Origin of the sequence: Streptomyces sp. NBC_01506 (assembly GCF_045040295.1) — a bacterium.
Classification (GTDB): domain Bacteria; phylum Actinomycetota; class Actinomycetes; order Streptomycetales; family Streptomycetaceae; genus Streptomyces.
The window spans coordinates 3,682,682-4,144,054 of record NZ_CP109422.1 but is presented as its reverse complement, the minus strand read 5'-3'; the positions used below and the strand labels follow the sequence as shown (position 1 = coordinate 4,144,054).

Genomic DNA, 461,373 nt, shown 5'->3' with positions numbered 1-461,373 from the left:
CGGCCGTGCCGCGCGGTGCGCGGCGAGGGCGGTCTGCGGGTCCTCGTGCGCGCGGGTGGTGACGGCGAGTACGTCGGCCACGTCGGCTTCCGTGGTGGACTCCAAGTCGCCTCGCGGTACGAGGTAGAGGTGCCCCTCCTCGGTGTTGGTACCGATCAGCAGGTCGACGCCGCCCGCCGGGCCGTCGGCGTGTGCGTCGGCGTGTGCGTCGGTGAGTCCGGCGGCGAGTGCGTCGGCGGGCTGGACCGGCAGCACCAGGCTGAACGGGCTGAGCCCGGCCAGCGGATCCGTGGCGGTCCCGGTGCGCAGGTCGAGACCGGCCAGCGCCGGCAGGACCGACAGGAAGCGCTCGTCGGGGATCGGCGCGAACGCCTCGGCGGTCGGCTCGACGCCGAGTGCGGCGGCGGCCGTGACGGTGACCCGTCGCGCCTGCTCCGGGGTGAACGCGCCGAGGCCGTTGCCGCTCTGGACGATCGCCCGCCGGAACAGACCGGCCGCCTGCGGTGTCGCGAGCAACGCGCCGGTGAGCGTGGCGCCCGCCGACTGGCCGAAGACCGTGACGTTCTCCGGATCGCCGCCGAAGTGCGCGACGGTGTCGCGTACCCAGCGGAGCGCGGCGAGCACGTCCAGCAGTCCCCGGTTGGCCGGAGCCCCCGCCAGATCGAGGAATCCGGGGATGCCGAGCCGGTAGTTCACCGTGACGAGGACGATGCCGTCGCGGGCGAACGCGCCGCCGTCGTAGAGCGCGGCGCGGTTCGAGCCGGTGACGAACCCGCCGCCGTGCACGAAGACCATGACGGGACGCCTGCCGCCGTCTGCGGCGGGCGTGCGGACATCGACGCTCAGATACTCCGCGCCCGGCACCCACCCCGGCCCGAAGTAGGGAACCATGTCGAGCCGGCCGAAGTCACGGACCGGCTGGGGAGCGGTGGGCGAGGGCCGTGTGCCGTCGCGGACGCCGGACCAGCCCGGGTGCGGTGCCGGCGGGGCGAAACGGCCGGCGCCGGTCGGGGCCGCCGCGTAGGGGAGGGCGCGGTAGCGCTCGCCGGATCGGTCACGGAGGCCGCGTACGGCGCCCACCGGGGTTTCGACGACCGGATCTGCCTGTCGGGGCACGGGAGAAGCATCCTTTCCGGAGAGGTATGTGAGGCACGTAGGGAGTCGCCAGCAGAGTCGTCAGGCGATACGGGAGAAGCCCGCCCACTCCTTGATGGCGAACTTCGAGCCGCTGCGCGCGACTTCGGCGGCGCCTTGGCCGCCGAAGTGCGCCGGGAAGACCAGCGCGTTGCTCTCGGCGGCGCGGCCGAGCAGTTGGTGCCGGGTGGCGCGGGACTGCGCCGGGTCCTCGCAGAAGCAGGAGTTGGTGTCCGGCTCCGCGATCTGTAGCGCGGTGTGCACCAGGTCCCCGACGAACAGGGCCCGATCGCCGCCGGATTCGAGGGTGAGTACGGACGAGCCGGGGGTGTGTCCGGGAGCGAGATCGAGACGCAGGTTCTTGTCGATCCGGTACGACCCCTCCCACAGGTGGGTGAGTCCAGCCCGGTGGACCGGGGTGACGCTGTCCTCGAAGACGTTCTGGTTCCCGCGCCCGAGCACGGTCCTGTTCTCGTTGGCCGGGTCCCAGAAGTCGAAGTCCCGCCGGGTCATCAGGTAGGTGGCGTTCGGGAAGGTCGGTACCCAAGTCCGGCCGTCCAGGCGGGTGTTCCAGCCGACGTGATCGATGTGCAGGTGGGTGTTGACCACGATGTCGACGTCCTCGGGCCGTACTCCGGCCGCGGCGAGGTGGTCGAGGTAGGCCGTGTCCAGACGGCTCCACACCGGTGCGTACGGCCGGTCCTTGTGGTTGCCCACGCCGGTGTCCACGAGGATCGTGCGCCCCTCGCTGCGCAACAGCCAGGACTGGATCGCGGTGTGGCACTCGTCGGTGCGCGGGTTCCAGAAGTCGGGCGCCAGTTGGTCGTGGCGCGCGTCCCACGAGCCGTGGGGGCTGTCCGGGAAGAACTGGCCCGGTGACAGCTCCGACGAGCCGTAGAACTCCTTGATACGGCTGACGGTGACGTCGCCGAGAGTGATCTCCTCCGGGCTGTGATCCATGTGGTCCATGTGATCCATGTGGTCCGTCCGTCCTCAGGTCGGGGGGTCGGGAGGTACGTCTCCGAACCACACCGAGCCTGGACACACGGGCGCGCACGCACCACTCCCGGTCTGTCCCACCCCCCACAGGGTGTGGCTGCGAGCGGGCCGCGCACCGAATACTGGGGAGATGAACGGACCCGGCCCCCTCGGCGCCTTCCTCCAAGCCCGCCGGGCGCGCCTGCGCCCCGAAGACGTCGGCCTGCGCGAACTCGGACCGCGCAGGCGCGTGGCCGGGCTCCGGCGCGAGGAGCTGGCCCAGTTGGCGGGCGTCAGCGTCTCCTACTACGCACGGCTGGAACAGGGCCAGTCCCGTGGCGCATCGGCCGAGGTGCTGGACGCGATCGGCCGCGCCCTGCTGCTCGACGCCCACGAGCGCGACCACCTCGACCGGCTCGCCGGCGCCGCCCGCCACGCGCCCCGGCCGCGCCGCCCCCGGCCCGAGAGGCTCGCCGACGAAACACGCGACCTGCTGCGCGCCGTCGACGGCGTCCCGGCGCTCGTGCTCGGCCGCCGTACGGACGTCGTGGCCTGGAACACCCTCGGGCACGCCCTGCTCGCCGGGCACCTCGACTTCCACGCCCCGGCCGACCCGGCGCGCCGCCCGAACATGAGCCGGATGCTGTTCCTGGACCCGCACTGTCAGGAGCTGTACGCGGACTGGCGGCGCAAGGCGCGCGCGGTGGTCGGCAACCTGCGTATCGCGGTCGGCAGACACCCGGACGACCCACTGCTCGCGGAGCTGATCGGCGAACTGACCATGAAAAGCCCGGAGTTCGTCGCCCTGTGGGCGGATCACCGGGTGACGCCGTGCGATGCCACGGTCTACGAGCTGCGCCATCCCGTCGTCGGCACGGTGACGGTGACACAGCAGACACTGTCGATCGCCCGCTCACCGGAACAGACGCTCATCGTGTGCACCACCCCCGCCGGCTCCCCGTCCGAGGAGGCCCTGGCGCTGCTCCGGCAGGCGGGCGGCAGCGGAGCGTCGGAGCGGCAGATCAGCCCTCGGCCGACCCCGACCCCGACCCCGAGTCCGGCGTCACAGCCGCTGACACCGCACGGAGCAGCGCCTCGGGCCCGGCGCCCCACCGCGAGCTGATCACCAGGTCCCGGGCCGGGTCGACCCAGAGCAGATGCGCGCCGCCGTTGCCCCGGGCACAGCGTCCGGTCGACGGGGCGTCGGGCCATACGGTGCGGTCGTCGTTGAGCCACCAGGACAGGCCGTAGTCGGGCTTCACCGGGCAGGGCGTCCACATTTCCCCGATCCAGCGCCGCGAGACCACCCGGCGTCCCTCCCAACTCCCGCCCCGCAGACAGAGTTGGCCGATGCGGGCCAGATCGAGGGCGTTGATCCACAGCCCGCCGCCCCAGTGCGCGCCCCCGGACACCACGGGCACGCGGCCACCGGCGGCGTCGCCGATGTCGCCACCATCGCCGACATCGGCCCAGGAGTTGGCGTATCCGTGCCACGACCACAGGGACGAGGCGCCTATCGGTTCCGCGACACGGGTGCGCAGAATCTCCGGCAGGGGCTTGCCGAACAGCACGGTCAGTGCCAGGGCGGCCAGGTTCACGCGTACGTCGTTGTACGCCCAGCCCTCGCCGGGCGGGCCACCCGGCGACTCGGTGCCCTCCCGGACGCTCTGCGCGTCGACCGAGGTGGGCTTACCCCACAGTTCGCCCTCCCACTGGCTGGTCTGGTCCAGGAGGTGCCGCCAGGTGATGGCCCGTGAGTGGGAGTCGGCGAACTGCGGCAGGTCCACGGAGCGGTGCACCGGCTCGTCCAGTCGCAGCAGCCCGTCGTCGTACGCCACTGCGGCCGTCAGTGCCAGGACGCTCTTGGTCGCGCTGAAGGCCATCTCGACCCTGGCCGGGTCACCCCAGGAGGCGATGACCGTGCCGCGACGTACGACGACACCGCTCGGGGGTCCGCCGTCCAGCAGCGGGCCCACGACTTCACGGTGAGAGGTGTCGGACACCTGGGCCGCCAGATACGACTCCATGTCCGCCACGCCGCGTACGACCCGGCGCGACTGCTCCCGGGTCGCCCGCGCCAGGGCGTCCGTGCGCACTGCGGCCCACGGATCGCCCCCGGCGGCCTGCCGCTCCAGACGTTCGCCGACCTCGCCGAACCCGCCGACCCGCGTCATGGTCCGACACCTACCTCACTCAGTCGCGCGGGCCAGGACCGCTGACCGGCGTCAGCCCGCCCAGACCTCGGCCTCGTCGGCCGGGACGGTGGTCGCCAGGCCCAACTCCTTGCGGGTGGCGACCGACTTGTTCGGGTCGATGCCGGTGAACGCCGAGTCGTAGGCGATGTAGAACGCGTCGGCGTCTCCGGCGCTCGCGGCCTTGTCCCAGTCGCCCGCCGCCTTCGTCAGCGTCGTGCGGAGCTTGCCGGCCTCGGTGCCCTCGATGCCGTCCAGGCCCTTGACGTGTGTGTCCAGGGCGCTCGCGACGGCCTTGGCCTGCTTCTTGTAACCGGGGAGGTCTTCGTCGACGGTCTCCTTCAAGGGCTGGTTCGCCCACAGGGCCTCGTAGACCGCGTTCGAGCCGTCGAGGTAGGTCTTCTGCTCGGGCTTGAGGGACTTCGCGGTGTGCAGCGTGCCGCTGAACCTGTCCGCCTCCGAGGTGTAGGTGCAGCTCACGGCGCGGTCACCCGTCGCCCAGCTCTCCTTGGTGGGGGTGTAGTAGAAGAGGGCGACGCCCTTGGGGAGCGCCCAGGTGTCCGGGGCGTACTTCTGCGCCTCGACCGGGCAGCGGCCGTCCGCGATCGTCGTGACTCCGTCGTCGCCGGGGTACTCCGGGCCCTCGTCCATCGCGAACTCGCCGATGACCTGGCCCTCGTGCGCCTCTTCGCAGGGCACGATCTCGACGGTGTAGGCCGTCCCCTCGGCCTTGCCGCTCGGGTTGTAGCAGTCGCCGATGTCGAGCGAGAACACCGAGCGCTGGCGTGCCACCTTCTTCGCACCGTCCTTGGCGCTGTCGACCGCGTCGGAGACCTCCGAGCAGCCCACCGCGCCGATCGCGAGCAGGGCTGCGACGGCGGCTATGCCGCGAGAGGAAGAACGGTAGGGGGCGCGGGCTGTCATGGTTATGTACATCCTCTTATGTGATCTTTATGAGGGTCGCGCGCATCGTATGCCACGTCTGTGAACAGGTAGTTCCGCGAGGGGGCCCTCAACCTCATCGCGGCATCTTTGACTCGCGACGGGGCGCGAGGGTTGTATCCGCGCTGCTCCCGGATGGGAGGCGGGTGAGCGTCAGCCGTCAGCCGTCCTTCGTGTACGTCACCGTCTCGCCGTCCCCCGTCGGCACGCGGCGCAGGCTGCCGTCCGGCAGGATCGTCAGCTCCGACGCCGAGCCCGGGGTGCACGAGGACATCGGCTTGCCCGTTTTGACCGTGGACGGGCCGATCTTCAGCGGGCCGTCGGAGGACGAGCCCGGCGCCTCGCCGAGCGGGGCCTCGAAGACGCAGCGGTACGTTCCGCCGTCATCGGTCGGGCCTTCCGCCGTCAGTACGAGGACGGTGTCGTCCAACTCGCCCTGGCGGATGGAGAGTTCGCGTGTGCTGAGCCCCGCGTCACCGTTGATCGTGCCCGACCAGACGCCGAGATACTTCTTGGGTACGTCGCCCGCGCCGGCGGACTCGGTGGGCGTCGGGGAAGGTGACTGCGTCACCGGGGGCACGTCCTCGGAAGGGGCGTCGTCGGTCTGTGGCTGCTTGGCGTCGGGGGATTTGTCCGACCGGCTCTGCGACGCGTCGTTCTTCGCGTCGCCGTCGTTCATGAACGCGTACACCGAACCGCCCGCGCCCAGCGCCACTATCAGCGCGACGGCGATCAGCGCGATCGTGCCACGTGCGCCCCGGTTCGGCTCGGGCTCGGGCGGTGGGACGGGGGCGGGGACGGGAGCGGCCGGGCCGTACGGCGAGGGGTGGCCGTATCCGGCGGGCGGCGGGCCGTACGGGGGTGTGGCGCCCCACGGGGGGAGCGGGGGCTGGCCGGGCTGGGGGTAGCCGTACTGCTGGGGTGGCGGGGGCAGTTGGGGTTGCGGGGGTTGTGGGGTCTGCGGGTAGCCGTACGGCTGTGGCGGTTGCGGGGGCGGGCCGTCCGGCGACGGCGAGGGCGTCGGCGAACCCGTCACCGTCGCCATGCCGTGCACCTCGCTCCCGCCACCCCCACCCGGGCCACCCGGCGGCGGCGGTCCCGGCGGCGGTCCCGGCGGCTGTGCGAACGCGACCGCCGTACGCGCCCCGGGCTCCTCGTGGTCCAGCAACTGCACCGCGTCGCTGCCCAGTTGGGCGAGCAGCGCGCCGGGCAGCCAGGGCTCGTCCACGCTCCCGTCCTCGTCCGGTTCGCCCACCCGGGCCAGGATCTGCGCCGGGGTCGGGCGCTCCCGTGGATCCTTCTTGAGGCAGTCACCCACCAACTCCCGCAGGCCCTCGGGGAGTTCGGACAGGTCCGGCTCCTCCTGCGCGATACGGAACATCAGCGCGTGGACGGCGGTGTCGGCCCTGCCGAAGGGAAGCTGCCCCGTCGCCGCGTACGCCAGCACCGAGCCCAGGCAGAACACATCGCACGCCGGTGTGATCGGGGTGCCGCGCACCTGCTCGGGCGCCATGAAGCCGGGTGACCCGACGAGCCCGCCGGTCGCCGTCAGCCCGGCGTCGGTGACCGATTCCAGCGCGCGGGCGATGCCGAAGTCGATGACCTTCGGGCCCTCGATGGTGATGAGGACGTTGGACGGCTTGAGGTCGCGGTGGATCAGACCGGCGGCGTGGATGTCCGTCAGGGCGTGGGCGAGCCCCGAGCCGAGGATCCGCACCGAGCGCGCGGGCAGCGGCCCGTGTACGCCGGACCCCTGCGTGCCCGACCCCTGCGCGCCGGACCCGGGGGCCCCCGATCCGTGGCGGCCGGAGACGATGTCCTGGAGCGAGGGCCCGGCCACGTAACCCGTCGCGACCCACGGCACCGCGGCTTCCGTGTTCGCGTCGAGGACCGGCGCCGTCCACGCGCCGCCGACGCGCCGGGCCGCGGCGACCTCCAGCCGGAAGCGGCTGCGGAACTCGTCCTGTTCGGCGAGTTCCTTGCGTACGAGCTTCACCGCGACCGTACGACCCCGGTCCGAGCGCGCCAGATAGACCTGCCCCATGCTCCCCGCACCGAGGCGCGCGAGCAGCCGGTAGGCGCCGATGCGCTGTGGATCTCCTGTAGCCAGTTTCTCCATGGCCCTACGGCCCTCCCCCAAGACGCCCAAGCCCACAAACCCGAGCCCAACGGGCCGAGGATAGTGCCGTGTTCGTCGCGCTGCGTGAATAGGACGCGAAGTGACCTAGTCGATGTCTACCGTCATCCGACCGCGCGCGGCGACCTACGACGCGCGTGAACGTGAACGAATCCGTACGCAAGGAGACTGGCATGGCGGTCAATCCGGTTCCCGGGGGCTACACCACCGTTACCCCCTGGATCATCTCGCGCGACACCGCAGGTCTGCTCGACTACCTCAAGAGGGCTTTCGGCGCGGTCGAGTTGGGCCGGTTCTGCGGCGACGACGGTGCCGTCCAGCACGCGGAGACGCGTATCGGCGACGCGGTCGTCATGTGCTTCGACGCGCGGCCCGAGTGGCCGCCGACGCCCGCGTTCCTGCGGCTGTTCGTGCCGGACGCCGATGCCGTGCACCGTCGTGCCGTCGAGGCGGGCGGTACATCGGTGACCGAGGTGACGCACCTCGCCTTCGGGGACCGGGTGGGGCGGGTGCGGGACCCGTTCGGCAACTTGTGGTGGATTCAGACGCATCTGGAGGATGTCACGGAGGACGAGTTGGGCCGGCGGATGACCGACCCGGTGTTCACGGAGGCGATGGCGTACGTCCAGAGCGCGGAGTTCTTCCCGAAGGCGGCGGATCCGGCGTCGCCGTCCCCGTCCCCGTCCCCGTCCCTGCCCGGTCGCTGATCGCGTCCATCGCCTGCGACAGCCGCTCCAGCACCCGCACCGTCTCGGCGAAGCCCGCCGCCCCCAACTCCTGTGCCAGGCGCGCCGCGAGAGCCGCGTGGGCCGGCGTGATCTCGTGGATCGCCGCGCGACCCGCCTCGGTCGGGGCGAGCAGTTTCGCGCGGCGGTGGGCGGGGTTCGGCTCGTACGCCGCCAGCCCGCGCTCGACCAGCAGGTCCGCGATCCGCTGCACGCTCTGGCGGGTGATGCCCATCGCGCGGGCGATCCCGGAGACGGGCAGCGGCTGCGGCAGTACGGCTCCGAGGACCTGCCACCAGGCCGCCGTGAGGCCCGCCGGGGCGGCCAACTCCTCCGCGACGGCGAGGAATTGGCCGTTGAGGCGGAAGACGCCGAGCGCGGTTCTGCTGAGCAGTTCCGGGTCGCCGGGGCGTTCCGGCTCGGTCATGAGTTGAGGACTGCGAACGCGCTCGCGTCCGAGTTCTTGAACAGCCGGTACCAGGCGTCCAGCTTCTCCCCCTCGTACACCCCCAGCAGCGCGAAGATCTCGCGGGCGAAGGCGACGGGCTCGGTCGGACCGGCCGTGATCACGTTGCCGTCCGTGACCGCGTCCACGTCGCGGTAGTGCTTGCCGCCCCGGTAGCCCGTCGCCTCCAGGTAGTAGCTGACGGCGCCGGTGTGCGCCCTGTCGTCCAGCAGCCCCTCGCGGGCCAGCCCCGCCGTCGCGCCGCAGATCGCGGCGACGGGCAGGCCCCGGTCCACGAAGCGCCGGGCGGCGCGGGCGAACGGTGCCAGATCGTCCCCGGTGTCCCACAGGCCGGCGCCCGGGAGGATGAGCAGCGCGGTGTCCTCGGCGTCCTCGGTGTCCTCGGTGCGCTCGCGCAGCTCCGCCAGCTCTCCCAGCGCCAGGTCCGGCTGGACGCGCAGACCGCCCATGGTGGTGACGGGGTCGGTGGTCGGGCCCACGGTGCGCACGGTGAAGCCGTTCTCGGCGAGATGCGCGGTGGCGTAACCGGTCTCCCAGTCGGCGAGGGTGTCGTACACGGCGAGATAAACGGTCTTGCCGCGCGGCGTGGTCGTCGCGGTCGTCGTGTTGGTCATCATGGCCTCCTTGGCTCTATGACAGCAGTCTGTCATATCGACAGCATGCTGTCAAATACTAGCCAGGGCGGGCGCGAGGGCGACAACCTGCCGAGTCACACCGCTCACATCGGACAGGGTGGTCATTTCGGTCCCCACCCGCCCCGCCCTACGCTGGCCGTATGACCCCTCATCTCGGCGCTGCCGATCCGAAGGCAGGCGCGGCCGTCAGGGCCGCCGACCGTGCGCATGTGTTCCACTCCTGGTCCGCCCAGGAACTGATCGACCCGCTCGCCGTCGCCGGCGCCGAGGGCTCGTACTTCTGGGACTACGAAGGCAACCGCTACCTCGACTTCACCAGCGGCCTCGTCTTCACCAACATCGGCTACCAGCACCCCGCCGTCGTGGCCGCCATCCAGGAGCAGGCAGGCCGGCTCACCACCTTCGCGCCCGCCTTCGCCGTCGACGTACGCTCCGAGGCCGCACGCCTCATCGCCGAGCGGACCCCCGGCGACCTGGACAAGATCTTCTTCACGAACGGCGGCGCGGAGGCCGTCGAGAACGCCGTACGGATGGCCCGGCTGCACACCGGCCGCCCCAAGGTGCTCTCCGCCTACCGCTCGTACCACGGCGCCACCTCCACCGCGATCAATCTGACCGGTGACCCGCGCCGCTGGGCCTCCGACTCCGGCAACGCGGGGGTCGTCCGCTTCTGGGCGCCGTTCCTCTACCGCTCGCCCTTCTACGCCACCACCGAGGCCGAGGAGTGCGCCCGCGCGCTGGAGCACCTGGAGGCGACCATCGCCTTCGAGGGACCCGCGACGATCGCGGCGATCATCCTGGAGACGATCCCCGGCACGGCGGGCGTCATGCCGCCGCCGCCCGGTTACCTCGCGGGCGTACGGGAGCTGTGCGACCGGCACGGCATCGTCTTCGTCCTGGACGAGGTGATGGCGGGCTTCGGGCGTACGGGCGCGTGGTTCGCCGCCGAGCACTTCGACGTTGTGCCCGACCTGCTGACCTTCGCGAAGGGCGTCAACTCCGGTTACGTACCGCTCGGCGGTGTCGCGATCTCCGCCGCGATCGCGGACACCTTCGCGACCCGCCCGTACCCCGGCGGCCTCACCTACTCCGGGCACCCGCTCGCCTGCGCGGCGGCCGTCGCGACGCTGCGGGTGATGGCCGAGGAGAAGATCGTCGAGCACGCCGCGCACATCGGCGAGACGGTCCTCGGCCCCGGTCTGCGCGAGCTGGCCGAACGGCACCCTTCGGTGGGCGACGTGCGCGGTCAGGGCGTGTTCTGGGCGCTCGACCTCGTACGGGACAGGGAGACGCGCGAGCCGCTGGTGCCGTACAACGCGTCGGGCGAGGCGAACGCGCCGATGGCCGCTTTCGCCGCCGCGTGCAAGAAGGGCGGGCTGTGGCCGTTCGTGAACATGAACCGGACGCACGCGGTGCCGCCCTGCAACGTCACGGAGGCGGAGGCGAAGGAAGGGCTGGCGATCCTGGACGCGGCGCTGGCGGTGGCGGACGAGCACGTGGCGTAAGGGGGTTCAGGCACCCGCCGGCTCACCCGGTGGCGTGTTGAGGAGCGTGATGCCGAGGGGGGTGGGGTTGTGCAGTGCCGTGTTGCGATGCCGGGCGGTACGGACCAGCCCCGCCGCGCGCAGGGTGGTCGCGTGTTCGCTCGCGCTGGGCGGCGTGATGCCGGTGAACGCGGCGAGTTCCTGGGTCGAGCAGCCGGGGTGCTCGGCGATGGCCTGGAGAACGGCGGCCCGGGTCCGGCCCAGAAGCGAGGTCAGCGGCGACCGGGCTCCGGGCGTCGCGGTCCCGCCCGCCCGTAAGGCGAACAGGGGTGACGGGCTCGCGGACCGATCGTGGTGATCATGGCTGACTGGATATCTCACCACCGGCTGCGGCTTGGCATCGAGGTCGACGGCGGGTGCGTAGGCCCCGAAGACCGAGGGGATGAGTAGCAGCCCACGGCCGCCGAGGTGCACGTCGCCGTCGAAGCCGGAGACCATCGCGACCTCCAGGACGGGCGGGTTCCAGCGGATACGCCGCGGGTTCAGTGAGGAGAGCAGGGCCTGCACCCCACCGGTGAGCATCTGTCGCATCCGTACGGCCTGGTCGGTCGCCGCTTCACCGGTGATGTGTGACCAGTTGGGCGACAGCACCACGGCGCAGACATGGTCCAGGCTGTCGTAGAACTGCCGCAGCAGGTCGGAGTCGTCGGCCAGCCGGTGTGCCCACGGCGGCAGTTGCTGCCATTCGGCCACGTGGGCCAGATCCTCGCGGATCCGGGACCGGGGTGTGGCGCGTACCCGCTCCAGTGATTCGGCCGGGCCGCGGGCAGCGGCCGAGGTGAGGAACGTGGGCGCCCAGCCGTTGGGCGGGATCAGGTCGAGGACCATACGCGCCTCGGGCCGCAGCCCGGCGCGGGCGGCGTTTCGCCAGGCTCCGAAGCGAACGGGGTGGCTGGGGTGTTGCAGCATGCGCACCGCGGCGCCCAGCTCCATCAGCGGCGGGGGCTGTCCCACCCGCGTCCGCGCCAGATCCTCCACCGTGAAATGAATGCGGCAGACCACATCTCCCCCTACCCCCGTACGGCACGGTCCGGGGGCGATCCTCCGCGAATGTCGGGGTTCGGTCCAGACCGAATCACGTCGAGATGACAGGGCGCGGACGCGAAGACTGGGCGCCGGGCGCAGGACAGGCCCGCTTGCGACAGCGACTGGTCCGAGAGTCGAGGGAGAGGGAGAGGACGCAGATGTCCATGAAGAAGAGCATGGCCTTACTGGCTGCCACGGGGGTGGCCGGTACGGCACTGGTGCTGGCTCCGACGGCGGCTACGGCGAAGACGTCCGACGCGGTCGGCGTCCTGAGCTGTTCTCACGCGTGGTCGAACAAGGACCCGGACGGCAGCAACCCGAAGACGATCAACCGCACCGGGGTCAACATCCGTTCGGGTCCGCATGCGGCGGCCGGCTCGGCGTGTGGCGTCGTGGGGTCGCTCACCACCGGCAACCAGGTCTTCTACCACTGCTACACCGTGACGCAGAACGAAGGCACCTGGACCCATCTGCGCAAGAACGGCACTTCGCTGGACGGCTGGGTGAAGGACACCCTGCTCCCGGACGGCGGCAGCTCGTACCAGTGCTGAGAGCGCGATGAGCGGGGGCCGGGCGGGCGCGACCGTCCGGCCCCTCATCGGCACGTCTCGCGGTAGGTGAGCGACGGGAGATGGGTCCGCCAGGCTGTCCTGGTCAGGCCGCCGCCCGCCCGCTCGCACACCGTCTCGGCGATGCTCGGTGGCGTGAGCGTGAAGGCGCGCGTCGTCGCACGCGGGGTCGTGACACGCAGTTCCGTGCCGCTGCCCGTGCCGCTGTCGGCGAAGGCCACGGCCAGTACGGGGCCGTCCACGGTCGGCAGCGGCGCGCCCGCGCTCGTCGGCGCGGCCGTCTCCCAGAACCGCAGCGTGCCCTCGGCGTCGCCGACCGCGATCCTGCTTCCGTCGGCGGAGAAGGCGAACGACGGCCCGATGTCCGGCCTTCGGCCGCTGCTTCCCGAGCTTTCGGTGAGTACCGCGAGCCGCTGCCGCCCCCGGCCGTCCCACACGGTGACCCGGCCGTCCATGTCGCTCACGGCGAGGAACCGCCCGTCCCGGCTGAACACGGCCTTGTCGATGACGCCCTCACCCGCCAGGACGCGGGTGGGGCGCAGGGTGGTGGGGTCGATCAACTCGTTGTCCCTGGTGAGGACATGACCCTTCGGGCCGATGGCCAGGACGCTGCCGACGTCGGTAGCGGGGCCGGTACCGGGGCCGGGGCCCGTACCGGTCGGCCAGCGCTCCAGCACGGTACGCGCCAGGTCGGACGACCCGGGCGGGTGGACGGTACGGCTGACGACGGCGTAACGACCGTCCGGCGCCAGGCCGATGCCGCTGATGTCATCGATGCTGTCGACGCCCTTGCGCAGGCGGTCGGTCCCGTCGCCCATCAGGCTCCGTACGACGACGGTGGCGTCCCGGCCGTCCCCCGTCAGGTACGCGAAGGTGCCGCTGTCCGCGCTGAACACCATCAGCGGCGGCGGGCAGTCGGCCCCGGCGCAGGCCCGCTCCGGCAGCGTGGCCCTGACCCGTCCGCTCGCGCCGTCCCGGAGCTGGACGCGTCCGCCCGCCAGCGTGGCGAGCGTCGTGCCATCGGGGCTGAACAGGGCGTCGGAGTAGGGCTGTTGGCGTACGGAGCGCGGTACGGCGCCCGCGAGTGACAGCGTCCTGACGACGGTCGCCGGGTCCGACCCCTCCTCGTAGCGCAGGACCCCGCCCTCGATGTCCAGCCGCAGCACGTTCGCGCCCCGCGTCGGGTGCCGCAGGACGGGCGCGGACAGGTTGTCGGTCCGCCATACCTGTACGGCTCCGTCGGCGGCGGTCGCCGCGTACGTACCGTCCGCGCTGAACGTGACGTCCGACGCCGATCCGATGGCGGGCTCGGGTGCCGCGACGTGGCGGCGCTCCTTGCCCGAGCGCGCGTCCCAGATGCGCAGGCCCGATGTCCCCGCCGCCGCGAGGGACCGGCCGTCCGGTGTGAAGCGGAAGGTCTGGTCGGTGCACAACCGCGTACCGATGCCGTCCGCCCACCGGGTGGGCAGCCTGCGCTCGGCACGTACGTCCCACACCTGGAGCCGTAGCGCAGCCGTACAGAGCGCCAACAACCCGTTGTCCGGGCTGACTTGGGTGTACGGCTCCTCCCTCGCCGACTGCGGGACACTGAGCAGCGCGCGGTGCCCGACCGGATCCCACACCTCGAGGGCGGGACGGTCCGGGGCCCGGCGGTGGACGACGAGCGTCCGGCCGCCGGGCGCGAAATCGACGTTGTACGCGGCCCCGCCGAACGGCCGGTCAGCGGTGAGCCTTCCCGCCGCCAGATCCCAGATACGTATGCCTGCCGACGTACGGACGGCAACCCTGCGGCCGTCGTCGCTGATGTCCAGCACCTTCGTGGCCAGCGCGCCCAGGCCCTGGTACGACGGGAGTTGGCGGTGCGTCGTCAGGTCCCAGCGCTCGACGCGGTCCGGGCGCGTCATCATCAGCGTGCGGCCGTCCGCGCTGATGTGGCGCCAGGTGTCGTTCGCGTCCTGCTCGAACGCGACCACGGGCGGCGCGGGGAAGGTGTCCACGTCGCGCTGCGCCGCCGCCTCGAAGAGGGCGGTGCGCGTCTCCGGCAGGTCGGCGATCCGCCAGGCGGCGACGCTCAGCCGTTGGGCGGTGCGCGGGTCGGTGACGCGCAGCGTGTCCGCGACGGCCGCGATCCGCCGCGCCTCGGCGTCCGTGGCCTGGCGGGAGTTGACGCGGCTCTGCTGCCAGGCGGTCAGACCGGCGACGGCGGCGAGGCAGAGCAGTACGGAGAGGGTGACGGTGAGGACGCGCAGCCGCCGGGTGGTACGGACGGCGGCACGCCGCACGCGGTCGTGCGCGCCGGTCGAGGCGAGCAGGAAGTCACGTTCGGTGGGGGTGAGTTCGCCGCGCCGTCCCTCATCGCCTGAGCCGAACGCCTCGCGTGCGGAGGCGAGTTGGGCGCCCCGGTACAGCGCGCCCGTGTCCCGGCCCAGCTCCTCCCAGGTGCGGGCGGCGGCGGTGAGCCGGCGGTGCAGACGCAGATGGTCGCGGTCCTCGTCGATCCAGCGTCCGAGCCGGGGCCAGCCGGTGATCAGGGCCTCGTGGGCGAGGTTCACGGTGGTGGCGTCGGCGGTCAGGAGCCGGGCGCGGACGAGCCGTTCGAGGACGCTCGCGATGTCCCCCGTACCGGCCGCGCTGTGCGGTGACGGGTCCAGCTCGCCGCGCTCCGCCGGGCGGCGGGTGTCCGGCGTGCCGTCGCCGGGGGAGACCAGCCGCAGCAGCAGCGTCCTGGCCGCCCGCGCCTCCGGCTCGGTGAAGCCCGCGTAGACCGCCTCGGCCGTATGCGCGATCGCGCCCTGCACGCCGCCGATCGCGTCGTACGCCGCCTCGGTGAGCGTACGGCCGCTGCGCCGGCGCCACGTCTCCAGCAGCGCGTGCGACATGAGCGGCAGCCCGCCGGGCTCGTCGGCGACGTCGGCCACGATGCGGGCGGTCAACGACCGCTCCACGATGAGCCGTTCGGCCGTCGCGGGACCGACGACCGCCTCCCGCAACTGGGCGGGCGACATGGGGCCGACGAGCAGCGTGGCGTCCTTGAGCGCGTCCGCGAGCGCGTGGTGCTCGGCGCACCGCCCGTAGAAGTCCGCGCGTACGGCGACGATCACGCGCAGACGGGAGCCGGGGGCGCGGGCGTGCAGCAGAAGCCGTATGAACTCGGCGCGTTCGGCCGGGTCGCGGCAGAGCGTGAACGTCTCCTCGAACTGGTCGACGATGACGACGGTTTCACCCGGCTCCTCGCCCGGCCGCAGCAGATGCGCGTGCGTCTTCGCCGGATGCTCGCCGGGCGTCAGGATCCGGATCGCCGCCGGGCGGGACGGGCCGGTCGATTCGCGCAGTACGGGTACGAGCCCCGCCCGCAGCAGCGACGACTTCCCGCTGCCGGACGCGCCGACGACGGCGGCGAAGCGGCGGCGGCCGGCCAGCGCGACGAGATCCGCGCGCAGTTCGTCACGGCCGAAGAAGTGCTCGCGGTCGTCGGCCCCGAAGCGCGCCAGACCGGGGTACGGCGCGATGCCGTCGCCGCCACCGGCTATGTGCTCGGCGGCGTCAGGTGCCTCGGCCATCGCCGCGCGCCAGCGCTGCTCCCACTCCGCGCGGTCCCCGCCGCAGGCACTCGCGTAGGCGAGCGCGACAGGCAGTGACGGCAGCCGGTCACCGGCGGCGGCGGCGGACAGGGTCGGCGCCGAGTAGGCGGCCTGCCGCGCCATCGCGCGGTAGGTGGGGGTGCCCGACGCGCGGCGCAGTTCGCGCAGGTCGTGGGCGAATCGCTGGACGGGCCCGCCCGCCGGATCGAGCGCTTTCTCCCGACGCCCCATGTGCCACCCCCGTTTCCGCGTCCCCGATCGGAGCGTAATGCGTGACGGGTGATTGATAGGCGCGGCGGGAGGGGGCTGCCCATCAATTCGCGGGCGGGTGGAGTCGGGGCCGTACCAGGTCCAGAGGCGGCGGAGGACGAGAACCGGCGCCGGTCGAACGGAGTCCGCCATCTCCACCTCCGCCGTTGTTCAGATTCGACCCGCTGTCGCCGAGCGGCCGGACGGGCCGCCACCCCCGACCCCGACCCCGACCCCGCGCCCGCCGTTCACCCGCTACGCGCATCTGCTCGCGCCCGCCGCCCTCGCGCTCGTACTCGGCCTGTGGGGCATCCGGCGCGCGGGCACGCTGTGGGCAGACGAGGCGGTGACGCTGGAGATCGCGCAGCGCGACGTGCCGGAGATCTGGGCAACCCTCGGCACCGTCGACGCCGTCCACGGCCTCTACTACCTCCTGATGCACGGCCTCTTCGCGCTGTGGGGCGACGCTCCGGGGCTCGTCGCCCTGCGCCTGCCCGCCGTCCTCGCGACGGCAGCGGCGGCGGCGGGCGTCGGCGCGCTCGGGCGACGGCTTGCCGGGATGCGGGTGGGGCTGCTGGCGGGGCTGGTGTTCCCGCTGCTGCCGGTGGTCCAGAGGTACGCACAGGAGGGCCGCTCGTACGCGTTGGTGTGCGCGCTCGTCACCTGGGCGACGTGGTTTCTGCTGCGCGCGGTGGACCGGCCGGGGCGCCGGCGGCTGTGGGCCGGTTACGCGGCGGTGCTGCTGGTGGCCGCGCTCCTGCACGAGTTCGCGGTGCTGGCGCTGTTGGCCCACGGGGTGACCGTGGCCCGTTCCGCCGTCCCGGCCACGGCGAGGCGGGCGTGGCTGCTCGCGGCCTGCGCGGTGGTGGCGGGGCTGGCGCCGCTGGGGCTGTTCAGCCTGACCCAGTCCGCCCAGGTCGACTGGATCGGCCCGCCGTCCACGCCGGAACTGCTGCTGTTCGCGGGCCTGTCGGTGCTGGGGGTGGTGTGCGCGTACGCCGCGTCGCGGGCCACTGGCACCCGTACTGCCACCCGTACCCCCACCCGTACCCCCACCCGTACCCCCGTCCCCCTCCCCGCCCTCGCGCTCCCCCTCCTCGTCCTCCCCTCCGCCCTCCTCATCGCGCTCTCGCCCCTGCGACAGCTCTACCTCGACCGATACGTCCTCTTCTACGCCGTCGGCCTCGCCCTCCTCATCGCCGCCGCCCTCGACCGGCTGACCCGCCTCCCGCGCCACCGGCCCGTCCGGTACGCGGCCACCGCCCTCGCGCTCGCGGCGGCGGCCGTCGCCCTCGTGCCTGTCGGGGTCCAACTGCGCGGCCCGGACAGCCGTAAGAACGACGTCGTCGCGATAGCCGAGGCCGTCCGGGAGACGGCGCGGCCGGGGGACGGGCTGCTGTTCATGCCCTCGCGGCGGCGGGTCTGGACCCTCGTACGGCCCGGAGACTTCCGTGGCCTGACCGACCTGGCCCTGCACCGCTCCCCGCGCGCCTCGCACACCCTGTACGGCACCGAGCTGCCCGCCGCCGAGATCCGCGAGCGGGTGCCGGACTTCCGGCGCGTCGTCGCGGTCCACGACGTGGCGGGCCAGCCGCTGGACGACACGGACCAGGAGGCGGCGAAGCGCGCGGCGCTGCGCGAGGGGTACGAGGTGTGCGGTACGCGGCGGGTCACCGGCGCGCAGATCACGGTGTACGCCCGCCCCGGCGCCTGCTGACCCCGCCCCGCCCCGCCCCGTCAGTTCCGCCAGTTCCGCACGTCTCCGCCGACCCGCAGGCCACAGCACTCCCTGGCTTAAGGTGAGCGAAGCCGGACGAGGGGACGAAGACCAATGCCCGCCAGCGGAGCTGTGACCCGCAACACCCTGCGGCAGCAGATCGCGGACGCACTGCGTGACGAGGTGCTGGCGGGGCGTTTACTGCCGGGCGAGGAGTTCACCGTCAAGCACATCGCCGAGCAGTACGGCGTGTCGGCGACCCCCGTCAGGGAGGCGCTGGTCGACCTGACCGCGCACGGGCTGCTCGACTCCGACCAGCACCGCGGCTTCCACGTCCACCAGTTCACCGTCCTCGACTTCCGCGCCATGGTCGAGGCGCGCTCGCTGGTCGCGGACGGCGTCTTCCGCCGTATCGCCGTGAGCGGTATCGGGCGGGTGCACTCGGAGACGCTGGTGTCGGTACGGCGCCGGGCCGAGGAGGCCGCGCGGGCGGCCAAGGGCGGGGATCTGGACATCCTGATCGGCTACGACCTGCGGTTCTGGCGGGAGCTGGCCGCACTCGTGACGAATCAGTACATCTGCGACTTCCTGCACCGGATGCGGGTCCAGGCATGGGTGTTCTCCGTGCCGTTCCTGCGCGGGGACGACGCCTGCCGCGACTGGCTGTGGAGCGGGCACGAGCAGTTGGTCGACGCGATCACGCTCGGCGACACGCAGGCCGCGCGCGCGGTCGTGGACGACTGTGACACGCACGCGCTGGCGTGGGCGGACCGGCTCGATCCGGAGCCGGGACGTCCGCGACGGTGAGTGGGTACGCGATGAGTCAAACGGAACCCGGCATACCCGACGGCGGTCTCGACGGCGGTGTCCGCACGGCTGCGGACCGCGACCTGAGCGTCGTCGTCCCCGCGTACAACGAGGAACGCCGGCTGCGCCCCACCCTCGACGCGATCCGCGCGCATCTGCGCGCCGACCCGGAGCGCTGGGGCGACTGGGAGCTGATCGTCGTGGACGACGGCTCGACGGACGGCACCGCGGCGGTCGCGGCGCGGGCGGCGGCGGAAGAACCTCGCGTCCAGGTGCTGACGAGCGAGGAGAACCGGGGCAAGGGGCACGCGCTGCGGCTGGGCGTCCTGGCGTCGCGGGGCAGGCGCGTACTGGTCACGGACGCGGATCTGGCGACGCCGATAGCGGAACTGGACGCGCTGGACGCGCTGTTGGCGTACGAGGACGGGGACGGGGACGGGGACGAACCGTACAGGGGTGAGGACGACCCTCCCGCCGCCGTGATCGGCTCCCGCGCCCTCCCCGACTCCCGCATAGACGTGCACCAGCGCCCCCTGCGCGAATGGCTCGGCAGGCTCGGCAACCGCCTCATCCGGCTCGTCGCCGTACGCGGCATACGCGACACCCAGTGCGGCTTCAAGCTGTTCGACGGCGACAAGGCGCGTGCCGCGTTCGCCGCCTCCCGCCTCGACGGCTGGGGCATCGACGTCGAGATCCTGCGCCACTTCCGCCGCGCCGACTGGCCGGTCGCGGAGGTGCCGGTGCGCTGGTCGCACCAGACCGGTTCGAAGGTCCGCCCGGCGGACTACGGCCGCGTACTGCTGGAACTCCTGCGGCTGCGCACCCGCACCCGCACCCGCCCCCGCACCCGCCCCGTGGATCTCGCCGTCGCCGCCTTCTACCTCCTCGCGTCCGTCCTCCTCTACAAGGGGCTGTGGACGGATCTCGACCGCGCGTATCTCGCCGACTCGATGCAGGACCAGAACCAGTGGGAGTGGTTCTTCGCCGTCACCGCCGACAACGTCACGCATCTGCGCAATCCCCTGTTCACCACGTATCAGGGCTATCCCGACGGCGTGAACCTGATGGCGAACACGGTCATGCTCGGCCTGTCCGTCCCCCTGACGCCCGTCACGCTCCTCTTCGGCCCGACCGTGACGTGGGCGCTGGTCCTCACGCTCGGGCTGACGGCGACGGCCGTCGCCTGGTACTGGCTGTTCGTGCGCCGCGTCACCCGCGTCCGCGCGGCGGCGGCGCTCGGCGCGGCGCTCGCCGCGTTCGCGCCGCCGATGATCTCGCACGGCACCGCGCACCCCAACTTCCTTGTGCTGTTCATGATTCCGGTGATCATCGACCGGGCGCTGCGACTGTGCGCGGGTCGCGAGGAAGGCGGACGTGTCGTACGGGACGGCGTCCTGCTCGGTCTCTTCGCGACGTACCAGATCTTCCTCGGCGAAGAACCGTTGCTGCTCGCCGCGATGGGGATGCTGATCTTCGCGCTGTCGTACGCGGTCGCACGCCCCGACGTCGCGCGCGCCGCGCTGCGACCGCTGCTGCGCGGGCTCGGTGTCGCGCTGGCGGTGTGTCTGCCGCTGGTGGCTTTCCCGCTGTACTGGCAGTTCTTCGGACCGCAGAGCTACCACAGCGTGCTGCACGGCGACAACGCCGGCAACAGCCCGCTCTCCTTCCTGGAGTTCGCCGGGCGCTCGCTGTTCGGCGACGAGACGCGCGCCGACCCGCTCGCGATGAACCGCACCGAGCAGAACGCGTTCTACGGCTGGCCGTTGACCGCGCTCGCCTTCGGCCTTGTGGTGTGGCTGTCGCGTTCAGCGCTGGTGAAGGCACTGACGGGCACGGTGCTGGTGGCCGCGCTGCTGTCGCTGGGGCAGCGGATCCGTATCCCGTTCACGGACGTGGTGCTGCCGGGGCCGTGGCGCGCGCTGGCGCACCAGCCGCTGTTCGAGTCGGTGATCGAGTCCCGGGTGGCGATGATCTGCGCCCCGGCGCTCGGCGTCCTGATCGCGCTCGCGGCGGCCCGGATCGCGGATCTCGAACCGCGTACGCACCGGGTGGTGGGGCTGGTCGCGGTCGCCGCCGCGCTGCTGCCTATCCTGCCGACGCCACAGCCGGTACGGGAACGGGCACAGGTGCCGCGCTTCATCACGGACGGCATGTACCGGGACTACGTCGCCGAGGGCGAGAGCGTCGTGCCCGTACCGCTGCCGAGCCCGGCCGACGCCGACGCGCTGCACTGGCAGTCGGCGACGGGCTTCGGCTTCTCGGTGCCCGGCGGCTACTTCAACGGGCCGTGGGGCCCGGACCGGATGGGCATCTACGGCGCGGCGCCGCGCTATACGTCGAATCTGCTGAGCGACGTCCGTTACGGCGGCCGGATCCCGGACATCGGGTCGCGCTGGCAGCAGCAGGCCGAGGCGGACCTGACGTTCTGGAAGGCGGGCGTGGTGGTGCTCGCTCCGCAGGACAACGACGAGGCGCTGTACGAGGTCACGGCGAAACTGCTGGGGCGGCCGGGGGAGCGGATGGGGGGCGCGTGGGTATGGGACATGCCGAGAGCGCGTTGACGGCGATCGGTGTCGGACGATCGGTGTTGGCCGTCTTCGCTGATCGCGTTCACCGCATTACGCTGACCCGACGGTCGGGTTCGTACGTACCTGCACGAACCTGACACAACCCGATAGAACCCGACGGAACCTGTTCGAACTCGTTGGAGAGCGAGCCTCCCTTGGCCTGTGACCTGTGGTTGGTCCCCCTCGTCGACGTGCTGTGCTACAGCCCCGACAACCCCTTCGCCGAAGAGATCGCCGTCTACGACAAGGCACTCGGCGACGCCGGGCTGCCGTCCGTTCCCGTCTTCGCCTACATGCCCGGTCTCTCCGGCGACGTGGCACCCGTCGCCGGCTTCGACTACGACGCGCTGCATTTCCTGCGCCGGGCGTATCTGCTCCAGATGTGCGGCCTGGCGGTGACACCGGTGGGCGAACTGGGCGGTGACTACGAACAGTTGCTGGAGATGTTCGAGGCGACGGCCCAGCAGTCGCATCTGGTCTGGCACTACGACCACGCGGGCGCGTACGTCCCCGTGGACTACGCGTCCCCGCTCACCAACGAGGAACTGCTGGCGGGCGGCGGCCCGCTGGGCTCGACGCAGGGACTGCTGCGCGAGCTGGAACTGGTCGCCCCGTCGATCGGCATCGACCCGGCCAACCCCCCGACCGCCCCGGCCCCGCCCCAGGGCCCCACGTCCCTGGAGGAACCGGCGGGCCCGATCCCGTACGACGACAGCCCCTTCGCCCGCGAACGCCACGTCTGGCTGGGCCTGCACGCGGCGGCGACGCGGAGCCTGGGCCAAGGCTCCATGATCATCTTTAGCTGACGAGCGCCGGGTGGGCGGGGGTGCCGGGGTTCACGTCTCCGCCCCTCCCGGCGCGCACCGCGTCACCTCGCGGCGAGGACGCCCGTCCGCGCGCGGACGTACGCGCTGCTGCGTCGCGCGAAGACCAGCGCGAGCCCGGCACCGGCGCAGCCGGCCGCGACGATGGCCAGCACCGAGTACGCGGTCCCCTGGTCACCCTTCGGGTGGACGATCTCCCACCACGTGTGGGAGAGCATGACGAACATCAGCAGGGGCGTGAGCACCGCCACGGTGATCCTGGCCTTGCGCCGCCCCAGGCCCGTCCGTACGGCGAACAGGATCAGCAGGAACAGCATCAACGAGGTGGCGCGGGCGAGTTGGGGATCGTTGCCGGCGACCGACAGCCACAGCATCGCGGCCACGAGGAGCAGAACGACGCCCGCGCTCATCACCCCCGGCCGAGGCGTGAACGCCCCTCCCGCGACGTCCCGCATGAGTCCGTCGGGTCTCTTCGCGACTTTGAACATGAGCGTTCCCCTCCTGGGGCGGCTTCCGGGAAACTCCCGGAGGGTACAGGGGACGGCGGACCCGGCGCCCCGCCACTCCCACCGCTACCGCTACCGCACGTCCGGCGGTCGTTGGCGGGGCATGTTCGGGCGGGCGCCCGGGGGGAGCGCGAAGCGGCCCGGGGGCAGCCCGGCGCCTTCCGCCCGCGCCGTACCCCCCATCGCCAGCGACTGCGTCACCAGCGGCGCGGGCCCGGCCCGGTGCTCCATCATCCAGTCCGCCGTCTCCGCCCGTACCAGCTCCGTGACGTCCTCCGAGAACCGCCGCAGCACCCCCAGGCACCGCTCCGCCGCCTCGCTCGCGGTGCCGTCCGACGGGCCGAGCACTTCCCGTACGCACTCCGACGCCCAGTCGTACTGGAGCGCCTGCAACCGCCGCTCCACCGCCTGCGCCGTCGCGACGTTGCGCATCCAGCCGGAGGTCAGCCCGAAATACCGGTCGCAGCCCAGGCAGGCGGCGGCCAGCAGCAGCGCGAGATAGCCCCAGCCGGTCGCCCCGCCCACCACGTCCGTCAGGTCCAGCAGCGGCAGGGCCGCGCCCGCGACGATGCCGAGCGCCGCCGTGGCCCGCAGGGCGCGGGCGCAGCGGCGTTTGCGTACGCGCTCCGCGCGGTAGCGGCCGACCGTACGCAGCGCGCCCGCCTCCGCCCACCGGTACAGCTCGTCGAGGCGCCGCGCGGGCTCGTTCCAGTCCCCGGCGGGGAAGGCGCCGGGGAGCGGGTCCCCGTAAGCGCCCCCTGACCCGCCTCCCGGCCCTGGCCCCGGTCCCGCCGCGTACGCCCGGCCACCGGCACCCGCGCCTCCGCTCCCGTTCACACTCCCCGGCGCACCCCGCGGCACGCCCTCGTCCCGGGCCGGCCCCCCGGGCTGCATGTCCGGCTGGCTCACCGGGGCACTCCTCTGCGTAGCTGTGTGACTGAACTGAGCGGAAGATGGAGACATGAAGACGTGGATACGAACGCGTACCGCACTTCCTACCGCCGAATGGTGGGCTCCGCGCCCGAAATCCGGGTGCTTCCACCGCACGGGCCCCGTGATCAGGTAGAGGAGCCGGGCACTCTCACCCGAAAGAGTTCGTTCCTGCGGGGTAGGGCGGGCCGCGTGGTGACCACGTAGGCTCGACCTGCCGAACAACCGACGTCGATATGCCAGGAGTGACCGTGATTCCCGGTGGTGGCCAGCCCAATATGCAGGACATCCTCCAGCAGGCCCAGAAGATGCAGCAGGACCTCGCGGCGGCCCAGGAGGAACTGGCCGCGACCGAGGTCGACGGCCAGTCGGGCGGCGGTCTCGTGAAGGCCACCGTCAACGGCTCCGGAGAGCTGCGCGGCCTCGTCATCGACCCCAAGGCGGTGGATCCCGAGGACACCGAGACGCTCGCCGATCTCGTCATCGCCGCGGTCCACGCGGCGAACGAGAACGCGCACCAGCTCCAGCAGGAAAAGCTCGGCCCGCTCGCCCAGGGCCTGGGCGGGATGCCGGGCCTGCCCTTCTAGCCGGGCGCCGCGGCAACTACCGTACGTACGACCCGAATGCAGGCGGCAACACCGGCAACACCGGCAACTCCGGCAACACCCGAAAGGCAATCCGTTGTACGAAGGCGTGGTTCAGGACCTCATCGACGAGTTGGGCAGACTGCCCGGCGTCGGTCCCAAGAGCGCGCAGCGGATCGCCTTCCACATCCTCCAGACCGAACCGACCGACGTCCGCCGCCTCGCCCACGCCCTGCTCGAAGTGAAGGACAAGGTCCGCTTCTGCGCGGTGTGCGGCAATGTGGCGCAGGAGGAGCGCTGCGGCATCTGCCGCGACGTGCGCCGCGACCTGACGGTCATCTGTGTGGTCGAGGAGCCCAAGGACGTCGTGGCCATCGAGCGCACCCGCGAATTCCGCGGGAAGTATCACGTGCTCGGCGGCGCGATCAGCCCCATCGAGGGCGTGGGCCCGGACGACCTGCGGATCCGTGAGCTGCTGGCCCGGCTCGCCGACGGTACGGTCACCGAACTGATCCTGGCGACCGATCCCAACCTGGAGGGCGAGGCCACCGCCACGTACCTCGCCCGCATGATCAAACCGATGGGCCTGCGGGTCACACGCCTTGCCAGCGGTCTGCCCGTGGGGGGCGACCTGGAATACGCCGACGAGGTCACGCTCGGGCGTGCCTTCGAGGGGAGACGACTTCTCGATGTCTGACGCAACGCTGCACTCCACCACGCAGGACCCGGACGACTTCGCGGTCCAGATCGCCGACCAGGTCGAGAGCTTCATCGTCGCGGTCACGGAGGTCGCGAAGGGCGACGAGCCGGACAGCGCCGTGCCCTTCCTGCTCCTGGAGGTCTCCCAGTTGCTCCTGGCCGGGGGCCGGCTGGGCGCGCACGAGGACATCCTTCCCGACGAGCGGTACGAGCCCGACCTGGGCCCGGAGCCGGACGTCGGCGACCTGCGCGAGCGCTTCGCGGCGATCCTCGAGCCGATCGACGTGTACTCGGAGGTCTTCGACCCGTACGAGCCCCGCAAGGCGCCGGTCCCGTGCCGTATCTCCGACGACCTGGCCGACATCGTCGCCGACCTGCGGCACGGCATGGCGCACTACCGCGCGGGCCGGACGACCGAGGCGCTGTGGTGGTGGCAGTTCTCGTACTTCTCCAACTGGGGCTCCACGGCCTCGGCGGCCCTGCGCGCCCTCCAGTCCCTGGTGGCCCACGTCCGCCTCGACCAGCCCCTCCCGGAACTGGACGGCCTGGACACGGACCAGGACCTGGGCGAGGACGCGCTGGCGGAGGAGGCGGGCAAGGTGATGGCACGGGAGCTGGGGGCGCTGGGCATGCGCAGGGTGGCGGACCCGGCGTAGGGGGCTGTCGGCTGTCCACGCGGGGCTTCGAGACGCCGCTGAGGCGTGATGATAGAAGCTGGGTATCATTGCCTCATGCTGTACGCAATGCCCCGCCTCGCTTCCGAAGATCGTCGCGTTCTGGAGCAGGTCGACACGATGCGCGACCAGCTCCGGTACGCGGTACAGCAGGTGCCTACGAAGTGGACGTTCGATCTGCGTAAGGCTCTGACGGCCAGCGCCATCGCCGCGTCGAACGCGATCGAGGGCTACAAAGTGCCCGCCGCTGATGTCGCCGACCTGCTGGACGGGGAGCGAGAGGTCGACGCGAGTGAGGAGAACAAGGCGGAGACGCTGGCTTATCAGCAGGCCATGACGTACATCCAGTCACTCCACGATGCCACCGACTTCCAGTACAGCAAAGAACTCCTGAACAGCCTGCACTGGATGCTCCAGGGCCACCACCACCCCCTCAGGACCGCTGGGCAGTGGCGAAAGAGCGCCATCCGCATTACCGCTCCCGGCGACGAACTCGCCACCGATTACGAAGGCCCGGACCAGGAGCTTGTTCCCGGTCTCATGGGTGAGCTGGTGGACTGGCTCAACACGGGCGACCTGGACAGTCATGTCCTTCTTCGGGCGGCGATGGCCCATCTGAACCTGGTGAAGGTCCACCCCTGGTCGGACGGGAACGGCCGGATGTCCCGCTCGCTCCAGACGCTGCTGATCGCGCGTGGCGGTGTTCTCGCCCCTGAGTTCTCCTCGATCGAGGAATGGCTGGGTATGCCGGGCAACACCTGGGAGTACTACAAGGTCCTGCGCGAGGTAGGGGGCCCCGTTTGGTCACCGGAACGCGACACCCTGCCGTGGATCAAGTTCAATCTCCTCGCCTACCACCAGCAGACTCAGCGCGTGCAGCGCCGGGTCGACCGCTCCAACGACTGCTGGGTGCAGCTCATGGACGAGACCGGAACGTACGGGATCACGGAGCGGCAGGTAACCGCCCTGCACGAAGTGGCGATGACCGGCCGGGTGCGGCGCTCACGCTATGAGAAGGCGGAGGCCATCAACGCTCAGCAGGCGACGCGAGATCTCCAGGCGCTGACCAAGGCTCGTCTGCTGACGCCGGTGGGCGTTACGAAGGGTCGTCACTATGTGGCGGGGCCTCGATTCCCGGAAGGCGTTCTGGCCACTGCCCGAAGGCACCACACGATCAGCAACCCGTACGCCGCGTAGGAGTTGCACGGCGACGCCGCTACGCGTAGGTCGTGACGACCGCCATCAAGAACGTGCCCTGCGCGGCCAGTTGGACGAGGTAGGCCGTCCCGCGCGCCGTGCGGTGCGGGGCGAGGAGGACCGTCAGCCAGGCGGCACCGGCGACCAGGAGGCTTCCCTGGTACAGCCAGCCGGGGGTGCTGCCGCAGTTCTCGTTGTAGCCGATGCACCGGCCGGCCTTCTCGCCGGTGAGGGCGACGAGCCCGGCCAGAACCGTCGCGGGCACCATCAACAGCGCCGAGACGGTGGCCCACTTGCGGAGTCGGCGGGTGGCCTCGGCTTCGGCGGTGGTGGTGAGGTCGGCGTTCATGGTGTCGATCCAAGCGGGCGGGGGAGCCCGTCACATGAGTCCGGCTACTCAGGGGCGATGAGTGACATCGCCGCGATTTCCGCCATCGTCCCAGGTCGCCCCGGAGCTTGAGCCTCGGGCTTCGAGCCCCTTTTTGATGAGTGGGTGGGTGAGGGTGGGAACCACCCCCCCTACCAAGCCCCCCGCTGACCAGCCGGTATGACTTTCTGTGGTCAGTTGCATCAGAGCGTATTGACGGTTTAGCGTTCGTGGCATTAAGCGGCCCCGGTAGGTGCACCAACACCAACTCCGGGGCCTGACCAGCGGATCGAACGGAAGTCGATCGTGGATTCCACAGAGCTTAGTGCCCCCCTGCGCGCGCCCGCACACCCCCTGGCCAAGCCCGGCTACGGAAAGCGCTCCGCACCCGACCAACTCCCGCGTACCGGCGCCGATTTCGCACATCTGCGCACGAGGGAAGCGGCGATCGCCGCGTACATCGATCGTCTGAGCGAGGGCTCCGCGATCGGGTACAAGGCCCTCGCGGCCAATGTCGCCGACTACGGGCAGCAGGCGTGTGCCAAGTCGCTCAAGTTCCTTTCCCAGGCTGGTCACTTGAGGCTGGTGAAGGAGCACCTGGCCGTCGCGGACAACAGCCTGCGGTGGGTGACGCGCACGTACTTCTCGCGTACGGCGAGGGACGAGGCGTGGTGGAAGGCGTACGTGCAGAGCCTGCGCGGCGTCGACCTCACGGAGCCCGTACGGGAGGCGGAGTCCGAGCCCGAGCCCGTACGGGAGGCCGAGCCCGAGCCTGAGCCCGTACGGGAGGCGGAGCCCGTACGCGAACCCGCGCCCGCGCCCTCCCTCGCGTACCGCACCCTCGCCCGGCTCGGGCGTACCGAGCCCCGTATGACCCTGTCCGCCGCCGAGTGCGCCGCGCTCGAAGCGCTTGCCGAGGAGTGGTTCGCGCGGGGCGCGACACCCGACCACCTGACCCGTTCACTGACCGGCGGGCTGCCGCACCCGATGTACAGCCCCGCCGCGATCGCCCGCAGACGACTGGAGAACAAGATGCCGCCCGAGCCGTACCAGGAGCCCACCCACATCACCCGAGCCGTGATGCTCTGCATCGGCTGCGAGGAGCCCGAGACGGTGGTGACGCTGATCGGAGGCGTGTGCGTGGAGTGCTTGGAGGAGATGGAGGCGTACGACGCGGCCGAGGAGACGGGGCGGGTCATCGACGCGATCCCCGACACCTTCCGCGCGGTCCCCGCGAAGGTGGAGGTGGCGCGCCGCGCCGACGAACTCCGCGCGGCGGCCGGCCTCAAGTCCCGCCCGATCCCCCGCCCGACCCACGGCGAGTTCGTCTGGCCCCTCCCGAGGAGGGCCGAATGAGCGTGCAAGAGATCTCGGTCGGGGCACCATGGAGGGGAGGAGGCGACGCCATGACCCCCAGGACCACCGACCGGCCACAGATGTCCGTCGACGAGTTCGAGGAACTTGCCCGACGTGCGCCAGAGATGGTGCGGCTGGAGTTCATCAACGGAAAGGTCCAGGTCAAGCCCGTGCCGGACGGTAATCACGGCGAGATTGTCATGTGGCTGCTCGAACAGTGCATGCACAAGCGGCCGGACCTGCGTCTCTACCCGGAGCAGGGGTTGAAGGTCGACGCCTACCGCAAAGGCCGCGCACGGCCCGACGGCGCGCTCGCGCCCAGGGAGAACTTCGTCGGACAGGGCGAGTGGGCCGAGCCCACCGGAGTCCTGATGGCTGTCGAAGTCACCTCACACGACACCGACACCAACAGGCGGGACCGTATCGACAAGCGCGACGGCTACGCGGCAGCCGACATCCCGGTCTATCTCCTCGTTGACCGCGATGCCTGGTCTCTCACCGTGCACGCGGAGCCGAAGAACGGTGAGTACCGAAGCACGAAGACGTACGACTTCGGCGATGTCGTCCAGGTCCCCGACCCTGTCGGGATCACGCTGGAGACCGACAAACTCAAGGACTATGCCCAGTGACAAGCGCGCCGATAACGCCCGCCGCGTCACTGTCGAGATCGATGAAGAGTTCCTTGCCGATACCCGCACCGTGTTCGGTGCGGATACCGACGAGGAAGCGGTCGGAGCAGCCGTGATGGACGCGTCGAAGCGCCTGCGGCGGCAGGAGTTCTTCGCGGCGATCGACACTGGGGAGATCGACCTGACGGCCACCCCAGCCGCTGGGTCGCCGAGCCCGGAACGGCGGATCAGTCGGCCTAGGCGGCGGTGCGGTTCGCCAGCCAGCCCGTCATCGCACGTGTGGCGAGGCCGATCGCTCCTTCGTCCGGGGTGAAGTCGGGGAAGTGCGGGAAGCTGGTGGTGATCGGTGAGCCGGGGGTGCGGACGCCCAGGAAGGTGAACGTGCCGGGGACGTGGTCCAGGTAGAGGGCGAAGTCCTCGCCGTTGTAGGGGAAGGCGGCGTGGAGCCGGGTGACCGCCGTGCGGTCGAGGGCCCTTCGCAGGTGGCGGGCGAGGACGAGGGCGTCGCGTTCCGGGCAGACCATCGCCGGGAACGGGTCGGCGGGGAAGCTCACACCAGTCCCGGAGTGGGTCATGGCGAGTCGGCGGATGTCCTCGCGTACCTCCACGTACCGCTCCTCGGGCCAGCAGCGGTAGGACACACTCACCTTGGCCTCCTCCGTCCAGGCGCGGAGGTTCACGAATCGGGCCAGCGGCCCGTCGGGCGTCTGGACGTCGGTGATCAGCCGCTCCAGTTCCTCGGGCGTCTCCGGGGGTGTCACCGTCGCGAGCGCGCCCAGCTCGACGGCCAGTCGCCGCGCGGCGTCGGGTGCGTCCGGCCCGGAGAGGGTCACCTCAGCCCTGTCCTGGCCCGGCAGCCCGAAGCCCGGGGTCACGGCGAACCGGCCCACCGGGAACGGCCCGCAGTGCAGCGCGTGGATCTCCTGGATGCCGTAGTCCTCCAGCACGCCCGCGTCGATCATCGCGCGGGCCCCGCTCAGGGTCTCCTCGGCGGGCTGGAAGACGAACACCACCGTTCCGCTCAGCCGCTTCCGCAGTCGCGCCAGGACCTGTGCGATGCCGATGGCCACGGCCGTGTGGACGTCGTGCCCGCAGAGGTGGGCCGTCGCCGGGCCGCCGCCGATGATGTCCTCCGGCGGAACCGCGTCCATGTCCGCCCGGTACGCGACGGTCCGGCCCGGACGCGCACCCCGCAGGACTGCGACCACGCCGTGACCGCCCACCCCGGTGGTGACGCGCAGCCCGGCCGCCCGCAGCTCCCGGGCCACCACAGCGGCGGTGCGCGCCTCCTGGCCCGGCGCGTCGGGGTGCAGATGGATGTCCCGGCGCAGCTCGATCAGCCCGCGCTCCAGTCGCGCGACCTCCGCGTCCACCGTTTCCTGGTCCAGTGACCCTCCCCGTCCGCCGGCGACAGCCGTCCCCGACGTTCCCCACACGATGCCCGCGCCGGCTCCCGCCGCGCCGGTCAGCAACGTACGGCGGTCGAGGGTGTGCTTCATAGGACGATTCATCGGTACCGGTACCCCTTCGTGGTCCTTCACGTGGTTATCCCGGCACACACGATCGCCCCACGCGCCTGCCGCTGCCCATCCGGCGGGCACCCCGACAGCGCTGGGGATAACCCCAGCGGCCCAGCGCACCGCACCGCACCGCACCCCACCGCACCAGAGGAAGCAAGGCAGTCATCATGGCGAAACTCTCGTTGACCACGTTTGTCAGCCTCGACGGCGTCATGCAGGCACCCGGCGGGCCGGAGGAGGACCCCAGCGGCGGGTTCGAACTCGGCGGGTGGAGCTTCCCGTACGGGGACGAGGAGTTCGGGAGGTTCATGGCCGGGGTCCTCGGCCGGGCCGGGGCCTTTCTCCTCGGACGGCGTACGTACGACATCTTCGCCGCCTACTGGCCCAAGGTGACCGACCCCGAGAACCCGATCGCCTCCAGGCTCAACTCCCGCCCCAAATACGTCGTTTCCACCACCCTCGGGGCGGGCGACGAGTCCCGGTGGGCCGGTACCACCGTCATCGGCGGTGATCTCGTCAACGAGGTCACCGCGCTGAAGCAGCGCACGGAGGGTGAGCTTCAGGTGCACGGCAGCGGGCAGCTCGCGCGGTCGCTCATGGCGCACGATCTGATCGACACGTTCAATCTGCTCGTCTTCCCCGTGGTGCTCGGCACGGGGCGGCGTCTGTTCGCCGAGGGCGCCGTACCGACCGCGTTGCGGCACACCGGAGCCAGTGTCACGGGTGCGGGTGTCGCGATCCATGCGTACGAGCTGGCGGGGCGGCCCACCTACGGTTCGTTCGCGGACGAGGCGGCGGAGGCGGAAGGGGAGGGTGGGACAGGCGTGTGACCCGGCCCACGTTCCGCGTGGCCCTCGTCAGACCGGGCATGGATATCCACCGAGCAGCCGCACCGCTTCCTTCGCCGCTCACTCCTTGATCAAGGAGTGAGCGGGGCATCTCACGATGTGATATTTCTGAAGCGGAATGCGGCTGCTCGTTAGACTGAGCCGACCGCAGTGATGAACGACTGCGGCATGACTGATCGAGGAGCGCACGTGGGCCTTGTCGTGCAGAAGTACGGAGGCTCCTCCGTTGCCGATGCCGAAGGCATCAAGCGCGTCGCCAAGCGAATCGTCGATGCCAAGAAGAACGGCCACCAGGTGGTCGTCGTGGTATCCGCGATGGGCGACACGACGGACGAGCTGACCGACCTCGCCGAGCAGGTGTCCCCGATCCCCGCGGGTCGGGAACTGGACATGCTGTTGACCTCGGGGGAGCGCATCTCCATGGCGCTGCTCGCCATGGCGATCAAAAGCCTGGGCCACGAGGCCCAGTCGTTCACCGGCAGCCAGGCCGGAGTCATCACCGACTCGGTCCACAACAAGGCGCGCATCATCGATGTCACGCCCGGCCGCATCCGTACGGCGCTGGACGAGGGCAACATCGCCATCGTCGCCGGATTCCAGGGTGTGTCGCAGGACAAGAAGGACATCACCACGCTCGGCAGGGGCGGTTCGGACACCACGGCCGTCGCCCTCGCCGCCGCGCTGGCCGCCGAGGTCTGTGAGATCTACACGGACGTCGACGGCGTCTTCACCGCCGACCCCCGTGTCGTGCCGAGGGCCCGGAAGATCGACTGGATCTCCATCGAGGACATGCTGGAGCTGGCGGCGTCCGGCTCCAAGGTGCTGCTGCACCGCTGCGTCGAGTACGCACGCCGATACAACATTCCGATCCATGTCCGCTCGTCCTTCTCCGGACTGCGCGGCACCTGGGTCAGCAACGAGCCGCAAGGGGACCAGCAGGTGGAGCACGCCATCATCTCCGGAGTCGCCCACGACGTCTCCGAGGCCAAGATCACCGTCGTCGGCGTCCCCGACAAGCCGGGTGAGGCCGCGGCGATCTTCCGCGCGATCGCGAACGCGGAGGTCAACATCGACATGGTCGTGCAGAACGTGTCCGCCGCGTCCACGGGGCTGACCGACATCTCCTTCACCCTCCCCAAGACCGAGGGCCGCAAGGCCATCGACGCACTGGAGAAGGCGAAGGGCACGATCGGCTTCGACTCGCTGCGCTACGACGACCAGATCGGCAAGATCTCGCTGGTCGGCGCCGGTATGAAGACGAATCCGGGTGTCACGGCCGGGTTCTTCGAGGCGCTGTCCGACGCGAACGTGAACATCGAGCTGATCTCGACATCCGAGATCCGCATCTCGGTGGTGACGCGTGCCGACGACGTGAACGAGGCCGTACGCGCCGTGCACACCGCGTTCGGACTCGACACCGAGTCCGACGAAGCCGTGGTCTACGGAGGCACCGGACGATGAACGGGCGCCCGACGCTCGCGGTCGTAGGCGCGACCGGGGGCGTCGGCGCCGTCATGCTCCAGATCCTGTCGCAGCACGCCGACGTCTGGGGCGAGATCCGCCTTCTCGCCTCACCCCGCGCGGCCGGCCGCAAGCTGGCCGTACGGGGCGAGCAGACCGAGGTCGTGGCGCTCAGCGAGAGCGCGCTCGCCGGTGTGGACGTCGCGCTGTTTCTCGTACCGGACGCCGTGTCCGCCCAGTGGGCACCCATCGCGGTGTCGCAGGGCGCCGTCGTGGTGGACGCCTCCGCCGCGTTCCGGATGGATCCCGACGTACCGCTCGTGGTGCCCGAGCTGAATCCGCATGCCGCACGGCTGCGCCCGCGCGGCATCGTCGCGAGTCCCGGCTGCGCCACGCTGTCGATGATCGTCGCGGTCGGCTCGCTGCACGCCGAGTTCGGGGTGCGCGAGCTGGTCGTGTCCTCGTACCAGGCGGTCAGCGAGGCGGGGCAGGACGGCATCTCGGCGCTGCGGCGGCAGATGTCGGCCGTGGCCGGTACGGAGCTGGGGACGAACCCCGGAGACGTACGGCGCGCGGTCGGCGACATCACCGGGCCGTTCGGCGGACCGCTGGCGCTCAACGTCGTGCCGTGGGCGGGCTCGCTCATGGCGGACGGCTGGTCGTCCGAGGAGATGGCGATCCGCGAGGAGACCCGCAAGGTCCTCGACCTGCCCGATCTGAAGATCGCGGTGACGTGTGTGCATGTGCCCGTGATCACCGTGCACTCGCTGGCCGTGCACGCGCGCTTCGAGGGCGAGGTCACGGTCGACCGGGCGCACGAGATCCTGGCGACGTCGCCGGGTGTGGTGCTGTTCGACAATCCGGCGGCGGGGGACTTCCCGACGCCGGCGGACGTGGTGGGGACCGACCCGACCTGGGTGGGGCGGGTGCGGCGCTCGCTGGACGACGAGCGGGCGCTGGAGCTGTTCGTGTGCGGCGACAACCTCCGGAAGGGCGCGGCGCTCAACATCGCGCAGATCGCGGAGGCCGTGGCCGGGGAGTTCACGGGCGTGTAGCGGGGAGTTCGCCGGGCTGTGAGTGGGGAGTTCACCGGACTGTGGCGGGGAGTCCGCCGGCCTGTGGCGGGGGCGGGGCGCGGGAGCGCGGGGTGGGCCGGTAGCGAGGAACCCGGACCGAGTTGGGTGTTCGACTCTTTGTAGAATCTGTGAACGCCCTGTGAGCAAATCGCTGGTCTGTGCCACTTGAACTGGGGTGTTCGGGTGGCGGACGATGCTCACTCGACTTTCCGCAACCGCCGGTTGACCGGAAGCGTCTAAGCGGTCGCCCCAGTGTGGAGCCGTGGGCAAATGGGGCATGTGGGGGAGATCAGGTACGCATGAGGGCAATTGGTGCATCGTCAAATGCGGGCGCGAACGCGTACAACCCTGGGCGGGGGAAGCGTGTCCAACAGGCGTGGCAGAGGTTCTCGATTTCACAGCGGTCGTCCCGGTTCGCGGCACTTCGGTGCGGCCGGCCCGTCGACCCCGCAGGCCCGGTGGTATGCCGGTGATCGCTCCCATGCCGGCGGCACGCCCGGCAGGCATCTCGGACCGGCGCGAGGGCGCTGACGACACGATGGCAGCCGGTACCACCGTCGACCACCTGACCGAGACCTACCGACAGCACTACCGCTCACTGCTCGGCCTCGCGGCGCTGCTCCTGGACGACACGGCCTCCTGCGAGGACGTCGTGCAGGAAGCGTTCATCCGTGTGCACTCGGCGCGCAATCGCGTCCGCGAGCCGGAGAAGACCCTCGCGTATCTGCGCCAGACGGTCGTCAATCTCTCGCGCTCCGCGCTGCGACGGCGCATCCTCGGGCTCAAGCTGCTGTCGAAGCCGATGCCCGACATGGCGAGCGCCGAGGAAGGCGCGTACGACCTGCTGGAGCGTGACGCGCTGATCAAGGCCATGCGCGGCCTCCAGCGCCGCCAGCGCGAGGTGCTGGTGCTGCGCTACTTCGCGGACATGACGGAGGCGCAGGTCTCCGAGACGCTCGGCATATCCCTGGGCTCGGTGAAGGCGTACGGCTCGCGGGGCATCGCGGCGCTGCGTATCGCCATGGAGGCCACGGCATGAGCGGGCACGAGCATGATCAGGACCACGAAAGGCCGGAGGGGCCGGACGGTCCGACGGGCGAGTCGACTGGAAATGGAACTGTGAACAACGGGCCGGAAGAAGAACCGGGCGGAGACCTGCACAGTGTGCCCGGCGGCGCGGATTCCCCGGCGGGTGCCGCAGCGGGTCGTAACTCGGCGGATGTGACGCAGCCCCTCGCGTCGCTCGCGTCCGTGTTCGGTGGCCCCGGTGCCGGAACGGCGGACGGTACGGGCGGCACGGACAGTACGGCCGTCACCGACGAACTGGCGCTGCGCCGCCTCCTGCACGGCGTCGTCCAGGAGATCGAGCCCTCCGACGGCGCCCTCGACCATCTGCGCCGGGCCATCCCCGCCCGTCGCGCGCGCAAGCGCCAGGCGTTCGTCGGTGTCGCGGCGGCGGCGCTGCTGTTCGGTACGGCGGTCCCCGCCTACGTGCACGTCGCCAACACCGGTGGCGGCTCGGACAGCAAGTCTTTCAACGTGGGCCACGGGGAGCAGGTCCAGGGCGGCACCGGCTCCGGCGGCGGCCCGAAAGACGGTGAGAAGGGCGGCACAAACCCTCCGGGCGAGTTGGACAGCGGGCAGGGCGACTCCGGCGACACGGACACGCCCGAGTCCGGCGTCGGTGGGGTGTCGGGCGGTACGACCGGTGGCAACGGCAGCGACCCGCAGACCGGCGTCACCCCCGCCGCGGCGACCTGTGACGCGACTCAGCTCGGCGTGACGTCGGCCGTGACGGGCGAACCGCAGGCGGACGGCACGGTGTACGGCCGGTTCCGTATCTCCAACATCTCCGGCACCGACTGCTCCGTCAGCGGCAACGGATCCGTCGGCTTCCAGGCGGTGGGTGCCGCCGATCCGAGCAAGATCGAAGTGGTGAACCACACGCCGGGCGACCCCGCGAGCGATCTGCCGGACCCCTCGCAGGAGACGAGCGCGCTGGTGCTCGAACCCTCGGGGGCGTACGAGGTGATGTTCGCCTGGGTGCCGACCGACACATGTCCGACCAGCGAGCCGTCACCGAACCCCTCGCCCACGGAGGGCGACTCGGGCGGTGCGACGAACGGCACGGGGACGGCGCCGGTCGAGACGGCGCCGCAGCTCGGCAGCGAGGACGAGCCCAAGGACGGCAGCATCGAGGTCGTGCACACTCCGGAGCCCGGTTCGACGCCGGCGGAGACGACGATCGACAACGCGTGTGCGGGCACGATCTACCGGACGGGTGTGCTGGAAGCGTCGTAGGGCGGCGTCTGCGCCCGGTGCTACGCCGCGGTCTCCAGGCCCAGGGCGCGGTCCTTGAGGGCCTCGGTCTCGCGGCGGAACAGCCGGAACCACATGAACAGCACGAACGCGACGAAGACGAACCACTCGCCCGTGTACCCGAGGTTCTGGAACGCCTTCAGATCGAGCCCGGTGCCCTGCGGTGCCTTGGGCGGTACGGGCTTCAGCCCGGCCTCGGGCTCGGTGACGGTGACCCACGCGTCGTACACCTCGTACGGTACGAGATTGATCAGCGACGCCCCGCTGATGATGCCGACCTGCCCGCTCGGCAGCCCGCCACGGGAGTCGGCGCCGTCCGTGCCCGTGTTCTCCGGCGCCTGGAGCGCGCCGACCACCGTGACCTCGCCCTTCGGGGCGGGGGGCACGGCCGCGCCGGTCGGCAGCCAGCCGCGCACGACGGGCAGCGCCTTGCCGCTGTCGGTGCGCAGGAGGGTCAGCACGTACGAGCCGGACTTGTCGTCCAACTGCCGGTTCGGTACGAGGAGTTGGTCCCCGTACGTACCGCTGGCCGTCGCGTGGCGGCCGGAGGTCTCCTGGTCGACGGGCAGCAGATCCGCGAGCGGCACGGTGGCGCGCTTCGCGGGGTCGGGACCGGCCTCGGCGCTGCGGTGCGCGTCGACGCGGTCCTCGAAACGGCCGAGCTGCCAGGTCCCCATGAAGATGCAGAAGGGGATCGCGAGCAGCACGAAGACATTGATGCCCCACCATCGGGGCGTCAGCAGGAACCGGTACACGCCTCTACGGTACGCAGCGCCTGCGGCGGGCTGTGGGCCGGGTTGCCTTCGCCGGGCCCGTCCGGCGGACGGTTCGTCCTCAAACGCCGGACGGGCTGGGAATGCGGCTGGTCCGCGTGCTGCGGCGTGCTCGGGGCGGGGCCGCGTTGGTTTCGCCGGGCCCGTCCGGCGGACGGTTCGTCCTCAAGCGCCGGACGGGCTGGGAGTGCGGACCGGGTTGTCCTCAAGCGCCGGACGGGCTGGGAGTGCGGACCGGTTTGTTCTCAAGCGCCGGACGGGCTGAATGTGCGGGTGGGCTGAAATCACCTACCCACGTGGCGGTGGGCGAAGTCCAGTTCCAGGGCCACCTGTTTGATTCGCTCCTCCACCACCAGGGATCCGTGACCCGCGTCGTAGCGGTAGACCTCGTGGGGGGCGGCGCGGGATGCCAGGCGGTTGACGTAGTTCTCCACCTGCTGGATCGGGCAGCGTGGGTCGTTCAGGCCGGCCGAGATGTAGACGGGGGCGCGCACCGCGTCCACGTACGTCAGGGGGGACGACGCCTCGTAGCGCTCCGGGACCTCCTCCGGTGTGCCCCCGAGCAGCGTGCGGTCCAGGGACTTCAGCGCCTCCATCTCGTCGTGGTACGCGGTGACGTAGTCCGCCACCGGTACGGCCGCCAGTCCCACCGCCCACGCGTCGGGCTGCGTGCCGAGGCCGAGCAGCGTGAGATAGCCGCCCCACGAGCCGCCCGAGAGCACGAGCTTCGCCGGGTCGGCGAGGCCCGACGACACCGCCCACTCGCGCACCGCCGCGATGTCCTCCAGCTCGATGAGGCCGATGCGGTGCTTGAGCGCGTCCGTCCACTCGCGGCCGTAGCCGGTGGAGCCGCGGTAGTTGACCCGTACGACCGCGTAGCCGTGGTCCACCCAGGCCGCCGGGCCCGCAGTGAACGCGTCCCTGTCGTGTGCGGTCGGGCCGCCGTGGACCTCGAAGACCGTGGGGTAGGGGCCCTCGCCCGCCGGCCGCTGCACCAGCGCGTGGATCCGGCCGCCGGGCCCCTCCACCCACACGTCGGTCACCGGCACGGACTCGGGCGCCTTCGCGCCCGGCGGGTCGAGTACGACGTCGCCCGACGTGGAGCGCACCACGGGCGGCCGGGCCGCCGACGACCACAGGTACTCCACCGAGCCGTCCGGCCGGGCCGTCGCCCCCGACACCGTCCCGGCGGGCGTCTCGACCTGGGTGAGCGCGCGCGTCGCGAAGTCGTAGCGCCACAGCTCGCTGCGCGCCTCGAAGCTGTGCACGATCAGCAGCGCGGACCCGTCCGGATACCACTCGGCCGATACGTCTCCGGGCAGCTCGATCGCGAGATCGTTCTCCTCGCCCGAGGCCACGTCCCACACGATCGGCTCCCAGCGACCGCGCCGCTGATGTCCGACGAGAAGGCGGGTGTCGCCGTCGACCGGCGCGAAACCGAGGACGGTCAGGCCCAGTTCGACCTCGCCGCCCTTCGTGTCGTCCAGCTCGGCGACCGTCGTGCCGTCGAGGCGGACCACGCGCAGCGCGGAGTGCATCGCGTCGCCGTGCTCGGTGTGCTCGACGGCGACGAGCGTCCCGTCGTGCGACAGGTCGCCGACGCCGGCCGACTCGCGGTGCCGGTAGATCTCGACCGGGGTGCCACCGGCGGGCAGGACATGGATCGTGGAGCCGTCCTCGTCGGTCGAGCAGCCGACGATCGCCGTCCCGTCACGGCCGAGCGCGAGCCCGCTGGGGTACGCGGCGTCGATACCGGGCGTGGCCGCCTCGTCGGCGGGCCCGCCCACACCGCCCTCGAAGGGCTGCCGCATCCAGACACCGAACTCGTCGCCGTCGGTGTCGTTGAACCACCAGATCCACCGGCCGTCGGGGGTCAGCGTGCCGTCCATGGTGCCGTTGGGGCGGTCGGTGACCTGGCGCTGGGCGCCGGTGGCGCGGTCCCACGCGTACAGCTCGTACGTACCCGTCGCGTTGGACACGAACAGCGCGCGGTCGGGCGCGTCCTCGGCCCAATCGGGCAGCGAGACGCGGGGGGCCCGGAAACGCTTCTCCCAGTCGGGGGTGACGGCGGGTGCGGTGGGTGCCTCGGGTGCCACCGGGGTGTGGGGCTGGTGATCGTTGTTCTCAGTCATGCGCTCCATTCTGCTGCTTGCGGATCGACGGCGGTCCAGGCCGGAGATCTGCCGAGCGTGGTCAGGACGCGGGCGAACGGCCGGCCGTCGCCGGCCGGTGTCCGCGCCGGGCGGAAGGGCGCCCCCGGCGCGAGCCGCCGCTCGTCGTCCGGCACGCGCAGCGCGATCGCGAGGGCCGCGGCGGCGATGTCGTCCGCCGGTTCCCAGTCGAGACCCAGCGCCCTGGCCACGTCCCAGGCGTGGACCGTGTAGTCCAGGAAGTGGAATCCGACGGCGACGGTGGCGGGGTAGGGGCGCGTGGTGCTGATCTCGGCGAGGTCGAACTGCCGCTCCCGTACGCCGGGTTGGGCGAGGGACTCGACGACGAGCGCGACCGTGGCGCGGTAGGCGCCGAGCGGATCGTCGCCCAGCGGGAGCGGCTGCCACAGGCGGCGGTCGGCGCCGCCGCCGGCCGCCGCGGCGGCGAAGCCCCTGTGCCGGCCGGCCATGTGGGACACGAGCGCGCTCAGGTCCCAGTCCGCGCAGGGTGTGGGGCGCGCCCAGTCCGCCGGTTCCGCGTGCTCCAGGATGCGTACGGTCTCCAAGATCACGGCCCGGTCGTACGCCCACACGGCCTCGCGCTCGCGGTCCTCCGGCAGGAGATGCCGGTCGATAAGAGTGTCCAGCTCGTTCTTGAAGCGTTGATTGTGATCCATGTCGCACGATCGTACGTTCAGTTTCACTAGAAAACTAGGCGAACGATCGTGCTAATGTCTGGGCCCATGGATCTCGCCGCGACAGTCGTCCGCACCGCCCTGAACGGTGTTTCCTACGTCTCTCCGAGGCTCGCCGGCCGGGCCGCCTTCCGCCTCTTCCGCACACCACGCGGTCGCAGCCGGCTACGGCCCGACGAGCGCCCGGTGATGGACCGGGCCGTGGTCGGCGAGATAGCCGTGGGTGGCGGGCGGGCCGTCAGCTACCGGTGGGGTACGGGCGAACGCCCCGTACTGCTCGTGCACGGCTGGGAGTCGCGCGGCTCGCGCTTCGCGACGCTCGTGTCCGAGCTGCTGGATCTCGGCCTCAGTCCGGTCGCGTTCGACGCGCCGGGGCATGGCGACGCCACCGGCGAGAGCATGACGATCCTCGATCTGCGCGACATCGTCGCCGCGCTGGACGCGGACCACGGGCCCTTCGAGATGATCGTGGCGCACTCCGTCGGTGTGACCGCGACGTTCCTCGCCGTCCGGGAGAGCGGGGTACGGACGGAGCGGATCGTGGCCATCAGCGGTGTCCCCGACTTCGCGTACCTGGTCGACGGGTTCTGTGCCGGGCTGGGGCTGCGGGGGCGGCTGAACCGCGAGCTTCGGGGGCGTGTCGAGCGGGAGTTGTTCCCCGGCGAGGACGACATCTGGGCGCGCTTCTCGGTGCCGCGTACAGAGATCCCGATGGAGGCTCGTACGCGGATGGGCGGCGGGCCGTCCGTCCTGGTCGTTCACGACGAGGACGACGACATGGTCGACCCCGCCGGATCGCACGCTCTGGCCGCCGCGCTCGGCGACCGGGCGAGGCTGGTCCTCACGCACGGGCTCGGTCACCGGCGGATCATCGGCGACCGCCAAGTGGCCGCGCACGTAAGGGACTTCGTGATCAGCGAAGCGTCGTCGGATCCGTCGCCACGGAGCGCAGCCGGGTGAGGACGGCCTTGGCGGCCTTGGCGTAGCAGGTGAAGTCGTCGTGCAGGACGGACTCGGCGTTGGCGCCTTCCATGAACGACACCAGCTCGAAGGTGAGCTGGGGGACGTCGGTGTCGTCCTTCACCTCGCCCGCCTGCTTGGCGTCCTCGACGGTCTGTGACACATAGGCGACCCAGTCGAGGCGCGCCCGCGCCACGGCGTCATGGACCTTGCCCTCGCGTGCGTCGTACTCGGCCGAGACCGAGTAGAAGAAGCAGCCGCCGGGGAAGACCCGGCTCTCGGAGTAGGTGAGCCAGCCCTCGCACAGCCGCCGGATCCGGTCGAGCCCGGCGGGCAGGTCCAGCACGGGCCGTACGACATGGTCGATGTACACCTTGGCGGCGGCGCGCACGGTGGCGAGCTGAAGCTCCTCCTTGGAGCCGAACAGGGCGAACACCCCGCTCTTGCTGAGCTTCAGCTCCCCGGCCAGCCGACCGAGCGACAGGCCGCCGAGACCTTCGACCGAGGCGATCCGGACGGTGTGGTTCAGGATCAGCTCGCGTGTCTGGTTCCCCCGCGCGATGCGTCCGTCGGTGCTCTTGGCTGTCACTCGGCCAGTGTACTAACCGGACGAACGTGCGGTCATTGCTCGCGCGTGACCGATGATTCCTGGCGCCGGGCCGAGTCTGCTCTGCGAAGGCCGGCTCCGTAGGGCTCCGGTAGCAGCACACGCGAGAACGCGAAAAGGTGAACGCATGGCGGCGACGAGCGGCGCGACCGATCCGAGCGACCCGAGCGACCCGAACGACCTGCACGACCTGCTCACGGCGCACGTGAGCGAGGGACCCCTGCCTGGTGCCGTGGCCATGGTGGCCCAGGGTGAGCGTATCGAGGTGGCGGAGGTCGGCTCGGCCGAGGCCGCGGGCAGCACACCCCTGACCCGGGACTCGATCTTCCGTATCGCCTCGCTCACCAAACCGATCATCGCCGCGGCGGTCATGATGCTGGTCGAGGACCGCCGTATCGCACTGGACGAGACGGTCGACCGGTGGCTGCCCGAGCTGGCGGCCCCGATGGTCGTACGCACACCCGCCGCCCCCCTCGACGACGTGGTCCCGGCCGTCCGGCCGATCACCGTGTTCGATCTGCTCACCTTCCGCTCCGGGCACGGCTTCCCCTCCGACTTCTCGCTGCCGGCGGTCGCGCCGCTGTTCGGCGAGTTGAAGCAGGGCCCACCGCAGCCGCAGCACATCGCCGCGCCGGACGCGTGGATGGCGGCGCTGTCGCGCATCCCGCTGCTGCACCAGCCGGGCGAGGCGTGGCTCTACAACATCGGGTCCGACATCCTCGGAGTGCTGATCGCCAGGGTGTCGGGCCGGTCGCTGCCGGAGTTCCTGTCCGAGCGGGTGTTCGCACCGCTGCGCATGGTGGACACGGGATTCGGCGTCCCTGTCCGCGAGCGCGAGCGGGTGCCGCCCTACTACCGGGCCGACGACACCGGCGGACTCGAACTGATCGACGCGCCCGACGGTCAGTGGAGTACGGTGCCGCCCTTCCCGTCCGGCGCGGGCGGCCTGGTCTCCACACTCGCCGACTGGCACGCCTTCGCCAGGATGCTCCTGGCGGACGGCGAGGCGGGTGGCCACAGGCTGCTGTCACCCGTGTCCGTCCGGCAGATGACCACCGACCATCTCACCCGGCCGCAGCGTGACGCGGGCACCCTGTTCCTGGAGGGGCAGGGCTGGGGCTTCGGCGGCTCGGTGGATGTCGCGGCGATCGACCCGTGGAACGTACCGGGCCGCTACGGCTGGGTCGGCGGTACGGGAACGGCCGGCCACATCACACCGGCCACGGGCGCGGTGACGATCCTGCTGACGCAGTTGGAGGCGGGCCCGGTGCCGTCGCCCCTGCTGCGGGACTTCTGGCGCTACGCGGTGTCGTCGTAGCCGTCGTAGCCGTCGTAGCCGTCGTAGCCCCAACTCCCTTCGGCGCACGCCGACATGGCCATGTGAACCGTTCATGATCGGGACTCGTTCCTTCACACGCACTCGTGGCGCCGTCACTACCGCCGGACCGGCAGCGACTGCCAGGCTCGATGTCACTCACGGCGGAAGGAAACAGCATGACGCGTCTGGAGATCGGGCTGCTAGGTCCCCTCGTCGTCAAGGTGAACGGGGCGGCGATCGTGCCCACCGCGGCGAAGCAGCGAAGACTGCTCGCCCTGTTGGCCGCCCACGCCGGCCGCGAAGTAGGCATGCTCGCCATCGTCGAGGAGCTGTGGGCGGGGCGTCTGCCGACCGGGCCGACGGCGGCCGTGCAGACGTACGTCAAGCAACTGCGGCAGCGCATCGCGACCGTGCTCCCGCCGGACGTCGGACCCAAGGCGATCCTCAGCCGCGGCAACAGCGGCTACCGCCTGGGCACGACCGACACCTACGTGGACGCGCGGGCCTTCGAGACGGGTGTGGCGCGGGCCATGCGGGTGCTCGCCCGTGGCGAGGACGAGGAGGCGGCACGGCTGCTCGCCGACCGGCTCGCGATGTGGCGAGGCCGCGGGCTGGAGGACGTACGCGAGGGCGGCCTCCTGCGCGCCGAGGCGCTGCGGCTGGACGAGATGAGGCTGGCCGCCCTCGAGGCCAGGATCGCGGCGGATCTCCGGCTCGGCCGGCACGCCCATCTCATCAGTGAACTGACCGCGCTGACCTGCCGTCATCCCATGCGGGAGAATCTGCACGCCCAGTTCATGCTCGCCCTGTACCGCAGCGGGCGGACGTCGCAGGCGCTCAAGGTCTTCCGGCAACTGCGCGACGCCAGCGTACGAGAGCTGGGGATCGAGCCCTCGCGCCGCGTCCAGGAGCTGCATCGCTGGGTGCTCGCCGGCGATCCGATCCTCGACATCCCCCTGTCCGTCCCTGCCCCTGCCCCCGTCTCCGTCCCCGCCCCCGTCTCCGTCCCTGCCCCCAGCCTCCCTTAGAAGGTCTTTCGTCCGGGCCCCCGACCCCACACGAGAGCCCGCCCGTTCCGGCGCGGCGCCTGCCTGCCCGCCCGTGCCGGCAGCCAGACCGAAAGGCACGTCATGCGTCCCATGTCCCCGGACGTCGCCACCGTTCATCTCTGGTCACTTTCCCAGGACGTGACACTGCACCGCACCGCTCGCGGTGATCAGTTGGTCCTCACCAGCCATCGGGGGGTGGAATGCCTGGACCGGCCGGGCCCGCTGATCCGCGAGACGCTGCGGCGTATGGAGCTGGGTCCCGTTCTGCTCGCCAACGCGCTGCCCGACCGTCATCCGGCCGATGTGCGTACGTGCGTGGTGCCGGTGCTGGCCCGGTTGTCCCATCTGATCGTGCGCACGCTCGGGGTGGACGATCTGGGCGGTCCGCTGATGTCCGTCTTTCCCGTCGGCCCGGCCGCCCGCTTCACCCTCGTACAGTTGACGTGCGATCGGCCGATGCGGCTGACGGACACCGCCGTCCTGACGTCGCTGCCGTCCGGGTTCTCGCTGGAGGCCACCAGCTCGCCGCACCGTGTCGTGCTGCACCGGCCGGAGGCCGCGATGGTGGTGGCGCTGCTCGCCCGGCCCTGTACCGGGGCCGCCGCGGCGGCTTCGCTGTCTCTGCCACCTCAGGTGACCCATGCCGTGCTGTGCTATCTGGCCGCCGCCGGAATGGCGGTCGGTGCCGAGGGCTGAACTGCCGTTGCCGGTACGCAAACTGATCTGCCGTCAGGGCATCCAGCCGGCGCTCCGGGCGATGCGGATGGCGTCAATTCGGTTGCGGGCGTTGAGCTTTGCCACGACGGTCGTCAGGTAGTTGCGTACCGTACCCGTCGACAGATGGAGCTGTGCCGCGATCTCCGCCGCCTCGGAGCCCTCGGCGGCGAGTTGAAGCACCTCGACCTCCCGCTCCGTCAGCGGATTCCGCTCCCTGTTCCACGAGGCGAGCGCCAGCTTCGAGTCGATGACGCGATGGCCGTCGACAACTCGCCTGATGGCGTGGGCCAGTTCCGTCGGTGACTCGTCCTTGAGGAGATAGCCCGACACTCCCGCCGCCAGAGCGCGCTGGAGTGTGCCGGGGCGGCCGAGGCTTGTCAGCATCAATGTCCGGCATTCCGGAAGATGCTCATGAATCTGGACGGCGGCGGAGAGGCCGTCGAGTCCCGGCAGATCGATGTCGATCAGGGCGACGTCGGGTCTGACCGACAGAGCCGCTTCGAGGATCTTGTCTCCTCGCTCCAGCTCCGCGACGACTTCGAGGTCACTCTCCAGATTCAGCAGCGCGACGAGCGCGCCACGCACCATGTTCATGTCCTCGGCCAGCAGAATCCTGATCACCGTATGCCCCCCAAGCAGATGTGATCGAGTGCTCCGCAGCCTACCAACCGGCCTTCGTGGCCTCGGAATCACGCCGCCGTAGGGCTGGACTCCCGCTTCGGTACGGAATCCACCGCCGGGAGGAGGGGCGCCGAGGCGGTCAGCCGGAACGTCGCGTCGTCGCGGCGCTCCACGGTCAGCCGGCCGTTCACCGCGTTGAGGCGGACTTCCAGATTCCCAAGTCCCTTGCCGCTGTGGGGAGATGGGTCGCGGTAGTCGGGAAGCACACCGTCGTTGGAGACGGAGAGCCTGACGAGTTCACCATCGTGATCGGCGGTGATCTCGCAGTGCGACGCGTGACTGTGCCGCAGCACATTGGTGACCGCCTCGCGCAGTACGGTGGCCAGCACCGTGTCCAGCGCCTGGCCCACCGCTCCGATCCGTATCCGGACACCGACCGTGACATCGGCGGCGTTCAGCACCGACTCGGCCGAATCGATCTCGTCCCGCAGGGACATGTCGCGGTAGCCGCTCGCGACACCGCGGACATCGGCGAGCGACTGCCGTGAGATCGCCAGGACGTCCTCCACCTCGGTCCTCGCCCGCGCCGGGTGGGCCGGCAGCAGCCGGTGTATCAGCTCACCCTTGAGCGTGATCGCCGAGAGGCTGTAGCCGAGCAGGTCGTGCAGGTCGCGCGCGAAGCGCAGGCGTTCCTTCGTCACCGCCACCCGGGTCAGCTCGCCGCGCGTCTCGTGCAGCAGATGGATCACGTCCACGAGCCGCGTCAGACCGTAGACGACCAGCCCGGTGAGCAGCGTCGACTGCACGAAGTAGAACGTGTCGACCGTCGACCGCTCGGTGAGCAGGGGCGGTGCCAGCATGCTGAGCCCCACCGCCCCGTACAGGGTCCAGGCCGGCCGTGGCGGCAGGAGCAGCAGGATCGACCCGGCCAGGAATCCGGCCATCGAGCCCCACTGGGCCTTGAAGACGAGGAGCGGCAGATAGGTCAAGCCGGCCTGGGTGCCGAGCGTGAGGAGCTTCCACCGGGCGGGGGCGGCGTTCGCACCCGGTCGGGAGTGCACCAGTTGCAGGACGAAGATGACGACGAGGCAGAGCAGGGCCCCGATCTCATGGAGTCCGGAGACCTGGGAACTGACGATGTTGAGCATGGTGACGCCGACGTAACACAGCAGTGCGGCGAGCAGGATCATTCGGCTCAGCCGGGGCGCCGGCAGATGGCGGCTGGAGTTCGTGGCCGGTCCGCTCTCCCCCTCACGTATCCCTGTCGTGGGTGTGGACCAGCGACAACGCCCCATCTCCCGCCCCCTTTTCGGCCACCACGACAAGCGCTCTCTGCCGGGGAGCATATGCGAGGAGTCTGCGGACCCCATAGATTTTGTGTCATGACGTCGCTTGCGTGCCGCCGGTCCCCAACTCGCCTGTTGCAGCGAATGAGTTGACAACGTCATGTGTGTGATGCGAAGGCGGGTTTTCGCGGGTCAGGCGGAGGTGCCCCTGGTGGGCCGTACGAGCAGGCCCCGCTCCAGGGCCACCATCACCGCGTGGGTCCGGTCGCGTACGTCGAGCTTGGCGAACACCCGCAGCAGATGCGTCTTGACCGTCGCCTCGCCGATGACCAGCCGCCGGCCGATGTCGGCGTTGGACAGGCCGTCGGCGACCGCGTTCAGTACGTCGATCTCCCGGCCGGTCAGCGCCACCGGGGCGGGGCGGCGCATCCGGGCGACGAGGCGTTCGGCGACCTTCGGGGCGAGGACGGTCTCGCCCCGGGCGGCCGACCGGATGGCGTCCGCGAGCTGGTCGCGCGTGGTGTCCTTGAGGAGATAGCCGATGGCGCCGGCTTCGACCGCGCGCTCGATCTCCACGTCGGTGTCGTACGTGGTGAGGATGAGGACGCGGGTGGACGCCGGTCCCGCGACGATGCGTTCGGTCGTCGCGACACCGTCCAGCACGGGCATACGCAGATCGACGAGGGCCACGTCGGGGGACAGCTCCTCGGCCAGTGCGACACCTTCCAGGCCGTTGTCCGCCTCGCCGACGATGGCGATGGACGGCTCGGAGGCGAGGAGGGCGACGACCCCGGCGCGCATCACGGCGTGGTCGTCCACGACGATCACGCGGAGCGGTCTGCCGGCGGGGTCGGCCGGGTCGGTTCGGCCGTCTTGTGAACTGCGGTCGTCGGTATTCATGTTCGCGTCAGTCCTGACTGCTCATGGGGATCGTGGCGAGGACGCGGGTCCCGTCCCCGGGAGAGCTGGTGACGGTGAGATCTCCGTCGAGTTCGGCCAGCCGCTTGCTCATCCCGACCAGGCCGAAGCCGTGGGACTCCTCCACCAGGAACCCCCGGCCGTCGTCCGTGATCTCCAGCTCGATGCCGTACGGCTGCCGGGCCAGGACCACCCCCACCGTGGCCGCCCCGGCGTGCTTGCGCACATTGGCCAGTGACTCCTGGGTGCAGCGCAGCAGGGCGATCCGCGCCGTGTGGTCGCACTCGATGTCCTCCAGGGCCGCGGTGACCGTGAGCCCGGTGTCCTGGACGAACCGGTCCAGGGTGCGGCGCAGGGTCGTGGCGACCGACCCGGGGACGACACCGCCCTGTGGGGCGGAGCCGACGAGGACCCGGGCCTCGGCGAAGTTCTCGCGGGCGGTCTGTGCGATGGACTCGAGCTGCTGGCCGCACGTGTCGGGGGCCTCGGCGAGGCTGGAGCGGGCCGCCTCCGCGAGGACGACGATGGAGGCGAAACCCTGGGCGAGGGTGTCGTGGATCTCGCGGGCGATGCGCTCGCGCTCGGCCGTGGCACCCTGCGCCCGGTACGCCTCGACCAACTTCCGCTGCGCCTCTTCCAGTTCGGAGGTCAACTGCTCGGTGCGCTCGTTGCTCTGCCCGACGAACCGGTGCAGCCACAGCCCGAGGGCGATCCCGGCGGCGTACGCGATGACGGTGAACACCACGTTGCCGGTGAGCAGTTGAGGGCTCCAGCCCTGTCGTAGCGTGCTGCCGGAGACCGCCGCTGTCGCGGCGATGCCGCTCAGGATGATCGCCGCGCGCGGGCTGCGGGCGAAGACCCAGAACTGCGGCAGGGAGACGACGTAGAAGGCGGCGGCACCCTCAAGGAGGTAGGAGAGCGCCCCGAGGAAGAGGGCCAGTACGACGAGATAGACCTCGGGGCGCAGGATCGGGTTGCGCGGCACGGTCATGACCACGGCGTAGCAGCAGGCGATCAGCGTCAGCAGCCCCAACGACCAGTACTTCTTCGTCTCGTCGGCGTCCAGCACGGCGATCGCTGTGGGCAGCAGACCGAGCACGGACCAGGAGAGGGTGTTCCAGAAGTGGAACCTGGAGGACAACGCACGGTCGTGGGACTGTGGCCGCTGACTCATGGCGTCAGTTTACGTTTTGCAACGGACGAGGGGCGAGGTCCGGAGTGTCCGCCTTTGCCCGACTCGGCCTCGAAGGCCACCAGTTGGCCTCCCCGAGCAGCAGCATCAGGGCCGGCAGGAGCAGCATCCGGATGACGAAGGCGTCGAGCAGGACGGCGACCGTGAGGACGAAGCCGATCTGCTTCATCTCGATCAGATGCAGGGCCGCGAAGCTGGCGAAGACGGTCACCATGACCGCGGCGGCACCGGTGACCACGGCCGCCGAGCTGCCGATCCCGTCGATGATCGCCTTACGGGTGGGCACGCCGCTCAGTACCGCCTCCCGGATCCGGCTGATCACGAACACCTGGTAGTCCATGGACAGTCCGAAGAGGATGACGAAGAGGAACAGGGGCACCCGCGAGCCGATCGTGCCGGTGGAGGTGAAGTCGAGGACCCCCTCGGCCCAGGTGTTCTGGAAGACGAGGACCAGGACACCGAGCGAGGCGGCGGAGGAGAGCAGGTTGAGCAGGATGCCGACCAGCCCGAGGACCACGGAGCGGAACGCCCACACCGTCATGGCGAAGGTCACCAGGAGCAGCGCCGCGATGATCATCGGCAGCTTCTCCTTCTGGTGGGTGGGGTAGTCGTTGTAGCGGGCGACATCGCCCGTCACCGCGGTCTGCGCGCCCTCGATCTCGCCGACCGTGCGGGGGATGTAGGTGTCACGGATGTCCTTCAGGGCCGACTGGGCCGCCTCGGTGTGCACGTAATGCGGCACCTGGATCTGGAGCATGCTGATCCGCTTGTCCTTGGAGGTGGACACCTTCGGCGTTCCGGTGGTCCGCGGGTCGCCCTCGAACTCCTGGCCCAGTGCGGTCAGCGCGGCGGTCACCTCGGGCGAACGGCCGGCGTCGGCGCGTACCAACACCTGGTGCATGGACTTCAGTTCGGGGAAGGCGGCGTTGAGGCGGTCGAAGGTCCGCATGGCGACGATGTCGCGCGAGTGCGTGTCGCGGCCCATGTCGGTCAGCTTCATCCCCAGGGCCGGGGCGGCGAGGGCGAGCAGGGCGGCGAGCGTGAGGGTCAGGGCCGCGGCGGGGTATTTGGCGACGGGGCGCAGGACGGCGGCGGTGAACCGGCCGGCACCCGGCGTGCGCTGCTTCTTCGCCTTCGGGGTGGTGCCACGCTCGGCGGCCCGCGCCGCCTTGCGGGCGGCTCGGCGCTCCGAGCGCCGTACGAGCTTCACGAGCAGGGCGGGCAGGACGGTCAGCGAGCTGACGACGGCGACCAGGGTGACGACGATCGCGCCCACCGCGATCGAGGAGAAGATGACGTCGTCGGCGAGGAACAGCGTGGCGCTGGAGACGGCGACGGCGAAACCGGACAGCACGACCGCACGGCCCGAGGTGGCCGCGGCCAGCTCCACGACGGCCTGCGGGGTGAGAGTCCCTTGGGCCTTGGCGCGCTCCTCGCGTTCGCGCTTGAGATAGAAGAGTGTGTAGTCGACGCCCACGGCGAGTCCGATGAGCAGGATGACGTTGGTGCCGACGCCGGCGTCCGGGAAGACGTGCGAGGCGAGGGCGGACAGACCGATGGCGGCGGCGATCGAGGTGAGGGCGAGCAGCAGCGGGACGAGCGCCATCACCAGGGAGCTGAAGACGACCAGCAGCGTGATCAGCGTGACCGGCAGGGCGATCATCTCGGTACGGGCCAGGTCGTCACCGCGCAGCTTCTCGACCCCCTTGCTGATCGAGGGCGAGCCGACCTCCTCCACGCGCAGACCGGGGTTGGCCCGCTGTACCTCGGCGGTCTGCGCGAGCAGCGGGTCGACATGCTTCTTGCCCGACAGCTCGGGCCCTTCCATGGTGATGTCGACACGTACGGCGCTGCCGTCGGCGGAGCGCACCGGCGCCGCCACCGAACGGACCTCGGGCAGCCCGCCCATACGCGCGGCGACATCTTTGGCGGCGGCGTCCGCCGCCGCCGTGTCGAGCGGGCCGCTGCCGGGCGGCGCGGTGATCAGGACGCGTTCGACGGGGCGCTGCTGTAGCCCGCCCTCGGCCGCGACGGCCTCTCCGCGACCGGCCTCGCCGACGCGATAGTCCTCCGTGGCGGCCTGATTGGTCCCGGCGGCAATGCCCGCGCCGAGGCACAGGGTTACGAACAGGATCCAGCCGACGATTGCGCGCCAGGGGTGCCCGGCGCTCCAGCGAGCCATCCTTACAGGGAGATTCGTCATGCGTCCATGCTGGTCGCGGGGGGTGTGGCGGCGACAGCCTCGACCGGTTGAACTTGGGGTCCACCAGTCGGTGGACCCCTGGTTCAACCGGGCGGGGGAGAGGGGAGAAGGGCCTGCGCCAGGTCTTCACATGCCGTTGTTCAGCATGTCAACGAGGGGCGTTCCCGACTTTCTGGAGGAGGACGCCGACCGACTTCGCCTTCTCCTCCAGCCCGGAGTTCAGGTCTACCGAGTCCTCAAGCACCACTACGGGCCGGGCCCGGCCGTGTCGCGGAACAGAATGGACCGACCTGCTGACGTGCTCGACAACCTCCGTCAGACGGTTCGTCCTCTCGGCGGCCGGTTGCTGGGGAACCGCGACCCACGCGCCGTACGCGATCTGTTGACTGATCCAGCCGAGGTCGAAGTGGGGACCGCGGCGCGCCGGGGCGCGGAGATCGGGTGTCGTCCGGCCGGTGACCTGTTCGATCAGGCGCGACAGCAGCTTCTCGTGCCGCGGCGTACCGCGCCCCAGAACACCGGCCTCGAACCGGCCGAGTCCCCGGGTACGCAGATGAAGCCTGTCGAACGGTCCGCCGAGGAAACCGTCTCCGACCTCAGCCATGACGGTCACGTGATCGCCCCGCACCTTGAGGTCCCGGCAGCGAGCCGGAGCTTTGAACAGAAGATCCGAGTAGCCGGCGGCGTCGACCACGTGTATGTGTCGGCCTGCTTTGCGCGAGTCCAGCACCGCCAACAGTTTCCTGCTCAGTCCCCGGTCCATGTCCTTGACGTTGCCTGCCAGCTCGCCGTGGACCACGAGGGTTACCTTCCTGGAAAAGCTGTCCTGGCAGGTAGCCCCTAATGTCTGCGAACGAGAGAAGCAGTCCTTACGGATGACCCATTCACCGTCCACCAGGGTCCTGCCGGTGAACATAACGGTGTGTCCTCGGAGTTCGCCTATCCATCCAGTGCACGGTGCGGACACTTCCGTCAGCCTCCAGCCGGATCCGAACAGCCCTTGCCGGGCAGAGTAGTTCGGATTCTTCGGACAACAAGGCACATCTCGATAACCGGGGGCCGCCGTATCGGTACCTGCCCCGGCCGGTGAGCGAGGCTTACGGTCGCTGACGCAGTGGGTCCCGCATCATCGTGGCGAAGACCGGGGAGTCGGCGAACGGCTGCTGGCTGCCGACCTGTTGGTAGCCCCAGGATTCGTACACGGCCTTGAGCCGCCCGTCGGAAAGAGCGGGATTGACGAGGAGGGTGACGCGGCGCTCCTGGCGCCGCGAGAGCAGTTCCTCGTGCAGGGCGCGTGCGGTGCCCCTGCCCTGGGAGCCCCGCCAGGGTCGGCGCACAAGTACTTCGTTGAGGGCGAGGGTCCGAGTGCCGTCCTCCGTTACGTACTCGTCGGGGAGAGGCGTCCGCTCCGCCGACCACCATCCGGTGTTCTCGCCGAGCGGCACAGCGAATACATAACCGACCGGTTCCTCCCCGTGGTAGGCGATGACGGCTTCCCAGCCGGGGCGGGACGAGTATGCCGTCAGACGCTCGTCGAACCGATCACGCTGATAGAACGGTCGATCCATCAGCCCGAATTCTCCACGCACTTCTACGTGGATTCCGAGAATGAGTTCCCGGACCGCGTTCACGTCACTGATGCGACGGTGGGTGATGGTGTCGTTCATGCGGCTGCCTTCCGGTGATCGAGCCACGAGGTGGTTTCAGGGCTGTGTGGCGCCACGGACCTGAGTCGAGTGGTGAAGTCGCGCAGAAGCATGGAGACGCGACCGTGCCCGGCCATCTCAGCGGGAACAGTCCGGGCGGCGGTGACCGCCGGTTCGACTTCGCCCTGGCCGAGTTGCGCGAGAGCCAGGTTGGCGTATGTCAGAGCGCGGTTACGTTCGAGGTCGGGCCGCAGGAGGGCGAGGCATCGGTGTGCGTGAAGTTCGGCGTCTTCCCACTTCCCGAGCCGCAGGTGAGTGAAGGCGGCCGAACTGTTCAGTTCCGCTTGGTCGTAGAAGCCCATCCACGGCGGGCGGTGCTTTGTCTGGTCGGCTCGGTCGTAGCTGTCTTGCGCGAGGCCGATCGAGCGCAGCGCGCTGCGCTCGTCCCCCGCATCGGCGTGGAACGTCGCGAGCCGTGCCAGCGCCAGGGACGCGTAGAGCGGGTCGCTGCGGGTGACAGACGTCGCGCGAGCCGCTTCACCGGCGGCGATCGCGTCGGCCGGACGACCAAGGTGGCGGTACATGATTCCTGCGTGTCCCCACACCCGGAAGAGGACGTGACGGTTGTTGGCCAGGCCGGCGAGGGTGACCGCCTGGTGGAGGTACGGTTCTGCCTCGTTGAGACGCCGACCGTCGATAGCGGCCCACATGGCGCTCGCCGTGAACGCTGCCGCGACACCGTACAGCTCGGACCGGATACGGCTGGACGCGGCGTGAGAGTTCTGCAAACGCACGGTCTCCTGTGCGAGCGCGCCCGCATGCCGCTGGAGCTCCGCCGTACCTCCGTACTTGTTGTCCATGCTGACCAAGGCCGCCAACTTGGCATTCATCCGGTCCACGTCGGCCGACCCAAGTCTGCGTCGCGTGGCGGAGGGTGCGGTCAGTGAAGCGCCCGCGGCAGTGGCCGCGGCCAGGAAAGCGCGTCGATACACGGGGTCGTCCTCGGGTGCTGGGGAATCTGAGTTCTGTCTTCCCCGGGGAACGAAGCCTAACTCTGGGGCTGTTCGGCCCGTCACGCTGTGGAGCGCTGCTTTCATCAGTGCATTGGGCGACGTGTGCTCTCCTCTGAGCAGCTTGTAGATGTGGCGTTCGTTCACTGTCCCGTAGCGGCCGGTCAGGTTCTCGATTGCCCTGTTGACCAGGCACGTCAGTTCTCTCACGGACATTCCGTGCCGGTGCAGCCACGATGCGAACGCGTCGTTCCGTGATTCCTGCATGACACAACGTTAGAGCTTTCCGTCGAAGCGAAAGTTCAAGAGCAAGTCAAAACGGCAGGGGTGTTGCGGGGAACTCCAAGCCGATACGGCATCCCCACAACTCCCAGTGCGGGAGTTGTCTGAACACACGTAAGCAAACAGGCGAGGCGGGACAAGTCTCTCCCGCGCTCTCGTCTGTCGCCCGGAGGACGTGATGACGACGACAGCCGTACGCCAGTCCCAGGCGGTCCTGAGCCGCGACCGCGACGTAATGAACGAACGGATTCAGGTGCAGCCGCGCCCTGCCGGAGTGCAGCCCAGCCGTGAGGACGCTTGCCGGGTAGGCGCCATGCGCCGGATCGCGGCTGCGCGACTGCGGTACTGCGGCCTCGCCGCGTTGATCGACGAGGTGACACTGGTCGTCAGTGAGTTGGTGACCAACGCGGTGCTGCACACCCGCACGAGCGAGGTCCGCGTGACCATCGCCGTCCTGGACGGCTTCCTGGTTGTCACCGTCATCGACGGCATGCCGGGGCTCGCGACACCCAGGCGCGCGGATGAGGTCGCGGAGTCAGGACGGGGTCTCACCTTGGTGGCCGTCGTGGCGGAGGAACACGGAGGGGACTGGGGGACGAACGACACCGGCACGGAGACCTGGTGTCGCCTCGCATTACCCGCGGAGAGGCGGCCATGATCGCTTCCGCTCTCGCCCTCGACGGGAATGGTAAGCACCAACTCCCCATGGCGGCATCGTGATCGGGCCGCTTCCACACGCCCCGACAACGAGAGAGAAGCCCCGTTCCATGCGCACGGCGACCGATTCAGCGCTGGTTCCCTTCATCACTCGTGCCGCCGCCCGGCTCTGCCCTCATCTGAACGCGGGCCCCATGGTCTTCCTCACTACAACCTTCCCGTTGTACGGGGTGCACGGCACCGTCTACGGGCTCGGCGTGGACGGCGTGAAGGTCGTGGCGCAGCCTGACGGGCCGCCGCCGTACGGGCACCAGAACATGACGACGTTCCTCACCTCCCAGATGATTCGCCGCTTGAAGTCCTTCACGGTCGTCGACCTCGATGAACTGCTGAAGGAACTGGCCGCACATGCGGCATAGACCCCTGCCCGGTGGGCCCGGCTGTCGCCGAGCAGCCGCCGTCCGCCCCCAGCCCCTCCGAAAGCACATCAGGAGACGAAGAGTCATGAGCAACGAGAGAAACGGCAAGAGCGGTCGCCAAGGCCGTCGCGTCACGATCCTGTCGTGGAACTACGAGCGCAACGGTGCGGGCGATGCGTCCCAGCGACTCCGCGCCCACAAGCTGCTGGCGTCCCTCAACCCAGACCTGGTGGCACGCCAGGAGATGTGGGGGGCCGAAGCCGACGGTTCCGAGATCATGTACCAGTTGGAGGATGTTCTCGGCCTGCGAGGCTGGCTCGGGCCCCGATCGTCCACCGCGGTCTTCGCCGACCCGCGCGTGTTCCAGGCGCTGCGCGAATGGCCGTCGACCGGGCCCATGTGGGTTCTGCCACCCACCGCGCTGACGCTCCGCTTCACGCCCGCGGGCACCAGCTCCATGCCGATGGCTTTTGCCTCCTACCACCTGAACTACGCGTCGGCGGCGAACCGCCTTGCCGAGGCCGAGTGGTTGAGCGTCTGGGCCGACAAGAAGTGGACGACGCCCGACGGTGGGACAGTACGGCTGCCCGCCCTCCTCGCGGGGGACAACAACTCCTATCCGGCGCCGGTCGACGGCGATGTCCCCCTGCCGGAGCTCACCGCCATCGCAGACCTGCCTCACCGCCTGCACCGCAGCGTGGTCGGCCCGGGTGGACGACGCGTCATGGACACCCGACCGGATGACACCCTGCGCACGGCCGGTCTGGAGGATGTCGCCCGGCACTGGTCGACCGCACGAGGCGCCGGCGGCAAAGCGGCGCTGGCCCGCACGGTCAACGCCTGTGCCACCCACGGCCCGGACGCGCGGATCGACAGGATCTACGCCACCGCCGATCTGCTGGGGACGATCGTCGGCGTCGATGTGATCGAGGTCGCCGAAGAAATCTCGGACCACCACATCGTCCGCCTGACCCTCGACGCTGACGCCCTCTCGGATGTCCTCAACCGGCAGACCGAACAAACCGAACAAGCGGCAGCGTGACGGACGGCCGTCCCGGTGAATCGGTGGGTACGAACCCGACCATCGGGGCGGCGCAAGACTCCGGTCCGGGATAGGCGGCCCCTCACATCCCACTTCCAGGGCATGGCACCTCGGATCGGTGGCCGGGAACCGTCGGGCGGGCGTAGCCGGCTCCATAGGCTCCGCACGTGGGCGTCCGGCCGCACCACCATCCGCAATTCACTTCCAATGCAGAGGAGTTCGTATGAGTTCCCCGATCACTCACAGCACGCAGGTGAAGCCCCAGGACTCGGGTTCAACGTCGGATGGCTTTGACCTGGACGTCACCCTGGTCGAGGTCTCCGACACCGCCGGTCTGATCAGCCTGACGAACGACGGCTGCGGTTCCACCTGCGGAGCGTGCACCACCAACGTGGCCTGACCTGACGGCACACGTCATTCCAGGCCGGTGCCTTCGCGTCTTGCATCGCGCGAAGGCACCGGCCCCCACCTGGACCGGAGGTTGTGATGACTTCGAGCACCGCGTTCCGCGCCGGGAAGACGGCTCTCCTGCGTGCGGTCGCTCGGCCGGAACTTCCCGTGCCCCCGTGCCCCGACCTCGATGACCTGTCCCCTCGCGGCGCGGCTGCCCGGCTCGCGTGGTTGCGCGAGGTGTGGTTGGAGGAGGACGTCACCGAGGCTCTGGCGCACGCCAGCCCTGTTCTCGCTTCGCAGGTGCGCGCCCTGTGCTCGTCGGGCGACCCGGCCACGCGTGACGTACGGCGTGCCGTCGTCTCAGTAGCGCGTTACGTGCTGCGCGCCGAACACCGGGCGACTCCGTTCGGCCTGTTCGCCGGCGTGGTCCCGGCCGTCATCGGGCCCAAGGCGCGGATGCTGTGGGGCTCGGATCACACGGTTGTCGGCCGCGCGAGTGCGGAGTGGCTGACGGTGGTGGTCCAACGGCTTGAGTCGTGCCCCGAGTTGCTGGAACGTCTCCGGGTGGTCGTCAACAACACCACCGCGAAACGCGGTGACCGGCTCATCGTGCCGTACAAGTCCGACCCCCATGGTGATCGTCGGCGTGCGGTCGAGGCATCCGTGGCCCTGACCGGACCCGTGCGGGCGGTCCTGGACGCATCACGGGAGCCGATCCTCGCGGGTGTCCTCGCGGACAAGCTCTGTGCGGAGTTCCCCACGGCGGGAATCGGGAAGATCCAACGGCTCATACGAGAGCTGGTTCAGTACGAGGTACTGATCACGAACCTCCACGCACCGAGCACGGAGACCGACGCTCTGCGATATCTGCTGGACCAGCTCGACGCGATGGGCGCCGACAGGGTGACGCCGGTTGCTGATACGGTCCGCGATCTGCACGCCGTGCGGGTCGACCTCAGCGGTTGCGGCTCCCGCAGCGGCCGGGCCCGCGCCGCCGCGCGGATGCGGGCCCATGTCCCGGGCTTGAAGCGGCACCCCCTGGCTCTGGATCTTCGTCTGGACGCTCAGGTCGAGTTGCCCGAAGAGGTCGCGCAAGAGATCGAGCGTGCGGCCGGTGCCTTGGCCCGGGTGAGCGCCCACCCGTACGGAACTGCGGCGTGGAAGGCGTACCAGCAGCGGTTCTACGAGCGGTACGGCATCGGCACGATGGTGCCGCTCAACGAAGTCGTCGCCGACAGCGGCACCGGCTTTCCCCACGGGTACCCGGGCAACCAGGCCGCCGAGGACCGCACCCGCCTCTCCGTACGGGACGACACCTTGGTTCGGCTGGCTCAGGCTGCCGCTCTCGACGGATGTGAGGAGGTGGTACTCACCGATGATCTGATCGCCGCGATGGAACTGGGACCGGTGCACCCCAGGGTGCCGCCGCACCTGGAGGTCGGTGTGCGGGTGCACGCGGCCGGCGTCGAAGAACTGCGCCGAGGGCGCTTCCAACTGGAGCTTGCGAGCGTGTCCCGCGGCGCTGGGGTCACCACCGGCCGCTTCCTCGGCGTACTGGCTCCCGGGGACCGCGAGGGGCTGGCAGCGGAACTGGCCGACCTGCCGACCGCAGACGCCGGCACCATCGCCGCCCAGTTGTCGTTCCCGCCTCTGCTGTCCACAAGCGCCCACGTCACGCGTGCCCCGCAGGTGCTGCCCACGGTGATCAGCGTCCAGGAGCACCGCGCCGCAGGCGACGACGTGCTCACGCCCGACGACCTGGCGGTGGCGTGCGACGGGCGCCGCATGTATCTGGCGGCACCCGAACTGGGTTGCCGCGTCGAGGCGGTGGGGATGCACGCGCTGAACCTCACCACGCACACCCCGCCGCTCGTCCGGTTCCTCACCGAGCTGTCCCGCGCGCAGTGCGCGCAGCTCACCCTGTTCGACTGGGGCGCGGCGAGCGCGATGCCGTTCCTGCCCCGGCTGCGCTACGGGCGCACGGTGCTCGCCCCCGCCCGGTGGCTGCTGGAGGCAGCGGACTTGCCCGGCCGCGACCACCCCGACGCCCAGTGGGACACCGCCCTTGAGGAGTGGAGGGCGCGGCGACGGATGCCGCAGCGGGTCGTCCTGGCCGAGGAGGACCGGCGCCTGCACCTCGACCTTTGCCAGGCCGGACACCGCGCCCTCTTACGCCGGCATCTGAGCCGCGTCCGCCCGGCCGTTCTCGTGGAAGCTCCCGCCGCCGACGCGTACGGCTGGTCCGAAGGCCGTGCACATGAGGTCGTCATGCTGCTCAAGGCGACGCGACCGCCGGCGTGGCCGCTCCTGCCGACCCCCACACCGGCCCGCACCTTCTCCCCGGAGCAGATCCAAACCCCCGGAGTCTCTTCCCTGCTCCTGACCACGCTGTACGGCGACCGGCGCCGCCAAGACACCCTGCTCGCCCAGCATCTCCCGGTCCTGCTGGACAGGCTCGGCGGGCCGCCGTGGTGGTTCATCCGCTTCCGCGACCCCGATCAGCACTTGCGCGTGCGCATCGCCCTGTCTGATCCCGATGCCTTCGCCGAGACGACCCGCACGATCGCCACCTGGGCCGATGAACTGCGCGGCGCCGGGCTGCTGTCGGACATGCGCTTTCCCACTTCCTACCGGGAGATGGGCCGTTGGGGCTCGGGGGATGCCTGGAACGCGGCCGAGGAAGTGTTCCGCGCCGACTCGCGCGCCGTCGTCGCCCAGCTCACTCTGTCCCAACGCCCGCAGCGGCGTGCCCTGGTGGCCGCACACACCATCGCCATCGCCACCGCGTTCCTGGGCAGTACTGAGGACGGGATGCGCTGGCTGATCGACCACATTCCGCCGACCGCACCCGCAGCGGTCCCGCGTCCGCAGTTCACCGAGACCGTACGGCTGGCCGATCCGTCCGGCGACTGGGCAGCCCTGCGCGGTGCGCCCGGCGGGCACACCATCGTGGAGGCGTGGGCCGATCGGAGCGCGGCGCTCGCCGCCTACCGGCCGCACTTCCCCGGGCCGGACACCCAGGGCATCCGTCTGGACGATGTTCTCTTCTCGCTCCTGCACGTGCACTTCGTGCGGCACGTCGCGGTCGACTTCACCGAGGAAGAGATCTGCCTCTATCTCACACGTGCCGCCGCCCTGGCCTGGATGTCACGGCGGGCACGATGACCCACTCCCTCGCGCTCAAGACAGCGAACGCTGTCGCCGACCTTCTGGCCGACCCCGCCACCGCACGGATGGGACCGGACGCGTCCCTCCACCGTCAGCACCTCGCGTACGGGCCGACCGGCATTGCCCTGCTCCATATCGAGCGGGCCGCCGCCGGACTGGGGCCGTGGCAGCGCGCCCACGACTGGCTCGCCACACCCGCCCGGCAGCCGTTCACCGGCGGCCCCGACAGCCATCCCTTCTACGGCGCACCTGCCCTCGCGCACGCCATGGCCTGCGTCGCCGACCACCTCCCCGGCGCCTACCAGCGCGCTCGGGGCACCCTGGACCGGCAGTTGGGCGCCGACAACCGTCGCCGTCTGGAGGCCGCGCACCGCCGCATCGACACGGGGCGCCTGCCGGAGTACGCCGAGTTCGACACGATCCGGGGGCTTGTGGGCTACGGCGCCTCCTTTCTGCGCCGCGATCCCGCCGGTGCCGACGTGAGAGCCGTCCTCGACTACTGCGTACGCCTCACCGAGCCGCTGACCTACGGCGGTGAGGTCCTGCCGGGATGGTGGACCCTCAGCGGACCATCCGGGCGACAGGACGACCGCTTTCCGGGCGGTCACTCCAACCACGGCATGGCCCACGGCATCGGCGGCGTGCTCGCGCTGCTGGCACTTGCCGCCCGACGCGGTACCACCGTCGGCGGTCACCGCGAAGCCATCCGCACGATCCTGGCCTGGCTGGACCGCTGGCAGGAGACGACCGACCGAGGCGAAGCGTGGCCCTACTGGATTACGCGAGATGAGCTGCGCACCGGCCGTCCCGATCCGTCCCCGCCGCGACGACCGTCGTGGTGCTACGGAACCGCCGGTCTGGCCCGTGCCCGGCAACTCGCCGCGCTCGCCCTCGGCGACACCGACCGTCAGGTCCAAGCGGAGAACGCCCTCGTGTCCGCTCTCACCGACCGCGCTCAGCTCAAGGCGACCACGGACAACGGACTGTGCCACGGATTCTCCGGCCTCGCGCACATCGCGGCCCGGACCGCCGACGACGCGCACCCCTCCACCGCCGGGCAACTCCGCGCGGCAATACCGTCGCTGCTGACCGCCGCCTGCCCGGCCGGCACCGTCGCGGAGGACACGGCAAGGTCGGTCATCCAAGGCGAGCAAGCAGGACCCGGGTTCTTGAACGGCGCCGCCGGTATGGCGCTGGCGCTCCTGGCCCCTGCCACCACCGCCCCACCCCGATCCGCCTGGGACACCTGCCTCCTCATCGCCTGATTCACTGACCGAAGGACCCCACCATGCCCCCGGAACGTTGGCACCAACACAACGTGACCTTCGCCGACCGCGCGACCGGCAGGCGCGCCATCGCCGACCGCTTCGGCCCCGCCCTGCTCGCGGCCGAAGAAGACGGCCAGCTCACCGGCTGGTGGTTCATGAACAAGCAGCCCTGGCCGCTGCGGTATCGCGCGTCCGAGCCGTCCCCGCTGGTCGAGTCCCTGCTGAGCGATCTTGTCGACGTCGGCACGGTCACGTCGTGGGTTCCTGGCATCTACGAGCCGGAGACCGCTGCCTTCGGCGGGACGCAGGCCATGGACTCCGCCCACGACTTGTTCCACCTGGACAGTCGCCACCTGCTCACCTACCGGACCGGACCCGGCCGACTGGGCCGCCGGGAGACCGCCGTCCTCCTGACCAGCGCCATGATGCGGGCCGCCCGCCTGGACTGGTTCGAGCAGGGCGACGTGTGGGCGAAGGCCGCCGCACTGCGACCGGCGCCGGAGGAACTGCCGCTCGATCGGGCAGCCGCCCTGAGCACTGCGATAACGAGGCTGATGACCGTCGACACACGCAGCCTGTGCCGGCCGACCGGTCCGCTCGAAGGACACGACGAGTGGGTGGCCGCCTTCGAACAGGCCGGTACCACGCTCGCCCACCTTGCCAGCAGGGGCGGACTCACACGCGGCCTGCGGGCCGTCATCACCCACCACTTGATCTTCCACGCAAATCGCGCGGGTCTCCTCCCGGACGACCAGAGCGCCCTGTTCAACATCGCACGAGAGGCAGTCATGGGTTCGAGTGACAACACCGCGTCGTCCACCGAGGGGACGCCCGAAACCAATAGCGTCGAGGCGGTGAATACCGACACGATCGCCACCTCCGAGACTGACGCGGCGCAGCTCCGCAATGTTTTGGTCGACAAGATCCGCGAATCCGGCTATGCCCGCACTCCTGCGGTCGAGACCGCGCTGCGCACCGTGCCCCGCCACCTGTTCGTGCCCGAGGCAACACTCGAAGACGCCTACGCCAACACGGTGGTTGACGTCAAATTCGACACCGACGGCAGGTCCATCTCCTGCGCCTCACAACCCGAAATCGTCGCGCTCATGCTGGACCAATTGGAAGCCCAGCCTGGTGAACGCATTCTCGAACTCGGCGCCGGCACCGGCTACAACGCCGCGCTCCTCGCTCACCTCGTCGGCGAGACCGGCCACGTCACCACCATCGACGTGGACGACGACCTCGTGGAAGGCGCCCGCGCGCACCTGGTCTCCGCCGGGTTCACCAACGTCGAGGCGCTGACCCGCGACGGCGCCCTCGGCCACGCCGAAGGCGCGCCCTACGACCGGATCATCGCCACCGTCGGCGCGCACGGCGTCCCCCACGCCTGGATGCGGCAACTCGCTCCCGGCGGAAGACTCTTGGTTCCCCAGCGGCTCAAGGGCAGCGTGGCCCGCTCCATCGCCTACGAGGAGCGCGACGGCCGCTGGACCAGCGTCAGCAGCATGATGAACACCTTCATGCCGCTACGAAAGGGCATCGCCGACGACGACCTCCCTGTTATCCCGCTCAGCACCGACGGCACCGTACGGCTCCAGACCTCCGCCGGGCGGCCCGTCGACGCCGCGGCGCTGGCCGGAGTGCTCGAGGGGCCGCGCACCGAGGAGTGGACCGGGATGATGGTCCGCGCCATGGAGTCGCCGGAGTGGATGGAGCTGTTCGTCTCCTGCTCCCTGCCCGGCGGCCTGATGCGGATGCTGTTCCCGAAGGACGCCAAGGGGACGCTACTCACGCAGGACCCCTACCCGTCCTCAACCGCGGTTGTCGACAAGGGCGCTGTTACCTACCTCGCCCGCCGACTGTCGGAGAAGAGAACCCCCGAGGGCGCCAAGCTCTGGGAGTTCGGTGTCATCGGCCACGGCCCCGGCAGTGACGAGCTGACCGCGCGGGTCGCGGACGCAATCCGCACCTGGGACCGCGAGTACCGCGATCGTGAGGCCACGTTCGAGATCGAGCCCCTCGACGCTCCGGCCGTCGAGCGGGCCCCCGGCCTGTTCGCTCTCGACACCCCGCTGAACCGCATCGTCGTCGACTGGCGCTGACGTCCGCCCGGCTGTGAAGAAGGCGGTGCCCGTCGCGTGGCCGACGGGCACCACCACCATCGGCTCGCCCTTGCTTCATCCCGTCTCACCCGTTGCTCCTGGGGGTACGCATGGACCCGCTCGGCTCGACAGCAAGACGCTTTCCGCTCGTTGCCCGATTCCGGCCGGCCTGCTTGCCGCTGCATGCCCGCGTGAGGGCTCTGGTTGAACTCGCCGCGAAGGCGGTGAAGCAAGGCGACCAGGGCGTTGCCTCCTCCGTCTTCAACCAGGCCGCGCTTGTCGCCTCAGACATCGACCTGCCCGACCTCGCCCGCACCATGTGCCACCGGCACGCCGAGGCGTACCTCCCGGCCTGCCCCCTTCCGGCCATGAGCGCCATCCGGGGGCTGGAGCCCTTGGTCAACCTCGCGCGCTTGCAGATCCGCGCCGGCCACAACGACGACGGCCGCCAACGACTCCTGGACCTGTACGAAGCCGTCGGCGCGCGCCGGGCCGCCGTATTCGAGAGCATCACCGTGCCCGCGAACCTCACCCGTAATGACGAAGACCGACGGGAAGTTCACGCCTGGTTGTGGCGCGTGGTGCTCGCCGACGGCACGCGCAGCCTCACCACCGCGGGCCGGTGGCCCGAGGCCCTGGCACACATCGAGCAGCACCGCGGCGTGGGCACACGGATGCTCGACGGTCGCCAAGTCGCGGTAGTCGCAGCCCTCACCGCTGGCGATGCCGAACGCGCTTTGGAGCTTCTGACCAGCACTGCTCCGGGCGATCCGTGGGAACAGGCTGTCACCGTATGCCTGACCGCTCTGTGTCGCCGCGACGCAGGTCGGGACCTCGACGCCTGCGCGAGCGAACTGGTGAGCAGCTACCTCAACCACGATGCCCAACCAGGGCTGACCGTCTTCGACATTCGCCTCGGCCTGACGGTCTTGGATGCGGTGGGCCCCCAACACTCCGACGTACAGCGACTTCTCGCGAATCTGCTCCGACGGACAACGGACACGCTCGACGGATACGCGGCCCGCGAAATCCTGGCGCACGCTGATTTCAGCACGCTCATCACAGACAACCAGGCTCAGGATTGCCGGAACCTGGTCCGGTCATGTGGACTGGGTAGCGGTGCCTTCCCTGGCGACCTGTCCACAGACCTGTCCGCCGCGCTCGACTCCAGCGAAGCGGTGATCAGTCGCTCTCTGGGCACAGCGACGAGTTCGCACGCGGCAACGGGTTGAGCGAATGGCCTCATCAGAGGCAGGTGCACCGCCCGGTACTGGGCGCGGGCAGACTACTCACATGCAGCTCCCCGCCGAAGCCGTAGCCACCGCAGTATTCCTGGAGGTCGTAAGGATCTCCGGACTCCCGACAGAGCGCGATGCCCCGTATCCCGGCAGGGTGGGCGCCCGCTGGATCGGGAGCGAGGCAGTCGGCGTCCTGGCCTTGATCGAGAGCTTGCCCGGCAGCGAGCAGCACCGCTGCGGCTTCTCGCCGGGCTGGAGCGTCCGGGCGTACGCGGACACTCTCGGCCTGGCGCTGTTCGAGGCGGCGTTCTGCTTTGGCTGCCATGAAGTCCGCATGCAGGGAACCGCCGTGCCGCCCGCACTGGCCACGCAGTTCTTCGACGTGAACGCCCCGCAGGCGAAAGCCCTCCTGGCCCTCTTCCGCGAGGCGGCGCCGTAGCCGGTCGGCCCGGTCACCGTCAGAAGAAGCTCGGCGTGTGATGCACCGTCACATTCCTGCCGGCTCCTGGCTTCGCTGGGCCGCCGTCACGAGGCGGGTGGAGCAGTCGGGGGCCGTGGTGTCCGGGAGGACGGCGTGTGTGGTGCCGCTGTGGGCGACCGCCACGCCGAGTCCGCCCGCCTCCTCGCAGATACGCACCATCGGATCCAACGCCCATTCGTGGCGCAGGACTTGATCCGTCCGGGCGCTCCATGAAGGTCGTCCTGAACGGCCTTTCCGGTATGGCGCGTTGTCGGGCGAGATCTGGCGGCCGGTGACTTTAACCGAGGGCTTAAGGTCCTGTTCCCCGCCGCCGTACCGTCCCTAGGCTCACCGCGTGCCGCCGTCTGCGGCGATCGCGGTCTTCTCGATGTACCCCCGCCGACCTGCCGAAGGACAACCCATGACCGGGACACAGGACCCGCAGTCCGAGCCGGTGGTCCGGCTCTCGGCTGTGACCAAGTACTACGGCGGATCGAAGAACCGGGTGACCGCGCTCGACGGCGTGAGTATCGATCTGGCACGGGGGACCTTCACTGCGGTGATGGGGCCCTCCGGTTCGGGCAAGAGCACCTTCCTGCACTGTGCGGCCGGGCTCGACAAGCCGACGTCGGGGACGGTGGTCCTGGACGGCGTGGACATCGGCCCGCTCAAGGAGCGCCCGCTGACCAGACTGCGCCGCGAACGCATCGGCTTCATCTTCCAGGCGTTCAACCTGCTCCCCGCCCTCACCGTGGTGGACAACGTGACGCTGCCCCTGCGGCTCGCCGGCACCCGTCCCAAGCGCGACGCGGTGGCCGACGTCCTGGAGCAGGTCGGTCTGAGCCCGTCGGCCATCAACACCCGCCCGCGCGCCTCGCATTCGGCCTCCAGATAGGCGAGCAACTGCTCCCAGTACGGTGCCACCGCGGCCCGCCAGATCCGTGACAGATCGTCCGTCGCCGCGCGGACGGGCACCGGCCGACGCCGCGCCCGAGCAGTCCGCGGGCGAAGGCCGACTCCACCAGCGGTCCCGCGGTGATCTTCAGCCGGACGCGGGCGAGGTCGGCGACGGTGAAGTGGATTCTCTGCATGGGGCCGCCTTCGTGGTCGAGCCCGGGAGCGGGTGGGAGCCACAACGTCCGGGGATTCAGGGCGACTTGCCGGTCGGCGTGACGAGGAGGTCGTCCGGTGCGGGCCGGCGCAGCGCGGCGGCCGTCCCAGGAGACGCCCTCCAGCCGCTCCTCGCCGACCTCGCGCTCGAGTTCGTCCGAGGTGCCCGGTCGGTCGTCGTACCGGCACTTCGGTACTCCCTGTCCGTGCTGACAGAACACTGAGCTGTCACTGACGTGCGGCGGCGACGGGGGTCGCGGTCCGGTTTCCGCCATGTCGGATGTTCGCCACCCGATATGACTGTGCAACCCCCGTCCCGCCCGTTAGACCCGTTCCATGAGATCCATAACCAACCGCCGGTCGCTGCCGGCCGCCACCGCGCTGACCATGGCACTGACCATGGCGCCCCTCGGATGGGCGGGGGTGCCGGCCGCGGCGGCGGACCCCTCCGTGGCCGCCTCGGCGAATTCGGCGAGTGCTCCCGAGGGCGAGTCGTACGACATCACTCTGGTCACCGGTGATGTCGTCCACTACACCGATCTGCCCGCCGGCAACGACATCGTGACGGTCGACCCCGCCGACCCGGACACCGGCGGCGTGCAGGTGAGCACCCAGGGCGACCACACCTTTGTGGTGCCGACGCGGGCCATGCCGCTGCTGGCCGCCGACAGGCTCGACCCGCGTCTGTTCGACGTCACCGCTCTGGTGGCGATGGGGTACGACGACGCCCGCCACGCGTCCGTGCCGCTGATCGCGACGGCCTCGGCGCAGGGACCGCAGGGACCGCAGGGGTCGCAGGGGTCGCAGGGACGGTCCGCCCGGCCCCCTCAGGTACCCGAGGGCGCGACGAAGGTCCGTACGCTCAGCTCCGTCGACGCGATCGCGCTGCACACGGACAAGGACGACGCGCGGACGTTCTGGCAGGACGTCGCGCCCGGCGAGGCGCCGCGCACGCTCGCGGGCGGTATCGGCAAGCTGTGGCTCGACGGGCGGGTGACGGCCTCGCTCGCCGACGACACCGCGCAGATCAATGCGGACGACGCCTGGCGGAAGGGCTACGACGGAACGGGTGTGAGGGTCGCGGTCCTCGACACCGGCGCCGATCTCGACCACCCCGACCTCGTCGGCCAGGTCGACGCGTCGAAGAGTTTCGTCGCCGGTCAGGGCGTGGACGACGGCAACGGTCACGGCACGCATGTCGCCTCCACCGTCGCGGGCACCGGAGCCGCCTCGGACGGCAAGGAGAAGGGCGCCGCCCCCGGCGCGCGGCTGCTGGTCGGCAAGGTGCTCGGCGACTCGGGTTCGGGCGCCGACTCCGACGCGATCGCCGGCATGGAGTGGGCCAAGGAACAGGGCGCCGACATCGTGTCGATGAGCCTGGGCTCCAGCGTCCCGTCCGACGGCGACGACCCCATGTCGCAGGCCGTGAACACGCTGTCGGCCGACGGCGGTCCGCTGTACGTGATCGCCGCGGGCAACGCCTACGACCCGGGGACCATCGGCGCCCCGGGAGCCGCCGCGGCCGCGCTGACCGTGGCCGCCGTCGACAAGGACGACGAGCGGGCGGGCTTCTCCAGCCAGGGCCCGCTGTCCGGCGGCCACGGGCTGAAGCCGGACGTCGCGGCGCCCGGGGTGGACGTCACCGCCGCCGCCTAGCAGTCGGTACCGGGCTGGACCGGCGGCCCCTACCGGACCATGAGCGGTACGTCGATGGCCACGCCGCTCGTCTCGGGCGCCGCCGCGATCCTGAAGCAGCGTCACCCCGACTGGAGCGGTGAACGCGTCAAGGACGCGCTGATGACCACCTCGCGGCGGACGGCGCAGACGCCGTACGAGGTCGGCACCGGCCGGGTCGACGTGGCCGCCGCCGTGGACACCACGGTCGAGGCGACCGGTTCGGTGGCGGTCGCCGCCTACAACTGGCCGAACGCCGGCGCGAAGCCGGCCGTCCGCACGATCACCTACCGCAACAACGGTGCCACCGGCATCACCCTCGACCTCACCACGGGCGCCGACGACGACCTCTACACGCTGTCGGCGGCGCGGGTGTCCGTCCCGGCGGATGACACCGCCGAGGTCACGCTGACCCTCGACCCCACCGGGGCCGAGCCGGGGACCACCTTCTCCGGACAGGTCACCGCGACCGACGCGGCCTCCGGCGACACGGTCGCGCACACCGGCTTCGCCCTGTTCAAGGAGCGGGAGATGTACGACTACACGGTCAAGGTGAGGGACCGTGAAGGCAAGCCCACCACGGACTCGGTCGTCCTCTACGACCCCGCCGCCGAGCAGCCCACCTACCTGGACGTCACCGGGGAGATCACGCTGCGCCTGCCGCCGGGCCGCTATTCCTCCTCGTCGTACACGGACATCCCCGGCGACGACCCCGACTCGCTCGGCAAGGCACTCCTTCTCGCCCCCGAGGTCCGGCTCGACGCGGACCACCCGAAGGCGACCGCCACGCTGGACGCGAGCACCGCGCGCAAGGCGCAAGTGACACCGGAGCGGGAGAGCGAGACGACCATGGCGGTCTTCGGCCTCTCGCGTGACTACGCCGATCCCGCGGACCACGACTGGTCCACCTCCATGCTCCTGTCGGCCGCGTACGACTCCGTCTATCTGACGCCGACCGAGAAGGCCGCGGACGGTTCGACCGACGCGTTCCTGCACTGGCGGATGCGGCAGAAGGCGCTCGACGCGCGGACCGGCAGCGGACACGACGTCACGCTTCTCGCCCAGCCGAAGACCACCTTCCACGACGGAACCCGCACCCTGGAGACCGTGTACGCGGGCCGGGGCGCCGCCGCCGACTACGCGGGGCTCGACGCGCGCGGCAGAGCCGTGGTGATCGACCGCGACGACACCGTCGCCGCGAGCGCGCGGGCGAAGGCGGCCGTCGACGCCGGGGCCGCGATGCTGCTCGTCGTCAACGACCGCCCCGGGCGCCTCAACCAGACCTACGCCGGCAGCGGTGAGGTCACCGTCGCCTCCGTGGGGCACGACGCGGGCGCGCGCCTGATCGCCGAGGCCAGATCCGGCCACGGCAGCCTGCGGGTCACCCAGCGGCAGTACCCGCAGTACACGTACGACATGGTGCAGAAGTTCGAGGGAAGCGTCACGGCCGAGGCGCTGCGCCACCAGCCGCGTGACAAGGACCTGGCCCGGGTGGACAACAGCTTCTACGCGGCGCCCGGCACGCTCGGCGTCGGCGGGCGCTACTTCGTCCCGGCCTGGGGCCCGGCACTCGGCGGCGACGCGTACGAGCGCTACGGCCGCACCGTCACCGAGTACGTCACCCCGCGGACGGCGGGCCTCGGCACCTGGTGGGAGCAGCACGAGGGGTTGGGCGACGCGGCGGGCTACCGCGAGAGCGGCCACATGACGTCGTACGCGGCCGGACGGCCCTACGACGGCGCGTGGTTCAAGCCGGTCCAGGCCCCGCGGCTGGGTGAGGGATACGCCGCGTACCAGATGAGCGCCGGCGCGCTGCACTGGAACATCCCGATGCTGTCGGGCGGCGACGACGGCCACATCGGGTGGGGCGGCCCCGCGCGGACGGAGCTGTACCGGGGTGACACGCGGGTGGCGGCGTTCAACGCGCGGGCCGGCCGGGCGTCCAGCCTGACCGCGGGCCCGTACAAGCTCGTGGCGACCGCGGAGCGTTCGGTCGCCGGCTGGGGCACGTCGACGCGTACGAGCACCACGTGGGGCTTCGACTACGAGCCGCTGCCGACCGTCCCGGCGTCGCGCGCTGATCTGCCGCTGCTGAATCTGGGGTACGACGTCGACACGGATCTCCAGGGCTCGGCGCGGGCCGGTAAACGCCTCGAGGTCGAACTGAGCGCGGCCACGTTCCCCGGTTCGGTGACAGCGGACGCCGCCACGCTCCAGGTGTCGTACGACGACGGGGTGACCTGGCGGGACGCCAAGCTGAAGCGGACCGGCGACGGACGGTGGACCACGACGGTGAGCACGCCGCGCGACGCGCGTGCGGTGTCGCTGCGCGCCGCCGCCACGGCGCCCGGCGGACTGTCCGTCCAGCAGGACGTCATCAGGGCGCTCACGCTGCGCTGAGAGCGGGGGAGCGGGGAGCGGGGGGCGGGAGACGGGGGGCGGGGGCGGGCCGGGCGACCGGCCCGCCCCCGGCCGGATCCCGGCGCGTCAGATCCAGCCCCGGTCCCTGGCGTACCAGCCCAGTTGGAGACGTGTCGTCGCACCGGCCCTGGCCATGAGCGCGTGGAGCCTGCGCTGAACGGTGCGTACGGACATCCCCGCCTGTCCGGCCACCGCCGTGTCCGTCAGACCGGCCAGCAGCAGCCGCAGGATGTGCGCGTCGGCGGCGTCGATGTCCGCGTGCGCCCGCGTCTGGTAAGGGCGGGCACCCTCCCACACCTGCTCGAACAACTCCCGTGCCACATGGGCGAGTCCGCCGCGCAGCACCACGGCCGGGACCACGTCGGCGCCGCGTCCGTGCAGCGGCAGCATCGCCACGGCGCCGTCGCACAGGATCAGCTTGTAGGGGACCTCGGTGACGGTGCGTACCTGCACACCGTCGGCGAGGGACTGCGCCACATGGTCCGCCGCGCCCCGCTCGGCCAGGAACCCCTGGTCGATGACGGCTCGCACCCGTACGTCGCGGGAGATGGCCGTCACCTCCGCGCTGTCCGCCGGGGTGACCGCGCGGGGCGTGCCGGCCGAGAAGATGTCGATGGTGGCGCGGGCGGAGAGCTGGAGCTGGAGGTAGCGGGTGCGGATCGCGTCGACGCCCTCGACGATCTCCACGAGTTCGCGCTGGGCCCGGTCGGCGGTCGCCACGCGGTATGTCTCCGCGAGCCGCGCCACGGAGAGTTCGGCACGGTGCAGGCGCTCGCGGTGGGCGGCGAGTTCGGCCCCGAGGGCGACGGTGGGGGGTGCCGCCGCGTAACGCAGGCCGTCGGCCACCAGGACGACCAGGCCCCTGTCCACCAACGCGCGCAGCGCGGTGTCCGTCCGCCCGACCGGCAGCGCGACCGTGTCGGCCAACTCGGCGCGGTCCGACGAAGGGAGCCCTATCAGCACCTCGTAGACGGCGTTCTCGTCCGCCGTGAGTCCCAGATCCTCCAGGCCCACCGTGGCTCCCACCTCCGCTCTCCACGCGCTGAACCGGCGTGCCCGCAGTGTCGCAGGTCGCTTGGGCGGGCCCGCCTCAGACCGGCGCCGGTCCGCCCAGGCCCTGCGGGTCGGGGGTGGTGGCCGTGCGGGTCATCGAGGGGTCGGGCAGGGCGTGGGCGGTGCGGTCGAGGACGGCGCGGTACGGGGCGAGGGTGGCGGCGCGGGACGGGGGGAGGGCGCGGGCGACGGTGTCGAGCAGGGCGCGCAGCCGGCGCTGGACCTGGAGCGAATCGGCGCCGTAGGCAAGGATCTCGGCGAGGGAGAGGTCCAGGAGCGCGTCCCAGTCGGGGCGGGGGACGGTGACGCGGACGGTGCCGGCCCGGTCGCGTACGGACGCGTGGGCGAGCGGGCGGGTGGCGAGCCGCAGCAGGGCCGCCTCGATCTGGTCGAGGGCCTGGACGGCTGTCGTCGGGTCGTTGACGGCGGGCGACAGGGCCCGGATCGCGACATCGACCAGGAGGCGCAGCCCGTAGGCGGGGTCGTGGTCGATGCGCCGCGAGGGGCCGAGGCGTACGGCGCGGACCAGGCGTCGGGCATCGGCCTCGGGGAGCGTCGCGGGCGGTGCCACGGGCGTGACGCGCAGGAGGGGCGTACCCGGTTCGACGAAGCCGCCGACGGCCGTCAGGCAGATGACCCGGACATCGTTGCGGCCCGCGATCGCCGCGACGGCCGGGCCGTTGACGTACTGGACGACTCCGCCGCCTGCCGCCGTGAGTACGGTGTCGCCGGGCCGGTGCCCGGCCGGTGGTGTGGTGGCGGCCGGTTCCGGCGGGTGGGTGTCGAGCCAGGTGTGGTCGAGGGCCGCGTGCAGCCGCTGGCCCACGGTGCGTACGAGACCGCCGCCGGTGATGACCTCACGCAGTCCGGCGAGGGTGCCCAGGATCATCCCGGTGGACAGCACGACGAGGACGATGGCCAGCGTGACGGACAGATGCGGCACATGCTCGTCGCCGACCTGCGCCAGCACGACCAGGGCGTAGACGGCCGTGCCGGTGAGGGCGCCGAACAGCACCAGCGAGCGTTCGAAGTAGCCCAGGATTCCGGCGAGTCGGGGGGACATGCTCTGCACGGACTGGACGACCAGGGTGACCGCCGTCAGGACGAACCCGGTGAGGGTGATGATGCCCGCGGCGATCGCGCCGAGGGTGGCCTGGGCGGCGGCCGGGGCATAGGACAGGCCGCCGAGTTGGTGGTTCCGTTCCGCGTGCGGCAGCCACCAGCCGAGCAGGGCACCGCCCGCGACGAGCGCGACGGCCAGGCCACGGTTGGGCCAGGCCGCCCGGGGCGAGCGGCTGGGACGGCGCCGCACCCGCGCGGACAGCGGGTTCCGCCACCCGCCGCCGCCCCTGCTCATGACGCGAGGACGATGACCGCGAGGACGAAACCGACGAGCACCAGCAGCGCCGCCGTGAGCGAGACCGGGCTGACGTTGCGGCCCAGGGGCCGCTGGTGGCGCATCCGGGCCTGGCGTACGCGCCACTGGAGGTATCCGGCGACCGTGACACCGCCCGCCAGCGCGATGAGATACGTGGCCAGCCCCAGACGCAGTTCGCGGGGAGTGATGTCGGTGAGCTTGACGACCACGAAAGCGGCGGCCAGCAGCGCCAGCGCGGTACGTGACCAGGCCAGCAGAGTGCGCTCGTTGGCCATGGTGGCCCGGTAGTCGGGCTCCTCGCCCCGCTGCCACCAGGGCCCGCCCGCCGGCGGCTCGGGGCCGTCCTTCGAGCCGGAGCCGGAGCCGGAGCCGGAACCGGAACCGGAGCCGGAGGACGAACGCGCGGCCGGGTCCTTGTCGTCGGGCATCAGCGCTCCCCCGGCGCGGTCAGGGTCACGATCCGTCCCGCCATGGCGCCTCCTTCGTCCGGACGCTCCCCACGCTCGGTGAGCGCGCCCGACGCCGCTACCCGGCGGGCCCACGCGGGTGATCCCCCCCCCACCGGGGCCGGGCCACGCGCGGGCCCCTGAATGGAGCAGGTGCACTCGTGGAACGCGACCGGCCGTCAGAAGGTGGAGACGGTCGTGCCGCCCCGCGCCCGGCCCCATCTCCGCCGGCAAGGGAGACCACGTTGTCCCAGCACACCGAGCCCCGGCCCGCGCAGTCGGCGATCGCGGACGCCAACGCCGCGCTCAAGACGCGCCTGCCGTTCGACGACACGCAGGACATGGAGGACGCCAGGCGCGGCTTCATGGGAACGGCGTCGGACAACCTGATCACCGACAGCGGCGGACGCGCCGTATGGGATCTGAACGCGTACGGATTCCTGGACCGGGACTGCCCGGACACCGCCAACCCGAGCCTGTGGCGGCAGAGCCGGCTCTGCGCCGACCACGGTCTGTTCGAGGTGACGGACGGTATCTATCAGATCCGCGGCTTCGACCTGTCCAACATGACGCTCGTCGAGGGCGAACGCGGCATCCTGGTCATCGACCCGCTGCTGACCGCCGAGACCGCGACCGCCGGTCTCGCCCTGTACCGCGCCCACCGGGGCGACCGCCCCGTGACGGGCGTGCTGTACACGCACAGCCACGTCGACCACTTCGGGGGCGTACGCGGAGTGGTCACCGACCAGGACATCGCCGACGGCGTGCCGGTCCTCGCGCCGCAGGGCTTCCTGGACCACGCGGTCAGCGAGAACGTCTACGCCGGTACGGCCATGAGCCGGCGCTCCGCCTATATGTACGGCGCGGCGCTGCCCAAGGGCGAACGCGGCCAGATCGGCGCGGGACTGGGCCTCACGGTGTCCACCGGTGCAGTCGGCCTGATCCCGCCGACGCTCGACATCACCCACACCGGCCAGAGCGAGAGTGTCGACGGCATCCGTATGGTCTTCCAGCTCACCCCCGGCACCGAGGCCCCCGCCGAGCTGAACATCCACTTCCCCGACCGCTCCGCCCTGTGCATGGCCGAGAACGCCACCCACAACCAGCACAATCTGCTCACCCTGCGCGGCGCCGAGGTCCGCGACCCCAGGATCTGGGCCCAGTACCTCACCGAGGCGATCAACCTGTTCGCCGGCGCCTCGGACGTCGCGTTCGCCTCCCACCACTGGCCGACGTGGGGCCGCGAGCGGCTGACCCGCTTCCTGTCCGAGCAGCGCGATCTGTACGCCTATCTGCACGACCAGACGCTGCGCATGCTCAACCAGGGGCTGACCGGCCCGGAGATCGCCGAGGCCATGCGGATGCCGCCCGCCCTCGAACGCGCCTGGCACACCCACGGCTACTACGGCTCCGTCAGCCACAACACCAAGGCGATCTACCAGCGTTACCTGGGCTGGTTCGACGGCAACCCGGCCCATCTGTGGGAGCATCCCCCGACCGAGGCCGCCCGCCGGTACGTGGAGTTCATGGGCGGCGCCGACGACGTCGTACGCCGGGCCCGACAGTCCTTCGCCGACGGCGACTTCCGATGGGTGGTCCAGGTCGTCAACCACGTCCTGTTCGCCGACCCGAAACACGCCGACGCCCGCACGCTCCAGGCCGACGCGCTGGAACAGCTCGGCTACGGAAGCGAGAACGGCACCTGGCGCAACTTCTATCTGACCGGCACCCATGAACTGCGCCACGGTTCGGTCGGCACGCCCACCGACACCACGCCCCCCGACCTGCTCGCCGCCCTGACGCTGGACCAGCTCTTCGACGCCGCGGCGATCCGGGTGGACGGCCCGCACGCCTGGGACGCGGACATCGCCGTCAAGTGGAACCTCAAGGGCCAGGACCCCATCACCCTGCGCCTGCACAACGGTGTCCTCACCCACACCACCGGCAGCGGGCCGGCCGTGGCCGATCCGCAGGTCGAGATCGCCCTGGCGGAGTCGGACCTGCGCGCCCTGCTGCTGGGTACGGTGAGCCCCGCCGACCTGGCGCGACGTCCCGGCGTGAAGATCACCGGCGACGCGGGCAAACTGACCGAACTCCTCGGCCATCTCACCGACCCCGACCCGGACTTCGCCATCGTCACGCCCTGACCGGCCGACCGGGGCGACCTGCCGGCCGTCACCCGCTCCGGTGTTCTTCCGGGGCATCGCCGACCAGCGCGCGGGCCTCGGTCACCCGGCGCGCTCCCGCCGGGTAGGGCAGCGCCTCGGCCAACGACCCGGCCCGTGCCAGCTCGGCTTCTCCCTGCGTCGTACGGCCGAGCCGGGACAGGGACGCGCCGAGGGCTATCCGTGCCTCGACCTCGGCGAGGCGTTCTCCGGTACGTACGGTCCGCTCCACCTCGCCGCGCGCACGGCGCACCGCCGACTCGGCCTGTCCCGACAGCAGTTCGCACCAGGCCACCACCACCGGGGCGTCGTCGGCGAAGCCGCCGAGCGCGTCGAGGGCGTCGTCCGGGCGGGACGCGGACAGGGCGAGTTCGGCGCGTGCCGTACGTACCTCGAACTCCGCCTGCCAGTCCCGCGGTCCGGCGGTGAACGGCCCCGCGCGGTCCAGCAGGGCCGTCGCGCCCGAGGCGTCGCCCGTACCCGACCGCACACGGGCCAGGGTCGCCAGGGCGTAGGGGAGGCACCAGACGGCGTCCGTCTCGGCGACCGCGACCGCCGCCTCGGCGAGCGGGCGGGCCGTGTCCGGCTCCCCGAGCAGCAGCCACAGTTCGGCGAGGTTCGCCCGCTCGAACGCGGCGGCGGTGGGATCGCCCGACCGCTCGGCGAGGTCCAGGGCGCGCTGTCCGATGGTGACGGCCTCCCGCAGCCGCCCGGCGCGCCGGGCGTTCTCCCGTACGGTCGACAGAACCGTCCCCAGGAGCGTCGGATCGCCGCACGCCTCGGCGGGCGCGAGGGCCTGATCGCCCGCCCCGCGTGCCTCGTCGAGACGGCCGGCCAGGCCCAGATTGGTGGCCTGGAGCGCGTAGGCGCGAGCCACCAGGCCCTTCCCCGACGTACCGGGCACCTGGCGCGCGGCCGACAGGGCGCGCCGGGCGGTCGCGTATCCGTCCTCGTGCCCGCCCAGGGCCCCTTGGATGACCGACAGCGCGAGGAAGTGGGCCGCGGCCGGCTCCGCCGCCGTCCGCGCGGTCACCGGGTGCGTACGCAGCACGTCACCTCCGGCCTCCGGGACGCCCGTGCGCAGCAGTGTCTCGGCAAGACGCGCCGCCGCCAGGACCGCGTCGTCGTGGTCGCCGCGCCGGGAGAACTCCGCGAGCGCGACGCGCAGCACCTCGGCCGCCCGCGTGAAGTCACCCATGCGGCGCAGCACTTGGGCGTGGGCGAGCCGGGCGCGAGCCGCGTCCACGTCGAGCCGCGCCACCAGGTCACGGTAGTAGCGGTCGGCGGTGTCGTTGGCGTACAGAGCGGCGGCGCGTTCGGCGGCCCGGCGCAGATACTCCGCGGCACGCGGGTCGTCGGCGCGTGCGAAGTGCGAGGCGAGGGCGTCGACGGCGTCGGGGCGCCGGCGCAGCACCGCCTGCGCGAACGCGGTGTGCAACTGTCTGCGGCGTACGGAACTCAACTGCTCGTAGCAGGTGAGACGGACCAGGGGGTGCCGGAAGGCGAGACCCGCCTCGGGGCGCCCGGCCACCACGACCTGCCGCTCCTCGATGAGCGCGGCGCTCAGGGCCCGGTCCAGGGCGTCGGTCGCGGCGGCGGCGGGGACCGCCGGGCGCAGCCCGTGCGCGGCCACGTCGTACAGCTCGGACAGGGCCACCTCACCGCCCGCGACGGACACGGCCTCGACCACGCGCCGGGTGTCCCGGTCGAGCCGCAGCAGGCGCTCGCCCACCAACTGGCGCACCCCTTCCGGCGCGTCCTTCGTGTCCTTGCCGGCGGGGGCACGCGCCAGCTCGACGGCGAACAGCGGGTTCCCGAGGGAGAGTTCCCACACCCGCTCGCCCCCGGCGCCTTCGTCGTGCCCGCCCCCGCCCCCGTCGCCGACATCGCGCGCGACGGCCAGACACGCCTCCCGGTCCAGGCGCCCCAACTCCTCGCGTACGGCCAGAGCGTGGCGCACCAGCGACGCCAGACCCGCCCGGCGCGGATCCGCCTCGGGCAGCTCCTCCTCGCGGCAGGTCACCAGAAAGCGCAGCCGCGTTCCCCCCGTGGCCGCCGACCGGCGCGCCAGATGGCTCAGCAACTGGAACGAGCCGATGTCGGCGGCGTGCAGATCGTCCAGGACCAGCAGGACCGGGCTGGTGGCGGCGAGATCGCCGAGCAGCGCCGCCGTCGCCCGGAACAGCCGGTCACGTTCCTCCTCGGGGCTGCGCCCGGTGCCCTGGACCAACTCCCCGAGCGAGGGCAGGAACGTCGCCAGTTCGGGGTGTTCGGCCCCGACGCGCGCCCGCTCCGCGGCGTCCCGCTCCGCCATCCACCCGTCCAGGACCTCCGCGAAAGCCCCGTACGGTGTGTGCCCCTCAGCGTCGTGCCCCCCGCCCCACAGCACGACGGTGCCCCGGACGGCGGCCCGCCGCGCCACCTCGCCGGCCAGCCGGGTCTTGCCCACGCCCGCCTCCCCGGTGAGGAGCGTGACCGGAGGGCCGCCGGTGCCGAGCAGCTTCTTCAGCAGCGCGTCGCGACCACGCAGCGGTGTCGCGGCGGGCCTGCGCAGGGGCGGGGGCAGTGCGGGGGCGGACGCCGGGGGAGCGGGTACGGCCGCCAGGGCGGCCCGGTGCAGCCGCTCCGTCCCGGGTCCCGGCCGTACGCCCAACTCCTTGTCGAGCGCGTCCCGGCACACCTGGTACTGCCGCACGGCACGCCGTCGCAGCCCCTGAAGCAGATAGATCTCCATGAGGAGTTGGTGTGCCCGTTCCTCCGCCGGACCGACCGCGAGGACCTGTTCGGCCAGGGCTACGGCGTCCTGGGCGGCGCCGCGCCGAAGATGCGCGGCCCCGAGCGCGAGCAGCAACTCCTGCCGCAGCGCGGCCAGTCGGTCGCGAGGCGGCTGCGCCCAGGTCGCGTAACGGTCCTCGGGCAGCAGCTCGTCGGAGAACCGGGCGAGCGCGGCGGCCAGCGCGTCGGCGTCACCCGAGGCGAGCGCGGCCCTGGCCGCCCGCTCCGCGTGCTCGGCGTCGATCCACACCGTGGCCGGGTCGAGCATCAGCAGCGACCCTTCGGAGATGAGGTACGACGACGCCGTACGCGGCGCGAGTTCGGGCTCCAGGGCGCGGCGCGCGGCGTGCAGCGTGACGCGCAGGCTGACGGCGGCGGCCCTCGGGTCCGCGCCCGGCCAGCAGATGTCCATGGCCTGGTCGCGGTGGAGCCGGTGGTGCGGGGCGACCGCGAGAAGCTTCACCAGGGTCCGGGCGCTCGGCCGCGACCACCGCTCGGCGAGCGGCGGTCCCTCGTCGCGCTCCGCGCGAAAGCCACCGAACAGACGCAGACGGAGCAGGGGCGCCGTGCTGTCGGTGCTGGAGGACGAGGGCCGGGGCTTCATGAGAAGCGCCACTGTAATCGAACACGTTATGGAAGCCCCGGGCCACGGCCTGGGCCACGGCCCGGGTCATGCCCCGGGTCACGCCCCGGCGGGCGCCGGTTGTCACACCGGCCCCCGCCAGGACGCGCCGTACGCGTCAGGACAGCTTGTACGTGGTCATCTGGTGGATGCCGTTGTCCTCGCTGCTGACGCGCGAGCCCAACTCCTGTGCCATCCGGTCGTATCCGCTGTCGTCGAAGTTCAGCGCGATCATCTCTTCCGCGCCGTCCCCGTCGAGGTCGGTGGCGAGATAGTTACGGCCGCCCATGAGGGTGGCACCGCCGACACCGGAGGCGAAGACCCGGCCGTCGGTGACGACCGACGGGTCCCAGGCCGCCACCCCGGCCTCCGTGCCGCCGGCCAGCAGCCTGCGCCCGCCCGGACCGGTGATGAACTGCGCGGTCCGCATGCTGCTGACCACCGAGCCGCGCCCGTCCTGGCCGCCCGGACCGTAGAGCCGGAAGGTGCCGAAGCTGGTCAGGAACAGGCCCTCGTCGCCGGTGAAGAAGTTGCCGTGCGACCAGGGGCCGCCGGAGACGGCCTCGTGCAGCACCTTGCCGGTGCGCCCGTCCCGGATCTGGACGACGACCTGCGGGCTGGCGGCCTCGGTCGATGAGGCGCCGGGCACGGCCGAGATGATCCAGGTGTGGACGACCGCGTGCCCGTCCGCGTACGGGATCCGCGGCGAGGCGTAGACGCCCTGGTCCAGGAGCGCGCCGTGCAGCTTGCCGTCCACGGCCTGGGCCGGCGCCTTCGGGTCCGCCGTCCAGCGCACCGTGCCCTTGGCGCCGTCGAGCGCGACACCGTTCACGACCGGGTCCTCGAGGTCCAGCGCACCGACGCTGGTGTACTGCGTGTACACCCGTCCGTCGCCCACGGCCGTGTCGGAGAAGACCACTTCACCGGAGCCCTCGGGCGCCGCGTACGTCCACAGCCGCTTGCCGCTTCCGCTGTAGACGCGCAGCGCGTCGGTCGGGACGACGATCTCGTCCTTGCCCCTGCCGTCGAGGTCGGCGACGGTGACGGAGCGGACATAGGCGCCCTGGCCGTCGATCGTGCGCAGGACCTTTCCGGTACGGCCGTCGAGCACGACGGTCGCGCTGTCCGCGGCGACGACGATCTCGGGCCTGCTGTCCCCACTGACGTCGCCGGTCTCGATCCGGTGCACCTGACCGGCCACGGTGGCCTGCCACAGCTTCTTCGGCCTGCCGTCGAGCAGCGAGGTGCCGGAGTAGGCCCACACACCGTGAGAGGTACCGCCGGCGACCACGTCCGGCTTCTTGTCGCCGTCGAGATCGACCGCCTTCGCGTACGACAAGTCGCCCTGGAGCGGGGTCAGTTCCTCCTGGCGGCCCCGGCCGATGTCGTACTCGCGGATGTTCTGCTCCAGGTCCACGACCCGCACGTGCGTTCCGCTGCGGTCGCGGAAGACCTGCTGGAACATCGGCGACGCGGTGGTGTCCTCGTGCTCCCAGCGCACCTCGCCGTCACCGTCGAACACCGTCAGATCGGCGATCCGGCCGCCGCCGGGATTGTCGGCCGTTCCGAGACCCCGGTCGCTCTGCGAGGAGGTGACCAGTCGGCCGTCCGCCACGTCAAGACGCCAGGTGCTCGCGCCGTCACGGGAGTTGTCGGCGTCGCGCTTGGTGGTGTGCGACCACAGGGCGGTCTGCGGGCTCGACCCGTCAAGCACCCGGACGGTGCCGGCGTTCACGTACAGCCAGGGGTCGAACGTGGACTCCGCGACCGCGTACTCGGCCTTCCGGTCGCCGCGCAGATCCCCGATCGTCATGGCGGTCGGCACCGCGTTCTCGCGGCTGTCCAGTCTCGTGCGCGCACCGTCGCCCAGCGCGTACGAGACGATCTCGTACCGCATGCCGTCGGTCGGGTCGGACTGCTCCAGTCCCACGAGCCGCCCGCGCGAGGCGTCCAGGCGCAGTTGGCGGCTGTAGAGGTCGCTGTCGCGCTGCCAGGAGACCGAACCGTCCGCCGTGTCGAGGACGAGCGTACGGCTGCGCGACGCCGAGGTGGCGGTCTTGCGTACGTCCCAGGAGACGGCCGCCCCGCCGTCACCGGCCGACTCCAGGGCACCCCAGGAGGCCGTGGTCTCCCCGGTGTCGTACGTCCATGTCGACGCCGGGGTCAGCTTGTTGTCGGCGTAGGAGAAGCGGATTCCGGTGAGTGTCGCTGTCGCGGCTGCCGGGGCGTTCTGGTTGTGGTCCGGCGCGTCGGCGACGAGGACGGTGCCGTCGACGATCTTGACGGACTGGGCGTACGCGTACAGCTTCGACCACAGCGTGACCCCGGTCCTGCCGTCGAGCACCGTCACGAAGGTGCCGGTGGGCAGTGTGGAGCAGGGCGAGGTGAACGGCCGGTAGGGCGTGGAGCCGACACTCGCCGAGAACACGATGTCCGGGGTGCCGTCCCCCGTCAGATCGCCGGTGTCGAAACCCTGGTCGGAGGCGGGCGTGAACGGGCTGACCGCGTTGTAGCCCATCAGGACGCGCGCCGGATACGGCTCGCTCTGCCAGACGCGGGACGGCTTGACCTGCCAGTCCGCGTACAGGGAGGCGTTGGTGCGCTGCCACGCCGTGCTGCCGTCGGCCTTGTGGAGCTGTACGTTGCCCAGGCTGTGCACCGTGAAGTAGCCGCCGCCGGGGCCGGCCGGCACGGTGGCGCCGAGACCGCGTACACCTTCCAGGGTGGAGGTGCCGGTGAAGGTGACGGCGGTGTCATCGGCGGCATCCAGGCGGTTGTCGGACGTCGACACGTCGCCATCGCCATCGCCATAGACGTCGACCTGTGCGCGCGCGGTCAGTTGCTTGACCTGCTCGCTGGTCAGCTTGATCGCCGAACCGTCGTCGTCGGCGGCGGCCAGCGCGTGCGGTGCCGCGGTCAGCGCGAGGCCCGCCGCGACCAGCGCGGAGGCGAGCCGAAGGGCTCTTCGGGACGTGCGGACTGTCATGACGTGGCTCCCTGCGGCGCGATACGGATGGCCGAACCGTTGGTCAGGACCGGCTGGTTGAAGGAGTAGAGGAGGGCGTCCATACCGCTCTGGTTCTCGATCCCGACAGTGGCCTTGGCGCCGTTGCCCGGCACGGAGCGGTACTGGAACGTGATGGCGCCGGTGGCCTCGTCGAAGACCGTCTCGAAGGTGGCCCGGTTCGCGGAACCGTCCGCGAAGAGCACGTCGTTCCACACGACGGCGAACCTGCGGCTGCCGTTGGTGCCGGTGGTGGCCGTGCGCACGCTCGACTTCTTGTCGAGGGTGAGGTCGTCCCACAGGGCGGCGACGATGCCGTTCGGCTGCGTCGCGCTCGGCAGGGCGGTGTTGGTGTAGTCGCCGACGCGCGGCGCGAGGAAGTTGACCAGACCGTTGGTGGTGACGGCGGCGCTGGTGTACGAGACGCCGTACAGCTTCACCGGGAAGGGCAGCGCGATGTTCCTGGCGTCCTCGTCACCGCTGAGGGCGACCTTGGCGGAGCCCTCGATCCACGCGTACGCGGCCGGGGCGCAGTTGTTGCCGGCGGCGTCGGTGCGCGCCGGGAGCCGGACGGTCAGTGTCTCGGCGCCGTCCACCGTGAGCGCGGTGTCGCGGACGCCGTTGCACAGCACGGGCGCGGCGGGTTCCGTGGTCAGGGTGTAGGAGCCCTCGGCGACCTTCGGCAGGGTGAAACGGCCGGCCGCGTCCGTGGTCACCTCCGGCACCGGGACGCCCTCGACGGTGAGGGTGGCGCGGGCGAGCGGCTTGCCGGTGACGTCGAGGACGGTGCCGGACACGGCGTGGGACGGTACGGCGTCGAGCGCGACGTTCTCGGTCCGGTCCTGGCCCACGGCGAGTTGGAGCCCCTTCACCGAACCGGTGCCGTAGCCGTAGCCGCCGTACGAGAAGTCGTAGGTGCCCGCGGGCAGCGACAGCCGGTACGCGCCGTCGGAGCCGGTGGTCACCGAGCGGGTGGTGCCGGCGTTCGTGGCCGTGACGGTGACGCCGGGCAGCGCGGCGCCGGTGGCGCTGTCGGTGACCCGGCCGGTGACGGTGCCGGCGGTGTGCGGGGCCTTGTCGACGGAGGCGAGGATGTCGAGCTTGCCCTCGCCCCACACGTTGTTCATCGCGGCGGTGCCCCCGCAGTGCGTGTCCTCCACGTCGATCGCGCCCTCGTCGAGCAGCGCGCGGGTCCCGTCGATGTCACCGATGAGGGAGGGCGCGGCCGACCACAGCAGGGCGACGGCGCCCGCGATGTGCGGGGTCGCCATCGACGTACCGGACGCGCTCTTGTACGACGAACCCGGCCAGGCGGAACGGACGTTGACGCCCGGTGCCGAGATGTTCGGCTTCATGGAGCCGTCGACCGGCGAGGGGCCGAAACCGGAGAACGAGGCGATCTTGCCGTCCACGTCGTACGCGCCGACGCCGTAGGCCGGCGCCTGCGCGCCCGGTGCGTGCGCGGTGGAGCAGGTCGTGCCGTCACCGTCGTTGCCCGCGGCGAACGCCTCGAAGATTCCCGCGGCGTTCCACGCCTCCACGATGTTCTGGTAGAACGTCGTGTCGCCGCCGCCCCACGAGTTGTTGACGATGTCGGGCGCCAGCTCGGGGCGCGGGTTCTGCCCCGTGTGGTCGGTCGGGGCGAGGATCCACTGACCGGCCGCCAGCAGCGACGCGTCCGAACACGAGGACGACTCGCAGCCCTTGGCGGCGATCCACGTCGCGTTCGGCGCGACACCTATGCCGCCCCGGCCGGCCATCGTGCCCATGGTGTGCGTGCCGTGCCCGTTGTTGTCGCACGGGACACCGCCGGTGGCGCACCGGCCGGTCGGGTCGTAGAAGTTGTAATCGTGCGTGAAGGTGCCGTCGCCGTTGCTGCCACGGTAGTTCGCGACGAGGTCCGGATGGTCGTACTGCACACCGGAGTCGATGTTGGCGATGACGATGCCCTCACCCCGGTTGTCGTACCGCGACCAGACCTGGTCGGCCTTGATGTCCTTGACGCCCCACTCCGGGTCGCCGTCGGCGGCGACGTCGGCGACCTGACTTTGTGTCTCGTCGAGCCGGTAGTGCCGCTCCTTGACGATCCGATCGACGTCCGACCGCCGTTCGAGCTTCTTCACGAGGTCTTCGTCCCCGGTGACCCGGACGGCGTTGGCGATCCAGAAATCCTGGTGGCCGACCTTCTCCCGGTCGAGGAAGGCGGTCAGCGAACGCTGACTGTCCTCGGCCTTCGCGCGCAACTCCTGGTACGCCGACTTCGCCTTCGCGGCGTGCGAGCGCTTGCCCCGGGCCCCGGAGAGGTCGGCCCGGTCCTTCAGGACGACGAAGAACGATGCCTCACCCCCCTGGTCCACGGCCTCCCGCAGGGCCGAGTCGGCCTTCGGCGAGGGCACGCCGGCATCGGCCGCGGCGCTCGCCGCGGGCAGCGGACCGATCAACAAAGTGGCCGCGGTAAGAACGGCCGCCGCCCACGCGGCGCGTCTGCGCCGGGGCGATCGGGACAGGTGCATCGGGATGCTCCTCCGGAAAGGGAAGGGGGGAGCCCCGGACGGTAGCCAGCCGCCGTTACTCGGGCATTACAGACCGGCCGGGGCGGCAGCCGTCCTTCTCGTACAACGGCGCCCGGACCAGATCCCCCACCAGCAGGTCGAGCGTCGCCTCCTCATGGAGCGCCACGCCCAGCGCCGTCATGGCCGGGGCGAGGTCCGGGTCCCAGTCCGCGTCGACCGGACCGCCGTCCAGGGGGAGTTGGGGGACGCCCTGCGCCCCGCAGACAGCGGCGAGGTGTTCGTAGTCCTCGACGCCCATGCGCCACGGCTGGGCTTCGTAGCGGCGGATGATCCGGTTGGCCAGTGCGATGCCCGGCCAGTCGAAGTCGCCGTGGTACGCGAAGCGGCAGCCGGTGGCGGCGAGGGCGTCGAGGAGGGTGAGGACCACCGTGGCGGCGCTGCCGGAAGTGCAGACCAGGGGCTTGTCGCAGCCGCCCGCGTCGGCGGCGGCCTCCACCACGCGCGGGTTCTCGCAGATGTGGATGACCGTTCCGGCGGGGAGTTGGAGCCGTACGCAGAGCAGATCGCGCGGTGTCAGGTGGGTCTCGGCGTGATGGTCGGCCCGCTCCCGCAGCGACCTCTCCCGCCAGCCCTCGCCGAGCGGACGCAGGCCGTACGTCAGTACGGTGCTGGAGACCTCGTCCGGTGTGACCGACACCAGCCGCCACAACGCGCGCCGGCCGGGCGCGTCGTCGGGCAGGTCGGTGTCATGGGCCAGAGCGATACCGCGCTGGACGAGACGGGCGAGCCAGGTGCCGTCGTCCAGACCGTGTGCCGAACCGGTGGCCGTCACGGCGAGTTCGCCGCGACCTCGTGTGCCGGTACGTTCCGGGTCGAGCAGCACGGCGAGTATCCGGACCGCCTGCTGAAGCGTCCGTACCGCCGCTTCGGGCGTCACACCGCGCGGCACACCGGTACGGCGCAGCACGTCGGCCCACTGCCGGGTCCACTCCTGTCCGGCGAGCGCGGAAGCGTCGACAGACGAGTCGAGCGAGGACCACACGTGGCGGCGCCGCGCCGCGCCGTCCTCGCGGGCCGCGCGGCGGTCGGTGAGCGGTGGGCCGAGTTGTTCCAGAACCTCCCTGAGCCCGAGCCCCGCTGCCGAGGTGCGCAGCCGTGCGTCGAGCGCGTCGAGCCGCACGGTCACGGCCGTACCGGTGAGGGGTCTGCCCAGCAGGAGTGACAGGTCGTGGCGTTCCGGCGCGCTCAGCGAGGTCAGCCGGAGCGACCCGGCGGCCCGTACGCCGTTGCTTTCCAGACGTTTGCGCACGGCGCCCCAGAGCCGGGTGAGATCTGGTCCCGCCAGCCAGTCGCGGGTGGCGGGCCGGAGTGCGCTCATACCGATGCCAGTCGGCGGTGCCGACCGTTCCAGGTGTAGTGCAAGGTGGCCACACCGCGTTCATGGGGGTCGCGCAGACACTCGTAGATGTGCAGGGACGGAACCTCCGCCCAGTTGCCCATCAGCCGCTCGCTCGTCAGGACGAAGTCGAGATCGAGGTCGACCAGGATGCGGCCCAGGCGCCCGTGGGTGGGTTCGTCCACCTTGGCGAAGGCGTCGTCCAGGAGGATCAACCGCGGTGCGTGCGGGGCCGATTCGGCGAGGCTGGTGAAGTGCGCGGCGGCGGCTGCGAAGAGTACGAGATAGGAGAGCACCCGCTGCTCGCCCTGGCTCAGTCCGGTGCGGCCGGTCAGTTTTCTTCTGCGCCCCGGTGCCGCGTCCTCGACCACGAAGGTGTGGAAACGGAACCACGCCCGGTAGTCCAGCGCGGTCCGTAGATGCGCCGTGTATCCGGCCGAAGGGTCGGCGCGGCGGGCGTCCTCGATACGGCGTTGCAGCACCTCGCGCAGTCGCTCGGTCTGCTCGCGCGTGCGCAGGCTCGACGGGCTGCGCAGCAGCTCGACCGCTGCCCGCACGTCCGCGTCCACGTCGTCGTCCAGCTTCCACAGCAGCTCCACGCCGAGACCGTGCGACGTACGCACCGTCTTCAGGGTGTCGTTGAGAGCCGCGACCAGATTGGCCGCCGTGATGACCTGCGCGGAGAGATGGTCGCCCAACTCGCCGGTCAAGAAGCGCTGGAACACCTCGCTCTCGCGCTCGGTGAGCCGCCCCCTGGCCTCCGCGGACTGTACGGCGATCCGCTCACCCACCACCGCGACATCGTGCGAACCGTGATCGTCGAGCAGCCGGCACACCTTGATACCGTCGCGCTCCTCAAGCTGTGCGTCGTATCCGCCCGCCAGCTTGTCGCGCAGCTCGGTGTGACGGTTGAGCAGGGCGCTGTCCGACACGTCTCCCTTCGCGTCCCCCTTGGAACGGGCGAGCGCCCGCTCCACCGCATCGGCCAGCGAACGCAGCGCGCGCAGCCGGTCCCGGACGTCGGAACCGGGGTCGTCCGCGACCTGGTCGGGCAGCGAGGACCGGTCCAGACCCGCCCCGTTGACGATCTCCGGACGGTCGATGGCCTCACGCAGCGCCCGGCCGGTGTCGATGACGGTGCTCTCCTGGACCGCCAACTCCTCGCGCAGGCGCTTCTCCTCCTCTTCCGCGCGCACGCGGCCGTCGCGGAGTTCGCCGTGGGCGCGCTCCGCCGCCGGGATGGCGCCGGCGGCGTCCGCGATGCGTCGCTTGGCATCCCGCTCGCGCGCCAGGATCTCCTCCTCGGACGATCCGACGGCCCCCTCCCGGGTCCGCAGATCCTGTTGCGCGGTGCGCAGTTGCTGGAGGCGAAGCCGGTAGTTTCCCTCCGCCTCCGAGCGTCCCTCCCGGGCACGCTCGTAGCGGCGGTCGTCCGCCTGGCTTCCGCCGAGCCGCCCGACCGTACCGCCGACGGCTCTGCGCAGATGACCGGCACCGCTGAGCAGGGTCGTCAGCGCGGTGTGTACGCGGTCCAGGGCGGCGGCGTCGGTGGGCAGGTCATGGGCGGTGGCGGTGGCGTCCGCCTCGGTGCGCGCCGACACGGCGAGGGTACGGGCCTGGGCCGCCAGCTTCGCCGCACGGGCCGCCTTGGCGGTCAGGTCCCGCAGCGCGTTCTCGTCCGACGCGGTCCGGCTCCAGGCGTCGGAGAGTTGGCGGGCCGGGGGAAAGTCCCGTTCCGCGCGCGTGAGGGCCCGCCGCCTGGCGTCCGCCGCGGCGAGTTCGGTACGGGCGTCGGTCAGGCGCTGCTCCGTCGCCGTCAGGCGGTCCGCCAGCTCGGCGAGTACGCGCTGCCGGGTCTCCGCGCGTACGGCAGCCCCCACGTACTCGGCGACGCTCTTGTGGTGCCGGCCGCGCAGGGGCCCGAGCCGCCAGCTTCCGTCGAAGTGGACCGCACCGGCAGCGGCGCTCTCCGCCTCCGAGGCCGGTACGAGCGCGACGGCGGCCAGCAGCCGCTCCACCTGCTCGGAGGTGATACCGCACCCCGGCTGCGGCGCCGGGCGCAGGGCCGTGGCCAGAGTCCTTACTCCAGGCGGCAGTTCGGGGCCCGGCCGCAGCAGTGTGTCCCTGGTGAGCGAGTCGAGAAGGACCCCGTCCGCCCCGACCCAGGCGTCGAGGATTCCACCGGCCTCCAACGCCGCCTCCAGGCCCGCCCGGTCGCCGGGGGCCACGTGCTCCGCGAAGTCAACCAGCCGGTAGAAGGGCGCTCCACCGGCCGGATCCCGCTCGGCGGCGCGGTGATACGGAGCCGGTGGCTCGGGGTCCGTACGCCGCTCCCAGGCCCGCTTCTCCTGCGCCAGGCGGTCGATCTCCTCGCCGAGCCGGCCCACGCCGAGCGCCAGTGCGTCGCGGTGCCGGGTGACGTCATCGGCGTACGGCTCCAGCGCCGCCTGGGCCGTCTGTCGCGCACGGGCGTCGATATCGGGCGGCAGTGTGCGCTCCGCGAACGGCGCGTCGGGGGAGGCCGCGCAGACCACTTCGGCCAGGACGGCATCCAGTGGCGGACAGTCGGGCCCGGCCGAGGTCCGCGTACGCTCCACCCAGGCGGCGACCTCACCGGCGTACCCCCGGCTCTGCTCCGCGACCTTCTCGCGGCCGGCTTCGAGACGGCCGGCGGCGTCCTCCGCCTCGCCCTCCAGCCGTTCTCGCTCCGTGTCGGCCGCAGCCGCCTTGGTCCGGGCCTCGTCGGCCCGCGAGGAGAGACGGGCCACCTCCTGGACCGTCCGCGCCCGGTTGCGTACGACGGCTTCGGCATCCTCCAACTGCCCCTGCCAGGAACGCAATCCGGCCTCGGCGGTGGCCGTATCCAGGCGAATCACCGGCCGGTGGCTCACGGTCCCCGGTTCTCCGTCCGGGTCGGTCAGCTCCGTCCGCGTCGCCGGGGAGCGGACGGTGCGCGGCAGGGCCACCGCGTCGCCGAGATGTCCGGCGGGCAACCCAGCCTTCTCCGCCTGGGTCAGCAACTCCCGGTGCTCGGTGCTCAGTTCGGTGAGCCGGCTGCCGAGGTCTTCGACACCCTCGGCCAGTCGTTCCGCCGCGCCCTCTTCCGCCTCGTGCGTACCGCGCAGGGCGGTGAAGGCGGTCACGGCTGTGGTGTGCAGGGCCTCCACCGTGCCGCGCCGTTCGGACAGTTCGCGCAGGCTGCGGTAGGCGTGACTGGCGTGCAGCGCGGCCAGGTCCGTCCTGGCGGACTGTTCCTCATCGCGCAGAGTCTCCAGCCCGGCTTCCGACTCCGCTTCCCGCTTCTTCAGATCGCCGGTCCGCCGCGCCGCGCCTCCGGCCGCGCCCCGTCGCTCCGTGAGGGTGTCCAGCTCCCGGCTCACGTTCCGGGCCGAGGTACGCAGGACTCCGGCCAGATAGCGGCGGTAGTCAGCGAGGAACGTGCGCAGCGCGGCGTCGGTACGTTCCAGGCGGCCGAGTTCGTCCCGTACCGCGTCCAGGTCGTGGAGGTTGCGCGCCACCCTCTCGACCACGTCCTCGTCCAGCCCCGGCAGGGTCTCGCTCAACAGGACGGCCAGACCGCCGTGTTCGATACGGTCGCCGACCGTGGGGCGACGCAGTCGGTGCAGAAGCTGGGTGAGGTTGCGGTAGCGCGTGGCGTCGGTGATGCCGAAGAGGTCGCGCGCCACGCGGGCACGGTGCTCCACGGCCCGGTCGGTCGCGTTGTCGGGGCCGACGATCTCCTTGAGCCGGTCGACGGGAAGCGGCTTGCCCGCCTCCACCAGGCGCAGGTCCGATCCCACGCGCAGCGGGGTGACGAAGAAGGTCGGCACGGCCCGCTGCGTCGACTTCGAGGCGCGGACGGCGGCACCGAGGGTCAGATAGCGGTGGTCGCCGGCCTCGTCCGTACCCTGGAACTCCACCCACAGATAGCCGAGACGGTTGGTCTGGTCGAAACCGTCCAGCATCAGCCAGGCGAGCGTCGTGCGCCCGGTGCCGGTCGCGTCCAGGGCCCGGGAGTCGCCGTCCAGCAGGTACGGGAGCAGCATTTCGAGGGCTTTGGACTTGCCCGCGCCGTTCTTGCCGCGCAGCAGCAGCCGCCCGTCACCGAAGGCGAACTCCTGCTCGTCGTACTGCCAGACGTTCTGAATGCCCGCGCGGTGCAGATGGAAGCGCGTGCCTGATGTCGGTGTCGTCGTCGGCGGCGTCGTCTTCGACGGGCCGGACCGGGGCAGCGGGACGAGGCCGCGCGCGTCGGTGGTCATAGCGGCAACTCCTGCTGTGCGTGGGTGACGGTGACAGTGACGCGGGTGGCGTAGCGGGCCGCGGCGGCGAGCAGTACCCAACCCGCACCGCCACCCTCACTCCCCGGCCGGGCTCCGTGGCCCTCGGCGCGCAGGGGGCCGGCGGGGGCCAACAGCCGCATACGGGACAGCAGTTCCAGCACGGCTTCCCGCAAGGCGTACGGATCCTCCAGATAGCCGCGCTGCCAGTTGCTACGGCCCCCGTACTCGGCGACCAGACCGGCCAGCAGCTCATCCACCAGGCCGTCCGGAACAGCCACCCCGACGACGAGCGTGCCGCCGGTCGCGCCGCCGGTCGCCGGGTGTCCGGGATCGGACGGACGGAGCCGTTCCACGAGCCGTTCCACCAGCAGCAGCGCGGCCTGGGCCACGGTTCCCGTACCGGGAAGGTGGAGATCGGTCAGCTCTTCCTCGGGGTCGATCAGCGCCACGCCCTCGGCGCGGATCTCCGTGTCCAGGCCCAGGAGTTCGAGGAACGCCTGGGCTTCGCGGCGCTGGCGGGTGCGCAGCCAGTCGCGTTCGGCGTCGGTCAGCTCGTCGAGGTGGACGACGGGTGTCTCGACGAGCATCCGGCGTACGTACGTACGCGGCCCGCCGAACCCCGGGTCCGCCGCCCGCCGGACCAGATCGGCGCCGTCCCGGGACTGGGACAGCGGCCCGGCCACCACGACCCGGGCCAGCTCCCGGTCGACCGTGATCAGGGCCTCCCCGCCGGCTTCCTGGGTGAGGGCGCCCACGTTGCCGTGCGTCTCGATGAGCACGCCCCACTCGACCAGTTGACGCAGCGCCGCCACCAGGGTCCGTCTCCCGGCCGCTCGGCCCGTCTCCTCCAGCTCGATGTCCGCGTCGGCCGCCGCCGCCCGGATGTCGGCGACCAGTTGGGACAACAGCATCTGCTCGGGCGCGGTCACCAGGACCGACAGGGCCAGTGCGAGGCAGGCGTACGTGTGCGGGCTGAAGGGCGTCCCGGTCGACCGTACGAGCCGGTGTCCGGCCCCCGCTCCCAGCCCGGCCTTGAACAGACGCGCGTAGGAACTGTCCACCAGAAGGCGGTAGCCGAGCACCCGCTGGAACCGCTGGCCCAGCCAGTCCGCGTGCCTGCGTACCAGCGGGAAGAGGTCGGCGTGCGGGCCGCCGGACGTGACCAGGGGGTTGGCGAGCAACAGCCGGGCGGCGGTGCGGCGTTCGGCCGCCAGGGCCACGTCGTGGGCGGAGGGGAGGGTCACGACACGCTCGCCCGCGCCCCGCCGTCGGCCGTGGCACTGGTCCGGCCGACGGCCAACTCCAGTTCGTCCAGGCGCAGATCGCCGTCGGCCGAGCGAAGGAGTGTGTGGGCGCCCGCCGTACGGTGCACGGTGAGCCGGATGCCCAGATCGGCGTCCTCGCTCCACGCCTCGTCCAGAGCGAACCCCGCTGCTCCCTCCCCGGCGGCCCCGGCCGCATCGGCGCGCCGCTTGAGCTGAGCGTTTCCGAGCGCCGTGGCCAGCAGCTCCAGGAGCAGGCTCAGCGCCGCGGAAGTGAGCCGTACGCCGTCGAAACGGCCCGACGCGCTGCGCAACTCGTCCGCCGCCGCCCTCCGGGCCGCCGCCCGCTCACGCGCGGCCTTCCGCAGCCGCTCCTTCTGCGCGGAGTGGTCCTCCACGGACGCCGTACGGCCCCGCTGGGCGCGACTGCCCCTTTCCCGCAGAGCCACCGGCACCTCGACCACCGGACCGGTCCACCAACTCGTATAAGCGGGCACGGCCTCATCGGTGGCCGGAGGTACTCCCAAATGGCGGGCGCCGTACAGCCCGAAGGCGGCGACGGCGATGTCGTGCGCGTCCTGCGGCGCGGCCTCGTCGAACCACCGGGCCAGCCGCAGCAGGTCCCGGCGCCGCGACATCTCTCCGGTGGCCGAGCGCAGCATCCGCTTGGCGTTGGCCAGCAACGACTGGAGCGCCCGCAGGGTGGCGTCCCGCAGTTGACCGACCTGGCTGCCCTGCCCGTCGATGTCGCTGAACCAGCCACGCAGCCCCTCCCAGTCCGCGAACTCCCGCCCCCGGCTGCGCTGCACGGAGAGCCCGGAGACTCCGGAGAGGCCCTGGGCGTGAGCGTCGAGCCGCGCCAGCAGGGCCGGCAGGTGCGGCCACAGCGCGTCCAGAGCCGCCGAGATCCGGGGCGCGCGGAAGGCCACGTCCTCGGTGATCGCCTCGACGTAGTCCAGCAGCAACTCCTTGAAGCCCTGGTACTCGGCGCTGTCCAGGTCGTACCGGGCGAGCACCTGCCCGAGATAGGCGTAGAAGTCCCGTACGGAGTCCGCGAACTCGGCGAACTGCACGAACAGTGTGCTGACCCGCTCCAGCCCGTCCTGCGGCGCGATCCCACCCGGCTCGCCCACCGACCCGGCGAGCTCCCGGAGCCCGCGCTCGACCAGCCCCAGCAGTTCGCTGCTCACCTCACGGGCGGCGTCGACCTCGGCCAACACCCCGTCGGCGTCCCGCTGCACCCGTTCGCCCAGCCTCGACAACTGGTAGCGGGCACGGGACCGCTGGTACTCGGTGATGCTGGACGCCTTCACGGTATGGCTGCCACGCAGCAGATTGCCCCACCGCTCCAACTGTTCCAGCCGGGCGGTCAGCGTCTCGACATCAATCCCCGCCCCCGCCCCACCGGCCTCCCCCAGCTTCGCCACGACGTCCGGCACGGCCAGATCAGCCAGCAACGTCCCGCAGAAGACCCGCATCACGGCCACGTACTCCAGCCGCTCGGGCGCACTGAGATACGCGTACGCATCGAGCCGCCTACGCGCCTCGTCGTCGCCGCTGGGTGCCGAAGGCGCGTCGTCGGACTGCGGCCGGGTGCCGAGTGAGGGTTCGTCCATCTCTGCGAGGCTACGTGGAGGTTCCGAAGGGCGATGCGGGGTCGCCGGAATTGGTCCGGGAGGCCGCTGATGGATGGCTCGGCGCGCGTTCTGTCTCTTGTGGGAACCCGGGCGTTGCGGAGACCCACCCCCGCTGTACGTCGGTGTCGTAGAGCCGCCAGGCCGGCCAACGAATGGCTTCGACTTCGCCGTCACCACGGCCCAGCAAGTTCCGGCGGTGCAGCATGAGCCGCAGGTGGCGTGCCGCGTCGGCGCCCTCTTCCACTCCTCGATCGAGCAGTACGGCCTCGGGGACGCCGCCGGCGCCTCGCACCAGAGCGTCCGCCGGATGCCCGTGAACGTTCTCGCCCAACGTGATGGTGGCTCCTGTCCGGCGGGAAAGCCTCTGGTACAGGCGTTTGAGCAGGGCGTCTTCGTCGCCGCCTGGCGAATGTGCGCTGTCGTGCTCCGCGGCGTCCAGCAGCGCGGCGGCCACACCTCCCCGCTTCCGCCAGCGATCCTTGTCCCCCACCACGATGAGGTGACCGCGTGCCCGGGTGACGGCGACGTTCCAGAGGTTCAACTGCCCGCCGACCCACTCGACGGCACCGGGGTGCATACCTTCGCCGGCGACGAGGGAGAAGACCATGACATCGCGCTCACCGCCCTGGAAGGTATGCACCGTACCGATGCGCACACGCTCCTCGTCGTACGGGTGCAACCGCTTCCGCAGCGCTTCGGCCTGCGCCGCGAAGGGCGTGACGACGCCGACGGTGGCTTCGGGCGGCAACTGTTCCAGCAGATAGTGGACGCTGTCGTGCACTTTTCGGATCTCGTCCTCGTTGACCCAGGAGCCACCGAACCGGGGGCGGGCGGCCCGTCCGGGTACGTCTGTCCAGATGACCGCGGGACGCGCCAGAGCGGGGCGGCCTCGGGTGTCGGTGAGGACCGTCAGACCGCCGTCGTAGAAGAGGCCGTTGGAGATCGCGGCGATGTGCGGGTGGCAGCGGAAATGCTCGTCGAGAAGCAACGTGCCGCCTACGGAGCGCTCGGCGGCGTGGAAGGCGGAGTGGCGTCGGTAGGCGAGGCGGTGCTTCTCCAGCCAGTCGGACCGCAGTCCGTTCCCGCGCCGGATGAGAGCCTCGCGGTGCGGGCTGGTTGTCGTGATGTGCGTGAGCTGCATGGGGTCGCCGATGACCAGGGCGCGTCGCGCGCGGAAGAGCAGCGGCAGGACGTGTGGGATGGCGCACTGGCTGGCCTCGTCGATGACGACGAGATCGAACAGGGCCGGCCCCAGAGGGAAACGCCGGGCCGAGAGGCTGGTGACGGCCCATCCGGCCACCGCGGGCGTAACCGTCCGCCCGTCTGAGCGGCCCAGAACCTTCCGCATTTGCGGCCAGTCGCTGCGGCTGCCCTCCCGAGCGGCCAGCAGATCGAGAATGCGACGGCGTCCGGCCCAAGCACCGGCTTGGACCGTGGTGGCGAGGAGAGCGCGTGAAGCGTCCTGGACGGTGTTCTCTGCATCGCGCAGTGCGCACGCGAGCGCTGTGTCGTCCACGGAAGCCGCGTGGTCGAACCCGTCACGCCATTTTGCCTCGGCTGCGGCGAAGCCGGCGAGCGCGAGGCAGCCCGCGACACGATCACCGGCGTACGCCTTCAGGCCGGTCCTGCCCAGGAAACGGGCCCGGCGCCACGATCCGAAGAGGCGTGCGCGGGAGAGGCGGCGCGCCTTGCCCTCCAGTTCCCACGGCCGGGGCAGTCCGCCGAGCAGGCCGTGAAGCTCGGCGGCGGGGATGCCGAGCTGTCCCGCATGGTGGTCGCGGGCCTCGCCTGCCCGGCGAAGCCGCAGTTCGGTCTCCGCGATGTGTGCCAGGCCCTGCCGTGCTTCTGCCAGACGGTCGGCGGCCAGCGTGGCCTCCATGGAGGCCGTGGCCACGTTGGACGACGGCTCCGCGCCGGTGCGCAGTGCGTGCAGCGCGGCTGCCTCGTGCTCCGCGTTGCTCTTGGCATTCCTCCGCGCCGAACCAGTCCGCACGATGCTGCCGGGCACGAGTTCGTCGCAGCGGCGCCAGACCTCGTCCACCGCCTCGTTGTTGGTGGATGCCACCAGTACGGTCTGGCCGGCCGCGATCGCGGTGGCCACGAGGTTCGCGACCAACTGGCTCTTGCCGGTGCCGGGCGGGCCGGTGGCCACCGTGAGGCGGCGGGTCATGGCGGACCGGAGAACCGCGGTTTGGGCCTCGTTGCAGGGCAGTGGCGTCACGAGGTGCGCCGGTTCGGGTTCCGCGTGGGCAAGGGCTCGGGCACGCTGCGAGGCGTCGGGCGCGAGGGCCCCGAGGGCGGTCTTCTCGATCTGGTCCGTCTGCTTGGCGATGTCGGCGAAGTCGTTGAGCAGGCGCTTGGTGAAGCCGGTCTCGGCGCGCGCCGTGAACAGGACAGCGGTGTTGCGGGCACCATGACCGGGCGTGCGGATGTCGATGCGGTCGGCGAGCTGGTCGGGACGGAGCTCCTGCACGCACGGCAGCTCGAACTCCTGCGTGAGGAGGTTGCGTACCTCCACGGCCATACGGTCGTGCTGCCCTCGATGCCAGGACGGCTGGAATGTCTCGGTGAGCTGGGTGGCCTCCTCCTCGCCAAGCCAGTCGAGAGCCATCCGAGGATGCGGCAGGACCGGGCCGTACGGCTTCAGCCGCACATCGCCCTCGCCTTGGACGATCTCGACACGGCGTACCAGCAGCGGCGCGAACTTCGGCTGCCGCCAGGGGCGCCCGGAGCGCGGCCCGGTGAGGACGACGGCCGGGTAGCCCGCCCAGAGCTCGGCGTCCTCCTCGGTCGCCGAATCGACCAGCGAGGCCGCTTCCGCAGGGAGCGCGACGCAACCGTCGTCGTCGACGTCGCCCGAGATGAACCTCTCCGCGCCGTCCAGGCACACGTACGACGTGTTCTGGTGGCCCACCTCCATCAGAGGCGTCTCGGTACTCTCGGCCAGGACGCACTCGCGGTAGTAGTCCAGCAGGCCGGCCCAGGCAGGCTTTGCGTGAGCGGACTTCGCTGCATGCGGTTGTGGCGGCGGTTCGGCGCCGGGACGCGGCCGCGGATTCAGGGGATCGAGGATCGGGGCTCGGCCGAACGGACTGTCCGCGATGACGATGCGGTCGTCGACGCCGTGCGCGGAGTGCACCGGCACCTGACGGCCAGCGTCCTGGGCACGCATACGGCGGTTGACGTAGTGGAACAGGTCGCTGACCTTTACCTCGCTGCCGCCGTCCTTGCTGACCTTCCCTGTTCGCAGTGCCTCGATGACCTCGCCGGTGAACGCCGAAGGCTTCACGTCATCGCCGCTGCCCGCGTCCGCGAACGAGTCCTCCCCGGCCCGCGAGGACGACAGCACGTACACGCCCCTGCTGGTCAGCGGGGGCGGCTCGCCGGACTTCGACACGGAGCTGTCAGGCCGTCGGTCCGATGTACGCAGACCCACGGCGAACCCGCCGCTACGACAGCAGTCGATCATCACGATCTTCTGTGGGGCGACGCATTCCTCCAGCGCATCGTTGAGGAATCCGGCGCTGACGCCGGTCGCGGCTACCTGGTCGGAGTCGGTGTCCTTGGCGACGAAGTGGAACTCGCCGCCGTCGCGTACGGTGCGCACACCGTGCCCGGAGACGTACACGAGCGCGAGTTCGTCCTCGTCGCGCTCCTGAAGGAACTCCCCGATGACCGCCCTCATGTCGTCGGCGGTGAGATCGGAGACGGTCTGGACGGAGACGAAGTTGCCGATGTTGCGGTGCTTCAGGACCTGTCCGAGCCCCCATACATCCGCTCGGACAGAGGCCAGTGGCAGGAAGCGCCCGTCGTCGTAGTGCTCGGTGCCGATCAGGAGAGCCCGGCGCTTGTGGAGGCGGGTCACGCCGTGCCGTCATCCGGTTCGGGACCGTCGTCGCCGGCGACTCGGTCCTGGAACTCGCGGACCATGCGCTCCTGCGCGGCGTCCGGGCGCCCGGTGATCTCGATGGAATCGCCCGCGATGGTGACCGCGACCTTGCGGTGCCGCTCCTTGGCGCACCATTCCTTGATCAGGGTGATCAGGACCTGGGACGCCGGGCGGGCGACGGCGGCAGTGGTAGCGGCCCAGAGAGCCACCTCGCCCACGCCCGTACCCTTGCGACCCGGTTCGGTGGGCCCTTCGGCGTCATGGAAGCCGACGACGAGACCGTCTGCCCGGTGCAGCACGTCGTGCAAATCCCGGGTGAGACGCTCCTGCCGGAGTGTGTCGCCGCCTGTGGGCACGACGAGTGTCCACCGCGATCCCCGCATGTGCTGCTCCTTGCGTTCGCTTCTCTGCCTGTCCGGTCCGTCCAGCGACTTTGGCACGAGGGCGTCTGCCGGTGACAGTCCGGGGCCGAGGGGAGGGGCGGCATCCGGCCACCTCCGCCTTTCGCAACCACCCCTGAGCGTCGCTCAGTAACCCACACCCTCGCATAATGTGTTGACGAAGTCAACGCGTAAATCGTTGTTCACGAGTGCGTCCTCGTGTACGTTCCCGGTGTGGGCGTTCCCGTCTGTCACGATGGGCGCGCACGCCGCAAGGGGAAAACGCGTGCCCTCTCGGCAGGGCCGCACGGGAGGCAGCAGCATGAGCGAGGGTTCCGAGACGGTCGCAGGGCGGTTCCGCCTGCTGGGCCACCAGCGCTCGGGGAACATGGGCGAGGTTCATCGCGCCGAGGACCTGGACGAGGCCGAGGACTCTCCCGACCGTGTCGTCGCCCTCAAGCTCATTCTCCGCCGCCGCTCGGGCACGCTGGTGGAGACCCGCACCGACCCCAAGGCGGTGGAGCGGTTCGCGCGCGAGGTGCGCATCATGAGTCTGCTGAGCCACCCCAACCTGCCCCGCACGATCGACGGTGGGGTGGACGAGACCAACGGTGACCTTCCCTTCCTGGTCATGGAATTCCTGGACGGGCATCCGCTCGCCGACCTCGTGGCGGAGGAAGGGCAGCTTCCGGTGTCCTGGGTCGCCGCCATCGGGGTACAGATGGCCGACGCCCTCGCCGCCGCCCACAGCGCCGACGTGATTCACCGGGACCTCAAGCCGGGTAACGCGATGCTCACCCGCGGTGGCGCCGTAAAGGTTCTCGACTTCGGCCTTGGCCGGATCGTCGACGATCCCGACGGCACCAAGCTGACCAGCACGGGAGTGACGGTCGGCACGGCCCGCTACATGGCGCCCGAACAGTGCCAGGGCAGACTCGTCACCCAGGCCGCCGATCTGTACGCCCTCGGATGCGTGCTGCACGAGATGCTCCTCGGAATTCCGCCCTTCATGGGCAATGCCGCCTTCGATCTCTACGACAAGCACGTCAACCAGGAGCCGACGCCGGTGCGTCTGCTCCGTTCGGACGTGCCGGAGGCGTTGGCCCGCCTGGTGGACCGTCTCCTCGCGAAGAACCCCGCCGACCGCCCGGCCGACGCGGTCGCCGTTCGGGACGCGCTGCTCCCTTTCGTGGCGCAGGACAGCGATCTTCCCGGCTGGCAGGACTTCGATCCGGTGAAGTGGCTGCTGCGAGCGCCCGACAGGGCCGCCGCGGTCGCCGAGCCGCGGCCTTCCGGGCCGGCGGTCCCCGAGCCCGCGAAGCGTTCCCTGTCCGGCTCCGGCATGGACGTCTTCGGTGTGCACGAGCAACTCATCAAGGACTACCGCTCGTTCACCGAGGGCGGCACGGTGATCCGCGACGAGCGCATCAAGGAATTCGTGAAGAAAGACCTCGACGACAAGTCGCAGTGGCCCAACCCCTGGCTGTCGCTCAACCCCTTCTTCGCCGCTGCCGGGACGGTCGCCGAACTCGCCGCGCAGAAGGTCCTGCACGACGAGTGCGCGAAGATCTTCCAGGCGGGCAAGTCCGAGGACTCCACCGTGTGCGACGGCCGCCCCCTGACCCTGCACCGTCACCAGCGTGCGGCGATCGACGCGGCGGCGGCCGGTGTCTCCTACGTGCTGACCACCGGCACCGGGTCAGGAAAGTCCCTCGCCTACATGGTCCCGATCGTCGACCGGGTGCTCAAGGAGCGGCAGGAGGCCGGGCCCGAGGCGCCCAAGCGGGTGCGGGCCATCATCGTCTACCCGATGAACGCCCTCGCCAACAGCCAGCTCAAGGAGTTGGAGAAGTATCTGCGCCACGGTTACGGCGCGGGCAACGAGCCGGTCACCTTCGCCCGTTACACAGGCCAGGAGGACGACGAGACCCGCCGGCGGATCCGCAAGAACCCGCCGGACATCCTGCTCACCAACTACGTGATGCTGGAACTGATGCTCACGCGGCCCGACGACCGCGACTCTCTCGTGGCCATGGCCGAGGGGCTGCGGTTCCTCGTCTTCGACGAACTGCACACCTACCGGGGCCGGCAGGGCGCGGACGTCGCCCTGCTGATCCGCCGGGTACGCGACGCCTGCCGCGCCGACGACGTGCAGTGCATCGGCACCTCCGCGACGATGTCGACCGAAGGCAGCCTGGAGGAGCAGAGGAACGTGGTCGCCGACATGGCGACCAAGCTCTTCGGTACGAAGGTCAGCCCCGAGCACATCATCGGCGAGACCCTGGTCCGTGCCACCGGCGAGACCCCGGCCTTCGTCCCCGCCCAACGTCTCACCGAGACCGCCGCTCCGCGCGCCTACGCCGACCTGGTGACCGACCCCCTCGCCCGGTGGATCGAGACGTACTTCGGCCTCGGCACCGACGACGCCACAGGGCAGCTCGTACGTCAGAAGCCGCGGAAGATCGAGGAGGCCGCCACCGAACTCGCCGGGGAGAGCGGGGCATTGGCGAGTCAGTGCGCGGACGCCCTTCGGGCCACGCTGGAAGCGGGCTCGCAGGCGTACCACCCCGTCACCGAACGCCCCCTGTTCGCCTTCCGGCTCCACCAGTTCCTGTCCAAGGGCGACACCGTCTACGTCACCCTGGAGAACAAGGCCGACCGCCACCCCACCCGTGACTACCAGCGGGTCCGGCCCGGCACCGACGGACACGTCCTGATGCCGCTCGCCTTCTGCCGCGAGTGCGGTCAGGAATACCTCACCGTATGGCGTACGGAGAAGGACGGCGAGGTCCGCTACGAGCCCCGCCGCGACACCGCCGCGACGGGGGGCCGTGCCGGTGACGGCTACCTCTACATCGACACGGACCGCTTCCAGCACACCACGCCCTGGCCCCACACCCCGGAAGAGGCCATCGCCGACCGGAGGTTGCCCGAATCCTGGCTGGAGATCGATGAGAGGGGGCAGGAGGTCGTCAAGAAGTCCTACCGCGACCGGTTGCCGCGGGCGGTCACCGTCGATCCGTACGGAATCGAGTCCAAGGGCGAGCTGCACGCGGCGTTCATCCCCGCCCCGTTCCTCTTCTGCCTGCAGTGCTCGGTCTCCTACGAGCAGACCCGTGGCAAGGACTTCGCCAAGCTCGCCACCCTGGACCAGGAAGGCCGGTCCTCGGCGACGTCACTGATCTCCGCATCCGTCGTGCGCTCGCTGGACAGCGTGCCGGAGGCGGCGCTCCCCAAGGCGGCACGCAAGCTCCTCACGTTCGTCGACAACCGGCAGGACGCCTCCCTCCAGGCCGGCCACTTCAACGACTTCGTCCAGGTGACCGAATTGCGCGGGGCTCTGTACCGGGCCGCCGTCGACGCGGGCCCGGACGGTATCCCGCACGAGGAGCTGACCTCCCGGGTCTCCAACGCCCTCGCCCTGGAGCCTGTCGTGTACACAGGCAAGTCCGACCTGCCTCCGCGGCTGGCCGCGGCGGCGGCCAAGACCCTGCGGGACGTGATCGCCTTCCGGCTCTACCTCGACCTGGAGCGCGGCTGGCGCGTCACCATGCCGAACCTGGAGCAGACGGGACTCCTGGAGATCGACTACGCCGACCTCCAGTGGGTCGCGGAGCGTCAGGAGCGCTGGGAGCAGGCACACCCCTCCTTGCGTACGGCCGACGCCGCCTTGCGTGCCGAGATCATGAAGGCACTGCTCGACGAGATGCGCAGGTCGCTCGCCATCGACGTGCAGTACTTCCGCGACGACTTCGACTCACTCCAGAGCGCCAGCGAGGAACGGCTCGTGGATCCCTGGAAGCTCTCCAAGAGCGACACTCCCAAGGTCGCCACCGCCTACCCCCGGCCCTCGAAACCCGGGATGGACCGTGCGGGACTCTTTCTGTCGGCGCGGGGGAAGTACGGGAAGTATCTGCGGCGCACGCATCGCGAGTTCGACAAGAACATGGACCAAGCGGATCTCCAGACGGTCATCGAGGATCTGCTGAAAGTTCTCAGGGACGCCGGGCTCGTGACCGAGGTGTCCGTGGCACCGCAGCAGGCCGGGCGCTTCCGTCGGCCGTCGGCGACCGCCACCGGCTACCGGGTGTCGGCCGCCTCCATCATCTGGCGGGCCGGTACGGGCGTGACCGGCGCTCACGATCACCTCACCCGCACGTACGCGAGTGGTGACGGCCCGCGCGTCAATGTCTTCTTCCGCCGGCTCTACCGCGAAACGGCCGCAGGCCTGTCCGGCCTCTTCGCCCGCGAGCACACCGCGCAGGTCGACCCCGAGGAGCGGCAGAAACGGGAGGAAGCCTTCAGCAAGGCCGAACTCAAGCTGCTCTACTGCTCCCCGACGATGGAACTGGGCGTCGACATCTCCTCGCTCAACGCCGTCATGATGCGCAACGTGCCCCCCACCCCGGCCAACTACGCCCAGCGCAGCGGCCGTGCCGGGCGCAGCGGCCAGCCCGCCCTCGTCACCACCTACTGCGCCACCGGCAACAGCCACGACCAGTACTACTTCCGCCGCTCCGCCCGCATGGTGGCCGGTGCAGTGGCCCCGCCGCGCCTGGACCTGGCCAACGAGGACCTCGTTCGCTCACACCTCCAGGGCATCTGGCTCGCCGAGGCCGGGCTCACGCTGGGGCGCGCCGTCCCGCAGATTCTCGACATAGCCCACGACGAGACCTCCGGCAGCCCGGCTCCCGGCCTCGCTCTGCGCGACGACATCCGGGCCGCCTCGCACGATCCGGGCGCGCAGACGCGTACGGTCGACGCCGCCCGGCGCATCCTCGGCCCGCTGCTGCCCCAGTTCGGTCAGACCACCTGGTGGGACGAGCGGTGGATCGAGGACGCCGTACGCAATGCGCCGCGCAACTTTCACCGGGCCTTCGAGCGGTGGCGCGACCTGTACCGGGCGGCCCTCGTCGACCAGTACGTCCAGAACAAGCGGGTCCTCGACCACACCCTGACCGAGGGCGACCGGCGGCGGGCGTTCCGCCGCCGCACGCAGGCCGAGACACAGCTCAACCTGCTCAAGAACGAGAGCCCGGACAACCGCTCCGTCCTGTCCGACTTCAACCCCTACCGCTACCTGGCGTCCGAAGGCTTCCTGCCCGGCTACTCCTTCCCCCGGCTGCCGCTCGCCGCCTTCATCCCCACCCGGGGTGGCCGTCAGGGCGACGGGGACTACCTTCAGCGGCCCCGCTTCCTCGCGATCCGCGAATTCGGCCCCGGTGCCCTCATCTACCACGAGGGCGCCCGCTACCAGGTGACCCGCATCCAGTTGCCGCCCGACTCCTCCGGCGACATCACCACCACCGAGGCCCGGCGCTGCGCCCACTGCGGGTACCTCGACGACCCCGAGGAGCGCCGGGACAAGTGCGAGATGTGCCACGCGCCGCTGGGCGCGCCCACCTTCGGCCTTCTGCACCTGCACACCGTCTACACCCAGCGCCGGGAACGTATCTCCTCCGACGAGGAGGAGCGCCGCCGGGCCGGCTTCCGGATGGAGACCTCGTACCGCTTCCGGCGGCACGGCACGCGCAGCGGGCGTCAGGACGCCCGGGTCACCGACGCCGCCGGTCCGCTCGCCACGCTCACGTACGGCGACTCCGCGACCGTCCGCATCACCAACGTCGGCAGGCTGCGCGCCAAGGACAACGAGCCGCCCGGTTACTGGCTCGACCCGGCCGACGGGCGGTGGATGAACGAGCGGGACGCCTCCGACGCCTCCGGCGACTCCAGCGAGATGCCTGTCATCGATGAGGACGGCAAGGAGAAGCGCCGCAAGAAGCGCGTCATCCCGTTCGTCGAGGACCGCCGCAACATCCTCGTCGTCACCCTTGACGAGCCGCTGCCCGAACCGGTCGCCCTGACGCTGATGTACGCCCTGGAGCGCGGCATCGAGACCGCCTTCGAGCTGGAGGACTCCGAGCTGACCAGCGAGCTGCTGCCGCCGGCCGACGGACCGCGCGACCGGTTGCTGTTCACCGAGGCGGCCGAGGGCGGCGCGGGAGTCCTGCGGCGTCTCCAGGCCGAACCCCGGGCACTGGCCAAGGCGGCCCAACAGGCCCTCGCCGTCTGCCACTTCGACGAGTACGGCGGGGACGACAAGGGCCCGCACCCGGACCGACCCTGCGCCCGAGGCTGCTACGAGTGCCTGCTGACCTACGGCAACCAGCTCCACCACGGCGCGATCAACCGCCACTCGGTCACCGCCCTCCTGGTGCGCCTCGCCGCTGCCGAGGCGGAGACGGAGAAGCGCGGCGAGACCACCACGGAGCAGGAGCTGAGACTGATCGCTGAGTCCGCTCCCGGATCGGCCACGGACCAGGCCCCCCAAGTCACCTCGGTGGAAGCCGAATTCCTGGCCTGGCTCAGGGAGCGTGGTCTGCGGCTGCCCGACGAGGCGGGGATCACGGTCCCCGGGGCCGACGCCCGCCCCGACTTCGTCTACCGGATGCCCGGAGTCAACCTCGCCGTCTTTCTCGTCGGTGCGGAGGCCGCCGGCGCCGAGGACGACAAGGCGCGGGACGAGGACGCCGAGGAACGGCTGCACCTCGCCCGGTGGGACGTCATCCGCTTCCCGGAAGGCGGCGACTGGGACGCCATCGCCGCCGAACACGCCCGCTACTTCGGCCTCGGCCCGTCCTCGTGACGGCACACCCGCACCGTGTGACGGCACACCCGCACCGTCCACCCCGCCCGGCCGTGGAAGCGGCTGACACCTTCGCGAGGAAGCCCCGATGACGCACACCTATCCCCCCGGCTCCCTGGTCACCGCCCGCGACCGCGAATGGGTCGTCCTTCCCGACAGCGAGCCCGACCTGCTGGTGCTGCGTCCCCTGGGTGGCTCCGACGACGACATCTGCGCCGTCTTCCCCGCGTTCGAGACGGTCAAGGAGGCTCAGTTCGCGCCCCCGTCCCCGGCCGACCTCGGCGACCAGCGGGCGGCCGGGCTGCTGCGCTCCGCCCTGCGGATCGGCTTCCGCTCCGGCGCCGGCCCCTTCCGCTCCCTCGCGGGCATCGCCGTGGAGCCCCGCGCCTACCAGCTCGTGCCCCTTCTGATGGCCCTGCGGCAGCAGACCGTACGGATGCTGATCTCCGACGACGTCGGTATCGGCAAGACCGTCGAGGCGGGCCTGATCGCGAAGGAACTCCTGGCCCAGGGCGAGGCCAGGGGACTGGCCGTGCTCTGTTCGCCCGCCCTCGCCGAGCAGTGGCAGGAGGAACTGCGGACCAAGTTCGGCATCGACGCCGAACTCGTCCTCGCCTCCACCGTCTCCCGCCTGGAACGCGGCCTGGATCTCGGCCAGTCGCTCTTCGACCGCTACCCGCACGTCGTCGTCTCCACGGACTACATCAAGTCGACCCGGCACCGCGACGACTTCGTACGGCACTGCCCCGATCTCGTCATCGTCGACGAGGCCCACACCTGTGTGGCCGCGGACGACAACGTCTCCACCCAGAACCAGCTCCGCTACGAGCTGCTGCGGCGCATCGCGCAGGACACCGACCGGCATCTGCTGCTGGTCACCGCCACCCCGCACAGCGGCAAGGAGTCCGGCTTCCGTAACCTCCTCGGCCTGGTCCGCCCGGAGCTGGCCGACGTGGCCCTGGATACGGACCGTGGCCGACGGCTCCTCGCCCAGCACTTCGTGCAGCGCAAGCGCGCCGACGTACGCCAGTACCTCACCAAGGAGAGCGGGCTCGCGGACGACAGCCTCGCCGAGAAGACCGTGTTCCCCTCCGACCGTGAGTCCAAGGACGAGAAGTACAAACTGTCCCCCGCCTACCGGGCGCTGCTCGACGACTCCATCGCCTACGCGAGCGAACGCGTCCAGGCGGCCGGCGAGCAGGGCCGGCGCGAGGCGCGTATCGCCTGGTGGTCCGCGATCGCCCTGCTGCGCTCCCTGGTCTCCTCACCCAGGGCCGCCGCCCAGACTCTCTCGACCCGCTCGGCCGCGGCCGTCGCCGCCAGCGCCGAGGAGGCCGACCGGCTCGCCTCCCCGATGACCCGCGACTCCGCCGACAGTGACACCCTGGAGGGCCTGGACGCGGCTCCCGGCGCGGAGACCGACGGCGCCGGCGCCCGGCTGGCCGAACTCGCCGAGCGGGCCGCCGCATTGGAGGGACCGGAGGAAGACCTCAAACTCGCGGCCCTCGTCCGGCACCTCAAGGCGCTCCTCAAGGACGGCTACCACCCGATCGTCTTCTGCCGGTACATCCCGACCGCCGAGTACGTCGCCGCGCACCTGGAGAAGAAGCTCGGCTCCAAGACGGTCGTCAAGGCCGTCACCGGCACCCTCTCCCCACAGCAGCGCCTCACCCGCATCGAGGAGTTGGCGACGCTCGCGGGGGACGATCCCGCCGCCCGCCGGGTCCTCGTCGCCACCGACTGCCTCTCCGAGGGCGTCAACCTCCAGCACCACTTCGACGCCGTCGTCCACTACGACCTGGCGTGGAACCCCACCCGCCACGACCAGCGCGAAGGCCGCGTGGACCGTTACGGGCAGAAGCGCGACAAGGTCCGCGTCATCACCCTGTACGGCATCGACAACGGCATCGACGGCAAGGTCCTCGAAGTCCTCATCGCCAAGCACCGCCAGATCCGCAAGGACCTCGGCATCTCGGTCTCGGTCCCCGACGAGGCGTCCTCCGGCGTCACCGACGCGATCGTCGAATGGCTCCTCATGCGCGGCCAACAGCCCCATCAGGAAGGTCTGTTCGGCGTCGAGGCCCTGAAGACCGTGGACGAGCGGGCCGCCGAGCTGGAGAGCCGGTGGAACTCAGCCGCCGAACGCGAGACCCGCACCCTCGCCCGCTTCGCCCAGCGCGCCATCCACCCCGAGGAGGTCGCCCGCGAGGTCGCCGCCATCCGCGACGCCCTGGGCCGCGCGGACGAGGTCAGCGGCTTCGTCCGGCACGCACTGGCCGCCCTCGAAGCACACGTCGTCGAAGCCGGCGACGAGTCGGGCGACTTCACCGCCGAGGTCAGCGGCGTCCCCGCCGGACTGCGCGACGCCCTCGCCCCCGTGGCGGGCGCCGATGCCGTCGAGTCCGGGCGCCCCATCCCGTTCCGCACCACGGCGGCCGTCGCCCGGGGCGAAGCCGCCCTCGTCCGGACCGACCCCGTCGTCGGCGCGATCGCGGCCCACGTCCTCAACACGGCCCTGGACGCGGAAGCCGCCGGCCGCCGCCCGGCCCGCCGCTGCGGCGTGGTCTCCACGGCCGCCGTGACCGTCCCCACCACCCTGCTCCTGGCCCGCTACCGCTTCCACCTCACGCTCCCCTCCCGGCAGGGCAGGCGCAGGATCGTCGCCGAGGACGCCCGACTGCTCGCCTACCAGGGATCCGCCAAGAACCCGGTCTGGCTCCCCGAGGACCAGGCGCTCGCCCTGCTGACCGCCGAGGCCGCGGAGAACACCGACGACTACTTCCAGGAACGGACGATGAGCCGCACCCTGGGCCAACTCGGCGCGGTCAAGGACCACATGGACGCCTACGGTGACCGACTCGCCGAGGAACTGGACGAGTCCCACCGCCGGGTCCGGCGCGCGTCCGACGAGATCGTGCAGGGCCTGAAGGTGACCGCCCAGCGGCCCGCCGACATCCTCGGCGTCTACGTCTACCTGCCCCCGATCACCGCACCCGGAGAGGCCGCCTGATGTCCGCCACCACCCGCAACCAGGTCTTCTCCGCCGTCCACACCGTCGGCGGCCTGCTCCCCGCCGACATGCTCGTCCGTATCTCGGAGAGCAAGGAGGGTAAGGACGTCCCGGGCTCCGGCCCCGCCGACTACCACGTCATCGGCCCCCGCCGGTCCGTCCGTGACGAGGCCGAACGCCACTGGGACTACCTCAAGGCCGTCTGGCGCGAACTCCGCGAGAAACTGCCGGTCAGCCCGGAGGCCGAGCTGCCCGCGGACCCGACCGGCCTCGCGGTCGACCAGTGGCTCGAACCCCTCTTCAACGAGCTGGGCTTCGGCCGCCTCACCACAGTCCCGGCAGGCGCGTACCGCGCCGACAGCGACCCGGACCGCGTCTTCCCCATCAGCCACCACTGGCACCACGTGCCCGTCCACCTGGCCGTCTGGAACGCCCTGCTCGACAAACGGCCCGGCGGCGTCGGCACCGTCCCCCCGCACTCCCTCCTCCAGGAGTGCCTGAACCGGCGCGAGGCCCACCTGTGGGGCGTCCTCACGAACGGCCGGCAGTTGCGGCTGCTGCGTGACTCCAACGCCCTGGCCACCGCCTCGTACGTCGAGTTCGACCTCGAAGCCATCTTCGACGGCGAGCTGTTCAGCGAGTTCGTCCTGCTCTACCGGCTGCTGCATGTCTCCCGCTTCGAGACCGGTGACGCGGGAGTCCCGTCCGCCTGCTGGCTGGAACAGTGGCGTACGGAGGCGATCGCCTCGGGCACCCGGGCACTCGACCACCACCGCGACGGTGTCCAGCGGGCCATCACCACCCTGGGCACGGGCTTCCTGCGCCACCCCGCGAACACGGACCTGCGCGAGACCCTGGACGCCGACCGCTTCCACGCGTCCCTGCTGCGCCTCGCCTACCGGATGATCTTCCTCTTCGTCGCCGAGGACCGCGACGCCCTGCACGACCCCGGCGCGAGTGACGAGGCGCGTAAGCGGTACGCCAAGTACTTCAGCTCCGCCCGACTGCGCCGCCACGCTCTGCGCCGCCAGGGCACCGCCCACGCCGACCAGTACGCCGCGATGCGGATCGTCCTGGACGCGCTGGGCCGCGAGGACGGCCGGCCCGAGCTGGGCCTGCCCGGCCTCGGCGGCCTCTTCGACGACACCGCCGCCGATGCTCCGCTGCGGGACTGCGCCCTGTCGAACGCCTCCCTGCTGGAAGCGGTGCGCCACCTCTCCCGCGTACGCGACGAGAAGACCGCGCGCTGGCGCCCGGTGGACTACCGCAACATGGGATCGGAAGAACTCGGCTCCATCTACGAGTCCCTGCTGGAACTGGTCCCCAAGCACAGCGCCACCGAGCGCTCCTTCGAACTGGTCAACAGGCTCGGCAACGACCGTAAGAAGACCGGCTCCTACTACACGCCGGCCTCGCTGATCGAGACTCTGCTCGACTCCACCCTCGACCCGGTGATAGACGACGCCCAGAAGCGCGGCGAGCAGGTCGCCGCGGCGGCGGGTGAGCCGGACCCGTCGGAGACGATCGTCCGCGAGCTGCTGTCACTGACGGTCTGCGACCCGGCGTGCGGATCGGGCCACTTCCTCGTCGCGGCGGCCCGCCGCATCGCCAAGCGGGTGGCGGCGGTACGCGAGAGCAACCCGGAGCCGACCCCGGTCGCGGTACGCGCCGCTCTCCATGAGGTGGTCGCCCGGTGCGTCTACGGCGTGGACCTCAACCCGATGGCGGTCGAACTGGCCAAGGTCTCCCTGTGGTTGGAGGCCCTGGAACCGGGCAAGGCGCTGGGCTTCCTGGACGCGCACATCAAGCACGGGAACGGCCTGGTGGGCACCACGCCTACGTTGATGCTCGACGGCATCCCGAACAAGGCGTTCAAGGCGGTCGAGGGCGACGACGAGAAGTACGCCAGGTTCCTGGAGAAGCAGAACGACCATGAACGCAAGGGCCAGGGCGGGCTGTTCGAGGTTGTCGTGGAGACGAAGGTCTCCAACACCGCGTTCGCGTCGGGGCTGCGCCGGATCATCGGGGCGCCGTCCGGCAACCTGCGCCAGGTGCACGCTCAGCAGGCGGCGTACGAGGACTGGCTGGCGCAGAAGGAGTACGTCCACGCCCGCCACCTCGCCGATGCCTGGTGCGCGGCGTTCATGTGGCCCAAGGCCAAGGACGCCCCGGCGCCTGTGACGCACGAGGTGTTCCAGGCGCTGCGGGACCCCGAGGGCCAGTCGGCTTCGGCGGCCACGCACAAGGAGATCGACCGGCTGAGGGACCTGTATCGCTTCTTCCACTGGCACTTGGAGTTCCCGGAGGTGTTCGCGGTCCCGGAGAAAACGCGGGCGGAGGACGAGGTGGACCCGGCCACGGGGTGGGCGGGCGGGTTCTCTTGTGTGGTGGGGAACCCGCCGTGGGATCGGTCCGAGTTCGAGGACAAGAAGTACTTCAGTGTTGTTGAACCGTCAATTGCGCAAACTTCCGGGGTGGAGCGAGGGCGACGGATTGCCGCATGGATTGAAGAAAACCCAGAGGCGGCCAGTCGGTACATGGATGCACGGCGAAAGCTGAAGTCAACATTTATGTTCGCCAGTGGTTCAGGGGTATTCCCTCTGTGCGCGGAGGGCCTCACGGCTGGCGGTGTAACGAAGCTTCAGGTGGATCAGCTTTTTGCCGAGCTTTTCTCGTCGATTGTGCGCTCGACAGGCCGCTTCGGCTGCATTATTCCGACGGCTATCGCAACGAATGCGGGCGGGCAGTTCCTGTTCAGCGACTTCACCCGGCGGGGTGCGGTGGCGGTGCTGTACGACTTCGAGAACCGTAAGTCGCTCTTCGTTGGAGTGCACGCTGGCTACAAGTTCTGCCTGCTGTCACTGGTTGGCAGAGGTCTTCGGGAGCCTGCTGCCCGCTTTGCGTTTTTCCTGGAGGACACGGCTGATTTGGATGATGCGGACCGGGTATTCGCGCTCAGCCCCGAGGAGATCGCGCTTATCAACCCCAATACGGGGACACTGCCGATCTTCCGCACTCGCCGAGACGCAGATCTCACCGCATCGATTTACCGGCGATTCCCGGTTCTCAAGATTGAGGGTCCTGGTGGAGACGATCAGTGGGGTATCGAGTTCAAGTACCTATTTCGCAGCGCAAATGACGGTGACCTTTTCCGCACGAGGCAGCAACTTCTTGATGAAGGCTGGGAATTGCAGTCCAATAGGTTCGTGCGAGAGGGTGAAGTAATGTCTCCCTTGTACGAAGCCAAGATGGTTGACTTCTTCAATCATCGAGCTGCTGATGTTGTGAAGAGTGAAACTGCGGTGAATCGACAAAATCAACCGAAATATCTTACGCGGGACGAGTTGAATGATCCGGACAGACTTGCTGTTCCCATGTATTGGGTGGCGGCAGATCATGAAATTTCGACGCGGAGGAATGGAAAAGAAGTTCAAGTTCCCGGAATTTCGAAGCGGTTGGCCGACATGGAATGGGGCCGCGGGTGGCTGTGTGGATGGTGTGATGTCACTGCCTCGACTAATGAGCGAACCGCAATCCCTGCATTTCTTCCACTAACGGCAACACTGCACACCTACCCGCTTATGTTCCCTAAAGTGTCGGCTTTTCTTGTCGCGGCTCTCGTTGCTGTGCAGAGTTCTCTCGTCTTTGACTTTTCCAGCCGTCAGAAGATCAGTGATGCTCACATGAAACTCTTCATTTGGAAGCAGTTGCCGGTTCCTACCCCCCGCATCCTTGAGCCTCACGCGGCCTTCATCACCCCGCGCGTCACTGAGCTTGTCTGCACTGCGTACGACATGACTCCGCTCGCGCGCGACCTCGGCGACACCGGAGCTCCCTTCCACTGGAATGAGGCCCGCCGCGCCCAGATCCGCGCCGAGTTGGATGCCTACTTCTTCCACCTCTACGGAATCAGCCGCGACGACACGGACTACATCCTGGAGACCTTCCAGTCGGAGACCGGCGGCCTGAAGAACAACGAGATCGCCAAGTACGGCCACTACCGCACCAAGGACCTCGTCCTCGCCGAGTACGACCGCATGGCCGCTGCCGGCATCAGCCTCACCACCCCCCTCGAGGACGGCGAGAACTACACCTCCACGCTCACCCCACCCCCCGGCCACGGCCCGCGCCACCCCGCCGAGCCCGAAGCCGCGTGATGTGAGCGGTCCGGGTCAGTGTGCCGACCCGGACCGCTACAGCAGGTGGTCGGCCTTGCCCGCCTTGATGTCCTGGATGAGCGTGCGCAGGGCGTCGTGTGTGTCCGTGAGGTAGGTGTCTTCCTGGCCTGCTACGGCTATGTACGCGTTCCCGTCGGCGTCCGTGCCGATGCGGAAGCAGTTGTTGCCCTCTCCACAGAAGGCGGCTTCCCAGTTGATGTCTGACACGGTCGAATCCTCACAGGTCTCTGATGATGGCGTGGATGAAGTCTCGCGATGCGTCGGCTGACAGGCTCATTCGGTCCATCCATTCCAAGTGAGCCCGGTACTTCGAGAGTTGTAGTTCGGCATGCATGAACTCGGGGCCATGCGCTGAATCGAGTTGCACCGTGTCGAGCTGAGGTACTGGGCCTTCCGCGTAGAGCAAGGCGTGACCGGCCCCAGGGAAACTCCCGAGTTCAACGGGGACGACGCGTACGACGGCATTTCCCCGCTCATTCCACTCGATCAGGGCGTTGAGTTGGTCCCTGGTCGTGTCTCGTCCCCCGAACAGCATGCGTAGGGCGGCCTCGTGCACGTAGCCCACGTATGTCACCGCCTCATCGCGGTCCAGCACACGCTGCCGGTCCGTCCGATGGGCCACGCGCAGCTCGACTTCGAGGCGTGACAGAGCGGGGAGCACTGCCATGAAGACGCTGCGAGCGTAGTCCTCGGTCTGGAGCAATCCCGGCATGTGGGCGGTCTGAATGGTTTGAATGCGGCTCGCGTGCCACTCCAACTCGACGATGTCCAGAAGGCCGGGCGAGAGCCGGCCCCTGTACTCGTCCCACCAGTGGGGCTGAGACGGCTGGGTCATGTCCGCCAGTACGGACAGGTACCGCTCGTCCGCGCACGCGCAATGTGCCGCCAGCGTCCGCAGGCGGTCCGGACTGATGTTGCGGGTGCCTGACTCAATGTTCGAGATCTTGCCCCGGTCGACTCCCAACAGGCCCGCGACGTACTCGGCGGTGAGACCCGCTTCGGTGCGCATCTTCTTGATCTCCGCGCCAAGTCTGCGCTGTCGCTGCGTAGGTGTGGTGCGTGGCGGCATCGATCGCCTTCCTCTTCGGGGCGTGGCCCAGTCTGCCGGGTGGGACCAGCGCAATCCATCGGGGGTTAAGTTCCTCGCAGTAGGTGGCGCAAGTACCACCTACTGCCCTACCTTAAGTCACGCGACGCTCACGCAAGGCAAACAAGAAGAGCATCGCGCGAGCTTGCCCGCGTCCTCCCGCCCTGGGAGGGGTGCGCTCGCGCCAGGGAGACGAGCCACTGCCCTGCCGCGTCGTCAAACGACTCATGCGCCGTACGAGCCATCTCGACACACCACCCCACGTCGCGATCGATGCGGCCATGTCCCAACAGCCATGCCGTCAAACGGAGTTGCCATGTCCGAGAATGCGACCCCCGCGCCCACCACTGCCCCCGCCCTCACTCGCACCCCGGCCGCCGGCCTCGAACCCGTCGACCGATGGGGCCGTGAACCGGCCGCAGGCGGCCCGCGATCCACCCTCCCCGCCTACGCGCTCGGCTCGCCGTTCGCCCTCCATGCCCCGGCGAGGGTGACACAGTGCCCGCCCCCGCCGCCGGACCTCGCGGAGCCGCCCGCCTCCCACTTCGTGTACGGGTTGACGCTTCCCTCGGCGGTCGGAACTCCGGTGGTCGCCCATGACACGGCGGAGGCGGTCCTCGATGTGCACGGGGTCGAAGACGAGCTGATCGAGCCGACGCTCATGCTCGTCCACGAACTGGCCATCCATGCCTGCCGGTTCACCGGGGCCGGGGAGATGGTCCATCTTGTTCTCCGTCGGACCGATGACGTCCTTCACGTCGTCGTGCACGACACGCACGCCCTTCACCACCATCGCCGTCTCGCCGACCAATGTGCCGAGCGGCGCAAGGTCTCCCTCGCGGTGGTCCGCGAACTGTCCGACAGGTACCAGGGAGAGTGGGGCTTCGCCGCCGCGCAGCCACCCGCTGCCGGTGTGTGCACCTGGGCCACGCTCGTACACGTCCCGCACATTTCGGGGCCGGACACGGTCCCTGAGTGAGCGGCCTGATACCACCGGGCCCCCGGCCCCGGCCGTTCCGTCACCGCCGCCCGCGACATCGTGGGGTGTCCGCAGGGGCCTGCGGACACTTGTCCGTCGAGGGCGGCGGCCGGCGGGATCAACTGTCGTCCCGCCGCCGTTCGTCAGCGCATACGAGCCAGAGAGCGTAGGCGCTCCGCACCTCGGCGAGGGCTTCCCCGTTCAGTGCCGGGTCGGAGAAGGAGACGGAGGCCATCCGCGTGACGATCTCCGCCATGTGGCTGGCCAAGACGGCGGAGCGCTGCTCGTAGGCGTCGGCTCGCTGGATGGCGGTCTTCTCCTGTGCCGCCATCATGTCGGTCAACGTGCTGTAGCCGGGCTGCTCGGCGTCGTACAGGGAGGGGATTCGGGGAAGGTCCGCGGCCGTCAGCCGGGGCACACGATCTTGGTCGCTCGGCGGCGTCCCTACGTCTTCCGCCCCGGACCCCTCGTCCATGCCCAGGATTCGCAGCACGACCCGCCGTCCCGCCTCGGAAGCGGCCACCCCGGCCGTCAGGCGGTCCAGTTCGTCCAGAAGGGCGGGTACGGCGGCGGGGGCCCCTGCGGTGAGACGGTCTTCGAGTTCCCAGGCGATGGCTTTCCCCCGCTCCAAAGCCGTATCGAGCCGCGTGTTGCACGCGCCGATCTCGTCGAAGGCGCGCTGCGCCGCCCGCAGTGCCAAGTCCAGGGCGTCGCCGGGTTCGCCCGCCAGCGCGCGGGTGTGGTGCAGCAGGGCGCGTACATGCGTACGTGCCGCGTCCAGTGGGTCGTGTTCCAACTCTGCCTCTGTGTCCGGCCATTCGTCGTCGGCCAGGTCTTCCGTCCCGCTCGGTCGGGGCAGCCGCATGTCTTGGCCTCTCTCGTTGTGGGTCGCTTCGTTCGAGTTGCGTCCACCGGTTCCCAGGCCGGACCGGCGACCTTGCCGCACAGGAGGACACCGTACACGCATTCGAGCTAAGGGCGTGTCAGAACTCTGTTGACACCGCCAACATGCTCATGCATGATCTGATGGTGAACGGCGCGTCACCCTCGTCGCGCTCACCGCCCGACCGTGCAAGGAGCACCGCCATGACCGACGACACCCCTCTCCACAAGCTGCTCAACGACCGTCTCGACACGTCCGATCTGGCCCCGGAGGCTGCCGACCTGCTGCGCGGGATGCTTCCTGACCCGGCCCCGGAGGAGACCGGCCGGGCCGGCCCTGTGTACCTGCGCTCCATCTCGGCGGCGGGCTGGCGGGGTGTCGGCCCGGAGGCCACGCTCGACCTTCCGCCCGGCCCCGGGCTGACCATCGTCGCGGGCAGCAACGGCACCGGGAAGTCGAGCTTCGCGGAGGCCGCCGAGATGGCGCTGACAGGCTTCAACGCCCGTTGGGACGGCAGCAACGGCAAGTCCAGGACGGCGGTTTGGAAGGAGGGCTGGCGCAACCTGCACGAGTCCACGGAGCCGCGGGTCTCGGTGAGGCTCACCCTGGACGACACCGGGGATCCGGTCACGGTGCGGCGGACCTGGTACGGCGAGAAGGTGCACGAGGCGCATACGACGGTGGTACGCGAGGACGGTACGGAGCAGAAGCTTGAGGAGTGCGTCGACGCCTCGATGCTCACCCTCTACCGGCCGTTCCTGCCGTACAGCGAGCTGGGCTCCATGGTGGACGGGACGCTCAGCGACCTGCACAACAAGATCGCCAAGTTCATCGGGCTCGGTCAGCTCGGCGAGATCGATGACCGGCTCGCGGCCCGCCTCAAGGAGTGCAAGGACGTGGGGAGTCGGCCTCTCGCCCTGAAGGTCGCGGCCGTCGAGGCGCTGACCGGCCTTGACGACCAGCGTGCCGTCGAGGCCGCTCGGGCACTCGGTGGACGTACCCCCGATGTCGCTGCCGTGCGGGCTCTGCTCGCCCCGGACGTGGTCATGGAGGCGGGCGCGGACGCACGCCTCCGGGCGCTCACCACGCTGTCCGGCCCGGACGAAAGCGAGGTCGCGGGGGCGCTGGTGCGGCTGCGGGAGGCGACTGCCGCCGTCGAGGACGTACGGCACTCCAACGCCGAGGACGCACGGCGGCTGGCCGCGCTTCTGGAGAGCGCACTCGAATACCGCCGCCGCTCAGGGAGCGCCGACTGTCAGGTCTGCGGCACCGAGGACCGCCTGGACCAGGCGTGGGCGGAGGCGACGCGGGCCGAGATCGAGCGGCTTCAGTCGGAGGCGGCCGGGGCCGAAGCCGTACGCAGGACGCTCGGCGGCGCGCTGCGCGCCGTCCACGACCTGGTCCAGCCGGTCCCCGACCTGCTGCGGGCCGAGGATTCGGAACTGGCCGGCCTGTGGCGCGACTGGGCTCTCTGCCGGAGCGTGACCGACCCCGTCGAGCTGGCGAACCGCGTCGCAGGGGTCGCGCCCACGCTGAGCGCTGCGTGCCGGCAGGTCGGCGAGGAGGCCGCCCGCAGGCTCACCGACCGCGACACCGCCTGGCGGCCCGCGGCCGTGCGCCTTGCGGAGTGGCTTGTCGCGATGGAGGAGGCCGCCGAGGCGACCGAGCGGCTCAAGGAGGCGCTGGCCGCCCGTGACTGGCTCCGGAAGCGGACGGACGAGCTGAGGGACAAGCGGATGCGGAAGTTCGTCTCGCGGTCGCAGGGCGTGTGGAAGGCGCTGTGCGAGAGCAGCAGCGTCTCGCTCGGGGACATCGCGCTGAAGGGCACGGCCCGGCAGGGCAGTGTGCGGCTCGATGTGTCCGTGGACGACCAGGAGGCGCCCGCGTACAGCGTGATGAGCCAGGGAGAACTGCACTCGCTCGCCCTGTCGCTGTTCATCCCGCGCGCGACGCACGACAACAGCCCGTTCGGCTTCCTCGTCATCGACGACCCGGTGCAGTCGATGGACGCGCAGAAGGTGGAGGGACTGGCCACGGTGCTGAGCGAATCCGCCCGCCACCGCCAGGTCGTCGTCTTCACCCACGACACCCGGCTGGAGGAGGCCATCACCTACCTCGGCATCGAGGCGACGATCCTTCACATCTCTCGCGAGACCGAGTCCGTCGTCACCGTCGAGAAGAGGAGCGATCCCGTCAAGCAGGCGTTCGAGGAGGCCCGTGCCCTGTCCTACGACCAGAGCCTGCCGCAGAGCGTCGCCGACCGCGTCATCCCGGCGATGTGCCGTATCGCCCTCGAAGCCGCCTGCATGGAGACCGCGCGCCGTACGCTGCGGGACGACCACGGACTCGGTCTCGCCGAGATCGAGAAGCGCGTCTCCCCGCCGGCGCGGACCAAGGAGTATGTGGCCCTCGCCCTGCTCGGTGACTCCTCCGCAAGGCCGCAGACGGCTGTCGAGAGCCTGCACGCCGGAGGATGGGCACTGATCAACGAACTCAACGCGCGCTCGCACCCGGGGCTGCCGTCGGTGGACGATCGCAAGCGGCTCGTCGCTCGGACCGAGCGGCTGGCACGGGCGATCCGGCGCGGCCCGGCGACCGTCGTGCCGCAGGGCGGTGCCCGATGACGGACGACGCACGCGAACTCGTCTCCGCCGCCCAGACCCTTCTGCGGCCTCCGACAGGCACGATGGGGTCGCTCACCCCCGTAGCACGGGCTCGGGCCGCCGCCATGCTGCTGCGCCTCGCTCTCGAACAGCGCCTGGACACCTTCTGGCGCGGCGTGGCCCCGGGTATGACGCGTATCGAGAAGCACCGCATCCTGTGCCTGGAGGCGTACACGGACCGGGGGACCGCCCGGCGCTGGTACCTCACGTGGTCCGCGCTCAGTGCTGCCTGCCATCACCGCACGCACGAACTGCCTCCCAGCCTCACCGAGATCCACGGGCGCCTGCTGGAGGTGAACATCCTGCTGGACGCAGTACCCGGCGGGGGGTCCGCCGCCACGGCCACCGCGGTCATCCCGCCTCCGCAGTCCCCGCCGGGCCGGACGACAGCACCGTCCACGCCCCACGCCGTGCCTTCGGGGGAGGTCCGGCGGGCGGGTCGCCCCGTACCGATGCCCGGCCCGACTCCTGGACGACGGGTCGTACCTCCGGTCGTCGGCGGCCCCTGAACGAACCGGGAGCCGTCCGCGTCCTCCACGGCTACGACCGGACGGGCTCCGGCAGCCAGCCTATGTGGCGCAAGGTCGGCGCGACCCGGCTGAGCAGGAAGAAGACGACCGGAGCCACGTTGTCGCGCTGCGGAAAGAAGAGAGCGTGCTGAACGGAGTCCGTCTCCTGGGGCTTGTCCAGATCGATGAACACGGGGTCCGGCCGAACGAAGGCCGTATCGAGAACCACTCCCGGTCGGCCGGTCAGCTCACGCAGATCGGCGAGACCGCACACCTCGACGAAGTCGGCGGTGGTGAACGTCTTCTTGAAGCTCGGGCGGTCGCCGGGGACGGCGACCCACCCCATGATCCGCAGCTCCCCGTTCCGTAACCCGGAGCCCTGGATACCGGCTCGACGCCGGTTGTGCAGGTTGGACAGCGCAGCGGGCATCTCCGGCACAACAACGGGCTGGTACAGGACGAGATCGCGTTCTCCGTTCGCCCATCGGGTGTCGTGGATCGTGAGCCCGGGGTGGCCATCCACCCGCACCCGCCATTCCGCCGCCACACCCGTGGACATCTCACCGGAACACGTGGCCCCGTTGTCCTTCCGCACCTTTCCGTCTCGTCGCAGCGTGAGTTGATCCATGATGCTCATGGCGACTTCATCCCTCCACCGTGGGGTGACACACACCGCGCTTCCCCCTGGCGGGCGATTATGCGCTTAACTGCGCTGAAAGGTAGGGGTGTTGAGAAAGGTGGCAATGCGCGTTCTGTCCAGAACGGGGGAGTTGGCATGACCGAGACCGCGGAGGGGCCTGCCAGCTCCAGGGAGACTCCGAGTTTCCTGCTGCGCCTGCCCGGTGCGAGTGAGGTCGACCGGGCCCGCGGTGTGCTGCTGGACGAGGTCGGGACCAACGGAAGCCGGAAGTTCCGCATCCTGGCAGGCTCTCCCGCCCGGGACCGTGAAATGCCGTCCTTCTCCAAGCACTTCGCCGCCACGGCCAGAGTGCGGAAGTTGATGAAGGAGACGGGCGTCCTGCGCCCGTCCACCCGCTGGCCGGGGTGGCTGGAGGTGACCCAGGACATGGACTGCGGGTCCCCGTCCCAGGCCGCGGGTGTGCTGGTCGGTTCGCCGCGCAACGGCTGGATCGACTGGAAGACGGAAGCGGGGGCGCCGCTCTCGGACTTCATGGAGGGCGTCTGGTCCGGCCCCGCGAGGTCCTGGCTGGTGCGGGGCTCCAACGTGTCCGGGACGGACCTCGTCCAGAAGCTGTGGCTCCCCGAAGGGCGCGTCTCCCTCTCTGCCCTCCGCCTGCGCCAGGGAATCGGCCAGGGCGCCAGCAAGGAACACCTGCGTACGGTCGTCGAGGAGGACTGGGGCGCCACCGCCACGTACAACCAGAAGCTCGAACTCGTCGAGGAACTGCACGCGTTCCTGTCCCGGATGAAGCCGGGCGACACGGTGTGCACACTCTCGGGCGGACGGTTCTACGTCGGTGAGATCACCGGACCGGCCGAGCAGACCGCCTCCGACAGCGGCCGGTCCGACCTGCGGCGGCCTGTCGAGTGGCAGAGCACCGGCCACCCGTACGACGTGCTGCCCGAGGAGATCCAGCAGCGGCTCTCCGTCCAGCACGACATCGTGGACCTCACCACCGTTCAGCCGGACATCGAAGGACTCGGCCTCTCCGACAAGGAGCTTGCCGACGAGGCCGTGGCGATAGAGCGCGACCCCAGCGGCACGACCCCCGCGCTCACCGCCCGCCGCGAGCTGGAACTTCCCGTACCGGAACAGTCCCTCGCCGACGAACTGCTGGTGCACGACGTCGGCTGGCTGCGCGACACCCGGGATCTGCTGTGGGACGAACGGCAGTTGATCTTCTACGGGCCGCCCGGCACGGGCAAGACGTACACCGCTCTCAAGCTGGCCGAATACCTCGGTGGCGGACCCGGGCAGGTGAAGCTTGTGCAGTTCCACCCCTCGTACGCCTACGAGGACTTCTTCGAGGGATTCCGCCCCCGCGAGGACCCGGACACCGGTGACGTCGCCTTCCGCCTTACCGCCGGCCCGCTGCGCGAACTCGCCGACCTGGCGTCCCGCGCGGGCAACCGCCATATCCCGCACTTCCTGATCATCGACGAGATCAATCGGGCCAATCTGGCCAAGGTCTTCGGCGAGCTGTACTTCCTTCTGGAGTACCGGAACAAATCAGTACGGCTCACATACTCCGGCGACGACTTCGCACTCCCGCCGAACCTCTTCGTCATCGGCACGATGAACACCGCCGACCGCTCGATCGCCCTGGTGGACGCGGCGATGCGCAGGCGGTTCGCCTTTGTCGAGCTGTCGCCACGCACCGAGCCCACCAGCGGACTGCTACGACGCTGGCTCGACCGGGAGGGAATCGGCACCCGGGCGGCGGACCTCCTGGACGCGCTCAACTCCCGTATCGAAGAAGCGGACTTCCGCATCGGACCCTCCTACCTGATGAAGAAGGGCGTACACCGGGAGGGCGGCCTGGAGCGCACCTGGCGGACCAAGATCCTGCCGCTGCTGGAGGAGCACCACTACGGAGAGCCGTTCGACATCGAGAAGCGCTACGGACTCGAAGCCCTGTCCCGGTCCATCGGCGACGACGGCGACGATGGCGGCGACGACGGACCGGACGCGACAGCGTCGTGACGACGTCGTGACGACCGTCGAGCTGGACGAGTACGGCCCGGCCGTCACCGTGCCGCTGCCCGACGAGCTCGGTCGCGCTCTCGCCGCCTCCAGGATCGTCGAAGCCGCTCCCGACCCCTACCGTCCGGGCGGCTGGCGGCTGCGCGCCGGCGGCAAGGTCGGCGCGGTGGCCCTGAGAGCACCGGGGCACCCTCCCGTAACCCTGCGGATCGCTCCCAAGGTGCCGGTCTCGCGGCTGTTCTTCCTCATCGGCTACGCCGCCGACCCCCGTATCCACCGGGACGGCGAGGTGAGCGTGGCCGAGCAGGACGAGCTGCTTCCGGCGCTGGCGCAGGGGTTCGAGAGATCTCTCGAACGCGCGCTGCGGCAAGGCGTCCTCCAGGGCTACCGGCACACCGAGGAGACCGCGTCGGTCGTCCGCGGGCGCATCAGGGAAGCCGAGCAGGTCAAACGGCACCACGGGCGGGCCTTCCCGGTCGAGGTGGCCTACGACGACTACGGGACCGACATCGCGGAGAACCGGCTGCTGCGCGCTGCCACGGAGCGGCTGCTGACCCTGCCCCGGGTACCCGACGACGTACGCCGCCGACTCCGCCACCACCGCGGCCGGCTGTTGGACGCACAGCCGCTGACACGGGGTATCCGTGATCTGCCGCAGTGGAGGGCCAGTCGGCTGAACCTCCGCTACCAGCCGGCGCTACAGCTTGCCGAGACGATCCTGCGAGGATCGTCCGTCGAACACTCGGCCGGCCCGGACGGCCGGCTCTCCATCGACGGGTACCTCATCGACACCCACAAGATCTTCGAGGACTTCGTCTGCGTGGCACTGCGCGAGGCGCTGGCGGAACACGGCGGGCACAGCGCGCTTCAGGCGCGGGGTGTGCACCTCGACGAGGCCGGGGCGGTGCGGATGCGCCCGGATCTGGTCTGGTACGCGGACCAGGGCAGCCCACGAGCCGTCGCGGACGCCAAGTACAAGGCGGAGAAGCCCGAAGGGTTCCCGGATGCCGACCTTTACCAGATGCTCGCCTATTGCACGGCGCTCGGACTCTCCGACGGTCACCTCGTCTACGCGAGGGGCTACGAGCCGAGCGCGACGCATCGAGTGCGGCACGCGGGAATCCGTATTCACCAGCACGCCCTGGCCTTGGAACGGTCGCCCGAGCAACTGCTCACCGCGATCTCGACCATCGCCCGCCTGATGGCCGAAGGCGCGGACACGACGCGGCCGACCCAGGACACCGTCAGGCACCGTCCTCGGAAGGCATAAGTGCCCCGTTGGTGAGGCCCTCACGGGCGAGAGCGCTCGCTTGCTCCGCCAGTCGCGTCACTTCGCCGATCTGCTCCTCGAATTCCTTGAGCGCGCGGAAGGCGGCACCGTAGCGGCGTTGTTCCTCCACAGCCATTTGCGGGATGCGAGCCCCCTTGATGTCGAGGCGGTAGGAGCCGCTGCTACTCGTCGAGCGACGGTTGTTGGAGGCGCTGCGCAGGAATCCCCGTAGATACTCGGTGTCCAACTGCTCGCTGATCGAGATCGGTTCGGCATCAGCGAGGTCGACGAGACCGGCACGGGAGAGGTCGGCGAGACTGATCGTCGCGCCGTCCGGTGTTCCCGGACCCGTCCCCGCCGCGAGGGCGGGCAGCAATGCGATCAGTCGATTGAGGCGCCCCTCGATGGCCCTTTGCAACGTGCCGTACTCGGCGGGGAAATCCTGCCGGGAAGCGTCCACGTGGGCGCACGGCGTGAGGTCGACGGAGTCATTGAGGAGATCGATCAGCGGCACGTCGACGACCTGCTCGGCTGTCGGCACCATGGGGCCGTCGGGCGCATTGGCGGTGAGGTCCACCATCCGAACCGAAGTCGCGCTGTCGGAGGGGCCACTCGGGCGGTGCAACACCCAGAGGTGCACGGGTTGAGCATGTGATGCCACCATGCCCGGCGGCAGTGCGACGACCTTCGTAAGGAGGCCGCGGCGGACGATCTCGGCCCGGATACGTCGGCCCGCCTTGCGGTAGGCGACGGACGCGGGCATGACGACCAGTGCACGGCCGCCGGGAGCGGTATGGGCATAGCAGTGCTGGAGCCAGGCGAGATCCCCTTCCGCTTTCGAGGGCGTCCCCAGTTCCCAGCGGGCATCCAGGAGCAGCTCCTCACGTCCCCAGTCGGGGCCGGCTGCCGGGGGGTCGCAGAGGACGAGGTCGGCCCGAAGATCAGACCAGCGGTCTTCGCGGAGGGAGTCTCCGATCTCGATGACGGTGTCCCGCTGTCCCGCGAGTTCGGCTCGTGCCTGTGTCAGTTCCCCAGCCGCCGGATCGATTTCCTGCCCCCGGCGTAGCGGGCCGTCGGTCGGTCGGACGGAGAGGAGAAGCGTCCCGATACCGCACGCCGGATCGAAGATGACGGAGTCGTCCGCTACCTGCCCCACGAACTGGCTTACGGCCCTGACCAGCCGCGACGACGTGACCTGGTCGGAGCCGGCACGTCGCGAGGAGTCCAGGAAACGTTCGACCAGATGGTCGATGATCTCGGCTGCTGATTCCTTCGCCGTCAACTCCGAAGCCAACTGAGCCAGCTTGCCGTCCAGCCTGGAATCATCATCGTGTGCGAGGAGACGGGCAACACCGGCGATGCCTGCGACTACATCGTCGCCGAAGGCGCCCCGCAGCGCCTGCCACAGGCGGACCTCGTCCGACAGGTCATTGCCCTTCTGCTGCTTTGCCAGCCATGAACGGACTTCGGCCAGCGAAAACTGGGGAGTGCTCGCTCCGCCGTCGACGGGTGCAGGAAAGTCCCTGTACCGCCGCCTCCAGTTGGAGACGGCAGCTCGCGTTACCCCCGCCAGCCTGGCAATCTCTGCACCGGCGATCAGTGGCTCGGAAGCCGAGGGAGTCGATTCCTTCATGGCTTCACCGTACACGCAGTCGCGATAAAATCCGATAGAGTCTGCGTTGGCGATGTCAACGAGCTTGTGGAGTGGCTGAGTGGCCGAGGGCCTGGCCGCACGGTTCCGAAGCCGGCCGTTCCCGCGTGCCCGACCGGTAGAGCTGGCCCTCGCGAGTCAGTTGTCGAACAGGCTGTCCTGGACGTACTGAACGACATGGGTCTTCGGGTAGAACGGGTGCGCGGCGATGTTGCCGACGAAGCAGTGGACGGCCTCGTCTGCGGTGAACATCCGGTCGAACCAACGCTCCCGCAGCTTGCCGCGGACAGCACTCTCGCCGTACTTGTGCAGGTACTTGCGGTACGACTCGCCGGCCTCCCAGTCCTTCAACCCCATGTCGTGCCCTGGGCAATCGTCGTCGACGCAGCGGAAGCTGTAGCGGAACTCCAGTGGGACCCACTCAGGTCTGTTGAGATCTTGCTCGAACAGATCCAACTGGTCGGCCGGCGCGGCCTTGGACGCTGCCCAGGGCTCGGCCGAAGCAAGCCGGAAGCCGGTGACCTCGACGGGACGGAAGATGCCCAGGGAAGTCCCGTGCGCCTCTTGGTCCCTCTTGATGGCGCACAGAGATGCCACAACGAGCGGTTCTATGTATGCGTACCGCTGCTTCCAACCGTCGGTCGGCGGGACGTGGTCCACGACCCGTAGCGTGTCGAGGTTAGGACGAAGGCTCTCAGTCCGCCTGTCCCCGCTGTGCTGTTGGACGTCGACCTCGATGACCGAGTACTTCGCGAACTGGCTTGCCTCATCGAGGAGTCGAAAGGGCACAGGGAAGAGACGCACGTTCCGTGGTGGCCCCTGGTCGAGCCGTATGCCAGTCACGCAACTGGTCTCGCGGTACTTGGCTGACAGTTCCGGATACGTCTTGACCGTGATCATTTTTCGCGCCCGTCGCCACGCTCCGCCCATTGCGCCCCCTTTACCGGTTCGCCCCCGTTCGATTGGAGGGGAGGCATTCGCCTCCGGCAAGAGCGCCTATGGGCTCGATGGTTGAAGTCAGGCCAACGCCGTTACGGGCAGCGACGCTTGCTTGCGGACTGCCTCCAGAACCACTTGGCGGTGACAGCGCTCCTCGTCCTTCTGACTGTCTGGCGTGCACAGCGAGGCGGTTGAGGTCCGACCTGGCCTCGTCGGAACGCATCACACCGCGGAACTTCGCCCTGCCTTCGACGAGGCGTCCCTCCCAGAACGGAGCCCGGTTGTCTTTGGGATTCCCCAGGCCACGCAGGTGGATGTACTCGATGTCGGCCTCGGCCAGGGCCTCCCCGAGACGGGTCTTGCTGAAGCCCTTCTTACGGCTGATCGGGGTGAGACGCACGTCTGCGACGACACTGATGCGGCTCTCGACGAGCGAGGTGACGAACGAGTCGATATCCCGCCCTTCGTATCCGGCGGACCAGAGACCGGGCGTGATGGGCGGGACCCGAGCCGCCCGGAACAGGTCATCAAGGGAGACCGCAAGAGCCTCGGCCACCGCGCCGACGGTGAAGAAACCTGGCTGAATCGCTCCCTCGCTCTCCAGACGCCTCAGCGTCCCGACGGCGATGCCTGCTTCCTTGGCCACCCGTTCCCGCGTCCACCCGCGGTCCTCCCGTAACGCACGAACTCGCTGGGCGAGCGCGTGAGCGTTCTCGTGGGGAGGCGCTGAGCGAGGACTGCCATGTGCGGGGTTCCTAACAGCCGTCGGCATGGCCGGCACGGGTGTTCCTGGTCAGTTACGAGCCCTGGATTCGCGAACGCACAGGTCCGAGGGCGCCGCGGGGAGCACCGCTCTTCCTGCGGCACCGGAGACTGCTCCTGGGAGAAGCCGACCAAGATCTTCTCCGAGATTTTTCCCAAGCGATCTCCAGGAACCACTCAGGGGCCTGATCCATCAAATGGATCAGGCCCCTGACCTGGTATTCTGCTGTCGGGGTGGCGGGATTTGAACCCACGACCTCTTCGTCCCGAATGAGGGTCGGGCGGGGCCGCTACCAGCCTGGCTGCCAATCGTGCAGGTCAGAGCGTTGCCCTCGGTCGGTCTGGTGTGGTCTTGCGGGGGCTCGGGGAGCAGGTCGGCTCCCAGATGGCTCCCAGGGGAGTCCCCCTTGCATCGGACCCTGCTGCGAGGAGGGTGATCCCCTCCGATGCCTTGCTGATGTCAGACGGCTGCTAACGGCGACACTCGGCCCGCCGACGAACCGGTCTCCCATCGGACCCATGACCTATGCATCATGAGGGCCTGCAGCATCATCCCGAGTGGTGTTGAACCATGGCACCGAATCCCATTCGCTTTGTCAGCTACGCCCAACCTGGACCGGCGTGCCGCTCAGCCAACTGCGTGCCAACCCGTCCGCTCACGCATGAGGTCGAGGCCGAAAATCGAGACGAATCTTCTGCTTACAGAGGGTGCGCCCACGGTTGGGCATCCAGAACGACCACGCCACGTCGCGCATGTCTCGTCCTCCATGAACGTCGGGAAGCGTTCCTACCGTTCGAAGCGGAATCCGAAGAGACCGCCGCCCTCGTAGGCGTCTGTCAGCATAGGCTCAATGATGTAGGAGTCGGGATCGAATCCCAGGTTTCGGGCCTTCGACAAGTCGTCCTCATTGATCGTCACGATGTACTGCATGCCTTCTGCGGCAGTCAGGTCCACCGCTACCTCAAGTGCACGAGTGAGTTGCCGGTCGTCTACTCCGTCAAAGATGTGGCTGTCGTGAACCAAGAAGTCCGGGGCGCGCCCCCCACGGTGAGCAATCACGGCCATCGTGAGGTCGAAGCAGAAGATCGACATCTTGTTGATGCCCTGACTGACATCACTGCTGATCTTGGGGGTGATCTTGAGGCTGCTCCGACCTGCTTCGACCGAGAGATACGCCGGCCGATCACTCCCGTAGAGCCTGCTAGCCAGCTCATGGAACAGAACCGTCGCCTGTGTGATCTGCTGCTGCCGCTCCTGCAGGTCCGTATCAACTTCCCGGGTCAGTTCTAGCCGAGCTGCCTCGATCTCCCTGCTACTCGCCTCCACCGTCTGGGCCGCCTTCAGGCGGTGCTGAAGCGCCCCCAATCTTGCTTCTTCCTGAGCCAGAGCCTTCTGGAGAGTAGTGAGACCGTCCAAGGCGCCGCCCTCACTCAGCTCCCTGAGGATGACGCTCTGTTCGTCATCAAGTCGAGCGCGTTCCGCCTTGCGATCTTCGAGGTTCCTGCGAGTCGCTGCGATCTCTTCCTTAAGAAATGTACGCCGGTTCCGAACAACCGCCTCATGGAAGGCCCTTACGTCGTCGAATCGACGCAGGGCCTGATCAGGCAGGGTCACTCCCAGGTCGTTGTAAACCTGTTCTAGATAGCGGACCTCAGGATCAACCGTCTCTTCGACGGCTCTCTCGAGATGGTCAAGATTTCGGCGATCGATTACATCCCGTGTGCTGAGATTCTGTATGCGGCGGGTCAGTTCATCTGCGCGTTCCTTGAGTACCTCGTACTGTGGTACAACTCGGAATGATTCCATCTGCCGCCGAAGCTCGGAAATTTTTGAGTCTTGGACGGCTATTTCGCCACGCAAGTCCGCAGATTTTCCCACGACCTGGCCCCATACCGGGTCGTTTACTGCCTTCTTTAGCTGGTCCCGGGTAGCCTTTTTAGCTGCAAGGTCCTGATACCGGGCAGCGAGGGTGGAGTCAAGCCCGAGGAGATAGGCAAGATTGGGTGTCGCCAGTGCTTCCGACTGACGTGAGAAACTGCGCTCTGCCTCATTGAACCCGTGGTCGCCGACCTTGCGAATGAGGAACGACAGCAAGGCGCGCCCGCTCACGCCAGGGTGCTCTCCGGACAGGCCAAACAGGTTCTTCTCGATGAGCGCCTGCCACTCCGCAAGCGAAACTGTCTGAGGGTCGGCCGAATCGACTGCCGCCGTCGAACGCGGCCCTGATCCACCGAGGACAGGTAGCTGGAACTCCATATGTTCGGCAGCCACGCCCGAGGCAGGACCGGAGGTCAGTGGGGGAAGCAGACTTGGAACGAGCGTGACTTTCCGCGCGTCACCGCCCCGGCGGCTGACGTGGAGCTCTTTGTCCAGGTCTGGCCAGTCCAAGCCAAGCGTGAAGACAGCCTGGCGGAGTTCCTTTCGAGCGGCCAAGTGCTTGTTGTCAGCCCGCGCCCCCAAAAGGAAGTGCAACAGCTCGATCACGCTGGACTTACCGGAGCCATTCCGACTGTCGGTCAATCGAGACGCAGCGGTGGTCTCTGCCACCAGGAGGTTCAGTCCCGGCTGGAAGCTGACCGCTTTGAACCGCTTATCGTCAGCGCTCAGCCGGCGCAGCATGGGCGGTCCTCCTGGTGATCAAGTCGTTGTTCAGGCCCACGACGCCGAGTGCGTGCAGGACATCCAGTGCGAGAACAAACCAGCCGAACGAAAGAGGGGCCGGATGGCCGTTCTCGTGGCGCCACTCGCGCAGCCGCGACCAGGTCTGGCTGACCGTGAGCGGTCGATCCAGTTGCATGGCGATCTGGGCGCCTACGGCAAGAAGGGCACGGTCAGGGGCGATTCCCTTGGTCGGGGTGATCATGCCGCTCCTCCCTGCACAGTGCTTGCCGGCCGCCACTCTGGCGGCGGCACTTCGAAGATGTCACATTCATCGAAGAAGTAGGCGAGCACTGCCTTGGCTGCGTCGTCGCGCCCCCACCTGGGCGCCTCCTGGCCAAGAACGTAGCGCTGCATCTGCCACAGGACCTCGTCCGAGTTGTCCCCGTGCTCATGACGCATCCGGAGGTAGTACGCCCGAAAGCCAGCCGCTGCTTCGTCCCGCTCCCGCAAGTCAAGCAGCTCTCGGTAGTACTGGTCGACAAGGTATCCGTACGGCCTACCGGCCTGGAGCAGGTCCTGGGCGTAGTCAGAGAGCCGGTTGAAGTCGACCTTGTAAGTGGTAGGCAGGGGGACAGGTCCGACTGCAGCATCGCGCTTACGGTGTTCGGCCAGATGCTCGAGCAAAGGCTCGATGTCAGCCAGCCCGATGCTGTACACCACCTGCTCCACCGGGATCTTCTCGCCGAGTAGGATCTCCATTCGGGGGCGGTCGAGGTAAACCGCCTCGTACCAGAGCTTCTGCGGACCCATCTGTTGGAAAACGAGACGAGGGAAAGTCTGTCCGGCCCCCGCGAGCATCCCTGAGACGACTGGGTGGATACCGCCACGCTGGTCGTTGTGGACGAACACGAAGGTGTCAAACTGCTCAGGTCGCTGGATGATCGCGCTCTCGACGTCAGCGAGGAATTTCTTCCGTACCTCGGACACGTCGAATGATTCTGGGGCATAGCAGGCGTAGAGCCTTCGGCCCATCGTTTGCAGGCCGTCCCCGCCGAGGTCGCCGATGTTGCCGTGGGTCCGAATCGGCAGGTAGTCCTCATGCCGTAGCTCCATCAGCCGATGGAAGAGCTTCTCGAACTCGTTTCCTGAACTGCTCTCGATCATCGACCTGAACCTGCTGTGCGCGTACTGCGTTTGATGCGGCAGCATTGGCGCCTCCCCCCGTACGGTGCTGTCCCAGGAGAACCGTAACGGGTCAACCAATCCTGGTGAAGGCTCTCTCACCGTCATCATCACTGCTGAGCCCCTTCAGGGAGCCAGAGGACGGCACCGAGGCGGTCCAGTCGGGCACGGCGCTGCTGATAGTCGGGCATTGCGCGGGCGACGATGCTCCAGAATTCGGCCGAGTGATCCCGCTTCTGCAAGTGAGCGAGCTCGTGCACCAGGACGTAGTCGACCAGGTGCGCCGGAAGTTGCATGGTGGCCCAGTGGATGTTCACGCCACCGTTCCGGTTGCACGAGCCCCACCGGTAACCGAGTCTTCGGACAACGATATTCTCCAGCGGAGCCTGCATCCGCTGTGCCCATGATTCTGCTCGTTTGGGAAGCCAGGCTCCACCGCGATGGCGATACCAGACGATGAGCTCGTCCTGCGCCCGGTCGAGGCAGTCCCGCCGCAACAGCATCCGACCGCGCACCAGGCCCACCGGGACGGGCGCTTCGTCCGTGATTTTTAGTCGGTAGTTGCGCCCCAAATAAAGGAATCCTTCGCCAGTCACGAACTGCTTCACAGGACGTAGCGCCGCGTCTTCCACCCGTGATTCCAACTTGTCGTAGATCCACCCGCGTCGTCCCTTGACGGCATCCACTAGAAGCGCGCTGTCCAGGCCAGCAGGGACGGTCGCAGTGATGCGGGCATCCCGCTCCACTGTGAGCCGTACGCCGCTGCGCTCAGGAACAACCACGACGTCGACCTCCAGGTTCCCGACCTGCATCGGGCCCGAACGGACCGGGCCCGATGGCTTCGCGGCCACGGCTACCACCTCAGCTCTTCCTCTTGAGGGCATGGCGGTGGTGACGAACGATGTCGAAGAGCCCATCGGCAACGTGCCGGGCGTCTCTTGGCTCAGTGACCTGATATCTAATTAGCAACCGGACGATGGCCTTGCGTAGGTCGTCCTGGTGGACGGCATTGATCCAAAAGTCCTTCTTGCGGGATTCCTGGACTGCCGTCTCCTCGATACTCTCGGTCACCGAGAGGAGGTAGTCACGGGTCTCCTCTGGCACGAGCGCATCTGTGATCGTCGTGTCGACCAGCGTCTTGTACAGGGCGAGCTCAAGCCGACTGAGACGCGACAGCTTCTCATCGGCCTGCTCACGGGTGCCCTCGTGGACGGCGACCGTCTCATCGACGAGTTGCTGGAAGAGCGAAACTTGCTGCTCCCATTGCTGCGCGAAGTCCCGGAGGATCTCCTCCAGACGGTCACGCAACTTGTGGTACTCGGCCGGATCTTCGTTGAAGTGCACCTCAATGTGGTGCCGGATGGCATGCTCCATGGTCGACGCCTGGGCCTTGGTGCCCGGCAGCGCCTCGACCTTGGCGCTGAAGTCGTCGGCTGTGATCTTGCTGGGCGGTATCACCTGCCGCACATCTAGTGCCGTGATGTGCTGATCGATGAGGTCGCGGACCTTATCCCCATAGAGCGAGGCATCGAAGTCATTTTGTTCCTGGTAGCGGGACCGCGCCCACGTACTGATAAGCGAGTACAGCCGCGCATCATCCAGGAAGGGCTTGGCCTCCTCTCGCGGCATCACCAGGTCGACGGTGGCGAGAAACTTCCGCAGGGCACTGTCGAACTGCGCACGGAGCTCTTCGTCCTCGAGAAGCTGGACACACATCTCGACCGCTTCATGGGTGTCGGCAGGGGCCACGCCACGGTCAGTGAACAGCATCCGCAGCCGATTGCGGCGCGGCTCCAACTTGGTGATCTCGGCAGACAGATCGGTGGGTGTTCCCTCGGCGTCATCAGCTGCGTACGCCTCCATCGCATCCTGCAGATGCTTGGAGATCCCTGCATAGTCGACGACGAATCCGGCATTCTTACCATCGGCGGTGCGGTTGACGCGGGCGATGGCCTGCAGCAGATCGGCTTCCTTGATGCGCCGGTCCAGGTACATCACCTGCTCGATCGGCGCGTCGAATCCCGTCAGCAACATGGTCCGCACGATCAGGACCGCAACCGGCTTCTCGCCCTCGACCGGCTCCAACGGGAACGGCCGGCGAAAGTCCTCGATGACCTTTTTGTGCTTGTTCTCATCGGTCCAACGTGCAACGTCCTGCTTATCGTTGTTGTCACTGGAGATGACCGGCACGAAGTCAATGGCTTTGAGGAGCTCCTTCTGCTTGTGCGCGGCGCGCATGACGGCTTGTCTGGCGGTCAGATGCTCGACAGGTTTCTCCAGTACGGACACTGGAAGCCTCTCCGCCTCGGCGACAAGTTCGTCCCGAGCCTTTAGCAGCGCATCCCGGTACCGCACCGCGATCTTCCGGGAGTGGGCGACCACCTGCGCCTTGAAGCCGTTCGGCATCACGTTGCCGACGTAGTGGCGCAGCATGTCCCTGGCCTTCTTCAGGATCAGGCTGTCTGCGCTGAGCACATCGCTGGTCGTGGCGTATTTCTCCTGGAGCTCGTCGTACTGCTCGTCGGTCAGCTCCGGGAACTCCTCAGCGAACGCTTCGTCCAGGTCGTCGGCGTCGACGAGCGCGCCCTTGGCGATACGCCCCTCATAGATGATCGGGACGATCGCACCGTCCTCCTCGGCTTCGGCGAGACGGTACTTGTCGATGAAATCACCGAAGATGCCTGAGGTGCGGTTCTTCTCCCGCATGATGATCGGGGTTCCCGTGAAGCCGATGCGCGCTGCGTTGGGCAGGGACTCCATCAGGTTCAGGTGCAGTTTGGAGCCGTGGGAGCGGTGGGCTTCATCCACCAGGATCAGAACGGACTCGTTGTCGTTGAGCAGCCCCCATCCGGGCGCCCGGTCGTGGGCCAGCGTGTCCGCCGCCACAGCCTGCTTCATCTTCTGGGGATCCACCTGCTTGTGAATCATGACGAAAACGAGGCCCGCACCCTCCTTGGCGAGCGCGGCCGGCACCCCTTTCGATCGCTTGACCTCGTCGGGTTTCTCGCCCGTGAGTGCAGCGGTTTCCGCCAGTTGCTCTTGCAGCTGCTTCCGGTCCGTGACGACGACGATCCTGAATTGACTCATGCCCGGCGTCGACCGCATCTTGCGCACCAGGAACACCATCGTCAGAGACTTGCCCGACCCCTGCGTGTGCCAGATGATGCCGCCACGACGGTCTGTCTGCCCATTCTGGGGCCTGGTCTTGCCATTCTTGAGACGGTCCACGGCGCGGCAGACGGCGCGGTACTGCTGATAGCGCGGGGCGATCTTCACCCGGCGGGTGCCACCGTCTGCTGTGTCGATCTCCATAAAGACGACGAAGTTTCTTACGATGTCGAGGAGTTGGGCTGGCTGTAGCATGCCCGCCGCGAGGATCTCCTGCGCGGTCAGGGCGCTCGCGCTCTTGCCGCGCGCGGTGGCCACGTCGTCTTTGGTCGCGGGATACGGGTCGCGCCAGACCGCGTAGTGGTCGGGACGCGCAGTGTACGTCCCGTACATTGCGCGGTCGCCCGTGGTCGCGACGGTTAGCTGGACCGTCCGGAAGAGCGCTTCACTACCCTCGGGCGTGACCGCGCCCCGCTGGTTCGCATAGCGCCGCAATTGGAGGATAGCCTGGCCGATTCTCCCCTGCTGATGTGCTGGCTTCTTGCACTCGATCACCACCAGCGGAATTCCATTAACGAAGAGCACTATGTCCGGCACAACGTACTTCGCGCCGGACGTGCCGGGCACGTCCATCCGGAATTGCGAAATGGCGAGGAACTCGTTGCGCTCCGGCCGCTCCCAGTCGATGAAGTGGACGCGCTGTTCTCGCCCGCTATCCCAGTCACCCCCGCCCGTAACGGTTGCCCCGAACAGAAGACGTTCAGTGGCAGCGGAATTCGCCTCGAGGAGAGAAGAAGCGCCGATCCGCGTGACCTGATTGACAACCTGCGTAATCCGCGCCTCATCCAGCCACTCGCTGCCATTCGGGTCATGGTTCAGCCTACGCAACTGCCGCCGCAGGATCTGCTCCAGCACCGGCTCCGCAAATGATTTACGAAAAGACAATTCGGGATTGGTTGGCACCGCGGCATCAGGGGAACTCCCGCGTACATGCCGCCAACCCATCGCCTCAAGCTGTGCGACGAGTGGCTGCTCAACCAGGACGTACTCGTAGCCTGACTCCGACACGACTCCCCCTTTTCCCCTATACCCCAGATTTCGCTGGAACGCGCACTCGACAAGTCAGTAGATCGTCCATAAGTGCCCGCTTTGTCGACTGGAGTTTGTCCAGCACGGCTGTGTGGCGCTCAAACTTTACCCTGAGAGCGTTCATTGCCTTGAGCAAAGATTCCTGGTCCTCTTGTCCAGGAACCGGAACCTTCAGGTCACCGATCATCTCGCCCGTGATCTTCACCATGCTTTCGGACGTACCCTGCGAAAAACCCTGAATTCTTCGCCGAATTTCCGGCAATCGCAGACCTAGTTCCAAGACTTCTGAATGCAGATTGTGCCGTGGGCGCAATCGCATCATCAAGTCTGGATAGATGCATGGAGATCCGATATCGCGATACACGCCCGCAAGGCCAACCAACTCCCGCGTATTGGCGCGACTAACCAGCAAATCACCATCGGTCAGCAATGATCGATTATTCCCTGCCCCCTCGACGGGAACGCACTTGAGCTGCCGAGCCTGGAATCCAGAAGGGGTCAAGCAGCCCAAGCCCAAGGCTAGAAGGCCAGTCCATTCCTCTACTTCTTTTGGTGAATACCCATTGCGTGGCGGCTCAAGGAGCAGACTTCTGACGGCCACGCGCGGATGTCGCTCATCGGCAAGTGAATCGGTGATCACGGCACGCCTCGTGGTCTCCTCCTTCAATTTGCTCTCACGTTCATGAAAGATCTGGTCGTCGATCCCGTCGAGGACCTCTACAATTCGGCGCTGTTCAGCTATCGGTGGAAGAATGACAGGGATTCTAGCCAGTTCTGCATAGCGCAGATTCCAAGTGTCACTCACGAGCCCTTGCGATGCGCGATAGAAGCTAGCAATCATTCCTGGGTGCTTCAAGACCCTGGATAGGTAATTGGGATTCACGTCAGGTGCGGGAGTGCATACAGTATACGCAGGGCTAACAATTCCGTCGTGACTGGACAGCCCGGAGACGCCCTGCCACATGCGCATTGTATTGTAGACGATATCTCCCGATTTAACCTGAAGGTAGAGGCTTTTATCGGAACTCGAGCTATCGCGCCGCCCGCTTTGTTCTTGAAGGATAACTCCGCGCTCCGCAGTGACTGACAAGAGCTGGGAATTCTCAACAGTCCGTGTTGACCGACGCATGAGCACTTGCCCGAGCGTGGTCTCACGCAGATCCGGGCCCATCTGATCACGCATAGCCCAGCTCCTTCATATACCCCTCCAGCTGCTCTGCTGCCGCCTCGCGCTGAGCCTCCAGGTCCGCCAACGTCACTGCGTACTTCTCGCCCCATGTTCGGTACATCTGGACCAGTTCCCGCCGTCCCGCCGCAACGAACCGGTCCATGCGTGCCCGCAAGTCGTCGTTCAGGAAACGCAGTACGGTCTCCCGTGCCTCCTCTTCCGACAGCGCTTCGGCGGCCTTCCTCAGCTCATCGACGAAAGCGGCACGCAGTTCCTTGACCTTTGCCTTGGCCGCTCTCAGTTCTGCCCGCAGTTTGCTCAGCTGTTTCGGGGTGAGGAGTTCTTCCGGATCCTGGTCCACTTCCTCCTCGTCATCGCCGGTCGCCTTCTTGGGCGTGCCCGCCTTGATCTTGACGTCCAGGTCAGCAACCAGCGCTTCCGCCTTCTCCAGCTCCTCCACGTACGCGGGGATTAGTGCCGGCACGAGTCGGTGTCCGCGGGCCCTGCGCTGGTCAGAGCGGAGGCGCGCAAGAGTCTTGGAGTCCGCGTCCTCGGGCTCCTCGAAGGATGACTCAATGTTGGCGACCCATCGTTCGATAACACCCGGGAAACCCTGCTGCACCAGACTCTTCAGGTCGTACTGCGCGTCGAACCACCACGCCGCCACCGACCCAGCAAGCTGGAATCGGTTGAGCACACCTAGCGCCAGCAGATCCTCTGCGAAGGTCTTCAACAGCTCGTTGCGCGTGTTCATCAGCTGCCTATCGTTCGGCAGGCCAATGATCCGGTGGACATGCTTGGCCCACCAGGTGTCATACGCGTTCGCAAGCTCGCGCTCCTTCGGGGCTGCGAGTTCCGGGACGTGGCCAGTCACGGTTTCGTATCCGCCGACCGGGAAGTCGTAGTAGTCGGCATCCCGCACCGCGAACAGAGCCGTCACGTCGATGCCATATGCGGCGAACTGCTTCGCTTTCGCCGCGACCTCCGCCGTCGGCACGCCACCATGCAGATGTGCTCGTACGTCCTGCGGCTCAGGTGGTGGCGTGTTGTCAACGTAGCGACGAATGTTGAGGTTGTAGTCGTTAGTCGCCAGCTCCTCGAAGGAGACGACTCGCGCGAACCCCTCCATCGTCCTCCGCTCCCGGAAGGCAGTTACGACCTTCTCGTCATGCTGCGGTTCGACGAGATTCTGGGCGCGGCCAGCTGTGAATTCCCGATCGGCATTGATGAACAGCACACCGTCGTCCTTGCCCGTCGGCAGACCATCTGAGCCACGCAATAGCAAGATGCAGGCAGGGATGCCAGTGCCATAGAAGACGTTCGGGCCCACCCCAATCACCGCCTCCAAACGGCGATTTTTGATGATTTCCTCCCGAATTCTCCTCTCCTCGCCTCCCCGGAAGAGGACGCCGTGTGGCATGACGGATGCCGCCTTGCCATCGGGTTCGAGCACAGCCAAGATGTGCTGGATGAACATCAAGTCGGCCTTCTTGCCCGACTCAGGAGCCCACCCGTAGGTCATGCGTTCAGGGTGTGCCATCCCCCGACGCTTGTAGTTCTGGGCGAAGGGCGGGTTAGTCAGGATACGATCGAAACGGCGCAGCTCACCGCTCTCGTCCTCATGCCCGGGTGCTGCGAGAGTGTCACCGTGGACGATTCCGCTGCCAGTGATGCCGTGGAGCACCATGTTCATACGGGCCATCGCCCAGGCGCTGCCGTTCTCCTCCTGGCCGTAGGCCGCGACCGTGGCTGCGTCGTGACCGTGCTCCTCGACGTGCTCCTTCGCGAGGATCAGCATGCCGCCCGAGCCGCAGCACGGGTCGTAGACAGATTGGCCCTCCTGCGGATCGACGAGGCGGACGATCATGCGGATCACCGAGCGCGGTGTGTAGAACTGGCCGCCCTTCTTGCCGCCCTCATCGGCGAACTCGCCGATAAGGTATTCGTAGGCATGGCCGAGCAGGTCAGGGAACTCGAAGTCTTCGTTCCGCAGCCGGTAGCGGTTGAAGTGGTCGATGAGGTCTCGGATCGCGGTGGCACTGAGCGCGGAGTTGCCGACCTTGCGCGTGAAGTCGATGTGCTCCAGGACGCCGTCGAGGGCTGGCGAGTTGGCGTCCTCCAGTGCGCCGAGTGCCTTGTTGATCAGGTCTCCTGGGTTCGCCTCGCGTGCGTGGTCAACCAGGTGCGACCAACGAGCAGCCTCCGGTACGTAGAACTGGCTGCTCTCGTACATCTCCTGCATCTCGGCGATGCTTTCAGCCTGGACCAGGGTAGTTCCGTCATTCACCAGCCTTTGGACGACCTTTGCCCGAACGGCGTCGAACTGGTCGGAAGCGCGCTTGAGGAACAGCATCCCGAAGATGAATTCCTGGTACTGCGCGGCATCCATCTTGCCTCGCAAGATGTCCGCCGCCGCGAACAGATGCCGCTCCAGCTGGGGCAGGGTCAGCCGTGCCACTTGGACCTACCTTTCATTAATAAAGTCGCACGAAATCCGAGACCATGAGCCTGCTGATTCCAGTACGCCCTGTACGGTCACTTCCGTCTTACGGCGTCGCACTGACAGCATGGGGCCCATCATCCCGCAGCCAGGCCGTCGAATGCGTCACCGAGCAGATCCGTCAGGAGACTGGGCCGAATCGCTTCCAGCTTGGCGATCAGTCGCCTGTGAGTCTGGATCTGTGTACCGACTTCTTCCATCGCGCCGGTGACTGCCCTCTGGCGTGCAAGGTCTGGAACGAAGACAGGCGTTGAGGCCACCGTCCGTGACGTGACCGTGTCCACCGCGTACCCGCGGTTCGCCTGTGAGGTGATCCACTCGTGCACCACAGGATGCCCGAGGTAGTGGAGGAGGTACTTGGGCAAGATCGCGCCTGATTGCGGTCGGACCCGCAGGCAAGCAGCGCCGAAGAGCCAAGTTGCCTCGGCAGGACCTACGACAGCCCGCCTCCCGAGCGCCCCCTGCCGCACATAGATCAAGTCGCCGTCCTGTAGTTGGAAACGAGCTAGGCCAGCAGCGACATCCGGTCCGACACGCCTGATGCTGCGTGCATCAACGGCATTCTCAGCGGTCAGGTCGGGGGGTGAAATCACAGGGATGCCATCGGTCTCAGCCGACAGCTCCTCCAACTGCTGCCCGGAAGGGCCCGAAATGATCTCGCACAAATCTGACAACTTGCACACCTGCCATGGGGTCACGTGAGCTCCCCTTCAGCTGGGACTGAAGGTTCTGCGCGCAGGGCAGCAACCGGAGCAGTCGCAACACCTGCCGTGGCCCACGGGGCATCGTCGGCCAGCGGACGGCCGGCAACCGTCTGGATCGAACTATGTGGCCCTGTGAGAGCACAGTTCAAGTTCGGGATCAAAGGGGCTAGCCGTTGAATTTTGCCCTTGAGGCTCTGGCCTGGCAGTCGATTCCGCTGGCGCGTTGGCTTGGCCATCAGTCGCAGGCGATCGCGCGGACCCGGCGAAGGCGCTCATGGGCTTCGAAGCGGCCCATGCCAGGCAGCGCCTCGTCGCCCTTGCAGCTCGGGTTCGGTACAGCCTCGACGGTGCCAGCGAGGGGGCTGCCAACGACGTACAAGCGCACTTCGTCGTCCTGGTTGCCGGGGAGCTCTCCAGGAATGTGGCCTAGGCCATGCGATTCCAGGCTGCGGGTGATGACGTCACGCACGTGAACACCTAGGCAACCGGCATCCTGGATATCGCGCAGAGTGCGCCTATCGATGCGCAGCACGCCGTTCGCCGTGACTGATTCGCGCAGGCTCTCGCAGTTGCCCGTCGTCCCCACCCCTTCGTATTGCGCTACAGCGCAGCTACACGCAGAGCAGCCGGGAGCCCGCCCCCTCGCTCACCTCAGCAGGTCCACAAGAACCGTAGCCTCGCCACACCGCGGTGCGCAAGCTTCATAGGCACCTATGAAGCTTACGCACCGCGTAAACGGCTGCGGACTGTTCGTGGTGCCAGCCCGCACCGATTGGCATCCGTGAATGCCTGACTGGTGCTCTTCTCGACGGCACTAGATTGCTGAGGCAGTTGCTTGGACCGAGGAGGATCGTGGGAGCGGCACGGATCGGCAGTTCGGAAGGGGCGCGAGCAGTGGATCAAAGCCCCCGCCATAGGCGCGGCCGTGATACTTCGTAGGTGCGTTCCTGTTCGTCGGCGATGCGACGGGGGGCGGTGCGCGGGCCGGCTCATCGAGAGGGCGGTGATGGGCGGTGGCGCCAGGACGAGGCAGTGAAGGCTGGCTATGTTATGGCCTGCTGCCAGCTTCTGCGTGAGTTCTTCGAGGGAGGGGTGGCCGACCTAGGGTCGCCCCACCGGCGGGGAGCTGTTCAGCTTGAAGCCGTGGCTACAGCCATGGCACAGAACCAGTCCACCGTCGCCGCAACTCCTTCCTGAATCGGCACGGGTATTACCTCCGGAAAGAGCGCGCGCAAGCGAGCGCTGTCCGCTTGCGAGTGGACCACGTCGCCAGGGCGCGGCAGGCGGTGTTCCCGGCAGGCGGGTCGACCCGTTGCGACCTCGACCTCGAGGATCAGGTCCAGCAGGGACTTACGGGTTCCAAAGGCGAGATTTACGGGACAAGGCTCGACGATCCGTCGCAGTAGGGAGTCGGTGAGAACTCGGCAGACGGTGCCAACGTAGGTGAAGTCTCGTGTCTGTGTGCCGTCGCCGAACACGGTCACTGGTTGACCTGCGAGTGCGCATTTGATCCATTTCGGGATGACGGCGGCGTAAGGATGGTCGGCTCGCTGGCCGGGGCCGTAGACGTTGAAGAAGCGGAACGGTAAGACCGGCAGACCATAACTGTGGTGGTACGCGCCCAAGTACGCCTCGGTGGCGAGTTTGGTGACCGCGTACGGGCTCACCGGGGCGGGGGCCAAGTCCTCATGCTTCGGGAGGCACGGGTTCGCGCCGTAGACCGAGGATGAGGAAGCCGCGATCACGTGCAGATTGCCGGCTCGGCGGGCGGCTTCGAGGACCTGGAGGGTTCCCGTCGCGTTGGCATGGTGGCTGGCCAGCGGATCCTTCACGGAGCGGCACGGATGGCAGAGCAGCCAGGTGAACGACGGCGTCTGCGCCGTGGAATGCCTGGTCCAGGAGAGCCGCGTCCTGGATGTCACCTTCGAATAAGTCGACGTCCAGGTCCGCGAGGTTCTGCTTCGACCCGGTGCTGAGGTTGTCGATCACTCGGACCTGGTTGATCGCAGGGTCGTTCGCCAGGGTCCGGACAAGGTTGCTGCCGATGAATCCGGCGCCCCCGGTGATCACGATGTTCACGAGGAGGCTTCCCTTCAGAGAGCGTTGATGTGGGCGCCGGCCAGCCGGCGGCGGCAGTCGAGGACGTACGAGGCGTGGGCCGTGATCGCGGCGGAGTCGAAGGCGTCGTGGTCGGCCAGGAGAACGACGGCGTCGGCTGCAGCGAGGTGCTCCGGGGTGGCATCGACACGCTGGATGTTCTCCAGAGCGGCAGCAGGGGGGTGGGCATCGTCGTTCACGTGAAGGTCCGCGGCCTGGACCTCGGCACCCATGCCCGTCAGTAGTTCCGCGATGCGAGCTGCCGGGGTTTCTCGGGCGTCGCCGGTGTTGGCCTTGTAGGCCAGGCCCAGCAGCAGAATGCGGGAGCCGTTGAGCGACTTCCTCCGCTTGTTGAGTCCGTCCACGAGGCGACGGACCACGTAGTCGGGCATGTGGTTGTTGACGTCGTTGGCCAGCTCGACGAAGCGGAAGCTGCGGCCAAGGGTTCGCTGGACCTGCCAGGAGCGATAGGACGGGTCGATAGGCAGGCAGTGGCCGCCGACGCCAGGTCCTGGTGTGAAGCGCATGAAGCCGAAGGGCTTGGTGGCCGCGGCGTCCATCGCGGCCCAGATGTCGATGTCCAGGTCGTGGGCGAACATCGCCAGCTCGTTGGCTAAGGCAATGTTCACGTGCCGGAAGGTGTTCTCCAGCAGCTTGGCCAGCTCGGCTTCCTTGCAGTTGGCGACCAGGACGATCGTGTCGACGAGAGAGCCGTAGAAGTCCTGGATGGCTGCTGCCGATGCGGCATCGATGCCGGAGACGACCTTGGAAGTGTTCTCCAGCCCCCATTCCCGATTGCCGGGATCGATGCGCTCGGGGCTGTAGGGCCCGCCGCTGTGACGGGCCGCGCCGACCATCCCGCAGGCGGGGGTTAGCCGCGCAACCCCGTTCATCTGGCCTCTCCGTCCGCGAAGTTGGGAGCGGTCGGCGGCTCGTCGTCCAGCGCGTTCGGTACGTCGGCGTCCGCCGCCCAGCCCGGATGCACGGCGAACACGGACGGCGCTTCCCCATCCCAGGCGGGCCGGGGCTCGGGGCCGTAGTGGGCGAGGGCGGCGCGGAAGACGGCTAGAAATTCGCTCAGGTTCCCTACGAGGGGTCCTGTGGGATCAATTCGCCTGAATGCGACCTGGCGCTTGTGAGCGTGGCAGGCGCGATGCGCACGACAAGGCGTTTCACGACTTTACGCCTTCCTCGCTGTGAACCGGACCAAGACTGGGTGACCCGGTTCAAACGAAGGAAGGGAACCTTATGCAGAAGCAAGCAGTGCAAGTCGCACCCGAGGGAACCCATGGGGAGGGCAGGATCCGAGCGCATGACGCCTGGGCATTGGAACTGCCGGTACTGCTGGATGCGATGAACACACAGGCAGTCGAGATCGACCTCGGGCAGCACGACATGCAGGCTGCATTGGCCGTCCTTCCAGACCGGATCTGCGTGCTGGTGCGCCCCGGCCTCAGCTCGCAAGAACTGTCGGTTGCCATCCGGTCGCTTCTCGCTCGATACATTCACCGTCCCTCCCCTCACCTGGTCCTCTGGCCGCAGCGAGAAGGCCAAGGTGTAGTGGTGAAGGAGCCGAGCGACGTGTTGGCGGACTTGGTGCTGGGAGACCCGCCGGACGCGACGGCCGATGTCCTCCAGCTCTACAAGGATGGAAACTGGGCGCCGAAGGACGGGTGGCGGAGCGACGAAGAGGTCCTCGCGGAGCTCCTGAAGCTTGCTGCCGTCGACATGAGGGGCGTAGTGGAGGACATCCCTGAGGAGATGTACCCGCTACCCGACGGGCTGGGTGCCGTCGTCTCCGCCGGCTACGACAGTGAAGGGCTGGCACACCCGCTGGTGTTCCTTCGAGGTGACCTGGCCGTCGGCCTGCGCGTCGATCTCCTCGGCTTCTGCCTCGCGCTGGCCGCCGGCACCGAGCACGAGGGCCGGGAGCCGGACGAGAACGGTTTGTTCTATGTCGGCACGGATGCGGGACCGGTGTGTGGCCCGGGGACAGCGCTCCTCGGCGCTCTCATGGTCCAGCGCTTGGGGCGGCGTCCGGGAGACTGCGCTTTCAGACTCCTCGACCCGCCGGAGGATTCCGCCCCAGGGGTGGAGTCCGCTGCTTGACCGCGGGGAGGCTCTGCTGGGCGTCCGTCCCGTAAGTGTCGCGTCGAGGCTCTGCTCGGCAGGCTCAATGGCGGCTCCCTGGGAGCCGGATCCTGAGATCGGCTCCCAAACGGCTCCCAAGACCCCCCCCAGAAACCACTCAGGGGCCTGATCCACTCAGTGGATCAGGCCCCTGACCTGGTGTTCTGCTGTCGGGGTGGCGGGATTTGAACCCACGACCTCTTCGTCCCGAACGAAGCGCGCTGCCAAGCTGCGCTACACCCCGATGTCGCCCGTGTCGCTGCGACATCGATTACTTTAGCCCACCGGCGCCCGCAGGCGAAATCCGGTTTTGTGCGGCGCACGCGGGTGCACAGGCCCGTCGTAGTAGGGGGTCAGGGGCGCGGGGTGAGTGTCAGGAGCGTCGCTTCCGGGGGGCAGGCGAAGCGGACCGGGGTGTAGCGGTTCGTGCCGCAGCCCGCCGAGACGTGGAGGTACGACGTGTGGCCCCCCGCGTCGTACGTCGACAGGCCCCGCGCGCGGGCCGTGTCCAGGTCGCAGTTGGTGACCACGGCTCCGTAGAACGGGACGCGGAGCTGGCCGCCGTGTGTGTGGCCGCCCAGGATCAGGGGGTAGCCGTCCGAGGTGAACGCTTCGAGCATGCGCAGGTACGGTGCGTGGACCACGCCGATCGACAGGTCCGCGTCCGGCTCCGGGCCGCCCGCGACCTCGGCGTAGCGGTCGCGCTTGATGTGCGGGTCGTCGACGCCGGTGAAGGCGATCTCGTGGCCGTCGATCTTGAGCCGGCCGCGGGCGTTGGTCAGGCCCACCCAGCCCGCCGCGTCGAAGGCGTCGCGCATCGGCTCCCACGGGTTGTGGACGACGTTGACGGCCGGCGCGTTGCCGTTCAGACCGTGCTTGCCCTGGGCCTTCTCGAAGATGTAGCGCGCCGGGTTGCGCAGCGCGGGGCCGTAGTAGTCGTTGGAGCCGAAGACGTACACGCCCGGGAGCTCCATCAGCGGGCCCAGCGCGTCCAGCACCTCCGGTACGCCCTCGGGGTCGGAGAGGTTGTCGCCGGTGTTCACGACGAAGTCGGGGCGCAGGCCCGCCAGGGAGCGGAGCCAGCGCTGTTTCTTGCGCTGGCCGCCGACCATGTGGATGTCCGAGACATGGAGGATCCGCAACGGTCGCATGCCGTCCGGCAGTACGGGGACGGAGATCCGCCGCAGCCGGAAGGAACGGGCCTCGAAACCGGCGGCGTAGGCGATGCCGGCCGCGCCGACGGCCGCGATTCCCGCGGCGACTTTCAGGGGGACTCCGTAGCGTGCGCGCATGGTGTCATCGTCGCAGACCCGCACCGTCCACCCGGCCGCACCCCATGGGCGCGCTGGAAACTGAACGGCGGGCTCTGGGCCGTACCTGACACACTGTCCGCATGACCACGCTCAAGTCCAAGCTGCACGACGACCTCATCGCCGCGATCAGGGCACGCGACGAGCTGCGCTCCGCCACCCTCCGGCTGACCCTCGCCGCGATCTCCAAGGAGGAGGTCTCCGGCAAGTCGGCGCGCGAGCTCTCCGACGACGAGGTCCAGAAGGTGATCGCCAAGGAGGCCAAGAAGCGCCGGGAGGCGGCCGAGGCCTTCGCGCAGGGCGGGCGGGCCGAGCAGGCGGAGCGGGAGAAGGCCGAGGGCGTGCTGCTCGACGCGTATCTGCCGCAGCAGCTCTCCGACGACGAGCTCGGCGCGATCGTCGCGCAGGCCGTCGGCGAGGCGAAGGCCGCCGGCGCCGAGGGGCCGCGCGCGATGGGCGCGGTCATGAAGATCGTCGGGCCGAAGGTCGCGGGCCGTGCCGAGGGCGGTCGCGTCGCCGCCGCCGTCAAGCGGAGCCTCGCCGCCGGCTGATATTCCCGCGCGACGCGTACGAAAGGGCTCCCCGGCCGAACGATCGCCGGGGAGCCCTTTCCGCTACGTGCGCTGCGTGTTCTACGGGAAGCCCGGGAGGTCCGGGAAGGTGTTCCCCCCGTTGTCGTTCCCGCTGTTGTCGTTCCCGCCCTGGCCCCCCGGCCGGCCCGAATCCTGGCCCGGGTCCTCGTCGCCGTTGTCCCCGTCGTCGCCGCCGTCGTTCCCGCCGTTGTCGCCCGGCCGGTCGCGGTCCTTGTCCTTGTCCTTCTCCGGATCCGGGATGTTGATGGTGTTGAACCCGGGTGCCTGCTTGCCGTCGAGCGCCCCGCTCATCGCGTCGCGCCAGATCGGTCCCGGCACTGCGCCACCGAAGACCTTGTCGTGGTACTGGCCGCCGATGGTGATGCCCTGCATCTTCCGCTTGTGCGCCGGGTCGCCGACCCACACGGCGCCCGCCATGTTCGGCGTGTAGCCGACGAACCACGCGGCGAGCCGGAAGTCCGTCGTACCGGTCTTGCCCGCGCTCGGCCTGCTGGCGCCGAGGCCCGCCTCCTGGCCCGTACCGTCTTCGACCACACCCGCCAGCAGCGTGTTGATGGTGTCGGCCGTCTTCTCCGACATCGCCCGCGAGCACGTCGACTTCGGGACGTCCATCTCCTTGCCGTTCGGGCCGGTGATCGACTCGATGGCGATCGGGGTGCAGTACGTGCCGCGGTTGGCGAACGTGGCGTACCCGGAGGCCATGGTCAGCGGCGACATCTCCTGCGTGCCCAGCGTGATCGACGGGAGCTGCTCGATCGCGTTGCCGTCGGCCCGCGAGATGCCCATCTTCCGGGCCAGCTCGGTCACCGGGCAGACGCCGATCTGGCTGATCAGTTGTACGTAGTAGGTGTTGACCGACTTGGCGGTCGCTTCCTTCATCCCGTACGGGCCGACCTCGGACTCGTTCTCGTTCTCGACCGGCACGCCCTGGCCCGTCCACGGACCCTTGCAGGTCTGCACCGGACTCGGATAGTCCATCTGGTACGGCGAGGGGTACGACTGCGTCGGCTGGATGCCCTGCTCCAGGGCCGCCGCAGCGACGATGGGCTTGAACGTCGATCCCGGCTGGTAGCCGGCGCCGCCGCCCATGTCCTGGTCGACGGACAGGTTCATGTACGTCTCGTTCTTGCCGCCGCCGTACGGCCGCGACTGCCCCATGGCCAGGACCTTGCCGGTGCCGGGCTCGACGATCGACAGGGCGGTGGCGACCTCGTCCGTCTTGTAGACGTGGTTCTTGATCGACTCCTGCGCCGAGTCCTGCGCCTGCGGATCGAGCGTCGTACGGACGGTCAGACCGCCCTGGTTCCAGACCTTGGCCCGGTCCTCTTTCGTCTTGCCGAACGTCGGGTCGGTGAGGAACACCTGCCGTACGTAGTCGCAGAAGAAGCCCGCGCCCTTGACCGCCGTGATGCAGCCGTTCTTGGGAGTGCTCACCTTCAGGTTGATCTCGGTCTTCTTCGCGCGGTCGGCCTCCGCCTGCGAGATGTCCTTCACGTCGGCCATGCGCTGGATCACGGTGTTGCGACGCTTGGTCGCCTCCTGTGTGTCGTTCACCGGGTCGTACCGGCTCGGCGACTGCACGATGCCCGCCAGCAGCGCCGCCTCCTCCAGCTTCAGGTCCTTCGCCGACTTGGAGAAGTAGCGCTGCGAGGCGGCCTCGACGCCGTACGCCTGCTGTCCGAAGAAGGTGATGTTCAGGTAGTTCTCGAGGATCTTCTTCTTGCCCAGCTCCTCCTCGACCTGGATCGCGAACTTCAGCTCGCGGATCTTGCGGCCGATGGTCTGCTGGGTGGCCTCGGCGACCTTGTCCGGGTCGTCACCCGCCTCCTCCACGAAGACGTTCTTCACATACTGCTGGGTGAGGGTCGACGCGCCCTGGGAGACGCCGCCCGACTGCGCGTTGCGGTTGGCCGCGCGCAGAACGCCCTTGAGGTCGACCGCCCCGTGCTCGTAGAAGCGCGAGTCCTCGATCGCGACGATCGCCTTCTGCATGTACGGCGAGATGTCGGTGAGCGGGACGACCGTACGGTCGCGCGAGTAGACGGTGGCGATAGGGCCGCCGTCCTTGTCGAGGATCGTGGTGCGCTGACTGAGCGGCGGCGTCTTGAGATTGGCCGGGATCTCGTCGAATCCCTCGACCGTGCCCTTGGCCGCCAGGCCCAGAACTCCGAAGGCGGGCAAGGCGATCCCCGCCAGCACCGCTCCCGCGAGCACGCTGACACCGAGGAACTTGGCGGCCTGTTGGGTCCCGGTCAGACCGCCGCCCGAGCGCTTCTTTGGCATGGCAGCAGCCTACGTTGTCATTCGCCGGACACACATAAAGGCTCTGGCCTAAGGTGTACTCAACTGTCACGGCAGTGCGTTTTCGTATCACGTCCGTGATGTGAACAGACGTCATCAGACGTGAACATCCGGCGAACGACGCGACCGAGCCACGCAAACGAACCACGCCTCCGAACCATATGACTGGACCATGTGACGTCGTCCAACGCGCTGGAAGTCTCGCCCGATTCCGCCTTGTACGTCACCTGACACCCGTTATGGCTTGACTGAAACATCCCGGCTTGTCGGGGTTCGTCGCGTATATCCTCGGGTCACTCCCCTGGGTGATCTGGCGCGTACGCATAGTCCGTTCGGGCCATTCAAGATTGGGCCCGAAGGGGGTGTTGCGCTGTGCCCACCTTCCGTAACGTCCTCAACTGGCAGCGGTGAATATGCCGCTTCCGCCGTGGGGGAGCCTCGATTCGGGAGAGGACGGCGCCGGGATGGGCTGGGTAACCGACTGGAGTGCGCAGGCAGCATGCCGCACTACCGATCCGGATGAATTGTTCGTACAAGGCGCAGCGCAGAACAGGGCCAAGGCGGTGTGCACCGGATGCCCGGTGCGTACGGAGTGCCTGGCCGACGCGCTGGACAACCGCGTCGAATTCGGCGTGTGGGGCGGAATGACCGAGCGGGAGCGACGCGCCTTGCTGCGCAGACGCCCGACTGTCACCTCATGGCGACGGCTGCTCGAAACCGCACGCACCGAGTACGAGCGCAGCGCGGGCATTCTGCCCGCCGGCCTTGAGGACGACGACGAGACGTACGGCTCGCGCCACTACGCCGACGTCATCGACGACACATGGGCGGCGGTGGGGTAGGCCGCGCCGTACGGCGCGAGCGAGGGACGCACGCGCCTCAACCCCCCTGACCTCCCTGCGAGTTACCGGCGGAGCGCGTCGGTCACCACGGGGCCGGCGCAGCGCCGCCGGTCGTTCGGCGCCGGTCGCGCGACGGTAGTCGTGCAACGCCGGTTGCCGCCGCGCCGGTTACGTACCGCGGGGCACGTAAGGACCGGGCACGTAAGGACCGCTCGCGTACCGCCGTTTACGTACCGCCGGTCACGCCGCCCCGGTCGCCGGGCCGCCCGCGAGGCGGTCGCCGATGGCTCGGAGTCCGGCGAGGTCGTGCACATCGCCGGGCAGCGCCGCGACCTCGGCCACCGGCACCTCGGGGTGGAGCGCGGTGAAGCGGTCGCGCGTGCGCTGCTCACGCTTGAGTACCTGCATGCGCTCGGCATGCAGGCGCAGCAGACCGGCCGTCAGTTGATTCACCGACGGCGGTTCGGACGTCTGTGAGTCCAGTTCCTCGTGCGGGGCGGCTGACGATTCGGCGCGGGGCGATTCCTTGGGCGGCTCGGGCGTACGGGATGCCTCGGGGGCGTCGGGAGATGAGCCCGCGGGGGCAGCGGCCTCACGAACACCATTCTTCCCGCGGCCCTGATCCACAATGCGGCCCTCTTCAAGATTTTCCGCGGCGGCCCGCGCCCGCTCGGCCGACAGCTTGGCCGCGCCGCTGCCGTGCACGCGGTTGAGGACGAGACCGGCGAGCGGCATTCCCTCGGCGGCCAGCCGCTCCACGAAGTACGCCGCCTCGCGCAGCGCGTCCCGCTCCGGCGCGGCGACCACCAGGAACGCCGTGCCGGGCGCCTGGAGCAGCCGGTACGTCGCGTCCGCGCGCGTACGGAAACCGCCGAACATCGTGTCCATGGCCGCCACGAACGTCTGTACGTCGCGCAGGAATTGGCCGCCGAGCAGCTTCCCGAGGGTGCCGGTCATCATCGACATCCCGACGTTCAGGAACTTCATCCCGGCCCGGCCGCCCATCTTCGCCGGGGCCATCAGCAGCCGGATGAACTTCCCGTCCAGGAACGAGCCCAGCCGCTTCGGCGCGTCCAGGAAGTCCAGCGCGGAGCGCGACGGCGGGGTGTCGACCACGATCAGGTCCCACTCGTCGCGGGCCCGCAACTGCCCCAGCTTCTCCATCGCCATGTACTCCTGCGTGCCGGCGAAACCGGCGGACAGGGACTGGTAGAAGGGGTTCTCCAGGATGGCGCGGGCCCGGTCGGGGTCGGCGTGCGCCTCGACGATCTCGTCGAAGGTCCGCTTCATGTCGAGCATCATCGCGTGCAGTTCACCGCTGCCCTCGATGCCCTTGACCTGCCGGGGGGTGTTGTCCAGCGAGTCGATGCCCATGGACTGGGCGAGCCGGCGGGCCGGGTCGATGGTCAGCACGACCACCTTGCGGCCACGCTCCGCCGCCCGTACGCCGAGAGCCGCCGCCGTCGTCGTCTTGCCCACGCCGCCGGAGCCGCAGCACACGATGATGCGCGTCGCCGGGTCGTCGAGCAGCGGATCGACTTCGAGCGGGGCCGCCGCCGGGTCCAGAGTCATCGGGCCTCCCCAAGATTCCGTAGCTCCCCCGCCAGGCGGTAGAGACCGGCGAGGTCCATGCCCTCGCCGATCAGGGGGAGTTCGTACGTAGGCAGCCCGAGCCGCGCCAGGACGGCCCGCTGCTCGCGCTCCAGCTCCACACGCTGGGCGTGCTCGGCGGCCTGTTCCAGGAGCGGTCCCACAAGCTTCGTGGGCGCGCTCACCCCGGCCGCCGCCAGCGCCTTGGTGACCTCCTTACGACGGTCGCCGTCGCCCGCCACGCCCTTGACGGCGGCCTCGTCCAGGAGATGCGGGCGGACCATGTTCACGATCACCTTGCCGACGGGCAGTTCGGCGGCGCGCAGCTCGCCGACGCCGTCGGCGGTCTCCTGAACCGGCATCTCCTCAAGAAGAGTCACCAGGTGCACGGCGGTCCCAGGGGACTTGAGCACCCGCATCACCGCCTGGGCCTGGTTGTATATCGGCCCTATCTTGGCGAGGCCGGCCACCTCGTCGTTCACGTTCAGGAAGCGTGTGATGCGGCCGGTGGGCGGCGCGTCCATCACGACGTAGTCGTACGTGAACCGGCCCCGTTTGTCGCGGCGGCGTACGGCCTCGCACGCCTTGCCGGTCAGCAGGACGTCCCGGACGCCCGGCGCGATGGTGGTGGCGAAGTCGATGGCGCCGAGCTTCTTGAGGGCGCGGCCCGCGCTGCCGAGTTTGTAGAACATCTGGAGGTAGTCGAGGAGCGCGCGCTCGGCGTCGATGGCCAGCGCGTGCACCTCGCCGCCGCCCGGGGCGACGGCGATCTTCCGTTCCTCGTAAGGAAGCGCCTCCGTTTCGAAGAGCTGTGCGATGCCCTGTCTGCCCTCGACCTCTACAAGGAGGGTGCGCTTGCCCTCCGTCGCGAGGGCGAGCGCGAGGGCCGCGGCCACCGTGGTCTTACCGGTGCCGCCCTTGCCGCTGACGACCTGGAGCCTGCTCACACATTCGAGCCTAACCAGTCGGGCCGCGGGCTACGCACGAGGCCGTCCACGGGCTCCGTACGGGGTGGCCCACGGCCTACGTACGAGGGCGTCGCGCGGTGCGGATACAGTCGGCCCCATGACGAAGTGGGAATACGCGACGGTGCCTCTTCTCGTGCACGCGACGAAGCAGATTCTGGACACCTGGGGCGAGGACGGCTGGGAGCTGGTCCAGGTCATTCCGGGCCCCAACAACCCCGAGCAGTTGGTGGCCTATCTGAAGCGAGAGAAGTCGGCATGAGCGGCGTGGTCGAGGCGGCTCTCGCCGAACTGGGGCTGACGGTTCCGCAGGTCGTACCGCCGCTGGCGACGTATCAGCCGGCCGTGCGGTCCGGCCTGTACGTCTACACGGCGGGGCAGCTCCCGATGGTGGAGGGCAAGCTTCCGCTGACCGGCAAGGTCGGCGCCGAGGTGACGCCCGAGGAGGCCAGGGACCTCGCCCGGATCTGCGCGCTGAACGCGCTGGCCGCGGTGAAGTCCGTCACGGGCGACCTGGACCGCGTCGCGCGGGTGGTGAAAGTCACCGGGTTCGTCGCCTCCGCTTCGGACTTCACGGGCCAGCCGGCCGTCCTCAACGGGGCCAGTGAGCTGTTCGGCCAGGTCTTCGGCGACAAGGGTGTGCACGCGCGCAGCGCGGTCGGTGTCGCCGTCCTGCCGCTGGACGCCCCCGTCGAGATCGAGATCCAGGTGGAGCTGGTCGCGGACTGACCCCGCTCGCGTCCTCCCCGGGTCTCCGGACCCGGGAAGGGGCTCTCGAACATCGCCGGGGAAGCCCGTAGCATCCCGGCATGTCCAATGGTCAGTGGTTCCCGCCCGAGTGGTCCGGCCGCATCCGGGCGCTCGCCCAGGGTGAGCTGAGCGTGGCCCCCGCACGGCGGGCCGCGACCGTGATGCTGCTGCGCGACAACGCCGACGGTGTCCCCGGACCCGCCGGCCTTTCGGGCTCCTCCGTCCCAGCAGGCCCCTGTGTACATATGCTGCGCCGACGCACCTCCATGGCCTTCGCCGGAGGTGCGTACGCGTATCCGGGCGGTGGCGTCGATCCGCGCGACGACGACCGGCCCGTCCGCTGGGCGGGGCCGGGGCGTGACGTGTGGGCGCGGCGGCTCGGCGTCGATGCCGCGTCCGCGCAGGCCATCGTCTGCGCGGCGGTGCGCGAGACGTACGAGGAGGCCGGGGTCCTGCTGGCGGGGGAGACGGCCGCGACCGTCGTCGGCGACACCACCGGGGACGACTGGGAGGCGGACCGCGCCGCCCTCGTCGACCGTGAGCTGTCCTTCGCGGACTTCCTGGACCGGCGCGGGCTGACACTGCGCAGCGATCTGCTGGCGGCGTGGACCCGGTGGATCACCCCCGAGTTCGAGCCGAAGCGGTACGACACCTGGTTCTTCGTGGCCGTGCTGCCGGCCGGGCAGCGTACGCGCAACGCCTCTACAGAGGCCGACCGTACGGTGTGGATCCGGCCCGCCGACGCGGCACTCGGCTACGACGAGGGCGAGTTGCTGATGATGCCACCCACCGTCGCGACACTGCGTCAGCTCCAGGCGTACGGCTCCGCCGCCGCGGCGCTCGAGGCCGCCGCCGGGCGGGATCTGGCGCCCGTGCTGGCGAAGGCGAGGGTGGAGGGCGACGAGGTGGTGCTCGCCTGGCCGGGCCAGGAGGAGTTCACCAAGCGCGTGCCGCTGCGCGTACCGACGGGTGGTGGCGACCGATGACGGACGCCGCGGCCCTGCCGGGCCAGCCGCGCGGCGGCGTCCTGTCGGGCGCCGCGACGGCCCGCGCGGTCAACGTGCTCGCGCCCAACGCGTCCGCCATGACCCTGGACGGCACGAACACCTGGATCGTCTCCGAGCCGGACTCCGCGCTCGCGGTCGTGATCGACCCCGGTCCGCTGGACGAGGCGCATCTGCGGGCGGTCGTCGCGACCGCCGAGCGGGCGGGCAAGCGCGTCGCGCTGACGCTCCTGACCCACGGCCACCCGGACCACGCGGAGGGCGCCGCGCGCTTCGCCGAGCTGACGCGTACGCCCGTACGGGCCCTGGACCCGGCGCTGCGCCTCGGAGACGAGGGCCTGGGGGCCGGTGACGTCATTACGGAGGGCGGCCTCGAGCTGCGCGTCGTGGCCACCCCCGGGCACACCTCCGACTCGCTCTGCTTCCATCTGCCGGCCGACCGCGCGGTGCTGACGGGCGACACCATCCTCGGCCGCGGTACGACGATGGTGGCCCACCCGGACGGCAGGCTCGGCGACTACGTCGACTCGCTGCGCCGGCTGCGCTCGCTGACCGTCGACGACGGCGTCCATACGGTGCTGCCGGGCCACGGGCCCGTCCTGGAGGACGCGCAGGGGGCGGTCGAGTACTACCTCGCGCACCGCGCGAGCCGCCTCGCGCAGGTGGAGACGGCCGTGGAGAACGGCTATCGCTCGCCCGCCGAGATCGTGGCGCATGTGTACGGAGGCAGCGGCGTGGACCGGTCCCTGTGGCCGGCGGCGGAACTCTCCGTACGCGCGCAACTGGAGTACCTGCGCGAGCACGGGCTGATCTCCGGCCCGTAGCGCACCGATTCGTCGCGTCGTCGCGTCGTCGGCCGGACGCACCGCCTGTGCGGCCCGTCCGGCGACGCGACGACGGAAGATCCCGGCCCGGTCGACGCACCGGGCTCACGCGTGTGCGTACGGGGCCGTTCGCACGTCCCCGTACGGGTCAGCGCGAGCGCTTCGCGAGGCGTTCGACGTCCAGGAGGATCACCGCGCGGGCCTCCAGGCGCAGCCAGCCGCGCTGGGCGAAGTCGGCGAGCGCCTTGTTGACCGTCTCGCGGGACGCGCCGACCAACTGGGCCAGCTCCTCCTGCGTCAGGTCGTGCACGACGTGAATGCCCTCCTCCGACTGCACGCCGAAGCGGCGCGACAGGTCGAGGAGCGCACGGGCGACCCGGCCCGGCACATCGGAGAAGACCAGGTCGGACATCTGGTCGTTCGTCTTGCGCAGACGCCGGGCGACGGCGCGCAGCAGGGCGGTGGCCACCTCGGGGCGGGCGTTCAGCCAGGGCTGGAGGTCGCCGTGGCCGAGGCCGAGGAGCTTGACCTCGGTGAGCGCGCTCGCGGTCGCGGTGCGCGGGCCCGGGTCGAACAGCGACAGTTCGCCGATCAGCTCGCCGGGACCGAGGACGGCCAGCATGTTCTCCCGGCCGTCGGGGGAGGTGCGGTGCAGTTTGACCTTGCCCTCGGTGACCACATAGAGGCGGTCGCCGGGATCGCCTTCGTGGAACAGCGCGTCGCCACGGGCGAGCGTCGTCTCACTCATCGAGGCGCGGAGCTCCGCGGCCTGCTCGTCGTCGAGCGCCGCGAAGAGCGGGGCGCGTCGTAGAACGTCGTCCACGAATTCTCTCCTTGTCGACCTGCTCAGGGGACCTTCGGTCACCATGATGCCGGACGTGCTGCGTGTTCACGGGTGGCTCGGGCCGACGGCGGCTCTGTCTCCGTACCGGGCGCCCATTGTCGAAAACGTGCGATCAGTCACAAGTTTGACGTACAGCGGCCCCGGACCGTGCCCCGGGGCCCGATTCGGGTGGTGATCGGCCGGGGCCGGGGCGGATGTCAGTGCCGGGCTCTAGGCTGGCCGGGTGTCCAACTCGCCGGTGAGAGGGCAGGCCAAGGGAGCTGGAAGAGTGTCACCGAAGGAGAATTCCGCTGTGGGCGAACAGCCTTCCGCGAAGTCGAACAAAGCCGCAAAAGGCGCAAGCGCGGCACCCGCAGGCGCGGCACCCGCGAGCAAGAAGCCCGCGAGTGGTACGAGCGGCAAGCCCGCGAGCCCCGCGACCGCCAAGCGGCCGAAGAGTGCCAAGCCGGAGTCCCATCTGGCGATGGTCCGGCGCGCCCGCCGGATAAACCGCGAGCTGGCAGAGGTCTATCCGTACGCCCACCCGGAGCTGGACTTCCGCAACCCCTTCGAGCTGCTTGTCGCCACGGTCCTGTCCGCCCAGACGACGGATCTGCGCGTCAATCAGACGACGCCCGCGCTCTTCGCGAAGTATCCGACGCCGGAGGACATGGCCGCCGCCGTGCCCGAGGAGCTGGAGGCGGTCATCCGCCCCACGGGATTCTTCCGTGCCAAGGCGAGGTCCCTCATAGGGCTGTCGACGGCGCTGCGCGACCGTTACGACGGCGAGGTGCCCGGCACGCTCAAGGACCTCGTGACGCTTCCCGGCGTCGGCCGCAAGACAGCCAATGTCGTGTTGGGCAACGCGTTCGGTGTTCCTGGTCTGACCGTCGACACCCACTTCGGCCGCCTCGTGCGCCGCTGGAAGTGGACCGACCAGGAGGACCCGGAGAAGGTCGAGGCGGAGATCGCCGCGATCTTCCCCAAGAGCGAGTGGACGATGCTCTCGCACCGGATCATCTTCCACGGACGGCGGGTCTGCCACTCCCGTAAACCGGCCTGCGGCGCCTGCGCCATCGCGCACCTCTGCCCCTCCTACGGAGAGGGCGAGACCGACCCGGAGAAGGCCCAGAAGCTGCTCAAGTACGAGATGGGCGGCTATCCGGGACAGCGGCTCTCCCCGCCGCCGGACTACCCGGGCAAGCCCGCACCGCCGCTCGGCACACCCGCCGGGCCGCAATGAACGCCCGCGCGGTGAGCGCGCGGCGGGCCGGAGCCGTATCACCGGACAGAACGGCTGAGCACACGAACAGGACAGTGGGAACAGCGGGAGAGGAAGGGCTGCGCCACATGCGGCTGGAACGATCCGGGCGACAGCGGGCGTTGTTACGGCGGGGGTGCCGATGACCCGGGCCGACACGCACGACGCACGCACCACACGTAGCGGAAACACCACCAAAGGCAGTACAGACAGCACAGGCAGCACCGACAGCACGCGAATCCCACGCGCCGGACGAACCCATGACAAGGCGACTCGAATCCACGACAGAACGGTGACCGACGTCCCCGTCACCACCGAAGGACTGCCCCCATGGCTGGGCCCGGTGGTGCACGCCATAGGGACGGTGGCGCCGGAACAACTGAGCCGCTTCCTGCCGCCCAAGAGCGGCACCGGGCGCCAGTCCGCCGTACTCATCCTCTTCGGCGAGGGCGAGCGCGGCCCCGAACTGCTGCTCATGGAGCGGGCCAGCACGCTGCGCTCGCACGCCGGACAGGCATCCTTCCCCGGCGGTGCCCTCGACCCCCAGGACGGCGATCCGGCGACGTCGGGACCGCTGCGCGCCGCGCTGCGGGAGGCCGAGGAGGAGACCGGGCTCGACCCCACCGGCGTGCAGGTCTTCGGTGTGCTGCCCAAGCTCTACATCCCGGTGAGCGAGTTCGTCGTGACCCCGGTGCTCGGCTGGTGGCACACCCCCACCCCGGTCGGCGCCGTCGATCTCGCGGAGACCGCGCGGGTGTTCACCGTGCCCGTGGCGGATCTCACGGATCCGGCCAACCGCGTGACGGCCACCCACCCGAGCGGGGTCAACAGCCCGGCCTTCACGGTCGCTTCCGCGCTCGTGTGGGGCTTCACCGCCGGGGTGATCGACCGCATTCTGCACTTCTCGGGCTGGGAGCGCCCGTGGGACCGCTCGAAGGAGGTCCCGCTCGACCGGCGCTCATGACAGGCTTGCCCAATCGCTGTGCCGGCCCGGTGACCGGTGGTACGGCGTCGGACAGTGATTCCGCCGCAGGTCCGGACCCCCGCCCGCCGGGGCGACGGGGGACGAATCAGCGAGGCTAGCGAGGCTATTGACGGTGAACGTGCTGGACATCCTGTTGCTGCTCGCCGCCGTGTGGTTCGCGATCGTGGGCTACCGCCAGGGCTTCGTCGTGGGCATCCTGTCCGTGATCGGCTTCCTCGGCGGCGGTCTCGTCGCGGTCTATCTGCTCCCGCTGCTCTGGGACCAGATCACCGAGGACGCCGAGGTCACGACGACGGCCACGGTCGTCGCCGTCGTCATCGTGATCGTGTGCGCCTCCGTGGGACAGGCGTTCACCACCCACCTCGGCAACAAGCTCCGCCGCTACATCACCTGGTCACCGGCGCGCGCCGTGGACGCCACGGGCGGCGCGCTGGTCAATGTCGTCGCCATGCTGCTGGTCGCCTGGCTGATCGGCTCCGCCCTCGCCGGGACCTCACTGCCCACGCTCGGCAAGGAGGTCCGTAACTCGAAGGTCCTGCTGGGCGTCTCGCGGGTGATGCCGGGGCAGACGGCGACCTGGTTCACGGGCTTCTCCTCCGTCCTCGCGCAGAAGGGCTTCCCCCAGGTCTTCAGCCCGTTCGCCAACGAGCCGATCACCGCCGTCGAGCCGCCGGACCCGGCGCTCGTCGGCAGCCCCGTCGCGGCCCGCGCGCAGCGCTCCATCGTCAAGGTGGTCGGTACGGCGCAGAGCTGCAACAAGGTCCTCGAAGGCACCGGCTTCGTCTTCGCCGAGCGCCGCGTCATGACCAACGCGCACGTCGTGGGCGGTGTGGACGAACCCACCGTCCAGATAGGCGGCGAGGGCCGGCTCTACGACGCCAAGGTGGTCCTCTACGACTGGGAGCGCGACATCGCCGTCCTCGACGTGCCCGACCTGCGCGCCCCCGCACTCCAGTTCAGCGACAAGGACGCCCGCAGCGGCGACAGCGCGATCGTCGCGGGCTTCCCGGAGAACGGCGCGTACGACGTGCGCTCGGCCCGTGTCCGGGGCCGTATCAGCCCCGACGGCCCGGACATCTACCGGCGCGGAGAGGTCCGGCGCGACATCTACTCGCTGTACGCGACCGTCCGGCAGGGCAACTCGGGCGGCCCGCTGCTCACCACCGACGGCAAGGTGTACGGCGTGATCTTCGCCCGGTCGCTCGACGACCCCGACACCGGCTACGCGCTGACGGCCGACGAGATCCGCGAGGACATCGAGCTCGGCCGCACGGCCAACCAGCAGGTCGACAGCCAGGGATGCGCCCTGTAGGAGCGCAAGCGCAGAAGTACGAGGCCGGGCCGGACCAGGAGATCCTGGTCCGGCCCGGCTCTGTCCTGCGTTGTCGTGGTGCCCCTTCTCCGCATCCAGTGATTCTGATCCCGCCGTGCCTAACTGCCTGACTGCCTAGCCGCGTGGATGCCGCAGCCGTGCCGAGACCCAACGGGCCCTTCGGCGGAGAATCAGTGGAATACCGAGTCGGAGATCATGGCCCCGATCTTCCGGACCGCCCCTCTCGTGGGTGATCGGCACAGAGGCCGAGCGGCGGTTGCGTGCTGCGTCACCGTAGTCGTGCGTCCAGCCCATACCCCGACGTTTGCCCGGGGCCCATGGTCGGTAATCGCCCCCGCGTCGGCCAATTGGCCTATGCGTCAGGCAATTGGCTGTTCGTCGTACAAGTGTTCCTGCAAGTGTTCCTGAGGGGCGTGCCCACCACACCGCCCCGTCCACCGCGCGCCACTGATCAGCGGTCGGGCTCGGGATCCTTCAGCCAGTTGATGAGTTCCGTGGAGAACGCCACGGGGTCCTCCTCCTGCGGAAAGTGGCCAAGCCCGTCGAACAGCCGCCAGCGGTACGGCGCTTCGACGTACTCGGCGGACCCGGCCGTACTGCGCGTACGCATCGCCGTGTCCAGCGACCCGTGCAGTTGGAGGGTCGGCACCCGCACCGGACGCTTCATCCGCCGGTTGAACTGGATCCCGTCCGGCCGCGCCATCGAGCGCACCATCCAGCGGTACGGCTCGATCGAGCAGTGCGCCGTCGAGGGGATGGTCATCGCCCGCCGGTAGATGTCGACCGTCTTGTCGTCGGGCGGCTGCGGCCCCGACCAGTCGCGGATCAGATCGCCCACCAACGCCGCGTCCTCGGCGACGAGCTGACGCTCCGGCAGCCACGGCCGCTGAAAGCCCCAGATGTACGAGCCGGCCCTGCTCTGCGAGAAGTCCGACAGCATCGCCGAGCGCCAGCGGCGCGGATGCGGCATCGAGGACACGGCGAGCCTGCGCACCAGCTTCGGCCGCATCACGGCGGCGGTCCAGGCGAGATACCCGCCGATGTCGTGCCCGACGAGCGCGGCGTCCGGCTCGCCGAGCGAGCGCACCACACCGGTGATGTCGAGCGCCAGGTTGGCGGGGTCGTAACCGCGGGGCGTACGGTCGCTGCCGCCCACGCCCCGCAGATCCATCGCGACGGCCCGGTACCCGGCCTCGGCGAGCGCGGGCAGTTGGTGCCGCCAGGTCCACCAGAACTGTGGGAAGCCGTGCAGCAGCAGCACCAGCGGCCCGTCGCCCATCTCGGCGATGTGGAAGCGGGCCCCGTTGGCCGCCACGTCCCGGTGCGTCCAGGGGCCGTCGAGGCGCACATCGGTCGCGACCGTCGCGCCGGGAGTGCTGCCGGGAGTGCTGCCGGAAGGGGTGCCAGAGCCGTATTCTGGGGCGGTCATGCAGACGAGCGTGCCACAGACTTGCCCGCCTCATGGACGGGGCGCGGATGCGGTTTGACCGTCTGGAGGACGGCGGCGGTCTCCTTGGCGGACGCGATGCTCATCTCCGGCGGCTTGACCTTCTTGAACTTCCGCAGGGCGATCAGCGCCAGCACTCCCGCGATGAGCAGAAACGCTCCTCCCACGATCAGGAACGACCACGCGAGCCCGAGGCCCCAGTTGTGGATCCCGTACGCGGCGGCAAAGCTCAGCACCGGCAGCGAGAAGAGTGCGAGCACTCCGGCGATACCGATCGCGGCGCCGCCCGTCACGCTCCGCTTGATGTCCTCTCGCAGTTCGGCCTTGGTCAGCGCGATCTCGTCGTGCACCAGCGCGGACATCTCGGCGGTGGCGGAGGAGACCAACTGTCCGAGGCTGCGGTCGGCGCCGTTGGCGGCGGCGCGGACGGCTGGATCGATGTCGACAGCGGCGGTGGTGTCGACGGCATGGCTGCCGGGGTCGCTCATCGTTGACTCCCTCGTTTCGGCTGCGCTCTCGGGCGCTCTCGCGGATCTGGGGCTTTTCCGGCTCCGCGCCTTCAGATCATGCCGGAAAGTCAGATCACTGTCGGATGTCAGATCATGCCGGACCGGCGCCGTCATCGCGCGTCGCTGCGGCGTGTTCCGCCAACCGTCGGTGCTCGGCGGCCTTCCGCTCGTAGATCGCGGCCATGCGCAGGTGGTACTCCGGGTCGTCCTGCTCGTAGATGTCGGGCACACCGGAGTGGTCCTCGTCGCGCTCCTCGGACTCGTACAGCGCCCGGTAGGTGCGGACCCGCAGCCGCAGCAGTACGGCGGCGAGTACGGCGGCGATCACCGAACCCGCCAGGACGGCCGCCTTCACCTCGTCCGTCAGTGCCGGATCGTCGGAGAAGGCCAGCTCGCCGATGAGCAGCGAGACGGTGAAGCCGATCCCGGCGAGCGTGGACACCGCCAGGATGTCCGGCCAGGCCAGATCCTTGTTCAGCTCCGCCCGGGTGAAGCGCGCGGCCAGCCAGGTGCCGCCGAAGATGCCGAGCGCCTTGCCGACGACGAGCCCCAGGACCACTCCCAGGGTCTCCGGCCGGGTGAAGACGGTGCCCAGCGCGCCGCCGCTGATCGGCACGCCCGCCGAGAACAGGGCGAACAGGGGTACGGCGATCCCGGCCGACAGCGGGCGCACGAGGTGTTCGATGTGCTCGCCGGGGGACTGCTTCTCGCCCTCGTGCCGGACGCAGCGCAGCATCAGGCCCATCGCCACGCCGGCGACGGTGGCGTGGACGCCGCTGTTGTACATCAGGCCCCAGATGACCAGCGCCAGCGGGACGTACACGTACCAGCCGCGCACGCCCTTGCGCAGCAGGAACCAGAAGACGGCGAGCGCCACGAAGGCGCCGGCCAGGGCGAGGAGGTCGATGTCGCTGGTGAAGAAGATCGCGATGATCAGGATCGCGAAGAGGTCGTCCACGACGGCGAGGGTGAGCAGGAAGGCGCGCAGCGCGGACGGCAGCGAGGTGCCGAGGACGGCGAGTACGGCGAGGGCGAAGGCGATGTCGGTGGCCGTGGGGACGGCCCAGCCGCCCGCGGACCCGCCGCCCACCACGTTGACGATCACATAGACGAGCGCCGGCATGACCATGCCGCACAGCGCCGCGATCACCGGGAGGGCGGCGGCCTTCGGGTCGCGCAGCTCGCCGGCCACCAGCTCGCGCTTCAGCTCGATGCCGGCGACGAAGAAGAAGACCGCGAGGAGCCCGTCGGCGGCCCAGTGCCGTACGGAGAGGTCGAGGCCCAGCGAGGCAGGGCCCAGATGGAAGTCGCCGACCGCCGTATAGCTGTCGCTGATCGGGGTGTTGGCCCAGATCAGCGCGGCGACCGCGGCCACGAGCAGCAGGACACCGCCGACCGTCTCGGTGCGCAGCGCGCTCGCGAGATACGTCCGCTCGGGCAGCGAGAGGCGTCCGAGGAAAGTGCGCGGGGTGGCCACAGGGGGTCTCCGGTCAGTTCGGCGGGCATGACGAATCACCTGCCGACCAGACTTCCCGGCGCACCTTTGGATCCTTATTACATTGTTGACGCGCCGCCCACTTTACAAAGAGGAGCCCCCGGCGCGGTGCGGCGGGGGCTCCTGCTTCGTCTACGTGCCTCTCGGGTCAGTCCTCGCTGGTCGCGCTCGGGAGCTGAGTCTGGATCAGGTCCATCACCGAGGAGTCGGTGAGCGTCGTGACGTCACCGAGCTGACGGTTCTCGGCGACATCGCGCAGCAGCCGCCGCATGATCTTGCCCGACCGGGTCTTCGGCAGCTCGGCCACCGGCAGGATCCGCTTGGGCTTGGCGATCGGCCCCAGCGCCGTACTGACGTGGTTGCGCAACTCGGCCACCAGACCGTCGTCCACCGACGCCGTACCGCGCAGGATGACGAACGCGACGATCGCCTGCCCCGTCGTCTCGTCCGCGGCGCCGACGACGGCCGCCTCGGCGACCTTCGGGTGCGAGACGAGCGCCGACTCGACCTCCGTGGTGGAGATGTTGTGGCCCGACACCAGCATCACGTCGTCGACCCGGCCCAGCAGCCAGATGTCGCCGTCGTCGTCCTTCTTGGCGCCGTCGCCCGCGAAGTACTTGCCCTCGAAACGCGACCAGTAGGTGTCGATGAACCGCTGGTCGTCGCCCCAGATGGTGCGCAGCATCGACGGCCACGGCTCGGTGAGGACCAGATACCCGCCGCCGCCGTTGGGCACCTCGTTGCCGTCGTCGTCCACGACGGTCGCCGAGATACCGGGGAGCGCGCGCTGCGCGGAGCCCGGCTTGGCCTCGGTGACACCGGGCAGCGGGGAGATCATCATGCCGCCGGTCTCGGTCTGCCACCAGGTGTCCACGACCGGGGTCCTGCCCGCGCCGATGTTCTGCCGATACCAGATCCAGGCCTCGGGGTTGATCGGCTCACCGACCGAGCCCAGCACGCGCAGCGACGTCAGATCGAACTTGGCGGGGATGTCGTCCCCCCACTTCATGAACGTGCGGATCGCGGTCGGCGCCGTGTAGAGGATCGTCACGCCGTACTTCTGGACGATCTCCCAGAAGCGCCCCTGGTGCGGGGTGTCGGGCGTGCCCTCGTACATGACCTGCGTCGCGCCGTTGGCCAGCGGCCCGTACACGATGTACGAGTGGCCGGTCACCCAGCCGACGTCGGCCGTGCACCAGTAGACGTCCGTCTCCGGCTTGAGGTCGAAGACCGCGTGGTGGGTGTACGCCACCTGGGTGAGATAGCCGCCCGAGGTGTGCAGGATGCCCTTGGGCTTACCTGTCGTACCGGACGTGTACAGGATGAACAGCGGGTGCTCGGCGTCGAACGCCTCCGGCGTGTGCTCGGCGGACTGGCGGTCCACGATGTCGTGCCACCACACGTCCCGGCCCTCGCTGAACGCGGTCTCCTGGCCGGTGCGGCGTACCACCAGGACATGCTCGACCTGCGGGCACCGGGCGACGGCGTCGTCGATCGCGGGCTTGAGCGCGCTCGGCTTGCCGCGCCGGTAGCCGCCGTCCGAGGTGATGACGAGCTTGGCGTCGGCATCTTGGATACGGGACGCGACGGCGTCGGCCGAGAAGCCGCCGAAGACCACGGAGTGCGCGGCGCCGATACGGGCGCAGGCCAGCATCGCCACGGCCGTCTCGGGGATCATCGGCATATAGATGGCGACGCGGTCGCCCTTGCTCACACCCAGCTCGGTGAGCGCGTTGGCGGCGCGCGAGACCTCGTCCTTCAACTCGGCGTAGGTGATCGAACGGCTGTCGCCCGGCTCGCCCTCGAAGTGGATGGCGACCCGGCCGCCGTTGCCCGCCTCGACGTGGCGGTCCACGCAGTTGTACGCGACGTTCAGCTCGCCGTCCGCGAACCACTTCGCGAAGGGCGGGTTCGACCAGTCGAGCGTCTCGGTCGGTTCGGTGGCCCAGGTGAGCCGCCGGGCCTGCTCGGCCCAGAAGCCGAGCCTGTCCGCCGCGGCCTGCTCATACGCCTGTGCTGTCACGTTGGCGTTGGCGGCCAGCTCGGCCGGTGGCGCGAACCTCCGCTCTTCCTTGAGCAGGTTGGAGAGGGAAGAGTTCTCGCTCATACTTCCGTCTCCTCCTTGAGCAGGTTGGCCAGGCTTTTGTTGCTCACGACATCTCCCTTTCCCAGGGCGTCCTATGTGTCCCCGGGCCTAGCTCATCAGGCAGATGCCCGGGTGACAAGGGTCTTCAGGAAATTGGTTTAGACCTATGCGGCTGGGCTGGCGGGCGGCTGGCTGACAAGTGGTCCTGCGAGTGGCCCCGTTCCCCGGCTGTGGTGGGGAACGGGGCCACACATTGTCACGGATGCGGCGGGGTGCCGGTTCAGGCGCGCGACTCCTCGAAAGCCGTCGGGGCCACCCGGTTGAACACCTCGTCGGAGCCGCCGGACAAGCCGTCCGACGGTCTGTCGGACGATCCGCCGGCCAAAACGCCGGACAAGCCGTCGGACGCGAGCAGATACGCCTGGGCCTCGCCGACATGGAAGTACATGCCGTGCAGTTCGAGCTTGCCCTCGGCCATGCGCCGGACCACGGCCGGATGGGCGCGCAGATGCTCCAACTGCTGGACGACATTGGTCAGACAGAGCTGCTCGACCGCGTCAGCCGGCAGCCGCCCGGAGATCCTGGCCCAGGTGTGGTCGCGGCTCCTCATCCGCTCCAGGCTGGGCCGGCCGTGCCGCAGCCAGCGGGTGAGGGGGGAGGACTGGGGCGCGGTCGCCGAGGCGGGTGCGTCGGATGTGGCGGTCGCGTCGGCCGCGTGGGCCGCGTGGGCCGCGTGGGTCCCGTTGGTTGCGTCGGTCCCGTCCGGCGTGTTGAGGAGAGCCTGCATCGCGCCGCATCCGGAGTGCCCGCAGATCGTGATGGACTCGACCCGGAGGACATCGACCGCGTACTCGATCGCAGCCGCCACCGATTCGTCCGGCCCCTCCGCGCCCTCGTCCCCCGGGAGGGGGACCAGATTGCCGACATTGCGGACGGTGAACAGATCACCGGGACCACTCGCCGTGATCATGCTCGTCACCAGCCGTGAGTCGGCGCAGGTGAGAAAGAGCTGCGAGGGCTGCTGGCCCTCGCGCGCCAGGCGCGCCAGCTCGCCCCGTACATGCGGAGCCGTATTGCGCTGGAACGAGCTGAGCCCACTGGCCAGTTGCCCACGCTGGACCCGGCTCGACACCCACGTGGTGTCCGTCGTCCGCTTCTGTGTCCCGGCGTGCTCCACCGGGTCGCCGCAGTGGTGGTTGCGCCACGGTGTCCACGGCCGGCAGCAGGAGTTCGAGTGGGTCGCCGGCTCGGCGGGCTCGCCGATGGGGTCGCCCGATCTGCCGGTGAACTCGACCGTGCCGCCCTGGGCCACATGCGCGACCTGCCAGTCGTGCAGCGCCTCGTACGCCGCGTGGTCCATGAACGATCCGTCCAACTCGACCACACAGTCGCTGCCTTGCGGCACCTGGTGCAGCAGTCGGCTCAGCCGGGGGACGGCCAGGAAGGTCAACTGGCCGCCCGCGCGCAGTCGGTGGACGCCGTTCTGCTCGTACGACGTGATCCGTGTCCGGGTGAGCCGGTGCAGCGCGACGCCGACCGCCAGCGCGACCCCGATCGCCACCCCCTCCAGGACACCGGTGAACACCACACCGGCCAGCGTCCCCACATAGGCGAGCAGTTCGCGATTGCGCCGCACGCTGCGCACGTGCGTGAGGTTGACCATCTGGATGCCGATGACCATGACCAGCGCGGCGAGCGCGGCCAGCGGGATCAGATCGAGCACCGACACCAGGAACAGCGCGGCGACGGCGATCCACAGTCCGTGCAGCATCGTCGCGTGCCGGCTCACCCCGCCCGCGGCCACGTTCGCCGCGCTGCGGACGGCGACGCCGGTGATCGGCAGCCCGCCGAGCGCGCCGGACACCACGTTCGCCGCGCCCTGCCCGGTCAGCTCCCGGTCGAGCCGGGCGCGCGGAATCCGGACGTCCGGGTCCTTGCGGGCGGCCACCAACTTGTCGACGGCGACGGCCGACAGCAGTGACTCGACGCTGCCGACCAGGGTGATGGTGAGGACGGCGGCGAGCAGTCCGAGCACCGGCCCGTGCGGCATCTCGGGCAGCACATGGCTGCTCCAGGAGGGCAGATCGACCCGGTCGAGGCTCAGCCCCGCGAGGGCGGCCACGACGGTCGCCGCCGCCACCGCCGCGAGGGCGGCGGGCACCTTCCGTACGATCCGGCCCGGACGTCCCGGGATACGCGGCCAGGCGAGCAGAACGCACACCGTCAGCGCGCTCACGGAGATCGCGGCCGGGTGCAGAGCGGCGAACTGGGCGGGCAGCGCCTGGACGTTGGCGACGGCGGAGCTCTGCGGGCTGCCGCCGAGGACGATATGCAGTTGGGCGAGCGCGATGGTGACGCCGATACCGGCCAGCATGCCGTGCACGATCGCGGGGCTGACGGCGAGCGCCGAGCGGGCGACGCGCAGTGCGGCGAGGCCGAGTTGGGCGAGGCCGGCGAGCACCGTGATGGCGCAGGTGGTGCGCCAGCCGTACTGATGGATCAGGTCGGCCGTGACGACGGTCAGACCTGCGGCCGGCCCGCTGACCTGGAGCGGCGCGCCCCCGAAGCGGCCGGCCACCAGGCCGCCCACGGCCGCGGCGACGAGACCGGCCTGGAGCGGGGCGCCGGTGGCGAGCGCGATACCGAGGGAGAGCGGCAGGGCGATCAGGAAGACCGAGATGGAGGCGGAGAAGTCCGCTCCGGCGATCCGGAATCCGCGCCGCCGGCCGGGCGGGGGGCTGTGCGGGCTGTGCGGCCGCATGAAGCGTGACAGCCGCGACATACGTGACTTGTGTGGCTGGGGTGACTTGGGGGTTGTTCGAGAGGTGTGGGGGTGGTGGGGCTGGTCGTGGCGGGTGGGGACGCAGGCAGACATGTTTTCCCGTCTCCTCCGGGGCAGCGCGGTCGCGGATTTTCTGGGGAACGCGGCCGTGGGTCACGGCGTGCAGTGGCGGGATCATCAACGTTCAGTAAATGGATCGTAATGGAGAGTAAAGAATCAGGCATGACTTTCAGGGCAAATGGGGCAAACATTCACCCGTGGCGGTGATTAGTCATTTTGTCCGGCTTGTCATACCGGATCCCCTCGGGCCCCAGTGCGACGTTGTCGGCGCTCGGCGCCGTGCCCGGCGTTTCGACGCGTCAACGCACAGAACCTGAGGGAAGAGGTGGGCGGATGCTGGCCGCCACAAAGAGGATCGCCTGCGGTGCGGCTGTCACAGCGCTGGCCGTGGGACTCGCCGGATGTTCGGGGGCCGGTTCACCGGAACCGAAGGCCAAGTCCAAGGCGGAGGAGGGCGCCCACGGAGCGAAGAAGGGGGCGGGACCGGCCAAGAGCGCGGTACGGCTCATCGGCGACGGCTCGACGGCGGACACCGGAGCCCAGCCCGGTGTCCTCAAGCCGGAGCGTCTGAAGCCCGGTGAGAAACCGCCGCAGTTCGTGGTGTTCTCCTGGGACGGCGCCGGTGAGGACAGCCAGAAGCTGTTCTCCCACTTCCGTGAGGTGGGCAAGAAGTACGACGCGAAGATGACGTACTTCCTCAGCGGCGTATATCTGCTGCCGGAGGACAAGTCCAAGCAGTACAACCCGCCGCAGCACGCCGCCGGCCGCTCCGACATCGGCTTCAACGACGCCGAGGGGATCAAGAACACCCTGCGTGAACTGCGCGGTGCCTGGCAGGACGGCAACGAGATCGGCACTCACTTCAACGGGCACTTCTGCGGCGCGGACGGCGGCGTCGGCAACTGGTCCGTCGAGGAGTGGAAGAGCGAGATCAGCCAGGCCAAGTCCTTCGTCAAGAACTGGAAGACCAACTCCGGTCTGACCGCAGAGGCCCCGCTGCCCTTCGACTACGAGAAGGAACTCGCCGGCGCCCGCACGCCCTGCCTGGAAGGGCAGAAGAACATGATGCGGGCGGCGCGGACGATGGGCTTCCGCTACGACTCCAGCGGCATCGGCAACCAGGTCTGGCCGAAGAAGACCGAGGGCATGTGGGACATCCCGCTCCAGCTCGTCCCGGTGCCCGGCCGGCAGTTCGAGACGCTGGCGATGGACTACAACTTCATGTTCAATCAGTCGAAGACGGTCAACGGCGATCCGTCCCAGCACGAGTACTGGGGCAATCAGATGCGCGACGGTCTGCTTCAGGCATTCGACCGCGCCTATGAGGGCAACCGCGCGCCGCTGATCATCGGCAACCACTTCGAGTCGTGGAACGGCGGCACGTACATGCGCGCCGTCGAGGAGACGATCAAGACCGTCTGTGTGAAGGACGGCGTGCGGTGCGTGACGTTCAAGGAACTCGCGGACTGGCTGGACGCTCAGGACCCGCAGACGCTGGAGAAGCTGCGGGGGCTGGGCGTGGGGCAGAAGCCCAAGACCGGCTGGCAGTCGTATCTGACGGCGGCCAAGGCCCCGGTCGCTCCGGCGGCTCCGGCTGCTCCGGACCCGGGCGCGGACCCGGGCTCGGACCCGGGCTCGGACACCGGCTCCGGCTCCGGCTCCGGCTCCGAGCAGGGGGCGGCCGAGCGCTGAACCAAGGGCTCAGGGCGCGGTGGTACCGGCGGCGCGTCGACGCGCCGCCGGTACCACCGCAGCGCCGTTCAGCTCGGCTGCGGAACCGCCGCGTCCTCGCGCAGGACGAACGCCGGGTCGACCTGTGCGGCCAGGTCCGCGCCTGTCTTCGCATTGCCCCAGCTCTCCGCGTTCCTGAGGTGGAAGTGCACCATCTGCCGCGTGTAGCGCTCCCAGTCGCGGTTCGCGTACGAGTCCTCGGCCGCGTCCTCCAGGACCTGGAGCGCCACCCGGTTTTCGGCCTCCAGCAGTTCGAAGGGTGAGGGGCGGCCCTTCTCCATGGACCGCACCCAGTTGGAGTGCCCGACCGTGACGAGCAGGTCGTCGCCCACCTCGTCCTGGAGGAAGTCCACGTCGTCCTGGGCCTGGACCTTGTTGCCGACGACGTTCAGCGCGATGCCGAAGTCCCGCGCGTACTCCTTGTACTGGCGGTAGACGGACACACCCTTACGCGTCGGCTCAACGACCAGGAACGTCATGTCGAACCGGGTGAACATCCCGGACGCGAACGAGTCCGAGCCCGCTGTCATGTCGACGACGACGTATTCGTCCGGGCCGTCGACCAGGTGGTTCAGGAAGAGTTCGACCGCGCCGACCTTGGAGTGGTAGCAGGCCACCCCCAGGTCGGACTCGGCGAAGGGCCCCGTCGCCATCAGTTGGATGTCGCCGTCGTCCAGTTGGACGGTGCGGGAGCAGGCGTCGTACACCGGATTGGACTCACGGACCCGCAGCAGTCGGGAGCCCTCGCCCGGCGGCGTCGTCTTGATCATCGAATCGGCGGACGTGATGCGCTGGTTGGTGCCCCGCAGGTACTCCTTGATGAGCGGCAGATGCGCGCCCATCGCGGGCAGCGCGGTGGTCTGCTCCTCGTCGAGGCCGAGCGCGGCCCCGAGATGCTGGTTGATGTCGGCGTCCACCGCGATGACGGGGGCCTCGTTGGCGGTCAGATGGCGGATGAAGAGCGAGGCCAGCGTCGTCTTGCCGCTGCCGCCCTTACCCACGAAAGCGATCTTCATGTTCACCTAGCGTAGTACTCCTGTTGCTGTGTGCTGTTACTTCGGGTGAAGAAGACCACTCCAACGTGGGGCGCGCGCCATGGGCGCGTAGCCTTGCTACCTATGAGTACGACAGCCCCGAACGCTTCGTCCGCTCCACAGGAGCACGACCCTCTCGCCGCGCTGGGCTCCCTGCCGGGCGTCCCCGACGCGGTGGATTCGGTGCGCGAGGCGGTCGACCGGGTCTACGGACACCGGGTGATGAGACGGCGCAGCAACGAGGTCACCTCGGAGGCCGCGCTGCGTGCGGCGCGCGGGTCGGCGGCGCTCTCCGGGGCTGACTGGGCGCTGGAAGAGGTGCGCAGGCGCAGCGACTTCGGTACCGGGGCCGACGCGCTGACGGTGGGAGCCGCGCTTCGGTTGACGGCCGAGGCGGGCCAACTGCTCACCATCTGGCGGCAGTCGCCGGTGCGGGTGCTGGCCCGGCTGCATCTGGTGGCGGCCGGTGGTGTTGGTGGTGCCGGTGCGGCTGCCGAGGTCGTGGGGGAGACGGTCGGGCGGCCGAGGCTGGCCGGTGAACCGGTCGTCGAGGCGCCGGGGCCGGACAGCCCCGCGTCACTGATCGAGGCGCCCCTGCCCGGCTCCGACGAGGTGGCCGGACGGCTCGACGGGCTCTCCGCGCTGGTGGTCGCGGGGAGTTCGGCGCCCGCGCTCGTCATGTCCGCCGTGGTCCACGGTGAACTCCTGGCGCTGCGCCCCTTCGGCTCGTACAACGGCCTGGTGGCGCGCGCCGCCGAACGGATCGTGCTGATCGGCAGTGGGCTCGACCCCAAGTCGATCTGTCCGTCCGAGGTCGGGCACGCGGAGCTGGGGCGTGCCGCGTACGTGGCGGCGTTCGACGGCTATCTGTCGGGGACGCCGGAGGGGATGGCGGCCTGGATCGCGCACTGCGGGCGCGCTGTCGAGCTGGGTGTCAGGGAGTCGACGGCGGTGTGCGAGGCGCTTCAGCGCGGCGCGGCCTGAGTCCGGCCCGCCGGACAGGTCGCCGCCGCACGGACAGAGCCGCACGGACAGAGCCGCACGGACAGAGCCGCCCGGACAGAAATGCGGCGGCACCGCAGGGGTACCGCCGCTGGCACGTCCACCGGGTTACCAAGCGTCCTCGTAGTTTGCCCATCAGGTCGGGTGCTTCGCCCGTCCCTGGTGCGGCTGGCCCGTAATCGACGGGTCGACGTCGCGTGGGTACTCGGTTTTCATGCTCGGTCCGTGGGGCCTTGGTGCGTCAACAGGTCATCCTCGCGGATGTCCTTGGTCTCGCGGGCCGTTGATTCCTTTGTACTCCTGTCCGGAGGCAAGCGAAAGCCCTCGCTCCGCAACTTTACTTTTAGCTTCAAATAGGGGCGAATCGCCCGACCGCGGTCGGTCCGGTCATACGGAGGCCGCCTGACGCCGCCGGCTCGCGAACCAGACCAGTCCGGCCGTGGCCGCCGCGGCGCCCACCGCTGCCGCCGCGACGAGCGCCGGCCGTGGCGGCATGGAGAAGGCGGGCAGTCGCTGCTTGAGCCGGACCGGCCGCTCGAAGGCGAGAACCGGCCAATCACGGGCCATCGCCTCACGCCGCAGCGCCCGGTCCGGATTGACCGCGTACGGATGGCCGACCGACTGGAGCATCGGCAGATCGGTGACGGAGTCGCTGTACGCGTAACAGCGGTCCAGGTCGTACCCCTCGGACGCGGCGAGCGCCTTGACCGCCGCGGCCTTGGTCGGCCCGTACGCGTAGTACTCGATCTCGCCCGTGAAGCAGCCGTCGGCGCCGACGACCATACGGGTCGCCACGACCCGGTCGGCGCCGAGGAGTTCGCCGATCGGTTCGACGACCTCCGCGCCCGACGTGGAGACGATCACCACGTCGCGTCCGGCCGTGTGGTGATCCTCGATGAGGGACGCGGCCTCGTCGTAGATGATCGGGTCGATGAGGTCGTGGAGCGTCTCGGTGACGATCTCCCTGACCTGCTGGACGTTCCAGCCCTTGCAGATCGCGGAGAGGTACTCGCGCATGCGCTCCATCTGGTCGTGATCGGCGCCGCCGGCGAGAAAGACGAACTGCATGTATGCGGTGCGCAGTACGGCTCGGCGGTTGATCAGTCCGCCTTGATAGAAGGACTTGCTGAAGGTCAACGTCGACGACTTCGCAATGACCGTCTTGTCCAGGTCAAAGAAGGCCGCTGTGCGAGGCAAGGAGTGGTTTTCCACGAAGTCGAGCATAGGCGCCCACCATTCGGCGTAAGGTACGGCGCGTGGGTTTGCCTGAGAAGGCTCTCGGGTACACCATGGAAGTCACGGATCGTTCGCGACCGTGCTCACCTGGTCCGGCTCCTCCCCCCCCGAGTCGGTCTGGGGGACGACCCCCGCTCTCCCCCCCGGCGGGGGTCGTCGCATGTCCGGATGCGTTTCTGACGCCCGGACCCGTGGCCACCCCACATCCCCTCCCCTCATGGCGCTTCGCGTGCGCGGGTGTGATTCGCACTCTACCCGTCACTGTGCGTAGTTGTCGGGCTGCTCTCGGATGTCACCGGTATGAGCTACGGAGATATTCACAACCGGTGAGTTGTCCACAGCTTTTGAGCAAGATCCACACGATTTTTCCGCGTGGTGCACGGTGATTTTCGACCGCGAAAGTTCGCGGTAGCCGGAATCACAGATGCCGGATCACTTCGAGATCGCTGAGAGCCCGCTCCGCGGATGCCCTTCGGGTGTCCCCGGAAGGTGTGGGTGAGCGCTTCGACGCGACTGCGGACCTCGATCCGGGATCGCGGTAATAGGGGGTGGAGACAATGGCTGGATTCAGGACGTCCGACCGCTCGCCGGTCGCCGAAGGGCGCCGGGCCGGACCGCTGATCGTGACGGAGGACGTCGACCTGCTCGACGATCTGCTGCGGCTGTGCGCGGCCGCGGGCGCGGAGCCGGAGGTGCACCATTCGGTGCCCGAGCGACGGGGCGGCTGGGAGTCCGCACCGCTGGTGCTGGTGGGCGACGACGCGGCCGCGCGCTGCCGGTCCGCCACCCGGCGCCGGGATGTGCTGCTCGTCGGCCGGGACCAGGACAAGCCGGATGTATGGCGGTGGGCCGTCGAGATCGGCGCCGAGTGCGTCCTGCGCCTGCCCGACGCCGAGAGCTGGCTGGTGGACCGGATCGCCGACGTCGCCGAAGGGGCGGGACGCCAGGCGCTCACCGTCGGGGTGATCGGCGGCCGGGGTGGCGCCGGGGCTTCCACGCTCGCCTGCGCCCTGGCGGTCACAGCCGCGCGGCAGGGCCTGCGGACGATGCTCATCGACGGCGACCCGCTGGGCGGCGGGCTCGACGTGCTGCTCGGTGGTGAGCGGGTCGAGGGCCGCCGATGGCCGGATTTCGCCGGTTCCAAGGGGCGGGTGGCGGGCGGTGCGCTGGAGGAGTCGCTGCCCCGACTGCACGATCTGCGGGTTCTCAGTTGGGACCGGGGCGATCGCGTACTGGTCCCGCCCGAGGCCATGCGGTCCGTCCTGGCGGCGGCCCGCAGGCGTGGCGGGGCCGTGGTGGTGGATCTTCCGCGCCGGGTCGACGAGGGCGTGGCGGAGGCGCTGGCGCAGTTGGATGTCGGGCTGCTGGTGGTGCCGGGGGAGCTGCGGGCCGTCGCCGCCGCGGGCCGGGTCGCGTCCCTGGTGGGCATGGTCCTGCCGGATCTGCGGGCGGTGGTCCGTGGGCCGTACGCGAGCGGGCTGGACGACCGGTGGGTGGCCGACGCGCTGCGGCTGCCGCTGGTGGGTGAACTTCCACTGGAGCCCGGCTTGTTGGCCGCGCAGGAGAGCGGGTCACCACCGGGGGCGAGCGCGCGGGGTCCGCTGGCGCGGTTCTGCGCGGCGTTCTGGGACCGGGCGCTGGTCGGCGCCGGGGACGGGAGCGTGGCCGCGTGAGCGCCGTGGCGCGCGCCAGGGGCGCGCAGGTCGGTGGAGCGCTCCTGGACGCCGTACGGCAGCGTCTGGCGGAGAGCGGGGCCGAGCCGACCCCGGCGCGCGTGGCGGCGGCTCTGAGGGCCCAGGGGAGGCTCCTGGGGGACACGGAAGTGCTCGGCGCCGCCGAGGAGTTGAGGTGCGAGCTGGTCGGGACGGGACCGCTGGAGCCCTTGCTCGCCGATCCGCGCGTGACCGACGTGCTGGTCTCGGCGCCCGACCGGGTCTGGGTGGACCGGGGCGGCGGGCTGGAGCTGACGGACGTGTTGTTCGCTGATGCCCCGGCCGTACGGAGGCTGGCGCAGCGGCTCGCCGCCGTCGCGGGCAGGCGGCTGGACGACGCGCGCCCGTGGGTGGACGCCCGGCTGCCCGACGGGACACGGATGCACGCGGTGCTGCCGCCGGTGGCCGTCGGATCGACGCATCTGTCGCTGCGGGTGGTGCGTCCCCGGGCCTTCTCCCCGGCGGAGTTGACCGCCGCGGGGACGGTGCCGCCGGGCGGCGAGCGGCTGCTGCGGGCGCTGATCGAGGCGAGGGTGTCGTTCCTGATCAGCGGGGGGACGGGGTCAGGGAAGACCACCCTTTTGTCAGCCTTGCTCGGCCTGGTGGGGGAGCGCGAGCGGATCGTACTCGCCGAGGACTCGGCCGAGTTGAGGCCCGACCATCCGCATGTGGTGCGCCTGGAGGCGCGTCCCGCCAACCAGGAGGGCGTGGGCGAGGTGACACTGGAGGACCTGGTGCGGCAGGCGCTGCGGATGCGGCCGGACCGGCTGGTGGTCGGTGAGGTGCGCGGAGCGGAGGTGACCACGCTCCTCGCGGCTCTCAACACGGGCCACGAGGGTGGCTGCGGGACGGTCCACGCGAACACCGCCGCCGACGTGCCCGCGCGGCTGGAAGCCCTCGGGACGGCCGCCGGGCTGGACCGGGCCGCTCTGCACAGCCAGTTGGCCGCCGCGCTGTCGGTGGTGATCCATCTCGTACGGGACCGGGCCGGGACGCGTCGTATCGCCGAGGTGCATGTGCTGGAGCGGGAGGCGGCGGGGCTGGTGGTGCCGGTGCCCGCGCTGCGCTGGGGCGCGGCGGGGTTCGCGTACGAACGGGGCTGGCCGAGGCTGCGGTCGCTGATCGGGGGTGCGCTGTGACGGCGCTGGAGGGGGTGCTCCCGCTCCCGCTTCCCCTGAGCGTCATCGCCTTCTGTGCCGCCGTGTGCGCGGGGCCGGCGGTCTGGCAACTGGTCGAACGGGGGCGGGTGTCGCGGCGGGCGGAGGCGCTGTTCGGCCGCACGGGCACGACCGGGCCCGCGGTGAGGAGAGTGCGCGAGCGGCTGACGGGGCTGCCCAAGGAGTGGTTCTGTCTGCCCGTCGCGGTGGTGCTCGCCCTGTGGGGTGAGTCGGTGCTGCCGCTGGTCGCCGGTGCGGTGGCGGTGCCGCTCGTGAGGCGGCGGCTGCGGGCCGGGGAGCGGCGGCGCGCGGCGGAGCGGCGGGGCGAGGTCATGCGCCGTCTCTGCGACGTGCTCGTCGGGGAGTTGAGAGCCGGGGCGCAACCGGCCGACGCGATCGCGACGACCGTCCGGGCGCTCGACCGTGGCCGCGGCGGCCCGGAACTCGCCCTCGTGGTCGCGGCCGCCCGCTTCGGCGGCGACGTGCCTGCCGCCCTGCGGAAGGCGGCGCGGCAACCGGGCGCGGAAGGTCTCGTCGGGGTGGCGGCCTGCTGGCGGGTCGCGGTGGACGGTGGCGCGGGACTGGCCGCCGGTATCGAACGGCTGGGCGCCGCTCTGCGGGCGCAGCAGGATCAACGGGACGCCCTGCGTGCCCAGTTGGCCGGCGCGTGGTCCACGGTCGTGGTGCTGGCGCTCCTGCCCCTGGTGGGTCTGGCGATGGGCTGGGCCATGGGCGCCGACCCGGTGGGGGTGCTGCTGCACACCCCTGCCGGGCTGGGCTGTCTGGTGGTGGGCGGGCTGCTGGAGGTGACGGGCTTCTGGTGGGCCGGGCGGATCGTCCGGGGCGGGGGCGCGTCATGAACGGAGGGTTCGCGCAAGGGGAGTTCGTCCACAGGGTGTGGGTGGGCGCCGCGCTGCTGGCGGCGGTGGTGTCCGTGGTCCTCGCGTGGTCGGGGTGGCGGGGTGAACGGGCCGCGCGGGGACGGACGGTGGCGCTGCTGGCCCTGGACGCCGCGCCCGGTCGGTCGCGCGTGCGACCGGAGTACGGAGTCTGGCTCAGGCGGTGGGGGCCGCCGCTGGGGGCCGGGTGCCTCGGCTGGGCTCTGGTCGGCGGGATCGTCGGACCGGTCGTGGGGCTCGCCTGTGCGTACGGCGCCGGGCGGTGGCTGCGTACCCGTAAGCCGGACGCCACCGCGACCACGGACGAGGCCGCGCGGCAATTGCCGCTCGCCGCCGATCTGTTGGCCGCCTGCGTCTCGGCGGGCGCGGGTCCGCGCGAGGCGGCGGAGGCGGTGGGGGAGTCGCTGGGCGGGCCCGTGGGCGAGCGGTTGGTCAGTACGGCGGCGGCGCTGCGGCTCGGAGGTGATCCGGTCGAGACGTGGGGGCGGTTCGGCGAGATACCGGGCGCCTCGGACCTGGCCCGCTGTCTGGAGCGGGCCGGATCCACGGGAGCGCCGGCGGCGGAGCCCGTAGCCCGGCTGGCCGACGGCCTCAGGGCCGAGCGCGCCCGGCGGGCGGCGGCGCGCGCGGGCCGGGCCCAGGCGCTGATCACCGCCCCGGTGGGGCTGTGTTTCCTGCCCGCCTTTCTGGCGGTGGGGGTGGCCCCGGTGGTCATCGGCCTGGCGAGCGGGCTGCTGCGGGGCAACTGAGCTGTTTCAACTGTGCTGATCCAACAGGAGGTTGACATGAAGATGCGGGTGGGCCGGCTGTCAGGACGACAGATGTGGCGTGTGGTGGAGGAGGCGAGCAGGGTGAGCCGGCTGCGCCGGAGCAGGCTCCGGGTCGGTGCCGGCCCGGGGGCGCGAACCGGCCTGCGGATCCGTACCGGCTCGCGGGCGGACTGCGGAAATGTGAGTGCCGAGTACGCGATGGTGACGCTCGCCGCGTGCGGGCTCGCCGCCGGGCTCTACCGGGTGGTCACGGGTGCGTCCGTCACCGGCGCCCTGGAGTCGGTCATCGGGAACGCCCTCGATGCGAAGTTCTGAGTCCGCAGCGGTGGCCGGTGCGGTCGGGACGTCCCGACCGCACGGGGAGGACGGCGACCGGGGATCGGTGACGGCGGAGACGGCCGTGGCGGTACCGGCGCTGGTGGTGTTCGTCGCGGCGTTGCTGTGGGCCCTGATGGCGGCGTCCGCGCAGATCCAGTGCGTGGACGCCGCCAGGGCGGGCGCGCGGGCCGCCGCCCGCTCCGAGCCCCCGGCCGCGGCGGTGGAGGCCGCCCGCTCGGCCGCCCCGGCGGGCGCCGAGGTCACGCTGGCCCGGTCCGACGACCTGTGGCGGGTACGGGTGGCGGCCCCGACCCCCGGACCGCGCGGTATCGCGCTGACGCTCGCCGCGGAAGCGGTGGCACCGGCCGAGGACGCGGCTGCGGGCGTGGCCGGCCCCAGGGAGGAGGCCCCATGAGCCGGGACCGGGGGTCGGCGACGGTGTGGGCGGCCCTGGCGACGACCGCGCTGTGTGCCGTGTTCGCGGTGATCCTCGCCATGGGCCAGGCGGTGGTGGCCAGGCACCGCGCGGGCTCGGCGGCGGACCTGGCGGCGCTGGCGGCGGCCGGGTACGCGCCGCGCGGGGCGGAGGCCGCCTGCGCGCGGGCGGCCGAGGTGGCCGGTGCGCAGGGCGCGCAGGTGGTGCGGTGCGCGCTGGTCGGCGAGATCGCGGACGTGACCGCGCGGGCGGAGTTCGGCCCGTACGGCCCGACGGCCAGATCCCGCGCGGGCCCACCGGACACGCTGCCGGCGTCGACACCTCCGCCCGCGTCCGCATCCGCCCCCGAGCGGCCACCGGCATCCGCACGGCCGGCCTCGGAGCGCGGGCCGCCACCGTCCGAGGCGCCTCAGCCTGTGATCTCCGCTCCGGTCTCGGCCGTCCGTGGTGCGGGCAGGGCCGGTGCGTTCGTCGACGCGGGCGCCGACTTCAGGAGTTCGCCCAGGAGCCGTACGGCCGCGCGTTTGTGCAGGGGCTCGTTGCCGTTGCCGCACTTCGGGGACTGGATGCAGGACGGGCAGCCCGCCTCGCACTCGCACGAGGCGATCGCCTCTCGGGTCGCGGTGAGCCATTCGCGCGCCGTGTGGAATGCGCGTTCCGCGAAGCCCGCGCCGCCGGGGTGGCCGTCGTACACGAAGACCGTCGGCAGCAGTGTGTCCGGGTGGAGCGGGACGGACACGCCGCCGATGTCCCGGCGGTCGCAGGTCGCGAACAGCGGGAGCATCCCGATGGACGCGTGCTCGGCGGCGTGCAGGGCGCCGCCCAACTGCTCCGGATTGACGCGGGCCGCGTCGAGTTGGTCCTCGGTGACGGTCCACCAGACGGCGCGGGTGCGCAGTGTGCGGGGAGGCAGATCGAGTTTGGTCTCCCCCAGGACCTCGCCGGTGATGAGCCGGCGGCGCAGGAAGGAGACGACCTGGTTGGTGACCTCGACGGAGCCGTAGCAGAGGCGTCCACCGCCCCACGGGATCTCCGTGTCGGTTTCGAGGACGGAGATGGCGGTGGTGTCGCGCGCGGTGGTGGAGTACGGCGGGACGGCCTCCTGGACGAGCGCGACCGAGTCCGCCAGGTCCAGGTGCTTCACCAGGTACGTGCGGCCCTGGTGCAGATGGACGGCGCCGTCGTGGACGGCGGTGTGGGAGGCCCCTTCGTCGACGGTGCCGAGCAGCCTGCCGGTGCCCTCCTCCACGATCTGGACCGGCCGGCCGCCCTCGCCCCGGATGTCGGCGAGATCGGCGGCCCGCTCGCGGCGGGTCCAGTACCAGCCGGTGGTACGCCGGCGCAGCAGGCCCGCCGTGACGAGCTGCGGCAGCAGCTCGGGCACGGCGGGGCCGAAGAGGTCCAGATCGGCCTCGGTGAGCGGTAGTTCGGCGGCGGCGGCGCACAGATGGGGGGCGAGGACGTACGGGTTGTCCGGGTCGAGCACGGTGGACTCGACGGGCTGCTGGAACAGCGCCTCGGGGTGGTGGACGAGGAACGTGTCCAGCGGATCGTCCCTGGCGACCAGGATGGCCAGCGCGCCCTGCCCGGCGCGGCCCGCGCGGCCCGCCTGCTGCCACAGGGAGGCGCGGGTGCCCGGGTAGCCGGCGATGACGACGGCGTCGAGGCCCGAGACGTCGATGCCCAACTCCAGGGCGGTGGTTGCGGCGAGGCCGAGAAGCTCGCCGGAGTGCAGGGCGCGCTCCAGGGCGCGGCGCTCCTCGGGGAGGTAGCCGCCCCGGTAGGCGGCGACGCGTCCCACGAGGGAGCGGTCGACCTCGGCGAGGCGTTCCTGGGCGATGACGGAGACCAGTTCGGCGCCGCGCCGGGACCGTACGAAAGCGACCGACCGGACGCCCTGGAGGGTCAGGTCGGTGAGGATGTCGGCCGTCTCCGCCGTGGCGGTACGGCGCACGGGTGCGCCCTTCTCGCCGTGGAGTTCGGTGAGCGGCGGCTCCCAGAGGGCGAAGACGACCTCGCCGCGCGGTGAGGCGTCGTCGGCCACCTCGTGGACGGGCAGACCGGTGAGCCGCCCGGCCGCCGACGCGGGCTCGGCGGCGGTGGCCGAGGCGAGGAGGAAGACGGGGTCGGAGCCGTACCGCGCGCAGACGCGGCGCAGCCGGCGCAGGACCTGGGCGACGTGGGAGCCGAACACACCGCGATAGGTGTGGCACTCGTCGATGACGACGTAGCGCAAGGAGCGCAGAAAGGAGGACCAGCGGGGGTGGGCGGGAAGGATCCCGCGGTGCAGCATGTCGGGGTTGGTCAGGACGTAGTTGGCGTACTGGCGTACCCATTCGCGCTCCTCGACGGGAGTGTCGCCGTCGTACACGGCCGGGCGCACGCTGTTGCCCAGCGGTTCGGCGAGCGCCTTCACGGCACGGCGCTGGTCGGCGGCGAGCGCCTTCGTCGGGGAGAGGTACAGGGCGGTCGTGCCCCGGCCGTTGGGGGCCTCGGAGCCGTCCAGGAGCGCGGTGAGCACCGGCGCGAGGTAGGCGAGGGACTTGCCGGACGCGGTGCCGGTGGCGATCACGACGGATTCGCCGTCCAGCGCGTGCTCGGCGGCGGTGGCCTGATGGGCCCAGGGGTGGTCGACCCCGGCCAGTTGAATGGCGTTGATCACTTCTGGACGGATGCGATCGGGCCACACCGCATGACGGCCCGCACGTGGGGGCAAGTGCTCCGTATGGGTGATGCGCGCGGCCCGGCCCGCTCCCGCGGTGAGCCGGTCCAGGACCGTACCGGGGGAGGGGCGGGAGTCCCCGCTCTCGGGCGGCCTGCCAGGACCGTGATTCGTGGCCATCGGCACCGAGTGTGTCACTGGCGTGGCGGACAATGGTCCTAAGGCGTCGTGCATGGCTGCCGGTAAGTGATTGAATGCCATCGCGGCTGGCGATACGCCCCCTGGCTCCGTCGGGAGAGACCCGAGGGGCGACCGCTCGATTGCAAGGTGCTGGAGGATCCGTGGACCTGTCCCTGTCGACTCGCAATGTGTCCGGCCCTGGTGGCGACCGTACGGTCGTCGAGGTCGGTGGCGAGATTGATGTGTATACCGCGCCCAAGCTGCGCGAGCAGTTGGTCGAGTTGGTGAACGACGGCAGCTATCACCTGGTCGTCGACATGGAGGGCGTGGACTTCCTGGACTCGACCGGTCTGGGCGTGCTCGTGGGCGGACTCAAGCGTGTGCGTGCCCACGAGGGCTCGCTGCGTCTCGTCTGCAACCAGGAGCGCATTCTCAAGATCTTCCGGATCACCGGCCTGACCAAGGTGTTCCCCATTCACACCACGGTCGAAGAGGCCGTCGCCGCCACCGACTGAGTCCGGCCGGAGGCTTTCGGAAGGAAGGGCAGGGGGCACCGGGCGTCATGCCCGGGGCCGCCCGAGCCCCAGATTTCGCACGCTCGTACGTCTGAGGGGGATCACATGGCCACCGTTGAACTCCGCTTCAGCGCCCAGCCCGAGCACGTCAGGACGGCCCGTCTGGTGGCGGCTGCCGTGGCGCGGCGGGCCGGTGTCGACGAAGCAGTGTTGGACGAGGTCAGGCTCGCCGTCGGTGAGGCGTGCAGCCGCGCGGTCGGTCTGCACCGCAGCCACGGCGTCACCGCGCCCGTGCGGGTCGTGCTGACCGAGGAGGAGAAGGTCTTCTCCATCGAGGTCGCCGACGAGGTGCCCACCCCGGGCACCACAGGCGCCACAGGCACAACCGGCAGCGCGGGCCCCACGACCGGCGCGGAGAGCGCGCCGGCCTCCGGCGGGTCCGGTGCGGGCGATCTCTACGAGACGGACACGGGTGACGGCGAGGACGAGATGGGTCTCGCGGTCATCAGCGGCCTCGTCGACGACGTGGAAGTGACGTCCGACGACAACGGCGGCGTCATCCGCATGAGCTGGCCGACCGCCTCGGCGGTCGCGCTCCCCTGAAATACGCGGGTGCGTACGGCCCGAGCCGGGCGGCCGGGCCCGCCGGGGCGGGCCGCCCCGGCGGCGGCTGTGAGAGAGCGTGATCCAATTTCTTCGATGACCCTGCTGAGCAGGGCCTTTTTTATTTCTCGCCGATAATGGATCACCAGTCAATGCGTTCATCCCATTACGCATTCACGAGTGCTTTTCGGGGCCCGATCATTTGCGGCCCCACAAGTCAAGGTCAATTACACGCGGCGCACCCTGTTTTGATCAGCTTCCGCTCCCTACAATCCGTCCATCTTGAGCGCTGAGCGTCAAGGAGGACGAATGGCGGGGCACATCGATCCACAACTGTCCGAGCAACTGTCCGAGCACCCCACTTCTCTCGCTGCCGCGATACTCACGGACGGCAACAGACTGATCGTGATCGTCATCGCGGTCATCGCGCTGGCGGCCCTGCTGGTCGCCCAGCGGCTGGTCCGTCAGGTGCTGGCGGCCGACGAGGGCACCGACTCCATGAAGGAGATCGCGGCGGCCGTACAGGAAGGCGCGAATGCCTATCTGGCCCGGCAGTTGCGCACCCTCGGCGTTTTCGCCGTCGTGGTGTTCTTCCTGTTGTTGTTGCTTCCGGCCGACGGCTGGTCGGAACGCGCGGGACGTTCACTGTTCTTCCTGGTGGGTGCGCTTTTCTCGGCGGCCACCGGATACTTCGGCATGCGTCTCGCCGTACGCAGCAATGTGCGCGTCGCCGCTGCCGCGCGAGAGGCGACTCCGGCGGAGGGCGAACCGGAAAAGGATCTGACAGCCGTCGCGCACAAGGCGATGAAGATCGCTTTCCGTACCGGTGGCGTGGTCGGAATGTTCACGGTGGGCCTCGGCCTGCTGGGTGCCTCGTGCGTCGTCCTCGTGTACGCGGAGGACGCGCCCAAGGTCCTGGAGGGCTTCGGTCTCGGTGCCGCGCTGATCGCGATGTTCATGCGTGTCGGCGGCGGCATCTTCACCAAGGCGGCCGATGTCGGCGCCGACCTCGTGGGCAAGGTCGAGCAGGGCATCCCCGAGGACGACCCGCGCAACGCGGCGACCATCGCCGACAACGTGGGGGACAACGTCGGCGACTGTGCCGGTATGGCGGCCGACCTCTTCGAGTCGTACGCCGTGACGCTCGTCGCCGCGCTCATCCTCGGCACGGCAGCCTTCGGCAACTTCGGGCTCGGATTCCCGCTGATCGTCCCCGCGATCGGTGTCATCACGGCGATGATCGGCATCTTCGCCGTCGCGCCGCGGGCCTCCGACCGCAGTGGGATGACCGCGATCAACCGAGGCTTCTTCATCTCCGCGGTGATCTCGCTGATCCTGGTGGCCGTGGCGGCGTACACCTATCTGCCGTCCACCTACGCCGAGTTGGACGGTGTGACGGCCGAGGAGATCACCTCGCACTCCGGCGACCCGAGGACGTTCGCGCTGGTGGCCGTCGCCATCGGCATCGTGCTCGCCGCGCTCATCCAGCAGCTCACGGGCTACTTCACCGAGACCAGCCGGCGTCCGGTGCGCGACATCGGCAAATCGGCGCTCACCGGGCCGGCCACCGTCGTCCTGGCCGGTGTGGCCATCGGTCTGGAGTCCGCCGTCTACACGGCGCTGCTGATCGGTCTCGCCGTGTACGGGGCGTTCCTGCTCGGCGGCGCGTCGATCATGCTCGCGCTTTTCGCGGTGGCGCTGGCCGGCACCGGACTGCTCACCACCGTCGGTGTCATCGTCGCCATGGACACCTTCGGTCCCGTCTCCGACAACGCCCAGGGCATCGCCGAGATGTCCGGGGACGTCCAGGGCGCGGGCGCGCAGGTGCTCACCGACCTCGACGCCGTGGGCAACACCACGAAGGCCATCACCAAGGGCATCGCCATCGCGACCGCCGTACTGGCGGCGGCGGCGCTTTTCGGCTCGTACCGGGACGCCATCGCCACGGCCGTGAAGGACGTAGGGGCGAGGGCCGACGAGATGGGCCTGAGCCTGGACATCTCCCAGCCCAACAACCTGGTCGGGCTGATCCTCGGCGCCGCGGTCGTGTTCCTGTTCTCGGGGCTCGCGATCAACGCCGTGTCGCGGTCGGCCGGTTCGGTGGTCTACGAGGTGCGGCGGCAGTTCCGCGAACACCCCGGGATCATGGACTACACGGAGAAGCCCGAGTACGGACGAGTCGTCGACATCTGTACGAAGGACGCGTTGCGCGAGCTGGCGACGCCGGGTCTGCTCGCCGTACTCACCCCGATCGCGGTGGGCTTCTCCCTCGGCGTCGGCGCGCTCGGCTCGTTCCTGGCCGGCGCGATCGGTACCGGCACGCTGATGGCCGTCTTCCTCGCCAACTCCGGCGGGGCGTGGGACAACGCCAAGAAGCTGGTCGAGGACGGCCATCACGGCGGCAAGGGCAGTGAGGCCCACGCCGCGACCGTCATCGGCGACACCGTCGGCGACCCGTTCAAGGACACGGCGGGACCCGCGATCAACCCGCTGCTGAAGGTCATGAACCTGGTGGCGCTGCTCATCGCTCCGGCGGTGGTGCAGTTCAGTTACGGCAGCGACGCCAACGCCGGGGTCCGCGCGGTGGTGGCGGTGCTCGCGATCGCGGTGATAGTCGGTGCGGTGTACGTCTCCAAGCGGCGCTCGGTGACCGTGGACGACGGCGGCGAAGGGGGCGGCGACGGAGGCGGACCGGGCGACGGGACGACCAAGTCACCGGATCCGGCGGTGGCTTCGTAGCTGAGGTGTGGTCGCGCCGTGACGGACTGTGTCCGTCGTGGGTGGCGTCGGCGGCAAGTGGTGGGCGGGCGGCGCGTGTTGACGCGTCGCCCGCCCGCTTGCCGTGTCCCGGAGGCCGGTGGCGTGAGGGTTCTCTCCCTGGGGGCAAATATCCGCAATAGCAGATTGATCGGACACTCGGCGTGCGGTAGTGGCCCACTTGGCGTGTATGTTCCGGGGCCGAGAGCCTTGGAAGGGACCCAATCCGGTGAACAAGAAGCTCGCAGCCGTACTGTCCGGCGGTTCGGTACTGCTCATGGCACTGTCGGGGTGCAGCGACGACGGCGACAAGAAGGTGAACGACTGGGCCAAGAAGGTCTGCGACCAGGTCCAGCCGCAGTTGACGAAGATCGCGAACGCCAACGCCTCGATCCAGCAGGCGACCTCGGACAGCAGCAAGCCCGCCGACGTCCAGAAGACCGACGCGGCGGCCTTCCAGTCCATCTCGGACGCCTACAAGGCGCTGGGCGGTGCGGTGGACGGAGCGGGTGCCCCGCCCGGCGACGACGGCGAGAAGACGCAGAAGGAGGCCGTCAGCGAGCTGAACGCCACCTCCGCGGCGTACGCCGGGCTCAAGGCCGACGTGGACGATCTCGACACCAAGGACCAGGCGAAGTTCGCGGACGGCCTCAAGGGCGTCGCGGACGAACTCGACAAGCTCAGCACGAGCGGTGACGAGGCGCTGCAGAAGCTTCAGTCCGGTGATGTCGGCGCGGCGATGGCGAAGCAGCCCGGCTGCCAGCGGCCGAAGACGTCGGCGCCCGCCGAGACGGGATCGGGTGAGCCCTCGACGGAACCGTCCGCCGAGAAGTCCTCGTCCTGAGCCTTCTGGGCAGCCTGAGCCGCCTGGGCCTCCTGAGTCGTCTGGCCTCGCGTATCTGACGCGGCCTTATGTTCTGCCGAATGTTCTGCCGATTCGTCAGAAGAACGCCCCGTTGTACGTATGTCTCGTCGTACGGCCCGCAGTACCGCTCTCGGACGCGCGTCCCGTGGCCCGGCACCCCGCCCGGGGAGCCGGGCCGCAGGCGATTGTCGGTGGCAGCCGCCACAATGGGCAGGTGAGTACGACCAGCCCCTCCGCGCCCCTTCCCGCGCCCGACCACTCGCCCCGACTCCGCGACGCCCTGCTCGCCGCCGACTTCACCGTCGACGGCCTGCTGGACCTGCTCGGCGCGCCCGCCTACGCCGCGCTGGCCCGCAGCGAGACCGTGCCCGCCCTGCGGGCCACCGGCGGCGACACCCCGCTCGACACGCTCGTCAGACTCTTCCTGCTCCAGCGCCCGGTCCCCTCCGAGCGGGCCCGTGCCGTGCTGCCCCTGACGCAGTGCCTGGCCGACGGCTGGCTCGTGACGGGCGGCGGCGCCGGCGGCCGTACGGACAACGGCCCGCACAACGGCCCGCGCAACGGCCCGGACGGCGGTACGGGCCCCGGCGAAGACGGCGCGTACGTCCGGGCCACCGTGGACGTACGGCCGTACGGCGGCCCGGACGGCGAGGACTGGTTCATCGTCTCCGACCTCGGCTGCGCGGTCGGCGGCGCCTCCGGCGCGAGCGGCCACGGCGAGGGCGTGGTGCTCGGCGTCGGCGGGGCGTCCACGACGCTCGCCGGACTCACGGTGCGTACGCCGGTCGACAAGGCCCTCGACGTCGGCACCGGCTCCGGCATCCAGGCGCTGCACGCGGCCCGGCACGCCACCAGGGTCACCGCCACCGACCTCAACCCGCGCGCGCTGGAGTGCGCCCGGCTCACGCTCGCCCTGTCGGGGGCGCCGACCGCCGAGCTGCGCGAGGGATCGCTGTTCGAGCCGGTCGACGGCGAGACGTACGACCTGATCGTGTCGAACCCGCCGTTCGTGATCTCGCCCGGTGCCCGGCTCACCTACCGCGACGGCGGGATGGGCGGCGACGACCTGTGCCGCACGCTCGTCCAGGAGACGGGCGACCGCCTCGCCCACGGGGGATACGCGCACTTCCTCGCCAACTGGCAGCACGTGGAGGGCGAGGAGTGGCAGGACCGGCTGCGGTCGTGGGTGCCGCGCGGCTGCGACGCCTGGATCGTGCAGCGCGAGGTGCAGGACGTGACGCGGTATGCGGAGCTGTGGCTGCGCGACAGCGGTGACCACCAGGCGGACCCGCAGGCGTACGCCGCGCTCTACGACGCGTGGCTGGACGAGTTCGAGGCGCGGAGCACCAAGGCCGTGGGGTTCGGCTGGATCAGCCTCAGGAAGTCGGGGGCCGAGCGGCCCTCGGTGCTCGTGGAGGAGTGGCCGCACCCCGTCGAGCAGCCGCTCGGCGACACCGTACGGGCCCACTTCGAGCGCCAGGACTATCTGCGCGCACATGACGACGCCGCCCTGCTCACCGCTCATTTCGCGCTCGCCCCCGAGGTCGTCCAGGAGCAGGTCGGGCTGCCCGGAGCAGAGGACCCCGAGCATGTGGTGCTCCGTCAGAACCGCGGCATGCGGCGGGCGACGAAGGTGGACACGGTCGCCGCCGGCTTCGCCGGGGTCTGCGACGGCTCGCTGAGCGCCGGGCGGATCCTGGACGCGATCGCCCAGCTCATGGGGGAGGATCCGGTGCTGCTGCGCGACCGGACGCCGCAGGCGATCCGGCTGCTGGTGGAGGAGGGCTTCCTGGTGCCGGTGGCCGCGGCGGGGTCGTAGCCGGGCCCGGAGCCGGGCCGGAGCCAGGCCCCGTGGGGGCGCGCTGCCGCAGCACGTATGGCGCCGGCGTAGGTCGACCCGCCCGGCCGGTGGAACCGTACGGCCGCGGTTGGCGCGCGCCGGGGCAGGAGTCGCCCGCGCGCGCCGGGGCGCCCGCGTACCGGCACGCGGCACCCGGCCCCGCCGGACGCCGCCCGAGTGAACCCCCCGCGCCGTTCACGCGGAATTCGCGCCAACGACGCACCGAGGTGCCAGCCTCTGCCTCCGGAGCCGATCGGCACCGGGAATCGAACGGGGTACGGGCATGGAGAGCGGGCCGGCGATCTTCGCGGGAGCGGCGTTCGCGCTGTTCGGAGCCGCACTGCTGGTGTGGACGGGAGCGCGCGTGCTGCACCGCGCCCCGGTGGCGCACGGTGTGAGCCCCGCGACATCCATCACGCTGGCGACCCTGGCGGGCGTGTCGTTCCTGGCCCTCGGCGTCTGGTGCTTCGGCCGGATCTGATCCCCGGCCCCCGCGGCCCGGCCGGCACCCCCGCAGGCCCGCCGCGCCCGACGAGTCCCGCGCCGCCCGAACACCCCGCGATCCCGCCCGGCGTACGCCCTCCGCCGACCCCCGGGACCTGCGGTGAAGCCGCTCCGGCGGACCCGCCGCCGACCCGGTCCGTACGGCGCTCGGACACCGCCTCATGGGGTGGGCCAATGGGTCCGGGCGGCGGAAACGTCCGGACTCGGGTTACCGTTCGAGTGGCCGTTGCGGGCTTTCGCCGTTTGACACGGGGGCGGGTTGTACCGTCACACTCCGCAGCGAAGCAGCGTCATAGCGGGGCATGTCCTGCCCCGCGCTGCCGTACTGCCGTACCGCGGTAGGGCTGTACGGGCCACCGAGTGCCGACCGGAGAGAAGAGCGAAGTTGTCCCCGACCAGCGAGACCGGACACGCCGGCCGCCGACTCGTCATCGTCGAGTCGCCTGCCAAGGCGAAGACAATCAAGGGCTACCTCGGCCCGGGATATGTCGTCGAGGCGAGCGTCGGGCACATCCGCGACCTCCCGAACGGCGCCGCCGAGGTGCCCGAGAAGTACACCGGCGAGGTGCGCCGCCTCGGTGTGGACGTCGAACACGACTTCCAGCCGATCTACGTCGTCAACGCCGACAAGAAGGCCCAGGTCAGAAAGCTCAAGGAGCTGCTGGCCGAGTCCGACGAACTCTTCCTCGCCACCGATGAGGACCGCGAGGGCGAAGCCATCGCGTGGCATCTCCAGGAAGTCCTCAAGCCCAAGGTCCCGGTCCACCGGATGGTCTTCCACGAGATCACCAAGGAAGCGATCAGGGCCGCCGTCGCCAATCCGCGCGAGCTCAACAAGCTCATGGTGGACGCGCAGGAGACGCGCCGGATCCTGGACCGGCTGTACGGCTACGAGGTCTCGCCGGTCCTGTGGAAGAAGGTCATGCGCGGCCTGTCCGCGGGCCGTGTCCAGTCCGTCGCCACCCGGCTCGTCGTCGAGCGCGAGCGCGAGCGCATCGCCTTCCGCTCCGCCGAGTACTGGGACCTGACGGGGACCTTCGGCACCGGCCGTACCGGCGACGCCTCCGACCCCTCCGTACTGAACGCCCGGCTGTCCGCCGTCGACGGCCGCCGTGTCGCCCAGGGCCGTGACTTCGGCTCGGACGGACAGCTCAAGTCCGACCAGGTGCTGCATCTGGACGAGGCCAACGCGCACGCGCTGGCCGCCGCCCTCCAGGACACGCCGTTCGCCGTCCGCTCGGTCGAGTCGAAGCCGTACCGCCGCTCCCCGTACGCCCCCTTCCGTACGACGACGCTTCAGCAGGAGGCCTCGCGCAAGCTGGGCTTCGGGGCCAAGTCGACGATGCAGGTCGCGCAGAAGCTGTACGAGAACGGCTTCATCACCTATATGCGTACGGACTCCACGACCCTTTCCGCCACCGCGATCTCGGCGGCGCGGGCGCAGGTCACGCAGTTGTACGGGGCGAGCTATCTGCCCGACAAGCCGCGTACGTACGCCGGCAAGGTCAAGAACGCGCAGGAGGCGCACGAGGCGATCCGTCCCTCCGGCGACCGCTTCCGTACGCCCGCCGAGACCGGTCTGACCGGCGATCAGTTCCGGCTCTACGAGCTGATCTGGAAGCGGACCGTCGCTTCTCAGATGAAGGACGCGGTCGGCAACAGCGTCACCGTCAAGATCGCGGGCATGTCGAGCGACGGCCGGGACGCCGAGTTCTCCGCGTCCGGCAAGACGATCACCTTCCACGGCTTCATGAAGGCCTATGTAGAAGGCGCCGACGACCCGAACGCGGAGCTGGACGACCGCGAGCGGCGGCTGCCGCAGGTCGCCGAGGGCGACGCGCTGTCGGTGGAAGAGATCACCGTCGACGGCCACGCCACCAAGCCGCCGGCCCGCTACACCGAAGCGTCGCTGGTCAAGGAGTTGGAGGAGCGGGAGATCGGCCGCCCGTCGACGTACGCGTCGATCATCGGCACGATCCTCGACCGCGGCTATGTCTTCAAGAAGGGCACGGCGCTCGTCCCGTCCTTCCTCTCCTTCGCCGTGGTGAACCTGCTGGAGACGCACTTCGGCCGGCTCGTGGACTACGACTTCACCGCGCGGATGGAGGACGACCTCGACCGCATCGCGCGGGGCGAGGCCCAGTCCGTGCCGTGGCTCAAGCGGTTCTACTTCGGCACCGGTGACGGCTCGGACGGCGCGGCGGACACCGCGACGGCCGCTGCCGCCGCGGGCAACGGCGACGGGGACCACCTCGGCGGGCTCAAGGAGCTGGTCACGGACCTCGGCGCGATCGACGCGCGCGAGATCTCGTCCTTCCCGATCGGCGACGGCATCATGCTGCGCGTCGGCCGCTACGGCCCCTACGTCGAGCGCGGCGAGAAGGACGCGGAGGGCCACCAGCGCGCCGACGTGCCCGAGGACATGGCGCCCGACGAGCTGACCGTCGAGTACGCGGAGGAGCTGCTGGCCAAGCCGAGCGGCGACTTCGAGCTCGGCGTCGACCCGCACAGCGGGCACCAGATCGTGGCGAGGGACGGCCGTTACGGCCCGTACGTGACCGAGGTCCTGCCCGACGGCACCCCGAAGACCGGGAAGAACGCCGTCAAGCCGCGGACGGCCTCGCTGTTCAAGTCGATGTCGCTGGACACGGTGACGCTGGCGGACGCGCTGAAGCTGATGTCGCTGCCGCGCGTCGTCGGTACGGACGCCGAGGGCGTCGAGATCACCGCGCAGAACGGCCGCTACGGCCCGTATCTGAAGAAGGGCACCGACTCGCGGTCGCTGACCAGCGAGGACCAGCTTTTCGACATCACGGTGGACGAGGCGCTGGCGATCTACGCCCAGCCCAAGCAGCGCGGCCGGGCGGCGGCGAAGCCTCCTTTGAAGGAGCTGGGGACGGACCCGGTGAGCGGGAGTCCGGTGGTCGTGAAGGACGGCCGCTTCGGGGCGTACGTCACGGACGGCGAGACGAACGCGACGCTGCGGACGGACGACAGCGTCGAGGAGATCACGCCGGAGCGCGGTTACGAGCTGCTGGCGGAGAAGCGCGCCAAGGGGCCCGCCAAGAAGAAGACGGCGAAGAAGGCACCGGCGAAGAAGACCACCGCGAAGAAGGCTCCTGCCAAGAAGGCGACGGCGGCGAAGAAGACCGCGGCCAAGAAGACGACGGCTGCCGCTGCCAAGAAGACCGCCGCGAAGAAGTCGAGCGCGTCGTCGTCCGGCACGAAGACGGACGAGTAGGCCGAGCAGTAGGACGAGTTGGCGCGCCATGAGCGTCGTACCGTCCGTCGTAGGACGCTTCGCGACCGCCGCACAGAGTCTCCATGGAGACCTGTGCGGCGGTCGTATGTTCGGGCGGGCCTCCGAGGACCCGTGTGCTCCGGATAGGCTGGGCGGATGACGCGAGCCGAGCAGCCAACGGTCGTGAGCCCCACCTCCGACTCCGACGCACTTGCCGCAGACTCACGAGAGCGTGCTGTACGAGCCTTGTTGCGCTTCCCCCCGCTACGGCGGCTCTGGGGCGCACAGCTCGTAGGCAGCACCGGCGACGCACTCGCCCTGCTCGTGCTTCTGCTGCTGTCGTTGCAGGCGGCGGTCGCCGAGGGCTCGTTCGGGACGGGATACCGAGGGGTGGCGCTCGCCGTCGCCGCGGTGTTCGGTGCCCGGATCCTTGCCACGGTCCTCTTCGGAGCCGTACTCCTCGGACCGCTCGCCGCCCTCACCGCACCCGGGGCCGGGTCCGGGTCCGGCGGCGCGACGGCCGACGACGGCACCGGCACCGGCAAGGGCACAGGCACCGGCACGGGGGGCGGCACGGGCGCCAAGGGCGGTCCGCTGGACCGCCGCTGGACGATGATCGGGGCCGACGGCGTACGGCTCGCGCTGCTCATCGTCGCGCCCCTGTGGCTCGACTGGAGCCCCGACAACGCACTGGCCATCCTTCTCAGTACGGTCTTCGTCGCCGGCGTCGCCGAGCGCTTCTGGACGGTGGCCAAGGAGAGCGCGGCGCCCGCCCTGCTCCCGGCCCCGCCGCCGGAAGGCGGCGCCGTACGCCCGCTGCCCGACCACCTGGACGCGCTGCGCCGGCTCTCGCTGCGTACCGGCTTCGTCGCGATCCCGCTGGCCGCCGCCGTCCTGCTCGTCGTCACGCTGATCAGCAACCTGCTGGGCACCGGCATCGAGTGGTTCTCGCTGCACCAGGCGGCCCTCGGCAGTTACGTCGCGGCCGGTCTGTTCGCCGCGTCCGTGTCGACCCTGTTCATGCTGGAGCTGCCCGGCGGCCCCACCCCGCGCCCGCGCTCGCCGCTCGAAGGGCTGCGCCGGCCGACGACCGGAACCGGTCCCGACAAGGGCCGTACGGGCGCGGTGCCGTTGCTCGTCGTCGCCTGCGCGACCGTCGCCGCGGCCATCGCGTCCGCCGCCGCCGTCTCCGTACTGCACGCCAAGGACCTGGGCGGCGGGCCGGTCGCCTTCGCCCTGCTGATCCTCGCGCTTACGGGCGGCACGGGAATCGGAATCCGCAGTGCCACGAAGGTGCTGCCCGGACTGTCCCGGCGCCGGCTGCTCGCGCTGGCGATCGCCGTCACCGGTGTCGCGCTGCTGGTCATGGGGCTCGTCCCGGACACGGCGACCGTGCTGTTCGTCGCGCTGCTCGCCGGTGTGTCCGCCGGTGTCGCGGCGAGTACCGGGCACGGGCTGATCGACCAGGAGACCGAGGAGTACCGGCGCGGCCGGCACACCGACCACCTCCAGGCCGTCGTCAGGGTCTACGTGGCGCTCGGCGCCGTGGTGGCGCCCGTCCTGGCCGCCGCGATCGGACCGCGCCGGCTGGCGTCCGGGGACTTCGTCTTCGCGCACGGCGGCGCGGCCTTCACACTGATGCTGGTCGGCGCGCTGCTCCTGCCGGTGGCCGCCGTCGTACTGGCCAAGACCGACGACCGGGCGGGCGTACCGCTGCGACGCGATCTGCGTGACGCGCTGCGCGGCGGCGCCGACCCGGCGCAGGCCCAGGCCGCGAACGGTTTCTTCCTCGCCGTCGAGGGCGGTGACGGCGCCGGGAAGTCGACCCAGGTCGAGGCGCTGGCGGAGTGGATCCGCGCCAAGGGCCACGAGGTCGTCGTGACCCGTGAGCCGGGCGCGACGCCCGTGGGCAAGCGGCTCCGTTCGATCCTGCTGGACGTGTCGAGCGCCGGTCTGTCCAACCGCGCGGAGGCGTTGCTGTACGCCGCCGACCGCGCGGAGCACGTCGACTCGGTCGTACGCCCCGCCCTGGAGCGCGGCGCGATCGTCATCTCGGACCGTTACATCGACTCCTCGGTGGCCTACCAGGGCGCCGGGCGCGATCTGGCACCGACCGAGATCGCCCGTATCTCGCGCTGGGCCACGGACGGTCTCGTACCGCATCTGACGGTGCTGCTCGACGTCTCGCCCGAGGCGGCGCGCGAGCGCTTCACGGAGGCGCCGGACCGGCTGGAGTCCGAGCCCGCCGAATTCCATCAGCGCGTACGGGACGGCTTCCTCACGCTCGCCGCCGCCGACCCGGGCCGTTACCTGGTCGTGGACGGGGCGCAGGAGCCCGAGGCCGTCACCACCGTCGTACGGCACCGGCTCGACCAGATGCTGCCGCTGTCCGCCGCCGAGGTGCAGGCCCAGGAGGACGCGCGGAAGGCCGCCGCCGAGGAGGCGCGGCGCCGGGCCGAGGAAGAGGCGGCGCGCAAGGCCGAGGAGGAGCGCCAGGAGCGCGAGCGGCAGGCGCAGCTCGCCAAGCTCCGGGCCGAGGAGGAGGAGCGCAAGCGCCGCGAGCTGGAGGAGGCGCGGCAGCGCGAGGCCGACCGGCAGGCGATGGAGGCGAGGGCGCGGGCCGAGGAGGCGCGCAGGCTCGCCGAGGAGGAGCGCGTACGGCGCGAGGCGGAGGAGGCGGCGCGGGAGGCGGAGCAGCAGCGGCTGCGGCGGCTCGCCGAGGAGGAGAGCCGGCTCAGGGCCGAGGCGGAGGAGCGGCGGCGCGAGAAGCAGCGCAGGGCCGAGGAGGCGCTGCTGCGGGCCGAGGAGGCGCGGCAGTTGGCGGAGGCGGCCGAGGCGACTGCCGCGGCTGCGGCGTCCGCGAAGGCGGCTGAGGCGGCTGAGGCGGCTGAGGCGGCTGAGGCGGCTGAGGCCGAACGTGCGGAGTCGGCCGGCGAGTTGACGGTTCCGACGCCGGTCGTGCGGCCGCCGTCCGCGGGTACGGCCGGGGGGAAGCGGGTGGTCGCCCCGGACGACGTGACGCAGGAGGTGCCGACGCAGACGGAGGCGGAGCCGGGGGCGGGGGCCGGCTCGCACCGTGACTCGGGGGCTGACAACGACGAGACGCGGGTGATCCCGAAGGTGCCGGATCCGGGGGAGGATTCGGGGTCGCGCAGTGCGGTCGAGGAGACGGCCGTACTGCCTCCGGTACGGGACGCGGATCCGGCCGACCGGGTGCCACCGGGGTACTTCCGGGAGGACGCCCAGGGATCGGCGCCCGCGCCGGCGGCGCCGCCCGTGGAGACGGGGAACGACCGGACGCGCGAGCTGCCGCAGATCGACCCGGAGCGGCCGGCCCGGCGGCGTTCGGACTGGGCGGAGGAGACTCCGCTGGACGACCTTCCGACGCTCGCGGACGAACTGCTCGGTCCGCACGACGATGGCGACGACAACGGCGGGGCGCGCGGCCGACGCTGAGCCGGGTCGGGCTGTTCGCCGGGACTGTCGGTCCCGGCTGCCGATCGGGTCGGAATGTCGCCCTCCGCCCAGGTGGGACGGGATTGTCAGACCCTGGCCCCACAATGGATCCCGGAAGTCGGCAGCCGGTCCCGGTCCCGGGCTCGACCCCCGTCAGGATCCCGGTCCGGATGCCGAAGCACGTAACTCGGAGGTGGTGACGGCGCATGACCGTATGGGACGACCTGGTCGGGCAGGACCGCATCGCCGAGACGCTGACCGCGGCGGCCCGTGACGCGGATGCCCGTGTCACGGCCGAGTCCTCGGGCACCGCGCCGCCCGAGGCGACGAAGATGACGCACGCGTGGCTGTTCACCGGCCCGCCGGGCTCCGGCCGTTCCACGGCGGCCAGGGCCTTCGCCGCCGCCCTCCAGTGCACCAGCCCGGACCGCGCGCTGGGCGGTGTGCCCGGCTGTGGATTCTGCGACGGCTGTCACACGAGCCTGATCGGTACGCACTCCGACGTCGAGGTGATCCGCACCGATCTGCTGTCCATCGGTGTCAAGGACACGAGGGAGCTGGTCCGCCGGGCCCAGCTCTCCCCGGCCGTCGGACGGTGGCAGGTCATCGTCCTCGAAGACGCCGACCGCCTCACCGAGGGCGCGGGCAATGTCCTGCTGAAGGCCGTCGAGGAGCCCGCGCCCCGCACGGTGTGGCTGCTCTGTGCGCCTTCCCTGGAGGACGTCCTGCCCACGATCCGCTCCCGCTGCCGCCATCTCACCCTCCGCACGCCCCCGGTGGACGCCGTCGCGGACGTCCTGATGAGGCGCGACGGCATCGAGCCGGAGGCCGCCGCCGCGGCCGCGCGCGCCACGCAGGGCCACATCGGCCGCGCCCGCCGTCTCGCCACGGACGAGCGGGCCCGCGCCCGCCGGGCCACCGTTCTCAAGGTCCCGCTGCGCGTCGAGGACATCGGCGGCTGCCTGCGGGCCGCGCAGGAGCTGATCGACGCGGCGGGTGAGGATTCCAAGGAGGGCGCCGAGGGCGTGGACCTCAAGGAGACCGAGGACATGAAGGCGGCCCTCGGTGCCGCGCCGGGCGGCCGGATGCCGCGCGGTACGGCGGGCGTGATGAAGGACCTGGCGGACCGGCAGAAGCGCCGCTCCACACGTACGCAGCGCGACAGCCTCGACCTGGCGCTCACCGATCTGACGGGCTTCTACCGGGACGTGCTGGCGATCCAGTTCGGCTCGCGCATCGGGCTCGCGAACGACGACGTACGGGACGCGCTCGACCGGATCGCGAGAGCGTCGACGCCGGAGGCCACGCTGCGCCGGATAGAGGCGATCGTGGCCTGCCGCCAGGCGCTCGACCGCAATGTGGCGCCGCTGCTGGCGGTTGAGGCGATGACGGTGTCGCTGCGAGCCGGCTGAGCGGCCCTCGGCCGGGGCCGTCGGGACAGGGTCCGTCGCAGGAGCGGTCACCCGTACGGGCGCGGGAAAGCGACACCCGCCGTGCGACGGCTAGGCTCCTCGAATGGACTTCAGGCGCCTCATCCGTCTCTCCGCCAGCGGGCTCGCCGCGGCCGGTCTGCTGGTCTCCGGCTGTACATCCGGCGGTTCGTCATCGGGCAAGACGTCTCCGGAATCCGGGGCGCCGGCCGCGCTGAAGACCTACTACGGGCAGAAGATCAACTGGCGTGAGTGCGGCGTTCCCGACTTCCAGTGCGCCACGATGAAGGCGCCGCTCGACTACGACAAGCCGAACGGCGCCGAGATCAAACTCGCCGTCGCCCGCAAGAAGGCCACCGGCCCCGGCCAGCGCCTGGGCTCCCTCCAGGTCAACCCCGGCGGCCCCGGCGGCTCGGCCGTCGACTACCTCCAGGGGTACGCGGGCATCGGCTACCCGGAGCAGGTCCGCGCCCAGTACGACATGGTCGCGATGGACCCGCGCGGAGTCGCCCGCAGCGAGCCCGTCGAATGCCTCACCGGCAAGCAGATGGACGCCTACACCCAGGTCGACCAGACACCCGACGACACGGTCGAGCAGAACCTCCTGGCGGCCTCCTACAAGGAGCTGGCCAAGGGCTGCGAGCAGCGCTCCGCCGAGATCCTTCCGCATGTCTCCACCGTCGAGGCCGCCCGCGACATGGACATCCTCCGGGCCGTCCTGGGCGACACGAAGCTGTCGTACGTCGGAGCGTCGTACGGCACCTTCCTCGGCGCCACGTACGCCGAACTCTTCCCCAAACGCGTCGGCCGCCTCGTCCTCGACGGCGCGATGGATCCCTCGCTGCCGGCCGAGGAACTGAACCGCGACCAGACGGCGGGCTTCGAGACCGCCTTCGCGGCGTTCGCGCAGGACTGCGTCAAACGGCCGGACTGCCCGCTGGGCACGGCGTCGGCGGCCGACGCGGGTCAACGCATGAGGTCCTTCTTCGACACCCTCGACGCGGAGCCGATCCCGACCGGTGACAAGCGCGAACTCGGCGAGTCCCTGGCCACCACGGGTGTGATCAACGCCATGTACGACGAGTCCGCCTGGCCCGGCCTCCGCGATTCCCTCGCCAGCGCGATGGAGGGCGACGGCTCCGGGCTCCTCGCCCTGGCCGACACCTACTACGAACGCGAGGGCGACGGCTCGTACACCAACCTCATGTACGCCAACGCCGCCGTGAACTGCCTGGACCTCCCGGCCGCCTTCACGAAGCCCGCCGAGGTCGAGGCGGCGGTCCCCTCCTTCGAGGCAGCCTCCCCGGTCTTCGGCACCGGCCTCGCCTGGGCCTCCCTGAGCTGCGCCTACTGGCCGACGAAGCCGACCGGCACCCCGCACCGCATCGAGGCGAAGGGCGCGCCCCCGATCCTGGTGGTCGGCACCACCCGCGACCCGGCGACCCCGTACAAGTGGGCCCGCTCCCTCGCCGACCAACTCTCCTCCGGCGTCCTGCTGACCTACGACGGCGACGGCCACACGGCGTACGGCCGGGGCAGCGACTGCGTCGACACGGTGATCAACACCTACCTCCTGGAAGGCACCCCACCGAAGAACGGCAAGAAGTGCTGACCAGCCCTTCCCCACCCAAGGGCTGGTGCGGGGCACCCCTGATAACCCTGTAGACTTGGCGCCGCTGCTGATGCGAACCTGACCGTGCGCGGACAGACAACTCCGCAGCTTGCCGCCTTAGCTCAGTTGGCCAGAGCAACGCACTCGTAATGCGTAGGTCTCGGGTTCGAATCCCGAAGGCGGCTCTGTGAAGGCCCCAGAACTCACTCGCCGTGATCTGGGGCTTTTGCTTTTTTCGGGGGCGGGGGCGTTCTCGGGATCGCCCGCAGCCTTGGGAAGCGCCTGGGCAACGTGGTGGAAGGTGAACAGCGCGCGAACTTGTATCTACAAGGGTTGGTCTTGGGTGTGGGCTCATGACAAGTTCCATCCATGAACTCTTCGATGGACACCGTGCCCGTTCGTTACGCGCGGTGGAACGGTGTGGGCAGGCCCTTCACCCTCGTGGCGGACAGCACCCCCCAAGTCCCGGCCCGTGGTGAGTTGTTGGTGCGTATCGATCTCGCCACCGTGTGCGGCAGTGATCTGCACACCGTCGGCGGGAAGCGGCCCTCGCCGGTGCCGGCCGTGCTGGGGCACGAGCAGGTGGGGACCGTGCTCGGGGTGGGGGCGGGGGGTGTGGTCTGTGTGGGTGGCGGTGCCGTGGTGCCCGGGATGCGGGTGGTGTGGTCCGTGGCCGCGTCGTGCGGTGAGTGTGAGCGGTGCGTTCGTGGACTGATGCAGAAATGCGTGAAGTTGAGCAAGTACGGGCATCAACCGCTGCTGGAGAAGGCCCCGTTGACGGGTGGGTTCGCCACGCACTGTGTGGTCCTGCCGGGGACGGCCGTCGTGGCGGTGCCCGACGAGGTGCCGGACGTGGTCGCGAGTCCGGCGTCGTGTGCCACCGCTACCGTCGCCGCCGCGCTGGTGGCCGCCGGTTCCGTCGTGGGGCGGCGGGTGTTGGTGACGGGTGCCGGGATGCTCGGGCTGACGGCGGTGGCGATGGCGGCGACGGCGGGTGCGCGTGTGGTCGCGGCCGATCCGGATCCGGCGCGGCGGGGGCAGGCTCTCGCGTTCGGTGCCGAGGAAGTCGGTGACGGCTCGTCATCCATGGGTGCGTTCGACGTGGCCATGGAGTTCTCGGGGCAACCGGCCGCCGTACGGACGTGCCTGGACTCCCTCGAGGTGGGCGGGGTGGCCGTGCTCGTCGGGTCGGTGTCGCCGGGGGAGCCCGTACCGCTGGACCCCGAGCGGCTGGTCCGGGGCCTGCACACCGTTGTCGGCGTACACAACTACCGGCCCGAAGATCTGCTGACGGCCGTGGAGTTCCTGGCCGAGCACCACCGCTCGTTCCCCTTCGCGGATCTTGTGGGGGCGACGTACGCCCTGGATCATGTCGGGGAGGCGATCGAGGCGGCGCGGGGTGCCGCCGCCCCCCGGCAGGCGCTGGCTCCGGGGCTGACGGGCGCGTCCTAGAGCATCGCGGTGCGCGCCGTGCGGGTGTTGGTGACGGTCACGGTGGCCACGTCGGGGCGGTAGCGGTCGTCGGACCATTCGATCGGTACGCCGCGCGAGTCGGTCGTCAGCCGCCGTTCCCGCAGCAGCGGTGACCCCGGCGGCACTTCGAGCAGCGCCGAATCGGTGGCGTCGGCGGCGACGGCGTCGAAGGTGTGGCGTGCCGAGTCCAGGTCCACGCCCCAGGTGGTGAGCAGCGCGTAGATCGAGCCCGCGTCGAGGTTCGCGTTCAGCAGCGGGCGTCCGACCGGTTCGGTGTAGGTCATCCGCTCCAGCATCGCGGGCCGGCCGTCCAGCAGGCGCAGCCGCAGGAGTTGGACCACCAGGTCGTCGGGGTCGATCTGGAGGGCGGCGGCCACCGTCGCGTCGGGCCGTCGCAGCGCGATCTCCTGGAGTCGCTGGCCCGGCACATGGCCGGTGATCTCGGCGCGTGTGGTGAAGGACAGGAAGGACTCGAAGGGCTGGGTCGGTACGGCGTCCAGCACCACGGCCCGTTTGCCCTGGCCGCCGCCGATCAGACCCTCGTCCCGCAGCGTGGCCAGCGCCTGCCGTACCGGACCGCGTGAGGCCGCGAACTCCTGGCAGAGGTCGGCCTCCGAGGGCAGCGTCTGCCCCACCTCGATCGCGCCGCTGCGAATACGACGACGCAACTCGGCCGCGACGGAGCGGTGCAGGGGTTCCTTCATGCACCTGACTTTACAGGTGGCCGCCGATCGTGATCGATCGCGGACTCGGACATGAACAGCACATGACTTGTCACTACAAGCTATTGCCCGGGTTCCCCGTCGCTGGGACGGTTTCGGCCAAGCAGAAAGGTGTGGACATCATGAACGATGAAGGAATCCACCGGCGGTCGTTCGTCGTCGGGGGCGTGGCCACCGCGCTCACCGCCGTCAGCGCCGCCCCGTCCCTCGCCGCCGCACCGCCGCGCGCGGTGGTGCTGGAGTTCGCCGACCGGTGGACGAAGGCCACCGGGCTCGCCGAGCTGCTGCGCCGCGCCGGGTTCTCGGTGGCGGAGCTGGATCTGTCCCGGCCGGCCACCGCACAGGGGGCCGATCTGATCGCGTTCGGCGGCTTCACCAACAACGACTCGCGCTACACCGCGTACGTGGCCGACCGGGCGGCCTCGTTGCGTGACTTCGTCGCGGGCGGCGGGGTGGTGCTCGACCTCGCGCAGTCCGACCAGTTCGGGGCGGCCGTCCCGTATCTGCCCGCCGCGCTGCGGGCCGTGCGTACGGACGCGGACTACGACACCGTCCACCCGCTGGCCCCCGACCATCCGCTCGTCTCCGCCCTGCCCGTCGCGTCGGACAAGGTGTTCACCGGCCGGGCGTCCGGCGTCCGGGTCAGTTGGGAGACGTTCGGGTCGTGGCGCGCGATGCGCGTACTGCTGGCGTGCACGACCACGGGCTCCGCGCCGTGTCTGCTGGAAGGGGCGCACGGATCGGGCCGCTTCCTTCTCTCCAGCCTCACCGTCGACAAGTGCTTCGACGCGGCGGGCGCACCGGTCCAGCCGGCGGCGGCCGTACAGGACAGCGTCACGTTCTTCACCGCCCTGGCCGGCTATGTGACCCGCGTACGGGCCGGTACCGCGCCCGCCGTGATTCCCACACCGATGCCGCCCCAGGCCCCGGCGGGTCCGCTGGTCGGCCATGTGGACGAGGTCAGCGCCCGCGTATGGGCGCGGCCGGGCCTGGACCCGGCGGTCCATCCGGAGTGGCGGTGCACCGTCGTACGCGCCGGGACCCGGCACTCGGTCACGGCCGACGCCCGGGTGTCGACGGACAACGACGACACGCTGCTGGTGGACGTCAAGGGCCTGCGGCCGGACACGCGCTACGAGTTCACGATCACGCCGAAGTCCGCCGCGCCCGGCTTCACGCCGCTGACCGGCTCCTTCACCACCGCGCCCCCGGCGGGGCGGCCCGCCGTCGTCACCATGGGGCTCGGCTCGTGCGCGCCCTCCGTCCCGAGCACGGTCTGGACGCGGGTGAGCGACGAGGGCTGTGACAGCTTCGTACTGCTCGGCGACACCCCCTACGTCGACTCCGGTGATCTCGCGGTGGCACGCACCAAGCACCGCCAGTTCCTGGTGCAGCCCGAGATCTCGCGCATGGTGTCGTCCATGCCGGTCTGGGGGACCTGGGACGATCATGACTTCGGCGGCAACGACATCGACGGCGGCTTCGCCGGCAAGAAGAACACCCGTACCGCCTTCGTCGACCACCGGGCCAACGCCACGTTCGGCCACGGCGCCGACGGCAGGCCGCTGACCACCAGGACGGACGGCCAAGGGGTCTACACCTCCTTCAGACGCGGCCCGGTCGAGGTCTTCCTCCTCGACCCGCGCTGGTTCAGCAACACCGGCCCGAGCTGGGCCGATCCCACCAAGGCGACCTGTCTGGGCCAGGTGCAGTGGGACTGGCTGCGCGCGGCGCTCAAGAAGAGCACCGCCACCTTCAAGGCCATCGCCACCGGGATGATCTGGGACGACAAGGAGAACCCGGAGTCCGACGACTGGGCCACCTACCAGCACGAGAAGGACGCGATCCTCGACTACGTCGCCGCCGAGCGCATTCCCGGCTGCTTCCTCGTCGGCGGTGACATCCATGTCTCGCGCGCCCTGAACTACGGGCCCCGTGTCGGCTACGACCTGTGGCAGTTCATCGTCAGCCCGCTGCACGACCGCACGATCCCGAGCCTGAACGTCCCGAATCCGAACCTGGTCCACAGCGCCGTCGAGCCACATGTGTTCCTCAAGCTGGTGGCCGACACCACGGTGTCCCCGGCGACGCTGACCGCGACGTGGATCAACCGCGAGGGCACGCGGCTGTTCGAGGTACGCCGTACCGCGACGGAACTCGGCCACCGGAGCCACCGGGTCTGACGAACCGGCTTCCAGCACATGAACAGCCAATGACTTGTCAATACAAGTCATTGACCGGTCGCGGGCGTGCTGCGAGCGTTGCCGCAAGCCCGCACCGCGTCCGGTACACCCCCCCAAACGCCCGGTACACCCCCCAAAACCGCTTCTCCCGGAGTCCGATGTGTCCGTCCGCCGATCCACCCCCACGGCCGCCCTCGTGGCGGGCCTCGCCCTCGCCACCGTCCTCTCCGGCTGCGGCGGCTCCGCCGAGTCGGCCGCCTCCTCGGCCACCTGCCCGGACGGAAAGGTCCGCTTCGGCGTCGAGCCGTTCGAGGACCCCGCCCGGCTCACCCCCGCCGCCAAGGTGCTCGCCGACGCCCTGTCGAAGTCCCTGGACTGTCCCGTCGAGCTGACGATCACCGAGGACTACTCCGCCGAAGTGCTGGCCATGGAGAACCGCAAGCTCGACATCGGCATCTTCGGCCCACTGGGATACGTCTTCGCCGCCAAGCGCGCCGACGCCGAGGCCGTCGCCTCCTTCGGCGACGCCAACGGCAAACTCTCCAGCTACACCGCCGGCATCTGGGTGCCCGCGAAGTCCCCCGTCACCTCCATCGAGCAACTGAGCGGCAAGTCCCTCGCCCTGGCGTCGATCGGCTCCACCTCGGGCGACGCCCTGCCCCGCAAGGCCCTGCTGGACGCGGGCCTGGCCAAGGACGACGTGAAGATCAATTACGCCGGTGGCCACCCGGAGGCCCTGCTCGCGCTCGTCAACGGCGCGGTCGACGCCGCCGAGATCAACTCGCAGCAGTTGGCCAGTGCCAAGGAGGCGGGCACCTTCGACGAGTCGAAGTTCCGCCGGATCTGGAACTCGGACCCGATACCCAACGACCCGATCACCGTACGAGGCGACCTGCCCGCCGAGTTCAAGACCGCCGTGCACGACGCGCTCCTCGACCTGGACCCGAAGGCCGTCGGCGAGATCGGCGCCCTGCTCGACGTCAGCCCGCCCGGACCGCTGGTCGGCGTCGACGAGTCCACCTACAAGCCGCTGTTCGAGCTGGCCGACTCGCTCGGACTCACCGAGAAGGACGTCTGATGCTGGCGCTGTCCGGGATCACCGTGCGCTTCGGCGAGCGGCCCGTGCTGCACGGCGTGGACGTCACCGTCGCGCGAGGTGAACTGCTCGCCGTGCTCGGGGCCAACGGCTCGGGCAAGTCGACACTGCTGCGCGCCGCCGCCGGACTCGTACCGGTGTCGGCGGGTGCCGTGACCGTGGACGGCCGGGCGCGCGAGCGGCTCGACATCGCCCTGGTCTTCCAGCAGATCCATCTCATCCGCCGGCGCACCGTCCTGAACAACGTGTGCGCCGGCGCGCTCGGCCGGCTTCCGCTCCGGTCGTCCCTGCTCGGATACCCGGACGAGGTGAAGGAGGAGGCGATGGCCTGCCTGGACCGCGTGGGCCTCGCCGACCGCGCCCACGACCGCGCGGGCGCTCTCTCCGGCGGCCAGCAGCAGCGCGTCGCCATGGCGCGCGCCCTGTGCCAGCGGTCCCAGGTCCTCCTCGCGGACGAACCGGTCTCCGCCCTGGACCCGGCCGCCTCCGAGCAGGTACTCGCCCTGCTCGCCGAACTCGCCCACGTCGAACGGCTGGCAGTGCTCGCCGTCCTGCACCAGCCCGCCTACGCCGCACGCCACGCCGACCGGATCGTCGGCCTGCGGGCCGGCCGGGTCGTCCTCGACGGCGCCCCGGACCAGCCGGTCGACGCCCTCTACCGACCCGCGACCCTGGAGGCCGTGTCATGACGACGGAGATCCGCCGCCTGCCCGTACCTCCCCGCCCCCGGGTGCCCAGGACCCTGGCGATCGGCCTGCTCGTCACGGCGGTCGTCGTGGCCGCGCACATCGTGGCGTGGCGGGCCACCGACGTGTCCTTCGGCGCCCTGGCCGAGGGCTGGCGCGGCATGGCCGACTTCCTCGCCGAGGCCATCCCGCCCGACCTGTCGTGGGGCGTCCTGGAGCCCAGCCTCTCGGCCGCGCTCGTCACACTGTGGATCGGCCTGCTCGGTACGACGCTGTCCGTGCCGTTCTCGCTCGTACTGGCGCTGCTCGCCGCGCGCGGCACCGCGCCGTCGGGCTCGGTCTACCAGGCGGCCCGGTCCGTCCTGTCGTTCCTGCGCGCCGTACCCGACGTGGTGTTCGCCCTGGTGTTCGTGACCGCCGTGGGGCTCGGGCCGTTCCCCGGTGTGCTGGCGCTGGTGTGCCACAACGTCGGTGTGATGGGCAAGCTCTGGGCCGAGGCCCTGGAGGACGCCGACCCCGGGCCCGCCCAGGCTCTGCGCTCGGCCGGCGCCGGCCGCGTACAGGTCGCCGTACACGCCCTGCTGCCGACCGTCGCGCCACAACTGGCCGGGCTGCTGCTCTACCGCTTCGACGTCAACGTCCGCTCCTCGCTCGTCCTCGGACTGGTCGGCGCGGGTGGCATCGGATTCCTGATCAACCAGTCCATCCGGCTGTTCAAGTTCGACGAGATGCTGACCCACATCCTCATGGTCGTGGTCCTGATCGTCCTGGTGGACCGGCTCTCCGCCACCGTCCGCCGCAGACTCACCTGAACCTGAAGGGATACTCCATGATCGACTTGGCCGTACTGGACATCGCCGGGACCACCGTGGACGAAGGCGGGACGGTGTACCGGGTGCTCGCCTCCGTCGTGGCGGATCATGCCGGGCCCGTGTCCGACGACACGATCCGCCGGTGGATGGGCGCCGACAAACGCGAAGCGCTGGCCGCGCTCACCGGCCGCGACCGCGACGATGTCGAGGCACTGCACGCCGAGTTCGTGACGCGCCTGGGTGAGGCGTACGAGGCGACTCCTCCCGTACCGCTGACCGGTGTGCCCGAGGCGCTGGCCGCGCTGCGCTCGGCGGGCGTGAAGGTGGCACTGACCACCGGCTTCGACCGCCAGGTCACCGATCCCCTCCTCGCGTCCGTCGGGTGGCGGCTCGGCGACCAACTCGACGCCGTGGTCTGCGCCTCCGAAGTGGCGGGCGGACGCCCCCGGCCGCACATGATCCACCGCGCCATGGAACTGACCGGCGCCCCGACCGTCCGGCGCGTGCTCGTCGCGGGGGACACCGCCCTGGACGTCCGCGCGGGGATCGCGGCCGGTGCGGGCTTCGTCGTCGGCGTACTGACGGGCGCGCAGACCCGTACGGAACTGGCGGCGGAACATCCCACGCACGTCCTCGACGGGGTGGCGGCGATTCCGGCTCTGCTGGGTGTCGGGACGGACGGCGCACTGCTCGGGCCGTCCTGAGGCACGGACGTGACCGGGGGTACCCGCTGTGTGATAATGCCGTTTCGGTGAATTGTGCGGCTCTGACGGTTCGCCCGTGTCTGCCGTCGTGGTGCGGGACGTACCCCCGGCGAGTCCTTGTCTGAAGTTCTTGAGGGAGATGGCCGCGTTTCCATGGCGACAGCACCTGGTTCCGGGCCTCTTGAGGAGACGAGTCGCCCGCCCGCCGTGGGGACGGTGCAGATCGTCGATCACGCGCTTCTCGTGCTGAAATCCCTGGCCGAGGCGGATCGGCCCCGCGGCGTCCGGGAGTTGAGCCGCGATCTCGTGATCAGCAAGAGTTCCACCCAGCGCATCCTCGCCTCGCTGGAGCGGGTCGGGCTCGCGGTCGCGGACGAGAGCACGCGTAAGTACGTGATCGGCCCCGCCGCGCTCACTCTCGCGTGGAAGCACGCGGCCAACAGCGATCTCGTCGGCGCCGCGTCCGCCGCGACGTCCCGCATCGCCGCCATGAGCGGGGAGACGGCCTGTGTCTCGACCGTCGTGGACGGGCGTCGGGTCACCGTGTACGAGGCCGAGAGCCCGCAGCCGTTGAGGCTGATCACCGGTGTGGGGCGGCCCTACTCGCTGTTCTCCGGAGCGACCGGACGGGTGCTGCTGTCGATGCTGGCTCATGAGCGGCTTGACGAGCTGGTCCAGGCCCAGGAGGCCGAGGGCGGTGACGTGAACGTCGTCCTGGAGCGTGTCGCCGCCGCCCGGGATCGCGGTTACGCCCTCAGCCGTGAGGAGTGGATCGCCGGCGGCTGTGGAGTCGCCGTCCCCATCGGGACGCGGGGGAGCGTCGTGGCGGCGCTGAGCATCTACGGCCCCGAGGCGCGGCTGACGAACGAGCGCATGACGGACCTCGTCCCCGTGCTGCTGTCGGCCGCCGCGGAGATCGCGATTCGCTGGAGCCAGCCTGTCTGAAGCCGGCCCTGTTCGGCCTCTGCCTCACTTTTCACGGCCCCGCCGCGCGGGGCCGTTCTCGTTTCCGTGGGTGACGAGCCCCGCTCGGTGTGACCGAAACACGCCGTCATCCTGGCTCGTTCCTGACTGTTCCTCAACCCATTGACCCGATTCGACGGGCGTGGGTATGTTGTCCCCCACAGATCTGGTCCACTGTCCCAGATTGACGCGAGTGGTGATCCGGCCGGTAGATCCCGTCTGGATCCCGCCTTCGCCTCGCGACGTATTCCGGACGCCCGAGCCCGCTACGACATCACTTGGCCGACTGGCCGGGGCGGGCGGGCGGTTGGGCCGACCCGGACGACATAAGGAGATTTTTCAGATGATGCTTGGCTGGCGTGCCCGTATCGGGCAGATCCGTCCGGCGACCGCGATCGAAGGCGCCGAGGAATGGCGCTCCGTCGCCCCCACCGGGGTGGCCTTCGCCGACGCGCGCACGATCGTCCCCCGGGTGGACGCCGACGGGTTGAAGACGATGATGTCCCAGGTGCTGGAGGCGTCCCGGCAGCTCGCCACGGCGAAGGTGGACCTGATCGTCCAGTGCGGAGCCCCCGGCACGTTCATTCCCGGGCCCGGCACCGACGAGAAGGTGACCGCCGAGATCACGGCCGAGACCGGGATCCCCGCCCTGACGATGATGCAGGCCCAGGTGGACGCCCTGCGCGCGGTCGGCGCGACCTCCGTGGCCGTCGGGAGCATCTACACCGACGAGGTCAACGAGGCGCTGCGCCGGTATCTCACCGCCGTCGGCTTCGAGGTGCCGGTCGTCGAGGGACTACAGATCACGGACCCCTACGAGGCCAGCGTTCATGACGCGGACAGCGCCTACCGGCTCGGGCGCAGGCTGCACAAGGCCGCCCCCGACGCCGACGCCCTGCTGATCTCGTGCGGCACGTTCCGGACCTTCGAGGTGCTGCCGTATCTGGAGATGGACACCGGGGTGCCGGTGGTCACCAGCAATCAGGCGTCTCTGTGGGGGGCGTTGCGCCACCTCGGGCTCAAGGACGAGATCCCGGCGCTCGGCCGGCTGGGCCGTATCGGCTGACGCGCCACATCAGTCGTACGGCCCCCGCAACCGCACCGCACACAAGGAGAAGACGTGCTGGTAGACGCACTGCAATTCGTGAAGCCGTCCCGGGACCGCTTCGAGGAGTGGCACGACGCCGGTATCACGGCGATCCACGCCACCGTGGCGATCTGGGAGGACTCCACCGAGACCATGCGCGAGGTGGGCCGCTGGCACCGCCTGCTCGCCGACCACGCGGACCTGCTCCGCGAGGGGCGCCACGCGGACGACATCCGCGGGGCCGAGGAGGAGGGGCGCACCGCCGTCATCCTCGGGTTTCAGAACAGCAGCCCCTTCGAGGACGATCTCGACCTGGTCGGAGCCTTCCACCAGGCCGGGGTCCGGATCGCCCAACTCACGTACAACACCCAGAACTCCGCGGGCGCGGGCTGCTGGGAGGGGGAGGATGCCGGGCTCTCACGCACGTACGGGATCAATCTGATCCGCGAGATGAACAACGTCGGCATGGTGGTCGACATATCCCACTGCAACGAACGCACCTCGCTGGAGGCCATCGAGGCGTCGGAGCGGCCCGTCGCCGTCACCCACGCCAACCCCCGGGCCTTCGTGGGCGAGGACGTGGAACTCGCGCTGCGCAACAAGTCCGACACCGTCCTGAAGAAGGCCGCCGAGTCCGGTGGTGTCGTGGGTCTGAGCATGTATCCGCGTATCGCCCCGGACGGTGTCCGGTGCTCCGTGGACCGCTTCTGCGACATGGTCGCGTACACCGCCGAACTGATCGGTGTCGAACACGTCGGACTGGGCTCGGACTACTACGCGGGCCAGGGCGACGAGGAGTTGCACTGGTGGCGACAGGGCCGGTGGAGCCGTAAGCCGATGGTGCCCATCTCCGGGCCCGTCGAGTTCCCCGCCTGGTACGCGGCGGGGCGCGGATACGCCCTGGTCCGGGAGCGGTTGCGGGAGCGCGGCTTCACGGCCGCCGAGGTCGCGCGGATCGCCGGGGGCAACTGGGTGGACCTGTTCGACGACGGCTTCACGCCCGCGGCACAGCACTGACATGCGCGACGACGGTACGAGCGACGACGGTACGAGCGACGGTACGCAGAGGAGGCACCGGCCATGAGCGGTCCCGAGGCGCCTGGCACGAACCGTTTCGACGCGGTGGTCGTCGGCGGCGGCCACAACGGGCTGGTGACCGCCGCGTATCTGGGGCGTGCCGGACTGCGGGTCGCCGTCCTCGAATCCCGGCCACGGCTCGGGGGACCCTGCGGGCCCTACGAGTTCCTGCCGGGGCGCACGCTCGCCTTCACGAACTCGCCCGGTTCGCTCAACCCGGCCGTCGTCGGCGAGTTGGGGCTGGCCCGGCACGGGCTGCGGTTCGTACGGGTCGATCCGACCGTGGTCCAGTGGTTCGAGGAGGGGTGTTTCCTCGGCTGGCGGGACCAGGCCCGGGTGGACGCGCAGTTGGAGGCGTTCGCGCCCGGTGAGGCGGCGCGCTACCGCGGCCTGATCGGCGGGCTGGAGAGGCTGGGCGCCCGGTTGGGGGTGTCGCTCGACGGGCCCCCGCCCGCTCTCGACAGCTTGCGGAAACGTTTGTCCGATCCGGCCGACCTACGGCTGTTCGCCGCCGTCTTCGAGGGCGGCCTCACCGATCTGCTGGACGCACACCTCAAGTCCGACCAGGCCAAGGCGCTGCTGACACTGCTCGCGCTCAACGCCCAGCTCGTACCGCCGTCCACACCGGGCAGCGCCGTAGGGCTGATGATGCGCCCCTTCGCACTGGCCGCCGCCGGCGGGAGCGGGGCGCCGGACGCCGCCGAGCGCGTCGCGCTGCGCGGCTCCACCGGTCTGCCGGTGGGCTCCATGAGCGCCATCGTCGACGCCCTCGCCGGCGCCTGCCGCCAGTACGGCGTGGAGGTGTACCCGGACACCCCGGTGGCGCGGGTGCTCCACGGCCCGGACGGGGTGCGGGGTGTCGTCACCCCGTCCGGGACCGAGTTCCTCGCCGGGCGGGTGATCTCGACCGTGAACCCGGTCCATCTGTTCACGGACCTGCTGGACGACGACGCGATGGGTGCGGAGATCCGTACGGAGGTCACCGCGACACCGATGCGCGGTTCCGCGTTCAAGGTGGTCCTGGAGGTCGACTCCCTGCCCCCGTACGCGGGGCTGCCCGAGGGCGCCGACCCCGGCGCCGTACAAGCCTGCCAGTTCCGGTTCGGCTCCTCGCCACGGCAGATCGAGGACGCCATCGCCGCCGCGCTGGCCGGCCGGACCGGCGGTGAGCCCCTGATGTGGGGCCTGATCCCGACCCTCACCTCACCCGGGCTCACCCCGCGCGGCACCCATCTCATCAGCGTCAACGCCTGGCACGCGCCGTACGACCCGTACGACGGCCCCTGGGACACCGACCGCACCGAGCGGTTCGGGCGCAGGTGCGTCGACCAGCTCTCCCGGCTGATGCCGACGATCGCCGACCGTGTCGTCGACCACCGCTTCATGAACCCGGTGGACATCGAGCGCGAACTCGGCCTGGTCGAAAGCAACATCACGCACGGCGACATGCTCCCCGCGAGCCTGTTCGGCGCCCGCCCGCACCCCGCCCTCGCCGCGTACCGCACCCCGCTGCGCGGCTTCTATCTGAGCGGAAGCGGTACCTGGCCGGGCGGATACGTCACCGGCACCCCCGGCAGGAACGCCGCCGCCGCGGTGCTCCGCGATCTCACCCACGACCAAAGGCCGCACCCATGAGGCTTTCGTACCGCACCGGGCCACCGCGCCCGCCACACCGGCAACCGGGCTCACCACATCAGCCACCGCGTCCGCCCCACCGGCAACTGCGACGCGTGCTCTGCGTCCTGGCCGCCGCCGGTGTCCTGCTCACCGGCTGCTCCTCACCCCCGTCGTTCGGCCGCGACGCGGGCACCCTCGTCATCGGTGCCGAGGGCGAGATCCCTGTCCTCGACCCGCAGCGGCTCTCCGGCACGGTCGGTCTGCGCATCGTGGACGCGCTGTTCGACCCCCTGATCCGTGAGGACCTCGGTACGAAGTCCGACCGGGCGCCCCAACTGCGGCCCGCGCTGGCCCGGTCCTGGAAGGTCTCCCCGGACGCCCTCACCTACACGTTCACCCTCCGCGAGGGCGTGACGTTCTCCGACGGCACCCGCTTCGACGCCGACGCGGTGAAGACCAACTTCGACCGCGTCATGGACAAGAAGTCCCCGGTGTACGACGCCACCGCCGCCGGGAACATGACGTTCCTGACCCGCTGGATCAAGAACGTGCGGGTCCAGGACCCGCACACCGTCGTCCTCGGACTCACCCAGCCGTACGCGGGGCTCCCGCGCATGCTGACCGACCGCCGGATGTCGCTCATCAGCCCGACCGCGCTGCGTACCCGCGACCCCGACGACATCGGACTGCACCCCGTGGGCACCGGCCCCTTCACCCAGCAAGGCGCCGACCACGGCAAGCGGGTCGAGCTGAAGCGCAACGACGGCTACTGGGGAGGGACCCCCAAGGCGCCCGCCATCATCGTGGAGTCCGTCAGCGACCCCACCACCCTCGCGATCGCCGCGCAGACCGGTGAGGTCGACGCGATCCTCAGCGCCGGCGCCCAGCAGGTCCAGCAGCTCGCCGGGCAGGGGACGATGACGGTCCAGTACCCCGAGCCCGCCAACCAGTACTTCCTGCGGCTCAACACCCGTACCGCGCCCACCGACAACAGCACCTTCCGGCAGGCGCTCAACTACGCCGTCGACCGCGAGGCGCTGGCCACGCTCACCCGTGGCCAGATCACCGCGTCGACCGGACCGCTGCCCCGAGGCAACGAGGCATACCAGGACCGTACGGCGGACGGGCAGCCCCGCTACACCCACGATCCGGCGCTGGCCAAGGAACTCATCGCCCGCAGCGGGGTGCGCACGCCCGTCAAGCTACGGCTGCTCGCGCCCGACAGCGGGCCCGGATTCTCCCAGGCGACCGAGGTGATGTCGCTGATCCAGCAGGACCTCAAGGCCGTCGGGGTCACCCTCGACGTCCAGTACATGGAGTTCGCCTCGCTCGTCGCGGAGGAGGGCGGCGGCTACAAGGACGGCGTCCACGGGTCGTTCAACGGCTGGACCACCGGAGCGGACGCCGCGGACTTCCTGGAGCGGATGTTCAGCGGCTCGCTGCACCCGCCCAACGGGGTCAACCGCGGCTGGTACCGCAGCGCCACCGTCGACGGCCTGCTCGACGCGGCACGCGCCGAACTGAGCGAGCCGAAGCGCATGGAGCTGTACCGCGAGGCCGGCGACACCATCGCCGACGACGCGCCCTGGGTCTTCCTCTACCAGGACCGGCTGCCCAGGCTGCTCAGCCGCAAGGTCGACGGGGTCGGCCCCGCCGCCTCGGTCTACATCGACTACACCACCATCCACCGCACGTGAGGAGGGCTCAGCCATGAAGGCCACCGCGGCACCCCGTCCCGTCACCACCCTCCCGAGCCCCCGCCGGCGAGGCCGCCTCCGGGCGATCACCGGCGGCGCGGGCACCACGACCGTGATCGGCGGCGTCATCGTCGCCACCACCGTCCTCGTCGCGCTGCTCGCGCCCTGGATCGCACCGTCCGACCCGCTCGCCACCGATCCGTCCGCCATCGGCCTCGGACCGTTCAGCGGCGGCCATCTGCTCGGCACCGACGAGGTGGGGCGCGACATCCTCAGCCGGCTCATGTACGGCAGCCGGCTCGCCCTGCTGGTGGCGGTCCTCCCGACCCTGCTGGCGCTGCTGATCGGCGGCTGCCTCGGACTGGTCTCCGGCTATGTCGGCGGCTGGCTCGACAGTGCCCTGATGCGGCTGTTCGACGTGATGTTCTCCTTCCCCGGCATCCTGCTCGCCCTCGGTATCGGCGTCGCCCTCGGGCCGGGCCTCACCTCCATGGTCATCGCCATGGTCGTGGTGACCATCCCCGAGTTCGGCCGCATCGTGCGCGGCAACGTGGTGTCGCTGCGGCAGGAGCAGTACGTGGAGGCCGCCGGGGCCCTCGGTTACGGGCACCGCCGGATCGTCCTGCGGCACATCACCCCCAACCTCCTCGGCGGCGTGGTCGTCTTCGCCACCCTCCAGACCGGCCGCAACGTCATCCTCGGCTCCAGCCTCGCCTTCCTCGGCCTGGGCGCCCAGCCACCCGCCCCGGACTGGGGCCAGATGCTGAGCGGCGGCCGTGCCCTGCTGGTGACCTCGCCGCACGTGGCGACGATCCCCGGCCTGGTGATCGTGGTGCTGGCCGTCGGATTCAACCTGCTGGGCGACGGCGTACGAGACCGGCTCGACCCGCGCTCCCGGCGTCACCGGGCCACGCGCAACGACACCACGCGTAACGACACCACGCGTAACGACACCACGCGCAACGACACGACCCCGACGGCGAAGTCGGAAGACAAGGCCGCGAACAGAGCGGGAGACGCGTCATGCTGACCTTCACCCTGCGCCGGGCGCTCCAGATGATCCCCGTCGCCATCGGCGTCACCATCGCCACCTTCGCCCTCGGCCAGATCATCCCCGGCGACCAGGCCAGCGCCCTGCTCGGCCCCAGCTCCTCCGAAGCGGACCGCCAGGCGCTGCGGGACGACCTCGGCCTCGACCAGCCGGCCATCACGCGCTACTTCACCTACCTGCGCAACCTGTTCGGAGGCGACCTCGGGCAGTCGCTCTCCTTCGGCCGCCCGGTCTCCGAGGTGCTGTCCGAGCGGCTGGTCAACACCGCGCTGCTGTCCGGGACCGCGATCGTCGTCGCCGCGATCGCCGGTGTCGCGATCGGGACCTGGGCCGCGCAGAAGCCGGGATCGCTGCGGGACCGGAGCCTGACGGTGGGAGTGCTGTTCTTCAACTCCGTACCGTCCTTCTGGTTCGGCCTCGTCCTCATCGTCGTCTTCTCGCTCCAGCTCCGGGTGCTGCCCGCGACCGGCATGACCTCCATCGGCGGCGGTGGTGGCGCGTTCGACGTGGCCGCGCACATGGTGCTGCCCGTGCTGACCCTGGCGGCCTGGTCCCTCGCGGTGATCGCCCGGATGACCAGATCGGCCGTACTGGAAGTCATCGGCAACGACTACGTACGCACCGCACGCTCCCGTGGCGTCGGGGAGTTCCATGTGATCACCCGTCATGTCCTGCCGAACGCGATGCCCTCCGTCATCACGGTCATCGGCCTCCAGGCGGGCTTCCTGCTCAGCGGAGCCGTACTCACCGAGACCGTGTTCTCGTGGCCCGGTATCGGCCTCGCGCTCCACCAGGCCATCTCCACCCGCGACATCCCCGTCGTCCAGGGCGGAATCCTCATGATCGCCATCGCCTTCGTGCTGATCAACTTCCTGGTCGACGTCCTCCAGGCGTACTTCAACCCGAAGATCAAGCTGAGTTAGCGGAAAGGGACTCGCCGTGACCGTTCTCGAAGTGGAACACCTCAACGTCGCCTACCGCGACCGACCCCACACCCCCGTGGTGGAGACCGTGAAGGACGTGTCCTTCCGCGTCGACGCCGGAGAGGCGCTGGGCATCGTCGGCGAGTCGGGCTGCGGCAAGAGCCAGACCATGCTGGCCGTCCTCGGGATGCTCGGCCGCGAGGGCGGTGAGGTCACGGGCCGGGTCGGCTTCGACGGCCAGGACCTCACCCGGCTGAGCCAGAAGCAACTGCGGGCGGTACGCGGAGCCGGTATCGGCCTGGTGTCCCAGGACGCCCTCTCCGCCCTCAACCCGGCCATGACCATCGGCCGACAGATGGCCGAACCCCTCATCCGCTACGACGGATACGACCGCCGTACGGCGGCGGACCGATGTGCCGAACTCCTCGACCTCGTCGGCATACCCGGCCCCCGGGAGCGGCTGCGCGCCCATCCGCACGAACTCTCCGGCGGTATGCGCCAGCGCGTCCTCATCGCCATGGCCATCAGCCGCGAGCCCAAGGTGCTGATCGCCGACGAGCCCACCACCGCCCTCGACGTCACCATCCAGTCCCAGGTCCTGCGACTGATCGACCGGCTCCGCCGCGACCTGCGGATGGCGCTCGTCCTGATCACCCATGACCTGGGGGTCGTCGCCGGCGTCACCGACCGGATCGCGGTGATGTACGCCGGCCGCGTCGTGGAGAGCGCACCCACGACCTCGCTGTTCGACGCCCCCGGCCACCCCTACACCCGGGCGCTCATGTCCTCCATCCCGAGGATGGACCACCGGGTCGACCGGCTCCCCGCCATCCCCGGCTTCCCGCCCGCGCCCGCCTCGCCACCTCCCGGCTGCGCCTTCCGGCCACGCTGCGCGGTGGCCCGGCCCGCGTGCGACGACTCCGTTCCACTGCTGGTGGGCCACCCCTCCGGCGACCCCGCGCACTTCGTCCGCTGTCCGTACCCCGTGCACGACAGCAACGGGCCCACCGTAGGAGCGCGCTCGTGAGTACGGTCGACATACCCCCGGTCGTCACACCCCCCGTACCTCCGGCCGCGGTGACGGTGGAAGACCTTCAGGTGCACTTCCCGGTCCGCACCGGCGTGCTGCGGCGCGTCACCGGCACCGCCCGCGCCGTGGACGGCGTCTCCTTCACCGTGCCCGCGCGCAGCGTCGTGAGCGTCGTCGGCGAGAGTGGCAGCGGCAAGACCACCACGGGGCGCGCCCTGGTCGGTCTGTCGCCGGTCGCGGCCGGCCGGGTGCGTATCCAGGGCCGGGACCTCGCCGAGCTGCGCTCCGACGGGAGCCTGCCCCGTACCGCCCAGATCGTCTACCAGGACCCGTACGCGAGTCTCAACCCACGCATGACGATCGGCGCCATGGTCCGCGAGGTCGTCACGGTGCACCGGACCGTGCCCAGGGCCGACGCGCCGGCCCGCGCCGAGGAGCTGCTGGCGCAGGTCGGTCTCGCGCCCGAGTTCGCCGACCGCTATCCGCACGAACTCTCCGGCGGCCAGCGGCAGCGGGCCGCCATCGCCCGCGCGCTGGCGGTCGAGCCACGGTTCATCGTCTGCGACGAGATCGTCTCCGCGCTCGACGTCAGCGTCCAGGGCCAGATCGTCAACCTCCTCAAGGACCTGTGCCGCGACGCCGAGGTGAGCTTCCTGTTCATCTCGCACGACATGAGCGTGGTCCGCCATCTGTCCGACCATGTCGTCGTCATGTACGGCGGGCGGGTCATGGAGAGCGGTCCGGGCGACGCCGTGTTCGCGGCACCCCGGCACCCGTACACCCACTCCCTGCTCGCCGCCGTCCCGCTGCCCGACCCCCGCGCGCCCGGACTGCGCGGCGGTACGGCGCTGCGAGCCACGCCGCCGGACCCCACCGACCCGCCCGAAGGGTGCCGCTTCCAGCGCTCGTGCGCCTTCGCCACGGAGCTGTGCCGGACACAGTCCCCGCCGACCACGACGCTGCCGGGCACCGGGGACCACACGGTCGCCTGCCACCACCACGACTCAACTGACGTACGCACAGCGCTCACCACCGAAAGGACCGCAGCACCATGACCTCACCCGACGGCCCCGCCACGCCCGGCCCCTCGGCGTCCGCACCGGTGTGGACCTCGTTCATCGCGGGACGCCCGGCGGCGCCGCACGGCGCGCGGATCCCGCTCGTGGACCCGGCCACGGGAGCGGTCTGGGCGCACGCCCACCAGGACCCCGACGCCGTCGACTCCGCTGTCGAAGCCGCCCGTACGGCCCTGCTCTCGCCGTCCTGGGGCGCACTGCCCCAGCACGCCCGCGCCGATCTGCTCCACCGTCTCGGTGACGTACTCACCGCCCACCGCGACGAGTTGGCCGAGCTGGAGACCCTGGCCAACGGCAAACCGCTCGCGGCCACCAGGGCGGAGGTGTCCGCGCTGGCCCGCTGGTACCGCTACTTCGCGGCCGTCGCGGAGACCCTGGAAGCCCGCTCCCGCACCCTCAGCGACACGGCGAACGCGGTGATCAGCCAGGAGCCGCTGGGCGTGGTCGCCGCCCTCACCCCGTTCAACGGAGCGCTCTCCCTCGGCTCGTGGAAGCTCGCGCCCGCCCTCGCGGCCGGCAACACGGTGATCCTCAAGCCGCCGCCGCAGGCACCCGCGTCCTCGGTGCGGCTGGGTGAACTCGCCCTGGAGGCGGGGTTCCCGCCCGGTGTCGTCAACATCGTCATCGGCGGAGCCGAGGAGGCGCGGGCCCTCACCGACCACCCGGACGTCGCCATGGTCACCTTCACCGGCAGCACCGCCGTCGCCCGGGACCTCGGAGCGCGGGCGGCGGCCCGTATGAAGCGGTACGTCTGCGAGGCCGGCGGCAAGTCCGCCCACATCGTCTTCGCCGACGCCGACCTCGACGCCGCCGTCACCGCCGCCCGCCAGGGCGCCTTCTCCGCGGCCGGCCAGACCTGTGTGGCGGGCTCCCGGATCCTCGTACAGCGGGAGGTGTACGAGGAGTTCCTGGCCCGCTACGCCCACGCGGTCGGCAAACTCCGGGTCGGCGACCCCCGCGATCCACGCACCCACGTCGGCCCGCTGGCCTCGGCGGCGGCGCTGACCAGGGTCGAGTCCTATGTCGAGGACGCGGTACGCGACGGTGCCCACGTCGTGACCGGCGGCCGGCGGCCCGCCGTGCCCCCGTCGTCGGCGGCCGGCTTCTGGTACGAGCCGACCGTACTGGCCGGTGTGCGGCCCGACATGGCCGTCTGCCGGGAGGAGGTGTTCGGACCGGTCGTCACCGTGCAGCCCTTCACGACGGAGGACGACGCCGTGGCGCTCGCGAACTCCCTGGAGTACGGCCTCGCCGCGGGCTTCTGGACCCGTGACGCCGCGCGCGCCCACCGGGTGGCCCGCCGTCTCGACGCCGGGGTGGTGTGGGTGAACACCTACCGGCTGCTGCACTGGTCCGTACCGTTCGGCGGTTACAAGCAGTCCGGACTCGGCCGTGAGAACGGCGTCGAGGCGGTGCACGAGTTCCTTCAGACCAAGTCGGTGATCACCGAACACGGGCTCCCCGCCGACCCGTTCGGCGACTGACCGATCCGCCGGAGGGGACACCCCTCCACCCGCCGCCACACCCCTCCACCAGCACAGCAGGGACACCATGGAATTCCTCGTCAACATCCAGATCGACTGGCCCCACGACATGGACCCGGAGAAGAAGGAGTCGGTCTCCGAGGCCGAACGCCACCGGGCCGCCGACCTCGCCGCCGCCGGTCATCTCGTACGCATGTGGCGTGTGCCCGGCCGCACCGAGAACTGGGGCCTGTGGCAAGCCGCCGACCCCACCGAACTGCACGCGATCATCTCGTCCTTGCCGGTCTGGCCATGGATGCGCGTGACCGTGCACGCACTGGCCGACCACCCCGTCGATCCGGCGGGAACCACGCCCTGATCCAAGGGAGTCGCACGGGGCCCGCCGCATCAGGACTGCCGGCGTCAGGTGGGCATCGCCGCCTGGAGAGCCTGTTCGAGTTCGGGGGCGGTGGGGAAGCCGAAGTCCGGTTTCTCGCGCAGTGCTCGGTCGATCACGTCCGCGAGCGGCCGGGGTACGGACGGGTCGCGGTCGCGGACGGGGACCGCCGGGGATTCCAGGACGATGCGCCAGGGGTCCTCGCCCCTCGGGAAGTTGCGGGGGTGGGCCCCGGTCAGCATGGTGTAGAGGCAGGCGGCGAGCGCCCATACGTCGCCGCCGGGGCGGGAGTCCTTGAAGTTGATCACCTGGCGGGCCAGCATGAACCAGGGCTTGCCCGCCGCCTCGCCGGTGCGGGTGAGGCCGCTGAGGCCCGCGCGGTCGAACGCCTTGGCCAGGCCGAAGTCGCTGATCTTCGCCGTCAGGGAGCCGTCCGCGCTCTTGTGCAGCAGGATGTTGGACGGGCTGAGGTCGCGGTGGACCACGCCCTGGCTGTGGGCGTGGGCCAGGCCCGCCAGGGCCTGGCGGGTGAGCCGGACCGCCTCGGGCACCGGCAGTCGTCCTCCGGAGCGCCGCAGCAGGGTGTCCAGGCCGCCGCCGTCGCAGTACTCGGTGGTGAAGAAGAACACGCCGCCACGGAATCCGCTGCCCTCCAGCGCGGCGATGTTCGGGTGCCGCAGCGCCTTGGTGAGCGCCACTTCGCGCAGGAAGCGCTCACGGGCCTCGGGGCGCGTCGCCACCCTCGGCAGCATCACCTTCAGGGCCACCCGCTTCCCGGACGATTCATGGCGGGCCAGATGCACCACGCCCATGCCGCCGCGCCCGAGCTCCTGGAGCAGGGTGTAGCCGGCGATCGCGTCGAGCTGGGAGTGCCCGGAGTGCTCCGGGTGCCCGGAGTCCCCGGATCGCGCCATGTCGAGGAGCATCCTGAGCATCGCGGCCGGTTGGGCCTGGCAGGCCGCGCAGAGGTAGTCCCCCGGCCGGCCGGCCACCTCGTGGCCCACCTCGCGGGCGCACTTGGCGCACCGGGCGCGGCTGACGGTGTCCCCGGCGTGGATGTCGACGCGCAGGACCGTGTCGCCGATCCTGATCTCGTCGCCGTCGGTGAGGTCGTGTTCGGGGTGGGTCTGCGCGGCGGCTTCCTCGGGGGTCTCGTCCTTCGCCCGCTGGCCGATCTTGCGGCCGTTGACGTACGTGCCGTTGAGGCTGCCGAAGTCGCGGACGCGGATCGCGGGCGGGTTGATGTCCAGCAGGCAGTGGTGGCGCGAGACGGTGCGGTGGTGTTCGTCGTCGGGCAGGCGTGGTGAGCACTCCCTGGAGCGGCCGAGGACGGAGGTGGTGCGCTCCTCGAAGACGTAGGCGGTGCGGTCGAGTCGGCCGCTTGCGACCGTGAGGGTGACGGTGGGGGTGGGGGTGGGCGTGGGGCTGGGGGTGGGGGTGGCGGGTTGGCTCATCGGGTGGGGACTCCTGGGGCGGCGGACGGGGGCGGAGGGGGGGGCGGGGTCAGTACTTCGCCTGTTGGCGTTCCTGGAACTGCTTCTCGAAGTCGGCGATGAACTGCGACGGCGCGACGGACGACGACGAGTGCACCAGGACACCGTCGTCGGCGATGTAGAAGATCGCCCGGCCGATGGAGATCTCACCGCGCGGCACGGGTACGTAGACCCTCCACCCGATGCTGAACCGGTCGGCCACCAGCTCCGAGGCCGAGTAGCCGGACGTGTTCCCGAGGGCCAGCACGTACTGCCGTACGCGGGCGATGGCGTCGTCCTCGTGCATCCGCGTCGGCACCGTGACCACCAGGTCCGCGAGCGAGAGCTGGTACAGCGCGCCGTCGATGTCGAAGCCCTCGTCGCCGAATACGCTCACCAGCGTCTCGCGGGTCACCACACCCGCCTGCGCGGCGGACACCAGCTCGGACGCCAACTCCCGCTGCTCCTCGGTCGGTTGGCCCGAGCCCGTCAGCAGCCCGGCGACGATGCCCGCCGTGGTGTCGGCCGTCCAGGTCCCCGGCACGGTGGTGCTCAGATCCTCCGCCGACGGCGACTCGCCCCGGTACCAGCGCCCGGCGTCCCACCAGTAGCAGTACGACAGCAGCCCGGTGGCGGCGCGCGGGTTCAGCACCAGGTCCGTCACCCAGTCCGGGGCGCCCGCGTACAGGTCCGGCGCTTCGGCGCCGTCGTTGTAGACGGCGTCCAGCCTGGGGTCCTCCCACAGTCCCCCCGACAGCACCGCCCGCCCACCGGGCAGCGGGTAGAGCGTGGAGCCGGCCCGGCGGGAGCTCTCGAACCAGCCGAGGCCGGGTCTGATCCTCGGCCCCCACTCGGACTCCGCGGCCACGAACGCCGCCGAGATCACCGCCCAGCGCGCCCACATCTGCGGAAAGTCCGGGAAGTCGTTCCAGCTCAGGGTCGGCCACCGCTTCGCCCTGCGGTCGGCGCGAGCCGCCACGGCGGCCTGCCGCGGGGTACGCCGCTGCCGGTCGCCGTGCGTGATGTACGCCGCCAGCCACACCGGCAGGCCGGGCCGCGGATACGTCTCCATGTCCCGCCGGTACGCCCAGGGCTCGAACAACTGCCCTTCGGGGAAAGGCTCTTGGCCGTAGTCGTACGACACCGTCAGCTCACCGATGTCGTCCAGCTCCAGCGTCAGCCGCCACCACGGGCCCTCGTCGAGTTCGGCCGAGATCTCGCGCTGTTTGCGCACCAGTCCCAGGACGGCGGGCGGCGGCTCGATCGTCGCCCATCCGCCGTCGAACACGGAGACCTCCACGTACTCGGTGTCGACCGTGAGCGCGAACTCGGCCTTCAGCTCCGCCCAGTCGGGCGGGCAGGCCCGCACGAGCGCGCGGCCGATACGCAGCGCCAACTCCTTGGCCGGTTCCTGGAAGCCGGGCCCCGCAGGCAGCGGCGTACGGCGTTCCCCGGCCCCGGCCCCGGCCCCGTCCTCGTTCCTGGCCCACACATCGGGTCGCCCGACGTACACCCGGAAATCCTCGAGTAACTCCTCCATGAGCACCCCTTCGTGCGTTCTCGTTTCGATGGTCCGCGCCGCGCCGGTCCCGCCGCGTCAGTCGCCCGGGTCGGCCGCTTCGTGGGTCTCCCACATCCAGTCGAGCGCCCACGACCGGAGCGTTCCGTCGCCGTCCGCGGCGAGCACCGCCCGCCCGTCCGGCGTCATCGCGAGGCAGTCCGGCGCCTTGTCCTGGCCGTCGAGCGTACGCACCGACCGGCCGCTGCCTACCTCCCACACCTGGATACTCGTGCCGGCCGACACCGCGTACCGTCCGTCCGCGGTGATCCGCAGCCCACCGGCGGCCGAGCCCTTGTCGAACGACCGCACTTCCGCTCCGGTGGCGACATCCCACCGGCGGATGTTCCAGTCGTGGCCGCTCGCGGAGGACAGGACGAAGGTGTCGTCGGCGGCGACGCACAGCGCCGTCACGGCACTCGTGTGCCCCTCCAGGACACGCAGGCACCCGCCCTCCGCCAGATCCCACAGCCGCACCGTCGCGTCGGCGCCGCCCGACGCGACGAGGCGGCCGTCGCCCCCGACGTTCAGGACGTTGACCGGGCCTTCGTGACCGGTCAGCGTCCCCGTGAGGCCGCCGGTGTCCACGTCCCAGAGCCTGATCGCGCCGTCGCCGCAGCCGACGACGGCCTGCCGCCCGTCCGCGCTGAACCGCACCGGCACGGCGGGTGCGGGGGCGAACGTGTGCGTCCGCAGGACGCGCAGGCATTTCCCGGTGCCGATGTCCCACAGCCGTACGGTGCCGTCCTGGCCACCCGACAGGGCGCGCCGGCCGTCCCCGCTCAGGGACAGCGACCTCACCGGGCTCTGGTGGCCGGTCAGTTCACGTACGAGGCCGCCCTTGCGCAGATCCCACGTCCGGACGGTCCAGTCGGCGCCGGCGGACAGCGCGAGTCGGGCGTCGTCGGTCAGCTCGACCGCGTACAGATTCTCGTCGGACGCGTCCAGGGTCCTGGTCGGCCACGCCGTGCGCAGCCCCGCCCGCGACGAATGCCGCCCCAGCTCCCACCAGGCGGCCATGACCCGTGGCGCGCGCTCGTGCCCCGGAACCTTGCGCGCCCGCGTGAGCAGGTCGTGCGCCGTCGCGAAACGGCCGCCCGCCATGGCCCGCTCCGCCTCGGCGACCCTCGTGGCCGCCTGGTCCTCCAACTCCCGCAGCTTCGCGAGCGGGAGGGGGCGGCTGAGATACGGCGGGGCGAGATGGCCGCCCGGCAGGTCCAGCGGCCAGGCCCGTACGCCGTCGTGGCTGTCGGCACAGATCGCCAGCCCGGAGCCACCCGCCGAACCGCCCGCCGAGCCGCCCGCCGCCCCGGTCCCCGACCTGAGCAGGAGAGTGCTGATCCGGATGTCCCGGTACGTACGCAGACACTGGCCGCCCCGCAGGTCCCAGAACTTCACCGCGCCTCGCGTGTCGTCGCCCGCGAGCAGAAACCGGCCGTCGGCGCTGAACGACAGGATGTTGGCGCGCTCGCCCCTCAGGACCCGCGAACACCGGCCGTCGTCCAGGTCCCACAGCGTGATCGCCCCGTCCTGGTGGGAGACGGCCGCCGTGTGCCCGTCGGGCGGGAAAGCCACGGCGATCACCGGCGCCTGGTGGCCGGTCAGGACCCGTTCGCAGCGGCCGCTGCCGAGATTCCACAACTTGACCGAGGGGCCCTCCCGTTCCCACCCGCTGGACAGCGCCCACCGGCTGTCCGCGCTCACCTCCACCCCCTCCACGCCGAGGGCGTGCCCGGCGAGCGGCGTCCTGAACTCCCCGCCTCGGGTGTCCCAGACCCGGATCGTGCCGCTGGACCAGCCCCACAGGGCGAGCCGTCCGTCAGGAGTCAGCCGGACGTTGTCGGCCTCCGCGCTGAGGGTGCGCAGGCAGCGTCCGGCGGTCAGATCCCAGAACCGTACGCTGCTACCGTCGCCGCCCCTGCTCGCGGTGACGGCGAAGCGGCCGTCCGGGGTGAGGTCGACGCTGCTCGCGTGCGAGAGGCGCCCTTCGCCGGGGTGTTCACCGAGATCCAGCAGGCACTGTCCGCCGGGGATGTCCCACAGCCGAATCCCGTCGTAGCCACCGCTCAGGGCCAGTTGTCCGTCGGGCGTGACGCGGACGGGCAGTTGGGAGCGGTTCGGGTTGTCGTACTCCACGTATCTCGGAATCTCGCGCGTGCTGGTGACGCGCGCGGAGCGGACGGTGCCCAGGGCCGACCGGACCTCCGGCTCCCTGGACGGCACCTTGGCCACCTCCTCCAGCAGCTCGCGGGCCGACTGGAGATCACCGCGCTCGATATGCACCTGGGCCAGTAACTGCCGTACCTGCGACGGGTCTTCGGCATCGGGACGCACCGCTTCGATCCGGGCGATCAGGTCCTCGTCCGTGGCGGTGCCGCGCCGCCACCGCAGCACTCCGCTGTTGTACGTCGCCCCCAGGTGCCTCGGATCGGCCGCCAGCGCCTGCGCGAACTCCTTCTCCGCCTCGGCCGTCTTCTCCAGGTCGAGCAGGGACACACCGCGGTTGTTGAACTCGTCGGCGCGCAGGTCGGCCCCGATCGGCTCCGGGCGCGCGTGCTCACGGCCGGTCGCCTCGCGGTGGATGCCGGCGATACGGGCCGCCACCTCGGTCATCGAACGGGGCCGGTCCGCCGGGTCCTTGGCCAGGCAGTGGGCGAGCAGACCGGCGAGGCCGGGAGGCATGGGCGGCAGATGGGCCTCGCCCGTACCTCCGGAGTCGAGGTAGTCCTGGAGGGACGCGCCCACCGCATGACCGACGTGCCAGCTCCGCCCGCCGTTGAACATCTCGAAGACCAGCACCGCGAAGCTGTAGATGTCGCTGCGCCGGCCGAGCCGCCGGCCGGCCGCCTGCTCCGGCGAGGCGTACTCGTCGGTCCTCCCGCCGTTGGGGACCAGCACGGTGACGCCGGGCGGCGGCACCGAGCCCGCCGGCGCCAGGTCCGGCGCCGAGTCCGGTGCCGGGGTGGCATCCGCCGGGTCGCCCGCCGCCGCCGCGCGGGCGCGGGCCAGTCCGAAGTCCGTCACCTTCGCGGTGCCGTCCCGCGCCACCAGCACGTTGCCCGGCTTGACGTCCTGGTGTACGAGACCCCGGCCGTGCGCGTGGGCCAGACCCCAGGCCGTCTGGATCGCCAGATCCAGCATCCGGGCCAGCGCCACCGGCGGCCCGCCCGCGTACAGCCTGCCGTCCCCGATCCACCGGGCGAGGTCGCCTCCCTCGACATACTCGGCGAACACACAGGGGACGCCGTCGATCGTGCGTACGTAGTGACAGGCGCAGACGTGCGGATGCAGTCCCAGCGACACCCACGTCTCCGCCTCGGCGACGAACCGCTCCTTGTCCGCGGAGTTCCTGAACGAGCCCGGCAGGGGGCGCTTCACCGCCAGATCGGTCTCCCACGCCAGATGTCGCACCCGGTACACCGTCCCCATGCCGCCCTCGTGGGGCGCGCCCAGCACTTTGTACAGGCCGTCGATGACCTTGCCCTTCGGCCAGTGCGAGGGGGAGGGCGGAGGAGCCGCCTCAGATGCCGTCACGTGCCTCTCCAAGGAGCCGAGCCCGTAGGAAGTCGTATGAAGAAGACTCTCCGGAAAGCCCCGCAGTTCCTCCCGGCCGGGAGTTCTCCCGGAGCGGAGCCGACATCGGTCGTCGGCCACCCCCGCGCGCGCGGACTGGCTACCGTGGGCGGAACGGCGAATCGGGGGACCGTAATGAGTGAGGAAGTCGTCCAGCGGCTCTACTTCGGGCGTGACGACGCCGAAAGCGACATCACCGTGGGCCTGTTACGCGAGGGCTTCATGCGAACAGCCGCGTACGAAGAGGCGTTGAACGGCCGGAAGATGCTGGTCATCGGCCGCAAGGGCTCCGGCAAGAGCGCCATCCGCGTACGACTGGCGGGCGACGTCGACCGCGTCGGCGGCGCGGTCGTCATCACCCCGGACGACGCGGCCGGGGACGAGCTGCGCAGATTCGAACTGCAAGGTCTGACCGGCGACACCGCCAAGTCCCTGATCTGGCGCTATGTCTTCGCCGTCCACGCGGCCCGGCATCTGGTCGGCCACTACCGGGAGCACCGCCGGCTCGTCCCCGGCTCGGTGAAGGCGCTGCGGAGCTTCCTCCTGGCGAACGACGAGGCGGTGGACGAGCGGCTGTACGACCGGCTGGTCAAGGGCGCACGCGGACTCCAGACGTCGCTGTCGCTGGAGGCGTTCGGGGTCAAGGCGGCGATCGACTCGCGCGGCGCGAGCGAAGGCTCCCGCGCCACCCGCCAGTTGGAGATCCTGGAGAGCGGTGTCGCGCGCGCGTTCACCGATCTGGGCTGCGCCGGGCGGCACCCGCCGCTGCTGATGATGGTGGACAAGCTGGAACAGGTGTGGTCCAACGACCCCGACAGCAACGCCATGGTCATCGGGCTGCTGCTGGCCGCGCAGCACACGGCCGGAGCGTACGGCGGCGCGCTGCGCTGTCTGCTGTTCCTGCGGTCGGACATCTACGACAGCTTGCAGTTCGGCGAGGGCGACAAGTTCCACGGCGACGAGATGCGGATCGACTGGACGCGCTCCGCGCTGCGCGACATGGCCGTCGCCCGCGCCCAGGCGTCCGTCGGGTACACCCTCACGCCCCAGCGGCTGTGGCGGGAGATCTTCCCGGCGAAGGTGGCCGGCGAACCCACCTTCGACTATGTGTACTCCCGGGCGCTGCCCCGCCCCCGTGACGCCATTCAGTTCCTCAACCTGTGCCGCGACCGGGCGGTCGTGCGGGGGCACGACCGGATCTTCGAAGAGGACGTCATCGAGGCGGCCCAGCAGTTCTCCGAATGGAAGCTCGGCGATCTCGGCAAGGAATATCTCGTCAACTACCCGTATCTCTCTTCCCTGTTCGAGATGTTCCGCAACAGCGGTTATGTGGTGATGCGCGGCGCCGTCGAAGCCCGCCTCGACGAAATGGCCGTCACGCTGCTCCAGCAGTTCCCCGAGTACGCCGAGGATCTGTCCGTGGACGCCGTGGTGGAGACGCTGTACGCGGTGAGCTTCCTCGGGGTGCGGCTGGGCAACGACGTCGTGTACGCGACGGACCGGCACCGGACGGTCCAGCCGTACGAGCGCGAGTTCCACATCCACCCGTGCTTCCGCCCCGCGCTGAACGCCCACAACGCCACCGGTCTCTACCCGTACGAGCCCCAGCACCTCGCGTACCGTATGCGCTCCTCCTCCTATCCCCGCAGCCGCTCTCCCCGGATCGCCGGGGCGAGCGTCGGCCGGGACTTCGGCCTGATGGAAGAACTTGTCCGGTCGTGCGAACGGATCCTGCGCCAGATGAGCCGGACCACCTCGATGCCCGTCGAATCCCGTGACGAGGTGGCCCGCGAGGTCGGACGCGTCATGCAGGACGCGAACGAGTCCCTGACCCAACTGCGCGAGGGGACGTCCGTCGACACGACCCCGCTGCTGCTGCGCGCCGTGTACTACCTCCGGACGCTCGCCGAGCAGCTTCTGGCCAACGGCCTGGAGCACGAGACGGGCACCGAGACCGTCGCCCGCCGGGTCCAGGACGAGTGCCGCCGGCTGACCCGCACGGTCGGGGGCGGTTACGGCAGCTCGGGGGACAGCGAGTAGCCATGGGTCCACGCGCCGGCGTTCGGTACGCGACGGGGCGCCGCGCCCGCGTTCAGAACACCGGCAGCGCGGTCAGCGAGGTGCCGTCCAGGAGGAATACGCGGTTCCCGTCCGCCGCCAGCCAGTAGGCGTCGTTGTTCTTGATGATCCGGAACACCCAGGGCGGACGGTTGGCGTCGGAGAGGTCGGCGACATTGATGCCGCCCCCCGTCTTGTTGACCGCGACCGACCAGAAGCCGCTGCCCTGGACGACCAGCGGGCTGGGGGGATCGCACTCCAGCAGACCCGCGTACACCCAGTCGCTCGCCTTGCCGTCCGGCAGGTTGAGTCGGATGGGGAATTGGATGACGGCCGCGTACACATGCTGGCCGTGGATCGTCGGTGGGCCCCAGGAGACCGCTCTGCCGTCCGGGGGTTCGGGGTTCTGCGCGGTCCAGAGCGTCTTGCCGGTGGTGATGTCGACGGCGGACAGGTTCTTGCCCGTCACGCACAGGGAGCGCCCCGAGACGGCGAGTTTGGGCCGGCCGTCCTCGGACTGGTCGCGCCGGTCCCACACTTCGCGGCCGTCGGAGGTGTCGAGGGCGACGACGGAGCCGTCCGGCGTGGCGATGACGAGCCGCCCGTGCGCCACCTCGCCGCGCGACGCGGCATTCGTACCGAGGTCCACGCCGGCCTCGCCGGTCCAGCGGGTCTTGCCGTCGCGCCGGCCGATGGCGCGTACGCGGCTGTCCCGCGTGATCACATACACCGCTTCGTCGTCGGCGGCGAGGAGCGAGGACGCGTCCGCCGAGGCGGTCCACTTGGGCCTGCCGGTCGACGCGACGAACGTCACGAGGGTGCCGTCGCCGTCGACGGCCGCCACCAACTCGTCGGAGAGCGACAGATATCGGTTCTCGGCCACCACCTCCGGCGCCGACCAGCGGAGTTTCCCGTCGACCACGCCGCGCGCGGCGATGCCGCCCTTCGGCGCGCCGACGATGAGCACGTCGCGTACGGGCAGCGGCGCGGGTGTGTTCCGGGCGAGCGCCGAAGGGACGCTCCACAGCGGGTCGGGGGCCTCGCCGAGGACGTAGTCGCCCTTCTTCGCGTCCAGGATTGCTGCCTTGGGGGTGCGTACGGCCGCCGGGATGTCGAAGGGTCCTTCGCCGTCCGGCGTACGCAGGTTCCACCACGCCACGGCGCCGCCGGCCGCGAGTACGGCCCCGCCCGCGGCGATTCCCGTCAGCAGACGGCGGCGTGAGACGCCGCCGGGTGCGACGCCGCCCGGTGCGACCGCGCCCGGCACCAGTGTCGTCAGCAGGTGGAGCCCCTGCTCGCGGGTCGAGATGTCCTGGGCGATCGGGCCGCCCCGCCAGGCGTGTTCGGCACCCGGTGGCGGCGCGAAGTACCGGGCTATGTCGTCGGGCCGGGGCCGGGCCGCCGGATCCTTGGCGAGGCAGGGGCCGATCAGCGGCTGGAGCGTGGGTGGTACGCGGTCCAGGCGCGGCTCGCCGTGGACGACCTCGTACTGCACGGCGGCGACGTGCGCGCCCTCGTACGCGCGCTGCCCGCTCGCCGCGTACACCAGTACGGCCCCCAGGGAGAAGACGTCGGCGGGCGGACCGACACGGTGGCCGAGCACCTGCTCGGGCGCGCCGAAGCCGGGGGTGACCGGGACCTGGCCGGTGGTGGTGAGCGTGAGGCCGTGCTCGGGGCGGGCGATGCCGAAGTCGATGACGCGCGGACCCGTCGAGGTGAGCACGATGTTGGCAGGCTTGAGGTCCCGGTGGACGAGACCGGCGGCGTGGATGTCGCGCAGCGCGAGGGCCAGCGCCGCCGCCAGGGCCCGTACGGTCGCTTCGCCGAGCGGCCCGTGGGAGCGGACGGCGTCCTCGAGTGTCGGCCCGGTCAGGAACTCGGTGGCGATCCACGGCCGCCCGCCCTCGGTCCGGGCGTCCAGCACCCGGGCCACGCCCGCGCCGGTGACGGCCTTGGCCATCTCGGCCTCGCGGACGAAGCGTTGGGTGAGGTTCTGGTCGTGCGTCAGGTGCGGGTGCAGGACCTTCACGGCGGCGGGACGCCCCTCGCCGTCCTGACCGACATAGACCTTGCCCATGCCTCCTTCGCCCAGCACCGCGAGGACGCGGTACGGACCCAGTCGGATCGGGTCTCCGGATTCCAGGGGCTTCATGGACTGTGGCGCTTTCTGTGGGCTGCGTTGGTCGTGTGGACTACTCGAGTGGATACGCGGCGGTGTACGAGTCCCCGAGGGCGATCAGCCGCCGGGCGGACTCATGGGCGAAGAACCGCTCGCCGGAGGCTTTGACGGGACGCGACCCCGCGCCGGTCCGCAGGTCGGCGGCCACGAGCCCGGACGCGGCCTTCGCGTACACGCGCGCGACGCCGACCACGGGCGGGGTGTCGAGGTCGTCGGCCGTGACCGCGCGGGTCTTCTCCGCCCACCGCGAGCTACCGCTCGTGGCGTCGAGCGCGAGAAGGCCGCGGCCCTCCTCCACCGCGTACACCACACCGTCCTTGACGGCCGGCGGGCTGTACCGCGCCCCGTCCGGCCCCTCGTCGTAGCGCCAGGCCACCTCGCCGTCGGCGAGGCGGAGCGCGAGGAGTTCACCCGCCGCCGGGTACACATGGCGGCTGTCGACCGCCAAGTGGGCCCGGCTGAAGGCCGGTTGGTCGCCGTCGAGCGGGCGGTCCCACACGGCTTCGCCGGTCGGCGCGTCGCGTACGACCAGGCGCGGCTTCCCGTCCGCGGACTGCTGGACGAGGATCAGCCGGTCGTCCACGGCGCGGGCGGACAGGAAGTGCAGCCGCTCGGACTTCTCCGGCCGGGCGGGGAGCGGGACTTCCCACAGCTTCTCGCCCGAAGTGATGTCGACGCCGAGCAGGAACCAGCTCTGGTCCTTGCCGAAGCCGGTGGTCGCGTGGCGGCCCCGGCCCGCGGCGAGATAGACGGCGTCGCCTGTCGCGCAGAGCAGTTGAGTCCCGTAGAGGATCGCGCGCAGGTCCTTGAACTCGGTGAACGGATCGTTGATCTTTCCGTCGGCCGCGTTGACGGTGGAGATGCCGAGCGGCTGGGACTCTTCGAGGGTGTAGTCGGCGGTGTAGATCCGCTCTCCGTACGCGACCGTCCGGCGTCTGAAGTAGACGTCGGGCTCGGACCACTTCCGGTCTCCCGTAAGCGGATCCAGGCCCTGTATGCCGTACTCGCCCACGACGACCAGCCCGTCCAGGGTGAGCGGTTCGGGCAGGACGAGAGCGTTGTCGTAGCTCGTCTGCACCTGCCAGAACATGTCCCACTTCGGGGACTTCGGCGGCGTCGGGTCGGGGGCGGGCGCCTTGCCGTCCGTACCGTCCTGACGGCCGAGCCAGGCCCAGGCCCCCGCGCCGACCGCCGCCGCGCCGAGCACGGAACTCCCGCCGAGCGTCAGGAGCTTGCGCCGGGACATGGCCGAGGGCGCGGTGGGCGCGGAGGGGGTGGTGGTCAAAAGCGCTTCGGCGACGTCATGTTCCGGTGGTGCCGGCAGCCGGTGCGGCCGGGCGTGCCAGACGCCGCCCGCCCGGCGGGTGATCTCGCCGAGCAGGGGTTCGGGGAGACGGTCGGCGAAGTCGCCCTGTCCGTGGCTGAGTTGGTCGGGTTGGTCGGGTTGGCCGAGCTGGGCGGCGAGTTCGGTGGTGGTGGGGCGGTCGGCGGGGTTCTTGGCGAAGCAGCGGTTCAGGACCGGGAACAGGGCCGGGGGGACCGCGTTCAGGTCGGGGTCGGCGTAGCGGACGCGGTAAAGCAGGTCGGCGGGCTGTCCGGTGCCGAACGGGCCGTGGCCGGTGGCCGCGTACGCGAGAACTCCGGCGACCGCGAAGACGTCGCCCGCGGAGGTGTGTTCCTGGCCGGTCGCCTGCTCGGGGGACATGAAGGCGGGGGTGCCGGCGGCGGCGCCGGTGCGGGTGAGATGGTCGTCGCCGATGGCGCGGGCGATGCCGAAGTCGATGACTTTGGGACCGTCCGCCGTGATCATGATGTTCGACGGCTTGAGGTCGCGATGGACGACGTCCGAGGCGTGGAGCTGGGCGAGAGCCGCGCAGAGCAGGGTGCCCAGTGCGCGTACGGCCGGCTCGGGCAGCGGGCCCGCGAGCGCGACGGCGTCGTCGAGGGGCGGCCCGAGCACGTACTCGGTGGCCAGCCAGGGGGTTTCGGCGAGCGGGTCGGCGTCGAAGACCCGGGCGCCGTGGACGGGGCCGATGACCCGGGCCGCGTCCACCTCCAGACGGAAGCGGGTGCGGAAGGCCGGGTCGGTGGCGATGCGGGCGTGCATCGTCTTGAGCGCCGCCGTACGGCCCGTGGCCGAGCGGGCGAGGTAGACGGTGCCCATGCCGCCGCTGCCCAGACGGGCGATGAGCCGGTAGGCGCCGAGCCGGTGCGGGTCGTCGTGCGTGAGTGGGGTGAGCATCAGCCGGTCAGTCCAGGACGGTGGGGGTCGGAAGGGCGGCGGGCGGGAGTTCGGCGGCGAGGGCGTCCGCCGACTGGCGCGCGAGCGCGGCGACCACGGAGGCCGGCAGCGGGATCGGGACGGTCGTGTCCAGGACCGTGGCCGGGGCGGCAGTCTGCGCCGCGGGCCCGCTCGTGGCGGACTCCAGATACGTGAGGACCTGCTGCGCCCGCGGACGTCGCGCGGGGTCGCGTGAGAGGCAGGCCGCGATCAACTCGCCGAGCGAGGCGGGCAGTTCGTCGCGTTCGGGAACGGTGTGGCCGGTGGCCGCGTACGCGAGCACCGCCCCCAGCGCGTAGACGTCCCCCAGCGGACGGGGCCGTCCGCCGTCCGCCTGCTCAGGGGCGAGTGCGCCGGAGTCCAGTCCCGGCAGACCGCCGCGCCGCTCGCCGTCCGGCGCGGCGGCCCGTACGGCTCCGAAGCAACTCAGCCGCGGGCCCTCGGTGGTGAGCAGTACGGCGTCGGGGGACAGGCCCGCGTGCGTCACACCGTGGGCGTGGGCGGCGGCCAGTGTCCGGGCGAGCGCGGCGCCCAGCGCCCGTACGACCCGCTCGGGCAGCGGACCGCCGTGCGCGCGCAGCGCGGCGGGGAGGGGGAGGGCGGGGAGGTACGGCGTTGTGCACCAGGGCGCTTCCGCCGTACCGCCGACCTCGTCGACCGGCAGCAGGCCCGGTATCGAGAGCTGACGGGCGGCCTGTGCCTCGACGGCCCAGCGGGCCGGGTCGGCGTCGCGGCGCGGAAGGCCGACGAGATACGTGCGGTCGCCGTCGGCGCCGCGCGCGATGAAGCGGCGCGCGGGGACGGCCTGTTGGGAGTCGGCGTCGAGCCGGCCGAGGGGGACGAAGGGCCCGATACGTGGAGGGTCGTCCTGGCGCAGCCGTTCCACGTACGAACACTCCCCCCGGATCGTTCTGGGGCCGCGACAGGTGATGGCGGCCACCACGAGCTTACTCAAACGCCTGTTCAGGGCTGCGGGGAGGTGTCCTGGCGTGGTGTCACCGGGAAGGTGGCGGCGCCGGCGAGGGCGGTGAAGGCGCGGCGGGTGTGGGCGGACAGGGGCTCGGCGTGGGACACGGTGTCGGCCGCCGTGCCGGCCGCGGACGCCCATGTCGCCAGCGCACAGTGGAACGCGGCGACGACCATGTCGGTGGCCAGCCGGGGGCGCGGGTCGGCCGGGTCGGGGATGTCGAGACGGCGGTACAGGGTGGCCAGCGCCGCACGGGTGGTGCGGTCGCAGAAGCCCAGACCGTGCGCGTCCATCGAGGGGGTTCGCCCGGTCAGATTGCGGCTGAGCAGGACGCGGTGCGACCACTCGTCGGTGGTCGTCCGGTCCAGGGCCGTGAGCAGGGTGTCCTGGATCAGTGCCAGTACCGGGCGGTCGGCGGGGCCGAGGTCGGCCGTTTCGAGTACGTCGAGGAACGTCAGCCACAGGTCCTGTGTGGGGGCCATCGCGACGTCTTCCTTGCTGGTGAAGTAGCGGAAGAACGTGCGCTTGGAGATCTCCACGGAGTCGCACAGCTCGTCGAGCGTCACCTTGTCGAAGCCGCGCTGCGTGAACAGCTCCAGGGAGGTGTCCACCAGGAGCTGACGGGTGCGCCGCTTCTTGCGCTCGCGCAGCGACGACGGCGGCCCCGGCGACGACGGTGGCTGTGACGACTGCGACGGCGGGGGAGATGCGGGCGCGGTGCTCATGACCTCAACCGTACCCGAGAAGCGAATGCCTCTTGTGCGCTTATGCCACTCAGTGGCACATTGGGTAGGTCGAGTCCTTGCCCTCCAGGAAAGGCGTTCTCTCGTGCGCGCTCTGCTTGTCGACCACTCCACGCCCGCCGGTCTGCGCCTCGGCGAGGCTCCCGACCCCGCCCCCGCTCCGAACCAGGCCCTGGTCCGGGTCGCCGCGACCTCCCTCAACCACGGCGAGGTCCGATTCGTCCTTCGGGAGGCCGCCGACGGCGCCGTACTCGGCTGGGACGCGGCCGGAGTCGTCGAACGCGCGGCGGCCGACGGCTCGGGCCCGCCCGCCGGTACGCCCGTGGTGACGCTCGGACCCGACGGCGCCTGGGCCGAACTCCGCGCCGTCGACACCGACTTGCTGGGCACGGTCCCGGACGGCGCCGATCTCGGGGCCATCAGCACCGTCCCCGTGGCGGGCGCCAGCGCCCTGCGCGCGCTGCGCCGGATCGGTTCGATCGTCGGCCGGCGGATCCTGGTCACCGGCGCGACGGGCGGCACCGGGCGGTACGCCGTACAGCTCGCCCGGCTCGGCGGCGCGCACGTCATCGCCTCCACCGGCGACCCGGACGCCCACGGGGACAGCCTGCGGGCGCTCGGCGCGCACGAGGTGGTCGCGGGTCCCGCCCATCTCGGCGCGCCCGTCCACGGAGTCGTCGATCTGGTCGGCGGCGCCCAACTCGTGGACGCCTTCGCGCGACTGGCTCCGGGCGGGACGCTGGTCTCCGTCGGCCATGTCGCGATCGGCGAGGGGGAGAACTTCCCGTACGGCGCCCTCTTCGGCGACGACGGATGCCACGACCGCTCGCTCGTCACCTTCTATCTGCTCGACTGCCCGGACCTCGGGCCGGACCTCGCCCTGCTCGCGGCCAAGGTCGCCGCCGCCGAACTCGACGCCCAGGTCTCGTGGCGCGGTGGCTGGGACAAGGCGCCGGAGGCGATCGAGGCCCTTGTCGAACGCCGCCTCCACGGCAAGGCCGTCCTCGACCTGCGCTGATCCGGATACGGCGTCGGCCCCCGGGACAGGTCCCGGGGGCCGACAGCCGAACTACGTCACAACTGGGGTCAGTTGGAGTTGACCAGGTCGTGCGCCGGCACCTTCACCGTGCGCGCGCCCGGCTTGCCGCCCAGGACGACCTTGCGCAGCGCGCTGTTGTTGGTGAGGCTCGTCTCCTTGAGACGGTTCTCGGGGTTGGCCAGCACCTGGATGTAGTAGGTGCCGTTCGCCAGGTTGGTGATGTCGAAGGACTGGCCCGGCAGGTCCTGCGTGTACGTGTCGCCGGAGCCGACGTCCAGCACCTCACGGACGGAGATCGAGTTCTCCTGGCCGCACGCGGTGGACAGGTCGGTGTTGCCCGGGTGCCAGTTGGCGTTCTTCACCGTGTAGTCGACGGCGTCGGTGTTCGCCAGGCAGAACGCCTCCTTGCCGCTGCGCACCTGCTCCTTCTGGTCCGCCTTCAGCAGCCGGTAGCTGGCGAAGTCCGTGAAGTGCCAGTGCTCGTGGCCGGGCCGCGGGTCCCACTCCATGGTGCCGGTGGGGGTGTAGCCGATCTGCTTGCCGTCCGCGTCGTAGAAGTACTGGTAGGCGTCCATCAGCTCCTTGCCGGGCTTGCGGAAGCCGTCCACGACGAGCTGCGCGGGGCCCGCGTTCCAGACGTTGGCGCTGAAGGCGAGGTAGTCCTTGCCCTTGACGTCCTGGCCGCCGTCGCTGATCTCGATGCCGTAGGCCGGCAGCGAACGCAAGTCGGGCTTCGGTACGTCCGGCACGGACGCCTTGCCGGTCGGGCGCTTGGCGTTGGGCTCCGCGCCCGGCGCCTTGCGGGAGCCGTCCGTACGGCCGGGGCCGTCACCGACGGGCGCCACCGCGCTGCGCAGCGAGGACTTCTTCAGCGCCCACGGCAGGGCCGGCGGCGCGGGGATGAGCGGGCCGTGACCCACGTTGTACGAGGGGCCGGCGCCGCTCGTCGGGGCGGCCGGGGCGGCGGGGCGCTGCGCACCGTGGCCCTCCATGCCCTCCATGTTGGCCATGTCGTGGCCGCTGTGCTCGGACGCCGAGCCCTTGCTGCTCATCCCGACGCCGCCGCCCTCGTCTTCCCAACTGCGCTCGCGCACGGTCAGCTTGATGAGCTGCGGCTTGCTGGAGATGCCGAAGAGGTCGCGGTAGCTCTTGCTCACCGTCACCTTGGCGGTGTACTTGCCGGCGGCGAGCTTGACCGGTGTGGAGCCCCAGCCGGCGTACGTGTTGGACGCCCAGCCCTTCTCGACACCCCACACCGAGCCGAGGGTGAACGCGTTCTCGGGGCAGCTCTCCGGGTACTTCGACTTGGCAGGACCGTCGGGGTCGATCCGCCCGGCGGCGTTGTTCGGGCAGTACTTCTCGGTCTTGTCGACCACGACCTTGCGGTTCGTGTCGGTGATGGTGATCCGGGCGAAGCCCGGCAGCCCCGAGAAGTCCTTCACCAGCCCGGCCGGAAGGGCCTTGGTGCTGGTGCCCCCGGCACCGTCGTGGATGATCTGCTCGGCGACGACCGGGTCCTTGTACGACTTGCGGGTCACCTTGAGTTCGAAGGGCCCGCCCTCGGACGTGAGGTAGGTACCGAGGTCGAGGTAGACGCCCGGGTCCTCCTTCCACGAGTCGAGTGTCAGCGACTTGGTCGCGGCGATCAGGCTGAGCTTCGGCGTGGTCTGCGCCGTCGTGTCGCCGTGCGCCGCGGCCATGACGCCTGCGGTCACGGCGAGCGCCGCGGTGGTGGCCAGCACCGAACGCCGGAGCCGTCGTGCCTTGTGCGTTCTGGTCATCGTTCCTCGTTTTCCGAGTTCTCCGAAAGCCCGAGTGGGCCTGGACGGTGGACGAACAGCCGGCGCGAAGGACGGTCTCTGATCGCGGAACTGTCTCCCTAGTACTGAGAGCGGGAGAGAGTGCTGTGGGTTGTCTGTGAATCGGCGCGACCTGAATCGTTGGCCGAAAGTCGCCGTCGGGCGCCGGATCCGGCCAAGGCCCGGATCACGCCCGGCTCGGGCCGCCTGTTCAGTCCAGGTCCTGCTCGGGCGACGTCGCCCACCAGTGGACGAGCTGGTAGACCGTCGCGTAGCCCAACTCGGTGCGCAGATTGGTCAGATGGACGTTGATGGTGCGCGAGCTGTAGCCCAGCGCCGTCGCGATCTGCTGCTGGTCCTGCCCGGCGACCAGCGCGCGCAGGATCGTGCGCTGGAGCTGGGTGCTCACGGCGCTGCCGGCGGTGACCTCCGCGGGCCGTTCCGACGTGTGCCACTCCTGTCCGAGGGTCCACTCCTTCTCGAAGGCTTCGGCCAGATGCGCGCAGACGGCCGGGTCCCGCACCATCCACGCGCCCGCCGAGTCCGGGCGCCCGTCCAGATGGTCGGAGAAGAAGGCGACCTTCCGGTCGAACACGAGCATGCGCATGAACGGCCTTGCCAGGGTGCGGAACAGCGCGCCCTTCGGCCCCATGACGGCGACCCGCTCCCGTACGAGAGGGTTGGTGCGGGCGCTCACGTGATACAGCGTGCGGAACCTGACACCCCTGCTCAGCGCGGCCAAGTCGCGGTTGTACGCCTCCGTGAGGACGAACCGCGTACGGTGTCCGGGCTGGGCGGCGAGCAGTTCACGGGCCTCCTCGGCCGACTCGCCGATCTGGCGGTTGGCGGCCCTGACCCCAAATATGTACTGGGACCCGGCCCGCAGGGACTCGACCATCGACGGCTGGTGCGAGCGCAGTTCGCCGAGCACGGCGGGAATCTCCTCGAGGCGCGCGGCGGTGCGTGCCAGCTCACCCTGTACGGACGCGCGCAGCCGGCGCTCCAGTCTGTCCAGACTCACCGGGACGTGGCCGCCGAGCGGTTCGGCCAGGACGGCGCCGAGCGCGAGGAGGGGAGCCATCCCCGGTTCGTCGGGCGAACGCACGGTCTCGCCCGCGACGAGGCGCGCGTAGAGCGCCCGTGACTCGGGCGGCAGGATCGAGTCGATGTCGACCGCGCCGGTGTCCGCGCGGATGTGCGCACGCGCGTCCGCGTCTTTTTTCGCCGCCTTGGAGTTCGGCCTCGGGTTCGCGTTCGGGTTCACGTTCGCGTGCGCGTTCGTCTCAGCCGTCATCGCTTCTGTGCCTTCGAATCCCGGAACTTCCGACGTCTGAACAGCCGTATTTCTTGATCCAGGCTGCGGGACCAGCCAGCCTAACTTCTCACCGGCCGCTTGCGCCTCGGACGGCCCAGATCCACTCGACAGGCCCTCGGAGCCAGGACAGGCGACAGGCGGAGGGCAGTTCACCGTCGAGGGGGAGACAATGAACGTGCGGCTTCCGGGCTTGATCGAACTGTCCGACCGCGGGCGCACACTTCCACTGCCGTCCGCCCGTGCCCGCGCCCTGCTCGCGTCACTGGCCTGGCAGCCGCGCACCGTCGTGACGGACACGGTGCTGATGGAACGCATCTGGGGAAGCGAACTGCCCGACAACCCACGGGACTCGATCTGCACCGCCGCGAAGCGGCCACCGGCCGGACCCGGTCAACACCCCCGGTCCCGGGCTACCGCAGCCGCGCCGTCAAGCTGCGCCCATGCACCTGGTGGGTGTCGACGTCGATCCGCGTCCCCCCGGGAACCTTCCGCACGCGCACCCCGTCGTCCGACGACACCGCCCGCAGCCAACGGCCGCGCACGGTGACCGACACCGCCTTCCGCCCCATCGTCGGGTCGGACACCGCCACCGACACCGTCCCGTCGCGCGCCGTCCGCAGGATCACCGACGCGGCGCCGTCGATCGACAGCCGGTGCCCCGCGTCGGCGCGGTGCGTGCCGGGCGTGAAGGTGTTGGCGGCGAGGAGGGACAGACCACGGTGTTCGACGGCCTGCACGCGCGTGGTGTTGGCCACCACCGAGAGCTGCCCGCGCCCCGCGCCGTACGCCTTCAACTGCCGCTCCGTGGCGTTCGGTACGAGCGCGTGGGCCATCGACAGCCGCCGCGCGCCCGCCGGTTGCTCGACGGACAGCGAGAACACCCGCTTGGTGACCGGGGTGTCGGGGTTGGACGTGCGTACAACGCGGCGGCTCCTGGCGACGGTGTCGAGCGCGACCGTCGGAAGACCGCCGTCCCTGTCCTCGTCCCCGTCCCCGTCCCCGTCCAGGAACACGTACCCGACCGACACCCCCTGCCCCGCGTCGGCGTACCGCAGCCAGGCCACCGGCCCCGGAGCCGTACCGCTCCCCGACCACCCCGCGCCGTCCCGCAGCCGCCCCGTCACCGTGACGGCGTCCGACGCGGCGGCGATCCTGCTGTCGAGTGTGGTCGCCACCGCGCGCCCCGCCGCGTCGCCGACCCCGGCCGCCAGGACGACGATCTCGTCGTCGAGCATGAACCACGACTTCGTGGCGGTGGCGTTGCGGTAAGCGACGAAGTCGTCCGGCAGCTCGCCCGCCTGCTTCGCGGCGTACGCGACGTCGTCCCCCAGCACGAGCCCGACCGCGCCGTATGCGCCGAGGCGGGCGCCCCCGGACAGGGTGTTGGTGCCGCGCGGGAAGTAGACGTAGGTGTTCTGCGACTCGGAGGACGAGGTGAAGCCGCGTGCCGGGTTGTCGTACCACGCGGTGCCGTACAGCTCGGGCACCGTGCGACGGGTCTCCACGGGCGCGGTGACGCCGGCCAGTCGGTACGGCGACACGGTCGTGTAGTAGTCGATGCCGAAGGACCGGGTCTGGTCCTGGCCCGCGAGATAGAGATAGTGCGCGCCGTCGCCCTGGAACCACGGCATCAGGTTCTCGCCGCTCATGTACTCGTACTTACTGATCCGGTCGGAGCTGCGCGCCAGCGCGAACGCGTAACCGGGCCGCCGGTGCACGGTCTTGTCCATCGCGTTGAACGCCGTGTGGCTCTGCGCGTCCCCGAGGTCCACGGCCGGTACGGACGTGTCGGCGAGGATGTCGGCGTAGCGCGCGACGCTGACCGGTGAGACGAAGACGGCCGGGTCGAGCGCGGCCTTCGACGTCTGCCGGACGAACTTCACGTACCCCGCCAGCGCCGTCGCGTCGGCCCCGCTCGCGTGTCCCGACAGATCGACAACGGCCTCCACGACGACGGCGACGTCCGTGTATCCGGTCGCCGTCCGCGACACCCCCCGGCCCTTGACGACCTCCATCATCCAGCCCTCGAAGATGAGCGGGGCGAAGCCCTCGGCCACCCAGCCCTGCACGACGGCCACCAGGTCCGCGCTTCCGGTGCCGGTCCCGTTGCCGAGGTAGTCCGTGCCTTCGAGGATCTTGACGGTCTGCACGGCGCGGGTGAGCAGGACCTTCCCGTACGAGCCGGTGTAGGCGACCGAGTCGTGCTGGATGAAGGAGCCGTCGGCGTAGAAGCCGTCGGTGACGCCGTGCCGCGGGTTGTACGGATCGACCGTCGCGTACACCGTCAACTGGTCGGCGACCGCCTTGACGACGCGCGCGTCGTCGCCGGTGACGGCGCCCTGGAGGATGCGGTTGGTGGTGATGTCGGCGAGGTTGGCGCCGGTGTGGAAGCGCGAGTCGAGGTCGACGTCGCCGTCCTTGCCGTTGCGCAGATAGGCGTCCATCGAGGCGAGGTAGGTGGCGGTCAGCTCCGGCTTGTACGCGGCGAGTTGGTCCTTCAGAAGGACGAGGGTCTTGCTCACGCTCGCGGAGATGCCGATCTCCCAGTTGAACCAGTTTCCGTAGTAGCCCTTGGACTGGTCGCCGTAGTACGTGTCGTGGAGCAGCACCAGGCAGTCGATGACACGGCGCTGGACGCTCACGTTGTCCCGGAGGTCCGAGGCGTCGGGGCCGGGGGTACGGGTGGCGAGGGCGATCTCGTACAGGTACTGGTACGACGTGTTGAGGTTCGCGTCGCTCGTGCCGAGGGCGACGCCCTTGAACAGTTCCCCGGGTCCGGCGGCGTCGAGGGCGGTGAGCCGGGTGCGTGCCGTCGCGGTGAGGGCGGCGAGCTTGGCGGCCGTCTCGGGGCGGGCGTTGGACTCGGCGGTGCCGGCGAAGATCGCGAGGGTGTTGGCGAGGAGCGCGGCGTGGTTGGCGCCGGGCTCGGCGGCGCGGTCCGCCGTCGCGAAAGCCGTTGTGGAGGCCGTTGTGGAGGCCGGCCGCCCGGCGGCCTGGGCGCGCAGTGGCGCGGCCACGGCCAGCAGGGCGGACGCGGGCAACATCGTCAACAGGGTGCGGCGCGAGAGCTGCAAGGGAGTGCTCCAAATCGGCCAGAAAGCGCTTGCCGCATCCAAACAACCGGGGTTGCGCGTGTCAATGAATCGGCGAGGAACGGCCGTTGCCCGCCCCGTCGCGTACGGCCGCCCACCCCGCTATACACGGCATGTATACGTCGTGTGTAGAGTGTCCGCCATGTCAATCGGTCACACCCTCCTCGGGCTCCTCGAATCAGGCCCCCAGCACGGTTACAACCTGAAACGCGCCTTCGACGACTCCTTCGGCCACGATCGCCCCCTGCACTACGGACAGGTCTACTCGACCATGTCCCGGCTGCTGAAGAACGGGCTGGTCGAGGTCGACGGCATGGAGGCCGGCGGGGGACCCGAGCGCAAGCGGTACGCGATCACCGAAGCAGGCATCACCGATGTCGAGCGCTGGCTCGCGCAGCCGGAGAAGCCGGAGCCGTATCTCCAGTCGACCCTCTACACGAAGGTCGTCATCGCGCTGCTCACCGGCCGCAGCGCCGCCGATCTGCTCGACACGCAGCGGGCCGAGCATCTGCGGCTGATGCGCGTGCTGACCGAGCGCAAGCGGCACGGCGATCTCTCGGACCAGCTCATCTGCGACCACGCGCTGTTCCACCTGGAGGCGGATCTGCGCTGGCTGGAACTGACCGCCGCCCGCCTGGACAAGCTCGCCGAGGAGATACGCCGATGAACGCCGCGCCCGACCCCGCGCCCAAGCCCAACCCTTCGCCCAAGCCCAATTCCGCGGCCAACCCCGCGCCCAAGCCCAACTCCTCGCCCGCCCCCGAGGGCTCGCTGCTCGCCGCGTACGACCTGCACAAGACGTACGGCAGCACCCCCGCCCTCGACGGCGCCTCGTTCTCCATCCACGCGGGCGAGGTCGTCGCCGTCATGGGCCCGTCGGGATCCGGCAAGTCGACGCTGCTGCACTGCCTCGCCGGCATCGTGCGCCCCGACTCCGGGACCATCGCCTACCAGGGCCGCGACGTCACCGAGCTGTCCGACAGCGCGCGCAGCACCCTGCGCCGTACGGACTTCGGCTTCGTCTTCCAGTTCGGCCGGCTCGTACCCGAACTGACCTGTCTGGAGAACGTGGCGCTGCCGCTGCGGCTGAGCGGCACCCGCCGCAAGGAGGCGGAGCGGATCGCGCTGGAGTGGATGGAACGACTGGAGGTCGCCGACGCACGGGCGCAGCGCCCCGGTGAGGTCTCCGGCGGCCAGGGGCAGCGCATCGCCGTCGCCCGTTCGCTCGTCACGTCGCCGCGCGTGCTGTTCGCCGACGAACCGACCGGCGCGCTCGACTCGCTCAACGGCGAGCGTGTGATGGAGCTGCTGACCGGCGCCGCACGGTCGGCGGGCACGGCTGTCGTCCTGGTCACGCACGAGGTGCGGGTCGCCGCGTACTCCGACCGCGAGGTCGTCGTACGGGACGGGAAGACGCGCGACATCGACCACTACCTCGGTGGCGGGGGATTTGGTGGGGGATTTGACGGGGGACTTGGCGGGGGACCGGGCACCGCCGGCGGCGTGGGGCGCGCGGCATGACGCTCCTCGACCGGGAGTCGCCCCCGCCGTCCCCGCTCTCCCCGCCCCGCCCGCCGTCCCCGGCCACCGCCGCTCCCAGCGGCGTCCCCGCCTGGGCGCGGGACCTCGCGCTCGGCATGCGCTTCGCCGTGTCCGGCGGGCGGGAGGGCTGGGCCCGTACGGCGCTGACCGCCCTCGGTGTCGGCCTCGGCGTCGCGCTGCTGTTCGCCGCCGCCGCCGTACCGCACCTTCTCGACGCGCGCGAGAGCCGCGCCCAGGCGCGCGACACCACGAACGCCACCTCGCAGAAGCCCGGCAAGGGCATCACGGACACGACCTTCCTGTGGGCCGAGGCGAGCACCGAATACCGGGGCGAGCCGGTGACCGGGCGGCTGCTGCGCCCGGAGGGGGCCAACGCGCCGGCGCCGCCCGGCGTCGCGAAGATCCCCGGTCCCGGCGAGATGGTCGTCTCGCCCGCGCTGCGCGAACTGCTCGGGTCGTCCGAAGGCGCGCTGCTGGCACAGCGGTTGGACGAACGGATCGTCGGTACGGTCGGCGACGCGGGTCTGATCGACCCCGGCGAGCTGCGCTTCTACACCGGCAGCTCGACGCTGACCGTCGAGGGCGTCGGCATCCGCTCGTCCGGCTACGGCATCAAGGAGTCCGCCGCGCCCTTCGATCCGCTGCTGATGGTGCTGGTCATCCTGATGTGCGTGGTGCTGCTGGTGCCGGTGGCGATCTTCATCGCCACCGCCGTCCGCTTCGGCAGCGACCGCAGGGACCGCAGGCTGGCCGCGCTGCGGCTGGTGGGGGCCGATGCCAGGACGGTGCGGCGGATCGCGGCGGGGGAGACCCTGTGCGGCGCGGTGTTCGGGCTGGCGGTCGGGGCCGTACTGTTTCTGATCCTCCGTCAGATCGTAGGTCGGGTACGGCTCTGGGGGGTCAGCACCTTCCCGGCCGACGTGGCCCCGCTGCCCTCGCTCGCCCTGTTCGTCGTGCTCGCGGTGCCGGTCGCCGCCGTTCTGGTCACCCAGAGCGCGCTGAGTTCGGTGGCGATCGAACCGCTCGGCGTCGAACGCGACACCGGTGCGCGCCGACGCAGCCTGTGGTGGCGGCTGTTGCTGCCCGTCGTCGGCGTCGCCGTTCTCGCGTCGAGCGGGAGCGTGGACGAGATGACGGTACGGGTCGGGCCGGCTCCCATCGTGGTGGGCGCCAGTTGTGTGCTGATCGGGCTCGCCGGGCTGCTGCCCTGGCTGGTCGAAGTGGCCGTCGGACGGCTGCGCGGCGGACCGGTGCCCTGGCAACTGGCCATCCGCAGGCTTCAGTTGAGCAGCGGTACGGCGGCGCGCGCGGTGAGCGGCATCACGGTCGCGGTGGCCGGGGCCATCGCTCTCCAGATGATGTTCGGTGCGATGCAGAAGGACTTCCTCCAGATCACCGGGCAGGACACCGTCCGCGCGGACTTCTATGTCACGAGCGAGGTCGGCGGCTCCGCGCTCGCGGAGCGGATGATCCAGGACTTCCGCGAGACCAAGGGCGTCACCGACGTCATCGGCACCGTCGAGACCTATGTGGCGGGCACCGGCGCCCCCACGGAGCACGGCTGGCAGCCGATCACGACCCTGACCGTGGGGACCTGCGCCACGCTGAAGGAGATCGCCCGGCTGCCCTCCTGCCGCGACGGGGACGCGTTCGTCTCGCACATCGGCGGCGGGTCGGTCGCCGCCAAGGAGCAGAACCGTCGTACGGACGAGGCCACCGTTCCCGGCAAGCCGATCGACCTGACCGGCGGCGACGGGACACGGACCGGCAAGCCCGCGCTGTGGACGCTGCCCAAGTCGGCCCGCACGGTGCAGGCGTACCCCGACCCGATGGGCGACGTGCACGACGGCATCCTCGTCACACCGGGCGCTCTCGGCTCCCACGCCCTGCCGTCGGCCACGACCCAGGCATCGATCAAGGTCGACCCGAAGATGCCGGACGCGGCGGAGTACGTACGCGGCACGGCGGCGCACATCGACCCGACGCTGCGCATCAACGCGCTCAAGAACCTGGAGCGCGACAAGCAGTACGCGAGCGTGCAGACCGGGCTGTTCGTGGGCGGCACGCTCACGATGACGCTGATCGCGGCGAGCCTGCTGGTCTCCCAGGCCGAGCAACTGCGCGAGCGCAGAAGGCTGTTGTCGGTCCTGGTGGCTTTCGGTACGCGGCGCGGGACGCTCGCCTGGTCGGTGCTGTGGCAGACGGCGGTACCGGTGGTGCTGGGCACCGCGCTCGCGGTCGTCGGCGGCCTGGTCCTGGGGAACTTCATGCTGGACATCGTCGGGAAGTCGATCGATGACTGGTGGGTCTTCGTCCCGTACGCGGCGGTCGGCGCTGCGGTGATCCTGCTGGTGACGCTGGCGAGCCTGCCTCCGCTGTGGCGGATGATGCGGCCGGAGGGCCTGCGTACGGAGTGACGGCGGGGGGTACGGGGTGCGGGGCGGGTGCCGAGCCCGCCCCGTACCGGCTGGTTCACACGCCGCCGCCCCCGCGCAACAGCTCGCGGCCGAGAGCGCCGGCCCACCAGCGCTCGACCCGCTCGGGCGACCAGGCGCGTTCCCCGGTGAGCGTGGTGTACACGTCGATGTTGCACATCGCCGCGTACACATCGACGGCCGACGACACGTCAAGACCGTCCCGCAGCACGCCGTCCGGTCCGTCCGGCCACGACGAGAACACCTGGGTCCGGGTCTCGTCGCCCTGGCGCCGCCCCTCGCGGTAGCCGGCGGCGAGGGCGGGCTCGGTGCGGCCGGCTTCGCGCAGGAGCAGGATCACGTCACCGGCGCGCTCGAACAGCCGCCGGTCGTAGGCCGCCATCGCGGCGAGCTGCCGCCGGGGACCGCTCGCCGCCCCGGTCTCCCGGCCCGCTTCCTCCAGCTCGGCCAGCATCCGCGGCACGTCCGCCGCGAGGTCGGCGGCGTCGGCCAGGGCCCTGACGAGCCCCGCCTTGTCCCCGTACGCCCCGTAGACCGTGGGTACGGACACACCCGCCTCGCGCGCCACATCACGCACGGTCGTCGCCGACCAGCCCTGGGAGACGAACAGTTCCCGGGCGGCGCGGGCGATCCCGGCCCGGGTCTCCCGCGTCTGGGGCGCGGACGAGGTGACCGAGTTCTTCGGCGGGGACATGGGCGGCGACGCCGTCGCTCTCGCGTCCGTGCTCACCTCGTTGACCTGGATCCTGGCCACGCTGTTCGGCGCGGGTGTCGTCGCCGTGCTCCGGCGGTCCGAGCGGGAGCGCGGGGAGGCGTGGTCCCTCGCCGGTCTCGCCGGGCTGATCCTCCAGAACGGCGCGCTTTCGCCGCAGTCATCGCGCTCCGCCTCGCTCTCGCCTCGACGGCCGGGCCGGACGGCGGGCGCGATGTCGGGGAGGGCGGGGGCGACGGCGCGACCGGGAGGCTCTGGGCGCTGCACGACGCCCTCTTCACCCTCAACGGCACCTTCCTGGCACTCGCCCTGCTCGGCCTGACCGTCGCCGGCCTGACCGTCGCCGGCCTGACCGTCGCCGGCCTGACCGTCGCCGGCCTGCGCTCCGGCCTCATCCCCCGATGGCACGGCGGGCTCGGACTGCTCTCCGCCGCGCTGCTGTTCAGCTTCGGCCACCCTCACCCCCTGGTCACCGACCACTCCGGCCCGCTCGGTCTCCTCGGACTCACGGGCTGGCTGATATGGGTCGTCCGGCTGATCGTCTACGGGATCACCCTGGCACGAAATCCGGTCGACGCCCCGGCCGCCGATTCGGCAGGATCCCGTCATGGAAGCTCATATCTGGCCCCTGTACGGACTGCGGATCACCACCCCGCACCTTGAGTTGCGGCTCCCGGATCTGGAGCAGTTGTCCGAGCTGGCGGCGGTCGCCGCCGCCGGGGTGCACGACGAGAACTGGATGCCGTTCTCCCGGCCTTGGACGGACGCGAGCCCCGCGGACCGGGGGCGGTCGACCTTCCAGCATCTGCTCGGCAGCGTGGCGGCCTGGACGCCGCAGGACTGGACGCTGAGCCTGGCCGTCCGCTGCGAGGGCACGATCGTCGGGCGCCAGGACCTGGGGGCCACCGACTTCGCGGTGACCGGCGAGGCGCAGACCGGCTCGTGGCTGGGCCGCGTGCATCAAGGGCGCGGCATCGGTACGGAGATGCGGGCGGCGGTGCTGCATCTGGCGTTCGAGGGGCTGGGGGCGCGGTATCTGACGTCGTCGGCGATGACCGACAACGCGCGGTCGCTGCGCGTGTCGGAGAAGCTCGGTTACCGCCCGGACGGGCTGACGGTGGTGTCCGTACGGGGGACGGCCCGCACCCAGCGGCGGCTGCGTCTGGACCGCGAGGGGTGGGCGGCGCACCGTACCGTCCCGGTCGAACTGCACGGCCTGGAGCCGTCGTTGGCCCTCTTCGGGCTGTAGCGCCGGGGGTAGCCGTATCCCCGCCCGCCGGGCGGCCGTACCCCCGACCCCCGATCCTGCCCAGCCGCGCCCTCGAAGTATCACCAAATATTCATGAACCGCTTAATCCGCCTGCTTACGGGTCGAGTGCGTACAACGCGGCAACCCGATACCTCCTTGACACGCCTATTGGTCTAAGCCAACATCCGATTGGCCTGTACCAAGTTCAAGGGCGGTTCGCTGAGCCGGCCGAGCGATACGCCTTCGGAGGACCCGCATGGAGCCGAGCAGCCGTCACGACCGACTGAGGCGTCTCGCCGAGACCGCGCTCCAGCCCGGATTCGTGGGCACGACCGTGCCCGACTGGGTCCGGGGCAGGATCGCGGACGGCGGTCTCACCTCCGTCGTCCTGTTCGGCCGGAACATCGTCGACCCCGAACAGGTCGCGCGCCTCACCGCCGAACTACGCGCGGAGAACCGCGACCTCATCATCGCCATCGACGAGGAGGCCGGCGACGTCACCCGGCTCGAAGCCTGGACCGGCGCCTCGCGCCCCGGCAATCTCGCGCTCGGCGCCGTGGACGACGTGGATCTGACCGAGTCCGTCGCCCGTGACATCGGGCGCGAACTCCACGCCGCCGGGATCTCCCTCAACTACGCGCCCAGCGCCGACGTCAACTCCAACCCGCTCAACCCGGTCATCGGCGCCCGCTCCTTCGGCGCCCGTACGGACGTCGTCTCCCGGCACACCGCCGCCTGGGTACGCGGGCTCCAGTCGGCAGGCGTCGCCGCCTGCGCCAAGCACTTCCCCGGCCACGGGGACACCTCGGTCGACTCGCACCACGGACTGCCGCAGGTCTCGGGGAGCGCCGAGGAGATCGCCGCGACCGCGCTGCCGCCGTTCGTCGCCGCGATGGAGGCGGGCGTACGTGTGGTGATGACCGCGCATCTGCTCACGCCCGCGTACGACCCCGACCTGCCGGCCACGCTGAGCCCGCGCATCCTCGTGGATCTGCTCCGCGGCGAACTGGGCTTCGACGGCCTGGTGGTGACGGACGCCATCGAGATGGGCGCGGTCACCGCCCGCTACGGCATCGACGGGGCGACCGTGCGGGCCGTCAAGGCCGGGGCCGACGCGGTGTGCGTCGGCGGCGAGCACGCGGGGGAGGCCACCTTCGAACTGCTCGCCGACGCCCTCGTCCAGGCCGTGCTCGACGGCACACTTCCGGAGGCGCGGATCAGTGAAGCGGCGGCGCGGATCGCCGAGTTCGCCGCCTGGTCCGGCAGCCGTACGCGCGCCGTGGCCACCGACAAGGCCGCGTCGGACATCGGCCTCGTCGCCGCCCGGCGCGCGCTGCGGGTGGTGACCGGGCCGAGCGACCGCACGGAGGACTCCGGTCGTGGCCGGGGCTCGGTGCTGCCGCTCGTCGGCGCGCCCCATGTGGTGGAGCTGTCCCCGACGATGAACCTGGCCGTCGACGGACAGACCCCGTGGGGCGTCGCGGCTCCGCTGAGCGATCTGCTGCCCGGCACCACCTCCGTACGGCTGACGGAGGCCGACCTGAGGGAGTCCGGCGATCTGCTGGACCGCAAGGGGCTCGACCCGGCCGCCGAGCGGTCGCTGGTCGTCGTGGTGCGTGACGCGGCGCGGCACGGATGGATGTCGGCGGCGATGGCGCGGCTGCTGGGGAGCCGGCCCGACGCGGTGGTCGTGGAGATGGGCGTCCCGAACGGCGCGACGCCGGGCGCCGTCCATCTGGTCACCCACGGCGCGACGCGCGTCTCGGGGGTGGCGGCGGCGGAGTTCCTGGCGGGGCGCCGCTGACTTGGGGGACTTGGGCGCCTTGCGCGGGGGTGGGCGTTGGAGACCTGGAGGTCCCCAACGCCCTTGTCTCAGGCGTGAGTTGAGGCCATGCTGCTACTTCGTCGTCGTACGGCTGTGTGGTCACCACGTGAATCCTCCCCCGGCCTTCAGGACTCTGTTGGGAAAAGGACAGGTTTTCCACGATCAGCACCAGTGGAACGGGACCCGGCCCGCAGGCATCGACAAGCGCACCTGTGGTCCGGCGCGGCTCGACAGGATGCTGACGGAAGCACGCAAGGCGAACGGCTGGCTGCGCGGGGGCAGTTCGGTGGTGCAGCAGCAGATCATCCGGGACTTCGGGAAGTCCCGCGCGAAGGCGCGGAAGGACATCGGGGAGCCGCTGCCGGTGGGGCGGCGGGCCGGGATGCCGAGGTTCAAGAAGAAGCGCGAGGCGAGGGGCGAGCCTGAACTGCACCAAGCACGGTTTCCGGTTGAAGGAGGGGAAGCCGCACGCTGCACCTGGCGGGCGGCATCGCGTCGAGTGTGGTGTGGTCGCGGGATCTTCCGGCCGATCCGTCGAGTGTGCGGGTCTGTCAGGACAGCGTCGGACATTGGTATTGCTCGTTCGTCCTGCCCGCCACCGTTGAGCGCCTGCCCGCAACGGGTGCGGTGATCGGTGTCGACTGGGGTGTGAAGGAGACGGCGACCACCACCAGCGACGCTCACGACCTCCTGCACGCTGGGCACGGTGCGAAGTCGGCGGCGAATCTTGCCCGCTACCGGCGGATGATGGCCCGCCGGAAACCGGCGTGTGGGCGGGCCGGTTCGAAGGGATATCGCCGGGCGAAGCGGCTGGCGGCGAGGCCGCAAGTGGGCCAAGTCCGTGGTTCGCGACCATGACGCCATCGCGGTCGAAGACTTCCGCCCGAAGTTCGTCGCCAGGTCGACCATGGCCCGCAAGGCGGCCGACGCGGCGATCAGCGCTACGAAGACGGCCCTGGTGGAGATGGGCCGCAAGCACGGGCGCATTGTGCACCTGGTCCACCCCTCGTACACCACGATGGACTGTGCGCGGTGCGGAGCGAGAACCAAGCACGCACTGCCACTGTCGGAACGAACGTATGCCTGCACCGTGTGCGGAGTCGTGTCCCCGAGGGACAAGAACTCCGCACACGTGATGCCGGTCCGGGCTGGTCTCAACCCGGCTGGTGCTGATCGCGGAAGACCGGGCGGGGCGCAGCCCCGCCCGGCAGCGTGAGCCAGAAATCCCTTCAACAGCCCTGGAGGGTGAGGAAACCCCTCCCTCCGGGAAGGGGAGGATTCAATTGGCGTCCGAATACCGCTCCACCGTGGCCGTCGTGAACGGAAACCGCACCGGCGTCTGCCCGAAGGCGATCCGGCCCGCCAGCTCACCCGCCTCACGGATCGCCACCGCCACATCCGCCGCCTCCTCCCGCGGACAGTGCACGATCACCTCGTCGTGCTGGAAGAAGACCAGCTCCGCCCGCATCCCCGCGATGGCGCTGCGCAGCGCCGCCAGCATCAGCAGCGCCCAGTCCGCCGCGCTGCCCTGCACCACGAAGTTGCGCGTGAAGCGGCCACGCGCGCGTGCGTTCGTGGACGCGTACCCCGGCGTGAACTCGCGGTCGCCGGACGGCACTTCGTCGGACGACGCCTGCGGGATGCCCGCCTCGCCACCGTCCTCCGAACCGGCCGCCGGCGGACTCGTCCGGCCCAGCCACGTCCGTACGAGCCTGCCCTCCTCGCCCGCCCGCGCCGCGTCGTCCACATACGCGACCGCCTGCGGGAACCGTCTTCGCAGCGCGGCCAGATTCTTCAGACCGTCGCCCGACGTCTGGCCGTAGATCGCGCCCAGCAGCGCGAGCTTCGCCTGCGCGCGGTCGCCGGCGAACGCCCGGTCCGACAGGACCTTGTACAGATCGTCGTCATGCCCGGCGACCTCCATCAGCCCCCGGTCGCGGGAGATCGCCGCCAGGACGCGCGGCTCCATCTGGTCGGCGTCCGCCACGACCAGCCGCCAGCCCTCGTCGGCGACGACCGCTCCCCGTATCACGCGCGGGATCTGCAACGCGCCGCCGCCGTTGGTCGTCCAGCGGCCGGAGACCGTACCGCCCGGCAGATACTCCGGCCGGAACCGGCCGTCGCGCACCCAGTCCTGGAGCCAGCTCCAGCCGTGCGCCGTCCAGATGCGATACAGCTTCTTGTACTCGATCAGCGGAGCGACCGCCGGATGATCGATCTCCTCCAGCTCCCACCGCCGAGTCGACTTCACCTGGAACCCGGCGCGCGAGAACGCCTTCACCACGTCCGCCGGCAGATCGGGCCGTACGCGCCGCCCGAACGCCTCCGAGACCCGGTCGGCCAGCTCCGCCAGCCGCCGCGGCTCACCCCCGCCCGCGTACCGCTCGCCCAGCAGCTCGTCCAGCAGGGCGCGGTGCACATCCGCCCGCCACGGCAGACCCGCCTCATGCATCTCGGCCGCCACCAGCATCCCCGCCGACTCCGAAGCCGTCAGCAGCCGCATCCGCCCCGGATTCTCTGCCTCGTCATGCCTGCGCTGCTGCTCCCCGTACACCTCCAGCAGACCCTCGAACGGCACCTCCGTCCCCGCCTGCGGCTCGAACAGCGAGGACTGCGAACCCGGCTCGGCCATGCGCGGCGGCGGATCGGGCGGTACGGGCCCCTGCCGCAGCCGCGCCCAGGCGGCGGCAGCCGACCGGGGCTCCCCGAGCCGCCCCTCGTGGCCGAGGAGCAGCAGCTCCGCCGCCTCGATGTCGTAACACCGCTCCACCCGGACCCCGGCGGCCAGCAACCGGGGCGCCAGCTCGGCGGTGGACCGCCACACCCACCGCGTGACCTCGGGCAGCCGCGCCCTGACCGCCTCGACCAGATCGGGCTCGCGCAGCACGGGACCGGCGGGGCGCGCGTCCGCCCCCAGCGGCGCGAGCCACGCGCCGCCGCCCTCCGCCGGGGCCACCGCCCACCGTCCGATCATGAATCCGAGTCTCGCAGCAGGGTCTGACAACGGGGCCGCTGCGGGAGTGCCCCTTGGGGAACATTCGAGAGGCGGACGAGGCTCCGCGCAGCGAACATCGAGAGGACGGACAAACGGACCACACTGAGCGCGACGGATACGAGGAAGTGCCGAGCGCCCCGCGACGGCGGTGGGCTCGCGACTACGGAGGCTGATATGCAGGCGATCGTTTTCGAGGAGTTCGGCGGTTCCGAGGTGCTTCAGCTCAGGGACATCGAGCAGCCGCAACCGGGGCCGGGCCAGATCCGCGCGTCCGTCCGGGCGGCGGCGGTCAACCCGGCCGATGTGAAGATCCGTAAGGGCTGGATGGTGGAGGTCTTCCCGACGGAGTTCCCCGCCGTCCCCGGCAGCGAGTTCTCCGGGGTCGTGGACGCGGTCGGCGACGGCGTCATCGGGCTCTCCGTAGGAGACGAAGTCCTCGGCTGGTCCGTCGACGGCGCCTACGCCCAGTACACACTGGCCACCGACGTCGTACCCAAGCCCGCCGGGCTGAGCTGGGACGTGGCGGCGGCGCTGCCCGTGGCCGGCGAGACGGCCCGGCGGGTGCTCGACGCCCTGGCCGTCAAGGAGGGCGAGACCCTGCTCGTGCACGGTGCGGCCGGATCGGTCGGCTCGATGGCCGTCCAGCTCGCCGCGGCGCGTGGCGCGAAGGTCGTCGGCACGGCCTCCCCGGCCAACCACGACTACGTACGGCTGCTCGGCGCCACCCCGGTGACGTACGGAGAGGGCCTTGTCGAACGGGTCCGCGCCGCCGCGCCCCAAGGCGTGGACGCGGTCTTCGACGCGGCGGGCAAGGGCGCGCTGCCGGACTCGATCACCCTGCGCGGCGGCACGACGGACCGGGTCATCACGATCGCCGACCCGACGGCCGCCGAGCACGGGGTGCCGTTCTCCTCCGGCGGCTCGACCCCGGAGGAGAAGCGCGCGGGCCTCACCGAACAGGCCCGACTCGCGGCGGACGGCACACTGCGCGTCCTGGTGGCCCAGACGTACCCGCTGGCCTCGGCGTCCCAGGCCCAGTCAGCCAGCGAATCGGGCCACACCCGCGGCAAACTGATCATCAAGCCCTGACCACCCATGCCCGACGGCCCCTTCAATCCCGCCCGGCCGGCATTCCAAGCCTGTCCGGCGTTTGAGGACACCACTCACCGGGCCGGACGCATCTCAAGCCGTCCCGCGGCTACTTCAAGCCTGTCCGGCGTTTGAGGACACCATCCGCCGGGCCGGACGCATCTCAAGCCCGCCCGGCGGGCACGCGGGCACTTCAAGCCCGTCCGGCGCTTGAGGACGAGCCGGCCCACCGGCCGGACCCGGTCAACCCCTCACCCCAGCTCCCGAATCACCCGCGCCGGATTCCCCACCGCCAACACCCCGCCCGGCAGATCCTTCGTGACCACGGACCCCGCGCCGACCACCGTGTTCGCGCCGATCGTCACTCCGGGGCAGACGATCACGCCACCACCGAGCCACACGTTGTCGCCGATGGTCACCGGTGCCGCCCGCTCCCACCCCGCGCGGCGGCGCTCGGTGTCCAGTTCGTGCGTCGGCGTGAGCAGTTGGACGTTCGGGCCGATCTGGACGTCGGAGCCCACGGTGATCCGCGCGGGGTCGAGGAAGACCGCGCCGAAGTTGATGAACGTACGGGCCCCGATGCTGATGTACGTACCGAAGTCACAATTGAACGGCGGCCGGATCCGCACGCCCTCACCCACCGAGCCCAGCAGCTCGCCCAGGATCCGCTCGCGGCCGGCCGCGTCGGGCAGTCCCTCCCCGCCCGTCCCGTTGTACGCGGAGCACAGGTCCGCCCGCCGCCGGGACGCCGCCTCCAACTCCGGGTCGTCCGGCAGATACCACTCGCCGGCCAGCATCAGCCGCTTGTTCTCACCCATGTGTGCCTGTGTCCTCTCGTCGGGAGTCCCACCACGGTAGGTCGGTACGCCGAATCGCGTGCCGGAAGCCCCTCACCCTGTGGACAGACCCGAGTCCGCGCAGGTCGCGCAGTAGTTCGATATACACAGCCTGTGGATAACTCACCTTCTGGGACCATGGACGACGACCCGTCGGCCACGACGGCCAGGGGTTGGACGATCAAGGGGTAAGGGGAGACGGTTCCATGCCGACTGCGCCAGGCACGGTCGACGGCGCGTTCGCCGCCGCGCTCTACGCCGACGCGTCGGCGGACGACGGCCGGGGTCTGGACACCGCCGCCTCGCTGCTCGCCGCCGACCCGGCGGCCGACGCCGAGCTGCGCCGGCGGGGCGAACAGTTCCTGCGCCGGGCCTGGGAGCGCGGCTGGCAGCCCGCCGACGTCGTACGCCTCGTACGCCGCGACCTGGACGAGACGCACACGCGCCTCCTCGCCGAACTGATCACGGCGGAGGCCGTCCGGTACGAACGGGTGGCCCCACGCTGGGACGCCCAGCTCACGGAAATCGCGGCGGACCGCGAGGCCGACCGCAAGACCGGCTCCGCACCCCGCTCCACCGACCGCTTCTCGTACGCGACCACCGTTCTTGAGCTGTACCGGCTGCTCGTCAGGCTCCCGGCGATCGAAGCCGTGGGACCGGTGCCCGGCACGCCCGTCCATCTCCCGGCGGTCGACGGCGAGCCGCGCATGCTCAGCCGGATTCGTGCCCTGCTCGCCAAGGCCGAGGGCACCGACTTCCCCGACGAGGCCGAGGCGCTGAGCGCCAAGGCGCAGGAGCTGATGGCCCGGCACAGCATCGACGAGGCCCTGCTCGCCGACCGCGCGCACCGCGGCGACGTACCGGCCGCCTGCCGGATCGGGGTGGACGCCCCGTACGAGACGGCGAAGGCGATCCTGCTCGACGCGGTCGCGTCCGCCAACCGCTGTCAGTCGGTGTGGAACAGCGCTTTCGGCTTCTCCACCGTGGTCGGTTTTCAGCCGGATTTGGAAGTGGTCGAGCTGCTGCACACGTCGCTGCTCGTGCAGGGGACCGCCGCGATGACCCGTGCGGAAGCCGCCCAGCGGGCGTCGGGCCGCAGACGGACGAAGACTTTCCGGCAGTCGTTCCTCATGGCGTACGCCCACCGGATCGGCGAACGGCTCGCGGCCACCGCCGAACAGGTCACCACCGACGCGGCGGGCGCCGAGACCGCCGAGACCGCCGGGGGCGGCCGGTTGCTGCCCGTCCTGGCGGCACGGGACATGGCCGTGGCCGACCGCGCGGAGCGGATGTTCCCCGAGACGGTGCGCACGAGGGTGCGCGGTGTGAGCGACGGCGAGGGCTGGGCGCACGGTACGGCGGCGGCGGACCGGGCCCGGGTACCCGGCGACACCGGGGCCGGCGGCCCGAACCGCAGGCTGAGCCCCGGAGCCTGACCACGCGTCCGCCGGACACGGCACCGCCTCGTCAACCGAACGGCACCGCCCGCCCCACAAATCCGGAAGGGACGGCACCACCTCATAAAGAAAGCGCGCGGCTAATGAGAGCGCCGTTAAAAGAGGTCGCCGCGCCACCAGGACCCGACGCCCTCTTCAAGAGGGGAAAGCGGTCTCCATCACGGCACCGGAATGTCCGTCGGCAGCCCCTCGGGCAGCGCGCCCGGATCCGTCTTGGCAAGACTGTCCTTCGTGCCGCCGCCCCACGAAAGCACCAGTGTCTTCCCGTCGTTGGAGTCGATCGACCCCATCGTCCGGTCGGTGTTCCCGTCGGCGCACTTGAGCGACAGCATCGGCTCGCCGCCCATCTCCTGGACGTCGCCCTGGCAGATGTGCTCATCGGCGATAAGGGCCGCCTTGCCCTCCTTGACGGACAGTGCGACGGCCTTGCCCTCCGTCATCCCGGCCCAGGTGCCTTCCAGGCTGTCTGCCGCGGCTCCGTCGGCCGGGGCGGACTCGTCGCCGCCGGTTTCCGGTTCGCTCGGGGCGGGCGCGCCGGAGCTCTTGTCCTTGGCGGAGTCGTCACCGCTGTCACCGCTGTCGCCGCCGCCACAACCGGTGAGAGTGAGCGCCACGACGAGTCCGGCCGCGGCGACGCTGGTCCGTACGAGCTTGTGCACGTTGAGGTCCCCCTTCAGTTCCAAGACCGCGCCAAGCTACCAGGACGGCCCGCGCGTACCGCTGCGGCGAGTTCCGGACGAGTATCCGAACTCGTGGCACCGAAAGGGCTTTCCGTTCGTCTCAATCAATGAAGCATCCGTTCGTGAGTCTGTAGTCAAGGGAACACCCCCCGTGCACGTGCATCTGCTCATGCATTGGCATGTGAACACAGCTATGATCCGAGCTAGTTGACACCTGCACCATGCAACTCGGGGAGCGTCCTGTGCACCACGCGTACAACGGCATGGCGGCCACCGAGCTTCACGGAGTCGTCTGGCAGAAGAGCAGGCACAGTAATTCGCAGGGTTCCTGCGTGGAGTTCGCCAAACTGCCCGGCGGGGGCGTGGCGGTGCGGAATTCACGCCACCCGGAAGGACCCGCCCTCGTCTACACCCGGGCCGAGATCGTGGCCATGCTGGCGGGTGTCAAGGACGGGGAATTCGATCATCTGACGGCCTGAGACCGAGCCCTCAAGGGTTCTCCGGACCCTCAAGGCGCTCAAGCAGGCCCTCGAGAAGGTCCTCCCGGCCCGCACGGCCGACCCGAACGGCCCGCACGACCCGTACGGCCCGCCCGTCACCGAGCCGCCCGTCGCCGTCGTCGTGATTCGGTCCTCGTCATTCGGCCCGCAGCCGGAACAGCGCCCAGACCACTTTGCCGTGCAGCGACCCCGCGAGCGGGTGCCAGCCCCACGTATCGCTGAACGAATCCACGAGGAACAGCCCTCTGCCGGACTCCGCGGCGAAATCCTCGTCCGACTCGCGGGCCGTGGGGCCCGCGTGACTGGGATCGCGCACCGCGCACACCAACCGGGTCGTCCAGCGCATCAGATGCAGCCGTACGGGCGGTTCCTGGGGCTCGCGAGGGGTGTCCGAGGGCAGCGCGTGGCGCAGCGCGTTGGTGACGAGTTCGGAGACGACCAGCGCGACATCGTCGAACCGGTCGTCAAGTTCCCACTGACAGAGTGTGGTTCGGGTGAATTGTCTGGCCCCGCGCACCGCTTCGTAGCGGGCGGGCAACGCGCACGACGCCGAGCTGGAGACGGCTGCGGGATCGATCGGCGGAAGCCCCTGCCTTAACGGCTCGAGCACAGTCGATCCATTCGTCCCCATGCGAGGCACTCCCCGGGATTCGCGGCTGTAGCGATACTGCGGTGGTACAGCGTCACAACACGTCAAACACGAACGAGCACGCAGGTGCGGCGAGGACCATGGTTCCCAATGCGCAGAGCAGATGCAAGGGCAGATGCACGTGCACGCGCCCGACTTCGCCCAGGATGTGGTGTTCCGGATTATTTCTTCTGTCGACCACTTTCCCGCTCTTCCCAAAGGCGTCTCATTTCTGTAATCGAATGAGTACGGGCTGATGCGTTTGATGGCACAATCCGGCTCTCAGGGTTCGGGGGTGCTCCGAGGGCGTCGAGGGACAAATAGTGGGAGATGGACCGTATGGGGAGGGTTGGAGACGTGACCGCAGTCGAACCGGGCGGATCCGTGGTGCGGCGCATACTGCTGGGCTCGCAGTTGAGGCGGCTGCGTGAGTCGCGTGGCATCACGCGCGAGGCGGCCGGTTACTCGATCCGCGCGTCCGAGTCCAAGATCAGCCGTATGGAGTTGGGGCGGGTGAGTTTCAAGTCCAGGGACATCGAGGACCTGTTGACGCTCTACGGAGTCGCCGACGAGATGGAGCGAGGGTCCCTGATCGGTCTCGCCCGTGAGGCCAACGTCGCCGGCTGGTGGCAGAGCTTCGGCGACGTGCTGCCCGGCTGGTTCCAGACGTACATCGGACTCGAAGGCGCCGCCTCGCTGATCCGTATCTACGAAGTCCAGTTCGTGCACGGGCTGTTGCAGACCGAGGCGTACGCGCACGCCGTCGTCACGCGCGGCATGCCCACCGCACCCCAGGCGGAGATCGACCGCCGCGTCGCGCTGCGCCAGGAGCGCCAGAAGGTGCTCGTATCCGAGCGCGCCCCGCGCCTGCACGCGGTGCTGGACGAGGCCGCGCTGCGCCGCCCGTACGGCGACCGGGCCGTGATGCGCGGTCAGTTGGCGCATCTCATCGAGATCTCCGAGCATCCGACGGTCACGCTCCAGGTGATGCCGTTCAGCTTCGGCGGGCACGCGGGCGAGAGCGGCGCCTTCACGATGCTGCGCTTCCCCGAGTCCGATCTCTCGGACCTCGTCTACCTGGAACAGCTCACGAGCGCGCTGTATCTCGACAAGCGGGAGGAAGTCACCCAGTACGAGCGGGTGATGACCCGGCTGCACGAGGACAGCCTCGGGCCGGCCGAGAGCCGTGACCTGCTGCGGGGTCTGCTGCAACTCTCCTGAACGGCCGCGATCGGCCGAAGCCGTGCGAATGGCGGCATCGGACGTTCCAGAAGGCCCTTAACTCACGTGTCACGTAAGTATGATGACGTGACATCAGCCTTCCGGCTTCCGGTTCTGAGGTTAGGGATCACATGTCCTTCTTCGCCGAACTCGACCAGCAGTACATCGACGGCGAGTGGCGGCCCGGCAGTGGCTCGTGGGACATCATCGATTTCAACCCCTACGACGGGGAGAAGCTGGCGTCGATCGCGGTGGCCACGGCCGACGAGGTCGACCAGGCGTACCAGGCCGCCGAGCGCGCCCAGGTGACGTGGGCGCAGACCAACCCGTACTCCCGGCGAGGGATCTTCGAGCGCGCGCTGCGCATCGTGGAGGACCGCGAGGACGAGATCACCGAGGCGATCATCGCCGAGCTGGGCGGTACGCGCCTGAAGGCGGCGTTCGAGCTGCGACTGGCCAAGGAGCTGCTGCGCGAGGCCATACAGCTCACGCTGCGCCCCGAAGGCCGCATCCTCCCCTCGCCCGTGGACGGCACGGAGAACAGGGTCCAGCGCGTTCCCGTCGGTGTCATCGGTGTCATCAGCCCCTTCAACTTCCCCTTCCTGCTGTCGCTCAAGTCGGTCGCCCCGGCGCTGGCGCTCGGCAACGCCGTCGTACTGAAGCCGCACCAGAACACGCCGATCTGCGGCGGATCCCTGGTGGCCAAGGTGTTCGAGGACGCGGGCCTGCCCGCCGGACTGCTGAACGTCGTGATCACGGACATCGCCGAGATCGACGACGCGCTGATCGAGCACCCGGTTCCGAAGGTCATCTCCTTCTCCGGCTCCGACCGGGTGGGCCGGCACGTCGCCGTCGTCTGCGCGAAGAACTTCAAGCGCTCCGTACTCGATCTCGGCGGGAACAGCGCGCTGATCGTCCTCGCGGACGCCGATGTCGACTACGCGGTCCACGCGGCGGTGTTCAGCCGGTACGCCTACCAGGGCCCCGTCTGCATGGCGGCGAACCGCATCCTGCTGGCCCGCGCGGTCGAGAAGGAGTTCACCGAGAAGTTCGTCGCCAAGGTCAGGACTCTGACCGTCGGCGACCCGGCCGATCCGAAGACGGTCATCGGCCCGCTCATCAGCTCCCAGCAGGCGGACGCCGTCGGCGCGCTGGTCGAGGAGACCGTCGAGGCGGGCGCGACCGCGCTGGTGCGCGGCACCGTCGACGGCAACCTCGTCTCCCCGACCGTGCTGACCGGTCTGCCCGCCGACTCACCCGTCCTGACGCAGGAGATACTCGGCCCGGTCGCGATCCTGCTGCCGTTCGACGGCGTGGACGAGGCGGTCAGGATCGCCAACGACACGCGGTGCGGCCTCAGTGGCGCCATACACACCGGTGACGTCGAGCGGGGCGTGCGGGTGGCGCGGCGGATCAACACCGGCATGATCCACATCAACGACGGCACGGGTCACAGCGAGCCGATAGTGCCGTTCGGCGGTGAGAAGCACTCCGGGGCGGAGTGGCTGAACGCCGAGTCGATGGTCGACGCCTTCACGACCCAGAAGTGGATCTCGGTCCAGTACGGGCGCTCAAGCTTCCCGTTCTGATCCGTCAGCCGCAGCCGCAGCCGCCCCCGGAGTCACCCGTCCTGTTCCTGTTCCTGTTCCTGGTCCACGGCTCGCAGTGACTCCAGCAGCTCCGCGGCCCGCCCCGCGTCGTCACTCACCTGCGTGCGCTCGTCCGCCGTCAGCTCGACGGCGGCGGCCCTGTCGAGGAAGCCACGTGCCTCCTCGGTGTCGTTCAGACGCTGCGCGACATCGCCCCGCAGCACGAGCATCCGGTAGAGCTGTACGGCGGTCGGTGACGCGCCCTCCTTACGGACGCCGTCACCGATGTCGTCGCCTTCCTCGGCGTCCCTGAGAGCGCGGTCGAGGAGCTTCACCGCGGCTCCCGGGTCCTGCTTCGAGTCGGCGAAGGCCACCGCCAGGTGCAGGGCGCGCGCGTACGGCTCCTTGGGGGCGGGCTGATGGTGCCCGTCGCTCTCGGCGTCGTTCGGCTGCCCGATCCGGATGGTGTTGCCGGCCGGGTCCGTCATGAGGAACTGCCGCACGCCGTACGACATGTCCTTCACCGGCCCGATCCGGGGCAGCCCACGCGTCGGGACCCTCCCGTACGCCGCCTTGAGCCCGGTCCGGAAGGCGCTGTGCGTCCCGTCCACGTCGTCGGTCAGCACGTAGCAGCCGCTGAACGACTGGGTGGGGTCGTACTTCTTCATGCCGAAGAACTGGAGTTCCACGTCGCCGCGCTCCACGACCGCGTAGGCGTACGGGCTCCTCTGTATGAAGGTGGTCTCGAAGCCGAGTGCCGAGTAGAAGTCGACTACCGGTTGGATGGTCTGGCAGGGGAGGAGCGGGATGGTCTTCTCTCTCATGTCGAGTAGTCTAGTCAAAGTTGAATAGAAGGGTACGGCGATGTCAGCGATCCGGCTGCTGGTGCTCGGCGCGGTGCGCCAGCACGGCCGCGCGCACGGCTATCAAGTCCGCAACGACCTGGAGTTCTGGGGCGCGCACGAGTGGTCGAACGCCAAGCCGGGCTCGATCTACCACGCGCTGAAGCAGATGGCGAAGCAGGGCGAGCTGCTGGCGCACGAGGTCGCGCCGAGCACGGCGGGCGGCCCGCCGCGTACGGAGTACGAGATCACGGAGGCCGGGACGGCGGAGTACTTCCGGCTGCTGCGTGAGTCCCTGGTCGCCTACGACCAGAAGATGGACGTGCTGTCGGCCGGCGTCGGCTTCATCGTCGATCTGCCGCGTGCCGAGGCCGTCGAACTGCTGAAAGAGCGTGTGCGGGCGATCGAGACCTGGCGGGCGTCGGTGACCGAGTACTACACGCCCGAGAGCGGTCCGGAACAGCTCGGGCACATCGGCGAGATCATGAACATGTGGATCAGTCAGGCCGACTCCGGGGCCGAGTGGACGCGCGGCTTCATCAAGCGCATCGAGGGCGGCGCGCATGTCTTCGCGGGCGAGGGCGACCCCTTCGTGGGGGTCCTCGCCGAGGGCGAGGAGAACCCGTACGCGACGGGCGTCCCCGCCGAGGGCGACGACGACTGACCCGGCACGGAATCCTCGCTAATCAAGTTTGACTAATCCCCCCTCCGGGGATACCTTTCCGGGCGTAGTCAAGTTTGACTACGTGGCAGAGAGGCTGGAGGCGAAGGCATTGAGCGACACGACGGACGCGATCGTCATGGAAGGCGTGCACAAGCGGTACGGCGAGAAGTCCGCGCTCGACGGGCTCGACCTGGTGGTGGCGCGCGGCACCGTGCACGGGGTCCTCGGGCCGAACGGAGCGGGCAAGACGACGGCCGTACGGGTACTGGCCACGCTGCTGCGGCACGACGAGGGTGTGGTCCGGGTCGCGGGGCACGACATCCGTACGCAGGCGCGGGAGGTGCGCCGGCGGATCGGGCTGCTCGGACAGCATGCGGCGGTGGACGAGGAACTGAGCGGGTGGCAGAACCTGGACATGTTCGGGCGGCTCCACCACCTGGGCGCCCGGCGGGCGGCGGCACGCGCCGACGAGCTGCTGGAGCGCTTCGGGCTCGCCGACACCGGGCGCAAGGCGATCAAGCGGTACAGCGGGGGCATGCGGCGCCGCCTCGACCTGGCGGCCTCGCTGATCACCGATCCGGCGGTGCTCTTTTTGGACGAGCCGACGACCGGACTCGACCCGCGCGGGCGCGCCGAGGTGTGGGCCTCCGTGCGCTCGCTGGTCGGCGGAGGCACGACCGTACTGCTGACCACGCAGTACCTGGAGGAGGCCGACCAGTTGGCGGACCGGATCTCGGTCGTCGACAACGGACGCGCGATCGCCGAGGGGACCCCGGACCGGCTGAAGGCGGAGGTCGGCGGCGACCGGGTCGACGTCGTCGTGCGCGACCCGGGGCAACTGGCCTCGGCGGCACGGCTGTTCGGGGACGAGGTGACGGTGGAGGAGGACCGCCGGCTGGTCAGCGTGCCCGCCGCGGACCGGATGGCGACGCTGGCCGGCGCCGTACAGGCACTGACGGCGGCCGGGATCGAGGCGGAGGACATCGTGGTGCGCAGGCCGACGCTGAACGAGGTCTTCCTGGAGCTGACGCAACGTACCAAGGAGGCTGTATGAGTACGACGAACGCCTGGGTGCTCACCGACTGCTGGACGATGACACGGCGCGAACTGGCCCACTGGCGGCGACGGCCGGCACAGGTGGTCGTCGGGCTGATCTTCCCGGTGATGCTGCTGCTGATGTTCGGCTACGTGATGGGGGCGGGGCGCGGCGTCGACGGGGAGTACATCGGCTTCCTCGTCCCCGGAATGCTCGCGCTGACGATGGCCTTCGGGCTGGAGTCGACGATGCTGGCCGTCACCCAGGATCTGGGCAAGGGAGTCATCGACCGATTCCGCTCGATGCCGATGGCGTCCTCGGCGGTGCTGGTCGGCCGGAGCGCCGCGGACATGCTCCAGTCGGCGCTGAGCCTGACGTTGATGATCGGAGTCGGTTACGCGGTCGGCTGGCGCTGGAACGGCGGATTCGCCGCGCTGCTGGGGGCGGTGGGGCTGCTGCTCCTGCTGCGGTTCGCGATGCTGTGGCTCGGCATCCATCTGGCGATGGTGGCGGGCAGGCCGGAGATGGTGCAGGCGGTGCAGATCCTGGTCTGGCCGATCGGTTTCCTCTCCAACGCCTTCGCCACACCGGAGTCCATGCCGGGCTGGCTCGGCGCCGCGGTCGAGTGGAATCCGATGTCGGCGACGGCTGCGGCGGTCCGTGATATGTCGGGCGTTCCGGGGCGGATGAGCGGTTCGTGGGCGGCGGAGAACGCGCATCTGCTGGCGGTGGTGTGGCCGGCGGTGCTGGTCGCGCTGTTCTTCCCGCTCGCGATACGGCGGTTCCGCGGGCTGAGCCGCTGACCGGCCGCCGGCCGATCACCGGGTGACCGATCGGCGGGTGGAACCTTTCCGGGGTGAGCGGTGTAACAGGGGCAGAACCGCACGCGGCGCGTCGAATCGCCGCGGACCTCGGGGGGAATCCATGCGCAAGATTTTTACGGGCGCGCGCCGGTCAATGGTGGAAGGCCGTGGCTCTCGACTTGTCCCGGCCCAACGGGTGGGGCTGGCGCCGCAGTTCGGGCAGCAGCAGCCGCAGATCGGCGAGCAGCAGCGCGGCGAGGTCGGCCGAGAATCCGTTGCGGCACACCACGCGCAGGACGGACAGATCCTCGCGGTTGGCCGGGAAGGTGTAGGCGGGCATGAGCCAGCCGTGCTCCCGCAGCCGTCGCGAGACGTCGAAGACGTCGAAGTTCGTCACATGGGGCGCGGTGGTGAAGGCGAAGACGGGCAGCTCGTCGCCGTGGGTGAGCAGCCGGAAGTCGTCCATGTCCCCGATCGCGTCGGCCAGCCCGCGGGCCACGTCCCGCGTCGTCTGCTGGACGGCCCGGAAGCCGTCCCTGCCGAGCCGCAGGAAGGTGTAGTACTGGGCGACGACCTGCGCGCCGGGCCGGGAGAAGTTCAGCGCGAAGGTGGGCATCTCCCCGCCCAGGTAGTTGACGCGGAAGACCAGTTCCTCGGGCAGCTCGGCCGCGGTGCGCCACAGCGCCCAGCCGACGCCCGGGTAGACCAGGCCGTATTTGTGCCCGGAGGTGTTGATCGAGGAGACGCGCGGGAGCCGGAAGTCCCAGACAAGGTCCTCGTCGATGAAGGGCGCGACCATCGCGCCGGACGCGCCGTCGACATGGACCGGGATGTCCAGACCGGTGCGCTCCTGGAGCGCGTCGAGGGCCGTGCACAGCTCGGCGACGGGTTCGTACGAGCCGTCGAAGGTCGAGCCGAGTACGGCGACGACGCCCATGGTGTTCTCGTCGCAGAGGTCCGCCGCCGCCTGCGGGTCGAGGTGGAAGCGGTCGCCCTCCATGGGGATGAGGCGGGCATCGACCTCCCAGAAGTTGCAGAACTTCTCCCAGCAGACCTGGACGTTCACACCCATCACGAGATTGGGCTTGGCGCTGCCCGGATAGCGGTCCCGGTTCTTGAGCATCCAGCGGCGCTTGAGCGCGAGGCCGGCGAGCATGCACGCCTCGCTGGAGCCGGTGGTCGAGCAGCCGACGGCGGCGGACGGGTCGGGGGCGTTCCAGAGGTCGGCGAGCATCGTGACGCACCGCCGCTCCAGCTCGGCGGTCCGTGGGTACTCATCCTTGTCGATCATGTTCTTGTCCCGGCACTCACCCATCAGGACACCGGCCTGCGTCTCCATCCAGGTGGTGACGAAGGTCGCCAGGTTGAGCCGGGAGTTGCCGTCGAGCATCAGCTCGTCGTGGACGAGTTGGTAGGCCGTGGACGGCGGCATGGGGCCGTCCGGCAGCCGGTGCGTGGGCGGGGCGGACGACATCCCGTTGGTCGGGTCGGCCTCGCCGAAGAAAGGGTTGATCGACAGCCGGCGCCGCTCGGGGTGGTCGTCCGCCGGACCGTCCGTCGGGCCTCTCATATTGCCTTCGACGCCCTGCGTGCCGCGGTGGAGTGCCATCGCTCTGCCTGTCTCCCTTGGTCTGTCGCCTCAGACGGCGAGGCCGGCCTTGATGGCGCGGGTGAATTTCACGACCCGCTCGGCCTGGACGCGGGTCGCGGTGAGCGTCTGTTCGTTCACCGGGAGGTCGCCCTGCCCGGAGACGTGCGAGGTTCCGTACGGATTGCCGTCGACGAATTTCGACGCGTCCGTGTAGCCGGGGGTGACGAGGATGCCGCCGAAGTGGTGGATGGTGTTGTAGAGCGCGAGCAGAGTCGTCTCCTGGCCGCCGTGCGACGTTGCGGACGCGGTGAAGCCGCTGTAGACCTTGTCGGCGAGCCGCCCCTCCTGCCACAGACCGCCGAGAGTGTCGAGGAACTGCTTGAGCTGGGCCGAGACGTTGCCGTAGCGGGTGGGGGAGCCGAAGATCACGGCGTCCGCCCAGGTCATGTCGTCGGCCGTGACCTCGGTGATGTCGGCGGTCGCCGCGATGTTGGCGACCCAGGCCGGGTTGGTGTCGATCGCGGCCTGCGGGGCGAGTTCGGCGACCTTGCGGAGCCGTACGGTCGCTCCCGCCGCCTCCGCGTCCGCGGCCATGGCCTTGGCCATCGTGGTGAGGGTGCCGGTGGCGGAGTAGTAGATGACGGCGACGTTCACGGGCGTGGGCATGGTGGCTACCTCGGTGGTCGGGCTCGGGCGGCAGGGACGTCAGGCGCGACGATACGGACAAAACGGTCGTTCGGCTCGGCGGGTGTCCGCCGAGTGCCCACGGGTTGTCCGTCCGGGGCGGGCGCGGCCCGTCACCGCAGAGACGCGCCGTCCTCGCCGAGCTGCATCTTCGGGCGCCCGGTCACCAGCAGCCAGGCGGGCAGCATGGCCACGCACAGCAGGGGAAGCAGGTTCGGGTCCGCGGCGAGTACGGCCGCGGTGAACAGGCTCAGCCATCCCTGCCGGGTGACGGCGAGCAGCATCCCGAGCACTCCGCACACAACCGCCACGGTCGGATGCACGGCGGGCACGAGCGCGTGGGCGAACAGCCCGAGGGAGACGCCGACGAACACGGCAGGGAAGATCCGGCCGCCCCGGAAGCCGCAGGTCGCCGCGATCACCAGCGCGACCGTCTTCACCCCGCACATCAGCGCGAACCGCCCCGCCGACCAGCCGTCCGGGTCGGCGGCCAGTGTCTTCGCCTCGTCCAGACCCTTGAAGAGAGTGAGATACCCGCCGAGCGCCCCGAGGAGGCCCAGGAGCAACCCGCCGACGGTCAGGGCGAGTACGGGACGCCCGAGGCGCCGGAAGGCGCTGTGGGCGTACGGGAAGGCGTATACGGCGGCCATACCGAGGGCGGCGGCGGCCGGCGCGATCACGAGCGCGGCGAGGGCGTCGCTCCAGCGGGCACCCGGGTGGTCGGGCAGATTCAGATCGAAGGTCGGATGGTCGATCAGCACGGTCGTCAGCCCGCCGGCCCCCGCGGCGACCAGCGGCCCGAACAGCTTGTCCCAGAGCGAGCCCGGCCCGGGTCGGGCCGCGAAGGTCTCCGTGAGGATCAGCGCGGCGGCCACGGGCGTGCCGAAGAGTGCCCCGATCGTGCCGGCGGCGGCCAGCGAGACCCACAGCTCGGCCGGGGCGGTGGGAGCCGCCTTGCGGCCGAGCCAGTAGGCGAGCGCGATGTTGGCCGCGGTGATCGGATTCTCCGGCCCGAGACTGACCCCGCCCGCCAGTGCCAGAGCGGTGGCCAGCAGCAGACCGGGGACGATGCCGGGCGCCATCGGAGGGTCGACCAGCCCGGTCGTGGCGGGGTCGGGTCCCGCGTGGCCGTGCACCTGCCGTACGACAAGACCCACCGCGAGCCCGGTCGCCGTGAGGATCACGATCATCCACAGAGAGGAGTGCCGACCGATACCGAGCGCGTCGGGGAGTGTCTGCCAGAGCACGTCATCGAGCAGTCCGGCCAGCTCGCTCACCCCGAGCAGGACGAAGCTCGCAGCGACACCGACGACCAAGGAGGGGCCGATCAGCGGAAGGAGTGTGCGCCCGGACGGGGACGGGGACGGGGGAGTGGGCGGAGCGTCAGTGGCCACGCACACACCGTAATGGCATAAATGCGGCAAAACGCCTCCCTGAGAGGGGGTCTATGTCTCACGCGTGGCGTCTCCACGAGGTCGTGGTCCGGCCGCGAGTGTGGACGACCGGTGAGGGCCGGGGACGAAAGGCGCGCATCGGCCCCGGTCCGTGCCGATCGCAAGCTGTGGGGACCGGGTGGAACCTCAGTAGGGGGCGGAGCGTTGATAGCTTTGGGCAGCCGACAATCGCTGATGGCGATTGGACGACGCTGATGCAGCGACGACCGATTTCTACGGTCGGCCGACTATCGACTCAGGAGCCCCGGACCTCGTGACAACCCTTGCGCTCGGACCGAGCTGGCTGGACCCGGACTATCTGATCGGGACCTATGGCCTGCTCGGTGTCCTGGTCATCGTGTTCGCCGAATCCGGCCTGCTCATCGGTTTCTTCCTGCCGGGCGACTCCCTGCTGTTCACCACCGGACTGCTGGTGACGGCCGGCACGCTCGACAGGCCGCTGTGGCTCGTCTGTCTCCTGATCGTGCTGGCGGCGGTCATCGGCGATCAGGTCGGCTATCTCTTCGGCCGAAAGGTCGGCCCCGCGCTCTTCAAGCGGCCGGACTCCAAGCTTTTCAAGCAGGAGAACGTGGAGAAGGCGCACGAGTTCTTCGAGAAGTACGGCCCCAAGTCGCTGGTGCTGGCCCGCTTCGTGCCCATCGTGCGGACGTTCACGCCGATCATCGCGGGCGTCAGCCGTATGAACTACCGCTCGTTCGTGATGTTCAACATCATCGGCGGCGTGCTCTGGGGTGCGGGAGTCACCCTGCTCGGTGCCGCGCTGGGCAAGATCGACTTCGTCAACGAGCACATCGAGATGATCCTCATCCTGATCGTGGCCATCTCGGTGCTGCCGATCGTGTTCGAGGTCCTGCGGGCCCGTTCCAAGTCCAAGAAGGCCCCCGCCGCGGGCGGACCCGCCGAGCCCGTGGATCCCGCGCGGCACACGCCCCACGCCCCGCACGGACAGGTGCCGCAGGACTTTCAGACCCGGCAGTTGCGGGTCACGCGCGACGAGTACGGCGCCCCTCTGCCGCCCACCGCGCCGGACGACCCGGAGAGCCCGCCGCGCGGGCGCCACGCCAGGCGCTGACCGCGTCGGCGGCACTCCCCGGCCGCCCAGATGATCAGAAGCCGCGCGTCCGCTTGGCCGCGCGGCGGCTCGACCCACGACCCGACCCCGGCACCTTCAGGAACAGCCGGGAGAGCTCGCCGCCGAAGTTCACCCCGATGGCGATCGCCAGGGCCAGCGCGGCGGCTGTGGACAGTGAGGCCAGCCCCGCGTTCACGTTGTTGTGCGCGAAGCCGAGCAGTCCGAAGTACGTCGCCGAGCCGGGCAGCAGCGGCCCGATCGCCGCGGTGACGTACGGCAGCGCGGACGCGAACTGATACCGCGAGAACAACTGCCCGAAGAGGCCCACCACACCGGCGGCGACCGCGGTCGACGCCACCGGTGAGATCCCGCCGGTGTCGTGCATCGCCCCGTACACGGTCCAGGCCACGCCGCCGTTGAGGGACACCATCAGCACGGTGGACCGTTCCTGCTGGAGCAGGATCGCGAAGGCGAAGCTCAGCGCCACCGCGGCACAGATCTGGAGCACCGGCCGCCCTTCCCCGGCCTGGAGCGCCACGTCCGGGTTGAGCTGGGCGTTCAACTGAACGCCCAGATACAGCGCGATCAGCACCCCCATCACGATCGCGATGAAGAAGTACATGACTTCGAGCAGCCGGGCGGCGGCGGTGATGTAGTAGCCGGTCAGTCCGTCCTGGACGCCCGCGACCAGGGCCCGCCCCGGCAGCAGCGCGAACAGCCCGCCGGTGATCACGGCGGAGGGCCGGATCTCCCAGTTCGTGGCGGACGCGCCCAGCGTCAGCGTCACCCCGATCGCGGCCGGCGGCATCGCGGCGACCACGAACTGGTAGAACTCCGGGATCCCGCGCCCCGCGCACAGCCAGGCCAGCCGGTCGCCCAGCATCGCGCCGATCAGCGCCGCGAAGAACACCACCAGGCCACCACCGACCAGCACCGACGCCGACCCGGCCAGCAGCCCGCTCGCGGCGGTCAGCGCCCATCCCGGATACGGATGCCGGTTACGCCGGATCTCGGCCAGCCGCCGGTACGCCTCCTCCAGCGTGATGTCGGTGTCCTCGGTGTTGATGTCGTCGACGAGCGTGTAGACGGCGGCGAGCCGGGTGTAGTCGGTGCCCCGCCTGCGTACGGTGCGACTGGCCGTCACCGGGTCGTCCACCAGCGACGGCTGGTACGAGATCGACAGCAGCGTGAAGGTGACGTTCGGCTCGCAGCGGTCGAGGCCGTACGCGCGGCTGACCGCGAACATCGCGGCCTCGACGTCCTCGGCGCCTTCCCCGCCCGCCAGCAGCAACTCGCCGATACGCAAGGTCAGGTCGAGCACGCGCGGTACGGCGGGCCCGGCCTCGTCGTGCCGCTGCACGATCTCCGGCACCGGCCGTTCCCCGACCGGCATCCGCAGCAGCGTACGCATCCGGTCCTGCCAGGGCGCTTCCGTCGCCGGCCGGACGACGGGCACGCCCTCCGCCGGTGTGAACGCCGGGGGTGAGCGGCGTGCGCGGTAGGTACTCGGCGGATCGAACGCCGATCGCTCGGTCTCGTGCGTACTCTCCGGACTCAACCCGTCCGGAACCGAGAATTCCGAAGTGGGGCTGTCCTCCTCGGGCGCCGGCACCTGAGGCTGCCCGGACGGCGGAGTGAAGGCGCTGTGCGTCTCGTCGGACGCGGGCCTACGGTCCTCCGCCCCGTCCCGCTCGGCCACCACCGTCCTCGCCCTCGCTCACTCTCGTCGATGCCGCTGCGGCACGGTTCGCACAACCATCCGTTCAGTATGGACACGGCCCCGGACATGCACGAGCGGCGGGCGGCGCACCCGTGTGGTGCGCCGCCCGCCGCTCGTGTGCCACGGACCGCCCCTCAGGGCCTGACGGCCCCTGAGGACCTGTCCGTGGGACGCTTGTTCCGCCCGCTCAGTGGGCGCCGCCCTGCGCCTCGAGGCGCTTGTACGAGGCCTCGATCTCGGCCTCCGCCTCGGCGCGGCCCACCCAGTCCGCGCCCTCGACCGACTTGCCGGGCTCCAGGTCCTTGTAGACCTCGAAGAAGTGCTGGATCTCCAGCCGGTCGAACTCCGACACGTGGTGGATGTCCCTCAGGTGCTCCACGCGCGGGTCCGAGGCGGGGACGCACAGCAGTTTGTCGTCGCCGCCGGCCTCGTCCGTCATGCGGAACATGCCGATCGCACGGCACTTGATGAGACAGCCGGGGAACGTCGGCTCGTCCAGGATGACCAGCGCGTCCAGCGGGTCGCCGTCCTCGCCGAGGGTGTTCTCCACGAAGCCGTAGTCGGCCGGGTAGCTGGTCGAGGTGAAGAGACGACGGTCAAGGCGGATCCGGCCGGTCTCGTGGTCCACCTCGTACTTGTTTCGTGAACCCTTAGGGATCTCGATGGTGACGTCGAACTCCACGGGTGGCTCCTCCATGATCAACACAGATGTCGGTGATGCTGCTGTCGGGTGATGTCGCACGTCACCGGGGCCGCCCCCGGGGCCGAGCAGGATCGGCCATCGCTGGCCGGGGCACCGTGCTCGTGGCGACGCGCAGTGATTAAGTGTCCCCCACGCAGCGATGTGATCGCGAAAGGGGCTGGTCAACCGTGCTTGAGCCGAAAGTGTGGCAGCTCACGGCAGGTTCCGCCGTGCTCGGCCTCGTACTGGCGGCCGGGGCGGTGGCCATGGCCGGCCCCTGGGACTCCGGTCAGCGTAAGGCCGAGCGCGAGTGGGCCGCCGCTCAGGGGCGTACAGGTGGCGCACATCACGACGAAGTGAGCGCGCTCACGCCCGCGCCCGCGCCGAGCGCCGCCGGTGTGCTCGCCGAACTCGGCGGGTCGGCCGAGTCCCTGCGCGCGCCCGCCGACCTCCCCGCCGACCTCAAGACGACACTCGGCCCGCTGCTCGAATCCCCGGATCTCGGACCGGCGCCGGCGGCGTCCGTCGTCGACGTCGCGACGGGCGAGCAGTTGTTCGGGCAGCGCGCCGACCGGGCGATGGCACCGGCCTCCACCATCAAGATCGCCACGGCGGTCGCCGCGCTCTCCGCGCTCGGTCCCGACCACCGCATCGCCACCACCGTCGTCACCGCCGACGACGGCGAGGGTGATGACGAGGGTGACGACGACAAGCCCACCGGCAAGTCCGCCGACGACGAGGGTGACGAGGGCGACGAGGGCGACGAGGGTGACGAGGGCGGCGAAAAGGGCGAAGCCCCGACCGAGATCACCCTGGTCGGCGGCGGCGACGCCACCCTCGACCGCAAGGGTCTGGGCTCCCTCGCCACCGACACCGCCAGGGCGCTGCGCGACCGCGGTGTGCACCGGGTGACCGTCCGCTTCGACGTCTCCCTCTACTCAGGGCCCCGCGAACACCCGATCGGCCCCAACGACAACATCGCGCCCGTCACCGCCCTGATGACAGGCCAGGGCCGCCTCGACGACTCCGCGGCCGACTCCTTCGGCGGCCCGGCACCGCGCAGCGGCGACCCGGCCGGCGACGCCGCCGACGTCTTCGCCGAGCTGCTGCGCGACCGCGGCCTCAAGACCTCGGGCCCCCCGGCCGCGCGCAAGGCTCCCAAGGACGCCGACCGCCTCGCCGTGACGTACTCCCGCCCCGTGTCCGCCCTGGTCGAACGGATGCTGACGAACAGCGACAACGACATCGCCGAGTCGCTGGTCCGGCAGACCGCGATCGAGGCGGGCAGGCCCGCGAGCTTCGCCGGCGCCCAACAGGCCGTCCAGGCCGAGCTGACGAAGCTGAAGCTGCCCGTCGCCGGCGCGCTCCTGCGCGACGGCAGCGGCCTCAACCGCCGCGACCGGCTCACCACCGGCCTGCTCACGGCGCTGCTCGCCCGCGCGGCCGACCCCGCGCGGCCCGAACTGCGACCGGTCCTCACCGGCCTCCCGGTGGCCGGATTCAGCGGCACGCTCCAGGGCCGGTACACCGACGCCGACGCGCTCACCGGCAGCGGCCTGATCCGCGCCAAGACCGGCACGCTGACCGGCGTGAACTCCCTCGCGGGCACGGTCGTGGGCCCCGGCGGACGGCTCCTCGCCTTCGCCTTCCTGGCGGAGGAGGCCCCCGCCCCCGATACGGCCCAACGGGCCCTGGACCACCTCTCGGCGGAACTGGCGTCCTGACCGCCTCCCGCCCGCCCCTGCCCCCGCGCGGCGGCAAGGGCGGGCCCACGCGCCGACACGTACCGACACGTACCGGCCGGGACGTGCACAGGAGGGCAGACACCTCACCGCCTTTCGGCCCGAGCACGTACGGTTGACGCATGACGAGCATCGGTGGGGCCGAGATGGTGGACTGGAATCTCGCGGTCGCGACCGCGACCCGCCTCGCGCGGCCGGGACCGGAAGTGAGCCGGGACGAGGCGCGCGAGATCGTCGCCGAGCTGCGACGGCACGCCAAGGCGGCCGAGGAGCACGTGCGCGCCTACACCCGGATGATCCCGGAGGGCCACGAGCCACCGGACACCCCGGTCCTGGTCGTGGACCGGGCGGGCTGGACCAGGGCGAACGTCGCGGGCTTCCGTGAGCTGCTCAAACCCCTCCTCGACAAGATGCGCGACCGCAGGTCGAACTCGGCGGGCGGCGCCGTCCTCGGCGCCGTGGGCGGCAAGGTGACCGGCGTCGAGCTGGGCATGCTGCTGTCGTTCCTGTCCTCCCGCGTGCTTGGCCAGTACGAGACGTTCGCCCCGCCGAGCCGCGACCTCCCTTCGGGTGAAGGAGGCGGTGGCCGTCTGCTGCTCGTCGCGCCGAACATCGTCCACGTCGAGCGGGAACTACAGGTGGACCCGCACGACTTCCGGCTCTGGGTCTGCCTGCACGAGGAGACGCACCGCACGCAGTTCACCGGTGTGCCGTGGCTGCGCGATCACCTCGAGGGCGAGATTCAGTCATTCCTCGAGGAAACGGACGTCGACCCCTCGACCGTCGTGGAACGTCTGCGTGAGGCGGCCCAGTCCCTCACCGGCAGCCGCCCCGAGGGCGAGGAGGACGACGACGGCCGGAGCCTGGTCGAGCTGGTGCAGACCCCCGGCCAGAAGGAGATCCTCGGCCGCCTCACCGCCGTGATGTCCCTGCTCGAAGGCCATGCCGACTACGTGATGGACGGCGTAGGACCGCAGGTCGTGCCCTCGGTGGCCGAGATCCGCGAGAAGTTCCAGCAGCGCAGGGCCAAGGGAGCCAGCCGCCTCGATCTGGCGCTGCGCAAACTGCTGGGGCTGGACGCGAAGCTGCGCCAGTACCGCGACGGGGAGCGTTTCGTACGAGCCGTGGTGGACGAGGTCGGCATGGACGGCTTCAACCGCGTCTGGACCTCCCCCAACACCCTTCCCACGAAGGCGGAGATCGCCAAGCCGGCGGACTGGATCGCGCGCGTGCACCGCAAGGCCGACTCCTAAAGAGAACCCGAAGAGAGCCCCACGAGCGCGCGGCGAGCGCTCGGCGAGGGCGCGTGCCGGATGTCGGCGCCCACAGGTGTCCACCGGAATGGGCCAGCATCACCCATCCGAGGGACCGTGGGCGGTGGGTAGGCGTGCGATGCTCGGGGAACGGCCCGGTTCTGTCACCATCGACGCACTCTGTGTGACTGAACCCCGTCCCTACTCCGACCGACGCACCCCCCCAAACATCACGAAGGGCACCGGACATGGGTCCCCATCCTGCGGTCGCGGCGATACGCCTGGCGGTCCGCCGCGTACTCCACGACATCATCGCCGAACGCTCCGAATCCGACAGCTCCCCCATCGGGCCCTCGCGCCCCACCCCGGCAGCCGCCGACCGCTCCACCGCACCGCCCCCGGCCGACAGCCGGCCGCTGGTGCTCGTCGCCTGTTCCGGGGGCGCCGACTCCATGGCGCTCGCCTCCGCCCTCGCCTTCGAGGCCCGCAAACTCTCCGTGCGGGCGGGCGCCGTCACCGTCGACCACGGTCTCCAGCCCGGCTCCGATCTCCGTGCCTGCGAAGTCGTCTCCCGGCTCGCCGCCATGCGGCTCGATCCCGTCGAGTCCGTCGCCGTGACCGTCGGTCGTGACGGTGGCCCCGAGGCCGCCGCCCGCGACGCGCGCTACGCCGCCCTGGACGCCGCCGCGGAGCGGCACGGCGCCGCCGCCGTCCTGCTGGGCCACACCCGTGACGACCAGGCCGAGACCGTCCTGCTCGGCCTCGCGCGCGGCTCCGGCACCCGCTCGCTGTCCGGGATGGCCCCCGTCTCCGGCGCCACCGGCCGCTACCGCCGGCCGTTCCTCCAACTCGACCGGCAGACCGCCCGCAAGGCGTGCCTCGTCCAGGCGATCCCGGTCTGGGACGACCCGCACAACGCCGACCCCGCCTACACCCGCTCGCGGCTGCGCCACGAGGGACTGCCCGCCCTGGAGAAGGCGCTCGGCAAGGGCGTCGTCGAGGCCCTGGCCCGTACGGCGCAGCTCTCGCGCGACGACGCCGACGCCCTCGACGCCTGGGCCGCCGACGCCGAGTCCGCCGTACGGGACGACGCCGGGCAGTTGGAATGCGCCAAGCTCTACGCGCTGCCGCCCGCCGTCCGGCGCCGTGTCCTGCGCCGGGCCGCCGTGGTCGCCGGCGCCCCCGCCGGGTCGCTGTTCGCCCGGCATATCGAGGAGGTCGACCGCCTGATCACGGGCTGGCGGGGCCAGGGAGCCATCAATCTGCCGGGCCGCGTCGAGGCCCAACGGCAGGGTGGCAGACTGGTCATCCGGCAGGGCTGAAGCGCTCACGCACGACGGCTGTGTCTCCCGGGCGGCGAGTTCCGGCCTCCTGGCCGACAACGAAAGTGATGCGGGTGGACCACAAGGACATGGGCACCGACCTCCAGTCGGTGCTCATCACCAAGGAAGAAATCGACGCCAAGCTGGTCGAACTGGCCGCCAAGATCGACGCGGAGTACGCGGGCAAGGACGTCCTCCTTGTCGGCGTCCTCAAGGGCGCCGTGATGGTGATGGCGGACCTGGCGCGTGCGCTGTCCACCCCCGTGACGATGGACTGGATGGCCGTGTCCTCGTACGGCGCCGGTACCCAGTCCTCCGGTGTGGTCAGGATCCTCAAGGACCTGGACACCGACATCAAGGGCAAGCACGTCGTGATCGTCGAGGACATCATCGACTCGGGCCTGACGCTCTCGTGGCTGCTGTCGAACCTCGGCTCGCGCGAGCCGCTCTCGCTGGAAGTCTGCACGCTGCTGCGTAAGCCGGATGCCGCAAAGGTCGCGATCGATGTGAAATGGATCGGTTTCGACATTCCCAATGAGTTCGTCGTCGGCTATGGCCTCGATTACGCGGAGAAGTACCGCAATCTGCCATTCGTCGGCACACTCGCCCCCCATGTGTACGGCGGCTGAGCCGGGCCCGGCCCCCGCCGGTCCGGGGCGGGAACCCCCGCACCCTTCCCGCCGTTGGAGCATGGGAAGACCGGTTTCCCGGCAGTCCCGTGCGGTCGCGGGTGACAATGCTGGGGTACGGTCCGAAGAACAGTCTTTTCTCACAGCGGCATTTACCTACGGGCAGGAGGGACGGGGCGTTCTCGCTCCGTATGGATGGACGTGAAGCGATACTTCCGTGGGCCGGTCATGTGGATCGTGCTGGCCGTCCTCGCCGTGGTCGTGTTGATGCAGGTCGTCGGCTCGTCCGGCGGCTACAAGACGGTGGACACCGGCGAGGTCGTCCAGGCGATCGACAAGAACCAGGTCGACCAGGTCAAGCTGACCACCGGCGACGAACAGATCATCAAGATCGACCTCAAGGACGGTCAGAAGGTCCAGGGCGGCGACAAGGTACAGGCCAGTTACATCGGCACCCAGGGTGCCGCGCTGGCCGACAAGCTGCAGAGCAAGTTCGAGAGCGGCGACATCAAGCAGGGCTACACGGTCTCGCCCTCCAAGCAGAGCCCGTTCGTCTCCGTGCTGCTCTCCCTGCTGCCGTTCGTCCTCATCGTCGTGGTCTTCCTGTTCCTGATGAATCAGATGCAGGGCGGCGGCTCCCGAGTCATGCAGTTCGGGAAGTCCAAGGCCAAACTCATTACGAAGGACACGCCCAAGACGACGTTCGCCGACGTCGCGGGGTCCGACGAGGCCGTCGAGGAGCTTCACGAGATCAAGGAGTTCCTCCAGGAGCCCGCGAAGTTCCAGGCCGTCGGCGCCAAGATCCCGAAGGGTGTGCTGCTCTACGGCCCGCCCGGTACGGGCAAGACGCTGCTCGCCCGTGCGGTCGCCGGTGAGGCCGGTGTCCCGTTCTACTCGATCTCCGGCTCCGACTTCGTAGAGATGTTCGTCGGTGTCGGTGCCTCCCGAGTGCGTGACCTCTTCGAGCAGGCCAAGGCGAACGCCCCGGCGATCGTCTTCGTCGACGAGATCGACGCCGTCGGCCGGCACCGCGGTGCGGGTCTCGGCGGTGGCCACGACGAGCGTGAGCAGACGCTCAACCAACTGCTGGTCGAGATGGACGGGTTCGACGTGAAGGGCGGGGTCATCCTGATCGCCGCCACGAACAGGCCCGACATTCTCGACCCGGCCCTGCTGCGCCCGGGACGTTTCGACCGCCAGATCGCGGTCGACCGCCCCGACATGCAGGGCCGTCTGGAGATCCTCAAGGTCCACCAGAAGGGCAAGCCGGTCGCCCCGGACGTCGATCTGGGCGCTGTCGCCCGTCGTACGCCCGGCTTCACCGGCGCGGACCTGGCGAACGTGCTGAACGAAGCGGCGCTCCTCACGGCGCGCGGCGACAAGAAGCTCGTCGACAACCACGCCCTGGACGAGGCGATCGACCGAGTCGTGGCGGGTCCGCAGAAGCGGACCCGGATCATGTCCGAGAAGGAAAAGAAGATCACCGCGTACCACGAGGGCGGCCACGCCCTGGTCGCCGCGGCGTCTCCGAACTCCGACCCGGTGCACAAGATCACGATCCTGTCCCGCGGCCGGGCCCTGGGTTACACCATGGTCCTGCCCGACGAGGACAAGTACTCGACCACGCGCAACGAGATGCTTGACCAACTCGCCTACATGATGGGCGGGCGCGCGGCGGAGGAGCTGGTCTTCCACGACCCGACCACCGGTGCGGCCAACGACATCGAGAAGGCGTCGGCGACGGCACGTGCCATGGTCACGCAGTACGGCATGACCGAGCGGCTCGGCGCGATCAAGTTCGGCGGTGACAATTCGGAGCCCTTCGTCGGACGTGAGATGGGCCACCAGCGCGACTACTCGGAAGAGGTCGCCGCGCTGGTCGACGAAGAAGTCAAGAAGCTGATCGAGACGGCGCACAACGAGGCGTGGGAGATCCTGGTCGAGAACCGCGACGTTCTCGACAACCTGGTCCTCGCGCTGCTGGAGAAGGAGACGCTCAACAAGGAGCAGATCGCCGAGATCTTCTCGACGATCGTGCGGCGCCCGGCCCGTCCGGCGTGGACCGGCTCCTCGCGGCGTACGCCTTCGACACGTCCGCCGGTGCTCTCGCCCAAGGAGCTGGCCCTCACCAACGGAGCGACCGGTACCAACGGCGCGATTCCCGGAGTGACGACCGCTGACTCTGCGGCCGAGGCCGTTCCGGAGGACCGTCCGGAGAGCTGATCCCACCTCTCACCAGGCCCGGAATAGATACCGCGCCCCACAGGTCTTAGCCTGATGGGGCGCGGTATTTCTGTTGCCGCGCACGGAACGGCGGAGGAACGAGGCTCAGATGACCAACCCCGTGAAGCTGGACGGCGAGGGTGAGATCGGCGAGTTCGACGAGAAGAGGGCCGAGAACGCCGTACGGGAGCTTCTGATCGCGGTCGGGGAGGACCCGGACCGCGAGGGCCTGCGCGAGACGCCGGGGCGGGTGGCCCGCTCGTACAAGGAAATATTCGCGGGACTGTGGCAGCGGCCCGAGGACGTGCTGACGACGACGTTCGACATCGGCCACGACGAGATGGTCCTGGTGAAGGACATCGAGGTGCAGAGTTCCTGTGAGCACCATCTGGTGCCGTTCCACGGTGTCGCGCACGTCGGCTACATCCCGTCGGCCGACGGGAAGATCACCGGGCTGTCGAAGCTGGCGCGGCTCGTGGACGTGTTCGCCCGCAGGCCGCAGGTCCAGGAGCGGATGACCACACAGATCGCGGACTCGCTGATGAAGATCCTGGAGCCGCGCGGGGTGATCGTGGTGGTCGAGTGCGAGCACATGTGCATGTCCATGCGCGGGGTGCGCAAGCCCGGCGCCAAGACGATCACCTCGGCGGTACGGGGGCAGTTGCGCGACCCGGCGACGCGCAACGAGGCGATGAGCCTGATCATGGCCCGCTGACCCACCACGGGCGCGGGCCCCTGGGGCCGGGCTCAGGCGTGGCTCGGGTGCGTGCGTGGGCGTGGGCTCAGGCGTGCGCGGTGCCGGTGCCCTGGTTCTCGTCGTCGGACCCGTCCGGCAGCTTGCAGACGCGCTCCAGGAAGAACGCGGCCGCGATCACCGCGATGCCGGCCACCACCGAGGAGCCCGCGTAGTACGCCTGGTCCCGGCGGGCCGGGATGTCCAGATAGCCGAGCAGGAAGACGCCCGTCCCGCCGTACATTCCGGCGACCAGCGCCGCCACCAGCGCGCTCGCGTGGCCGAAAACCACGGCACGGGCCGCCATCAGCGGATCCACCCCCTTGGCGCCCGGCCGGCGCTCACGCTGGGCGCGTAGCCGGGAGCGCAGTGACAGCGCCGTCGCCGTGAGGACGACGGCGATCACCGCGAGCACGATGGGCGCGGCGAGCGGGACGCTGGGCAGGGTGCCGAGCGAGTCCCAGAGGCGCGTACCACCCCACGAGAGCACCCCGGCCACGGCGAAGAGGCCGAAGAGAACCCCGATCCGCAATTGCCTCACCGCGAGAGCCCGCCCTTCACCCGTACTCGTAACTGACACATATGACCCGCGCCCGCGCCGATGACCGGCCGACGGGCTCGCAGAGCCTAACGACTAGTCCGGCAGGCGGAGTTCCAGGTCCACGCGCGGCTCCACGCCCGCCTGCTCCACGACGGCGAGCAGTTCGGCGACCGTACCCCGCCCGGCGAGCAGCGCCTCGGGCTCCACGTCGTGCCAGGGCACGAGCACGAAGGCCCGCTGGTGGGCGCGCGGATGCGGCAGGGTGAGCACCGGGTCGTCGGAGACGACGTCCGCGTACGCCACGATGTCGACGTCGATGGTGCGCGGCCCCCAGCGCTCCACGCGGACGCGGTCGAAGGCTTCCTCGACGGCCTGCGCGCGCTCCAGCAGCGACGAGGGCGGCAGTGTGGTCTTCACCACGACGACCGCGTTGAAGTACGAGGGCTGGGAGCCCGGTTCGACACCCCAGGGCTGCGTCTCGTACACCGGCGACACCGCCTTGACACGAAGGCCCGGGGTGTCCTCCAGCGCGTCGATGGCGCCCTGAAGGGTCTCCAGCCGGTTGCCGAGGTTGGACCCGAGGCTGATCACGGCGCGCTTGGGGTTGGAGAGGGTGACGTCCGCCGCGTCGACCTGGGCCACCACCGAGGCCGGCACCGGCTGGACGGTCGGGTCGCTCTGGGGATTCATACTCGGCTCCGGGTGATGGTGATGGTCACATCGTCGAAGGGGACCGTGATCGGGGCGTCCGGCTTGTGCAGCGTCACCTCGACCTCCTCGACGCCGTCGTGCTTCAGGCACTGCTCGGCGATGCGCTCGGCGAGTGTCTCGATCAGGTCGACCGGCTCGCCCCGCACGACGGCCACGACCTCCTCGGCCACGATTCCGTAGTGGACGGTTCTCGTCAGGTCGTCACCGGCCGCCGCGGGGCGGGTGTCGAGGCTCATCACCAGATCCACGATGAAGGTCTGCCCCTCCTCGCGCTCCCGGGGGAAGACGCCATGGTGCCCACGGGCCTTGAGGCCGCGCAGCGCGAGACGGTCCACGCGAATCACTCCTGCTGTCGTTGGTCAAGTGGGGCACTATGCCGTATGCGGACGGCCGATGTCCCCGGTCGAATCTACTCGCGGGCACCGACAGGCCCTGCCCGTGGGGCCCCGGGCGCCGTGGACCGTGCCCGCGGCGGGCTCCGCGCGACTGGGCACCGCAGGTAGTTCCAGCGGCGCGGGACCCGCCCTCGTAAGGTCGCTTACCCACTCACGCGGGAGTTTCGTCGTCCTGCCCGTCGTCGGTTTCGGCCAGCACGGGCGAGCCGTGGTGGCACCAGATCCGCCAGCCGTCGGGGGTGCGGCGGAACACGTTGGTGGCGACCACGAGCTGGCCCACGAGCGGGCCGAGCGCGCCGCTCTCCTCGGCCGGTCCGCCGCTGAGGATGTTCTCGGTGCAGGTCACCAGAGCGGTGTCGCCGGCGACGGACACCGCGACATCCGTAAGGAAGAACTGGATGTACTCGGTGTTGGCCATGATCAGCGCGTACGAGCGCAGCACCTCGCCGCGGCCCGAGAGCACCCGCCAGCCCGGGTGGACACAACTGACGCCGGGGCTGTCGTCGTCCAGCCAGAGCGCGGACAGCGCGTCCAGGTCGCCGCGCTCCATGGCTTCGTAGAGGGCCGTGTTGAGGGCGTCGACCTGTTCCCTGTCGGTCCCGCTCGGCAGACGGCTCACCAGGCTCCCTCGACGGCGCGTGCCACGCGGACGGCGTCGGCGGTCGCGCGTACCTCGTGCACCCGTACCGCCCAGGCGCCCCCGTGCGCGGCGATCGCGGAGACCGCGGCGGTGGCGGCGTCGCGCTCGCGCGCGGGCGGCGGGGCGCCCTCACCGGCCAGCACACGGCCCAGGAACCGCTTGCGGGACGCGGCGACCAGCAGGGGTCTGCCCAGCGCCCGCAGGTCCGCCTGGTGGGCCAGCAGCGCGAGATCGTGCTCGGCGCCCTTGGCGAAGCCGAGACCGGGGTCGATCACCAGGCGCTCGGGCGCGATGCCGCCGGCGACGACCGCCGCCATGCGCTCGCGGAGTTCGGCCACCACCTCGGCGACGACGTCCGTGTAGACGGCGCGGTTGTTCATGTCCTGGCTGAAGCCGCGCCAGTGCATGACGACGAAGGGCACGCCCGCGGCGGCGACGGCGGGCACCATGGCCGGGTCCGCGAGGCCGCCGCTGACGTCGTTGACCAGGACGGCGCCGGCGGCCACCGCCTGGTCGGCGACCCGGGCGCGCATGGTGTCCACGGACACCGTGACGCCCTCGGAGGCCAGGCCCCGTACGACGGGTACGACGCGCCGCAGCTCCTCGTCCTCGTCGACCCGCGAGGCGCCGGGGCGCGTCGACTCACCGCCGACGTCCACCAGGTCGGCGCCCTCGGTGACCAGATCGAGACCGCGCTTCACGGCGGCGGTGGTGTCGAACCAGCGACCGCCGTCCGAGAAGGAATCGGGCGTCACATTGACGACGCCCATGACCGCGCAGCGGTCCCACTCGGGCAGGCCGTCGACCGTGCCCCTTCCGCCGTGCGCGCGCAACGTACTCATACGTCCACCCTAGGCCCGTAGACGGGCGGGTACGCGTCGCACGGCCCTGCGGCAGGAGCGGTCGGGTGCGGTCAGGGCGCGGCGATCTGGGCGACGGTCTCCAGTGCCACGTCGGTGCGGGGGATGGCGTTCGCGTCCGCGTCGATCGAGCGGCGCAGCGCCTCGTGCAGCTTGGCCGGGGTCAGTACGCCCAGGAAGCGGCCCGTCTCCTCCTTGTCGATGACGGCGATCCAGCCGGCGTCGTGCTGGAGCATCGTGGAGAACGCCTGCTTGAGGGAGGCGCCGACGGGCAGCCATGCCTCCATACGGCGGGCGTGCTCCCGTACGGTGCCCGAGGAGCCGGTCTGCTCGGTGGAGATCCAGCCGTGCAGATTGTCCTCGGCGTCCAGGACGACCGCCCAGCGCGCGCCCTCTTTGGAAAGCTTCGCCGCCGCGGCCCGCAGCGGGTCGTCCAGGTGCAGGACGGGCGGCTGCTCGAGGTCGCCCTCCTCGATCGGTGTGACCGAGAGCCGCTTGAGGCCGCGGTCCGCGCCGACGAAGTCGGCGACGTACGGCGTGGCGGGCGTGCCCAGCACGGCGGCGGGGGCGTCGAACTGCTCGATGGTGCCCTGCCCGTAGACGGCGATCCGGTCACCGAGGCGCACCGCCTCCTCGATGTCGTGCGTGACGAAGAGCACGGTCTTGTTGACGGCGGCCTGGAGCTTCAGGAACTCGTTCTGGAGGTGTTCGCGTACGACGGGGTCGACCGCGCCGAAGGGCTCGTCCATCAGCAGGACGGGCGGGTCGGCGGCGAGCGCCCGTGCCACGCCCACGCGTTGGCGCTGGCCGCCGGACAACTGCTCGGGGTAGCGGTCTGCGTAGACGGACGGGTCGAGGCCGACCAGGTCGAGGAGTTCGGCGGCGCGCGCCCGGCTCTTGCCGCGCTGCCAGCCCAGGAGATGGGGGACGGTCGCCGTGTTCTCCAGGATCGTCTTGTGCGGGAACAGGCCGACCTGCTGGATCACATAGCCGATCCGGCGTCGGAGTTGGACGGGATCGATGGTTGATATGTCGTCCCCGTCCATGAATATCCGGCCTTCGGTCGGTTCGATCAACCGGTTGACCATCTTCATCGTGGTGGTCTTGCCGCAGCCGGACGGTCCGACGAGCGTGACCAGCTCGCCCGCCGCGACCTCCAGGTTGAGGTCGTCGACGGCCGTGGTGCCGTCCGGGTAACGCTTGGTGACATGCTCGAATCGGATCATGATTTCCCCATTGTGACGCGTCTTGTGTGAAGGCAATGTTGCTGGAATGTGGCGGGCTTCCGCGATTGTCAGTGGTCGGGGATAGGGTCGCCGGGACAAAGACACCAGACATACGTTCGGGGAGATAGGGGAGGCGGGGGTGGATGAGCGCGCAAAGCTGCCTGGCGGCGAACGAATGGATCTGCGGAGAGTATCTGCGCTCCCGTAGCCAGGAGTTGATCGATGCGACGGTCCAGCACATCTGGATCACCGTCGTCTCGGTCCTCATCGGGCTGCTCGTGGCCTTTCCCCTCGCGCTGCTCGCCCGGGGGAAACCGGCTTTCGCCGGCCCCGTGCTCGGACTGACCACACTGCTCTACACGATCCCCTCGCTCGCGATGTTCTCGCTGCTGCTGCCGTTCTTCGGGCTGTCGTCCGCGCTGGTGGTCACCGGCCTGGTGCTCTATTCGCTGACGATCCTCGTGAGAAACATCATGGCGGGCCTCGAATCCGTCCCCGAGGAGGCCAAGGAGGCCGCGCGCGGGATGGGGTACGGCTCCGGGCGGCTGCTCTGGGAGGTCGAGCTGCCGCTCGCGCTGCCCGCGCTGATGGCGGGTGTGCGGATCGCGACGGTCTCGACGGTCGCGCTGACGACCGTCGGCTCGATCGTGGGGCGCGGCGGGCTCGGCAATCTCATCGAGGACGCGCTGCCGAGTCTGTTCAAGGCCCAGGTGCTCGCCGCGTCCGTGCTGTGCGTGCTGCTGGCGATCACCTTCGACCTGCTGCTTCTGGGACTCCAGCGGCTGCTGACGCCCTGGACACGCGTGCGTACGGGCAAGGGCCGCGCGTCACGTCCGGTGCGTACGGGCCGGACCGGCCGCCCGGTGAAGGTGGGGGGCTGACCCATGGGTGTGCTGGGTGACGCGTGGACGTGGTTGATCACCGGCTCCAACTGGTCCGGTGAGAGCGGGGCGCTGACCAGGCTCGGTGAGCATGTGTACGTCAGCGGGGTCGCGCTCGCGTTCGCCTGCGCGATAGCCCTGCCGACGGCCTTCTACCTCGGGCACATCGGCAAGGGCGGCGCGCTCGCCGTCAACATCTCCAACGTGGGGCGGGCGATCCCGGTCTTCGCCGTGCTCGCCCTGTTCATGCTCTCCCCGCTGCGCAACGCCGGCTATGTGCCGACGATCGTCGCGCTGGTGCTGTTCGCCGTGCCGCCGCTGCTGACCAACGCCTATGTGGGCATGCGGGAGGTGGACCGCGCGGTGCTCGAAGCCGCCCGGGGCATGGGGATGTCCGGGCGCCAGCTCTTCCTCAGGGTCGAGCTGCCCCTCGCGTACCCGATGGTGATGACCGGCCTGCGGTCGGCGTCCGTGCAGGTGGTCGCCACGGCCACGATCGCGGCGATGGTCGGCCAGGGCGGCCTCGGGCGGATCATCACCGCCGGCTTCAACACGTACGACACCCCGCAGGTGGTCGCGGGCGCGCTCCTGGTGGCGCTGCTCGCGCTGCTGGTCGAGGGCGTGCTCGTGGCGGTGGACCGGGTGCTCGACCCGTCCCCGTCCCCGTCCCCCTCCACCGCCGTCACCCGGGCACGATCCGAGTGACACGACAAGTGTGTGACGACCGACTTTCTCGGCCCCTTCCACGGGCCTCAACGGATGGTGAACTCTCATGAGCAAGACCTCGCGCATGGCGGGTGCGGTACTTGGCGTTGTCGCCCTGACCGGGTCGCTCGCCGCGTGCGGCGGCGACAGCCTGGAATCGGACGGCGGCTCCGACAAGGGTTCGGGATCCGACAAGAAGGGCTCCCTCGTCGTCGGCGCCGCCGCCTTCACCGAGTCCAAGGTGCTCGCCGAGTTGTACGCGCAGATCCTCGGTGACGGCGGCTACGACGCCTCCGTCACGACGGTGAAGAACCGCGAGCTGTACGAGCCTTCTCTGGAGAAGGGTGAGATCGACGTCGTCCCGGAGTACGCGGCGACGCTGACCGAATTCCTCAACGCCAAGGTGAACGGCGCGGACGAGGCACTGAAGACCCCCCTCGCCTCCAGCGACACGGCCGCCACGGTCGCCGCCCTGGAGAAGCTGGCCGAGCCGCGCGGGCTGAAGGTGCTCCCCGCCGGCAAGGCGGTCGACCAGAACGCCTTCGCCGTGACAAAGGAATACGCGGAGAAGAACGATCTGAAGACCCTTTCGGATCTGGGCGCGTCGAAGCTCAAGGTGAAGATCGCCGCGGGCGACGAGTGCGAGGTGCGGCCGTTCTGCGCGCCCGGTCTCAAGGAGACGTACGGCATCGACGTCACCGGCATCGACCCGCAGGGTGTCGGCACGCCGCAGGCCAAGCAGGCGGTGAAGGACGGCAAGGACCAACTGGTGCTCAGCACCACCACCGACGGCACGCTCGACAGCTTCGGCCTGGTGGTCCTCGAGGACGACAAGAAGCTCCAGAACGCGGACAACGTCCTTCCGGTGGTCAATGCCAAGGACGCCGGTTCTCAGGAGATAGCGGACCTTCTCGGCAAGCTCACCGACGCCCTCACGACGGACGATCTCGCGCAGCTCAACCTGAAGGTCGACGCGGAACGCGCGAAGCCCGCGGATGTCGCCAAGGAGTATCTGGAGTCCAAAGGTCTCATCGGCAAGTAGCCCGTCAGCGGCGGGAAGCAGAGAGGAAGCAGACGGGAAGTAGGCGAGAAGTAGGCATGAAGTAGAGAGACGGGAGTGGAGTCGGCAACGGACGGGGAAAGATTGTCCGGCCGACCCCCATTCCGCGGCCACGCGCGGTAAATTTCGGGCCATGCCACGTGGACGCCATCGCCATTCCCCGCCCCTCCACAGGATTCTGCCGCCCTCGGCCGTGGCGGGGGCCGCGGCCTTGTGCGCCGCGGGTGCCTGGCTCCTCGCGGAACCCGTGGCGCTCCGCGCTCTGGTGGCCGTCACCGCGCTCGCCGCCGTCACCGGCGCCTGTCTGATGCGCAGTTGGGACTCGGCGGCGGGCCGGCGTGTCGCGGAGCTGTTGCGCGCGCGGGCGAGCGAGGAGTGGAAGACCGAGGAGCGAATAGCCGAACTCGAAGCGGATATCGACGAATCGCGCGAGATCCGCACCCGGCTCGACACCAAACTGCGCGCCAAGCGGGTCGAACTCGCCAAACTGCGCGGTGAGCACGCCGCGCTCCTGCGGCGCTACGCCACGGCGGAGACCGCGCGGGCCACCGCGCTGGAAGGCCGCCGGCAGCTCGCCATCGAAGCGGCCCAGGAGCCCAAGGCGCTGCCCCCCGCGGGCAGTACGCCCAGCGCGTCGGTGTACTTCCGCGCCGCGCAGGCCCTGGAGGACCTGACGCGCAACGGCGTCGCGCAGCACACCAGCCGCATCCTCGAAGAGGCCCGCCGGATCGAACTCAACGAACGCGCGGCCCGTGAGGCCGAGGACAGAGCCCGCGCCGAGCGGGCGGAGCAGGTCGAGCGGGCCGCGCGGGCCGAGCGCGAGAAGGAAGCCAGGCAGCGGCAGGCCGCGCGGAAGGCGGCAGGCGCCGAGCACACGCGCCCGTCGTCCGCGCTTCCGCTGAAGGCCGGGCCGGCGTCGTCGCTGCCCGCCACCCGCCCCCATCCCTCCGCATCGGCGATCGTCCCGTACAACCGGCGGCACCGGCTCCAGCGGGGTCCCGAGGGAGGTTTCGACTTCTTCGGTACGCAGAAGGGCGGCCCGGCGTCGATCGAACCGCCCGCCGACGCGACGAAGGACGGCCCGGCCGACACGGAGGCCGTGGACACCGGGGCCGGACGGGCGGAGCCGGCGCAGTTGGAGCGGGCGCAGCACGAGGACCTTGCCGATGTGGTCGGCGAGGAGGCCCTGGCCGTACGGCACAGGACCGAGGAGCGGGCGGTGGGCGAGGTCATCGACCTCACGGAGCACGACGAGACCGAGCCGCTGCCACTGGGGCAACTGCGCAGCGCGATCGGCTCCTGACGGGCGCAAGGGCGCAAGGGCGCAGGGGCGAAAGGCCCCGCACGGCCCGCTACTTGTCGATGTCGCCGACGACGAAGAAGAGCGAGCCGAGGATCGCCACCATGTCGGCCACCAGGGTGCCCGGCAGCAGTTCGGTCAGGGCCTGGATGTTGTTGAAGGACGCCGAGCGCAGCTTGAGCCGGTACGGCGTCTTCTCGCCCTTCGACACCAGGTAGTAGCCGTTGATGCCGAGCGGATTCTCCGTCCAGGCGTACGTGTGTCCCTCGGGCGCCTTGAGGACCTTCGGCAGCCGCTGGTTGATCGGACCGGGCTCCAGGTCGGCGATGCGGTCCAGGCACGCGTCCGCGAGGTCGAGCGAGTTGTGGGTCTGCCCCAGCAGGCACTCGAAGCGGGCCAGACAGTCGCCGTCCTCGCGGGTGACGACCTTCAGGGTGTCCTGGAGTTCCCCGTACGCGAGATACGGCTCGTCGCGCCGCAGATCGAAGTCGACGCCCGACGCCCGCGCGATCGGCCCCGACACCCCGTACGCGTGCACGGCCTTGGCCGACAGCACGCCCACGCCCCGGGTGCGGCCCCGGAAGATCTCGTTGCCGAGGACCAGCCTGTCGTACACGTCCATCCGCGAACGGACCTCGGCGACCGCGTGCCTGGCGCGGCCGAGCCAGCCGGCGGGCAGATCCTCCTTGAGACCGCCGACCCGGTTGAACATGAAGTGCATCCGGCCGCCGGAGATCTCCTCCATGACGGCTTGCAGCTCCTCGCGCTCCCGGAACGCGTGGAACACCGGGGTGATCCCGCCCAGTTCGAGGGGGTAGGAGCCGAGGAACATCAGATGGTTGAGCATCCGGTTCAGCTCGGCGAGCAGGGTCCGGGTCCACACGGCCCGCTGCGGCACCTCCATACCGAGCATGCGCTCGACGGCCATCACCACACCCAGCTCGTTGGAGAACGCCGACAGCCAGTCGTGGCGGTTGGCGAGCATCACGATCTGGCGGTAGTCGCGCGCCTCGAACAGCTTCTCCGCGCCCCGGTGCATGTAGCCGATGACCGGCTCGGCGTGCCGGATCACCTCGCCGTCGAGTACCAGACGCAGTCGGAGCACACCGTGCGTGGAGGGGTGCTGGGGCCCGATGTTGAGCACCATGTCCGTGCTCTCGGCCGCGCCGCCGATGCCGACCGTCGTGCGCGTGGTCTCCGTCATGGGGCCCAGTCTCTCAGAGCGGCCCGGACGGGTGTCAGCAGCCAGCCGAAGTCCCCGAGGCCGCCGCGGGCGGTCAGTTCGGCGGCCTGGCCGGCGGTGGCGAGCGCGCCTATGTAGGAGGCGGGGTCGGTCGTGGCGAGGGAGAGCGGCGGGCGCGCGCCGCTGACGCCGAGGCGGTGCAGGGCCTCGCGCTGACTCAGTACGAAGGCCCCTGGCCCGCCCGGCCCGCCTGGCCCGCCCGGCCCGCCCGGCCCGCCCGGCCCGCCCGAGTCACCCGCATCGCCCAAGTCGCCCGAGCCGGCCGGGCGTTCGGCCCAGCCCGAGGCGTACGGGCCGCCGCCCCCGTCGTCCGCCATCACCGCCGCGCGCGCCGCCGCCGCGCACGCGTCCAGCGCGACATGGGCGGTGATGTCGCAACTCCCGTCCGGCACCGGGCGCACCTCGCGGCCGTCGCGGAACCCGGTCAGCGTCCCGAACAGCGGCCGGTCGCCCCGTACATGCGCGTAGTCGACGGCCACCGCAAGACCCCGCTCCAGCGTCGCCACGGCGGCGGCCCACGCCTCGTCACGGCTACGGCCGATCTCCGCCCGCGCGCCCGGCCCGCCCATCGGCCACCAGCGCGCCAGCCACGCGGCGTCCGCGCCGTCGACGGGGGCGCCGGGCCGCTCCGTCCCGTCGGGACCGACCAGGACGTGGCGCACCGTCCCGTCGGGCCCGGTCTCGGCGACGTCCACCGGCACGTTGTCCAGCCACTCGTTGGCGAACAGCAGCCCGCGCACACCGGCCGGCGGCCGGTCGGTCCACTCGATACGCGGATCCAGTCCCGGCGGGCGCGTGGCCCGTTCCACGGCGTACGGCCTGACGGCGAGCCCGTCCGGTACGGCGCCCAGGACCCCGGTCAGCAACTCTCCGCGCCCCGCCCCGACATCGACCAGCGCGATCTCGTCGGTGTCCAGCGCCTCGGCGGTCGCCACCAGCAGCCTCGCGACGGCCGACGCGAAAAGCGGGGAGGCGTGCACGGACGTGCGGAAGTGCCCGGCGGGGCCCTCAGGGCGCCGGTAGAAGCCCTCGGGGCCGTACAGCGCGCTCTCCATGGCCGCGGCCCATCCGCGCGGCTCCACGGCCCGCAGGGCCCCGTGAGCCACGTCGCGCTTACACGTCTCATCCGTCACAGGCCCAAGTCTCCACCTTGGGGAGTACGCGCCGACCGCGCGGATCGGCCCTCCGGTTGACCCTTCTACCTTTCCCGCTTCCCTACGCTGGGTTACGTGCAGCGTCTCTATGATTTTCTCCGCAGACACCCGACGGGCGTCGACAGCTTCTGGGCTGTGGTGCTCATCGGGTGGTCCGTGCTGTGGCTGGGGACGCAGCCGGTCGACGGCGGGCCGACCGCCGTGGCCGCGGTCGTGGTCCTGCTGCTGTCGCTGAGCGTCGCGCTGCGCCGACGCGCACCGGACAAGATGCTGCTGCTCACCGCCGTCCTGGGCGTGGTCCAGCTACTGACCGATGTCGGGGTCAACCCGGCGAACTTCGCCATGCTGGCGCTCATCTACACGGTCGCCGCCCGCGGCGGCCCCCGCTGGGCCTCCAGGCTGGGGCTGATCGGCGGACTGGCGGCGGCGCCGCTGGCGCAAGTGCGCTGGCCCATCTCCGATGCCAGCTTCGGCGGGCAGGTCTTCTTCACCATCGTGATGAGCGTGCCCTTCCTGCTCGCCTGGGTGCTCGGCGACTCCATCCGTACCCGCCGCGCCTACTTCGCCGAGCTGGAGGCGCGCGCCACCCGGCTGGAGAAGGAGCGCGAGGCGCAGGCCAAGGTGGCCGTCGCCGCCGAGCGCGCGCGGATCGCCCGCGAACTGCACGACGTCGTCGCGCACAACGTGTCGGTGATGGTCGTCCAGGCCGACGGTGCCGCCTATGTCCTGGACAGCGCGCCCGAGCAGGCCAGACAGGCCCTGGAGACCATCTCGGGCACCGGACGGCAGGCGCTGGCGGAGATGCGCCGGCTGCTCGGTGTGCTGCGGACCGGAGACGTCAAGGAGAGCGGCGAATACGTGCCGCAGCCCGACGTCCAGCAGATAGAGGACCTGGTCGAACAGGTGCGGTCGGCGGGGCTCACCGTCGACTTCAAGGTCGAGGGCACCCCCCGGTCGCTGCCGAGCGGGGTCGAGCTGACCGCGTACCGGATCGTGCAGGAGGCCCTGACGAACAGCCGCAAGCACGGCGGACCCGATGTGGGAGCCAGCGTGCGTCTGGTCTACTTCGACGACGGGCTCGGACTTCTGGTCGAGGACGACGGGCGTGGCGCGGGCCACGAGCTCTACGTGGACGGTGGCGCGGACGGCCGGGGGCACGGGCTCATCGGGATGCGCGAGCGCGTCGGCATGGTCGGCGGCACGCTCGACGCGGGGCCGCGCCCGGGGGGCGGCTTCCGCATCAGCGCGCTGCTGCCGCTCAAGCCCGCGCACTGAGGCGGCGACTACCGTCACTCCTGACCCCTGCACCTCGTCACCCCCATTGGCACCCCGCCCATCTACCGCTGGACCAACCGACAAGGAGCCGCCGATGTCGATCCGCGTGATGCTCGTCGACGACCAGGTGCTGCTACGCACCGGTTTTCGTATGGTGCTGGCCGCACAGCCGGACATGGAGGTCGTCGCGGAGGCGGGCGACGGCGCCGAGGCGATCGAGAATCTGCGCGGCACCGCCGTGGACGTCGTCCTGATGGACGTCCGTATGCCACGGCTGGACGGCGTCGAGGCGACCCGCCGCATCTGCGCGGAGCCCGGTGCGCCGAAGGTGCTCATCCTGACCACGTTCGACCTTGACGAGTACGCCTTCTCGGGGCTCAAGGCGGGCGCCAGCGGCTTCATGCTCAAGGACGTGCCGCCGTCCGAACTGCTGACCGCGATCCGCGCCGTGCACAGCGGTGACGCGGTCGTCGCGCCGTCCACGACACGGCGGCTGCTCGACCGCTTCTCGGCCATGCTGCCGAGCGGCAAGGAGAACACCGCGGCCACCGGCGCCATGGAGCGGCTGACCGGCCGTGAGCGCGAAGTCATGCTGCTGGTCGCCCAGGGCCTGTCGAACGGCGAGATCGCCGCCCGCCTCGTGCTCTCCGAGGCGACCGTGAAGACACATGTCGGCCGCATCCTCACCAAGCTCGGGCTGCGCGACCGGGTGCAGGTGGTGGTGCTCGCGTACGAGTCAGGGCTGGTACGCGCCGGGGGAGGAGCCCTCTGATGCTGCTGTGGATCAACGGGCCCTTCGGCGGCGGGAAGACACAGACCGCGCACGAGATCGCGCGGCGGCTGCCGGGCAGCGTCATCTGCGATCCCGAGAACGTCGGGTACGGACTGCACCGCATGCTGCCCGCCCGGCTCCGGGGCGACTTCCAGGACCTGCCCGTCTGGCGGCAGGGGGTGCACGACATGCTCGACCTGGTGCTGCGCGAGCACGAGGGACCGGTGATCGCGCCCATGACGCTCGTCGACGACGGCTACTTCAAGGAGATCATCGGCCGGCTGCGCGAGAAGCACGACGTACGCCACTTCGCGCTGCTGGCCGAGCGCGAGACCGTCCTGAAGAGGCTCAACGAACGCGGACTCGGGATGGGGCTCAAGTGGGAGAGCTTCGCCGTCGGGAAGCTGGACCACTGTCTGGAGCGACTGTCCCGGCCGGAGTTCGGCGAGCACATCCGTACCGACAGCGTGACGATCCCGCGGATCGCCGACACCGTCGCCGCGTCGGCCGGGCTGCGGCTGGCCCCGAACACCGACAGCGCGCTGCGCCACCGGCTGCGGCGCACCTGGACCAGCGTGAAGCACATCCGTATCGGCTGAGTCCGCGACGGCGGCCGGGCCGGGCCGCGGTGGCTTCCCCGCTCCCCCGTTTCCTCGTTTCCCCGCTCCTTCACCGGGTCACCGCAGCACGCCCTCCAGGAAGTCACTGCCGAGCCGGGCCACCAGGGTCACGTCCAACTGATGCAGCACATAGCGCCCCCGGCGGCGGGTCGTCAGCAGCCCGGCCCTGCGCATCACGGCCAGATGCCGGGACACCTCGGGCGCCGTGATCCCGTACGCGTCGGCCAGCTCGCCCGTCGTGTACGAACCCCGCGCGAGGCTGCGGCACATCCGCATCCGCATGGGGTGGGCGACGGCCTCCAGACGCAGCTTGACCATCTCCACGGAGGGCGCGGCGCCCGACGGCTCCGGGCTGCCCACCGGATACTGCACGACCGGACGCCAGCCTGGCGCGTACAGCGCGAGCAGATGCGGCCAGCCGAAGGCGGTCGGCAGGAAGGTCAGGCCCGATCCGGCCGCGGTCGTGCGGCCCGATGTGAGCTTGTCCACGACGACGGCGATGCCCGGTCCCGGTCCCGTCTCCTGGAGGCTCACGGCGGACGAGACGGCGGCGACGGCCTCCGCGAGGCCCTTGTGCCGCAGCAGCTCCGTCTTGTGCCGGGCGTCGGCGGCCAGTTGGACCCGCACGCGCCGCCAGGTCTCGGCGAAGAACGCCTCGTCGCAGTCCTCCAGCAACTGCCGTATCCATGCCCGGACGGCGGGCGGATCGGTCAGCATGCGCCGTACGAACGCGGACTGGCGCGGCCCGCGCGCCGCCGCCAGCTCCAGCGCGCGCTCGCCCGCACGGGCGTCCACCAGGGGGGACGGCGCGTCCGTGCCGTACTGACTGGCGCAGGAGATCTCCAGCGCCGCCGCCACATACAGCTCGTCCGGCATCGTGTCGAGGTCGTCCAGCTCCTCGGCCAGCGTCTCGCGGGGGCGGGCCGGCAGCAGGATGTCGGAGCGGGCGGACCGCCACAGGAAGTCCGCCTCGTGCATTCGATCGGCCAGCTCGGGCTTGAGACCGGCGGACGTGGAAGTGACCCAGCCGTGCAGCCGGGCGTGGTGGCCGGGCTCGGACAGCGCGTGCAGGGCGGCGCCCAGCTCCGCGAGCGGGGAGGGTCCGAAGACGATCCGCTCGTGGGGCAGCCCGGTGATGTCGATGGTCACGCTCATGGGTCCATGCTGCACGCCGCCACTGACAACGCGGCGGACGATTGACGGCGCCGGTCAATCGGCGGGCCCGGTCCCCGGCCCCACGCGCGACTGCGGCCCCACGGGAGTCGGTGGCCGCACCCGCGACTGTGGCCCCACCTACGACTGTGGCCGTACGCGCGCCAGGAACTCCCGTACGGCCTGCCGGACGTCGTCCGCCGTCCACTCCAGCCCGTCCGACCCCACCGTCACCTCCGTCAGCGCCACCCCCGGCGGGCCCGCGCCCGACTCGAACCAGCGGCGGAACAGCGTCACACCGGTCTCCTCGGCCTGCCGCACCGCCGCCTCGGTCAGCACGGCCGCTTCGTACGGAAGCCACACCTGGAACTGGTGCGTGTGAGGCGACTGAGGATGCACCCGGAACCACGGGGCCGTCGATCCCCCCGCCGTGTCCGAAGCCGGCGCCGCGAATCCGTCCGCGAGCGCCGCCGCGACCACGCGCGCGTGCGCCACGTACGACGGCAGCCGCGGCAGCTCGCGCTCCAGCCCCAGCAGCGCGGACAGCGCCGCCGGATACTGCTGGAAAAGCTGCCCTCCGTACCGATGCCGCCACACCCGCGCCTCCTCGACCACCTCCGAAGGCCCCACGAGCATCGCCCCGGACAGGCCGCCCAGGGACTTGTAGAAGGACACGTACACGCTGTCGGCGAGCTCCGCGATCTCCTGAAGAGGCCGGCCGAAGTGCGTCACGCACTCCCACAGACGCGCGCCGTCGAAGTGCACCACCGCGTCGCGCTCACGCGCCGCCGCCACCACGGCGACCAGCTCGTCCCACGTCGGCAGCACGAATCCCGCGTCGCGCAGCGGCAGTTCCAGCATCAGCGTGCCGAACGGCTCGGCGGTGGCGTGGATCTCCTCGGCCGTCGGCAGCCGCGGCTCGGTCGTCGGGTGGACCGTGCGCAGGCCGCTCACGACCGACAGGGCGCCGCCCTCGTGCACCTGAGGGTGCGCCAGCGGATGCAGCGCCACGGTCGCGTTCCCGGTGCGCCCCGCCCAGCACCGCAGCGCCACTTGCTGCGCCATGGTCCCGGACGGGAAGAACGCGGCGGCCGGGAAGCCGAGCAGGGCCGCCACCCAGCTCTCCAGCTCGGCGACGACCCCGTCCCCGTACACGTCCGTCCACTCGTCCAGGTCGTAGACCGACGACGCGTCGGCCGCCAGAGCGGCCAGCCCCTCACCGACGGGCCGGTCGGCGGAGCCGCGCCACAGGGTCCGCCGAGATGCCTGCCAGGCGGCCGGCCGCCGTCGCCGTTCGTCCTGTTCGCCGGTGTCTGCCATGGGGCGATCATCGTGCACCGCGCACACATGTCCTACTGGGTTTCGCCGGGTCGCCCACCGCCTGTGGACAGTCGGGGAATGCCACGAAACGCTGGCGTAGCATGGCGAGAAATCGTCCGGTACCCGTCGCGGACTGGAACGGAAGGCCCCGCCGCGTGAACGCATCAGCAGTTCCCATGGATCCCCGTGACCCGAGGGACAGGCCCGCCCGGCTCACGGTCGGAGTCGTGGGTTCCGGCCGTGTCGGACCGGCGCTGGCCGCCGCTCTGCGGCTCGCCGGACACCGCCCGGTCGCCGCGTCGGGCGTCTCCGACGCCTCCGTACGCAGGGCGGCCGTCCTGCTCCCCGACGTGCCCCTCGTGACGCCCGCCGAGGTGCTCGCCCGCGCCGAACTGGTGCTGCTGACCGTTCCGGACGACGCGCTGCCCGGCCTGGTCGAAGGGCTCGCCGAGACCGGAGCCGTACGCCCGGGACAGTTGCTGGTCCACACCTCGGGGCGGTACGGCACGAAGGTGTTGTCGCCCGCCCTGCGCGCGGGCGCGCTGCCGCTCGCGCTGCACCCCGCGATGACGTTCACGGGCACCTCCGTGGACGTCCAGCGGCTCGCGGGCTGCTCCTTCGGAGTCACAGCTCCCGACGAACTGCGCCTGGCCGCCGAGGCGTTGGTCATCGAGATGGGCGGCGAGCCCGAGTGGGTCGAGGAGGACTTCCGCCCGCTCTACCACGCGGCGCTGGCGCTCGGTGCGAACCATCTGGTCACGCTGGTCGCCCAGTCGATGGAGCTGCTGAGCAAGGCCGGGGTCGCGGCTCCCGCCAGGATGCTCGGCCCGCTCCTGGGCGCCGCCCTCGACAACGCGCTGCGCTCCGGCGACGCCGCGCTCACCGGCCCCGTGGCGCGCGGCGACGCGGGCACCGTCGCCGCACATGTCACCGAGCTGCGCGAGCACGCGCCCGCCGCCGTGCCGGGCTATCTGGCCATGGCCCGTACGACGGCCGACCGGGCGCTCGCCCACGGGCTGCTCAAGCCGGAGCTGGCCGAGGATCTGCTGGATGTCCTCGCCGACGGGGACCAGCACGGAGGGAGCGGCCGATGAGTCTCCAACTGGCCTCCACGCGCGCGGAGCTGGACCTGCTGCTCGCGCGCCACGGCGACCGGCCGGTTTCCGGCGCCCGTACCGCCGTCGTCATGACGATGGGCGCTCTGCACGACGGCCACGCCGCGCTCGTACGCGCGGCCCGCGCCCATGTCGGCCCGGCGGGCTTCGTCGTCGTCACCGTCTTCGTCAACCCGCTCCAGTTCGGCGCGGGCGAAGACCTCGACCGCTACCCCCGGACACTCGAATCGGACCTGAAGACGGCCGGGACGGCGGGCGCCGACGCCGTGTTCGCGCCGTCCGTCGAGGAGGTGTACCCGGGCGGTACGCCCCAGGTACGGATCTCCGCCGGCCCCATGGGACAGCGCCTCGAAGGCGCCGCGCGGCCCGGACACTTCGACGGCATGCTCACCGTCGTCGCGAAGCTGCTGCATCTCACCGCCCCCGACGTCGCCTTCTACGGACAGAAGGACGCCCAACAGCTCGCGCTGATCCGGCGGATGGCCCGCGACCTGAACTTCCCGGTCGAGATCGTCGGCGTGCCGACGGTCCGCGAGGACGACGGTCTCGCGCTCTCCAGCCGCAACCGTTTCCTGTCCGCCACCGAGCGGCGCACCGCACTCGCGCTCTCCCGGGCCCTGTTCGCCGCGCGGGACCGCCTCGGCGCCCAGCACGCGCTGCGCGCCCGCGCGCGGTCCGCGCCCACGTCCAGGGCCCGCGCGGCGGCCCTCTCCGCGCTCGGCGAGGCCCGTGCCGCCGCCGACACCCACGCGGTGGCGCACGCCGCCTCCCACACGCCGCCGACGCGCGGCTACGGCGCCCACGCCGTACGGTCGGCGGCCCGCGTCATCCTCGACCAGGCGGTCAGGGACAGCCCGTCCTTCACCCTCGACTACCTGGCCCTCGTGGACCCCGCCGACTTCACCGAGGTCCCCGACGACCACACCGGCGAGGCCGTCCTCGCCGTGGCCGCGCGGGTCGGCGCGACGCGGCTGATCGACAACATCCCCCTGACGTTCGGAGCTTCCCAGTGACCGCCGAGCCCGCCCCCAAGCCGCAGCCCGGCCGCCCGGCCGGCATCCAGCTCACCGCGCCCGTGCCCGGCTGGTCCGTCGACGCCGACGTGGTCGTGGTCGGCTCCGGCGTCGCCGGACTCACCGCGGCGCTGCGCTGCGCCGCGGCCGGGCTCAGGACGGTCGTCGTCACCAAGGCCCGCCTGGACGACGGCTCCACCCGCTGGGCGCAGGGCGGCATCGCCGCCGCCCTCGGCGAGGGCGACACCCCCGAGCAGCACCTGAGCGACACCCTCGTCGCGGGCGTGGGCCTGTGCGACGAGGAGGCCGTACGCACCCTGGTCACCGCGGGCCCCGACGCCGTACGCCGCCTGATCGGGACCGGCGCGCGCTTCGACACGGCGGACACGGGCGATCTCCAGTTGACCCGCGAGGGCGGCCACCACCGCCGCCGTATCGCCCACGCGGGGGGCGACGCGACCGGCGCGGAGGTCTCCCGCGCCCTGGTGGACGCGGTGCGCGACGCCTCCCTGCGCACGGTCGAGAACGCGCTGGTCCTCGACCTCCTTACGGATGAACACGGCAACACCTCCGGCGTCACCCTCCATGTCATGGGCGAGGGCCAGCACGACGGCGTCGGAGCCGTCCACGCCCCCGCCGTCGTCCTGGCCACCGGCGGCATGGGCCAGGTCTTCGCGGCCACGACCAACCCCGCCGTGTCCACCGGCGACGGCGTGGCCCTCGCGCTGCGCGCCGGCGCGGAGGTCTCCGACCTCGAATTCGTGCAGTTCCACCCGACGGTGCTCTTCCTCGGCGCCGGATCGGAGGGCCAGCAGCCGCTGGTGTCCGAGGCGGTACGGGGCGAGGGCGCCCATCTCGTGGACGCCGACGGGGTCCGCTTCATGCTCGACCAGCACGAACTCGCCGAGCTGGCGCCCCGCGACATCGTCGCCAAGGGCATCACGCGCCGCATGCTGGAGCAGGGCGCCGAACACATGTATCTGGACGCCAGACACTTCGGTGCCGACATGTGGGCCACCCGCTTCCCCACGATCCTCGCCGCCTGCCGCGCCCACGGCATCGACCCGGTCACCGAGCCGATCCCGGTGGCGCCCGCCGCCCACTACGCGTCCGGCGGCGTCGTCACGGACCTGCGCGGCCGTACGACCGTGCCGGGCCTGTACGCGTGCGGTGAGGTGGCCTGCACGGGCGTGCACGGCGCGAACCGGCTCGCGTCCAACTCCCTTCTCGAAGGGCTGGTGTTCGCCGAGCGCATCGCGGCCGACATCGCCGCGGTCGCGGCGGCCCCCCGCCCCGCGCCCGCCGCCGCGCGGAGCACGACCGGCACGCGCGAGACGGCCCTGCTGCCGCTCATCGCCCCCGAGGCGCGCCTGGCGATCCAGCGCGTCATGTCCGAAGGCGCGGGCGTCCTCAGGTCCGCCACGAGCCTGGGCGTGGCCGCCGAGGCCCTTGAGGCCGTGTACCAGGACGCCCTGGGGCCCACGGACCCCACGAAGCCCGCCCAGCCGGGCGTCGAGTCGTGGGAGACCTCCAACCTCCTGTGTGTCGCCCGCGTCCTCGTGGCCGCCGCCCTGGAGCGCGAGGAGACCCGCGGCTGCCACTGGCGCGACGACTTCCCCGAGCGTGACGACGCCCACTGGCGCCGCCACCTCGTCGTACGCCTCGGGGCGGGCCGCGCCCTGGAGCTGAGCCGGACCGACACCCCCGCGTTTCCCGCCGTACACCCCGTAGATCCCCCCGCCCCCAGGGAGCCCTCACCGTGAGCACGCCCGAAGACCGTCCGCGCGCCGAGGCCGTGGACGTACCGCTCATCCAGATCGGCGCCCCGGCGTCCGCCGCGGGCGGCTGCGGCGACGGCTGCGGCTGTTCCGACGGCGAGGACTCCCCGGAGTGCGGTCTGGACCCGGCGCTCGCCGCGCTGCTGGCCGAAGCCGGACTCGACCCCGTCCAGGTCGAGGACATCGCCCACGTCGCCATCGGCGAGGACCTGGACCACGGCGTGGACGTCACGAGCGTCGCGACCGTCCCCGCCGACGCCGTCGCCACCGGCGACTTCACGGCCCGCAGGAGCGGCACGGTCGCCGGGCTGCGCGTCGCCGAGGCCGTCCTGTCCCTCGTCTGTACGGAGGACTTCGAGGTCGAGCGGCACGTCGAGGACGGTGACCGTGTCGAGGCCGGTCAGAAGCTCCTCAGCGTCACCACCCGCACCCGTGACCTGCTCACCGGGGAGCGCAGCGCGCTCAACCTCCTGTGCAGGCTCTCCGGCATCGCGACCGCCACGCGCGCGTGGGCCGACGCGCTGGAAGGCACCGGCGCCAAGGTGCGCGACACCCGTAAGACGACGCCCGGTCTGCGCGCCCTGGAGAAGTACGCGGTGCGCTGCGGCGGCGGCGTCAACCACCGGATGTCGCTGTCCGACGCCGCGCTCGTCAAGGACAACCACGTGGTGGCCGCCGGCGGGGTCGCGGAGGCGTTCAAGGCCGTACGCGACCGGTTCCCCGACCTCGCGGTCGAGGTGGAGACCGACACCCTCCAGCAGGTCCGCGAAGTCCTCGACGCGGGCGCCGACCTGATCCTGCTGGACAACTTCACCCCGGCCGAGACCGCGGAGGCCGTCGCCCTCGTCGCCGGCCGGGCCCTGCTGGAATCGTCCGGCACGCTGGCCCTGGAGAACGCCCGCGCGTACGCCGAGACCGGCGTCGACTATCTCGCCGTCGGCGCCCTCACGCACTCCGCGCCGATCCTCGACATCGGCCTCGACCTGCGCGAGGCGGGTGTCTGATGCTGCTCACCATCGACGTCGGCAACACCCACACCGTGCTCGGCCTGTTCGACGGCGAGGAGATCGTCGAGCACTGGCGCGTGTCCACCGACTCGCGCCGTACGGCCGACGAACTCGCCGTCCTCCTTCAGGGACTGATGGGGATGCACCCGCTGCTCGGCGACGAGCTGGGCGACGGCATCGAGGGCATCGCGATCTGCTCCACCGTGCCGTCCGTCCTGCACGAACTGCGCGAGGTGACGCGCCGCTACTACGGAGACGTGCCGGCCGTCCTGGTCGAGCCCGGCATCAAGACCGGCGTACCGATCCTGGTGGACAACCCGAAGGAGGTCGGCGCCGACCGGATCATCAACTCGGTCGCCGCCGTCGAGCTGTACGGCGGCCCCGCGGTCGTCGTGGACTTCGGCACGGCCACGACCTTCGACGCGGTCAGCGCGCGCGGGGAGTACACGGGCGGTGTCATCGCGCCCGGCATCGAGATCTCCGTGGAGGCGCTGGGCATCAAGGGCGCCCAACTGCGCAAGATCGAGCTGGCCAGGCCGCGCAGCGTCATCGGCAAGAACACCGTCGAGGCGATGCAGTCGGGCATCGTGTACGGGTTCGCCGGCCAGGTCGACGGGGTCGTGAAACGGATGGCGCGCGAGCTGGCCGAGGACCCCGGCGAGGTGACCGTGATCGCGACGGGCGGCCTGGCGCCGATCATCCTCGGTGAGGCGTCGGTGATCGACGAGCACGAGCCCTGGCTGACGCTGATCGGCCTGCGACTGGTGTACGAGCGCAACGTGTCGCGCATGTAGGCGGCGGCCCGCCGGCAGACCCCGGACCCCGCCGCGCCGCAGCCGTCGCGTTTGGACGATTTTGTGCGGTTCGTGAGTATCGTCACCCCATGCCCACGCCCTACGGATCCCGCGGCGGCATGGCGTTCGGCGCAGACGAGCTGCGAGTGCTCCGAGGCGCCCTCGCCGTCGCCCTCCACCCCGCTCCCCTCCCCGACGAGGACGTCCAGGCATGCCTGCGGCTCGCCGAGTCCGTGGACGAGGCGGTCCGCGAGGCCGGCCGGCTGCGGGCGTTCCTGCTCGCCGACCTCGCCCGCTACCGCGCCGCGCTTCCCGGCTCGGCCGCCGGTTATCTGGAGCTTCTCCAGGACGCCCTGGCCGCCGGGTACGACCCCCGCCCGGAGGACCTCATGGCTCTGCGCACCCTGCGCCCCGCACCCGTCGCCACCGCGCTGCTCGACCGTTGTCAGCGGATCGCCGAGAACTCCGTACGGGCCCGGCTCGCAGGCCGCTCACCCGCCGCTCCCGCGCCCCGTACGCGGCTGCTGGCCCTCCAGGGCGGCCGTGCCGCCGCGGACCCGCAGGAGCCGAAGGAGGAGCCCGCGAAGCCGCCCGCGAAGACACCCGCGCCGCCCCGCCGCCCGGCGGCCCCCGGGCGCCCGCCCGCGGATCGCCCGATGCCCAAGCCGTCCGAGGTCTTCCCGCCACGCCGTAAGCCCACGCCCCCGCCGGAGCAGCGGGCCGCCGGATAGCTATTCTGGGGCCATGGACTACGTATCCGCTCTCCTGCCGCCCGTGGTGATGGCCGCCTTTTTCATCGGCCTGGTCGTGACGATCGTCAAGAGCCAGGGCGGGGACAACAAGGCGAAGGAGGACGCGGCCGTGGACGCGGCGATCGCCCGCGCGGAGGCCGTGAAGCAGCCGGGCACCCCTTCCGGCGCCTGACGCGTACCACGCCGTAGATCCGATCAGGACGTACGACTTCCACCATGTCGTACGTCCTTTTTGTCATGTCAATAACCGGCCATTCGGACATCTCGCACTATGGTGACGGTGTGCCCCGCCAATTGGGAGACCTGGAAGACGCCGTCATGAGTCGCGTCTGGCAATGGAACCGTCCGGTCACCGTCCGGGAAGTCCTCGAAGACCTTCAGCGGGAACGGTCCATCGCCTACACGACCGTCATGACCGTAATGGACAATCTCCATCAGAAGGGCTGGGTACGCAGGGAAGTCGTCGGCCGCGCCTATAGATATACGGCGGTCTCCACACGGGCCGCCTACGCGGCTGCGCTGATGAACGAAGCCTGGTCGAAGAGTGACAACCCGGCGGCGGCCCTTGTCGCCTTCTTCGGGATGATGTCGCCGACGCAGCGCGACGCCCTGGAGGACGCGGTCCGTATGGTGCGGCGCGACGAGCCCGGCGAAGTCCCGTCCGAAGTCCCGTCCGAGGGCGCCGACCGAGAGCATCCCGCGGGGCGATAGCGTCCAGTCATGTCCAGTGAGGTTCCGAAAGCCGCGACGAATGCCATCACCGTCCGGCGGGCCAGGACGAGCGATGTGTCCGCGGTCCGTCGTCTCGTCGACCCGTACGTGAGTGAAGGCATCCTGCTCGACAAAGCGACGGTGACTCTTTACGAGGACATCCAGGAGTTCTGGGTCGCCGAACGCGAGGGTGACGCGACGGTCGTCGGATGCGGCGCACTCCACGTGATGTGGGAAGACCTCGCCGAAGTGCGCACACTCGCGGTGGATCCCCGGTTCAGGGGCGCCGGCATCGGGCGTCATGTGCTCGACAAGTTGTTGGAGACGGCCCGGTGGCTCGGTGTGCGGCGCGTATTCTGTCTCACCTTCGAAGTGGACTTCTTCATCAAGCACGGCTTCGTGGAGATCGGTGAGACTCCTGTCGACGGAGATGTCTACAGCGAGCTGCTGCGTTCCTATGACGAGGGTGTGGCCGAGTTCCTCGGTCTCGAACGGGTGAAGCCGAACACCTTGGGTAACAGCCGGATGCTTCTGCACCTGTGAGCGGCGGAAGAACCCGGAACCCTATGTCCGAATCGCGCACGTTTCCCGTGTTCTTGTGCTACGGAACCTCTGCCGGGGGTTTGTGTTTTCCTGAGAAAAGCGGTTTCCTTTCGGCGTACTGCATTTTCGATGAAAGGAAAACTGGTGGCACAGAAGGTTCAGGTCCTTCTTGTTGACGACCTCGACGGTGGCGAGGCGGACGAGACTGTCACGTTCGCGCTGGACGGCAAGACCTACGAGATCGACCTCACGAACGCGAATGCGGACAAGCTTCGTGGGCTGCTCGACCCGTACACCAAGAGTGGCCGTCGTACCGGTGGCCGCGCCGCCGGTGGCCGTGGCAAGGGCCGCGCCGCCGCCGGAGGGAACAAGGACACCGCGGAAATTCGCAAGTGGGCCAAGGAGAACGGCTACAGCGTCAACGATCGCGGTCGCGTTCCGGCCGAGATCCGCGAAGCCTACGAGAAGGCCAACGGCTGAGATTTCGCACGTGCCGTTTCTCCACGAAGCAATCGGGCCCGGTGGCACTCAGTCGCCGCCGTGTCCACGAGTCGAACGAGATCGGGGACATCCCCACCCCTGTCCCCGTGTCCGGCACTGCCTCCGGGGCCGTGTCCGAAGTGAGTGAGAGCCGGCAGCGTCGGCTCCACCTCGCGTCCCGGCTCGGGGGGCCGCAGCCATACGGCGGCCCCCTGCTCCGCCCACGGGCGTCCGTTTTCCGGCGGCTGCGGAGCGGTCATCCGGCCGTCGGCGCCGACAGCGGTCAGATCCAGCGCGATCCCGCCCCATTCCAGCCATTCGAGCAGCCCCGGCAGTTCGTCCGCGGCGCCCGCCGCCACCAGCAGCCGCATCCGGCCCGCCACGAGGGCCACCGGCCCGGTCCCGGCCGGGTCGATCCGCCGCAGCACCCCGGCGCCCGCGTCGGCCGGCAGCTCCAGAACGTCGAAGCGGAGCCCGGTCAGCAGCGCGACGGGTGGCCCCGGCGCCGTGGGCCAGCCCAGCTCGTGCTCGTACCAGAAGGCGCTGCCGCCTTCGAGCGGCAGCGGAGCGCGGGGGAGCGGAACCGGAAGGGCCATGTGCGGACCAACTCCCCGCCCCGGCGTTGAGTTACGCGCAGTCGCCACCCGCTCGCTCTGTGTGCTCACGAAGGGGGCGCGCGGGAGCATTCGGGAGTGCAAGGGTGTTCGCCCGTAGCGGAGGGAACCGGGGTGCGCCGCATGGACTGTCAGTGCTTGCGGGTAAGACATTCCTAGTGGGGAGGGGCGACACGCGGTCCCGGACGTCTCACGTTCGCCATCGGCGTACCGATAGCGGGGGTATCTGTCTGGCCTGCGGGAACATCGTCTCGCACCATCAGGTTGGAGCAGGTGTCGGCTTGTTCGTGAGGAAAGTTCGCCGCAGAGGCGGGGTGATCACGGCGGATGTCGGCAGTTGGAATGAGCGGTCCCCGCTTGCGGGACTAAGCTGCGGAAGGACAGGGAGGGGACCGACCCCTTTACTGCCTGACCGCTCTGAGGAGCGATTAACGATGTTCGAGAGGTTCACCGACCGCGCGCGGCGGGTTGTCGTCCTGGCTCAGGAAGAAGCCCGGATGCTCAACCACAACTACATCGGCACCGAGCACATCCTCCTGGGCCTTATCCACGAGGGTGAGGGTGTCGCCGCTAAGGCCCTGGAGAGCCTCGGGATTTCGCTCGAGGCGGTCCGCCAGCAGGTGGAGGAGATCATCGGGCAGGGCCAGCAGGCTCCGTCCGGCCACATCCCCTTCACGCCCCGTGCCAAGAAGGTCCTGGAGCTGTCGCTCCGCGAGGCCCTTCAGCTCGGCCACAACTACATCGGCACCGAGCACATCCTGCTCGGCCTGATCCGCGAGGGCGAGGGCGTCGCCGCCCAGGTCCTCGTGAAGCTGGGCGCCGATCTCAACCGGGTGCGGCAGCAGGTCATCCAACTGCTCTCCGGTTACCAGGGCAAGGAAGCCGCCACCGCCGGCGGCCCGGCCGAGGGCACGCCCTCGACCTCGCTCGTCCTGGACCAGTTCGGCAGGAATCTCACCCAGGCCGCTCGTGAGTCCAAGCTCGACCCGGTCATCGGGCGCGAGAAGGAGATCGAGCGGGTCATGCAGGTGCTGTCCCGCCGTACGAAGAACAACCCGGTTCTCATCGGCGAGCCCGGCGTCGGCAAGACGGCGGTCGTCGAGGGACTGGCGCAGGCCATCGTCAAGGGCGAGGTGCCCGAGACCCTGAAGGACAAGCACCTCTACACCCTGGACCTCGGCGCCCTGGTCGCGGGCTCCCGCTACCGAGGTGACTTCGAGGAGCGCCTGAAGAAGGTCCTCAAGGAGATCCGCACCCGCGGCGACATCATCCTGTTCATCGACGAGCTCCACACCCTGGTGGGTGCGGGCGCCGCCGAGGGCGCGATCGACGCGGCTTCGATCCTGAAGCCCATGCTCGCCCGTGGAGAGCTCCAGACGATCGGCGCGACGACGCTCGACGAGTACCGCAAGCATCTGGAGAAGGACGCCGCGCTCGAGCGCCGCTTCCAGCCGATCCAGGTGGCCGAGCCGTCGCTGCCCCACACCATCGAGATCCTCAAGGGCCTGCGGGACCGTTACGAGGCGCACCACCGCGTGTCCATCACGGACTCCGCGCTGGTGGCAGCCGCGACGCTCGCCGACCGCTACATCTCGGACCGCTTCCTGCCGGACAAGGCGATCGACCTGATCGACGAGGCCGGTTCACGGATGCGCATCCGCCGGATGACCGCTCCGCCGGACCTCCGCGAGTTCGACGAGAAGATCGCGAACGTCCGCCGTGACAAGGAGTCGGCCATCGACTCCCAGGACTTCGAGAAGGCAGCTTCGCTCCGCGACAAGGAGAAGCAGTTGCTGGCCGCGAAGACCAAGCGGGAGAAGGAGTGGAAGGCCGGCGACATGGATGTCGTCGCCGAGGTGGACGAGGAGCTGATCGCCGAGGTCCTGGCGACCGCCACGGGCATCCCGGTCTTCAAGCTCACCGAGGAGGAGTCCTCGCGGCTGCTCCGTATGGAGGACGAGCTCCACAAGCGTGTCATCGGCCAGAAGGACGCCATCAAGGCGCTCTCCCAGGCGATCCGGCGTACGCGGGCGGGTCTGAAGGACCCCAAGCGGCCCGGTGGCTCGTTCATCTTCGCCGGCCCCTCCGGAGTCGGTAAGACGGAGCTGTCCAAGACGCTCGCCGAATTCCTCTTCGGCGACGAGGACGCGCTGATCTCCCTCGACATGTCGGAGTTCAGCGAGAAGCACACGGTTTCGCGTCTCTTCGGTTCTCCCCCCGGTTACGTGGGGTACGAAGAGGGCGGCCAGCTCACCGAGAAGGTGCGCCGGAAGCCGTTCTCCGTCGTCCTCTTCGACGAGGTCGAGAAGGCCCACCCCGATATCTTCAATTCCCTTCTGCAGATCCTGGAGGACGGTCGGCTGACCGACTCCCAGGGCCGGGTCGTGGACTTCAAGAACACGGTCATCATCATGACGACCAACCTCGGGACCAGGGACATCTCCAAGGGGTTCAACCTGGGCTTCGCCGCCCAGGGCGACACCAAGTCCAACTACGAGCGGATGAAGAACAAGGTCAACGAGGAGCTCAAGCAGCACTTCCGGCCCGAGTTCCTCAACCGTGTGGACGACACGGTCGTCTTCCACCAGCTCACCGAGGAAGACATCATCCAGATCGTCGACCTCATGGTGGACAAGGTGGACGAGCGCCTCAAGGACCGGGACATGGGCCTTGAGCTGAGCCCGAACGCCAAGGCGCTGCTCGCCAAGAAGGGCTACGACCCGGTTCTGGGCGCCCGGCCGCTGCGCCGGACGATCCAGCGCGAGATCGAGGACATCCTCTCCGAGAAGATCCTCTTCGGTGAGCTGCGCCCCGGTCACATCGTGGTCGTGGACACCGAGGGCGACGGCGACGAGCGGAAGTTCAGCTTCCGTGGCGAGGAGAAGACGGCGCTGCCGGATGTCCCGCCGATCGAGCAGGCGGCCGGCGGCGGCGCCGGTCCGAATCTGACGAAGGAAGCGTGAGCCGAGGCTGAGCCCAGCTCAGCCTGAGCCCGCAGCCGAAGGGGTGGCCCGGGACCGTGAATGGTCTCGGGCCACCCCTTTGCCGTGCCCGCGTTCCGCCCCGCAGGCCCTCGTGGGGCCCGACGCGCATTCGGACCTGAACCGATCGGTTCAGGCGCGAGGCCCGGCTCCTCTCCCTCGTTCTCCTGCTGCAGAACCGGGGCAGGCTGACGGCCGGTGATTTCGCTGAGGAGCTGGGTGTCTCGGTCCGGACCATCACTGCGGCTGCTGACGATCCGGTAGGCACCGGTGGCCGCCAGGAGGCCGATGGACCCGAGGGCGTTCACGGCACCGAACGTGGCTGCCCCCAGGCGGAGTCCACCGCGGCGACGCAGAGCGCCGAGACGATGAAGGTTCCGGCGTTGAACACCAGCAACGGCACAGCATCGAACGCCTGGACGGACAGCCCGCCGACCACGGCGAGCGCCAGATTGGCGCCGTAGATCCCGGGCTCCGGGGAGCCGCCGCAGGCCAGCCACAGCGGTAGCCCGAGGGCCGGCGCCGCACTGGTGGTTGAGGATCACGGCACCACTGTCCAGAGGTTCGCTGACACCCTCTGTCAGTCAAGTTGCCCGGGTCGTCGGCGGTGATGACGCCGCCGTTGGCGAGGCCGACGGCACCCTCTACCGGGCCCCCGCCGTGACAAGCCGCACACCCCTTTCCGCGCCTACGACCAGGAATAGTGGTGAAGAGGGTGATTCCGGCGGGACTTTCGGAAAGGTCCGCATCGGGACCTTGGTCCCGAGGGCCCGGGAAGGGGTGGTGCGCCGGTCGCCGACCGGATGTACGCCGTCCTGACGTGCGAAGAAACCGTAAGCAATACGGACATTTCGGATCGAGCCGGAGAGGTGCTTCAGGTCGTCAAGGGGTCGAGTTGCCGGTGCCGCGGCTACGACGACATGTCGTAGATGGGCTGTTTGAGGTGTGATGGGCGGTTGGGTTACCAAGGGATGGCAAGCCGCCCGGTGCCTGATGAGTGCCGGGTCCATTGACGCCCGGAGGTTTCTCAATGTCGCAGCGCACCACGCCCCGCCAGTCCACGCTCCGTACCCGTGCCGCCGTCCTGGTCGCCGGACTCGGCGTGACGACGGCACTCGGAGCGGGGGTCGCGATCGCCGCGAACAGCGGCGGCGACTCCAGCGCCACGCAGGCGTCGGCCGCCGCCCCCGTGGCGAAGGTGGACGTCGCCAAGGCCGCCGACAAGGCGCCTGCCAAGAAGTCGTCGCCCACGTGGGTCAAGCCGGTCTCCAAGTACGACCTGAGCGCCACGTACGGCCGCGGCGGCGGCATGTGGGCCAGCAAGCACTCGGGCCAGGACTTCGCCGTCCCCGTCGGCACGAACGTCAAGTCCGTCCACGCGGGCACCGTCGTGAAGGCCGGACCCAACGGTGCCGGTGACGGCCCCGCGTACGGCAACGCCATAGTCGTCAAGCACGGCACCGGCCAGAGCGCGAAGTACTCGCAGTACGCGCACCTGTCCAAGGTGAAGGTGCACATCGGCCAGAAGGTCGACAAGGGCCAGAGCATCGCGCTCTCCGGCAACACCGGCAATTCGAGCGGCCCGCACCTGCACTTCGAGATCCGTACGACTCCGAACTACGGCACCGCGATCAACCCGGTGACCTTCCTGCGCTCCGCCGGTGTCACTCTGTGACGCCCTGAGCCCGCACCATCAGATCGGTGGCGACCTCGAGGATGGCTTCCTGCTTCTCCTCGGGGTCGCCTTCGACGTCCTTGAGGGCGAACATGCCGGCGTGCATCGCGAAGATCGCGGTGAAGCACCGTACGCGGTCGGTCATCGTGCCCTCGGGCTGCTTGAGCAGCTCCAGCAGCCGCAGCATGCGGGACTTGAAGGTCTCGCCGACGCTCAGGTCGCGCATCGTCGCCTGGTTCTCCTGCATGAAGCGGAACAGCGGCGCGGCGGCGGCGAGCGCGTCGCTGTAGCGGCGCAGGATCTCCTTCTTCGCCTCCAGGGTCGGCGGCTGTGTCTCGCCCCACGCGATCAGTTCGTCTATCGGCCGGGACAGGTCCTGGAAGAGGCTGACCAGGATGTCTTCCTTGGTCTTGAAGTGGTAGTAGAGCGCGGCCTTGGTGACGTCCAGGTGCTCGGCGATCTCGCGCAGCGAGGTCTTCTCGTAGCCCTGCTCGGCGAACAGCTCCAGCGCGACATCCTGGATGCGCTGACGGGTGTTGCCCCGACGTGGCTGCGCTGTGCTGCTCATGCTGCTCTCCCGAGTAACTTACTTGACGACCGGCAAGTGACAGGTCTACCTTCCCCAAGTGTACTGAGCTTGCCGGTCGGCAAGTAAGCAGGAGAACGGGACCAGGAAACAGGGGTGTGGGGGGCCATGTCGCTCGACACGGTAGTGGGATCGGAACAGAAGAAGAAGGCGGAGCCACAACCGCGGAGCGTGCGGGTCGTCCTGCTCGCGCTCATGATCGCGATGCTGCTCGCCATGCTGGACAACATGATCGTCGGCACCGCGATGCCGACCATCGTCGGCGAGCTGGGCGGTCTGGAGCATCTGTCCTGGGTGGTCACCGCGTACACCCTCGCCACCGCCGCGTCGACCCCGATCTGGGGGAAGGTCGGCGACATGTACGGGCGGAAGAAGATCTTCCTGCTCTCCATCGTCATATTCCTGATCGGCTCCGCGCTCAGCGGCATGGCCCAGGACATGGGCCAGCTCATCGGCTTCCGCGCCATCCAGGGCCTGGGCGCCGGCGGACTCATGGTCGGCGTCATGGCGATCATCGGCGACCTCATCCCGCCCCGTGAGCGCGGCAAGTACCAGGGCATGATGGCCGGCGTGATGGCCCTCGCCATGATCGGTGGACCGCTGGTCGGCGGCACCATCACCGACCACCTCGGGTGGCGCTGGAGCTTCTACATCAACCTGCCTCTCGGCGCCGTCGCCCTCGCGATGATCGTGACCGTGCTGCACCTGCCCGCCGTCGAGCGGACCAAGAACAAGGTCGACTATCTCGGTGCCGCCCTGCTGACGGTCGGCATCACCGCGATTGTGCTGGTCACCACTTGGGGCGGCACGGAGTACGCCTGGAGCTCCGCGGTGATCATGGAGCTGATCGCCATCGGTGTCGTCACCCTCGTCTCGTTCGTGTACGTGCAGACCAAGGCCGCCGAGCCGATCATGCCGCTGCACATCTTCCGCAACCTCAACTTCAGCCTGATGCAGATCATCGGCTTCCTGACCGGCTTCGTCATGTTCGGAGCCGTGCTGTTCCTGCCGCTCTACCAGCAGTCCGTCCAGGGGGCCTCGGCGACCAACTCCGGTCTGCTGCTCCTGCCGATGCTGCTGTCGATGATGGTCGTCTCGCTGTTCGCGGGCCGGGTCACCACCAGCACCGGCAAGTACAAGATCTTCCCCATCGTGGGCAGCGCCCTGATGGTCACCGGGCTCCTGCTGCTCGCGCAGATGGACACCGAGACCTCCCGGCTCACCTCGGGCGTGTACATGGCCGTCCTCGGTGCCGGGATGGGCTTCCTGATGCAGATCACCATGCTCGTCGCGCAGAACAGCGCCGAGCCGAAGGACATGGGCGTCGCCTCGTCCTCCACCACCCTCTTCCGTACGCTCGGCAGCTCCTTCGGCGTCGCGATCATGGGCGCGCTGTTCACCAGCAAGGTGCAGGAGGAGATGGCGGCGCGCGGCGGTGACGCGGTGACGCAGCAGTCGGCGCAGCTCGACGCCGCGAGTCTGGCCAAGCTGCCGGACGCGGCGCGTGAGGCGTACCAGATCGCCGTGTCGTCCGGTACGCACGTGGCCTTCATGCTGGCCGGTTCGGTCGCGGTGCTCGGCTTCCTCGCGGCGTTCTTCGTCAAGGAGGTCCCGCTGCGGGGCGCGGGCCCGGAGAAGGCCACCGCGGCGAGCTAGGTCGTGGCTCCGGCCGACGGGGGACAAGGTCCCGCGGTCCGCTCAGCACACGAACGCCCGGGGCTGTGGACGGCGGGGGGCCGTTGTCGGTGGGGCGTGTCAGCATCGAAGACGTGAACAGTACGCAAGCAGGTCAGCCGCCGCAGGTGCCCCTCACGCACCTGCGGCAGTTGCGTCTCGCCAAGGACGCCATGGACCGCGACTGGGCGGGCCCCCTCGACCTGGACGCGGTCGCCGCCCACGCCGGATATTCGCGTTATCACTTCGTGCGCGCCTTCAAGGCGGTGTACGGGCAGACGCCCGGCCGCTATCTGTCCCGCAGGCGCATAGAGCGCGCCGAGGAGCTGCTGCGCTCGGCGAATCTCACGGTCACCGAGATCTGTGTGCTGGTCGGCTTCAGCAGCCTCGGCACCTTCTCGAAGCGTTTCAAGGAGCAGACCGGCAGCACGCCGAGCGCGTACCGCGCCCAGCACGCGGGGCGCGGGGCCGCGCTCATACCGGGGTGTTACGCGATGTTGTGGGCCGGCGGTTTCCCGCGGCGGGACGTCGACGCGACCGGATCGGCCCGGCCCGGCGACGACCGCAATTCTGGAGAAGCCCGCTGACGGCGCCGGTGCCTACGGTGGGAGTGCAAGCAGGGGCCGCCCCCACGAGCCGCCCCCGTACAGCACATCTCTCCAAGGAGCACGTCATGATCAAGGGTCTCACCATCTCCACCGTCTGGGTGCTCGACCAGGACCGGGCCAAGGAGTTCTTCGTCGACAAGCTCGGCCTCGAGGTCCGTACGGACATGACGTTGGGCGAGGGAGGGATGCGCTGGCTGACGGTCGGCGCCAAGCACCAGCCCGATGTGGTGCTGACCCTGATGCTGCCGGGCGGGCACGCGATGGACGACGAGTCCGCCGCCGCGCTCAAGACACTCGTCAGCAAGGGCATCCTGGGTGCGGGCGTGCTCGCCACCGACGACATCCAGGGGGACTACGCGAAGCTCAAGGAGCGGGGCGTGGAGTTCCTTCAGGAGCCCCAGGAGCGTCCGTACGGCACGGAGGCGATCTTCCGCGACGACTCGGGGAACTGGTTCTCGCTCACCCAGACCAAGCAGGGCGACCTCGACCTGGAGAAGGAGTGGGCGTCCTGACCCCCTTGCGGGGCGCGGCCGTCAGTCCGGAAGCGTGATCATCGGGAAGCTGCCGGTCGTCGTCGGGGCGTGCTCGGGGAGCCAGAGGACCGCCACCGCGCCGCCCGTCTCGTCCGGGCCGGCCGTCAGGCTCTCCGGCCCCGCGTTGCGGAAGGTCAGCCGTGCCCCGAGGACGCGCGCCTGACCGGCGGCGATGGTCAGCCCGAGGCCGTGGCCGTGCCCCGCGCGGTCGCTCGCGCCCGTACGGAACCGGCTCGGCCCGTCGCGCAGCAGCGCGTCGGGGAAGCCGGGACCGTGGTCGCGTACGCGCACGACCCGGCCCTCGACGGTCACCTCCACGGGCGTGCCGCCGTGCTTGGCCGCGTTGGCCAGGAGATTGCCGAGAATGCGCTCCAGCCGGCGCGGATCGGTGCTCACCCATGAGTCGTGCACGACATGGACCCGCACATCGGGATCGAGCAGCGCCACCCGCCTGCTGACGAACTCGCCGAGCGCCACCTCCTGGAGTTCGGCGCGTTCCGACGCGCTGTCCAGCCTGGCGACCTCCAGGACGTCCTCGACCAGGGTCCGCATGGCCTGCGCGCGGTCCCTCACCAGCTCGGTGGGGCGGCCGGGCGGCAGCAGCTCGGCGGCCGTCAGCAGGCCCGTCACGGGCGTACGCAGCTCGTGCGCGATGTCGGCCGTGACCCGGCGCTCGGCCTCGATGCGTTCGTTCAGCGCGTCCGTCAGGGCGTCGACCGCGCGGGCCAGCTCGTCGGTCTCGTCCCGTACGACTCCGCCGACCGCTTCCCGTACCCGCACGTCCGTATTGCCCTGCGCGACCTTGCCCGCGGCAGCAGCCGCCTTGCGCAGCCGGCGCGAGAGCTGCCCGCCGATCAGCACCCCCAGCGCACAGCCGCCGACGACCACACAGACCGAGCCGATCAGCAGGGCCCGGTCGAGATCCTTCATGATCGTCGCGGAGCGGTCGGCGAACTTGCTGTGCAGGGACAGCACACCGTTCTCCAGCGGGACGGCCGCCCAGACGTCCGGCGTCCCGTCCGCCGAGTCGTGCACATACGTGGCCCGTCTGCCCTCGCGCACCTTCTTCCGCAGGTCGTCGGGGATCGACGGGTCGTTCAGCTTCGTACCGAACTTCAGCTCATGGGTCGAGTCGTACATGCGCTGCGCGAACAGCAGCCGCTCCAACTGCACCTCACGCGCGTTGTCCAGCATCGAGACCTGAGCCGCGTTGTGCACGACAAGGCTCAGCGCCATCGCGGTGAGGGCGCCGACCGCCGCGATCGCGATGCTGATCTTCCACCGGACGCCGGTGCGCAGGGCGAAACGCTTCATGCCTTGAGTTTGTAGCCGAAGCCGCGGACCGTCTCGATCCGGTCCTGTCCGATCTTGGTGCGCAGCCGCTGCACATGGACGTCCACCACTCGCGTGTCACCGCCCCAGCCGTAGTCCCAGACGCGTTCGAGCAGCTTGTCACGGGACAGGACGGTGCCGGGCGCGGCCGAGAACTCGATCAGCAGCCGCATCTCGGTCGGCGTCAGCGCCACCGGCTCGCCCCCTTTGCGTACCTCCATGCCCTCCTTGTCGATCTCCAGATCGCCGAAGGACAGCGCGCCGTGCTCGTCCGCCCCATCCTGCCCGCCCAGCTCCCCGGCGGGCCCGCCCGCGTGCCCGAAGCGGCGCAGCACCGCGCGGATCCGGGCGACGAGGACCGCGCCGTCGAAGGGCTTGGTCACGTAGTCGTCCGCCCCCGCCTCCAGACCGAGCACCACGTCGATCGAGTCGGCGCGCGCCGACAGCATGATCACCGGCACGGTCGACTCGTCCCTGATACGGCGGCACAGACTGACCCCGTCGAGGCCCGGCACCATCACGTCGAGCAGTGCGATGTCCGGCCGGTCGGCCCGGAACGCGTCAAGGCCGGACAGACCGTCCGGCATGGCCGTCACCACGAAGCCGTCGCGCTCCAGCGCGAGTTGGGTGGCCTCGCGGATGACGTCGTCGTCCTCCACGAACAGGACATGGGTCTCCACCATCAGACAGCTCTCAGCTCTCTCAGCTCTCTCGTGCTCTCAGTTCCCGCTCGTCGCGGACGGCGCGGGGGCATCCACGGGGCCGTTGCCGACCGCCCCGCTGTAGTTGTTGCGCACCCGGTAGCGCTCGGTGAATCTCGTGTCGGCCCAGGTGTACGTCACGACGTCCTCGCCGGACGGATACGACAGCGGGTCCCCCTTCGCGTACACCTGCCGGGTCACCACCAGCTCACCACGGTCGATCGTGGCGTACACGGCGGGTTCCTCGGCGACGAAGACGTTCTCGTACCGCTGCCGGCCGGACTCACGGTAGACGTACGTCCCCAGGCCCACGGCGTCGTCGCATGTCATCACGTTGACCACCACGTCGGGCTCGGTGCCGCCGGTCAGATTCCCGTACGAGGTGTCCACCGGGTAGGCGTCCTTGGCGCACGGCTTGAGATCGTCCTTGACCCGCCAGCTCACCTTGGGGTCCCCCCGGAGCAGCGCCACCGCGTCGACGTTTTTGGCGGGCAGGGCCGAGGCCGTGTCGGTGGGCGGCGCGACGGGTTCGCCGGTCTCGATCACGGCGGCCCCCTCGTCCCTGGTGCCGCTCGCGGTCGTGGAGCCGATGGCGAACAGACCGAAGGACACGAGCGCGGCCAGCGCCAGGGTGCCGGTGGCGGTCGTCGCCGTCAGCGTCCGGCGGCTCGTCGTTCTCGGACCGGGTGTGCTGTCCCTGTCGCGCTTCAGGCCGCGCACCGCTCCTGCCCCCGTCCGTCGCGACGATATCCGGCACGCTCCGGAGCGTGGGCGCGCGGCCCGCGTCGCTCCGGCTGCCGGTTCCCCGGCGTCCGGCGCTCCGCGTCGCGGCGCTCCAGCTCCCGGGCCTCCAGCTCCTCACGGAGTTTGGCCAGCGCCCGGTGCAGCGTGCTCTTCACCGTACCGGTAGACATACCGAGCGCCGCCGCCGTCTCCTCCGTACTCATCTGCTCCCAGTGCCGCAGTACGACGACGCTGCGCTGCTTCGGCGCGAGGACCCCGAGGATGTCGATGAGCAGGGCGCGGTCGGCATGCTGGTCGGAGCCGTCATCGACGCACGGCTCGGGCAGTTGCTCGGTCGGCACCTCGTCGAGCTTGCGCGCACGCCACCACTCGGTACGCGTGTTGATCATGACGCGGCGCAGATAGGCGTCGGCGAGGGACTTGTCGGCGATGCCGTCCCAGCGGCCGTACGTACGGGCCAGTGCGGTCTGGAGCAGGTCCTGGGCGTCGACGGGGTCGGGGACCAGCCGCCGGGCACTGCGCAGCAGGGCCTCCTGCCGGGTGCGTACGTACTCCTCGAATTCGAGCACCTCGCCGTGCGCCATGCCAACCGCCTCCCACCCCGTGAACTGCACCGTGTCCCGCGCCCTTGTCGTGCCGCGCGCTGCCTTACGTCCCAGAAGTTACGGAGGCGTTGTCACGAGGCCGTGCGCGCCAGCCCTCGGCGGGCGCACGGACATCCATCGGTTGTGTAACGGCGGGGATGGAACGGACGAAGCTGCGGACGGGAGGCAGGGGCGGCCGGACAGTCGAACGGCCGGCCCGGAGGGGCCGGCCGAGCCGGAGCGGGTGGTACGGGGCGGGTGGGGCGGGTGCGATCAGCTCAGGTCACGTCACGTCACGCCGGGGTCGGTCAGAGTCGGTCAGGTCAGCGGCAGCCGGTACAGGTCGTCGGCCAGCGGCTCGACCAGCCCGTCGGCCACCAGCCCGTCCAGCGCCCTGGCCCGCTGCACCGGCTCCTCCCACACGGCGTCGAGCACCGCGAGCGGCACCGGCGCCACCGCCTCGCGCAGCACGGCGAGCAGCTTGCCGCGCACCTGGCGGTCCGTGCCCGCGTACGTCTGGCCGCGCCGGGCCGGACCCTGGTGCGCCGGCTTGCCCGCCAGCCGCCAGGCGCACCGTGACGCGATCGGGCAGCGCGCGCAGTCCTCGTTCTTCGAGGTGCACACGAGCGCGCCCAGCTCCATGGAGGCGGCGGCCCAGCGGGCCGCCGTCGGCTCGTCCGCGGGCAGCAGCGCGCGGGCCAGCCGGCGCTCGGCGGCCGTTGTCGCGTTCGGCGGGTACTGGATGCCGGCGGCGGCGCGCGCGAAGACGCGCCGCACGTTCGTGTCGAGGACGGCGTGCCGTTGTCCGTACGCGAACGAGGCCACGGCCGCGGCCGTGTACTCGCCGATCCCGGGCAGCGCGAGCAACTGGCCGTGCTCGCGGGGTACGTCGCCGCCGAACCGCTCCGTTATCGCCAGGGCCGCCCCGTGCAGCCGCAGCGCCCGGCGCGGATAGCCGAGTCTGCCCCAGGCGCGTACGGCTTCGCCGGGCGCCTCGGCGGCCAGGTCGGCGGGGCGGGGCCAGCGCGCGAGCCACTGTTCGTACACCGGGAGCACCCGGGCGACCGGGGTCTGCTGGAGCATGAACTCGCTGACCATCACACCCCAGGCGCCCGTGTCGGGGCGGCGCCAGGGCAGGTCGCGGGCGTGCGCGTCGAACCACGCGATGACGGGGTCGTGGAGGGCGGCCGGGTCGGTAGCCGGCGCCGTAGTCGCAGAAGTCGCAGTCATGGCAGCACCGATCCTGGCACGTTCCGGGGTGGGGGTGGTGCAGCCGGCCGCTGTGCGCCGGGCGTAGCTGGGGGGTGACGGGGGCGTGAAGGGGGCGCGTCGGTGGTTGTGTGCGGCCGGCTGCCGGGGCTGGTGGTGCGGGTGGTGCTGGAGGGGAGCCGCGCGCTCAGGAGCGCGCGCTGTGCCGGCCCTTCTGGCGGCGGAGCTGACGGGTGTCGCCGAACGGTCCGTGCTCGTGCCCGTCGGCCCATTGCGGCTCGGAGGCCGGTCCCGCCGACGCTCCCGCTCCCGCCCCCGCCGACGCTCCCGCCCCCGCTGCCGGTCCTGGTCCCGCGAACCAGACCACCACACCCGTACGGCTCGTGCGCATCGTCTCGATCAGCACCCGCACCGGCCGCGTCAGCGCCAGGACGACGAGCGTCGCGACGACCCCGCCGAGCAGCAGCCCCACCGCCACGTCGTGCGGATAGTGCACACCGACGAAGACCCGCGAGAAGGCGGCGAAGAGTGCCAGCGGGAGCGTGAGGAACGCGATCTTCCGCCAGGCGATGGCGAGCGCGACGGCCGCCGCCCCGGCGATGGTCGAGTGGTTGCTGGGGAACGACCAGTCGCCGACCGGGGGACAGGTCGCCAGTGACGCCGCCGCCCCGGCGACCGCGCGGCACGGCCGCTCCTCCAGTACGGCGCTCTTGAACAACTCGCTGGCCACATAAGCGACGGCGGTCGCCAGCGGCCCAACTACCGCTACGGCCATGGCCCGTGAGTCCGCGGAGCGCGTACGCCACCAGCTCACGAGGAACAGAACTCCGAAGATCAGGATCACGGCCTCCGTCCCTATCTCTACGAAGTGCCCTACCCAGGAAGGCGATTGCTGGGCGAGATCGGTAATGTCGCGGTAAAGGCCGCTGGTGACGGAGGGGTCCATGGCTACGGACCGTACCTCCCTCGCTCCGGCTCACGCATCTCACCATCGGCGGCCGAACCCCTGACGAAAGTGACAAGTGGGGTCACACAGACGGCTGTCGCGTGATGATGATCCGTAAAACTTGCGAGACGAGCGGCATGTGGGGCGGGAGTTGGCCCTGAACTCTCGTAGAGTTTGCGTCGTGGGATCTATGCGCAATCCGGTCGGGCCGCTTCCCTCCTCCATCTACTGGCGACGGAGGGCAGTAGCGGCGACTCTGATCGCGCTGCTCGCGTTGCTTGTCGTATGGGCCGTCACATCCGGTGGTGACGACGGCGGAAAGAAGCGCGACGACGGCGCGAACGGGGAGGGCCCCGCCCCCTCGATCACTCCGGGGCCGTCCGGATCCGGACCCGCGATCAGTGAACAGCCGGGCGGACGCGACGAGTCGGGCGAGACCGGCGGCGGCGACCAGGGCGGTACGGACGCGGGCGCCGACGGCGGCACGGGTGACACCGGCAGCGGTGGTACGGGCGGTTCCGCCGGCTCGGGCGGCTCCGGCGGCGCTTCGGGCGGCGGCAGCGGTGGTGACGGCGCGAGCGGCAGCAGTACGGGCGAGCAGGTCCCGGTCGGATCGAGCCTCCCCGACTGCACGCCGAGCGCGCTGACGCTGAAGCTGGAGAGCCGGAAGGTCGCCTACGAGCCGGGCGAGAAGCCCTCGTTCACGATCGTCGCCACCAACGGGTCGAGCGCGGACTGCAAGGCGGACCTCGGGCCGAAGGCCGTGGTGCTGAGCGTCACCGACGCCGAGAGCGACGAGATCTGGTCCTCCAAGGACTGCCCCAAGATCGGTCAGTTGCTGCTGAAGGTGCCCGCGGGCGGGAGCGTCACGCGGACCGTCACCTGGGATCTCACACAGAGCGCCCCGCAGTGCGCGACACCGCCGCCGGGGAAGGCCAAGCCCGGCACGTACCTGGTGGAGGCGGCGGCGCCCGGCGCGACCGTGAAGCAGGGCCAGACGTCGATCCGCCTCGACAAGGACTGATCCGAGGACTGATCCGAGGGCCGACCTGAGGGCCGACCTGAGGGTGGGTCCGTCCGCGAGCACCGCACCGGACGTACGGAGCGCCCGCCCCGTACGTCAGACGTACCGCTCCAGGATCGACGACTCCGCCAGCCGCGACAGCCCCTCGCGCACGCTGCGCGCCCGCGCCTCGCCCACCCCGTCCACCGTCTGGAGGTCGTCCACGCTCGCCGCCAGCAGCTTCTGGAGGCCGCCGAAGTGCTCGACCAGCCGCTCGATGATGGCCCCCGGCAGGCGCGGCACCTTGGCCAGCAGCCGGTAACCGCGCGGCGACACCGCCGAGTCCAGCGTCTCGGGCGAGCCGCTGTAGCCCAACGCGCGTGCCACGACCGGCAGTTCCAGCAGCTCGGTGTGGGAGAGCGCGTCCAGCTCGGTCATCGCCTCGGCGACCGTACGGGAGCGCTTCGCCGTCGGCTCGGGCACATAGTCGCGTACGACCAGCTCGCGCTCGGGCTCGACGCCCGCGATCAACTCGTCCAACTGGAGGGAGAGAAGGCGCCCGTCGGTGCCCAACTCGACCACGTACTCCGCGATTTCCGTGGCGATCCGGCGCACCATCTCCAGGCGCTGCGAGACCGCTGTCACGTCGCGGACCGTCACCAGGTCCTCGATCTCCAGCGCGGAGAGCGTGCCGGCGACCTCGTCCAGCCGGAGCTTGTACCGCTCCAGCGTCGCCAGGGCCTGGTTGGCGCGCGACAGGATCGCCGCCGACTCCTCCAGGACCCGGCGCTCCCCGTCCACGTACAGCGCGATCAGCCGCATCGACTGCGACACGGAGATGACCGGGAAGCCGCACTGCTTGGAAACCCGGTCCGCCGTGCGGTGGCGGGTGCCCGTCTCCTCGGTCGGGATGGAGGCGTCGGGGACGAGCTGGACACCGGCCCGCAGAATTTTGGTGATGTCTTTGTCGAGGATGAGCGCGCCGTCGAGCTTGCACAGCTCGCGGAGCCTCGTCGCGGTGAATTCCACGTCCAGCACGAAGCCGCCCGTGCACATCGTCTCGACGGTCTTGTCCATGCCCAGGACGATGAGACCGCCGGTGTTCCCCCGGAGGATCCGCTCCAGCCCGTCACGCAGCGCCATGCCGGGCGCCACGGCGCTCAGTGAGGCGCGCATCAGCGCTTCGGTGCCGGATCCACCGGAGCCACCACCGGACTTTCCGGGTGCTGCTGCCCGGTCGTTGGCTGCCACTGCACTCCTCCGGCTCGTACGGATGGGCGAGACCAGGGCAAAGTCTACCGGCGGTCGTTGTCGGCCTGTGGGGCCTGTGTACGACCCCGGCGCGGAAGCACGCTGAGAGCCGCCCCCATGTCGGCGACTTCCGTGACCTTCATACCGGCCGGGATCTTGCCCGGATCGGTCGGGACGAGCGCGTGTGTGAAGCCCAGCCGGTGCGCCTCGGCCAGTCTGCGCTGGACGCCCGTGACCCGTCTGACCTCGCCCGCGAGGCCCACCTCGCCGATCGCGACGAGATTCGTCGGCAGCGGGGTGTCGCTCGCCGCTGACGCCAGGGCGAGGGCGATCGCCAGGTCCGCGGCCGGCTCCGAGAGCTTCACGCCGCCGACCGTCGCGCTGTAGATGTCGCGCTTGCCGAGCGCGCTGATCCGGCCGCGCTGTTCGAGAACGGCCAGCATCATCGAGACGCGGGAGGTCTCCAGACCGGAGGTGGTGCGCCGGGGGGACGGGATCTGCGAGTCGACCGTCAGCGCCTGCACCTCGGCGACGAGCGGGCGGCGGCCTTCGAGCGTGACCGTCAGACAGGTGCCGGGCACCGGCGCGTCACGGCGCGTGAGGAAGAGGCCGGAGGGGTCGGCGAGGCCGGTGATGCCTTCGTCGTGCAGCTCGAAACAGCCCACCTCGTCCGTCGTGCCGTATCGGTTCTTGACGCCTCGCACCAGGCGCAGCCGCGCGTGCCGGTCGCCCTCGAAGGACAGCACCACGTCCACCAGGTGCTCCAGCAGCCGGGGGCCCGCGATCGCGCCGTCCTTGGTGACATGGCCGACGAGCAGGGTGGACATGCCCCGCTCCTTGGAGGTGCGGATGAGCGCGCCCGCGACCTCCCGGACCTGGGCCATGCCGCCGGGCGCTCCGTCGATCTCCGGCGACGCCACCGTCTGTACGGAGTCGAGGACGAGCAGCGACGGCTTGACCGCGTCCAGATGCCCGAGGACGGCGGAGAGATCCGTCTCGGCCGCGAGATACAGATGGTCGTCGATGGCCTTGATGCGGTCCGCGCGCAGCCGCACCTGGCTGGCCGACTCCTCGCCCGTCACATACAGCGTGCGGTGCTCGGCGCTGGCCGCCTTCGCCGCGACGTCCAGGAGCAGCGTCGACTTGCCGACGCCCGGCTCACCGGCCACCAGCACGACGGCTCCCGGCACGAGCCCCCCGCCGAGGACGCGGTCCAGCTCGTCCACGCCCGTCGAGCGCGCCGTCGCCGTCCGGCCGTCGATCTGGCCGATCGGGAGGGCCGGGGTGCTGACCCGGCCGGCCGCCGTGGTCCGTACGGCGGGCGTGCCGTACTCCTCGACCGTGCCCCATGCCTGGCACTCGGGGCAGCGGCCGAGCCACTTGACGGTCGTCCAACCGCACTCGGTACAGCGGTAGGACGACCGGTCCTTGGCGGATTTCGTACGGGCGACAGCCATGGCGCCACCGTATAGGCGACCACTGACATCCCTTACCGCGGTGGCCGCTTCGGCGGTACCCGCTCCCCGGACGCGGCCAGGAAACGGCCGCAGAAGATGTTTCACCCGTAAGGATTAAAAGAGGGCAAGGGTGGGGAAGGTTGTGCGCTCCCCTGTCTACCGTCGCCGGGTGACGAGCAGCAGACTGGAGCCCCCCACGTACACCACCGGCGCACACCGTGCGCCCCGTCGTGCGCCCCGATCGGAGACGCACCGGCCGCCTGCGCGCTACGAGCCGTATCTGGACGGGCTGTTCACGTACTGCCTCTCCGTGCTGTGCGACCACGACGCCGCCACCGAGGTGTTGGGCCAGGTCCTGGCCATCTCCGAGCGCCACTACGGGCGTTGCCCGGCGGGCGCCGAGGAGCGCGCGGCCTGGCTGTACGCGCTGGCCCGGTGGGCCTGCCTACGGCGGCTCAGCGAGAGTCGGGGGAGCCGCCCGGGGGCGCACACGGGCCGGCGCGAGCCGGGCGGAGGGTTCGGGGCCGACGCCGGGACCGACGCGCGGGCCGACGTCCCGCCGGAGGTCGCCGAACGCCGGCGGCGTGAACTCGCCATGCTGGCCTGGCCCGAGGCCGCCGGTACGACCCCCGAGCAGCGCGAAGCCCTCGAACTCGCCGTACGCCACCGGCTCGGCGCGCGCGACATCGCCGCCGTGCTGTCCATGGAGCTTCTGCCGGCCCGCGAACTGCTCAAGTCCGCCGCCTGCGAGGTCGAACGCACCAGGGCCGCGCTCGCCGTCATCGAGACGGGCAACTGCCCGGCCGTCGCCCGGCTCACCGGCGACGACCAGGTGCTGCTCTCGGCCGCGCTGCGCCGTGAACTGGTGCGGCACGTGGACGACTGCCCGCGCTGTCGCCGCGCCGCCGAGCGCGCCGAGGCGGCGGGCCCCTGGCCCGGCTCGGCCGCCTCCGCGCGCGCCGCGCGGTCCACGCCGCCCGGCGCGCCCTCCTGGGCCGCCTCGCCCGCCGTTCTGCCGCTTGTCGAGGCCCCCCGCGCGGCGGCGTACGGCGCCATGACGAACACCCCGCGCGCCCGCGCCACGACCCCGCGCTTCGGCCGCGACGGCTTCCCCATGGACCCCAAGGACCGCGCCGCCCGCCGGGAGCGGCTGCGCGCGCGGGCCGTCACCACCACCGTGGTGGCGACCGTCGTCGCCGCGCCCGTGCTCGCCCTCTGGGCGGCGTACCGGGGGGCGCCGCCCACCGGCGAGGGCCGCGACGCGACGTCCGTCAGCGCCGGTGACGCCGAGCGGCGCGGCGCGCAGGGGGCCGATCCGTACGACTACGAGAACGCGGGCAACGCCCAGAACCCGCCGGGCGACCCCTTCGCCCCGGGCAGCCATGACCCGGACGTCTCGGTCGAGGTCGTCAGCGACGGTACGGGCACCCCGCCCGGCACCCCCGGAACGGCAGCGGGACGCCTCTCCGTGACGGCGGAGTCGACCGGTGACCGTACGAGGATCACGCTCACCGCGACCGGCGGCGAGAGCGTCTCGTGGTCGGCCTGGACCGGCGCGTCGTGGCTGCGGCTGAGCCGTACGTCCGGGACGCTCGCCCCCGGCAGGTCCGTCACCGTCCACGTCCACGTGGACCACGCGCGCGAGCCGCGCGGACCGTGGCGCGCCCGCGTCGGGCTGACGCCGACAGGCTCGGTGGTCGCGATCAGCGGTTACGGTTCCAGGCCGCCGTCGTCGTCGGATCCGGGGCCCGGCCGGCCGACGCACCCCACCCGCCCGCCGTCCTCTCCGCCGCCGGGCACCGGCGGCCCCGGGCCGAGCGACCCGGGCGGCGAACCGACGGATCCGGGCCCGACCGACCCCACCGGCCCGCCGCCCGGCACGGGCGGCCCGACGGACCCCGGCACCGGCAACCCGACGGACCCGAACGAACCGACCGACCCGGGCGGCCCGGACACGCCGCCCACGGCACCGCCCACGGCGCCGTGAGCGGGCGTTTCACCGTGGCGCGCAGTCAGGACGCGGGCGCCGCCGGGGCCGGGGCCGAGGCCGGAGCTGGAGCTGAGGCCGGGTCCGCCGGATGCGGGGCGAGCAGCGGCAGCGCGCTCGACAGCCGGACCTCGCACAGCTCGGCCAGCGCGTCGTATCCCGCCTTGCCCATCAGCTCCGTCAGCTCGGGCGCGTACGTCTTGTACACCGGCTCGCCCGCGCCGTGCGCCGACGTCGCCGACGTGCACCACCAGTGCAGGTCGTGCCCGCCGGGGCCCCAGCCCCGCCGGTCGTACTCACCGATCGTCACCTGGAGCACCCGCGACTCGTCGGGCCGGTCGATCCAGTCGTACGTACGCCGCACCGGCAACTGCCAGCAGACGTCGGGCTTCGTCTCCAGCGGCTCACGGTCCTCGCGCAGCGCCAGGATGTGCAGCGAGCAGCCCGCGCCACCGGCGAAGCCGGGCCTGTTCTGGAAGATGCAGGAGCCCTCGAAGCGGCGCGTCTTACGGGCGCCGTCGTCGTCCGTCTCCGTCCAGTTGCCCCCCGCCCCCACGTCGTGGAACTGCCACAGCTCCGGCGTGAGGCGCTTCACATGCCCGGCGACGCGCTTCTCGTCGTCCTCGTCGGAGAAGTGCGCCCCCAGGGTGCAGCAGCCGTCGTCCGCGCGGCCCGCCTCGATGCCCTGGCAGCCGCTGCCGAAGATGCACGACCACCGCGAGGTGAGCCAGGTCAGATCGCAGCGGAAGACCTGTTCGTCGTCCGCCGGATCAGGGAATTCGACCCAGGACCGGGCGAAGTCCAGCCCCTTCTCGTCGGGCGGACCCTGCTCGTGCTGCTTCTTGGCGCGCCTGGCTTTGCCCGGCTTCGTCTTGTTCGTCTTAGGCACGGCTCCAGCGTATGCGTGTCGTCGCAGTAGCGTTCGCGCATGAGACTCGGAGTTCTCGACGTCGGTTCGAACACCGTCCACCTGCTGGCGGTCGACGCCCATCGCGGCGCGCGCCCGCTGCCCGCCCATTCGCACAAGACCGAGCTGAGACTCGCCGAACTGCTCGACGCGGACGGCGCCATCGGGCCGCACGGCGTCGAGCGGCTGGTGGCGACGATCGCCGAGGCGCTCCAGGCCGCCGAGGACAAGGGCTGCGAGGCGGTGCTGTCGTTCGCCACGTCCGCCGTGCGCGAGGCGAGCAACGCCGACCAGGTGCTCGCCAGGGTCAAGCAGGAGACGGACGTTGACCTCCAGGTCCTCAGCGGGGACGAGGAGGCGCGCCTCACCTTCCTGGCCGCCCGCCGCTGGTTCGGCTGGTCGGCCGGGAAACTGCTGGTCCTGGACATCGGCGGCGGCTCGCTGGAGATCGCGTACGGCATCGACGAGGAGCCGGACGCCGTGGTGTCCCTGCCCCTGGGCGCCGGCCGCCTCACGGCCGCCTGGCTGCCCGGCGACCCGCCCGATCCGGGGGCCGTACGGGCGCTGCGCCGCCATGTACGGGCCCAGATCGCCCGTACCGTCGGCGAGTTCACCCGCTTCGGCGAGCCGGACCATGTCGTGGCCACCTCGAAGACCTTCCGGCAGCTCGCGCGGATCGCCGGGGCGGCCCGCTCCGCCGACGGGCTTTACGTACAGCGCGATCTGAGCCGTAAATCGCTGGAGGAGTGGGTTCCCAAGCTGGCGACGATGACCGTCGCACGGCGTGCCGCGCTGCCCGGCGTCTCGGAGGGGCGGGCGCCCCAACTGGTGGCCGGCGCGCTGGTCGCCGAGGCGGTGACGGATCTGTTCGGTGTCGTGGAGCTGGAGATCTGCCCGTGGGCGCTGCGCGAGGGCGTGATCCTGCGACGGCTGGACCAACTCCCGACGACGGAGGTCTGACGCCCGCCTCTTTCAGGAGGGCGGGCTCAAGAATGCCGCCGTATCTCAGGAAGACTTCTTGAAGACCTCCTTAAGAGGGCGAGAAGAGGGCAGGTCGTTGCTCTCGTCACTTTCCGCTCCGATGCCCGCGATGCCGCCCGCCGGTGCCCGTACCCTGGCTCCGTGGTGGAACCAGCGGTGCGCGTCCCGGATGCGAAGGTCGCCCTGTCGACGGCCTCCGTCTATCCGGAGTCCACGGCGACGGCCTTCGAGATCGCCGGGCGCCTGGGGTACGACGGCGTGGAGGTCATGGTCTGGACGGATCCCGTCAGCCAGGACGTCGAGGCCCTGCGCCGGCTTTCCGACTACCACCACGTGCCGATCCTCGCCATCCACGCGCCCTGTCTGCTGATCACGCAGCGTGTCTGGTCGACGGACCCGTGGACCAAGCTCCAGCGGGCACGGTCCGCCGCCGAGAAGCTGGGCGCCTCCACCGTCGTCGTACACCCGCCGTTCCGCTGGCAGCGCCAGTACTCCCGGGACTTCGTCTCCGGGATATGGCGGATGGCCCACGAGACGGACGTGCGGTTCGCCGTCGAGAACATGTACCCGTGGCGCTACCGGGACCGTGAAGTGCTCGCGTACGCCCCCGAGTGGGACGTGACGAAGGACGACTACCGGCACTTCACCGTCGACCTCTCGCACACGGCCACGGCCCGCGCCGACGCGATGGCCATGGTCGACCGCATGGGCGACCGGCTGGGGCACGTCCATCTCGCGGACGGCAACGGCTCGGCCAAGGACGAGCACCTGGTGCCGGGACGCGGCAACCAGCCCTGCGCCGAACTGCTCGAACGACTGGCGGGCAGTTCCTTCGACGGACACGTCGTGATCGAGGTCAACACCCGGCGCGCGATGTCCTCCGCCGAACGCGAGGCCGATCTGGCGGAGGCGCTGGCCTTCACCCGGCTCCATCTGGCGACGAAGGGCTCGGCCGCGAGATCGACCGCCGCGAGATCGTCGGCGACGGGACGGTCGGCGGGATCGTCGGCCGGTTCGTCGGCGGGATCGTCCGCTGGTTCGTCGGCCGGTTCGTCGGCGGCGGAGACCCGGGCGCCGCAGCCCCGCGTGTCCCACGGCCGGCCCCGGATCCGCCGCCCATGACCGGTGCGGCCCCGCGCCGCCGTGGCCGCCCCGCGCGCTCCGCCGCGGACACCGGACCCGGCACCCGCGAGCGGATCCTGATCGCGGCCCGTACGGAGTTCGCCGAGCGCGGCTACGACAAGACGTCCGTGCGCGGCATCGCGAAGGCGGCCGGCGTGGACCCGGCCCTCGTGCATCACTACTTCGGTACGAAGGACGAGGTCTTCGACGCGGCCATCGAGGTCTCCTTCGAACCGGCGCTGGTGCTTCCCGCGCTGCTGAGCGGCGGCCAGGACGCCATCGGTGAGCGGCTGGTGCGCTACTTCCTCGGCGTGTGGGACAACCCGGTGAGCCGGGCACCGCTGCTCGCGATCATCCGCTCCGCCTTGACGAACGAGGTCGCGGCCACCCTGCTGCGCAAGTTCGTGATGCGGCGGCTGCTGGAGGGGATCGCGATGGAGCTGGACGTACCGGATCCCACCCTCCGCGCCGAGCTGGCCGCCTCGCACATGGTCGGGATCGCCATCATGCGGTACGTGATCAAGGCGGATCCGCTGGCCTCCGTGGACACCGAGGAGATCGTCAGACTCGTCGCGCCGACGCTCCAGCGCTATCTGACCGAAAGCTGAACCGTCGTCCCGCATTCCGGACAGACCGTCCAGATCTTGGAGCGGTGGGCGTAGGCTCGGAAAAGTCATTCCCACCGAAGGATCTGCCGAAGGAGCGAGCGACGATGCCCGAGCTGAGGTCCCGCACTGTCACCCACGGCCGGAACATGGCGGGCGCACGCGCCCTTATGCGGGCGTCGGGCGTAGCGAGCGAGGACATCGGCAAGCCGATCGTCGCCGTGGCCAACTCCTTCACGGAGTTCGTTCCCGGCCACACCCACCTCGCCCCGGTCGGCCGGATCGTCTCCGAGGCGATCAAGGCCGCCGGCGCCGTGCCGCGTGAGTTCAACACCATCGCCGTGGACGACGGCATCGCGATGGGCCACGGAGGCATGCTCTACAGCCTGCCGTCCCGCGATCTGATCGCCGACTCCGTCGAGTACATGGTCGAGGCGCACTGCGCGGACGCGCTGATCTGCATCTCCAACTGCGACAAGATCACCCCGGGCATGCTGATGGCCGCGATGCGCCTCAACATCCCCACGGTCTTCGTCTCCGGCGGTCCGATGGAGGCCGGCAAGGCCACCCTGGTCGACGGCACGGTCCGCAAGCTGGACCTGATCAACGCGATCTCGGACGCCGTGGACGAGTCGGTCTCGGACGAGGACATCCTGCGTATCGAGGAGAACGCCTGCCCGACCTGCGGCTCCTGTTCCGGCATGTTCACCGCCAACTCGATGAACTGCCTGGCCGAGGCCATCGGTCTCGCCCTGCCCGGCAACGGCTCGGTCCTCGCCACGCACACCGCCCGCAAGGCGCTGTACGAGAACGCGGGCGCGACGGTCGTCGACATCACCAAGCGCTACTACGAAGGCGGCGACGAGACCGTCCTGCCGCGCAACATCGCCACCCGCGCGGCCTTCGACAACGCCATGGCGCTCGACATCGCCATGGGCGGCTCCACGAACACGATCCTGCATCTGCTCGCCGCCGCCCAGGAGGCCGGTCTCGACTACGGCCTGGCGGAGATCGACGCCGTCTCGCGGCGCGTGCCGTGTCTGTCGAAGGTCGCGCCGAACATCGCGCCCGGCGGCACGTACTACATGGAGGACATCCACCGGGCAGGCGGCATCCCCGCCATCCTGGGCGAGCTGTACCGCGGCGGCCTCCTTGACGAGGACGTGCACTCGGTGCACTCCGACTCCCTGGACGAATGGCTCAAGACCTGGGACGTGCGCGGCGGTTCACCCTCCGAGGAGGCCGTGGAACTGTGGCACGCGGCGCCCGGCTGCGTGCGTTCGGCGACCGCCTTCTCCCAGTCCGAGCGGTGGGACACGCTCGACCTGGACGCCGAGGGCGGCTGCATCCGCTCGGTGGCGCACGCGTACTCGAAGGACGGCGGGCTCGCCGTGCTCAAGGGCAACCTGGCCGTCGACGGCTGCGTCGTGAAGACCGCGGGCGTGGACGAGTCCATCTGGACCTTCGAAGGCCCGGCCGTCGTCTGCGAGTCGCAGGAGGACGCCGTCGAGAAGATCCTCCGTAAGGAGATCGCGGAGGGCGACGTGATCGTCATCCGTTACGAGGGCCCGCGCGGTGGCCCCGGCATGCAGGAGATGCTGTACCCCACGTCGTATCTGAAGGGCCGGGGCCTGGGCAAGGCGTGCGCCCTGGTCACCGACGGCCGCTTCTCCGGCGGTACGTCGGGTCTGTCGATCGGCCACGCCTCTCCTGAGGCCGCGTCCGGCGGGACGATCGCGCTGGTGCGCGACGGCGACCGTATCCGGATCGACATCCCGGGGCGCTCGATCGAACTGCTCGTCGCGGACGAGGAGTTGGCGGCCCGGCGGGAAGCGCTGAACGGGGTGTACGAGCCGGTCGCGCGCGAGCGCAAGGTCTCCGTGGCGCTGCGCGCGTACGCGGCGATGGCGACGAGCGCGGACAAGGGCGCCGTCAGGGACGTCTCGCTGCTGGGCTGACGGCCCGGAACGGATCACTGCCCCGAACGGATCACCGTCCGGAACGGATCACGGTCACCCCGGCACCCGGTGCGCGTCACCAGGTGCCGGGGTTCTCGCTGTCCACGGCGAAGACGGACCCGTCAGGCGCGCCCGCGTAGACCCGGCCGGGCGCCGTGGCGGGGGCGGGCAGCGTCGACATGTAGGCGAGCTTGCCCGACAGCAGACGTGGTTTCGTACGGCCGACCAGCGTGCCGTCCGCCGTGTCGACCGTGATGAGCTGTCCGTCGGCGGCGGAGAAGTACAGCCGGTCGCCGGCCGTCACGACAGGCCGGGACGAACGGGCGACGTCGGTCTCCAACTCCCAGCGCGGCTCGGCGTTCTCGCCCTTGCGCGTGGTGTCGAGGGCCAGCATCGTCCCGCCGCGCGCCAGCAGGTACGCGGTGCTGTCGCGTACGGCGAACTGCGCCTCCGGTAGGAGGTAGGGCAGCGCGATACGGCGTACGTCCCCGCTCGCGGGGTCGTAGCGCACGACGGCGTCCGTCATCGAATCCTTGTCGAGCGAGGAGAGGAACAGGGCGCCGCCCTCGGTGGCCACCGGCGTGAGGAATCCGTCGAGCCGCCGCTGCCAGGCGACTTCGCCGCTCTCCGGCTCCACCGCGCTGACCAGCGTGGTGCGGCCGTCGTCCGACTGCTCGGCGGCGTACGAGTGGCCGGTCCCCGCACTGTGGAGAGCGAGGACGGGATAGGTGTGCCCGGCGAGCGGGCGCTCCCAACGCGTCCCGCCCGTCGCCCCGTTCAGCGCCCGCACACGCCCGTCGCCGTTCACGAGCAGGACGGTGTCGCCCGCGTGGTGGACGCCGCCCCGGTAGCCGGAGAGGTCCTTGCTCCAGACCTGGGTGCCGTCGTCCTTCTTGTACGCGTGCAGGCGCGAGCCGTGCGACGTGGTGAGGACGGCGTGGACCAGACCGCCCGAGACGACGGGGACGGACGTGCTCTCGGCGCCCGCGCCGCGCGACCAGATCACCCGCCCGTCCACCGGGTCGAGGCGGGCGGCGGCGACGCCTCGTGTGGAGCACAGCAGCGTCGCCGAGACGCCGGAGACGCCGGGGGTGTACGAACAGGCCGGTGCGACGCCCGGCTCGGCGGCGTCTGCGATGGCGGCGGCCCGCCACGGCTCGAAGGCCACGGCCTCGGCCGCCGCGGCGTCGGAGCCCCGTGGGCCGGCGGACGGCGTCCGCGTATCGCCGAAGCCCTGTGCGGCCCACAGGCCGCCGTACACGAGCACGACGGCGCCTATGGCGAGCGCGGGCCACTTGACCCGCCGGCGACGGCCTGCGGCGGTTCTGGGCCCGGCCGGCTCCCGCTTCGGCTCCTGCGCGCTCCGCTCCGCGGCCGACGCGGGCTCTCGCCCGGACCGCGCGTGCCCCCCGACGTGCGTGCGCTGCTCCTCGCCCGGTGTCGGCAACGGCCGCTCCACGGAACGCCGTTGAGCCGGTATGAACGCGTCCGCCTCGTACGAAGGCGGGCGCAGCTCCGACATGATCTCGTCCGGCGTGGGCCGCTTCCCGGGCTCCTTGGCGAGGCACCGCCCGACCAGCGGCGCCAGATCGGCGGGCAGACCGACCAGATCCGCCTCGTCGTGCACCACCTGGTAGGCGACGATGTACGGGCTGTCCGAGTCGAAGGGCCCACGCCCGGTCGCCGCGTGGACCAGCAGCGACCCCAGCGCGAACACATCGGCGGCGGGGCCTACTTCGCGCGGACGCTGGAACTGCTCGGGCGCCATGTACGGCGGCGAGCCGATCAACTTCCCCGTCTCCGTACGGAGATCGCTGTCGACCGGCCGCGAGATGCCGAAGTCGATGACCTTGGGGCCGTTGTCCGTAAGGAGTACGTTGCCAGGCTTGAGGTCACGGTGGACGACACCGGCCCGGTGGATGTCCCGCAGCGCCTCGGCGAGTCCGGCCGTCAGCCGGCGCAACTCGGCGGGAGCCATGGGCCCGTTGTTCTTGACCTGTTCGGCCAGGGTCGGGCCCGGGATGTACGAGGTGGCCATCCAGGGCCGCTCGGCATCCGGATCGGCGTCGACGACAGGCGCGGTGAACGCACCGCTGACGCGCCGCGCGGCGGCGACCTCCTGGCGGAAGCGGGCCCGGAACTCCGGGTCCGCCGCGTACTGCTGGTGCACCACCTTCACGGCGAGCCGCAACCCCGACGCGGAGCGCGCGAGATGCACCACGCCCATGCCGCCGGAGCCGAGGCAGGCATCGAGGCGATAGCTCCCGGCGTATTCCATGTGTGATTCCCCCGTGTCGCTTCAGCGAGCGCGACTCACGGAGCCTAGTCGATGGTGCGGCTGTGGCTGAAGGGTCTTGCTAGCCTGCGCGTCGCAGAGAGTGAACATTGAGCGGGACCATCAGGATCACCACGATCGCCACGAGACCACCAACGGGGAGGGCAGCGATGGCTGTTGAAGAAGTAGGAGAGACCGCGGAGACGGGCACGGACGCCGAGGCGGGAACGCTCGCGGCGGCGGCCGTCAGATACCCGATCGCGCCCGGATACCGCGTCAACGTGCGCACGGGACCCGGTACGCACTACTCGATCGTCCGCACCTTGGCGTACGACACCAGGGTTCCGATCTACTGCCAGAAGCCCGGCGAGTCGGTGTCCGGGCCGTACGGGACGTCGAACATCTGGGACAACATCGCCAACGGCGAGTTCGTCTCGGACGCGTACGTCAAAACGGGGAGTGACGGCTACGTCGCACCCCGCTGCGCCTGAGACCGCGGTTGGGGCCCTGGCGCGGACCCCGGTCCGGGCCCCGGCCCGGCCCGGCGGCCGAATCGGAACCACCCACTCTCGCTCACTGGGATAATCATCCTGTGAGCGAGAGTGAGAGCGCGTCCGAGAACACCGAAGCCGCCGCCGAGGCCACAGCCGAGGCCGCAGCCGCCGGCCCCCGGCCCGAGCCGATCCGCTTCTTCGGCACGACCTGGGTCGCCCACGACGGCGGCTACGCCCTGCGCCGCCTCGCCGTCGCCGTCGGCTCACTGGCCGCCGCCCTCGGCGCGTGCTTCGTGCTGCGCTTCGCCTTCGAGGGCCTGGCGATCGCGAAGGCCAGCTCCTTCGTGGGCGTGCTCGTCATCGTGATGTTCGCGGTGTGCAGCACCATCGCCTTCCGCAAGACCTGGGAGGGCTTCTCGAAGCGCCCGGCCGACGCGGCCCGCGAGGAGGCCCTGCGCAGCCTCAAGGGCATCGGCTTCATCGGCTCGCTGATCGCGTACTTCGTGCGCTCGCTGACCGAGGCACCGGGGGAGCGGCTGCGCCGTAGCGAGTACGAGACGGCCGTCACCCAGTACGAGCGCCGGCGCACCACCCGTACGCGCAACCCGGCCGCCCGCAAGGGCAAGCGCCCCAAGCGCAAGTGATCGCGGGCCGGACCTGACGACCCTGTCCGGCGACCGGGAACACACACGCGTCAGGATGGGACCCATGACCGACCGCGCGCTGTCCTTCGATGCCGTCGCCGGCCAGTACGACGCCGCCAGGCCCGGCTATCCGCCGTCCCTCTTCGACGCCGTCGAAGAACTGTCCGGACGCCCCCTGCGGGGCTCCCGCGTCGTGGACGTCGGCGCCGGGACCGGCATCTCCACCCGCCTGCTGCGGGAGCGCGCCGCCGACGTCACCGCCGTCGAACCGGGCCCCGGCATGGCCGCGCGGCTCCGCCGTACCCTGCCCCACACCCCGCTGGTCAGGGCCCTCGGCGACGCCCTGCCGATCGCGGACGCGTCGGTCGACCTGGTGACGTACGCCCAGTCCTGGCACCGGACCGACCCGGCCCGCTCCGTCCCCGAGGCCCTGCGGGTGCTGCGGCCCGGCGGCGCGCTCGCCCTGTGGTGGAACGTCGCCGACCCCGCTGTGCCCTGGGTCGCCGCACAGGAGGAACGGTTGCACCTGGTCGCCGGCGCCGGCGTCCACAACCCCGGCGGACGGCGCCGCGAGGGCCTGCCCGGCGATCTGCCCCTCGTACGGCGCGAGTTGCGCTGGACGCGCACCGTCCCGCTCGACACCCACCTCGCCAACCTCGGCAGCCACTCCGTGTTCCGGGTGCTCGGCGACGACGCCACGGCCGCCCACCTCGCCGCGGAACGCACCGAACTGCTCAAGGTCTTCCCGGCCGGCACGGTCGAGGAGGCGTACGTGGTCGAGCTGGCTGTCACACTTCGCCCCGCCGTGTCGTCTGTCGTCGAAGGCCCGTCGTCCGGGGCCTGACACCGGCAAGGAAGAGGAGCACGGCTCATGGCCGATCTGGCGGAATTCGAGCGGCAGCGCAAGAGGTTGTGGGGCATCGCCTACCGCATCACCGGATCGGTCGCCGACGCCGAGGACGCCGTCCAGGAGACCTGGCTGCGCTGGCAGCAACTGCCCGACGGCGAGGCGGACAATCCTCGGGCGTATCTGACGACGGTCGTCAGCCGGCTCTGTTACGACCAGCTCGGGTCCGCGCGCGCCCGCCGCGAGTCGTACGTCGGGCCATGGCTGCCCGAGCCGATGGTCACCGAGAGCGGGCCCGAGGACCGGGTCACGCTGGACGAGTCGGTCGGTCTCGCCATGCTCACCGTGCTGGAGCGGCTGACGCCGGCCGAACGCACCGCGTTCATCCTGCACGACGTCTTCGCCGTGCCGTTCAAGGAGATCGCGGAGGTGGTGGGCCGTACACCCGACTCCGTACGGCAGTTGGCCTCCCGCGCCCGCCATCGGGTACGGGACGAGGCGCCCCGCCGCTCCGTGGACCGGGGCGAGCACCGGCGGGCCGTCGACGCGTTCCTGACCGCCGTGCTGGGCGGGGACTTCGACGGGCTGCTGGAAATCCTCGACCCCGACGTGGTGTGGCGCTCGGACAGCGGGGGCAATGTCACGTCGGCCAGGCTGCCCGTCATCGGCGGCACGAAGGCCGTCCGCTACGCGCGGCGCTTCATGCGCGACTTCGACCCCGAGACGATGCACGCGCTGGTACGGGACGTGAACGGCTCGCCCGGCGTGCTGATGGTCGACCCCGTCGGCCGACAGAGCGCGGTCTTCGGCTTCAACGTGCACGGTGGGCTGATCACCATGATCGACCTCGTGGTCAACCCGGAGAAGCTGCGCCACCTCGACCTCGAGGGGTTCTGACACCGCTCCGACCTGGGCGGCAATCCCTGGCTGCGCTCGTTGTTACCTTCGGGCGCTGCGCCTCGTCACCCTTATATGAAACCGACAAATGCAACCTCATCGCCCCTTTCCCCCTCCCCGTCCGCCTCGTCCCCCGGTGGCCCTTCGGTCGAAAAGCGGCAGGTCGTCGTGGTCGGCGCGGGCTACTCGGGTCTGATGTCCGCGCTGCGGGTCGCCCCGTACGCCCATGTCACCCTCGTCGACCCCGCCGACCGGTTCACCGAACGTATGCGGCTGCACGAGCACGCCGCCGGACGCCCGGACGTGACCCGGGCTCTCGACCCGTTCCTCCGCTCGACCGGCATCACCCATGTCGTCTCCCGCGCGGCGGCGATCGACCCCGAGGCCCGGGAGGTGCGTACCGACGACGGCCGTGTCCTTCCGTACCACCGGCTCGTCCACGCGCTCGGCAGCCGCACCCGGACCATCGAACCCGGCGACCGCGACCGGGCGTACACCGTCGAGTCCAGCGCCGAACTGCACAAACGTCTCCGCAACGGCTCCGGCGCCCTGACCGTCGTGGGCGGCGGTCTCACCGGGATCGAACTGGCCACCGAACTCGCCGAGTCCTATCCCTTGTGGCGCGTGCGTCTCCTTACGGAGGGCGCCGTCGGCTCGGGGCTCTCGAAGAAGGGCCGCGCCCATGTCCTCGCGGTGCTCGCAGCCCGGGGCGTACGCGTCGAGGAAGGCCGCCGGGTCGCCCGACCCGAGGACGTCGACGCCGACGTCGTCGTCTGGGCCGCCTCGATGACCCCGAACACCGAAATGGCGCGCGCCGCCGGGATCGCCACCGGTGCCGGGGGACGCGTCGAGGTCGACGCGGCGCTGCGGTCCGTGTCCCATCCCGACGTGTACGCGGTGGGCGACTCCGCCGCCGCACACAGCACCGCCGCCGGTTCGCTGCGGATGGGCTGCGTCGCCGCCCTGCCCTGCGGCTCGCACGTCGGGACCTCGATCATCCGTGAACTGCGGGGCGAGGAGCCGAAGCCGCTGAGCTTCTCGTACGCCGTCCAGTGCCTGAGCCTGGGCCGCCGTGACGGGCTGGTCCAGTTCGTACGGGCCGACGACTCGCCCCGCGAGCACGTCGTCACCGGCCGTACGGCGGCGCGCATGAAGGAGATCGCCATCCGTGGCCCGATCGGCCTGCTGAAGACGGCGTCCCGCCGTCCGGACCTGCTCCCGTTCGTCCCCGGCTTCGGCTGATACCCCCGCCGTCGACGGTAGGGCCGTACGGTGCGGCCGTCGACGGCGCGGGCCTTGACGGTGCGGGCCTTGACGGTGCGGGCCTTGACGGTGCGGCGCGGGCGAGAGCAGTATTCATCGCATGATGAATAAACCCGACGCCGCCATCCGGGCCCACGGCCTGCGCGTCGTACGAGGCGAACGCACCGTCCTGCGCGACCTCGACTTCTCCGTACCGGCCGGCCAGATCACCGGCCTCCTCGGCCCCTCAGGCTGCGGCAAGTCGACCCTGATGCGCGCCGTCGTCGGCACCCAGGCGAAAGTCACCGGCACCCTCGACGTCCTCGGCCATCCGGCCGGGGACGCCAGGCTGCGCGCCCGAATCGGCTATGTCACCCAGGCGCCGTCCGTCTACGACGACTTGACGGTCCGTCAGAATCTGGAGTACTTCGCGGCGATCCTCGACCCGAAACGCTCCCACCGCGACGCCCGCGACGAGAACGTCCACCGCGCCATCGCCGACGTCGACCTCATGTCCCACGCCGACGCCCTCGCCGGCCGGCTCTCCGGCGGCCAGCGCAACCGCGTCTCCCTCGCCGTCGCCCTGCTCGGCACCCCCGAACTCCTCGTGCTGGACGAGCCGACCGTCGGCCTCGACCCCGTACTCCGCCGCGACCTGTGGGAACTCTTCCACCGCATCGCCGCCGACCGCGCGGCCACACTCCTCGTCTCCTCCCATGTCATGGACGAGGCCGAACGCTGCCACCGCCTCCTGCTCATGCGCGAGGGCGACATCCTCGCCGACGACACCCCCGACGCCCTGCGCGCCCGCACCGGCGCCGAGACGGTCGAAGAAGCCTTCCTCCACCTGGTCGACGCGGCCAACGCCCACGCACTCCAGGAGACCCCCCGATGAGCACCACATCGACCCCGGCGCCGACCCTGGCGCAGGCCCCCGCCCCACGCGCCTTCTCCGGCGCCCGGACCCTGGCCACCGCAGCCCGGGTGCTGCGTCAACTGCGCCACGACCCCCGCTCCATCGCGCTGATGATCCTCGTCCCGTGCGTGATGCTCTTCCTCCTGCGCTACGTCTTCGACGCCAACCCCCGCACGTTCGACCTGATCGGCGCCTCACTGCTCGGCATCTTCCCGTTGATCACGATGTTCCTGGTCACCTCCATCGCCACCCTGCGCGAACGCACCTCCGGCACGCTCGAACGCCTCCTCGCCATGCCCATCGGCAAGGCCGACCTCATCGCCGGCTACGCGCTCGCCTTCGGCGCCCTCGCCGCAGTCCAGTCCCTCCTCGCCACCGGACTCGCCGTCTGGGGCCTCGGCCTCGACGTCGTCGGCCCGCCCTGGCTGCTCATGCTGGTGGCACTCCTCGACGCCCTGCTCGGCACGGCGCTCGGACTGTTCGTCTCGGCCTTCGCCTCGTCCGAATTCCAGGCGGTGCAGTTCATGCCGGCGGTGATCTTCCCCCAACTGCTGCTCTGCGGGCTGTTCACCGCACGCGAGAACATGCAGCCGGTGCTCGAAGCGATCTCGAACGTCCTGCCCATGTCCTACGCCGTCGACGGCATGAACGAAGTCGTGCGCCACTCCGACGTCACCGGCGACTTCGTCCGCGACATCCTGATCGTCGCCGGCTGCGCGGTCCTGGTCCTCGCCCTGGGCGCGGCGACCCTCCGCCGCCGCACGGCGTAGGTCCGCCACTCGGACATGCCGGGCCCGTCCCCGCCGCCGGTGCGAGGATGGCCCCGGATGTTCCGTACGACGGCCGGGGCCCGGTCCCGAGGACAGGCCCTGGACCCACCCCACCGGCGAGGTGACCCCGCATGACCAAGACCATCGCAGTGCTCGGTACCGGCAAGATCGGCGAAGCCCTCCTCAGCGGCATGATCCGCGCCGGCTGGCGCCCCGCCGACCTGCTCGTCACCACCCGCCGCGCCGAACGCGCCGCACAGCTCCGGGACCGCTACGGCGTAGAGCCGGTCACCAACGCCGAAGCCGCCAAACGCGCCGACACGCTCATCCTCGCCGTCAAGCCGCAGGACATGGGCAGGCTCCTCGACGAACTCGCCCCCCACGTCCCCGCCGACCGCCTGGTCATCAGCGCCGCGGCGGGTATCCCCACGGCCTTCATCGAAGAACGCCTCACCACCGGCCTCTCCGTCGTACGCGTCATGCCCAACACTCCCGTCCTTGTCGATGAAGGCATGTCCGTCATCTCGGGCGGCAGCCACGCCACCCCCGCCGACCTCAACCACACCGAGGAGATCTTCGGCGGCGTCGGCAAGACCGCCCGCGTCCCCGAGTCCCAGCAGGACGCGGCGACCGCCCTCTCCGGCTCGGGCCCGGCGTACTTCTACTTCCTGGTCGAGGCGATGACCGACGCCGGCATCCTCCTCGGCCTGCCCAGGGCCCAGGCCCACGACCTCATCGTCCAGGCCGCCATCGGCGCCGCGGTCATGCTGCGCGACAGCGGCGAGCACCCGGTGAAACTCCGCGAGGCCGTGACCTCCCCGGCGGGCACCACCATCAGCGCCATCCGCGAGCTGGAGAACCACGGAGTACGAGCCGCCCTGATCGCCGCGCTCGAAGCCGCCCGCGACCGCAGCCGCGAACTGGCCTCCGGCAACGGCTGACCGCCACGCCCCCGGCGCCGGGTCAGATTGACGCCGCCCCCACCATCTCCTCAGTCGTCACGACCTTGGCGAAACCACCACCGTGCAGCGACACCGCCGTCGCCCGCGCCAACTCCTGCGCGCTCAACTCCCAGCCCCAGGGCCCCTCCAGGCCGAAGGTGTACGTCGCGTCAAGCGCGAAGAACACCTCGTACCCAAGATTCCCCGCCATACGCGCCGTGGTCTCCGCGCACATATTGGTCTGGATCCCTGCCACCACGACCTGCCGGATCCCCGCCGCCTTGAGCCACGCGTCCGGATCCGGCGTGCCGTAGAAGGCGGAGTTCACGGTCTTCGCCACCAGCAGCTCCGACCCGGCCGCGCCCTTCCCCCGCCGCCGCTCGACGTACTCCTTGAACCCGTTCCCCACATACCCCGGCCGCAGCGGTGAATCCGGCTCCGTCGAGTCGTGCCGTGCGAACACGACCGGCCGCCCACTCGCCTGCCACGCGTCGATCAGCGCGGCGATGTTGTCGTCCGCCTCCGGGTTGTTCCGCACACCCCAGCGCTCCATCTCCTCGAATCCCTGCTGCACATCGATGACCACCAGCGCCGCGTTCTCGGTGATTTCCATGGACGCCATGCTGCCGCCGTGCACCCACCTCCTCCAGAGCTACAGAAGTCAGCGGTCGATGGTTTACTGCCACCCATGGCCGACGCACCCGCTCCCATCTCCCAACGCATCGCCCTCCTCGCCCTTCCAGGTATCCGTGCCTTCGACATCTCGGTCATCACCGAGGTCTGGGGCGTCGACCGCACCGGCCGAGGCGTGCCCGCCTTCGACCTCCGCCGCCCGGCCGCCGACCCCGCGCCCATCCCCCTGCGCGGCGGGCTCACCCTCACCCCCGACCGCACCCTCGCCTGGCTCACCCGCGCCGACCTGATCGTCGTCCCCGGACTGGACGACCACCTCACCCCGGCCCCCGCACCCGTACTCGACGCCCTGCGCCGCGCCCACAGCCGAGGCACAACGATCGCCGCACTCTGCGGAGGCGCCTTCACCCTCGCCCAGGCCGGCCTTCTCGACGGCCGCCGCGCCATCACCCACTGGGACCTCACCGAACTCCTGCGCGAACACCACCCCCGGGTCAGCGTCGTCCCCGACGCACTCTTCCTGCACGACAGCAACATCTGGACCTCCGCCGGCACGGCAGCGGGCATCGACCTCTGCCTCCATCTCGTCCGCACGACACACGGAGCCGAGACGGCTGCGACCATCGCCCGCTCGATGGTCACGGCCCCCTACCGCACCGGCACCCAGGCCCAGTTCATCGAGCGGCCCACCCCCCGCGCCGACCGCGACGAGGACGCTCTCGCCTCCGTACGCGAATACGCCCTGCACCACCTCGACCGGCCGCTCACCATCACCGACCTCGCCACCCACGCGGGCATGTCCCCCCGTTCCTTCGCCCGACACTTCCAGGCCACCACCGGCACCACGCCCCTTCGCTGGCTCATCGCACAGCGCCTCGCGGCGGCCCAGAAACTCCTCGAACGCACCGACCTCCCCATGGCCGAGGTCGCGAGCCGCACAGGCTTCGGCAGCGAGGTGACCATGCGCCAGCACTTCGCCGGCCACCTCGGCACCAGCCCACGCGACTACCGCGCCGCATTCCGTCAGCCGGCGGGCAGAAGCCCGATCGCCTCATAGGCGGCATCCACCACCGGCCGGGCCATCCCTCTGGCCCGCTCCGCACCCTCCTTAAGAACCTGATCCACATGACCGGGATCCGCCGCAAGCTCCGCATGCCGCGCCCGGACGGGCCGCAACAGCTCGACGACGGCCTCGGCAGTGTCTTGCTTGAGTGAGCCGTACGACTCGTATACACCGGCCAGCTCAATTGGGTTCCCGCCGCCGCACGCCGCCAGAATCTCCAGCAGATTCGCCACCCCCGGCTTGGCGACCGGGTCGTACTCGACCTCGCGCCCGCTGTCCGTGACCGCCCGCATCACCTTCTTGCGCACCACGTCCGTCTCGTCCAGCAGATAGACGATCCCCGCCCCGGACTCGTGCGACTTCCCCATCTTCGAACTCGGGTCCTGCAGATCCATGACCCGCGCCGCCACGGGCGGATTCGTGGCCCTGGGCACGGTGAACGTCGGCCCGTAGCGAAGGTTGAAACGCTCGGCCAGGTCGCGGGTCAGCTCCACGTGCTGCGTCTGATCGTCACCGACCGGCACCTCGTCGGTCCGGTACGCGAGGATGTCCGCCGCCATCAGCGCCGGGTAGGTCAGCAACGACGTCCGCACACTCTGTCCGGCGGCCTTGGCCCGGACGGATTTCTCCTTGTACTGGATCATGCGCCGCAGCTCGCCGTCCGTGGCCGTGCACTCCAGTAGATAGGAGAGCCGGGTGTGCTGGTCCACATGACTCTGCACGAACAGCGTGCACCGGGCCGTGTCCAGCCCGGCCGCCAGCATCAGCGTCGCCGCCTGCCGGCTGAGCCTGCGCACCCGGGCCGGATCGTGCTCCACGGTCAGGGCATGCAGATCGACGATGCTGAACAGAGCATCGGCCCGGTACTGATCCACCTCCGCCCACCTGCGCAGGGCTCCGAGGTAGTTGCCCAACGTCAGATGGCCCGTCGGCTTGATCCCGCTGAAGATCCGCGTCATGTCTGTCGTCCCACTCCTGGTCGGAGCCGCCGCCGTGGGGGCCGGGCTCCCGGAACTCCAACAGGGGAGAAACGCGAACGGCCGCCAGAGCGGCGGCCGTTGGTTGCACACGTGTCAGCAGGCCGCCGTCAGACGGCCCGCCAACTGAAGTCACACGCATGCGTAGTCATGCGGGCCAGGGTACGCGCCCCGTACCCCGATGACCCGAAGTTGACACGTCCCGCGTGCGACCGTAATGTTCTCCGGGCTGTCCGAAGTGAGCATCGACCCCGGTCGATCCCCGGACGGTCATTCCGCAAGACCACTGCAAACGTGCGACATCCGGTCGCTCTGTTTTGTATGCGCTTTTGCGAAATGAGGAATCCGCGTTCGAAGGGACGCGAACCCCGATTAGCGTCGGGGGATCGGTTCCGCTAAAGTCTCACTCGTCGGAACGGCCGAAGGGCCGGAAAGACAAATCCCGCTGACTGGGAATCAGGCGCCAAAAGGTTCTGATAGAGTCGGAAACGCAGGACAGCAAGACCGAAGGGAAAGCCCGGAGGGCCCGGAGACGGGTTCGAAGGAAGCGTCCGTTCCTTGAGAACTCAACAGCGTGCCAAAAGTCAACGCCAGATATGTTGATACCCCGACCTCGTCCACATTCTGTGGGCTGGGTTGAGGTTCCTTTGATAGAAACACAGCGAGGACGCTGTGAACGGCCGGTCTTATTCCGACTGGTTGTTCCGCTCTCGTGGTGTCACCCGATATCGGGTAAACATTCACGGAGAGTTTGATCCTGGCTCAGGACGAACGCTGGCGGCGTGCTTAACACATGCAAGTCGAACGATGAAGCCTTCGGGTGGATTAGTGGCGAACGGGTGAGTAACACGTGGGCAATCTGCCCTGCACTCTGGGACAAGCCCTGGAAACGGGGTCTAATACCGGATAATACTGTGCCCCTCATGGGGGATGGTTGAAAGCTCCGGCGGTGCAGGATGAGCCCGCGGCCTATCAGCTTGTTGGTGGGGTAATGGCCTACCAAGGCGACGACGGGTAGCCGGCCTGAGAGGGCGACCGGCCACACTGGGACTGAGACACGGCCCAGACTCCTACGGGAGGCAGCAGTGGGGAATATTGCACAATGGGCGAAAGCCTGATGCAGCGACGCCGCGTGAGGGATGACGGCCTTCGGGTTGTAAACCTCTTTCAGCAGGGAAGAAGCGAAAGTGACGGTACCTGCAGAAGAAGCGCCGGCTAACTACGTGCCAGCAGCCGCGGTAATACGTAGGGCGCAAGCGTTGTCCGGAATTATTGGGCGTAAAGAGCTCGTAGGCGGTCTGTCACGTCGGGTGTGAAAGCCCGGGGCTTAACCCCGGGTCTGCATTCGATACGGGCAGACTAGAGTGTGGTAGGGGAGATCGGAATTCCTGGTGTAGCGGTGAAATGCGCAGATATCAGGAGGAACACCGGTGGCGAAGGCGGATCTCTGGGCCATTACTGACGCTGAGGAGCGAAAGCGTGGGGAGCGAACAGGATTAGATACCCTGGTAGTCCACGCCGTAAACGTTGGGAACTAGGTGTTGGCGACATTCCACGTCGTCGGTGCCGCAGCTAACGCATTAAGTTCCCCGCCTGGGGAGTACGGCCGCAAGGCTAAAACTCAAAGGAATTGACGGGGGCCCGCACAAGCAGCGGAGCATGTGGCTTAATTCGACGCAACGCGAAGAACCTTACCAAGGCTTGACATACACCGGAAAGCATCAGAGATGGTGCCCCCCTTGTGGTCGGTGTACAGGTGGTGCATGGCTGTCGTCAGCTCGTGTCGTGAGATGTTGGGTTAAGTCCCGCAACGAGCGCAACCCTTGTTCTGTGTTGCCAGCATGCCCTTCGGGGTGATGGGGACTCACAGGAGACCGCCGGGGTCAACTCGGAGGAAGGTGGGGACGACGTCAAGTCATCATGCCCCTTATGTCTTGGGCTGCACACGTGCTACAATGGCCGGTACAATGAGCTGCGATACCGCAAGGTGGAGCGAATCTCAAAAAGCCGGTCTCAGTTCGGATTGGGGTCTGCAACTCGACCCCATGAAGTCGGAGTTGCTAGTAATCGCAGATCAGCATTGCTGCGGTGAATACGTTCCCGGGCCTTGTACACACCGCCCGTCACGTCACGAAAGTCGGTAACACCCGAAGCCGGTGGCCCAACCCCTTGTGGGAGGGAGCTGTCGAAGGTGGGACTGGCGATTGGGACGAAGTCGTAACAAGGTAGCCGTACCGGAAGGTGCGGCTGGATCACCTCCTTTCTAAGGAGCACTTCTTACCAAGTTCGCTTGGTCAGAGGCCATTTCGTCGGCACCTGTCCGACGGTGGTTGCTCATGGGTGGAACGTTGACTATTCGGCACTCCTGGTCTTCATGGCCTGTCAGTACTGCCCTCTTGGGGGCGTGGAAAGCAGTCCGGGTGGATCGGGAGGGCCGGGCGCGCTGTTGGGTGTCTGAAGGTACGGGCGGCGTGAGCTGTTTGTGTCTTCGGGATGCCGGCCCCGGTGAACTCGTCTTTTGGGACGGGGTGGCGGGTGGTTGGTCGTTGTTTGAGAACTGCACAGTGGACGCGAGCATCTGTGGCCAAGTTTTTAAGGGCGCACGGTGGATGCCTTGGCACCAGGAACCGATGAAGGACGTGGGAGGCCACGATAGTCCCCGGGGAGCCGTCAACCAGGCTTTGATCCGGGGGTTTCCGAATGGGGAAACCCGGCAGTCGTCATGGGCTGTCACCCGTACCTGAACACATAGGGTATGTGGAGGGAACGAGGGGAAGTGAAACATCTCAGTACCCTCAGGAAGAGAAAACAACCGTGATTCCGGGAGTAGTGGCGAGCGAAACCGGATGAGGCCAAACCGTATGTGTGTGAGACCCGGCAGGGGTTGCGCATACGGGGTTGTGGGAGTGCACTTGATCAGTCTGCCGGCTGGTCGGAGAGTCAGAAACCGTACAGGTAGGCGAAGGACATGCGAAAGGTCCGGCGTAGAGGGTAAGACCCCCGTAGCTGAAATCTGTACGGCTCTCTTGCGTATTTCCCAAGTAGCACGGGGCCCGAGAAATCCCGTGTGAATCTGGCGGGACCACCCGCTAAGCCTAAATATTCCCTGGTGACCGATAGCGGATAGTACCGTGAGGGAATGGTGAAAAGTACCGCGGGAGCGGAGTGAAATAGTACCTGAAACCGTGTGCCTACAAGCCGTGGGAGCGTCGCTGTATGTGCTTGCACATACAGTCGTGACTGCGTGCCTTTTGAAGAATGAGCCTGCGAGTTTGCGGTGTGTTGCGAGGTTAACCCGTGTGGGGAAGCCGTAGCGAAAGCGAGTCCGAACAGGGCGCCGTCTTTAATTAGACACTGAGTAGCACGCTCAAGACCCGAAGCGGAGTGATCTAGCCATGGGCAGGTTGAAGCGGCTGTAAGAGGTCGTGGAGGACCGAACCCACCAGGGTTGAAAACCTGGGGGATGACCTGTGGTTAGGGGTGAAAGGCCAATCAAACTCCGTGATAGCTGGTTCTCCCCGAAATGCATTTAGGTGCAGCGTCGTGTGTTTCTTGCCGGAGGTAGAGCACTGGATAGGCGATGGGCCCTACCGGGTTACTGACCTTAGCCAAACTCCGAATGCCGGTAAGTGAGAGCGCGGCAGTGAGACTGTGGGGGATAAGCTCCATGGTCGAGAGGGAAACAGCCCAGAGCATCGACTAAGGCCCCTAAGCGTACGCTAAGTGGGAAAGGATGTGGAGTCGCAGAGACAACCAGGAGGTTGGCTTAGAAGCAGCCACCCTTGAAAGAGTGCGTAATAGCTCACTGGTCAAGTGATTCCGCGCCGACAATGTAGCGGGGCTCAAGCGTACCGCCGAAGTCGTGTCATTCGTACATATAGCCTCAACGGGCGTGCGGATGGGTAGGGGAGCGTCGTGTGCCGGGTGAAGCAGCCGCGGAAGCGAGTTGTGGACGGTTCACGAGTGAGAATGCAGGCATGAGTAGCGATACACACGTGGGAAACGTGTGCGCCGATTGACTAAGGGTTCCTGGGTCAAGCTGATCTGCCCAGGGTAAGTCGGGACCTAAGGCGAGGCCGACAGGCGTAGTCGATGGACAACCGGTTGATATTCCGGTACCCGCTTTGAAACGCCCAGTACTGAATCAGGCGATGCTAAGACCGTGAAGCCGCCCTGAGCTCTTCGGAGTGTAGGGGAGTGGTGGAGCCGTCGGACCAGACTTGTAGTAGGTAAGCGATGGGGTGACGCAGGAAGGTAGTCCAGCCCGGGCGGTGGTTGTCCCGGGGTAAGGGTGTAGCCCGAGAGATAGGCAAATCCGTCTCTCATGCAGGGTGAGACCTGATGCCGAGCCGATTGTGGTGAAGTGGATGATCCTATGCTGTCGAGAAAAGCCTCTAGCGAGTTTCATGGCGGCCCGTACCCTAAACCGACTCAGGTGGTCAGGTAGAGAATACCGAGGCGTTCGGGTGAACTATGGTTAAGGAACTCGGCAAAATGCCCCCGTAACTTCGGGAGAAGGGGGGCCATTTCCGGTGATCACTCTTGCAGTGTGAGCTGGGGGTGGCCGCAGAGACCAGCGAGAAGCGACTGTTTACTAAAAACACAGGTCCGTGCGAAGCCGTAAGGCGATGTATACGGACTGACGCCTGCCCGGTGCTGGAACGTTAAGGGGACCGGTTAGTCACATTTCGGTGTGGCGAAGCTGAGAACTTAAGCGCCAGTAAACGGCGGTGGTAACTATAACCATCCTAAGGTAGCGAAATTCCTTGTCGGGTAAGTTCCGACCTGCACGAATGGCGTAACGACTTCTCGACTGTCTCAACCATAGGCCCGGTGAAATTGCACTACGAGTAAAGATGCTCGTTTCGCGCAGCAGGACGGAAAGACCCCGGGACCTTTACTACAGTTTGATATTGGTGTTCGGTTCGGCTTGTGTAGGATAGGTGGGAGACTTTGAGATCGGGACGCCAGTTCCGGTGGAGTCGCCGTTGAAATACCACTCTGGTCGTGCTGGATGTCTAACCTGGGTCCGTGATCCGGATCAGGGACAGTGTCTGATGGGTAGTTTAACTGGGGCGGTTGCCTCCTAAAGAGTAACGGAGGCGCCCAAAGGTTCCCTCAGCCTGGTTGGTAATCAGGTGTTGAGTGTAAGTGCACAAGGGAGCTTGACTGTGAGACCGACGGGTCGAGCAGGGACGAAAGTCGGGACTAGTGATCCGGCGGTGGCTTGTGGAAGCGCCGTCGCTCAACGGATAAAAGGTACCCCGGGGATAACAGGCTGATCTTCCCCAAGAGTCCATATCGACGGGATGGTTTGGCACCTCGATGTCGGCTCGTCGCATCCTGGGGCTGGAGTCGGTCCCAAGGGTTGGGCTGTTCGCCCATTAAAGCGGTACGCGAGCTGGGTTTAGAACGTCGTGAGACAGTTCGGTCCCTATCCGCTGCGCGCGCAGGAGTCTTGAGAAGGGCTGTCCCTAGTACGAGAGGACCGGGACGGACGAACCTCTGGTGTGCCAGTTGTCCTGCCAAGGGCATGGCTGGTTGGCTACGTTCGGGAGGGATAACCGCTGAAAGCATCTAAGCGGGAAGCCTGCTTCGAGATGAGGACTCCCACCCACTTGATGGGGTAAGGCTCCCAGTAGACGACTGGGTTGATAGGCCGGATATGGAAGCACTGTGAGGTGTGGAGTTGACCGGTACTAATAGGCCGAGGGCTTGTCCTCAGTTGCTCGCGTCCACTGTGTTAGTTCTGAGACAACGAACGACCGTGTTTTTTCCGGTTGGTTCAGTGTTTCATTGTGTTTCGGTGGTCATTGCGTTAGGGAAACGCCCGGTTACATTCCGAACCCGGAAGCTAAGCCTTTCAGCGCCGATGGTACTGCAGGGGGGACCCTGTGGGAGAGTAGGACGCCGCCGAACAATCTTTAGCCTCAGCCCCCGAACCATGTGTTCGGGGGCTGAGGCATTTCTGCGTTCAGGGGCCGTTTACAGTCGGCGTATGAGCTATGAACTGGTCATCTTCGACAATGACGGCGTCCTCGTCGACAGCGAGCCGCTTGCCAACACCATCCTCGCCGGCTATCTCACCGAACTCGGTCATCCCACCACCTACGAGGATTCGCTCCGCGACTACATGGGGTCCGCCGTGCACCGCGTGCACGATCTCGTACGCGAGAGAACCGGGCAGCGGCTGCCGGAAGACTTTGACGACACGCTGCACAGTCGCGTATTCGCCGCGTTCGAGCGGGAGTTGAAGCCGGTGGAGGGCGTCACCGACGTGCTGGAGAAGCTGGCCGCGGACGGGCGGCGGTACTGCGTCGCGTCGTCCGGGAGCCATGAGCGGATCCGGGTGGGGCACCGTAAGACCGGGCTGGACCGTTGGTTCGAGCCGGGGATCGTCTTCAGCGCGCAGGATGTCGGGCGGGGAAAGCCGGCGCCCGATCTCTTCCTGCACGCCGCCGAGCGCATGGGTGTCTCTCCCGCGCGGTGCGTCGTCGTCGAGGACAGCCCGCACGGAGTGACCGCGGCGCTGGCGGCCGGGATGGACGTGTACGCGTTCACCGCGATGACCCCCGTCGAGAAGATGCCGGGCGCCACCGCGTTCTTCTCCTCCATGGCCGAGCTTCCGGAACTGCTTGGCTGATCCATCTACCCCTGGGTAGCGCGGCGCCATACGCTGTCCGGCCATGACAGCCAAGACAGCCAAGCCGGACAACACAGATGTGCGGTTGAAACACGGACGGGTGTCCCTGGCGCTGAGCTTCTTCGTGCAAGGGGTGGCCTTCGCCCTCCTCGTCACGCGCATCCCCGCCATCCAGGACCGGTACGGGATATCCGACGCACTGCTTCCGGTCTTTCTGGCGGCCGTGCCGATTCTCGCCGGTGTGGGCAGCGTCCTCACCGAGAAGATCGTCGCGCGCGTGCGTCCCCAGGTCGTACTGAGGTGGACCCAGCCGCTCGTGCTGCTCGCGCTTCTCGGAGTTGCCGCCGGTGATCAGGTGTGGCAACTCGCCGCGTCGCTCGGTGCGTTCGGGCTGTCGGTCGGTGCGCTCGACGCGTCGATGAACATGCTGGGGGTACGCCTCCAGCGGGCGTACGGGCGCAGCATCATGCTCGGCTTCCATGCCACGTACAGCCTCGGGGGCATCGTGGGGGCCTCGCTCGCCTGGGCGGGCGCGCACTGGGATCTGTCCCTGCTGGTGTCGTATCTGCCGGTCGTGGTGGTGCTGTTGCCGGCCGCGCTCGTCGGGAGCCGTTGGTACACAGACGCGGCGGATGCGGATACGGATACGGACGCGGGTAGCCCCAGAACGACCAGCGCCGGCGCCGGCGCAGTCGCGGGCGGGGGCATCGCCTTCAAGGCCCTGTTGCCGCTCTGCCTCGTCATGACCTTCGCCTACATCGGCGACTCCACCGTCTCCAACTGGAGCGCGAAGTACCTCCAGGACGTCCTGGGCAGCTCCGACGAGGTCGCCACCGTCCCGTACAACGCCTACATGGTCACCACACTCCTCGGCCGCGCCGCCGGAGACCTCGGGGTGCGCCGCTTCGGGCCCGTCGCCGTCGTGCGGTTCGGGTCGCTGTTCGCCGCCGCCGGGTTCGCGGTCGTCGCGCTGGCGCCGGGCGCGTGGGTGGGGATTCTGGGGTTCACCGTGCTCGGGTTCGGGCTGTGCGTCCTTGTACCGCAGTGTTTCGCCGCCGCCGGGCGGATGTTTCCCGAGGCCAGCGACGCGGCTGTCGCCCGGCTGAACATCTTCAACTACGTGGGTTTCCTGATCGGCTCGCCGCTCGTCGGCGCGCTCGGTGACGTGTGGAGCTACCGGGGCGCGATGCTCGTACCGATGCTCATGATCCTTGTGACGCTTGTGTATGCCCGCTCGTTCGCCGACGGCAGCGCCCGATACGGTGGCGGGCATGACCGGTCGCGCACAGTTGATGTGGGATGACGCCGTAACGGGTTACAACTTCGGGTCCAGTCACCCGATGGACCCGGTACGCCTGGCTCTGACGAGGGAGCTGGTGCGCGCGTACGGGCTCGACGGCGTGGTGGACGTGGTGTCCGCCCAGCCGGCCGGGGATTCGACGCTCAGACTCGTCCACCACGAGGATTACATCGACGCGGTACGGCGCTACTCGGCCGACCCGAGGGCCGCGGACGGTTCGTACGGCATCGGTACGGTGGACGATCCCGCCTTCGCCGGGATGCACGAGGCGTCCGCGCTGATCGCCGGGCAGTCGGTCGGCGCCGCCGAGGCCGTGTGGCGCGGCGAGACGAACCACGCCGTGAACTTCGCCGGCGGTCTGCACCACGCGATGCCCGGCTCCGCGTCGGGCTTCTGCATCTACAACGACGCGTCGCTCGCGATCGCGCGGTTCCTGGAGCTGGGCGCGGAGCGCGTCGCGTACGTGGACGTGGACGTGCACCACGGGGACGGCGTCCAGGCGGCGTTCTGGGACGACCCGCGCGTCCTGACGATCTCGCTGCACGAGCATCCGCGCACGCTGTTCCCGCAGACCGGCTGGCCGGAGGAGACGGGTGACGGCGCGGGCGAGGGCAGCGCGGTCAATCTGCCGCTGCCGGCCGGGACGGGTGACGAGGGGTGGCTGCGGGCGTTCCACGCCGTCGTGCCGGAGCTGCTGGCGGACTTCCGGCCGCAGGCGTTGGTGACGCAGCACGGGGCCGATACGCACTTCGAGGACCCGCTGGCGCATCTCGCGGTGTCGCTGGACGCGCAGCGCGCGGTGCAGTCGTCCTGCCACGACCTGGCGCACGAGTACGTGGACGAGGGGCGCTGGGTCGCGCTGGGCGGCGGCGGATACTCGGTCGTGGATGTGGTGCCGCGCTCCTGGACGCATCTGGTGTCGATCGCGGCGCACGCGCCCATCGACCCGGAGTCGGCGGTGCCGGAGTCGTGGCGGGAGGTGGTCTACGCCCGTACGCGCGAGTCCGCTCCGCGGCGGATGACGGATGGGCGGGCGGTGGATTGGGCGGCGTGGGACGACGGTTACGACCCTGCGGATCGGTTGGACCAGGCGGTGCTTGCCACGCGGCGGGCGGTGTTTCCGTTGCGGGGGCTGTTGGCTTGAACCGGGGCCGCCGCCGCCCGGTGGGCGGTTCGTCCTCAATCGCCGGACGGGCTTGATCGGCCGGCCTGGTGGTGTCCTCAATCGCCGGACGGGCTTGTTGTGGCGGGCGGGCTTGGTTGGGCGCACGGCCCAGTCGTGTCCTCAATCGCCGGACGGGCTTGATTGGCCGGCCTGGTGGTGTCCTCAATCGCCGGACGGGCTTGTTGTGGCGGGTGGGCTTGGTTGGGCGCACGGCCCAGTCGTGTCCTCAATCGCCGGACCGGCTTATTGGGGGCGGGCGGGCTTGTCTGGGTTACGCCAACTGTGGGGTGGCGCAGGCGTTTTGGTTCAGGGCGTGGTGTCTTGCGGGAGCATCGGGGTGTGCTGAGTACCGGAGCCCTACGGGCCCACCTGCTGGCCACCGGACTGGCCGGCGCCGTGGCCACCACGCGGGAGCAGAGCCTGCGCAGTTACCGCCTCTTCGCCGCCGGTGATCCGCGCGCGACGCTGGGGCTCACCCCCGAACGGGCCTGGTGCGAGCGGGACTTGCTACGGCTCATGGCCGACCGGTGCGGGGTCTCCGGGGATCCGGCGTATGTCTCCGGCGGTGATGTCATCGACCCCGAGCGGACGTTGAGCAGCCTCGACGCCTTCGCCGCGCGCCTCGGCGCGGCGGCCGGCCGGCGGGCTCCCGTGCTGTTCGGGACCGGGCATCCGCACCGGTTGATCGGGTTCTACGCGGGGCTGGCAGACGCTTTGTCGGCGGCGGGATGCCTCGTACTCACCCCCGCGAAGGGGCGATGTATCGACATAACGACCCGGTTCGGCGTACGCACGCACCACCTCGACTACGTACGAAGAGTCGCGTTGGTGCGGGAATCCGAAACATCGCACGCCGGGAGTGAGACCGGCGCACACAGCCATTCCCCCCTCCCCGTTCGGGTTGTGCTGGACAGTGCCGCCGAGGCCGGCGGGCCGCTTCCCGAGTTGGTCGTCGGAGACCATGGATGGGTCTGCGGGGCAGGTCAGTTGGGCATTGAGGCCATCGGTCTCGCGGACACCGACGACCCCGCGCTGTTCGTGGGTGAGGCCGAGGGGCGCGTCTCCGTCGTCGTTCCGGTTGACGACGGCGTGCGGTCCGATTTTTACCGTCCGCTGACGCGCTATGTACTCAATCGAGCCCGTCTGTCACAGTAGGCGACCATGTGCTGCTCCTCTTCCCCACTCGTACCACCCGCCCCTAGTCTGGGGAGTGAGCGCACAACGACGAAGAGTCACCGGAGGGGAAGCCGGTGGCCGTCGGGTGCGGAAGGTACAGGTGGGTCATGGCTGCTGGCAGCGAGAGACCTCTCAACGAGGTCAAGTTCCTTACCGTGGCGGAAGTCGCCTCGGTGATGCGAGTGTCGAAGATGACCGTGTACCGATTGGTGCACAGTGGTCATCTGCCGGCGATCCGGGTGGGTAGATCTTTCCGGGTTCCGGAGCAAGCGGTTCACGAGTATCTCCGCGAGTCTTTCGTGGGGGTCGAATCCGCCTGAGATTTCCCTCGGATTACGTCCCTCACTCGGCGACGGGTAGGCTGGGCCAACGTAGGTCGTGTGGGCCCAGACGCCCCGCACCGAGTGAAGAGAAGTGAGCGAGGGTAGTCGTGGGCTCTGTTATCAAGAAGCGGCGTAAGCGGATGGCCAAGAAGAAGCACCGCAAGCTGCTCAAGCGCACCCGCGTTCAGCGTCGTAACAAGAAGTAGACGACTGGCTGAACGTGACATCACGGCCCTTCCACCATGCAGGTGGGAGGGCCGCGGTGCGTTCCGCCGCACTGAGGTCGGTTCGGGTCAAAGATTCGCGAAGGTGCGGAGAAGAGCCTCGCGAGGTCGTCACTTGACTACGGCGAACCGCTACGGTGACGGCTGAGGCAAGCAATGTGCTTGGGCCAGACATCAAATTCAGGGGAAGGCGCTGATCTTGGGCAAGGTCGTGCTCGTGACCGGAGTGGCCCGCCAGCTCGGCAGCCGTCTCGTACGGCGAATCCTGCGCGATTCCGAGGTGGACCGGGTCATCGGCGTGGACGCCGTGACCCCCGAGCACAGTCTCGGCGGTGCCGATTTCGTCCGGGCGGACATCCGCCAGCCCGCCATAGCGCGCGTCCTGGCCGAGCACGCCGTCGACACCGTCGTGCACATGGACGTGACGGGGACCCCGCTCGGCGCCGGCGGCCGGACGGCCGTCAAGGAGACGAACGTCATCGGCACCATGCAGCTCCTCGGCGCCTGCCAGAAGTCGCCCACCGTCGAGCGCCTGGTCATCAAGTCCAGTACGAGCGTGTACGGCTCCGCGTCGCGCGACCCCGCCGTCTTCACCGAGAACACCCCGCCCAAGTCGCTGCCCAGCGGCGGCTTCGCGAAGGACGCGGTGGAGGTCGAGGGGTACGTACGCGGGTTCGCGCGCCGTCGGCCGGACGTCGCCGTGTGCGTACTGCGCTTCGCGAACATCCTCGGGCCCGCGGCGGATTCACCGCTCGCCGAGTATCTGTCGCTGCCCGTGCTGCCGACGGTCTTCGGTTACGACCCCCGGCTCCAGTTCGTCCACGAGGACGACGTGATCGACGTCCTGCGGATCGCCCTGCACGAACCCCGGCGGTCCACGCTCAACAGCGGGACCTTCAACATCGCCGGTGAGGGCGTGCTGTTGCTCTCGCAGTGCTCCCGGCGGCTCGGCAGGCCGACCGTGCCGGTGCTGCTGCCGGCCGTGACCTGGGTCGGGTCCGCGCTGCGCACGCTCGGGGTGACCGACTTCTCGCCGGAGCAGATCCGGCTGCTGACCCATGGCAGGGTCGTCAGTACCGATCAGATGCGCGAGACACTGGGATTCGTACCCACGTACACGACGGCGGAGGCATTCACGGACTTCGCACGGAGCAGGGGTGCCGGGCTGTTGCCGCCGGAGGCTGTCGCCGACGCGGTCGACCAGTTCGCCACCCTCGTCAGCAAGGAGCGCATCTGACATGGCCGATGCCAAGGTCATCCCCTTCGGCGAAGACCCCCGGTCACGGCGTGCGGCGAAGGGTGCCGCGGCGAAGGGCGCCGCCGCGAAGCGCGCGCGGGGGCGGGGCAACTCGGCCTCTGCCTCGTCCTCGTCCTCGTCTCCGGCCTCGTCGTCGCCCGCGTCGGGACCCAAGCCGCAACCGCTCGCGTCCGTTCCCGATCAGCCCGACGGGGTCGAGGACACCATGGCCGACGAACCGCACACGCCCGACCCGGTTCAGCCCGAGTCTGCCGGGCCCGCCGGGCCTGCCGGAGCTGCCGAGGAGGAGTCCGGCGGCAGCGCCTGGGACCGGCGGCTCGCCGAGGGCTTCGCTTTCCTGCGGCGCCGTGTCACCGGTGACTACGAAGTCGACGAGTTCGGGTACGACAAGGAACTCACCGACCAGGTCCTGATGTCGTTGATCCGGCCCCTCTACGCGAACTACTTCCGCGTCGAGGTGAAGGGCATCGAGAACATCCCTGCGGACGGCGGCGCCCTGGTGGTGTCCAACCACTCCGGCACCCTCCCGCTCGACGGGCTGATGATGCAGGTCGCCGTCCACGACAACCACCCCGCAGGCCGCCATCTGCGGCTGCTCGCCGCCGACCTGGTGTTCATGCTGCCGGTCGTCAACGAGCTGGCGCGCAAGGCCGGTCACACCCTCGCCTGCGCCGAGGACGCGGAGCGGCTGCTCCAGCGCGGCGAGATCGTCGGCGTGATGCCGGAAGGCTTCAAGGGCCTCGGGAAGCCCTTCGGCGAGCGCTACAAATTGCAGCGCTTCGGCCGGGGCGGCTTCGTATCGACGGCGCTGCGGCACGGTGTGCCGATCGTGCCGTGCTCGATCGTCGGGGCGGAGGAGATCTACCCGATGATCGGCAACTCCAAGACGCTGGCGCGGCTGCTGGGATTCCCGTACTTCCCGATCACGCCGACGTTTCCGTGGCTCGGGCCGCTGGGCGCGCTGCCGCTGCCGACGAAGTGGACGATCCAGTTCGGCGAGCCGATCCCCACGGACGGGTATCCGCCGGAGGCGGCCGAGGATCCGATGCTGATGTTCAATCTGACCGATCAGGTGCGGGAGCAGATCCAGCACACGCTCTACAAGCTGCTCGTGCAGCGCCGTTCGGTGTTCTTCTGACCGCTGTGTAAGACGTCAAGACGAGACAAGACAAGACGAGACAAGACGAGAGAGGCGAGGGCCGGTGGCCCTCGCCTCTCTCTCGCATAGCGCGCCTTCCTCAGTCCGCGTTCTCCGTGTCGATGCCGAGACCCGGCAGCAGACCCGGCAGTAGCGGCGGAAGCGTGACGTCCGGAGCCGGCGGCAGGCCGCCCTGGCCGGGCGCCGACGGACGGTCGCTGTCGGACGGCGGGTTGAGCAGGTCGCCGGGTGCGCCGGGCAGCAGCCCGGCGTCCTGCGAGGCCCCGGGACCGGACGGGCTCGGCTTGTCCCCGCTGTCCGTACGGCCCTTGGCGGGGGCCGACTTCGACGGCGACGGGCCGCTGTCCGTACCGCCCGAGTTGCCGGTGCCCGTCGTGGGGCCGCCGGGTGCCTGCGAGCGATGGTCCTTCTCGGGACCGCGCGGCAGCAGCGACTGCAACGGGGCGACATCCTCGTCTATGGCGTCGAACACCGAGTTGACCTGGCTGCCCACGTCGCTGAGCTGCGGTGGCAGTTGGCCCCGCAGCCCGTTCCAGATGGCGCGGTGCGATTCGGAGAACGAGGAGAGCGTCGCGATCGACTTGATCTTGCCGTCCTTCTCGTACGCCTTGTGCAGCAGCCGGTGGCCCTCGGTGGCGTCGTGCCTCATGCCGTTGAGCGCCCGGCGGATCTCGCCGAGCGATTCATGGTCCAGCGCGCCGGAGCGGCCACGCTCCAGCAGTCGGCGGGCTTCGCTCAGCCGGGTCGACGCGTGGTCGAGGTAGAGACTGCCTCGGTCGGCGTCCTCGTCGGCCATGCCCAGCTTGAAGTCCTCCATGCCGCGCTTCAGCCCGTACAGCGAATCACCGGGCAGGGCGTCGGAGCTGGCGGCGGCCACTCCGCCGAAGGCACTGGCGGCCACCCCGACGGTGAGTCCTCCGGCCGCGAGCCCTTTCGACCAGCGGGATTTGGGACGGAGCTTGCGGAGCGGGGACGCCCGGTGGGCTCCCCTCCCCGATGTCCGCCGCTGCTCGGGCACCGTAGGGCCCGTGGGCTCGGCTCCGCCCGCCGTGCCCTCCAGCAGCATGGTCTCCATGGCCGCTACGAGCTGTGCCCGTTGCACCACTTTGACCTCGGGGTCCAGCGTGGGTCTCGGTAGCTCGCCGAGACCGTTCGCCAGGGCCAACAGCCGCCCCTGCTCAGTCGGTTCGGCCGACGCGGCGGGCTGTTCCACCGCCGCGCCCTGGGGCGTCCGGTCTTCCAGGGCCTGGGCGAAGGCGTTCGCCCGCCGGTGTGCCGAGACATTCGCGATCACTGGCGGCACCTCCTCTCGTCATGACGATCGACTCCCCTGGGGGTTCGGAAGGTTGCACGCCTTGAGCGCATCCACAGGGAGCCTGCATCCCGCACAACGAGCGTCGCGGCACTTGGGTTACGCGCGAAAGATGATCGGACCAGTGCGTCATCGAGGCGTCACCGACGGTGAGTTGAGCGGGGTTCGGGACCGGTGGACATCACCGGTGGCCGCCGTCGGCGGCCGGGTCCATGGGCGGGCCACCGGCGGGCCATGGGTGGGTCCATGGCCCGCACGTCAGCGGGCGTCCTCCGGGAGAAGTCGCGCCAGCGTGCGCACGGCCCGGTACTGCAAGGTTTTGATCGCTCCTTCGTTCTTCCCCATCACCCGGGCCGTCTCGGCGACCGAGAGCCCTTGCAGGAAGCGCAGCGTCACGCACTCCTGCTGCTGGGGGTTGAGTTTGCGTACGGCTTCGAGCAGCGCGGCGTTCGAAAGGGACTCTAGGACGGAGTCCTCCGGGCTGCGCTCCACCTCGTTGGCGTCGAGCATTTCGCCGGTGGTCACTTCGAGCCGGAAACGGCTCGACTTGAAGTGGTCCGCGACCAGATTCCGGGCGATCGTGACCAGCCAGGCGCCGAAGTCGCGGCCCTGCCAGGTGAACGTGGAGATACGCCGCAGGGCGCGCAGGAAGGTCTCACTGGTGAGGTCCTCCGCCGTCGCCTTGCCGCCCACGCGGTAGTAGATGTAGCGGTAGACGGTGTCGCTGTACTGGTCGTACAGCCTGCCGAACGCTTCGGCCTCGCCGGCCTGGGCGCGCTCGACGAGCTCCATCATGCGGGCGCTGTCGCTGTCCGCCGTGGGCCGGCGGACGGGGGTGGAGGCGGCGGTGGTGCTGCTGTGTCGGCTTCCCCGTCTGCCGACCGCCGCACCGCCGTTCGCCAGGGCATAGCAAGGACCAATCGGGCCGGACACGGCAGGGGCCGCGGCGGCGTGGGCGGGGACGGCGTACGCGGTGGGGACGAAGCCGCGCAAGCGGTCGATGACCGATGCGCGCAGCGTAGCCAGGCCCGAGGCGTCAACCCCGACGTGTGGGTACACGGGACTCCCAGAGGCAGAGCTTCCATCACGTTCAGTGCGGGACCGTTCACTCGTCGTGGCGACGTGTGGGGTCCGGTATGCGTCTGAGGAGAATAACGCTTCGTACAGGCAGCACTACACCCAGTTGCTCAAATCATCGATTACGTCGCTTCTGTTACGCCTATACGGCGAATCAAGTAGCACTTTGTGAACGGTTATTGATCGTTTGATGTCGCGCTGTGTTGGCCGAGGTGATCGGAGCCGGTCGATTCGGCCACGGCGGCAAGGCGGCACGGCGGCGCGGCGCGTACGTCAGCGGCTCAGCGGCTCAGCAGCCGGTGGCTCGGTGGCTCGGGCGTCAGCGCGGCGTCAACGGCTCAACGGCGGCGGCGGTGCAGTGCCACCGCGGCGGCCGTGCCGCCCGCCAGCGCGCCGACCCCGGCGGCGGCCGGGATGCCGACCTTGGCCGCCTTGCGGCCCGTCCGGTAGTCCCGCAGCCGCCAGTCACGGTCCTTGGCGTGCTTGCGGAGTTTGCTGTCCGGGTTGATCGCGTACGGATGTCCGACCAGCGACAGCATCGGGATGTCGTTGTGCGAGTCGCTGTACGCCGCGCAGCGGGCCAGGTCGAAGTCCTCGGCCGCCGCCAGCGCCCGTACCGCCTCGGCCTTCGCCGGGCCGTGCAGGGGCTCGCCGACGAGCTTGCCCGTGTACACGCCGTCGACCGACTCGGCGACCGTGCCGAGCGCGCCGGTCAGTCCCAGGCGCCGGGCGATGATCGTGGCCGTCTCGACGGGCGCGGCGGTCACCAGCCAGACCTGCTGCCCGGCGTCGAGGTGCGCCTGGGCGAGGGTGCGGGTGCCGGGCCAGATGCGGTCGGCCATGTACTCGTCGTAGATCTCCTCGCCGATGGACATCAGCTCGGCGACCCGGTGGCCCTTGACGATCGACAGCGCACTGTCCCGCGCGTCCTGCATGTGCTGCGGGTCCTCGACGCCGGCGAGCCGGAACCATGCCTGCTGCCAGGCGAACCGGGCCAGTTCGCGGCGCTGGAAGAACTTGCGTTTGTACAGCCCGCGTCCGAAGTGGAAGATCGCGGCGCCCTGCATGACGGTGTTGTCCAGGTCGAAGAACGCCGCGGCGCGCGCGTCCCCGAAGACGGGGAAGTCGGGCACGACGGGTTCGGGCTCGGCGGTGTCTGTCGGTGCCGTGCCGACGCCGTCGATCTCCTGCGACGACTTGAGTCCTGCCTCTGCTGCGGCCTCACCCGCGAGCACGCTCCGTGCTGTCGCGGAGCGCTTACGGGGGGTGAGCCATCCCAGTGCGGCCATAGCGTGAGCATAGCCAGTCTGTTCGGTACATCCGGACGCCTCGGGGTGCCGTCGGTGTGAACTCTCCGGGAAGGCGGCGGGCGGGGCGTGGGCGGGCCGGCTCCGGGACGGCCTCCGTACGACGGATCGGGCGGCTTCCGTACGGCGGCTTCCGTACGGCGGAGAGGGCGGAGAATGGACCCCATGAGTCCTCTCCTGCGCCGTACGAAGAAGAAGTCCGCCGAACGCGTGGTGACACTCGTCTCCAAACCCGGCTGTCATCTCTGCGACGACGCGCGCGCCGTCGTGGCCTCGGTGTGCGCCGAGACCGGGGCGTCCTGGGAGGAGAAGGACATTACGGCCGACGAAGAGTTGCACCGCGCCTACTGGGAGCAGATCCCGGTCGTGCTCGTGGACGGCGAACAGCACACCTTCTGGCGGGTTGACGCCGATCGTCTCCGCAAGGAACTGGGGCCCTGACAGAAAGACGGTTACGATCGTGGGCGCTTTGCCGAGCCTTTTACGAAGAGCCGGGACGACCTGCCTCCGGCGGGCGCGGCGAAGCGGTCTCGGGGGCGTGGTCATGAGGAGTTGTACGGTTTTGCCCCCAAAGTGGGTTCAACGGGCCGGTGCGGTCGAGGGTTCCAAGATCCCTCGTTCGGGTCGCGTGACCCCGGTCACTTCGCCTGGACAAAGCGGACACAATCTTTGTGCACGCGTTCACAAAGACATACCCTGCACACGACGGGGCGGTCCTTGGACATCCGGCCGCCTACAGCCCCGCTCATCCCGCAGGAGCACCGTGGCAACTGGCCGAACTCACCGACCGGCGACCCGTAGCCGAGGAATCCCCGAGGCCACGGTCGCCCGGCTTCCGCTGTATCTGCGGGCGCTCACCGCACTCTCCGAGCGCTCCGTACCCACTGTGTCGTCCGAGGAACTGGCCGTGGCCGCCGGGGTCAACTCCGCGAAGCTGCGCAAGGACTTCTCGTATCTCGGCTCCTACGGAACACGCGGCGTCGGGTACGACGTGGAATACCTCGTCTACCAGATCTCCCGCGAACTCGGGCTCACCCAGGACTGGCCCGTCGTCATCGTCGGTATCGGTAATCTCGGCGCCGCGCTCGCCAATTACGGCGGATTCGCCTCCCGCGGCTTCCGCGTCGCCGCGCTGATCGACGCCGACCCCGAGATGGCAGGCAAGCCGGTCGCCGGCATTCCCGTCCAGCACACGGACGAGCTGGAGCGCATCATCAGCGACAACGGCGTCTCCATCGGGGTCATCGCGACCCCGGCGGGCGGTGCCCAGCAGGTCTGCGAGCGCCTGGTCGCCGCCGGGGTCACCTCGATCCTCAACTTCGCACCGACCGTACTGACCGTGCCGGACGGTGTGGACGTACGGAAGGTCGACCTCTCGATCGAGCTCCAGATCCTCGCCTTCCACGAGCAGCGCAAGGCCGGTGAGGAAGCAGCCGCCGCCGAGGCCGGTACGCCGCCGCCGATCCGCTCCACCGCCGCGAGCCGGAAGGGACCCGACGGGGAAGTCCCCGCCGTGATGCCGGCATGAGTCTTCTGGTCATCGGTCTGAGCCACCGCAGCGCGCCCGTGAGCGTGCTGGACCGGGCTTCGCTGTCACCGGACAGCGGGATCAAGCTTCTTCAGAACGTGCTCGCCGCCGAACCGGCGACCGAGGCGGCCGTCCTCACCACCTGCAACCGGGTCGAGCTGTACGCGGACGTGGACAAGTTCCACGCGGGCGTCGCCGAGCTGTCCACGCTCCTGGCCCGGCACAGCGGTGTCGGTCTGGACGAGCTGACCCCGTATCTCTATGTGCATTACGAGGACCGTGCCGTCCACCATCTCTTCTCGGTGGCCTGCGGACTGGACTCGATGGTCGTCGGCGAGGGCCAGATCCTCGGGCAGATCAAGGACGCGCTCGCGCGCGCCCAGGAGCTGCACACCGCGGGCCGCCTCCTCAACGACCTTTTCCAGCAGGCGTTGCGGGTCGGCAAGCGTGCCCACAGCGAGACCGGGATCGACCGGGCCGGGCAGTCGCTCGTCACCTTCGGTCTTCAGCAGCTCGCCGCAGGCACGGACACCGGCACGGACGCAGGCACGGACGCAAGCACGGACACCGGCACGGACACCGGCACGGACGTCGACATCTGGGCCAAGGGCCGCCGCGCGCTGGTGATCGGCGCCGGTTCGATGTCCTCGCTCGCCGCCGCGACACTCGCGCGCGCCCGGGTCGCCGAGATCGTCGTCGCCAACCGCACGGCCGCGCGCGCGGACCGGCTGGTGGAGATCCTGAACGAGCCCGGCGGTACGGGAGTTGAGGCCCGCGCTGTCGACATGGCCGCCGTCGCGGCCGAGTTGACACGTGCCGACGTCGTCGTCTCGTGCACCGGCGCCACGGGTCTCGTCCTGACGGCCGACGCTGTCGAGGCGGCCCTGGCCGGTGGCCGGGAACTCGCGCTCCTCGACCTCGCCATGCCCCGCGACATCGATGCCGCCGTCCACCGCCTCGCCGGTGCCCGGCTGATCGACATCGAGGCCCTGGCCGACGCGTCCGCCGACGCCCCGATGGCCGCCGACGTCGAACAGGTCAAGCGGATCGTCGCCGACGAGGTCGCCGCCTTCGGCGCGGCCCAGCGCGCCGCGCACATCACGCCGACCGTCGTCGCCCTGCGCGCCATGGCCGCCGATGTCGTCACCAACGAGATCACGCGCCTGGAGGGCCGGCTCCCCGGCCTGGACGAGCGGCAGCGCGCCGAGATCACGCAGACCGTACGCCGCGTGGTCGACAAGCTTCTGCACGCTCCGACCGTGCGGGTGAAGCAGCTCGCGGGTGAGCCGGGCGGCGCCGGTTACGCGGACGCGCTGCGCGAGCTTTTCGACCTCGACCCGCAGACGGTCGCCGCCGTCAGCCGGGCCGACAGCCGGGCCGACAACCGTGCGGACGACCGTGCGGACAGCCGTGCGGACAGTCGGTCCGGCGACCGCGGCGAGGCCGGTGACCGGAACGTCGTACCCGGCGACCGCAGCGCACCCGTCGACCGGAACGCGGTCGACGTCACGAACCGAGGGCGAGTATGACCGAGAAGACACTGAGACTCGGGACCAGGCGCAGCAAGCTCGCCATGGCCCAGTCCGGGCTGGTGGCCGACGCCGTGAGCGAGTTGACCGGACGGGCCGTGGAGCTGGTGGAGATCACCACGTACGGCGACACCTCCCGCGAGCGGCTGTCCCAGATCGGCGGCACCGGCGTCTTCGTCACCGCGCTGCGCGACGCGCTGCTGAGCGGCGAGGTCGACTTCGCCGTCCACTCGCTCAAGGACCTGCCCACGGCACAGCCCGACAGCCTCACGCTGGCCGCCGTACCGCGCCGTGAGGACCCCAGGGACGTGCTGATCGCGCGCGACGGGCTGACCCTCGACCAACTGCCGCACGGCGCCAGGATCGGTACGGGCTCCGCCCGGCGTACGGCACAGCTCAACGCGTACGCCCGCAGCCACGATCTGCTCATAGAGACCGTGCCGATACGCGGGAACATCGACACCCGTATCGGCTACGTCCACAGCGGCGAGCTGGACGCGGTGGTGCTGGCCGCCGCGGGTCTCAACCGACTTGGCAGGAGCGGTGAGGTGACCGACTTCCTGTCGGTCGACTCCGTCCTGCCGGCCCCCGGCCAGGGGGCACTCGCCGTCGAATGCGTGGCTTCCGACCAGGAACTCGCCACCGCACTCGCCGGCCTCGACGATCCGCGCACGCGGATCGCCGTCACCGCGGAACGTTCCCTGCTCGCCGCCCTGGAGGCCGGTTGCAGCGCACCTGTGGGTGCGCTGGCCGACCTGCTGGGCGACGGACAGGACACGCGATTTGTCAACGAACTGCGCCTGCGTGGCGTCGTCGGCACGACCGACGGCTCGACGCTGGTGCAGTTGTCCATCACCGGTCCCGTACCCACGTCGCACGACGACGCCGTCGCGCTCGGTCGCGAACTCGCGTCCGAGATGCTTGCCAAGGGTGCGGCCGGTCTTATGGGGGAGCGAGCACTTTGAGCCCCATCGCCGACCATCCGGCCGTCCACGCATCAGGGCACGTCACCTTCCTCGGTGCCGGACCCGGGGATCCGGGTCTGCTGACACTCCGCGCCGTCGAGGCGCTTGCCGGGGCGGAGGTACTGATCGCCGAGCCGGATGTGCTCGAACTCGTACGCGCCCATGCTCGTGCGGGTGTGAGCACGCCGGAGATGACGATCGTTGACGATGCGTCAACAGCCGCCGGTATCCCCGCGATCCGGGATGCCGTCAATCTTGTCATGGAGGCCGCGCGCGGCGGCAAGCGGGTCGTCCGTGCGGTGACCGGGGACCCCGGTCTCGACGGCGACACCGGCGCCGAGATGCTGGCGTGCGCCGCCGCGGGCATTCCCTTCGAGGTCGTGCCCGGTATCGCCGCCGCTGTCGGGGTGCCCGCCTACGCGGGTGTGCCGCTGCGCGACGCGCAGGGCACCGACGTCCGCTTCGTCGACAGCCGTACGGCCGGTGAGCGCTGCTGGACCGAACTCGGCGCGAGCGACGGCACGGTGGTCGTCTCGGCGACGCTCGACACGGTCGCCGCGACCGCCGGTGAGTTCGTCGCGGCGGGGCGCAAGCCCGACACGCCGATGACGGTCACCGTCGCCGGTACGACGACGCGTCAGCGCACCTGGTCCGCGACGCTCGGCACGATCGCGCTGACGCTGAAGCAGGCGAAGGTCCTGCCCTCGGCGTCCGGGCATCAGCCGGTCATAGCCGTGGTCGGGGAGCGCAGCGCGCCCGCGCAGCGCGACCAGCTCGCGTGGTTCGAGTCCAAGCAGTTGTTCGGCTGGAAGGTGCTCGTCCCGCGCACGAAGGAGCAGGCCGCCTCGCTCTCCGACCAGCTTCGGTCGTACGGTGCCGTACCGCACGAGGTCCCGACCATCGCGGTCGAACCGCCGCGTACGCCCCAGCAGATGGAGCGCGCGGTCAAGGGGCTCGTCACCGGGCGCTACGAGTGGATCGCCTTCACGTCGGTCAACGCGGTGAAGGCCGTCAGGGAGAAGTTCGAGGAGTACGGGCTCGACGCCCGTGCCTTCGCGGGGATCAAGGTCGCCGCGGTCGGCGAGCAGACCGCCGCCGCGCTGGTCGACTTCGGCGTCAAGCCGGACCTGGTGCCCAGCGGTGAGCAGTCCGCCGCAGGGCTGCTCGAGGACTGGCCGCCGTACGACCCGGTCTTCGACCCGATCGACCGGGTGTTCCTGCCGCGCGCCGACATCGCCACGGAGACGCTGGTCGCCGGGCTGATCGAACTCGGCTGGGAGGTGGACGACGTCACGGCCTACCGGACCGTACGCGCGTCGCCGCCGCCCGCCGAGACGCGGGAGGCCATCAAGGGCGGGGGCTTCGACGCGGTGATGTTCACCTCGTCGTCCACCGTGCGGAATCTGGTCGGGATCGCGGGCAAGCCGCACAACGTGACCGTCATCGCGTGTATCGGCCCGGCGACCGCCAAGACGGCGGAGGAGCACGGGCTGCGGGTGGACGTGCTGGCGCCGGAGCCTTCGGTGCACAAGCTGGCCGAGGCGCTGGCGGCGTTCGGCGCGGAGCGCCGGGAGGCGGCGCGCGAGGCCGGCGAGACGGTGACGCGGCCGAGCGAGCGGCGGCCGGGGTCGAGGCGGCGGCGTACGACGTAGGTCGTGGTTTCGTGGGCCCGTGGGGGGCTCCCGTCCATGCGGCGTAGCGTGGACGGGGACGACAGCTCTTTCGGACCATGAGGCGACTCACCATGACTGTGTACGGTTCCTTCCCCGCTGCCCGGCCCCGTCGGCTGCGGACGAGCCCCGCGATGCGGCGCATGGTCGCCGAGACGCGGCTCCACCCGGCCGATCTGATCCTGCCCGCGTTCGTGCGGGAGGGTGTGCGCGAGCCGCTGGCCATCTCGGCCATGCCCGGGGTCGTCCAGCACAGCCTGGACACGCTGCGTAAGGCGGCCGTGGAGGCGGTGGGGGCGGGCGTCTCCGGGATCATGCTGTTCGGTGTGCCCGAGGACGCGAAGAAGGACGCGCTCGGGACGGCCGGGACCGACCCGCAGGGAATCCTCCAGGTGGCGATCCGGGCGGTGCGCGAGGAGGTCGGCGACGATCTGGTGATCATGTCCGACCTGTGTCTGGACGAGTACACCGATCACGGCCACTGCGGGGTGCTCGACTCCGAGGGACGCGTCGACAACGACGCGACGCTCGAGCGGTACGCGGAGATGGCCCAGGTGCAGGCCGACGCGGGCGTCCATGTGGTGGGCACCAGCGGGATGATGGACGGCCAGGTCGGGGTGGCCCGCGAGGCGCTGGACACGATCGGCAAGGAGGACGTGGCCGTCCTGGCGTACGCGGTGAAGTATTCGTCCGCGTTCTACGGCCCGTTCCGGGAGGCGGTCGGCTCGTCGCTGACGGGCGACCGCAAGACGTACCAGCAGGACCCGGCCAACTCCCGTGAGTCCATGCGCGAGTTGGCGCTGGATCTGGAGGAGGGCGCCGACATGGTGATGGTGAAGCCGGCCGGGCCGTATCTGGATGTGCTGGCGAAGGTGGCCGCCGAGGTGTCCGTGCCCGTCGCCGCGTACCAGATCAGTGGGGAGTACTCGATGATCGAGGCGGCGGCCGAGAAGGGCTGGATCGACCGGGACAAGGCGATCCTGGAGAGCCTGACCGGGATCAAGCGGGCCGGGGCGCAGATGATTCTCACGTACTGGGCGACAGAGGTCGCGCGGGCGCTGTGAGGCGCCCGCGCTCTGTCGGTCACCGGGTGAGGGTTACCAGGTGAGGGCGTCGGCCATCGTGGCCTGCCAGTAGGAGACCGACGTGTCGTCGGTGGTCTTCGTCCCCTGCGGGAGGGGGAGGTTCATGGCCCTGCCCTCCGATCCCTGGTTGTCGCGGCCCGAGAAGGAGACGCTGAGCTTGTACGCGGCGGTGGTCGGGGCGCCGTCGCCGCCGCCCAGCGCGATCGAGGCGTAGGCCGACTGGCCGGGCGACAGGGTGACCACGGCCTGCGGCTGGCTGTCCTCGTTGATCTGCGTGACGGCCTGGGCGTCGTCGAAGCCGAGGAGGGGCGCGTAGTAGGCGTAGCAGTTGCCGCTGCCGGTGTTGGTGGCGGTCACCAGCAGGTGGTTGATGGGCCGGCTGACCTTGGTGACGGTGATCTCGGTGTTGTCGGCGGTGCAGGTGGTGGTCTTGTTCTTGTTCTTGTTCTTGTTGTTGGTTTTGTTGTTGGAGCTGGGCTTGTCGGCGCTGTTGTTGCTGCTGGCGTTGTCCGCGTTCTCGTCGGCGGAGTCCTGGGGCTTGGACGTCGACTCGTCCTCGGGCGTGGAGGTGGCGGTGGAGGTCGAGGTGGTCTTGGCGTCCGGCTTCGGGCTGGAGCCGACCGCGTCCGACTGTCCGCAGGCCGTGAGGGCGAGTGCGGCCACGAGGGCGGTGGTGGCGGTGGCGGCGGCGGAGCGGAATCGAAGGTTACGCATGAGGTCTGTCTCCCGTTGTGGTGGTGCGTTCAGTGGCGGTTGATGAGCACGAGCAGCACGGCTGTGCAGGCGATGAGTACGCAGACGGCCACGGCATCAACGAGGTCGTCGCGGTTCCGAGTCCGGATCGCTCCTCCTCGTTCGGCGGGTGCTGCACTCACCTTGCGGGGCGGCTGGAACCGGCCGCAATCAGCAAGGGACAATGAGGGAAGCTGGAACGCTCAGACGGCTGTGACCTGCGGGAACAACGTTTCCCTGGGACGCGTTCCTGGAACGGCCGCGGACCGTGGCGTACCGATGTGGAGGGAAACTGCGAGTGGCGACCACCGAGGCCAAGGCTTTCGCGGAACTGCTCAGCGAGCTGAAGGAACGCTCGGGACGCAGTTACGGAGTGCTCGCCGCGAAGCTCCATGTCAGTACGTCCACCCTGCACCGCTACTGCAACGGCGACGCCGTGCCGGCCGACTTCGCGGCGGCGGAGCGGTTCGGGCGGCTGTGCGGGGCGACGGGCGAGGAGTTCGTGGAGCTGCACCGGCGCTGGATTCTCGCGGACGAGGCACGGCGACGGTCCCGGTCGGCGCAGCCGCCGGTCGCCCCGGTGGAGGCCGGGGAGAGCGGGGAAGCCGGGGAGGCTGCGGAGGCTGTTCCTGACGTCCCGGTCGCGGAGCCGGCTGATTTGGCTGAGGTTGAGGCGGGAGCGCCCGGTGGCGGTGCGCCGCGTACCCCTCGTACGGGACGCCGTAAGCGTCTCTACATCACTCTCGCCGCCGCGGCGGTCGTCGCGGCCGTCGCCGTACCCGCGCTCGTCTTCGGCCCCCTGGACGATTCGGGGACCGACCGTTCAGCCGCCGCGTCCAAGGTGTCGGACGGCGGTACGTCGAAGTCCACGCCGCCGCCATCGGCCACGCCCTCCGGATCGCCTTCCCCCGGCAAGTCGCCCTCGGACAACGCCAGTCCGTCGGACAAGGCGGCCTCGGCTGAAAAGGGGGCCGCGGGCGGCGAGGCCGGGAAGGGGGACGAGAAGGGGACGGGGACGGCTGGTGGAGTGCCGGTGACGGTGAGCACCAAGCCGTACGCCTTCGAGAACCCGTGCAGCCAGCGCTATCTCATCGACCGTCCCCCGACCGAGGTTCCCCCGCCCCCCACCGAGCAGGACGCGCCCGGCTGGGTGAGTGCGCTGGGCGGGGTCTCGAGCGGCAGCCAGTTCATCGAACTGGCTTTCCAGGGCACCGGGAGCGAGACCGTCGTGCTCAAGGACCTGAACGTGCGGGTGGTGACGAGCGGGGCGCCGCTCGCCTGGAACGACTTCGGCATGGGCGTCGGCTGCGGCGGCGATGTGACGACCAGGGCGTTCGCCGTGGACCTGGACGCGGGCCGCCCCGGTGTCGTACCGCAGGGCGGACAGCGGGACTTCCCCTACAGCGTGAGCGAGTCCGACCCGGAGGTCTTCCAGATCAGCGCGAAGGCCTCCGCCCGCAACGTCAGTTGGTACCTGGAGTTGGAGTGGTCCAGCGGCGGCCGGGAGGGCACGCTGCGGGTGGACGACCACGGGAAGCCGTTCCGTACGAGCGGTGCGCAGGGGCGGCCGTCGTACGAATATCCGCTGGGCGGCGACTCGAAGTGGGAGCCGGCGGTCGAGCAGGACCCGGGCCAGTACCCCTGAGGTACCCCTGAGGCGCGTTGTCAGGCCGCTTCGCTACCGTGCGGGCATGGCGAACTACGTACTGGTGGCGGGCGCGCGGCTCGGAGCATGGGCGTGGGACGAGGTGGTGCCGCATCTGCGTGCGGCCGGCCATGGCGCCCACCCGCTGACGCTGTCCGGTCTCGCGGACAAGCGGGATGTACCGGCAGGGCAGCGGACCCACGTCCAGGACATCGTCGACGAGGTCGACCGCCATGATCTGCGCGATGTCGTCCTGGTGGGTCACAGCTACGCGGGCATCCCGGTCGGCCAGGCCGCCGAGCGGATCGGCGGGCGACTTGCGCGCGTGGTCTTCGTGGACTCCAGCGTCCCGGCCGATGGCGAGTCGTTCGTCTCCGGCCTTCCGGACGGCCGGACGAGGGCGGCGGTGACGGCGTCGATCGCCGAGAACGGGGGATTCTGGCCGCTCGTGCCCGCCGCCCACTACGAAGGCCAAGGGCTCACCGACGAACAGATCGCACGGATCGTCACCGGCTCGACACCGCACCCGGGTGCGACGCTGACGGAAGCCGCCGTACTGACACGGCCGCTCGGCGAACTCCCGGTGACGTACATCCAATGCCTGCTCGCCGGCGCGGAGTTGAGCGCCGACGTGGCCACGCTGCTGACGAGCAGGCACTGGCGACTGGTCGAGATGGACACCGGCCACTGGCCGATGTTCTCCCAGCCGGGCGAACTGGCCCGGATCCTGGCCTGAGACGGGCCGTTTCTTCTGGATCACCTTGGCGGTTGGGTTTTCGGAGCCGTACTCCACTGGCTCAACACCCGCTACGAACAAGGGAACCCACATGCCACTCCTGCCTCCCATCGGAGCCGAGATCCCGTGCAGCATGCTCGCGATCAACACCCCCCTCCAGATCCGGACCTCACTGGTCACCGTGGATTTCAGGGGTGGTATCAAGCAGCGTGTCGACGTCAACCCCGACGACCCGATCAACAGCGTGCGGCTGAGGACAGTCGGCTTCAGGATGAGCGCGGAGCTGCCCGGCGCGGAGGGCGAAGGTGGCGGCGGGAGCATCACGATCGAGCAGAACGATGTCGACGTCGACCCGAAGACCCTGTTGCGGGTGACGCAGTCATTCCCGCCGAAGTTCGAGACCATCATGGTCCTGGACTTCGCCATGACCATTCAGCAGCCGGGCGGCGGTGAGCCGTTGGTCCTCACGACCAAGGACCCGGCCAAGATCATCGGCCAGCTCACCCAGTACCCGCCGAGGGGCGACCTCTACCAGTTGCAGAACCCGGTCGACCTGATCGATGACGACAAGAACGTGGTCGCCACGATCCAGAAGTTCCCCGTCAAGATCGGCGGCCTGTAGAAGGTCCCGCCGCGACCACCGGGCGGACCGGACGGGGACGGCCGCGACGTGGAGCCCGGCAGGGTGGCGCGTCGCGGTCGTCCGGGTCGTCGGCAGACCCGTGCCCCGCGCCCAACCGCCTTGGCCCGCTTACCGATGGTCCCCCACGCCGGCTGGTTCCGGAGGATGTGTCCCGTCACCGTCCTTGCCCGTGAGGGCACCGTCCGGCTCGGGCCATGCCCCGGCCGAATGAACCGTCCGGGGTCCGATCAGGGGCGTGTGCAGGTCACCCGGGCGAACAGGTCCAGTGGGACTGATCCGTGGTTGGTGGCGCGCACGGTCCACCCCGTGGCTGTCGGGAACGACTCGTTGAAGTCGACCGCCGGGTTGCCCAGCCCGCCGCCTCCGGTCGGCACCTCACCGGCCCCGCACTCGGCGTGCGCGGTGCCCGTGGCGCCCTGTGCCAGCCTGGTCGGGGCGCTGGCGTAGGCGGTGTGGGGCGTGTTGGTGCATCGCGCGTAGGTCTGTAGGACCGTGGCGCGGGGACCGTGGTTGGTGACCCGGCCGACCCACTCCTGGCCGATGTCGGACGACTGGCTGATGTATGCCTGCCCGGCGTCGGAACCCGTACCGCGCGAGCCAGCGTTGAGTCCGCCGCCGGCGGCCACCTGCCCCGGGTCGCAGGCCGCGCGGACGGTAGCCGTCTGCCCTGGGGGCACGCTCACAAAGGTGCCGGTCCGGACCGTGTGAGGCTGGGGGGTGCAGATCGCCACGGGGGTGAAGGTCTGCGGGGCGCCGGTCTCGTTGTACACGTCGCCGACCCAACTGATTCCGGAAGGCCATGTCGCGGTCAGGAACACCCCGTTGCTCGTGGTGCGCACGCCTCCTCCGGAGGGGACCGCGCCTCCCTGACAGGTGGCGCTGGTCGTGGCCGCCGAGTGCGGAGCCACGGTCAAGGGCGCGCCCACGACGATGGTGTGCGGGGCCCGTGGCTGGGCGGGGGCGGATGCGGGGGCGGCCGGGGCCACTCCGGTGCAGAGGGCGGTGGCGCACAGGGCGCCGGTAATGCCTAGCGTGGCCAGGCGAAGGCGACCCATGGTGACTCCAGGTGTTCATTTGGGGGGAATGTCAAGGTAGACATGCCCCACGCGCACAAATGAATACACAGAGTCACCGAAACGAGTGAAGGGGACGACGAGGCTCCCTCGGTGCGGGCGGCCGAGCAGGACCCGAATCAGCAACTCCTAGGCGGAGTCGGGTGCTTCGGCGGTCTCGGCCGCGTCCGGCGCTTCGGCCGGTTCGGCGGCTTCGGGGGCCTCGGCCGCTTCGGGTGCTTCTCCGCCCTCGCTCATGTTCGTCTCGCCGAAGATCGTCGCGTGCTCCAGCACATCTTCGGCCGGGTCGTCGATCTGGCCGATCGAGATGAGCGAGAAGCCGTTGTGCGAGTTCGTGTGGGTCTCGTCGGCGGCGGCCTCGGTGGCCGGGAGTAGCGCGGCCAGCACCGCCGCGCCCAAGGCGGTCAGGGTCCGGGTGGCTTTCATGTGGTTGTTTGCCCGTCTGCTCGTCGTAGTCCTCATGATCCGGTCTGTCTATTGCGCAGAACGGGCCCAGAAGTCACGGCTGACGGCATGTGTCGGGGCGTAATTCACCTGATTGGCGCAGTTGTTGCGACGGTCAGCGGGTGACGTCGGCGGTGAACGCCGCCCAGGCGGCGGGGGCGAGGGTGAGCACCGGGCCGTCCGAGACCTTGGAGTCCCGGACATGTACTGCGGCGGGGTGGGCGGCGACCTCGACGCAGGCGCCGCCCTGCTCGGTGCTGTAGCTCGACTTGTGCCAGTCGTAGGCGACTTCGAGGCAGTCGCCGCCCTGCTCGGTGCTGTAACTGGACTTGAACCACTCACGTGGGGTGTTCATTACTCTCCTAGCAGCCGGTCCAACAGGCCCTTCGTCTCTTCGGGGTTGTGGGCCTGCGTCCGCAGCATCGCATATTTGCGAGCGAGGATGCTGACCTCATCCGGGTCTTCAACGAAGAGGCTGCCCCGTTGTGTCTCGGCGTAGGCGAGGTGCTGATGATCGGGTGTTTCCAGCAGGACGAACGGTCCTGAGAGCCCCGCGTGGGTGGTCCTGCCGAACGGCATGATCTGGAGGGTCAGGCCCGGGAGGTCGGCGCTTTCCCGGAGATGGCGAAGCTGCTCCGTGAAGACGGCCGGGGACCCAAGGCGGTCTTGGAGCGCGGCTTCACCGATCAGGAAACTGCATGTCGGCGGGACCTTGCGGTGCAGGATCTGCTGGCGTTCCATGCGCCCGGCGATGCGCCCGTGCATCTCGTCCTGGCTGAGGGTCGGGATCTCGTTGCGGAAGACCGCATGGGCGTAGTTCTCGGTCTGGAGCAGGCCGGGCACCACCTGGTTCTGGTACGAAGAGATGGCGATGGCCTCCTGCTCCTGATCGATGAACGCCGCCGCCCACACCGGATACCGGTCGATCTCCGGCATGTTCTCCACCGCCGTCTCCAACGCCCCTTTCGTCAAAAGCACTTGATCCAGCAGGATCGCCAGGTCAAGCTTCAGTAGTCTCCGGCCTTGCTCGATCGAGGCGATCGTCTCCGTGCCTACGCAGGCCAGCTCCGCGAGTTCGCGCTGGGTCAGCCCCGCCACCTCCCTGAACAGGGCCACCAGCGAGCCCACGAGCTTCATCGCCGATGCGTTCTTCCGCTGTCGCTTCCTTTTGCTGTGCATGTCCGTCCAACTCCCCGTCCCCGTGCGTACGTCACGCCTGCGCAGCCCGTACGAAATCTTTGTACGGGCTCGCGTACTGCATCAGCCTAATCACAGACAGTGACAATCGTCCCGTGAATGAGACGAATCCACCCTCCGTTCTGCGCGAGCGCTTCTACCGCCGCGAACGCCGATCCGTGCCCGCCGCCAGGCAGTTCGTACGGGAGGCGGTGATCGACTGGGGGCTCTGCGACCGGCTCGACGATGTCTTGCTGTGCGTGAGCGAGCTGGCGACCAACGCCCTGGTGCACGGAGTGCCGCCGGGGCGCGGCTACCGGTTGCAGATGTCGTTGCTCGCGGACGGGGTGTTCCGTATCGAGGTGCACGACAGCGGTGACGGGCGGCCGGGTGTCCGCGAGCCGTACGGGGAGTCAGGGCGCGGGCTCATGCTCGTCGCCGCGCTCGCGGACAAGTGGGGGGTGGGGGAGCGTCGTCCCGGCAAGATCGTGTGGTGCGAGTTCGTGTTCTGACCGGGTCGCACGGCCGAATATGCGGTGGTGCGAGGGGAGTTGGGCTTCCTACCATTGACGGATGGTCAAGAGCCAGCTCCCCCTCGCCGCGTCCGTCGGCGTCGGGGTGGCGTTCATTCTCTGGTTGCTGCTGTCGAGCCCGGACTCGGAACTGGGGGGTGCGGAGTGCCGTCCGGCCCTGACCCTCACCGGGACCGCCGATGTCTCCTACGAGGACGAGATGGCGGCCGTGTCGGGGGATCCGTCCTACACGGCGCGTGCGCTGAACGTCTGCTCGGGGGAGCAGAACGAACGGCTGTCCTGGGCCCTGCTGCTGTCCATGCCGACAGGTGTGGCGGCGGGCGTGCTGATCGCGCGGTGGGGCAGGGACGCGCGGTCTGCGGAGAAGTCCGCGCGCCGTTGGATTCCTCCTCAGTCCGTCATCGATGAACGGGACCGCGAGCAGGGCGACAAGGACCGCTGACCGGCTACTGGTCCGGGCCCGTCCAAGGGCTACCACGGCAGCCCGGGAGCGGCCTGAACAGGCTGCTCCCGGGCTGTAGGGCTCAGTTGCAGGTTCGGTATCCGTAGCCGGCGATGCGCCAGTCGTTGTCACCGTCCCTGAAGGAGTACTTCCCCTCGCTGTTGCGCACCACGGAGAAGCTGTGGCGGTCGCCGTAGTAAGTCATGTTGAGCTGCCGGCCCGGGTCGTCGCTGCCACTGGTCACCCTGAGCTCGTCGTCGGCGCGGCCGAAGGTGGAGCCACCCACGACCCCGTCGACGCGCAGGCCCCAGCGATCCTGGAGGAACTCCGTTGCCCCAAGGGTGTTCGGGCCGAACTGGCCGTCGACGTCAGCGGCGTCGAAGTACGAGCCGTTCGTCTCCTCCGCGCCCTCAGCCCAGAGGATCTTCTGCCACAGGCAGACGGCGTTGTTGTCGTCGAACCACGAGCCACCGTCGAAAGCCAGCTCTCCCTCGTCGCTCCAGTCGCCCTTGTAGTCGTTGTAGCCGCGGACGTAGCCGTCCGACTTGGCTGCCGCGGCCGGGGATGCGCTGAGGCCGAGTGTGCCTGCCACCACAGCGCTGATCGCCGCCGTGGCGATGCGGACGCGTGCTGATCGAAAGCTCATTGTTGATTTCCCTCCCGTTGGCGTGCGGAGCCATCCGGGATCACGGATACATCCCTGGTGAGCCGGTCACGTCCCCGCTCAGGCCGCGCACCTGCCAAGTGTGACCACGACCAGCACCGAGCCGTGCCTATAACTGTTCAGGCACCGCTGATGGGAGGCCGGCCAACGCATTTGCGCGCCGCGGAATCCGTTGGGGAGGCACCACGCCCGAGCCGGTGGCTATGACGCGTCGTCCTCGCCCGCCGGATCCAGCACCCCTCAGTCCCACCAGAACGTCCAGGCAGGCTGGTTGAGCACCCTGTCCGTCGCGTACTCGGCCAGGGTGGAGTGGTCCAGGAGGTTGTCCGGGCAGAACGCGAAGTGTTCCGCCGCGACCGCCTCCGCCTCCGCCCGGGTCGTCGGCGGGGCGGCCACCGAGACCACCAACTGGTCGAAGGTGAGCGCCACCACCCGTATCCCGAACCGGTCCTCCCACGACCGCAGCACCGCGCACAGCCGCGCCACGTCGTTCTCGTAGTTCATCGGGCCCGTCCAGCCGATGGCCGCCGGTATGTCCGCGCTGCGGCGGGCGGGGACCAGGGCCACGCGTGCGCCGTGCATCCAACTTCCCTCGTCCGTAAGGATGGAGGCCACCTCGGCCGCTTCCCCGTCCGGGTCGGCCGACGACGACAGCTCGGGCGCGAGGCCCGGCCACTCGGCGCCCGCCTCCTTCACGCGCTCCCAGAACTCCGCGAGAACGTCCTCCGCGTCGTGATCGCCGGGATACGACACCGACTCCGGGCTCAGATCCCAGTCCTCGGGCCACTGCTTGCGGGGACCGCCGTGGACGAGCACGGGATGCAGCCCGGCCGTCCTTCGGGCGGACCGCAGGTCGGCCCACGCCCGAGGGGCCGCCGGCTCGTCCGCGTACCACAGAAGCGGTTCGTGCCACGTCCCGTCCATGGTCGTGTCGACCAGTGCGCCGGGCGGCAGTTGGAGCCCGACCGACCGTCCCGAGGGGTCGGCGGCCAGGGCGGGCAGGGGGTTGGGGAGCGTCGCCATGCACAAGACCCTAAAGGCCACCACTGACAACGGGGTTCCGGCCGGGGGGACTTGACCGGCGACTTGACCGGCGGAGCCCCTGAGGGCGGAGTCGACGCCGGAGCCGACGCCGCCGGTGGGGGGTGACGGCGGCGCGGCAGACCGGCGGCTTGTTGATCGGCTCACCGCCGAGTTGGGCGTGCGGCCGGGACGGCATCGGCGCACTCGCCCCGGCCGACGGGCACGCCGATCAGAGTCCGGCGTCGAGGGAGCATTCGATCTTGGCCGACCCGAATACGCGGACCGCTTCGACCACCCGATGGCGCCGGGTTACCAGGACGCGTGCCACACCCCCGCCCCGCACTGTCCTTCCGTTGAGCGGGGCGGCCCGAGAGGGTGCTCAGTTGAAGACCAGGACGTCGGTGCGCATCGGGATCGCGGTGTTCCAGCCGATGTTGATCTTGAACGTCACCAGTCCGCTGCTGGGCGCGATACTCGACACCTGGAAGGGCGCCGCCCCGACGAATCGCCTCCCGTTGCCGTCGATCTCCGAGGCCGTGATGACGACCGTCGAGTCGACCCCGATGACGTTCCAGGGCAGTTGGAGGTTGAACGTCCCGTTCCCCGGGCTCCACGTCCACCACGCCCGCCACACGGCGTTGACGTTACCGCCGATCGCCGCGACGTCCTTTTCTCTGTCGGCGACCTGTGAACTGCCTACGATCTGTGGTGCTTGGGTGGCGGAAGCTTCTACTGCGGTCATGACGGCTCCTCTCACGTCGGGAGAGCCCGAATGACCTTCCCGAATACACTGAGTGTCCGTCAGTGTGCACACGGTAACAATCACTCGTGCGAGTGACTCTCCGGCGCGTCGGCGTGCACTCGCGCGAACGCCGGACTCCGGCGCGTCGGCGTGGTACCCGCGCGAACGTCAGCGATCCGTACGCAGCAGGTCCGCGAGGCGCGAGAGGCCGTCCGCCGCGTGGCCCTCGGCCACCGCGCGGTCCAGCAGCGGCTGGACCGCGCCGAACAGCTCCGTGCTGACGCCCTGCGCGGCGAACGTCTCCAGCAGGTTCGGGAACGCCTCCTGGTTGACCGCCAGGCTCGACACGTCCGTCAGATGCTGCCCCGAGTCGATCGCCTCCGCCCACCTCGGTGCCGAGCCGAGCGTCGCGCCCACCCAGGGCACGAGGAGTTCCGAGAACTCGGTGGCGGTGATGGACTCCGTACCGACCACGGCGTACGCCTGCATCACGCCGAAGATCATCCCGTACATGCCGGTGAGCAGCGCCACGTCGTACAGCGCGGCGAGACCGATGTCGGCGCCGACGTACTTCGCGCCGCCGAGCGCCGCGAACGTCTCCTGGTGCGCGTCGAAGAGTTCCCGCGCGCCGCTGTAGAGGACGTACGCGTGGGGCCCCGCGATCATCTGCGGGATGGCCATGATCCCGCCGTCGAGATACCCGGCGCCCTCCTTCGCGGCCCAGGCGGCGAGGTCGCGGGCCTGCTCGGGGGTGCCGTTGGTGAGGTTGACGAGGGTCTTGCCGGTGAGCTGACCGGAGAGCGGTTCGAGGACCGTACGGACCGTGTCGTACGTGGTGAGGCAGACGACCACCAGAGGGCTCGCCGCCACCGCGTCGGCGGCCGTGTCGGCGGGGGTCGCGCCTTGGGCGACCAGGGGGCCGGTCTTGGCGGGGGATCTGTTCCACACGGTGACGGGGTGGCCGGCCCCGAGGAAGGCGGCGGCCAGGGCGGTGCCCATCATGCCGAGGCCGATGACGGAGACGGCGGGCTTCGGGGACATGAGGGTGCTCCTGCGGTGCGGGTGGGGCTGGCGGAAGGTGGTCGCTTTCGATCTTCCGGCGGCGTACCTGTGCCCACAAGTACCGACTATTTGGTGCGATACGCACCGGGAGGTAAGCGCGTGAGATGAGCAAGCGTGGGCAGGCGTGTGCGGGAGGCGGGCGGGAGACGGAAGGATGATGCACTCCAACTGGCGTACCAGGAGCCTCAGGAGCCCGATCTTGTCTTACGTGCACCATGTCGAGCGGTTCTACGGACTGCCCGCGTACAACTTCCCGCCGTACGCCGACCCCGCGGATCTGCCGCCCGCCGACGCGGTCGCCTGGCGGCTGCACCGGGAGCCGTACGACTCCGGGGAGGACGCGGACGACTGCTGGCGGCGCTTCACCGAGTCGGTCGACCTGGAGAAGGTGCGGGCGATCATCTTCGGGCAGCCCTGGTACGACGGCGACGGCGGGCTGTCGGACGAACCGCTGATCGAGCTGAGCGGGCGGCTGACCGGGCTCGAAGCGCTCTTTCTCGGCGATCTGGAGGACGAGGAGGAGATGCTCTCCTCGATCAGCCACCGCGACGTCGCCCCGATCCTCGCGGCGTACCCCGGCCTACGGGAGCTGGCGATACGCGGCGGGGATGGGCTCGACTTCCCCGTCTCCGGCCACGAGCGGCTGCGCGTGCTGCGCGTCGAGTCCGGCGGGCTGCCCCCGCAGGCGGCGGAACACATCGCCGCCGCCCAACTGCCGTCGCTGGAGCACCTGGAACTGTGGCTGGGCGACGAGAACTACGGCGGCGGCGTCACGGTCGGGCAACTGGCCCCGCTGCTGACGGGGGAGGGCAAGCCCGCGCTGCGCCACCTCGGCCTCCAGAACAGCTTCATCCAGGACGAGTTGGCCGCAGCGCTCGCCTCCGCGCCGGTCGTGCCCCAACTCGCCTCGCTCAGCCTGTCGATGGGCACGCTGTCCGACGAGGGCGTGGCGGCACTGCTCCAGGGGCAGCCGCTGACGCATCTGCGGGAACTCGATCTCTCCTTCCACTTCATCAGCGACGAGATGATGCTGCGGATCTGGACTGCGCTGGAGCCGGCGGGAGTGCGGGTGGATCTGACGATGAAGCACCGGGCCGAGCAGGCCGGCTGGGACGAGGACGGCCGGTACATCGCGGCGTCCGAATGAGCGCCCCCCGCCTTCCACTTCCCGTTGAGCCGTTGAGCCGTTGAGCCGTTGAAAGGCCACACCACCATGTCCAGCACGCCCGAACCCCACGCCCCCGAGTCCCAGGACCCGGACGACCTCCTGATCGCCAGCGAGCATCTGAACGGCAGATACCCCTGGCGGAATTCCGCACAGCAGGTGCCGTACGGGCGCGTGCTGCTCATCGCGGCCAAGCTGAAGTGGAGCCCCGCCACCGTCGTGACACGGCTGTACGTGCTGGGGTACGGGGACGTCCAGCGCTCCGAAGGCCCGCTGCCCGATGTTGTCGAGCCGGACGACGCACCGCTGATCACGGGTGTGCAGGCGCGGTTCGGCGCCCATCCGCTCGACATCGACAAGACGGTGTCCCTGCGGCAGACAGTCGAATCGGCGGCCCGCGCGAACCGCTCTCCGGCCGACGTCGCACGGCGTCTGACCGCTCTCGGCTACCGGGTCGGGACCGGTGCCCGGCCGCTGCCGGAGACCGCCGACCCGCGTGACATCGCGCTGATCCGCACCGACGCCCGGAGCTACGGGACATGGCTCGACTGGGGCGACGAGGTGTCGGCGTCTCATGTCCTGGGCGTGGCGGAGGACTTGTCGTGCAGCCCGCGCGTCGCCGCCGAGCGGCTGATCGCGCTGGGCCTGCGCCTGCCGTACACCCCCGAACCCGGGGACGAGCGGCTGCTGAAGTACCGCGACCGCGCGGGGGGCGGCTGGTTCGGCCGCTGGTCGTCCCCACCCGCCGGACACATCCTCGCCGTCGCCCGGGACACGGGCCGCACGCACGCGGACATCGTGGCCCGGCTGGGCGAGTTGGGCTGCGGGCGGCCGGACGGGGTCGTACCCGACACCGTGGAGGCGGACGACTTCGTCCTCCTCAGCGAGAACCTGGACGGCCGCGCGCCCTGGCTGACGAAGAACAACGTCGTCGGCCTCCAGATGCGGCACATCCTGCGCGCCTCCCTCATCACGGGCCGCGGCCCCGCCCAGGTCGCCGAGAGGCTGTCCACGCTGGGCCACTGGCTGCACAAGGACGCGAACCTGCCCGGGACGGCCGAGGAGCCCGACATTCGTCTCCTGGAGACGCTCACGGCCTCGTACCTGGACATCCTGCTGCTGGAGAACGTGCTCCGCAGCGCGAGCCTGACGACCCGCACCCCGGCGGACGTCGCGTCGCGCCTGACGGAGCTGGGCTACCGGCTGTCGGCCGACGTGGTGTATTCGGAGGTACGTCCGGGGGTGCGGGGCGCGTAGCGTTGAGAGAGGGCTGTTACGGCACAGGGGTGCCTGGGGTGTCGAGCCACAGACGCTGTCCGGTGGGGGTGACGGTGAGTCCGTACCGGGTGCGCTCCGGTGAACCGGCGTTCCGCCACCAGGCGTACGCGGTCTCCACCTCGCTCCAGAGGCGGCGGGGGCCGTGTTGCCGGCAGTCGTACTCGTCCCGCTCGGTGGCGCCGGGGACGTAGTCGACGCAGGCCCAGGAGCCGGTGGTGTGATCGGCCAGCCAGACGGTGAACTCGCCGTCCGGGCCATGGCCCACGGTGTAGCGGGAGTTGGGGACGAGGGCGCCTGTGGTGAAGGCGGCGTTCTCGTCGCCGAAGACGTCTCGCGGGTCGAGGCCGGTGCGTGTGTCTGCGGCTTGATCCCCGTCCTGGTGTCGGACGGTGGCCATCACGTCGCGCTCGGGGGTCTCCCGCCTGTTCCACATGAAGGCGGAGTCACCGACGACAGGGCCGCTCGCCGTGCCGTCCTCACCTACGGTGAGGCGAAGGAGGACACCGTTGTAGAGCCCCGTTCCCCACGGCAGCACGATCGCCCCGCCGGGCGCGGTCTGTTCGACCAGGGCGTACGGCACCTTATGAAGCGCGTAGGTGGCGATGACGCGGTCGTACGGTGCGCGGGCCGGGCAGCCCCGGGAGCCGTCGCCGGTGATGACGGTGGGGGCGTAGCCCGCGTCCTTCAGGCGTGCGCGGGCGGTGTCCGCGAGGCGGGGATCCATCTCGACGGACACGACGTGCCGGTCGCCGAGCCGGGCGGCGAGGAGTGCGGCGTTGTAGCCGGTGCCGGTGCCGACCTCCAGGACGGTCATGCCGTCTGCCACCGCGAGGGCGTCGAGCATGAGGGCGACGACGCGCGGCATGCTCGCGGAGCTGGAGGGGACGCGCGCCGTGGCCGCCTCGTCGTCGTCCTCGACCTGGGTGACGAGCGCCTGGTCGTCGTAGACGAGGGCGTTCCAACGGTCGGGGTCGGTGGTGCGGTTGATCGGGTGGTAGCCACCCTCGCCGCGGATCCAGACGCGATCGGGGATGAACCGCTTGCGGTCGACCTGAGTGAACGCGTCGCGCCACGACGGGGTGAGGTAGCCCGCGTCGGTCAACTGCCGGGCGAGGGTGGCGGGAGAGCTTTCGCTACTCACCTCTTCCGGGTCTCCGGACGCTTCGGGTCGCGCGGAGGAATCGGCTTGTCGGGCTTGTGTCCGTCGCTCTCGGACGTGTCGGGCTTGCCGCCGTGGCTACCGCTCATGTCGGTTCCTTTCAACAGTCGCCGAACTTGCTGTAGGCATATGCTAGCTGAGCGTGACGAGCGTCGGGAAGGACACTTTCGAGTGACAGTCGGCAGGTCCTACAGCCGCTCGGGGGTGTGGATGCCGAGCAGGGTCATGCCCTGGTGCAGGGTGCGGGCCGTGACGTCGCAGAGGAAGAGGCGGTTCTCCGCGACCTCCTGCGGGGGGGCCGGCCGCACGACCGGGCACTCCGTGTAGAACGTCGTGAACAGCGACGCCAGTTGGTACAGATACGCCGTCAGCTTGTGCGGCTCGTACGCCGACGCCGCCTCCGCCAGGACCTCCCCGAACATGTCCAGGTGCAGGCCCAGCGCCCGTTCCGCCGGGGCCAGTTCCAGCTCGGGGTGGGCCACGGGTGAGCGGTCGCCCGCGTTGCCGAAGATGGACCGGGTCCGGGCGTACGCGTACTGGATGTAGACGCTCGTGTCGCCGTGCAACGAGACCATCTGGTCCAGGTCGAACTTGTAGTCCCGCGCGGCGGAGGTCGACAGGTCGGCGTACTTCACCGCGCCGATGCCCACCTCCGTGGCGCGCTCGACGACCTCGTCCTCAGTGAGACCGATGCCCTTGCCCTTCTCCCGGACGACCGCCGACGCGCGCTCGACCGCCTCGTCCAGCAGGTCCACCAGCCGCACCGTCTCGCCCTCACGGGTCTTGAACGGCTTGCCGTCCTTACCGAGGACGGTGCCGAAGGCGAGCTGGACGGCCTTGACGTCCTCGTTCAGCCAGTTGGCCCGGCGGGCGGTCTCGAAGACCATCTTGAAGTGGAGGGACTGGCGGGCGTCCACCACGTACAGCAGGGTGTTCGCCTTCAGATTCCCCACGCGGTCGCGGATCGCGGAGAGGTCGGTGGCCGCGTACCCGTAACCGCCGTTGCTCTTCTTGACGATGAGCGGCGTCGGATTGCCGTCCGGGCCCTTCACATCGTCGAAGAAGACGCACAGCGCCCCGTCGGAGCGGACGGCGACGCCCGTCTCCTCAAGGATGCGGCAGGTCTCCTCGAGCATGTCGTTGTACGCGGACTCGCCGACCACGTCCTCGTCGCGGATCTCCATGTCGAGCTTGTCGAAGACCGAGTGGAAGTAGATCTTCGACTCGTCCACGAAGCGCTGCCAGTGGGCGAGGGTGTCGGCGTCACCGGCCTGGAGGGCGACGACACGGTCGCGCGCACGGGCCTTGAACTCGTCGTCGGAGTCGAAAAGCACGCGGGCGGCCTTGTAGAGCCGGTTGAGGTTCGACATCGCCTCCTCGCCGGAGACTTCATCACCGCGGCCGTGGTCCAACTCGTGCGGGTGCTCGGTCAGATACTGGATGAGCATGCCGAACTGCGTGCCCCAGTCGCCGATGTGGTGGCGCCTGATCACGTTCTCGCCGGTGAACTCAAGGATCTCGACCATCGCCGCACCGATCACGGCGGAGCGTAGATGGCCGACGTGCATCTCCTTGGCGACGTTGGGCTGCGCGTAGTCGATGACCGTCGTACCGGGATCGGCGGCGCGCGGGACGCCGAGGCGGTCGTCGGCGGCGCGGGCGGCCAGCGTCTCGATGATCGCGCGGTCCGTGACGGTGATGTTGAGGAAGCCGGGGCCCGAGACCTCGACCTCCTTGAGAACATCGCCCTTGGACAGCGCCGCCACGACCGTCGCCGCCAGCTCGCGCGGATTGCCCTTCAGCTTCTTGGCGAGGGCCAGCATCCCGTTGGCCTGGAAGTCCGCCCGGTCGCTACGTCGCAGCAGAGGGTCCGCGGGGCCGGCCTCCGGCAGGGCTGCCGAGAGGGCGTCCGCGATGCGCTGATCGACGGTCGAGGCGAGGGAAGTGACCGGGGCCATGGGCTGGGAGCCGTTCCTGTAGAGGGTCTGTCGGAGGGTCCGTCGGAGGGTCCGTTGGAGGGGCTGTCCTTCGGCCCCATTCTCCCATGGGGCGACAAGTCGTTTTCGCATTGTCGTAGGGGCCTGGGACAATGGCCGTCGCCGGTATCGCAGGCGTAGAGAGAGAAGGACGTACCGACCGTGGCTCAGAGCACCGAGACCGACTGGGTCTCCCGTTTCGCGGACGATGTCATCGCCGAGTCGGAGCGACGTGCGCCTGGCAAACCGGTCGTCGTCGCCTCCGGCATCTCGCCCTCCGGCCCCATCCATCTGGGCAATCTCCGCGAGGTCATGACACCGCACCTCGTCGCGGACGAGATCCGCAGGCGGGGGTACGAGGTCAGGCACCTCATCTCGTGGGACGACTACGACCGGTATCGCAAGGTGCCGGCCGGGATCCCCGGCGTCGACCCGTCCTGGGCGGAGCACATCGGCAAGCCTCTGACGTCCGTGCCCGCGCCGGCCGGGTCCGCGTACGCGAACTGGGCCGAGCACTTCAAGGCGCAGCTCATCGAGTCGCTGGCGGAGCTGGGCGTCGAGTACGACGGGATCAGCCAGACCGAGAAGTATCTGGCGGGGACGTACCGCGAGCAGATCCTGCACGCGATGAGGCACCGGGGCGAGATCGACGCGATTCTCGGGCGGTATCGGACGAAGGACGCGGCGAAGGGCACGGCGAAGGGCACGGCGAAGAAGGCGTCTCAGCAGAAGAAGGTCGACGAGGCCGAGCTGGAGGCCGCCGAAGGGTCGGGCGCCGCCGACGAGGACGACGGTGCCGGGTCGGCCGGGTCGGCCGGGTATTTCCCGTACAAGCCGTACTGCGGCAACGAGGGCTGCGGCAAGGACCTGACGACCGTCACGGCGTACGACGACGAGACGACCGAGCTGAGCTACGTCTGCCAGGCGTGCGGGTTCGGCGAGACCGTACGGCTCAGCGAGTTCAACCGCGGCAAGCTGGTCTGGAAGGTCGACTGGCCGATGCGCTGGGCGTACGAGGGCGTGATTTTCGAGCCGTCGGGTGTCGACCACTCGTCGCCCGGCTCGTCGTTCGTGGTCGGCGGGCAGATCGTGCGCGAGATCTTCGACGGCGTGCAGCCGATCGGGCCGATGTACGCGTTCGTGGGGATCTCCGGGATGGCGAAGATGTCGTCCTCCAAGGGAGGCGTGCCCGTCCCGGCCGACGCGCTGCGGATCATGGAGGCGCCGCTGCTGCGCTGGCTGTACGCGCGGCGCAGGCCGAACCAGTCCTTCAAGATCGCCTTCGACCAGGAGATCCAGCGGCTGTACGACGAGTGGGACGCCCTGGAGCGCAAGATCGCGGACGGGTCGGTGCAGGCGGCCGACGCCGCGGCGTACTCGCGCGCCACGCGTACGGCGGCCCGTGAGCTGCCGCGTACGCCGCGCGCGCTGCCGTACCGCACGCTGGCCTCCGTCGTGGACATCACGGCGGGCGCCGAGGAGCAGACGCTGCGGATCCTCAGCGAGCTGGACCCGGCCGATCCGCTGACCTCGCTGGACGAGGCGCGGCCCCGGCTGGACAAGGCGGAGAACTGGATCACCAGCCAGGTGCCGGCCGAGGCCCGGACGGTCGTCCGGAGCGAGCCCGACCGGGAGCTGCTGGACTCGCTGGACGAGCAGACGCGGGACGGGCTGCGGCTGCTGCGGGCCGAGCTGGACGCGCACTGGTCGCTGGACGGGCTCACGACGCTCGTCTACGGCGTGCCGAAGGTGCTGGCGGGGCTGGCGCCCGACGCGAAGCCGACGCCTGAACTGAAGGCCGCGCAGCGGTCGTTCTTCGCCGTGCTGTACCGACTGCTGGTGAGCCGGGACACCGGTCCCCGACTGCCGACGCTGCTGCTGGCGGTGGGCGCGGACCGGGTGCGGACGCTGCTGGGCGGCTGAGACCGTACGGAACCGACGAACGGTACGGAACCGACGAACGGTACGGAACCGACGTACGGCCCCGGCGCGCGTCACGCGTGCCGGGGCCGTTCGTCGTTCCCGTACAACCCCCGGGGCCCTTCAGCGGTCACACCTGCACCGAACGACGCGTGTGTGCGGGGTCGGAGGCCCGGCAGGATCCGGATCCGGCCCCCGCATGTCGCATGTCGCATGTCGTCGGCTCGGATCACCGACTCGGACAGCCGTCACGGCGTCCGGCGTGCCGTAGGAGAAGAAGACACGCATGCAGCAGAACCTTCGCACCATCCTCGCGACCACCGCAACGGCAGGTCTCGTCGGCGGGCTGCTTCTCGCCGCCGGCGGGAGTGCCGCCGCCGCGCCGTCCGGGACGCAGGGCGACTTCAACGGCGACGGCTACCGCGATCTCGCCGTCGCCGCGCCCCTCGGGAAGATCAGCGGAAAGGCGGGGGCCGGATACGTGGCCGTCGTCTACGGCACCAAGAACGGGCTCGACACGTCCAAGCGCACCATCATCAGCCAGGCCACCACCGGTATTCCGGGCACCCCGGAGACGGGTGACAACTTCGGCGACCGCCTCACCACCGGTGACCTCGACGGTGACGGATACGCCGACCTGGTGGTCGGCGTGCACGGCGAACGGATCGGCGACACCGACTCCTACGGTGTCCTCACCGTCGTCTGGGGCGGCGCGAGCGGGCTGAAGTCCGCCGTCGACATCTCGGCGCCGCTGCCCAAGTACCGCAACGAGCTGGGCTGGGGCCTCGCCTCCGGTGACTTCGACGGGGATGGGCGCACCGACCTGGCCGCGGTCAACATCGCCGCACCCGAACTGAACATATTCAAGGGACCGGTCTCGCGGACCGGCAAGGCGGCGGGTCTCACCGGTATCGACACCTACAGCCAGACCGGCATCAACGCCGACAAGATCGTCGCGGGGAATGTCAACGGCGACGGAGCGACCGACCTCCTGGTCATGGGCCAGGAGGAGAGCGGCGACGCGTACCGGACCCGCAGCGTCCTCTACAAGGGGGGCACGACCGGTCTCAAGGCGTCGAGCAAGGTCGCCGGGGGCTACGACGCCGTCATCTCCGACGTCGACAAGGACGGTTACGGCGACATCGTCACCGGCAACTTCATGGAGAAGTCCACCGACGAACCGAACGGCGGCCTCGGAGGCGCGATCACCGTGACCTACGGCAGCGCGGCCGGGCTCTCCACCCGTACGCCGGTCCGGATCACGCAGGACACCACCGCAGTCGTCGGCACCGCCAAGAAGGGTGACCGGTTCGGCTGGAGTCTGGCCGCGGGTGACACCAACCGCGACGGCTACGCGGACATCGCGATCGGCGCGCCGGCCGAGGCCACGGGGAGCAAGCGGAGTACGGGCGCGGTCACCGTGCTGCGAGGCTCCGCCAAGGGGCTTACCGGCACCGGTTCCAAGAGCTTCACGCAGGACACGGCGGGCGTGCCCGGCGCCTCGGAGGCCGAGGACCAGTTCGGCGCCTCCGTCGAACTCACGGACAGCAACAAGGACGGCCGCGCGGAGCTGGTGGCCGGCGCCTTCGCCGAGAACGCGGGCGCGGGTTCCGTCTGGCTCCTCAAGTCCGGTACGAGCGGTATCACCGCGACCGGTTCGACGAGCTTCGGCGCCGCCTCGGTCGGCGGGCCCTCCGGTCTGTCGTACTTCGGCGACGTCCTCGCCGGATAGCCGGGCTCAGGCGATCTGTTCGGCGTCGTCCTGCGCGTCCAACTGCTGCTGGTAGCGGCGCTTGAAGTCCTTCAGGTACGTGCGCAGGGAACTCTCGCTCAACGGGCCGCCCGTGCGGCCGGTCACGCCGTACAGATCCTGCAAGTAGATCGCGAACTGACGGGCGTTGGGCAGATCCTGGCGCTCGTTGACGTACCTCAGGAAGGCGTTGAAGTACGCCTCCTCACGGGGCATGCCGTTGGGGAGGGACGCGGCGGGGAGGTCGTCCGGCTCCGGCTCGGGCTCCACGTCCGGTTCGAGGTCGAGGTCGGGCTGGGGCTGCTGGGGGCCGAGAGGGCGGCGGGACGGTGTCTGCTGGGCCGTCTGCTGCTGCTCCGGCCCCTGGTCCGGCCCCTGGTCCGGCCCCTGGGGCTCCTGGGCCTGGGGCTCCTCGCCCTCGTACCGCTCGTGCTGCTCGAACCGCCGGCGAGCCCGCTCGAACTGCTCGTACTGCTGCTGCTCGTACTCCTGCTGTTCGAAGTGCTGCTGTTCGAAGTGCTGCGGGTCGTGCTGCTGGGGGTCGTAAGCGGGGGCGTACGAGCCCTCGTACGGCCCCTCAGGCGCCCGCGGGGCGGCGAACCAGGGGCTTTCGTGGGCGGCGGGCGCGCCCGGGTCCTGCGGCCCGCCCTCGTGCTCCCGCGCCCACTGCTCCTCCTTCTGGAGCTGGATCCAGTCCTCTTCGGTGAGTTCGGGCTGCGGGGCCTGCTGTTGCTGCGGGGACTGCGCCTGGGGGAGTTCCGGTACGGGCGCGGTCGCCGCGGTCGCCGGGGTCGGCGGCAGCAGGGCCGGTTCGATGCCGGCGGCGGCGAGGCCGGCCGGGGCGGTGTCCGCGAGGGGGACGCCGTACTTGGCGAGGCGCAGCGGCATCATGGCCTCGATGGGGGCCTTGCGGCGCCAGTTGCGGCCGTAGCGCGCCTGGAGGCGGGCCTGGTAGATGAGCCGGTCCTGTTCGAGCTGGATGATGTCCTCGTAACTGCGGATCTCCCACAGCTTCATCCGGCGCCACAGCTTGAACGTCGGGACGGGCGACAGCAGCCAGCGGGTGAGGCGGACGCCCTCCATGTGCTTGTCGGCCGTGATGTCCGCGATGCGGCCGACCGCGTGGCGCGCCGCCTCGACGGAGACGACGAACAGGATCGGGATCACCGCGTGCATGCCCACGCCCAGCGGGTCCGGCCAGGCGGCGGCGCCGTTGAAGGCGATGGTGGCGGCGGTGAGCAGCCAGGCGGTCTGGCGCAGGAGCGGGAACGGGATCCGCATCCAGGTCAGCAGCAGGTCGAGTGCGAGCAGGACGCAGATACCCGCGTCGATACCGATCGGGAAGACGATCGAGAACTGGCCGAAGCCCTTCTGCTCGGCGAGTTCGCGCACGGCGGCGTACGACCCCGCGAAACCGATCGCGGCGATGAGAACCGCGCCGGCGACGACGACGCCGATGAGTATTCGGTGCGTGCGAGTGAGCTGCATCGCGGCCACCCGTAGCCCCTCCCGTTCTGGTCCCGTCCTGGACGCCCGGCTGGACGTCCGGCGGGGCACAGCCTGGCACATGTGTGCGGGTGCTGTGTCCGGGGGAGCCTTGCGGCGCCGGGGAGTTGGGAGTGTTTGTCCTCAATCCCCGGACGGGTGCGAGCGGTGCGGGGCCGCCTACTTCGGCGCCCCCGGAATCGCCGCCACCGCTTCCTTCGTCGCCTTCGTCGCGTCCTTCACCAGGTCCGAGGCCGCCGGGGACTTCGCGCCCGCGTAACCCGCGCCGTTGTACGTCAGCGTGATCACCACGTTCTCGGAGCGGGCCACGACCGTCACGTAGCCGAACGTCTCGCCCGTCTTCGACAGGCTGTAGGTGATGGCCGTCGCCTCCGTACCGACGCCGGGCGTCGGGGTCGCCTTCGTGCCCTTCGCGCCTTCCGTGGCGCGCGCCTTGGCGACTTCGTTCTTGTAGTAGTCCGCGGCGCGGTCCTGGCCCGAGCCGATGCCTTCCTCGGAGTCGTACCGCATGAAGGAGACGTCCAGCCAGCGGTACTGCGAGCCGTCGACGCCGTTGTCGTCCAGCCCGTTCCACGAGCAGCTTCCGCGCGTCGTGATGTCCGAGGACTTGCCCGCCGAGCCCGACTTGTCCTTCGCCTTCGGCACCAGGTCCGCGGTCGTCTTCGAGGCGATCGACTTGCACGGATCGGCCGGCAGCGACGTGAACTTCGCGGCGGCGACCTTCGTCGCGGTCTTGGACGCCGTCGCGGACGGCTTGTCCTTTCCGCTGTCGGAGCCGGAGCCGGAGTCGGAGGTGCAGCCCGCGGCGGCGATCATCACCGGGACGGCCGCGCAGGCGAGCAGGCGAACGCGGTTGCGGGTGCGGGAGCGGCTGGGTCGCGGGGCTGATCGCTGCATGGTTCCTTCAGTCGGTAGTCGTACGGTCCGATCGGCCACGGTAACCGCCCGGGGCGTGGCCGGGGGCCCGAGCGGCGCACTCGGCCCGAGGCGGGCACCCGGCGCGAACGCGGCCCCGGACCCTCTACTCGTTGAGCTGGTCGGCCAGCTTGCGGGCCAGTCCCCTGGCCTTTTCCTGGAGTTCCTTGCTGTCGGGGACCGTCGTCGCGTGGGCCGGCTGCTCCGCGTACCGCACGGTCACCACGACATTCGATGTGCGGAAGACCACGCTGACCGTACGGCGCTTCGCGGCCGAACCGGACGCGGCGAAGATGTCGTCGACGAAGGCGGCGTCGCCCAGGTCGTCCAGCAGACGGGGCTGGAGGCCGGGGGGTGTCGTCGCGGCGTTGGGGGTCTTGCCGGGGGACGGCGATCCGGACGGGGTGGTGTCGTCACCCGCGCCGTCACTGCCCGCGCCGTCACCGCCCGTGCCCTCCCCGTCGACGGGAGGCGGCAGGGCGGCGCCGTCCTCCTTCTTCGCGTAGACCTCCTGCGCCTTGTCGGCGTCGCTCACCGCCGGGTCGTAGGACACGACGCGCTCGACGTCGATCGCCAGATGGTGCGAGGCGTCCGGGGAGTCGGCCGACCACGCGCACCCGACGCGGCGGTCGGTGTCGTACGTCACGGCGGCCGTGCCCTCGTACGCCTTCTCCTGCTGCTCCTCGGGGAGCTGGGCGACGCCCGGCAGCAGATCCCGCAGCGTGGCGCGGTCCACGGAACCGCACGGCTCGCTCAGGGTGCGGTACTTGCCCGGCGGCGCGGTGGTCGTCGTGGGGGCGCCGGGCTTGGCGTCGATGTCGGAGCCGTCGCCACCGGTGCCGGAAGTACACCCCGCGACAAGCGTCACGAGCAGCGCCGCCAGGCCGGGTACGTACGCCTTTCGCTGCACGGTCCCGGGCTCCTCTCTACGCGATCTGGACATGAGCTGGACATGAGCTGGACATGAGTTCTAAGCGGTCGTACTGATGAGAACTACGCAGGTGCCGCGCTGGTTCCAGCCACGGCACACCTGGCGAGTTCACGCGAAAAGCGTTTGCCGCCGCATGGCGTGCGGTGGACACAATGTGTACCTCAAGCAATGCCGTGGATGCCGGTCCGCTGTCTGGTTTGGCGGTCCTGGTTCCGGTTTTTGCTCTATCAGACTTTCGGGGGAATCGAGGAACTATGTCTTACGTGGAAGTGCCGGGCGAGAAGGTCCCGATCCGCATGTGGACGGACCCCGCGTCCGTCGAGGACGTGGCGATGCAGCAGTTGCGTAACGTGGCGACGCTGCCGTGGATCAAGGGCCTGGCGGTCATGCCGGACGTCCACTTCGGCAAGGGCGCGACGGTCGGCTCGGTCATCGCCATGCAGGGCGCGGTCTGCCCGGCGGCGGTGGGCGTGGACATCGGCTGCGGCATGTCGGCGGTCAAGACGTCCCTGACGTCGAACGACCTGCCGGGCGACCTGTCGCGCCTGCGGTCGCGGATCGAGCAGGCGATTCCGGTGGGGCGTGGGATGCACGACGATCTGGTGGAGCCGGACGACGGGATCGGCGCGGGCTGGGACGACTTCTGGGCGCGGTTCGACGGGATCGCGGAAGCGGTCAAATTCCGTCAGCAGCGGGCGGTACGGCAGATGGGAACGCTCGGCGCCGGCAATCACCACATCGAAGTGAGCGTCGATTCCGCCGGCGCGGTCTGGCTCACGCTGCACTCGGGATCCCGGAACATCGGCAACGAACTCGCCGAATACCACATCGGTGTGGCCCAGTCGCTCGCGCACAACCAGGGCCTGGTCGACCGTGACCTGGCGGTCTTCGTGTCGGAGACGCCGCAGATGTCGGCGTACCGCAACGACCTGTTCTGGGCGCAGGAGTACGCGAAGTACAACCGCGCGATCATGATGGGGCTGCTGAAGAACGTACTCAGCAAGGAGTTCAAGAAGGCTCGGGTGACCTTCGAGCCGGAGATCAGTTGCCACCACAACTACGTCGCCGAGGAGCGTTACGACGGCGTGGACCTGCTGGTGACGCGCAAGGGCGCGATCCGGGCGGGCCACGGTGACCTCGGGATCATCCCCGGCTCGATGGCCACCGGTACTTACATCGTGAAGGGCCTCGGCAACAGCGCGGCGTTCAACTCGGCGTCGCACGGGGCGGGCCGGCGGATGAGCCGTAACGCGGCGAAGAAGCGCTTCTCGACGAAGGATCTGGAGGACCAGACGCGGGGTGTGGAATGCCGCAAGGACTCCGGCGTCGTGGACGAGATCCCCGGCGCGTACAAGCCGATCGAGAAGGTCATCGAGCAGCAGAAGGACCTGGTCGAAGTGGTGGCGAAGCTCAAGCAGGTGGTGTGCGTGAAGGGCTGAGGCCCGGCACGTGGTTCGGGGGGATGTGGGGGCGCCGCGCGAAGCGGCGTCCCCACATGCGTGTCACGGCGCGTCCGATTCGCTCAACTGGTCCGGTGCTTCCGGTGCTTCCGGTCTGTTCGCTTCGTTCGGGGGCGGGGCGACGAGGCCGGTTCTCAGCCGCCAGAGGCGGGCGCCGCAACTGCTCGCGGACCTGTCCAGTTCGACCGCGGCCCGCGCGGGGTCTGCGAGACGCAGCAGAGTGCGGTCCTCCGACGGATTCCAGCGTCGGCCGGGCTGCCGGATCCGCATTCCGGCGGGCCGCTTCCACACCGCGAGTGAGGCCGCCGATGCCCGCTTGCGCTCCAGGGCGAGGCAGCCCGGATAGTAGAGATGGGCGGCCAGCTCCATGGCCGCTTCCTTCACGTAGACGATGTTGTAGATGCCGTCGCGCGCGTTGCGTTTGATCTGGCGCTGCGCGCCCGTGACCTTCTTCGCGTAGTGGCACAGATACGCGCCGACCGCCGTGCTCGCCGTGGTGAGGGAGAGGAACGGCAGACCCTGGCCGGTGTAACCGACCGACCCGTCCGCGTCGATGACGCCGCGCAGATAGTCCCGCCGGGAGAAGTCGATGCGCGGCGGGGCGATCCGTGCCGACTTGCGGCCGTAGGGCAGGCCGATCTCATGGAGGATCGTGCGGGCTTCGAGGGCACACAGCAGCCACGTCGCGGAGTGATGCTTTGCGGAGAAGTTCGTGGCCCGGGTGCGTTCACGGATGCTCGTCCTGTACGGGGTCAACCGCTGGAACTCACGCAGGATGTCGATGTCCCGCGCGTTCAGCTCGACGGTCAGCTTCCCCTTCCGGCCGGTGCCCGTCGAGAGGTGTCCGTCGGCCTGTAGGAAACCGAACATGTAGGCGTAGCGCGGGTCTCGCAGATCCATGAACGCCGCGGACGGCGGTGTCCGGGCGTCGGTCCCGGTCCCGGTCCCGATATCGGTGTCGGTGTCGGTGTCGGTGTCGAAGAGTGTGAGCGGCGGGGCAGGGACCTGTTCAGCCACGAGGAAGGCCCTTCTTCCTTGGCGGTCAGCCCCTCGGCCGGGATTGCCTTCCCGCCGGGGGCCGTTGGACGGTGGTGCGCGGTAGCGCTCTCCTCATCGAGCCTAGGCTCGGGGCCGCGTCACGGGAGTCGTACCTCTATCGATCACTCGAACGAGTGGGCGGGGCGGGGCGACGCCTCGTAGGCGCGGTGGGTCAGGCCGATTTCCGCGACGTTCTTCGCCAGTTCGAAGTTGAGCCAGCTCGCCACATGCACCAGCTCCATGTCCTCGCCCCAGGGCAGGCCCGTCGTGCGGGTCTTCGAGTCGAGTTCGGCGTCGGTGAGTTGGAGCAGTTCGGTGCGCCAGGAGTCTTTCAGGGAGCGTATCCAGTCGATCGCGGTGTCCGCCGTGCCCGGCCAGTGGATGGACTCGCGGGGTGGGGCTCCCGCGCCGAAACAGTGGGTGAGGGTCGTCGTCCACCAGAAGCCGATGTGCCAGGTGAGCCAGCCGATCGAGGTGCTGGGGACCGGGTCGGGCTCGGGGACCTGCCAGTCGGCCACCCAGTGGCCCTCGGCGTCCGGGCGGACCGTCCAGCAGTTGGGGGACGGCTCCCAGAGGCAGGCGCGGTCGTCCAGGTCCTCGATGTAGTACTCGAACAGCGCCCAGACCATGTCGAGTTGGCGGACCAGCAGGTCGACGCGGGGTACGGGGACGGGTACGGGGACGGTCGTCGTCATGACGCGACCGTTCCATCGGGGCGCCGGGCGGGCAAATGATTTTGCCGGCGCCGCCGTGTTCGTGCCGGGGCGCGGTGTGGTGCGGCTGTGGGTGTGGGTGTGGGGCGAGGGCTTTTCCGCTGGAGGCCCGGACCGCGCGGCCGGCCGGTGCCTCGCTTGCTGCCGGTCGGTCCGGCCCTTCTGGGCGGTGGGACGCTTGCGCCGTAAAGACTTGTCGGTGTGTTGGTGTTGACTGGCGGGAGTTTCGCCGTCCGAGCCTGGAGTGACCTTTACGTGTCCGAACGACCCAATCTGCTGGCCGACTGCGGGAGTTGCTTCGGGCTGTGCTGTGTCGCGCTGCCCTTCGCCGCGTCGGCCGACTTCGCCGTCGACAAGAAGGCCGGGCAGCCGTGCGTGAATCTGCGGAGCGATTCGCGCTGCGGTATCCATACGCGACTGCGGGAGAAGGGCTTCCAGGGCTGCACGGTGTACGACTGCTTCGGCGCCGGGCAGCAGGTCTCGCAGGTCACCTTCGGCGGGCGGGACTGGCGCGAGGACCCGGCGACGGCGCGGCGGATGTTCGCCGTGTTTCCCGTGATGCGGCAGTTGCACGAGCTGCTGCGGTATGTGGAGGAGGCCGCCGCGCGGGTGGCAGACGGTGATCTGCGCCGTGAGTTGCGGGGCGCGCTCGACGCGACCGCGCGGCTGGCCGCGAGCGAACCCGGGGCCCTGCTGGAGCTGGACGTCGCCGGCCACCGGGCGGGCGTCAACGAGCTGCTGCTGCGCACCAGCGAACTCGTCCGCGCCGGCCTCCGTAAGAAGGCGATGGAGCGCAGGGGCGCCGATCTGATGGGCGCCAAGCTCAAGGGCGCCGACCTGCGGGGCGCGAATCTGCGGGGCGCGCTGCTCATCGCCGCCGATCTGCGCGGCGCGGACCTGCGGACGGCCGATCTGATCGGCGCGGACTTCCGGGACGCGGACCTGCGGGGCGCCGATCTGACCGGCGCCCTGTTCCTCACGCAGTCGCAGCTCGACGCGGCGCGGGGCGACGTCACGACGGTGCTGCCGGACTCACTGGCGCGCCCCGCGCACTGGTGAGGCCGGGCGGCGTCGCCGCCGGATCAGCCGCGCCGTTCCGCCGTGTGCAGGTCGCGCGCCCGTGACACCGCCGCGTCGAAGTCGCGCTGGGTGTCGTCCGACCAGTGCCGCAGGTCCGCCAGCAGGCGCGTAAGCGTCTCGCTCGGGCTGCGGCGCCAGCCGTCGCCGGAGAGGGTGTACGTCTCAAGAGCCGCGCTCGCGCGGCGGACTGCCGCGTCGCGGCGGGCGTCGTCGGTCATCGTCACAGCTCCCTGTGCACCTTGGTGTTGGACGCCTGTGCCCGGGGGCGTACCACCAGGAGGTCGATGTTCACGTGGTGGGGACGGGTGACCGCCCAGGTGATGGTGTCGGCGACGTCCTCCGCGCTGAGCGGTTCGGCGACCCCCTCGTACACCTTCTCGGCCCGCGCGGTGTCCCCCCGGAAGCGTGTGGAGGCGAACTCCTCCGTCTTGACCATGCCGGGCGCCACCTCGATCACCCGGACCGGTGTGCCCACGATCTCCAGGCGGAGCGTTTCGGCCAGGACGTGCTCCCCGTGCTTGGCCGCGACATAGCCGCCGCCGCCCTCGTACGTGGACAGGCCCGCGGTCGAGGTGAGGATCACGACCGTGCCGTTGCCGCTCGCGGTGAGGGCGGGGAGCAGGGCCTGGGTGGTGTGGAGGGTGCCGATGACGTTCGTCTCGAACATCTGGCGCCAGTCGTCCGGGTCGCCGCTGGCGACCGGGTCGGCGCCGAGCGCGCCGCCCGCGTTGGCGACCAGTACGTCGACGGACGGGAGCCGGCCGAGTTCGGCGGCGAAGGCGTCGACGGCCGCGCGGTCGGTGACGTCGAGGACATGGGCGGTGGCCGAGTGCCCGGCCGCGTTGATCTCGGCGGCCAGCGCCTCGATGCGGTCCTTGCGGCGGGCGGTCACGACGACGTGAAGGCCGGCGGCGGCGAGTTGGCGAGCGGTGGCGGCTCCGATGCCGCTGCTTGCTCCGGTGACGACGGCGGTGGGGGTACCGGCGACTGTCATGGCTGCTCCTCGCGCGTATGTGTGCCGCTGTGTGCGGGCGGCTGATCGACTCGCGGCCAGGATAAGCACGCGGCGCGCGGCGCGGCTCAGTGATTTCGCGGGGCGTACATCAGCACGGCCATGCCGACGAGGCAGATGAGCGCGCCGATGATGTCGTAACGGTCGGGGCGGTAGCCGTCGGCGACGGCGCCCCAGGCGATCGAACCGGCGACGAAGACGCCGCCGTACGCGGCGAGGATGCGGCCGAACTCGCCGTCCGGCTGGAGGGTGGCGACGAAGCCGTACAGGCCGAGTGCGATGACTCCGGCGCCGATCCAGATCCAGCCCTTGTGCTCGCGTACGCCCTGCCAGACGAGCCAGGCACCGCCGATCTCGAAGAGGGCGGCGACGGCGAAGAGGGCGACGGAGCGGGCCACGAGCATGCGACCAGCCTGCCATGCGGGCGGAAGGCGACTCGCCACGCTGATGGTTGGTCAGGTGGAGGGGCTGGTGGGGGTATCTTCCGATTATGGGCGTAATGCGTAGATCGATGATGGTGGTGTCCACCGCCACCATGGCCGTGGTGCTGAGCGCGGGTTCGGGCGTGGGCCAGGGCGTCGGCCAGGGCGTGGGCCAGGGGCCTGAACAGGGGGCGGTCGAGGCCGACGTGGCGCACCACGGGCATGTCTCCCTGTGGGGCGGGCGCCTCGCCGTACAACTGTCGACCGGCAATCACGGCCCGTCGGACCTGACCGGCGCGACGGCCCGGCTGGCCTTCTCCGAACCGCTGGCCGCCGGACAGAGGCTGCCGGCCAACTGCGTATGGGGCGGGAACCAGGTCGTGTACTGCCAGTCGGGCGCGCTGCGGGCGGACGGGCGGGACAGCGAGTCCCTGCTCGACCTGCGGACGGTCGGCGATCCCGCCGAGGTGTCCATGGACATCGCCACCGTGTGGAACGGCGGCGCCGACGACCTCAACCCGGACAACGACAGGCACCATGTGCTCGTCCCCGCCACCGGCGATCTGTACATCTACTGACGGCTGCGGGGCCGGCGGGGCCGCCTGAGCCCGTCAACTACGCCGCCGCGCCGCCGAATTCGCGTACGGCCTCGTCCACGATCGCCGCCAGCCGCGCGTGGTGCGCGCCGCGCCAGTAGACCCTGCCGCAGTCCGTGCACTGCGCGAACACGTCGTACGTACGCTGCGTGCCCTGCTCCAGCCGGCCCTCGACCGAGTCCTTGTCGGCCGCCCCCAGCAGTCCGTTGCACGCCGTGCAGCGGGTCCACGGGGCGAGCACGGGCGCGAACCGTTCCAGTACGTCCCGGAGCTGGTCCTGCGTGCGGTCGCTGTAGATGTACGCCCCCGCCCAGATCTCCCGGCGGCGCAGCAGACCCCGGTCGCGGGTGAGCATCACCCGCTGCTCCCGCGCCGAGAGCGTGGCCAGCGCCGGATCGCCGATGTCCTCGCTCTCGTACGCCGCGTCGACGCCCAGAAGCCGCATCCGGCGCGCGAGGGTGCCGAGGTGGACGTCGAGCAGGAAGCGCAGCGGCGCGCCCGGTACGACCTGGGGCCGGGTCACCGCCCGTACCTCCACCGACTCGCCCGCCGACGGGATGTGCGACGTGGCCACCGGGCGTCCGTCGACAAGGAGTTGACCGGCCTCGGTGAGCGGGACGCCGAGGGATTCGACAACATGGCCGAGTGTGGACGAGCCGTCCGTGGCCACGGCCGTACGCCCGCCGCGCCGCCCGGCCGGGACGAAGACGTGCAGCTCAGGGGCGAAGGTGAGGTGGATCTCCGGTCCGTTCACGTCGTCAGCATGACATCGGGGCGCGAGGCGGGCCAGGGTTTTCCGCGCGAGCACGGCGTCACCGCCTGATCACTCCGTGACCGTTGCGCGAGCATTCCGCGATGACATCCGGCGGTCATCGCGCCTGAAGATCAAGCCGCCACTCGTTGCACCGCATCATGTGGCCGACCGGATACTCGAAATCGCCCTCCCCGAGCAGTTCGAAGCCCGCCTTGCGGCAGACCGCGTTCGACGCGCCGTTGTGCACCGACGGGTACGCCAGCAGATAGCGGTGCTCGCGCTCCGCCCGCGCCCGCTCCACCACCGCCTTCGTCGCCGCCGCCGCGAGCCCCCTCCCCTGGAACTCCCCGAGCACGCCCCAGCCCGCCTCGTACACCTCCTGGCCCTGCCAGGTGCTCTCCCAGAAGCCGATGTTGCCCACCGGCACGCCGTCCGGCAGCAGCACGATCCGGAACATGCGGCCCCGGCCCGTCCGGTCGGCGCTCAGCGTGACGTATCTGTGGTGTCTGACGAGTAGTTGGTCCTCGGTCTCGGGGCCGCCGAGATGTTCCATCAGCTCCGGTGCGTTGGCGGCGCGCAGCAGGCCGAGGTCCCCTTCCGACCATGGCTCGAGGCGCACCAGGGGTGCTTTCATTTCCATGGAACCGACTGTAGGTCGGGGCACTGACAACGGAGCGGGAGGTGGGGGCGCGTGAGCTACACCGGCGTCTGGTCGGTCGGCGCGGTGCCCGACGCCGAGGTCGTCGCGCTGCCCCGGCGGTTCGCCCATCTCGAAGAGACCTGGACCGTCCCGGACAACTGCGCCGCGGACCTGGGCTGGTGGCTGGGCGGCGGTGACCGCGAGCCGTACTTCACACCCGAACCGACCCCCGCCGCGCACCGCTTCGCCGCGTTCGCGCGCGGCGGCGGCCCCTCCGCCCCCGCCGTGGTCGCCATGAAGGGCGCGGCGGCGGACCTCCTCGGCCGGGCGACGGCGGACGGGCTGTTCTCCGTGGCCGTACGCGAGGGGGAGCCCGCGACCGCGCTCCACCACGGTCTGGGCGCCCAGGAGTCCGCCCAACTGCCGGGCTGGTTCGGGGACTTCCTCCTCACCGCCGACGAGGTGCGCGCGGTGCTGCCCGGCGCCGAGTCCGTGCTGGCCGTGGCCGGGCCCCGGCGCATGGAGGTGGTCGCCCGTATCGACGCCTGGGTGTACGCCATGACGGACGCGCCGGAGGGCGAGTTCGACGCGGCCGGACTGCTGGCCGGGCCGCTGCGGGTGCTGCGTCACGCCGCCGCCCACGGCCTGGGCGTCGTCGCCGTGACCGGGACCTACTGAAGCGCGTGCCTTGCTGAAGCGCGTGCTTCACCGGACCCGCGTGCCCTAATGAACCGCGTGCGCGTACGCCGTCGGCGGCACGCCCACCGTCGCCGTGAAGTCCCGCACCAGATGCGCCTGGTCGCTGTAGCCCAGCTCCGCCGCCAGCGCCGCCCAGTCCAGCTCGCCGCCCGCCTCGGCGCGCTCCAGCGCGTCGTGGATGCGGCGGCGGAGGATGACCCACTTCGGTCCCACCCCCACATACGTCGCGAACAGCCGCTGCAACGAACGCACCGAGAGCCCGGCCGCCGTCGCGAGCTGCGCCGCCCGCCGGATCGTCCGGTCCTCGTCGACCAGGCCGACCACCCGCATCGCCTCGTCGGCCTGCGGGTCCCGCCGCGCGCCCAGACCCAGCAGATACGCGTCGAGCGCCGCGACCCGCGCGTCCTCGCCGGGCGGGTCCAGGATCGCGTCGACGTCCGCGTCCGTCGCGGGCAGCACCTCGGCGACCGGCACCCGCCGCCCCGACCACTCGGACACCGGCCACGCGGGCGCGAAAGGCCGGAAGCCGCCCGCGCGGAACTTGACCCCGCACACCCGCCCGCGCCCCTCCAGCTTCTGTGTGAACAGCTCCAGGCCGATCCCCGCGACCTCGCCCCAGGGCGGGGCCGCGCCGAACCGCTGGAAGACCACGTTCACCGAGGGGTGCGGGACGACATGGGAGGCGTACGGCTCCGACAGATCCCAGTCGATCAGCCAGTACAGCTCCACGTAGCGGCGCAGCTCCGGCGCCGGCAGCCGGCGCCGGAAATCGGCGCGCGCGAACAGCGCCGGGGCGTCGACGATGCCTCGGGTGTCGCGCCGGGGAGCTGCTGCCATGGCGGGATCCTATGTCGCGTTTGTTCAATACACGGAAGGTGCGCCGCCCCTAGCGTCGGGGCCATGGACGACAAGATCAGCACCCTCCTGGAGAGGGCCGCCGCCGACGCTCTGCCGGTGCTGCGCGGTGTACGCGACGACCAGCTCACCCTGCCCACCCCGTGCGCCGAGTACGACGTGCACGGCCTGCTCGACCACCTGTTCCAGGTGGTGATCAGCTTCCAGGCGCTCGCCGCCAAGGGCGAGTCCGACTTCGGCTCCCCGCCCGAGCGGCTGGCGGACGACCGGCGCGAGCGCTTCGCCACCGAGGTCGGCAAGCTGATCGAGGCATGGGCCGAGCCGGGCGCGGAGGACGGCCTGACGGGCGGCATGAAGATGCCCGCGCGGACCGTGGGCGCGATGGCTCTCGGCGATCTGACCGTGCACGCCTGGGATCTGGCCCGCGCGACCGGGCAGCCGTACGAGCCGGACGCCGCCGTCGTAAGGATGCTCAACGTGGAGTTCGCCGCGCTGGCGCCGACGGCGCGCTCGATGAACGTCTTCGGTGAGCCGTTCCCGGTGGGGGAGGACGCGACGCCGTTCGAGTCGCTGCTGGCCGAGACGGGCCGCGATCCGGGGTGGCGTCCGTAGGCCACCGGTGACGCGGTCGCGGTTGATGTGCGGTCGCGGACTCAGGTCCGGCCCCTGGTGATGGCCGACTCCACCGCCGCCACGCGGTCCGCCAGCAGGCCCAGCGCCGCGACCGCGCGGGTCATCGGGTCGCCGTCCGGGCCGCCCAGTGCCTGCCTCCGTACATAAGCCGCCTTGATCTGCGCCCAGCGGTCGGCCTGTTCGGGTGTCAGCGACGACCGCAGTTCGGCCAGCCGCAGAAGATTCGCCTCGGCTCCCGTGGTGAGGGTCTGGGCCTCGCCCGCGTAGTGGTCGTCGATGACGGCCGACAGTTCGGCGTCGTTCATCACCGGGTCGATCCGCGCGGCGATCTTGTTCATGTTGCGGTACGAGCCCTGGAGCTGGAACGGCGGTGCGGTACGCGACTCGTCCGTCCGCGCCGCCGACGCGATGTATGCCTCGTTCACGGCGAGGACCGTGCGCCGCGCGGTCAGCAGATGCCGCAGGACGGCGACCACGCGGTCCAGCTCGGCGGGGGCGTACGGATGGACCAGGGCCTCGGGCGTGGCGCCGGGGGCGCCGGGGGCGCCCTCCGCGAGGCGCACCAGCACGTCGAGATCGCGGCGGTCGCGGCCCGCGAGGGGCGCGAGCACCGGGTTGGACGTCAGCGCGTTCTCCACGAAGCTCAGCGCGAACACGTCCTCCTTGCCGGTCAGCACGTCGCCGAGGTTCCAGACGTCCGCGCGGTTAGCGAGCATGTCGGGGACCCGGAAGCGCCCGCCGGTGCCGGTGTACGGATTGCCGGCCATGCAGACCGCGAACCGCTTGCCCCGCAGGTCGTACGTGCGCGCCTCGCCCTGCCACACGCCCTCGATACGGCGCTGCGCGTCGCACAGCGCGATGAACTTCTGCAGCAGCTCCGGCGATGTGTGCTGGATGTCGTCCAGGTACAGCAGGGTGTTGCTGCCCGCCGCCAGCGCGAAGTTGATCTTCTCGACCTCCTGACGCGCGGTGGCGTTCGGCGCCTCGGCCGGGTCGAGCGAGGTGACCCCCTGGCCGAGCGCCGGCCCGTCGATCTTGACCAGGAGCAGACCGAGCCGGTCGGCGACGTACTCCATGAGCGTCGTCTTGCCGTAGCCGGGCGGTGAGACGAGCAGCAGCAGCCCGTTGGTGTCGGTGCGCCTGCTGTCGTCGGAGGTGCCGAGCTGCTTGGCGAGGTTGTCACCGACGAGCGGCAGATAGACCTCGTCGATGAGGCGGTTGCGTACGAAGGAGGACATGACCCGGGGACGGAACTCGTCCAGCTTCAGTTGGGCGCGCTCGGCGGCCACCAGGGCGGTGCGCTGCCGTTGGTAGGCGCGGAAGCCGGGCACCGTGTGCTCGCGGAAGTGCCGCGTCCTGAAGAGGAGTTCATCCAGTCGTACGGTCATCCGGCGGCCGGTGACGCGCGGATGGCTGCCGAGCAGACCCTCGACCTCGGTGGTGAGGTCGGCCGTGGAGGCGTACCGGTCCAGCTCCGGGCAGAGTTCGACGGCCACCGCCTCGGCCAGGTCGCCCGCGTCGGTGGTGTCGGTGGTCCCGCCGAACGACGCGCTGTACGAGCTGAGCCAGGCTTCCACGAGCTGGCGGCGGGCGGTGAGGCTGTCGTCCAGCGCCTGCTTCAGGTCCTCGTTGAAAGCGGGGCCGCCCGGGGAGCGGTGGAAGCCGTCGAGCAGTGCGCGGGCCGCCGCGCCGGTGACGAAGCCGGGCGGGCCGCTCGTCAGCTCCTCGAAGAGGTAGTCGGCGACGTGGAGAGGGTCAACGCCCCCGGTGCGGGCACCGCTGAACTCCCGTACCGCCGACGCCACCTCCGTACTCAAAGCGTCGATCGCGGCAGTCGGCCCGAACGTCTCCCGCACGCGCGCCAGCGACACCGCCCGCCGGGTCCAGTCCGCCCGCGCCGCCGCCGTAACGCCGTGCGCCCAGAACAGTTGCGCCGCCGCGCGGACGGTGGGCGGGTGGCGCAGCAGACCCGCGTCGTCGTGCAGGCGCAGCAGCGCGGTGAGGAGCGCCGCCGCGTCGTGGTCGTGGACACCGCGCTGATGGCCTTCGTCGTACGCGGCCTCGGCCGCCGTGCGTACGAGCGCGGGGAGGTCGTCGGCGTCCCGGAGCCCGGCGGCGCCGTGTTCGGCCAGCAGACGGGCGGCCAGGTGCTCGGCGCGGTAGACCTCGGGGGACTCCGAGGGCAGCAGTTGGCTCCAGTACGGGCGGGTCGCCTCGAACGCCGGGTCCGTGACGGGCGCGCGGTAGTCGGTGCCGGTGAGCGCGAGCGCCGTGCGGTCGCCGTGCGGGACGAGGGTCAGCTCCGGCGCCCGGGTGTTGACCGCGAAGGTGTGCCGGCCGAGCCGGATCGTGGCGCCGCCGTCCGCGTACAGGTCGGTGCGGTCGCGCAGCGCCCGTGCCGCCTCCTGGCGGGCGGAGGTGAGCCGGCCCTCCAGCTCCTCCGCCCGCACCCGGTCGCCCAGTCGCCGCAGCTCGTCGGCCGTGCGGCGGACCTTGGCGACCATCGGGTCGGAGGCGAAGTAGGTGTTGACGGCGTCGGTGTCGGCGAGCGAGGAGAGCCTGCGGGTGATCGAGTCCAGTACGCGCACGGCCGACCCGGCCAGCCGCTCGGCGCGCCGGGCGCGGGCGTCCTGAAGAGTCTGCCTGCGGGCCGCGAACGCCTCGTAGACCTCGGTGCGCTTGGCTTCCAGCTCGGCGAGGAAACCCTCGTACTCGACGAAGCGTGACTCCAGCTCCTCCAACTGAAGCAGCAGCCGCGCCAGTTGTTCGTCACACGTCTCGGGGGTGTCGGCGGCGGCGAGCGCGCCGGTCACCGCCTGCCCCAGCAGGGCGAATTCGGCGGCGAATTCGGCGCGGCCCTCGTGGTCGAGTAGTTCGGAGCGGCGCGCTTCGAGCGTGGCGCGGGCGCGGTTGACGCCGCCGAGGACGTCCGCGACGCGCTCCAGGACGGACGTACGGACGACGGTGTCACCGATGTCGAGCCCCGTGACGACCTCGGTGACCGTCCGCAGCCCGGCGGCGTGCTCCCTCAGACGGTCGGCGACCGGCGCGGCCTCGGCGACCGTGCTGATGGCCTCGGCGTCGGCCGTCAGCCGCTCGACCTCGGTGTGATGGCCCGCGAAGGCGTCCTCGCGGGCGAGGAAGGCGATGGCGCGGCGCGCGGCGGCGTCGATGTCGCCCTCGGTCGCCGTGACGAGGGTGTCGATACGGTCGGTGTCGGCGTACCGCATCTCCTTGAGCGTCACCAAGTGGCCTTGCGCCCGGCGGAGTTCGGTGAGCCGGTCCACCCAGTCGGCCGCGCTGCGCGGTGCCTCGCCACGGACGCGGCGGACGAGGGCGGTGACCTTGGCGGCTGACTCGGTGAGCGCGTCAGCCGCCTGCCGGGTCAGGGTCCGTACGGTCTCGAACTCGCCGAGCACCTGCTCGGCGGTGGCCCTGATCTCGGCCAACAGGGCGTGCGGGGCGCCCAGTTCGGGATCGGCGAGCCAGTGGTGGCGGTCGGTGGCGCGGGCGCAGGCGGTGACGAGCGCGGCGTACGCGGCCGTCGTCGGCGTCGCGGTGGGTGCCGTCGTCCCGGCGACCGCGCGGGCGATCGACAGGCAGTCCGCGATACCGCGCACGAGATCGGCGTTGCCGACACGGGCGAGGGGGCCGGTGCCGGCGGGACGGGTCGCGGCGTAGGTGTCGGAGACGTACGGCGAGTGCCAGAGCTGGAGCGGATGCACCCGCGCGGGCTCCTCGGCGGCGCGCAGGGTCATGAGGGTGCCGTCGTCGAAGACGGCGTACCCGCTGCCGGTCAGCGGCGTCGCGGCGTCCTTACGGATGACGTTGTACGGCAGGAGGAGGGTCCGGCCCTCGGCGCGGTCCTGGAAGACGTACAGCACATCCTCGCCGTTGGGGGAGCGCACGGCGCGCTCGAACTCCAGGTCCTCGGTGGCCGTGTCGAAGGTTTTGGCCGTGTCGGTGGCCGCCAGGTAGTAGCCGCCCGGGAAGACGATGCCCTGGTCCTCGGGGAGCCGGCGGCAGGACCGGCCGATGCCGTCGAGACGGGTGACCGTTCCGGTGAGGGTGTTGAGGACGAGATGCCGCCACGCGTCCTCCTTGTAAGGGCGCACGCGCAGCAGGAGCAGCGCGCCCACGCGCGCGTGGGCGACGTCGGCGTCCGCGAGGGACTGGAGCGGTTCGGCGACGGGCTCGGAGTAGACGCCCTCGGCCGTCTCGGTGTCGTTCTCCGTCTTGACGGTGAGAGCGCCGCCGACCGTGGAGACGTACGCCTCGCCGCCGACGCGGATGTGCGGGTGGCGGCCGAGGACATGGTCGTCGCGGGTGGCCGCCGTCCACTCCACGTCGTGCGACGGCGGGAAGACATGGTCCCGGTCCCCGCGCGCGTCGAGGAATCGCGCCGTACCGTCCGTGCGCAGCGCCCAGCGCAGTACGCGGATGTCACCGGCCTTCTCGCCCGTACGGAACACGGCCAGCAACTTGCCGCCGAGATGGCGCAGTTGGATCAGTTGGGCGTCACGGTAGTAGCGGAACAGCGCGCCCAGCTCTCTTACGAAGGCGGGGTCGTCCAGCAGCCCGGGGACCGCGTCGTCGGGGAGCGGGTCGAGTGCGCGGTCGTGGAGGGCGAAGACGTCGGCGACGGTGGCGGTGGTGGTGGTCGTGGCGTCGACGGTGTACCCGAAGAGGAGCGCGTCGCCGACCGCGACGATGTCGCGCGGCACGCTCGCGTGCGGCGTCCGGACGTGTCCGCTGCCGGTGAGGCGCAGCTCGGTGGAGCCGAAGGCTTCGGTACGGCGGGAGTTGAGCGCTTCCGTACGGAGGGCGAGTTCACCGCCCCGCGCGGCGAGCCGGTCCCGCAGCACCTCGTAGGCACCGGCGTCGATGCGGGTGCCGGTGCGGGCGTCGCTCTCGGCGGGCGCGCCCGTGACCGCCCCGTTGGCCGTCGTCGTCATCTGTGGTCACTCCCTGCGAGTTCGGCGATAAGAAGCCGGAGCTGCCACACCCCCGTGGCGGCAGCTCCGGCCGGTCATGGGCCGGTCGTCCAAGTCCTGCCCTGCGGGCGGCGCGGGGGCGGTGTCCCACCGTCCCGTGGCCACCCCGATCTTCGGGCGGTTCGCGCCGTCGCGCCCGCCCACGGCCGTCCGTGCACGGTGCCGGGCGGCGTCAGCCGTCCCGTCCCGTGGCGTTCGCGGGCCCGCCCTTGCGGGTGGTCCGCGCTGTCCGGCCCACGTGCCCACGGCCGGTCGGTGCAGCGCGGGCGGCGCTGCCTCGCCGCCCCCAGGCGGCCCCTTGGCCGCCCTGTGGCGGTCACGGCTCCCGCTGGGACCCCCACCCTGCGGGTGGTTCGCGCTGTCGCGCCGGCGCGCCAACGGCTGTCCGCGCCCGAGGAGACCTCGGCCGCGCTGCGGCGCACGGGCGCCGCTTCGCCGCCACAGCGCGGCCCCCTGGCCGCCCCGTGGCAGTCGCGGCGCCCTGCGGGCGGTTCGCGCTGTCGCGCCCACGCGCCCACGGCTGTCCGTGCACGGTGCCGGGCGGCGTCAGCCGTCCGTCCCGTGGCGTTCGCGGGCCCGCCCCTGCGGGTGGGCTGTGCTGTCCGGACCGCGTCCCCACGGACGGTCGGTGCAGCGCGGCGCCTGGGGTGGCGTCTCACCGCTCCGTAGGCGCCGCGTGGCGTTCGCCGCCCCGCTACGGGCCCGCGCCCTGCGGCGTGCCCCGCGAGCGTCCGTGCGCCGTGCCGGCGTGACTTCCGCTGCTCCCTGGCGGTCACGGGTCCTGCCCTGCGGGCGGTTCGCGCTGTCGCGCCCCCGCGCCCATGGCCGTCCGTGCACGGTGCTGGGGCGGCGGCGTCAGCCGTCCCGTGGCGGTCGCGGGCCGGCCCTTGCGGGCGGGCGGCGCTGTGTCCGGTCGGCGTGCCCAAAGCCGGTCGGTGCGCCGCGCCCGAGGAGACCTCGGCCGCGCTGCGGCGCACGGCGCCTCGCCGCCACAGCGCGGCCCCGTTGCCGCCCCGTGGCGGTCGCGGGCCCGCCCTTGCGGGCGGACGGCGCTGTCCGACCGCAAGGGCCCCGCGGCCGTCCGTGCGCCGTGCCGGTGAGACTTCCGCCGCTCCCTGGCGGTCACGGGCCCTGCCCTGCGCGCGGTTCGCGCTGTCCGGGCACACGCGCCCGCGACCGGGGCGGTGGCTTCGCGGTGGGGCCTCGTCACGCCTTGAGCGCGCCGTTCAGCTTCGCGCTCAGGTCCGCACCGCCCGCGACCACGCCCCCGCCCCCGCCGCTCAGCTCCGCGAGCGGCATGTCCGCCAGGCCCAACTGCTTCGCCTTGTCGAGCAGTTCACCGAGCAGGGCGCTCTGCGGCCCCGCGCCGGTGCCCGACGCCATCAGCTTCGTCAGCAGCGCCGACACCGTCAGATTCCGTACGTCGGCCGTCGACACCGACCCGAGCATCTTCGCCAGGTCGTCCGTGAAGCTCGCCGAGCCGTCCAGCCACGGGCCCGCCAGCGTCCGCGCGGTGTCCGAGTGCTGGATGAAGCCGTCCAGGCCCTTGCCGAGCGAGATCGACGACACGAGCCGGTCGAAGAACACGGTGTCGCCGCCGACGATGTTGATGTCCGCGCTCTCCAGGCCCGTCGCCAGGACCGCCGCCTGCGCCTCGGCGACCTGCCGCTGCGTCTCGAGGCCCGCGAGCCGTACCTCCTTGTCCGCCTCCAGCCGCAGCCGGTACTCCTCGTGGCCCCGCGACGCCTCGTCCAGCGCGGCCATCGCCGCCGCCTTCTCCGTCAGCCCGGCCGCCTCGGCGCGCAGCCGTGCCTCCGTCGCCCCGGCCTCCGCGCGGCCGGCCTTCTCGACCGCGTCGGCCTCCTTCTCCCGTACCTGCACCGCCGCCAGACCGACAGCCGCAGTCTCGGCCTGGATGCCCTGCGCCAGCCGCGTCTTGGCCGTCGCGTCCAGGTCCGCCGACTTCACCCGTGCCTCGGCGAGCGTGATCTGCTCGGCCGCCCGGTGGACCGCCGCCTGCTCGGCGGCCTCGGCGGCCTTGATGTCCTTGACCAGTTGCTCCTGCGCCTCGGCCTCCGCCGCGATGACGATCGACTGGCGGTCGCGCTCCGCGGACTCCACGGCGCGCAGCCGCTTGATGGACTCCTCCTGCTCGGCGACCGTACGGTCCACCGCGATCCGCTCACGGATCACCTCGGCGATCTCCCTGCGCTCCGTCTCGACCTCCTTCTCGGCCGAGATACGGGTCAGTTCGGTCTCCCGCTCGCGCGCGATGACCTCGAGGAGGCGGTCCTTCTCGATGCGCTCGGTCTCGATGGCGATGACCCGCTCGCGGTTCTTCTCGGCGACGGCGACCTCACGCGCCTGGTTCTCGCGCTGGATGCCCAACTGCTCCTCCGTACTGAGGAAGGCACTCTGCGACCGCAGCCGCTCCTCCTCACGTACCCGTGCCGTCTCGGCCTCCTCACGGGCCCGTACGGTGTCGATCTCGCGCTTCTGCTTGATCTCGGCGTCGGCCTGCCGGCGCTCCAGCTCCAGGATGGCCTCGCGGGCGTCGACGTTCTGGCGGGTGGTCTCCTTCTCCTCGGTGCGCCGGAACTCGTTGGTGCGTACGTGCTCGATCGCCGTCAGTTCGGTGATCTTCCGGATGCCCTGGGCGTCCAGGATGTTGTTGGTGTCGAGCTGCGCGAGCGGTGTCTGCTCCAGATAGTCGATCGCCGCGTCCTCCAGGCTGTAGCCGTTGAGGTCGGTGCCGATGACCTGGATGATGCGGTCCCTGAACTCGTCGCGCTTGGTGTAGAGATCGGTGAAGTCGAGCTGCTTGCCGACCGTCTTCAGCGCCTCGGAGAACTTGGCGTTGAACAGCTCCTGCAACGTCTCCTTGTCGCTGGCCCGCGCGGTGCCGATGGCCTGGGCGACCTTGATGACGTCCTCGGTGGTCTTGTTGACCCGGACGAAGAACGAGATCCGGATGTCCGCGCGGATGTTGTCGCGGCAGATCAGTCCGTCGCGGCCGGTACGGGTGATGTCGATGGCCTTGACGGAGATGTCCATCGTCTCGGCCTTGTGCAGGACGGGCAGCACGACCTGACCGGTGAAGGTGACGTCGACCTTCCGCATCTTCGAGACGATCAGGGCCTTGCCCTGCTCGACCTTGCGGAACAGCCGGCTGATGACCAGGAGCAGGGCAACGGCGATGAGCAGGACGACGGCGATGAGCACGCCGACGCCCAAGGTGATGGCATCCATGTGAAGTCCTTAGAAAACCGTGCGTGAAGGCGCGTGTGACCAGGGATCGGGCAGGTCGGGCAGGTGGGGCACGTGACGCAGGGGTCAGGCGGCCGACGCGCGCGGATCGAGCGCCGTGTCGTACGGCGCGACCCAGAAGAACTCGCCGGCGTCGTCGTAGGCGTACAGCAGCCCCGTGCTGCCGTTCCTCAGGACCGGCGCGTCGGCCTTCGCCATGTCCGCGCGGTGCTGCCTGACCTGTACGAGGGCGGTGGAGCCGTCCCGCGCGGCGACCTCGGCCTGGCCGAACCAGGCGTCCACCCGCCCCGTGCGGATGGTGCAGGTCAGTCCCACGAAGTCGAGCCGGGACGGCCCGGGTTCGTCGGGGAACAGCGTGTGCAGCGGCCGTACGAGCAGCCGGGTCGCCCACCAGGCGAGCAGTGCCGCGCCGGCCAGGACGGTGAGGGCCAGCGCGGCCCGTACGAGACCGGAGGCGTCGAAGGCGCCGAAGCGCCGCAGTAGTACGGAGGCGGCGAGGCTGCTGAACCAGGCGACCGCCGTCAGCAGGGAGAAGGCCACGGTGACCGGCACTCCGCCGATCCCGGCGGTGTCGAGGTCGACGTCCGAGTCGAAGCTGTCGGTCTCGGCGGCACCGGCCAGTACCAGCAGCCAGAATCCGACGACCACGATCAACGCGGCGGTGAACAGGAAAGTGGGGAATCCGAGTGCCGCGTCGATGAATTCACGCATTCCCGTACCCCCTCGTCCGACGCTCCGCCGTCGTGCCCGACCGGACCGGCCCCGGATGCCGGAGAGCGAGTGCGCGCCCTCCTGCATCCGGAATCCGTCCCCCGTTTCCGTGGTCCGATCCTGTCAGCCGACGGCGCCTGCGCGCATTGCCGGAACCCGGCAATCTTTACGCTTCCTCCATGCCGGGTGCCGTCGCGGGGTCGGGGTCTGACAGGCTGCATGGCATACGCGTTAAGAACGCGTCAGGACGGATCAGGAAGCCGGGGGGACCGGATGACAGACCAGACGGTGACTGTGCGGGGAGCGGATCCGACCGCGCTCCAGGAGTATCTGACCGGCTACGACCGGATCCTCGCGGACGTCGCCGCGACCGGGCGCCGCCTCACCCGCGACGAACTCGACTCACGCCGCGCCCTGGGCGAGCACGCCGCCGAGGCCGGGTACGGCCTGCGGGCCCTCGTCAGCAGGCATCTGACCGCCACCCGCGCCGCCTGGCCCGTCTCCTCGGCCGACACGGCGTCCGCCGACAGCGTCCTGGCCGCCGTCGAGCAGGCGGTCGACGCGTTCGCCGAGGGGTACGAGCGGGCCCAGCGGCTCGCCGTACGCCGCGAGGAGGCGTCCCGGCGCGAGTTCATCGACGACCTGCTGCACGGGCGCAGCGACCTGGGCAGGCTCGCCGAGCGGGCCGGGCGGTTCGGGCTCCAGCTCTCCCACGCGCACGCGGTGGCCGTCGCCGTGGGGGAGAGCGCGTACGCGGAGACCGACACGGTCACCCGCAGCATCGAACTCGCCCTCGTCTCGCGCTTCGGTGACCGCCGCATCCTGCTGACCACCAAGGACGGGCGGCTCATCTGCGTCGCGCCCGCCGACGAGGGCGACGTCCTCACCTACTTCGCGAAGCAGGCGCACGCGGCGACGGACGGCGGGCGGGTCGCCATCGGGCGCGCGCATCCCGGGGCGGGTGGTGTCGTGCAGTCGTACGAGGAAGCCCTCAACGCGCACGACCTCGCCGACCGCATGGGGCTGGACGAGCCGGTGCTGCGCGCGGCCGACCTGCTGGTCTATCCGGTGCTCAGCCGGGACCGGGAGGCGATGACCGATCTCGTACGCAGCGCGCTCGGCCCTCTTACGGAGGCGCGCGGCGGCGCGGGACCGCTGCTCGACACACTGATCGCGTACTTCGACGCGGGGTGTGTGGCGGCGGAGGCGGCGCGGCGGCTGAATCTGAGCGTCCGGGCGCTGACGTACCGGCTGGAGCGCATACACAAGCTCACCGGGTCGGATCCCTCGGAGCCGTACCACCGCTACACGCTCCAGACCGCCGTGATCGGGGCGCGGCTGATGGACTGGCCGGCGAAAGAACTCTGACGGGTGCCACTCGCACGCGAACGGCATTGGTCACTCTCAGTCACCCTTCCGGGGACTCCCATTCTGTTTGCCATTCCTTTACCATGATGTTCCGTCCCTCAGGCCGATCACGGCGGGGACACCCCTACCGACCAAGAAGGAAGCAGCAGTTCCACGATGGAGCCTCCTAGTACCAGCCGTGCCATTCCCTCTCCGCAGCATCTGACCGGCGGAGCGGGGGTGGCACGGTGACCGAGATCTTCCTGCTCCTGATCGCCCTCGCGCTGACCCTCGCCTGCGCCGTCTTCGTCGCCGCCGAGTTCTCCCTCACCACGGTCGAGCGCGACAGCCTGGAGCGCGCCGCCGCGGCCGGCGAGCGAGGCGCCGAAGGCGCCCTGAAGGCCGTCCGGCGCCTGACGTTCCAACTGTCCGGCGCGCAATTGGGCATCACCGTCACCTCCCTGGTCATCGGCATGCTCGCCGAGCCCTCCATGGCCGTGCTGCTGCGCGGACCGCTGGAGGCCGTCGGGCTCGGTTCGGCCGCCTCGGTGGTGGCCACCGTCCTCGGTGTCGTGATCTCCACGGTCGTGCTGATGGTCATCGGCGAGCTGGTCCCCAAGAACTGGGCGATCTCACGCCCCCTGGCCGTCGCCAAGGTCGTCGCGGGCCCGCAGCGCGGCTTCACCGCCGCCTTCGGCCCGCTCATCCGGCATCTCAACAGCACCGCGAACCGGTTCGTCCGGCGCATGGGCCTGGAGCCCACCGACGAGCTGGCCTCCGCCCGTACGCCCGACGAGCTGATCTCGCTGGCCCGGCACTCCGCCGCCGAGGGCGCGCTGGAGCAGGACTCGGCCGAGCTGTTCGTACGGACGCTGCGACTGGGCGAGCTGACCGCGGAGAACGTGATGACGCCCCGCGTCGACGTCCAGGCGCTGGAAGCCGGCGCGACCGCGGCCGACGCGGCCAATCTGACGTACGCCACCGGCCTCTCCCGCTTTCCCGTCTACCGCGACAGCCTGGACGAGGTGATCGGCACGGTCCATATCCGTGACGTCCTCGCCCTCGAGCCCGCGCGGCGTGCCCGGGTGTCCGTCACCGAGCTGGCCAGCGAACCGCTGCTGGTGCCCGACACCCTGACCGCCGACCGGCTGCTGGACAGGCTGCGTGCCGCGCGCACGATGGCCGTCGTCATCGACGAGTACGGCGGCACCGCCGGCGTCGCCACCATGGAGGACATCGTCGAGGAGGTCGTCGGCGAGGTCCGCGACGAGCACGACCCCGTCGAGACCCCCGACCTGCTGCCCGCGCCGCCGGACGCGGCCGGGCTCGCGACCTGGGAGGCGGACGGCAGCGTACGGATCGACGAACTGGCCCGGATCGGGCTGGTCGCCCCGGAGGGGCCGTACGAGACCGTCGCCGGACTCGTCGCGGCCCGCCTCGCCCGCATCCCCGTCGAGGGCGACACGGTTGAGCTGGACGGCTGGCGGCTGGACGTCCTGGACATCGAGCACCACCGCGCGGACCGGGTGCGCGTCACCGAGCCCGCGCGGACGACGGAGCCTGAGACGGAGCCCAGGACGGAGCCCAGGACGGAGCGGGACACGGAGCGCAACTCGGAACGGGACTCGGAGCCGTACGCGGCGTCCGGGCGGGTGCCCCACGCCGGTGGGGCTTCCGCCGACCGCGACGGCTCACCCGACACCGACGACCCCTCACGCCAGTACGCCGGAGAAGCCCGATGACCGCACTGCAACTCGCCATCGGCGCCCTGACGCTGCTCACCAACGCCTTCTTCGTCGGCGCCGAATTCGCCCTGATCGCCGTCCGCCGCAGCCAGATCGAGCCGCACGCCCACAAGGGCGACAAGCGGGCACACACCGTGCTGTACGGGCTGGAGCACCTGTCGGCCATGATGGCCACGGCCCAACTCGGTATCACCGTCTCCTCGTTGGTCCTCGGCGCCGTGGCCGAACCGGCCATCGCGCATCTGCTGGAGCCCGGCTTCGAGGTGGCGCGGGTCCCCGAGGCGCTGGTGCACCCGATCGCGTTCGTGATCGCGCTGACCGTGGCCACGTATCTGCACATGCTGTTCGGCGAGATGGTCCCGAAGAACATCGCGCTCGCCGCGCCCACCAGGACGGCGCTCGTGCTCGGCCCGCCGCTGGTCGCCCTGACCCGCGCGCTGCGTCCGCTGATCTTCGGCATCAACGCGTTCGCCAACGTCCTTCTCCGGCTGATCAAGGTGGAGCCCAAGGACGAGGTCGCCGCCGTCTTCAACGACGACGAACTCGCCCGTATGGTCGCCGTCTCCAGCCAGGCGGGGCTGTTGTCCCCGGCCGACGGCGAACGGCTGCGGGACGCGCTGGAGCTGGGCACCCGCCCGGTCGGCGAACTCCTCGTACCGCTGCGCCGGATGGTCACCGTCGACCACCGGGTGACACCCGAGGCGCTGGAGCGGATAGCGTCGTCGGCCGGATTCTCGCGAATCCCGGTGACCGGGCCGGCGGGAGCCGTCCTGGGCTATCTGCACATCAAGGACACGCTGGGCGTCGCCGACCGGACCAAGCCGTTCCCGCGCGCGGCGCTGCACGCGGTCACGCGGGTCAGGATCGACACCCCGCTGGACGACACGCTCACCGCGCTGCGAGCGGCGGACAGCCATCTGGCGGCGGTGACGGGGGAGGCGGGCACGGTGCTCGGGTTCGTGACGATGGAGGATGTGCTCGGGGAGCTGGTGGGGCCTGCTCCTGCGGGGTGACGGCGCGAATCGCCGGCTTGCGCGGCTCGGGGGCCGCGCTTGTCCTCAATCGCCGGACGGGCTTGATGTGGCGGGCGTCGTCCTCATGACGGCGGGCCGTGGGCGGTGTCCTCAATCGCCGGACGGCTTGATGCGCCCTACCGGGACGCGCCCTGGAGCGGACGGCCGCTGCGCAGATTCCAGCGGCCGTTGCGCCCGCTCAACTCCGTGACCGTCAGCGGCTGTACGTCGATACGCCAGAACACCTGCGTCGGCGCCCCTATCGCGTGCACCGTCAGCGCGCGTACGACATCGGGCTCGGCCACCGCGAGGACGCGCGCCGAGCGGGGCCGGGCGTCGGCGCCCAGCGCGTCGAGCCAGTGGCCCACGCGGGTGTGCAGAGCCCTCAGCGACTCCCCGCCGTGCGGGGTCGCCGTCGGGTCCGCCAGCCAGGCGGCGACCGCCTGCGGCTCCGTGGCGCCGACCTCCTCCAGCCTCATCCCGCGCCAGCGGCCCATCGCGCAGGTACGCAGCTCGGGCAGGGGCTCCGCGACCAGGCCGAGCGCTTCGGCGGTCTGCTTGCAGCGCACCGAGGGGGACGCGAACACCTGGTCGGCGGAGGCGCGTTGTTCGGCGACGGCGACCGATCCCCGTACGGCCTCGGCCTGGCGCAGCCCGGTCGCGTCCAGCGGTCCGTCCGCGAAGCGCGCCTCGCGCAACGCGGTGCTGAGCGCCGGTGAGATCAGCGTGACGCGTGTGGTCATAGCGCTCTCCAGGGTCGTGCGTTCGCGAGGCGCCGCCCGCGCGGGACGCATCGCCCTCTTGGCCGACCTGCCCGATCGCGGTACGTTCACGCTGATATCACGACGGCGAGACGGAAGTCCGGTGAGATTCCGGCACGGTCGCGCCACTGTATGCCGAGCGGCCACCGTCGCGTACGCGCGACGAGGCGGCCCGGTGAGTCAGACCCGATGGCCGTCGTGCGAGCTCCACCGAACGGGACGCGAGTTCCCAAGGAGGTTGTGCCGTGGCTGAGTCCATCGTGCCCCCGGCCGTTTCATCGCCCGCCGGATCGGCGATATCGCCCCTGACTCCCCTGCCCCTGCGGGCCGTTGTGCCCTGGGCGGTCTTCGTGGGCACGCTGATGCTGGTGCTGCTGTACTTCGTCGGTGCCGAACAGGGCGCGACGTCGGTGTTCTCCGGGGCGGGTGTGCACGAGTGGGTGCACGACGGCCGTCATCTGCTCGGCTTCCCCTGCCACTGACATGCATACGTCCACCGTCAGAACCCTTCTGGTCCGCGGCATGATCGCGGGCGTCGTCGCCGGACTGCTCGCCTTCGCGCTCGCCTACGTGGTGGGGGAGCCGTCCATCGACTCCTCCATCGCGCTGGAGGAGTCGCAGTCACAGTCACAGTCGCAGTCCGCGCCGGCGCCTGAGCAGCATGCGCAGCACGAGGAAGAGGAAGCGGAGCTGGTCACGCGCCCGGTGCAGTCGACCTTCGGCCTCGCCACCGGCGTCCTCGTCTACGGGGTGGCCCTGGGCGGCATCGCGTCGCTGGCCTTCGCCTTCTGTCTGGGCCGGGTCGGCCGCTTCCGGCCCCGGGCGACGGCCGCGCTGGTCGCGGGCGCCGCCTTCACCACCGTCTATCTGGTGCCGTTCCTCAAATATCCGGCGACCCCGCCGGCCGTGGGCAATCCCGACACCATCGGCAGGCGCACCACGCTGTTCTTCCTGATGATCGCGCTCAGCGTGCTGGTCGCGCTCATCGCCGTCATCGCCGGACGGCGGCTCGCGCCGACCCTCGGCAACTGGTACGCGACCGTCGCGGCCGGCGGCGGCTATGTGGTGGTCATGGCCGTGGCCTGTCTGCTCCTGCCCGCCAACACCGACGCCGTGAAGGAGACCTTCCCGGCCGCGCTGCTCTGGGAGTTCAGGCTGGCCTCGCTGGCTGTCCAGGCGCTGCTGTGGACGGCCTTCGGGCTGATCTTCGGCGCGCTGGCGGAGCGCGTACTGCGCCCCGTTCCCGCTCCGGAGGCCGTAACGGCCGCGTCGGTGGTACGCACCGGCTGACGCCCGGCAGCACCGCGTCACCCCTTGTGCCCGGCAGGAATCCCTGCCGGGCACAAGACATGTATGGGCCATCCGTGTATGAGATCCGTAAAACGCGCCCCCCGGGCCGTATGGGACTCGTCAACGTCACGCGTGCCCCGGAAAAAAGAGGCTTTCCTCTAGAGGTCCAGGAAATTCCGACCTCATTCAGGAGCTCACGATGGCCGATGTGGCCTTCGTCGTCACCACGATCGCGCTGTTCGCGCTGGTGGCTTTCGTTGCCAAGGGGGTGGCGAAGCTATGACCGCCGAGAACATCGTCGGCCTCGTCGTCGCCGTCGCCCTGCTGGGCTATCTCGTCCTCGCCCTTCTGTACCCGGAGAGGTTCTGAGCCCTGATGAGCCCCGTCCTCGCCGGTGTGCTCCAACTGCTCGCGCTCATGGTGGCGCTGGCTCTGGCGTACCGACCGCTCGGCGACTACATGGCCGGTGTCTACTCCTCCCCGAAGCATTTGCGGGTCGAGAAATGGATCTACCGTGCCATCGGCGCCAATCCCGCCACCGAGATGCGCTGGCCCGCCTATCTGCGCGGAGTTCTCGCCTTCTCGTTGGTGAGTGTCCTCTTTCTTTATCTGATGCAGCGGATCCAGGGCAGTCTGCCCGGTTCGCTCGGCTTCTCGTCGATCGATCCGGACCAGGCGTTCAACACCGCCGCCTCGTTCGTCTCCAACACCAACTGGCAGTCCTACTACGGCGAACAGGCCATGGGCCATGTCGTACAGACCGGCGGCCTGGCGGTGCAGAACTTCCTGTCGGCCGCCGTGGGCATGGCCGTCGCGATCGCGCTCGTACGGGGCTTCGCCCGCTCCCGTACCGGTGAACTCGGCAACTTCTGGGCCGACATGGTGCGCGGCACCATCCGTATCCTGCTGCCGATCGCGCTGGTCGGAGCGATTCTGCTGGTGGCCTGCGGGGCGATCCAGAACTTCGCCGGCATCCACGAGGTCGGCCAGTTCATGGGCGGCAGCCAGCAGTGGAACGGCGGCGCCGTGGCCTCCCAGGAGGCCATCAAGGAGCTGGGCACCAACGGCGGCGGCTACTTCAACGCCAACGCCGCCCACCCCTTCGAGAACCCCAACGGGCTGTCGAACCTCCTTGAGATCTTCCTGATCCTGCTCATTCCCCTCTCGCTCACCCGGACTTTCGGCCGGATGGTCGGCAGCGTCAAGCAGGGTTACGCGATCCTCGCCACGATGGTGACGATCTGGATCGTCTTCACCGCGCTGATGATGTGGACCGAATTCCACCACGGGGGCCCGGCGTTCGACATCGCCGGCGGTGCCACGGAAGGCAAGGAGACCCGGTTCGGAATCGGCGCCTCGTCCATCTTCTCGGTGGCGACGACACTGACCTCAACCGGTGCGGTGAATTCGTTCCTGTCCTCGTACACCGGCTTCGGCGGCGGAATCGCCATGCTGGGAATGCAGTTGGGCGAGATCGCACCCGGCGGGGTGGGCTCCGGACTGTACGGAATCCTTGTCATGGCCGTCATCGCGGTGTTCCTCGCGGGCCTGATGGTCGGCCGTACACCCGAATATCTCGGAAAGAAGATCGGCACCCGCCAGATCAAATTCGCCGCCTGCTACATCCTCATCACCCCGGCCCTGGTGCTCTGTTTCACCGCCGTGGCGATGGCGATGAACACCCCGGCGAATTCGATGACGAACAGCGGCGCGCACGGATTCTCCGAGATTCTGTACGCGTATACGTCGGGCGCCAACAACAACGGTTCGGCGTTCGCCGGGCTCAATGCCGACACCCAGTGGTTCAACACCTCGATCGGTATCGCGATGCTGCTCGGCCGTTTCCTTCCCATGGTGTTCGTGCTGGCGCTCGCCGGCTCGCTCGCCGAGCAGAAACCGGTGCCGATGACGGCGGGCACCCTGCGTACCGACAAGCCTCTGTTCAGCGGGCTGCTCGTCGGCACGATCATGATCGTCGCCGGTCTGACCTACTTCCCGGCGCTCGCGCTGGGACCGCTCGCCGAAGGACTCGCGTCATGAGTACTGCCACTTCCAACCCAACGCCCGATCCCGGCTCAGGCTCCGGCGGCTTCGGGCCCTCGCGGGCGCCGCACTCCGATGTGCCGACCTCGCACCGGCCCGGCGGTGGCGACGGGCGCGTCGGCGGCGGTCTCTTCGACCCCCGGCAGCTCGTCAAGTCCCTCCCCGACGCGCTGCGCAAGCTCGACCCGCGCGTCATGGTCAAGTCGCCCGTGATGTTCGTGGTCGAGGTCGGCTCGGTGTTCACCACCGTGCTGGCGATCACGAAGCCGGGCGAGTGGTTCGGCTGGGCGATCGCCGCCTGGCTGTGGCTGACCACGATCTTCGCCAACCTCGCGGAGGCGGTAGCCGAGGGCCGCGGCAAGGCGCAGGCCGACACCCTCCGCAAGGCCAAGACCGAATCCGTCGCCCGGCGGATCGTCGGCCCGAACGAGGAGCGGGTACCGGGCACCGACCTGCGCGTCGGGGACCGGGTGGTCTGCGAGGCCGGCGACATCATCCCCGGTGACGGCGATGTCGTGGCGGGAGTCGCCTCGGTCGACGAGTCGGCGATCACCGGCGAGTCGGCCCCCGTCATCCGCGAGTCGGGCGGTGACCGCAGCGCGGTCACCGGGGGGACGAAGGTCCTCTCCGACCGTATCGTCATCCAGATCACGACCAAGCCCGGCGAGACCTTCATCGACCGGATGATCGCGCTGGTCGAAGGCGCGGCCCGGCAGAAGACGCCCAACGAGATCGCGCTGAACATCCTTCTCGCGTCCCTCACCGTCGTGTTCCTGCTGGCTGTCGTCACCCTCCAGCCGTTCGCGATCTACGCGGGCGCCGAACAGTCGATGATCGTGCTGACCGCGCTGCTCGTCTGTCTGATCCCCACCACCATCGGGGCGCTGCTCTCGGCCATCGGCATCGCCGGTATGGACCGGCTCGTGCAGCGCAACGTCCTGGCGATGTCGGGGCGCGCGGTGGAGGCGGCGGGGGACGTCTCGACGCTGCTGCTGGACAAGACCGGCACGATCACGCTCGGCAACCGGCAGGCGGCGGGCTTCCTCCCGGTGGAGGGGGTCACCGCCGTCGAACTCGCGGACGCCGCGCAGTTGTCGTCGCTCGCCGACGAGACACCCGAGGGCCGGTCCATCGTCGTGCTGGCGAAGGAGAGGTACGGCCTGCGGGAGCGCAGGCAGGGGGAGTTGGGCCAGGCGGACTGGGTGCCGTTCACGGCGCAGACCCGGATGTCGGGCGTGGACCTGACGGAACTCGTGGACGTCACGGATGACATCGCGGCCACGGATCGCGCGGACGTCACGGATCGCGCGGACGCCACGGATCGCGCGGACGCCACGGGGCGCGTGGACGTCACGAAGAAGGCGCCGGGCCGGCAGGACGGAGCCGTACGCAAGATCCGTAAGGGCGCGGCCGGTTCGGTCGTCGCGTGGGTCGAGCAGCGCGGCGGCCACATCGCGCCGGACGCGGGGACCCTCACCGACCGCATCTCCGAGGACGGCGGCACGCCGCTGCTCGTCGCCGTGGAGGACGGGCGCGGGGCGCGGATCCTGGGCGTCATCCACCTCAAGGACGTCGTCAAGGAGGGCATGCGGGAGCGGTTCGAGGAGCTGCGCCGTATGGGCATCAAGACCGTGATGATCACGGGCGACAACCCGCTGACGGCGCGGGCCATCGCGGAGGAGGCGGGCGTGGACGACTTCCTCGCCGAGGCCACGCCCGAGGACAAGATGGCGCTCATCAGACGTGAGCAGGCGGGCGGCAAGCTCGTCGCGATGACCGGCGACGGTACGAACGACGCCCCCGCGCTGGCCCAGGCGGACGTGGGTGTGGCCATGAACACCGGGACCTCGGCCGCCAAGGAGGCCGGGAACATGGTGGACCTGGACTCCAACCCGACCAAGCTCATCGAGATCGTCGAGATCGGCAAGCAACTGCTCATCACGCGCGGTGCGTTGACGACATTCTCGATCGCCAACGACGTCGCGAAGTACTTCGCGATCATCCCGGCCATGTTCGCCGTCGTCTATCCGGGCCTGGACAGGCTCAACATCATGAGCCTGTCGTCGCCCGAGTCCGCGATCCTCTCGGCGGTGATCTTCAACGCGCTGGTCATCGTCGCGCTGGTGCCCCTGGCGCTGCGCGGCGTGCGCTACCGGCCGATGAGCGCGGACCGGATGCTGCGGCGCAACATCGGGATCTACGGGGTGGGCGGACTGATCGCCCCCTTCGCCGGCATCAAGATCATCGACCTTCTCATCTCACTCATCCCCGGAATCGGTTGATGTCCATGAACACCTCCGTCACGAACACCGCACGGCTCCTGGGCGCCGGGCTGCGCGCCCTGCTCGTACTGACCCTCCTCTGCGGCGTGATCTACCCGCTCGCCGTCATGGGGGTCGGACAGGGCCTCTTCAACCACCAGGCCAACGGCTCCGAGATCAAGTCGGACGGCAAGGTCGTCGGCTCCGAACTCATCGGCCAGCGCTACGACCTGCCGCTGAAGAAGGGCGAGGAGACCCCGGAACCGGACCTGAAGTGGTTCCAGCCCCGTCCGTCCAACGGGCTCGGCACGAACAGCGTGAACACGCGGTACAAGCTGATCCTGTCCGGAGCGACCAACAGGGCCGGGGACAACGAGGAGTTGATCCAGTGGGTGAAGGACGCGAAGGCGGCCGTCATCAAGGACAACTCGGTGAACGGCTACCAGGTCAAGCCGTCGGACGTGCCGCCCGACGCGGTCACCTCGTCGGGCTCGGGGCTGGACCCGGCGATCTCCCCGGAGTACGCGGACATCCAGGTCCACCGCATCGCGGAGAAGAACGGCCTGGACGTGGCGCGGGTGCGGAAGTTGGTGGACGAGCACACGGACGGCCGCATCCTCGGGTTCATCGGCGAGCCGCGCGTGAATGTGCTGGAGCTGAACATCGCGTTGAAGGCGCTTGAAGGCAAGTGAGGGTCCCCGGTCCGGCGGGGTCGGTTGGGCGGGTGCCCGCGTGTCGCGCGGGCACCACGCCACCGGCGTTCTCAGCGTGAGCCGGTGACAGCGGACCGGGCCCGGAACGAGTGCAGGTCGGCCACGGCGAGGGTCTGTTCCGCGTCGTACGCCTCGAAGGTGTCCACGCGCCGGAAGCCGAGACGGGTGGCGAGCTCGAAGGAACGCTCGTTGGCCGTCTGGGTCACCACCAGGACCGGCTGGTCGGGCAGCTCGCCGGCGGCGGCGCGCAACAGGGCCGTGGCGGCCTCGAAGGCCAGCCCCGCACCCCAACTCCCGTGCCGGAGCAGATAGGTCAGCTCCAGCTCGCCGCCTTCCTCGGCGACATGTCCGGGAACGTCGGCCGAGCGGCGGTCGAGTACGAGTGTCCCGATGAGCCGGTCGGTTTCCCTGTCGGCGATGACATAGGTGCCCGGCGTGCCCGCGATGGCGCCGATGCCGTAGGCATCGAAGTACTGCTGGACGACGGCACGGGGCCGGGGGCCGCCGAGGTGGGCGCGGACTTGTGGATCGGTCTGGAGCTCGATGAGGCCGTCGATATCGGCGTCGCGCGCTGTGCGCAGCCGCAGACGGTCGGTGGTGATCTCGGTGGCGGACAGTGTGGGGAGGGCGCTCATAGGCCCATTGTTCCGGCTCGGGTCCGGACTCGGCGGATCCGGGCAGCACCGTCTGTCGCTCGTCTGTCGCTCGCGTGTCGATAGTTGCGCAGGCTGGACTGCGCAAGTTAGCCTGCGTATATGAGTGAGACGGCCAGCACCCCCGACGGCGTGTCCGAATCGGCCGCGCGAGCGGCCCGTGAGATCCGGGTGGTCTTCAGCCGGATGAGACGCCGGATGCGCGAGACGTACGACCCCGGCGACCTCACCCCGTCCCAGATGTCCCTCCTCAGCAGGCTGGACAAGGACGGCGAGGCGTCGGTCAGCGACCTGGCCGCCGCCGAACGCGTCCGGCACCAGTCGGTCGCCGCCCATGTCGGCACCCTGGTGGAGCGCGGCCTCGTCTCCCGCCGCCAGGACGCCGACGACGGCCGCCGTCAGTTGGTCTTCGTCACCGACAGCGGCCATGAGTTCCTGGAGGACCGCCGCAGGGCGGGCGAGAGCTGGCTGACCCGTGCGCTGGAGGACGAGTGCACGGAAGAGGAGCGCCGGGCCCTGCTTGAGGCGGTGGCCCTGCTCGAACGGATCGTCCGGTCATGAAGGTGACCGGACATCTGACCCGCGTACGGCACGGGCTGCACCAACTGCACCTGCCGCGCCCCGGCGGAGCCAAAGGACCGGCCGAGGGACCGGCCGAGGGACCGGCCGGTGGATTCAACCGGCGCCTGCTGGCCCCGATGATGGTGGGATCGGTGCTCAACCCGGTCAACTCCTCCATCATCTCGGTGTCGTTGGTGCCGATCGGCGCCGCGTTCGGCGCCCCGCCCTCCCGGACGGCGTGGCTCATCTCCGCGCTCTATCTGGCCACCGCCATCGGTCAACCCGTCGTAGGACGGCTGATCGACCTCTTCGGACCACGCCGGCTGTTCCTCGCCGGTACGGCGCTGACCGGCATCGCCGGTGTCATCGGCATGTTCGCCCCCAACCTCGGGGTGCTCATCGCCGCCCGCGTACTCCTCGGCTTCGGCACCTGCGCCGGCTATCCGGCGGCCATGTATCTCATCCGCAGCGAGGCCCGGCGTACCGGCGAGGCGAGCCCCGCCGGTGTCCTGACCGCCCTCGCCGTCACCACCCAGACCATCGCCGTCATCGGCCCGAGCCTCGGCGGCCTGCTGGTCGGCGTCGGTGGCTGGCGCGCGACCCTGGCCGTCAACATCCCGCTGGCGCTGGCCGGTCTGTACCTCGGCGCGCGCCGCCTGCCCGTGACACCCCCTTCCCACCGTGCGGACGGCCGTCACCCCGCGAGCGCCCTGGACCTGCCGGGCATGGGCCTGTTCGCCGTGGCGCTCGTCTGTCTGCTGCTGTTCCTGATGAACCCCGGTGCCGGCGCCTGGTACCTCCCGCTCCTGACCGTCGCCGCCGGGGCCGGCTTCACCTGGCGCGAACTGCGGGCGCGGCAGCCCTTCATCGACGTACGCGTACTCGGCGGCAACCTGCCGCTCCTGGCCACGTACATCCGGACCCTGCTCTGCTACATCGTCATCTACGCCTTCCTGTACGGCTACACGCAGTGGACGCAGCAGGGACGCGGACTGTCCCCCTCCGAGGCCGGCCTGGTCCAACTGCCCCTGTTCGCCACGGCGATCGTCGTCTCCACCCTCACCGGACGGCGCCAGGCCATCCGCGGCAAACTCCTGGTGGGCGCCCTCGGCCAGACAGCAGGCTGCGCCCTGCTGTTCCTGCTGCACGGCAGCAGCCCCGTGTGGCTGCTCCTGGCCGTCGTGTTCGTCTTCGGAGTCCCGCAGGGCCTGAACAGCCTCGCCCTCCAGAACGCCGTCTTCCACCAGGCCGACGGCGAACGCATGGCGTCCTCCGCCGGGCTCCTGCGCACCTTCGGCTACCTCGGCGCGATCATCGCCGCCGCGGCCAACGGCGCCTTCTACGGCGAACGCGCCGACACCGGCGGGCTGCACCATCTCGCCGCCTTCATGCTCGCCGTCAGCGTCCTGTTCCTCGCGATGACCGTCGTCGACCGCTCCCTGCGCCGCGTCGGCGCACCGCGCGAGACCCCAACCCCTGACCCACTCCCCGACACCAAGGAACCGAAGGAAGAAGCACCATGACCAACTCCGCCCTGCTCGTGATGGACGTCCAGCAGGCCATCACCGCCCGTATCCCCGACCCCGACTACGTCCCCCGCGTCGCACGCGCCGTCGCCGCGGCCCGATCCGCCGGCGTACCCGTCGTGTTCGTCGTCATCGGCTTCCGCCCCGGCCGCCCGGAGACCAAGTCCAGCCCGGCCTTCAGCGCCCTGCCGGACAGAGCCTTCACCGACGACGACCCCCTCGCCGCCATCCACCCGGACGTCGCGCCCCGCCCCGACGAGATCATCGTCACCAAGAAGCGCGTCAGCGCCTTCGCCGGCAGTGACCTCGACCTCGTGCTGCGCGGCGGCGCCGTCGACCATCTGATCCTGACCGGCATCGCCACCGGCGGCGTCGTCCTGTCGACCCTGCGCCAGGCCGCCGACCTCGACTACCGCCTCACCGTCCTGGCAGACGGCTGCGCCGACACCGACCCCGAGGTGCACCACGTGCTGACGGAGAAGGTCTTCCCGCGCCAGGCGGACGTCACCACCGTCGACGCCTGGGTCGCCGACCTCGCCTGAGCGCGGCGTACGGGCGCGGCTCGGCAGGACCGCACGGCACGACCGCACGGCAGGACCGCACGGCACGACCGCACGGCAGGACCGCACGGCACGACCGCTCTACACGACCGGCGGCCGGCCCAGCCGCGCCATCCGCCCAACCGTGCGCCACCGCATGGGCTTTCGCGTACCGCAGGGCGTACGCACCCCCTCCGCGAATCCCCCGAACCAGGCCCGCAGCCCACCCGGCGAACGCGTCCTGGCCACGGTCAACAGGATCCAGACCCCCAGATATACGGGGACGAGCACGGCCGGCAGATGACGGCGGGCCATCCAGACCCGGTTACGTGCGGTCATCCGGTAGAAGACGGCGTGCCTGGCCGGCGACGTACGAGGATGCCGGAGCACCAGCCCCGGCTCGTAAAGGATCTTCCAGTCCGCGTCCAGCGCGCGCCAGGCGAGGTCGGTCTCCTCGTGCGTGAAGAAGAACGCGTCCGGCCAGCCGCCGATCTCGTCCAGCATCGGCATCGACAGCCCGTGTCCGCCGCCGAGGAACGTGGTCACCTCCCCACCCCGCATCGGATCCCCGGCCCGCAGCCGGGGCACGTGCCGCCGCTGGGTGAAGCCGGTCTCGTCGGCGATACGGAAGCTGACGACGCCGAGCCGGGGATCGTCCGCGTACAGGTCGGCGAGCCGGGCGAACACGTCGTCCGCGATCAGCAGCCCGTCGTCGTCCAGATCCACGAGTACGTCGACGTCCCCGCGCAGCTCCCGCACAGCGAGGTTGCGTCCGGCGGGCAGCCCGACGTTCCGCGCCAACTCGATCCCGACGACCCCGTCGGGCAACTCGGGCAACGGACAACCGTTACCGACGACCACGACCCGCGCGGCGGGCTGCGACTGCGCGCCGACGGAGGCGAGCAACGCCCGCAGCTCGTCGGGCCGATCACCCATGGTCAGTACGGCGACACCCACCCGGGGTCGGGACATACGGCCACCACTCCAGTCGCGCTCGGGAACATCGGAAGTGCCTGAGGCCAGTGCTTTCGCCGGGAAAGCCGGACAACCCGTCACACGCGCCGAGCCGCCGGTGTCTCCATGCCCGAGCAGGCTGACGCGAGGAGCAGACATGACCAGCCAGTCCGGGAAGAAGCTCGACGTTCCCGTGCCCGCACCCCGTACCCTCCGCACCATGACCGACGACCCGTTCGTCACCCATCGCGGCCTGCTGTTCACCGTCGCCTACGAAATGCTCGGCTCGGCGGCCGACGCCGAGGACGTCGTCCAGGAGACATGGCTGCGATGGGCCGGCGTCGACCCCGGCGTCGTGCGCGAGCCGCGTGCCTATCTGGTGCGGATCGTCACCCGGCAGGCGCTCAACCGGCTGCGGTCGCTGGCGCGGCGCCGCGAGGATTACATCGGCGAGTGGCTGCCCGAACCGCTGCTGACCTCGCCCGACGTCGCCGAGGACGTGGAACTCGCCGAGAGCGTGTCGATCGCGATGCTCACCGTGCTGGAGACGCTGGGGCCGACCGAGCGCGCGGTGTTCGTGCTGCGCGAGGTGTTCGAGGCGCCGTACGACGACATCGCCGACGCGGTCGGCAAGACGCCGGCCGCCGTGCGGCAGATCGCGCACCGGGCACGGCAGCACGTCGCCGCGCGGCGCCCGCGGATGCGGGTGGACCGGGCCGAACAGCGGGCGGCCACCGAGAAGTTCATGGCCGCGCTCAGCACCGGGGACCTCCAGGGTCTGCTCGACGTACTGGCGCCCGACGTGGTGCTGATCTCCGACGGCGGAGGTGTGGTGCGCGCCGCCCGGCGTCCGATCACGGGCGGGGCGACGGTGGCCATGGTCCTGACCACGGCGGTCAACCGAATGAGTCGCTTCGAGATCAGCGGCGTCTGGCTCAACGGCGCGCTCGGCGCCCGGATCGACGTCGACGGCGAACTCGGCGCCGCGGTCGGCCTGACCGTCGAGAACGGCCGGATCACCCGGATCCTCACGATCGGCAACCCGCACAAGCTGTCGTGGCTCGCGACGGAGGCGAATCTGGCGCGGTAGCCGAGGCTTCAGGCCGCCTTCAGGCCGCCTTCAGGCCGTAGAAGCGCATCGGAGAGTTCGGCCGGAAGCCGATACGCGGATACACCGGCGCCCCGGCGGCCGTCGCGTGCAGCGTGGCGCGGGTCAGACCGGTGGCCCGGCCGCCCTCGTACAGCGCCTTCCGTGTCACCGCCTCGCCGTAGCCCCTGCGCTCCCACCGCGGATCCGTGGCGACGAGTACGACGAAGAGACGGCCCTGCGCCTCCACCGACCCGGCGCATGTCACGGCGACGCCGTCCCGCATGCCCAGGTACGCGTACACCTGCTCCCGCCACAGCGTGGAGCCGACGAGCCCGTCGCGGCCGTCCTCCACGGTGAATCCGTACGCGCGCGAGTTGAGGTCCGCGTACGCGCGCAGATGTTCGTCGGTGCTCACGCGCACGAACGTCAGGTCGGGGTGGGCCGGTTCGGGGAGGGGGAGCAGATCGCCGGCCATGCCGACGCCGGGGAAGGCGTACGCGAGGCCCGCCCGCTCGGCCGCCGCCGCCAGCCCCGTACGTGCCTCGTCTTCGAGAAGGTCCTCGAAGACCCACAGGAAGCCCGGACGCTTCTTCGCCCGCATGATCTCCGCCGCCCGGCCCAGCCGCTCCTCGACCTCCGCCGAGTCCGCGCCGCCGGCCTCGGTGAGCGTGACGCAGTTCCAGAACGGAAACCGGCAGTCGGCCCAGCGGACGGCGAGCCCGGGAAGGTCCCGTACATCCGCACCCGCATCCCGGTCGAGCGCCATGGCGCGCCAGACGTAGGCGAGTTGCTCCATCGATTCGACCGAATCCGCGAGATCCGCCATCGAAACCCCTCACTGGGCGAGTGCGTGAAAGAACTGTCGCAGTGCACAACGATCCCCACCGGGATCGGTGGTGAAAAGCGTTTCGTCGGCCACGCCCCGTTCGAGCACAATTCCCACCGTGAGTGAGGACGAGAAGCGGAACGGGCGAATGCGGTACGCGCTGACCGAGGCGGAGTACGGGCATGTCTGGGGCGCCTGCGCCGAGGTGGAAGGGCTGTACGGGGAAGCCGGGCGCGCGACGTACGAACTCTTCGGCTGGGCGCCGGAAACAGCCGGCGTACGCGGCTGGGTCGGCAGCCGGGTGTGGCTGGTGCCGGACGACGCGGCACTCGGGCCCTGGCTCCTGGAGGACGCGGAGACCCTGGGCCAACTCCCGAGGACCGGCGGTCTCGTGCTCACCGGGCTGGACGACTACGAAGGCCCGCCCGAGGGGTACGCGGGTCCCGTCCGCGTACACGACGGGCGTCGGTGGCTGGGCGCCTGCCGGGAATTCACCCGCGTCCTGCCGCCCGACCGGGCTGCGCCCCCGCTCGTGCTGCGCGGGCTCGCCCAGGGGGACCGGCTGCGGGCGGCCCTGGCGAAAGGCACCCGGCGGGCGCTGGATCTGGGGGAGAGCGCCCTCGAGATCCGGGACGACCAGGGCGAACCGCTCACCGAACGACGGCTGTTGAGCCGGGTCAGGGCCTGGCGCCCGTCCTCCTACGGGGCGGACCTGATCGACCTGGAGCTGGACGGGGCGCACTCCACACCCGTACCCCCCTACGCCCGGCCCGTCTGGGAGCGCTGGCTCGCCGGGCCGCCGGACGCTCCGAGGGCCTGGGCGGACCTCGGCACCCGGCGCCGGGGGGCCTGGCTCGATCTCGTCCAGGAACGGGCCTGCCGACGCGCCCACCGTGACCGGCCGGCCGGTCACGCCTACGAACTCGACGGCTGGTACACCACGGACGAACCGGGCCTCTACCTGGCGCTCGGCGAGGCGGTGAACGGGCCGGGCGGCTACTTCGGCGGCTGCCTGGGAGCCCTGGACGACTGCCTGCGCGGCAACTTCGGCCACACCGCCCCCGCCACCCTGCTCTGGCGGGACGCCGAGATCGCGCGCGAGCATCTGTCCGGGACGCTGACGGCGGACGGCCGGCCCTACGACCTGTTCGGTACGGTCCTCGATGCCCTGGCCGATGGCGGCATGCGCGTCACCCTGGCGTGAGCGCGGTGGCGACCGCTGGTGATCCGCCGCGCGCGGCGGGCGGTTCCGCGACGCCGATCAAGTACCCGGCCACGGAACGGACATGGACCGCCCACCCCAGCGCGGTGAGGTCGTCCGTCAGCGTCCGGGCATCCCGGAACACCTTCACGATGCGGTACCGGCTGCCGTCATCGAGCCGGCGCAGCGCCGCCGGGGCGGGCTGGTCCGCGAGGATTTCCTCCTCGGCGGCCGCGCCGGGGCCGTCGTCGATGAAGACCGCCCTGCCGCCCGGCGCGAGCGCGGCGGCGACGGTGTGCCAGAAGCCGGGCAGCCGGGCCGGTGGGACATGCGACAGCCGTCACCGACTCCGCCCGCGCGGCGAGCATCCCCGTCCACTGGCCCGTACCGCAGGCCAGCTCCAACACATCGCCTGCGATGGGGAGTTCACCGGCGGCGGAGACGACGGCCACCAACTCCCGCAGGTCTGCCCGCGCCGCGTAGGGCCGGTCGTACTGGGCGGCACCGGCCCGGTAGTAAGCCATCTGCTTCCGCAAGGAGAGCGCCGGTCTCCGCCGCCACCTCCCGCGCTGCCCCTTCTCCGGGGTGCGTGCCCCGTCGATCAGATCGCCGACTTCGGGCCGGTGCTCGCGAAATGCTGCGGCAGTGAGTGACGCTCATGTCCCTCAAGAGGGGTGTCCCGGTGGCCTGACGGGCCATCTGAAAGCCATCTGGGACGCCCACTTGAGAAGGGCGTCCCAACTCCCCGGAACGCACATCAGCTCAGGGCCACACCAAGCAGTACGGCTGGTGCCCCGCCTCGTGCAGGCGGTGGCTGAAGTCCTGCCATTCGTGCAGCAGTTGGTAGACGTTGAACGCGTCCCTCGGGCCGCCCCGGTCCGGGACCGTCGACCAGATGAAGGCCGCCGCGCCCACCGACTCCTCGCCGATGCCGCGCAGCGGGTCCACCACCGTCATCGGGAGTTTGACCACCGCGTAGTCCGGGTGCAGCACGACCAGTTCGAGCGGGGGGACCTTGTTCAGGGGCATGCCCTGGATGCCCGTGAGGACCATCGCGGCTATCGTCTCGGGCTTGATCTTGGTGAACATGCCGCCCATGCCCAGCTCGTCGCCGCCCAGCTCCTCCGGGCGCATCGAGATGGGGACGCGGGCCGCCGTCGCGCCGTCCGGGGCGCCGAAGTATTTGTACGTCACGCCCACCCGGCCGCTCCCGCCTCCCGGAGGCCGGCCGTCATTTCCGCCGACAGGGGGCTGCGCGCGGGCCTCTCGCTCGCGGCGCCGGTGTTTTCCCCGTCGGGCAGGGTCGGGCCCGAGGTCATCGGTACCCTCGCCCAGTCCGCCACCGCGATGCATATCTCCACCCGACCACTCGCAGCCCCGGCCGCGCAACCCGATCATCGTGACAGTGACCTCCCCCACGGACGACCGGTGAAACACCTGTCCGCCGATACATCGGAGCCTCTGACACCATGGATTGCGTGAGCTTCCCCTATGACGCCCCAGTTTCGCAGACGCGAGGCCCCTTACGCCCTTAGGTAAGCCCTCATGTAGTACGAGGAGACCGCGCGACCTGCTCATCGGTGGCCGAGATCCTTCGCCCCGGCCACCCGACCCCGAATCGCAGATCAGGACCAAAGTGTCGTATTCATACGAAGCCCCCGTTTCGCAGGCGCTTTTCGACCGTGCGTCGATTGTGACGCCCGGTGGCGTGAACTCTCCCGTCCGTGCCTTCCGGGCCGTGGGCGGTACGCCCCGGTTCATGGTGTCCGGTGACGGTCCGTACCTCACCGACGCCGACGGGCGCGACTATGTCGACCTCGTGTGCTCCTGGGGGCCGATGATCCTCGGGCACGCGCGGCCCGAGGTCATCGAGGCCGTCCAGGCCGCCGTCGCCCGGGGGACGTCCTTCGGGACGCCCGGCGAGGGCGAGGTCGCGCTCGCCGAGGAGATCGTCGCCCGCGTCGCGCCCGTCGAGCAGGTGCGGCTCGTGTCGTCCGGCACCGAGGCCACCATGTCGGCGATCCGGCTCGCCCGCGGGTTCACCGGGCGGGCGAAGATCGTGAAGTTCGCGGGCTGCTACCACGGGCACGTGGACGCGCTGCTCGCCGCGGCCGGCTCCGGCGTCGCGACGTTCGGGCTCCCCGACACACCCGGGGTGACCGGCGCGCAGGCCGGGGACACCGTCGTACTGCCGTACAACGATCTGGCGGCCGTACGGGCGGCGTTCGCCGCGCACCCCGGCGAGATCGCCTGTGTGATCACCGAGGCGTCGCCCGGGAACATGGGCGTCGTGCCGCCGGGCGAGGGGTTCAACGCCGGGCTCAAGGAGCTGTGTGCCGCGAACGGCGCGCTGTACATCTCCGACGAGGTGATGACCGGCTTCCGTACGTCGAAGGCCGGCTGGTACGGCATCGACGGCGTCGCGCCCGACCTGATGACCTTCGGCAAGGTCATGGGCGGCGGATTCCCCGCCGCGGCCTTCGGCGGTCGCGCCGACGTCATGGCGCACCTCGCGCCCGCCGGCCCCGTCTACCAGGCGGGCACGCTCTCCGGCAATCCCGTCGCCACCGCCGCCGGGCTCGCGCAACTGCGGCTGCTGGACGACGCGGCGTACGCGAAGGTCGACGCCGTGTCGGCCGAGATCCGCGGCCTGGTCACCGACGCCCTCAGTAAGGAGGGTGTCGCGCACCGGGTGCAGACGGCGAGCAACATGTTCTCCGTGTTCTTCACCGCCGCCGATGCCGCCGACGACGAGGTACGCGACTACGACGACGCCAAGCGGCAGGAAGCCTTCCGCTTCACCGGCTTCTTCCACTCGATGCTCGCCGACGGCGTCTATCTGCCGCCGTCCGCCTTCGAGTCCTGGTTCGTCTCCACCGCCCACGACGACCGCGCGGTCGAGCGCGTCGCCGCCGCCCTGCCGGCCGCCGCCCGCGCGGCGGCGCGGGCGACCGAGGAGGGGGTGCGCGCATGAGCGCCGAGAGCACCGTCGTTCACGTCGTACGGCACGGAGAGGTCCACAACCCCGAAGGGGTTCTCTACGGGCGCCGCGACGGCTACCACCTGTCCGAGCTGGGCCGGCAGATGGCCGACCGCGTCGCCGAGCACCTGGCGAGCCACGACATCACCCATGTCGTCGCCTCCCCGCTGGAGCGCGCGCAGGAGACCGCGACGCCCGTCGCCAAGTCCCACGGGCTGACCCTGCACACCGACGACCATCTCATCGAGGCCGCGAACGTCTTCGAGGGAAAGACCTTCGGCGTCGGCGACGGCGCCCTGCGCAGCCCCGGCAACTGGCGCTATCTCACCAACCCGTTCCGGCCCTCCTGGGGCGAGGCGTACGTCGACCAGGTCGCCCGCATGAAGGCCGCCCTGGCCCACGCGCGCGACGCGGCGCGCGGGCACGAGGCCGTGTGCGTCAGCCACCAACTGCCGATCTGGATCGTGCGCAGCGCTTACGAGCGCCGCAGGCTGTGGCACGACCCGCGTCGCAGACAGTGCACGCTCGCCTCCCTGACCACCTTCACCTACGAGGGGGAGAAGCTGATCTCCGTCGCCTATACGGAGCCGGCGCGCGATCTCGTACCCGCGCATCTGCTCGCCGGCGCCAAACCGGTAAAGGGCGCGTCAAAAGCCTTCGGAGCGTAGTCGATCAATCGCCCACGGTCCGGCCAATCACCCGCGGTCCGGCGGGAAATGTCACATCCGCTGTTACAAGTGCGGCGCTCCCTCCATTCCTGGAACCTATGAGTTCCCTGTGCCATCTAACGTGTTGTCGTCCGCATGACCGGCGGGCGTGACATGAACGAGCGCGGATAACGAGCGCGGATGGGGACGAAATGCGCCACATGAGCCGAAGGAGCCTGCTCGGAGCGGGAATTGGGGCAGCCGCCGCGATCGGAATCGCGGGCTGCGGTACCGACAGCGGTACGTCCGGCAATTCCGGTACGCACAGCGGCGGCAACGGGGGCAAGGGCGACGGCGGGCCGGGCGGCAAGCCCAGCGAGAAGAATGCCCGGCTGATCGGTGACGGCTCGACCGCCGACACCGGAAAGCAGCCGCACCAGCCGCCCGCGCCCGTACCGCTCGAACCAGGCGAGACCCCGCCGCAGTTCGTGATCTTCTCCTGGGACGGCGCGGGCGAGGTGGGCAACGGCCTCTTCCCGCGCTTCCTCGACCTCGCCAAGGACCACGGCGCGGCGATGACGTTCTTCCTCTCCGGCATCTATCTGCTGCCCGAGTCGAAGAAGACGCTGTACCGCCCGCCGGGCAACGCCGTCGGCGCCTCCGACATCGGCTATCTCACCGACGCGCACATCAAGGACACGCTGAAGTACATACGCCAGGCGTGGCTCGAAGGGCACGAGATAGGCACGCACTTCAACGGGCACTTCTGCGCCGGCTCCGGCTCCGTCGGCAACTGGTCGCCGAAGCAGTGGCGCGACGAGACCGAGCAGGCCATGGGTTTCGTCACCGAGTGGAAGACGAACAGCGGCTGGAAGGACCTCGACCCGCTGCCGTTCGACTACCGCAAGGAGCTGATCGGCGGACGTACGCCCTGTCTGCTCGGCCAGGACCGACTGCTGCCCGTGGCACGCAAGATGGGCTGGCGCTACGACGCCAGCTCGCCCGGCGGCCGGCAGATGTGGCCGGGCAAACGACAGGACGTATGGGATCTGCCGTTGCAGGCCATGCCGTTCCCCGGGCATTCCTTCGAGGTGCTGTCGATGGACTACAACATCCTCGCCAATCAGTCGCAGAATTCGACAAAAGGCGTGCCCGCGAATTATCCGGGCTGGCGCAAACAGGCCACCGAGGCGTATCTCTCCGGATTCCGGCGCGCGTACGAATCGAATCGCGCCCCCTTCTTCATAGGGAATCACTTCGAGGAGTGGAACGGCGGCATATATATGGATGCGGTCGAGGAAGCGCTCAAGGGGATGGCGGACAAGAAAGACGTACGGCTCGTCTCCTTCCGGCAGTTCACGGACTGGCTCGACGTCCAGGACCCGGCGGTGCTCGACAAACTCCGTACGCTGGAGGTCGGCCAGGCTCCGGCCGGCGGCTGGAGCACCTTCTTCAAAGCCGCCTGACATGTCGCCCGAGTCGCCTCATCGATGGCCGCAGGGCCGGGACCAGGGCGCTGACAGGGCGTTCCCCGGGAGCGAGGGGGGCGAAGAAGATCCCTGAATGGCCCATGCGAAACTTTTCACATGAACTTTGGCCGAGCCCTCCCAAGCAGCTCGAACCGACGCCCACGCGCCGCCGTCACGGCCGCCGTGGCCGCGTCGGCGGCCATGCTCACCCTCGCGGGGTGCGGCGACGGTGCCACGTCCGGCGGCGGTGGTGACACCAACTTCGTGACCAACACCGGCGGGGTGCAGACCGTCTCCAAGAGCGACCGTCAATCGGTCAACGAGATCGCCGGGGAGACGCTCGAAGGCAAGCAGCTCGATGTGGCCGACTACAAGGGCAAGATCGTCGTACTGAACGTCTGGGGCTCGTGGTGCGCACCGTGCCGCGCCGAGGCGTCGCACCTCGTGAAGGTCGCCAAGGACACCGAGGCACAGGGCGTCGTCTTCGTCGGGATAAACACCCGCGACCCCAACAAGGGTCCGGCCATCGCCTTCGAGAAGGATTACGGCGTCCCCTACCCGAGCCTGTACGACCCGGCGAGCAAGCTGCTCGTCAACGGCTTCCCCAAGGGCAGCCTCAACCCGCAGGCCATCCCCTCCACGATCGTGCTCGACCGGGAGGGGAAGATCGCGGCCCGCGCCCTGACCGCGCTCGACGACAAGAAGCTGCGCGAGATGATCGACCCGCTGATCGCGGAGAAGTGATCCCGTGGAGGTTCTGGCCGCGGTCCCGGTTCCCGGCATGAATGAGACCGTCTACGACGGGGCAATGATGCTCGCGCTGCCGCTCGCGCTGCTGGGCGGGCTGGTCTCGTTCTTCTCGCCGTGCGTGCTGCCGCTCGTGCCCGGCTATCTGTCGTACGTCACCGGCATCAGCGGCACCGATCTGGGCGAGGCGCGACGCGGGCGGATGGTCGGCGGCGCGGTGCTGTTCATCGCCGGCTTCACCGCGGTCTTCGTGTCGGGCGGCGCGCTGTTCGGCTACTTCGGCGGCACCCTCCAGGACCACCGGACGGTCATCTCCCGGGTCCTCGGTGTGCTCATGATCGCGATGGGCGTGTTCTTCATGGGGCGGCTGCCCTGGCTCACGCAGCGCGAATTCCGTATCCACAAGCGGCCGGTGTCGGGGCTGGCCGGTGCTCCGCTGCTGGGCGCGCTGTTCGGGGTCGGCTGGACGCCGTGCATCGGACCGACGCTCACGTCCGTGAACACACTGGCGTTCACGGAGGCGAGCGCGGGGCGGGGCGCCATACTGACCGTCGCGTACTGCGTCGGCCTCGGGGTCCCCTTCGTCATCGCCGCCGTGGCGTTCCGCAAGGCGCTGGGACTCTTCGGCTGGGTCAAGCGCCATTACGAGTGGGTGATGCGCGTCGGCGGCGTGATGATGATCGCGACCGGGCTGCTGCTCGTGACAGGCGTGTGGGACAGCATCATGCAAGACATGCAGACGTGGACCAACGGCTTCACGGTGGGGATCTAGTTCGATGAGCGAGACAAAGGCAAAGACAGAGCCGGAAGAGACGGCGACGACAGCGACGGTGACGTCAACGGTCGACGCGGACGGCGCCGCCGAGACGTCCGCGACCGCCGAGACCGCCCTCACACCCGAGGCGCGCGAGGCCCGGGACCTGGGCGCCGCCGGATCGCAGCTCTCCACCGCCCCCCGCGAGGAGTCCGTCCTCAGCGGCCCCAGCCTCGGTCCGATCGGCTGGATCCGCTGGTTCTGGCGTCAGCTCACCTCGATGCGCGTCGCGCTGATCCTGCTGTTCATGCTGTCGCTCGCCGCCATCCCCGGCTCGATCATCCCGCAGAACAGCGTGGACGAGCTGAAGGTCCAGACGTTCCAGAAGCAGCACGAGACGGTCACACCGATCTACGACAAGCTCCAACTGTTCGACGTCTACAGCTCGGTGTGGTTCTCGGCGATCTACCTCCTGCTGTTCATCTCGCTCATCGGCTGCATCGTCCCGCGCACCTGGCAGTTCGTCGGGCAGTTGCGCGGCCGTCCGCCCGGCGCCCCCAAGCGGCTCGACAGGCTTCCCGCGTACACGACCTGGCGTACGACGGCCGAGCCGGACGAGGCCCGCGACGCCGCGCTCGCCATGCTCAAGCGGCGGCGCTTTCGCGCGCACACGGTCGGGGACGCGGTCGCCGCCGAGAAGGGCTACCTCCGCGAGACGGGCAATCTGCTCTTCCACATCGCGCTGATCGTGCTGCTGGTGGCCTTCGGCGCCGGACAGTTGTTCAAGTCCGAGGGCGGCAAGCTGGTCATGGAGGGCGACGGGTTCTCCAACACCCTCACCCAGTACGACGACTTCAAGTCCGGCTCGATGTACGACACGGACGACCTGGAGCCTTTCAGCTTCGACCTCGACAAGTTCATCGGGACCTTCGAGCGCAACGGGCCACAGGTCGGCACGGCCCGTGAGTTCGAGGCGCACGTCAGCTACACGACGGGCGCGGGCGGCAAGGAGCGCAAGGCGGTCATCGAGGTCAACGAACCGCTGGACATCAACGGCTCGAAGGTCTATCTGATCGGCCACGGTTACGCCCCCGTCCTCACCGTCCGCGACGGCGCGGGCAAGGTCGTCTTCAAGGGCGCGACCCCGCTCCTGCCGATCGACAACAACATCACGTCGACCGGCGCGATCAAGGTGATGGACGGCTACCGCGACAAGAACGGCAAGAAGCAGCAACTCGGCTTCAACGCCTTCTTCGTACCGACGTTCGCGGGCGAGGGCAACGGCAACATGTTCTCCCAGTTCCCCGAACTGGACTTTCCCGTGCTGGCGCTCACCGGCTACGTGGGCAGCCTCGGCGTCGACTCCGGTCTGCCGCAGAACGTGTACCAGCTCGACACCAGCAAGATGAAGCAGTTCAAGGACGCCGACGGCAACAAGCTCGCGCAGCGGCTGCTGCCCGGCGAGACGATGAAGCTGCCGGGCGGCGCGGGCTCGGTGACCTTCGAGAAGGACATCAAGGAGTGGGCGACCTTCCAGATCTCCCAGCAGCCGGGCAACGGGCTCGCCCTCACCGGCGCGATCGGGGCCGTACTGGGGCTCGTGGGCTCGCTGTTCATCCAGCGGCGGCGGATCTGGGTCCGCGCGGTGCGCGGCGCAGACGGGACCACCGTCGTGGAGATGGCCGGCCTCGGGCGCAGCGAATCGGCGAAGCTCCCCGAGGAGCTGGGCGACCTGGCCCTGACGCTCAACGCCGAGGCGCCCACGGCGCCGGAGCCGGAGGAAGCACCCGAGGAAGCACCCGTAGAAGCGCAAGATTCCGCTGACGTCTCATCCGCCAGCACAGCCACCACTACCGGAGAGCCTGTCGAAGGGGCTGAGAAGTGATCCTCGCCGCCACCACCAACGAGAGCCTGGCGAACACCGCCAACGTGTTGGTCTATTCGTCCATGGCCGTCTACACCCTGGCCTTCTTCGCCCATATCGTCGAGTGGGTCGCGGGCAGCCGCAGCAAGGTCGGCCGTACCGCCGCCGCCCTGACCGGCGCCGGCGCGACGGCCGCCGCCGCCAAGGTCGAGGTGCGCACGGCGAAGAAGGAGAAGGGCGGCGGCACCGCCGTCCTGGAGCGCCCGAAGGTCGTCACCCGCTCGGTGGCCGGGCGCCGCGACGTGCCGGACGGCCCCGGCGCGGCGGGCGGCACGGAGAAGGGCGACCTGTACGGACGTATCGCCGTCTCCATGACCGCGCTCGGCTTCCTGCTGGAGGCCGCCGGGGTCATCAGCCGCGCGATGGCGGTGCAGCGCGCCCCGTGGGGCAACATGTACGAGTTCTCCACCACCTTCTCCACGGTGGCGGTCGGCACATACCTCGCGTTCCTCCTCGCGAAGAGGAACGTCCGCTGGATCGGACTGCCCCTGGTCACCACGGTCCTGCTCAACCTGGGCATCGCGACGACCGTCCTCTACACGGACAGCGACCAACTCGTCCCGGCCCTGCACTCGTACTGGCTCTGGATCCACGTCTCCACCGCGATCTTCTGCGGCGCGGTCTTCTACCTCGGCGCCGTGGGCACGCTGTTCTACCTGCTGCGTGACGTGTACGAGTCCAAGATCGCCCGCGGCGCCACGGTCGGCCGCGCGTGGTCCTCCGTCATGGAGCGGCTGCCCGCCGCCGCCACGCTGGACAAGTTCTCGTACCGCGTGAACGCCGCCGTGTTCCCGCTCTGGACCTTCACGATCATCGCGGGCGCGATCTGGGCCGGCGACGCCTGGGGCCGCTACTGGGGCTGGGACCCCAAGGAGGTCTGGTCCTTCATCACCTGGGTCGCCTACGCCTGTTACCTGCACGCGCGCGCCACGGCGGGCTGGAAGGGCCGCAAGGCCGCGACGCTGGCGCTGGTCGCCTTCGGCTGCTGGCTGTTCAACTACTACGGCGTGAACATCTTCGTCACCGGAAAGCACTCGTACGCGGGCGTGTGACCGCGCGGGAACCTAAGAGCGGCGCGCCCCCGGACCACCGGGGGCGCGCCGCTCTCGTACGTGACCTGACCGCGTGACGACGTGACTCAGGCCGTCGGCGGTACGTCGTCGGCGCTGCCGCCCTTCTCGCGGCGCTCGATCTCGGCCTCACGGCGGCGCAGATCGGCCTCGCGCCGCTCCAGCTCGGCCACGGCGTCCGTGTCGGCGTCCGCGTCCGTGCCCGTGCCCGTGCCCGCGTCCGTGCCCGCGTCCGGCTTCGACTCGTCCTTGCCGTCCTTGCCGTCCTTCGCAAGGGACTTGAGGAAGTCGGGATTGTCGTCGGGCGCGACCCACCCGCCCCGCCGCCCCGCCGAGCCGATCCCGGCCGTGGGCTTGCGCCCCGCGACCAGCCAGGCGATCGAACCGACCAGCGGGAAAAGCAGCACGAGGATGGCCCAGATGGGCTTGGGAATGTGGCGGATGTCTTTCTCGTCGGTGGTGATGCAGTCGATGAACGCGTAGATGCTGAGAGCCAGCGGCACCAGAATCATCAGCACCCGAAGCATGGCGGTCCCCCTGGGAATGGAGATCGAGTACGGAGCGGTGGCCCCGGTTACAGGTCCAGGGTAGCGAGTAGCAGATACTTGACGGCATGGCTTACGACGATCTTCGCTCTCTGCTCCGGGCGCTGGAGCGCGACGGTGACCTCAAGCGCATCAAGGCCGAGGTCGATCCGTATTTGGAAGTCGGCGAAATTGTCGACCGGGTCAACAAGGCCGGCGGGCCCGCGCTGCTCTTCGAGAACGTCAAGGGTTCCGACATGCCCCTGGCGATGAATGTGTACGGGACGGACCGCCGGCTGCTCAAGGCGCTCGGGCTCAAGTCGTACACGGAGATCAGTGACACGATCGGCGGGCTGCTCAAGCCCGAACTGCCGCACGGTTTCATGGGTGTGCGCGAGGCGTTCGGGAAGCTCGGCACGATGGCGCATGTACCGCCGAAGAAGGTGAAGCCCGGCAGCGCGCCCGTGCAGGAGGTTGTCCTCACCGGTGACGATGTCGATCTGGACCGGCTGCCCGCGCTGTTCACCTGGCCCGAGGACGGCGGATCGTTCTTCAACCTCGGTCTGACACACACCAAACACCCGGAGACCGGCGTCCGTAATCTCGGGCTCTACCGGCTCCAGCGCCACGACAAGCGCACCATCGGGATGCACTGGCAGATCCACAAGGACAGCCGCAACCACTACCAGGTCGCCGCCAAACGCGGTGAGAAGCTGCCCGTCGCGATCGCGTTCGGCTGTCCGCCCGCCGTGACGTACGCCTCCACCGCGCCGCTGCCCGGTGACATCGACGAGTACCTGTTCGCGGGGTTGCTCCAGGGCAAGCGGATCGAGATGGTCGACTGCCGTACGGTGCCGCTCCAGGTGCCGGCCAACGCCGAGGTCGTCATCGAGGGCTGGCTGGAGCCGGGGGAGATGCTGCCCGAGGGGCCGTTCGGCGACCACACCGGCTTCTACACACCGCAGGAGGCGTTCCCCGCCCTGACCATCGACTGTGTGACGATGCGCAAGCGTCCGCTGCTCCAGTCGATCGTGGTCGGCCGGCCGCCGACGGAGGACGGGCCGCTGGGGCGAGCGACGGAACGGTTCTTCCTGCCGCTGCTCAAGATCGTCGTGCCCGACATCGTGGACTACCACCTGCCGGAGTCGGGCGGCTTCCACAACTGCGCGATCGTCTCGATCGACAAGAAGTATCCGAAGCACGCGCAGAAGGTGATGCACGCCATCTGGGGCGCGCACATGATGTCGCTGACCAAGCTGATCGTGGTCGTGGACGCCGACTGCGATGTCCACAATCTGCACGAGGTGTCCTGGCGGGCGCTGGGCAACACCGACTACGCGCGGGACCTGACGGTCGTGGAGGGCCCGGTCGACCATCTCGACCACTCCTCGTACCAGCAGTTCTGGGGTGGCAAGGCCGGTATCGACGCGACGCGCAAACTCCCCGAGGAGGGGTACACGCGCGACGGCGGCTGGCCGGAGATGGTCGAGTCCGACCCGGCGACCGCGGACCGGGTGACCAAGCGCTGGCGGGAGTACGGCCTGTGACCAGCGCCGCCGAGGGAGCCGACGGGCTGGTCGGACAGGGCCGGCCGGGGCGTACGGGGCCGGGCCCGGCGTCGTCCGGCTCCGGCAACAGGACGCGGGCGTTCCTGCGGCTCGTGATGATCGAGCACTCGGTCTTCGCGCTGCCGTTCGCGTACATCGCCGCGCTGACCGCCATGTTCCAGCTCGACAAGAACATCCACTGGGGCCGGCTGCTGCTCGTCACGGTCGCGATGGTGGGCCTGCGGACCTTCGCGATGGCCTGCAACCGGATCATCGACCGTGAGATCGACGCCCGTAACCCCCGTACCGCGAACCGGGAGTTGGTGACCGGCGCGGTGTCGGTGCGCTCCGCGTGGACGGGCGCGCTCGTCGCCCTCGTGGTGTTCCTGGGCGCCGCCGCCCTGCTGAACCCGCTCTGTCTGGTGCTGGCTCCCGTCGCCGTGGTCCCGATGGTCGTCTATCCGTACGGCAAGCGCTTCACGAACTTCCCGCACGCCATCCTCGGTCTCGCCCAGGCCATGGGCCCGGTCGGCGCCTGGATCGCCGTCACCGGCGAGTGGTCCTGGGACGCGGTGATCCTCGGTCTCGCCGTGGGCGTGTGGATCGGCGGCTTCGACCTGATCTTCGGCAGCCAGGACGTCGACGCGGACCGCGCGCACGGCGTGAAGTCCGTCCCGGCGCGCTTCGGCATCCCGGCGGCGCTGTACGGCGCGCGGGCCGCGCACGCCGTGACGACGGTCCTGCTGGTCTGGTACGCGCTGGCCACCGACGCGGGCGCGTTCTTCTGGGTCGGTCTGCTGATCGTGAGCGCCGCGTTCCTCTACGAGCACCAGGTCGTGAAGCCGCACGATCTGTCCCGGCTCAACCGGGCCTTCTTCACCGTGAACGGCTTCATCGGGATGGCGCTGTTCATCTGCGCGCTGCTCGACCTGCTCGTACGCGGCCTGACCGTCTGACGGTCCGACGTGACGGAGAGGTGGGCGGCTGGGCGCGGTCAGGGTATGAGCGCGCCCGCCGGGGCCCGGCGCTTGGGGCGGCGGAACATGAACGCCGCCAGCACGCCGCCCACCAGCCCGAAGAGATGGCCCTGCCAGCTCACGGACGGATTCGTCGGCAGGACGCCCCACAGCGCGGAGCCGTACATCACCAGGACCAGCAGCCCCACCACGATGTCGACCGCGCTGCGATTCACGAAGCCGCGCACCAGCAGATAGCCGAGCAGCCCGAAGACGACGCCCGACGCACCCGCCGTAACCGAATTGTCCGCGGCCGTGAGCCAGACGCCCAGGCCGCCGACCACCATGATCGTGAGGACCACGCGCAGGAAGCGGCCTATGCCGCCGAGCGCGGCGAGGAAGCCGAGCACCAGCAACGGCACGGCGTTCGCCGAGAGATGGTCGAAGCCGTGGTGCAGGAAGGCCATCGGGATGATGTCGCGCAGCTCGCCCAGATCGCGCGGGCTCAGTCCGTACGTCCCCAGCGCGCCCGTCGAGGAGTCCACGGCCTCCAGGACCCACAGCAGCGCGACCCAGCCCAGCATCAGCCCGGCCGCCGCCTTGATACGGCGCACCGCGCTCCTGTCGATGGATGAATCCGGCATCTCGCCCCCCAAGGGTTCTCGCGCTCCCATCCCTGGAACGCGCGAGGTACCGTCCCCGGTTCCTGCTTCCGGACGCCGGATAGGGTCGGACGCGTGAAACCCGGATCGGACCACGAGGACCACCAGCACGACGAGGCCCGGCGGCCGTGGGTCGTCGGAGTCTCCGGCGCGTCGGGGACCCCGTACGCGGCGGCCGTGCTGCGCGGGCTGCTCGACGCCGGTGAGAGCGTCGATCTGATCGTCAGCCGCGCGTCGCGGCTCACACTCCTGGACGAGACGGGGATCTCCTTCAGGGACGCGCACTGGCGCGACGATCTGCGGGCGTGGCTGGGCCGGGGCGCCGACGGGAAGCCGGGGACCTTCGCCCCCGACGTCTCGGACGTACGGCACTGGCCCGCCGGCGATCTGGCGGCCGGGCCGTCCTCGGGGTCGTACCGGGTCAAGGGGATGCTGATCGTGCCCGCCTCCACGGCCTGTGTGGCGGGCGTCGCGCTCGGGCTGTCGAAGGATCTGCTGCAACGCGCGGCGAGCGTCACGCTCAAGGAGCGCCGCCCGCTGGTGGTCGCCGTCCGGGAGACCCCTTTGGGCGGCCGGACCCTGAAGCATCTGGTGACCCTGGACGAGGCGGGCGCCGTGGTGCTGCCCGCGTCGCCGGGTTTCTACGCGGGGGCGACGCACATCCAGGACCTGGTGGACTTCGTCGCCGGGCGGGTGCTGGACGCGGCGGGGGTGCCGCACCGGTTGTACCGGCGCTGGGAGGGGGAGCTGGGGGGCTCTCGTACGGAGCCGGGGCCAGGAGCCCCTTAGCGAGTCCGCGTATGCATCCCCGCATCGCCGCACTGCCTTAGATTGCATACATCAACTTGCGAGATTGCTGAACAATGGAAGGCTTCAGGCATATGGACGCCGTGGATAGGCAGCTCATCCAGGCCCTCAGAGAGAACGGCAGAGCTTCTTACGCCGAACTCGGCCGGCTCGTCGGGCTCTCCGGGCCCAGCGTCACCGACCGCATCAACCGGCTGGAGGCGGCGGGCGTCATCATCGGCTACCGCGCCACCGTCGACTCGGCCTCGCTCGGCCTCGGTGTCACCGCGCTGATCGGCATCTCGCTCTCCGACGCCGCCGACCACGAGGACGTCGCGCACCGGTTGCGCGGACTGAGCGAGATCGAGGACTGCTGGTTCATCGCCGGGGACGACTCGTACATGCTCAAGGTCCGGGCCGGTGACGTCGACGGCCTGGAGAAGACGATCCGCCGGCTCGGCAGTACGAAGGGCGTCTCGCGGACCCGTACGACCATCGTGCTCTCCACCAAGTGGGAGAACCGGGTCGGCGAACTTCCCGACGAAACGTAGGCGTACGGTTGGTGGAGCCCTGATAACCGGGCGTTGGGCGGACATGTGACACACACACTGGGAGGCGCCGCATGACTGCATCTGTCATGGATGTGGGGCTCAAGCGCGAGCTGGAGGAGAAGGTCAGGGCCGGTGAGCGGCTGACCCGCGAGGACGGCATCGCCCTCTACGAGTCGGACGATCTGGCCTGGCTCGGCGGTCTCGCGCACGAGGTGCGGACGCGTAAGAACGGTGACGTCGTCCACTTCAACGTCAACCGTCATCTCAACATGACGAACGTCTGCACGGCGTCCTGCGCGTACTGCTCGTTCCAGCGCAAGCCGGGCGAGAAGGACGCGTACACGATGCGCATCGAGGAGGCCGTCCGCCTCGCCAAGGCGATGGAGGGCGAGAGCCTGACCGAGCTGCACATCGTCAACGGGCTCCACCCGACGCTTCCTTGGCGTTACTACCCGCGCTCGCTCAAGGCTCTTAAAGAGGCGCTGCCGGAAGTCTCGCTGAAGGCGTTCACCGCCACCGAGATCCACCACTTCGAGACGATCTCCGGACTGACGGCCAGTGAGATCCTGGACGAACTCATCGACGCCGGGCTCGAATCGCTGACCGGCGGCGGCGCGGAGATCTTCGACTGGGAGATCCGGCAGCACATCGTCGACCACCGCACCCACTGGGAGGACTGGTCGCGCATCCACCGGCTCGCGCACTCGAAGGGTCTCAAGACCCCGTGCACGATGCTGTACGGGCACATCGAGGAGCCCAGGCACCGGGTCGACCACGTCCTGCGGCTGCGTGAACTCCAGGACGAGACCGGCGGTTTCCAGGTCTTCATCCCGCTGCGCTACCAGCACGACTTCGTGGACATGCAGGACGGCAAGGTCCGTAACCGCCTCCAGGCGCGTACGACGATGGCCACCGGCGCCGAGGCGCTGAAGACGTTCGCCGTCTCCCGGCTGCTGTTCGACAACGTCCAGCACGTCAAGGTCTTCTGGGTGATGCACGGCGTGCAGACCGCCCAACTCGCGCTCCAGCACGGCGCGGACGACATGGACGGCTCGGTGGTCGAGTACAAGATCACGCACGACGCGGACAACTACGGCACGCCGAACAAGCTCGGCCGTGACGATCTGCTCGACCTGATCCGCGACGCCGGCTTCCGGCCCGTCGAACGCAACACGCGCTACGAGATCATCCGGGAGTACCCCGGCCCCGACGCGGAGCGTCGTGAGACGCCGCAGCCGATGCGGCTCTGAGACTGCCCGCGCGTGCCAGCGCGTGCCCGCGCGCGTTCCCGTTGAGTGGCCCCAGCTCGCCGAGCTGGGGCTTCTCGCGTTCCGGAACAGGGTTGAGCGGGCGGGCGGGTAATGGTTAGTGTTGAGGAATGGCACTTACATTCATCCTGGACCCGCCCGTCGATCCGGCCCTGCGCGACGGCGTCGTCGCGCTGTGGACGGATGTCTCCGACGCGGGCGGCGCCGTCGGTTTCGTGCCACCGGTGAACCCCGACGAGGTACGGGCCGAGCTGGTCAAGCACCTCGTGTCGATGGTCGAGGGCCGTACCCGGCTGCTCGTCGGTCACGACCAGGAGGGTGCGGTGGCCGCCGCGGCGTTCCTCAACGCCAACTCCCACCGGCTGATGCGGCACTGGATCTGGGCGTACACGGTGATGGTCCACCCGCGGCACCAGGGCAAGGGGTACGGCCGCGACTTGATGTACGCCGTGGCCGACGCCGCCCGCGGCTTCGACGGCGTCGAGGCGGTACGGCTCACCTGCCGGGGCGGCATGGGCCTGGAGAGCTTCTACGCGTCGTGCGGCTACAAGGAGGTCGGCCGGGTGCCGGACGCGATTCGGGTGGCGCCCGGCGACGACCGCGACGACATCACCATGCTGCTGTCGCTGCACTGAACTCGTTGAGCGGGAACCCCCTTATATGGGGCGCCGGGCGGCGTGCTTCACTGGACGCGTACGCCGCTGGACAAGTCGCCACGAGGAGAGAGGGCCGCTGTGACCGCCGCCAGAACGAGCGCCACGATCCGCTACACCGCGATGCGCCTGGGCATCTTCGTCGGCTGCTTCGTCGTCGTCGCCGGCCTGGTCCAGTTCGGCGTGCTGCCCAAGGGGCTCGGCGACTCCAACTTCGTCTGGGTGCTGCTGCTCGCGCTGGTCATCTCCGCGCCGCTCAGCTTCATTCTGCTGCGCAAGCAGCGCGACGAGATGTCCGTGCAGCTTGTCGGCAAGGTCGACAACGCGAAGGCGAAGCTTGAGGCGAACCGCGCGCAGGAGGACGGCGCGACGCAGTAGCCCGCTGCCCCTGGGCTCGTGGAGCCCGTGCCCGTATAAGCGCCGCGTAAGTTACGTCACACCCGCACACCGGTCTTTGACGCCCCTGCCGCCTCCAGGCTGGGGCGTCGGTGTTTCCGGGCCTCGCGCCCGTCGATACCTCAAAGCAGACCTTTGAGTATCCCAAAGTCCCGGTGTTAATGTACTCAGCATGAAGACATCAGTGCGCCATCTTGCCGCGAGCGTCCCGCTCGTGGCGCGCCTGCATGTCGATCTCTGCCGCTGCATGTCCGCGGTCTGTCGCGGCTCACTCTGAGCTCTCTCTGATCCGAGCCCGCTTCATGCGGCGGTGCCACTTCTGACGCACGGGCGCCGCACCCCCCCAGTTCCATCCCCTCGTCCCCGTATCTCCGTATGCCCAACTGGAGTGTGTCCGTGTCCGCGAATTCCGAGCCCGCCACCACCGGTAAGGCCGCCAAGGGCGGCAAGCCGGCCGGTTCAGGCCCAGGTTTCTCCATACCCAAGGTCCCGTTCTGGGCCCAGATCGTCGCCGGTCTCGTCCTCGGTGTCCTGCTCGGCTGGCTCGCCCGCAGCCAGGACATCGGTTGGCTCTACACGACGTTGGATAAAACAGGCAGCATCTTCATCCAGTTGCTGAAGCTGGCCGTCGCCCCGCTGGTCTTCTTCGCGATCCTGGTGTCGATCACCAACCTCCGTAAGGTCAACAACGCGGCCAGGCTGGCCTCGCGCACCCTGCTCTGGTTCATGATCACCTCACTGATCGCCGTCGCCATCGGCATCGTGATCGGTCTGATCACCAACCCGGGTGAAGGCACCGGCCTGACCCCCAAGGACGGCGAGAAGCCGGACGGTTCGGGCTCCTGGATCGACTTCCTCACCGGCATCGTGCCGGAGGACGTGATCTCCCCGTTCACCGAACTCAACGTCCTCCAGATCGTCTTCATGGCCGCCGTCGCCGGTATCGCCGCGCTCAAGCTCGGCGACCGCGCCGCGCCGATCCTCACGCTCAGCGAGTCGGTGCTCGAACTGCTCCAGAAGGCCCTGTGGTGGGTCATCCGTCTCGCCCCGATCGGCACCATCGGCCTCATCGGCTTCGCCATCGCGGACTACGGCTGGGACCTGATCGGCAAGTACGCGACGTTCACCGCCGACGTGTACATCGGCTGCGCCCTGGTGCTGTTCGGCGTCTACCCGCTGCTGCTCGCCACGGTCGCCAAGGTAAACCCGATCCAGTTCTTCAAGGGCGCCTGGCCCGCGATCCAGTTGGCCTTCGTCTCCCGCTCCTCGGTCGGCACGATGCCCGTCACCGTGCGGGTGACCGAGCGTCTCGGTGTGCCGAAGGAGTACACCAGCTTCGCGGTCCCGTTCGGCGCCACCACGAAGATGGACGGCTGCGCCGCGATCTACCCGGCGCTGGCGGCGATCTTCATCGCGCAGATCTTCGACGTCCAACTCGGCATCCAGGACTATCTGCTGATCGCCTTCGTCTCGGTGGTCGGCTCGGCGGCCACGGCCGGCCTCACCGGCGCGACGGTCATGCTGACCCTGACCCTGTCCACACTGGGTCTGCCGCTGGAGGGTGTGGGTCTGCTGATGGCGATCGACCCGATCCTGGACATGATGCGTACGGCGACGAACGTCGCGGGACAGGCTCTCGTACCGGTCATCGTCGCCTCCCGCGAGAAGATCCTGGACCACGACAAGTACAACTCGGCGTCGGCGTCCCCGATCGACGAGCCGGAGCCGGAGCCCAGCGACCGCGAGAAGGCGGTCCCGGTCGCCGCGTGACGCGCTGACCGAACTCCGTTCACCTCCTGGCGGCGCCCCCGGCCTTCCGGCCGGGGGCGCCGCCGCGTCGTCCCGCGGCGCGCGCGTTTGTCAAAGTTTGCGAGGGTGGCGCGCGCGGCCGGTAGGTTGTGCCGGGCGCCCGAGTCAGACCCGCCGCCGAGACGAGGAGCCGCGCGTGTCCGCAGATCAGCCGTTGCAGGTGCCCGCGCCACCGACCGTACCGGAGCCCCCGGAGCCGCCGTCCGTTTCCGCGCCCCCGGCGCTCGCGCAGGGTGAGCCCGAGAAGTTGTGGGTGGACGGAGTCGTACGGCAGGTCTCCGTACCGCCGCTCGTGCCCCCCGCCCCCCACGGATCCCTCGCCGACATCCCCTTCGACAACGCCCACGCCGCCCCGGACGAGGCCGTCCTCAGCCGTAAGCAGGCGGACGGGAGTTGGCGCGACGTCACCGCCGCCGCCTTCGCCGACGAGGTCCGTGCCGTCGCGAAAGGGCTGATCGCCGAAGGGCTGCGGCCCGGTGACCGGCTGGCGATCATGGCCCGTACGACCTACGAGTGGACGCTCATCGACTTCGCGGCCTGGGCCGCCGGCCTGATCACCGTCCCCGTCTACCCCACCTCCTCCGCCTTCCAGACCCGCTGGATCCTCCAGGACTCCGGCGCTGTCGCCTGCGCGGTCGAGAGCGACGAGCAGGCATGGCTGATCGACCACGAACGCAGACAACTGCCGGACCTCGCCCACCTGTGGACCTTCGACGCCGGCGCCGTCGACACACTGCGCGCGGCCGGCGCCGACGTCCCCGACGCGGAGCTGGACGCGCGGCGGGCCGCGCTCTCGCCCGCCTCCCTCGCGACCCTCGTCTACACCTCCGGCACCACGGGAAGCCCCAAGGGCTGCGCCCTCACGCACGCCAACTTCTTCGCGGAGGTGGACAATTGCATCGAACTGCTCCACCCCGTCTTCAAATCGGTGAGCAAGGAGCCCGCCTCCACGCTGCTGTTCCTGCCGCTCTCCCATGTCTTCGGACGCATGGTCGCGGTGGGCTGTCTGCGCGCGCGAGTACGGCTCGGGCACGCGCCGTCGCTGCGCACCGACGACCTCATCGCCGATCTGGCGGGCTTCCGGCCGACGTTCCTGCTGGCCGTCCCGTATGTCCTGGAGAAGGTCTTCAACACCGGCCGCGCCACCGCCGAGTCGATGGGCCGCGCCTCGTCCTTCGACCGCGCGGCGAAGATCGCCCGGTCCTACGGGCACGCCGTCGAGGCCGCCGCAGCCGGTACGGGCCCCGGCCCCTCGCTGCCCCTGCGCGCCGCCCGCGCGCTGTACGACCCGCTGGTCTACCGGCGGATACGGGCCGCCCTCGGCGGCAGGGTCGTGCAGGCCATCTGCGGCGGCTCCCCGCTGGGGCGTTCACTCGCCGCCTTCTACGCGGGCGCCGGGATCACGATCTTCGAGGGATACGGCCTGACGGAGACCACGGCCGCCGCCACGGTGACGCCCCCGCTGAAACCCAAGCTGGGCACGGTCGGTTGGCCGCTGCCCGGCACGGCCGTACGGATCGCCGACGACGGTGAGGTGCTGCTGCGCGGCGGCCAAGTCTTCGTCGGTTACTGGGACATGGAGCGCGGTGAGCCCGTACCCGCCCTGGACGACGGCTGGTTCGCGACGGGGGACCTGGGCGCGCTGGACGACGACGGCTATCTCGCGATCACCGGCCGCAAGAAGGAGATCATCATGACCTCGGCCGGCAAGAACGTCGCCCCGGCCCCACTGGAGGACTGGCTGCGCGCCCACCCGCTGATCGGCCAGTGCCTGGTGCTCGGCGACAACCGCCCGTACGTCACGGCGCTGCTCACCCTCGAGCCGGACGGGCTCGCGCACTGGTGCCAGATGAAGAAGAAGCAGCACCTGCCCCAGGACGAACTGGTCACGGACGAGGACCTGCTCGCCACCCTGCAACGGGCGGTCGACGAGGCCAACCGGCTGGTGTCCAGGGCGGAATCGATCCGCCGCTTCCGGGTGCTGCCCAGGCCCTTCACCGAGGAGAACGGGCACGTGACGCCGTCGCTGAAGGTGAAGCGGGCGACCGTGGTCGAGGACTTCGCGACGGAGATCGACGAGCTTTACGCGTGAGCGGCGCCCGGTTCGCGGGACAAGGCAGGAGCCCTGCTCCCCGTACTGGACATACGGGGACAGGGCTCCTTGAGTACTGCGTGTTCTTTCCGTGCGCGATCTACCGACCCGGGCAACTAGGCCCTGTCCGACGAATCCCGCCTGGCGCGCGACCCCCGGCACGCACACTCGCCGCGTTGTCGTCAGTCACCCAAGTACGTCCAGTACGAGGGCGATCCTCCGCCCTGCGATCGCACGCACCGGACGCCGCGCGCCCCGCCCTCCGGGCGGACGGCGCTATTCGACGGACAGGTCCTAGGCCGGGGTTACGTTCTCCGCCTGGGGGCCCTTCGGGCCCTGGGTGACGTCGAAGTTCACGACCTGGTTCTCCTCGAGGGAGCGGAATCCGGTCGCGTTGATCGCGGAGTAATGGACGAAGACATCCGGGCCGCCGCCGTCCTGGGCGATGAAGCCGAAGCCCTTTTCAGCGTTGAACCACTTGACGGTTCCGGTAGCCATAAGCCCTCCTTGGGCCAAAGGGTTGCCCTGCTCCAGAACCTGCAAAGAAGTCTGAAAACTACAAAAGCCTGCGGGTCACATGCTCCGCAGGCTCTGTACTGCAAGGGAAACCAAACTGCAACTTGCGGCGAGCCTAGCACGCGGCTCACGGGCAGCGGTAGGGGGAAAGATCACCCAAAGATCACGTCACCCGGACGTTTGAAGAGGGCTCCGACGGGCTGACGCGGCGAGGTTCCCGACGCGTCCGCTATGCGTCCCTGACTCGCCCCCCGCCCCGCCCCCGACCCCTCCGTGGCGCGTCCCTGACGTGCGAAGGAGACTCGCCCGAGGACACCCCGGCGCCCCCGTGCGCCCCCACACGCCTCACAGGTCTAGCCTCGCGGTGTGGACAGCTCATCTGAAATCACAGCAAGCCCCGAGGCGGGCGGAAGCGGTCACCCCCCCGTCCGGCCGCGCGTCGGCCACATCCAGTTCCTGAACTGCCTGCCCCTTTACTGGGGCCTCGGCAGAACAGGCGCCCTCTTCGATCTTGAGCTGACGAAGGACACCCCGGAGAAGCTCAGCGAGCGCCTCGTGCGCGGAGATCTCGATATCGGCCCCGTCACCGTGGTCGAATTCCTCCGCAATGCCGAGGACCTTGTCGCATTCCCCGATCTCGCGGTCGGCTGCGACGGCCCCGTCATGTCCTGCCTGATCGTTTCGCAGGTGCCGCTCGAAGAACTCGACGGGGCGCGGGTCGCCCTCGGCTCGACCTCCCGGACCGCCGTACGGCTCGCGCAACTCCTGCTCGCCGAGAAGTACGAGGTCACCCCCGACTACTTCACCTGCCCCCCCGACCTCGGGCTGATGATGCAGGAGGCCGACGCGGCCGTACTGATCGGTGACGCCGCCCTGCGCGCCTCCCTGCACGACGCGCCCCGCCTCGGTCTCCAGGTCCATGACCTCGGGCAGATGTGGAAGGACTGGACGGGGCTGCCGTTCGTCTTCGCGGTGTGGGCGGCGCGCAAGGACTATCTGGCGCGTGAGCCGGAGACGGTACGCCAGGTGCACCAGGCGTTCCTCGCCTCCCGTGACGTATCGCTGGAGGAGGTCACCAAGGTCGCCGAGCACGCGGCGCGCTGGGAGACCTTCGACGCGGAGCTGCTGGAGCGCTACTTCACGACGCTCGACTTCCGCTTCGGTCCCGACCAGCTCGCGGGGGTACGGGAGTTCGCCCGCCGCACCGGGCCCACGACCGGCTATCCGGCCGACCCCCGGGTCGAGTTGCTTCCGTCCTGAGAAGGTAGAAGGACACGGACACATCGCACGGGGGAGGGGGCGGCATGCAGCCGCTCGACGCGGACGGGCCTCGCACCATAGGCGCGTACCGGCTGCTCGGCCGACTCGGGGCCGGTGGCATGGGACGGGTCTATCTGGCCAGGTCCGAGGGCGGCCGTACGGTCGCCGTGAAGGTCATCCATCCGCACTTCGCGCTGGACGACGAGTTCCGGGCCCGCTTCCGCCGTGAGGTGGCGGCGGCCCGCCGGGTCGGCGGCGCGTGGACCGCGCAGGTGCTCGACGCCGACCCGGAGGCGGACACCCCGTGGGTCGCCACCGGTTATGTGGCGGGCCCCTCGCTGGCGCAGGCGCTCGCCACGTACGGCCCACTGCCCGAGCGGACGGTACGGGCGCTGGGCGCCGGGCTCGGCGAGGCGCTGGGCGCGGTGCACGAGCTGGGTCTCGTCCACCGCGACGTCAAACCCTCCAACGTCCTGCTGGCCCTCGACGGGCCCGGCTCATCGACTTCGGCATAGCCCGCGCCACGGACGGCACCGCCTCGCTGACCTCCACCGGCGTCTCGGTCGGCTCGCCCGGCTACATGTCGCCCGAGCAGATACTCGGCAAGGGCGTCACGGGCGCGGCCGACGTGTTCTCGCTGGGGGCGGTGCTCGCGTACGCCATGGCCGGGGTGAGCCCCTTCCCCGGCGACTCGTCCGCCGCGCTGCTCTACAAGGTGGTCCATGAGGAGCCCGAACTGGGCGCGCTGGACGGTGAGTTGAAGGACCTGGTCGCGCACTGCCTGGCCAAGGACCCGGCCGCGCGCCCCACGCCCGCCGAGGTCGCCGCGCGGCTCGCGCCCGATGGGGCGGCCCCGCTGGTGGACGCGGGCTGGCTGCCGGACCCACTGGTACGGGAGGTCAGCCGGGCGGCCGTACAACTGCTGGACCTGGAGACGGCGCAGCCCGTACGGAGCGCTCCCGGCCCGGCGGTGCACTGGCCCACGCCGCCGCCGCCCGACACACCGCCGCCGACGGCCGGATCGTTCGGATCGGCGCCCCCGCTCGGCGAGTTCGGGCCTCCGACGCAGCCCGACGTGCCTGGACCCGGCCACCACCAGGACGCCCAGGACACCCACGACCCCCGGATGTCCCTCTCGGTCAGCGCCGGCCGGGCCGGGCCGCGCCGCCGCAAGGTGAGCTGCACGGTCGCCCTCGCCGTCGCGGGAGCGCTGGCCGCCGTCGCGCTCGGCGGGACGATGCTCATCGACCAGTTCTCGGACGGCAAGTCGTCCGACGCCGCCGACAAGGGCGGTTCGGCGGGCACCAGCCCGAGCACGTCGGCCACGCGCGACGGGGCGGCCGGGGCGCTCACCGCCGTACCGAAGCGGTTCGTCGGCACGTGGAAGGGGCCGACGACCGAGGACAACGGGCTGCCGCACGGCGACTACACGGTCGAGATCAGCGCGGGCCAGAAGGGCGAGAAGGTCCTGCGCTCGACCAGCTTCCTCTCGGTCCTGGGCGTGGAGGCGAAGTGTTACGGGGTGGCCACGCTGGTCTCGGCCACCGCCGAGGAGATCAAGGTCGAGGAGTCCACCGATCCCGACCGGCCCGGCAGCGCGGGGATGTGCACGACCACGACGGCAGCCGCGCTGACGTTCACGCTCACGGGGGACGGCGATCTGCGGTTCACCTCGGGGGAGGACGCGGCGGGCAACCCGACCGGCACGCTCAAGAAGCAGTAGCGGCGGCGAGTGGCCCCGCGAGCCCGGCAGCCGGTCCGCCCGTACCCCTGGCGTACGCTGGATCGGTCCGTAGATCCACTGATACACCGCCGAAAGGTGACGCCCCGGTGACCGAGAAGGCCGACCAGCAGTCTGTCCTCGACCGCGCCGCCGAGGGTGGCCGGATCACCCCGGAAGAGGCGCTCGACCTCTACCGCTCGGCCCCCCTCCACGCGCTCGGCGCCGCCGCCGACCGCGCGCGCCGCCGCCGGTACGCCGGTACGGAGCACATCGCGACGTACATCATCGAGCGGAACATCAACTACACGAACGTCTGCGTGACGGCGTGCAAGTTCTGCGCCTTCTACGCGGCACCCAAGGACACCGACAAGGGCTGGACCCGCGACCTCGACGACATCCTGCGCCGCTGCGCGGAGACCGTCGAACTCGGCGGCACCCAGATCATGTTCCAGGGCGGGCACCACCCCGACTACGGCGTGGAGTATTACGAGAAGCACTTCGCCGCCATCAAGGCCGCGTTCCCGCAGCTCGTCATCCACTCTCTCGGCGCCTCCGAGATCGAGCACATGGCGCGTATCTCGGACGTCTCCGTGGAGGAGGCGATCCGCCGGATCCACGCGGCGGGCCTCGACTCGTTCGCGGGCGCCGGCGCCGAGCTGCTGCCGGCCCGGCCGCGCAAGGCGATCGCGCCGCTCAAGGAGTCCGGCGAGCGGTGGCTGGAGATCATGGAGACCGCGCACGGTCTCGGTGTCGAGTCGACGTCCACGATGCTGATGGGCACCGGCGAGACGAACGCCGAGCGGATCGAGCACCTGCGGATGATCCGCGACGTACAGGACCGCACGGGCGGCTTCCGGGCGTTCATCCCGTACACCTACCAGCCGGAGAACAACAAGCTGAAGGGGCAGACGCAGGCGACTCTCTTCGAGTATCTGCGGCTGATCGCCGTCGCCCGCCTCTTCCTCGACAACGTCGCCCATATCCAGGGCTCCTGGCTGACCACGGGCAAGGAGGTCGGCCAACTCTCCCTGCACTACGGCGCGGACGACCTCGGCTCGATCATGCTGGAGGAGAACGTGGTCTCGTCGGCGGGCGCGAAGCACCGCTCCAACCGGCTGGAGATCATCGACCTGATCCGCAAGTCGGGCCGGGTGCCGGCGCAGCGCGCCACGACGTACGAACACATCGTCGTGCACGACGACCCGGCGAACGACCCGGTCGACGAGCGCGTCGCCTCGCACATCTCCTCCACGGCGATCGCGGGCGGCACGGCGCACCCGGAACTCAAGCTGCTCGACGCCAACTGACCGGGACTGACCGGGTGGCACTGACGATTCACCGCGCGGACCTGCTGCTGCCCGGCGCGGGACGCGCGCCGGTGCCGTACGGCGCCGTCCTGGTCGCGGGCGACGCGATCGAGGCGGTCGGCCCGTACGAGGAGCTGGCGCGCGCCCGTCCCCTCGCCCGGGTCAGACGGTGGGTGGGCGTCCTCACCCCGGGGCTGTGCAATCCGTACGGCCCCGAGCTGCTGGAGCGCGCCTACCACCCCGACCCGCGCGAGGCCGACGAGCTGGGCACCGAACCGCTGACGGGCGACGCGCTCGCGGCGCTGGAGATGACCGAGAGCCGCTGGGGCGCGAGCGCACGGCGCGGGGTGCGGCGGATGCTGGCGCACGGGACGGTGGCGGTCGCGGGCACCCTGCGGCGCCCCGCGGTGGTGGACGCGGTCGTGCGCTCCGGTCTCGGGATCGAGGAGCGGTTCACCGAGCCACCGGGCCCGCCGGTGCTGGACCCGCTCGCGGGCCGCCCGGTCGAGGAGGCTTTCGTGCTGCCGCCGCTGGATTTCGAGGGCCGTCAGGCCGACTTCGCCGTGTTCGGCGTGCTGGTCCCGCCCGACGCCGACCCGTACGCGGCGCTGGCACGGGCGGGCGCGGCCAGGTGCGTGGCCACGGTCCTGGACGGCCGGCTGGTGCACCGAACCGGCTAGGACTGGGCCGCGCTTGTCCTCAATCGCCGGACGGGCTCAATTGAGCCCGTCCGGCGTTTGAGGACACAGCACGCAGCCCGTCCGGCGTTTGAGGACAAGCGCAGCCCGTCCGGCGTTTGAGGACAAGCGCGGCCCACGAGCCGCGCGACACGGACGACGTTCCCGGCCACAGCGCCGGTCCCCGCGCCCGCGCCGGAGGCGTACTGCTTCAATGGACGGGTGACCCGAGCTTCCCTGGACAAGCAGCCGCACGAAGTCGCCTCGATGTTCGACGGCGTGGCGGCGAATTACGATCTCACCAACGACGTGCTCTCCCTCGGCCAGGCGCGCCTGTGGCGCAAAGAGGTCGCCAGGGCCGTGAACGCCCGCCCCGCGCAGAAGATCCTCGACCTCGCCGCGGGCACGGCCACCTCGTCCATGCCCTTCGCCGCCACCGGCGCCTACGTCGTGCCGTGCGACTTCTCGCTCGGGATGCTCCGCGAGGGCAAGAAGCGCCACCCCTGGCTGCCGCTGACCGCCGGCGACGCGACCGAACTGCCGTTCCGCGACGGCGTCTTCGACACCGTCACGATCTCCTTCGGCCTGCGCAACGTCCAGGACACGGACACCGCGATGCGCGAGCTGTACCGGGTGACCAAGCCCGGCGGGCAGGTCGTGATCTGTGAGTTCTCCCAGCCGGCGTGGGTGCCGTTCCGGACCGTCTACACGGAGTATCTGATGCGCGCGCTGCCGCCGGTCGCGCGCACCGTGTCCTCGAACCCGGACGCGTACGTCTATCTCGCCGAGTCCATCCGCGCCTGGCCCGACCAGCCCGCGCTGGCCGGGCTGCTCCAGAAGGCCGGCTGGTCGAAGGTCGCGTGGCGGAATCTGACCGGTGGGGTCGTGGCACTGCACCGCGGGGTCAAGGCCGGTCCAGCCTGAGCCGGAAGCGGTACGCCTTACGCTTGCCCACCGGCGTCATGAACGTCTCCTCCAGCTCCATGCCGAGCCGCCGGGCCACCGCGACCGAGCGGTCGTTGCGGGCGTCGACCATCGCCACGACGGTGGGCACGCCCGCGGCCCGTACCCGCTCCAGCGTCGCGTGCGCGGCGGCCGTCACGTAGCCCTTGCCCCAGTGGGCCCGGCCCAGGCGCCAGCCGATCTCGATCTCGCCGACCGGGCCGAACGACGTGTGCGGCCACGGCTGCGCGCCGGCGAAGCCGACGACCTCGTCGTCGGCGTCGAGCAACGTCCAGAGGCAGAAGCCCAGTTCGGCGGCGTGCGCGCGCTGGCGGGCGGTGAACTCCGCGTACTCGGCGAGCGGCGCGGGACCGCCGTGGAACTCCATGACATCGGGATCGTCGAAGACCCGGTGCCATTCGCGCGCGTCCGCCTCGGTGGGAACACGCAGCCGTACGTCGGGGACCGGTCGGGTGATGTCGTTCACGAGGGGAGCCCTTCAACTTGTCGATCAATACGCACCCATAGACTGCACATGTCCAGTGCCGAACATGTCCACAGCCGTCGGTACGCCATGATGGGGCCCGCCCGCCGGGTCCCACGAGTCTTCGGGAGATCCCGCTGTGACCAAGCCCCTCTCCGAACACACCGCGGATGTGATCGTCGTCGGGGCCGGCCCGGCCGGTTCCACCACGGCGTACCACCTCGCCAAGGCGGGCCTGGACGTCCTGCTGCTGGAGAAGACCGCCTTCCCGCGCGAGAAGGTCTGCGGCGACGGCCTCACTCCGCGCGCCACCAAGCAGTTGGTGGGCATGGGCATCGACATCTCCGAAGAGGCCGGCTGGCTGCGGAACAAGGGCCTGCGGATCATCGCCGGCGGTGTACGGCTCCAGCTCGACTGGCCCGATCTGGCCAGCTATCCGGACTACGGCCTCGTACGCAAGCGTGACGACTTCGACGAGCAGTTGGCCCGGCAGGCGCAGAAGGCCGGGGCGAAGCTGCACGAGCGCTGCAACGTCGGCGCCCCGATCATCGATCCGCGCACCGGCCGTGTCACCGGCGTCAACGCCAAGATGGGCGAGGACAAGACGCCCGTCACCTTCCACGCCCCGCTCGTCGTCGCCGCCGACGGCAACTCCACGCGGCTGTCGCTCGCGATGGGGCTGCACCGGCGCGAGGACCGGCCGATGGGCGTCGCCGTGCGTACGTACTTCACCTCGCCCCGGCACGACGACGACTACCTGGAGTCCTGGCTGGAGCTGTGGGACCGGCGAGGTCCGCAGGACCGGCTGCTGCCCGGCTACGGCTGGGTCTTCGGCATGGGCGACGGCACCTCCAACGTCGGCCTGGGCATCCTCAACTCGTCCTCCGCCTTCAAGGAGCTGGACTGGCGCGAGGTGCTCAAGGCGTGGTGCGCCTCGATGCCGGCCGACTGGGGCTACACGCCCGACAACATGACGATGCCGATCCGCGGCGCCGCGCTGCCGATGGCCTTCAACCGGCAGCCGCACTACACGAAGGGCCTGCTGCTGGTCGGTGACGCGGGCGGGCTGGTGAACCCGTTCAACGGCGAGGGCATCGCGTACGCCATGGAGTCCGGCCAGATCGCGGCGGACGTCATCGTGCAGGCGCAGTCCCGGCAGACGCCGGGGCAGCGCGAGATGGCCCTCCAGCGCTATCCGCAGGTCCTCAAGGACACCTACGGCGGCTATTACACGCTGGGCCGGGCCTTCGTGAAGCTGATCGGCAACCCGAAGGTCATGAAGATCGCGACGCAGCGGGGGCTGACGCACCCGCTGCTGATGAAGTTCACGCTGAAGATGCTGGCGAATCTGACCGACCCGACGGGCGGCGACGCGATGGACCGCATCATCAACGGTCTGAGCAAGGTCGCGCCCAAGTCGTAGCGGCCGGTGCGGGGTTGGGGCCCAGCCCTGGATTCGGGCCTCAGCCCCGCGCCCAGCTCCGCAGGGCGGCGGCGTCGGCGAACTGGCCGACGTTCGTGTCCAGCGGGGTGTCCGTGTACTGGTGGAACTTCCACGCCGCCGTTATCCGGGGCTTGCCCGCGCTCACGTAGTCCGCGATCCACAGGGCGTCGCCCGCCTCGCTCGTGGTGTCGCGGTTGAGCCAGAAGTCCCGGTTGCAGTACAGCCCCACGCGGTGGTCCGTGCCCCTGAGCCGCCGGACCTCCGCCAGGAAGGCGTCCTTCGACGCGCAGGAGACGTCCGGGTCCTCCCAGTCGACGAACAGCGGGTCGCCCGCGTGCTCGGCGGCCTTGTCCACGAAGTACTTCGCCTGGTCCTTCATGCCGCCGGGCCGCAGGAAGTGGTAGAAGCCGACGACAAGACCGGCGTCCCGCGCGTGCGAAGCCTGCGCCGTCATACGGGGGTTGAGGTACGAGGTGCCCTCGGTGGCTTTGACGAAGGCGAAGTGCAGGCCCTTCGTGGAGAACGACGAACTCTGGTACGACGATACGTCGACGCCCTTGACGGTCATCGGTGGTGCCTCCTGCGTGGTGCGTGCATGTGGGGGGAGAGAATTTCCTCTCTTCCTGTCCGATGCCCCCGATGTCACCGCGGCACTCTCGAACACGCGCACCCGCCAGGCCCGTTGGGAGTGCGCCGGGGCACGCACGGCGAAGGGCCGTCGCTCCCCGGCGGGGGAGCGACGGCCCTCGGCCTGTCCTGTTGAGCGGTCGGATCAGAGGATACGGACCGCGCCGCTCGGCGGGTCCCAGTCCAGGGTCTTCTCGACCACTCCGGTACCGGAGTTCTGCGCGCCGATGAACTTGCCGCCGCCGGAGTAGATCCCCACGTGGTACGCGCTGCCCGCGCCGCCCCAGTAAAGGATGTCGCCCGGCTGGAGGTTGTCCAGGGAGACCTGCGTACCGGACGTCGACTGCGGCTGCGAGGTGCGCGGCAGGTCGATGCCGGCCTGGCGGTAGGCGGCCTGGACGAGGCTGGAGCAGTCCCACGAGTCGGGGCCGGTGGAGCCCAGTACATACGCGTCGCCGACCTGAGCGCGCGCGAAGGCCAGGACGGCGGCGGCCGATCCACTGGCCTGTGTGGTGCTCTGCGAGGCCGGGGCGGCGCTGCTGGAGGGCGCGGAGAGCGTCGTGCGCTCCTCGGAGCGCGAGGCGCGCTCCTGGGCGGCTGCCTCGGCGCGGGCGGCCTTCTCGGCCTTGGCCTTCGCCTCGGCCTTGCGCTCGGCCTCGGCCTGGGCCGTCTTGGCGAGCTTCGCGGCCTTGGCCGCGGCGGCGTCTTCCTGCGCCTGGAGTTCGAGGTCGACGGCGACCTGCTGGGTGGCGGCGGCGGACTGCGCGACGCTGCCGGCGAGACCGGAGGTGAGGGTGGGCATCTCGATGGTCTCGGTCACCGGCTCGGCGTTGGCCGGAGCGGCGGCACCAGCGAGCGCGATGGTGCTGAGGACGCCACCGGCGACTCCGGACCGGATCGCGGTTTTCGACGCGTTTCGGCGGGGCTTCCGGTGGCTGGGTATGTGAGCGGTGTGGGACATGAGGACAATCGCTATCAGGGCTTTCGGGTTCCCTTCAAGAAACGTGTGTTGCGCCACAGTTACGTTCGGAATAGATCAATCCGCTTGGCAGTGACCCTTATTGACGCCGTAACGGGCATAACGGTCACTCGTGATCATGGCTGTGATCACATGCTTTCGGTGAATCGCCCGGATTGCCCGCCACTTACCATCCGTTTACCCACATGGCCAGGCCCGTCTTTCGTGAGGGTTGAGTGAAGTGGCGCAGGTCACAGAATGGTGAACGCCCGGGATCCCGCGCGCTCGTGAACGCGTGCACGATGACGACTTCCGGCCATCCGCGCCGACGGTCGTCCACCCGCGTCCCGGAACCTCCCCCGCTCGGGTGGGGCGCGCGTCTATCACGCCGTCCGCGTCCAGCTCCAATTTGCCGCTCTCCGCACCGCCTTGATAGTGCCGTAACGCTTCCGACCAGCGGTGACTCTCCGCATTGTTACCTCAAGTGACCAGTCGGACGCTTCCTGTACGAAGATCCACCCGCCCTCTGACACATGATCGATCGTCAGGTGGTGGAGATCACAAAGTCGTTGCCCTACCCCGTGTCGCACGTCACAGACCGGGAGGCATAGGATGCGGGACAGTCCGGCTTGTGAACTGCCTCACATACGCGTGATCTTGGTGAGGCGTCGACACAGAAGCTCGGTTGAGGACCAACGGTCAGGGACGACTGGAAGGAGCGAGGAGCGTGAATGCCTACGCGCCAATCCTCGTGCTCGGCGCTCTCGGTGCCGCGTTTGCGATCTTCTCCGTGGTGGCGGCCACGCTTATCGGCCCGAAAAGGTACAACCGGGCAAAACTCGAAGCGTACGAGTGCGGCATCGAGCCCACTCCCACGCCGGCCGGAGGTGGCCGCTTTCCCATCAAGTACTACCTGACGGCGATGCTCTTCATCATTTTCGACATCGAGATCGTCTTCCTTTACCCCTGGGCCGTCACCTTCGACGCGCTGGGGCTTTTCGGGCTCGTGGAGATGCTGCTCTTCGTGCTCACCGTCTTCGTCGCCTACGCGTATGTGTGGCGGCGCGGCGGTCTGGAATGGGACTAAAGGCGCGGAGGGGCGACCAATGGGACTCGAAGAGAAGCTGCCGAGCGGTTTTCTGCTGACCACTGTCGAACAGGCCGCGGGCTGGGTGCGGAAGTCGTCCGTGTTCCCGGCGACCTTCGGCCTGGCCTGCTGCGCCATCGAGATGATGACGACGGGCGCGGGCCGGTACGACCTGGCCCGGTTCGGCATGGAGGTCTTCCGCGGTTCGCCGCGCCAGGCGGACCTGATGATCGTGGCGGGACGGGTGAGCCAGAAGATGGCCCCCGTCCTGCGGCAGGTCTACGACCAGATGCCGAATCCCAAGTGGGTCATCTCCATGGGGGTTTGCGCGTCGTCGGGCGGGATGTTCAACAACTACGCGATTGTCCAGGGCGTCGACCACGTCGTCCCTGTCGACATCTATCTGCCGGGCTGCCCGCCGCGTCCGGAAATGCTGATGGACGCCATCCTCAAGCTCCACCAGAAGATCCAGAGCTCCAAGCTCGGGGTCAACGCGGAGGAGGCCGCCCGAGAGGCGGAGGAGGCGGCGTTGAAGGCGCTGCCGACGATCGAGATGAAGGGGCTGCTTCGGTGAGTGACGAGCAGCGATCCGGGAGTTCACCGGAGAGCGATCAGCCGGTCGGGGACAACGCTCCGGCCGCGCCCGGTCAGGCCGCCGAGGTCATCGGCGTACGCAAGGGCATGTTCGGCACCGACAGCGGTGGCGGTGACACCAGCGGCTACGGCGGTCTCGTCAGGACCGTCAGCCTGCCGGGTGCCTCCAGCCGCCCGTACGGCGGTCGCGACGGTGTCTTCGACGAGATCGCCGACGAACTCGAAGGCGCTCTGGAGGAGCAGGGACTGCTCCCGTCGAACGCCATCGAGAAGACGGTCGTCGACCGCGGCGAACTGACCTTCCATGTGGCCCGCGAGCATCTGGTCCAGGTGGCCAGGACGCTGCGCGACGACCCGGCCCTGCGCTTCGAGCTGTGTACGGGTGTGTCCGGGGTCCACTTCCTGGGCGACAAGGGCCGCGAGCTGCACGCCGTCTACCACCTGCGCTCACTGACGCACGGCCGGCTGATCCGCGTCGAGGTGTCCGCACCGGACAGCGACCCGCATGTGCCGTCCCTGGTCGAGATCTATCCGACCAACGACTGGCACGAGCGCGAGACGTACGACTTCTTCGGCCTGATCTTCGACGGCCACCCCGCCCTCACCCGGATCATGATGCCGGACGACTGGCAGGGCTTCCCGCAGCGCAAGGACTATCCCCTCGGCGGTATCGCCGTCGAGTACAAGGGCGCCCAGATCCCGGCTCCGGACCAGCGGAGGTCGTACTCATGACCACCCCACACGCAACTCCCCGTGCCACCACCGAGGGCACCGTCTACACCGTCACCGGTGGTGACTGGGACGAGGTCGTCGAGACCGCGGCCAAGTCGGACGACGAGCGCATCATCGTCAACATGGGTCCCCAGCACCCGTCGACGCACGGTGTGCTCCGGCTGATCCTGGAGATCGAGGGCGAGACCGTCACCGAGGCCCGCTGCGGCATCGGCTATCTGCACACCGGTATCGAGAAGAACCTCGAATTCCGCAACTGGACGCAGGGCACCACCTTCGTCACGCGCATGGACTACCTGACATCGTTCTTCAACGAGACGGCGTACTGCCGGGCCGTGGAGACGCTGCTGGGCATCGAGGACGACATCCCGGACCGGGCGAATGTCATCCGCGTCCTGCTGATGGAGCTGAACCGGCTCTCCTCGCATCTGGTCTGCATCGCCACCGGCGGTATGGAGCTCGGCGCGACCACGATCATGATCTACGGCTTCCGCGATCGTGAACTGATTCTCGACGCCTACGAGTTGATCACCGGTCTGCGGATGAACCACGCGTACATCCGGCCCGGCGGCCTCGCCCAGGACCTTCCCCCGGGCGCCGTCGACCATCTGCGCGAGCTGCTGAAGACCCTGCGCAAGAACCTGCCGGAGTACGACGCGCTCGCCACCGGCAACCCGATCTTCAAGGCCCGTATGCAGAACGTCGGCTATCTCGATCTGGCCGGCTGTATGGCGCTCGGCGCCACGGGACCGATCCTGCGCTCGGCCGGGCTGCCGCACGACCTGCGCAAGACCGACCCGTACTGCGGCTACGAGACGTACGAATTCGACATCCCGACCGCCGAGACCTGCGACGCGTACGGGCGCTTCCTCATCCGGCTGGAAGAGATGCGCCAGTCGCTGCGGATCGTCGAGCAGTGCCTGGACCGCCTGGAGCCGGGCCCGGTGATGGTCGGCGACAAGAAGATCGCCTGGCCCGCGCAGCTCGCGCTCGGCCCGGACGGACTCGGCAACTCGCTCGACCACATCAAGAACATCATGGGCACGTCCATGGAGGCTCTGATCCATCACTTCAAGCTGGTGACGGAGGGCTTCCGGGTCCCGCCGGGGCAGGCGTACGCCGCCGTCGAGTCGCCCAAGGGCGAACTCGGCGTGCATGTCGTCTCCGACGGGGGCACGCGCCCCTACCGGGTCCACTTCCGCGACCCGTCCTTCACCAATCTCCAGTCCATGGCGGCCATGTGTGAGGGCGGCCAGGTCGCCGACGTCATCGTCGCCGTCGCGTCCATCGACCCCGTGATGGGAGGCGTCGACCGGTGACCACCACACCGAATTCCGAGGTCAGCCTCGGAATGCCCCAACTCCCCGCCCCCGACTACCCGGCCGATGTGCGCGCCCGCCTGGAGACGGACGCGAAGGAAGTGATCGCCCGCTACCCCGACAGCCGCTCCGCGCTGCTGCCGCTGCTGCACCTCACGCAGTCCGAGGAGGGGTACGTCACCCGTACCGGCGTCCGGTTCTGCGCCGAGATGCTGGGGCTGACCACCGCCGAGGTGACCGCGGTCTCCACGTTCTACTCGATGTACCGGCGCAAGCCGTCCGGCGACTACCAGGTCGGCGTCTGCACCAACACGCTGTGCGCGGTGATGGGCGGAGACGCCATCTTCGACGAGCTGAAGCAGCACCTGGGCGTCGGCAACAACGAGACCACCGAGGACGGCAAGGTCACGCTGGAGCACATCGAGTGCAACGCGGCCTGCGACTTCGCGCCGGTGGTGATGGTCAACTGGGAGTTCTTCGACAACCAGACCGTCGAGTCGGCGAAGCGGCTCGTGGACGATCTGCGGGCCGGCGAACAGGTCACCCCGACGCGCGGCGCGCCCCTGTGCACGTACAAGGAGACCGCGCGCATCCTCGCGGGCTTCCCCGACGAGCGCCCCGGCGCCGTCGACGCCACCGGTGGCGCGGGCCCCGCCTCGCTGATCGGTCTGCGACTCGCCAAGGGCGAGATCGCCTCGGCCCGTACGCCGCACCCGCGCGGTGACGCGGGCCCGCGGGACACCCCGCCCCAGCCCGGTGCCGAGCACCTCAGCTCGCACGACGCGCCGCAGAAGACCGCGCCGTCCGACCCCGCGAACCCCACGGGCCCGGTAGCCGAGGAGGGGAAGTGATGACCACAGCACCCGAGATGAGCGACACCGCCCCGGAGAAGCTTCTCTCCCCGGTCCTGTCCGCGTTCTGGGACGAGCCCGACGCGTGGACGCTGGAGACCTACCGGCGGCACGAGGGGTACGAGGGCCTGCGCAAGGCACTCGCCATGACGCCCGACGACCTCATCGCGTACGTGAAGGACTCCGGTCTGCGCGGCAGGGGCGGCGCGGGCTTCCCCACCGGCATGAAGTGGCAGTTCATTCCGCAGGGCGACGGCAAACCGCACTATCTCGTCGTCAACGCCGACGAGTCGGAGCCCGGCACCTGCAAGGACATCCCCCTTCTCTTCGCCAATCCGCACTCCCTCATCGAGGGAATGATCATCGCCTGCTACGCGATCCGCTCGCAGCACGCCTTCATCTATCTGCGCGGCGAGGTCGTGCCCGTACTGCGCAGGCTCCACGAGGCGGTACGTGAGGCGTACGAGGCGGGCTACCTCGGCAAGGACATCCTCGGCAGCGGGATCGACCTCGACATCACCGTGCACGCGGGGGCCGGCGCGTACATCTGCGGCGAGGAGACCGCGCTGCTGGACTCGCTGGAGGGACGGCGTGGACAGCCCCGGCTGCGCCCGCCGTTCCCGGCGGTCGCGGGTCTCTACGCGTGCCCCACTGTGGTGAACAACGTCGAATCCATCGCCTCGGTTCCCGCGATCCTCAACCGCGGCAAGGACTGGTTCAAGTCGATGGGCACCGAGAAGTCCGCGGGCTTCACGCTCTACTCGCTCAGCGGCCATGTCACCAGCCCCGGCCAGTACGAGGCCCCGCTCGGCATCACCCTGCGCCAACTGCTCGACATGGGCGGCGGTATGCGCGAGGGCCACCGGCTCAAGTTCTGGACACCGGGGGGCTCCTCCACCCCGATGTTCACCGACGAGCATCTGGACGTGCCCCTCGACTACGAGGGTGTGGGCGCCGCCGGTTCCATGCTCGGCACCAAGGCGCTCCAGTGCTTCGACGAGACCACCTGTGTGGTGCGCGCCGTCACGCGCTGGACCGAGTTCTACGCACACGAGTCCTGCGGCAAGTGCACCCCGTGCCGTGAAGGCACCTACTGGCTCGTGCAGTTGCTGCGCGACATCGAGGCAGGCAAGGGCGTGCCCTCCGACCTCGACAAGCTCAACGACATCGCCGACAACATCAACGGCAAGTCGTTCTGCGCCCTCGGCGACGGTGCCGCCGCGCCGATCTTCTCCTCGCTCAAGTACTTCCGCGAGGAGTACGAGCAGCACATCAGCGGCAAGGGCTGCCCCTTCGACCCGGCGAAGTCCACCCTGTGGGCCGACCGACACGCGCACCTGGAGGTGAACGCATGACAGTCACCACGTCTGCCCCCTCCGGCGGCGGCGAGGCGGCGGTCCCGCCCGAAGATCTCGTCTCGCTGACGATCGACGGCATCGAGATCTCGGTCCCCAAGGGGACCTTGGTGATCCGCGCCGCCGAACTCCTCGGCATCGAGATCCCCCGCTTCTGCGACCACCCGCTCCTCGACCCGGTCGGCGCCTGCCGGCAGTGCATCGTCGAGGTGGAGGGCCAGCGCAAGCCGATGGCCTCCTGCACCATCACCTGCACCGACGGCATGGTCGTCAAGTCGCAGGTCACCTCGCCGGTCGCCGGCAAGGCCCAGCGCGGTGTGATGGAGCTGCTGCTCATCAACCACCCGCTGGACTGCCCGGTCTGCGACAAGGGCGGCGAGTGTCCGCTCCAGAACCAGGCCATGAGCACCGGCCAGGCCGACACCCGGTTCGAGGGCAAGAAGCGGACCTTCGAGAAGCCCGTACCGATCTCCACCCAGGTGCTGCTCGACCGTGAGCGGTGCGTGCTGTGCGCGCGCTGCACCCGCTTCTCCAACCAGGTCGCGGGCGACCCGGTGATCGAGTTCCTGGAGCGCGGCGCGCTCCAGCAGGTCGGCATCGGTGTGGGCGACCCCTTCGAGTCGTACTTCTCCGGCAACACCATCCAGATCTGCCCGGTCGGCGCGCTGACCTCGGCGGCGTACCGCTTCCGCTCCCGCCCGTTCGACCTGGTCTCCTCGCCGAGTGTGTGCGAGCACTGCGCGGGCGGCTGCGCCACCCGCACCGACCACCGGCGCGGCAAGGTCATGCGGCGCATGGCCGCCGACGATCCCGAGGTCAACGAGGAGTGGATCTGCGACAAGGGGCGGTTCGGCTTCCGCTACGCCCAGCGGCCCGACCGCATCACCACGCCGCTCGTACGGGGCGCGGACGGTGAGCTGGCACCGGCGAGCTGGCCCGAGGCGCTCGAGGCCGCCGCGAACGGTCTCGCCGCCGCGCGCGGCCGGTCCGGCGTCCTGGCCGGCGGCCGGCTGACGGTCGAGGACTCCTACGCGTACGCCAAGTTCGCCCGGGTCGCGCTCGACACGAACGACATCGACTTCCGCGCGCGCGTACACAGCGCCGAGGAGGCCGAGTTCCTGGCCGCCCATGTCGCCGGTCACGGCATCGACCTGGACGGCAAGGGGATCACCAACACGACGCTGGAGAAGGCCCCGGCCGTCCTGCTCGTCGGGTTCGAGTCCGAGGAGGAGGCGCCCGGCGTCTTCCTGAGGATGCGCAAGGCCCACCGCAAGCACGGGCAGCGCAGCTTCTCCCTCGCCACCCACGCCACCCCCGGTCTGACGAAGGCGGGCGGCACGCTGCTGCCCGCCGCGCCCGGCACCGAGACCGAATGGCTCGACGCGCTCGCCTCGCACACCGGCCTCGAAGGCGCGGGCACCCGCGCCGCCGAGGCCCTGCGCGAGAGCGGCGCGGTGATCGTCGTCGGCGAACGGCTCGCGGCCGTCCCCGGCGGGCTCACCGCCGCCGCCAGGGCCGCCACCGCGACCGGCGCCAAGCTCGTCTGGGTGCCGCGCAGGGCCGGTGAGCGCGGGGCGATCGAGGCCGGCGCGCTGCCGACACTGCTGCCCGGCGGCCGTCCCGCCACGGACCCGCGGGCCCGTGAGGAGACCGCCGAGGTCTGGCGCGTACGTGAACTGCCGCACCGCCACGGGCGGGACACCGGCCAGATCGTCGAGGCCGCCGCGACCGGCGAACTCGGCGCACTTCTCGTCGCGGGTGTCGAGGTCGCCGACCTGCCGGACCCGGTACGCGCGCGTGAAGCGCTCGCGGCCGTCGGCTTCCTGGTGTCGCTGGAACTGCGGCCCAGCGAGGTCACCGACCACGCCGACGTCGTCTTCCCGGTCGCCGCCGTCGCCGAGAAGGCCGGCACCTTCCTCAACTGGGAAGGCAGGGCACGGCTGTTCGACGCGGCGCTCAAGCCCGAGCAGATGACACGCAGGCTGGCCACGGACGACGCGCGGGTGCTGCACATGCTCGCCGACGCCATGGACATCCCCTTCGCGCTGCCGAACCTCAGGGCCGTACGCACCGAGATGGACCGGCTCGGCAACTGGGACGGCCCGCGCGCCGAACCGCCCGTCGAGTCGTCGCGTCCGCTGCCCCGGCCGGGCGCGGGCGAGGCGGTGCTCGCCGGTCACCGGCTGCTGCTCGACCAGGGCCGGCTCCAGGACGGTGACGAGGCCCTGGCGGGCACCCGCCACGCGGCGCTCGCCCGGCTCTCCGCCACCACGGCGGCCGAGACGGGCGTGAAGGACGGCGACGTCCTGGCCGTCACCGGCCCCGCGGGCACCGTCGAACTCCCGCTCAGCATTACGGAGATGCCCGACAACGTCGTCTGGCTGCCGCTGAACTCGACGGGCGGCGGAGTCCTCGCCGACACCGGGTCGCGGCCCGGCACGCTGGTGCGGATCGGCCCCGCCGAGGCACCGGCCGACGCGACGGACGCGGCCGACGCGGCCGACGCGACGGAGCCTGACGCACCGGAGGTGCGCGCATGACCGCCCTCGACCGACTCGGCGCGGCCCCCGCGCAGAGCGTCCTCGCCGCCGAGGACCTTTCGATGTTCGGCACCGACCCGTGGTGGCTGGTGGCCCTCAAGGCCGTCTTCTGCTTCGCGTTCCTGATGGTGACCGTGCTGGTCGCCATCGTCTGGGAGCGCAAGGTCGTCGCCTGGATGCAGTTGCGCATCGGGCCCAACCGGCACGGCCCCTGGGGCATGCTCCAGTCGCTCGCCGACGGCATCAAGCTGATGCTCAAGGAAGACATCGTCGTCAAGCGGGCCGACAAGTTCGTCTACGTCCTGGCGCCGGTCATCGCGGCGGTGCCCGCCTTCATGGCGATCGCCGTGATCCCCTTCGGCCCGGCGGGCAACGAAGTCTCGATCTTCGGCCACCGTACGACGATGCAGCTCACCGACCTGCCGATCGCGATGCTCTACATCCTCGCGGTCGCCTCGGTCGGTATCTACGGCATCGTCCTGGCCGGCTGGTCGTCCGGATCGACGTACCCGCTGCTCGGCGGACTGCGCTCGTGCGCGCAGATGATCTCGTACGAGATCGCCATGGGCGCCGCCTTCGCCTCGGTGTTCCTCTACTCCGGGACGATGTCGACCTCGGCGATCGTCGAGGCGCAGGCCGACCGGTGGTACATCATCCTGCTGCCGGTCTCCTTCATCATCTACATCGTGACGATGGTCGGCGAGACCAACCGCGCGCCGTTCGACATGCCCGAGTCCGAGGGCGACCTGGTCGGCGGCTTCAACACCGAGTACTCGTCGATCAAGTTCGCGCTGTTCATGCTGGCCGAGTACGTCAACATGGTCACCGTCTCCGCCGTGTCCGCCACGCTCTTCCTGGGCGGCTGGCGGGCCCCGTACCCCATCTCCACGTTCTGGGAGGGTGCGAACCACGGCTGGTGGCCGATGCTCTGGTTCATCATCAAGGTCCAACTGCTGCTGTTCTTCTTCATCTGGCTGCGCGGCACGCTGCCGCGCGTGCGCTACGACCAGTTGATGAAGCTCGGCTGGAAGGTCCTGATCCCGGTCTCGGTCGTCTGGCTGATGCTGGTGGCCACGGTGCGCGCCCTGCGGAACGAGAACTACGACTTCCAGGACATCGTCCTGTACGTCGCCGGGGCCGTCATCGCGATCCTGCTGCTCTCCTTCGTCGCCGACATCTTCCGGGACAAGAAGGAGAAGGCAGCGGCGGCGGCCGAACCACCACCGCCCCCGTTCGATCCGATGGCCGGTGGCTTCCCGGTGCCTCCGCTGCCGGGGCAGACCCTGCCGCCCGTACCGCGCCGGCGCTCACGCGGTGAGCGCGAACTGGTTGTCAGTGGCGGAGTCAATACTGAGAGTGACCCGAGTGACGGAAAGGAGGCTGACGGTGCCTGACAACACTTCCAAAGGTTCGAAGGGGGACGACCCCGGCGAGCGCCGGCTGAATCCGGTCGCCGGCTTCGGCGTGACCTTCAAGGCCATGTTCAAGAAGCGGCTGACCGAGCAGTATCCGGAGACGGAGAAGGTGACGGCGCCGCGCTTCCACGGCCGCCATCAGCTCAACCGTCATCCGGACGGCCTGGAGAAGTGCATCGGCTGCGAGCTGTGCGCCTGGGCCTGCCCGGCGGACGCGATCTATGTGGAAGGCGCGGACAACACCGAGGAGGAGCGCTACTCCCCGGGTGAGCGTTACGGCCGCGTCTACCAGATCAACTACGCCCGCTGCATCCTGTGCGGACTGTGCATCGAGGCGTGCCCCACGCGCGCGCTGACGATGACCAACGAGTTCGAGCTGGCCGACAGTTCGCGCGAGAGCCTGATCTACACCAAGGAGCAGTTGCTCGCCGGGCTCGAGGAGGGCATGGTCGAGTCCCCGCATTCGATCTTCCCCGGCACGGACGAACAGGACTACTACCGGGGCCTGGTGACCGAAGCCGCTCCCGGCACGGTCAAGCAGGTGGCCTTCACCAAGGGCGAGGTCCCGCAGGAAGGCGCCTCCGACTTCGGCGAGAACGAACCGGCGTCGAAGAAGGTGATCGGCGGATGAACACGCTCGCCGCTTCCCTCACCTCGACCGGCGAGGCCGTCCAGTTCTGGATTCTCGGCACCGTCGCCGTGCTCGGCGCGCTCGGCACCATCTTGATGAGGCGGGCCGTGCACAGCGCGCTCTGTCTCGCCGGGACCATGATCGTCCTGGCGGTCTTCTACCTGGCCAACGGGGCGTATTTCCTTGGCATCGTGCAGATCGTCGTCTACACCGGCGCGATCATGATGCTGTTCCTCTTCGTGGTCATGCTCGTCGGCGTCACCGCCGCCGACTCCCTCACGGAGACGATCAAGGGCCAGCGCTGGTGGGCCGCCGCCTGCGGGCTCGGCTTCGGCATCCTGCTGATCGCCGGCATCGGCAACGCGTCACTGACGACCTTCACCGGCCTCGGCGTCGCCAACGCCGGGGGCAACGTCGAGGGCCTGGCCGCCCTGATCTTCACCAAGTACGTGTTCGCCTTCGAGATCACCGGCGCCCTGCTGATCACAGCCTCGGTCGGCGCGATGGTGCTCACGCACCGCGAGCGCACCGAACGGGCCCTGACCCAGCGCGAGATGTCCGAGCAGCGCATCCGCAGCAAGCAACTGCCGCCGCTGCCCGCGCCCGGCGTCTACGCCCGGCACAACGCGGTGGACATCGCCGGTCTGCTGCCCGACGGCTCCGCCTCGGAGCTGACGGTCAGCAAGACGCTCAAGGACCGCGGCCAGATCCGGGACGTGTCCGGTGAGGCCATCGCCGATCTGAAGGCGCTGGAGCAGCGTTCGACGGAGCGTCTTGGCCGCGAGGAGCGCCGGGACCGACAGGACCGCGAGGAGGGTGTCACCAAATGAATCCGGTCAACTACCTCTATCTCGCCGCCCTGTTGTTCACCATCGGTGCGGCCGGAGTGCTGATCCGGCGCAACGCGATCGTCGTCTTCATGTGCGTCGAGCTGATGCTCAACGCGTGCAACCTGGCGTTCGTCGCCTTCTCCCGGATGCACGGCAATCTGGACGGCCAGATCATCGCCTTCTTCACGATGGTCGTCGCCGCCGCGGAAGTCGTCGTCGGGCTGGCGATCATCGTGTCGGTGTTCCGTTCGCGCCACTCGGCCTCGGTCGACGACGCCAGCCTGATGAAGCTCTGAGGGGTCGCTGAATCGTGGAGAATCTGATTGCGCTGCTCATCGCGGCGCCCCTGCTCGGAGCAGGTCTTCTGCTGTGCGGCGGGCGACGCCTCGACCGGGTGGGCCATATCCTCGGCACGCTGCTGGCGGCTGCCTCCTTCGTGATCGGCGTGGTGCTCTTCGCGGACATGCTGGGCAGGAGCGGCGAGGACCGCGCCCTGCACCAGCATCTGTTCAGTTGGATTCCCGTCGAGAGCTTCCAGGCGGACGTCGCCTTCCAGCTCGACCAACTGTCGATGACGTTCGTCCTGCTGATCACCGGCGTCGGCACCCTGATCCATATCTACTCCATCGGGTACATGGAGCACGACGAGCGGCGCCGCCGCTTCTTCGGCTATCTGAACCTGTTCCTCGCCGCGATGCTGCTGCTCGTCCTCGCGGACAACTACCTCCTGCTGTACTTCGGCTGGGAGGGCGTCGGCCTCGCGTCGTACCTGCTCATCGGTTTCTGGCAGCACAAGCCCAGCGCGGCGACGGCTGCCAAGAAGGCGTTCCTGGTCAACCGCGTCGGCGACATGGGTCTGTCGATCGCGATCATGCTGATGTTCA

Annotated in this window: 375 protein-coding genes, 2 tRNA genes, 3 rRNA genes, 10 pseudogenes and 1 riboswitch (2 of these 391 only partly in view); of the genes and pseudogenes, 233 read left to right on the top strand and 157 right to left on the bottom strand. The window is 70.2% G+C overall.

The window, feature by feature from the left end; all coding sequences use genetic code 11:
- A protein-coding gene (locus OG329_RS17950; RefSeq protein WP_405796315.1) for a carboxylesterase/lipase family protein crosses the window boundary here: on the bottom strand, positions 1-1,116 show its 5' portion. 372 nt of this gene lie to the left of the window's left edge; only the first 1,116 of its 1,488 coding nucleotides appear in the window; it begins with the start codon at positions 1,114-1,116; its stop codon lies beyond the left edge, outside the window.
- Between the two features lie 60 nt (positions 1,117-1,176).
- Entirely contained in the window at positions 1,177-2,112 is a 936-nt protein-coding gene (locus tag OG329_RS17945) for an MBL fold metallo-hydrolase (RefSeq protein ID WP_405796313.1), read from the bottom strand.
- Between the two features lie 151 nt (positions 2,113-2,263).
- Between OG329_RS17945 and OG329_RS17940 the strand changes: the two genes are divergently transcribed.
- On the top strand, positions 2,264-3,235 hold the full coding sequence (locus OG329_RS17940) for a helix-turn-helix domain-containing protein (protein WP_405796311.1): 972 nt from the start codon (positions 2,264-2,266) through the stop codon (positions 3,233-3,235).
- On the opposite strand, the gene OG329_RS17935 is transcribed toward OG329_RS17940, so the two are convergent.
- The 3 genes from OG329_RS17935 to OG329_RS17925 form a co-directional block, all read right to left on the bottom strand.
- Positions 3,135-4,286 (bottom strand): serine hydrolase domain-containing protein, encoded by a 1,152-nt coding sequence (locus tag OG329_RS17935; protein ID WP_405796309.1) that lies wholly within the window; start codon positions 4,284-4,286, stop codon positions 3,135-3,137. The genes OG329_RS17940 and OG329_RS17935 overlap by 101 nt on opposite strands.
- A 51-nt stretch (positions 4,287-4,337) precedes the next feature.
- On the bottom strand, positions 4,338-5,228 hold the full coding sequence (locus OG329_RS17930; RefSeq protein ID WP_405796308.1) for a septum formation family protein: 891 nt from the start codon (positions 5,226-5,228) through the stop codon (positions 4,338-4,340).
- A 178-nt stretch (positions 5,229-5,406) separates the two neighbouring features.
- A complete protein-coding gene (locus OG329_RS17925) occupies positions 5,407-7,365 on the bottom strand; it encodes a protein kinase domain-containing protein (RefSeq protein ID WP_405796306.1) in 1,959 nt (652 codons plus the stop codon).
- Between the two features lie 191 nt (positions 7,366-7,556).
- On the opposite strand from OG329_RS17925, the gene OG329_RS17920 reads away from it, so the two are divergent.
- Positions 7,557-8,090 (top strand): VOC family protein, encoded by a 534-nt coding sequence (locus tag OG329_RS17920; protein ID WP_405796304.1) that lies wholly within the window; start codon positions 7,557-7,559, stop codon positions 8,088-8,090.
- Here OG329_RS17920 and OG329_RS17915 read toward each other — a convergent pair.
- Both OG329_RS17915 and OG329_RS17910 read right to left on the bottom strand, forming a co-directional pair.
- Positions 7,987-8,535, bottom strand: coding sequence for a MarR family winged helix-turn-helix transcriptional regulator (locus tag OG329_RS17915; protein ID WP_405796303.1), 549 nt, complete (start codon positions 8,533-8,535; stop codon positions 7,987-7,989). The two genes, OG329_RS17920 and OG329_RS17915, sit on opposite strands and share 104 nt — an antisense overlap.
- Positions 8,532-9,188 carry a type 1 glutamine amidotransferase family protein gene (locus tag OG329_RS17910; protein ID WP_405796301.1) on the bottom strand — a complete coding sequence of 219 codons (657 nt, stop codon included), beginning with the start codon at positions 9,186-9,188 and terminating at the stop codon, positions 8,532-8,534. Before OG329_RS17910 ends, OG329_RS17915 begins: the two co-directional genes overlap by 4 nt.
- Positions 9,189-9,349: 161 nt before the next feature.
- Between OG329_RS17910 and OG329_RS17905 the strand changes: the two genes are divergently transcribed.
- On the top strand, positions 9,350-10,714 hold the full coding sequence (locus tag OG329_RS17905) for an aspartate aminotransferase family protein (RefSeq protein WP_405796300.1): 1,365 nt from the start codon (positions 9,350-9,352) through the stop codon (positions 10,712-10,714).
- 6 nt (positions 10,715-10,720) lie between these two features.
- Here OG329_RS17905 and OG329_RS17900 read toward each other — a convergent pair whose 3' ends face one another.
- Entirely contained in the window at positions 10,721-11,731 is a 1,011-nt protein-coding gene (locus tag OG329_RS17900) for a winged helix-turn-helix domain-containing protein (protein WP_405796299.1), read from the bottom strand.
- Between the two features lie 206 nt (positions 11,732-11,937).
- Between OG329_RS17900 and OG329_RS17895 the strand changes: the two genes are divergently transcribed.
- On the top strand, positions 11,938-12,330 hold the full coding sequence (locus tag OG329_RS17895; RefSeq protein WP_405796298.1) for a hypothetical protein: 393 nt from the start codon (positions 11,938-11,940) through the stop codon (positions 12,328-12,330).
- A gap of 44 nt (positions 12,331-12,374) precedes the next feature.
- On the opposite strand, the gene OG329_RS17890 is transcribed toward OG329_RS17895, so the two are convergent.
- Positions 12,375-16,160: a hypothetical protein gene (locus tag OG329_RS17890; protein WP_405796297.1), complete on the bottom strand. Its 3,786-nt coding sequence runs from the start codon at positions 16,158-16,160 to the stop codon at positions 12,375-12,377.
- Between the two features lie 97 nt (positions 16,161-16,257).
- Between OG329_RS17890 and OG329_RS17885 the strand changes: the two genes are divergently transcribed.
- The 4 genes from OG329_RS17885 (at position 16,258) to OG329_RS17870 (ending at position 22,075) form a co-directional block, all read left to right on the top strand.
- The gene (locus OG329_RS17885) at positions 16,258-17,895 is read left to right on the top strand and encodes a hypothetical protein (RefSeq protein ID WP_405796295.1); all 1,638 of its coding nucleotides are present in this window, start codon (positions 16,258-16,260) and stop codon (positions 17,893-17,895) included.
- A 114-nt stretch (positions 17,896-18,009) separates the two neighbouring features.
- A complete protein-coding gene (locus tag OG329_RS17880) occupies positions 18,010-18,702 on the top strand; it encodes a GntR family transcriptional regulator (RefSeq protein WP_405796293.1) in 693 nt (230 codons plus the stop codon).
- 11 nt (positions 18,703-18,713) lie between these two features.
- Positions 18,714-21,263 carry a glycosyltransferase gene (locus tag OG329_RS17875; RefSeq protein WP_405796292.1) on the top strand — a complete coding sequence of 850 codons (2,550 nt, stop codon included), beginning with the start codon at positions 18,714-18,716 and terminating at the stop codon, positions 21,261-21,263.
- Between the two features lie 161 nt (positions 21,264-21,424).
- Positions 21,425-22,075: a hypothetical protein gene (locus OG329_RS17870; protein ID WP_405796290.1), complete on the top strand. Its 651-nt coding sequence runs from the start codon at positions 21,425-21,427 to the stop codon at positions 22,073-22,075.
- 62 nt (positions 22,076-22,137) lie between these two features.
- Here OG329_RS17870 and OG329_RS17865 read toward each other — a convergent pair whose 3' ends face one another.
- Complete coding sequence (locus OG329_RS17865; RefSeq protein ID WP_405796289.1) at positions 22,138-22,581, bottom strand: hypothetical protein; 444 nt, start codon at positions 22,579-22,581, stop codon at positions 22,138-22,140.
- Positions 22,582-22,671: 90 nt separating this feature from the next.
- The gene (locus tag OG329_RS17860) at positions 22,672-23,508 is read right to left on the bottom strand and encodes an SLATT domain-containing protein (protein ID WP_405796288.1); all 837 of its coding nucleotides are present in this window, start codon (positions 23,506-23,508) and stop codon (positions 22,672-22,674) included.
- 272 nt (positions 23,509-23,780) lie between these two features.
- Here OG329_RS17860 and OG329_RS17855 point away from each other — a divergent pair, with 272 nt between their 5' ends.
- The 4 genes from OG329_RS17855 to OG329_RS17840 all read left to right on the top strand — a co-directional run bounded on the left by OG329_RS17855 (position 23,781) and on the right by OG329_RS17840 (position 26,683).
- The gene (locus OG329_RS17855) at positions 23,781-24,116 is read left to right on the top strand and encodes a YbaB/EbfC family nucleoid-associated protein (protein ID WP_405801891.1); all 336 of its coding nucleotides are present in this window, start codon (positions 23,781-23,783) and stop codon (positions 24,114-24,116) included.
- Between the two features lie 94 nt (positions 24,117-24,210).
- Positions 24,211-24,810, top strand: coding sequence for a recombination mediator RecR (gene recR / locus OG329_RS17850; protein ID WP_405796287.1), 600 nt, complete (start codon positions 24,211-24,213; stop codon positions 24,808-24,810).
- Positions 24,803-25,468 (top strand): DUF5063 domain-containing protein, encoded by a 666-nt coding sequence (locus OG329_RS17845; protein ID WP_405796285.1) that lies wholly within the window; start codon positions 24,803-24,805, stop codon positions 25,466-25,468. Before recR ends, OG329_RS17845 begins: the two co-directional genes overlap by 8 nt.
- 75 nt (positions 25,469-25,543) lie before the next feature.
- Positions 25,544-26,683: a Fic family protein gene (locus OG329_RS17840; protein WP_405796284.1), complete on the top strand. Its 1,140-nt coding sequence runs from the start codon at positions 25,544-25,546 to the stop codon at positions 26,681-26,683.
- Positions 26,684-26,702: 19 nt separating this feature from the next.
- Here OG329_RS17840 and OG329_RS17835 read toward each other — a convergent pair whose 3' ends face one another.
- Positions 26,703-27,032: a hypothetical protein gene (locus OG329_RS17835; protein ID WP_405796283.1), complete on the bottom strand. Its 330-nt coding sequence runs from the start codon at positions 27,030-27,032 to the stop codon at positions 26,703-26,705.
- A gap of 324 nt (positions 27,033-27,356) precedes the next feature.
- On the opposite strand from OG329_RS17835, the gene OG329_RS17830 reads away from it, so the two are divergent.
- Positions 27,357-28,406 carry a hypothetical protein gene (locus OG329_RS17830; protein WP_405796281.1) on the top strand — a complete coding sequence of 350 codons (1,050 nt, stop codon included), beginning with the start codon at positions 27,357-27,359 and terminating at the stop codon, positions 28,404-28,406.
- Positions 28,407-28,456: 50 nt separating this feature from the next.
- Positions 28,457-29,035 (top strand): Uma2 family endonuclease, encoded by a 579-nt coding sequence (locus OG329_RS17825; RefSeq protein ID WP_405796279.1) that lies wholly within the window; start codon positions 28,457-28,459, stop codon positions 29,033-29,035.
- A 236-nt stretch (positions 29,036-29,271) separates the two neighbouring features.
- Here the strand turns inward: OG329_RS17825 and OG329_RS17820 are convergent, their stop codons facing one another.
- Complete coding sequence (locus tag OG329_RS17820) at positions 29,272-30,546, bottom strand: M20 family metallopeptidase (protein ID WP_405796278.1); 1,275 nt, start codon at positions 30,544-30,546, stop codon at positions 29,272-29,274.
- Between the two features lie 176 nt (positions 30,547-30,722).
- Between OG329_RS17820 and OG329_RS17815 the strand changes: the two genes are divergently transcribed.
- From OG329_RS17815 to OG329_RS17795, 5 genes are all read left to right on the top strand, one after another.
- Positions 30,723-31,385: a dihydrofolate reductase family protein gene (locus tag OG329_RS17815; RefSeq protein WP_405796276.1), complete on the top strand. Its 663-nt coding sequence runs from the start codon at positions 30,723-30,725 to the stop codon at positions 31,383-31,385.
- Positions 31,386-31,592: 207 nt separating this feature from the next.
- Positions 31,593-32,864, top strand: coding sequence for an aspartate kinase (locus OG329_RS17810; protein ID WP_405801890.1), 1,272 nt, complete (start codon positions 31,593-31,595; stop codon positions 32,862-32,864).
- The gene (locus tag OG329_RS17805) at positions 32,861-33,919 is read left to right on the top strand and encodes an aspartate-semialdehyde dehydrogenase (RefSeq protein WP_405796275.1); all 1,059 of its coding nucleotides are present in this window, start codon (positions 32,861-32,863) and stop codon (positions 33,917-33,919) included. The genes OG329_RS17810 and OG329_RS17805 overlap by 4 nt, the downstream gene beginning before the upstream one ends.
- Before the next feature lie 397 nt (positions 33,920-34,316).
- Positions 34,317-34,979: a SigE family RNA polymerase sigma factor gene (locus tag OG329_RS17800; protein ID WP_405796273.1), complete on the top strand. Its 663-nt coding sequence runs from the start codon at positions 34,317-34,319 to the stop codon at positions 34,977-34,979.
- A gap of 182 nt (positions 34,980-35,161) precedes the next feature.
- Positions 35,162-36,241, top strand: a complete 1,080-nt coding sequence (locus tag OG329_RS17795; RefSeq protein ID WP_405796271.1) for a hypothetical protein — start codon at positions 35,162-35,164, stop codon at positions 36,239-36,241.
- Between the two features lie 20 nt (positions 36,242-36,261).
- Here OG329_RS17795 and OG329_RS17790 read toward each other — a convergent pair whose 3' ends face one another.
- The 3 genes from OG329_RS17790 to OG329_RS17780 form a co-directional block, all read right to left on the bottom strand.
- Positions 36,262-37,014: an SURF1 family protein gene (locus OG329_RS17790; protein WP_405796270.1), complete on the bottom strand. Its 753-nt coding sequence runs from the start codon at positions 37,012-37,014 to the stop codon at positions 36,262-36,264.
- Positions 37,015-37,316: 302 nt separating this feature from the next.
- A complete protein-coding gene (locus OG329_RS17785) occupies positions 37,317-39,173 on the bottom strand; it encodes a S9 family peptidase (protein ID WP_405796268.1) in 1,857 nt (618 codons plus the stop codon).
- A complete protein-coding gene (locus OG329_RS17780) occupies positions 39,161-39,859 on the bottom strand; it encodes a TIGR03086 family metal-binding protein (RefSeq protein WP_405796267.1) in 699 nt (232 codons plus the stop codon). Before OG329_RS17780 ends, OG329_RS17785 begins: the two co-directional genes overlap by 13 nt.
- A 66-nt stretch (positions 39,860-39,925) precedes the next feature.
- Here OG329_RS17780 and OG329_RS17775 point away from each other — a divergent pair, with 66 nt between their 5' ends.
- Complete coding sequence (locus tag OG329_RS17775; RefSeq protein ID WP_405796266.1) at positions 39,926-40,837, top strand: alpha/beta hydrolase; 912 nt, start codon at positions 39,926-39,928, stop codon at positions 40,835-40,837.
- Here OG329_RS17775 and OG329_RS17770 read toward each other — a convergent pair.
- Positions 40,791-41,426, bottom strand: a complete 636-nt coding sequence (locus tag OG329_RS17770) for a TetR/AcrR family transcriptional regulator (RefSeq protein WP_405796265.1) — start codon at positions 41,424-41,426, stop codon at positions 40,791-40,793. The genes OG329_RS17775 and OG329_RS17770 overlap by 47 nt on opposite strands.
- A 145-nt stretch (positions 41,427-41,571) precedes the next feature.
- Here OG329_RS17770 and OG329_RS17765 point away from each other — a divergent pair, with 145 nt between their 5' ends.
- The 3 genes from OG329_RS17765 to OG329_RS17755 all read left to right on the top strand — a co-directional run bounded on the left by OG329_RS17765 (position 41,572) and on the right by OG329_RS17755 (position 44,507).
- A complete protein-coding gene (locus OG329_RS17765; protein WP_405796264.1) occupies positions 41,572-42,762 on the top strand; it encodes a serine hydrolase domain-containing protein in 1,191 nt (396 codons plus the stop codon).
- A 176-nt stretch (positions 42,763-42,938) separates the two neighbouring features.
- Positions 42,939-43,790, top strand: a complete 852-nt coding sequence (locus OG329_RS17760; protein ID WP_405796261.1) for a BTAD domain-containing putative transcriptional regulator — start codon at positions 42,939-42,941, stop codon at positions 43,788-43,790.
- Between the two features lie 102 nt (positions 43,791-43,892).
- A complete protein-coding gene (locus tag OG329_RS17755; RefSeq protein ID WP_405796260.1) occupies positions 43,893-44,507 on the top strand; it encodes an NADH oxidase in 615 nt (204 codons plus the stop codon).
- 33 nt (positions 44,508-44,540) lie between these two features.
- Here the strand turns inward: OG329_RS17755 and OG329_RS17750 are convergent, their stop codons facing one another.
- From OG329_RS17750 to OG329_RS17715, 8 genes are all read right to left on the bottom strand, one after another.
- The gene (locus OG329_RS17750; protein WP_405796259.1) at positions 44,541-45,149 is read right to left on the bottom strand and encodes a DNA-binding response regulator; all 609 of its coding nucleotides are present in this window, start codon (positions 45,147-45,149) and stop codon (positions 44,541-44,543) included.
- Positions 45,150-45,217: 68 nt separating this feature from the next.
- A complete protein-coding gene (locus OG329_RS17745) occupies positions 45,218-46,444 on the bottom strand; it encodes a sensor histidine kinase (RefSeq protein ID WP_405796258.1) in 1,227 nt (408 codons plus the stop codon).
- A gap of 183 nt (positions 46,445-46,627) precedes the next feature.
- Complete coding sequence (locus OG329_RS17740; RefSeq protein WP_405796257.1) at positions 46,628-47,335, bottom strand: response regulator; 708 nt, start codon at positions 47,333-47,335, stop codon at positions 46,628-46,630.
- Between the two features lie 7 nt (positions 47,336-47,342).
- On the bottom strand, positions 47,343-48,527 hold the full coding sequence (locus tag OG329_RS17735; protein WP_405796256.1) for a sensor histidine kinase: 1,185 nt from the start codon (positions 48,525-48,527) through the stop codon (positions 47,343-47,345).
- A 4-nt stretch (positions 48,528-48,531) separates the two neighbouring features.
- On the bottom strand, positions 48,532-50,748 hold the full coding sequence (locus OG329_RS17730; RefSeq protein ID WP_405796254.1) for an MMPL family transporter: 2,217 nt from the start codon (positions 50,746-50,748) through the stop codon (positions 48,532-48,534).
- 148 nt (positions 50,749-50,896) lie between these two features.
- Positions 50,897-51,664 carry a hypothetical protein gene (locus tag OG329_RS17725; protein WP_405796252.1) on the bottom strand — a complete coding sequence of 256 codons (768 nt, stop codon included), beginning with the start codon at positions 51,662-51,664 and terminating at the stop codon, positions 50,897-50,899.
- Between the two features lie 181 nt (positions 51,665-51,845).
- The gene (locus OG329_RS17720) at positions 51,846-52,415 is read right to left on the bottom strand and encodes an N-acetyltransferase (protein ID WP_405796250.1); all 570 of its coding nucleotides are present in this window, start codon (positions 52,413-52,415) and stop codon (positions 51,846-51,848) included.
- A complete protein-coding gene (locus OG329_RS17715) occupies positions 52,412-53,671 on the bottom strand; it encodes a Tat pathway signal protein (protein ID WP_405796249.1) in 1,260 nt (419 codons plus the stop codon). Before OG329_RS17715 ends, OG329_RS17720 begins: the two co-directional genes overlap by 4 nt.
- A 193-nt stretch (positions 53,672-53,864) precedes the next feature.
- Between OG329_RS17715 and OG329_RS17710 the strand changes: the two genes are divergently transcribed.
- The 9 genes from OG329_RS17710 to OG329_RS17670 all read left to right on the top strand — a co-directional run bounded on the left by OG329_RS17710 (position 53,865) and on the right by OG329_RS17670 (position 64,412).
- A complete protein-coding gene (locus tag OG329_RS17710) occupies positions 53,865-54,344 on the top strand; it encodes an ATP-binding protein (protein ID WP_405796248.1) in 480 nt (159 codons plus the stop codon).
- Between the two features lie 109 nt (positions 54,345-54,453).
- Positions 54,454-54,762, top strand: coding sequence for a hypothetical protein (locus OG329_RS17705; RefSeq protein WP_405796247.1), 309 nt, complete (start codon positions 54,454-54,456; stop codon positions 54,760-54,762).
- Between the two features lie 85 nt (positions 54,763-54,847).
- A complete protein-coding gene (locus OG329_RS17700) occupies positions 54,848-55,804 on the top strand; it encodes an endonuclease/exonuclease/phosphatase family protein (protein ID WP_405796245.1) in 957 nt (318 codons plus the stop codon).
- Positions 55,805-56,027: 223 nt separating this feature from the next.
- Positions 56,028-56,204 (top strand): FxLD family lanthipeptide, encoded by a 177-nt coding sequence (locus tag OG329_RS17695; protein ID WP_405796243.1) that lies wholly within the window; start codon positions 56,028-56,030, stop codon positions 56,202-56,204.
- Between the two features lie 86 nt (positions 56,205-56,290).
- Complete coding sequence (locus tag OG329_RS17690; RefSeq protein ID WP_405796242.1) at positions 56,291-59,362, top strand: lantibiotic dehydratase; 3,072 nt, start codon at positions 56,291-56,293, stop codon at positions 59,360-59,362.
- Positions 59,359-60,630: a lanthionine synthetase C family protein gene (locus OG329_RS17685; protein ID WP_405796240.1), complete on the top strand. Its 1,272-nt coding sequence runs from the start codon at positions 59,359-59,361 to the stop codon at positions 60,628-60,630. Before OG329_RS17690 ends, OG329_RS17685 begins: the two co-directional genes overlap by 4 nt.
- A gap of 23 nt (positions 60,631-60,653) precedes the next feature.
- Positions 60,654-62,735, top strand: coding sequence for a methyltransferase, FxLD system (gene fxlM, locus OG329_RS17680; RefSeq protein WP_405796238.1), 2,082 nt, complete (start codon positions 60,654-60,656; stop codon positions 62,733-62,735).
- Positions 62,736-62,845: 110 nt separating this feature from the next.
- Complete coding sequence (locus OG329_RS17675) at positions 62,846-63,967, top strand: hypothetical protein (RefSeq protein ID WP_405796236.1); 1,122 nt, start codon at positions 62,846-62,848, stop codon at positions 63,965-63,967.
- Between the two features lie 61 nt (positions 63,968-64,028).
- Positions 64,029-64,412, top strand: coding sequence for a hypothetical protein (locus OG329_RS17670; protein WP_405796235.1), 384 nt, complete (start codon positions 64,029-64,031; stop codon positions 64,410-64,412).
- 48 nt (positions 64,413-64,460) lie between these two features.
- Here OG329_RS17670 and OG329_RS17665 read toward each other — a convergent pair whose 3' ends face one another.
- Positions 64,461-64,622 (bottom strand): hypothetical protein, encoded by a 162-nt coding sequence (locus OG329_RS17665; protein WP_405796233.1) that lies wholly within the window; start codon positions 64,620-64,622, stop codon positions 64,461-64,463.
- 232 nt (positions 64,623-64,854) lie between these two features.
- Between OG329_RS17665 and OG329_RS17660 the strand changes: the two genes are divergently transcribed.
- The 3 genes and pseudogenes from OG329_RS17660 to OG329_RS17650 all read left to right on the top strand — a co-directional run bounded on the left by OG329_RS17660 (position 64,855) and on the right by OG329_RS17650 (position 69,617).
- The gene (locus OG329_RS17660; protein WP_405796231.1) at positions 64,855-65,328 is read left to right on the top strand and encodes an ABC transporter ATP-binding protein; all 474 of its coding nucleotides are present in this window, start codon (positions 64,855-64,857) and stop codon (positions 65,326-65,328) included.
- A gap of 551 nt (positions 65,329-65,879) precedes the next feature.
- Positions 65,880-67,376, top strand: a pseudogene (locus OG329_RS17655) (S8 family serine peptidase); the annotation flags it as partial.
- Positions 67,377-67,748: 372 nt separating this feature from the next.
- The gene (locus OG329_RS17650; RefSeq protein ID WP_405801889.1) at positions 67,749-69,617 is read left to right on the top strand and encodes a PA domain-containing protein; all 1,869 of its coding nucleotides are present in this window, start codon (positions 67,749-67,751) and stop codon (positions 69,615-69,617) included.
- 87 nt (positions 69,618-69,704) lie between these two features.
- Here the strand turns inward: OG329_RS17650 and OG329_RS17645 are convergent, their stop codons facing one another.
- From OG329_RS17645 to OG329_RS17635, 3 genes are all read right to left on the bottom strand, one after another.
- Positions 69,705-70,664, bottom strand: coding sequence for a helix-turn-helix domain-containing protein (locus OG329_RS17645; protein WP_405796229.1), 960 nt, complete (start codon positions 70,662-70,664; stop codon positions 69,705-69,707).
- Positions 70,665-70,728: 64 nt separating this feature from the next.
- Positions 70,729-72,048 (bottom strand): DUF2254 domain-containing protein, encoded by a 1,320-nt coding sequence (locus OG329_RS17640; protein ID WP_405796227.1) that lies wholly within the window; start codon positions 72,046-72,048, stop codon positions 70,729-70,731.
- On the bottom strand, positions 72,045-72,497 hold the full coding sequence (locus OG329_RS17635; RefSeq protein ID WP_405796225.1) for a YidH family protein: 453 nt from the start codon (positions 72,495-72,497) through the stop codon (positions 72,045-72,047). The genes OG329_RS17640 and OG329_RS17635 overlap by 4 nt, the downstream gene beginning before the upstream one ends.
- A gap of 359 nt (positions 72,498-72,856) precedes the next feature.
- On the opposite strand from OG329_RS17635, the gene OG329_RS17630 reads away from it, so the two are divergent.
- On the top strand, positions 72,857-74,662 hold the full coding sequence (locus tag OG329_RS17630; RefSeq protein WP_405801887.1) for an alkyl/aryl-sulfatase: 1,806 nt from the start codon (positions 72,857-72,859) through the stop codon (positions 74,660-74,662).
- 28 nt (positions 74,663-74,690) lie between these two features.
- Here OG329_RS17630 and OG329_RS17625 read toward each other — a convergent pair whose 3' ends face one another.
- From OG329_RS17625 to OG329_RS17585, 9 genes are all read right to left on the bottom strand, one after another.
- Positions 74,691-78,059, bottom strand: coding sequence for an ATP-binding protein (locus OG329_RS17625; protein ID WP_405796223.1), 3,369 nt, complete (start codon positions 78,057-78,059; stop codon positions 74,691-74,693).
- 136 nt (positions 78,060-78,195) lie between these two features.
- Positions 78,196-81,063, bottom strand: a complete 2,868-nt coding sequence (locus tag OG329_RS17620; RefSeq protein WP_405796221.1) for an FG-GAP repeat domain-containing protein — start codon at positions 81,061-81,063, stop codon at positions 78,196-78,198.
- Positions 81,060-83,594, bottom strand: coding sequence for a S8 family serine peptidase (locus OG329_RS17615; RefSeq protein WP_405796219.1), 2,535 nt, complete (start codon positions 83,592-83,594; stop codon positions 81,060-81,062). The genes OG329_RS17620 and OG329_RS17615 overlap by 4 nt, the downstream gene beginning before the upstream one ends.
- Before the next feature lie 55 nt (positions 83,595-83,649).
- Positions 83,650-84,972: a TIGR02679 family protein gene (locus OG329_RS17610; RefSeq protein ID WP_405796217.1), complete on the bottom strand. Its 1,323-nt coding sequence runs from the start codon at positions 84,970-84,972 to the stop codon at positions 83,650-83,652.
- Positions 84,969-89,252 carry a TIGR02680 family protein gene (locus tag OG329_RS17605; RefSeq protein WP_405796215.1) on the bottom strand — a complete coding sequence of 1,428 codons (4,284 nt, stop codon included), beginning with the start codon at positions 89,250-89,252 and terminating at the stop codon, positions 84,969-84,971. Before OG329_RS17605 ends, OG329_RS17610 begins: the two co-directional genes overlap by 4 nt.
- Positions 89,249-90,517 carry a TIGR02678 family protein gene (locus tag OG329_RS17600; protein ID WP_405796213.1) on the bottom strand — a complete coding sequence of 423 codons (1,269 nt, stop codon included), beginning with the start codon at positions 90,515-90,517 and terminating at the stop codon, positions 89,249-89,251. Before OG329_RS17600 ends, OG329_RS17605 begins: the two co-directional genes overlap by 4 nt.
- A complete protein-coding gene (locus OG329_RS17595) occupies positions 90,514-92,151 on the bottom strand; it encodes a TIGR02677 family protein (RefSeq protein WP_405796211.1) in 1,638 nt (545 codons plus the stop codon). Before OG329_RS17595 ends, OG329_RS17600 begins: the two co-directional genes overlap by 4 nt.
- Positions 92,152-92,161: 10 nt before the next feature.
- Positions 92,162-96,037 (bottom strand): AAA domain-containing protein, encoded by a 3,876-nt coding sequence (locus OG329_RS17590; protein WP_405796209.1) that lies wholly within the window; start codon positions 96,035-96,037, stop codon positions 92,162-92,164.
- Complete coding sequence (locus OG329_RS17585; RefSeq protein WP_405796207.1) at positions 96,034-96,444, bottom strand: hypothetical protein; 411 nt, start codon at positions 96,442-96,444, stop codon at positions 96,034-96,036. The genes OG329_RS17590 and OG329_RS17585 overlap by 4 nt, the downstream gene beginning before the upstream one ends.
- Positions 96,445-96,763: 319 nt before the next feature.
- On the opposite strand from OG329_RS17585, the gene OG329_RS17580 reads away from it, so the two are divergent.
- The 3 genes from OG329_RS17580 to OG329_RS17570 all read left to right on the top strand — a co-directional run bounded on the left by OG329_RS17580 (position 96,764) and on the right by OG329_RS17570 (position 110,254).
- The gene (locus OG329_RS17580; protein WP_405796206.1) at positions 96,764-103,087 is read left to right on the top strand and encodes a protein kinase domain-containing protein; all 6,324 of its coding nucleotides are present in this window, start codon (positions 96,764-96,766) and stop codon (positions 103,085-103,087) included.
- Between the two features lie 88 nt (positions 103,088-103,175).
- Positions 103,176-106,097 (top strand): helicase-related protein, encoded by a 2,922-nt coding sequence (locus OG329_RS17575; RefSeq protein ID WP_405796205.1) that lies wholly within the window; start codon positions 103,176-103,178, stop codon positions 106,095-106,097.
- A complete protein-coding gene (locus OG329_RS17570) occupies positions 106,097-110,254 on the top strand; it encodes an Eco57I restriction-modification methylase domain-containing protein (protein WP_405796203.1) in 4,158 nt (1,385 codons plus the stop codon). Before OG329_RS17575 ends, OG329_RS17570 begins: the two co-directional genes overlap by 1 nt.
- Before the next feature lie 36 nt (positions 110,255-110,290).
- Here OG329_RS17570 and OG329_RS17565 read toward each other — a convergent pair whose 3' ends face one another.
- Positions 110,291-110,482 (bottom strand): hypothetical protein, encoded by a 192-nt coding sequence (locus tag OG329_RS17565; protein ID WP_405796202.1) that lies wholly within the window; start codon positions 110,480-110,482, stop codon positions 110,291-110,293.
- A gap of 10 nt (positions 110,483-110,492) precedes the next feature.
- Positions 110,493-111,344 carry a helix-turn-helix domain-containing protein gene (locus tag OG329_RS17560; protein ID WP_405796200.1) on the bottom strand — a complete coding sequence of 284 codons (852 nt, stop codon included), beginning with the start codon at positions 111,342-111,344 and terminating at the stop codon, positions 110,493-110,495.
- A gap of 334 nt (positions 111,345-111,678) precedes the next feature.
- Between OG329_RS17560 and OG329_RS17555 the strand changes: the two genes are divergently transcribed.
- Positions 111,679-112,341, top strand: a complete 663-nt coding sequence (locus tag OG329_RS17555; protein ID WP_405796199.1) for an ATP-binding protein — start codon at positions 111,679-111,681, stop codon at positions 112,339-112,341.
- Between the two features lie 118 nt (positions 112,342-112,459).
- On the opposite strand, the gene OG329_RS17550 is transcribed toward OG329_RS17555, so the two are convergent.
- Complete coding sequence (locus tag OG329_RS17550; protein WP_405796198.1) at positions 112,460-113,206, bottom strand: hypothetical protein; 747 nt, start codon at positions 113,204-113,206, stop codon at positions 112,460-112,462.
- A gap of 221 nt (positions 113,207-113,427) precedes the next feature.
- Between OG329_RS17550 and OG329_RS17545 the strand changes: the two genes are divergently transcribed.
- Both OG329_RS17545 and OG329_RS17540 read left to right on the top strand, forming a co-directional pair.
- Positions 113,428-115,848 (top strand): AAA family ATPase, encoded by a 2,421-nt coding sequence (locus tag OG329_RS17545; protein WP_405796197.1) that lies wholly within the window; start codon positions 113,428-113,430, stop codon positions 115,846-115,848.
- On the top strand, positions 115,845-116,396 hold the full coding sequence (locus OG329_RS17540) for a hypothetical protein (protein ID WP_405796195.1): 552 nt from the start codon (positions 115,845-115,847) through the stop codon (positions 116,394-116,396). The genes OG329_RS17545 and OG329_RS17540 overlap by 4 nt, the downstream gene beginning before the upstream one ends.
- 31 nt (positions 116,397-116,427) lie before the next feature.
- Here the strand turns inward: OG329_RS17540 and OG329_RS17535 are convergent, their stop codons facing one another.
- Positions 116,428-117,033, bottom strand: coding sequence for a hypothetical protein (locus OG329_RS17535; RefSeq protein WP_405796193.1), 606 nt, complete (start codon positions 117,031-117,033; stop codon positions 116,428-116,430).
- 138 nt (positions 117,034-117,171) lie between these two features.
- On the opposite strand from OG329_RS17535, the gene OG329_RS17530 reads away from it, so the two are divergent.
- Together OG329_RS17530 and OG329_RS17525 are read left to right on the top strand one after the other, a co-directional pair.
- Positions 117,172-119,061, top strand: coding sequence for a DUF4357 domain-containing protein (locus OG329_RS17530; protein ID WP_405796191.1), 1,890 nt, complete (start codon positions 117,172-117,174; stop codon positions 119,059-119,061).
- A complete protein-coding gene (locus OG329_RS17525; protein WP_405796190.1) occupies positions 119,024-120,331 on the top strand; it encodes an McrC family protein in 1,308 nt (435 codons plus the stop codon). Before OG329_RS17530 ends, OG329_RS17525 begins: the two co-directional genes overlap by 38 nt.
- Here OG329_RS17525 and OG329_RS17520 read toward each other — a convergent pair.
- The 14 genes and pseudogenes from OG329_RS17520 to OG329_RS17455 form a co-directional block, all read right to left on the bottom strand.
- Positions 120,306-121,964, bottom strand: a complete 1,659-nt coding sequence (locus tag OG329_RS17520) for an N-6 DNA methylase (RefSeq protein ID WP_405796189.1) — start codon at positions 121,962-121,964, stop codon at positions 120,306-120,308. The genes OG329_RS17525 and OG329_RS17520 overlap by 26 nt on opposite strands.
- 156 nt (positions 121,965-122,120) lie before the next feature.
- Positions 122,121-122,882, bottom strand: a complete 762-nt coding sequence (locus OG329_RS17515; protein ID WP_405796188.1) for a hypothetical protein — start codon at positions 122,880-122,882, stop codon at positions 122,121-122,123.
- A gap of 40 nt (positions 122,883-122,922) precedes the next feature.
- Positions 122,923-123,567, bottom strand: a complete 645-nt coding sequence (locus OG329_RS17510; protein WP_405796186.1) for a DUF488 family protein — start codon at positions 123,565-123,567, stop codon at positions 122,923-122,925.
- A 903-nt stretch (positions 123,568-124,470) separates the two neighbouring features.
- The gene (locus tag OG329_RS17505; protein WP_405796184.1) at positions 124,471-126,303 is read right to left on the bottom strand and encodes an ABC-three component system protein; all 1,833 of its coding nucleotides are present in this window, start codon (positions 126,301-126,303) and stop codon (positions 124,471-124,473) included.
- Complete coding sequence (locus OG329_RS17500) at positions 126,281-126,547, bottom strand: ABC-three component system middle component 6 (protein ID WP_405796182.1); 267 nt, start codon at positions 126,545-126,547, stop codon at positions 126,281-126,283. The genes OG329_RS17505 and OG329_RS17500 overlap by 23 nt, the downstream gene beginning before the upstream one ends.
- Positions 126,544-127,449, bottom strand: coding sequence for an ABC-three component system protein (locus OG329_RS17495; protein WP_405796181.1), 906 nt, complete (start codon positions 127,447-127,449; stop codon positions 126,544-126,546). The genes OG329_RS17500 and OG329_RS17495 overlap by 4 nt, the downstream gene beginning before the upstream one ends.
- Before the next feature lie 128 nt (positions 127,450-127,577).
- Positions 127,578-128,318 (bottom strand): M48 family metallopeptidase, encoded by a 741-nt coding sequence (locus OG329_RS17490; RefSeq protein ID WP_405796180.1) that lies wholly within the window; start codon positions 128,316-128,318, stop codon positions 127,578-127,580.
- Positions 128,319-128,328: 10 nt separating this feature from the next.
- Complete coding sequence (locus OG329_RS17485) at positions 128,329-131,643, bottom strand: type I restriction endonuclease subunit R (RefSeq protein WP_405796178.1); 3,315 nt, start codon at positions 131,641-131,643, stop codon at positions 128,329-128,331.
- A gap of 16 nt (positions 131,644-131,659) precedes the next feature.
- Positions 131,660-132,847: a hypothetical protein gene (locus tag OG329_RS17480; RefSeq protein ID WP_405796176.1), complete on the bottom strand. Its 1,188-nt coding sequence runs from the start codon at positions 132,845-132,847 to the stop codon at positions 131,660-131,662.
- On the bottom strand, positions 132,840-135,290 hold the full coding sequence (locus OG329_RS17475; protein WP_405796174.1) for an N-6 DNA methylase: 2,451 nt from the start codon (positions 135,288-135,290) through the stop codon (positions 132,840-132,842). Before OG329_RS17475 ends, OG329_RS17480 begins: the two co-directional genes overlap by 8 nt.
- Positions 135,291-135,409: 119 nt before the next feature.
- A complete protein-coding gene (locus tag OG329_RS17470; RefSeq protein ID WP_405796173.1) occupies positions 135,410-136,030 on the bottom strand; it encodes a restriction endonuclease subunit S in 621 nt (206 codons plus the stop codon).
- Between the two features lie 241 nt (positions 136,031-136,271).
- Positions 136,272-136,505: a hypothetical protein gene (locus OG329_RS17465; RefSeq protein WP_405796171.1), complete on the bottom strand. Its 234-nt coding sequence runs from the start codon at positions 136,503-136,505 to the stop codon at positions 136,272-136,274.
- A 661-nt stretch (positions 136,506-137,166) separates the two neighbouring features.
- Positions 137,167-138,106: pseudogene (locus OG329_RS17460) on the bottom strand (NAD-dependent epimerase/dehydratase family protein).
- Positions 138,107-138,129: 23 nt separating this feature from the next.
- Positions 138,130-138,957, bottom strand: a pseudogene (locus OG329_RS17455) (nucleotide sugar dehydrogenase); the annotation flags it as partial.
- A gap of 424 nt (positions 138,958-139,381) precedes the next feature.
- Between OG329_RS17455 and OG329_RS17450 the strand changes: the two are divergent.
- Positions 139,382-140,242, top strand: coding sequence for a hypothetical protein (locus OG329_RS17450; RefSeq protein WP_405796169.1), 861 nt, complete (start codon positions 139,382-139,384; stop codon positions 140,240-140,242).
- Positions 140,243-140,433: 191 nt separating this feature from the next.
- Here OG329_RS17450 and OG329_RS17445 read toward each other — a convergent pair.
- Both OG329_RS17445 and OG329_RS17440 read right to left on the bottom strand, forming a co-directional pair.
- Positions 140,434-140,507 (bottom strand) — tRNA-Pro (locus OG329_RS17445).
- 109 nt (positions 140,508-140,616) lie between these two features.
- Positions 140,617-141,555, bottom strand: a complete 939-nt coding sequence (locus OG329_RS17440; protein WP_405796167.1) for a metallophosphoesterase — start codon at positions 141,553-141,555, stop codon at positions 140,617-140,619.
- A 101-nt stretch (positions 141,556-141,656) separates the two neighbouring features.
- Between OG329_RS17440 and OG329_RS17435 the strand changes: the two genes are divergently transcribed.
- Entirely contained in the window at positions 141,657-142,124 is a 468-nt protein-coding gene (locus OG329_RS17435) for a GatB/YqeY domain-containing protein (protein WP_405796165.1), read from the top strand.
- Positions 142,125-142,205: 81 nt separating this feature from the next.
- Here OG329_RS17435 and OG329_RS17430 read toward each other — a convergent pair whose 3' ends face one another.
- Positions 142,206-144,449 carry a transglycosylase domain-containing protein gene (locus tag OG329_RS17430; protein ID WP_405796164.1) on the bottom strand — a complete coding sequence of 748 codons (2,244 nt, stop codon included), beginning with the start codon at positions 144,447-144,449 and terminating at the stop codon, positions 142,206-142,208.
- Positions 144,450-144,931: 482 nt separating this feature from the next.
- On the opposite strand from OG329_RS17430, the gene OG329_RS17425 reads away from it, so the two are divergent.
- A complete protein-coding gene (locus tag OG329_RS17425) occupies positions 144,932-145,309 on the top strand; it encodes a WhiB family transcriptional regulator (RefSeq protein ID WP_329383894.1) in 378 nt (125 codons plus the stop codon).
- 240 nt (positions 145,310-145,549) lie between these two features.
- On the opposite strand, the gene OG329_RS17420 is transcribed toward OG329_RS17425, so the two are convergent.
- Both OG329_RS17420 and OG329_RS17415 read right to left on the bottom strand, forming a co-directional pair.
- A complete protein-coding gene (locus OG329_RS17420; RefSeq protein WP_405796163.1) occupies positions 145,550-146,881 on the bottom strand; it encodes an ArsA family ATPase in 1,332 nt (443 codons plus the stop codon).
- On the bottom strand, positions 146,878-147,846 hold the full coding sequence (locus tag OG329_RS17415) for an ArsA family ATPase (protein WP_405796161.1): 969 nt from the start codon (positions 147,844-147,846) through the stop codon (positions 146,878-146,880). Before OG329_RS17415 ends, OG329_RS17420 begins: the two co-directional genes overlap by 4 nt.
- 118 nt (positions 147,847-147,964) lie before the next feature.
- On the opposite strand from OG329_RS17415, the gene OG329_RS17410 reads away from it, so the two are divergent.
- The 4 genes from OG329_RS17410 to OG329_RS17395 all read left to right on the top strand — a co-directional run bounded on the left by OG329_RS17410 (position 147,965) and on the right by OG329_RS17395 (position 150,442).
- Entirely contained in the window at positions 147,965-148,126 is a 162-nt protein-coding gene (locus OG329_RS17410; RefSeq protein ID WP_023539689.1) for a DUF4177 domain-containing protein, read from the top strand.
- Positions 148,123-148,593, top strand: coding sequence for a RidA family protein (locus OG329_RS17405; protein WP_405796160.1), 471 nt, complete (start codon positions 148,123-148,125; stop codon positions 148,591-148,593). Before OG329_RS17410 ends, OG329_RS17405 begins: the two co-directional genes overlap by 4 nt.
- An 80-nt stretch (positions 148,594-148,673) precedes the next feature.
- Complete coding sequence (locus OG329_RS17400) at positions 148,674-149,600, top strand: NUDIX hydrolase (RefSeq protein WP_405796158.1); 927 nt, start codon at positions 148,674-148,676, stop codon at positions 149,598-149,600.
- A complete protein-coding gene (locus tag OG329_RS17395; RefSeq protein WP_405796156.1) occupies positions 149,597-150,442 on the top strand; it encodes an MBL fold metallo-hydrolase in 846 nt (281 codons plus the stop codon). The genes OG329_RS17400 and OG329_RS17395 overlap by 4 nt, the downstream gene beginning before the upstream one ends.
- Positions 150,443-150,590: 148 nt before the next feature.
- On the opposite strand, the gene OG329_RS17390 is transcribed toward OG329_RS17395, so the two are convergent.
- A complete protein-coding gene (locus tag OG329_RS17390) occupies positions 150,591-151,265 on the bottom strand; it encodes a Crp/Fnr family transcriptional regulator (protein WP_023539685.1) in 675 nt (224 codons plus the stop codon).
- A 313-nt stretch (positions 151,266-151,578) separates the two neighbouring features.
- Between OG329_RS17390 and nth the strand changes: the two genes are divergently transcribed.
- The 3 genes from nth (at position 151,579) to OG329_RS17375 (ending at position 154,823) form a co-directional block, all read left to right on the top strand.
- Positions 151,579-152,508: an endonuclease III gene (nth, locus tag OG329_RS17385; RefSeq protein WP_405796154.1), complete on the top strand. Its 930-nt coding sequence runs from the start codon at positions 151,579-151,581 to the stop codon at positions 152,506-152,508.
- A gap of 160 nt (positions 152,509-152,668) precedes the next feature.
- Complete coding sequence (locus tag OG329_RS17380; protein WP_405796153.1) at positions 152,669-153,490, top strand: NUDIX hydrolase; 822 nt, start codon at positions 152,669-152,671, stop codon at positions 153,488-153,490.
- Positions 153,491-153,623: 133 nt separating this feature from the next.
- Entirely contained in the window at positions 153,624-154,823 is a 1,200-nt protein-coding gene (locus tag OG329_RS17375) for a MarP family serine protease (protein WP_405796152.1), read from the top strand.
- A gap of 135 nt (positions 154,824-154,958) precedes the next feature.
- Here the strand turns inward: OG329_RS17375 and OG329_RS17370 are convergent, their stop codons facing one another.
- The 6 genes from OG329_RS17370 to OG329_RS17345 all read right to left on the bottom strand — a co-directional run bounded on the left by OG329_RS17370 (position 154,959) and on the right by OG329_RS17345 (position 163,256).
- Positions 154,959-155,138: a hypothetical protein gene (locus tag OG329_RS17370; RefSeq protein ID WP_405796151.1), complete on the bottom strand. Its 180-nt coding sequence runs from the start codon at positions 155,136-155,138 to the stop codon at positions 154,959-154,961.
- A gap of 157 nt (positions 155,139-155,295) precedes the next feature.
- Complete coding sequence (locus tag OG329_RS17365) at positions 155,296-156,273, bottom strand: alpha/beta fold hydrolase (RefSeq protein ID WP_405796150.1); 978 nt, start codon at positions 156,271-156,273, stop codon at positions 155,296-155,298.
- Positions 156,270-156,779 (bottom strand): phage holin family protein, encoded by a 510-nt coding sequence (locus OG329_RS17360; RefSeq protein WP_405796149.1) that lies wholly within the window; start codon positions 156,777-156,779, stop codon positions 156,270-156,272. The genes OG329_RS17365 and OG329_RS17360 overlap by 4 nt, the downstream gene beginning before the upstream one ends.
- A 112-nt stretch (positions 156,780-156,891) precedes the next feature.
- Positions 156,892-158,277, bottom strand: a complete 1,386-nt coding sequence (gene nhaA, locus OG329_RS17355) for a Na+/H+ antiporter NhaA (protein ID WP_405796148.1) — start codon at positions 158,275-158,277, stop codon at positions 156,892-156,894.
- Between the two features lie 166 nt (positions 158,278-158,443).
- Positions 158,444-160,402, bottom strand: a complete 1,959-nt coding sequence (acs, locus tag OG329_RS17350; RefSeq protein WP_405796146.1) for an acetate--CoA ligase — start codon at positions 160,400-160,402, stop codon at positions 158,444-158,446.
- 259 nt (positions 160,403-160,661) lie between these two features.
- Positions 160,662-163,256 (bottom strand): SulP family inorganic anion transporter, encoded by a 2,595-nt coding sequence (locus tag OG329_RS17345; RefSeq protein WP_405796145.1) that lies wholly within the window; start codon positions 163,254-163,256, stop codon positions 160,662-160,664.
- 300 nt (positions 163,257-163,556) lie between these two features.
- Here OG329_RS17345 and OG329_RS17340 point away from each other — a divergent pair, with 300 nt between their 5' ends.
- Complete coding sequence (locus tag OG329_RS17340) at positions 163,557-164,915, top strand: hypothetical protein (protein WP_405796144.1); 1,359 nt, start codon at positions 163,557-163,559, stop codon at positions 164,913-164,915.
- 68 nt (positions 164,916-164,983) lie between these two features.
- Here the strand turns inward: OG329_RS17340 and OG329_RS17335 are convergent, their stop codons facing one another.
- Positions 164,984-165,970: an ATP-binding protein gene (locus OG329_RS17335; RefSeq protein ID WP_405796143.1), complete on the bottom strand. Its 987-nt coding sequence runs from the start codon at positions 165,968-165,970 to the stop codon at positions 164,984-164,986.
- Between the two features lie 102 nt (positions 165,971-166,072).
- Between OG329_RS17335 and OG329_RS17330 the strand changes: the two genes are divergently transcribed.
- Entirely contained in the window at positions 166,073-166,972 is a 900-nt protein-coding gene (locus OG329_RS17330) for an oxidoreductase (RefSeq protein ID WP_405796141.1), read from the top strand.
- A gap of 405 nt (positions 166,973-167,377) precedes the next feature.
- On the opposite strand, the gene OG329_RS17325 is transcribed toward OG329_RS17330, so the two are convergent.
- On the bottom strand, positions 167,378-168,214 hold the full coding sequence (locus tag OG329_RS17325) for an HAD-IB family hydrolase (protein WP_405796140.1): 837 nt from the start codon (positions 168,212-168,214) through the stop codon (positions 167,378-167,380).
- A gap of 569 nt (positions 168,215-168,783) precedes the next feature.
- On the opposite strand from OG329_RS17325, the gene ssd reads away from it, so the two are divergent.
- From ssd to OG329_RS17290, 7 genes and pseudogenes are all read left to right on the top strand, one after another.
- Positions 168,784-169,899: a septum site-determining protein Ssd gene (ssd, locus tag OG329_RS17320; RefSeq protein ID WP_405796139.1), complete on the top strand. Its 1,116-nt coding sequence runs from the start codon at positions 168,784-168,786 to the stop codon at positions 169,897-169,899.
- Positions 169,896-171,077 (top strand): TadA family conjugal transfer-associated ATPase, encoded by a 1,182-nt coding sequence (locus OG329_RS17315; protein WP_405796137.1) that lies wholly within the window; start codon positions 169,896-169,898, stop codon positions 171,075-171,077. The genes ssd and OG329_RS17315 overlap by 4 nt, the downstream gene beginning before the upstream one ends.
- Positions 171,074-171,955 carry a type II secretion system F family protein gene (locus tag OG329_RS17310; RefSeq protein ID WP_405796136.1) on the top strand — a complete coding sequence of 294 codons (882 nt, stop codon included), beginning with the start codon at positions 171,074-171,076 and terminating at the stop codon, positions 171,953-171,955. Before OG329_RS17315 ends, OG329_RS17310 begins: the two co-directional genes overlap by 4 nt.
- Positions 171,952-172,743 (top strand): type II secretion system F family protein, encoded by a 792-nt coding sequence (locus OG329_RS17305; RefSeq protein ID WP_405796134.1) that lies wholly within the window; start codon positions 171,952-171,954, stop codon positions 172,741-172,743. Before OG329_RS17310 ends, OG329_RS17305 begins: the two co-directional genes overlap by 4 nt.
- A 36-nt stretch (positions 172,744-172,779) precedes the next feature.
- Positions 172,780-173,079, top strand: a complete 300-nt coding sequence (locus OG329_RS17300; protein ID WP_405796133.1) for a DUF4244 domain-containing protein — start codon at positions 172,780-172,782, stop codon at positions 173,077-173,079.
- The gene (locus OG329_RS17295) at positions 173,066-173,497 is read left to right on the top strand and encodes a TadE family type IV pilus minor pilin (protein ID WP_405796131.1); all 432 of its coding nucleotides are present in this window, start codon (positions 173,066-173,068) and stop codon (positions 173,495-173,497) included. Before OG329_RS17300 ends, OG329_RS17295 begins: the two co-directional genes overlap by 14 nt.
- Positions 173,494-173,754 (top strand): annotated as a pseudogene (locus tag OG329_RS17290) (Rv3654c family TadE-like protein); the annotation flags it as partial. The gene OG329_RS17295 and the pseudogene OG329_RS17290, both read left to right, overlap by 4 nt.
- Before the next feature lie 173 nt (positions 173,755-173,927).
- Here the strand turns inward: OG329_RS17290 and OG329_RS17285 are convergent.
- On the bottom strand, positions 173,928-176,441 hold the full coding sequence (locus OG329_RS17285) for a DEAD/DEAH box helicase (protein ID WP_405796129.1): 2,514 nt from the start codon (positions 176,439-176,441) through the stop codon (positions 173,928-173,930).
- A gap of 80 nt (positions 176,442-176,521) precedes the next feature.
- Here OG329_RS17285 and bldG point away from each other — a divergent pair, with 80 nt between their 5' ends.
- The 12 genes from bldG to OG329_RS17225 all read left to right on the top strand — a co-directional run bounded on the left by bldG (position 176,522) and on the right by OG329_RS17225 (position 194,635).
- Positions 176,522-176,875: an anti-sigma factor antagonist BldG gene (bldG, locus tag OG329_RS17280; protein ID WP_078075833.1), complete on the top strand. Its 354-nt coding sequence runs from the start codon at positions 176,522-176,524 to the stop codon at positions 176,873-176,875.
- Positions 176,876-176,980: 105 nt separating this feature from the next.
- The gene (locus OG329_RS17275; protein ID WP_405796128.1) at positions 176,981-177,478 is read left to right on the top strand and encodes an ATP-binding protein; all 498 of its coding nucleotides are present in this window, start codon (positions 176,981-176,983) and stop codon (positions 177,476-177,478) included.
- Between the two features lie 309 nt (positions 177,479-177,787).
- A complete protein-coding gene (locus OG329_RS17270) occupies positions 177,788-180,217 on the top strand; it encodes a sodium-translocating pyrophosphatase (RefSeq protein ID WP_405796126.1) in 2,430 nt (809 codons plus the stop codon).
- Positions 180,218-180,464: 247 nt separating this feature from the next.
- Positions 180,465-181,079: a small secreted protein gene (locus OG329_RS17265; RefSeq protein ID WP_405796124.1), complete on the top strand. Its 615-nt coding sequence runs from the start codon at positions 180,465-180,467 to the stop codon at positions 181,077-181,079.
- 235 nt (positions 181,080-181,314) lie between these two features.
- The gene (locus OG329_RS17260) at positions 181,315-182,919 is read left to right on the top strand and encodes a methyltransferase (protein ID WP_405796123.1); all 1,605 of its coding nucleotides are present in this window, start codon (positions 181,315-181,317) and stop codon (positions 182,917-182,919) included.
- Between the two features lie 304 nt (positions 182,920-183,223).
- Positions 183,224-183,421, top strand: coding sequence for a hypothetical protein (locus OG329_RS17255; RefSeq protein ID WP_405796121.1), 198 nt, complete (start codon positions 183,224-183,226; stop codon positions 183,419-183,421).
- Between the two features lie 408 nt (positions 183,422-183,829).
- Positions 183,830-186,685, top strand: a complete 2,856-nt coding sequence (gene topA, locus OG329_RS17250) for a type I DNA topoisomerase (protein ID WP_405796119.1) — start codon at positions 183,830-183,832, stop codon at positions 186,683-186,685.
- A 156-nt stretch (positions 186,686-186,841) separates the two neighbouring features.
- Entirely contained in the window at positions 186,842-190,141 is a 3,300-nt protein-coding gene (tmk, locus tag OG329_RS17245) for a dTMP kinase (RefSeq protein WP_405796117.1), read from the top strand.
- Positions 190,142-190,347: 206 nt separating this feature from the next.
- A complete protein-coding gene (locus tag OG329_RS17240) occupies positions 190,348-191,553 on the top strand; it encodes a DNA polymerase III subunit delta' (protein WP_405796116.1) in 1,206 nt (401 codons plus the stop codon).
- Between the two features lie 103 nt (positions 191,554-191,656).
- Positions 191,657-193,183, top strand: a complete 1,527-nt coding sequence (locus tag OG329_RS17235) for an alpha/beta hydrolase (RefSeq protein WP_405796114.1) — start codon at positions 191,657-191,659, stop codon at positions 193,181-193,183.
- Positions 193,184-193,294: 111 nt separating this feature from the next.
- Positions 193,295-193,368, top strand: a tRNA-Thr gene (locus OG329_RS17230).
- A gap of 184 nt (positions 193,369-193,552) precedes the next feature.
- Entirely contained in the window at positions 193,553-194,635 is a 1,083-nt protein-coding gene (locus OG329_RS17225) for a zinc-binding dehydrogenase (protein ID WP_405796113.1), read from the top strand.
- Here OG329_RS17225 and OG329_RS17220 read toward each other — a convergent pair.
- Complete coding sequence (locus OG329_RS17220) at positions 194,632-195,360, bottom strand: GntR family transcriptional regulator (protein ID WP_405796111.1); 729 nt, start codon at positions 195,358-195,360, stop codon at positions 194,632-194,634. The two genes, OG329_RS17225 and OG329_RS17220, sit on opposite strands and share 4 nt — an antisense overlap.
- A gap of 140 nt (positions 195,361-195,500) precedes the next feature.
- On the opposite strand from OG329_RS17220, the gene OG329_RS17215 reads away from it, so the two are divergent.
- The 16 genes from OG329_RS17215 (at position 195,501) to OG329_RS17140 (ending at position 213,222) form a co-directional block, all read left to right on the top strand.
- Positions 195,501-197,561 carry an alkaline phosphatase D family protein gene (locus OG329_RS17215; RefSeq protein ID WP_405796110.1) on the top strand — a complete coding sequence of 687 codons (2,061 nt, stop codon included), beginning with the start codon at positions 195,501-195,503 and terminating at the stop codon, positions 197,559-197,561.
- A gap of 160 nt (positions 197,562-197,721) precedes the next feature.
- On the top strand, positions 197,722-198,639 hold the full coding sequence (locus tag OG329_RS17210) for a phosphate/phosphite/phosphonate ABC transporter substrate-binding protein (protein ID WP_405796109.1): 918 nt from the start codon (positions 197,722-197,724) through the stop codon (positions 198,637-198,639).
- A complete protein-coding gene (locus OG329_RS17205) occupies positions 198,639-199,346 on the top strand; it encodes a phosphonate ABC transporter ATP-binding protein (RefSeq protein ID WP_405796108.1) in 708 nt (235 codons plus the stop codon). The genes OG329_RS17210 and OG329_RS17205 overlap by 1 nt, the downstream gene beginning before the upstream one ends.
- Positions 199,343-200,155: a phosphonate ABC transporter, permease protein PhnE gene (phnE, locus tag OG329_RS17200; RefSeq protein ID WP_405796106.1), complete on the top strand. Its 813-nt coding sequence runs from the start codon at positions 199,343-199,345 to the stop codon at positions 200,153-200,155. The genes OG329_RS17205 and phnE overlap by 4 nt, the downstream gene beginning before the upstream one ends.
- 17 nt (positions 200,156-200,172) lie before the next feature.
- Positions 200,173-200,859, top strand: coding sequence for a phosphonatase-like hydrolase (locus OG329_RS17195; RefSeq protein ID WP_405796105.1), 687 nt, complete (start codon positions 200,173-200,175; stop codon positions 200,857-200,859).
- Positions 200,860-201,012: 153 nt separating this feature from the next.
- Entirely contained in the window at positions 201,013-201,804 is a 792-nt protein-coding gene (locus OG329_RS17190) for an IclR family transcriptional regulator (protein WP_405796103.1), read from the top strand.
- 361 nt (positions 201,805-202,165) lie between these two features.
- Complete coding sequence (locus OG329_RS17185; RefSeq protein ID WP_405796101.1) at positions 202,166-202,888, top strand: aspartate/glutamate racemase family protein; 723 nt, start codon at positions 202,166-202,168, stop codon at positions 202,886-202,888.
- Between the two features lie 54 nt (positions 202,889-202,942).
- On the top strand, positions 202,943-203,926 hold the full coding sequence (locus OG329_RS17180; protein WP_405796100.1) for a membrane dipeptidase: 984 nt from the start codon (positions 202,943-202,945) through the stop codon (positions 203,924-203,926).
- Positions 203,927-203,989: 63 nt separating this feature from the next.
- Positions 203,990-205,621: a phytoene desaturase family protein gene (locus OG329_RS17175; protein ID WP_405796099.1), complete on the top strand. Its 1,632-nt coding sequence runs from the start codon at positions 203,990-203,992 to the stop codon at positions 205,619-205,621.
- Positions 205,618-207,300, top strand: a complete 1,683-nt coding sequence (locus OG329_RS17170) for an ABC transporter substrate-binding protein (RefSeq protein WP_405796097.1) — start codon at positions 205,618-205,620, stop codon at positions 207,298-207,300. Before OG329_RS17175 ends, OG329_RS17170 begins: the two co-directional genes overlap by 4 nt.
- A 13-nt stretch (positions 207,301-207,313) precedes the next feature.
- Positions 207,314-208,330: an ABC transporter permease gene (locus OG329_RS17165; RefSeq protein ID WP_405796095.1), complete on the top strand. Its 1,017-nt coding sequence runs from the start codon at positions 207,314-207,316 to the stop codon at positions 208,328-208,330.
- Positions 208,324-209,274, top strand: coding sequence for an ABC transporter permease (locus tag OG329_RS17160; RefSeq protein WP_405796094.1), 951 nt, complete (start codon positions 208,324-208,326; stop codon positions 209,272-209,274). The genes OG329_RS17165 and OG329_RS17160 overlap by 7 nt, the downstream gene beginning before the upstream one ends.
- A 16-nt stretch (positions 209,275-209,290) precedes the next feature.
- Positions 209,291-210,301: an ABC transporter ATP-binding protein gene (locus OG329_RS17155; RefSeq protein ID WP_405796093.1), complete on the top strand. Its 1,011-nt coding sequence runs from the start codon at positions 209,291-209,293 to the stop codon at positions 210,299-210,301.
- Positions 210,298-211,359, top strand: coding sequence for an oligopeptide/dipeptide ABC transporter ATP-binding protein (locus OG329_RS17150; protein ID WP_405796091.1), 1,062 nt, complete (start codon positions 210,298-210,300; stop codon positions 211,357-211,359). The genes OG329_RS17155 and OG329_RS17150 overlap by 4 nt, the downstream gene beginning before the upstream one ends.
- The gene (locus OG329_RS17145) at positions 211,356-212,864 is read left to right on the top strand and encodes an aldehyde dehydrogenase (RefSeq protein ID WP_405796090.1); all 1,509 of its coding nucleotides are present in this window, start codon (positions 211,356-211,358) and stop codon (positions 212,862-212,864) included. The genes OG329_RS17150 and OG329_RS17145 overlap by 4 nt, the downstream gene beginning before the upstream one ends.
- 67 nt (positions 212,865-212,931) lie before the next feature.
- Entirely contained in the window at positions 212,932-213,222 is a 291-nt protein-coding gene (locus tag OG329_RS17140) for a muconolactone Delta-isomerase (protein ID WP_405796088.1), read from the top strand.
- Positions 213,223-213,266: 44 nt separating this feature from the next.
- Here OG329_RS17140 and OG329_RS17135 read toward each other — a convergent pair whose 3' ends face one another.
- Genes OG329_RS17135 through OG329_RS17125 form a run of 3 tightly spaced genes read right to left on the bottom strand, consistent with a single transcriptional unit; the run spans position 213,267 to position 219,804 of the window.
- Positions 213,267-214,694, bottom strand: coding sequence for a protein kinase domain-containing protein (locus OG329_RS17135; protein WP_405796087.1), 1,428 nt, complete (start codon positions 214,692-214,694; stop codon positions 213,267-213,269).
- Positions 214,695-214,743: 49 nt separating this feature from the next.
- Complete coding sequence (locus OG329_RS17130; protein WP_405796086.1) at positions 214,744-216,252, bottom strand: hypothetical protein; 1,509 nt, start codon at positions 216,250-216,252, stop codon at positions 214,744-214,746.
- Positions 216,253-216,309: 57 nt separating this feature from the next.
- Entirely contained in the window at positions 216,310-219,804 is a 3,495-nt protein-coding gene (locus OG329_RS17125; protein WP_405796084.1) for a protein kinase, read from the bottom strand.
- A 174-nt stretch (positions 219,805-219,978) separates the two neighbouring features.
- On the opposite strand from OG329_RS17125, the gene OG329_RS17120 reads away from it, so the two are divergent.
- Complete coding sequence (locus OG329_RS17120; RefSeq protein ID WP_405796083.1) at positions 219,979-221,883, top strand: P-loop ATPase, Sll1717 family; 1,905 nt, start codon at positions 219,979-219,981, stop codon at positions 221,881-221,883.
- A gap of 52 nt (positions 221,884-221,935) precedes the next feature.
- On the opposite strand, the gene OG329_RS17115 is transcribed toward OG329_RS17120, so the two are convergent.
- The 4 genes from OG329_RS17115 to OG329_RS17100 all read right to left on the bottom strand — a co-directional run bounded on the left by OG329_RS17115 (position 221,936) and on the right by OG329_RS17100 (position 228,053).
- Entirely contained in the window at positions 221,936-224,053 is a 2,118-nt protein-coding gene (locus tag OG329_RS17115) for a protein kinase domain-containing protein (RefSeq protein WP_405796082.1), read from the bottom strand.
- A gap of 40 nt (positions 224,054-224,093) precedes the next feature.
- Positions 224,094-226,322 (bottom strand): protein kinase domain-containing protein, encoded by a 2,229-nt coding sequence (locus OG329_RS17110; protein ID WP_405796080.1) that lies wholly within the window; start codon positions 226,320-226,322, stop codon positions 224,094-224,096.
- Between the two features lie 7 nt (positions 226,323-226,329).
- The gene (locus OG329_RS17105) at positions 226,330-227,247 is read right to left on the bottom strand and encodes a serine/threonine protein kinase (protein WP_405796079.1); all 918 of its coding nucleotides are present in this window, start codon (positions 227,245-227,247) and stop codon (positions 226,330-226,332) included.
- Positions 227,248-227,324: 77 nt separating this feature from the next.
- Positions 227,325-228,053, bottom strand: coding sequence for a TetR/AcrR family transcriptional regulator (locus tag OG329_RS17100; RefSeq protein WP_405796078.1), 729 nt, complete (start codon positions 228,051-228,053; stop codon positions 227,325-227,327).
- Positions 228,054-228,156: 103 nt separating this feature from the next.
- Here OG329_RS17100 and OG329_RS17095 point away from each other — a divergent pair, with 103 nt between their 5' ends.
- Complete coding sequence (locus tag OG329_RS17095; protein WP_405796076.1) at positions 228,157-229,089, top strand: zinc-binding dehydrogenase; 933 nt, start codon at positions 228,157-228,159, stop codon at positions 229,087-229,089.
- A 68-nt stretch (positions 229,090-229,157) separates the two neighbouring features.
- Here OG329_RS17095 and OG329_RS17090 read toward each other — a convergent pair whose 3' ends face one another.
- From OG329_RS17090 to OG329_RS17080, 3 genes are all read right to left on the bottom strand, one after another.
- The gene (locus OG329_RS17090) at positions 229,158-230,891 is read right to left on the bottom strand and encodes a lysyl oxidase family protein (RefSeq protein WP_405796075.1); all 1,734 of its coding nucleotides are present in this window, start codon (positions 230,889-230,891) and stop codon (positions 229,158-229,160) included.
- A 229-nt stretch (positions 230,892-231,120) separates the two neighbouring features.
- On the bottom strand, positions 231,121-232,203 hold the full coding sequence (locus OG329_RS17085) for a LuxR C-terminal-related transcriptional regulator (protein ID WP_405796074.1): 1,083 nt from the start codon (positions 232,201-232,203) through the stop codon (positions 231,121-231,123).
- Positions 232,204-232,634: 431 nt separating this feature from the next.
- Positions 232,635-235,298 (bottom strand): polysaccharide lyase family 8 super-sandwich domain-containing protein, encoded by a 2,664-nt coding sequence (locus OG329_RS17080; protein ID WP_405796073.1) that lies wholly within the window; start codon positions 235,296-235,298, stop codon positions 232,635-232,637.
- Between the two features lie 160 nt (positions 235,299-235,458).
- On the opposite strand from OG329_RS17080, the gene OG329_RS17075 reads away from it, so the two are divergent.
- The 3 genes and pseudogenes from OG329_RS17075 (at position 235,459) to OG329_RS17065 (ending at position 239,275) form a co-directional block, all read left to right on the top strand.
- Positions 235,459-235,983: a PadR family transcriptional regulator gene (locus tag OG329_RS17075; RefSeq protein WP_405796071.1), complete on the top strand. Its 525-nt coding sequence runs from the start codon at positions 235,459-235,461 to the stop codon at positions 235,981-235,983.
- A pseudogene (locus tag OG329_RS17070) lies at positions 235,980-236,747 on the top strand (ABC transporter ATP-binding protein); the annotation flags it as partial. The gene OG329_RS17075 and the pseudogene OG329_RS17070, both read left to right, overlap by 4 nt.
- Before the next feature lie 86 nt (positions 236,748-236,833).
- A complete protein-coding gene (locus tag OG329_RS17065; RefSeq protein WP_405796070.1) occupies positions 236,834-239,275 on the top strand; it encodes an FtsX-like permease family protein in 2,442 nt (813 codons plus the stop codon).
- A gap of 55 nt (positions 239,276-239,330) precedes the next feature.
- Here OG329_RS17065 and OG329_RS17060 read toward each other — a convergent pair whose 3' ends face one another.
- Positions 239,331-240,047, bottom strand: coding sequence for a TetR/AcrR family transcriptional regulator (locus tag OG329_RS17060; protein ID WP_405796068.1), 717 nt, complete (start codon positions 240,045-240,047; stop codon positions 239,331-239,333).
- A 60-nt stretch (positions 240,048-240,107) separates the two neighbouring features.
- Between OG329_RS17060 and OG329_RS17055 the strand changes: the two genes are divergently transcribed.
- The 4 genes and pseudogenes from OG329_RS17055 (at position 240,108) to OG329_RS17040 (ending at position 244,295) form a co-directional block, all read left to right on the top strand.
- Positions 240,108-240,668 carry a hypothetical protein gene (locus tag OG329_RS17055; RefSeq protein WP_405796067.1) on the top strand — a complete coding sequence of 187 codons (561 nt, stop codon included), beginning with the start codon at positions 240,108-240,110 and terminating at the stop codon, positions 240,666-240,668.
- Positions 240,613-241,254, top strand: a complete 642-nt coding sequence (locus OG329_RS17050) for a GNAT family N-acetyltransferase (RefSeq protein ID WP_405796066.1) — start codon at positions 240,613-240,615, stop codon at positions 241,252-241,254. The genes OG329_RS17055 and OG329_RS17050 overlap by 56 nt, the downstream gene beginning before the upstream one ends.
- Positions 241,255-241,510: 256 nt before the next feature.
- Positions 241,511-243,058 carry a glycoside hydrolase family 3 protein gene (locus tag OG329_RS17045; RefSeq protein WP_405796064.1) on the top strand — a complete coding sequence of 516 codons (1,548 nt, stop codon included), beginning with the start codon at positions 241,511-241,513 and terminating at the stop codon, positions 243,056-243,058.
- A 217-nt stretch (positions 243,059-243,275) separates the two neighbouring features.
- A pseudogene (locus tag OG329_RS17040) lies at positions 243,276-244,295 on the top strand (RNA-guided endonuclease InsQ/TnpB family protein).
- A 63-nt stretch (positions 244,296-244,358) separates the two neighbouring features.
- Here OG329_RS17040 and OG329_RS17035 read toward each other — a convergent pair.
- A complete protein-coding gene (locus tag OG329_RS17035) occupies positions 244,359-246,053 on the bottom strand; it encodes a bifunctional 3'-5' exonuclease/DNA polymerase (protein WP_405796063.1) in 1,695 nt (564 codons plus the stop codon).
- 195 nt (positions 246,054-246,248) lie between these two features.
- Between OG329_RS17035 and OG329_RS17030 the strand changes: the two genes are divergently transcribed.
- Positions 246,249-247,163, top strand: a complete 915-nt coding sequence (locus tag OG329_RS17030) for an NADP-dependent oxidoreductase (protein WP_405796062.1) — start codon at positions 246,249-246,251, stop codon at positions 247,161-247,163.
- A 251-nt stretch (positions 247,164-247,414) separates the two neighbouring features.
- Here the strand turns inward: OG329_RS17030 and OG329_RS17025 are convergent, their stop codons facing one another.
- Positions 247,415-247,981, bottom strand: coding sequence for a sugar O-acetyltransferase (locus OG329_RS17025; RefSeq protein ID WP_405796061.1), 567 nt, complete (start codon positions 247,979-247,981; stop codon positions 247,415-247,417).
- Between the two features lie 224 nt (positions 247,982-248,205).
- On the opposite strand from OG329_RS17025, the gene OG329_RS17020 reads away from it, so the two are divergent.
- Positions 248,206-249,435, top strand: a complete 1,230-nt coding sequence (locus OG329_RS17020) for a DUF2786 domain-containing protein (RefSeq protein WP_405796060.1) — start codon at positions 248,206-248,208, stop codon at positions 249,433-249,435.
- A gap of 179 nt (positions 249,436-249,614) precedes the next feature.
- Here OG329_RS17020 and OG329_RS17015 read toward each other — a convergent pair whose 3' ends face one another.
- Positions 249,615-250,139, bottom strand: coding sequence for a hypothetical protein (locus tag OG329_RS17015; protein ID WP_405796059.1), 525 nt, complete (start codon positions 250,137-250,139; stop codon positions 249,615-249,617).
- 239 nt (positions 250,140-250,378) lie between these two features.
- On the opposite strand from OG329_RS17015, the gene OG329_RS17010 reads away from it, so the two are divergent.
- Entirely contained in the window at positions 250,379-250,615 is a 237-nt protein-coding gene (locus OG329_RS17010; protein ID WP_031230206.1) for a DUF397 domain-containing protein, read from the top strand.
- A gap of 157 nt (positions 250,616-250,772) precedes the next feature.
- Here the strand turns inward: OG329_RS17010 and OG329_RS17005 are convergent, their stop codons facing one another.
- The gene (locus OG329_RS17005; RefSeq protein ID WP_031230204.1) at positions 250,773-251,267 is read right to left on the bottom strand and encodes an ATP-binding protein; all 495 of its coding nucleotides are present in this window, start codon (positions 251,265-251,267) and stop codon (positions 250,773-250,775) included.
- Positions 251,268-251,594: 327 nt separating this feature from the next.
- Here OG329_RS17005 and OG329_RS17000 point away from each other — a divergent pair, with 327 nt between their 5' ends.
- Positions 251,595-252,485 carry a helix-turn-helix domain-containing protein gene (locus OG329_RS17000; RefSeq protein WP_405796058.1) on the top strand — a complete coding sequence of 297 codons (891 nt, stop codon included), beginning with the start codon at positions 251,595-251,597 and terminating at the stop codon, positions 252,483-252,485.
- A gap of 131 nt (positions 252,486-252,616) precedes the next feature.
- Positions 252,617-254,074, top strand: a complete 1,458-nt coding sequence (locus OG329_RS16995; protein ID WP_405796056.1) for an aldehyde dehydrogenase family protein — start codon at positions 252,617-252,619, stop codon at positions 254,072-254,074.
- Between the two features lie 32 nt (positions 254,075-254,106).
- Here OG329_RS16995 and OG329_RS16990 read toward each other — a convergent pair whose 3' ends face one another.
- Positions 254,107-254,898: a bleomycin resistance protein gene (locus OG329_RS16990; protein ID WP_405796054.1), complete on the bottom strand. Its 792-nt coding sequence runs from the start codon at positions 254,896-254,898 to the stop codon at positions 254,107-254,109.
- A gap of 40 nt (positions 254,899-254,938) precedes the next feature.
- Here OG329_RS16990 and OG329_RS16985 point away from each other — a divergent pair, with 40 nt between their 5' ends.
- The 3 genes from OG329_RS16985 (at position 254,939) to OG329_RS16975 (ending at position 257,419) form a co-directional block, all read left to right on the top strand.
- Positions 254,939-255,580, top strand: coding sequence for a PadR family transcriptional regulator (locus OG329_RS16985; RefSeq protein WP_405796052.1), 642 nt, complete (start codon positions 254,939-254,941; stop codon positions 255,578-255,580).
- A gap of 136 nt (positions 255,581-255,716) precedes the next feature.
- The gene (locus OG329_RS16980; protein WP_405801885.1) at positions 255,717-256,634 is read left to right on the top strand and encodes an ATP-binding cassette domain-containing protein; all 918 of its coding nucleotides are present in this window, start codon (positions 255,717-255,719) and stop codon (positions 256,632-256,634) included.
- Entirely contained in the window at positions 256,631-257,419 is a 789-nt protein-coding gene (locus tag OG329_RS16975; RefSeq protein ID WP_405796050.1) for an ABC transporter permease, read from the top strand. The genes OG329_RS16980 and OG329_RS16975 overlap by 4 nt, the downstream gene beginning before the upstream one ends.
- 151 nt (positions 257,420-257,570) lie before the next feature.
- Here the strand turns inward: OG329_RS16975 and OG329_RS16970 are convergent, their stop codons facing one another.
- The 3 genes from OG329_RS16970 to OG329_RS16960 form a co-directional block, all read right to left on the bottom strand.
- Positions 257,571-259,028: a glutamate decarboxylase gene (locus tag OG329_RS16970; RefSeq protein WP_405796048.1), complete on the bottom strand. Its 1,458-nt coding sequence runs from the start codon at positions 259,026-259,028 to the stop codon at positions 257,571-257,573.
- 30 nt (positions 259,029-259,058) lie between these two features.
- On the bottom strand, positions 259,059-259,676 hold the full coding sequence (wrbA, locus tag OG329_RS16965; protein ID WP_405796047.1) for an NAD(P)H:quinone oxidoreductase: 618 nt from the start codon (positions 259,674-259,676) through the stop codon (positions 259,059-259,061).
- 131 nt (positions 259,677-259,807) lie between these two features.
- Entirely contained in the window at positions 259,808-261,088 is a 1,281-nt protein-coding gene (locus OG329_RS16960) for an ion channel protein (protein ID WP_405796045.1), read from the bottom strand.
- A 313-nt stretch (positions 261,089-261,401) separates the two neighbouring features.
- On the opposite strand from OG329_RS16960, the gene OG329_RS16955 reads away from it, so the two are divergent.
- Positions 261,402-262,220: a DedA family protein gene (locus OG329_RS16955; RefSeq protein WP_405796043.1), complete on the top strand. Its 819-nt coding sequence runs from the start codon at positions 261,402-261,404 to the stop codon at positions 262,218-262,220.
- 34 nt (positions 262,221-262,254) lie between these two features.
- On the opposite strand, the gene OG329_RS16950 is transcribed toward OG329_RS16955, so the two are convergent.
- Together OG329_RS16950 and OG329_RS16945 are read right to left on the bottom strand one after the other, a co-directional pair.
- Positions 262,255-263,922 carry a threonine/serine exporter ThrE family protein gene (locus OG329_RS16950; protein WP_405796041.1) on the bottom strand — a complete coding sequence of 556 codons (1,668 nt, stop codon included), beginning with the start codon at positions 263,920-263,922 and terminating at the stop codon, positions 262,255-262,257.
- A 205-nt stretch (positions 263,923-264,127) separates the two neighbouring features.
- A complete protein-coding gene (locus OG329_RS16945; RefSeq protein WP_003968257.1) occupies positions 264,128-264,622 on the bottom strand; it encodes an inorganic diphosphatase in 495 nt (164 codons plus the stop codon).
- A 188-nt stretch (positions 264,623-264,810) separates the two neighbouring features.
- Here OG329_RS16945 and dacB point away from each other — a divergent pair, with 188 nt between their 5' ends.
- The 6 genes from dacB to folE all read left to right on the top strand — a co-directional run bounded on the left by dacB (position 264,811) and on the right by folE (position 272,506).
- On the top strand, positions 264,811-266,346 hold the full coding sequence (gene dacB, locus OG329_RS16940) for a D-alanyl-D-alanine carboxypeptidase/D-alanyl-D-alanine-endopeptidase (RefSeq protein ID WP_405796040.1): 1,536 nt from the start codon (positions 264,811-264,813) through the stop codon (positions 266,344-266,346).
- A gap of 140 nt (positions 266,347-266,486) precedes the next feature.
- Positions 266,487-267,617 carry a zinc-dependent metalloprotease gene (locus tag OG329_RS16935; protein WP_405796038.1) on the top strand — a complete coding sequence of 377 codons (1,131 nt, stop codon included), beginning with the start codon at positions 266,487-266,489 and terminating at the stop codon, positions 267,615-267,617.
- Between the two features lie 248 nt (positions 267,618-267,865).
- Entirely contained in the window at positions 267,866-268,939 is a 1,074-nt protein-coding gene (gene tilS / locus OG329_RS16930) for a tRNA lysidine(34) synthetase TilS (protein WP_405796037.1), read from the top strand.
- Positions 268,940-269,007: 68 nt separating this feature from the next.
- The gene (gene hpt, locus OG329_RS16925; protein WP_405796035.1) at positions 269,008-269,568 is read left to right on the top strand and encodes a hypoxanthine phosphoribosyltransferase; all 561 of its coding nucleotides are present in this window, start codon (positions 269,008-269,010) and stop codon (positions 269,566-269,568) included.
- A 195-nt stretch (positions 269,569-269,763) separates the two neighbouring features.
- Positions 269,764-271,791, top strand: a complete 2,028-nt coding sequence (ftsH, locus tag OG329_RS16920; RefSeq protein ID WP_405796033.1) for an ATP-dependent zinc metalloprotease FtsH — start codon at positions 269,764-269,766, stop codon at positions 271,789-271,791.
- Positions 271,792-271,900: 109 nt separating this feature from the next.
- Positions 271,901-272,506: a GTP cyclohydrolase I FolE gene (gene folE / locus OG329_RS16915; protein WP_405796031.1), complete on the top strand. Its 606-nt coding sequence runs from the start codon at positions 271,901-271,903 to the stop codon at positions 272,504-272,506.
- 67 nt (positions 272,507-272,573) lie between these two features.
- On the opposite strand, the gene OG329_RS16910 is transcribed toward folE, so the two are convergent.
- From OG329_RS16910 to OG329_RS16885, 6 genes are all read right to left on the bottom strand, one after another.
- Complete coding sequence (locus OG329_RS16910; protein WP_405796030.1) at positions 272,574-273,065, bottom strand: DUF3180 domain-containing protein; 492 nt, start codon at positions 273,063-273,065, stop codon at positions 272,574-272,576.
- A gap of 93 nt (positions 273,066-273,158) precedes the next feature.
- Positions 273,159-273,755, bottom strand: coding sequence for a 2-amino-4-hydroxy-6-hydroxymethyldihydropteridine diphosphokinase (gene folK, locus OG329_RS16905; protein ID WP_405796028.1), 597 nt, complete (start codon positions 273,753-273,755; stop codon positions 273,159-273,161).
- Complete coding sequence (gene folB, locus OG329_RS16900) at positions 273,752-274,111, bottom strand: dihydroneopterin aldolase (protein ID WP_405796027.1); 360 nt, start codon at positions 274,109-274,111, stop codon at positions 273,752-273,754. Before folB ends, folK begins: the two co-directional genes overlap by 4 nt.
- Before the next feature lie 211 nt (positions 274,112-274,322).
- On the bottom strand, positions 274,323-274,781 hold the full coding sequence (locus OG329_RS16895) for a nuclear transport factor 2 family protein (protein WP_405801884.1): 459 nt from the start codon (positions 274,779-274,781) through the stop codon (positions 274,323-274,325).
- 5 nt (positions 274,782-274,786) lie between these two features.
- Complete coding sequence (gene folP / locus OG329_RS16890) at positions 274,787-275,653, bottom strand: dihydropteroate synthase (RefSeq protein WP_405796025.1); 867 nt, start codon at positions 275,651-275,653, stop codon at positions 274,787-274,789.
- Positions 275,654-275,724: 71 nt separating this feature from the next.
- Positions 275,725-276,897 carry an ABC transporter ATP-binding protein gene (locus OG329_RS16885; RefSeq protein WP_405796023.1) on the bottom strand — a complete coding sequence of 391 codons (1,173 nt, stop codon included), beginning with the start codon at positions 276,895-276,897 and terminating at the stop codon, positions 275,725-275,727.
- Positions 276,898-277,040: 143 nt separating this feature from the next.
- Here OG329_RS16885 and OG329_RS16880 point away from each other — a divergent pair, with 143 nt between their 5' ends.
- The 4 genes from OG329_RS16880 (at position 277,041) to OG329_RS16865 (ending at position 280,846) form a co-directional block, all read left to right on the top strand.
- The gene (locus tag OG329_RS16880) at positions 277,041-277,778 is read left to right on the top strand and encodes an ABC transporter permease (protein ID WP_405796022.1); all 738 of its coding nucleotides are present in this window, start codon (positions 277,041-277,043) and stop codon (positions 277,776-277,778) included.
- A 3-nt stretch (positions 277,779-277,781) separates the two neighbouring features.
- The gene (locus OG329_RS16875; protein WP_405796020.1) at positions 277,782-278,483 is read left to right on the top strand and encodes an ABC transporter permease; all 702 of its coding nucleotides are present in this window, start codon (positions 277,782-277,784) and stop codon (positions 278,481-278,483) included.
- A gap of 67 nt (positions 278,484-278,550) precedes the next feature.
- A complete protein-coding gene (locus OG329_RS16870; RefSeq protein ID WP_405796018.1) occupies positions 278,551-279,525 on the top strand; it encodes a glycine betaine ABC transporter substrate-binding protein in 975 nt (324 codons plus the stop codon).
- A 151-nt stretch (positions 279,526-279,676) separates the two neighbouring features.
- A complete protein-coding gene (locus OG329_RS16865) occupies positions 279,677-280,846 on the top strand; it encodes a hypothetical protein (protein ID WP_405796016.1) in 1,170 nt (389 codons plus the stop codon).
- A 49-nt stretch (positions 280,847-280,895) separates the two neighbouring features.
- Here the strand turns inward: OG329_RS16865 and OG329_RS16860 are convergent, their stop codons facing one another.
- Both OG329_RS16860 and OG329_RS16855 read right to left on the bottom strand, forming a co-directional pair.
- Complete coding sequence (locus OG329_RS16860) at positions 280,896-282,047, bottom strand: NADH-quinone oxidoreductase subunit D (protein WP_405796015.1); 1,152 nt, start codon at positions 282,045-282,047, stop codon at positions 280,896-280,898.
- Complete coding sequence (locus tag OG329_RS16855; RefSeq protein ID WP_405801883.1) at positions 282,044-283,141, bottom strand: SAM-dependent methyltransferase; 1,098 nt, start codon at positions 283,139-283,141, stop codon at positions 282,044-282,046. The genes OG329_RS16860 and OG329_RS16855 overlap by 4 nt, the downstream gene beginning before the upstream one ends.
- A gap of 174 nt (positions 283,142-283,315) precedes the next feature.
- On the opposite strand from OG329_RS16855, the gene OG329_RS16850 reads away from it, so the two are divergent.
- The 3 genes from OG329_RS16850 to OG329_RS16840 all read left to right on the top strand — a co-directional run bounded on the left by OG329_RS16850 (position 283,316) and on the right by OG329_RS16840 (position 285,886).
- Positions 283,316-284,515, top strand: a complete 1,200-nt coding sequence (locus OG329_RS16850) for a sensor histidine kinase (protein ID WP_405796013.1) — start codon at positions 283,316-283,318, stop codon at positions 284,513-284,515.
- A 94-nt stretch (positions 284,516-284,609) separates the two neighbouring features.
- Positions 284,610-285,287: a response regulator gene (locus OG329_RS16845; RefSeq protein ID WP_405796012.1), complete on the top strand. Its 678-nt coding sequence runs from the start codon at positions 284,610-284,612 to the stop codon at positions 285,285-285,287.
- The gene (locus tag OG329_RS16840; protein ID WP_405796010.1) at positions 285,287-285,886 is read left to right on the top strand and encodes an AAA family ATPase; all 600 of its coding nucleotides are present in this window, start codon (positions 285,287-285,289) and stop codon (positions 285,884-285,886) included. Before OG329_RS16845 ends, OG329_RS16840 begins: the two co-directional genes overlap by 1 nt.
- Before the next feature lie 78 nt (positions 285,887-285,964).
- On the opposite strand, the gene OG329_RS16835 is transcribed toward OG329_RS16840, so the two are convergent.
- Positions 285,965-287,062, bottom strand: coding sequence for a DUF5937 family protein (locus OG329_RS16835; RefSeq protein WP_405796008.1), 1,098 nt, complete (start codon positions 287,060-287,062; stop codon positions 285,965-285,967).
- A 138-nt stretch (positions 287,063-287,200) separates the two neighbouring features.
- On the bottom strand, positions 287,201-288,379 hold the full coding sequence (locus tag OG329_RS16830) for a threonine aldolase family protein (protein WP_405796007.1): 1,179 nt from the start codon (positions 288,377-288,379) through the stop codon (positions 287,201-287,203).
- Positions 288,380-288,534: 155 nt separating this feature from the next.
- Here OG329_RS16830 and OG329_RS16825 point away from each other — a divergent pair, with 155 nt between their 5' ends.
- The 10 genes from OG329_RS16825 (at position 288,535) to OG329_RS16780 (ending at position 296,572) form a co-directional block, all read left to right on the top strand.
- The gene (locus OG329_RS16825; RefSeq protein ID WP_405796006.1) at positions 288,535-289,473 is read left to right on the top strand and encodes a Rossmann-like and DUF2520 domain-containing protein; all 939 of its coding nucleotides are present in this window, start codon (positions 288,535-288,537) and stop codon (positions 289,471-289,473) included.
- A complete protein-coding gene (gene panC / locus OG329_RS16820; protein WP_405796005.1) occupies positions 289,470-290,507 on the top strand; it encodes a pantoate--beta-alanine ligase in 1,038 nt (345 codons plus the stop codon). The genes OG329_RS16825 and panC overlap by 4 nt, the downstream gene beginning before the upstream one ends.
- Positions 290,504-292,270, top strand: coding sequence for an L-aspartate oxidase (locus OG329_RS16815; protein ID WP_405796003.1), 1,767 nt, complete (start codon positions 290,504-290,506; stop codon positions 292,268-292,270). Before panC ends, OG329_RS16815 begins: the two co-directional genes overlap by 4 nt.
- The gene (gene nadC, locus OG329_RS16810; protein ID WP_405796002.1) at positions 292,267-293,289 is read left to right on the top strand and encodes a carboxylating nicotinate-nucleotide diphosphorylase; all 1,023 of its coding nucleotides are present in this window, start codon (positions 292,267-292,269) and stop codon (positions 293,287-293,289) included. The genes OG329_RS16815 and nadC overlap by 4 nt, the downstream gene beginning before the upstream one ends.
- The gene (locus OG329_RS16805) at positions 293,289-294,086 is read left to right on the top strand and encodes a type III pantothenate kinase (protein WP_405796000.1); all 798 of its coding nucleotides are present in this window, start codon (positions 293,289-293,291) and stop codon (positions 294,084-294,086) included. Before nadC ends, OG329_RS16805 begins: the two co-directional genes overlap by 1 nt.
- A gap of 119 nt (positions 294,087-294,205) precedes the next feature.
- Positions 294,206-294,817 carry a hypothetical protein gene (locus tag OG329_RS16800; protein WP_405801882.1) on the top strand — a complete coding sequence of 204 codons (612 nt, stop codon included), beginning with the start codon at positions 294,206-294,208 and terminating at the stop codon, positions 294,815-294,817.
- A 13-nt stretch (positions 294,818-294,830) separates the two neighbouring features.
- On the top strand, positions 294,831-295,010 hold the full coding sequence (locus tag OG329_RS16795; RefSeq protein WP_405795999.1) for a hypothetical protein: 180 nt from the start codon (positions 294,831-294,833) through the stop codon (positions 295,008-295,010).
- A gap of 110 nt (positions 295,011-295,120) precedes the next feature.
- Positions 295,121-295,549, top strand: a complete 429-nt coding sequence (locus OG329_RS16790) for a BlaI/MecI/CopY family transcriptional regulator (protein WP_405795998.1) — start codon at positions 295,121-295,123, stop codon at positions 295,547-295,549.
- A 9-nt stretch (positions 295,550-295,558) separates the two neighbouring features.
- Complete coding sequence (locus OG329_RS16785) at positions 295,559-296,092, top strand: amino-acid N-acetyltransferase (protein ID WP_405795997.1); 534 nt, start codon at positions 295,559-295,561, stop codon at positions 296,090-296,092.
- Positions 296,093-296,236: 144 nt separating this feature from the next.
- On the top strand, positions 296,237-296,572 hold the full coding sequence (locus tag OG329_RS16780; RefSeq protein ID WP_023539576.1) for an Lsr2 family protein: 336 nt from the start codon (positions 296,237-296,239) through the stop codon (positions 296,570-296,572).
- Here OG329_RS16780 and OG329_RS16775 read toward each other — a convergent pair.
- Positions 296,551-297,168, bottom strand: coding sequence for an SCO3374 family protein (locus tag OG329_RS16775; RefSeq protein WP_405795996.1), 618 nt, complete (start codon positions 297,166-297,168; stop codon positions 296,551-296,553). The two genes, OG329_RS16780 and OG329_RS16775, sit on opposite strands and share 22 nt — an antisense overlap.
- Before the next feature lie 452 nt (positions 297,169-297,620).
- On the opposite strand from OG329_RS16775, the gene OG329_RS16770 reads away from it, so the two are divergent.
- Entirely contained in the window at positions 297,621-300,149 is a 2,529-nt protein-coding gene (locus OG329_RS16770; protein ID WP_405795995.1) for an ATP-dependent Clp protease ATP-binding subunit, read from the top strand.
- Between the two features lie 176 nt (positions 300,150-300,325).
- Positions 300,326-300,394, top strand: a pseudogene (locus OG329_RS16765) (hypothetical protein); the annotation flags it as partial.
- Between the two features lie 77 nt (positions 300,395-300,471).
- On the opposite strand, the gene OG329_RS16760 reads toward OG329_RS16765, so the two are convergent.
- Entirely contained in the window at positions 300,472-300,606 is a 135-nt protein-coding gene (locus tag OG329_RS16760) for a hypothetical protein (RefSeq protein ID WP_405795994.1), read from the bottom strand.
- Positions 300,607-301,197: 591 nt separating this feature from the next.
- Between OG329_RS16760 and OG329_RS16755 the strand changes: the two genes are divergently transcribed.
- Complete coding sequence (locus OG329_RS16755; protein ID WP_405795993.1) at positions 301,198-301,842, top strand: M23 family metallopeptidase; 645 nt, start codon at positions 301,198-301,200, stop codon at positions 301,840-301,842.
- Here the strand turns inward: OG329_RS16755 and OG329_RS16750 are convergent.
- Positions 301,832-302,410, bottom strand: a complete 579-nt coding sequence (locus OG329_RS16750) for a TetR/AcrR family transcriptional regulator (protein WP_405795992.1) — start codon at positions 302,408-302,410, stop codon at positions 301,832-301,834. The two genes, OG329_RS16755 and OG329_RS16750, sit on opposite strands and share 11 nt — an antisense overlap.
- A gap of 126 nt (positions 302,411-302,536) precedes the next feature.
- Here OG329_RS16750 and OG329_RS16745 point away from each other — a divergent pair, with 126 nt between their 5' ends.
- The 3 genes from OG329_RS16745 to OG329_RS16735 all read left to right on the top strand — a co-directional run bounded on the left by OG329_RS16745 (position 302,537) and on the right by OG329_RS16735 (position 305,222).
- Positions 302,537-304,084: an MDR family MFS transporter gene (locus OG329_RS16745; RefSeq protein ID WP_405795991.1), complete on the top strand. Its 1,548-nt coding sequence runs from the start codon at positions 302,537-302,539 to the stop codon at positions 304,082-304,084.
- Between the two features lie 191 nt (positions 304,085-304,275).
- The gene (locus OG329_RS16740) at positions 304,276-304,689 is read left to right on the top strand and encodes a helix-turn-helix transcriptional regulator (protein ID WP_405801880.1); all 414 of its coding nucleotides are present in this window, start codon (positions 304,276-304,278) and stop codon (positions 304,687-304,689) included.
- Positions 304,690-304,775: 86 nt separating this feature from the next.
- Positions 304,776-305,222, top strand: a complete 447-nt coding sequence (locus OG329_RS16735) for a VOC family protein (RefSeq protein WP_405795990.1) — start codon at positions 304,776-304,778, stop codon at positions 305,220-305,222.
- 21 nt (positions 305,223-305,243) lie between these two features.
- On the opposite strand, the gene cseC is transcribed toward OG329_RS16735, so the two are convergent.
- The 6 genes from cseC to OG329_RS16705 all read right to left on the bottom strand — a co-directional run bounded on the left by cseC (position 305,244) and on the right by OG329_RS16705 (position 310,759).
- Positions 305,244-306,557, bottom strand: coding sequence for a two-component system sensor histidine kinase CseC (gene cseC / locus OG329_RS16730; protein WP_405795989.1), 1,314 nt, complete (start codon positions 306,555-306,557; stop codon positions 305,244-305,246).
- A complete protein-coding gene (gene cseB, locus OG329_RS16725; protein WP_405801878.1) occupies positions 306,554-307,261 on the bottom strand; it encodes a two-component system response regulator CseB in 708 nt (235 codons plus the stop codon). Before cseB ends, cseC begins: the two co-directional genes overlap by 4 nt.
- A gap of 33 nt (positions 307,262-307,294) precedes the next feature.
- Positions 307,295-307,996 (bottom strand): hypothetical protein, encoded by a 702-nt coding sequence (locus tag OG329_RS16720; protein WP_405795988.1) that lies wholly within the window; start codon positions 307,994-307,996, stop codon positions 307,295-307,297.
- Entirely contained in the window at positions 307,984-308,604 is a 621-nt protein-coding gene (locus OG329_RS16715; protein WP_405795986.1) for a SigE family RNA polymerase sigma factor, read from the bottom strand. Before OG329_RS16715 ends, OG329_RS16720 begins: the two co-directional genes overlap by 13 nt.
- A 318-nt stretch (positions 308,605-308,922) precedes the next feature.
- Positions 308,923-309,834: an A/G-specific adenine glycosylase gene (locus OG329_RS16710; RefSeq protein WP_405795985.1), complete on the bottom strand. Its 912-nt coding sequence runs from the start codon at positions 309,832-309,834 to the stop codon at positions 308,923-308,925.
- Positions 309,835-310,000: 166 nt separating this feature from the next.
- Complete coding sequence (locus OG329_RS16705; protein ID WP_405795984.1) at positions 310,001-310,759, bottom strand: phosphatase PAP2 family protein; 759 nt, start codon at positions 310,757-310,759, stop codon at positions 310,001-310,003.
- A gap of 181 nt (positions 310,760-310,940) precedes the next feature.
- Between OG329_RS16705 and OG329_RS16700 the strand changes: the two genes are divergently transcribed.
- Positions 310,941-311,783: a hypothetical protein gene (locus OG329_RS16700; RefSeq protein ID WP_405795983.1), complete on the top strand. Its 843-nt coding sequence runs from the start codon at positions 310,941-310,943 to the stop codon at positions 311,781-311,783.
- Between the two features lie 96 nt (positions 311,784-311,879).
- Here OG329_RS16700 and disA read toward each other — a convergent pair whose 3' ends face one another.
- Both disA and radA read right to left on the bottom strand, forming a co-directional pair.
- The gene (gene disA / locus OG329_RS16695) at positions 311,880-313,013 is read right to left on the bottom strand and encodes a DNA integrity scanning diadenylate cyclase DisA (protein WP_078075735.1); all 1,134 of its coding nucleotides are present in this window, start codon (positions 313,011-313,013) and stop codon (positions 311,880-311,882) included.
- A gap of 44 nt (positions 313,014-313,057) precedes the next feature.
- On the bottom strand, positions 313,058-314,470 hold the full coding sequence (gene radA / locus OG329_RS16690; protein ID WP_405795981.1) for a DNA repair protein RadA: 1,413 nt from the start codon (positions 314,468-314,470) through the stop codon (positions 313,058-313,060).
- A gap of 169 nt (positions 314,471-314,639) precedes the next feature.
- Between radA and OG329_RS16685 the strand changes: the two genes are divergently transcribed.
- Positions 314,640-316,457, top strand: a complete 1,818-nt coding sequence (locus OG329_RS16685) for a BACON domain-containing protein (RefSeq protein ID WP_405795980.1) — start codon at positions 314,640-314,642, stop codon at positions 316,455-316,457.
- 25 nt (positions 316,458-316,482) lie between these two features.
- Here OG329_RS16685 and OG329_RS16680 read toward each other — a convergent pair whose 3' ends face one another.
- The gene (locus OG329_RS16680) at positions 316,483-317,346 is read right to left on the bottom strand and encodes a hypothetical protein (RefSeq protein ID WP_405795978.1); all 864 of its coding nucleotides are present in this window, start codon (positions 317,344-317,346) and stop codon (positions 316,483-316,485) included.
- 39 nt (positions 317,347-317,385) lie between these two features.
- Between OG329_RS16680 and OG329_RS16675 the strand changes: the two genes are divergently transcribed.
- The 4 genes from OG329_RS16675 to ilvD all read left to right on the top strand — a co-directional run bounded on the left by OG329_RS16675 (position 317,386) and on the right by ilvD (position 322,030).
- The gene (locus OG329_RS16675) at positions 317,386-318,324 is read left to right on the top strand and encodes a Ppx/GppA family phosphatase (protein WP_405795977.1); all 939 of its coding nucleotides are present in this window, start codon (positions 317,386-317,388) and stop codon (positions 318,322-318,324) included.
- Positions 318,325-318,486: 162 nt separating this feature from the next.
- Complete coding sequence (locus tag OG329_RS16670) at positions 318,487-319,467, top strand: sugar phosphate isomerase/epimerase family protein (RefSeq protein WP_405795976.1); 981 nt, start codon at positions 318,487-318,489, stop codon at positions 319,465-319,467.
- Positions 319,464-320,075 (top strand): TetR family transcriptional regulator, encoded by a 612-nt coding sequence (locus OG329_RS16665; RefSeq protein WP_405795975.1) that lies wholly within the window; start codon positions 319,464-319,466, stop codon positions 320,073-320,075. The genes OG329_RS16670 and OG329_RS16665 overlap by 4 nt, the downstream gene beginning before the upstream one ends.
- 104 nt (positions 320,076-320,179) lie before the next feature.
- Complete coding sequence (ilvD, locus tag OG329_RS16660; RefSeq protein WP_405795973.1) at positions 320,180-322,030, top strand: dihydroxy-acid dehydratase; 1,851 nt, start codon at positions 320,180-320,182, stop codon at positions 322,028-322,030.
- A 76-nt stretch (positions 322,031-322,106) separates the two neighbouring features.
- Here the strand turns inward: ilvD and OG329_RS16655 are convergent, their stop codons facing one another.
- The gene (locus tag OG329_RS16655) at positions 322,107-324,308 is read right to left on the bottom strand and encodes a serine/threonine-protein kinase (RefSeq protein WP_405795972.1); all 2,202 of its coding nucleotides are present in this window, start codon (positions 324,306-324,308) and stop codon (positions 322,107-322,109) included.
- A 167-nt stretch (positions 324,309-324,475) separates the two neighbouring features.
- Between OG329_RS16655 and OG329_RS16650 the strand changes: the two genes are divergently transcribed.
- From OG329_RS16650 to proC, 8 genes are all read left to right on the top strand, one after another.
- A complete protein-coding gene (locus OG329_RS16650) occupies positions 324,476-324,796 on the top strand; it encodes an SH3 domain-containing protein (protein WP_405795970.1) in 321 nt (106 codons plus the stop codon).
- A 101-nt stretch (positions 324,797-324,897) separates the two neighbouring features.
- Positions 324,898-325,443, top strand: a complete 546-nt coding sequence (locus OG329_RS16645; RefSeq protein WP_405795968.1) for a hypothetical protein — start codon at positions 324,898-324,900, stop codon at positions 325,441-325,443.
- A 64-nt stretch (positions 325,444-325,507) separates the two neighbouring features.
- A complete protein-coding gene (locus OG329_RS16640; RefSeq protein WP_405795966.1) occupies positions 325,508-326,287 on the top strand; it encodes a class I SAM-dependent methyltransferase in 780 nt (259 codons plus the stop codon).
- A gap of 27 nt (positions 326,288-326,314) precedes the next feature.
- A complete protein-coding gene (gene sigJ / locus OG329_RS16635; RefSeq protein ID WP_405795965.1) occupies positions 326,315-327,187 on the top strand; it encodes an RNA polymerase sigma factor SigJ in 873 nt (290 codons plus the stop codon).
- 168 nt (positions 327,188-327,355) lie between these two features.
- Positions 327,356-328,429, top strand: coding sequence for an NAD(P)/FAD-dependent oxidoreductase (locus tag OG329_RS16630; protein ID WP_405795963.1), 1,074 nt, complete (start codon positions 327,356-327,358; stop codon positions 328,427-328,429).
- 121 nt (positions 328,430-328,550) lie between these two features.
- Complete coding sequence (locus OG329_RS16625) at positions 328,551-329,324, top strand: ABC transporter ATP-binding protein (RefSeq protein ID WP_405795962.1); 774 nt, start codon at positions 328,551-328,553, stop codon at positions 329,322-329,324.
- On the top strand, positions 329,321-330,115 hold the full coding sequence (locus OG329_RS16620) for an ABC transporter permease (protein WP_405795960.1): 795 nt from the start codon (positions 329,321-329,323) through the stop codon (positions 330,113-330,115). Before OG329_RS16625 ends, OG329_RS16620 begins: the two co-directional genes overlap by 4 nt.
- Before the next feature lie 131 nt (positions 330,116-330,246).
- Positions 330,247-331,056, top strand: coding sequence for a pyrroline-5-carboxylate reductase (gene proC, locus OG329_RS16615; protein WP_405795958.1), 810 nt, complete (start codon positions 330,247-330,249; stop codon positions 331,054-331,056).
- A 22-nt stretch (positions 331,057-331,078) separates the two neighbouring features.
- On the opposite strand, the gene OG329_RS16610 is transcribed toward proC, so the two are convergent.
- A complete protein-coding gene (locus OG329_RS16610; protein WP_405795957.1) occupies positions 331,079-331,669 on the bottom strand; it encodes a cysteine hydrolase family protein in 591 nt (196 codons plus the stop codon).
- 75 nt (positions 331,670-331,744) lie between these two features.
- Here OG329_RS16610 and OG329_RS16605 point away from each other — a divergent pair, with 75 nt between their 5' ends.
- A complete protein-coding gene (locus OG329_RS16605; protein ID WP_405795955.1) occupies positions 331,745-332,746 on the top strand; it encodes a GlxA family transcriptional regulator in 1,002 nt (333 codons plus the stop codon).
- Here the strand turns inward: OG329_RS16605 and trpS are convergent.
- A complete protein-coding gene (gene trpS, locus OG329_RS16600; protein WP_405795953.1) occupies positions 332,713-333,711 on the bottom strand; it encodes a tryptophan--tRNA ligase in 999 nt (332 codons plus the stop codon). The genes OG329_RS16605 and trpS overlap by 34 nt on opposite strands.
- 757 nt (positions 333,712-334,468) lie before the next feature.
- Between trpS and OG329_RS16595 the strand changes: the two genes are divergently transcribed.
- The 11 genes from OG329_RS16595 (at position 334,469) to OG329_RS16545 (ending at position 346,956) form a co-directional block, all read left to right on the top strand.
- A 16S ribosomal RNA gene (locus OG329_RS16595) occupies positions 334,469-335,992 on the top strand.
- A 319-nt stretch (positions 335,993-336,311) separates the two neighbouring features.
- A 23S ribosomal RNA gene (locus OG329_RS16590) occupies positions 336,312-339,452 on the top strand.
- A gap of 79 nt (positions 339,453-339,531) precedes the next feature.
- Positions 339,532-339,648 (top strand): 5S ribosomal RNA (gene rrf / locus OG329_RS16585).
- The 16S, 23S and 5S rRNA genes sit together here, the layout of an rRNA operon.
- A gap of 79 nt (positions 339,649-339,727) precedes the next feature.
- Positions 339,728-340,372 (top strand): HAD family hydrolase, encoded by a 645-nt coding sequence (locus OG329_RS16580; protein ID WP_405795951.1) that lies wholly within the window; start codon positions 339,728-339,730, stop codon positions 340,370-340,372.
- A gap of 43 nt (positions 340,373-340,415) precedes the next feature.
- Positions 340,416-341,675 (top strand): MFS transporter, encoded by a 1,260-nt coding sequence (locus OG329_RS16575; protein WP_405795949.1) that lies wholly within the window; start codon positions 340,416-340,418, stop codon positions 341,673-341,675.
- Positions 341,644-342,816: an acetoin utilization protein AcuC gene (locus OG329_RS16570; protein WP_405795948.1), complete on the top strand. Its 1,173-nt coding sequence runs from the start codon at positions 341,644-341,646 to the stop codon at positions 342,814-342,816. The genes OG329_RS16575 and OG329_RS16570 overlap by 32 nt, the downstream gene beginning before the upstream one ends.
- Positions 342,817-343,176: 360 nt before the next feature.
- Positions 343,177-343,992 (top strand): phosphatase, encoded by an 816-nt coding sequence (locus OG329_RS16565; RefSeq protein ID WP_405795947.1) that lies wholly within the window; start codon positions 343,177-343,179, stop codon positions 343,990-343,992.
- Positions 343,993-344,120: 128 nt separating this feature from the next.
- Positions 344,121-344,333, top strand: a complete 213-nt coding sequence (locus OG329_RS16560; protein WP_014046653.1) for a helix-turn-helix domain-containing protein — start codon at positions 344,121-344,123, stop codon at positions 344,331-344,333.
- Between the two features lie 110 nt (positions 344,334-344,443).
- Positions 344,444-344,542 carry a 30S ribosomal protein bS22 gene (locus tag OG329_RS16555; protein WP_003948845.1) on the top strand — a complete coding sequence of 33 codons (99 nt, stop codon included), beginning with the start codon at positions 344,444-344,446 and terminating at the stop codon, positions 344,540-344,542.
- A gap of 217 nt (positions 344,543-344,759) precedes the next feature.
- The gene (locus OG329_RS16550) at positions 344,760-345,797 is read left to right on the top strand and encodes an NAD-dependent epimerase/dehydratase family protein (RefSeq protein WP_405795946.1); all 1,038 of its coding nucleotides are present in this window, start codon (positions 344,760-344,762) and stop codon (positions 345,795-345,797) included.
- Position 345,798: 1 nt separating this feature from the next.
- Entirely contained in the window at positions 345,799-346,956 is a 1,158-nt protein-coding gene (locus OG329_RS16545) for a lysophospholipid acyltransferase family protein (protein WP_405795945.1), read from the top strand.
- 100 nt (positions 346,957-347,056) lie between these two features.
- Here the strand turns inward: OG329_RS16545 and OG329_RS16540 are convergent, their stop codons facing one another.
- The 3 genes from OG329_RS16540 to OG329_RS16530 all read right to left on the bottom strand — a co-directional run bounded on the left by OG329_RS16540 (position 347,057) and on the right by OG329_RS16530 (position 350,655).
- The gene (locus tag OG329_RS16540) at positions 347,057-348,271 is read right to left on the bottom strand and encodes a DUF5667 domain-containing protein (RefSeq protein WP_405795943.1); all 1,215 of its coding nucleotides are present in this window, start codon (positions 348,269-348,271) and stop codon (positions 347,057-347,059) included.
- 276 nt (positions 348,272-348,547) lie between these two features.
- Positions 348,548-349,348: an ECF subfamily RNA polymerase sigma factor, BldN family gene (locus OG329_RS16535; protein WP_242570655.1), complete on the bottom strand. Its 801-nt coding sequence runs from the start codon at positions 349,346-349,348 to the stop codon at positions 348,548-348,550.
- A 356-nt stretch (positions 349,349-349,704) separates the two neighbouring features.
- Complete coding sequence (locus OG329_RS16530) at positions 349,705-350,655, bottom strand: HAD family hydrolase (RefSeq protein ID WP_405795941.1); 951 nt, start codon at positions 350,653-350,655, stop codon at positions 349,705-349,707.
- A 183-nt stretch (positions 350,656-350,838) separates the two neighbouring features.
- On the opposite strand from OG329_RS16530, the gene OG329_RS16525 reads away from it, so the two are divergent.
- From OG329_RS16525 to hemB, 6 genes and pseudogenes are all read left to right on the top strand, one after another.
- Positions 350,839-351,114 (top strand): glutaredoxin family protein, encoded by a 276-nt coding sequence (locus tag OG329_RS16525; protein ID WP_405795939.1) that lies wholly within the window; start codon positions 350,839-350,841, stop codon positions 351,112-351,114.
- Positions 351,115-351,436: 322 nt separating this feature from the next.
- The gene (locus OG329_RS16520; RefSeq protein ID WP_189107792.1) at positions 351,437-352,201 is read left to right on the top strand and encodes a redox-sensing transcriptional repressor Rex; all 765 of its coding nucleotides are present in this window, start codon (positions 351,437-351,439) and stop codon (positions 352,199-352,201) included.
- Positions 352,198-353,589 (top strand): annotated as a pseudogene (locus OG329_RS16515) (glutamyl-tRNA reductase); the annotation flags it as partial. The gene OG329_RS16520 and the pseudogene OG329_RS16515, both read left to right, overlap by 4 nt.
- A 137-nt stretch (positions 353,590-353,726) precedes the next feature.
- Positions 353,727-354,695, top strand: a complete 969-nt coding sequence (gene hemC / locus OG329_RS16510; RefSeq protein ID WP_405795937.1) for a hydroxymethylbilane synthase — start codon at positions 353,727-353,729, stop codon at positions 354,693-354,695.
- Positions 354,692-356,347 carry a uroporphyrinogen-III synthase gene (locus OG329_RS16505; protein WP_405795935.1) on the top strand — a complete coding sequence of 552 codons (1,656 nt, stop codon included), beginning with the start codon at positions 354,692-354,694 and terminating at the stop codon, positions 356,345-356,347. Before hemC ends, OG329_RS16505 begins: the two co-directional genes overlap by 4 nt.
- Before the next feature lie 92 nt (positions 356,348-356,439).
- Positions 356,440-357,429: a porphobilinogen synthase gene (gene hemB / locus OG329_RS16500; protein ID WP_405795933.1), complete on the top strand. Its 990-nt coding sequence runs from the start codon at positions 356,440-356,442 to the stop codon at positions 357,427-357,429.
- Between the two features lie 33 nt (positions 357,430-357,462).
- On the opposite strand, the gene OG329_RS16495 is transcribed toward hemB, so the two are convergent.
- Positions 357,463-358,164: a DUF4232 domain-containing protein gene (locus OG329_RS16495; protein ID WP_405795931.1), complete on the bottom strand. Its 702-nt coding sequence runs from the start codon at positions 358,162-358,164 to the stop codon at positions 357,463-357,465.
- A 316-nt stretch (positions 358,165-358,480) separates the two neighbouring features.
- Here OG329_RS16495 and OG329_RS16490 point away from each other — a divergent pair, with 316 nt between their 5' ends.
- From OG329_RS16490 to OG329_RS16480, 3 genes are all read left to right on the top strand, one after another.
- Positions 358,481-359,827, top strand: a complete 1,347-nt coding sequence (locus OG329_RS16490; protein WP_405795929.1) for a helix-turn-helix domain-containing protein — start codon at positions 358,481-358,483, stop codon at positions 359,825-359,827.
- A 46-nt stretch (positions 359,828-359,873) separates the two neighbouring features.
- The gene (locus tag OG329_RS16485; RefSeq protein ID WP_405795927.1) at positions 359,874-360,563 is read left to right on the top strand and encodes an alpha/beta fold hydrolase; all 690 of its coding nucleotides are present in this window, start codon (positions 359,874-359,876) and stop codon (positions 360,561-360,563) included.
- 91 nt (positions 360,564-360,654) lie between these two features.
- A complete protein-coding gene (locus OG329_RS16480) occupies positions 360,655-361,185 on the top strand; it encodes a hypothetical protein (RefSeq protein ID WP_405795926.1) in 531 nt (176 codons plus the stop codon).
- Between the two features lie 248 nt (positions 361,186-361,433).
- Here OG329_RS16480 and OG329_RS16475 read toward each other — a convergent pair whose 3' ends face one another.
- The 4 genes and pseudogenes from OG329_RS16475 to OG329_RS16460 form a co-directional block, all read right to left on the bottom strand.
- Positions 361,434-362,045, bottom strand: coding sequence for a hypothetical protein (locus tag OG329_RS16475; RefSeq protein ID WP_405795924.1), 612 nt, complete (start codon positions 362,043-362,045; stop codon positions 361,434-361,436).
- A 474-nt stretch (positions 362,046-362,519) separates the two neighbouring features.
- Positions 362,520-362,705: pseudogene (locus OG329_RS16470) on the bottom strand (hypothetical protein); the annotation flags it as partial.
- 133 nt (positions 362,706-362,838) lie between these two features.
- Positions 362,839-363,078, bottom strand: a complete 240-nt coding sequence (locus tag OG329_RS16465) for a DUF397 domain-containing protein (RefSeq protein WP_405795923.1) — start codon at positions 363,076-363,078, stop codon at positions 362,839-362,841.
- A complete protein-coding gene (locus OG329_RS16460; protein WP_405795922.1) occupies positions 363,078-363,860 on the bottom strand; it encodes a helix-turn-helix domain-containing protein in 783 nt (260 codons plus the stop codon). Before OG329_RS16460 ends, OG329_RS16465 begins: the two co-directional genes overlap by 1 nt.
- 155 nt (positions 363,861-364,015) lie before the next feature.
- Between OG329_RS16460 and OG329_RS16455 the strand changes: the two genes are divergently transcribed.
- Both OG329_RS16455 and OG329_RS16450 read left to right on the top strand, forming a co-directional pair.
- Entirely contained in the window at positions 364,016-364,411 is a 396-nt protein-coding gene (locus OG329_RS16455) for an ATP-binding protein (RefSeq protein WP_405795921.1), read from the top strand.
- Between the two features lie 61 nt (positions 364,412-364,472).
- Complete coding sequence (locus tag OG329_RS16450) at positions 364,473-364,874, top strand: hypothetical protein (protein ID WP_405795919.1); 402 nt, start codon at positions 364,473-364,475, stop codon at positions 364,872-364,874.
- 82 nt (positions 364,875-364,956) lie between these two features.
- Here the strand turns inward: OG329_RS16450 and OG329_RS16445 are convergent, their stop codons facing one another.
- The 4 genes from OG329_RS16445 to OG329_RS16430 form a co-directional block, all read right to left on the bottom strand.
- Positions 364,957-365,520, bottom strand: a complete 564-nt coding sequence (locus OG329_RS16445; protein WP_405795918.1) for a peptidoglycan-binding protein — start codon at positions 365,518-365,520, stop codon at positions 364,957-364,959.
- A gap of 258 nt (positions 365,521-365,778) precedes the next feature.
- The gene (locus OG329_RS16440; RefSeq protein ID WP_405795916.1) at positions 365,779-366,561 is read right to left on the bottom strand and encodes a DUF4253 domain-containing protein; all 783 of its coding nucleotides are present in this window, start codon (positions 366,559-366,561) and stop codon (positions 365,779-365,781) included.
- Positions 366,562-366,940: 379 nt separating this feature from the next.
- On the bottom strand, positions 366,941-367,303 hold the full coding sequence (locus tag OG329_RS16435) for a hypothetical protein (protein WP_405795915.1): 363 nt from the start codon (positions 367,301-367,303) through the stop codon (positions 366,941-366,943).
- Between the two features lie 168 nt (positions 367,304-367,471).
- Positions 367,472-368,344 (bottom strand): NAD(P)-dependent oxidoreductase, encoded by an 873-nt coding sequence (locus OG329_RS16430; protein WP_405795913.1) that lies wholly within the window; start codon positions 368,342-368,344, stop codon positions 367,472-367,474.
- A 229-nt stretch (positions 368,345-368,573) separates the two neighbouring features.
- Here OG329_RS16430 and OG329_RS16425 point away from each other — a divergent pair, with 229 nt between their 5' ends.
- Positions 368,574-369,512, top strand: coding sequence for an STM4015 family protein (locus OG329_RS16425; RefSeq protein ID WP_405801877.1), 939 nt, complete (start codon positions 368,574-368,576; stop codon positions 369,510-369,512).
- 66 nt (positions 369,513-369,578) lie between these two features.
- On the top strand, positions 369,579-370,787 hold the full coding sequence (locus OG329_RS16420; protein WP_405795911.1) for a hypothetical protein: 1,209 nt from the start codon (positions 369,579-369,581) through the stop codon (positions 370,785-370,787).
- 16 nt (positions 370,788-370,803) lie between these two features.
- Here OG329_RS16420 and OG329_RS16415 read toward each other — a convergent pair whose 3' ends face one another.
- Positions 370,804-371,949: a methyltransferase domain-containing protein gene (locus tag OG329_RS16415; RefSeq protein ID WP_405795909.1), complete on the bottom strand. Its 1,146-nt coding sequence runs from the start codon at positions 371,947-371,949 to the stop codon at positions 370,804-370,806.
- A gap of 206 nt (positions 371,950-372,155) precedes the next feature.
- A complete protein-coding gene (argS, locus tag OG329_RS16410; RefSeq protein ID WP_405795907.1) occupies positions 372,156-373,925 on the bottom strand; it encodes an arginine--tRNA ligase in 1,770 nt (589 codons plus the stop codon).
- 180 nt (positions 373,926-374,105) lie between these two features.
- On the opposite strand from argS, the gene lysS reads away from it, so the two are divergent.
- Complete coding sequence (gene lysS / locus OG329_RS16405) at positions 374,106-375,866, top strand: lysine--tRNA ligase (protein ID WP_405795905.1); 1,761 nt, start codon at positions 374,106-374,108, stop codon at positions 375,864-375,866.
- 283 nt (positions 375,867-376,149) lie between these two features.
- A complete protein-coding gene (locus OG329_RS16400; RefSeq protein ID WP_405795904.1) occupies positions 376,150-377,595 on the top strand; it encodes an FG-GAP and VCBS repeat-containing protein in 1,446 nt (481 codons plus the stop codon).
- Between the two features lie 6 nt (positions 377,596-377,601).
- Here the strand turns inward: OG329_RS16400 and OG329_RS16395 are convergent, their stop codons facing one another.
- The 3 genes from OG329_RS16395 to OG329_RS16385 all read right to left on the bottom strand — a co-directional run bounded on the left by OG329_RS16395 (position 377,602) and on the right by OG329_RS16385 (position 380,944).
- Positions 377,602-379,110 (bottom strand): DUF2637 domain-containing protein, encoded by a 1,509-nt coding sequence (locus tag OG329_RS16395; RefSeq protein WP_405795902.1) that lies wholly within the window; start codon positions 379,108-379,110, stop codon positions 377,602-377,604.
- 168 nt (positions 379,111-379,278) lie between these two features.
- Positions 379,279-380,016: a DUF3558 domain-containing protein gene (locus OG329_RS16390; RefSeq protein ID WP_405795900.1), complete on the bottom strand. Its 738-nt coding sequence runs from the start codon at positions 380,014-380,016 to the stop codon at positions 379,279-379,281.
- Between the two features lie 124 nt (positions 380,017-380,140).
- Positions 380,141-380,944 carry a DUF3558 domain-containing protein gene (locus OG329_RS16385; RefSeq protein WP_405795899.1) on the bottom strand — a complete coding sequence of 268 codons (804 nt, stop codon included), beginning with the start codon at positions 380,942-380,944 and terminating at the stop codon, positions 380,141-380,143.
- Between the two features lie 275 nt (positions 380,945-381,219).
- On the opposite strand from OG329_RS16385, the gene OG329_RS16380 reads away from it, so the two are divergent.
- Positions 381,220-382,404, top strand: a complete 1,185-nt coding sequence (locus OG329_RS16380) for an RtcB family protein (RefSeq protein ID WP_405795897.1) — start codon at positions 381,220-381,222, stop codon at positions 382,402-382,404.
- A 63-nt stretch (positions 382,405-382,467) separates the two neighbouring features.
- Here OG329_RS16380 and OG329_RS16375 read toward each other — a convergent pair whose 3' ends face one another.
- Together OG329_RS16375 and OG329_RS16370 are read right to left on the bottom strand one after the other, a co-directional pair.
- Positions 382,468-383,325, bottom strand: a complete 858-nt coding sequence (locus OG329_RS16375) for a hypothetical protein (RefSeq protein WP_405801875.1) — start codon at positions 383,323-383,325, stop codon at positions 382,468-382,470.
- 260 nt (positions 383,326-383,585) lie between these two features.
- Positions 383,586-384,158 (bottom strand): DinB family protein, encoded by a 573-nt coding sequence (locus OG329_RS16370; RefSeq protein WP_405795895.1) that lies wholly within the window; start codon positions 384,156-384,158, stop codon positions 383,586-383,588.
- Positions 384,159-384,431: 273 nt separating this feature from the next.
- Here OG329_RS16370 and OG329_RS16365 point away from each other — a divergent pair, with 273 nt between their 5' ends.
- Positions 384,432-385,235 (top strand): pentapeptide repeat-containing protein, encoded by an 804-nt coding sequence (locus OG329_RS16365; RefSeq protein ID WP_405795893.1) that lies wholly within the window; start codon positions 384,432-384,434, stop codon positions 385,233-385,235.
- Positions 385,236-385,258: 23 nt separating this feature from the next.
- Here OG329_RS16365 and OG329_RS16360 read toward each other — a convergent pair whose 3' ends face one another.
- The 3 genes from OG329_RS16360 to OG329_RS16350 all read right to left on the bottom strand — a co-directional run bounded on the left by OG329_RS16360 (position 385,259) and on the right by OG329_RS16350 (position 386,672).
- The gene (locus OG329_RS16360) at positions 385,259-385,474 is read right to left on the bottom strand and encodes a hypothetical protein (protein WP_405795892.1); all 216 of its coding nucleotides are present in this window, start codon (positions 385,472-385,474) and stop codon (positions 385,259-385,261) included.
- A gap of 2 nt (positions 385,475-385,476) precedes the next feature.
- Positions 385,477-386,250 carry an SDR family NAD(P)-dependent oxidoreductase gene (locus OG329_RS16355; protein WP_405795891.1) on the bottom strand — a complete coding sequence of 258 codons (774 nt, stop codon included), beginning with the start codon at positions 386,248-386,250 and terminating at the stop codon, positions 385,477-385,479.
- An 86-nt stretch (positions 386,251-386,336) separates the two neighbouring features.
- Complete coding sequence (locus OG329_RS16350; RefSeq protein WP_405795890.1) at positions 386,337-386,672, bottom strand: YnfA family protein; 336 nt, start codon at positions 386,670-386,672, stop codon at positions 386,337-386,339.
- 95 nt (positions 386,673-386,767) lie between these two features.
- Between OG329_RS16350 and OG329_RS16345 the strand changes: the two genes are divergently transcribed.
- A complete protein-coding gene (locus OG329_RS16345) occupies positions 386,768-387,268 on the top strand; it encodes a hypothetical protein (protein ID WP_405795888.1) in 501 nt (166 codons plus the stop codon).
- Between the two features lie 37 nt (positions 387,269-387,305).
- Here the strand turns inward: OG329_RS16345 and OG329_RS16340 are convergent, their stop codons facing one another.
- Together OG329_RS16340 and OG329_RS16335 are read right to left on the bottom strand one after the other, a co-directional pair.
- Complete coding sequence (locus OG329_RS16340; RefSeq protein ID WP_405795887.1) at positions 387,306-388,040, bottom strand: Mut7-C RNAse domain-containing protein; 735 nt, start codon at positions 388,038-388,040, stop codon at positions 387,306-387,308.
- Between the two features lie 115 nt (positions 388,041-388,155).
- Positions 388,156-388,680, bottom strand: a complete 525-nt coding sequence (locus tag OG329_RS16335) for a GNAT family N-acetyltransferase (protein WP_405795885.1) — start codon at positions 388,678-388,680, stop codon at positions 388,156-388,158.
- A gap of 51 nt (positions 388,681-388,731) precedes the next feature.
- Here OG329_RS16335 and OG329_RS16330 point away from each other — a divergent pair, with 51 nt between their 5' ends.
- Positions 388,732-389,358, top strand: coding sequence for a hypothetical protein (locus OG329_RS16330; RefSeq protein WP_405795883.1), 627 nt, complete (start codon positions 388,732-388,734; stop codon positions 389,356-389,358).
- Between the two features lie 45 nt (positions 389,359-389,403).
- On the opposite strand, the gene OG329_RS16325 is transcribed toward OG329_RS16330, so the two are convergent.
- Positions 389,404-390,216 carry a DUF6597 domain-containing transcriptional factor gene (locus OG329_RS16325; RefSeq protein ID WP_405795882.1) on the bottom strand — a complete coding sequence of 271 codons (813 nt, stop codon included), beginning with the start codon at positions 390,214-390,216 and terminating at the stop codon, positions 389,404-389,406.
- A gap of 63 nt (positions 390,217-390,279) precedes the next feature.
- Here OG329_RS16325 and OG329_RS16320 point away from each other — a divergent pair, with 63 nt between their 5' ends.
- Complete coding sequence (locus OG329_RS16320) at positions 390,280-390,846, top strand: TIGR03086 family metal-binding protein (RefSeq protein WP_405795880.1); 567 nt, start codon at positions 390,280-390,282, stop codon at positions 390,844-390,846.
- A gap of 41 nt (positions 390,847-390,887) precedes the next feature.
- On the opposite strand, the gene OG329_RS16315 is transcribed toward OG329_RS16320, so the two are convergent.
- The 3 genes from OG329_RS16315 to OG329_RS16305 form a co-directional block, all read right to left on the bottom strand.
- Positions 390,888-395,822 carry a DNA repair ATPase gene (locus OG329_RS16315; protein WP_405795879.1) on the bottom strand — a complete coding sequence of 1,645 codons (4,935 nt, stop codon included), beginning with the start codon at positions 395,820-395,822 and terminating at the stop codon, positions 390,888-390,890.
- A gap of 1,245 nt (positions 395,823-397,067) precedes the next feature.
- Positions 397,068-399,110: a flotillin family protein gene (locus OG329_RS16310; protein WP_405795877.1), complete on the bottom strand. Its 2,043-nt coding sequence runs from the start codon at positions 399,108-399,110 to the stop codon at positions 397,068-397,070.
- 84 nt (positions 399,111-399,194) lie between these two features.
- Complete coding sequence (locus tag OG329_RS16305; RefSeq protein ID WP_405795876.1) at positions 399,195-399,839, bottom strand: hypothetical protein; 645 nt, start codon at positions 399,837-399,839, stop codon at positions 399,195-399,197.
- A gap of 273 nt (positions 399,840-400,112) precedes the next feature.
- On the opposite strand from OG329_RS16305, the gene OG329_RS16300 reads away from it, so the two are divergent.
- From OG329_RS16300 to OG329_RS16290, 3 genes are all read left to right on the top strand, one after another.
- On the top strand, positions 400,113-401,207 hold the full coding sequence (locus OG329_RS16300) for a PucR family transcriptional regulator (RefSeq protein ID WP_405795875.1): 1,095 nt from the start codon (positions 400,113-400,115) through the stop codon (positions 401,205-401,207).
- 227 nt (positions 401,208-401,434) lie between these two features.
- On the top strand, positions 401,435-402,928 hold the full coding sequence (locus OG329_RS16295; RefSeq protein ID WP_405795874.1) for a hemolysin family protein: 1,494 nt from the start codon (positions 401,435-401,437) through the stop codon (positions 402,926-402,928).
- Entirely contained in the window at positions 402,925-403,944 is a 1,020-nt protein-coding gene (locus tag OG329_RS16290; protein WP_405795873.1) for a hemolysin family protein, read from the top strand. Before OG329_RS16295 ends, OG329_RS16290 begins: the two co-directional genes overlap by 4 nt.
- Before the next feature lie 137 nt (positions 403,945-404,081).
- On the opposite strand, the gene OG329_RS16285 is transcribed toward OG329_RS16290, so the two are convergent.
- On the bottom strand, positions 404,082-404,687 hold the full coding sequence (locus OG329_RS16285; RefSeq protein ID WP_405795871.1) for a histidine phosphatase family protein: 606 nt from the start codon (positions 404,685-404,687) through the stop codon (positions 404,082-404,084).
- Between the two features lie 112 nt (positions 404,688-404,799).
- Positions 404,800-404,891, top strand: a riboswitch (cobalamin riboswitch).
- 59 nt (positions 404,892-404,950) lie between these two features.
- Between OG329_RS16285 and OG329_RS16280 the strand changes: the two genes are divergently transcribed.
- The 6 genes from OG329_RS16280 (at position 404,951) to OG329_RS16255 (ending at position 410,991) form a co-directional block, all read left to right on the top strand.
- Positions 404,951-405,187: a CbtB-domain containing protein gene (locus OG329_RS16280; RefSeq protein WP_405795870.1), complete on the top strand. Its 237-nt coding sequence runs from the start codon at positions 404,951-404,953 to the stop codon at positions 405,185-405,187.
- A gap of 1 nt (position 405,188) precedes the next feature.
- Complete coding sequence (locus OG329_RS16275; protein ID WP_405795869.1) at positions 405,189-405,995, top strand: CbtA family protein; 807 nt, start codon at positions 405,189-405,191, stop codon at positions 405,993-405,995.
- Positions 405,996-406,274: 279 nt separating this feature from the next.
- On the top strand, positions 406,275-406,364 hold the full coding sequence (kdpF, locus tag OG329_RS16270) for a K(+)-transporting ATPase subunit F (RefSeq protein WP_078075662.1): 90 nt from the start codon (positions 406,275-406,277) through the stop codon (positions 406,362-406,364).
- Between the two features lie 6 nt (positions 406,365-406,370).
- Complete coding sequence (gene kdpA / locus OG329_RS16265) at positions 406,371-408,035, top strand: potassium-transporting ATPase subunit KdpA (RefSeq protein WP_405795867.1); 1,665 nt, start codon at positions 406,371-406,373, stop codon at positions 408,033-408,035.
- Complete coding sequence (kdpB, locus tag OG329_RS16260; protein ID WP_405795865.1) at positions 408,032-410,320, top strand: potassium-transporting ATPase subunit KdpB; 2,289 nt, start codon at positions 408,032-408,034, stop codon at positions 410,318-410,320. Before kdpA ends, kdpB begins: the two co-directional genes overlap by 4 nt.
- A 5-nt stretch (positions 410,321-410,325) precedes the next feature.
- Positions 410,326-410,991, top strand: a complete 666-nt coding sequence (locus OG329_RS16255) for a potassium-transporting ATPase subunit C (RefSeq protein WP_405795863.1) — start codon at positions 410,326-410,328, stop codon at positions 410,989-410,991.
- 71 nt (positions 410,992-411,062) lie between these two features.
- Here OG329_RS16255 and OG329_RS16250 read toward each other — a convergent pair whose 3' ends face one another.
- Positions 411,063-411,647 carry a GNAT family N-acetyltransferase gene (locus OG329_RS16250; RefSeq protein WP_405795862.1) on the bottom strand — a complete coding sequence of 195 codons (585 nt, stop codon included), beginning with the start codon at positions 411,645-411,647 and terminating at the stop codon, positions 411,063-411,065.
- A gap of 120 nt (positions 411,648-411,767) precedes the next feature.
- Between OG329_RS16250 and OG329_RS16245 the strand changes: the two genes are divergently transcribed.
- From OG329_RS16245 to OG329_RS16235, 3 genes are all read left to right on the top strand, one after another.
- Positions 411,768-412,226 (top strand): MarR family winged helix-turn-helix transcriptional regulator, encoded by a 459-nt coding sequence (locus tag OG329_RS16245; protein WP_405795860.1) that lies wholly within the window; start codon positions 411,768-411,770, stop codon positions 412,224-412,226.
- A 137-nt stretch (positions 412,227-412,363) separates the two neighbouring features.
- The gene (locus OG329_RS16240) at positions 412,364-413,749 is read left to right on the top strand and encodes an MFS transporter (RefSeq protein ID WP_405801874.1); all 1,386 of its coding nucleotides are present in this window, start codon (positions 412,364-412,366) and stop codon (positions 413,747-413,749) included.
- Entirely contained in the window at positions 413,746-414,294 is a 549-nt protein-coding gene (locus OG329_RS16235) for a cysteine hydrolase family protein (RefSeq protein ID WP_405795859.1), read from the top strand. The genes OG329_RS16240 and OG329_RS16235 overlap by 4 nt, the downstream gene beginning before the upstream one ends.
- Before the next feature lie 99 nt (positions 414,295-414,393).
- On the opposite strand, the gene OG329_RS16230 is transcribed toward OG329_RS16235, so the two are convergent.
- Positions 414,394-415,263: a glycosyltransferase family 2 protein gene (locus OG329_RS16230; RefSeq protein WP_405795857.1), complete on the bottom strand. Its 870-nt coding sequence runs from the start codon at positions 415,261-415,263 to the stop codon at positions 414,394-414,396.
- 202 nt (positions 415,264-415,465) lie between these two features.
- Between OG329_RS16230 and OG329_RS16225 the strand changes: the two genes are divergently transcribed.
- Positions 415,466-416,335 (top strand): RNA polymerase sigma-70 factor, encoded by an 870-nt coding sequence (locus OG329_RS16225; protein ID WP_405801872.1) that lies wholly within the window; start codon positions 415,466-415,468, stop codon positions 416,333-416,335.
- 19 nt (positions 416,336-416,354) lie between these two features.
- Here OG329_RS16225 and OG329_RS16220 read toward each other — a convergent pair whose 3' ends face one another.
- Positions 416,355-417,161 carry a GNAT family N-acetyltransferase gene (locus OG329_RS16220; RefSeq protein ID WP_405795855.1) on the bottom strand — a complete coding sequence of 269 codons (807 nt, stop codon included), beginning with the start codon at positions 417,159-417,161 and terminating at the stop codon, positions 416,355-416,357.
- Between the two features lie 148 nt (positions 417,162-417,309).
- On the opposite strand from OG329_RS16220, the gene OG329_RS16215 reads away from it, so the two are divergent.
- Both OG329_RS16215 and OG329_RS16210 read left to right on the top strand, forming a co-directional pair.
- Positions 417,310-418,365, top strand: coding sequence for a hypothetical protein (locus OG329_RS16215; protein WP_405801870.1), 1,056 nt, complete (start codon positions 417,310-417,312; stop codon positions 418,363-418,365).
- Between the two features lie 5 nt (positions 418,366-418,370).
- Complete coding sequence (locus OG329_RS16210; protein WP_405795853.1) at positions 418,371-419,015, top strand: hypothetical protein; 645 nt, start codon at positions 418,371-418,373, stop codon at positions 419,013-419,015.
- Between the two features lie 109 nt (positions 419,016-419,124).
- Here OG329_RS16210 and OG329_RS16205 read toward each other — a convergent pair whose 3' ends face one another.
- On the bottom strand, positions 419,125-419,715 hold the full coding sequence (locus tag OG329_RS16205; protein ID WP_405801869.1) for a hypothetical protein: 591 nt from the start codon (positions 419,713-419,715) through the stop codon (positions 419,125-419,127).
- 283 nt (positions 419,716-419,998) lie between these two features.
- On the opposite strand from OG329_RS16205, the gene hemL reads away from it, so the two are divergent.
- The 7 genes from hemL to ccsB all read left to right on the top strand — a co-directional run bounded on the left by hemL (position 419,999) and on the right by ccsB (position 427,935).
- Entirely contained in the window at positions 419,999-421,336 is a 1,338-nt protein-coding gene (hemL, locus tag OG329_RS16200) for a glutamate-1-semialdehyde 2,1-aminomutase (protein WP_405795852.1), read from the top strand.
- A complete protein-coding gene (locus OG329_RS16195) occupies positions 421,333-422,010 on the top strand; it encodes a histidine phosphatase family protein (RefSeq protein ID WP_405795850.1) in 678 nt (225 codons plus the stop codon). Before hemL ends, OG329_RS16195 begins: the two co-directional genes overlap by 4 nt.
- 191 nt (positions 422,011-422,201) lie before the next feature.
- Positions 422,202-423,455 (top strand): hypothetical protein, encoded by a 1,254-nt coding sequence (locus tag OG329_RS16190; protein WP_405795849.1) that lies wholly within the window; start codon positions 422,202-422,204, stop codon positions 423,453-423,455.
- Positions 423,456-423,575: 120 nt separating this feature from the next.
- Positions 423,576-424,202 carry a TlpA family protein disulfide reductase gene (locus tag OG329_RS16185; protein WP_405795847.1) on the top strand — a complete coding sequence of 209 codons (627 nt, stop codon included), beginning with the start codon at positions 423,576-423,578 and terminating at the stop codon, positions 424,200-424,202.
- A 37-nt stretch (positions 424,203-424,239) separates the two neighbouring features.
- Positions 424,240-424,977, top strand: a complete 738-nt coding sequence (locus OG329_RS16180; protein ID WP_405795846.1) for a cytochrome c biogenesis CcdA family protein — start codon at positions 424,240-424,242, stop codon at positions 424,975-424,977.
- 4 nt (positions 424,978-424,981) lie between these two features.
- A complete protein-coding gene (locus tag OG329_RS16175; protein WP_405795844.1) occupies positions 424,982-426,844 on the top strand; it encodes a cytochrome c biogenesis protein ResB in 1,863 nt (620 codons plus the stop codon).
- Positions 426,841-427,935: a c-type cytochrome biogenesis protein CcsB gene (gene ccsB, locus OG329_RS16170; protein WP_405795843.1), complete on the top strand. Its 1,095-nt coding sequence runs from the start codon at positions 426,841-426,843 to the stop codon at positions 427,933-427,935. Before OG329_RS16175 ends, ccsB begins: the two co-directional genes overlap by 4 nt.
- 86 nt (positions 427,936-428,021) lie before the next feature.
- Here the strand turns inward: ccsB and OG329_RS16165 are convergent, their stop codons facing one another.
- On the bottom strand, positions 428,022-428,480 hold the full coding sequence (locus OG329_RS16165) for a PLD nuclease N-terminal domain-containing protein (RefSeq protein ID WP_405795842.1): 459 nt from the start codon (positions 428,478-428,480) through the stop codon (positions 428,022-428,024).
- 86 nt (positions 428,481-428,566) lie between these two features.
- Here OG329_RS16165 and OG329_RS16160 point away from each other — a divergent pair, with 86 nt between their 5' ends.
- Positions 428,567-430,024, top strand: coding sequence for a menaquinone biosynthesis decarboxylase (locus OG329_RS16160; RefSeq protein WP_405795841.1), 1,458 nt, complete (start codon positions 428,567-428,569; stop codon positions 430,022-430,024).
- Positions 430,021-430,980 carry a menaquinone biosynthesis prenyltransferase MqnP gene (gene mqnP / locus OG329_RS16155; RefSeq protein WP_405795840.1) on the top strand — a complete coding sequence of 320 codons (960 nt, stop codon included), beginning with the start codon at positions 430,021-430,023 and terminating at the stop codon, positions 430,978-430,980. Before OG329_RS16160 ends, mqnP begins: the two co-directional genes overlap by 4 nt.
- 38 nt (positions 430,981-431,018) lie before the next feature.
- Here the strand turns inward: mqnP and OG329_RS16150 are convergent, their stop codons facing one another.
- The gene (locus tag OG329_RS16150) at positions 431,019-431,624 is read right to left on the bottom strand and encodes a rhomboid family intramembrane serine protease (protein WP_405795839.1); all 606 of its coding nucleotides are present in this window, start codon (positions 431,622-431,624) and stop codon (positions 431,019-431,021) included.
- Positions 431,625-431,717: 93 nt separating this feature from the next.
- Between OG329_RS16150 and OG329_RS16145 the strand changes: the two genes are divergently transcribed.
- From OG329_RS16145 to OG329_RS16115, 7 genes are all read left to right on the top strand, one after another.
- Entirely contained in the window at positions 431,718-432,431 is a 714-nt protein-coding gene (locus OG329_RS16145) for a UbiX family flavin prenyltransferase (RefSeq protein ID WP_405795837.1), read from the top strand.
- A gap of 92 nt (positions 432,432-432,523) precedes the next feature.
- Entirely contained in the window at positions 432,524-432,979 is a 456-nt protein-coding gene (locus OG329_RS16140; protein ID WP_023539462.1) for an Lrp/AsnC family transcriptional regulator, read from the top strand.
- An 86-nt stretch (positions 432,980-433,065) separates the two neighbouring features.
- Complete coding sequence (mqnE, locus tag OG329_RS16135) at positions 433,066-434,229, top strand: aminofutalosine synthase MqnE (protein WP_405801867.1); 1,164 nt, start codon at positions 433,066-433,068, stop codon at positions 434,227-434,229.
- Between the two features lie 128 nt (positions 434,230-434,357).
- Positions 434,358-434,882 (top strand): GNAT family N-acetyltransferase, encoded by a 525-nt coding sequence (locus OG329_RS16130; RefSeq protein WP_405795836.1) that lies wholly within the window; start codon positions 434,358-434,360, stop codon positions 434,880-434,882.
- A 99-nt stretch (positions 434,883-434,981) separates the two neighbouring features.
- Positions 434,982-435,278, top strand: a complete 297-nt coding sequence (locus OG329_RS16125; RefSeq protein WP_405795835.1) for a DUF4229 domain-containing protein — start codon at positions 434,982-434,984, stop codon at positions 435,276-435,278.
- A 414-nt stretch (positions 435,279-435,692) separates the two neighbouring features.
- Complete coding sequence (locus OG329_RS16120) at positions 435,693-437,066, top strand: dicarboxylate/amino acid:cation symporter (RefSeq protein WP_405795833.1); 1,374 nt, start codon at positions 435,693-435,695, stop codon at positions 437,064-437,066.
- A 175-nt stretch (positions 437,067-437,241) separates the two neighbouring features.
- Entirely contained in the window at positions 437,242-439,197 is a 1,956-nt protein-coding gene (locus OG329_RS16115; RefSeq protein ID WP_405795832.1) for an AMP-dependent synthetase/ligase, read from the top strand.
- A gap of 294 nt (positions 439,198-439,491) precedes the next feature.
- Here the strand turns inward: OG329_RS16115 and OG329_RS16110 are convergent, their stop codons facing one another.
- Positions 439,492-439,695 (bottom strand): cold-shock protein, encoded by a 204-nt coding sequence (locus OG329_RS16110; RefSeq protein ID WP_017948713.1) that lies wholly within the window; start codon positions 439,693-439,695, stop codon positions 439,492-439,494.
- Positions 439,696-440,097: 402 nt separating this feature from the next.
- On the opposite strand from OG329_RS16110, the gene OG329_RS16105 reads away from it, so the two are divergent.
- From OG329_RS16105 to OG329_RS16085, 5 genes and pseudogenes are all read left to right on the top strand, one after another.
- Positions 440,098-440,973: a menaquinone biosynthetic enzyme MqnA/MqnD family protein gene (locus OG329_RS16105; RefSeq protein WP_405801865.1), complete on the top strand. Its 876-nt coding sequence runs from the start codon at positions 440,098-440,100 to the stop codon at positions 440,971-440,973.
- A 44-nt stretch (positions 440,974-441,017) separates the two neighbouring features.
- Positions 441,018-442,696, top strand: a pseudogene (locus tag OG329_RS16100) (serine/threonine-protein kinase).
- Positions 442,697-442,803: 107 nt separating this feature from the next.
- Positions 442,804-444,003 (top strand): cyclic dehypoxanthinyl futalosine synthase, encoded by a 1,200-nt coding sequence (mqnC, locus tag OG329_RS16095; RefSeq protein ID WP_405795830.1) that lies wholly within the window; start codon positions 442,804-442,806, stop codon positions 444,001-444,003.
- 14 nt (positions 444,004-444,017) lie between these two features.
- On the top strand, positions 444,018-444,683 hold the full coding sequence (locus OG329_RS16090) for an imidazolonepropionase-like domain-containing protein (RefSeq protein ID WP_405795829.1): 666 nt from the start codon (positions 444,018-444,020) through the stop codon (positions 444,681-444,683).
- A 219-nt stretch (positions 444,684-444,902) separates the two neighbouring features.
- Positions 444,903-445,604 carry a demethylmenaquinone methyltransferase gene (locus OG329_RS16085; RefSeq protein WP_405795828.1) on the top strand — a complete coding sequence of 234 codons (702 nt, stop codon included), beginning with the start codon at positions 444,903-444,905 and terminating at the stop codon, positions 445,602-445,604.
- Here the strand turns inward: OG329_RS16085 and OG329_RS16080 are convergent.
- Positions 445,585-446,100 carry a GNAT family N-acetyltransferase gene (locus OG329_RS16080; RefSeq protein ID WP_405801864.1) on the bottom strand — a complete coding sequence of 172 codons (516 nt, stop codon included), beginning with the start codon at positions 446,098-446,100 and terminating at the stop codon, positions 445,585-445,587. The two genes, OG329_RS16085 and OG329_RS16080, sit on opposite strands and share 20 nt — an antisense overlap.
- Before the next feature lie 145 nt (positions 446,101-446,245).
- Here OG329_RS16080 and OG329_RS16075 point away from each other — a divergent pair, with 145 nt between their 5' ends.
- Complete coding sequence (locus OG329_RS16075) at positions 446,246-447,529, top strand: geranylgeranyl reductase family protein (protein WP_405795827.1); 1,284 nt, start codon at positions 446,246-446,248, stop codon at positions 447,527-447,529.
- A gap of 40 nt (positions 447,530-447,569) precedes the next feature.
- Here OG329_RS16075 and OG329_RS16070 read toward each other — a convergent pair whose 3' ends face one another.
- Positions 447,570-448,118, bottom strand: a complete 549-nt coding sequence (locus OG329_RS16070) for a glycoside hydrolase family 25 protein (protein ID WP_405795825.1) — start codon at positions 448,116-448,118, stop codon at positions 447,570-447,572.
- 204 nt (positions 448,119-448,322) lie between these two features.
- Positions 448,323-449,138: a C40 family peptidase gene (locus OG329_RS16065; protein ID WP_405795824.1), complete on the bottom strand. Its 816-nt coding sequence runs from the start codon at positions 449,136-449,138 to the stop codon at positions 448,323-448,325.
- A 724-nt stretch (positions 449,139-449,862) separates the two neighbouring features.
- Here OG329_RS16065 and OG329_RS16060 point away from each other — a divergent pair.
- The 12 genes in view from OG329_RS16060 to nuoL are tightly spaced (at most 32 nt apart) and all read left to right on the top strand, a layout consistent with a single transcriptional unit that may run on beyond the window.
- Positions 449,863-450,222: an NADH-quinone oxidoreductase subunit A gene (locus tag OG329_RS16060; protein WP_078075627.1), complete on the top strand. Its 360-nt coding sequence runs from the start codon at positions 449,863-449,865 to the stop codon at positions 450,220-450,222.
- A 19-nt stretch (positions 450,223-450,241) separates the two neighbouring features.
- Positions 450,242-450,796, top strand: coding sequence for an NADH-quinone oxidoreductase subunit B family protein (locus OG329_RS16055; RefSeq protein WP_006133126.1), 555 nt, complete (start codon positions 450,242-450,244; stop codon positions 450,794-450,796).
- Positions 450,793-451,548: an NADH-quinone oxidoreductase subunit C gene (locus OG329_RS16050; protein ID WP_405795822.1), complete on the top strand. Its 756-nt coding sequence runs from the start codon at positions 450,793-450,795 to the stop codon at positions 451,546-451,548. Before OG329_RS16055 ends, OG329_RS16050 begins: the two co-directional genes overlap by 4 nt.
- Positions 451,545-452,867 carry an NADH-quinone oxidoreductase subunit D gene (locus OG329_RS16045; RefSeq protein WP_405795821.1) on the top strand — a complete coding sequence of 441 codons (1,323 nt, stop codon included), beginning with the start codon at positions 451,545-451,547 and terminating at the stop codon, positions 452,865-452,867. The genes OG329_RS16050 and OG329_RS16045 overlap by 4 nt, the downstream gene beginning before the upstream one ends.
- Positions 452,868-452,899: 32 nt before the next feature.
- The gene (gene nuoE, locus OG329_RS16040) at positions 452,900-453,718 is read left to right on the top strand and encodes an NADH-quinone oxidoreductase subunit NuoE (RefSeq protein ID WP_405801863.1); all 819 of its coding nucleotides are present in this window, start codon (positions 452,900-452,902) and stop codon (positions 453,716-453,718) included.
- Positions 453,718-455,073, top strand: a complete 1,356-nt coding sequence (gene nuoF / locus OG329_RS16035; protein ID WP_405795819.1) for an NADH-quinone oxidoreductase subunit NuoF — start codon at positions 453,718-453,720, stop codon at positions 455,071-455,073. The genes nuoE and nuoF overlap by 1 nt, the downstream gene beginning before the upstream one ends.
- Positions 455,070-457,613: an NADH-quinone oxidoreductase subunit G gene (locus tag OG329_RS16030; RefSeq protein WP_405795817.1), complete on the top strand. Its 2,544-nt coding sequence runs from the start codon at positions 455,070-455,072 to the stop codon at positions 457,611-457,613. Before nuoF ends, OG329_RS16030 begins: the two co-directional genes overlap by 4 nt.
- Entirely contained in the window at positions 457,610-459,007 is a 1,398-nt protein-coding gene (nuoH, locus tag OG329_RS16025; RefSeq protein WP_405795816.1) for an NADH-quinone oxidoreductase subunit NuoH, read from the top strand. The genes OG329_RS16030 and nuoH overlap by 4 nt, the downstream gene beginning before the upstream one ends.
- Positions 459,000-459,659, top strand: a complete 660-nt coding sequence (nuoI, locus tag OG329_RS16020; protein ID WP_405795815.1) for an NADH-quinone oxidoreductase subunit NuoI — start codon at positions 459,000-459,002, stop codon at positions 459,657-459,659. The genes nuoH and nuoI overlap by 8 nt, the downstream gene beginning before the upstream one ends.
- Positions 459,656-460,489, top strand: a complete 834-nt coding sequence (locus OG329_RS16015) for an NADH-quinone oxidoreductase subunit J (protein ID WP_405795814.1) — start codon at positions 459,656-459,658, stop codon at positions 460,487-460,489. The genes nuoI and OG329_RS16015 overlap by 4 nt, the downstream gene beginning before the upstream one ends.
- Positions 460,486-460,785, top strand: a complete 300-nt coding sequence (gene nuoK, locus OG329_RS16010; protein WP_023539425.1) for an NADH-quinone oxidoreductase subunit NuoK — start codon at positions 460,486-460,488, stop codon at positions 460,783-460,785. Before OG329_RS16015 ends, nuoK begins: the two co-directional genes overlap by 4 nt.
- Before the next feature lie 14 nt (positions 460,786-460,799).
- Positions 460,800-461,373 carry the 5' portion of an NADH-quinone oxidoreductase subunit L gene (gene nuoL, locus OG329_RS16005; RefSeq protein ID WP_405795812.1) on the top strand. Its footprint extends 1,322 nt past the window's final position, so only the first 574 of its 1,896 coding nucleotides appear in the window; the start codon lies at positions 460,800-460,802; the stop codon falls past the right edge of the window.

What these genes read in the sequence shown, in the direction of transcription:
- OG329_RS17895 (WP_405796298.1), top strand. Translation starts at nt 11,938, where the DNA reads ATGTCCATGAAGAAGAGCATGGCCTTACTGGCTGCCACGGGGGTGGCC.
- OG329_RS16885 (WP_405796023.1), bottom strand. Translation starts at nt 276,897, where the DNA reads ATGATCCGATTCGAGCATGTCACCAAGCGTTACCCGGACGGCACCACG.
- folK (WP_405796028.1), bottom strand. Translation starts at nt 273,755, where the DNA reads ATGAATCCCCAGAGCGACCCGACCGTCCAGCCGGTGCCGGCCTCGGTG.
- proC (WP_405795958.1), top strand. Translation starts at nt 330,247, where the DNA reads ATGACCAAGACCATCGCAGTGCTCGGTACCGGCAAGATCGGCGAAGCC.
- OG329_RS17120 (WP_405796083.1), top strand. Translation starts at nt 219,979, where the DNA reads ATGAGTGAGGAAGTCGTCCAGCGGCTCTACTTCGGGCGTGACGACGCC.
- OG329_RS17915 (WP_405796303.1), bottom strand. Translation starts at nt 8,535, where the DNA reads ATGACCGAGCCGGAACGCCCCGGCGACCCGGAACTGCTCAGCAGAACC.
- nuoE (WP_405801863.1), top strand. Translation starts at nt 452,900, where the DNA reads ATGCCCCAACTCCCCGCCCCCGACTACCCGGCCGATGTGCGCGCCCGC.
- OG329_RS16440 (WP_405795916.1), bottom strand. Translation starts at nt 366,561, where the DNA reads ATGGCGACGCTCCCCAACCCCCTGCCCGCCCTGGCCGCCGACCCCTCG.
- OG329_RS17225 (WP_405796113.1), top strand. Translation starts at nt 193,553, where the DNA reads ATGAACTCTTCGATGGACACCGTGCCCGTTCGTTACGCGCGGTGGAAC.
- OG329_RS17330 (WP_405796141.1), top strand. Translation starts at nt 166,073, where the DNA reads ATGAGTACGACAGCCCCGAACGCTTCGTCCGCTCCACAGGAGCACGAC.
- OG329_RS17335 (WP_405796143.1), bottom strand. Translation starts at nt 165,970, where the DNA reads ATGAAGATCGCTTTCGTGGGTAAGGGCGGCAGCGGCAAGACGACGCTG.
- OG329_RS16805 (WP_405796000.1), top strand. Translation starts at nt 293,289, where the DNA reads ATGCTGCTCACCATCGACGTCGGCAACACCCACACCGTGCTCGGCCTG.
- OG329_RS17115 (WP_405796082.1), bottom strand. Translation starts at nt 224,053, where the DNA reads ATGAAGCCCCTGGAATCCGGAGACCCGATCCGACTGGGTCCGTACCGC.
- OG329_RS17720 (WP_405796250.1), bottom strand. Translation starts at nt 52,415, where the DNA reads ATGAACGACACCATCACCCACCGTCGCATCAGTGACGTGAACGCGGTC.
- OG329_RS16755 (WP_405795993.1), top strand. Translation starts at nt 301,198, where the DNA reads ATGTCGCAGCGCACCACGCCCCGCCAGTCCACGCTCCGTACCCGTGCC.
- OG329_RS17450 (WP_405796169.1), top strand. Translation starts at nt 139,382, where the DNA reads ATGCAGAAGCAAGCAGTGCAAGTCGCACCCGAGGGAACCCATGGGGAG.
- OG329_RS17910 (WP_405796301.1), bottom strand. Translation starts at nt 9,188, where the DNA reads ATGACCAACACGACGACCGCGACGACCACGCCGCGCGGCAAGACCGTT.
- wrbA (WP_405796047.1), bottom strand. Translation starts at nt 259,676, where the DNA reads ATGCCCACGCCCGTGAACGTCGCCGTCATCTACTACTCCGCCACCGGC.
- OG329_RS17585 (WP_405796207.1), bottom strand. Translation starts at nt 96,444, where the DNA reads ATGCGGGGATCGCGGTGGACACTCGTCGTGCCCACAGGCGGCGACACA.
- OG329_RS17580 (WP_405796206.1), top strand. Translation starts at nt 96,764, where the DNA reads ATGAGCGAGGGTTCCGAGACGGTCGCAGGGCGGTTCCGCCTGCTGGGC.
- OG329_RS17775 (WP_405796266.1), top strand. Translation starts at nt 39,926, where the DNA reads ATGGATCTCGCCGCGACAGTCGTCCGCACCGCCCTGAACGGTGTTTCC.
- OG329_RS17170 (WP_405796097.1), top strand. Translation starts at nt 205,618, where the DNA reads ATGAGGCTTTCGTACCGCACCGGGCCACCGCGCCCGCCACACCGGCAA.
- OG329_RS17605 (WP_405796215.1), bottom strand. Translation starts at nt 89,252, where the DNA reads ATGACCACCGACGCGCGCGGCCTCGTCCCGCTGCCCCGGTCCGGCCCG.
- OG329_RS17240 (WP_405796116.1), top strand. Translation starts at nt 190,348, where the DNA reads ATGACCGTATGGGACGACCTGGTCGGGCAGGACCGCATCGCCGAGACG.
- OG329_RS17285 (WP_405796129.1), bottom strand. Translation starts at nt 176,441, where the DNA reads ATGGCATTCAATCACTTACCGGCAGCCATGCACGACGCCTTAGGACCA.
- OG329_RS17435 (WP_405796165.1), top strand. Translation starts at nt 141,657, where the DNA reads ATGACCACGCTCAAGTCCAAGCTGCACGACGACCTCATCGCCGCGATC.
- OG329_RS16830 (WP_405796007.1), bottom strand. Translation starts at nt 288,379, where the DNA reads ATGGCAGACACCGGCGAACAGGACGAACGGCGACGGCGGCCGGCCGCC.
- OG329_RS16875 (WP_405796020.1), top strand. Translation starts at nt 277,782, where the DNA reads ATGGGTGTGCTGGGTGACGCGTGGACGTGGTTGATCACCGGCTCCAAC.
- OG329_RS16710 (WP_405795985.1), bottom strand. Translation starts at nt 309,834, where the DNA reads ATGACTGCGACTTCTGCGACTACGGCGCCGGCTACCGACCCGGCCGCC.
- OG329_RS17295 (WP_405796131.1), top strand. Translation starts at nt 173,066, where the DNA reads ATGCGAAGTTCTGAGTCCGCAGCGGTGGCCGGTGCGGTCGGGACGTCC.
- OG329_RS17075 (WP_405796071.1), top strand. Translation starts at nt 235,459, where the DNA reads ATGTCAATCGGTCACACCCTCCTCGGGCTCCTCGAATCAGGCCCCCAG.
- OG329_RS17925 (WP_405796306.1), bottom strand. Translation starts at nt 7,365, where the DNA reads ATGGAGAAACTGGCTACAGGAGATCCACAGCGCATCGGCGCCTACCGG.
- OG329_RS16220 (WP_405795855.1), bottom strand. Translation starts at nt 417,161, where the DNA reads ATGGCGGATCTCGCGGATTCGGTCGAATCGATGGAGCAACTCGCCTAC.
- OG329_RS17165 (WP_405796095.1), top strand. Translation starts at nt 207,314, where the DNA reads ATGAAGGCCACCGCGGCACCCCGTCCCGTCACCACCCTCCCGAGCCCC.
- OG329_RS16860 (WP_405796015.1), bottom strand. Translation starts at nt 282,047, where the DNA reads ATGACGGAGACCACGCGCACGACGGTCGGCATCGGCGGCGCGGCCGAG.
- OG329_RS16160 (WP_405795841.1), top strand. Translation starts at nt 428,567, where the DNA reads ATGGCTTACGACGATCTTCGCTCTCTGCTCCGGGCGCTGGAGCGCGAC.
- OG329_RS17640 (WP_405796227.1), bottom strand. Translation starts at nt 72,048, where the DNA reads ATGAGCAGGGGCGGCGGCGGGTGGCGGAACCCGCTGTCCGCGCGGGTG.
- OG329_RS17500 (WP_405796182.1), bottom strand. Translation starts at nt 126,547, where the DNA reads ATGATCACCCCGACCAAGGGAATCGCCCCTGACCGTGCCCTTCTTGCC.
- OG329_RS16130 (WP_405795836.1), top strand. Translation starts at nt 434,358, where the DNA reads ATGGCACTTACATTCATCCTGGACCCGCCCGTCGATCCGGCCCTGCGC.
- OG329_RS16620 (WP_405795960.1), top strand. Translation starts at nt 329,321, where the DNA reads ATGAGCACCACATCGACCCCGGCGCCGACCCTGGCGCAGGCCCCCGCC.
- OG329_RS16205 (WP_405801869.1), bottom strand. Translation starts at nt 419,715, where the DNA reads ATGCATCGCGGTGGCGGACTGGGCGAGGGTACCGATGACCTCGGGCCC.
- OG329_RS17560 (WP_405796200.1), bottom strand. Translation starts at nt 111,344, where the DNA reads ATGCCGCCACGCACCACACCTACGCAGCGACAGCGCAGACTTGGCGCG.
- OG329_RS17835 (WP_405796283.1), bottom strand. Translation starts at nt 27,032, where the DNA reads ATGAACGCCGACCTCACCACCACCGCCGAAGCCGAGGCCACCCGCCGA.
- OG329_RS17630 (WP_405801887.1), top strand. Translation starts at nt 72,857, where the DNA reads ATGGAGGACGCCAGGCGCGGCTTCATGGGAACGGCGTCGGACAACCTG.
- OG329_RS17005 (WP_031230204.1), bottom strand. Translation starts at nt 251,267, where the DNA reads ATGGGGACGAATGGATCGACTGTGCTCGAGCCGTTAAGGCAGGGGCTT.
- OG329_RS17815 (WP_405796276.1), top strand. Translation starts at nt 30,723, where the DNA reads ATGGCGAAACTCTCGTTGACCACGTTTGTCAGCCTCGACGGCGTCATG.
- OG329_RS16995 (WP_405796056.1), top strand. Translation starts at nt 252,617, where the DNA reads ATGTCCTTCTTCGCCGAACTCGACCAGCAGTACATCGACGGCGAGTGG.
- OG329_RS16570 (WP_405795948.1), top strand. Translation starts at nt 341,644, where the DNA reads ATGACCGGTCGCGCACAGTTGATGTGGGATGACGCCGTAACGGGTTAC.
- OG329_RS17820 (WP_405796278.1), bottom strand. Translation starts at nt 30,546, where the DNA reads ATGAATCGTCCTATGAAGCACACCCTCGACCGCCGTACGTTGCTGACC.
- OG329_RS17570 (WP_405796203.1), top strand. Translation starts at nt 106,097, where the DNA reads ATGTCCGCCACCACCCGCAACCAGGTCTTCTCCGCCGTCCACACCGTC.
- OG329_RS17725 (WP_405796252.1), bottom strand. Translation starts at nt 51,664, where the DNA reads ATGTTCACCGGCAGGACCCTGGTGGACGGTGAATGGGTCATCCGTAAG.
- ssd (WP_405796139.1), top strand. Translation starts at nt 168,784, where the DNA reads ATGGCTGGATTCAGGACGTCCGACCGCTCGCCGGTCGCCGAAGGGCGC.
- OG329_RS16655 (WP_405795972.1), bottom strand. Translation starts at nt 324,308, where the DNA reads ATGGAATACGCCGGGAGCTATCGCCTCGATGCCTGCCTCGGCTCCGGC.
- OG329_RS17845 (WP_405796285.1), top strand. Translation starts at nt 24,803, where the DNA reads ATGTCTGACGCAACGCTGCACTCCACCACGCAGGACCCGGACGACTTC.
- OG329_RS17545 (WP_405796197.1), top strand. Translation starts at nt 113,428, where the DNA reads ATGACCGACGACACCCCTCTCCACAAGCTGCTCAACGACCGTCTCGAC.
- OG329_RS17400 (WP_405796158.1), top strand. Translation starts at nt 148,674, where the DNA reads ATGTCCAATGGTCAGTGGTTCCCGCCCGAGTGGTCCGGCCGCATCCGG.
- trpS (WP_405795953.1), bottom strand. Translation starts at nt 333,711, where the DNA reads ATGACGCGGATCTTCAGCGGGATCAAGCCGACGGGCCATCTGACGTTG.
- OG329_RS16325 (WP_405795882.1), bottom strand. Translation starts at nt 390,216, where the DNA reads ATGGCAGCAGCTCCCCGGCGCGACACCCGAGGCATCGTCGACGCCCCG.
- OG329_RS16865 (WP_405796016.1), top strand. Translation starts at nt 279,677, where the DNA reads ATGCCACGTGGACGCCATCGCCATTCCCCGCCCCTCCACAGGATTCTG.
- OG329_RS17270 (WP_405796126.1), top strand. Translation starts at nt 177,788, where the DNA reads ATGGCGGGGCACATCGATCCACAACTGTCCGAGCAACTGTCCGAGCAC.
- OG329_RS17610 (WP_405796217.1), bottom strand. Translation starts at nt 84,972, where the DNA reads ATGAGCGCACTCCGGCCCGCCACCCGCGACTGGCTGGCGGGACCAGAT.
- OG329_RS16305 (WP_405795876.1), bottom strand. Translation starts at nt 399,839, where the DNA reads ATGCGTGAATTCATCGACGCGGCACTCGGATTCCCCACTTTCCTGTTC.
- OG329_RS16420 (WP_405795911.1), top strand. Translation starts at nt 369,579, where the DNA reads ATGTCCAGCACGCCCGAACCCCACGCCCCCGAGTCCCAGGACCCGGAC.
- OG329_RS16195 (WP_405795850.1), top strand. Translation starts at nt 421,333, where the DNA reads ATGAGCGCCGAGAGCACCGTCGTTCACGTCGTACGGCACGGAGAGGTC.
- sigJ (WP_405795965.1), top strand. Translation starts at nt 326,315, where the DNA reads ATGGCCGATCTGGCGGAATTCGAGCGGCAGCGCAAGAGGTTGTGGGGC.
- OG329_RS16985 (WP_405796052.1), top strand. Translation starts at nt 254,939, where the DNA reads ATGTCAGCGATCCGGCTGCTGGTGCTCGGCGCGGTGCGCCAGCACGGC.
- OG329_RS17740 (WP_405796257.1), bottom strand. Translation starts at nt 47,335, where the DNA reads ATGAATACCGACGACCGCAGTTCACAAGACGGCCGAACCGACCCGGCC.
- OG329_RS17530 (WP_405796191.1), top strand. Translation starts at nt 117,172, where the DNA reads ATGACCGAGACCGCGGAGGGGCCTGCCAGCTCCAGGGAGACTCCGAGT.
- OG329_RS17495 (WP_405796181.1), bottom strand. Translation starts at nt 127,449, where the DNA reads ATGATCGAGAGCAGTTCAGGAAACGAGTTCGAGAAGCTCTTCCATCGG.
- ftsH (WP_405796033.1), top strand. Translation starts at nt 269,764, where the DNA reads ATGGACGTGAAGCGATACTTCCGTGGGCCGGTCATGTGGATCGTGCTG.
- OG329_RS16390 (WP_405795900.1), bottom strand. Translation starts at nt 380,016, where the DNA reads ATGCAGCGATCAGCCCCGCGACCCAGCCGCTCCCGCACCCGCAACCGC.
- OG329_RS17825 (WP_405796279.1), top strand. Translation starts at nt 28,457, where the DNA reads ATGACCCCCAGGACCACCGACCGGCCACAGATGTCCGTCGACGAGTTC.
- OG329_RS16180 (WP_405795846.1), top strand. Translation starts at nt 424,240, where the DNA reads ATGAATGAGACCGTCTACGACGGGGCAATGATGCTCGCGCTGCCGCTC.
- OG329_RS17930 (WP_405796308.1), bottom strand. Translation starts at nt 5,228, where the DNA reads ATGACAGCCCGCGCCCCCTACCGTTCTTCCTCTCGCGGCATAGCCGCC.
- OG329_RS17805 (WP_405796275.1), top strand. Translation starts at nt 32,861, where the DNA reads ATGAACGGGCGCCCGACGCTCGCGGTCGTAGGCGCGACCGGGGGCGTC.
- OG329_RS16990 (WP_405796054.1), bottom strand. Translation starts at nt 254,898, where the DNA reads ATGAGAGAGAAGACCATCCCGCTCCTCCCCTGCCAGACCATCCAACCG.
- OG329_RS17220 (WP_405796111.1), bottom strand. Translation starts at nt 195,360, where the DNA reads ATGAAGGAACCCCTGCACCGCTCCGTCGCGGCCGAGTTGCGTCGTCGT.
- OG329_RS16015 (WP_405795814.1), top strand. Translation starts at nt 459,656, where the DNA reads ATGAACACGCTCGCCGCTTCCCTCACCTCGACCGGCGAGGCCGTCCAG.
- OG329_RS17360 (WP_405796149.1), bottom strand. Translation starts at nt 156,779, where the DNA reads ATGAGCGACCCCGGCAGCCATGCCGTCGACACCACCGCCGCTGTCGAC.
- nuoK (WP_023539425.1), top strand. Translation starts at nt 460,486, where the DNA reads ATGAATCCGGTCAACTACCTCTATCTCGCCGCCCTGTTGTTCACCATC.
- OG329_RS17050 (WP_405796066.1), top strand. Translation starts at nt 240,613, where the DNA reads ATGGAAGCTCATATCTGGCCCCTGTACGGACTGCGGATCACCACCCCG.
- OG329_RS16795 (WP_405795999.1), top strand. Translation starts at nt 294,831, where the DNA reads ATGGACTACGTATCCGCTCTCCTGCCGCCCGTGGTGATGGCCGCCTTT.
- OG329_RS16525 (WP_405795939.1), top strand. Translation starts at nt 350,839, where the DNA reads ATGAGTCCTCTCCTGCGCCGTACGAAGAAGAAGTCCGCCGAACGCGTG.
- OG329_RS17715 (WP_405796249.1), bottom strand. Translation starts at nt 53,671, where the DNA reads ATGCAGGAATCACGGAACGACGCGTTCGCATCGTGGCTGCACCGGCAC.
- OG329_RS17410 (WP_023539689.1), top strand. Translation starts at nt 147,965, where the DNA reads ATGACGAAGTGGGAATACGCGACGGTGCCTCTTCTCGTGCACGCGACG.
- OG329_RS16275 (WP_405795869.1), top strand. Translation starts at nt 405,189, where the DNA reads ATGCATACGTCCACCGTCAGAACCCTTCTGGTCCGCGGCATGATCGCG.
- OG329_RS17660 (WP_405796231.1), top strand. Translation starts at nt 64,855, where the DNA reads ATGACCGGGACACAGGACCCGCAGTCCGAGCCGGTGGTCCGGCTCTCG.
- OG329_RS16380 (WP_405795897.1), top strand. Translation starts at nt 381,220, where the DNA reads ATGTCTTACGTGGAAGTGCCGGGCGAGAAGGTCCCGATCCGCATGTGG.
- OG329_RS17365 (WP_405796150.1), bottom strand. Translation starts at nt 156,273, where the DNA reads ATGACCGCCCCAGAATACGGCTCTGGCACCCCTTCCGGCAGCACTCCC.
- OG329_RS16360 (WP_405795892.1), bottom strand. Translation starts at nt 385,474, where the DNA reads ATGACCGACGACGCCCGCCGCGACGCGGCAGTCCGCCGCGCGAGCGCG.
- OG329_RS16705 (WP_405795984.1), bottom strand. Translation starts at nt 310,759, where the DNA reads ATGGACCCCTCCGTCACCAGCGGCCTTTACCGCGACATTACCGATCTC.
- OG329_RS17020 (WP_405796060.1), top strand. Translation starts at nt 248,206, where the DNA reads ATGCCGACTGCGCCAGGCACGGTCGACGGCGCGTTCGCCGCCGCGCTC.
- hpt (WP_405796035.1), top strand. Translation starts at nt 269,008, where the DNA reads ATGCGGGTGGACCACAAGGACATGGGCACCGACCTCCAGTCGGTGCTC.
- OG329_RS16310 (WP_405795877.1), bottom strand. Translation starts at nt 399,110, where the DNA reads ATGGATGCCATCACCTTGGGCGTCGGCGTGCTCATCGCCGTCGTCCTG.
- panC (WP_405796005.1), top strand. Translation starts at nt 289,470, where the DNA reads ATGAGTCTCCAACTGGCCTCCACGCGCGCGGAGCTGGACCTGCTGCTC.
- OG329_RS16975 (WP_405796050.1), top strand. Translation starts at nt 256,631, where the DNA reads ATGAGTACGACGAACGCCTGGGTGCTCACCGACTGCTGGACGATGACA.
- OG329_RS16320 (WP_405795880.1), top strand. Translation starts at nt 390,280, where the DNA reads ATGGACGACAAGATCAGCACCCTCCTGGAGAGGGCCGCCGCCGACGCT.
- OG329_RS16870 (WP_405796018.1), top strand. Translation starts at nt 278,551, where the DNA reads ATGAGCAAGACCTCGCGCATGGCGGGTGCGGTACTTGGCGTTGTCGCC.
- OG329_RS17505 (WP_405796184.1), bottom strand. Translation starts at nt 126,303, where the DNA reads ATGCTGCGCCGGCTGAGCGCTGACGATAAGCGGTTCAAAGCGGTCAGC.
- OG329_RS17370 (WP_405796151.1), bottom strand. Translation starts at nt 155,138, where the DNA reads ATGGGCTGGACGCACGACTACGGTGACGCAGCACGCAACCGCCGCTCG.
- OG329_RS16750 (WP_405795992.1), bottom strand. Translation starts at nt 302,410, where the DNA reads ATGAGCAGCACAGCGCAGCCACGTCGGGGCAACACCCGTCAGCGCATC.
- OG329_RS17275 (WP_405796128.1), top strand. Translation starts at nt 176,981, where the DNA reads ATGGCCACCGTTGAACTCCGCTTCAGCGCCCAGCCCGAGCACGTCAGG.
- OG329_RS17405 (WP_405796160.1), top strand. Translation starts at nt 148,123, where the DNA reads ATGAGCGGCGTGGTCGAGGCGGCTCTCGCCGAACTGGGGCTGACGGTT.
- OG329_RS16315 (WP_405795879.1), bottom strand. Translation starts at nt 395,822, where the DNA reads ATGACGACGACGGCCAACGGGGCGGTCACGGGCGCGCCCGCCGAGAGC.
- OG329_RS17145 (WP_405796090.1), top strand. Translation starts at nt 211,356, where the DNA reads ATGACCTCACCCGACGGCCCCGCCACGCCCGGCCCCTCGGCGTCCGCA.
- OG329_RS16610 (WP_405795957.1), bottom strand. Translation starts at nt 331,669, where the DNA reads ATGGAAATCACCGAGAACGCGGCGCTGGTGGTCATCGATGTGCAGCAG.
- cseC (WP_405795989.1), bottom strand. Translation starts at nt 306,557, where the DNA reads ATGAAGCGTTTCGCCCTGCGCACCGGCGTCCGGTGGAAGATCAGCATC.
- OG329_RS16855 (WP_405801883.1), bottom strand. Translation starts at nt 283,141, where the DNA reads ATGGAGAGCGCGCTGTACGGCCCCGAGGGCTTCTACCGGCGCCCTGAG.
- OG329_RS17890 (WP_405796297.1), bottom strand. Translation starts at nt 16,160, where the DNA reads ATGGGGCGTCGGGAGAAAGCGCTCGATCCGGCGGGCGGGCCCGTCCAG.
- OG329_RS16225 (WP_405801872.1), top strand. Translation starts at nt 415,466, where the DNA reads ATGACCGACGACCCGTTCGTCACCCATCGCGGCCTGCTGTTCACCGTC.
- OG329_RS16460 (WP_405795922.1), bottom strand. Translation starts at nt 363,860, where the DNA reads ATGAAGCTCGTGGGCTCGCTGGTGGCCCTGTTCAGGGAGGTGGCGGGG.
- OG329_RS17760 (WP_405796261.1), top strand. Translation starts at nt 42,939, where the DNA reads ATGACGCGTCTGGAGATCGGGCTGCTAGGTCCCCTCGTCGTCAAGGTG.
- OG329_RS16350 (WP_405795890.1), bottom strand. Translation starts at nt 386,672, where the DNA reads ATGCTCGTGGCCCGCTCCGTCGCCCTCTTCGCCGTCGCCGCCCTCTTC.
- OG329_RS17780 (WP_405796267.1), bottom strand. Translation starts at nt 39,859, where the DNA reads ATGGATCACAATCAACGCTTCAAGAACGAGCTGGACACTCTTATCGAC.
- OG329_RS16450 (WP_405795919.1), top strand. Translation starts at nt 364,473, where the DNA reads ATGGTCAAGAGCCAGCTCCCCCTCGCCGCGTCCGTCGGCGTCGGGGTG.
- OG329_RS17710 (WP_405796248.1), top strand. Translation starts at nt 53,865, where the DNA reads ATGACGACGACAGCCGTACGCCAGTCCCAGGCGGTCCTGAGCCGCGAC.
- argS (WP_405795907.1), bottom strand. Translation starts at nt 373,925, where the DNA reads ATGGCCCCGGTCACTTCCCTCGCCTCGACCGTCGATCAGCGCATCGCG.
- kdpF (WP_078075662.1), top strand. Translation starts at nt 406,275, where the DNA reads ATGACCGCCGAGAACATCGTCGGCCTCGTCGTCGCCGTCGCCCTGCTG.
- kdpA (WP_405795867.1), top strand. Translation starts at nt 406,371, where the DNA reads ATGAGCCCCGTCCTCGCCGGTGTGCTCCAACTGCTCGCGCTCATGGTG.
- OG329_RS16835 (WP_405796008.1), bottom strand. Translation starts at nt 287,062, where the DNA reads ATGAGCGTGACCATCGACATCACCGGGCTGCCCCACGAGCGGATCGTC.
- OG329_RS17690 (WP_405796242.1), top strand. Translation starts at nt 56,291, where the DNA reads ATGACTTCGAGCACCGCGTTCCGCGCCGGGAAGACGGCTCTCCTGCGT.
- OG329_RS16230 (WP_405795857.1), bottom strand. Translation starts at nt 415,263, where the DNA reads ATGTCCCGACCCCGGGTGGGTGTCGCCGTACTGACCATGGGTGATCGG.
- OG329_RS16165 (WP_405795842.1), bottom strand. Translation starts at nt 428,480, where the DNA reads ATGCTTCGGGTGCTGATGATTCTGGTGCCGCTGGCTCTCAGCATCTAC.
- tmk (WP_405796117.1), top strand. Translation starts at nt 186,842, where the DNA reads ATGACGCGAGCCGAGCAGCCAACGGTCGTGAGCCCCACCTCCGACTCC.
- OG329_RS17515 (WP_405796188.1), bottom strand. Translation starts at nt 122,882, where the DNA reads ATGATCACGGTCAAGACGTATCCGGAACTGTCAGCCAAGTACCGCGAG.
- OG329_RS16745 (WP_405795991.1), top strand. Translation starts at nt 302,537, where the DNA reads ATGTCGCTCGACACGGTAGTGGGATCGGAACAGAAGAAGAAGGCGGAG.
- OG329_RS16070 (WP_405795825.1), bottom strand. Translation starts at nt 448,118, where the DNA reads ATGACCGTCAAGGGCGTCGACGTATCGTCGTACCAGAGTTCGTCGTTC.
- radA (WP_405795981.1), bottom strand. Translation starts at nt 314,470, where the DNA reads ATGGCTGTCGCCCGTACGAAATCCGCCAAGGACCGGTCGTCCTACCGC.
- OG329_RS17395 (WP_405796156.1), top strand. Translation starts at nt 149,597, where the DNA reads ATGACGGACGCCGCGGCCCTGCCGGGCCAGCCGCGCGGCGGCGTCCTG.
- OG329_RS17935 (WP_405796309.1), bottom strand. Translation starts at nt 4,286, where the DNA reads ATGACGCGGGTCGGCGGGTTCGGCGAGGTCGGCGAACGTCTGGAGCGG.
- OG329_RS17765 (WP_405796264.1), top strand. Translation starts at nt 41,572, where the DNA reads ATGGCGGCGACGAGCGGCGCGACCGATCCGAGCGACCCGAGCGACCCG.
- folP (WP_405796025.1), bottom strand. Translation starts at nt 275,653, where the DNA reads ATGAGTACGTTGCGCGCGCACGGCGGAAGGGGCACGGTCGACGGCCTG.
- OG329_RS16465 (WP_405795923.1), bottom strand. Translation starts at nt 363,078, where the DNA reads ATGAACACCCCACGTGAGTGGTTCAAGTCCAGTTACAGCACCGAGCAG.
- OG329_RS17755 (WP_405796260.1), top strand. Translation starts at nt 43,893, where the DNA reads ATGCGTCCCATGTCCCCGGACGTCGCCACCGTTCATCTCTGGTCACTT.
- OG329_RS17085 (WP_405796074.1), bottom strand. Translation starts at nt 232,203, where the DNA reads ATGACGGCTGAGACGAACGCGCACGCGAACGTGAACCCGAACGCGAAC.
- OG329_RS17130 (WP_405796086.1), bottom strand. Translation starts at nt 216,252, where the DNA reads ATGGAGGAGTTACTCGAGGATTTCCGGGTGTACGTCGGGCGACCCGAT.
- OG329_RS17205 (WP_405796108.1), top strand. Translation starts at nt 198,639, where the DNA reads ATGCTGGCGCTGTCCGGGATCACCGTGCGCTTCGGCGAGCGGCCCGTG.
- folE (WP_405796031.1), top strand. Translation starts at nt 271,901, where the DNA reads ATGACCAACCCCGTGAAGCTGGACGGCGAGGGTGAGATCGGCGAGTTC.
- OG329_RS16495 (WP_405795931.1), bottom strand. Translation starts at nt 358,164, where the DNA reads ATGCGTAACCTTCGATTCCGCTCCGCCGCCGCCACCGCCACCACCGCC.
- OG329_RS16335 (WP_405795885.1), bottom strand. Translation starts at nt 388,680, where the DNA reads ATGGAAATGAAAGCACCCCTGGTGCGCCTCGAGCCATGGTCGGAAGGG.
- OG329_RS17195 (WP_405796105.1), top strand. Translation starts at nt 200,173, where the DNA reads ATGATCGACTTGGCCGTACTGGACATCGCCGGGACCACCGTGGACGAA.
- OG329_RS17300 (WP_405796133.1), top strand. Translation starts at nt 172,780, where the DNA reads ATGAAGATGCGGGTGGGCCGGCTGTCAGGACGACAGATGTGGCGTGTG.
- OG329_RS17090 (WP_405796075.1), bottom strand. Translation starts at nt 230,891, where the DNA reads ATGACCAGAACGCACAAGGCACGACGGCTCCGGCGTTCGGTGCTGGCC.
- OG329_RS17345 (WP_405796145.1), bottom strand. Translation starts at nt 163,256, where the DNA reads ATGTCTGCCTGCGTCCCCACCCGCCACGACCAGCCCCACCACCCCCAC.
- OG329_RS17480 (WP_405796176.1), bottom strand. Translation starts at nt 132,847, where the DNA reads ATGCGTGATCAGATGGGCCCGGATCTGCGTGAGACCACGCTCGGGCAA.
- acs (WP_405796146.1), bottom strand. Translation starts at nt 160,402, where the DNA reads ATGAGCGAGAACTCTTCCCTCTCCAACCTGCTCAAGGAAGAGCGGAGG.
- OG329_RS16185 (WP_405795847.1), top strand. Translation starts at nt 423,576, where the DNA reads ATGAACTTTGGCCGAGCCCTCCCAAGCAGCTCGAACCGACGCCCACGC.
- OG329_RS17525 (WP_405796190.1), top strand. Translation starts at nt 119,024, where the DNA reads ATGGCGGCGACGACGGACCGGACGCGACAGCGTCGTGACGACGTCGTG.
- OG329_RS16110 (WP_017948713.1), bottom strand. Translation starts at nt 439,695, where the DNA reads ATGGCTACCGGAACCGTCAAGTGGTTCAACGCTGAAAAGGGCTTCGGC.
- OG329_RS16055 (WP_006133126.1), top strand. Translation starts at nt 450,242, where the DNA reads ATGGGACTCGAAGAGAAGCTGCCGAGCGGTTTTCTGCTGACCACTGTC.
- OG329_RS16235 (WP_405795859.1), top strand. Translation starts at nt 413,746, where the DNA reads ATGACCAACTCCGCCCTGCTCGTGATGGACGTCCAGCAGGCCATCACC.
- OG329_RS16245 (WP_405795860.1), top strand. Translation starts at nt 411,768, where the DNA reads ATGAGTGAGACGGCCAGCACCCCCGACGGCGTGTCCGAATCGGCCGCG.
- OG329_RS17575 (WP_405796205.1), top strand. Translation starts at nt 103,176, where the DNA reads ATGACGCACACCTATCCCCCCGGCTCCCTGGTCACCGCCCGCGACCGC.
- OG329_RS17535 (WP_405796193.1), bottom strand. Translation starts at nt 117,033, where the DNA reads ATGAGCATCATGGATCAACTCACGCTGCGACGAGACGGAAAGGTGCGG.
- OG329_RS17735 (WP_405796256.1), bottom strand. Translation starts at nt 48,527, where the DNA reads ATGAGTCAGCGGCCACAGTCCCACGACCGTGCGTTGTCCTCCAGGTTC.
- OG329_RS16255 (WP_405795863.1), top strand. Translation starts at nt 410,326, where the DNA reads ATGAACACCTCCGTCACGAACACCGCACGGCTCCTGGGCGCCGGGCTG.
- OG329_RS17620 (WP_405796221.1), bottom strand. Translation starts at nt 81,063, where the DNA reads ATGACAGTCCGCACGTCCCGAAGAGCCCTTCGGCTCGCCTCCGCGCTG.
- OG329_RS16140 (WP_023539462.1), top strand. Translation starts at nt 432,524, where the DNA reads ATGGACGCCGTGGATAGGCAGCTCATCCAGGCCCTCAGAGAGAACGGC.
- OG329_RS17325 (WP_405796140.1), bottom strand. Translation starts at nt 168,214, where the DNA reads ATGCTCGACTTCGTGGAAAACCACTCCTTGCCTCGCACAGCGGCCTTC.
- OG329_RS16770 (WP_405795995.1), top strand. Translation starts at nt 297,621, where the DNA reads ATGTTCGAGAGGTTCACCGACCGCGCGCGGCGGGTTGTCGTCCTGGCT.
- OG329_RS16580 (WP_405795951.1), top strand. Translation starts at nt 339,728, where the DNA reads ATGAGCTATGAACTGGTCATCTTCGACAATGACGGCGTCCTCGTCGAC.
- OG329_RS16150 (WP_405795839.1), bottom strand. Translation starts at nt 431,624, where the DNA reads ATGCCGGATTCATCCATCGACAGGAGCGCGGTGCGCCGTATCAAGGCG.
- OG329_RS16480 (WP_405795926.1), top strand. Translation starts at nt 360,655, where the DNA reads ATGCCACTCCTGCCTCCCATCGGAGCCGAGATCCCGTGCAGCATGCTC.
- OG329_RS16715 (WP_405795986.1), bottom strand. Translation starts at nt 308,604, where the DNA reads ATGGCGCACGGCGAGGTGCTCGAATTCGAGGAGTACGTACGCACCCGG.
- OG329_RS17550 (WP_405796198.1), bottom strand. Translation starts at nt 113,206, where the DNA reads ATGCGGCTGCCCCGACCGAGCGGGACGGAAGACCTGGCCGACGACGAA.
- OG329_RS16800 (WP_405801882.1), top strand. Translation starts at nt 294,206, where the DNA reads ATGGCGTTCGGCGCAGACGAGCTGCGAGTGCTCCGAGGCGCCCTCGCC.
- OG329_RS16605 (WP_405795955.1), top strand. Translation starts at nt 331,745, where the DNA reads ATGGCCGACGCACCCGCTCCCATCTCCCAACGCATCGCCCTCCTCGCC.
- hemC (WP_405795937.1), top strand. Translation starts at nt 353,727, where the DNA reads ATGACCGAGAAGACACTGAGACTCGGGACCAGGCGCAGCAAGCTCGCC.
- OG329_RS16190 (WP_405795849.1), top strand. Translation starts at nt 422,202, where the DNA reads ATGCGCCACATGAGCCGAAGGAGCCTGCTCGGAGCGGGAATTGGGGCA.
- OG329_RS17945 (WP_405796313.1), bottom strand. Translation starts at nt 2,112, where the DNA reads ATGGATCACATGGACCACATGGATCACAGCCCGGAGGAGATCACTCTC.
- OG329_RS16625 (WP_405795962.1), top strand. Translation starts at nt 328,551, where the DNA reads ATGATGAATAAACCCGACGCCGCCATCCGGGCCCACGGCCTGCGCGTC.
- OG329_RS16485 (WP_405795927.1), top strand. Translation starts at nt 359,874, where the DNA reads ATGGCGAACTACGTACTGGTGGCGGGCGCGCGGCTCGGAGCATGGGCG.
- OG329_RS16300 (WP_405795875.1), top strand. Translation starts at nt 400,113, where the DNA reads ATGACAGACCAGACGGTGACTGTGCGGGGAGCGGATCCGACCGCGCTC.
- OG329_RS16290 (WP_405795873.1), top strand. Translation starts at nt 402,925, where the DNA reads ATGACCGCACTGCAACTCGCCATCGGCGCCCTGACGCTGCTCACCAAC.
- OG329_RS17185 (WP_405796101.1), top strand. Translation starts at nt 202,166, where the DNA reads ATGATGCTTGGCTGGCGTGCCCGTATCGGGCAGATCCGTCCGGCGACC.
- OG329_RS16735 (WP_405795990.1), top strand. Translation starts at nt 304,776, where the DNA reads ATGATCAAGGGTCTCACCATCTCCACCGTCTGGGTGCTCGACCAGGAC.
- OG329_RS17100 (WP_405796078.1), bottom strand. Translation starts at nt 228,053, where the DNA reads ATGAGCACCGCGCCCGCATCTCCCCCGCCGTCGCAGTCGTCACAGCCA.
- OG329_RS17840 (WP_405796284.1), top strand. Translation starts at nt 25,544, where the DNA reads ATGCTGTACGCAATGCCCCGCCTCGCTTCCGAAGATCGTCGCGTTCTG.
- OG329_RS16740 (WP_405801880.1), top strand. Translation starts at nt 304,276, where the DNA reads ATGGACCGCGACTGGGCGGGCCCCCTCGACCTGGACGCGGTCGCCGCC.
- tilS (WP_405796037.1), top strand. Translation starts at nt 267,866, where the DNA reads ATGGGTCCCCATCCTGCGGTCGCGGCGATACGCCTGGCGGTCCGCCGC.
- OG329_RS17215 (WP_405796110.1), top strand. Translation starts at nt 195,501, where the DNA reads ATGAACGATGAAGGAATCCACCGGCGGTCGTTCGTCGTCGGGGGCGTG.
- OG329_RS17035 (WP_405796063.1), bottom strand. Translation starts at nt 246,053, where the DNA reads ATGATCGGACGGTGGGCGGTGGCCCCGGCGGAGGGCGGCGGCGCGTGG.
- OG329_RS17520 (WP_405796189.1), bottom strand. Translation starts at nt 121,964, where the DNA reads ATGAAGGAATCGACTCCCTCGGCTTCCGAGCCACTGATCGCCGGTGCA.
- OG329_RS16880 (WP_405796022.1), top strand. Translation starts at nt 277,041, where the DNA reads ATGAGCGCGCAAAGCTGCCTGGCGGCGAACGAATGGATCTGCGGAGAG.
- OG329_RS17190 (WP_405796103.1), top strand. Translation starts at nt 201,013, where the DNA reads ATGGCGACAGCACCTGGTTCCGGGCCTCTTGAGGAGACGAGTCGCCCG.
- OG329_RS16665 (WP_405795975.1), top strand. Translation starts at nt 319,464, where the DNA reads ATGACCGGTGCGGCCCCGCGCCGCCGTGGCCGCCCCGCGCGCTCCGCC.
- OG329_RS16970 (WP_405796048.1), bottom strand. Translation starts at nt 259,028, where the DNA reads ATGGCACTCCACCGCGGCACGCAGGGCGTCGAAGGCAATATGAGAGGC.
- OG329_RS16175 (WP_405795844.1), top strand. Translation starts at nt 424,982, where the DNA reads ATGAGCGAGACAAAGGCAAAGACAGAGCCGGAAGAGACGGCGACGACA.
- nuoF (WP_405795819.1), top strand. Translation starts at nt 453,718, where the DNA reads ATGACCACAGCACCCGAGATGAGCGACACCGCCCCGGAGAAGCTTCTC.
- OG329_RS17440 (WP_405796167.1), bottom strand. Translation starts at nt 141,555, where the DNA reads ATGCGCGCACGCTACGGAGTCCCCCTGAAAGTCGCCGCGGGAATCGCG.
- mqnE (WP_405801867.1), top strand. Translation starts at nt 433,066, where the DNA reads ATGGATGTGGGGCTCAAGCGCGAGCTGGAGGAGAAGGTCAGGGCCGGT.
- OG329_RS17905 (WP_405796300.1), top strand. Translation starts at nt 9,350, where the DNA reads ATGACCCCTCATCTCGGCGCTGCCGATCCGAAGGCAGGCGCGGCCGTC.
- OG329_RS17625 (WP_405796223.1), bottom strand. Translation starts at nt 78,059, where the DNA reads ATGAAGCCCCGGCCCTCGTCCTCCAGCACCGACAGCACGGCGCCCCTG.
- OG329_RS16675 (WP_405795977.1), top strand. Translation starts at nt 317,386, where the DNA reads ATGAGACTCGGAGTTCTCGACGTCGGTTCGAACACCGTCCACCTGCTG.
- OG329_RS16650 (WP_405795970.1), top strand. Translation starts at nt 324,476, where the DNA reads ATGGCTGTTGAAGAAGTAGGAGAGACCGCGGAGACGGGCACGGACGCC.
- OG329_RS17875 (WP_405796292.1), top strand. Translation starts at nt 18,714, where the DNA reads ATGAGTCAAACGGAACCCGGCATACCCGACGGCGGTCTCGACGGCGGT.
- OG329_RS17920 (WP_405796304.1), top strand. Translation starts at nt 7,557, where the DNA reads ATGGCGGTCAATCCGGTTCCCGGGGGCTACACCACCGTTACCCCCTGG.
- OG329_RS17880 (WP_405796293.1), top strand. Translation starts at nt 18,010, where the DNA reads ATGCCCGCCAGCGGAGCTGTGACCCGCAACACCCTGCGGCAGCAGATC.
- hemB (WP_405795933.1), top strand. Translation starts at nt 356,440, where the DNA reads ATGACTGTGTACGGTTCCTTCCCCGCTGCCCGGCCCCGTCGGCTGCGG.
- OG329_RS16355 (WP_405795891.1), bottom strand. Translation starts at nt 386,250, where the DNA reads ATGACAGTCGCCGGTACCCCCACCGCCGTCGTCACCGGAGCAAGCAGC.
- OG329_RS16445 (WP_405795918.1), bottom strand. Translation starts at nt 365,520, where the DNA reads ATGAGCTTTCGATCAGCACGCGTCCGCATCGCCACGGCGGCGATCAGC.
- OG329_RS17420 (WP_405796163.1), bottom strand. Translation starts at nt 146,881, where the DNA reads ATGACTCTGGACCCGGCGGCGGCCCCGCTCGAAGTCGATCCGCTGCTC.
- OG329_RS17695 (WP_405796243.1), top strand. Translation starts at nt 56,028, where the DNA reads ATGAGTTCCCCGATCACTCACAGCACGCAGGTGAAGCCCCAGGACTCG.
- OG329_RS17430 (WP_405796164.1), bottom strand. Translation starts at nt 144,449, where the DNA reads ATGCCAAAGAAGCGCTCGGGCGGCGGTCTGACCGGGACCCAACAGGCC.
- OG329_RS17865 (WP_405796289.1), bottom strand. Translation starts at nt 22,581, where the DNA reads ATGTTCAAAGTCGCGAAGAGACCCGACGGACTCATGCGGGACGTCGCG.
- OG329_RS16840 (WP_405796010.1), top strand. Translation starts at nt 285,287, where the DNA reads ATGCTGCTGTGGATCAACGGGCCCTTCGGCGGCGGGAAGACACAGACC.
- OG329_RS16250 (WP_405795862.1), bottom strand. Translation starts at nt 411,647, where the DNA reads ATGAGCGCCCTCCCCACACTGTCCGCCACCGAGATCACCACCGACCGT.
- OG329_RS17160 (WP_405796094.1), top strand. Translation starts at nt 208,324, where the DNA reads ATGCTGACCTTCACCCTGCGCCGGGCGCTCCAGATGATCCCCGTCGCC.
- OG329_RS17700 (WP_405796245.1), top strand. Translation starts at nt 54,848, where the DNA reads ATGAGCAACGAGAGAAACGGCAAGAGCGGTCGCCAAGGCCGTCGCGTC.
- OG329_RS16640 (WP_405795966.1), top strand. Translation starts at nt 325,508, where the DNA reads ATGACCGACCGCGCGCTGTCCTTCGATGCCGTCGCCGGCCAGTACGAC.
- OG329_RS16345 (WP_405795888.1), top strand. Translation starts at nt 386,768, where the DNA reads ATGCGTAGATCGATGATGGTGGTGTCCACCGCCACCATGGCCGTGGTG.
- OG329_RS16935 (WP_405796038.1), top strand. Translation starts at nt 266,487, where the DNA reads ATGACGAGCATCGGTGGGGCCGAGATGGTGGACTGGAATCTCGCGGTC.
- OG329_RS16560 (WP_014046653.1), top strand. Translation starts at nt 344,121, where the DNA reads ATGGCTGCTGGCAGCGAGAGACCTCTCAACGAGGTCAAGTTCCTTACC.
- OG329_RS17175 (WP_405796099.1), top strand. Translation starts at nt 203,990, where the DNA reads ATGAGCGGTCCCGAGGCGCCTGGCACGAACCGTTTCGACGCGGTGGTC.
- OG329_RS17305 (WP_405796134.1), top strand. Translation starts at nt 171,952, where the DNA reads ATGAACGGAGGGTTCGCGCAAGGGGAGTTCGTCCACAGGGTGTGGGTG.
- OG329_RS16400 (WP_405795904.1), top strand. Translation starts at nt 376,150, where the DNA reads ATGCAGCAGAACCTTCGCACCATCCTCGCGACCACCGCAACGGCAGGT.
- OG329_RS17540 (WP_405796195.1), top strand. Translation starts at nt 115,845, where the DNA reads ATGACGGACGACGCACGCGAACTCGTCTCCGCCGCCCAGACCCTTCTG.
- fxlM (WP_405796238.1), top strand. Translation starts at nt 60,654, where the DNA reads ATGCCCCCGGAACGTTGGCACCAACACAACGTGACCTTCGCCGACCGC.
- OG329_RS16240 (WP_405801874.1), top strand. Translation starts at nt 412,364, where the DNA reads ATGATGGTGGGATCGGTGCTCAACCCGGTCAACTCCTCCATCATCTCG.
- OG329_RS16435 (WP_405795915.1), bottom strand. Translation starts at nt 367,303, where the DNA reads ATGACCGCAGTAGAAGCTTCCGCCACCCAAGCACCACAGATCGTAGGC.
- OG329_RS17135 (WP_405796087.1), bottom strand. Translation starts at nt 214,694, where the DNA reads ATGAGCCAACCCGCCACCCCCACCCCCAGCCCCACGCCCACCCCCACC.
- OG329_RS17705 (WP_405796247.1), top strand. Translation starts at nt 54,454, where the DNA reads ATGCGCACGGCGACCGATTCAGCGCTGGTTCCCTTCATCACTCGTGCC.
- OG329_RS16065 (WP_405795824.1), bottom strand. Translation starts at nt 449,138, where the DNA reads ATGTCCCACACCGCTCACATACCCAGCCACCGGAAGCCCCGCCGAAAC.
- OG329_RS17595 (WP_405796211.1), bottom strand. Translation starts at nt 92,151, where the DNA reads ATGGACGAACCCTCACTCGGCACCCGGCCGCAGTCCGACGACGCGCCT.
- OG329_RS16375 (WP_405801875.1), bottom strand. Translation starts at nt 383,325, where the DNA reads ATGGATCTGCGAGACCCGCGCTACGCCTACATGTTCGGTTTCCTACAG.
- OG329_RS16430 (WP_405795913.1), bottom strand. Translation starts at nt 368,344, where the DNA reads ATGTCCCCGAAGCCCGCCGTCTCCGTCATCGGCCTCGGCATGATGGGC.
- ilvD (WP_405795973.1), top strand. Translation starts at nt 320,180, where the DNA reads ATGCCCGAGCTGAGGTCCCGCACTGTCACCCACGGCCGGAACATGGCG.
- OG329_RS17650 (WP_405801889.1), top strand. Translation starts at nt 67,749, where the DNA reads ATGTACGACTACACGGTCAAGGTGAGGGACCGTGAAGGCAAGCCCACC.
- OG329_RS17110 (WP_405796080.1), bottom strand. Translation starts at nt 226,322, where the DNA reads ATGCTCACCCCACTCACGCACGACGACCCGCACCGGCTCGGCGCCTAC.
- OG329_RS17730 (WP_405796254.1), bottom strand. Translation starts at nt 50,748, where the DNA reads ATGACGAATCTCCCTGTAAGGATGGCTCGCTGGAGCGCCGGGCACCCC.
- OG329_RS16785 (WP_405795997.1), top strand. Translation starts at nt 295,559, where the DNA reads ATGTCCAGTGAGGTTCCGAAAGCCGCGACGAATGCCATCACCGTCCGG.
- OG329_RS17675 (WP_405796236.1), top strand. Translation starts at nt 62,846, where the DNA reads ATGGACCCGCTCGGCTCGACAGCAAGACGCTTTCCGCTCGTTGCCCGA.
- OG329_RS16545 (WP_405795945.1), top strand. Translation starts at nt 345,799, where the DNA reads ATGGCCGATGCCAAGGTCATCCCCTTCGGCGAAGACCCCCGGTCACGG.
- OG329_RS17255 (WP_405796121.1), top strand. Translation starts at nt 183,224, where the DNA reads ATGGAGAGCGGGCCGGCGATCTTCGCGGGAGCGGCGTTCGCGCTGTTC.
- OG329_RS17045 (WP_405796064.1), top strand. Translation starts at nt 241,511, where the DNA reads ATGGAGCCGAGCAGCCGTCACGACCGACTGAGGCGTCTCGCCGAGACC.
- OG329_RS17635 (WP_405796225.1), bottom strand. Translation starts at nt 72,497, where the DNA reads ATGCCCGACGACAAGGACCCGGCCGCGCGTTCGTCCTCCGGCTCCGGT.
- OG329_RS17380 (WP_405796153.1), top strand. Translation starts at nt 152,669, where the DNA reads ATGACCCGGGCCGACACGCACGACGCACGCACCACACGTAGCGGAAAC.
- OG329_RS17140 (WP_405796088.1), top strand. Translation starts at nt 212,932, where the DNA reads ATGGAATTCCTCGTCAACATCCAGATCGACTGGCCCCACGACATGGAC.
- OG329_RS16980 (WP_405801885.1), top strand. Translation starts at nt 255,717, where the DNA reads ATGGAAGGCGTGCACAAGCGGTACGGCGAGAAGTCCGCGCTCGACGGG.
- OG329_RS16030 (WP_405795817.1), top strand. Translation starts at nt 455,070, where the DNA reads ATGACAGTCACCACGTCTGCCCCCTCCGGCGGCGGCGAGGCGGCGGTC.
- OG329_RS16370 (WP_405795895.1), bottom strand. Translation starts at nt 384,158, where the DNA reads ATGACGACGACCGTCCCCGTACCCGTCCCCGTACCCCGCGTCGACCTG.
- OG329_RS17000 (WP_405796058.1), top strand. Translation starts at nt 251,595, where the DNA reads ATGGACCGTATGGGGAGGGTTGGAGACGTGACCGCAGTCGAACCGGGC.
- OG329_RS17940 (WP_405796311.1), top strand. Translation starts at nt 2,264, where the DNA reads ATGAACGGACCCGGCCCCCTCGGCGCCTTCCTCCAAGCCCGCCGGGCG.
- OG329_RS17425 (WP_329383894.1), top strand. Translation starts at nt 144,932, where the DNA reads ATGGGCTGGGTAACCGACTGGAGTGCGCAGGCAGCATGCCGCACTACC.
- kdpB (WP_405795865.1), top strand. Translation starts at nt 408,032, where the DNA reads ATGAGTACTGCCACTTCCAACCCAACGCCCGATCCCGGCTCAGGCTCC.
- OG329_RS17745 (WP_405796258.1), bottom strand. Translation starts at nt 46,444, where the DNA reads ATGGGGCGTTGTCGCTGGTCCACACCCACGACAGGGATACGTGAGGGG.
- OG329_RS17025 (WP_405796061.1), bottom strand. Translation starts at nt 247,981, where the DNA reads ATGGGTGAGAACAAGCGGCTGATGCTGGCCGGCGAGTGGTATCTGCCG.
- OG329_RS17670 (WP_405796235.1), top strand. Translation starts at nt 64,029, where the DNA reads ATGCAGCTCCCCGCCGAAGCCGTAGCCACCGCAGTATTCCTGGAGGTC.
- OG329_RS17235 (WP_405796114.1), top strand. Translation starts at nt 191,657, where the DNA reads ATGGACTTCAGGCGCCTCATCCGTCTCTCCGCCAGCGGGCTCGCCGCG.
- OG329_RS17615 (WP_405796219.1), bottom strand. Translation starts at nt 83,594, where the DNA reads ATGCACCTGTCCCGATCGCCCCGGCGCAGACGCGCCGCGTGGGCGGCG.
- nuoH (WP_405795816.1), top strand. Translation starts at nt 457,610, where the DNA reads ATGACCGCCCTCGACCGACTCGGCGCGGCCCCCGCGCAGAGCGTCCTC.
- OG329_RS17030 (WP_405796062.1), top strand. Translation starts at nt 246,249, where the DNA reads ATGCAGGCGATCGTTTTCGAGGAGTTCGGCGGTTCCGAGGTGCTTCAG.
- OG329_RS16845 (WP_405796012.1), top strand. Translation starts at nt 284,610, where the DNA reads ATGTCGATCCGCGTGATGCTCGTCGACGACCAGGTGCTGCTACGCACC.
- OG329_RS17340 (WP_405796144.1), top strand. Translation starts at nt 163,557, where the DNA reads ATGCTGGCCGCCACAAAGAGGATCGCCTGCGGTGCGGCTGTCACAGCG.
- OG329_RS16285 (WP_405795871.1), bottom strand. Translation starts at nt 404,687, where the DNA reads ATGACCACACGCGTCACGCTGATCTCACCGGCGCTCAGCACCGCGTTG.
- OG329_RS16530 (WP_405795941.1), bottom strand. Translation starts at nt 350,655, where the DNA reads ATGGCCGCACTGGGATGGCTCACCCCCCGTAAGCGCTCCGCGACAGCA.
- OG329_RS16045 (WP_405795821.1), top strand. Translation starts at nt 451,545, where the DNA reads ATGACCACCCCACACGCAACTCCCCGTGCCACCACCGAGGGCACCGTC.
- phnE (WP_405796106.1), top strand. Translation starts at nt 199,343, where the DNA reads ATGACGACGGAGATCCGCCGCCTGCCCGTACCTCCCCGCCCCCGGGTG.
- OG329_RS16775 (WP_405795996.1), bottom strand. Translation starts at nt 297,168, where the DNA reads ATGGCCCTTCCGGTTCCGCTCCCCCGCGCTCCGCTGCCGCTCGAAGGC.
- OG329_RS17785 (WP_405796268.1), bottom strand. Translation starts at nt 39,173, where the DNA reads ATGGAGCGCATGACTGAGAACAACGATCACCAGCCCCACACCCCGGTG.
- OG329_RS17685 (WP_405796240.1), top strand. Translation starts at nt 59,359, where the DNA reads ATGACCCACTCCCTCGCGCTCAAGACAGCGAACGCTGTCGCCGACCTT.
- OG329_RS16575 (WP_405795949.1), top strand. Translation starts at nt 340,416, where the DNA reads ATGACAGCCAAGACAGCCAAGCCGGACAACACAGATGTGCGGTTGAAA.
- OG329_RS16215 (WP_405801870.1), top strand. Translation starts at nt 417,310, where the DNA reads ATGCGGTACGCGCTGACCGAGGCGGAGTACGGGCATGTCTGGGGCGCC.
- OG329_RS17065 (WP_405796070.1), top strand. Translation starts at nt 236,834, where the DNA reads ATGACGCTCCTCGACCGGGAGTCGCCCCCGCCGTCCCCGCTCTCCCCG.
- OG329_RS17555 (WP_405796199.1), top strand. Translation starts at nt 111,679, where the DNA reads ATGTCCGAGAATGCGACCCCCGCGCCCACCACTGCCCCCGCCCTCACT.